Annotated in this window: 480 protein-coding genes, 3 tRNA genes, 1 pseudogene and 1 CRISPR repeat array (1 of these 485 only partly in view); of the genes and pseudogenes, 199 read left to right on the top strand and 285 right to left on the bottom strand. The window is 44.7% G+C overall.

What is annotated here, in order from left to right:
* The 3 genes from Q0230_RS16770 to Q0230_RS16760 form a co-directional block, all read left to right on the top strand.
* On the top strand, positions 1 to 328 hold the end of the coding sequence (locus Q0230_RS16770; protein ID WP_298611816.1) for a YiiX/YebB-like N1pC/P60 family cysteine hydrolase. 521 nt of this gene lie to the left of the window's left edge; only the last 328 of its 849 coding nucleotides appear in the window; its start codon lies beyond the left edge, outside the window; it ends in the stop codon at positions 326 to 328.
* A 163-nt stretch (positions 329 to 491) separates the two neighbouring features.
* Positions 492 to 2,453: a 3-hydroxyacyl-CoA dehydrogenase NAD-binding domain-containing protein gene (locus Q0230_RS16765; RefSeq protein ID WP_298611813.1), complete on the top strand. Its 1,962-nt coding sequence runs from the start codon at positions 492 to 494 to the stop codon at positions 2,451 to 2,453.
* A 22-nt stretch (positions 2,454 to 2,475) separates the two neighbouring features.
* Positions 2,476 to 3,393, top strand: a complete 918-nt coding sequence (locus Q0230_RS16760) for a hydrogen peroxide-inducible genes activator (protein ID WP_298611810.1) — start codon at positions 2,476 to 2,478, stop codon at positions 3,391 to 3,393.
* Here the strand turns inward: Q0230_RS16760 and Q0230_RS16755 are convergent.
* The 9 genes from Q0230_RS16755 to Q0230_RS16715 all read right to left on the bottom strand — a co-directional run bounded on the left by Q0230_RS16755 (position 3,350) and on the right by Q0230_RS16715 (position 10,832).
* On the bottom strand, positions 3,350 to 4,252 hold the full coding sequence (locus Q0230_RS16755) for a general secretion pathway protein GspK (protein WP_298611807.1): 903 nt from the start codon (positions 4,250 to 4,252) through the stop codon (positions 3,350 to 3,352). The two genes, Q0230_RS16760 and Q0230_RS16755, sit on opposite strands and share 44 nt — an antisense overlap.
* Positions 4,236 to 4,877, bottom strand: coding sequence for a prepilin-type N-terminal cleavage/methylation domain-containing protein (locus tag Q0230_RS16750; protein WP_298611804.1), 642 nt, complete (start codon positions 4,875 to 4,877; stop codon positions 4,236 to 4,238). Before Q0230_RS16750 ends, Q0230_RS16755 begins: the two co-directional genes overlap by 17 nt.
* On the bottom strand, positions 4,874 to 5,290 hold the full coding sequence (locus tag Q0230_RS16745; RefSeq protein WP_298611801.1) for a type II secretion system protein: 417 nt from the start codon (positions 5,288 to 5,290) through the stop codon (positions 4,874 to 4,876). Before Q0230_RS16745 ends, Q0230_RS16750 begins: the two co-directional genes overlap by 4 nt.
* Positions 5,268 to 5,699 (bottom strand): GspH/FimT family pseudopilin, encoded by a 432-nt coding sequence (locus tag Q0230_RS16740; RefSeq protein ID WP_298611798.1) that lies wholly within the window; start codon positions 5,697 to 5,699, stop codon positions 5,268 to 5,270. Before Q0230_RS16740 ends, Q0230_RS16745 begins: the two co-directional genes overlap by 23 nt.
* Positions 5,700 to 5,701: 2 nt before the next feature.
* Entirely contained in the window at positions 5,702 to 6,154 is a 453-nt protein-coding gene (gene gspG / locus Q0230_RS16735; RefSeq protein ID WP_298611795.1) for a type II secretion system major pseudopilin GspG, read from the bottom strand.
* Between the two features lie 49 nt (positions 6,155 to 6,203).
* Positions 6,204 to 7,433 carry a type II secretion system F family protein gene (locus tag Q0230_RS16730; protein WP_298611792.1) on the bottom strand — a complete coding sequence of 410 codons (1,230 nt, stop codon included), beginning with the start codon at positions 7,431 to 7,433 and terminating at the stop codon, positions 6,204 to 6,206.
* Entirely contained in the window at positions 7,420 to 9,141 is a 1,722-nt protein-coding gene (gspE, locus tag Q0230_RS16725; protein ID WP_298611789.1) for a type II secretion system ATPase GspE, read from the bottom strand. Before gspE ends, Q0230_RS16730 begins: the two co-directional genes overlap by 14 nt.
* 156 nt (positions 9,142 to 9,297) lie before the next feature.
* Positions 9,298 to 9,819 (bottom strand): DUF5362 family protein, encoded by a 522-nt coding sequence (locus Q0230_RS16720; RefSeq protein ID WP_298611786.1) that lies wholly within the window; start codon positions 9,817 to 9,819, stop codon positions 9,298 to 9,300.
* A 440-nt stretch (positions 9,820 to 10,259) separates the two neighbouring features.
* Positions 10,260 to 10,832: a DUF2889 domain-containing protein gene (locus Q0230_RS16715; protein ID WP_298611784.1), complete on the bottom strand. Its 573-nt coding sequence runs from the start codon at positions 10,830 to 10,832 to the stop codon at positions 10,260 to 10,262.
* A gap of 212 nt (positions 10,833 to 11,044) precedes the next feature.
* Here Q0230_RS16715 and Q0230_RS16710 point away from each other — a divergent pair, with 212 nt between their 5' ends.
* The 3 genes from Q0230_RS16710 to Q0230_RS16700 all read left to right on the top strand — a co-directional run bounded on the left by Q0230_RS16710 (position 11,045) and on the right by Q0230_RS16700 (position 14,106).
* Positions 11,045 to 12,244, top strand: a complete 1,200-nt coding sequence (locus Q0230_RS16710) for a vWA domain-containing protein (protein WP_298611781.1) — start codon at positions 11,045 to 11,047, stop codon at positions 12,242 to 12,244.
* A gap of 119 nt (positions 12,245 to 12,363) precedes the next feature.
* Positions 12,364 to 12,828: a glycine zipper 2TM domain-containing protein gene (locus Q0230_RS16705; protein ID WP_298611778.1), complete on the top strand. Its 465-nt coding sequence runs from the start codon at positions 12,364 to 12,366 to the stop codon at positions 12,826 to 12,828.
* A gap of 132 nt (positions 12,829 to 12,960) precedes the next feature.
* Positions 12,961 to 14,106: a hypothetical protein gene (locus tag Q0230_RS16700; protein WP_298611775.1), complete on the top strand. Its 1,146-nt coding sequence runs from the start codon at positions 12,961 to 12,963 to the stop codon at positions 14,104 to 14,106.
* Positions 14,107 to 14,110: 4 nt separating this feature from the next.
* Here the strand turns inward: Q0230_RS16700 and Q0230_RS16695 are convergent, their stop codons facing one another.
* Genes Q0230_RS16695 through rpoZ form a run of 3 tightly spaced genes read right to left on the bottom strand, consistent with a single transcriptional unit; the run spans position 14,111 to position 18,107 of the window.
* Positions 14,111 to 15,625: a Ppx/GppA phosphatase family protein gene (locus tag Q0230_RS16695; protein WP_298611772.1), complete on the bottom strand. Its 1,515-nt coding sequence runs from the start codon at positions 15,623 to 15,625 to the stop codon at positions 14,111 to 14,113.
* A gap of 42 nt (positions 15,626 to 15,667) precedes the next feature.
* Entirely contained in the window at positions 15,668 to 17,857 is a 2,190-nt protein-coding gene (locus Q0230_RS16690) for a RelA/SpoT family protein (protein ID WP_298611769.1), read from the bottom strand.
* Positions 17,858 to 17,897: 40 nt separating this feature from the next.
* Positions 17,898 to 18,107 carry a DNA-directed RNA polymerase subunit omega gene (rpoZ, locus tag Q0230_RS16685; protein WP_298611766.1) on the bottom strand — a complete coding sequence of 70 codons (210 nt, stop codon included), beginning with the start codon at positions 18,105 to 18,107 and terminating at the stop codon, positions 17,898 to 17,900.
* Between the two features lie 227 nt (positions 18,108 to 18,334).
* Between rpoZ and Q0230_RS16680 the strand changes: the two genes are divergently transcribed.
* The 7 genes from Q0230_RS16680 (at position 18,335) to Q0230_RS16650 (ending at position 25,147) form a co-directional block, all read left to right on the top strand.
* Positions 18,335 to 18,766, top strand: coding sequence for a CBS domain-containing protein (locus Q0230_RS16680; protein ID WP_298611763.1), 432 nt, complete (start codon positions 18,335 to 18,337; stop codon positions 18,764 to 18,766).
* Positions 18,767 to 18,982: 216 nt separating this feature from the next.
* Positions 18,983 to 20,848 (top strand): DUF294 nucleotidyltransferase-like domain-containing protein, encoded by a 1,866-nt coding sequence (locus tag Q0230_RS16675; RefSeq protein WP_298611760.1) that lies wholly within the window; start codon positions 18,983 to 18,985, stop codon positions 20,846 to 20,848.
* A gap of 160 nt (positions 20,849 to 21,008) precedes the next feature.
* Positions 21,009 to 21,488 (top strand): 4Fe-4S dicluster domain-containing protein, encoded by a 480-nt coding sequence (locus Q0230_RS16670; RefSeq protein ID WP_298611756.1) that lies wholly within the window; start codon positions 21,009 to 21,011, stop codon positions 21,486 to 21,488.
* Between the two features lie 13 nt (positions 21,489 to 21,501).
* Positions 21,502 to 23,358, top strand: a complete 1,857-nt coding sequence (locus Q0230_RS16665) for an aldehyde ferredoxin oxidoreductase family protein (RefSeq protein WP_298611752.1) — start codon at positions 21,502 to 21,504, stop codon at positions 23,356 to 23,358.
* A 9-nt stretch (positions 23,359 to 23,367) separates the two neighbouring features.
* Complete coding sequence (locus tag Q0230_RS16660; RefSeq protein WP_298611749.1) at positions 23,368 to 24,603, top strand: FAD/NAD(P)-binding oxidoreductase; 1,236 nt, start codon at positions 23,368 to 23,370, stop codon at positions 24,601 to 24,603.
* A gap of 3 nt (positions 24,604 to 24,606) precedes the next feature.
* On the top strand, positions 24,607 to 24,861 hold the full coding sequence (locus Q0230_RS16655) for a MoaD/ThiS family protein (protein ID WP_298611746.1): 255 nt from the start codon (positions 24,607 to 24,609) through the stop codon (positions 24,859 to 24,861).
* 46 nt (positions 24,862 to 24,907) lie between these two features.
* Positions 24,908 to 25,147, top strand: a complete 240-nt coding sequence (locus Q0230_RS16650) for a hypothetical protein (protein WP_298611744.1) — start codon at positions 24,908 to 24,910, stop codon at positions 25,145 to 25,147.
* Between the two features lie 39 nt (positions 25,148 to 25,186).
* On the opposite strand, the gene Q0230_RS16645 is transcribed toward Q0230_RS16650, so the two are convergent.
* The 11 genes from Q0230_RS16645 to rplU all read right to left on the bottom strand — a co-directional run bounded on the left by Q0230_RS16645 (position 25,187) and on the right by rplU (position 33,415).
* The gene (locus Q0230_RS16645) at positions 25,187 to 25,936 is read right to left on the bottom strand and encodes a molybdopterin-synthase adenylyltransferase MoeB (protein WP_298611741.1); all 750 of its coding nucleotides are present in this window, start codon (positions 25,934 to 25,936) and stop codon (positions 25,187 to 25,189) included.
* 9 nt (positions 25,937 to 25,945) lie between these two features.
* Entirely contained in the window at positions 25,946 to 26,662 is a 717-nt protein-coding gene (locus Q0230_RS16640; protein ID WP_298611737.1) for an arginyltransferase, read from the bottom strand.
* 34 nt (positions 26,663 to 26,696) lie between these two features.
* Positions 26,697 to 27,320: a DUF3365 domain-containing protein gene (locus tag Q0230_RS16635; protein ID WP_298611735.1), complete on the bottom strand. Its 624-nt coding sequence runs from the start codon at positions 27,318 to 27,320 to the stop codon at positions 26,697 to 26,699.
* Positions 27,321 to 27,640: 320 nt separating this feature from the next.
* The gene (locus tag Q0230_RS16630; RefSeq protein WP_298611732.1) at positions 27,641 to 27,847 is read right to left on the bottom strand and encodes a zinc-finger domain-containing protein; all 207 of its coding nucleotides are present in this window, start codon (positions 27,845 to 27,847) and stop codon (positions 27,641 to 27,643) included.
* Positions 27,844 to 28,770, bottom strand: coding sequence for a branched-chain amino acid transaminase (locus Q0230_RS16625; RefSeq protein WP_298611729.1), 927 nt, complete (start codon positions 28,768 to 28,770; stop codon positions 27,844 to 27,846). The genes Q0230_RS16630 and Q0230_RS16625 overlap by 4 nt, the downstream gene beginning before the upstream one ends.
* A gap of 132 nt (positions 28,771 to 28,902) precedes the next feature.
* Positions 28,903 to 29,775 carry a lytic transglycosylase domain-containing protein gene (locus Q0230_RS16620; protein WP_298611726.1) on the bottom strand — a complete coding sequence of 291 codons (873 nt, stop codon included), beginning with the start codon at positions 29,773 to 29,775 and terminating at the stop codon, positions 28,903 to 28,905.
* Positions 29,776 to 30,160: 385 nt separating this feature from the next.
* Entirely contained in the window at positions 30,161 to 30,544 is a 384-nt protein-coding gene (apaG, locus tag Q0230_RS16615; protein ID WP_298611723.1) for a Co2+/Mg2+ efflux protein ApaG, read from the bottom strand.
* 54 nt (positions 30,545 to 30,598) lie between these two features.
* On the bottom strand, positions 30,599 to 31,726 hold the full coding sequence (proB, locus tag Q0230_RS16610; RefSeq protein WP_298611720.1) for a glutamate 5-kinase: 1,128 nt from the start codon (positions 31,724 to 31,726) through the stop codon (positions 30,599 to 30,601).
* Positions 31,716 to 32,732, bottom strand: coding sequence for an Obg family GTPase CgtA (gene cgtA / locus Q0230_RS16605; RefSeq protein ID WP_298611717.1), 1,017 nt, complete (start codon positions 32,730 to 32,732; stop codon positions 31,716 to 31,718). Before cgtA ends, proB begins: the two co-directional genes overlap by 11 nt.
* Before the next feature lie 85 nt (positions 32,733 to 32,817).
* Positions 32,818 to 33,090, bottom strand: coding sequence for a 50S ribosomal protein L27 (gene rpmA, locus Q0230_RS16600; RefSeq protein ID WP_298611714.1), 273 nt, complete (start codon positions 33,088 to 33,090; stop codon positions 32,818 to 32,820).
* Between the two features lie 13 nt (positions 33,091 to 33,103).
* Positions 33,104 to 33,415, bottom strand: a complete 312-nt coding sequence (gene rplU, locus Q0230_RS16595; protein WP_298611711.1) for a 50S ribosomal protein L21 — start codon at positions 33,413 to 33,415, stop codon at positions 33,104 to 33,106.
* A gap of 176 nt (positions 33,416 to 33,591) precedes the next feature.
* On the opposite strand from rplU, the gene ispB reads away from it, so the two are divergent.
* Complete coding sequence (gene ispB / locus Q0230_RS16590) at positions 33,592 to 34,560, top strand: octaprenyl diphosphate synthase (RefSeq protein ID WP_298611708.1); 969 nt, start codon at positions 33,592 to 33,594, stop codon at positions 34,558 to 34,560.
* Positions 34,561 to 34,683: 123 nt separating this feature from the next.
* Here ispB and Q0230_RS16585 read toward each other — a convergent pair whose 3' ends face one another.
* The 3 genes from Q0230_RS16585 to Q0230_RS16575 all read right to left on the bottom strand — a co-directional run bounded on the left by Q0230_RS16585 (position 34,684) and on the right by Q0230_RS16575 (position 37,155).
* Positions 34,684 to 35,265: a DUF3501 family protein gene (locus Q0230_RS16585; RefSeq protein WP_298611704.1), complete on the bottom strand. Its 582-nt coding sequence runs from the start codon at positions 35,263 to 35,265 to the stop codon at positions 34,684 to 34,686.
* A 16-nt stretch (positions 35,266 to 35,281) separates the two neighbouring features.
* Positions 35,282 to 36,646, bottom strand: a complete 1,365-nt coding sequence (locus tag Q0230_RS16580) for a heterodisulfide reductase-related iron-sulfur binding cluster (protein ID WP_298611700.1) — start codon at positions 36,644 to 36,646, stop codon at positions 35,282 to 35,284.
* 89 nt (positions 36,647 to 36,735) lie between these two features.
* Entirely contained in the window at positions 36,736 to 37,155 is a 420-nt protein-coding gene (locus tag Q0230_RS16575; protein ID WP_298611698.1) for a rubrerythrin family protein, read from the bottom strand.
* A 224-nt stretch (positions 37,156 to 37,379) separates the two neighbouring features.
* On the opposite strand from Q0230_RS16575, the gene Q0230_RS16570 reads away from it, so the two are divergent.
* Positions 37,380 to 37,634 (top strand): hypothetical protein, encoded by a 255-nt coding sequence (locus tag Q0230_RS16570; RefSeq protein WP_298611695.1) that lies wholly within the window; start codon positions 37,380 to 37,382, stop codon positions 37,632 to 37,634.
* Positions 37,635 to 37,692: 58 nt separating this feature from the next.
* On the opposite strand, the gene Q0230_RS16565 is transcribed toward Q0230_RS16570, so the two are convergent.
* On the bottom strand, positions 37,693 to 38,643 hold the full coding sequence (locus tag Q0230_RS16565; RefSeq protein ID WP_298611692.1) for an NlpC/P60 family protein: 951 nt from the start codon (positions 38,641 to 38,643) through the stop codon (positions 37,693 to 37,695).
* A 477-nt stretch (positions 38,644 to 39,120) separates the two neighbouring features.
* Positions 39,121 to 39,537, bottom strand: coding sequence for an OsmC family protein (locus tag Q0230_RS16560; protein ID WP_298611689.1), 417 nt, complete (start codon positions 39,535 to 39,537; stop codon positions 39,121 to 39,123).
* A 152-nt stretch (positions 39,538 to 39,689) separates the two neighbouring features.
* On the opposite strand from Q0230_RS16560, the gene Q0230_RS16555 reads away from it, so the two are divergent.
* Complete coding sequence (locus Q0230_RS16555) at positions 39,690 to 39,929, top strand: YdcH family protein (protein ID WP_298611686.1); 240 nt, start codon at positions 39,690 to 39,692, stop codon at positions 39,927 to 39,929.
* 3 nt (positions 39,930 to 39,932) lie between these two features.
* Here Q0230_RS16555 and gshB read toward each other — a convergent pair whose 3' ends face one another.
* The 7 genes from gshB to Q0230_RS16520 form a co-directional block, all read right to left on the bottom strand.
* The gene (gene gshB, locus Q0230_RS16550; RefSeq protein WP_298611683.1) at positions 39,933 to 40,892 is read right to left on the bottom strand and encodes a glutathione synthase; all 960 of its coding nucleotides are present in this window, start codon (positions 40,890 to 40,892) and stop codon (positions 39,933 to 39,935) included.
* A 7-nt stretch (positions 40,893 to 40,899) separates the two neighbouring features.
* On the bottom strand, positions 40,900 to 41,904 hold the full coding sequence (locus tag Q0230_RS16545) for an NAD(P)H-dependent glycerol-3-phosphate dehydrogenase (RefSeq protein WP_298611680.1): 1,005 nt from the start codon (positions 41,902 to 41,904) through the stop codon (positions 40,900 to 40,902).
* On the bottom strand, positions 41,904 to 42,392 hold the full coding sequence (secB, locus tag Q0230_RS16540) for a protein-export chaperone SecB (RefSeq protein ID WP_298611677.1): 489 nt from the start codon (positions 42,390 to 42,392) through the stop codon (positions 41,904 to 41,906). The genes Q0230_RS16545 and secB overlap by 1 nt, the downstream gene beginning before the upstream one ends.
* Positions 42,393 to 42,450: 58 nt before the next feature.
* Positions 42,451 to 42,876, bottom strand: coding sequence for a thioredoxin TrxC (gene trxC / locus Q0230_RS16535; RefSeq protein WP_298611674.1), 426 nt, complete (start codon positions 42,874 to 42,876; stop codon positions 42,451 to 42,453).
* 1 nt (position 42,877) lies between these two features.
* Positions 42,878 to 43,135 carry a glutaredoxin 3 gene (gene grxC / locus Q0230_RS16530; protein ID WP_298611671.1) on the bottom strand — a complete coding sequence of 86 codons (258 nt, stop codon included), beginning with the start codon at positions 43,133 to 43,135 and terminating at the stop codon, positions 42,878 to 42,880.
* 5 nt (positions 43,136 to 43,140) lie between these two features.
* Positions 43,141 to 43,566 (bottom strand): rhodanese-like domain-containing protein, encoded by a 426-nt coding sequence (locus Q0230_RS16525; protein ID WP_298611668.1) that lies wholly within the window; start codon positions 43,564 to 43,566, stop codon positions 43,141 to 43,143.
* Positions 43,567 to 43,657: 91 nt separating this feature from the next.
* Positions 43,658 to 44,011 carry a helix-turn-helix transcriptional regulator gene (locus tag Q0230_RS16520; protein ID WP_298611665.1) on the bottom strand — a complete coding sequence of 118 codons (354 nt, stop codon included), beginning with the start codon at positions 44,009 to 44,011 and terminating at the stop codon, positions 43,658 to 43,660.
* Between the two features lie 286 nt (positions 44,012 to 44,297).
* Between Q0230_RS16520 and Q0230_RS16515 the strand changes: the two genes are divergently transcribed.
* The 3 genes from Q0230_RS16515 (at position 44,298) to moaC (ending at position 47,638) form a co-directional block, all read left to right on the top strand.
* Positions 44,298 to 45,500, top strand: coding sequence for a peptidoglycan DD-metalloendopeptidase family protein (locus Q0230_RS16515; protein WP_298611662.1), 1,203 nt, complete (start codon positions 44,298 to 44,300; stop codon positions 45,498 to 45,500).
* A 132-nt stretch (positions 45,501 to 45,632) separates the two neighbouring features.
* On the top strand, positions 45,633 to 47,102 hold the full coding sequence (locus tag Q0230_RS16510) for a S41 family peptidase (protein ID WP_298611659.1): 1,470 nt from the start codon (positions 45,633 to 45,635) through the stop codon (positions 47,100 to 47,102).
* Between the two features lie 53 nt (positions 47,103 to 47,155).
* Positions 47,156 to 47,638 carry a cyclic pyranopterin monophosphate synthase MoaC gene (gene moaC, locus Q0230_RS16505; RefSeq protein WP_298611656.1) on the top strand — a complete coding sequence of 161 codons (483 nt, stop codon included), beginning with the start codon at positions 47,156 to 47,158 and terminating at the stop codon, positions 47,636 to 47,638.
* Positions 47,639 to 47,640: 2 nt separating this feature from the next.
* Here moaC and Q0230_RS16500 read toward each other — a convergent pair whose 3' ends face one another.
* The 3 genes from Q0230_RS16500 to glmU form a co-directional block, all read right to left on the bottom strand.
* Positions 47,641 to 48,123, bottom strand: coding sequence for a hypothetical protein (locus tag Q0230_RS16500; protein WP_298611653.1), 483 nt, complete (start codon positions 48,121 to 48,123; stop codon positions 47,641 to 47,643).
* 125 nt (positions 48,124 to 48,248) lie between these two features.
* The gene (gene glmS, locus Q0230_RS16495) at positions 48,249 to 50,084 is read right to left on the bottom strand and encodes a glutamine--fructose-6-phosphate transaminase (isomerizing) (protein ID WP_298611650.1); all 1,836 of its coding nucleotides are present in this window, start codon (positions 50,082 to 50,084) and stop codon (positions 48,249 to 48,251) included.
* Positions 50,084 to 51,454 (bottom strand): bifunctional UDP-N-acetylglucosamine diphosphorylase/glucosamine-1-phosphate N-acetyltransferase GlmU, encoded by a 1,371-nt coding sequence (gene glmU / locus Q0230_RS16490; protein WP_298611647.1) that lies wholly within the window; start codon positions 51,452 to 51,454, stop codon positions 50,084 to 50,086. Before glmU ends, glmS begins: the two co-directional genes overlap by 1 nt.
* Before the next feature lie 230 nt (positions 51,455 to 51,684).
* Between glmU and Q0230_RS16485 the strand changes: the two genes are divergently transcribed.
* Entirely contained in the window at positions 51,685 to 51,960 is a 276-nt protein-coding gene (locus Q0230_RS16485; protein ID WP_298611644.1) for a hypothetical protein, read from the top strand.
* Between the two features lie 74 nt (positions 51,961 to 52,034).
* Positions 52,035 to 52,379, top strand: coding sequence for a DMT family protein (locus Q0230_RS16480; RefSeq protein WP_298611641.1), 345 nt, complete (start codon positions 52,035 to 52,037; stop codon positions 52,377 to 52,379).
* A 40-nt stretch (positions 52,380 to 52,419) separates the two neighbouring features.
* On the opposite strand, the gene Q0230_RS16475 is transcribed toward Q0230_RS16480, so the two are convergent.
* From Q0230_RS16475 to rpoE, 4 genes are all read right to left on the bottom strand, one after another.
* Positions 52,420 to 52,914: a SoxR reducing system RseC family protein gene (locus tag Q0230_RS16475; RefSeq protein ID WP_298611638.1), complete on the bottom strand. Its 495-nt coding sequence runs from the start codon at positions 52,912 to 52,914 to the stop codon at positions 52,420 to 52,422.
* A gap of 64 nt (positions 52,915 to 52,978) precedes the next feature.
* Positions 52,979 to 53,914 carry a MucB/RseB C-terminal domain-containing protein gene (locus Q0230_RS16470; protein ID WP_298611633.1) on the bottom strand — a complete coding sequence of 312 codons (936 nt, stop codon included), beginning with the start codon at positions 53,912 to 53,914 and terminating at the stop codon, positions 52,979 to 52,981.
* Between the two features lie 16 nt (positions 53,915 to 53,930).
* A complete protein-coding gene (locus Q0230_RS16465) occupies positions 53,931 to 54,545 on the bottom strand; it encodes a sigma-E factor negative regulatory protein (protein WP_298611630.1) in 615 nt (204 codons plus the stop codon).
* A gap of 35 nt (positions 54,546 to 54,580) precedes the next feature.
* Entirely contained in the window at positions 54,581 to 55,156 is a 576-nt protein-coding gene (gene rpoE / locus Q0230_RS16460; protein WP_298611627.1) for an RNA polymerase sigma factor RpoE, read from the bottom strand.
* A gap of 126 nt (positions 55,157 to 55,282) precedes the next feature.
* On the opposite strand from rpoE, the gene nadB reads away from it, so the two are divergent.
* A complete protein-coding gene (nadB, locus tag Q0230_RS16455) occupies positions 55,283 to 56,890 on the top strand; it encodes an L-aspartate oxidase (protein ID WP_298611624.1) in 1,608 nt (535 codons plus the stop codon).
* Positions 56,891 to 56,904: 14 nt separating this feature from the next.
* On the opposite strand, the gene Q0230_RS16450 is transcribed toward nadB, so the two are convergent.
* A complete protein-coding gene (locus Q0230_RS16450; RefSeq protein WP_298611620.1) occupies positions 56,905 to 57,255 on the bottom strand; it encodes a hypothetical protein in 351 nt (116 codons plus the stop codon).
* Positions 57,256 to 57,467: 212 nt separating this feature from the next.
* Between Q0230_RS16450 and Q0230_RS16445 the strand changes: the two genes are divergently transcribed.
* A complete protein-coding gene (locus tag Q0230_RS16445; protein ID WP_298611617.1) occupies positions 57,468 to 59,657 on the top strand; it encodes an OsmC domain/YcaO domain-containing protein in 2,190 nt (729 codons plus the stop codon).
* A gap of 54 nt (positions 59,658 to 59,711) precedes the next feature.
* On the opposite strand, the gene truB is transcribed toward Q0230_RS16445, so the two are convergent.
* The 24 genes from truB to Q0230_RS16325 all read right to left on the bottom strand — a co-directional run bounded on the left by truB (position 59,712) and on the right by Q0230_RS16325 (position 84,710).
* Positions 59,712 to 60,629, bottom strand: coding sequence for a tRNA pseudouridine(55) synthase TruB (gene truB / locus Q0230_RS16440; RefSeq protein WP_367274148.1), 918 nt, complete (start codon positions 60,627 to 60,629; stop codon positions 59,712 to 59,714).
* Positions 60,629 to 61,051: a 30S ribosome-binding factor RbfA gene (gene rbfA / locus Q0230_RS16435; protein WP_298611611.1), complete on the bottom strand. Its 423-nt coding sequence runs from the start codon at positions 61,049 to 61,051 to the stop codon at positions 60,629 to 60,631. The genes truB and rbfA overlap by 1 nt, the downstream gene beginning before the upstream one ends.
* Positions 61,051 to 63,870 (bottom strand): translation initiation factor IF-2, encoded by a 2,820-nt coding sequence (gene infB, locus Q0230_RS16430; RefSeq protein WP_298611608.1) that lies wholly within the window; start codon positions 63,868 to 63,870, stop codon positions 61,051 to 61,053. The genes rbfA and infB overlap by 1 nt, the downstream gene beginning before the upstream one ends.
* Before the next feature lie 19 nt (positions 63,871 to 63,889).
* A complete protein-coding gene (nusA, locus tag Q0230_RS16425; protein ID WP_298611605.1) occupies positions 63,890 to 65,380 on the bottom strand; it encodes a transcription termination factor NusA in 1,491 nt (496 codons plus the stop codon).
* A complete protein-coding gene (gene rimP, locus Q0230_RS16420; RefSeq protein ID WP_298611602.1) occupies positions 65,377 to 65,865 on the bottom strand; it encodes a ribosome maturation factor RimP in 489 nt (162 codons plus the stop codon). The genes nusA and rimP overlap by 4 nt, the downstream gene beginning before the upstream one ends.
* Before the next feature lie 63 nt (positions 65,866 to 65,928).
* A tRNA-Met gene (locus tag Q0230_RS16415) sits at positions 65,929 to 66,005 on the bottom strand.
* Between the two features lie 71 nt (positions 66,006 to 66,076).
* On the bottom strand, positions 66,077 to 66,367 hold the full coding sequence (locus Q0230_RS16410) for a DUF2818 family protein (protein ID WP_298611599.1): 291 nt from the start codon (positions 66,365 to 66,367) through the stop codon (positions 66,077 to 66,079).
* Entirely contained in the window at positions 66,364 to 67,815 is a 1,452-nt protein-coding gene (gene nuoN, locus Q0230_RS16405) for an NADH-quinone oxidoreductase subunit NuoN (protein WP_298611596.1), read from the bottom strand. Before nuoN ends, Q0230_RS16410 begins: the two co-directional genes overlap by 4 nt.
* Complete coding sequence (locus tag Q0230_RS16400) at positions 67,812 to 69,365, bottom strand: NuoM family protein (RefSeq protein ID WP_298611593.1); 1,554 nt, start codon at positions 69,363 to 69,365, stop codon at positions 67,812 to 67,814. Before Q0230_RS16400 ends, nuoN begins: the two co-directional genes overlap by 4 nt.
* 32 nt (positions 69,366 to 69,397) lie before the next feature.
* Complete coding sequence (nuoL, locus tag Q0230_RS16395) at positions 69,398 to 71,422, bottom strand: NADH-quinone oxidoreductase subunit L (RefSeq protein WP_298611590.1); 2,025 nt, start codon at positions 71,420 to 71,422, stop codon at positions 69,398 to 69,400.
* Positions 71,423 to 71,424: 2 nt separating this feature from the next.
* The gene (nuoK, locus tag Q0230_RS16390; protein ID WP_298611587.1) at positions 71,425 to 71,730 is read right to left on the bottom strand and encodes an NADH-quinone oxidoreductase subunit NuoK; all 306 of its coding nucleotides are present in this window, start codon (positions 71,728 to 71,730) and stop codon (positions 71,425 to 71,427) included.
* Positions 71,731 to 71,758: 28 nt separating this feature from the next.
* Positions 71,759 to 72,358, bottom strand: a complete 600-nt coding sequence (locus Q0230_RS16385) for an NADH-quinone oxidoreductase subunit J (protein WP_298611584.1) — start codon at positions 72,356 to 72,358, stop codon at positions 71,759 to 71,761.
* 15 nt (positions 72,359 to 72,373) lie between these two features.
* Positions 72,374 to 72,880, bottom strand: coding sequence for an NADH-quinone oxidoreductase subunit NuoI (gene nuoI / locus Q0230_RS16380; protein ID WP_298611581.1), 507 nt, complete (start codon positions 72,878 to 72,880; stop codon positions 72,374 to 72,376).
* 11 nt (positions 72,881 to 72,891) lie between these two features.
* Positions 72,892 to 73,956, bottom strand: coding sequence for an NADH-quinone oxidoreductase subunit NuoH (gene nuoH / locus Q0230_RS16375; protein ID WP_298611578.1), 1,065 nt, complete (start codon positions 73,954 to 73,956; stop codon positions 72,892 to 72,894).
* A 3-nt stretch (positions 73,957 to 73,959) separates the two neighbouring features.
* Positions 73,960 to 76,317, bottom strand: a complete 2,358-nt coding sequence (nuoG, locus tag Q0230_RS16370) for an NADH-quinone oxidoreductase subunit NuoG (RefSeq protein WP_298611576.1) — start codon at positions 76,315 to 76,317, stop codon at positions 73,960 to 73,962.
* A complete protein-coding gene (gene nuoF / locus Q0230_RS16365) occupies positions 76,314 to 77,612 on the bottom strand; it encodes an NADH-quinone oxidoreductase subunit NuoF (RefSeq protein WP_298611573.1) in 1,299 nt (432 codons plus the stop codon). Before nuoF ends, nuoG begins: the two co-directional genes overlap by 4 nt.
* Before the next feature lie 2 nt (positions 77,613 to 77,614).
* Positions 77,615 to 78,127: an NADH-quinone oxidoreductase subunit NuoE gene (gene nuoE, locus Q0230_RS16360; RefSeq protein WP_298611570.1), complete on the bottom strand. Its 513-nt coding sequence runs from the start codon at positions 78,125 to 78,127 to the stop codon at positions 77,615 to 77,617.
* Complete coding sequence (locus tag Q0230_RS16355; protein WP_298611567.1) at positions 78,127 to 79,380, bottom strand: NADH-quinone oxidoreductase subunit D; 1,254 nt, start codon at positions 79,378 to 79,380, stop codon at positions 78,127 to 78,129. Before Q0230_RS16355 ends, nuoE begins: the two co-directional genes overlap by 1 nt.
* Positions 79,380 to 80,102 (bottom strand): NADH-quinone oxidoreductase subunit C, encoded by a 723-nt coding sequence (locus Q0230_RS16350; protein WP_298611563.1) that lies wholly within the window; start codon positions 80,100 to 80,102, stop codon positions 79,380 to 79,382. The genes Q0230_RS16355 and Q0230_RS16350 overlap by 1 nt, the downstream gene beginning before the upstream one ends.
* On the bottom strand, positions 80,099 to 80,584 hold the full coding sequence (locus Q0230_RS16345; RefSeq protein WP_298611560.1) for an NADH-quinone oxidoreductase subunit B family protein: 486 nt from the start codon (positions 80,582 to 80,584) through the stop codon (positions 80,099 to 80,101). The genes Q0230_RS16350 and Q0230_RS16345 overlap by 4 nt, the downstream gene beginning before the upstream one ends.
* Positions 80,575 to 80,931, bottom strand: coding sequence for an NADH-quinone oxidoreductase subunit A (gene ndhC / locus Q0230_RS16340; protein WP_298611557.1), 357 nt, complete (start codon positions 80,929 to 80,931; stop codon positions 80,575 to 80,577). Before ndhC ends, Q0230_RS16345 begins: the two co-directional genes overlap by 10 nt.
* A gap of 337 nt (positions 80,932 to 81,268) precedes the next feature.
* Positions 81,269 to 82,561, bottom strand: a complete 1,293-nt coding sequence (gene sbmA / locus Q0230_RS16335) for a peptide antibiotic transporter SbmA (RefSeq protein ID WP_298611554.1) — start codon at positions 82,559 to 82,561, stop codon at positions 81,269 to 81,271.
* A 38-nt stretch (positions 82,562 to 82,599) separates the two neighbouring features.
* Positions 82,600 to 84,297, bottom strand: a complete 1,698-nt coding sequence (locus Q0230_RS16330; protein ID WP_298611551.1) for a TrkA family potassium uptake protein — start codon at positions 84,295 to 84,297, stop codon at positions 82,600 to 82,602.
* The gene (locus Q0230_RS16325; protein WP_298611548.1) at positions 84,297 to 84,710 is read right to left on the bottom strand and encodes a DUF6394 family protein; all 414 of its coding nucleotides are present in this window, start codon (positions 84,708 to 84,710) and stop codon (positions 84,297 to 84,299) included. Before Q0230_RS16325 ends, Q0230_RS16330 begins: the two co-directional genes overlap by 1 nt.
* A gap of 103 nt (positions 84,711 to 84,813) precedes the next feature.
* Between Q0230_RS16325 and Q0230_RS16320 the strand changes: the two genes are divergently transcribed.
* Positions 84,814 to 85,551: a 16S rRNA (uracil(1498)-N(3))-methyltransferase gene (locus tag Q0230_RS16320; RefSeq protein WP_298611545.1), complete on the top strand. Its 738-nt coding sequence runs from the start codon at positions 84,814 to 84,816 to the stop codon at positions 85,549 to 85,551.
* On the opposite strand, the gene Q0230_RS16315 is transcribed toward Q0230_RS16320, so the two are convergent.
* From Q0230_RS16315 to hemL, 3 genes are all read right to left on the bottom strand, one after another.
* Positions 85,548 to 86,498: an FHA domain-containing protein gene (locus Q0230_RS16315; RefSeq protein WP_298611542.1), complete on the bottom strand. Its 951-nt coding sequence runs from the start codon at positions 86,496 to 86,498 to the stop codon at positions 85,548 to 85,550. The genes Q0230_RS16320 and Q0230_RS16315 overlap by 4 nt on opposite strands.
* Positions 86,486 to 87,691, bottom strand: coding sequence for a serine protease (locus Q0230_RS16310; RefSeq protein WP_298611538.1), 1,206 nt, complete (start codon positions 87,689 to 87,691; stop codon positions 86,486 to 86,488). Before Q0230_RS16310 ends, Q0230_RS16315 begins: the two co-directional genes overlap by 13 nt.
* Before the next feature lie 117 nt (positions 87,692 to 87,808).
* Positions 87,809 to 89,092, bottom strand: a complete 1,284-nt coding sequence (gene hemL, locus Q0230_RS16305) for a glutamate-1-semialdehyde 2,1-aminomutase (RefSeq protein ID WP_298611534.1) — start codon at positions 89,090 to 89,092, stop codon at positions 87,809 to 87,811.
* A 282-nt stretch (positions 89,093 to 89,374) separates the two neighbouring features.
* On the opposite strand from hemL, the gene Q0230_RS16300 reads away from it, so the two are divergent.
* On the top strand, positions 89,375 to 90,508 hold the full coding sequence (locus tag Q0230_RS16300) for a trypsin-like serine protease (RefSeq protein ID WP_298611531.1): 1,134 nt from the start codon (positions 89,375 to 89,377) through the stop codon (positions 90,506 to 90,508).
* A gap of 125 nt (positions 90,509 to 90,633) precedes the next feature.
* Entirely contained in the window at positions 90,634 to 91,203 is a 570-nt protein-coding gene (locus Q0230_RS16295; protein WP_298611529.1) for a phosphoribosyltransferase, read from the top strand.
* 53 nt (positions 91,204 to 91,256) lie between these two features.
* On the opposite strand, the gene Q0230_RS16290 is transcribed toward Q0230_RS16295, so the two are convergent.
* From Q0230_RS16290 to Q0230_RS16275, 4 genes are all read right to left on the bottom strand, one after another.
* On the bottom strand, positions 91,257 to 93,524 hold the full coding sequence (locus Q0230_RS16290; RefSeq protein WP_298611525.1) for an arginine/lysine/ornithine decarboxylase: 2,268 nt from the start codon (positions 93,522 to 93,524) through the stop codon (positions 91,257 to 91,259).
* Between the two features lie 382 nt (positions 93,525 to 93,906).
* Positions 93,907 to 93,982 (bottom strand) — tRNA-Phe (locus Q0230_RS16285).
* 88 nt (positions 93,983 to 94,070) lie between these two features.
* Entirely contained in the window at positions 94,071 to 95,300 is a 1,230-nt protein-coding gene (gene ispG / locus Q0230_RS16280; RefSeq protein ID WP_298611521.1) for a flavodoxin-dependent (E)-4-hydroxy-3-methylbut-2-enyl-diphosphate synthase, read from the bottom strand.
* A 171-nt stretch (positions 95,301 to 95,471) separates the two neighbouring features.
* A complete protein-coding gene (locus Q0230_RS16275) occupies positions 95,472 to 96,173 on the bottom strand; it encodes a hypothetical protein (protein WP_298611518.1) in 702 nt (233 codons plus the stop codon).
* Positions 96,174 to 96,565: 392 nt separating this feature from the next.
* Here Q0230_RS16275 and Q0230_RS16270 point away from each other — a divergent pair, with 392 nt between their 5' ends.
* The 7 genes from Q0230_RS16270 to Q0230_RS16240 all read left to right on the top strand — a co-directional run bounded on the left by Q0230_RS16270 (position 96,566) and on the right by Q0230_RS16240 (position 102,257).
* Positions 96,566 to 98,005, top strand: a complete 1,440-nt coding sequence (locus tag Q0230_RS16270) for an APC family permease (RefSeq protein WP_298611515.1) — start codon at positions 96,566 to 96,568, stop codon at positions 98,003 to 98,005.
* Between the two features lie 21 nt (positions 98,006 to 98,026).
* Positions 98,027 to 98,524, top strand: a complete 498-nt coding sequence (locus Q0230_RS16265) for a universal stress protein (protein WP_298611512.1) — start codon at positions 98,027 to 98,029, stop codon at positions 98,522 to 98,524.
* 8 nt (positions 98,525 to 98,532) lie between these two features.
* Complete coding sequence (locus Q0230_RS16260; protein WP_298611509.1) at positions 98,533 to 99,594, top strand: PotD/PotF family extracellular solute-binding protein; 1,062 nt, start codon at positions 98,533 to 98,535, stop codon at positions 99,592 to 99,594.
* Positions 99,595 to 99,603: 9 nt separating this feature from the next.
* On the top strand, positions 99,604 to 100,710 hold the full coding sequence (locus Q0230_RS16255; RefSeq protein ID WP_367274147.1) for a TIR domain-containing protein: 1,107 nt from the start codon (positions 99,604 to 99,606) through the stop codon (positions 100,708 to 100,710).
* Position 100,711: 1 nt separating this feature from the next.
* Positions 100,712 to 101,302, top strand: coding sequence for a formylglycine-generating enzyme family protein (locus Q0230_RS16250; RefSeq protein WP_298611506.1), 591 nt, complete (start codon positions 100,712 to 100,714; stop codon positions 101,300 to 101,302).
* 135 nt (positions 101,303 to 101,437) lie between these two features.
* On the top strand, positions 101,438 to 101,839 hold the full coding sequence (locus Q0230_RS16245) for a hypothetical protein (protein WP_298611502.1): 402 nt from the start codon (positions 101,438 to 101,440) through the stop codon (positions 101,837 to 101,839).
* Positions 101,832 to 102,257 carry an HNH endonuclease signature motif containing protein gene (locus Q0230_RS16240; protein WP_298611499.1) on the top strand — a complete coding sequence of 142 codons (426 nt, stop codon included), beginning with the start codon at positions 101,832 to 101,834 and terminating at the stop codon, positions 102,255 to 102,257. Before Q0230_RS16245 ends, Q0230_RS16240 begins: the two co-directional genes overlap by 8 nt.
* 130 nt (positions 102,258 to 102,387) lie before the next feature.
* On the opposite strand, the gene Q0230_RS16235 is transcribed toward Q0230_RS16240, so the two are convergent.
* From Q0230_RS16235 to Q0230_RS16220, 4 genes are all read right to left on the bottom strand, one after another.
* Positions 102,388 to 103,047 carry an SH3 domain-containing protein gene (locus Q0230_RS16235; protein ID WP_298611495.1) on the bottom strand — a complete coding sequence of 220 codons (660 nt, stop codon included), beginning with the start codon at positions 103,045 to 103,047 and terminating at the stop codon, positions 102,388 to 102,390.
* Between the two features lie 82 nt (positions 103,048 to 103,129).
* A complete protein-coding gene (locus Q0230_RS16230; protein ID WP_298611492.1) occupies positions 103,130 to 103,849 on the bottom strand; it encodes a Crp/Fnr family transcriptional regulator in 720 nt (239 codons plus the stop codon).
* Positions 103,803 to 104,267 carry a hemerythrin family protein gene (locus Q0230_RS16225; protein ID WP_298611489.1) on the bottom strand — a complete coding sequence of 155 codons (465 nt, stop codon included), beginning with the start codon at positions 104,265 to 104,267 and terminating at the stop codon, positions 103,803 to 103,805. The genes Q0230_RS16230 and Q0230_RS16225 overlap by 47 nt, the downstream gene beginning before the upstream one ends.
* Positions 104,268 to 104,346: 79 nt before the next feature.
* The gene (locus tag Q0230_RS16220) at positions 104,347 to 105,558 is read right to left on the bottom strand and encodes an NnrS family protein (RefSeq protein ID WP_298611486.1); all 1,212 of its coding nucleotides are present in this window, start codon (positions 105,556 to 105,558) and stop codon (positions 104,347 to 104,349) included.
* A 122-nt stretch (positions 105,559 to 105,680) separates the two neighbouring features.
* Between Q0230_RS16220 and Q0230_RS16215 the strand changes: the two genes are divergently transcribed.
* Genes Q0230_RS16215 through Q0230_RS16205 form a run of 3 tightly spaced genes read left to right on the top strand, consistent with a single transcriptional unit; the run spans position 105,681 to position 107,253 of the window.
* Positions 105,681 to 106,046 carry a TfoX/Sxy family protein gene (locus tag Q0230_RS16215; RefSeq protein WP_298611483.1) on the top strand — a complete coding sequence of 122 codons (366 nt, stop codon included), beginning with the start codon at positions 105,681 to 105,683 and terminating at the stop codon, positions 106,044 to 106,046.
* A 38-nt stretch (positions 106,047 to 106,084) separates the two neighbouring features.
* Entirely contained in the window at positions 106,085 to 106,768 is a 684-nt protein-coding gene (locus tag Q0230_RS16210) for an HAD family hydrolase (RefSeq protein WP_298611480.1), read from the top strand.
* A gap of 32 nt (positions 106,769 to 106,800) precedes the next feature.
* A complete protein-coding gene (locus tag Q0230_RS16205) occupies positions 106,801 to 107,253 on the top strand; it encodes an EVE domain-containing protein (protein WP_298611477.1) in 453 nt (150 codons plus the stop codon).
* A gap of 118 nt (positions 107,254 to 107,371) precedes the next feature.
* On the opposite strand, the gene Q0230_RS16200 is transcribed toward Q0230_RS16205, so the two are convergent.
* From Q0230_RS16200 to Q0230_RS16185, 4 genes are all read right to left on the bottom strand, one after another.
* Positions 107,372 to 107,788, bottom strand: a complete 417-nt coding sequence (locus Q0230_RS16200; RefSeq protein ID WP_298611474.1) for an MAPEG family protein — start codon at positions 107,786 to 107,788, stop codon at positions 107,372 to 107,374.
* Positions 107,789 to 108,070: 282 nt separating this feature from the next.
* Complete coding sequence (locus tag Q0230_RS16195; protein WP_298611471.1) at positions 108,071 to 109,201, bottom strand: serine hydrolase; 1,131 nt, start codon at positions 109,199 to 109,201, stop codon at positions 108,071 to 108,073.
* Between the two features lie 6 nt (positions 109,202 to 109,207).
* The gene (locus Q0230_RS16190) at positions 109,208 to 109,426 is read right to left on the bottom strand and encodes a helix-turn-helix transcriptional regulator (RefSeq protein WP_298611469.1); all 219 of its coding nucleotides are present in this window, start codon (positions 109,424 to 109,426) and stop codon (positions 109,208 to 109,210) included.
* A gap of 5 nt (positions 109,427 to 109,431) precedes the next feature.
* Positions 109,432 to 109,962, bottom strand: coding sequence for a hypothetical protein (locus tag Q0230_RS16185; protein ID WP_298611466.1), 531 nt, complete (start codon positions 109,960 to 109,962; stop codon positions 109,432 to 109,434).
* 84 nt (positions 109,963 to 110,046) lie between these two features.
* Here Q0230_RS16185 and Q0230_RS16180 point away from each other — a divergent pair, with 84 nt between their 5' ends.
* The 4 genes from Q0230_RS16180 (at position 110,047) to Q0230_RS16165 (ending at position 112,733) form a co-directional block, all read left to right on the top strand.
* Positions 110,047 to 110,874, top strand: coding sequence for an alpha/beta hydrolase (locus Q0230_RS16180; RefSeq protein ID WP_298611463.1), 828 nt, complete (start codon positions 110,047 to 110,049; stop codon positions 110,872 to 110,874).
* A 5-nt stretch (positions 110,875 to 110,879) separates the two neighbouring features.
* A complete protein-coding gene (locus tag Q0230_RS16175) occupies positions 110,880 to 111,446 on the top strand; it encodes a hypothetical protein (RefSeq protein WP_298611461.1) in 567 nt (188 codons plus the stop codon).
* A gap of 66 nt (positions 111,447 to 111,512) precedes the next feature.
* Positions 111,513 to 112,058, top strand: a complete 546-nt coding sequence (locus Q0230_RS16170; protein WP_298611458.1) for a hypothetical protein — start codon at positions 111,513 to 111,515, stop codon at positions 112,056 to 112,058.
* 9 nt (positions 112,059 to 112,067) lie between these two features.
* Positions 112,068 to 112,733 carry a hypothetical protein gene (locus Q0230_RS16165; RefSeq protein WP_298611455.1) on the top strand — a complete coding sequence of 222 codons (666 nt, stop codon included), beginning with the start codon at positions 112,068 to 112,070 and terminating at the stop codon, positions 112,731 to 112,733.
* 26 nt (positions 112,734 to 112,759) lie between these two features.
* Here Q0230_RS16165 and Q0230_RS16160 read toward each other — a convergent pair whose 3' ends face one another.
* Entirely contained in the window at positions 112,760 to 114,049 is a 1,290-nt protein-coding gene (locus tag Q0230_RS16160; protein WP_298611452.1) for an AarF/ABC1/UbiB kinase family protein, read from the bottom strand.
* Entirely contained in the window at positions 114,046 to 114,783 is a 738-nt protein-coding gene (locus Q0230_RS16155) for a TetR/AcrR family transcriptional regulator (RefSeq protein ID WP_298611449.1), read from the bottom strand. The genes Q0230_RS16160 and Q0230_RS16155 overlap by 4 nt, the downstream gene beginning before the upstream one ends.
* Positions 114,784 to 114,902: 119 nt before the next feature.
* Here Q0230_RS16155 and Q0230_RS16150 point away from each other — a divergent pair, with 119 nt between their 5' ends.
* Positions 114,903 to 115,418, top strand: coding sequence for a DUF2867 domain-containing protein (locus tag Q0230_RS16150; RefSeq protein WP_298611446.1), 516 nt, complete (start codon positions 114,903 to 114,905; stop codon positions 115,416 to 115,418).
* A 135-nt stretch (positions 115,419 to 115,553) separates the two neighbouring features.
* On the opposite strand, the gene Q0230_RS16145 is transcribed toward Q0230_RS16150, so the two are convergent.
* Together Q0230_RS16145 and Q0230_RS16140 are read right to left on the bottom strand one after the other, a co-directional pair.
* Positions 115,554 to 116,816, bottom strand: a complete 1,263-nt coding sequence (locus Q0230_RS16145) for an ATP-binding protein (RefSeq protein ID WP_298611443.1) — start codon at positions 116,814 to 116,816, stop codon at positions 115,554 to 115,556.
* Positions 116,816 to 117,445: an RNA ligase family protein gene (locus tag Q0230_RS16140; protein WP_298611440.1), complete on the bottom strand. Its 630-nt coding sequence runs from the start codon at positions 117,443 to 117,445 to the stop codon at positions 116,816 to 116,818. The genes Q0230_RS16145 and Q0230_RS16140 overlap by 1 nt, the downstream gene beginning before the upstream one ends.
* 293 nt (positions 117,446 to 117,738) lie before the next feature.
* Between Q0230_RS16140 and Q0230_RS16135 the strand changes: the two genes are divergently transcribed.
* On the top strand, positions 117,739 to 117,975 hold the full coding sequence (locus tag Q0230_RS16135; RefSeq protein ID WP_298611436.1) for an AbrB/MazE/SpoVT family DNA-binding domain-containing protein: 237 nt from the start codon (positions 117,739 to 117,741) through the stop codon (positions 117,973 to 117,975).
* Positions 117,972 to 118,388, top strand: a complete 417-nt coding sequence (locus Q0230_RS16130) for a type II toxin-antitoxin system VapC family toxin (RefSeq protein ID WP_298611432.1) — start codon at positions 117,972 to 117,974, stop codon at positions 118,386 to 118,388. The genes Q0230_RS16135 and Q0230_RS16130 overlap by 4 nt, the downstream gene beginning before the upstream one ends.
* 82 nt (positions 118,389 to 118,470) lie before the next feature.
* Here the strand turns inward: Q0230_RS16130 and Q0230_RS16125 are convergent, their stop codons facing one another.
* From Q0230_RS16125 to Q0230_RS16090, 8 genes are all read right to left on the bottom strand, one after another.
* Positions 118,471 to 120,618, bottom strand: a complete 2,148-nt coding sequence (locus tag Q0230_RS16125; protein ID WP_298611429.1) for a winged helix-turn-helix domain-containing protein — start codon at positions 120,616 to 120,618, stop codon at positions 118,471 to 118,473.
* A 188-nt stretch (positions 120,619 to 120,806) separates the two neighbouring features.
* Positions 120,807 to 122,174 (bottom strand): radical SAM protein, encoded by a 1,368-nt coding sequence (locus Q0230_RS16120; protein WP_298611426.1) that lies wholly within the window; start codon positions 122,172 to 122,174, stop codon positions 120,807 to 120,809.
* A gap of 11 nt (positions 122,175 to 122,185) precedes the next feature.
* Positions 122,186 to 122,491 (bottom strand): hypothetical protein, encoded by a 306-nt coding sequence (locus Q0230_RS16115; protein ID WP_298611423.1) that lies wholly within the window; start codon positions 122,489 to 122,491, stop codon positions 122,186 to 122,188.
* Positions 122,484 to 123,185 carry a prolipoprotein diacylglyceryl transferase family protein gene (locus Q0230_RS16110; RefSeq protein ID WP_298611420.1) on the bottom strand — a complete coding sequence of 234 codons (702 nt, stop codon included), beginning with the start codon at positions 123,183 to 123,185 and terminating at the stop codon, positions 122,484 to 122,486. Before Q0230_RS16110 ends, Q0230_RS16115 begins: the two co-directional genes overlap by 8 nt.
* Positions 123,185 to 123,514, bottom strand: a complete 330-nt coding sequence (locus tag Q0230_RS16105) for a hypothetical protein (protein WP_298611417.1) — start codon at positions 123,512 to 123,514, stop codon at positions 123,185 to 123,187. Before Q0230_RS16105 ends, Q0230_RS16110 begins: the two co-directional genes overlap by 1 nt.
* A 100-nt stretch (positions 123,515 to 123,614) precedes the next feature.
* Positions 123,615 to 123,938, bottom strand: coding sequence for a hypothetical protein (locus tag Q0230_RS16100; protein WP_298611414.1), 324 nt, complete (start codon positions 123,936 to 123,938; stop codon positions 123,615 to 123,617).
* Between the two features lie 78 nt (positions 123,939 to 124,016).
* Positions 124,017 to 124,505 (bottom strand): MarR family transcriptional regulator, encoded by a 489-nt coding sequence (locus tag Q0230_RS16095; protein ID WP_298611411.1) that lies wholly within the window; start codon positions 124,503 to 124,505, stop codon positions 124,017 to 124,019.
* A complete protein-coding gene (locus Q0230_RS16090; protein ID WP_298611408.1) occupies positions 124,483 to 124,902 on the bottom strand; it encodes a hypothetical protein in 420 nt (139 codons plus the stop codon). Before Q0230_RS16090 ends, Q0230_RS16095 begins: the two co-directional genes overlap by 23 nt.
* A gap of 215 nt (positions 124,903 to 125,117) precedes the next feature.
* Here Q0230_RS16090 and Q0230_RS16085 point away from each other — a divergent pair, with 215 nt between their 5' ends.
* The 4 genes from Q0230_RS16085 (at position 125,118) to Q0230_RS16070 (ending at position 128,118) form a co-directional block, all read left to right on the top strand.
* A complete protein-coding gene (locus Q0230_RS16085; RefSeq protein ID WP_298611406.1) occupies positions 125,118 to 125,711 on the top strand; it encodes a hypothetical protein in 594 nt (197 codons plus the stop codon).
* Positions 125,712 to 125,740: 29 nt separating this feature from the next.
* The gene (locus Q0230_RS16080; RefSeq protein ID WP_298611403.1) at positions 125,741 to 126,520 is read left to right on the top strand and encodes a hypothetical protein; all 780 of its coding nucleotides are present in this window, start codon (positions 125,741 to 125,743) and stop codon (positions 126,518 to 126,520) included.
* Positions 126,498 to 127,058 carry a sugar transferase gene (locus tag Q0230_RS16075; RefSeq protein ID WP_298611400.1) on the top strand — a complete coding sequence of 187 codons (561 nt, stop codon included), beginning with the start codon at positions 126,498 to 126,500 and terminating at the stop codon, positions 127,056 to 127,058. Before Q0230_RS16080 ends, Q0230_RS16075 begins: the two co-directional genes overlap by 23 nt.
* Before the next feature lie 157 nt (positions 127,059 to 127,215).
* On the top strand, positions 127,216 to 128,118 hold the full coding sequence (locus Q0230_RS16070) for a radical SAM protein (protein WP_298611397.1): 903 nt from the start codon (positions 127,216 to 127,218) through the stop codon (positions 128,116 to 128,118).
* 16 nt (positions 128,119 to 128,134) lie between these two features.
* On the opposite strand, the gene mgrA is transcribed toward Q0230_RS16070, so the two are convergent.
* From mgrA to Q0230_RS16045, 5 genes are all read right to left on the bottom strand, one after another.
* Positions 128,135 to 129,160, bottom strand: a complete 1,026-nt coding sequence (gene mgrA / locus Q0230_RS16065; protein ID WP_298611394.1) for an L-glyceraldehyde 3-phosphate reductase — start codon at positions 129,158 to 129,160, stop codon at positions 128,135 to 128,137.
* Positions 129,161 to 129,262: 102 nt separating this feature from the next.
* Positions 129,263 to 129,988, bottom strand: a complete 726-nt coding sequence (locus tag Q0230_RS16060; protein ID WP_298611391.1) for a hypothetical protein — start codon at positions 129,986 to 129,988, stop codon at positions 129,263 to 129,265.
* A gap of 157 nt (positions 129,989 to 130,145) precedes the next feature.
* Entirely contained in the window at positions 130,146 to 130,601 is a 456-nt protein-coding gene (locus Q0230_RS16055) for a tellurite resistance TerB family protein (protein ID WP_298611389.1), read from the bottom strand.
* Positions 130,602 to 130,692: 91 nt separating this feature from the next.
* Positions 130,693 to 131,943: an ABC transporter substrate-binding protein gene (locus Q0230_RS16050; RefSeq protein ID WP_298611386.1), complete on the bottom strand. Its 1,251-nt coding sequence runs from the start codon at positions 131,941 to 131,943 to the stop codon at positions 130,693 to 130,695.
* Positions 131,936 to 132,916: a PQQ-dependent catabolism-associated beta-propeller protein gene (locus Q0230_RS16045; protein WP_298611383.1), complete on the bottom strand. Its 981-nt coding sequence runs from the start codon at positions 132,914 to 132,916 to the stop codon at positions 131,936 to 131,938. Before Q0230_RS16045 ends, Q0230_RS16050 begins: the two co-directional genes overlap by 8 nt.
* A 125-nt stretch (positions 132,917 to 133,041) precedes the next feature.
* Here Q0230_RS16045 and Q0230_RS16040 point away from each other — a divergent pair, with 125 nt between their 5' ends.
* The 6 genes from Q0230_RS16040 to Q0230_RS16015 are packed head-to-tail and all read left to right on the top strand — an operon-like array spanning position 133,042 to position 138,026.
* Positions 133,042 to 133,845, top strand: a complete 804-nt coding sequence (locus Q0230_RS16040; protein WP_298611380.1) for an ABC transporter permease — start codon at positions 133,042 to 133,044, stop codon at positions 133,843 to 133,845.
* 41 nt (positions 133,846 to 133,886) lie between these two features.
* Positions 133,887 to 134,873, top strand: coding sequence for an ABC transporter substrate-binding protein (locus Q0230_RS16035; protein ID WP_298611377.1), 987 nt, complete (start codon positions 133,887 to 133,889; stop codon positions 134,871 to 134,873).
* A 3-nt stretch (positions 134,874 to 134,876) separates the two neighbouring features.
* Positions 134,877 to 135,620, top strand: coding sequence for an ABC transporter permease (locus Q0230_RS16030; protein WP_298611374.1), 744 nt, complete (start codon positions 134,877 to 134,879; stop codon positions 135,618 to 135,620).
* Positions 135,617 to 136,360, top strand: coding sequence for an ABC transporter ATP-binding protein (locus Q0230_RS16025; RefSeq protein ID WP_298611371.1), 744 nt, complete (start codon positions 135,617 to 135,619; stop codon positions 136,358 to 136,360). The genes Q0230_RS16030 and Q0230_RS16025 overlap by 4 nt, the downstream gene beginning before the upstream one ends.
* 2 nt (positions 136,361 to 136,362) lie before the next feature.
* Positions 136,363 to 137,115: an ATP-binding cassette domain-containing protein gene (locus Q0230_RS16020; RefSeq protein ID WP_298611368.1), complete on the top strand. Its 753-nt coding sequence runs from the start codon at positions 136,363 to 136,365 to the stop codon at positions 137,113 to 137,115.
* Entirely contained in the window at positions 137,112 to 138,026 is a 915-nt protein-coding gene (locus tag Q0230_RS16015) for an alpha/beta fold hydrolase (RefSeq protein ID WP_298611365.1), read from the top strand. Before Q0230_RS16020 ends, Q0230_RS16015 begins: the two co-directional genes overlap by 4 nt.
* Here Q0230_RS16015 and Q0230_RS16010 read toward each other — a convergent pair.
* On the bottom strand, positions 138,019 to 138,975 hold the full coding sequence (locus tag Q0230_RS16010; RefSeq protein WP_298611362.1) for an acyl-CoA desaturase: 957 nt from the start codon (positions 138,973 to 138,975) through the stop codon (positions 138,019 to 138,021). The two genes, Q0230_RS16015 and Q0230_RS16010, sit on opposite strands and share 8 nt — an antisense overlap.
* Before the next feature lie 176 nt (positions 138,976 to 139,151).
* On the opposite strand from Q0230_RS16010, the gene Q0230_RS16005 reads away from it, so the two are divergent.
* Complete coding sequence (locus tag Q0230_RS16005; protein ID WP_298611359.1) at positions 139,152 to 139,592, top strand: protein-tyrosine phosphatase family protein; 441 nt, start codon at positions 139,152 to 139,154, stop codon at positions 139,590 to 139,592.
* Positions 139,593 to 139,601: 9 nt separating this feature from the next.
* Positions 139,602 to 140,114 carry an O-acetyl-ADP-ribose deacetylase gene (locus Q0230_RS16000; protein WP_298611356.1) on the top strand — a complete coding sequence of 171 codons (513 nt, stop codon included), beginning with the start codon at positions 139,602 to 139,604 and terminating at the stop codon, positions 140,112 to 140,114.
* Positions 140,115 to 140,141: 27 nt separating this feature from the next.
* Here Q0230_RS16000 and Q0230_RS15995 read toward each other — a convergent pair whose 3' ends face one another.
* On the bottom strand, positions 140,142 to 140,933 hold the full coding sequence (locus Q0230_RS15995) for an MBL fold metallo-hydrolase (protein ID WP_298611353.1): 792 nt from the start codon (positions 140,931 to 140,933) through the stop codon (positions 140,142 to 140,144).
* Positions 140,934 to 141,107: 174 nt separating this feature from the next.
* On the opposite strand from Q0230_RS15995, the gene Q0230_RS15990 reads away from it, so the two are divergent.
* The 5 genes from Q0230_RS15990 to Q0230_RS15970 all read left to right on the top strand — a co-directional run bounded on the left by Q0230_RS15990 (position 141,108) and on the right by Q0230_RS15970 (position 144,110).
* The gene (locus tag Q0230_RS15990; RefSeq protein ID WP_298611350.1) at positions 141,108 to 141,497 is read left to right on the top strand and encodes a class I SAM-dependent methyltransferase; all 390 of its coding nucleotides are present in this window, start codon (positions 141,108 to 141,110) and stop codon (positions 141,495 to 141,497) included.
* Between the two features lie 39 nt (positions 141,498 to 141,536).
* A complete protein-coding gene (locus Q0230_RS15985) occupies positions 141,537 to 141,722 on the top strand; it encodes a hypothetical protein (RefSeq protein ID WP_298611347.1) in 186 nt (61 codons plus the stop codon).
* Between the two features lie 16 nt (positions 141,723 to 141,738).
* Positions 141,739 to 142,644, top strand: coding sequence for an endonuclease/exonuclease/phosphatase family protein (locus Q0230_RS15980; RefSeq protein ID WP_298611344.1), 906 nt, complete (start codon positions 141,739 to 141,741; stop codon positions 142,642 to 142,644).
* A gap of 48 nt (positions 142,645 to 142,692) precedes the next feature.
* The gene (locus Q0230_RS15975) at positions 142,693 to 143,157 is read left to right on the top strand and encodes a hypothetical protein (RefSeq protein WP_298611341.1); all 465 of its coding nucleotides are present in this window, start codon (positions 142,693 to 142,695) and stop codon (positions 143,155 to 143,157) included.
* 137 nt (positions 143,158 to 143,294) lie between these two features.
* Positions 143,295 to 144,110 carry a DUF4424 family protein gene (locus tag Q0230_RS15970; RefSeq protein ID WP_298611338.1) on the top strand — a complete coding sequence of 272 codons (816 nt, stop codon included), beginning with the start codon at positions 143,295 to 143,297 and terminating at the stop codon, positions 144,108 to 144,110.
* A gap of 133 nt (positions 144,111 to 144,243) precedes the next feature.
* On the opposite strand, the gene Q0230_RS15965 is transcribed toward Q0230_RS15970, so the two are convergent.
* From Q0230_RS15965 to Q0230_RS15950, 4 genes are all read right to left on the bottom strand, one after another.
* Positions 144,244 to 144,777, bottom strand: coding sequence for a hypothetical protein (locus Q0230_RS15965; RefSeq protein ID WP_298611335.1), 534 nt, complete (start codon positions 144,775 to 144,777; stop codon positions 144,244 to 144,246).
* Between the two features lie 39 nt (positions 144,778 to 144,816).
* On the bottom strand, positions 144,817 to 146,715 hold the full coding sequence (locus Q0230_RS15960) for an alpha-amylase family glycosyl hydrolase (RefSeq protein WP_298611332.1): 1,899 nt from the start codon (positions 146,713 to 146,715) through the stop codon (positions 144,817 to 144,819).
* A gap of 219 nt (positions 146,716 to 146,934) precedes the next feature.
* Positions 146,935 to 149,484 (bottom strand): polynucleotide kinase-phosphatase, encoded by a 2,550-nt coding sequence (locus tag Q0230_RS15955; protein WP_298611329.1) that lies wholly within the window; start codon positions 149,482 to 149,484, stop codon positions 146,935 to 146,937.
* Positions 149,481 to 150,887 carry a 3' terminal RNA ribose 2'-O-methyltransferase Hen1 gene (locus tag Q0230_RS15950; protein ID WP_298611326.1) on the bottom strand — a complete coding sequence of 469 codons (1,407 nt, stop codon included), beginning with the start codon at positions 150,885 to 150,887 and terminating at the stop codon, positions 149,481 to 149,483. Before Q0230_RS15950 ends, Q0230_RS15955 begins: the two co-directional genes overlap by 4 nt.
* Before the next feature lie 276 nt (positions 150,888 to 151,163).
* On the opposite strand from Q0230_RS15950, the gene Q0230_RS15945 reads away from it, so the two are divergent.
* Complete coding sequence (locus tag Q0230_RS15945; RefSeq protein ID WP_298611323.1) at positions 151,164 to 151,880, top strand: alanyl-tRNA editing protein; 717 nt, start codon at positions 151,164 to 151,166, stop codon at positions 151,878 to 151,880.
* Here the strand turns inward: Q0230_RS15945 and Q0230_RS15940 are convergent.
* The 21 genes from Q0230_RS15940 to gnd all read right to left on the bottom strand — a co-directional run bounded on the left by Q0230_RS15940 (position 151,877) and on the right by gnd (position 170,415).
* Entirely contained in the window at positions 151,877 to 152,209 is a 333-nt protein-coding gene (locus Q0230_RS15940; protein ID WP_298611320.1) for a 4a-hydroxytetrahydrobiopterin dehydratase, read from the bottom strand. The genes Q0230_RS15945 and Q0230_RS15940 overlap by 4 nt on opposite strands.
* A gap of 33 nt (positions 152,210 to 152,242) precedes the next feature.
* Complete coding sequence (locus Q0230_RS15935; protein ID WP_298611317.1) at positions 152,243 to 152,947, bottom strand: hypothetical protein; 705 nt, start codon at positions 152,945 to 152,947, stop codon at positions 152,243 to 152,245.
* Between the two features lie 2 nt (positions 152,948 to 152,949).
* Positions 152,950 to 153,468: a hypothetical protein gene (locus tag Q0230_RS15930; protein ID WP_298611314.1), complete on the bottom strand. Its 519-nt coding sequence runs from the start codon at positions 153,466 to 153,468 to the stop codon at positions 152,950 to 152,952.
* Entirely contained in the window at positions 153,465 to 154,073 is a 609-nt protein-coding gene (locus Q0230_RS15925; RefSeq protein ID WP_298611311.1) for a hypothetical protein, read from the bottom strand. Before Q0230_RS15925 ends, Q0230_RS15930 begins: the two co-directional genes overlap by 4 nt.
* Positions 154,060 to 154,707: a MotA/TolQ/ExbB proton channel family protein gene (locus tag Q0230_RS15920; RefSeq protein WP_298611308.1), complete on the bottom strand. Its 648-nt coding sequence runs from the start codon at positions 154,705 to 154,707 to the stop codon at positions 154,060 to 154,062. The genes Q0230_RS15925 and Q0230_RS15920 overlap by 14 nt, the downstream gene beginning before the upstream one ends.
* Positions 154,708 to 154,724: 17 nt before the next feature.
* The gene (locus Q0230_RS15915; protein WP_298611306.1) at positions 154,725 to 155,282 is read right to left on the bottom strand and encodes a rhodanese-like domain-containing protein; all 558 of its coding nucleotides are present in this window, start codon (positions 155,280 to 155,282) and stop codon (positions 154,725 to 154,727) included.
* Complete coding sequence (locus Q0230_RS15910) at positions 155,279 to 156,214, bottom strand: quinoprotein relay system zinc metallohydrolase 1 (RefSeq protein WP_298611304.1); 936 nt, start codon at positions 156,212 to 156,214, stop codon at positions 155,279 to 155,281. Before Q0230_RS15910 ends, Q0230_RS15915 begins: the two co-directional genes overlap by 4 nt.
* Positions 156,211 to 156,960, bottom strand: a complete 750-nt coding sequence (locus tag Q0230_RS15905; protein WP_298611302.1) for a quinoprotein dehydrogenase-associated SoxYZ-like carrier — start codon at positions 156,958 to 156,960, stop codon at positions 156,211 to 156,213. Before Q0230_RS15905 ends, Q0230_RS15910 begins: the two co-directional genes overlap by 4 nt.
* Before the next feature lie 7 nt (positions 156,961 to 156,967).
* Positions 156,968 to 157,831 (bottom strand): ABC transporter substrate-binding protein, encoded by an 864-nt coding sequence (locus Q0230_RS15900; protein WP_298611299.1) that lies wholly within the window; start codon positions 157,829 to 157,831, stop codon positions 156,968 to 156,970.
* Between the two features lie 67 nt (positions 157,832 to 157,898).
* The gene (pedF, locus tag Q0230_RS15895) at positions 157,899 to 158,504 is read right to left on the bottom strand and encodes a cytochrome c-550 PedF (RefSeq protein ID WP_298611296.1); all 606 of its coding nucleotides are present in this window, start codon (positions 158,502 to 158,504) and stop codon (positions 157,899 to 157,901) included.
* Positions 158,505 to 158,587: 83 nt separating this feature from the next.
* Positions 158,588 to 160,345 carry a PQQ-dependent methanol/ethanol family dehydrogenase gene (locus Q0230_RS15890; RefSeq protein WP_298611293.1) on the bottom strand — a complete coding sequence of 586 codons (1,758 nt, stop codon included), beginning with the start codon at positions 160,343 to 160,345 and terminating at the stop codon, positions 158,588 to 158,590.
* A 177-nt stretch (positions 160,346 to 160,522) separates the two neighbouring features.
* Positions 160,523 to 161,713: a transcriptional regulator gene (locus tag Q0230_RS15885; protein WP_298611290.1), complete on the bottom strand. Its 1,191-nt coding sequence runs from the start codon at positions 161,711 to 161,713 to the stop codon at positions 160,523 to 160,525.
* A 139-nt stretch (positions 161,714 to 161,852) separates the two neighbouring features.
* Complete coding sequence (gene pqqE / locus Q0230_RS15880; protein ID WP_298611287.1) at positions 161,853 to 162,959, bottom strand: pyrroloquinoline quinone biosynthesis protein PqqE; 1,107 nt, start codon at positions 162,957 to 162,959, stop codon at positions 161,853 to 161,855.
* Entirely contained in the window at positions 162,952 to 163,224 is a 273-nt protein-coding gene (gene pqqD / locus Q0230_RS15875) for a pyrroloquinoline quinone biosynthesis peptide chaperone PqqD (protein WP_298611284.1), read from the bottom strand. Before pqqD ends, pqqE begins: the two co-directional genes overlap by 8 nt.
* Positions 163,221 to 163,958 (bottom strand): pyrroloquinoline-quinone synthase PqqC, encoded by a 738-nt coding sequence (pqqC, locus tag Q0230_RS15870; protein WP_298611281.1) that lies wholly within the window; start codon positions 163,956 to 163,958, stop codon positions 163,221 to 163,223. Before pqqC ends, pqqD begins: the two co-directional genes overlap by 4 nt.
* A gap of 159 nt (positions 163,959 to 164,117) precedes the next feature.
* Positions 164,118 to 164,519 (bottom strand): D-ribose pyranase, encoded by a 402-nt coding sequence (gene rbsD, locus Q0230_RS15865; RefSeq protein ID WP_298611277.1) that lies wholly within the window; start codon positions 164,517 to 164,519, stop codon positions 164,118 to 164,120.
* Between the two features lie 15 nt (positions 164,520 to 164,534).
* On the bottom strand, positions 164,535 to 165,545 hold the full coding sequence (locus tag Q0230_RS15860; RefSeq protein ID WP_298611273.1) for a LacI family DNA-binding transcriptional regulator: 1,011 nt from the start codon (positions 165,543 to 165,545) through the stop codon (positions 164,535 to 164,537).
* 7 nt (positions 165,546 to 165,552) lie between these two features.
* Positions 165,553 to 166,554 carry an ABC transporter permease gene (locus Q0230_RS15855; protein WP_298611270.1) on the bottom strand — a complete coding sequence of 334 codons (1,002 nt, stop codon included), beginning with the start codon at positions 166,552 to 166,554 and terminating at the stop codon, positions 165,553 to 165,555.
* Positions 166,555 to 166,583: 29 nt separating this feature from the next.
* Positions 166,584 to 168,131 carry a sugar ABC transporter ATP-binding protein gene (locus Q0230_RS15850; protein ID WP_298611267.1) on the bottom strand — a complete coding sequence of 516 codons (1,548 nt, stop codon included), beginning with the start codon at positions 168,129 to 168,131 and terminating at the stop codon, positions 166,584 to 166,586.
* A 75-nt stretch (positions 168,132 to 168,206) separates the two neighbouring features.
* Positions 168,207 to 169,166, bottom strand: coding sequence for a sugar ABC transporter substrate-binding protein (locus Q0230_RS15845; RefSeq protein WP_298611263.1), 960 nt, complete (start codon positions 169,164 to 169,166; stop codon positions 168,207 to 168,209).
* Positions 169,167 to 169,398: 232 nt separating this feature from the next.
* On the bottom strand, positions 169,399 to 170,415 hold the full coding sequence (gnd, locus tag Q0230_RS15840) for a phosphogluconate dehydrogenase (NAD(+)-dependent, decarboxylating) (protein WP_298611260.1): 1,017 nt from the start codon (positions 170,413 to 170,415) through the stop codon (positions 169,399 to 169,401).
* 391 nt (positions 170,416 to 170,806) lie between these two features.
* Between gnd and Q0230_RS15835 the strand changes: the two genes are divergently transcribed.
* A complete protein-coding gene (locus Q0230_RS15835; protein ID WP_298611257.1) occupies positions 170,807 to 171,292 on the top strand; it encodes an RDD family protein in 486 nt (161 codons plus the stop codon).
* A gap of 39 nt (positions 171,293 to 171,331) precedes the next feature.
* On the opposite strand, the gene pqqB is transcribed toward Q0230_RS15835, so the two are convergent.
* Both pqqB and pqqA read right to left on the bottom strand, forming a co-directional pair.
* Entirely contained in the window at positions 171,332 to 172,249 is a 918-nt protein-coding gene (gene pqqB / locus Q0230_RS15830) for a pyrroloquinoline quinone biosynthesis protein PqqB (RefSeq protein ID WP_298611254.1), read from the bottom strand.
* Positions 172,250 to 172,253: 4 nt separating this feature from the next.
* Positions 172,254 to 172,334 carry a pyrroloquinoline quinone precursor peptide PqqA gene (gene pqqA, locus Q0230_RS19695; protein ID WP_367274146.1) on the bottom strand — a complete coding sequence of 27 codons (81 nt, stop codon included), beginning with the start codon at positions 172,332 to 172,334 and terminating at the stop codon, positions 172,254 to 172,256.
* 162 nt (positions 172,335 to 172,496) lie between these two features.
* Between pqqA and Q0230_RS15825 the strand changes: the two genes are divergently transcribed.
* A complete protein-coding gene (locus Q0230_RS15825) occupies positions 172,497 to 173,645 on the top strand; it encodes a CaiB/BaiF CoA-transferase family protein (protein ID WP_298611251.1) in 1,149 nt (382 codons plus the stop codon).
* A 55-nt stretch (positions 173,646 to 173,700) separates the two neighbouring features.
* On the top strand, positions 173,701 to 174,081 hold the full coding sequence (locus Q0230_RS15820) for a carboxymuconolactone decarboxylase family protein (protein WP_298611248.1): 381 nt from the start codon (positions 173,701 to 173,703) through the stop codon (positions 174,079 to 174,081).
* 25 nt (positions 174,082 to 174,106) lie between these two features.
* On the opposite strand, the gene Q0230_RS15815 is transcribed toward Q0230_RS15820, so the two are convergent.
* Positions 174,107 to 175,033: a TetR/AcrR family transcriptional regulator gene (locus Q0230_RS15815; RefSeq protein ID WP_298611217.1), complete on the bottom strand. Its 927-nt coding sequence runs from the start codon at positions 175,031 to 175,033 to the stop codon at positions 174,107 to 174,109.
* A 244-nt stretch (positions 175,034 to 175,277) separates the two neighbouring features.
* Between Q0230_RS15815 and Q0230_RS15810 the strand changes: the two genes are divergently transcribed.
* The 13 genes from Q0230_RS15810 (at position 175,278) to Q0230_RS15750 (ending at position 190,192) form a co-directional block, all read left to right on the top strand.
* Positions 175,278 to 176,315 carry a branched-chain amino acid ABC transporter permease gene (locus tag Q0230_RS15810; RefSeq protein ID WP_298611214.1) on the top strand — a complete coding sequence of 346 codons (1,038 nt, stop codon included), beginning with the start codon at positions 175,278 to 175,280 and terminating at the stop codon, positions 176,313 to 176,315.
* A complete protein-coding gene (locus tag Q0230_RS15805; protein WP_298611212.1) occupies positions 176,312 to 178,216 on the top strand; it encodes an AMP-binding protein in 1,905 nt (634 codons plus the stop codon). Before Q0230_RS15810 ends, Q0230_RS15805 begins: the two co-directional genes overlap by 4 nt.
* Positions 178,217 to 178,235: 19 nt before the next feature.
* The gene (locus tag Q0230_RS15800; protein ID WP_298611210.1) at positions 178,236 to 179,006 is read left to right on the top strand and encodes a crotonase/enoyl-CoA hydratase family protein; all 771 of its coding nucleotides are present in this window, start codon (positions 178,236 to 178,238) and stop codon (positions 179,004 to 179,006) included.
* On the top strand, positions 179,003 to 180,268 hold the full coding sequence (locus Q0230_RS15795) for a thiolase family protein (RefSeq protein WP_298611208.1): 1,266 nt from the start codon (positions 179,003 to 179,005) through the stop codon (positions 180,266 to 180,268). The genes Q0230_RS15800 and Q0230_RS15795 overlap by 4 nt, the downstream gene beginning before the upstream one ends.
* 11 nt (positions 180,269 to 180,279) lie before the next feature.
* Positions 180,280 to 181,047: an SDR family NAD(P)-dependent oxidoreductase gene (locus Q0230_RS15790; RefSeq protein ID WP_298611206.1), complete on the top strand. Its 768-nt coding sequence runs from the start codon at positions 180,280 to 180,282 to the stop codon at positions 181,045 to 181,047.
* 8 nt (positions 181,048 to 181,055) lie between these two features.
* Positions 181,056 to 181,475, top strand: a complete 420-nt coding sequence (locus Q0230_RS15785; protein WP_298611204.1) for a thioesterase family protein — start codon at positions 181,056 to 181,058, stop codon at positions 181,473 to 181,475.
* A 14-nt stretch (positions 181,476 to 181,489) separates the two neighbouring features.
* On the top strand, positions 181,490 to 183,277 hold the full coding sequence (locus tag Q0230_RS15780; RefSeq protein WP_298611202.1) for an acyl-CoA dehydrogenase: 1,788 nt from the start codon (positions 181,490 to 181,492) through the stop codon (positions 183,275 to 183,277).
* A gap of 178 nt (positions 183,278 to 183,455) precedes the next feature.
* A complete protein-coding gene (locus Q0230_RS15775; protein WP_367274143.1) occupies positions 183,456 to 184,025 on the top strand; it encodes a GspH/FimT family pseudopilin in 570 nt (189 codons plus the stop codon).
* Entirely contained in the window at positions 184,022 to 184,462 is a 441-nt protein-coding gene (locus Q0230_RS15770) for a hypothetical protein (RefSeq protein ID WP_298611198.1), read from the top strand. Before Q0230_RS15775 ends, Q0230_RS15770 begins: the two co-directional genes overlap by 4 nt.
* The gene (locus Q0230_RS15765) at positions 184,459 to 185,463 is read left to right on the top strand and encodes a PilW family protein (RefSeq protein WP_298611196.1); all 1,005 of its coding nucleotides are present in this window, start codon (positions 184,459 to 184,461) and stop codon (positions 185,461 to 185,463) included. The genes Q0230_RS15770 and Q0230_RS15765 overlap by 4 nt, the downstream gene beginning before the upstream one ends.
* Before the next feature lie 3 nt (positions 185,464 to 185,466).
* A complete protein-coding gene (locus tag Q0230_RS15760) occupies positions 185,467 to 186,018 on the top strand; it encodes a PilX N-terminal domain-containing pilus assembly protein (RefSeq protein ID WP_298611194.1) in 552 nt (183 codons plus the stop codon).
* On the top strand, positions 185,903 to 189,736 hold the full coding sequence (locus Q0230_RS15755) for a PilC/PilY family type IV pilus protein (protein ID WP_298612107.1): 3,834 nt from the start codon (positions 185,903 to 185,905) through the stop codon (positions 189,734 to 189,736). Before Q0230_RS15760 ends, Q0230_RS15755 begins: the two co-directional genes overlap by 116 nt.
* Before the next feature lie 12 nt (positions 189,737 to 189,748).
* Complete coding sequence (locus Q0230_RS15750; RefSeq protein WP_298611192.1) at positions 189,749 to 190,192, top strand: type IV pilin protein; 444 nt, start codon at positions 189,749 to 189,751, stop codon at positions 190,190 to 190,192.
* 50 nt (positions 190,193 to 190,242) lie between these two features.
* On the opposite strand, the gene Q0230_RS15745 is transcribed toward Q0230_RS15750, so the two are convergent.
* The 8 genes from Q0230_RS15745 to boxA all read right to left on the bottom strand — a co-directional run bounded on the left by Q0230_RS15745 (position 190,243) and on the right by boxA (position 199,007).
* Positions 190,243 to 191,634: a TRAP transporter large permease gene (locus tag Q0230_RS15745; RefSeq protein ID WP_298611190.1), complete on the bottom strand. Its 1,392-nt coding sequence runs from the start codon at positions 191,632 to 191,634 to the stop codon at positions 190,243 to 190,245.
* Positions 191,627 to 192,136 carry a TRAP transporter small permease gene (locus Q0230_RS15740; protein ID WP_298611188.1) on the bottom strand — a complete coding sequence of 170 codons (510 nt, stop codon included), beginning with the start codon at positions 192,134 to 192,136 and terminating at the stop codon, positions 191,627 to 191,629. The genes Q0230_RS15745 and Q0230_RS15740 overlap by 8 nt, the downstream gene beginning before the upstream one ends.
* Before the next feature lie 74 nt (positions 192,137 to 192,210).
* A complete protein-coding gene (locus Q0230_RS15735; RefSeq protein WP_298611186.1) occupies positions 192,211 to 193,239 on the bottom strand; it encodes a TRAP transporter substrate-binding protein in 1,029 nt (342 codons plus the stop codon).
* 285 nt (positions 193,240 to 193,524) lie between these two features.
* Entirely contained in the window at positions 193,525 to 194,727 is a 1,203-nt protein-coding gene (pcaF, locus tag Q0230_RS15730) for a 3-oxoadipyl-CoA thiolase (protein ID WP_298611185.1), read from the bottom strand.
* A gap of 11 nt (positions 194,728 to 194,738) precedes the next feature.
* Positions 194,739 to 195,173 carry a MaoC family dehydratase gene (locus Q0230_RS15725; RefSeq protein WP_298611183.1) on the bottom strand — a complete coding sequence of 145 codons (435 nt, stop codon included), beginning with the start codon at positions 195,171 to 195,173 and terminating at the stop codon, positions 194,739 to 194,741.
* Positions 195,170 to 196,675: a 3-hydroxyacyl-CoA dehydrogenase gene (locus Q0230_RS15720; protein WP_298611181.1), complete on the bottom strand. Its 1,506-nt coding sequence runs from the start codon at positions 196,673 to 196,675 to the stop codon at positions 195,170 to 195,172. Before Q0230_RS15720 ends, Q0230_RS15725 begins: the two co-directional genes overlap by 4 nt.
* Positions 196,672 to 197,466 (bottom strand): enoyl-CoA hydratase-related protein, encoded by a 795-nt coding sequence (locus Q0230_RS15715; protein ID WP_298611179.1) that lies wholly within the window; start codon positions 197,464 to 197,466, stop codon positions 196,672 to 196,674. Before Q0230_RS15715 ends, Q0230_RS15720 begins: the two co-directional genes overlap by 4 nt.
* Before the next feature lie 254 nt (positions 197,467 to 197,720).
* Positions 197,721 to 199,007, bottom strand: a complete 1,287-nt coding sequence (gene boxA, locus Q0230_RS15710) for a benzoyl-CoA 2,3-epoxidase subunit BoxA (protein WP_298611177.1) — start codon at positions 199,005 to 199,007, stop codon at positions 197,721 to 197,723.
* Positions 199,008 to 199,157: 150 nt separating this feature from the next.
* Here boxA and Q0230_RS15705 point away from each other — a divergent pair, with 150 nt between their 5' ends.
* On the top strand, positions 199,158 to 199,796 hold the full coding sequence (locus tag Q0230_RS15705; RefSeq protein WP_298611175.1) for a hypothetical protein: 639 nt from the start codon (positions 199,158 to 199,160) through the stop codon (positions 199,794 to 199,796).
* On the opposite strand, the gene Q0230_RS15700 is transcribed toward Q0230_RS15705, so the two are convergent.
* The 3 genes from Q0230_RS15700 to Q0230_RS15690 are packed head-to-tail and all read right to left on the bottom strand — an operon-like array spanning position 199,793 to position 201,263.
* A complete protein-coding gene (locus Q0230_RS15700) occupies positions 199,793 to 199,894 on the bottom strand; it encodes a lipocalin family protein (RefSeq protein ID WP_298611173.1) in 102 nt (33 codons plus the stop codon). The genes Q0230_RS15705 and Q0230_RS15700 overlap by 4 nt on opposite strands.
* Before the next feature lie 14 nt (positions 199,895 to 199,908).
* A complete protein-coding gene (locus tag Q0230_RS15695; protein ID WP_298611171.1) occupies positions 199,909 to 201,003 on the bottom strand; it encodes a hypothetical protein in 1,095 nt (364 codons plus the stop codon).
* A complete protein-coding gene (locus Q0230_RS15690) occupies positions 201,003 to 201,263 on the bottom strand; it encodes a helix-turn-helix transcriptional regulator (protein WP_298611169.1) in 261 nt (86 codons plus the stop codon). The genes Q0230_RS15695 and Q0230_RS15690 overlap by 1 nt, the downstream gene beginning before the upstream one ends.
* Before the next feature lie 52 nt (positions 201,264 to 201,315).
* Between Q0230_RS15690 and Q0230_RS15685 the strand changes: the two genes are divergently transcribed.
* Positions 201,316 to 202,413 carry a DNA cytosine methyltransferase gene (locus Q0230_RS15685; protein ID WP_298611167.1) on the top strand — a complete coding sequence of 366 codons (1,098 nt, stop codon included), beginning with the start codon at positions 201,316 to 201,318 and terminating at the stop codon, positions 202,411 to 202,413.
* Positions 202,414 to 202,424: 11 nt separating this feature from the next.
* On the opposite strand, the gene Q0230_RS15680 is transcribed toward Q0230_RS15685, so the two are convergent.
* From Q0230_RS15680 to Q0230_RS15670, 3 genes are read right to left on the bottom strand one after another with little or no spacing between them, the layout of a single operon-like run.
* Positions 202,425 to 203,537 carry a lipocalin-like domain-containing protein gene (locus Q0230_RS15680; RefSeq protein WP_298611164.1) on the bottom strand — a complete coding sequence of 371 codons (1,113 nt, stop codon included), beginning with the start codon at positions 203,535 to 203,537 and terminating at the stop codon, positions 202,425 to 202,427.
* Complete coding sequence (locus Q0230_RS15675) at positions 203,527 to 206,016, bottom strand: ABC transporter permease (protein ID WP_298611162.1); 2,490 nt, start codon at positions 206,014 to 206,016, stop codon at positions 203,527 to 203,529. The genes Q0230_RS15680 and Q0230_RS15675 overlap by 11 nt, the downstream gene beginning before the upstream one ends.
* 5 nt (positions 206,017 to 206,021) lie before the next feature.
* On the bottom strand, positions 206,022 to 206,708 hold the full coding sequence (locus Q0230_RS15670) for an ABC transporter ATP-binding protein (protein ID WP_298611159.1): 687 nt from the start codon (positions 206,706 to 206,708) through the stop codon (positions 206,022 to 206,024).
* Between the two features lie 142 nt (positions 206,709 to 206,850).
* Here Q0230_RS15670 and Q0230_RS15665 point away from each other — a divergent pair, with 142 nt between their 5' ends.
* The 5 genes from Q0230_RS15665 (at position 206,851) to Q0230_RS15645 (ending at position 209,843) form a co-directional block, all read left to right on the top strand.
* Entirely contained in the window at positions 206,851 to 207,231 is a 381-nt protein-coding gene (locus Q0230_RS15665) for an ACT domain-containing protein (RefSeq protein WP_298611157.1), read from the top strand.
* Between the two features lie 265 nt (positions 207,232 to 207,496).
* The gene (locus Q0230_RS15660; RefSeq protein WP_298611155.1) at positions 207,497 to 207,772 is read left to right on the top strand and encodes a hypothetical protein; all 276 of its coding nucleotides are present in this window, start codon (positions 207,497 to 207,499) and stop codon (positions 207,770 to 207,772) included.
* A 98-nt stretch (positions 207,773 to 207,870) separates the two neighbouring features.
* The gene (locus Q0230_RS15655) at positions 207,871 to 208,401 is read left to right on the top strand and encodes a GNAT family protein (RefSeq protein WP_298611153.1); all 531 of its coding nucleotides are present in this window, start codon (positions 207,871 to 207,873) and stop codon (positions 208,399 to 208,401) included.
* A complete protein-coding gene (locus Q0230_RS15650) occupies positions 208,385 to 208,954 on the top strand; it encodes a Uma2 family endonuclease (RefSeq protein ID WP_298611151.1) in 570 nt (189 codons plus the stop codon). Before Q0230_RS15655 ends, Q0230_RS15650 begins: the two co-directional genes overlap by 17 nt.
* Before the next feature lie 346 nt (positions 208,955 to 209,300).
* Entirely contained in the window at positions 209,301 to 209,843 is a 543-nt protein-coding gene (locus Q0230_RS15645) for a tyrosine-protein phosphatase (RefSeq protein ID WP_298611149.1), read from the top strand.
* A gap of 145 nt (positions 209,844 to 209,988) precedes the next feature.
* Here Q0230_RS15645 and Q0230_RS15640 read toward each other — a convergent pair whose 3' ends face one another.
* The 5 genes from Q0230_RS15640 to Q0230_RS15620 all read right to left on the bottom strand — a co-directional run bounded on the left by Q0230_RS15640 (position 209,989) and on the right by Q0230_RS15620 (position 214,950).
* Positions 209,989 to 210,201, bottom strand: a complete 213-nt coding sequence (locus tag Q0230_RS15640; RefSeq protein ID WP_298611147.1) for a hypothetical protein — start codon at positions 210,199 to 210,201, stop codon at positions 209,989 to 209,991.
* Positions 210,185 to 210,631, bottom strand: coding sequence for a PIN domain-containing protein (locus Q0230_RS15635; RefSeq protein WP_298611145.1), 447 nt, complete (start codon positions 210,629 to 210,631; stop codon positions 210,185 to 210,187). Before Q0230_RS15635 ends, Q0230_RS15640 begins: the two co-directional genes overlap by 17 nt.
* 122 nt (positions 210,632 to 210,753) lie before the next feature.
* The gene (boxB, locus tag Q0230_RS15630) at positions 210,754 to 212,181 is read right to left on the bottom strand and encodes a benzoyl-CoA 2,3-epoxidase subunit BoxB (protein WP_298611142.1); all 1,428 of its coding nucleotides are present in this window, start codon (positions 212,179 to 212,181) and stop codon (positions 210,754 to 210,756) included.
* A 64-nt stretch (positions 212,182 to 212,245) separates the two neighbouring features.
* Positions 212,246 to 213,910: a 2,3-epoxybenzoyl-CoA dihydrolase gene (boxC, locus tag Q0230_RS15625; protein WP_298611140.1), complete on the bottom strand. Its 1,665-nt coding sequence runs from the start codon at positions 213,908 to 213,910 to the stop codon at positions 212,246 to 212,248.
* 116 nt (positions 213,911 to 214,026) lie between these two features.
* On the bottom strand, positions 214,027 to 214,950 hold the full coding sequence (locus Q0230_RS15620) for a helix-turn-helix transcriptional regulator (RefSeq protein ID WP_298611138.1): 924 nt from the start codon (positions 214,948 to 214,950) through the stop codon (positions 214,027 to 214,029).
* A gap of 139 nt (positions 214,951 to 215,089) precedes the next feature.
* On the opposite strand from Q0230_RS15620, the gene Q0230_RS15615 reads away from it, so the two are divergent.
* The 17 genes and pseudogenes from Q0230_RS15615 to Q0230_RS15535 all read left to right on the top strand — a co-directional run bounded on the left by Q0230_RS15615 (position 215,090) and on the right by Q0230_RS15535 (position 234,052).
* Entirely contained in the window at positions 215,090 to 215,554 is a 465-nt protein-coding gene (locus Q0230_RS15615) for a DUF4863 family protein (RefSeq protein WP_298611136.1), read from the top strand.
* A gap of 26 nt (positions 215,555 to 215,580) precedes the next feature.
* Positions 215,581 to 217,122, top strand: a pseudogene (locus tag Q0230_RS15610) (3,4-dehydroadipyl-CoA semialdehyde dehydrogenase).
* Between the two features lie 53 nt (positions 217,123 to 217,175).
* Positions 217,176 to 218,744, top strand: a complete 1,569-nt coding sequence (locus tag Q0230_RS15605) for a benzoate-CoA ligase family protein (RefSeq protein WP_298611134.1) — start codon at positions 217,176 to 217,178, stop codon at positions 218,742 to 218,744.
* Positions 218,744 to 219,547 (top strand): alpha/beta hydrolase, encoded by an 804-nt coding sequence (locus tag Q0230_RS15600; RefSeq protein ID WP_298611132.1) that lies wholly within the window; start codon positions 218,744 to 218,746, stop codon positions 219,545 to 219,547. Before Q0230_RS15605 ends, Q0230_RS15600 begins: the two co-directional genes overlap by 1 nt.
* A gap of 13 nt (positions 219,548 to 219,560) precedes the next feature.
* Positions 219,561 to 220,727, top strand: a complete 1,167-nt coding sequence (locus tag Q0230_RS15595; protein ID WP_298611130.1) for an ABC transporter substrate-binding protein — start codon at positions 219,561 to 219,563, stop codon at positions 220,725 to 220,727.
* Positions 220,728 to 220,861: 134 nt separating this feature from the next.
* On the top strand, positions 220,862 to 221,743 hold the full coding sequence (locus tag Q0230_RS15590) for a branched-chain amino acid ABC transporter permease (protein ID WP_298611128.1): 882 nt from the start codon (positions 220,862 to 220,864) through the stop codon (positions 221,741 to 221,743).
* Between the two features lie 11 nt (positions 221,744 to 221,754).
* The gene (locus Q0230_RS15585; RefSeq protein ID WP_298611126.1) at positions 221,755 to 222,753 is read left to right on the top strand and encodes a branched-chain amino acid ABC transporter permease; all 999 of its coding nucleotides are present in this window, start codon (positions 221,755 to 221,757) and stop codon (positions 222,751 to 222,753) included.
* A gap of 12 nt (positions 222,754 to 222,765) precedes the next feature.
* The gene (locus Q0230_RS15580; protein WP_298611124.1) at positions 222,766 to 223,512 is read left to right on the top strand and encodes an ABC transporter ATP-binding protein; all 747 of its coding nucleotides are present in this window, start codon (positions 222,766 to 222,768) and stop codon (positions 223,510 to 223,512) included.
* A gap of 1 nt (position 223,513) precedes the next feature.
* The gene (locus tag Q0230_RS15575; protein WP_298611122.1) at positions 223,514 to 224,230 is read left to right on the top strand and encodes an ABC transporter ATP-binding protein; all 717 of its coding nucleotides are present in this window, start codon (positions 223,514 to 223,516) and stop codon (positions 224,228 to 224,230) included.
* A gap of 154 nt (positions 224,231 to 224,384) precedes the next feature.
* Entirely contained in the window at positions 224,385 to 225,638 is a 1,254-nt protein-coding gene (locus Q0230_RS15570; protein ID WP_298611120.1) for an MFS transporter, read from the top strand.
* A gap of 261 nt (positions 225,639 to 225,899) precedes the next feature.
* Entirely contained in the window at positions 225,900 to 226,319 is a 420-nt protein-coding gene (locus Q0230_RS15565; RefSeq protein WP_298611118.1) for a YqaA family protein, read from the top strand.
* A 543-nt stretch (positions 226,320 to 226,862) separates the two neighbouring features.
* On the top strand, positions 226,863 to 227,906 hold the full coding sequence (locus Q0230_RS15560) for a bifunctional nicotinamide-nucleotide adenylyltransferase/Nudix hydroxylase (protein ID WP_298611116.1): 1,044 nt from the start codon (positions 226,863 to 226,865) through the stop codon (positions 227,904 to 227,906).
* Positions 227,907 to 227,972: 66 nt separating this feature from the next.
* Positions 227,973 to 229,373, top strand: a complete 1,401-nt coding sequence (locus Q0230_RS15555; RefSeq protein ID WP_298611114.1) for a nicotinate phosphoribosyltransferase — start codon at positions 227,973 to 227,975, stop codon at positions 229,371 to 229,373.
* 196 nt (positions 229,374 to 229,569) lie between these two features.
* On the top strand, positions 229,570 to 230,661 hold the full coding sequence (locus Q0230_RS15550) for an ABC transporter ATP-binding protein (protein WP_298611113.1): 1,092 nt from the start codon (positions 229,570 to 229,572) through the stop codon (positions 230,659 to 230,661).
* A 57-nt stretch (positions 230,662 to 230,718) separates the two neighbouring features.
* Entirely contained in the window at positions 230,719 to 231,828 is a 1,110-nt protein-coding gene (locus tag Q0230_RS15545) for an extracellular solute-binding protein (protein ID WP_298611111.1), read from the top strand.
* 85 nt (positions 231,829 to 231,913) lie between these two features.
* Complete coding sequence (locus tag Q0230_RS15540; RefSeq protein WP_298611109.1) at positions 231,914 to 233,161, top strand: ABC transporter permease; 1,248 nt, start codon at positions 231,914 to 231,916, stop codon at positions 233,159 to 233,161.
* A gap of 6 nt (positions 233,162 to 233,167) precedes the next feature.
* The gene (locus Q0230_RS15535) at positions 233,168 to 234,052 is read left to right on the top strand and encodes an ABC transporter permease (RefSeq protein ID WP_298611107.1); all 885 of its coding nucleotides are present in this window, start codon (positions 233,168 to 233,170) and stop codon (positions 234,050 to 234,052) included.
* Positions 234,053 to 234,108: 56 nt separating this feature from the next.
* Here Q0230_RS15535 and Q0230_RS15530 read toward each other — a convergent pair whose 3' ends face one another.
* Positions 234,109 to 234,768, bottom strand: coding sequence for a glutathione S-transferase (locus tag Q0230_RS15530; protein WP_298611105.1), 660 nt, complete (start codon positions 234,766 to 234,768; stop codon positions 234,109 to 234,111).
* Positions 234,769 to 234,872: 104 nt separating this feature from the next.
* Between Q0230_RS15530 and Q0230_RS15525 the strand changes: the two genes are divergently transcribed.
* The 4 genes from Q0230_RS15525 (at position 234,873) to Q0230_RS15510 (ending at position 238,873) form a co-directional block, all read left to right on the top strand.
* A complete protein-coding gene (locus Q0230_RS15525) occupies positions 234,873 to 235,772 on the top strand; it encodes a LysR family transcriptional regulator (protein ID WP_298611103.1) in 900 nt (299 codons plus the stop codon).
* 83 nt (positions 235,773 to 235,855) lie between these two features.
* The gene (locus tag Q0230_RS15520) at positions 235,856 to 237,064 is read left to right on the top strand and encodes a 6-phosphofructokinase (protein WP_298611101.1); all 1,209 of its coding nucleotides are present in this window, start codon (positions 235,856 to 235,858) and stop codon (positions 237,062 to 237,064) included.
* A gap of 118 nt (positions 237,065 to 237,182) precedes the next feature.
* A complete protein-coding gene (locus Q0230_RS15515) occupies positions 237,183 to 238,379 on the top strand; it encodes a DUF2157 domain-containing protein (RefSeq protein ID WP_298611100.1) in 1,197 nt (398 codons plus the stop codon).
* Positions 238,376 to 238,873 carry a GDYXXLXY domain-containing protein gene (locus tag Q0230_RS15510; RefSeq protein WP_298611098.1) on the top strand — a complete coding sequence of 166 codons (498 nt, stop codon included), beginning with the start codon at positions 238,376 to 238,378 and terminating at the stop codon, positions 238,871 to 238,873. The genes Q0230_RS15515 and Q0230_RS15510 overlap by 4 nt, the downstream gene beginning before the upstream one ends.
* Here the strand turns inward: Q0230_RS15510 and Q0230_RS15505 are convergent.
* The 4 genes from Q0230_RS15505 to Q0230_RS15490 form a co-directional block, all read right to left on the bottom strand.
* A complete protein-coding gene (locus Q0230_RS15505) occupies positions 238,864 to 239,169 on the bottom strand; it encodes a 2Fe-2S iron-sulfur cluster-binding protein (protein WP_298611096.1) in 306 nt (101 codons plus the stop codon). The two genes, Q0230_RS15510 and Q0230_RS15505, sit on opposite strands and share 10 nt — an antisense overlap.
* Complete coding sequence (locus tag Q0230_RS15500) at positions 239,166 to 239,525, bottom strand: cytochrome c (protein ID WP_298611094.1); 360 nt, start codon at positions 239,523 to 239,525, stop codon at positions 239,166 to 239,168. The genes Q0230_RS15505 and Q0230_RS15500 overlap by 4 nt, the downstream gene beginning before the upstream one ends.
* Positions 239,526 to 239,553: 28 nt before the next feature.
* Complete coding sequence (gene waaA / locus Q0230_RS15495) at positions 239,554 to 240,834, bottom strand: lipid IV(A) 3-deoxy-D-manno-octulosonic acid transferase (protein WP_298611093.1); 1,281 nt, start codon at positions 240,832 to 240,834, stop codon at positions 239,554 to 239,556.
* A 71-nt stretch (positions 240,835 to 240,905) separates the two neighbouring features.
* On the bottom strand, positions 240,906 to 241,604 hold the full coding sequence (locus Q0230_RS15490) for a BPSS1780 family membrane protein (RefSeq protein ID WP_298611092.1): 699 nt from the start codon (positions 241,602 to 241,604) through the stop codon (positions 240,906 to 240,908).
* A 216-nt stretch (positions 241,605 to 241,820) separates the two neighbouring features.
* Between Q0230_RS15490 and Q0230_RS15485 the strand changes: the two genes are divergently transcribed.
* The 11 genes from Q0230_RS15485 (at position 241,821) to Q0230_RS15435 (ending at position 254,491) form a co-directional block, all read left to right on the top strand.
* Positions 241,821 to 242,525 (top strand): glycosyltransferase, encoded by a 705-nt coding sequence (locus tag Q0230_RS15485; RefSeq protein ID WP_298611091.1) that lies wholly within the window; start codon positions 241,821 to 241,823, stop codon positions 242,523 to 242,525.
* A gap of 9 nt (positions 242,526 to 242,534) precedes the next feature.
* The gene (locus Q0230_RS15480; protein ID WP_298611089.1) at positions 242,535 to 243,275 is read left to right on the top strand and encodes a hypothetical protein; all 741 of its coding nucleotides are present in this window, start codon (positions 242,535 to 242,537) and stop codon (positions 243,273 to 243,275) included.
* 6 nt (positions 243,276 to 243,281) lie between these two features.
* Entirely contained in the window at positions 243,282 to 244,073 is a 792-nt protein-coding gene (locus tag Q0230_RS15475) for a glycosyltransferase family 25 protein (RefSeq protein WP_298611087.1), read from the top strand.
* Positions 244,070 to 245,176 (top strand): glycosyltransferase, encoded by a 1,107-nt coding sequence (locus Q0230_RS15470; RefSeq protein ID WP_367274145.1) that lies wholly within the window; start codon positions 244,070 to 244,072, stop codon positions 245,174 to 245,176. Before Q0230_RS15475 ends, Q0230_RS15470 begins: the two co-directional genes overlap by 4 nt.
* Positions 245,177 to 245,180: 4 nt before the next feature.
* Positions 245,181 to 246,017, top strand: coding sequence for a glycosyltransferase family 25 protein (locus Q0230_RS15465; RefSeq protein ID WP_298611084.1), 837 nt, complete (start codon positions 245,181 to 245,183; stop codon positions 246,015 to 246,017).
* A 63-nt stretch (positions 246,018 to 246,080) separates the two neighbouring features.
* The gene (locus Q0230_RS15460; RefSeq protein ID WP_298611082.1) at positions 246,081 to 247,640 is read left to right on the top strand and encodes an ATP-binding protein; all 1,560 of its coding nucleotides are present in this window, start codon (positions 246,081 to 246,083) and stop codon (positions 247,638 to 247,640) included.
* Between the two features lie 141 nt (positions 247,641 to 247,781).
* Complete coding sequence (locus Q0230_RS15455) at positions 247,782 to 251,225, top strand: pyruvate carboxylase (protein ID WP_298611080.1); 3,444 nt, start codon at positions 247,782 to 247,784, stop codon at positions 251,223 to 251,225.
* Positions 251,226 to 251,428: 203 nt separating this feature from the next.
* Positions 251,429 to 251,971 carry an alpha/beta fold hydrolase gene (locus tag Q0230_RS15450; RefSeq protein ID WP_298611078.1) on the top strand — a complete coding sequence of 181 codons (543 nt, stop codon included), beginning with the start codon at positions 251,429 to 251,431 and terminating at the stop codon, positions 251,969 to 251,971.
* Between the two features lie 124 nt (positions 251,972 to 252,095).
* Positions 252,096 to 252,869: an AMP nucleosidase gene (locus Q0230_RS15445; protein ID WP_298611076.1), complete on the top strand. Its 774-nt coding sequence runs from the start codon at positions 252,096 to 252,098 to the stop codon at positions 252,867 to 252,869.
* Between the two features lie 99 nt (positions 252,870 to 252,968).
* Positions 252,969 to 253,709, top strand: a complete 741-nt coding sequence (locus Q0230_RS15440) for a biosynthetic peptidoglycan transglycosylase (RefSeq protein WP_298611074.1) — start codon at positions 252,969 to 252,971, stop codon at positions 253,707 to 253,709.
* 122 nt (positions 253,710 to 253,831) lie between these two features.
* The gene (locus tag Q0230_RS15435; protein ID WP_298611072.1) at positions 253,832 to 254,491 is read left to right on the top strand and encodes an HAD-IA family hydrolase; all 660 of its coding nucleotides are present in this window, start codon (positions 253,832 to 253,834) and stop codon (positions 254,489 to 254,491) included.
* A gap of 38 nt (positions 254,492 to 254,529) precedes the next feature.
* Here Q0230_RS15435 and Q0230_RS15430 read toward each other — a convergent pair whose 3' ends face one another.
* The 13 genes from Q0230_RS15430 to Q0230_RS15370 form a co-directional block, all read right to left on the bottom strand.
* A complete protein-coding gene (locus Q0230_RS15430; RefSeq protein ID WP_298611071.1) occupies positions 254,530 to 255,369 on the bottom strand; it encodes a DUF2817 domain-containing protein in 840 nt (279 codons plus the stop codon).
* Positions 255,370 to 255,444: 75 nt separating this feature from the next.
* On the bottom strand, positions 255,445 to 257,049 hold the full coding sequence (locus Q0230_RS15425) for a hypothetical protein (RefSeq protein WP_298611070.1): 1,605 nt from the start codon (positions 257,047 to 257,049) through the stop codon (positions 255,445 to 255,447).
* 423 nt (positions 257,050 to 257,472) lie between these two features.
* A CRISPR array of direct repeats spans positions 257,473 to 258,100; the repeat unit is 28 nt; unit sequence TTCATAAGCTGCGTATGCCGCAGTGAAG.
* 135 nt (positions 258,101 to 258,235) lie between these two features.
* Positions 258,236 to 258,835: a type I-F CRISPR-associated endoribonuclease Cas6/Csy4 gene (gene cas6f / locus Q0230_RS15420; RefSeq protein WP_298611069.1), complete on the bottom strand. Its 600-nt coding sequence runs from the start codon at positions 258,833 to 258,835 to the stop codon at positions 258,236 to 258,238.
* A 9-nt stretch (positions 258,836 to 258,844) separates the two neighbouring features.
* Positions 258,845 to 259,849 (bottom strand): type I-F CRISPR-associated protein Csy3, encoded by a 1,005-nt coding sequence (csy3, locus tag Q0230_RS15415; RefSeq protein ID WP_298611068.1) that lies wholly within the window; start codon positions 259,847 to 259,849, stop codon positions 258,845 to 258,847.
* An 18-nt stretch (positions 259,850 to 259,867) separates the two neighbouring features.
* Positions 259,868 to 260,746, bottom strand: a complete 879-nt coding sequence (gene csy2, locus Q0230_RS15410) for a type I-F CRISPR-associated protein Csy2 (RefSeq protein ID WP_298611067.1) — start codon at positions 260,744 to 260,746, stop codon at positions 259,868 to 259,870.
* Entirely contained in the window at positions 260,746 to 261,969 is a 1,224-nt protein-coding gene (gene csy1 / locus Q0230_RS15405; protein ID WP_298611066.1) for a type I-F CRISPR-associated protein Csy1, read from the bottom strand. Before csy1 ends, csy2 begins: the two co-directional genes overlap by 1 nt.
* Positions 261,970 to 262,038: 69 nt before the next feature.
* Positions 262,039 to 265,356 carry a type I-F CRISPR-associated helicase Cas3f gene (gene cas3f, locus Q0230_RS15400; RefSeq protein WP_298611065.1) on the bottom strand — a complete coding sequence of 1,106 codons (3,318 nt, stop codon included), beginning with the start codon at positions 265,354 to 265,356 and terminating at the stop codon, positions 262,039 to 262,041.
* Positions 265,353 to 266,330: a type I-F CRISPR-associated endonuclease Cas1f gene (gene cas1f / locus Q0230_RS15395; RefSeq protein ID WP_298611064.1), complete on the bottom strand. Its 978-nt coding sequence runs from the start codon at positions 266,328 to 266,330 to the stop codon at positions 265,353 to 265,355. The genes cas3f and cas1f overlap by 4 nt, the downstream gene beginning before the upstream one ends.
* A 169-nt stretch (positions 266,331 to 266,499) precedes the next feature.
* On the bottom strand, positions 266,500 to 266,760 hold the full coding sequence (locus tag Q0230_RS15390; RefSeq protein WP_298611063.1) for a hypothetical protein: 261 nt from the start codon (positions 266,758 to 266,760) through the stop codon (positions 266,500 to 266,502).
* Positions 266,760 to 266,969: a hypothetical protein gene (locus Q0230_RS15385; RefSeq protein WP_298611062.1), complete on the bottom strand. Its 210-nt coding sequence runs from the start codon at positions 266,967 to 266,969 to the stop codon at positions 266,760 to 266,762. Before Q0230_RS15385 ends, Q0230_RS15390 begins: the two co-directional genes overlap by 1 nt.
* A gap of 141 nt (positions 266,970 to 267,110) precedes the next feature.
* Positions 267,111 to 267,365 carry a Txe/YoeB family addiction module toxin gene (locus tag Q0230_RS15380; protein ID WP_298612100.1) on the bottom strand — a complete coding sequence of 85 codons (255 nt, stop codon included), beginning with the start codon at positions 267,363 to 267,365 and terminating at the stop codon, positions 267,111 to 267,113.
* The gene (locus Q0230_RS15375) at positions 267,293 to 267,613 is read right to left on the bottom strand and encodes a type II toxin-antitoxin system Phd/YefM family antitoxin (protein WP_298612095.1); all 321 of its coding nucleotides are present in this window, start codon (positions 267,611 to 267,613) and stop codon (positions 267,293 to 267,295) included. The genes Q0230_RS15380 and Q0230_RS15375 overlap by 73 nt, the downstream gene beginning before the upstream one ends.
* 482 nt (positions 267,614 to 268,095) lie before the next feature.
* Positions 268,096 to 268,169 (bottom strand) — tRNA-Gly (locus Q0230_RS15370).
* Positions 268,170 to 268,330: 161 nt separating this feature from the next.
* Here Q0230_RS15370 and mutY point away from each other — a divergent pair.
* On the top strand, positions 268,331 to 269,386 hold the full coding sequence (gene mutY, locus Q0230_RS15365; protein ID WP_298611061.1) for an A/G-specific adenine glycosylase: 1,056 nt from the start codon (positions 268,331 to 268,333) through the stop codon (positions 269,384 to 269,386).
* Positions 269,383 to 269,649: an oxidative damage protection protein gene (locus Q0230_RS15360; protein WP_298611060.1), complete on the top strand. Its 267-nt coding sequence runs from the start codon at positions 269,383 to 269,385 to the stop codon at positions 269,647 to 269,649. The genes mutY and Q0230_RS15360 overlap by 4 nt, the downstream gene beginning before the upstream one ends.
* Before the next feature lie 39 nt (positions 269,650 to 269,688).
* Here Q0230_RS15360 and Q0230_RS15355 read toward each other — a convergent pair whose 3' ends face one another.
* Positions 269,689 to 270,291, bottom strand: coding sequence for a DUF1131 family protein (locus tag Q0230_RS15355; protein WP_298611059.1), 603 nt, complete (start codon positions 270,289 to 270,291; stop codon positions 269,689 to 269,691).
* A 443-nt stretch (positions 270,292 to 270,734) separates the two neighbouring features.
* Between Q0230_RS15355 and Q0230_RS15350 the strand changes: the two genes are divergently transcribed.
* Positions 270,735 to 271,631, top strand: a complete 897-nt coding sequence (locus Q0230_RS15350) for a 5'-3' exonuclease H3TH domain-containing protein (RefSeq protein ID WP_298611058.1) — start codon at positions 270,735 to 270,737, stop codon at positions 271,629 to 271,631.
* Here Q0230_RS15350 and Q0230_RS15345 read toward each other — a convergent pair.
* A complete protein-coding gene (locus Q0230_RS15345; RefSeq protein ID WP_298611057.1) occupies positions 271,628 to 272,110 on the bottom strand; it encodes a hypothetical protein in 483 nt (160 codons plus the stop codon). The genes Q0230_RS15350 and Q0230_RS15345 overlap by 4 nt on opposite strands.
* A 42-nt stretch (positions 272,111 to 272,152) precedes the next feature.
* On the bottom strand, positions 272,153 to 274,048 hold the full coding sequence (locus Q0230_RS15340) for an ATP-binding cassette domain-containing protein (protein ID WP_298611056.1): 1,896 nt from the start codon (positions 274,046 to 274,048) through the stop codon (positions 272,153 to 272,155).
* A gap of 216 nt (positions 274,049 to 274,264) precedes the next feature.
* Here Q0230_RS15340 and Q0230_RS15335 point away from each other — a divergent pair, with 216 nt between their 5' ends.
* The 11 genes from Q0230_RS15335 (at position 274,265) to ygiD (ending at position 284,730) form a co-directional block, all read left to right on the top strand.
* Positions 274,265 to 274,483, top strand: coding sequence for a DUF1127 domain-containing protein (locus Q0230_RS15335; RefSeq protein WP_298611055.1), 219 nt, complete (start codon positions 274,265 to 274,267; stop codon positions 274,481 to 274,483).
* A 212-nt stretch (positions 274,484 to 274,695) separates the two neighbouring features.
* Positions 274,696 to 274,860, top strand: coding sequence for a rubredoxin (locus tag Q0230_RS15330; RefSeq protein WP_298611054.1), 165 nt, complete (start codon positions 274,696 to 274,698; stop codon positions 274,858 to 274,860).
* Positions 274,861 to 274,931: 71 nt separating this feature from the next.
* Complete coding sequence (locus Q0230_RS15325; RefSeq protein ID WP_298611053.1) at positions 274,932 to 275,690, top strand: YebC/PmpR family DNA-binding transcriptional regulator; 759 nt, start codon at positions 274,932 to 274,934, stop codon at positions 275,688 to 275,690.
* 11 nt (positions 275,691 to 275,701) lie between these two features.
* Entirely contained in the window at positions 275,702 to 276,211 is a 510-nt protein-coding gene (gene ruvC, locus Q0230_RS15320; RefSeq protein WP_298611052.1) for a crossover junction endodeoxyribonuclease RuvC, read from the top strand.
* 30 nt (positions 276,212 to 276,241) lie between these two features.
* A complete protein-coding gene (gene ruvA, locus Q0230_RS15315) occupies positions 276,242 to 276,853 on the top strand; it encodes a Holliday junction branch migration protein RuvA (protein WP_298611051.1) in 612 nt (203 codons plus the stop codon).
* Positions 276,854 to 277,571: 718 nt separating this feature from the next.
* On the top strand, positions 277,572 to 278,810 hold the full coding sequence (gene hutI / locus Q0230_RS15310) for an imidazolonepropionase (RefSeq protein ID WP_298611050.1): 1,239 nt from the start codon (positions 277,572 to 277,574) through the stop codon (positions 278,808 to 278,810).
* Complete coding sequence (gene hutG, locus Q0230_RS15305; RefSeq protein ID WP_298611049.1) at positions 278,803 to 279,759, top strand: formimidoylglutamase; 957 nt, start codon at positions 278,803 to 278,805, stop codon at positions 279,757 to 279,759. The genes hutI and hutG overlap by 8 nt, the downstream gene beginning before the upstream one ends.
* Complete coding sequence (gene hutU / locus Q0230_RS15300; protein ID WP_298611048.1) at positions 279,752 to 281,422, top strand: urocanate hydratase; 1,671 nt, start codon at positions 279,752 to 279,754, stop codon at positions 281,420 to 281,422. The genes hutG and hutU overlap by 8 nt, the downstream gene beginning before the upstream one ends.
* Before the next feature lies 1 nt (position 281,423).
* Positions 281,424 to 282,956: a histidine ammonia-lyase gene (gene hutH / locus Q0230_RS15295; protein WP_298611047.1), complete on the top strand. Its 1,533-nt coding sequence runs from the start codon at positions 281,424 to 281,426 to the stop codon at positions 282,954 to 282,956.
* Positions 282,957 to 283,003: 47 nt separating this feature from the next.
* A complete protein-coding gene (hutC, locus tag Q0230_RS15290; protein ID WP_298611046.1) occupies positions 283,004 to 283,723 on the top strand; it encodes a histidine utilization repressor in 720 nt (239 codons plus the stop codon).
* Positions 283,724 to 283,830: 107 nt separating this feature from the next.
* Complete coding sequence (gene ygiD, locus Q0230_RS15285; RefSeq protein WP_298611045.1) at positions 283,831 to 284,730, top strand: 4,5-DOPA dioxygenase extradiol; 900 nt, start codon at positions 283,831 to 283,833, stop codon at positions 284,728 to 284,730.
* Here ygiD and mazG read toward each other — a convergent pair.
* The 5 genes from mazG to Q0230_RS15260 form a co-directional block, all read right to left on the bottom strand.
* Entirely contained in the window at positions 284,727 to 285,533 is an 807-nt protein-coding gene (mazG, locus tag Q0230_RS15280; RefSeq protein WP_298611044.1) for a nucleoside triphosphate pyrophosphohydrolase, read from the bottom strand. The two genes, ygiD and mazG, sit on opposite strands and share 4 nt — an antisense overlap.
* A gap of 113 nt (positions 285,534 to 285,646) precedes the next feature.
* Positions 285,647 to 286,267, bottom strand: a complete 621-nt coding sequence (locus Q0230_RS15275; protein WP_298611043.1) for a hypothetical protein — start codon at positions 286,265 to 286,267, stop codon at positions 285,647 to 285,649.
* A 388-nt stretch (positions 286,268 to 286,655) separates the two neighbouring features.
* Positions 286,656 to 287,270 carry a hypothetical protein gene (locus Q0230_RS15270; RefSeq protein WP_298611042.1) on the bottom strand — a complete coding sequence of 205 codons (615 nt, stop codon included), beginning with the start codon at positions 287,268 to 287,270 and terminating at the stop codon, positions 286,656 to 286,658.
* A 178-nt stretch (positions 287,271 to 287,448) separates the two neighbouring features.
* A complete protein-coding gene (locus Q0230_RS15265; RefSeq protein ID WP_298611041.1) occupies positions 287,449 to 288,831 on the bottom strand; it encodes an aminotransferase in 1,383 nt (460 codons plus the stop codon).
* A gap of 2 nt (positions 288,832 to 288,833) precedes the next feature.
* Positions 288,834 to 289,517, bottom strand: coding sequence for a GntR family transcriptional regulator (locus Q0230_RS15260; protein WP_298611040.1), 684 nt, complete (start codon positions 289,515 to 289,517; stop codon positions 288,834 to 288,836).
* Between the two features lie 118 nt (positions 289,518 to 289,635).
* Between Q0230_RS15260 and Q0230_RS15255 the strand changes: the two genes are divergently transcribed.
* The 7 genes from Q0230_RS15255 to Q0230_RS15225 all read left to right on the top strand — a co-directional run bounded on the left by Q0230_RS15255 (position 289,636) and on the right by Q0230_RS15225 (position 297,322).
* Positions 289,636 to 290,814 carry a M24 family metallopeptidase gene (locus Q0230_RS15255; RefSeq protein ID WP_298611039.1) on the top strand — a complete coding sequence of 393 codons (1,179 nt, stop codon included), beginning with the start codon at positions 289,636 to 289,638 and terminating at the stop codon, positions 290,812 to 290,814.
* The gene (gene doeB, locus Q0230_RS15250) at positions 290,815 to 291,813 is read left to right on the top strand and encodes a N(2)-acetyl-L-2,4-diaminobutanoate deacetylase DoeB (protein WP_298611038.1); all 999 of its coding nucleotides are present in this window, start codon (positions 290,815 to 290,817) and stop codon (positions 291,811 to 291,813) included.
* A 357-nt stretch (positions 291,814 to 292,170) separates the two neighbouring features.
* A complete protein-coding gene (locus Q0230_RS15245) occupies positions 292,171 to 294,366 on the top strand; it encodes a primosomal protein N' (protein WP_298611037.1) in 2,196 nt (731 codons plus the stop codon).
* A gap of 80 nt (positions 294,367 to 294,446) precedes the next feature.
* Complete coding sequence (locus Q0230_RS15240) at positions 294,447 to 295,142, top strand: SPOR domain-containing protein (protein WP_298611036.1); 696 nt, start codon at positions 294,447 to 294,449, stop codon at positions 295,140 to 295,142.
* A gap of 56 nt (positions 295,143 to 295,198) precedes the next feature.
* On the top strand, positions 295,199 to 295,921 hold the full coding sequence (locus Q0230_RS15235) for a Bax inhibitor-1 family protein (protein ID WP_298611035.1): 723 nt from the start codon (positions 295,199 to 295,201) through the stop codon (positions 295,919 to 295,921).
* A gap of 80 nt (positions 295,922 to 296,001) precedes the next feature.
* On the top strand, positions 296,002 to 296,841 hold the full coding sequence (locus tag Q0230_RS15230) for a symmetrical bis(5'-nucleosyl)-tetraphosphatase (protein ID WP_298611034.1): 840 nt from the start codon (positions 296,002 to 296,004) through the stop codon (positions 296,839 to 296,841).
* Complete coding sequence (locus tag Q0230_RS15225) at positions 296,819 to 297,322, top strand: hypothetical protein (RefSeq protein ID WP_298611033.1); 504 nt, start codon at positions 296,819 to 296,821, stop codon at positions 297,320 to 297,322. The genes Q0230_RS15230 and Q0230_RS15225 overlap by 23 nt, the downstream gene beginning before the upstream one ends.
* Here the strand turns inward: Q0230_RS15225 and Q0230_RS15220 are convergent.
* The 11 genes from Q0230_RS15220 to Q0230_RS15170 form a co-directional block, all read right to left on the bottom strand.
* Entirely contained in the window at positions 297,313 to 297,777 is a 465-nt protein-coding gene (locus Q0230_RS15220) for a chemotaxis protein CheW (RefSeq protein WP_298611032.1), read from the bottom strand. The genes Q0230_RS15225 and Q0230_RS15220 overlap by 10 nt on opposite strands.
* Complete coding sequence (locus Q0230_RS15215) at positions 297,774 to 301,100, bottom strand: response regulator (RefSeq protein ID WP_298612092.1); 3,327 nt, start codon at positions 301,098 to 301,100, stop codon at positions 297,774 to 297,776. The genes Q0230_RS15220 and Q0230_RS15215 overlap by 4 nt, the downstream gene beginning before the upstream one ends.
* Before the next feature lie 125 nt (positions 301,101 to 301,225).
* Positions 301,226 to 303,040, bottom strand: coding sequence for a hypothetical protein (locus Q0230_RS15210; RefSeq protein WP_298611031.1), 1,815 nt, complete (start codon positions 303,038 to 303,040; stop codon positions 301,226 to 301,228).
* A 69-nt stretch (positions 303,041 to 303,109) separates the two neighbouring features.
* The gene (locus Q0230_RS15205; protein WP_298611030.1) at positions 303,110 to 304,369 is read right to left on the bottom strand and encodes a methyl-accepting chemotaxis protein; all 1,260 of its coding nucleotides are present in this window, start codon (positions 304,367 to 304,369) and stop codon (positions 303,110 to 303,112) included.
* 31 nt (positions 304,370 to 304,400) lie between these two features.
* Entirely contained in the window at positions 304,401 to 304,961 is a 561-nt protein-coding gene (locus tag Q0230_RS15200) for a chemotaxis protein CheW (protein ID WP_298611029.1), read from the bottom strand.
* 3 nt (positions 304,962 to 304,964) lie between these two features.
* Complete coding sequence (locus Q0230_RS15195) at positions 304,965 to 305,336, bottom strand: response regulator (protein WP_298611028.1); 372 nt, start codon at positions 305,334 to 305,336, stop codon at positions 304,965 to 304,967.
* 6 nt (positions 305,337 to 305,342) lie between these two features.
* The gene (locus tag Q0230_RS15190) at positions 305,343 to 305,807 is read right to left on the bottom strand and encodes a PleD family two-component system response regulator (protein ID WP_367274142.1); all 465 of its coding nucleotides are present in this window, start codon (positions 305,805 to 305,807) and stop codon (positions 305,343 to 305,345) included.
* Positions 305,808 to 305,999: 192 nt separating this feature from the next.
* On the bottom strand, positions 306,000 to 306,866 hold the full coding sequence (locus tag Q0230_RS15185) for a metallophosphoesterase (RefSeq protein ID WP_298612085.1): 867 nt from the start codon (positions 306,864 to 306,866) through the stop codon (positions 306,000 to 306,002).
* Positions 306,867 to 306,890: 24 nt separating this feature from the next.
* Complete coding sequence (locus Q0230_RS15180; protein ID WP_298611027.1) at positions 306,891 to 307,568, bottom strand: NADPH-dependent FMN reductase; 678 nt, start codon at positions 307,566 to 307,568, stop codon at positions 306,891 to 306,893.
* Positions 307,569 to 307,614: 46 nt separating this feature from the next.
* Positions 307,615 to 308,079: a DsrE/DsrF/DrsH-like family protein gene (locus Q0230_RS15175; RefSeq protein WP_298611026.1), complete on the bottom strand. Its 465-nt coding sequence runs from the start codon at positions 308,077 to 308,079 to the stop codon at positions 307,615 to 307,617.
* Positions 308,080 to 308,168: 89 nt separating this feature from the next.
* A complete protein-coding gene (locus Q0230_RS15170; RefSeq protein WP_298611025.1) occupies positions 308,169 to 308,498 on the bottom strand; it encodes a rhodanese-like domain-containing protein in 330 nt (109 codons plus the stop codon).
* Positions 308,499 to 308,660: 162 nt separating this feature from the next.
* On the opposite strand from Q0230_RS15170, the gene Q0230_RS15165 reads away from it, so the two are divergent.
* On the top strand, positions 308,661 to 310,076 hold the full coding sequence (locus Q0230_RS15165; protein WP_298611024.1) for a M48 family metalloprotease: 1,416 nt from the start codon (positions 308,661 to 308,663) through the stop codon (positions 310,074 to 310,076).
* A gap of 53 nt (positions 310,077 to 310,129) precedes the next feature.
* Here the strand turns inward: Q0230_RS15165 and Q0230_RS15160 are convergent, their stop codons facing one another.
* Positions 310,130 to 310,444 carry a hypothetical protein gene (locus Q0230_RS15160; protein ID WP_298611023.1) on the bottom strand — a complete coding sequence of 105 codons (315 nt, stop codon included), beginning with the start codon at positions 310,442 to 310,444 and terminating at the stop codon, positions 310,130 to 310,132.
* Between the two features lie 108 nt (positions 310,445 to 310,552).
* Here Q0230_RS15160 and Q0230_RS15155 point away from each other — a divergent pair, with 108 nt between their 5' ends.
* The 3 genes from Q0230_RS15155 to Q0230_RS15145 all read left to right on the top strand — a co-directional run bounded on the left by Q0230_RS15155 (position 310,553) and on the right by Q0230_RS15145 (position 312,942).
* Positions 310,553 to 311,218, top strand: a complete 666-nt coding sequence (locus Q0230_RS15155) for a protein-L-isoaspartate O-methyltransferase (protein WP_298611022.1) — start codon at positions 310,553 to 310,555, stop codon at positions 311,216 to 311,218.
* A gap of 2 nt (positions 311,219 to 311,220) precedes the next feature.
* Positions 311,221 to 311,541, top strand: a complete 321-nt coding sequence (locus tag Q0230_RS15150) for a rhodanese-like domain-containing protein (RefSeq protein ID WP_298611021.1) — start codon at positions 311,221 to 311,223, stop codon at positions 311,539 to 311,541.
* 90 nt (positions 311,542 to 311,631) lie between these two features.
* Positions 311,632 to 312,942, top strand: a complete 1,311-nt coding sequence (locus Q0230_RS15145) for a TolC family outer membrane protein (RefSeq protein WP_298611020.1) — start codon at positions 311,632 to 311,634, stop codon at positions 312,940 to 312,942.
* Between the two features lie 70 nt (positions 312,943 to 313,012).
* Here Q0230_RS15145 and Q0230_RS15140 read toward each other — a convergent pair whose 3' ends face one another.
* The 3 genes from Q0230_RS15140 to typA all read right to left on the bottom strand — a co-directional run bounded on the left by Q0230_RS15140 (position 313,013) and on the right by typA (position 316,791).
* Positions 313,013 to 313,636, bottom strand: a complete 624-nt coding sequence (locus tag Q0230_RS15140) for a glutathione S-transferase family protein (RefSeq protein WP_298611019.1) — start codon at positions 313,634 to 313,636, stop codon at positions 313,013 to 313,015.
* Positions 313,637 to 313,872: 236 nt separating this feature from the next.
* Entirely contained in the window at positions 313,873 to 314,751 is an 879-nt protein-coding gene (locus tag Q0230_RS15135; protein WP_298611018.1) for a hypothetical protein, read from the bottom strand.
* A 195-nt stretch (positions 314,752 to 314,946) separates the two neighbouring features.
* Complete coding sequence (typA, locus tag Q0230_RS15130; protein WP_298611017.1) at positions 314,947 to 316,791, bottom strand: translational GTPase TypA; 1,845 nt, start codon at positions 316,789 to 316,791, stop codon at positions 314,947 to 314,949.
* A 93-nt stretch (positions 316,792 to 316,884) separates the two neighbouring features.
* Here typA and Q0230_RS15125 point away from each other — a divergent pair, with 93 nt between their 5' ends.
* Entirely contained in the window at positions 316,885 to 317,280 is a 396-nt protein-coding gene (locus Q0230_RS15125) for a group II truncated hemoglobin (protein WP_298611016.1), read from the top strand.
* A gap of 121 nt (positions 317,281 to 317,401) precedes the next feature.
* The gene (locus Q0230_RS15120; protein WP_298611015.1) at positions 317,402 to 318,088 is read left to right on the top strand and encodes an outer membrane beta-barrel protein; all 687 of its coding nucleotides are present in this window, start codon (positions 317,402 to 317,404) and stop codon (positions 318,086 to 318,088) included.
* Between the two features lie 50 nt (positions 318,089 to 318,138).
* Here the strand turns inward: Q0230_RS15120 and Q0230_RS15115 are convergent, their stop codons facing one another.
* From Q0230_RS15115 to Q0230_RS15040, 16 genes are all read right to left on the bottom strand, one after another.
* Positions 318,139 to 318,873 carry a 1-acyl-sn-glycerol-3-phosphate acyltransferase gene (locus tag Q0230_RS15115; protein ID WP_298611014.1) on the bottom strand — a complete coding sequence of 245 codons (735 nt, stop codon included), beginning with the start codon at positions 318,871 to 318,873 and terminating at the stop codon, positions 318,139 to 318,141.
* Between the two features lie 47 nt (positions 318,874 to 318,920).
* Entirely contained in the window at positions 318,921 to 319,514 is a 594-nt protein-coding gene (locus Q0230_RS15110) for an XTP/dITP diphosphatase (RefSeq protein WP_298611013.1), read from the bottom strand.
* Positions 319,511 to 320,227, bottom strand: coding sequence for a ribonuclease PH (rph, locus tag Q0230_RS15105; RefSeq protein ID WP_298611012.1), 717 nt, complete (start codon positions 320,225 to 320,227; stop codon positions 319,511 to 319,513). Before rph ends, Q0230_RS15110 begins: the two co-directional genes overlap by 4 nt.
* A 121-nt stretch (positions 320,228 to 320,348) precedes the next feature.
* Positions 320,349 to 321,887: a 2,3-bisphosphoglycerate-independent phosphoglycerate mutase gene (gene gpmI / locus Q0230_RS15100; protein ID WP_298611011.1), complete on the bottom strand. Its 1,539-nt coding sequence runs from the start codon at positions 321,885 to 321,887 to the stop codon at positions 320,349 to 320,351.
* Between the two features lie 47 nt (positions 321,888 to 321,934).
* Positions 321,935 to 323,002, bottom strand: a complete 1,068-nt coding sequence (tatC, locus tag Q0230_RS15095; protein ID WP_298611010.1) for a twin-arginine translocase subunit TatC — start codon at positions 323,000 to 323,002, stop codon at positions 321,935 to 321,937.
* Complete coding sequence (tatB, locus tag Q0230_RS15090; RefSeq protein WP_298611009.1) at positions 322,986 to 323,273, bottom strand: Sec-independent protein translocase protein TatB; 288 nt, start codon at positions 323,271 to 323,273, stop codon at positions 322,986 to 322,988. The genes tatC and tatB overlap by 17 nt, the downstream gene beginning before the upstream one ends.
* Positions 323,274 to 323,287: 14 nt before the next feature.
* Positions 323,288 to 323,533, bottom strand: a complete 246-nt coding sequence (gene tatA / locus Q0230_RS15085; protein WP_298611008.1) for a twin-arginine translocase TatA/TatE family subunit — start codon at positions 323,531 to 323,533, stop codon at positions 323,288 to 323,290.
* 22 nt (positions 323,534 to 323,555) lie between these two features.
* Positions 323,556 to 323,876, bottom strand: coding sequence for a phosphoribosyl-ATP diphosphatase (locus Q0230_RS15080; protein WP_298612080.1), 321 nt, complete (start codon positions 323,874 to 323,876; stop codon positions 323,556 to 323,558).
* Positions 323,877 to 323,905: 29 nt separating this feature from the next.
* Positions 323,906 to 325,816, bottom strand: coding sequence for an AAA family ATPase (locus tag Q0230_RS15075; protein WP_298611007.1), 1,911 nt, complete (start codon positions 325,814 to 325,816; stop codon positions 323,906 to 323,908).
* Positions 325,817 to 325,835: 19 nt separating this feature from the next.
* Complete coding sequence (hisF, locus tag Q0230_RS15070) at positions 325,836 to 326,609, bottom strand: imidazole glycerol phosphate synthase subunit HisF (RefSeq protein ID WP_298611006.1); 774 nt, start codon at positions 326,607 to 326,609, stop codon at positions 325,836 to 325,838.
* Positions 326,610 to 326,611: 2 nt separating this feature from the next.
* A complete protein-coding gene (gene hisA / locus Q0230_RS15065) occupies positions 326,612 to 327,343 on the bottom strand; it encodes a 1-(5-phosphoribosyl)-5-[(5-phosphoribosylamino)methylideneamino]imidazole-4-carboxamide isomerase (RefSeq protein WP_298611005.1) in 732 nt (243 codons plus the stop codon).
* 66 nt (positions 327,344 to 327,409) lie between these two features.
* A complete protein-coding gene (locus Q0230_RS15060) occupies positions 327,410 to 328,471 on the bottom strand; it encodes a PQQ-dependent sugar dehydrogenase (RefSeq protein ID WP_298611004.1) in 1,062 nt (353 codons plus the stop codon).
* 188 nt (positions 328,472 to 328,659) lie between these two features.
* A complete protein-coding gene (locus tag Q0230_RS15055) occupies positions 328,660 to 329,136 on the bottom strand; it encodes a DUF3368 domain-containing protein (protein ID WP_298611003.1) in 477 nt (158 codons plus the stop codon).
* Entirely contained in the window at positions 329,136 to 329,390 is a 255-nt protein-coding gene (locus tag Q0230_RS15050; RefSeq protein WP_298611002.1) for a UPF0175 family protein, read from the bottom strand. The genes Q0230_RS15055 and Q0230_RS15050 overlap by 1 nt, the downstream gene beginning before the upstream one ends.
* Positions 329,391 to 329,485: 95 nt before the next feature.
* Entirely contained in the window at positions 329,486 to 330,094 is a 609-nt protein-coding gene (locus Q0230_RS15045; RefSeq protein ID WP_298611001.1) for a hypothetical protein, read from the bottom strand.
* A gap of 178 nt (positions 330,095 to 330,272) precedes the next feature.
* Positions 330,273 to 330,461 carry a hypothetical protein gene (locus Q0230_RS15040; RefSeq protein WP_298611000.1) on the bottom strand — a complete coding sequence of 63 codons (189 nt, stop codon included), beginning with the start codon at positions 330,459 to 330,461 and terminating at the stop codon, positions 330,273 to 330,275.
* Between the two features lie 183 nt (positions 330,462 to 330,644).
* Here Q0230_RS15040 and Q0230_RS15035 point away from each other — a divergent pair, with 183 nt between their 5' ends.
* Both Q0230_RS15035 and ubiB read left to right on the top strand, forming a co-directional pair.
* Positions 330,645 to 331,208 (top strand): DUF2058 domain-containing protein, encoded by a 564-nt coding sequence (locus Q0230_RS15035; RefSeq protein WP_298610999.1) that lies wholly within the window; start codon positions 330,645 to 330,647, stop codon positions 331,206 to 331,208.
* A gap of 40 nt (positions 331,209 to 331,248) precedes the next feature.
* The gene (gene ubiB / locus Q0230_RS15030; RefSeq protein WP_298610998.1) at positions 331,249 to 332,913 is read left to right on the top strand and encodes a ubiquinone biosynthesis regulatory protein kinase UbiB; all 1,665 of its coding nucleotides are present in this window, start codon (positions 331,249 to 331,251) and stop codon (positions 332,911 to 332,913) included.
* Between the two features lie 7 nt (positions 332,914 to 332,920).
* Here the strand turns inward: ubiB and Q0230_RS15025 are convergent, their stop codons facing one another.
* The 10 genes from Q0230_RS15025 to Q0230_RS14980 form a co-directional block, all read right to left on the bottom strand.
* Positions 332,921 to 333,151 carry a hypothetical protein gene (locus Q0230_RS15025; RefSeq protein WP_298610997.1) on the bottom strand — a complete coding sequence of 77 codons (231 nt, stop codon included), beginning with the start codon at positions 333,149 to 333,151 and terminating at the stop codon, positions 332,921 to 332,923.
* Complete coding sequence (locus Q0230_RS15020) at positions 333,118 to 333,399, bottom strand: hypothetical protein (protein ID WP_298610996.1); 282 nt, start codon at positions 333,397 to 333,399, stop codon at positions 333,118 to 333,120. Before Q0230_RS15020 ends, Q0230_RS15025 begins: the two co-directional genes overlap by 34 nt.
* A 19-nt stretch (positions 333,400 to 333,418) precedes the next feature.
* Positions 333,419 to 333,733, bottom strand: coding sequence for a hypothetical protein (locus Q0230_RS15015; protein WP_298610995.1), 315 nt, complete (start codon positions 333,731 to 333,733; stop codon positions 333,419 to 333,421).
* Positions 333,734 to 333,924: 191 nt separating this feature from the next.
* The gene (ureG, locus tag Q0230_RS15010) at positions 333,925 to 334,536 is read right to left on the bottom strand and encodes an urease accessory protein UreG (protein WP_298610994.1); all 612 of its coding nucleotides are present in this window, start codon (positions 334,534 to 334,536) and stop codon (positions 333,925 to 333,927) included.
* A gap of 17 nt (positions 334,537 to 334,553) precedes the next feature.
* Entirely contained in the window at positions 334,554 to 335,228 is a 675-nt protein-coding gene (locus Q0230_RS15005) for an urease accessory protein UreF (protein WP_298610993.1), read from the bottom strand.
* The gene (gene ureE / locus Q0230_RS15000; RefSeq protein WP_298610992.1) at positions 335,225 to 335,701 is read right to left on the bottom strand and encodes an urease accessory protein UreE; all 477 of its coding nucleotides are present in this window, start codon (positions 335,699 to 335,701) and stop codon (positions 335,225 to 335,227) included. Before ureE ends, Q0230_RS15005 begins: the two co-directional genes overlap by 4 nt.
* Positions 335,702 to 335,859: 158 nt before the next feature.
* On the bottom strand, positions 335,860 to 336,342 hold the full coding sequence (locus tag Q0230_RS14995; protein ID WP_298610991.1) for a TspO/MBR family protein: 483 nt from the start codon (positions 336,340 to 336,342) through the stop codon (positions 335,860 to 335,862).
* A gap of 38 nt (positions 336,343 to 336,380) precedes the next feature.
* On the bottom strand, positions 336,381 to 337,301 hold the full coding sequence (locus Q0230_RS14990; protein WP_298610990.1) for a diacylglycerol kinase family protein: 921 nt from the start codon (positions 337,299 to 337,301) through the stop codon (positions 336,381 to 336,383).
* A 16-nt stretch (positions 337,302 to 337,317) separates the two neighbouring features.
* Positions 337,318 to 338,130 (bottom strand): metallophosphoesterase family protein, encoded by an 813-nt coding sequence (locus Q0230_RS14985; protein ID WP_298610989.1) that lies wholly within the window; start codon positions 338,128 to 338,130, stop codon positions 337,318 to 337,320.
* 178 nt (positions 338,131 to 338,308) lie between these two features.
* Positions 338,309 to 338,749: a hypothetical protein gene (locus tag Q0230_RS14980; protein ID WP_298610988.1), complete on the bottom strand. Its 441-nt coding sequence runs from the start codon at positions 338,747 to 338,749 to the stop codon at positions 338,309 to 338,311.
* Positions 338,750 to 338,855: 106 nt separating this feature from the next.
* Here Q0230_RS14980 and Q0230_RS14975 point away from each other — a divergent pair, with 106 nt between their 5' ends.
* On the top strand, positions 338,856 to 339,620 hold the full coding sequence (locus Q0230_RS14975) for a helix-turn-helix domain-containing protein (RefSeq protein WP_298610987.1): 765 nt from the start codon (positions 338,856 to 338,858) through the stop codon (positions 339,618 to 339,620).
* 1 nt (position 339,621) lies between these two features.
* On the opposite strand, the gene Q0230_RS14970 is transcribed toward Q0230_RS14975, so the two are convergent.
* Entirely contained in the window at positions 339,622 to 339,882 is a 261-nt protein-coding gene (locus tag Q0230_RS14970) for a SemiSWEET transporter (protein WP_298610986.1), read from the bottom strand.
* 308 nt (positions 339,883 to 340,190) lie between these two features.
* Between Q0230_RS14970 and Q0230_RS14965 the strand changes: the two genes are divergently transcribed.
* Positions 340,191 to 341,435, top strand: a complete 1,245-nt coding sequence (locus tag Q0230_RS14965; RefSeq protein WP_298610985.1) for a hypothetical protein — start codon at positions 340,191 to 340,193, stop codon at positions 341,433 to 341,435.
* A 76-nt stretch (positions 341,436 to 341,511) separates the two neighbouring features.
* Here the strand turns inward: Q0230_RS14965 and Q0230_RS14960 are convergent, their stop codons facing one another.
* The 10 genes from Q0230_RS14960 to Q0230_RS14915 all read right to left on the bottom strand — a co-directional run bounded on the left by Q0230_RS14960 (position 341,512) and on the right by Q0230_RS14915 (position 351,211).
* Complete coding sequence (locus Q0230_RS14960; RefSeq protein WP_298610984.1) at positions 341,512 to 342,852, bottom strand: FAD-binding oxidoreductase; 1,341 nt, start codon at positions 342,850 to 342,852, stop codon at positions 341,512 to 341,514.
* Positions 342,853 to 344,355: an aldehyde dehydrogenase gene (locus Q0230_RS14955; RefSeq protein WP_298610983.1), complete on the bottom strand. Its 1,503-nt coding sequence runs from the start codon at positions 344,353 to 344,355 to the stop codon at positions 342,853 to 342,855.
* On the bottom strand, positions 344,355 to 345,305 hold the full coding sequence (locus tag Q0230_RS14950; protein ID WP_298610982.1) for a dihydrodipicolinate synthase family protein: 951 nt from the start codon (positions 345,303 to 345,305) through the stop codon (positions 344,355 to 344,357). The genes Q0230_RS14955 and Q0230_RS14950 overlap by 1 nt, the downstream gene beginning before the upstream one ends.
* 127 nt (positions 345,306 to 345,432) lie before the next feature.
* The gene (locus tag Q0230_RS14945; protein WP_298610981.1) at positions 345,433 to 345,861 is read right to left on the bottom strand and encodes a type II toxin-antitoxin system VapC family toxin; all 429 of its coding nucleotides are present in this window, start codon (positions 345,859 to 345,861) and stop codon (positions 345,433 to 345,435) included.
* Positions 345,858 to 346,112, bottom strand: a complete 255-nt coding sequence (locus Q0230_RS14940; RefSeq protein WP_298610980.1) for a type II toxin-antitoxin system Phd/YefM family antitoxin — start codon at positions 346,110 to 346,112, stop codon at positions 345,858 to 345,860. Before Q0230_RS14940 ends, Q0230_RS14945 begins: the two co-directional genes overlap by 4 nt.
* A 202-nt stretch (positions 346,113 to 346,314) precedes the next feature.
* Positions 346,315 to 346,737, bottom strand: a complete 423-nt coding sequence (locus Q0230_RS14935; RefSeq protein ID WP_298610979.1) for an SUKH-3 domain-containing protein — start codon at positions 346,735 to 346,737, stop codon at positions 346,315 to 346,317.
* A 109-nt stretch (positions 346,738 to 346,846) separates the two neighbouring features.
* The gene (locus Q0230_RS14930) at positions 346,847 to 347,830 is read right to left on the bottom strand and encodes a 2-oxoglutarate and iron-dependent oxygenase domain-containing protein (RefSeq protein ID WP_298610978.1); all 984 of its coding nucleotides are present in this window, start codon (positions 347,828 to 347,830) and stop codon (positions 346,847 to 346,849) included.
* Positions 347,831 to 347,911: 81 nt separating this feature from the next.
* Positions 347,912 to 348,898, bottom strand: coding sequence for a GlxA family transcriptional regulator (locus Q0230_RS14925; protein WP_298610977.1), 987 nt, complete (start codon positions 348,896 to 348,898; stop codon positions 347,912 to 347,914).
* Positions 348,899 to 348,998: 100 nt separating this feature from the next.
* Positions 348,999 to 349,667 (bottom strand): GntR family transcriptional regulator, encoded by a 669-nt coding sequence (locus Q0230_RS14920; protein WP_298610976.1) that lies wholly within the window; start codon positions 349,665 to 349,667, stop codon positions 348,999 to 349,001.
* On the bottom strand, positions 349,667 to 351,211 hold the full coding sequence (locus tag Q0230_RS14915; protein ID WP_298610975.1) for a trimethylamine methyltransferase family protein: 1,545 nt from the start codon (positions 351,209 to 351,211) through the stop codon (positions 349,667 to 349,669). Before Q0230_RS14915 ends, Q0230_RS14920 begins: the two co-directional genes overlap by 1 nt.
* A 131-nt stretch (positions 351,212 to 351,342) precedes the next feature.
* On the opposite strand from Q0230_RS14915, the gene Q0230_RS14910 reads away from it, so the two are divergent.
* The 5 genes from Q0230_RS14910 to Q0230_RS14890 all read left to right on the top strand — a co-directional run bounded on the left by Q0230_RS14910 (position 351,343) and on the right by Q0230_RS14890 (position 356,009).
* Positions 351,343 to 352,416, top strand: coding sequence for a glycine betaine/L-proline ABC transporter ATP-binding protein (locus Q0230_RS14910; protein ID WP_298610974.1), 1,074 nt, complete (start codon positions 351,343 to 351,345; stop codon positions 352,414 to 352,416).
* A gap of 23 nt (positions 352,417 to 352,439) precedes the next feature.
* Complete coding sequence (locus Q0230_RS14905; protein ID WP_298610973.1) at positions 352,440 to 353,381, top strand: proline/glycine betaine ABC transporter permease; 942 nt, start codon at positions 352,440 to 352,442, stop codon at positions 353,379 to 353,381.
* A gap of 58 nt (positions 353,382 to 353,439) precedes the next feature.
* Positions 353,440 to 354,450, top strand: a complete 1,011-nt coding sequence (gene proX / locus Q0230_RS14900) for a glycine betaine/L-proline ABC transporter substrate-binding protein ProX (protein WP_298610972.1) — start codon at positions 353,440 to 353,442, stop codon at positions 354,448 to 354,450.
* A 423-nt stretch (positions 354,451 to 354,873) separates the two neighbouring features.
* Positions 354,874 to 355,155 carry a toll/interleukin-1 receptor domain-containing protein gene (locus Q0230_RS14895; protein ID WP_298610971.1) on the top strand — a complete coding sequence of 94 codons (282 nt, stop codon included), beginning with the start codon at positions 354,874 to 354,876 and terminating at the stop codon, positions 355,153 to 355,155.
* 188 nt (positions 355,156 to 355,343) lie between these two features.
* Positions 355,344 to 356,009, top strand: coding sequence for a hypothetical protein (locus Q0230_RS14890; protein WP_298610970.1), 666 nt, complete (start codon positions 355,344 to 355,346; stop codon positions 356,007 to 356,009).
* A 42-nt stretch (positions 356,010 to 356,051) separates the two neighbouring features.
* On the opposite strand, the gene ureC is transcribed toward Q0230_RS14890, so the two are convergent.
* From ureC to Q0230_RS14865, 5 genes are all read right to left on the bottom strand, one after another.
* Entirely contained in the window at positions 356,052 to 357,755 is a 1,704-nt protein-coding gene (ureC, locus tag Q0230_RS14885) for an urease subunit alpha (protein WP_298610969.1), read from the bottom strand.
* Positions 357,755 to 358,060, bottom strand: coding sequence for an urease subunit beta (locus Q0230_RS14880; RefSeq protein WP_298610968.1), 306 nt, complete (start codon positions 358,058 to 358,060; stop codon positions 357,755 to 357,757). The genes ureC and Q0230_RS14880 overlap by 1 nt, the downstream gene beginning before the upstream one ends.
* 96 nt (positions 358,061 to 358,156) lie before the next feature.
* On the bottom strand, positions 358,157 to 358,459 hold the full coding sequence (gene ureA / locus Q0230_RS14875; protein WP_298610967.1) for an urease subunit gamma: 303 nt from the start codon (positions 358,457 to 358,459) through the stop codon (positions 358,157 to 358,159).
* Positions 358,460 to 358,471: 12 nt separating this feature from the next.
* Positions 358,472 to 359,302, bottom strand: a complete 831-nt coding sequence (locus Q0230_RS14870; RefSeq protein WP_298610966.1) for an urease accessory protein UreD — start codon at positions 359,300 to 359,302, stop codon at positions 358,472 to 358,474.
* A gap of 3 nt (positions 359,303 to 359,305) precedes the next feature.
* Positions 359,306 to 359,515, bottom strand: a complete 210-nt coding sequence (locus tag Q0230_RS14865) for a hypothetical protein (protein WP_298610965.1) — start codon at positions 359,513 to 359,515, stop codon at positions 359,306 to 359,308.
* Between the two features lie 371 nt (positions 359,516 to 359,886).
* On the opposite strand from Q0230_RS14865, the gene Q0230_RS14860 reads away from it, so the two are divergent.
* From Q0230_RS14860 to Q0230_RS14845, 4 genes are all read left to right on the top strand, one after another.
* Entirely contained in the window at positions 359,887 to 360,234 is a 348-nt protein-coding gene (locus Q0230_RS14860) for a hypothetical protein (RefSeq protein WP_298610964.1), read from the top strand.
* 114 nt (positions 360,235 to 360,348) lie between these two features.
* Positions 360,349 to 361,497, top strand: a complete 1,149-nt coding sequence (locus Q0230_RS14855) for an alpha-hydroxy acid oxidase (RefSeq protein WP_298610963.1) — start codon at positions 360,349 to 360,351, stop codon at positions 361,495 to 361,497.
* A gap of 75 nt (positions 361,498 to 361,572) precedes the next feature.
* The gene (locus Q0230_RS14850; RefSeq protein WP_298610962.1) at positions 361,573 to 361,821 is read left to right on the top strand and encodes an Lrp/AsnC ligand binding domain-containing protein; all 249 of its coding nucleotides are present in this window, start codon (positions 361,573 to 361,575) and stop codon (positions 361,819 to 361,821) included.
* 39 nt (positions 361,822 to 361,860) lie between these two features.
* A complete protein-coding gene (locus Q0230_RS14845) occupies positions 361,861 to 362,355 on the top strand; it encodes a heme-degrading domain-containing protein (protein WP_298610961.1) in 495 nt (164 codons plus the stop codon).
* Here Q0230_RS14845 and Q0230_RS14840 read toward each other — a convergent pair.
* Positions 362,352 to 362,663 (bottom strand): Dabb family protein, encoded by a 312-nt coding sequence (locus Q0230_RS14840; RefSeq protein ID WP_298610960.1) that lies wholly within the window; start codon positions 362,661 to 362,663, stop codon positions 362,352 to 362,354. The two genes, Q0230_RS14845 and Q0230_RS14840, sit on opposite strands and share 4 nt — an antisense overlap.
* A gap of 115 nt (positions 362,664 to 362,778) precedes the next feature.
* On the opposite strand from Q0230_RS14840, the gene Q0230_RS14835 reads away from it, so the two are divergent.
* Positions 362,779 to 363,780 carry a Gfo/Idh/MocA family oxidoreductase gene (locus Q0230_RS14835; RefSeq protein WP_298610959.1) on the top strand — a complete coding sequence of 334 codons (1,002 nt, stop codon included), beginning with the start codon at positions 362,779 to 362,781 and terminating at the stop codon, positions 363,778 to 363,780.
* Positions 363,777 to 364,964, top strand: a complete 1,188-nt coding sequence (locus Q0230_RS14830; RefSeq protein ID WP_298610958.1) for an AGE family epimerase/isomerase — start codon at positions 363,777 to 363,779, stop codon at positions 364,962 to 364,964. Before Q0230_RS14835 ends, Q0230_RS14830 begins: the two co-directional genes overlap by 4 nt.
* Here the strand turns inward: Q0230_RS14830 and Q0230_RS14825 are convergent.
* Positions 364,961 to 365,782, bottom strand: coding sequence for a hypothetical protein (locus Q0230_RS14825; RefSeq protein WP_298610957.1), 822 nt, complete (start codon positions 365,780 to 365,782; stop codon positions 364,961 to 364,963). The genes Q0230_RS14830 and Q0230_RS14825 overlap by 4 nt on opposite strands.
* A 131-nt stretch (positions 365,783 to 365,913) precedes the next feature.
* Between Q0230_RS14825 and Q0230_RS14820 the strand changes: the two genes are divergently transcribed.
* Both Q0230_RS14820 and cobB read left to right on the top strand, forming a co-directional pair.
* Complete coding sequence (locus Q0230_RS14820; RefSeq protein ID WP_298610956.1) at positions 365,914 to 366,327, top strand: DUF1877 family protein; 414 nt, start codon at positions 365,914 to 365,916, stop codon at positions 366,325 to 366,327.
* An 81-nt stretch (positions 366,328 to 366,408) separates the two neighbouring features.
* Complete coding sequence (gene cobB / locus Q0230_RS14815; protein WP_298610955.1) at positions 366,409 to 367,128, top strand: Sir2 family NAD+-dependent deacetylase; 720 nt, start codon at positions 366,409 to 366,411, stop codon at positions 367,126 to 367,128.
* On the opposite strand, the gene Q0230_RS14810 is transcribed toward cobB, so the two are convergent.
* A complete protein-coding gene (locus tag Q0230_RS14810; RefSeq protein WP_298610954.1) occupies positions 367,115 to 367,513 on the bottom strand; it encodes a MerR family DNA-binding transcriptional regulator in 399 nt (132 codons plus the stop codon). The two genes, cobB and Q0230_RS14810, sit on opposite strands and share 14 nt — an antisense overlap.
* 195 nt (positions 367,514 to 367,708) lie before the next feature.
* Here Q0230_RS14810 and icmF point away from each other — a divergent pair, with 195 nt between their 5' ends.
* From icmF to Q0230_RS14765, 9 genes are all read left to right on the top strand, one after another.
* Positions 367,709 to 370,975, top strand: a complete 3,267-nt coding sequence (icmF, locus tag Q0230_RS14805) for a fused isobutyryl-CoA mutase/GTPase IcmF (RefSeq protein WP_298610953.1) — start codon at positions 367,709 to 367,711, stop codon at positions 370,973 to 370,975.
* Positions 370,976 to 371,128: 153 nt separating this feature from the next.
* On the top strand, positions 371,129 to 371,710 hold the full coding sequence (locus tag Q0230_RS14800) for a GspH/FimT family pseudopilin (RefSeq protein ID WP_298610952.1): 582 nt from the start codon (positions 371,129 to 371,131) through the stop codon (positions 371,708 to 371,710).
* Between the two features lie 217 nt (positions 371,711 to 371,927).
* Positions 371,928 to 373,265: a glucose-1-phosphate adenylyltransferase gene (gene glgC / locus Q0230_RS14795; RefSeq protein ID WP_298610951.1), complete on the top strand. Its 1,338-nt coding sequence runs from the start codon at positions 371,928 to 371,930 to the stop codon at positions 373,263 to 373,265.
* Positions 373,252 to 374,976 (top strand): glycoside hydrolase family 57 protein, encoded by a 1,725-nt coding sequence (locus Q0230_RS14790; RefSeq protein ID WP_298610950.1) that lies wholly within the window; start codon positions 373,252 to 373,254, stop codon positions 374,974 to 374,976. Before glgC ends, Q0230_RS14790 begins: the two co-directional genes overlap by 14 nt.
* A gap of 4 nt (positions 374,977 to 374,980) precedes the next feature.
* Complete coding sequence (malQ, locus tag Q0230_RS14785) at positions 374,981 to 376,393, top strand: 4-alpha-glucanotransferase (RefSeq protein ID WP_298610949.1); 1,413 nt, start codon at positions 374,981 to 374,983, stop codon at positions 376,391 to 376,393.
* A gap of 8 nt (positions 376,394 to 376,401) precedes the next feature.
* Complete coding sequence (glgB, locus tag Q0230_RS14780) at positions 376,402 to 378,681, top strand: 1,4-alpha-glucan branching protein GlgB (RefSeq protein WP_298610948.1); 2,280 nt, start codon at positions 376,402 to 376,404, stop codon at positions 378,679 to 378,681.
* Positions 378,681 to 380,147, top strand: coding sequence for a glycogen synthase GlgA (gene glgA, locus Q0230_RS14775; RefSeq protein ID WP_367274141.1), 1,467 nt, complete (start codon positions 378,681 to 378,683; stop codon positions 380,145 to 380,147). The genes glgB and glgA overlap by 1 nt, the downstream gene beginning before the upstream one ends.
* 51 nt (positions 380,148 to 380,198) lie before the next feature.
* Complete coding sequence (locus tag Q0230_RS14770; RefSeq protein WP_298610947.1) at positions 380,199 to 382,697, top strand: glycogen/starch/alpha-glucan phosphorylase; 2,499 nt, start codon at positions 380,199 to 380,201, stop codon at positions 382,695 to 382,697.
* A gap of 93 nt (positions 382,698 to 382,790) precedes the next feature.
* Entirely contained in the window at positions 382,791 to 383,975 is a 1,185-nt protein-coding gene (locus Q0230_RS14765) for a lytic murein transglycosylase (protein ID WP_298610946.1), read from the top strand.
* Positions 383,976 to 384,017: 42 nt separating this feature from the next.
* Here the strand turns inward: Q0230_RS14765 and ispH are convergent, their stop codons facing one another.
* The 3 genes from ispH to Q0230_RS14750 all read right to left on the bottom strand — a co-directional run bounded on the left by ispH (position 384,018) and on the right by Q0230_RS14750 (position 386,648).
* A complete protein-coding gene (gene ispH / locus Q0230_RS14760) occupies positions 384,018 to 384,956 on the bottom strand; it encodes a 4-hydroxy-3-methylbut-2-enyl diphosphate reductase (RefSeq protein WP_298610945.1) in 939 nt (312 codons plus the stop codon).
* Positions 384,957 to 384,994: 38 nt separating this feature from the next.
* Positions 384,995 to 385,333, bottom strand: a complete 339-nt coding sequence (locus tag Q0230_RS14755; RefSeq protein ID WP_298610944.1) for a DUF3301 domain-containing protein — start codon at positions 385,331 to 385,333, stop codon at positions 384,995 to 384,997.
* A gap of 112 nt (positions 385,334 to 385,445) precedes the next feature.
* Positions 385,446 to 386,648 (bottom strand): hypothetical protein, encoded by a 1,203-nt coding sequence (locus Q0230_RS14750; RefSeq protein WP_298610943.1) that lies wholly within the window; start codon positions 386,646 to 386,648, stop codon positions 385,446 to 385,448.
* A 153-nt stretch (positions 386,649 to 386,801) separates the two neighbouring features.
* Here Q0230_RS14750 and Q0230_RS14745 point away from each other — a divergent pair, with 153 nt between their 5' ends.
* A complete protein-coding gene (locus tag Q0230_RS14745) occupies positions 386,802 to 387,152 on the top strand; it encodes a LuxR C-terminal-related transcriptional regulator (protein ID WP_298610942.1) in 351 nt (116 codons plus the stop codon).
* Between the two features lie 101 nt (positions 387,153 to 387,253).
* Here the strand turns inward: Q0230_RS14745 and Q0230_RS14740 are convergent, their stop codons facing one another.
* The 9 genes from Q0230_RS14740 to ileS form a co-directional block, all read right to left on the bottom strand.
* Complete coding sequence (locus tag Q0230_RS14740; RefSeq protein WP_298610941.1) at positions 387,254 to 388,108, bottom strand: class III extradiol dioxygenase family protein; 855 nt, start codon at positions 388,106 to 388,108, stop codon at positions 387,254 to 387,256.
* The gene (locus tag Q0230_RS14735) at positions 388,101 to 388,502 is read right to left on the bottom strand and encodes a protocatechuate 3,4-dioxygenase (RefSeq protein ID WP_298610940.1); all 402 of its coding nucleotides are present in this window, start codon (positions 388,500 to 388,502) and stop codon (positions 388,101 to 388,103) included. The genes Q0230_RS14740 and Q0230_RS14735 overlap by 8 nt, the downstream gene beginning before the upstream one ends.
* A 201-nt stretch (positions 388,503 to 388,703) precedes the next feature.
* A complete protein-coding gene (locus Q0230_RS14730; RefSeq protein WP_298610939.1) occupies positions 388,704 to 389,891 on the bottom strand; it encodes an ABC transporter substrate-binding protein in 1,188 nt (395 codons plus the stop codon).
* Positions 389,892 to 389,918: 27 nt separating this feature from the next.
* Positions 389,919 to 391,310: a branched-chain amino acid ABC transporter permease gene (locus Q0230_RS14725; RefSeq protein WP_298610938.1), complete on the bottom strand. Its 1,392-nt coding sequence runs from the start codon at positions 391,308 to 391,310 to the stop codon at positions 389,919 to 389,921.
* Positions 391,307 to 392,320 carry a branched-chain amino acid ABC transporter permease gene (locus tag Q0230_RS14720; RefSeq protein WP_298610937.1) on the bottom strand — a complete coding sequence of 338 codons (1,014 nt, stop codon included), beginning with the start codon at positions 392,318 to 392,320 and terminating at the stop codon, positions 391,307 to 391,309. Before Q0230_RS14720 ends, Q0230_RS14725 begins: the two co-directional genes overlap by 4 nt.
* A gap of 2 nt (positions 392,321 to 392,322) precedes the next feature.
* Entirely contained in the window at positions 392,323 to 393,030 is a 708-nt protein-coding gene (locus Q0230_RS14715) for an ABC transporter ATP-binding protein (RefSeq protein WP_298610936.1), read from the bottom strand.
* On the bottom strand, positions 393,027 to 393,821 hold the full coding sequence (locus Q0230_RS14710) for an ABC transporter ATP-binding protein (protein ID WP_298610935.1): 795 nt from the start codon (positions 393,819 to 393,821) through the stop codon (positions 393,027 to 393,029). The genes Q0230_RS14715 and Q0230_RS14710 overlap by 4 nt, the downstream gene beginning before the upstream one ends.
* Positions 393,822 to 393,985: 164 nt before the next feature.
* The gene (gene lspA, locus Q0230_RS14705) at positions 393,986 to 394,516 is read right to left on the bottom strand and encodes a signal peptidase II (protein ID WP_298612072.1); all 531 of its coding nucleotides are present in this window, start codon (positions 394,514 to 394,516) and stop codon (positions 393,986 to 393,988) included.
* Positions 394,509 to 397,316 carry an isoleucine--tRNA ligase gene (ileS, locus tag Q0230_RS14700; RefSeq protein WP_298610934.1) on the bottom strand — a complete coding sequence of 936 codons (2,808 nt, stop codon included), beginning with the start codon at positions 397,314 to 397,316 and terminating at the stop codon, positions 394,509 to 394,511. Before ileS ends, lspA begins: the two co-directional genes overlap by 8 nt.
* Positions 397,317 to 397,526: 210 nt before the next feature.
* Between ileS and Q0230_RS14695 the strand changes: the two genes are divergently transcribed.
* From Q0230_RS14695 to hflX, 5 genes are all read left to right on the top strand, one after another.
* On the top strand, positions 397,527 to 399,230 hold the full coding sequence (locus tag Q0230_RS14695) for a serine protease (RefSeq protein WP_298610933.1): 1,704 nt from the start codon (positions 397,527 to 397,529) through the stop codon (positions 399,228 to 399,230).
* On the top strand, positions 399,230 to 401,083 hold the full coding sequence (gene mutL / locus Q0230_RS14690; RefSeq protein ID WP_298610932.1) for a DNA mismatch repair endonuclease MutL: 1,854 nt from the start codon (positions 399,230 to 399,232) through the stop codon (positions 401,081 to 401,083). Before Q0230_RS14695 ends, mutL begins: the two co-directional genes overlap by 1 nt.
* Positions 401,084 to 402,019: a tRNA (adenosine(37)-N6)-dimethylallyltransferase MiaA gene (gene miaA, locus Q0230_RS14685; RefSeq protein ID WP_298610931.1), complete on the top strand. Its 936-nt coding sequence runs from the start codon at positions 401,084 to 401,086 to the stop codon at positions 402,017 to 402,019.
* 144 nt (positions 402,020 to 402,163) lie between these two features.
* The gene (gene hfq, locus Q0230_RS14680; protein ID WP_298610930.1) at positions 402,164 to 402,391 is read left to right on the top strand and encodes an RNA chaperone Hfq; all 228 of its coding nucleotides are present in this window, start codon (positions 402,164 to 402,166) and stop codon (positions 402,389 to 402,391) included.
* An 8-nt stretch (positions 402,392 to 402,399) separates the two neighbouring features.
* Complete coding sequence (gene hflX / locus Q0230_RS14675; protein ID WP_298610929.1) at positions 402,400 to 403,686, top strand: ribosome rescue GTPase HflX; 1,287 nt, start codon at positions 402,400 to 402,402, stop codon at positions 403,684 to 403,686.
* 23 nt (positions 403,687 to 403,709) lie between these two features.
* Here the strand turns inward: hflX and rho are convergent, their stop codons facing one another.
* The 10 genes from rho to Q0230_RS14625 form a co-directional block, all read right to left on the bottom strand.
* A complete protein-coding gene (rho, locus tag Q0230_RS14670; protein WP_298610928.1) occupies positions 403,710 to 404,969 on the bottom strand; it encodes a transcription termination factor Rho in 1,260 nt (419 codons plus the stop codon).
* Positions 404,970 to 405,246: 277 nt separating this feature from the next.
* Complete coding sequence (gene trxA, locus Q0230_RS14665) at positions 405,247 to 405,573, bottom strand: thioredoxin TrxA (RefSeq protein ID WP_298610927.1); 327 nt, start codon at positions 405,571 to 405,573, stop codon at positions 405,247 to 405,249.
* Positions 405,574 to 405,766: 193 nt separating this feature from the next.
* Positions 405,767 to 407,971 (bottom strand): class I poly(R)-hydroxyalkanoic acid synthase, encoded by a 2,205-nt coding sequence (phaC, locus tag Q0230_RS14660; protein ID WP_298610926.1) that lies wholly within the window; start codon positions 407,969 to 407,971, stop codon positions 405,767 to 405,769.
* A 112-nt stretch (positions 407,972 to 408,083) separates the two neighbouring features.
* Positions 408,084 to 409,772 carry a sigma-54-dependent Fis family transcriptional regulator gene (locus tag Q0230_RS14655; RefSeq protein WP_298610925.1) on the bottom strand — a complete coding sequence of 563 codons (1,689 nt, stop codon included), beginning with the start codon at positions 409,770 to 409,772 and terminating at the stop codon, positions 408,084 to 408,086.
* 31 nt (positions 409,773 to 409,803) lie between these two features.
* The gene (locus Q0230_RS14650; protein WP_298610924.1) at positions 409,804 to 410,013 is read right to left on the bottom strand and encodes a 2-hydroxymuconate tautomerase family protein; all 210 of its coding nucleotides are present in this window, start codon (positions 410,011 to 410,013) and stop codon (positions 409,804 to 409,806) included.
* Between the two features lie 7 nt (positions 410,014 to 410,020).
* Positions 410,021 to 410,812, bottom strand: a complete 792-nt coding sequence (gene dmpH, locus Q0230_RS14645; protein ID WP_298610923.1) for a 2-oxo-3-hexenedioate decarboxylase — start codon at positions 410,810 to 410,812, stop codon at positions 410,021 to 410,023.
* 3 nt (positions 410,813 to 410,815) lie between these two features.
* Positions 410,816 to 411,850: a 4-hydroxy-2-oxovalerate aldolase gene (gene dmpG / locus Q0230_RS14640; protein WP_298610922.1), complete on the bottom strand. Its 1,035-nt coding sequence runs from the start codon at positions 411,848 to 411,850 to the stop codon at positions 410,816 to 410,818.
* Positions 411,851 to 411,860: 10 nt separating this feature from the next.
* Positions 411,861 to 412,745: an acetaldehyde dehydrogenase (acetylating) gene (locus Q0230_RS14635; RefSeq protein WP_298610921.1), complete on the bottom strand. Its 885-nt coding sequence runs from the start codon at positions 412,743 to 412,745 to the stop codon at positions 411,861 to 411,863.
* Positions 412,746 to 412,756: 11 nt separating this feature from the next.
* Positions 412,757 to 413,551, bottom strand: a complete 795-nt coding sequence (dmpE, locus tag Q0230_RS14630) for a 2-oxopent-4-enoate hydratase (protein ID WP_298610920.1) — start codon at positions 413,549 to 413,551, stop codon at positions 412,757 to 412,759.
* 9 nt (positions 413,552 to 413,560) lie between these two features.
* Positions 413,561 to 415,021 carry a 2-hydroxymuconic semialdehyde dehydrogenase gene (locus Q0230_RS14625; RefSeq protein ID WP_298610919.1) on the bottom strand — a complete coding sequence of 487 codons (1,461 nt, stop codon included), beginning with the start codon at positions 415,019 to 415,021 and terminating at the stop codon, positions 413,561 to 413,563.
* A gap of 281 nt (positions 415,022 to 415,302) precedes the next feature.
* On the opposite strand from Q0230_RS14625, the gene Q0230_RS14620 reads away from it, so the two are divergent.
* The 3 genes from Q0230_RS14620 (at position 415,303) to Q0230_RS14610 (ending at position 418,471) form a co-directional block, all read left to right on the top strand.
* Positions 415,303 to 416,430, top strand: coding sequence for an OmpA family protein (locus Q0230_RS14620; RefSeq protein ID WP_298610918.1), 1,128 nt, complete (start codon positions 415,303 to 415,305; stop codon positions 416,428 to 416,430).
* A gap of 51 nt (positions 416,431 to 416,481) precedes the next feature.
* Entirely contained in the window at positions 416,482 to 417,639 is a 1,158-nt protein-coding gene (locus Q0230_RS14615; protein WP_298610917.1) for a mechanosensitive ion channel, read from the top strand.
* Positions 417,640 to 417,784: 145 nt separating this feature from the next.
* The gene (locus tag Q0230_RS14610) at positions 417,785 to 418,471 is read left to right on the top strand and encodes a GntR family transcriptional regulator (protein WP_298610916.1); all 687 of its coding nucleotides are present in this window, start codon (positions 417,785 to 417,787) and stop codon (positions 418,469 to 418,471) included.
* 13 nt (positions 418,472 to 418,484) lie between these two features.
* On the opposite strand, the gene Q0230_RS14605 is transcribed toward Q0230_RS14610, so the two are convergent.
* The 12 genes from Q0230_RS14605 to Q0230_RS14550 form a co-directional block, all read right to left on the bottom strand.
* On the bottom strand, positions 418,485 to 419,471 hold the full coding sequence (locus tag Q0230_RS14605) for a toll/interleukin-1 receptor domain-containing protein (protein WP_298610915.1): 987 nt from the start codon (positions 419,469 to 419,471) through the stop codon (positions 418,485 to 418,487).
* A gap of 124 nt (positions 419,472 to 419,595) precedes the next feature.
* Positions 419,596 to 420,087 carry a GNAT family N-acetyltransferase gene (locus Q0230_RS14600; protein ID WP_298610914.1) on the bottom strand — a complete coding sequence of 164 codons (492 nt, stop codon included), beginning with the start codon at positions 420,085 to 420,087 and terminating at the stop codon, positions 419,596 to 419,598.
* Positions 420,075 to 420,365, bottom strand: a complete 291-nt coding sequence (locus Q0230_RS14595; protein ID WP_298610913.1) for a DUF1778 domain-containing protein — start codon at positions 420,363 to 420,365, stop codon at positions 420,075 to 420,077. The genes Q0230_RS14600 and Q0230_RS14595 overlap by 13 nt, the downstream gene beginning before the upstream one ends.
* Positions 420,366 to 420,472: 107 nt before the next feature.
* Positions 420,473 to 421,402, bottom strand: a complete 930-nt coding sequence (locus Q0230_RS14590; protein ID WP_298610912.1) for a catechol 2,3-dioxygenase — start codon at positions 421,400 to 421,402, stop codon at positions 420,473 to 420,475.
* A 24-nt stretch (positions 421,403 to 421,426) separates the two neighbouring features.
* On the bottom strand, positions 421,427 to 421,753 hold the full coding sequence (locus Q0230_RS14585) for a 2Fe-2S iron-sulfur cluster binding domain-containing protein (protein ID WP_298610911.1): 327 nt from the start codon (positions 421,751 to 421,753) through the stop codon (positions 421,427 to 421,429).
* 7 nt (positions 421,754 to 421,760) lie between these two features.
* Positions 421,761 to 422,585, bottom strand: coding sequence for an alpha/beta hydrolase (locus Q0230_RS14580; protein ID WP_298610910.1), 825 nt, complete (start codon positions 422,583 to 422,585; stop codon positions 421,761 to 421,763).
* Between the two features lie 9 nt (positions 422,586 to 422,594).
* On the bottom strand, positions 422,595 to 423,659 hold the full coding sequence (locus Q0230_RS14575) for an NADH:ubiquinone reductase (Na(+)-transporting) subunit F (protein ID WP_298610909.1): 1,065 nt from the start codon (positions 423,657 to 423,659) through the stop codon (positions 422,595 to 422,597).
* A gap of 97 nt (positions 423,660 to 423,756) precedes the next feature.
* A complete protein-coding gene (locus Q0230_RS14570; RefSeq protein ID WP_298610908.1) occupies positions 423,757 to 424,119 on the bottom strand; it encodes a phenol hydroxylase subunit P4 in 363 nt (120 codons plus the stop codon).
* A gap of 11 nt (positions 424,120 to 424,130) precedes the next feature.
* Positions 424,131 to 425,672, bottom strand: a complete 1,542-nt coding sequence (locus Q0230_RS14565; RefSeq protein WP_298610907.1) for an aromatic/alkene/methane monooxygenase hydroxylase/oxygenase subunit alpha — start codon at positions 425,670 to 425,672, stop codon at positions 424,131 to 424,133.
* A gap of 15 nt (positions 425,673 to 425,687) precedes the next feature.
* Entirely contained in the window at positions 425,688 to 425,960 is a 273-nt protein-coding gene (locus Q0230_RS14560; protein WP_298610906.1) for an MmoB/DmpM family protein, read from the bottom strand.
* A gap of 10 nt (positions 425,961 to 425,970) precedes the next feature.
* Positions 425,971 to 426,969, bottom strand: coding sequence for an aromatic/alkene monooxygenase hydroxylase subunit beta (locus Q0230_RS14555; RefSeq protein WP_298610905.1), 999 nt, complete (start codon positions 426,967 to 426,969; stop codon positions 425,971 to 425,973).
* 30 nt (positions 426,970 to 426,999) lie between these two features.
* The gene (locus Q0230_RS14550; protein ID WP_298610904.1) at positions 427,000 to 427,254 is read right to left on the bottom strand and encodes a phenol hydroxylase subunit; all 255 of its coding nucleotides are present in this window, start codon (positions 427,252 to 427,254) and stop codon (positions 427,000 to 427,002) included.
* Positions 427,255 to 427,567: 313 nt separating this feature from the next.
* Here Q0230_RS14550 and Q0230_RS14545 point away from each other — a divergent pair, with 313 nt between their 5' ends.
* On the top strand, positions 427,568 to 428,266 hold the full coding sequence (locus Q0230_RS14545) for a DUF4360 domain-containing protein (protein WP_298610903.1): 699 nt from the start codon (positions 427,568 to 427,570) through the stop codon (positions 428,264 to 428,266).
* A gap of 6 nt (positions 428,267 to 428,272) precedes the next feature.
* Here Q0230_RS14545 and Q0230_RS14540 read toward each other — a convergent pair whose 3' ends face one another.
* Positions 428,273 to 428,683, bottom strand: coding sequence for a type II toxin-antitoxin system VapC family toxin (locus Q0230_RS14540; RefSeq protein ID WP_298610902.1), 411 nt, complete (start codon positions 428,681 to 428,683; stop codon positions 428,273 to 428,275).
* Positions 428,680 to 428,922: a hypothetical protein gene (locus tag Q0230_RS14535; protein WP_298610901.1), complete on the bottom strand. Its 243-nt coding sequence runs from the start codon at positions 428,920 to 428,922 to the stop codon at positions 428,680 to 428,682. The genes Q0230_RS14540 and Q0230_RS14535 overlap by 4 nt, the downstream gene beginning before the upstream one ends.
* A gap of 203 nt (positions 428,923 to 429,125) precedes the next feature.
* Between Q0230_RS14535 and Q0230_RS14530 the strand changes: the two genes are divergently transcribed.
* Entirely contained in the window at positions 429,126 to 432,572 is a 3,447-nt protein-coding gene (locus tag Q0230_RS14530; RefSeq protein WP_298610900.1) for a DNA methyltransferase, read from the top strand.
* Positions 432,573 to 432,632: 60 nt separating this feature from the next.
* Here the strand turns inward: Q0230_RS14530 and Q0230_RS14525 are convergent, their stop codons facing one another.
* Both Q0230_RS14525 and Q0230_RS14520 read right to left on the bottom strand, forming a co-directional pair.
* Complete coding sequence (locus Q0230_RS14525) at positions 432,633 to 433,046, bottom strand: hypothetical protein (protein WP_298610899.1); 414 nt, start codon at positions 433,044 to 433,046, stop codon at positions 432,633 to 432,635.
* A 94-nt stretch (positions 433,047 to 433,140) separates the two neighbouring features.
* Positions 433,141 to 434,019 carry a DMT family transporter gene (locus Q0230_RS14520; protein ID WP_298610898.1) on the bottom strand — a complete coding sequence of 293 codons (879 nt, stop codon included), beginning with the start codon at positions 434,017 to 434,019 and terminating at the stop codon, positions 433,141 to 433,143.
* 208 nt (positions 434,020 to 434,227) lie between these two features.
* On the opposite strand from Q0230_RS14520, the gene Q0230_RS14515 reads away from it, so the two are divergent.
* From Q0230_RS14515 to Q0230_RS14485, 7 genes are all read left to right on the top strand, one after another.
* A complete protein-coding gene (locus Q0230_RS14515) occupies positions 434,228 to 435,394 on the top strand; it encodes a hypothetical protein (RefSeq protein ID WP_298610897.1) in 1,167 nt (388 codons plus the stop codon).
* A 92-nt stretch (positions 435,395 to 435,486) separates the two neighbouring features.
* Positions 435,487 to 436,365: an ABC transporter substrate-binding protein gene (locus Q0230_RS14510; protein WP_298610896.1), complete on the top strand. Its 879-nt coding sequence runs from the start codon at positions 435,487 to 435,489 to the stop codon at positions 436,363 to 436,365.
* Entirely contained in the window at positions 436,362 to 437,351 is a 990-nt protein-coding gene (locus Q0230_RS14505; protein ID WP_298610895.1) for an iron ABC transporter permease, read from the top strand. Before Q0230_RS14510 ends, Q0230_RS14505 begins: the two co-directional genes overlap by 4 nt.
* A complete protein-coding gene (locus tag Q0230_RS14500; protein ID WP_298610894.1) occupies positions 437,348 to 438,124 on the top strand; it encodes an ABC transporter ATP-binding protein in 777 nt (258 codons plus the stop codon). The genes Q0230_RS14505 and Q0230_RS14500 overlap by 4 nt, the downstream gene beginning before the upstream one ends.
* A 207-nt stretch (positions 438,125 to 438,331) precedes the next feature.
* Positions 438,332 to 438,805, top strand: a complete 474-nt coding sequence (locus Q0230_RS14495; RefSeq protein WP_298610893.1) for a molybdopterin-dependent oxidoreductase — start codon at positions 438,332 to 438,334, stop codon at positions 438,803 to 438,805.
* Between the two features lie 78 nt (positions 438,806 to 438,883).
* Complete coding sequence (locus Q0230_RS14490; RefSeq protein ID WP_298610892.1) at positions 438,884 to 439,963, top strand: GGDEF domain-containing protein; 1,080 nt, start codon at positions 438,884 to 438,886, stop codon at positions 439,961 to 439,963.
* A gap of 29 nt (positions 439,964 to 439,992) precedes the next feature.
* Complete coding sequence (locus tag Q0230_RS14485; protein ID WP_298610891.1) at positions 439,993 to 440,778, top strand: DUF1287 domain-containing protein; 786 nt, start codon at positions 439,993 to 439,995, stop codon at positions 440,776 to 440,778.
* Here the strand turns inward: Q0230_RS14485 and Q0230_RS14480 are convergent.
* A complete protein-coding gene (locus Q0230_RS14480; protein ID WP_298610890.1) occupies positions 440,767 to 442,317 on the bottom strand; it encodes a hypothetical protein in 1,551 nt (516 codons plus the stop codon). The genes Q0230_RS14485 and Q0230_RS14480 overlap by 12 nt on opposite strands.
* Before the next feature lie 320 nt (positions 442,318 to 442,637).
* On the opposite strand from Q0230_RS14480, the gene Q0230_RS14475 reads away from it, so the two are divergent.
* Genes Q0230_RS14475 through Q0230_RS14465 form a run of 3 tightly spaced genes read left to right on the top strand, consistent with a single transcriptional unit; the run spans position 442,638 to position 444,892 of the window.
* Positions 442,638 to 444,053, top strand: a complete 1,416-nt coding sequence (locus Q0230_RS14475) for a hypothetical protein (RefSeq protein ID WP_298610889.1) — start codon at positions 442,638 to 442,640, stop codon at positions 444,051 to 444,053.
* Positions 444,054 to 444,101: 48 nt separating this feature from the next.
* Positions 444,102 to 444,479, top strand: a complete 378-nt coding sequence (locus tag Q0230_RS14470) for a hypothetical protein (protein WP_298610888.1) — start codon at positions 444,102 to 444,104, stop codon at positions 444,477 to 444,479.
* Positions 444,480 to 444,514: 35 nt separating this feature from the next.
* Positions 444,515 to 444,892 (top strand): CZB domain-containing protein, encoded by a 378-nt coding sequence (locus Q0230_RS14465; RefSeq protein ID WP_298610887.1) that lies wholly within the window; start codon positions 444,515 to 444,517, stop codon positions 444,890 to 444,892.
* A gap of 2 nt (positions 444,893 to 444,894) precedes the next feature.
* Here Q0230_RS14465 and Q0230_RS14460 read toward each other — a convergent pair whose 3' ends face one another.
* Positions 444,895 to 445,410: an anti-sigma factor gene (locus tag Q0230_RS14460; RefSeq protein WP_298610886.1), complete on the bottom strand. Its 516-nt coding sequence runs from the start codon at positions 445,408 to 445,410 to the stop codon at positions 444,895 to 444,897.
* Positions 445,411 to 445,933: 523 nt separating this feature from the next.
* On the opposite strand from Q0230_RS14460, the gene Q0230_RS14455 reads away from it, so the two are divergent.
* A complete protein-coding gene (locus Q0230_RS14455; RefSeq protein WP_298610885.1) occupies positions 445,934 to 446,269 on the top strand; it encodes a hypothetical protein in 336 nt (111 codons plus the stop codon).
* Positions 446,270 to 446,429: 160 nt separating this feature from the next.
* On the opposite strand, the gene yrfG is transcribed toward Q0230_RS14455, so the two are convergent.
* Entirely contained in the window at positions 446,430 to 447,092 is a 663-nt protein-coding gene (gene yrfG, locus Q0230_RS14450; protein ID WP_298610884.1) for a GMP/IMP nucleotidase, read from the bottom strand.
* A 133-nt stretch (positions 447,093 to 447,225) separates the two neighbouring features.
* Here yrfG and nudE point away from each other — a divergent pair, with 133 nt between their 5' ends.
* The 5 genes from nudE to Q0230_RS14425 all read left to right on the top strand — a co-directional run bounded on the left by nudE (position 447,226) and on the right by Q0230_RS14425 (position 451,702).
* Positions 447,226 to 447,777 (top strand): ADP compounds hydrolase NudE, encoded by a 552-nt coding sequence (gene nudE, locus Q0230_RS14445; protein ID WP_298610883.1) that lies wholly within the window; start codon positions 447,226 to 447,228, stop codon positions 447,775 to 447,777.
* A 55-nt stretch (positions 447,778 to 447,832) separates the two neighbouring features.
* Complete coding sequence (locus Q0230_RS14440) at positions 447,833 to 448,519, top strand: M48 family metallopeptidase (protein ID WP_298610882.1); 687 nt, start codon at positions 447,833 to 447,835, stop codon at positions 448,517 to 448,519.
* Between the two features lie 138 nt (positions 448,520 to 448,657).
* A complete protein-coding gene (locus tag Q0230_RS14435; protein ID WP_298610881.1) occupies positions 448,658 to 449,644 on the top strand; it encodes a hypothetical protein in 987 nt (328 codons plus the stop codon).
* A gap of 41 nt (positions 449,645 to 449,685) precedes the next feature.
* On the top strand, positions 449,686 to 450,306 hold the full coding sequence (locus tag Q0230_RS14430) for a LysE family translocator (RefSeq protein ID WP_298610880.1): 621 nt from the start codon (positions 449,686 to 449,688) through the stop codon (positions 450,304 to 450,306).
* Positions 450,307 to 450,430: 124 nt separating this feature from the next.
* Positions 450,431 to 451,702: an O-acetylhomoserine aminocarboxypropyltransferase/cysteine synthase family protein gene (locus Q0230_RS14425; RefSeq protein WP_298610879.1), complete on the top strand. Its 1,272-nt coding sequence runs from the start codon at positions 450,431 to 450,433 to the stop codon at positions 451,700 to 451,702.
* Here Q0230_RS14425 and murI read toward each other — a convergent pair.
* Positions 451,665 to 452,513: a glutamate racemase gene (gene murI / locus Q0230_RS14420; protein WP_298610878.1), complete on the bottom strand. Its 849-nt coding sequence runs from the start codon at positions 452,511 to 452,513 to the stop codon at positions 451,665 to 451,667. The two genes, Q0230_RS14425 and murI, sit on opposite strands and share 38 nt — an antisense overlap.
* Positions 452,500 to 453,300, bottom strand: coding sequence for an inositol monophosphatase (locus Q0230_RS14415; RefSeq protein ID WP_298610877.1), 801 nt, complete (start codon positions 453,298 to 453,300; stop codon positions 452,500 to 452,502). The genes murI and Q0230_RS14415 overlap by 14 nt, the downstream gene beginning before the upstream one ends.
* A 35-nt stretch (positions 453,301 to 453,335) precedes the next feature.
* On the opposite strand from Q0230_RS14415, the gene hemH reads away from it, so the two are divergent.
* The 3 genes from hemH to Q0230_RS14400 are packed head-to-tail and all read left to right on the top strand — an operon-like array spanning position 453,336 to position 456,159.
* Entirely contained in the window at positions 453,336 to 454,448 is a 1,113-nt protein-coding gene (hemH, locus tag Q0230_RS14410) for a ferrochelatase (protein WP_298610876.1), read from the top strand.
* Positions 454,445 to 455,209, top strand: a complete 765-nt coding sequence (locus tag Q0230_RS14405; protein ID WP_298610875.1) for a molybdopterin-binding protein — start codon at positions 454,445 to 454,447, stop codon at positions 455,207 to 455,209. Before hemH ends, Q0230_RS14405 begins: the two co-directional genes overlap by 4 nt.
* Positions 455,210 to 455,217: 8 nt before the next feature.
* Positions 455,218 to 456,159: a lysophospholipid acyltransferase family protein gene (locus Q0230_RS14400; RefSeq protein WP_298610874.1), complete on the top strand. Its 942-nt coding sequence runs from the start codon at positions 455,218 to 455,220 to the stop codon at positions 456,157 to 456,159.
* Here Q0230_RS14400 and Q0230_RS14395 read toward each other — a convergent pair.
* The 8 genes from Q0230_RS14395 to Q0230_RS14360 form a co-directional block, all read right to left on the bottom strand.
* Positions 456,136 to 456,582: a GNAT family N-acetyltransferase gene (locus Q0230_RS14395; protein WP_298610873.1), complete on the bottom strand. Its 447-nt coding sequence runs from the start codon at positions 456,580 to 456,582 to the stop codon at positions 456,136 to 456,138. The genes Q0230_RS14400 and Q0230_RS14395 overlap by 24 nt on opposite strands.
* A gap of 11 nt (positions 456,583 to 456,593) precedes the next feature.
* Positions 456,594 to 457,199, bottom strand: a complete 606-nt coding sequence (gene sctJ / locus Q0230_RS14390) for a type III secretion system inner membrane ring lipoprotein SctJ (protein WP_298610872.1) — start codon at positions 457,197 to 457,199, stop codon at positions 456,594 to 456,596.
* A gap of 24 nt (positions 457,200 to 457,223) precedes the next feature.
* On the bottom strand, positions 457,224 to 457,793 hold the full coding sequence (locus Q0230_RS14385; protein WP_298610871.1) for a hypothetical protein: 570 nt from the start codon (positions 457,791 to 457,793) through the stop codon (positions 457,224 to 457,226).
* 19 nt (positions 457,794 to 457,812) lie between these two features.
* Positions 457,813 to 458,178 carry a M48 family metallopeptidase gene (locus tag Q0230_RS14380; RefSeq protein ID WP_298610870.1) on the bottom strand — a complete coding sequence of 122 codons (366 nt, stop codon included), beginning with the start codon at positions 458,176 to 458,178 and terminating at the stop codon, positions 457,813 to 457,815.
* Positions 458,179 to 458,265: 87 nt separating this feature from the next.
* Positions 458,266 to 458,469 (bottom strand): hypothetical protein, encoded by a 204-nt coding sequence (locus Q0230_RS14375; RefSeq protein WP_298610869.1) that lies wholly within the window; start codon positions 458,467 to 458,469, stop codon positions 458,266 to 458,268.
* A gap of 107 nt (positions 458,470 to 458,576) precedes the next feature.
* Complete coding sequence (locus Q0230_RS14370) at positions 458,577 to 458,786, bottom strand: EscE/YscE/SsaE family type III secretion system needle protein co-chaperone (protein WP_298610868.1); 210 nt, start codon at positions 458,784 to 458,786, stop codon at positions 458,577 to 458,579.
* Positions 458,786 to 460,123 (bottom strand): type III secretion system inner membrane ring subunit SctD, encoded by a 1,338-nt coding sequence (gene sctD / locus Q0230_RS14365; protein ID WP_298610867.1) that lies wholly within the window; start codon positions 460,121 to 460,123, stop codon positions 458,786 to 458,788. The genes Q0230_RS14370 and sctD overlap by 1 nt, the downstream gene beginning before the upstream one ends.
* 70 nt (positions 460,124 to 460,193) lie before the next feature.
* Entirely contained in the window at positions 460,194 to 460,817 is a 624-nt protein-coding gene (locus Q0230_RS14360; RefSeq protein WP_298610866.1) for a DUF4124 domain-containing protein, read from the bottom strand.
* Positions 460,818 to 461,373 lie beyond the last annotated feature (556 nt).

Below are 461,373 nucleotides of genomic sequence, written 5' to 3'. Positions count from 1 at the left end.
CTCCTCTTTGTTTCAACATAATGCTGGCCAACCTACCCATATTATCTGCTCAAGTATGATTGCCCGTTGCTTCCAACAGGTGCACTACCCTATTTTACCCGTGATCCACAACAACCAAGACAAACATCAAGTCAGTTTTGAAGAGCGTGACTTCCGTTTGTTTATTCCCAGTGATTTTGATTACTCGCCCTATTTTGAGGTTATTAAATACCCTGCTTGGCATTTTAGTGAACAACCCGCCTATCGTAGTTTGCCTTGGCAACAGGCTAGTTTAGCTCTCAATAAACCTGATGATGCGACTAATCATCAACTCTTACCAAGTACCTAGGTCATCTATTTATCTTCAGTATTTTGCGCAAAAATCGTTTTCTATGTACAGTTTACTGACAAATAAACGTACTTTGCGGTAGAATTATTCGGAAAAATAGATCATTAAGCGCAACGATAGGGGCTAAAAATGTGCTTTATTACACAGTTAGATGGGGCTGGGTTTGCTCACTTCTATTCCTAACACCTTCCAACACCTTATAACTCGTCGTGATCAACAGGTGTTCTGGATTGGTTTAGCAGTCAAAAACTCTAAACATAATTTACTGACGCCAGATGTCTTGGCTGAGCTTCATCAAGCTTATAAAGTAGCTCAAGCTTTAGGGGTGCGTGCGCTTATTTTACACTCAACACGCCCACAAGTGTTCTGTTCAGGTATTGACTTAAGCCTCTTAGAAAATAACCTAGATTCCCACGCACTCACTGATTTTTTAAAGTCTGGACAACATTTCTGTGAACAACTCCAGTCTTCAACAATGGTCAGTTTAGCGCTGATTGAAGGTGAATGTGCTGGTGCTGGCCTGTCTCTAGCTTTAGCCTGTCATTATTGTGTAGCTACTCTGAATCAGAATACCAGCTTTAGCTTTCCCGAGGTTAGCCAAGGTATTCATCCTATTTGGGGTGGAATGTCGCGGGCTTTACAACGGATGGGGGTAACAACAGCCTTAGACTTTCTCACTCAAAGTAAGGTGCTAACGACTGAAGAAGCTTTACAAAAAAAACTTGTGGATGCAGCAGCTGCACCTGAACAAGTTAATCTACTGAGTTTACGCTATGTAGCAGGCCAGCCTACTAAATCTACTGCTCCCTTTAGTTCAGCCTTACTAGAAACCTTGTCGGCGCGCGTGCTGTTAAATACTCAGCAGCAGCGCAAACTAGCCAAAGAACAAGATATTGAGCATTACCCTGCAGGTTCACGTTTACTAAATTTGTGGCAATTACACGGTGGCGCGCTAACTAATTTACAAGCTGCTGAGATTGGCGCATTCAAACAACTAGTTGATACACCTAGCACACAAAACTTAGTACGCTTAGCGAGATTAAAAGCTCAATTAAAAGCCTTTGCACCTCTAAATGCTGATACCTATTCGACAGTACATATTATTGGAGCTGGACATATTGGTCGGGAAATTGCCGCTTGGTGCAGCTTATCGGGCTTAACCGTGAGTATTCAAGAATCCAATCCTGAAAACTTAAGCTTTGCCTTAGAGCGCATTCGCGCGATTTTTAATAACTACTTCCATAAAGATGCCGCCAAACTAAAAGCAGCTACTGAACGTATTCATATCGATTATGAAGGAAGTGGGATTGCCTTAGCAGATATTGTGATCGATGCGACTTCGGATAAATTAGGCAGTAAACAAGAATTATTAGCCCGCTTAGAGGAAAATACCCGCCCCGATGCACTCTTAGCGATTACCTCATCTACTTTATCTTTAGAACGTTTAGCCGCGGTCTTATTAAAACCTAGTCGTTTAATTGGCTTGCATTTTCTTTACCCACTGACTCAACGTGAATTAGTGGAGGTTATTCATCTAGGTGAAAAAACTACCGCTCGGGTCATTGAGCAAGCCTGTGCTTTTGTAAAGCAGTTGAATAAAGTCCCTTTACCTATTCAAAGTACCCCTGGTTTATTAGTAAATCGCATTTTAATGACTTATATTATGCAAGGCATCCGCTTACATCAGCAGAATGTACCCACCGTAGTCATTGACAAAGCCGGACGCGATTTTGGAATGCCTCTAGGACCTTTAGAATGGGCCGATGTGTTAGGGCTAGATTATTGTCGACAATTAAGCGAAACTCTGGCTAAGGTCAGCCCAATCTTAGTACCTGAATTATTAGTTGATATGATTAAGGCTGGTAAATTAGGTCGAAAAAATGGCACAGGTTTTTATCGTTATCGTCATGGACGCATGCTAAAGCCAGAGCGTGCACAATGGAATGGCAATATTGCTGCTTTACAAGATAAGTTGGTCAATCAAATGTCGGAAGAAGCGGCTTTATGTTTAGAGCAAGGTATTATTGAAAACCCAGATCTATTAGATGCAGCGGTGGTTTTCGGTGCTGGATTTCCAGCTTTTAGAGGGGGGCCGCTGCAATACGCACGCAGCAGTCGTAAATAAAGAACTACACTGAGGAAAAGGCATGAACCTGCCTACGGTTAAACAACTCCGTTATTTTGTAGCTCTAGAAACTTACGGTCATTTTGGACGTGCTGCTGAGGCTTGTTTTGTATCCCAATCTGCGTTTAGTACGGCCATTCGTGAATTAGAATCTACCCTTGAAGTACAACTGGTTGATCGGACTAATAAAAATGTAACTGTTACTCATATTGGTCGCCAGCTTGCGATTGAGGCACGTCGCTGTTTACGGGATATTGAAGGTTTAGTCGAACTTGCCCGCAGTAATCAACAGCCTTTAACAGGTGAATTAAGAATTGGCGTCATTCCAACCATTGCGCCCTTCTTATTGCCAGAGATTTTGCCTAAACTCCGCGCTGAGTTCCCCCGCCTTAAACTCTACCTCACAGAAGATATTACCCAGCGTATTTATGAAAAACTGATGGATGGTGAGCTGGATTTAATTATTTTGGCGCTTCCTTATGCTTTAAGAAATGCTGAAGTACAACCTTTATTCCGTGATCGCTTTTATTTAGCTTGTCGTGAAGATACTCAGCATCTTAATCCCACGAATTACGATATTGAAAACCTAGAGCCAGAAACAGTTTTGCTGTTAGAAGATGGTCATTGTTTACGTGATCATGCATTGTCGGCTTGTCATTTGCAGGACATTGAAAAGATTAGCCGCTTTGCAGCCAGTAGCTTATTAACTTTAGTACAAATGTTAGATGCAGATTTAGGGGTTTCGTATCTACCTGAGATGGTAATTGGTTCACCTTTATTAGCCGGCACTACAGTTAAACTTTGGCCGATTCGCGAAGAAAGCTATCGGGAAATCGGCTTAGCTTGGCGGCGTGGGAGCGCACGTGAACAAGAATTTTTGCAATTAGGTGAAGCGATTAGAACTGCGAAGATAGTGGCTGTTGTACCCGAAAATACGTAATAAAAGGTGGGTTATGTCCTGGCAGTAAACGAATCGCCCGTTCTTCAAAATAAGCCGTTTCACTTTCCAAGGCCTTAATCTTTAACTGCAAGCGATAAACGGGTTGCTCAGTATGATCTAATAAGCCGCCACCAAAAGGTGGTTGTACCCAAGCGCCTTCTGCTTCCTCACGCTTACGAATATACTCATCCACTGCAGCTTGATCACCATCCGCTAATAATAATAAAACATGGCGTGGCGCTAACATGGGATTCACGCCATTGCTGCGTGCATTCACGGATAAATAACGGACTAAACCTTGATAAATCAGGGGTGTCACGCCTAAAACTTGCTGAAGCTCTTCAATTCGCTCAAAGGGTGCATCTTTAGCCCCATACTCTAAACCTGCGGTCTTATAATCATCGTCTTCTGCACCATTCGCATGTTTTAAATCATCTGGATCGCGAAAATCCTCAATCGCATCCAATACTGTCTCAGCCTCTTGATCAATCACTCCTAATTCTTTTAACACCTTTTGCAATAGCTCACGATTAGCTTGATTGATGTCGATCAGGCCATTCTCACCAATCACACGAATTTCTACTCCATAGCCATCCCGTGTCCAAGTAGCAGGTGTACCCCCTAGTTTGATTTGCCGTTTATCGACCGGTAGAAATAACTGCATCACGGTATAATGTGCTGCTGCCTCGGCAAAACTGCGTGCTTGAGCAGTGGCGCGTGCATAACTTACGAGTTGGGTTTCAGTTTTTACGGCATAAATTAGCGTACCCGCCATGGTCATCATCACCATGATCATCCACAGCACCATCATGAGCGCCACCCCACGCTGCTTCGCATCAGTCTTAACTCGCGCCCACATACTCGTCCACTTGGGGTAAATCGACAATTAGCTTCGGCCAAGCTTGATGATCTTTGCCTTCGATCATGACGCGCATCAGCAAAGGATAAACGGGCTTATCGACCCAGTCCGTTTGCCAACGTGGATCATCTTTATCCGATTCAGCGGCATAATAATCAAAATGTACTAAACCTAAGCCGCTATACACCAGCACAGGTTCAACCTCTTTGAAGGCATCATCCCAGCTCATATCAGGACGATAAGGCGCATAACGCATCTCCAACTGACGCTCACTACCAGTGCGATTCACTGATAATTCAATCAGATAAATGCCACCTTGATGTTGTAAAGGCTGGAGAGGGGCTGCATAGCGTACATAATGATCGGTACCCTCAAAGGCATACACTGGCCCTTTTTCACCTTTGATTTGCACGACAATAGTTTGACTGAGTTGATTACGCAGAAACTCGCTAATCAAGCGGGTATCTTCGGTTTTGAGTAGTTTCCGATCAGCCGCATCCCAACCGCGACCCATCGTGTGAAAACTTGAAAACAAAGCCAGAAATAATAAAGCTAGTAAACTGAAAGCCACCATCATTTCCAACAAAGTAAAACCACTTTGCTGTTTTGCTTGGCTTAGATTCAAGACTTTTCCCCAAAACGCAGGGAGGAGAGCGTGAATTGACGCTGCTTACCTTCGCTATTCCAACTAACTACCACAGTAACTTGATAAGGCTCAATTGAGAGTGAAAACTCCTCTTGTTTATCATCAAGCTGAATCGGCTGCATATTAACCGCCCATTTATAAGGCGTGCCTTCTTCTTGGCCAGTCACGGTATTTTTTTCAACTTTGATTTCGCTACCAATCGCCTCCATCCGTGATTCGGCTACTTGTACAGCAAAACTATATTCATCGGCTAGAGCCGCACTTTGCATAGCAGAGCCAAATAAATTCAGCAAAGTACCCACAACTAAACCTGTGATGACAAATGCCACCATGATTTCGAGTAAGGTAAAACCTTGTTGTCGCTGCGACTTAGAGTAGACTGATGCGCCCACTAATCCACTCCACATTCACCTTAAAAGTTTGTCCACGCGCTGTAAGCTCAACCGAGCCACCAGTAGAACTCCCATCAGGGTAAAAACGAATATTGCCTTGGGTGGCAGAAACTACTTCAGTTTTAGCAGTATTTATTTTAGCTTCAATGCCCGTATGCAAAGCACGTTGCTCGATTTTATGAGTCGCTAAGCCAAAATAACGGCTACTAATATCCATCGTCCAAACCATTTCTTTGCGCTGTAAAATAGCGACGCTACGTGCTTGGCGCATACTGGTGGCAACTTCACGGGCTGCCTTGCGTAACACAGGGCCTTCAGTTAATGAGCTTGCTACCACCCCCATCATGAGGGCGGCAACCACTAGCACTAACATGACCTCAATTAAACTGAAGCCCCGTGGTTGGCGCATGATTAGTTCTTTTTCACCCACAAGGAAATATCAGCGTCATCGCCTTCTCCACCGGCTGCACCATCAGCACCTAAAGAGAGAAGATCGTAAGGCTGGTTGTTACTGCCGGGGCGTTTGTACTGATACTCGTTATTCCAAGGATCTTGTGGAACACCTTTCTTTAAATAGGGCCCATTCCAACCTTTAGCACCTGAAGGCGCTTCAGCTAAAGCTTTTAAACCTTCTGAGCTAGTTGGGTAGTTACCGACCTCTAAGCGATACATATCTAAAGCGGCGCTTATATTTTCAATCTGTACTTTGGCTGATTGGCTTTTACCGCGACCTAAATACTTCATAGCTTGGGGGCCAACGATCCCTGCGATCAAGCCTAAAATGACTAATACAATCATTAACTCAATCAAGCTAAAACCGCGGACACGGCGCTTAACCGAATCAGCTTTGGATGATTGCAACATGCTAACAAGCTCCTTTTTGTTATTAATTATTGATTTGTTATGCGACTGATTATTTGACTAAATCAGCCATACTAATCATTGGAATTAGAATTGCCCCAATAATCACTAAAATAGCCATTGCCATAATGAGAATTAAAATAGGTTCAAGTAAAGACAACATACGTTGCACTGCATTGCGAACTTCGGTGTCATAAATAGTGGCTACTTCATTGAGTAGCTGCTCCATTTGCCCGGTTTCTTCCCCCACACGCAGCATGTGTAGGGCATAGGCGGGAAAAACCCGCTTACTCATCAAAGTACGTGTTAGGCTCTCACCTTGCTTGAGACTATCCGCTGCCTCACCCACCGACTTAGCCATTACCCGATTGCTCATCGTATTTTTAACAATCTGTAGCGAACCGAGTAAAGGTACACCATTGTGCAGCAAAGTCCCCAAGCCCCGTGAGAAGCGCGCCATTTCCACTTTGCCCACTAAATCACCGACAATCGGCCAGCGTAACATGGAGCGATCTAACCACAAACGCGCTTGCTCATTGGTGAATAGGTATTGCAAAAGGATCAGAAGCACTAAAAATCCCCCCAGCAAAGCCCACCAATAGACTTTAAGCACTTCACCTGCGGCCATCACCATCTTAGTTAAAACCGGTAAATCTGCTCCCATATCCTCGAACATTTGGGAAAACTGCGGTACTACAAATAACAGCAGGGCAATAATCGAAACAATCGCTACCACAAACAAAATACTGGGATAAATTAACGCGGAAATGACCGTGCCACGTAGCTCCTTAGCGCGCAGCATGTACTCCACTAAGCGTGCTAAGGCATCGCCAATCGAGCCACTTGCCTCACCGGCACGAATCATATTCACATAGAAGCGCGAGAATTTATTGGTTTCCTCCAAAGCATCTGCAAAATGCACCCCACTGCGCACCCGTTCTTGCAGACCACGGACTAAGGCGCTCATTCCCGGCTGCTCAATCAATTCTAATTGAATGCTTAACGCCCGATCCAAAGGCAAACCGGCATTCAGCATAGAAGAAAGCTGCTGGGTAAAAGCGATAATATCGGCTTGGTTAACTTTTTTACTGGCAAACAGGCTTGACTTTTTCTTTCCGCTGGCTTCTAGACTCGTGCTACTAGCGCGAGCCAGTTGGACTTGTAAAGGTAATAAACCTTGGGCATGAATCCGTTCGAGGACTTGAGCCTCATTATTAGCTTCCATTGTGCCCGTTTGATTCGCACCAGCAGCCGATAAAGCTTTATATTCAAACAGCGGCATTTGGAGTTTCCTCCGCAACACGTAAGACTTCTTCTAAAGTTGTCACACCTTTCAGGGCTTTCAGCAAACCATCTTCGTACATGGTGCGCATACCCGCTTTACGTGCTTGCTCTTGAATGACACCCGCATCTTCATGCTTCAAAACTAAGCGGCGAATCGAATCATCCATCACTAACACTTCATGAATCGCGCTACGGCCTTTATAGCCGGTAAATCCACAAGCTCGACAACCTTTAGCATGCCATAACCGCATCTCGCCATCGCGCTGATATTGGCGTAAACCTAGCTCATGCTCAATTTCGGGCAAGACACTATGTGGCTCACGGCATTGTGGGCATAAACGCCTGACTAAGCGTTGCGCTAAAATACAGTTCACGGTGGAGGTAATCAGATAATCCTCAATCCCCATATCCAATAGGCGTGTCACACCACTCGCCGCATCATTGGTATGAATCGTTGACAACACTAAATGCCCTGTTAAGGCGGATTGAATCGCTATGCGTGCTGTTTCTACGTCCCGCATCTCCCCGATCATAATAATGTCGGGGTCTTGACGCACAATCGAGCGCAAAGCATCCGAAAAGGTTAAGCCGATTTTGGGATTAGCTTGAATCTGATTAATCCCTTCTAACTCATATTCAACCGGATCTTCTACCGTGAGAATTTTATTCTCGGTCGTATTCATCTGCGTTAGAGCCGCATACAGAGTGGTGGTTTTACCTGAACCAGTAGGGCCAGTCACTAAGACCACCCCATGCGGTTGGTTTAACTCTTTTTGTAAGCGCGAGAAATTCTCATCCGAAAAGCCTAAAGAGCTAAGCTCTAATTTCACGCTGTTTTTATCCAGTAAACGCATGACCACGCTTTCCCCATGCATAGTTGGCACTGTGGACACACGCATATCAATCTCTTTACCTTGCGCTTTGAGCTGAATCCGTCCATCCTGAGGTAAGCGGCGCTCAGCAATATTTAAGCGCGCCATTAGCTTAATCCGTGACAGTACAGCCGCCGTCATAGAAGCAGGTGGGGAATCGACTTCATGAATGACCCCATCAATGCGGTAGCGAACTTTTAGATGGGTTTCAAACGGCTCAATATGAATATCAGAAGCCCGCCTTGCCATCGCTTCTGTCATAATCTGATTCACGATTTTAATGACCGGCGCTTCACTGGCCATATCTTTTAAGTGTTCGATATCTGCCATCCCATCATCACGGGTGCTGATCTCAAACTCTTCTTCATCTTTTTTCGCGGTGGCACTGTATAAGCGCTCGATATTGGCGCGAATCTCTGAAGGCAAACCTAGTAGTGGTTTAATCGGTTTGCCCACCGCCATCACCAAAGCTTGACGTGCAAACTCATCCCCAGGATCAGACATGGCAATCGTGAGTACCCCTTCATGCTCATACAAAGGCACCACTTCTGATGAGCGCATGTAATTCACCGAAATACCCAAATCTTGCAGTGGCTCCGTGGGGTAATCACGTGTTAAAGCTAAGGCAATCCCAAGATGGCGCGACAGCACTACCGCGACTTCTTGCTCAGTGAGTAAGCCTAAGCGGACTAGTACACTCCCCAATGGCTGATGAATTTCAGTTTGGGCACGCAAGGCGCGCTCAAGATCCGCTGGTTTAATCTTACCAAGCTGAACTAAGCGCTCGCCAAAAGGTGTGGTTGTACGGGCTGGTTTAGCAACAGAAGCTAGCATAGATAATTCTTATTTGTTGTTAGTATGGTAATAGCAGAGCCAGCAAGCAAAGCCAAATCTAGCTTAAGAAAATATAAGCAAGTCTAGAGATATGATAATTTTTATTTATTAGAGAGAAACATGCAAGCAGTTTCTCTCTAGATGGAAATAGGCAGCTTATTGACTAGGTAAATTACTACTCATCATGAAGAGACTACCAAAACCAACAACCATGAACACGATCATCAAGACGATAGAAACTATCGCTAAAATCCCGACTAGCTTCCAGAAACTTGCTTGAGCCTCAAGTGCTGCTTCCATATCACTTGCATTTAAGCCAGTAACTGCACGTTTAATCGCATTGGCATAACGGAGTAAATATAACGATGCAATAAAGTAAAGCACTGCTATTAATAAATACATCACACCCATGCCAATCATGAAACCAGTTCCAGCAAAGCCAGCTCCAGCATCGAGCCCTCCCATGCCTCCCATACCCATCATGCCGCCACCTAAAAGCATAGGAATACTAGCAATCAAAGTAAAAGCAGCACCAATAAAACCAAGAATCGCTATAAACAAAACCCACGGACGAGTTTTACGTAAGGATGCGACTACCCGCTCGCTCATTAAACCACTGCCACCTGCTACATCGCGCACCACGGAACGTGGGGGAGCATAAGCATCTTGAACACTCATTGAATCACCTTAATTCTTTTAATGAAAGTTAAAGCTTAGCTTAATAAGAGTAATTCAGTGAACAAGAGCCGAACAACGGCCATAAAAAGCCTACTGAACTATTTTATACCCAGAAAAATAATTTAGATGTGCTAGTGAAACAGATAGATACAGGAGCACAAGCTTTAGCAAGCTTGGCTCGTGCTAGAGTTGAATGATTCTATTGAGGGTTGATCTTTTGCCTTAAGCCAAAAGATTTTACAAAAAAGCCTGCCATTTTCAGATTTTTAAGCACAACCCCATAGTCCCTAGTCTTAAATCAGCAGAAAATAATTCTGACATAGCAAGACCTCCCCTGACGGCTTAGCAATTGGCTAGAAACTTTACGGTTTTGTGGTCACAACCTGCTAAGCCTAGCATTAACAATATAACTAACTGGGAAGCTAACTGCGTTGATCTATCTATTTTGAGTCAGACGTGGGTTGTTGATAGGCATGTGGCCAATGCTCTAAAACGACCGGACTCGTAAAAGCTAAAGCGTGGCAGGTATGCAAATGCTTCGGAATCGCCTTAGGATCCGTATCGACAAAATTATTACGCCGCATTTTTGAACCTCCCACCGTTTGGAAAGCCGCAGTCGCCATCGTAACTAATAATTCGGTGATATGTGTGCAGCCTTGAATACCTGCAAACACTTCCTTAATCTTTTGATTCCAACCAGGCGCAATCCGCAAGCCAACCACTTGCTTATAAGCTGGATGAATCTCTATACAATAATTAAAAGGTGCGTAGTCGGTGACCGCTTCAGCAGAATGGATCAATAAAGTCTCATCCACCGTTAAACGCACTTTCATATCATGCAAAGCTTCATCTGCTTCAATGCGTCCACCTCGATCTTTATTGGGAAAAGAATAAGGTTTGGTATCGACAATATGCGCTTCGATGTCCCACAAACCATCTGTGCGTTCATAGCCGTGGCATACAATCGTGCGCGTATGAGCCAATGTGCGCTCAACTGGCTTAGATAAAGGCATAAGTTAGTATTCCGCTAGAAAACAAGCTGAGTAACATAAAGGCATCTGCTAAAACCTGCAAGTTATGCGTGACTTAGCCACCTATCGTAATCTTGGGTGCTTGTTCTGGAAATAACGCCACTCAGTGCTGTCTGGGTCTACATTTTTGTTTAGATAGTGCTAATCTTGGCAACAAGATTCAGAATACCCCATTCATAATGAAGAAGCTTTTTATGTTGCGTGTTTTACTCAGGGTGGCGTTTACCATAGCATTCAGCCCAGCCCTATTAGCGAATGAACCAGTCCTTCCCAGCAATCCAGCGCCTACAGCAGAAACTAGCTCACCCCGTCAAACCACGATGTTGATCTTGGATGGCTCTAATAGCATGTGGGGGCAGCTAAATAATGTAAATAAAATCGTCACGGCGCGCGAAAGTATTCGTACTTTACTGGAAAGTGCTGAAGGTAATATTCAATTTGGCTTACTGACGTATGGGGCTGAAAGCAAAAAAACCGGCTGCAACGACTTTAATCTAGTGGTGAAACCAGAAAATTATGATTTGGTTAAAGTCCTCAAAGAGGTTTACAAACTAAAACCTAAGGGACGCTCACCGATTGCTGCGGCGTTGAAAGAAGCTGCTCAACAGTTACCCACTGAAAATGCGCATATCTTACTAGTCAGCGATGGGATTGAAAGCTGTGAAGGTGATCCTTGTGCTACAGCTAAGCAATTAGTGGAAGCTAATCCAAGTTTGCAAATTGATGTTGTAGGCTTCCGTGCTGAAAAAGAAGCACAGTTAGAATGTATTGCTGAAAATGGACGCGGCGCTTTTGTAGTAGCCACTGACAGTGAGCGTTTAAAAACCTTATTAGCTGGTGTTCAAGCTAAAGCCGTCCATATTACCGAAGCAGCGAAACCTACCCGCACCTTAATTGATAACAAATCTCAACCCGGCAGTATCGAGTTAAATATTTTAGCCGAAGGTAATCCAGAACCTTTGCGCGCTAACTATTCGATCTATCACCCTGATGGTACCAATGTAGTTAACTTTTCAGCGCGTACCCGTGTTACCGAATATTTGCCACCAGGTGAATATCGAGTAAAAACTATTTGGCAAACTGTAGAAAAATCTGAAAATGTCACCATCCATTCAGGTAAAGCGACCCCCTTAACCTTTAATATTGGCCCCACCGGCGAAATTAAGGTGAATGCACTGAATAAGGCACAACAACCAGTCGCTGTGAACTATGCTTTATATACTGCTAAGGGCGAATTTATCTCTCGGCATGTCTTCCAAGAATCGATAAAGACACGTTTGGCGGTGGGGGAATATCGAATTAAAGCACTCTTAGATACAAAAACTTTAGAGGCTAGTCTAAAAGTAACCCAGGACGCTGTAACCAATTACACGTTTAACTTCACGGATAAATAATGCGGGATTTTTAGAACTTGCAGCTTAAGCGCTAGTCTAAGTCAACAGAATAGTTCTGATAGGGCTAATCTAACAAGAACAAGGTTAAACAAATAGCTAATGACAAAGGAGTTTCCTAAATGTTTAAAACAACGACTAAAGTAGCTGCTGTCTTACTGGCTACTAGCTTCGCTTTAGCGGGCTGTAATCCACCGAATAATGCTCAAGGTGGCGCTATGATGGGTGCTGTTTTAGGTGGTGTAGCAGGCAATCAACTTGGTAAAGGCGATGGCAGAGTTGCTGCTACGATCGCTGGTACAATGTTAGGTAGTTACATTGGTGGTCAAATTGGGGCATCTATGGATGCTTACGACCAACAACAAGTCGGTAATGCGATTTATTCTGGTCGCCCAGCCACTTGGCAAAATCCAAATACTGGCTATAGCTATACAGCGACTCCAGGTAATATTTACAACTCTAATTACCAAGGCCAGCAAACTGCTTGCCGTCCAGTCACTGTCGTCGGTTACATCAACGGCCAACAGCAAAACATTCAAATGAATGCTTGCCGTGGTGCTAATGGTCAATGGCAAGCGACTAACTAAAAACATTCCCGCCTTTGCAGACACACCCTCTGCTATGCTAAATAGCAGAGTGGTTTTCACTAGCTCAAGCTTTACTAGACGAGCTAATCTAAACTTCTTAATAGCTTTTTTTAGCTCGCTGGAGAGAGTAGTTTGGGTTTTGCTGATATTATTTTTCTGTTTTACATCATTCTGGGGATTTTAGGCTTATATCTGCTTTGGCAGTGGCTATTAGGCTATATTATCCATCTCGACGTCGCCCCAGAAAAACGTGGCTTAATCACTTTAGTAGTGGTCATGCTAGCTGGCCTGATTTGGCTTAGCTATGCTTTTAAACTGAATCATTGGCGCCAAACTACTACGCCTAGTCCAGTCACCGCTAGTAATCCAGACTCGATTTTAGCCGAAGATGTACTCAATCAGCCGGTGGAAAATCTCACCGAAGAACAAAAACTAGCCCGTTTTGAGCAAGAAAACTTCCCTGATTTATATGATAACCGTACTGCTTTATATCGAGATATTAGAGGGTTAGACGAGTTCTTTATTAAAATTAAACAGTTTGCCCCTTCAGTACCCAAGCAAATCCCGCTACTCAATCGGATCTATCAATTACGCCAAGATACCCATAAACGCTATTCACAACGCTATCTAGAAGTGAGTCAGCAGCTACGTAATTTTTGGGTGCATTACAGTACTGGTAATAGTGAAGATGCCTTACAAAAATTTCAGCCAGTCGTTGCACGTTTAATCAAAACTATTCAGCAAACTCGTGGCGATGATTTAGATAATCAAGGCAAACAAGAGCAGTCTATTATTGAAGCCATGCGTGTGGCCGAAACGATGCTCAAATCCAATAAGCTACCCACAGCACAGCAGGGGCTGACCTCTTATAAACTCGATAATCGCCAGCGTATTATGGATTGGTTAGACAAGAATGGCTCAAGCAATGTAGTAGAAAGCCTAACGATGCTGACTAATCAGCGTGCACATATTTTTCAACAAATTCAAACTGTTAAAAACTACATACAGCGCTATCCTGATTTACCGCTTGGTCGGACTTTGCAGCTTTGGCAAAATGCCTTGCAACACAATCTTTATGCTGAATATCGCCTACTGTATGCAGTTGAAATTCCTGCTAGTTTGCAACAATTGGGTGTTGACTTACCACCCAAACAAAGCGCTCATTTGGATGCCACCCTTGAGGTACAAATTCCGAATATTTTGAAATTTGTAAATGACATGGTCACACAGGCTGAAGAAGCTTATGCGCCCACCGCCCCCAAAGTGAATGGGCGCTAAGTGCTTAGATTGAATATTTCAGGCGAAAATTAATCCCTTTTAAGAATTTCTTTTCTTCCTCCAAATCCGCTACCAATAAGGGACGCTCACGCTCAATATCTTCAAAAATTAGATCGAGAGCTTGCTCGCTTGCCTCAAGCTTTTCGATACTTAAAGCAGATTGCCCACTGCGATCCCGATGCAACAGGACTGCCAAGCGTAAAATTACACTCAAATATACCGCTTGTTGAGAGCGCTTTGCTTCCAGACCTTCAAATAGCTGTGGGAAAATTTTCCGTCGATGGGTGCGGACTAGTAAGCTCAACCAATGCTGTTCTTCAGTGGAAAAGCCTACTAAATCAAAATGATCTAATAAATAGCCACCATGTTTATGATAACTACTGTGCGATACTGCTAAACCGATTTCGTGTAAATCGGCTGCCCAGGCCAGCACTTCACGTAGTTCTATGGATAATTTCCAAGGCGCTTGGCAAGCATCAAATAATTCCAGAGCAGTTTTACGCACGGCTTGTGCATGTACAACATCAACTTGGAAGCGGCTTTGCAGATTTAATACCGCTTTACCCCGCAAATCTTCTTGATGCATGCGGTTAATGCGTTCATATACCAAACCTTCACGTAAGGCACCTTCGGAGACCAACATTTGCTTAATATGTAGTGCTTCAAAGGCACTGATGAGAATAGCTAAACCACCAGCAAAGATAGGTTTACGATCCTCACTTAAGCCAGGTAACTGCAACTTATCAATCGACTTGGCAGCTATCATCCGGTTTTGGATTTCATACATATGCTCAAGCGTAATGCCGAAATTCGCTAAGCCGGCTTGTTGGATCACTTTTTCTACTGTTTTAATGGTCCCCGATGCACCATTCGCTGCCTCCCAACCAATATCACGGTAACTTTTCTGAATTGGCATTAGCTCTAAATGGGCAGCAGTAATTGCTTCTTTCCAGCAACTTTTTTCCAGCGAACCATTGGGGAAAAACCGACGCGTACTACTGACACAACCCATGCGCAAACTTTCGGTGTAAAGCGCTTCATAACCCTGACCAATAATCAGCTCAGTACTCCCCCCACCTATATCAATCACAAAACGGCGGGCGGCTTGATCTTCAGTAGCACTCAAGGAATGAGAAACACCCAAATAGATTAGACGCGCCTCTTCACGCCCACTAATCACTACAATCGGATGTCCGAGGGTATCTTCGGCTAAATCTAAAAAAGAGCGTGAATTACGCGCCATGCGTAAGGTATTAGTACCAACAGCGGACACTTCAGTAGAAGAAAAATCACGCAAGCGCTCACTAAAGCGGTGTAAGCAGTCTAAGGCACGCAGTTTGGCTTCCATTGATAAATTACCAAACTCATCCAAACCACCACCCAAACGGACTGGTTCACGCAGACGATCAAGAATACGTACATTCCCTAAAGAATCTACGCTCACTACAATCATATGAAAACTATTTGAACCCAAATCAACAGCTGCAATCCGCTGTTCGTTTGCTATTAAACCCGACATGACGACTAATCTCCCGCTTGGCTGACACAACAGCCTTACGGTTTAATCGTCTAGGCTTGTTGGTTTGTGTTTATCTGCGGCTTCTAAGCGCTTTACTTTAAGAATAGAGGGCACTCGCTCGACTTGATGAATAATCTCCTCCAAGTGAGCTAAATCACGCACCCATAACACCCAATTAGTTTCCTTAACCCGACGATCACCGCTAGTATTCACTGCCTCAATATTAACATCTAATTGATGCATTAATTGAGTTATGTGGTGTAAAACGCCGACCACATTATGAGCATGGGTTTGAATCCCTGCAAGGAAACATGGCTCATTGGACTGTGGCTCTGCCCAAGTGACTGATAAAATATCAATCGGGTCTACCTGCGAATGTAAGACTGAACAACCATCCCGATGCACTTCTAAACCATTTTTAGCCGTCAAGGTGGCTAAAATAGCTTCTTGCGGTAAGGGGTAACAACAGGTCTGAAAATGAATCGCTAGACCTGAAGTACCCTTAATAACCAAAGGTGTCTCACTATCACCAGCAGCGAGAAAACTACTATTCGAGTTTCCTTCCATACTAATCAAGCGTTGTGCCGTTAAACGCGAACATTGGTCATTATGCACAATCGCCATAAAAAGCTGATCAAGATCCTGATAATTTGAGATATGCAAAAACTCATTTAAAACAGCTGGAGTAATTTTACTTAAACTCGAGTAGCGATCATGTAGGGCTTTATCCAATAAGCGCCTACCTAAATCCAGCTGATCAGCTGTAGTTTGCTGGCGCAACCAATTTCGAATCGTAGCGCGCGCACGCCCAGTCACTACGTAATTTAACCAAGACGGTTGGGGTACAGCCTTGTCATCTGTCAAGATTTCAACAGTTGAAGTATCTGGAATGCGTGTGCGCAAGGGAACTTCTTTGCCATCAATTTTGGCACCTGTACAGTGCAAACCTATTTCGGTATGAATCGCAAATGCGAAATCAATCGGGGTAGCACCACGGGGAAACTCTTTCATCTCCCCTTTGGGTGTAAATGCATAAATCTCAGTGCGATATAAATCAGCTTGCATATCGTCATAAAACTCCGATGCATTACCTGCTTTAGAACCTAAATCACGTACCTGTTCCTGCCAGCGTTTTAAAGCTTCTTGGGTGAATAAGGAACGTTGGCCTGCATTTTGCCCGGGATAACGCCATTGTGCGGTAATACCGAATAAGGCAGTTTGGTACATTGAGCGCGTTTGAATCTTTACGGCTACTGGGCGGCGCTGCCCCGAGGGAATCAAAACAGTCTGTAAAGCTTGATAGCCATAGGATTTGGGGGTAGCAATAAAGTCTAAAAATTTGCCTGGGCGCGGACGATAAGTCGCATGCAAAATACCTAAAGCACGATAACACTCATCAACAGTACCAACTAACACCCGCAGCTCAATGAGTTCTTTATCCTCATCAAAAGACTCACCGTTTTTCATACTGTCATAAACACGGTAGAGATTTTTATCAGGGATGAAGACTAAAGGATTAGAGATGGTTTCGCTTAAACGTTGACTTACTGTATTTTCAACAGTTTCGCTCAGCTCTTTGACAGAAGCTAAATAGCGATCTAATTGCGCCCTTAAAACGCAGTAACGCCAAGGGTATAAATGCTCAAAAACTAAAGACTGCATTTCACGGCGTAAGGCATTCATCCCCATCCGATGCGCGAGTGGAATATAAATATCCAAAGTTTCTTTACAGATGCGGCGGCGGGAAGCGGGCTTTTTATAACCTAAAGTACGCAGATTATGCAGGCGATCCGCAAGTTTAATAATAACCACGCGGAAATCGTCTGACATAGCTTGCATAAACTTTTGGAAACTTGCCTTTGAAGCTGCATTCTTATCTAAGAACTGTTCAGATTCTAATTTAGTGACACCTTCAACCAAATCAGCTACGACTTTGCCGAAGCGATTTTCTAAATCGCTATAACTATAATCAGTGTCTTCTAAAACATCATGTAATAAAGCGGCACAGACTGCATCTGCGTCAAGATGCATGTCTGCCAAAATGCGCGCAACTTCTAAAGGATGGGTGATATAGGGTTCACCAGATTTACGCGTGATACCTGCATGTGCTTGTGCCGCCAACAAAAAAGCCTCGTAAACGCGAGAGCTTTCTTCTGGGGTCATATAGCGCTCAACCGTCCGTGTCAGATCATTCGCGCGAAAAAAATCATTCGGAGGTACTGAGTCGTTCATTGCCGAGCCCCTCAACATATCGCCCCTTCCTTGTGGATAACTAGTCCACGTCAAAATCCTGGGTACGCTTCTTGTTTAATAAACCAGCTGCAATTTCACGCAAAGCAATCACAGTAGGCTTATCCCCTTCTTCATCAATTAAAGGTTGGGCACCATGAGAGATATCGCGTGCGCGTTTGGCTGCTTTTAGTACTAACTCAAAATTGTTCTCTACATACGGTAGACAATCTTCAACGGTAACACGTGCCATATTCAATATTCCTTACAGAAAGTTTTGGAAAACTTTCTATTCTAACTGAGTGTTATCAAAAAGAAATAGCCGATTGTATGCTCATATCTTTATCTTGGGATAGTTTACCCATTGAATAAACTATGGCACTCTTCAGAAATACCGAAAAGATAGTCCTATGCTATAGTGCACTGCAGCATCACTCAAGTTAGTTTTACGCAACCAAAGAAACCTACGAGGGAGAGGATATGAGAACAATCAGGGAGTTTTTAAACAGTGCAAATCAAACTCTATCAACAGTTGTACCTGATGATACCGTCTATCATGCACTCACAATTATGGCAGAACGTAATTTAAGCGCCCTGCCAGTCGTTAAAAACAAAGAGTTGATTGGGATTATTTCAGAGCGTGATTACGCAAGAAAGGTCATTTTAAAAGGTAAGCGTTCACGGGAAACCGCTGTCAGTGAGATTATGACTGCTAAAGTAGTGACGATTGAACCTGATAAAACCGTCAATGATTGTATGGCGATTATGACTGACCGCCGAATTCGACACTTACCAATCGCGACTAAAGAGGGTGAAATGATTGGTATTATCTCTATCGGCGATGTGATGAAAGTCATTATGGAAGAACAGCGCTTCATGATTGCTGAGCTTCAACGATATATTTCAGGTTAATACCTCGGTTTAGCATGCAGTCTCGCCTACTGCATGCTCAATAGCTCCAATCTACTTGCTCACCAAGCCAGTACTTCTAGTGTTCTCTACTGTCCATTCGGATAATTTTTGCTACATATCAAGTTCATAGTAAGCTAAAAGCTATACACTTCTATTATTGCAGTGCAGCATTTAATGTGCGCACCACAGATTTAAAATTTAGTTTGGAACGCTAGCATGGACAAAAAGACCCTCGAAATCCGCGACTATATGGCACAGAGCCTGCCATTAAAAGGACTTCCCATCGCCACCCTGGATGAATTGGCCAGCGCTGTAGAGGAAATCAGTGCAGTGCAAGGCGAAACCATTATGCGTATTGGTAAAACCAATGATCATGTGTTTTTAATTCGCTATGGTGCAGTCGAATTAGTCCGTGAAGATGGCATTTTACATGGACGTTTTGGGGCTGGTGATTGGTTTGGTTACCGCTCGGTGATGCGAGGTGGCGAAGTCAATTTAACGGTACGTGCCCTAGAAGACTCTTTATTTTATACCTTATCTGGCACTTTATTCATGCAGCTATTAGAGAGCTATCAGCGCTTTGCTAGCTATTTCTCTGAGCATAAAGCAGATCGGGTGCGTAATGCTTTGCAAGAACTACGTAATACCGATAATCACGCCATGATTACCCTGCATGTTAGTGACTTAATGAAACAACCTATGTTGGTGCCTAAAGCCACTACGATCCAAAAAGTGGCGCAGCAAATGAATGAACATAGCTCGCGAACCGCGTTAGTTGTGGATGAATTACAACATCTAGCAGGCATTGTCACTGATGCTGATTTCCGCTCGATTGTCGCACATGGCTTAGATATTCATCAGCCGGTGACAGAAATCATGACTTCAGAGCCACTGACCTTAGCGCCAAATAATCAAGCTTCGGAAGCTTTACTTTTAATGGCGCGGCGCAATATTCGCCATGTACCCGTGATTGATCAGGGGCAGATTGTAGGGGTAATTTCTGCAACTGATCTTTTACGTGGGCAAACCCATAGTGCAATTTACTTAGTGGCTGACATCTATTGCGCACAAACGGTTGCGCGCTTAAGTGAATTAAGCAAAAGCCTGCCAAAGGTGTTAGTGGGTTTAGTTAAACAAAGCCTGCCTGCTTATGATATTGGACATGCGATTACTTCGATTGGACAAGCCATTGTCCGCCGTTTAATTGCGATGGCGGAGCAGCAATTCGGTAAGCCACCAATTCCTTATGCTTTCATTGTGGCAGGTTCAATGGCACGCCGTGAGCAAACCGCCCATACCGACCAAGATAATGGGATGATTTTGTCGGATGCTTATAATGAAGTGGAGCATGGTCAGTATTTCCGTGAGGTTGCCAAATTTGTCAGCGATGGTATGAATGAATGCGGTTATGTCTACTGTCCTGGCAATATCATGGCCACCAATGACCAATGGCGGCAACCGTTAGCGGTGTGGCGTAGTTACTTCCATAACTGGATCGATACGCCTAACGGCCAAGCCTTATTAAATGCCAGTATCTTCTTTGATTTGCGCTGTCTGTATGGAGATTGCAGCTTACTTGACTCCTTACAAGAAGATTTCTTAGCTAGAACTAAATCGAGAACTATTTTCCAAGCCTTTATGGCGAGTAACGCCTTAAGCCATCGCCCGCCGATTGGCTTCTTCCGTAGTTTCGTGCTGGACAAAGAAAGTGTTGATAGCGACGAAAAAGGCATGGACATGAAGAAACGCGGGGTTGTACCAGTCATTGATTTAGCCCGTGTTTATACCTTAGCGGGTGGTTTGCATGCGGTGAATACCTGGGAGCGTTTAGATGCGATTGCCGCTAGCAATGGTATTACCCAAGTAGATATTGATGATCTCAAAGATGCTTTTGAATTTATTAGTATGGTGCGCCTACAGCATCAAGCGAAACAAATTGAGCAAGGACAAAAACCGAATAACTATGTGCCGCCGGAAGAATTATCAGCTTTAGAGCGGCGCCATTTGAAAGACGCCTTTGAAGTCGTATCCAACTTGCAAGGCTTTATGACGACACGTTACAAAGCTGATAATTTCCGCTAAGTCACCCAACGGATCAGTCTAAGTGCTCCCAACTCAAGAGCACTTAGACAAGTTCTCCTTCAAACACCAACCTTAAACCAACCTTGTGCTTTAATGATGGATAGCAGCTATAAGTTATTTTAAAAAATGCTGTCTTGTCACGGTTAATGGAGGATGATCGATGCAAAAATCATTACATATCGACCCGGAGAAATGCACCGGCTGTCTGCAATGCGAAATGGCCTGCTCTTATGAGAATGAAGGCATTTTCAACCCCTCTAAGTCCCGCATTAAAGTTTTTACTTTTCACGATGAAGGCCGTTTTGTGCCTTATACCTGCACACAATGCGATGAAGCTTGGTGTATGCAAGCCTGCCCTGTCGATGCCATTGTGCTTAACTTTGTTACTGGTGCGAAAGATATTCTCAATGACCGTTGTGTCGGCTGTAAGGTTTGTACGATTGCCTGCCCTTTCGGTACGGTCAATTACAATACTGCTACCGGTAAAGTTATTAAATGTGATCTCTGCGGTGGTGATCCAAAATGTGCTGAAGCCTGTCCAACCAGTGCGATTACCTACATCGATGCCAATGCAACTGGCTTAGAACGGATGCGCATGTGGGCTGCCAAAACCGATACTCAAGTTTCAACACACGCCTAAGGAGGATTAGAAGATGGCATGGACTAAGAAAATTCTGCGCGTCAATCTAACAGATGGCGTGATCAGTGCTGAACCGCTGAATATGGAATGGGCACAACAATACTTAGGTCAGCGTGGTTTAGCTACGCGCTATTTTGTGGAAGAAGTGGATGCGCAAGTTGATGCATTAAGCCCTGATAATAAATTTATCATGGCAACTGGCCCCCTGACTGGCACGATGGCCTCTACCGGTGGACGTTATTCTTGTATCACTAAAAGCCCGTTAACCGGCACGATTGCTTGCTCGAATTCTGGCGGCTTCTTTGGTGCTGAAATGAAAAATGCTGGCTGGGATATGATTATCTTCGAAGGCAAATCCCCTACTCCTGTTTACTTGTATGTGGAAGATGATCAGGCACGGCTGATTCCTGCGGATGATCTCTGGGGTAAATCAGTTTGGGCAACGGATGAGGAAATTCATAAAAAACATCAAGACCCACAAATTCGGATTGCTTGCATTGGGCGCGCGGCTGAAAGTGGTAACCTATTTGCTGCCGTCGTGAATGATTTACATCGGGCGGCGGGACGCTCTGGGGTTGGTACGGTATTGGCTTCTAAAAATGTGAAGGCAGTTGCTCTGCGCGGTACTCGCGGTGTGGGCAATATTAAAGACATGAAGCGCTTTATAGATACCACTTTCGAGCATAAGAAAGTGTTAGCAGCCAATGCAGTCACCGGTGCTGGCTTACCCACTTATGGCACACAAGTGCTGATGAATGTCATCAATGAACTAGGTGCTCTACCGACACGGAATATGCGGGAAGTCCGCTTTGAAGGCGCACATAGTGTTTCTGGTGAAGCAATGCACGAGCCACGCGCTTCGGATGGTAAGAAAAATCTAACGCGCAATGGTGGCTGTTTTGGTTGTACGATTGCTTGCGGACGGATTTCGAGCGTTGACCGTACTCATTTTAGCGTTAAAGACAAACCTCAATACTGGGGCAATTCTGGCGGTTTAGAATATGAAGCAGCTTGGGCACTAGGGCCAGATACTGGCGTGGATGATCTGGACGCACTGACCTATGTAAACTTCCTCTGTAATGAAGATGGTCTTGACCCGATTTCCTTTGGTTCCACCGTGGCGGCTGCTATGGAGCTATTTGAAGATGGTGTCATTACCACTGAACAGACAGGCGGAATTGAACTCAAATTTGGCTCCGCCGAAGCCTTGGTCAAAATTGCTGAATTAACTGCACGTGGTGAAGGTTTCGGTAAAGAAATTGGCTTAGGCTCTAAGCGTTTGTGCGAAAAATATGGCCGTCCCGAACTATCGATGACGGTTAAAGGTCAAGAGTTCCCTGCTTATGATCCCCGGGGTATTCAAGGCATGGGTTTGACTTATGCTACTTCAAATCGTGGGGCTTGCCATTTACGTAGCTATACCGTGTCTTCTGAAGTGCTAGGTATCCCCATCAAAACCGATCCTTTAGCCACTGACGGCAAGCCAGAACTTGTTATTGCCTTCCAAGATGCGACTGCAGCGGTCGATTCGTCAGGTTTATGTATCTTCTCAACCTTCGCTTGGTCGCTGGATAATATCGCTCCCCAGATTGATGCCGCTTGTGAAGGTGATTGGTCAGTTGAAAAATGTGCTGAAGTAGGCGCACGGATTTGGCAATTAGAGCGTGATTTTAATATGCGTGCCGGTTTAACGGGGGCTGATGACACCTTACCGAAGCGTTTATTGAAGGATGCGGCTAATGTAGGCCCTGCTGAAGGTAAAGTCTGTGACTTAGGTGCAATGTTACCGAAATACTATGAATTGCGTGGATGGACAACGGAAGGTCAACTTACTCCAGAAACTCGGCAGCGTTATGGCTTACCTAGTTAAGGATTGCCTATGAATTATGTGATCATTGGCACCGGCCCTGCCGGTGTTGTGGCCGCTGAAACCTTGCGGCAACGCGAGCCTACATCAGCTATTACCTTAATTGGTGACGAGCCAGAGTTGCCGTATTCACGCATGGCCATCCCTTATCATTTGATTGGGGATATTGCCGAAGAAGGAACGCATCTGCGTAAAGCACCTGCTCATTTTGAGCGTGAGCGGATTCAGCACATTCAACGCCATGTGACTAATATTCAAGCCAATACTCATCAACTGACTTTGGATGATGGCTCACAACTTAGCTTTGATAGATTGCTAATTGCCACCGGCTCGCGGGCAGTACGCCCACCGCTTCCGGGCATGGATCTAACGGGGGTAACGAATTGCTGGACACTCGCGGATGCTCGGCGAATTATTGCTAAAGCCAATGCCGGTGATGAGGTGATTCTCATGGGTGCAGGTTTTATTGGCTGTATTATTCTGGAGGCTTTAGCTAAGCGTGGCGTCAAACTCACGGTAGTGGAAATGGAAAACCGTATGGTTCCCCGCATGATGGACGAGCAATCGGGTGGCTTATTGAAGCGCTGGTGTGAGCAGCAAGGTGTGCGGGTGCTTACCTCTACTAAAGTGAAATCCGTCAGTATTGCAGGTGAAAAACTTGCTGTTGAATTAGACGGTCAACCAGCTATGCAAGTGGACTTACTCATTTGTGCAACAGGAGTGAAGCCGAATATCGAACTGGCTAAAGGGTGGTTACAAACGGGGCATGGGATTCTAGTCAATCGTCGCTTGCAAACCAGCCATCCTGACATCTTTGCAGCTGGTGATGTAGCTGAAGGTAGAGACTTTTCTACCGGCGATTATAGTGTACAAGCAATTCAACCCACTGCGGTAGAGCATGGTTTTATTGCCGCAACGAATATGTCCGGCGGTAATTACCTGCACCAAGGTAGCATTAATATGAACGTGTTGGACACGATGGGGCTAATCTCGGCCTCCTTTGGTTTGTGGCAAGGGGTTGAAAATGGTGAATCAGCAACCTTAAATGATCCTGAGCACTATCGTTACATCAACCTGCAATTCAAAGGGGATCGTCTAGTAGGCGCGAATACCCTAGGCATGACCCAACATATTGGGGCTTTGCGCGGCTTGATTCAAAATCGTACCCGCTTAGGTAAATGGAAAGCTCATTTAATGGATAACCCCAGCCGCTTTATGGAGGCTTATTTGCAGCAGCGTGTTGCTTAAATTATGCAGATTACTTTGAAGCTTTACGCACATCTTGGCGACCTGTTACCAGCTGGCTCTAAGCAGAATAAAGCTATGATCGAAGTTCCTGAGTCGATTAGCTTAAACGAGCTAATCGACCACTTTCACATACCTCGTCCAATGGCGCATTTGGTACTAGTCAATGGCGTGTTTGTCTGTGATAGGGATCGTGATCAGCCTTTTGCTTTAAAACCGCAAGATGCTGTCGCTATTTGGCCACCGGTTGCAGGAGGTTAGACTGCCAGCTTTATATCGAGAAATGGGTTTTACGCGGGCAGAATTCATGCAAATTCTGCCTTCTGCTTTACGCAATTATACCTATCAGATCACAGATAAGCTGATCACTATTCAGGTCGCACAAGGCTCAGTCACAATAGAATTACAAACTGAAAGAATACGCCGTATTGCCTTACTAGCCCTTCCCTATTTGCCCATGACTATCAGTTTTATTGATCTAGACGAGACTGAGTTCAAGCAGTTTTTGACACAGTTTGATCTCTATTATCGTCGTGGTGGTGGCTAGTTGTATAAATTAACTGCGAGCTTCACCTAAGAAGCAGTGCTAATCTTTAGCACAAACTGGACAATCTGCACGTTTGGGTACACGAATCACCGTCCACTCCATACTGAGCGCATCGAATAACAGCATCCGCCCTGTTAAAGATTCGCCTATTTGGGTAAGCAGCTTAATCGCTTCAATCGCTTGCATACTACCCAGCACACCTAAGACGGGGCCTAACACCCCATTAGTACTGCAAGTTTGTGGCAAGTCTGCAAGCTTGCCATAGAAGCATTGATAACAAGGTGAAGTTTCAGTGGCCTGAAACACCCCAATCTGCCCCTCAAAACGAATCGCTGCTGCCGAAACCAAAGGTTTATTAGCTTTTACACAGGCTGCATTAATTGCTAAACGAGTCGCTAGATTATCGGTGCAATCGAGTACTAAATCAGCTTGTTGCACTACAGCCAGCAGTTCATCTCCAGTGAACGCCTGCTGATGAATTTCAATTTGAATCTCAGAATTGATAGCTTGTAAACGCTGTTGAGCAGAAATAACTTTAGGTAAATCTACTGTCGCTTCGCTATGCACAATTTGCCGTTGGAGATTACTTAAATCGACAGTATCAGGATCCACTAGGATGAGCTTGCCAATACCACTAGCGGCTAAATACAGGGAAACTGGAGAACCTAAGCCACCCAAACCAAAAATGAGCACACAAGCTTTTAGTAAGCGCTCTTGGCCTTGAATATCAAATTGCGGTAGGAGAATTTGGCGGCTATAGCGCAAGAGTTGCTCATCGCTTAAATCCATACTCTTTCTCTATTCCGGCTTATCGAGCTGTACCCATTGACTATTCACAAACCCTTCAATGGGTTGGAAACGAACTTTGTAATTCATCTTCGGCGATTCTTTAATCCAGTAGCCTGGATAAACATAAGGCAGTTTTAGTTCAGCCGCCCAATGAATCTGCCAGAGTAAAGCAAAAGTACCCAGACCCCGCTCACTGCCTTCTTCTGGATCAAAGAAAGTATACACCGAAGACAAACCTTGTTTGAGCCAATCAGTAGCTGCGACTGCCATTAGCCTTTCATCTTTCCAAAACTCCAACAACACCGTTTGACACCAATGCGTTAGGATAAAATTTGCAAAGGTACTTGGTGTATCATCGTCCATCCCGCCGCCCGCATGCCGCGAACGCACATACTTTAAATACAGTTCGGTATATTCGTCCTTATAACCATCTTGATTAACCCTCACGCTCAAATCTTGATTCAGTTTCCAAGTACGCTTTTGGCTGCGCGAAGGTTGGAAGCGTTCAACTGGAATCCGTGTAGAAACGCAGGACTGACAACGATAACAGCAAGGGCGATAGACATCGCTGCCACTGCGGCGAAAACCTTTATTCAGTAGATGGCTATAGGTACGATTATCCATAGCATAAGCCGGATCAACGAGCAGATTAGTTGCCTTACGCTCTTCGAGGTAAGGGCATTCATGGGCTGCCGTGATATAAAGCTCCAAGGCATTGGATAACATGCTTTTCAAACCTAGTGTGCCTATCCTTTGGGGGTTAAGGTAAGTTTTTTACCACTACAAAGGCTCCGCGTAAATCACCCTCTTTAAAACCTGTCGCTTTATCTTGCGGATAGAGCTCTTTTAGGCGCGTCATTACAGCAGGGCTAACTTCACTCCCGTGGCAAGTCAGGCACATTGCTTCTGTCGGAATAGCCTTCATAAAGCGAAACTCCTGCTTCCCAGCATTTTCTACCAGCTCAGAATATACCAAGGATTCAAGCGCTTCACCTTTTACTTTTCGTGCTTCGAAATCATTGAGTACTTGAGTTTGCCATTCATTTGGCACTCCCGTCACTGGATTACGATTACGTAAGCTCACTCGTGAAACTTGCAATTTCTCACCATCAGAAACAGTTTTAGCAATTTCTGGAGCCTTCAATTGGCAAGCACTGATTGCATTAATAGGACCACCCGACTGCATCGCAGTTTGCAACTCTGCTTTTAAACTACCACCATAAGTTTTGATGGCATTTTTAGCCTGCTCACTTAAGGCGGCTTTATCCATTGGTGCCGTAGCAGCTGGTGGTGTGTTGCTTGTACTGTCAGTGACTTTAGGCTCTTCTTTGCCACCACAGGCAACTAATAAACTTGCTAGCCCTAATACGAATAACTGTTTCATAGCCTGCCCTTTTTGAAAAAATTTTGGTCTATATATCATTGCTAGCTTGTATGAGCAAAATAATCCACCTAAATGGATAGTCATCCCAAAAAGACTAGAGCAAGTAGACGCTTAGAAGCTCCGCTTGGGTTCTTTTCTGCTAAAAAGCTAGTACTTGCTCCAAAATGATAGTTTTAGAAGCTACTGATACTTGAATAGGCAAAACGAGTTGCCATCCTTTGTTAGTCTTGAGGGAAATTTATTATAAGTTAACCACTATGATTTGCTGCAATAGCCTATTCAGTTCAAGCAGTAATAATTACTGCTTGAACCTACACAACTTAGTTCATTAAGCGATACAAAGTCCCACAATAAGGGCAGCGATAAGTCTTGTCGGGGGAAGTATCAATCGGTAAGAATACTTTGGGGTGTGCGCACCACAAGGCATTTTCATTAGTTGGACAATGCAAAGGTAAATCCTGCGCCTTGACTACCACTTCACGCGTAGCATTGAGACTTTTGTAATCTTTTAAGTCAGGCGCTTTCATTTAGCCACCGGTGTTAACCAATCTAAATAAGCCGGATTGCGTCCATGTACAATATCAAAGAATAGTTTCTGCAATTTTGTCGTAATTGGGCCACGTACGCCCTCACCAATCGGGCGACGATCTAACTCACGAATTGGGGTTACTTCTGCAGCAGTTCCGGTAAAGAACGCTTCATCCGCGATATAAACTTCATCACGAGTAATACGTTTCTCACGTACTTCGATACCTAAATCTTTCGCCATTGCCAATAAAGTACGGCGGGTAATTCCGTCTAAAGCAGCGGTTAAATCGGGTGTATAGATCACACCGTCTTTAATCACGAAGAAGTTTTCACCGCTACCTTCCGCGACAAAGCCTTCAACATCCAGTAATAAAGCTTCGTCATAACCGTCATCTAAAGCCTCACGTAGCGCCAGCATCGAGTTGATGTAATTACCATTCGCTTTAGCTTTACACATGGCAATATTGACGTGATGGCGAGTATAGGAAGAAGTTTTAATCCGAATCCCCTTCTCCATCGCCTCATTGCCCAAGTACGCACCCCAAGTCCACGCAGCGATCATCACATGCGTTTTTAGATTATCTGCACGTAAGCCCATACCTTCAGAACCATAGAAGCACATAGGACGTAAATAAGCAGTTTCTAGCTTATTTTCACGCACCACCTGCCGTTGCGCTTCATTAAGCTCCTCTCTGGTATAAGGCATACTCATGCGCATAATTTTCGCGGAATTAAATAAACGGTCGGTATGCTCTTTTAAACGGAAAATGGAAGTACCCTGCTCAGCTTTATAAGCACGCACGCCCTCAAATACACCCATGCCATAATGCAACGTATGAGTCAGGACGTGGGTTTTAGCTTCGCGCCACGGCACCATCTCACCGTCAAGCCAAATTACGCCATCACGATCTGCCATTGACATTGCAATCTACTCCCGTAGTGAATAATGAAATTAGCAGAAAAGGATAGCATGGTACGCGAAAACCACGCCAGACTTGTGCAAAAAAAGAGGCCTTACCCTTTATCAGTAAGGCCAGAAGAAACAAGCAGGTGCTTAATATTGATCAGGATTACGCCCAGTAAAGACACTAAAGTCTTCGCCTTGGCTACGAGAGAAGCTAGTTAATTGATAACCGCTACGTGAATAACTATTACGTGGACGTTGCTGGGCAGAGCTGCGCGTTATTTGTGGTTGCTCTGCATAATAATTGGTTTGTACAAATTCATTTTGTTCTTGATGCTTCTCTAAACGTTTGTACTCAGATAAAACTTTTACTACATAATCACGGGTTTCACGATAAGGAGGTACCCCACCATGCTTTTCTACAGCACCGGGTCCAGCATTATAAGCGGCTAACGCTAACTGCTTATCCCCATTAAAACGCTTCAGCATTTGTGCTAAGTATTTAGCTCCTCCCTTAATATTTTGGCGAGGATCATTAATATCAGCGACCCCTAGTAAATCAGCTGTCCCAGGCATCAATTGCATTAAACCCGTAGCCCCCACCTGCGAACGAGCACTTTCATTAAAACAGGACTCTTGGCGTATCACTGCTCGGATCAAATTTTCCTCAACACCATAGTATTCAGCATATTTACGAATGGTATTAATATGAGGAGCTGTACGCTGTTCAACCTGATTATGATTCAGACGGGTACAACTGCCAGTACGTCCACTCACGCGCAGAGGTTCAATACCGTCTAAAGCATTGTTAGAAGAAGCATATTTCTTAGATTTAGATTTAGGAGTCCGCGCAATAAGCTTGGCATTTTTACCGGCAACAGAACCATTGGTTAACCAACGGGTACCATCTTTGTCGGTGTACATGTAAATATCCGCTGATACGGTTTGGCTGAAGCTTGTGGCTAGCACCAGTGGAGCAACACACTTCCACACTATGTCACGCTTAAATTGGATTGCACTCATTTTATTATACTTCTGGTTGTCCAAACTTAGTTATTGTGGTTGACAAGTAACAAGGGCGCAGGGGTTTGAGCCATTTAGTATTATTGTTTGTGTCTTGTATTTTTATAAGTTTTTTCTATTTTGTCACTGCCTAACAGACAGATGGCAGCTGAGTTTCTTAGTTTGTGACCAGCCTGTAACCCGCTTTCAACCGTCCATCTTGATTTAAGCTGTAGTCAAGCACTCAGAATGCTTAGACTTCGCTGTGGATTGGGCAAGGTCGCCCCCTGTGTGTTAATGGAATAAGTTCGTGGTCTTCACAAGGAAAGTGAAACTACAACAGGAAAGCTCGTGTAAATACTTACACGAGCTTTTTTATGTCGGGTTATTTGATAGCGAGAAAAAATTAGTGGAGTAAACGGGGATTAGATAAGCTAAAAGGCTTAATCAGTGCATCAAACTCGTGACCGTCATCCGCACGTAAATGATAACTACCTTGCATAGAACCCACAGGCGTATCTAATACGGCTCCGCTGGTATAACGGAAGCCCTCACCTGGCGGCAAATAGGGTTGCTCACCTACTACACCATCTCCTTTCACTTCCTGAGTCATAGCGTTCGAGTCAGTAATAATCCAATGCCGCGTTAATAAACGGGCTGCAATGCTGCCTTGATTAACAATTGTAATCGTGTAAGCAAATACATAGCGATCATGTTCTGGATCAGACTCTGCCTCTAGGTATTTAGCCTCTACTGAAACTTGAATATCGTAAGCCGCTTGGCCGCTCATGCACTCACTACCATATATTTAAAAGGGGTTATCACAAAGGAGCTTATCACGAAATCACAATAAAACCAGATTATCCCGATGGATCAGCTCCGGCGCATCAATATATCCAAGGATGCTTTCAATTTCACGTGAGGGTTTGCGTTTGATACGCTCCGCTTCCTCACTGCTATAATTGACCAATCCTTTAGCCAAGAGCTTGCCTTCTGGACTAAAACAGCTCACCACTTCGCCTTGCTCAAACTCACCTTCAACTTTAACCACACCCACTGGCAGCAAACTACCACCGGTTCTTTGAATGGCTTGGGCAGCACCAGCATCTAGCCATAATTGTCCACGTGATTGTAATTGACTCGCAATCCATTGCTTACGTGCCGCTAAAGGCGCTTGGTCGGGTAGTAATAACGAACCTAAGTTTTCTCCAGCATATAAACGCTCAAGAACCTTAGCTTCGCGCCCAGAGGCAATCACTGTGGCACATCCTGAAGTCGCCGCGCGCCGCGCAGCTAAGACTTTAGTTCGCATCCCACCGCTACCAATTGCTGTACCTGCCCCCCCCGCGTACTCTAAGAAATTTTCGTCATTGGCACGACCTGAACTAATCAGTTGGGCATCAGCAAATTTGCGAGGATCTTTGTCATACAGACCTTTTTGATCCGTCAAAATGACTAACAACTCAGCTTCCACCAAATTGGCGACTAAAGCGCCCAAGGTATCATTATCCCCCAGACGTATTTCTTCAGCCGCGACCGTATCGTTTTCATTAATGACCGGAATCGTACCTAGCTCTACCAAAGTGCGTAGGGTATTACGCGCATTCAGATAACGACGGCGATTAGCCAGATCATCATGCGTCAATAAGACTTGTGCAGCTAAATAGCCATGCTCTTGAAAATTAACCTCATAAGCATGAATCAGGCTCATTTGCCCAATCGCGGCGGCAGCCTGCTTTTCAAATAAGGCTTTCGGCTTTTGTTTCCAACCCATACGGCTCATCCCTTCGGCCACTGCACCGGATGAGACTAAAACAATCTCGATCCCTTGCTTACGCAGGCGCGCCATTTGCCCAGCCCAATCCGCCAAAGCAGCACGATCTAAGCCTTCACCATCACGAGTTAATAAAGCGCTACCGATTTTCACAATCCAGCGGCGCGTGGTACGTATAAATTCAGCCCTATCCTGCATTTTCTTCTAAGTACTGCATAATTCGATAACACAAATCCTGCGTACCATTCGCGATCGCCGCAGAAATAAAGAATACTTCGCCTTGCCAATCTAAAGCATCCACAATCGCTTGACAGCGTTGTTGCTGCTCTTCTTCCGGAACAAGGTCAATTTTATTTAACACCAGCCAGCGCGGACGATCTGCTAGATCATCACTGTATTTTTCTAGCTCATGCTCAATCGTGTGTACTGACTCAACTGGATCAACTGCTTCATCTAAAGGCGCAATATCCACCACATGCAAAAGTAAGCTAGTGCGGGATAAATGCTTGAGGAATTGAATCCCTAACCCAGCCCCTTCCGCAGCACCTTCGATCAAACCCGGAATATCGGCCATCACAAAACTTTGCAAATCACCCACCCGCACCACACCCAAATTCGGGAACAAGGTCGTAAATGGATAATCCGCGACTTTAGGACGCGCAGAGGATACCGCACTAATTAAAGTCGACTTGCCTGCATTCGGTAAACCTAATAAGCCTACATCCGCTAATAATTTCAACTCAAGACGCAAAGTCCGCAACTCACCTTCAGTACCCGGCTTACATTGGCGTGGTGCACGATTGACTGAGCTTTTATAGCGCAAATTGCCTAAACCGTGAAAACCACCCTTAGCTACCATTAAGCGTTGTTCAGGCTCGGTCAAATCACCAATTAATTCACCAGTCTCTTCATCAAACGCCATCGTACCAACTGGTACAGGCACGAGTTTGTCTTCGCCACGGTTGCCGGTCATATTGCGCGCACCACCATTTTTACCGCGCTCAGCTTCATAGTGACGTAAATGCCGGAAATCAATTAGGGTATTGAGATTACGATCAGCGACTAAATAAACGTCGCCACCATCACCGCCATCACCGCCATCGGGGCCACCAAATTCAATATTTTTCTCACGGCGAAAACTGACTACGCCATTCCCGCCATCACCCGCTTTTACTTGGATGACGACTTCATCAACAAACTGCATAACCTTGCCTCGACTCACGTCTGTGAAGCATATACGAAAAAGCCCCGACAGGCGGGGCTTCTAGGATTCGTGTCCGAAGGTTGCCTTAGGCGTTTTCAGCAGATAAGGGCTGAATACTAACAAACTTACGGCCTTTCTCACCTTTGACTTGGAAAGTCACCACGCCATCTGCTTTCGCAAATAAAGTATGGTCTTTGCCACAGCCAACATTGTCGCCTGGGTGGAAGTGAGTTCCGCGCTGACGCACGAGAATATTACCAGCCAATACAAATTGACCGCCAAAACGCTTCACACCCAAACGTTTGGATTCTGAGTCGCGTCCGTTGCGGGTACTACCGCCTGCTTTTTTATGTGCCATTGATAATTACCCCTTACGCTGAAATACCAGTGATTTCGATTTCTGTCAGATACTGGCGGTGACCAGTACATTTCTGATGGTGCTTACGGCGGCGGAACTTCATAATCCGCACTTTCTCGCCGCGAGTCTGGGCCTTTACCGTTGCAGTCACCTTACTTCCTGCAAGGTAAGGTGTACCAATTTGCACTGATTCACCTTCCCCGACCATCAGGACATTCTCAAAATCAATGCTTGCGCCTTCTTCCACTTCTAGTTTTTCAACTAGTAGTGTGTCGCCTTGAGCGACGCGGTATTGCTTACCGCCAGTTACGATGATCGCGTACATGATTAAGATTCTCCAGAAAAATGTCCTGTTAAAGAGCCGCGAAATTCTACTGTTTTCACTACGCTAGGTCAAACGAATTCCATTTCATCTAGGTAAAGCAAGATAGATAGCGACTATTGCTTGACACAATCCTTAGCTGTTTCTAGCATGCAGTGCTTTCAGCTAGCTGCTTGATAATGGATTTTACCACAATACTCCAGCTGACCGCCGACGATATGCGGGCTGTCAACACGCTTATTCAACAGCGTTTGTACTCTGATGTCGCTTTGGTCAATCAACTTAGCCATTATATTATTAATAGTGGCGGTAAACGTTTGCGCCCCTTGTTAGCGCTCATTTGCGCGCGCGCCTGTGGTTATCAAGGCGATAGGCACATTGATGTGGCTGCGATTATTGAATTTATCCATACCGCCACTTTGCTGCATGACGATGTGGTAGATGACTCTGATTTACGGCGAGGCAAAGAAACGGCTAACAATGTCTGGGGCAATCAAGCTGCGGTGTTAGTGGGTGATTTTCTCTATTCACGTTCTTTCGAGATGATGGTCGATGTCGGCAGCATGCGGGTAATGGAAATCCTTGCTAGCACGACCAATGTCATCGCTGAGGGCGAAGTGCTTCAACTTCTCAACTGTCATGATCCCGATACTACGGAAGAGCGCTATATGGAAGTGATCCACTCCAAAACCGCGCGTCTTTTTGAGGCCGCTTGTCAATTAGGGGCTGTGTTAGCTGGTAAGTCGCCTGAAGAAGAACAAGCAATGGCTCGCTACGGCATGCATTTGGGTACGGCCTTTCAGTTAGTTGACGATATGCTTGACTATACCGCTAGCAGCGAAGAAATGGGTAAGAATGTTGGTGATGATTTAGCTGAAGGCAAACCTACTCTGCCCTTAATTGTTGCCTTGCGCCAAAGTACGGGTACTACCGCACAAATGCTGCGCGACTCGATTGAGCATGGTGGCTTAGACAACTTAGAGCAAATCATTCAAGCCATCCGTGATACTGATGCTTTAAGCTATACCGCAGAACTAGCCAAACGCGAAGCACAACTAGCGATTGATAACTTGAAGCATCTTCCCAATAGCCCTCACCAGGAGGCTTTAGAGACTCTTGCTTGGTTCTCGACTAATCGTAGTCATTAGTACTAAGTTTTCAATTAAACCACCCGAAAGCTGCTAGCAACGTTTGTTGAGCAGCTTATAAGGTTTATGCAGCTTTTAAAAAGTCTGGGCCGTACGCACCACTCCACAAAGCACTACTAGCGCTTAACTTAAATCAGCGGCTAAGGATGTTTGCGAAACCTGACTGATTTGAATGCTATGCGTGTAATTAGGATGATTAATCCCCATTGACACACTAGCACCTGCTTTGACTGCAGCCACCATGCCGGTACTCAGCTCAAAACGCATAAAATGCACAGCAGCCGTTTTTTCTGCTGTTTCGCGACTTAAATCTTCATTGGCAATCGCAAATACTGGCTCAAAGCCTGCCACTTGCACCCAAGTTTGACGCTCAATCCCAAGCAATTTAGCTAACCATAACTTACGCTCTTCAGGATTAGGGAACTCCAGCATAAAGGTAGCTTTCCAGTTAGAACCATCTGGAATCAGGGGATTGTAAGCTGCTAACTCCTCTTCAATACCCGCTGCTTCAAAGATACGCTCAACCCTTAGCATCTCTTGAATTTGATATTGAATGGTTAGACGATCTTCAAAATATAAAGTCGCATTGGAGCCAATAGCAATTTTGCGTGCAGCTTTATGTGCAATCACTTTTTCTCGAAATGCAGAACGCTGCTCTGCATATTGCTCTAGACTCATTAAGTCTGCGCGTGTGAGTTTGGTCATCCTGTCCTCCTTTGGACTAGAGTCCGTAAGCGATCCTTAACATCGTTAACGGATGGGTTGGCGCATTAGCACCTTCATCTAAACCGTTTTCAATCTGATCACCCGCCATCGGGCAGTCGCTGCCATAATAGTCTGGTTTGGATTGTTTAACCTTACTCACAATCGGTCGACAAATTTTCATAGAAATTTCATGGAATTCCGCTTTGACCGCATAAGTGCCATCGTGCCCAGAGCAACGCTCTAATAACTCTACTTTAGTATCGGGAACTAACTCCAACATTTCGCGGGTTTTATAACCAATATTTTGGACTCGCAAATGACAAGCCGTGTGATAAGCCACCTTACCTAAAGACTGCTTAAAATCAGTTTTGAGCTTAGCTTCACGATGCCGTAACATTAGATATTCAAATGGATCGAAGATGCGTTGTTTCACTGTTTTCACATCTTCATCATCAGGAAACATTAAAGGCAGTTCTTGTTTGAACATCAATACACAGGAAGGTATTGGTGCGACAATATCCCAACCATCATTAATCATTGCCAGCATCTGTGGGATATTAGCCTCTTTAGCAGCAGCGACTGCATCTAAATCGCCTAGTTCTAATTTAGGCATACCACAACACTGCTCTTTAGCCATCAAGGCAACTGGAATTCCATTGTGCTCAAACACCTTCATTAAATCTTCTACAGTGTCTGGTGCATTACGGTTGCCATAACAAGTGGTGAAAATGGCGACTTTGCCAGTTGTGCGGGAGGTGGGTTCAGCAGCAGTAGGCTCTAGCGTTTTCTCTTCATTAATTAATTTGCGAGCTGTTTTACTATGATAAGCAGGGACAATAGCATTAGGGTGAATACCCACCTTAGCCAAGCCTTTACGGAAAGTAGCGTTTTGATTCAGGCTATTGACAACCGTGGACACCACTGGAATCCCTGCCAAACTGCCTACTAAATCAGTAGAAGTTAGCAGTTTATCACGCATGCTTGCACCGTCTTTCTTAAAGTGTACCGCCTTAGCACGCAACATTAGATGCGGGAAATCAATATTCCATTCATGCGGTGGAGTATACGGACATTTGGTCATATAACAGAGATCACACAAATAGCAGTGATCAACGACCTGCCAGTAATCCTCTTTCTTAACCCCATCAACTTCCATCGATTCAGAATTATCAACGAGATCAAATAGAGTAGGAAACGAGTTACATAAGCTCACACAACGCCGACAACCATGACATAAATCGAAGACGCGCTCCATCTCCTTGAGCACTGAAGCTTCGTTATAAAAGTCGGGATTTTTCCAATCAAGTGGGTGACGAGTCGCAGCTTCAAGACTGCCTTCACGCTTAGGGCTTGCCATTGCGGTTGCTCCGTAAATAGACACAAACTCTCAGCCTCCCCTACACAGGGGAGGAGTTTATAGAGTTGCTAAACCTCCCTCCAAGACGCAGAGGGACTGAGATCTAAACGCGTTTAAGCGTCTAAGTTATCTAAAGCTTTTTGGAAACGATTAGCATGTGAGCGCTCAGCTTTAGCTAAAGTTTCAAACCAGTCGGCAATCTCATCGAAGCCTTCTTCACGAGCGGTTTTTGCCATACCAGGATACATATCAGAATACTCATGAGTCTCACCGGCGACTGCCGAACGCAGATTATCTGCAGTCCCACCAATCGGTAAGCCAGTTGCTGGATCACCAGACACTTCCAAATACTCTAAATGCCCATGAGCATGCCCCGTTTCCCCTTCTGCAGTGGAGCGGAAGACAGTCGCAACATCGTTATAGCCTTCAACATCAGCTTTTGCTGCGAAATATAAATAGCGGCGATTGGCTTGAGACTCACCAGCAAATGCGTCTTTTAAGCTTTGCTCAGTTTTACTTCCTTTTAGCTCCATTTTTGACTCCTCTTTCTCTGGGTTAACAAATCAGTATATGAATTATGTACCTCAGTATAATCTAATCAACTGTGCGGTTTATGTCCAATCGTATATTTTGAACATATTCATCGAGTAAACCGAATCAACCAACTTAAGTTAAATTTTCGTGAGTATTCTGAAAAGCACTAACTGATACCTTATACTCAATAACAGCAAAATTGTAACGCTTAAAGGAATTAGCAATGAATTTACCGGCTACACTTTACACCTTAGCAGCTATTGGCTTCTTCGCATTGATGGTGAATCGTCCACCCATTGCAATACAAAACTCTACAGAAATTATGCAACCTGCAGCAAGTGAAGTCAGTGAACCAGCGGTAACAGAGACAACGACAACTAACACTAGCTCAACCACTGAACTAAACACAGCGAATCAGCCACCTCAAGATAGCGGTAACTCTACCACTCAACCCACTAACACGACCCCAACGAACTAGCACCTGATAAGCAAAAGGCCGCAATCGCGGCCTTTCAAGATTAAGAAATCAGGTTAAACTAAACCATCGGAAGTGGTAATTTGCAAGCACCCGGAATACGGCCAAAGCCGATTAAGCGATCTTGCCAGTACCCAGTAATAGTACTAACGGTCACTGTTTTACCTTTACGGGGTGCATGTAAGAACTTTCCATTACCCAAATAAATGCCAACATGGCTAACACCGTTACCACGAGTTCTAAAGAATACTAAGTCACCACGGCTAGCACTGCCACTAGATACTTTAACGGAGGATGCATATTGCTCAGCAGCAGTACGTGGAATCCGCACATTAGCACCTTGTGCTAAAGAATGTTGTACTAAACCACTACAATCGAAACCTTTACCTGGTGTTTTACCGCCCCAGACATAAGGCGTGCCGATTTCACTTGCAGCGGTACGAATCACATTCTCGACTTTTTTCACCATCACTTGCGCGCGCTCTTGCTTCACTTCCAGTTCAGCTTGTTGACGAGCACGTTTAGCTTTGGCTTTTGCTTGGCGAGATTTAATAGCCGCCTTATTCGCTTCCCACTTTTGTGCATACTCTTCGCGAATTGCATTCTCTTTAGCAATCCTTTGACGCTCTTCAGCAACAGCTTTAGCTTGTTGGATACGCAAAGCTTCAGCAGCGCGTGCGGCTTTTTCTGCCTCAAAACGAGCTTGATATTGCTCACGTGTTAAACCAGCTGCTGCGGTTTTGCGACTAACAGTATCAGTACTTTGATAGGCTTGAATTTGACGGCGAGCTTGCCGATTGACTTCGCGTTGAGCGTTGTATTTATAGTTGGTTGAACTGTAGTTACGAATTGAAGCTTTTTTAACGACGTAAGTGGTATTGTTACTATTAGCAACGGCCGGTTGGACTGTGGGCTTCATTGCTTCGGGTGTCGCTGCACAACCACCTAAGATTGCTGCTGATAAACCCAAAGAACAAACCGACACTCCCCTAAGACTACTACTCTTATTCATGAATTCCCTCGGATACAATGATCATCGAAATCCATTTCACTCAGGACTATGTATCAATCCCGATACATACTCAAACTCACTGACTTCCCCGAAAAATGAAACTAACAAAATATCAAATTTGTTTCTATAGAAAGTCAAAAAAATATCAGTTTTGAGTGAAATTAGTTAATTATTAAAATATTAATACTTACTAAAATTCTTTATTGATACTTCACCTTCACTTAGCCCAGTTTGATAGTCATCCTTGTTAAGCATTAGTTATTTCCAATAAAACGTATAGTAATTTGAGTATAGACAGATTTTTTAGAGCCTTGCTAAATCGATCAAAATCTCAGCTAAATATAACAACTTTATTAGCTAATACCCCCATAAGATATAACTATCTAACGCCCCCAACCTCTAAAGAGGCAAACTATGCAGAACTCAACAGCACAGCGCAAGTTAATTTAGGCAGTCTGCACAGTTTTTCCACAATGGTTAGGCTTCGATCATCTCAAAATCATGAGTAATCTCAGCAGTCTTACCTAACATCATGGAAGCCGAGCAATACTTTTCTGCGGATAAGTTTACTGCACGCGCGACTTTATCAGCGGATAGATTATGCCCCTTTACAATGAAGTGCATATGAATGCGGGTAAAAACCTTCGGATCTTCATTGGCACGTTCAGCTTCTAGCAGTACTTCACAATCACTAATTGCTTGGCGGGACTTCTGTAAAATCATGACTACATCGAAGGAAGAACAGCCACCTAAACCTAAAAGCAGCATCTCCATGGGTCTTATGCCTAAATTTCGCCCACCAGACTCTGGTGCTCCATCCATCACTACTGAATGCCCACTACCTGACTCCCCAACGAAACTCATATGGTCTAACCATTTAACCCGTGCTTTCATACGCTACCCGCATTAATGTGTAAAATACCGCATTCTAAACAGGCTATAGGTTCGATACTAGGCTAGACCAAGCTTGACTTTTCTCAGGTCAGGCTTGATGCGATATGTTATCGTTAAGAATGTATAAAAGATTTACACATAGGAGATATAAAATGTTTGGAGAGTCACACGACTTACTGCACGAATTCCCAGAACATAAAGAACGTATTCACCAGCTAAAATTGGAAAATCACCACTTTGCGCGTTTGTTTGGGGAATATGATGAGCTAGAACATCAACTTCATCGCATTCAGCAAGAAATTGAGACTCCATCAGATGAGACAGTAGAAAGCTTAAAGAAAAAGCGCTTACACCTAAAAGATGAATTGCTGGCAATGATTAACCAGCACTAAAACTTAAGCTGCTAAACGCTGCTCTATCGCCGCAAATAACAAAGCGGCGATATTAGCGTCGTAGATTTTATCTAGCTCACGAATACAGGTCGGGCTAGTGACATTAATCTCAGTCACATAGTCACCGATCACATCTAGCCCCACAAATAATAAGCCCATTTCCTTCAAAACTGGTCCAATAGCTGCACAAATAACCTGTTCTCGCTCGGTTAGAGGCGAACCAACCCCGGTAGCGCCCGCCGCTAAATTGCCACGACTCTCACCCGCTGCTGGAATTCGCGCTAAACCGTAGGGGAACGGAACTCCATCAATCACCAAAATCCGCTTATCCCCTTGCTTAAACTCAGGTAGAAAGCGCTGAGCCATCACTGTGCGGCGGCCATAATCGGTAATCGTTTCTAAAATCACACTACGATTCGGATCATCTTGGTGCACCTGAAAGATCATTGAGCCACCCATACCATCCAAAGGCTTGACGACAATATGACCTTGCTCTGCCAAAAACTCACGAATCCGTTGCATATCGCGGGTCACACGCGTTGCTGGGCAAAACTCAGGAAACCATGCGGTAAACAGCTTTTCATTCGCAGCACGAATGCTTTCGGGGCGATTGACCACTAATAACCCTTGGCGCTGTGCTAGCTCCAATAAATAAGTGGTATAGATATACTCCATGTTGAACGGAGGATCTTTACGCATCAATACACAATCAAGGCTGTGCAATTCACGCGTGACTGGCTCACCTAAACTAAACCAATTCTGTGGATCATCTTGAACTTGCACGGGCTGCATACGCGCAAAAGCTATCCCATTATCGGCAAATAAACTTTCTTGCAGCATATAAAATAAGGTCCAGCCCCGACGTTGCGCTTCTAGCATCATGGCGAAACTACTATCTTTTTTAGTATTGATGCTAGCAATGGGGTCCATCACTACCCCAAGAACATACGGAGCCTTTGACATACTCACCTCAGAATTCAGCTTTTAAATCGCGCCCAATCAGTTCTTGCACAGCTTGGCGGGGTGGCAAGCCCTCATACAGAATACGGGTAACCTGCTGACAAATAGGCATTTCTATACCAGCACGCTCGGCCAGCTTACCAATCGAATGCGCTGACTTAGCGCCCTCTACCGCTTGACCTATCTCCGTCAAGGCAGTCTGTAAATCCTTACCTTGCCCTAAGGCTAAACCTAAGCGACGATTACGCGATTGATCATCGGTACAGGTTAAGACTAAATCACCTAAACCTGCCAAACCCATTAAAGTTTCTGGTTTAGCCTGTAAGTGTTGGCTTAAGCGCATCATTTCTGCTAAACCGCGTGTGATTAAGGCAGCACGTGCATTCGCCCCAAAACCTAAGCCATCAGAAATACCCGCAGCGATAGCTAAAACATTTTTTACTGCACCACCCAGTTCAACGCCGACAATATCGTCACTGGTATAAACCCGATAGTTTTTCCCATGAAAAGCACTTGCAACTTGCTGAGCTAATTCAGGCTGCGTGGCAGCTGCGGTCATTGCAGTAGGCAAACCTTTGGCAACTTCTAAAGCAAAGGTTGGCCCTGAAACGACTGCGTAATTTTTGAAGTCTGGCAGCGTTTCATTCATAACTTCATGCAAGAGCTTACCCGTATTCAGCTCTAAGCCTTTGGTTGCCCAGCAAATGCTGTCACTGCTGGGAATCAAATCTTTCAGCTGTGTTAGTAAGCTGCGAAAACCATGACTGGGTACTACCACTAGATGCCAATGAGCATGCTGTGCCATCTGCGCTAAATCAGGATGCGCATGAAGATTGGCAGGAAAAGGAATCTGTGGCAAATAACGGGTATTCACCCGCTCTTGCTCAATTTGGCGGATATGATCCGCATCAATATCCCAGAGCCAAACTTCGCTACCATTGCGCGCTAATTGTAAAGCGAGCGCAGTACCCCAAGAGCCTGCGCCATAAACAGCAATCGACTGCACCGAGTTCACTAGACTGCTACAGTTTCAGGAACAGCGGCTGGAGTGGACATTTGTGTAGCAGCCTGCTCTTGTAAACGCTTAGCGTAGAGAGCATCAAAATTGATGGGTGACAGATGCATTTCTGGGAAGCTACCTTTCGATACCATCCCTGCAATCACTTCACGCGCATAGGGGAATAAGGTATTCGGGCAATAAGCAGCTAAAAGATGATTGAGTTGGTCTTGACCATAACCACTAATAAAGAATACACCAGCTTGTTTCACTTCAACTAAGAAAGCGGTTTTGCTATTGCTGCTTACAGTAATGGTCAGGGATAGTTCTACTTCATAGTTGCTATTGGCTAATACATTCACATTAGTATTTAAATCCAGATTCGTATCCGGATTCCACTCTTCAGTGAAAACTTGAGGAGAATTAGGTGCCTCAAATGAAACATCTTTCACATAAATGCGTTGGATGATGAACTGGGGTTCTTGTTGGTTCTCTTGCTCAGCCATGACGGACTTTGACTCCTTGAAAATACGGTAAATTAGTTTTTGTTGATCTTACTAAAGCTTAGGCCAGATTTTGCTGAACCCAGTTTTGAATTTGTTGCGCATTCATAGCACCAGAAACGCGGGCTACTTCTTGACCACCATTGAATAATATCATGGTTGGAATACTGCGAATGCCATAGATCATACCAGCTTGCTGGTCATCCTCAGTATTCACTTTAGCCAAACGAATTTTAGGTTCCAAACGAGCCGCAGCCTCAGCAAAGGCGGGTGCCATCATTCGACAAGGCCCACACCAAGGTGCCCAAAAGTCCACAAGAATAGGTAGCTCACTTTTCTGAATATGCCGTTGTAAACCCGCAAACTTAAATTCTGTTGGATGTCCTGTAAATAAAGCCTTACCGCAAGCCCCACAATGGGGATCACCGGCTAGCTTGTCCTCTGGAACTCGATTTGTCTTATGGCAATGAGGGCAAACAATATGCATATCACACCAACCCTAATAATTTGTCTAACTCGCCAGAGCGATTTAAAGCTGCTAAATCGTCATAGCCCCCTACATGCAGATCCCCAATATAAATTTGTGGAACTGTATCACGCTTAGTCATTGCTTCTAATTCAGCCCAAGAAATACCTGCCCCGCCTACTGGTAGGTCTTCAAACTCAACTTGTTTTTGTTTCAATAACAAGCGCGCCCTTACACAATAAGGACAAAACCGCGTGCCATAGAGTTTGATAGTTGGCATAACACTTACTTTTTCACGACTGGTAAATTCGCAGATTGCCAAGCCATAAACCCACCAGATAAGTTAGTAACTTGGGCAAAGCCATGTTTAGTCAAAGTTGCACAAGCATGCGCTGAACGCTGCCCTGAGCGACAGTAGACTAAGATGGGTTTATCTTTGTTTTTTTCAATCTCAGCTATACGTTTATCTAACTGCCCAAACGGAATGTGTTTCGCGCCTTGGATCTTACCTTCGCGCACCTCATTATCTTCGCGCACATCTAGCACCAGCGACTCATCATTATTCATCAATTTGACTGCTTGGTTAACATCCGCTTGCTGATATTTACGGGTAAAACGATTAAATTCCGTCCAAATAATCAAGCCAAGCACACCAATAAAACCCATCACCAATAGAGAATGGTTCTGGACAAATGCCATATATTCGTTCAATTGAAGTCCTCCAGAAAGTGGAGCTTAAGATATACAGATGTGCGCAGAGCGTAAAGTGCTTTGCGCAGTTAGCTATTGTTGCCCAACGTGTTTAGTGTGAGGGGCAGAACACTTCTTGCATCATGCTAATCAAGCGCAAAGTCCGATAATCACCAACTTTGTAGTAGACACGATTCGCATCTTTCCGTGAAGTTAGAATCCCTTTATCACGCAAAATAGCTAAATGCTGAGAGATATTACTTTGCGAAGTACCCACACTATCAACAATGTCTTGCACATTGACTTCTTGATTACCAAGCACACAAAGAATTTTTAAGCGTAGAGGATGAGAAATCGCCTTCAACGAGCGTGATGCACGATCAATATCTTCATCACGTGCCAACATCGGGCTAGTAATATCACAACTGGCTTCCAAATTTGCGCTGTCCCTTAGTTCTATTTGCATATACTGACCCATTAATCTGCGGCGCTAGCACCTGAACACTTAACTGAATCGCAAGCAATAACTTGCTCTAATGTTTTGTATATTAGCATACACAAATACAATCATATACTCAAAAGCACTAGTCGATTCAAGGCTGGACAAGCAGAAAAGAGCTACTTATGATCGATTTGCACAAATTTAGTGTCACGATGACTAATATACTCACACCATGAAACCTCAAGCCCAGCTGTTACTTCTCACCCCTACCATGAGCAAACCACTGTTAACCGGGTTAGTTTGCCTACTTTTGAGCAGTATAGCTTGGGGAGAAACTATTGAAAACTCAGCGGTCACCCAAGAGATTGATCGTTTAAAAACCCAAATTGATCGTCAACAACAACAATCTGAGAATTTAAATGACGAAGTCAACCAAATGGAAAAAAAGATCAGTGATATTGATAAAACGGTGTATAGCAATGAACAAAAAATCGAAGCACTACTAAATCGTTTACAAACAGCAAATAAACAAAAAGAAAAATTGGATGGCGAAGTCGAAACACAACGTGCTGCTCTAGCCCAGCAACTGGTGGCTATGTATACGGCTGGTGATCAATCCTACCTGCGTTTATTGCTGCGCCAAGATAATCCTTCAGATATTAGCCGAACTTTGCGCTATTTCGAGTATTTGAATGCGCATCGCAGTACCAAAATCTCAGCACTGAATACCTCTATTGCGAAAGTCCAAGACCTAACCAATCAAATGGAAAAGGATCGTCTGCAACTCACCAGTTTAGAAGATACGCTAAATGGGCAAAAAAAATCCTTACAAGGTACTATTGCCTCACGCGAAACCGTTCTACAGCGTTTAAATAATGAAATTCGCATTAAACAGGATCAAGTCGAGCGCTTGCGTGTACAAGAAGCTAAATTACAAAATAAATTTGATGAGTTAGCTGCACGCTCAGAAGTAGAAACTCCGCCTACCCAAGAGAAAGCTGAACCAGAACCGCAAGTTGAACCAACGCCTACCAAACCGGCTGAATCAGAAAATACTGAAGTTGTACAAAAAGTTGAAAAACCACCCACTCAGGCATTGACGAGTGAGTTCACCTCAAATAAGCCTTTTTCTAATTTAAAAGGTCGTCTACCAGCACCTGTGTCAGGTCAGGTTTTACATGCGTATGGTAGTCAACGGAATGAAAAGCAAAATTGGCAGGGCATGGTAATCTCAGCCCAAGGTGGTGCTAAAGTTCGAGCGGTCGCACCAGGTAAAATTGCGTATGTTGGACAAATGGATGGTTACGGTTTTTTAACAATTATTGAACATGATCGCAACTATATGACATTGTATGCCTATAACCGTGCTAACTATAAACAAGTTGGCGATCTGGTAAAGGCAGGTGAGGTGATAGCCGCAGTGGGTAGCTCTGGTGGCCAAGAGCAAGACGCCCTCTATTTCGAAGTTAGGAAGGGCCGTTCATTACAAAATCCTGCGCAATGGTTACGCTAATACGCTAGACTATGAGCCTGCACTTACCTGAAACCAGTGCCTCTCGATAAGGGTTAAATTCCTCGATTCCGGGGCTAATGCACAATATATATTTAAAGAAGACGGCTTCGAAAAGCCTGGAGAAGAACTAGCATGCATCCCAATCATCGCCTTGCAGTCGGTGTGCTCGCAGGCGCTATAGTCGGCGTTACTGCGAGCCTAAGCCTTAATGTCTTTGCGTTTAAACAAACCCCGGATGAAACCGAGCTACCTCTTGAACAATTACAAAAATTCACCGAAGTCTATGCACGGATTAAACAAGACTATGTAGAAACGCCTGATAGTAAAGAAATGATCAACAATGCTATTCGTGGCATGTTGACAGGTTTAGACCCACATTCTGACTATCTTGATGAAGAGTCTTTTAAAGAACTGCAAGTCGGTACTAGTGGTGAATTCGGTGGCTTAGGCATTGAAGTCGGTATGGAAGATGGCTTCGTTAAAGTCATTTCTCCCATCGATGATACCCCCGCGCAGAAAGCCGGCTTAATGACTGGCGATTTGATTATTCGTTTAGATGAAGCACCTGTAAAAGGCATGACACTCAACGATGCAGTCAAAATGATGCGCGGTCAGCCTGGCACTAAGATCGATCTTTTAATTGTACGCGAAGGCAAAGACAAGCCTTTTAAAGTCACTTTGACGCGCGATGTGATTAAAGTTCAGAGCGTGAAAAGTCGGATGTTGGAGCCGGGTTATGGCTATGTGCGTATCTCTAGCTTCCAAGCAAAAACCACTGACGCTTTGATTGAAGCTTTAAATAAACTCAAAGCTGATAACAAGCAGAACCTGCGTGGGATTATTTTAGACTTGCGGAATAACCCTGGTGGTGTACTCAACGCTGCTGTTGGTGTCTCTGATGCGTTCCTCAATGATGGCAAGATTGTGTATACTGAAGGCCGTGTTGAAGATGCTAAGATGGAATACAATGCTAATGCGGGCGATGAGTTAGACGGTGCCCCCATTGTAGTTTTAGTTAATCAAGGCTCTGCTTCAGCCTCTGAAATCGTTTCAGGTGCCCTACAAGATCATAAACGTGCCATTATTGTTGGCCAAAAAACTTTTGGTAAAGGTTCAGTGCAAACTGTTTTACCTTTAGATGAAAAAACTGCTTTAAAATTAACAACTGCCCGTTACTTCACACCCTCAGGGCGTTCTATTCAAGCTGAGGGCATTAAACCTGATATTGAAGTGAAACCCCTGAAAGTAAGTGCAGACAATCAAGCTGCTGATGAGGATATTGCGCCTTTATCAGAGGCCGATTTCAATAAGCACTTAAGTAATCCAAACAAAAAACCTGAAGAAGCAAGCAATCCTGTTAAGCCCGATGAATCAGCCCCTGATACTAGCTCGACAGCGCCTGCAGCAGTACCGACTGAAAATGATTCAGCAGCAGCGATTGTGAAAAAAGGTGAAGCAAAGGATAAATCCCTAGCTGCTGAAGATTCCCAATTGTTCGAGGCTTTAAATATCCTTAAAGGCATGGATTTAGTCTTAAATAAAGCTAAACCAGCCACTCCAGCAGCTAGTAATACACCAGCTGCTGAAAGCAAGCCTCTGTAATCCCTACAGCCTAGCCCCTTAATACAAAGGGGCTAATTTCATTGGCAGATGTTATGTCACTAACCCACTTTAATCCTCAAGGTGAAGCTCACATGGTCAATGTGGGTGAAAAAGCTATTACCATTCGTCGAGCTATTGCTAGTGGCAAAATCACGATGCAAGCTGACACGCTAGCACTTATCCAACAAGGCAATCACCAAAAAGGCGATGTACTAGGGATCGCACGTATCGCAGGCATCATGGCCAGTAAACGCACCGCCGATTTAATCCCACTCTGCCACCCTTTAGCGCTAACACATGTGGATGTGCAATTAGAGCTAGCCGCTGCCGAGCAAGAGCCTGCTGTTTTTTGCCGAGTTACTGTGGAAACTAAGGGACAAACCGGTGTGGAAATGGAAGCGCTCACTGCCGTACAAGTCACGCTTCTTACTATTTATGATATGTGCAAAGCAGTTGACCGTGGTATGTGTATGACTGAGATCCGCCTCGTACACAAATCTGGTGGTAAGTCTGGCACTTGGACAACTAACACCTAACTTCAAGCAATCAAAGGTTTAGTGTTAGGTTCTGTCTCTGCACCACTGACTGCTTGTATTGGCTTAATCACACTGGCTTCTGCGGGCATATAGTTCAGTAACGGCTCAATATCAATGGCATCGCCCCATTGTCGTTTCGCATCTTTAATTGCTTGAGTGCATTCACGGAAGAAGCGGTTTTCACCATCCAAGACCATAACGGTTAAATTGGGCTTGTGCGCAATAGCATTCAGCAATTTACCTTCTAAATAGCCCGTATTGGCGAAATAAAGATCACCATCAAAACGATAGATCGCAACAGTATTGCTCGTTTTTAGCTGATGACGTTCGGCGTCACGCATTGAAACATCGGCATGCCGTGATACCTCAACAAAACGAGGACTCATCGTGCAGTAAAGGAATAAACCTAAAGACAAAACCACCCCGAGGAAAATACCCTGATCCAACTGCGGTGCAAAGGCTAAAGCTGCCAGCCAATCATTCATTCATCTAAGGTTTTCCTCTTAGCACTCCACGCTAGTGATGACTAGCTAGGTTTAGCTAGTCATTGCTAAAAGGTAGCCTCATAATGCAATGCACAAAAACGGTTCATAACCTAGAAGAGATAGGGCTACTCCACTGTCACCGACTTTGCCAAATTACGCGGCTTATCCACATCAGTACCTTTAAGAACTGCCACATGATAAGCCAGTAATTGTAAAGGTATCGTGTAAACAATCGGCGCTAGCAATTCAGGAACTTCAGGCAACTCAATGACATGCATTTGCTCATGGGGTACTAAATTCGCACTCTTACAAGCAAAGACATACAACTCACCACCCCGTGCACGCACTACCTCTAAATTAGACATGAGCTTTTCTAGAAGCGAAGTATTGGGTGCAACCGCAATCACAGGCATTTCACTATCCACTAAGGCTAATGGACCATGTTTTAGTTCACCTGCTGGATAAGCCTCCGCATGAATATAGGAAATCTCCTTCAGCTTTAATGCACCTTCTAAAGCCACCGGATATTGCTCACCACGCCCTAAAAATAAAGCGTGATGCTTTTCAATAAAACGCTCGGCTAAAGCTTCAATTTTCGGATTTAAATCGAGCGCTTGTTGCACTAATTGAGGTAGCAAAGCTAAATCAGCAACCAACTGCCGACTCACTGCTGTTTCGCCTTGTTTAGCCTGAATAACTAAACCTAGGAGCATTTGTAAAGCGACTAATTGTGTCGTGAAGGCTTTAGTAGAGGCTACGCCAATCTCTGGACCGGCTAAAGTCATCAAAGACATATCTGATTCGCGCGTTAGGGAGCTTTCTAGCACGTTACAAATAGTCAGCGATGCTAAACAAGCCTGCGCTTGCTTCATTTTTTCTAAAGCGGCTAAAGTATCAGCTGTTTCACCGGACTGTGAAATAGTGATTAATAGTAAATTAGCGCGCTTCGGCTGGCGACGATACCGATACTCGCTAGCGACCTCGACATGGCAAGGTAGATCGGTATAGGTTTCAAACCAATGGCGCGCAATCAAACCCGCATGATAGCTAGTACCACAAGCCACAATCTGGATTTCCTCGACTTTAGCGAGCACTTCCAGCGGTTTATCGCCACTTAAACAAGATAAAATTTGGTGTTGCGCTAAACGCCCTTCTAAGGTGGCAGTGATCGCTCGTGGCTGCTCAAAAATTTCTTTGAGCATATAATGACGATACTCACCTAATTCAGTTGAACTATCACCGACTTTTGATTCGCGGATTGGGCGTTCAACGGCTTGGCCTTCTGCATCAAAAATCTCAATTTTATATTGATTGATACGGGCAACATCACCATTTTCTAAATAAATAAAACGATTCGTCACTGGCAACATGGCTTGAATATCCGAGCCAATAAAATGTTCACCAATGCCTACACCAATAATTAATGGACTACCTTGGCGAGCAACCACTAAAGTATTCGGCTCTGTTGGACTCAGTGCCGCTAAAGCATAAGCACCTGTAAACTCTTTCCGCGCCTTTAGCATACCTTGCAGCAAGCTTTCATGACGTTTGGTATGATAATCGACCAAATGAGCAGCGACTTCAGTATCCGTTTCAGTGCTAAATACATAGCCTAAAGCACCCAAACGCTCACGTAATTCTAAATAGTTTTCAATGATTCCATTATGGACTACCGCTAAACTTTCCCCACTAAAATGTGGATGTGCATTGTGTTCAGCAGGTTTACCATGAGTCGCCCAGCGGGTGTGGGCAATGCCAGTTTTACCCTCAACAGGCTCTGAGTCTAATTTAGTGGTTAAAGCGGCGACTTTACCTAAGGAACGTACTCGTTTTAGCTTGTTGCCTGTGGTGATTAAAGCAACTCCCGCTGAGTCATAACCGCGGTATTCTAAGCGCCGCAAACCTTCCAAGAGAATGCCTGTAACAGGACGCTGTGCAACTGCACCAACAATACCACACATTACTTTTGCTCCTTGACTGGGCGCTGCCAGCCTTTAACCGTCATTTGCTTTGCTCTTGCCAAGGTCAGTTGCCCGGCAGGTGCAGTTTTGGTAATGGTCGACCCTGCACCAATGGTCGCATCATCTTCAATCGTCACGGGTGCAACTAATTGGGTACATGAGCCGACAAACACTCGATCCCCAATGGTTGTTTTGAACTTATTCACCCCGTCATAATTACAAGTGATAGTACCCGCGCCAATATTCACCTCTTCGCCCATCTCGGTATCACCGATATAGCTGAGATGGCTCACCTTACTGCCTTTACCAATATTGGTTTTTTTGGTTTCGACGAAATTGCCAATCTTAGCTTGCTCTGCAAGCACTGTACCAGGTCGTAAGCGTGCAAATGGTCCTATATCACAATCGGCAGCAACTACTGCAGACTCTATACAAGTATTCGCTTTAATATGCACTCCATCACCGATTTTAGCGTCTTGGATCACGCAATTCGGCTCAATAATGACCCGCTCGCCTAGCGTTACTTCACCAAGGAACAGTACATTAATATCGATAAAGCAATCTTTTCCAGCTTTAAGCTGACCGCGAATATCTAAACGTGCCGGATCAGCCACCGTTACACCTGCAAGCATTAAAGCTTCAACTTGACGTTGCTGAGCAACTCGCTCTAAACGCGCTAGTTGCACACGATTGTTAATACCTTCTGCTTCCAAGGGATCAGCACAAATTACTGCTTTAACTTCACGCTGTTCAGCTACGGCCATACTAATACAATCGGTTAAATAATATTCGCCCTGCGCATTATTCGGTGTCAGCCGCTTGAGCCAGCGCTTAAAATCCACGCCTTTCGCTACCATAAAACCGGTATTGATTTCTTGGATAGCACGAGTTGACTCATTAGCATCTTTTTCTTCAACAATTTTTAAGACAGCACCGTGTTCATTACGCACAATACGCCCATACCCTGTGGGATTAACAGGCTTAGTAGTCAACACGGCTAAAGCGGCTTTATCTAAAGTGTTCACTAACTGCTGCAAGGTTTCAGGGCGAATTAATGGTGTATCCGCATAAGCAATTAAGACGGGTGCATCATCTGGTGCTAATTCAATCGCTTGGGCGACTGCATGCCCTGTACCTTTTTGTTCAGCCTGCAATACCCAAACAATACCATCCTCTTGAATCGATTGTTTAACCTGTTCGCCTCCATGCCCATAAACGACTGCTAAACGGTCATTAGTTAATTTTCTGCATGTATCGATGACATGTTGCAGCATGGGTTTACCCGCTACTGCATGAAGCACTTTAGGTAAATCAGAACGCATCCGCGTACCTTGACCAGCCGCGAGAATAATAGGGAAAACTTGGGTCATAATGGCTTATTAAAGATAAAGTTAATTGATAAATGGGCAAGCATTAAATGAATAATTAAGAGCGCATTCTACCCGAGTCTTCTCAGAAAAATAATGCATTGGTAAGTTTAAAGTAAAAACTCGACCTTTTATCAGTTGCTCAAACACAACAGTCTGTGGCTGATTAAACTCTAAAGAGTGATCTGGATTGAATCACTTAGAATAAACTCAAGAACATGGAGTTCAAAATTATGCGTAATTATAAAAAAACTTTAGCGATGAGCTGTTCAAGCTTGCTACTGGCAGGCTTAGTGACAGCCCCTAGCGTGAACGCAGCGCGTTATAAACCTTGTGCCGCTATTGCTCAAGAATTAGGTGCCAAGATTACTCGCTTAAATCGCTTAGCGGCAGAGCGTCGGGCTCAAGGTGATACTTATGGTGAACGACGTCTGAAAAGCTTAGCGAATGTAGTAGGGGCACATCGGGGCAATTTACCATGTGTGGGTAAGCGTAGTTGCGCTCTCTAGGCTTTAATTGCCCGAACTTGTTTGTCTAAATCTTTGCTTTTATAGTAACGCGCTTTTAATCAAGGGCGCGTTTTATGAATCCAGTAGTAGTCTCGATTGGTTTATTGCTGTGTAGCAATGTATTTATGACTTTCGCTTGGTATGCACACCTCAAAGAACTGAATAATAAGCCTTGGATTATTGCCGCTTTAATTAGTTGGGGAATTGCGTTGTTTGAATATTTACTACAGGTTCCCGCAAACCGGATCGGCTATACGATATTGACTTTAGGGCAGCTTAAAGTCATTCAAGAAGTCATCACTCTCTCGCTGTTTGTCCCCTTCGCCTATTTTTATATGCGCGAACCCCTTAAGCTTGATTACTTATGGGCAGGCTTATGCTTAGTCGGCGCAGTCTATTTCATGTTTAGGGGAAAATAGCAGAAAAGGTTCTAAGGCAGCCAAAAAAACTGCCTCATACTTAAACGTGAGAAATGCTACTAGCGGAATAAATAAATTGCTCTTTGTGGCGTAAAATCACCGAATGCATACCTTCATGTGTCTGATTTATACGAACGGCCAGCCAATTGGCTAGTTTAAAGCCACTCAATAAACCTGCAACTCCACCTAAAGTAGCCCCTGCTTCTTGGGGAAAGCTCAGTACTTGAAAAACTTGCGAGCCTAAAATAGCAAACACCAACATACTTGCTAAGGGCAACAAATAAGCCAACACTGAATAGAGCACTAAGGTATTTCCTGGCGTACCGATCACTACTTCCTCACCTGGTTTAGCATGCAGGGGATTTTGTACGTAAATAGGCTCACATTTTGCTTTAGATGAATTAAAAAAATTAAATGCACTAGCACAGCCGCTACCTGATTTTACTGAGCAAGCTTTACAATTAGTTGAATTTGAAGGCAGAACCCAAGCATGTCCATGCTGTGTGCTCACGACCCGTGCAGTTTGCTCTATCATACCGTCTAGCCTTTGCTGATTATTGTTTATATTTAATAGATCATTTTTTGACCTTTCCGGCGTATTATCGGGCAACATACCTTAAGCCTTTCTGAATTGCTTGTAAGGTTGGTTCAGGCACTTCACCGACAAAAGTAATTAAATGCCCCGCTAGCTCCAAACCCATAATATGAGTTGCGCCATTGGCATAAGATAACTGATCAATATCTTTAGCTGCAGCAGCCGGTGCAATGAATACTGACACGGCAGCCATACCATCAGACAGCACAATCTGACGAACGTTGTTATTGTCGGTTTGAGGAATGACTTTCACCACTTTGAAGCCAGCAGGCAGGCTCTCAAAGCGCCAGTTACCTAAATTATTGGCATCGGTAGAAATCGGTTTTTCAGCTGTACTAGCAGGTTCGTTCGGTTTCACAAGTCTCGCTCTATCCATAGCAGCGGCTGCAACCGGCATAGGGGCTACTTCAGTACTGCTTATCGCTAAGGCATCGCTCGTTGGCATGGCCGCTTTAATATCAATGGAAAGCTGGGTAAACATTAATTGCTCAAGCACTTGTTGTTCACGATCCATGAGTGAATACTTTAACAACATACCTGTTTTAGGATCGATACAGTAACGCTGCAAATAACGCATTTTATCTTTAGGGCGTACAACCACGATTTGACAATCATGTTCAGCTACACGTGCTGCTCCACCTAAATCAAACGCATAGGTATTAGTGTCAGAAGCATGTGGATTAAACTTGGAAAGAGAAAAGCTCTCAATTTGGCTCCCATTTTCACCATCCCCTTGATTGAGTCGCACTACACTTTCTTGTTCTTGACCGGCTTGATGAGTAATTCGATAGGTCGATAATTCATCACCTTTGGAATACACCAGTTGCCCAGTGTAGTCCAAATCATAAACGGCTGATTGCATGCGATCCAACAACTCTAAAGCATCAGCAGCCACACTCGGCTGAGCCAAAAAAAATGGCAATCCGAGTGAGGCAACCATTAACTTAAGCTTATATTTAGTAATCATTCGAATAAGAGACAGCCCTGACCGAAGGAACAATTGCCGTAGTTGAAGCATATTTGACATGCTGTGCTACATACTGCCTGAGCACATCTCGGCTCTGAGGATCTAATTGATTCGCTGAACGAATCGGTTTAGCCTGCGCTAATTGCACTAAAGCCGCTGGTTGAATCGGGGCACTCGCCACAACTTCAGCTTGCTTAGGAGGCTGATTCAATAGCATCGTTGCACCTACCACAGCAACTACTGCTGCCGCTGTGGCTAAACCATACTTTATAGAAGTGGTTTTTTTGGCTTGGTTACGCTGGCGAGGAGCTAAGGCAGTTGGATTTTGGGTGTCGCGTTTAGGCGCTCGACTAGCTAAGTCAATGACCTTTTCATCGTATACAGGTTCGTCATCTAAGCCTGCGTGGATTCCTGCTAAGAAATCAGTTTTTGCCACTATAGGTTTAGTGCGTGAGCGCATGACTTCGCCAATCAGCGCATATCGACTTAAAGTATTCCCCAACTCTGCATCTTCCCTAAGCGTACTCAAAATTGAATCACGCTCAACTCTATCAGCTGCATCATCTAAGACTGCTGATAGATATTCTTCTTTACTAGCATTCATAATCTTTTACCTGAGTTCTACATGCCTTAGACTGCCTAACGCAATAAGGGTTGCAAAACCTTGTCAATTGACTCACGCGCACGGAAAATCCGCGAACGCACAGTACCAATGGGGCAATCCATTGCCTCTGCTATTTCTTCGTAGCTCATCCCTTCTAGCTCGCGTAGCACAATCGCAGTGCGCAAATCATCCGGTAATGCATCGATGGCATTACTGACGATGGATTGGATTTCATCGCGCAGCATTTCATTTTCTGGTGTGCCGTACTCCTTTAGAGCAGACTCACCCTCAAATTGTTCCGCTTCATCTGCATCAATATCATTCGTGGGTGCACGCCGACCTTGTGAGACGAGATGATTCTTAGCGGTATTAATCGCAATTCGATACAACCATGTATAAAAAGCGGACTCACCACGGAAATTTTTTAAGCCACGATAGGCTTTAATAAAGGCTTCTTGAGCGACATCTTGCGCCGTATCGGGGTCGTGCATATAGCGCATGACTAGATTAATTACTTTATGCTGATATTTTAATACTAAAACATCAAACGATTTTTTATCCCCGGCTTGAACACGTTGAACTAGCTCAAGATCAGTTAAACTCGTGCCCATGCGGGCATTACTCCTTACGGTTAGTGTGTTTCGGTCATTTCCGAAAGCGTTATATGCTACAGTGTGTGAGCTAAGAATAGAATATTTTCAACCGCTAATTCAGGGTATCAAGGATAAACGCACACTATGTATGATGTGTTGATAATCGGCAGTGGAGCCGCCGGCTTAACTCTGGCTCTTAATCTACCCAAAACCTGTAAAATTGCTGTACTCAGTAAGAATGCTATTACAGAAGGTAGCACGTATTACGCACAAGGTGGGATTTCAGCTGTTTTAGATGTGCGCGACAGCACCGAATCACATATGGCAGATACCTTAAATGCAGGGGCTGGCTTGTGCAACGAAGACACGGTGCGCTTTACTGTTGAACACGGTGCTCAATCGATTAATTGGTTACTGGATGAAGGCGTGCCCTTTACTCGTGAAGATGATCACGATCAGAACTCACCTTTACATTTAACCCGTGAAGGCGGGCATAGTCATCGCCGAATTGCGCATGCTGCTGATGCTAGTGGTTATGCCTTAGAAACTACCTTAGTTGAACGCTTACGCCAGTGTGAAAATATTCAAACTTTCGAGCAGCACATCGCCATTGATTTAATTACTACGCGCAAACTAGGTATGGCTGGCAATCGTGTCGTAGGTGCTTATGTGCACAACCGCCAAGATCAAAGCATTGAGCCTATGCGTGCTCGCTTTACAGTGATTGCGACCGGTGGAGCTAGTAAAGTTTATTTATACACTAGTAATCCAGATGGCGCGAGCGGTGATGGTATTGCTATGGCTTGGCGGGCAGGCTGTCGGATTGCCAATATGGAATTCATGCAGTTCCATCCCACTTGTTTGTATCATCCACATGCAAAATCCCATCTGATTACGGAAGCGGTGCGTGGTGAAGGTGGTCATCTACTCCTGCCCGATGGCACGCGCTTTATGCCCAAATTTGATCCCCGCGCTGAACTAGCCCCGCGGGATATTGTGGCGCGTGCAATTGACCATGAAATGAAGCGCTTAGGGATTGCCTGTGTTTATCTGGATATTAGCCATAAACCCGCTGAGTTCATTAAAAGCCATTTCCCGAATGTCTATGCCACTTGTTTAGAATTTGGCTATGACATGACCAAGCAGCCAATTCCGGTGGTACCTGCTGCACATTATACTTGTGGCGGTGTCCTCACTAATCTCCAAGGTAAAACGGATATTGATGGGCTGTATTGTATTGGTGAAGCAGCTTATACGGGGTTACATGGAGCTAATCGCATGGCGAGCAACTCTTTATTAGAGTGTATCGTGTTTGGTCAAGCTGCTAGTACGGATATTGCGCAGCGCTTAGATGAAGAGTTGATTCTTCCCGAGCTACCTGCGTGGGATGAGAGTCGAGTGACTGATTCTGATGAACTAGTGGTTGTCACCCATAACTGGGATGAAATTCGGCGCTTTATGTGGGACTATGTAGGCATTGTCAGAACTACCAAACGCTTACAACGCGCCCAGCACCGGATTGAACTCTTACTTAGCGAAATCAACGAATATTACGCCCATTTCCGTGTCACCAGTGATTTGATCGAATTACGTAATTTAGCGATGGTCGCGTGGTTAATTATTCGTTCGGCCTTAAGCCGCAAGGAAAGTCGTGGTTTACATTACACCCTAGACTATCCCGAACCCAATCCGAAATTTGAAAAAACGCCTACGATTCTCGACCCGATCAGTATGCATTACTGGCATCGCTAAACCTAAGTGGCAGCTTAGAATGTCAAGCTGAAACCTGGTACTTGTGTCAGTACATAAGCAGCCCCACTACTAGCCAGTAGTGGGATCACCACTAAAGCCATTAACATTAGCGACATTAAATAAGCATAAGTCTGTGTGCGCTGCCAATAATGCCAGCCGGTATACACAATTAGTGTCATAATCAGAAATAAAGTCAGCGCAAAGATAACAACTAAGGCAATATCTAGGGGTTCGTAGTAATCAGTTAGCATGGAACCTATAAAATAAGTTACTAAAGCAGCTCCATACGCCGTCAGGAGCAAAGCTGACCAAGTAAACCAGAATGCTCCAACTTGCCACCACTTGTATTGCTGTGTCTTACTCATCTAGTTGCCCTCCCCTTTAGCCTGATAAACTTCATTATGCATACACTACTTTTATTGATGAATGCTAAAGGGTTAGCAGGCTAGGTTAAGCTGACCAACTGAGAGCACTAATTCATTCAAAGCTAGCTAGTTACAAGACGCCGCCCTTCAAAATCTGGATAATACCCAGCCATTGCCACGATTTGGCTTACCTTTATTTCGGAATCCTGTACATGGAAATCAAAGTTAATTTTCTGGAAAATTTGCGGCTGGAAGCCAAGTTTGACGATTTTACTGTTATCACTGATCAACCCATTCGTTATAAAGGCGATGGCTCTGCCCCAAGTCCGTTTGATTATTTCCTAGCTTCCTCAGCACTCTGTGCAGGTTATTTTGTACGTGTCTACTGCTTAGCACGTAATCTACCTACTGAGCAGATTCGCCTATCGCAAAATAATATTGTTGATCCTGAAAACCGTTATCAGCAGATTTTCAAGATTCAAGTTGAGTTACCAGAAAATTTTTCGAAGAAAGATCGGGAAGGGATTGTGCGTTCAATTGAGCGTTGCACCGTTAAAAAAGTAGTACAAGCTGAGCCTGAGTTTCAAATTGAAACCGTCGCTAACTTGGACAAGGATGCGCAAGCCTTATTGACCCTGAATCCAGATAGTGAAACGCGTACTTTTATCGCTGGCAAGGATTTACCTTTAGAACAGACTATCGCCACTATGACAAAAATTTTGGCGAATTTAGGTATGAAAATCGAGATTGCTTCGTGGCGCAATCTCGTTCCGCATGTCTGGTCTTTACATATTCGTGATGCGGCCTCCCCTATGTGCTTTACTAATGGTAAAGGTGCAAGTAAGGAAAGTGCGCTCTGCTCAGCTTTAGGCGAGTTTATTGAGCGTTTAAGCTGTAACTTTTTCTACAATGATCAGTATTTCGGTGAGGCCATCGCGAATAGCGCTTTTGTGCATTACCCCAATGAGCGTTGGTTTAAACCAGGCTTGAATGGGCGCTTACCCAAGGGATTATTGGATGATTACTGCCTTGAAATTTACAACCCTGATGGGGAGTTGCGCGCCGCACATTTAATAGATACCAACTCAGGCAATAAAGCTCGGGGTATTTGCGCTTTGCCCTTGGTACGGCACTCAGATGGTGAAATCGTCTATTTTCCCTCTAACTTATTGGAAAACTTATATCTGAGTAATGGCATGAGCGCCGGTAATACCCTCCCTGAAGCACAGGTGCAGTGTTTATCAGAAATTTTTGAGCGCGCGGTTAAAAAAGAAATTATTGAACATGAATTAGTCCTACCGGATGTGCCGCTTGAAGTTCTGAATAAATATCCCAAACTCATCGAGGGCATTAAAGCACTGGAAGCACAAGGTTTCCCTGTACTGATCAAAGATGCTTCTTTAGGTGGGCAATTTCCTGTCGCTTGTGTGACTTTAATGAATCCACACAATGGTGGCGTATTTGCATCCTTTGGCGCACATCCAAGTTTGGAAATTGCTTTAGAACGTAGCCTAACCGAGCTACTACAAGGACGCAGCTTTGAAGGCTTAAATGATTTTCAGCCCCCTAGTTTTAATAGCTTAGCGGTATCTGAGCCAAACAATTTTGTCGAACATTTTATTGATTCTTCAGGGGTTATTTCTTGGCGTTTTTTCAGTAACAAGGCTGATTATGAGTTTTGCGAGTGGGACTTTTCCGGCACCACCGAACAAGAAGCACAACGCTTATTTGCGATTTTAGAAACACTGGGCAAAGAGGCCTATATGACAGTCCATGAAGATCTGGGTGTCCCAGTGTGTCGGATTATTGTGCCGGATTATTCGGAGATTTATCCGATTGAGGATTTAATCTGGGACAACACCAATAAGGCACTGGATTACCGCCATGATATTCTGAACTTACATCGCTTATCTGATGAGGAATTAAATGATTTAGTTGAGCGTTTGGAGGACAGTCAACTGGATGATTATACCGATATTATTACTTTGATTGGCATTGAGTTTGATGAGAATACCGTATGGGGACAACTAACAATTTTAGAGTTAAAACTCCTCATCTATTTGGCCTTGGGTCAGCATGAAGAAGCCCTAGAAAGAACTGAACAGTTCTTGCAATACAATACTAATACCCTTGAGCGCGTTTTGTTTTATCGTGCCTTGCAAGCGGTATTAACCATTGAGTTGGATGAGGAATTAGATCTAACGGATTTCCTGCCTAATTTCACGCGGATGTTTGGTCAGACGGTGATGGATGCAGTCGTAGGCTCAGTGGAAGGCCGTGTACGTTTTTATGGACTAACACCAACTAATAGCCAACTTGAAGGCTTGGATAAACACTTACGCTTACTTGAAAGCTACAAAAAGCTGCATACTGCAAGGGCACGTGGAATGCTTAAGTGCTAAAAGCTTGAGATAAAACCCAGTGAGCGCTTACTTAGACCTGTTGGGCTTTACTGTTCAATAGGCTAATAAGCGTTTAACTCTCAGTACATTATTGCTTACCTCACCGATCCCTATGAACTGCACCTGCTCATTATTTTTTTTATACAGACGATAAAGTCCCGACTCAGTCTTTTGCTCTAACACGAGCTTTTGTCCTTGTTGAATTAACAGAGACTCTGCTTCACTTAAATCCAGCTTAGGTAAATGCGTGAGGGCTTGATCAACAGGCAAGAGAAACTCGTCTAAACGCTCTTGTTGATTTTTAAAAGCTGTTAATGTCTCTAAACTATACATCGGTAAGCTGTTGAATGGGGAAACTGCAGTACGCCGCAGGCTAGCCACATAAGCCCCTACCCCTAAAGCTGCTCCAATATCTTCCACCAAAGTGCGAATATAAGTGCCCTTACTGCATTGCACTTCTAAAGTGGCACTATCGCTGGAGCAGTCTAGAAGCTTTAAATCATGAATAACTACCGTGCGGGCAGCACGCTCGACTTCAATACCTTGGCGGGCTAATTTATAGAGTGGTTGGCCATCTTTTTTTAAAGCGGAATACATGGGGGGAATTTGCTGAATTTCCCCACGAAATTGAGCTAAGACAGCTCCGAGCTTTTCAGAAGTGATATTAGGACAGGCTTGAATCAGTTGCTTCTCCCCCTCCTCATCACCGGTAGTACTGGTATAACCGAAGCGTGCTGTAGTGAGATAGCGTTTATCTGCATCTAAGAGGAAGCCAGAAACTTTAGTCGCCTCACCAAAACACAGCGGAAGCATACCACTAGCAAGCGGATCTAAACTGCCAGTGTGCCCGGCTTTTTCAGCGGCAAACAGGAAACGTGCTTCTTGCAAGGCTTTATTGCTAGACATCCCTAAAGGTTTATCTAGCAATAAAATTCCATCCAGTTTGCGAAATTGACGGCGTGCCAAGCGAATTACTTTTCAGAGCTTGAGTCTGGCTTAGCCTGCTCAGGCTCATCATCGGGATGATTCAAGCGGTCAGCAGCGACCGCTTGATCAATAATGGCGGAAAGTTCATTACCACGGCGCTGAGTATCATCATAAAAGAATTTCAGCTCTGGAGTGATCCGCAGTTTCAAACCACGCCCCAATTCATGTCGTAGGAAGCCAGCCGCATGATTAAGAACTTCCTCCGCTTGTTTAGCCTGTTCGACATCTAAGACATCAAACCAAACTTTCGCATGCGCTAAGTCTTTAGAAACGACCACATCTAGCAGTGTAACCATGCCAAGGCGCGGGTCTTTCAACTCGCGCACTAGCTGAGCTAAATCACGTTGCAATTGCTCAGAGACACGGTCGCTACGTGAATAACCCTGACGAGGTGAATGTGAGGGCATTAAATACTCCGTGCCACTTGTACATGCTCGAAGACCTCAATTTGGTCGCCTACACGTACATCATTGTAGTCTTTCACCGCAATACCGCACTCAGTACCAACCTGAACTTCTTTCACATCATCACGATGGCGGCGTAAAGATTCCAGTTCACCTTCATAGATAACCACATTGTCACGCAGCACACGGATAGGGTTACCACGGCGTACCACACCTTCAACCACCAAGCAACCTGCAACCTGACCAAAGCCAGAAGCCCGGAAGACATTGCGAACCTCAGCCAAGCCTAAGAAGACTTCACGAGTTTCTGGCGACAACATACCGCTCATCGCTGCACGTACATCATTGATAACGTCATAAATAATGCTGTAGTAACGAATTTCTACATCATTATCTTGCGCTAAGCGCCGTGCACCCGCATCCGCACGCACGTTAAAGGCCACTACAATCGCTTTAGAGGCAGCCGCTAAGTCCATATCACTCTCATTCAGGCCACCAATACCAGAAGAGATAATACGCACTTCAACCTCATCGGTTGAAAGCTTGAGCAACTCACTACGAATTGCCTCGACGCTACCTTGTACATCGGCTTTAACTAAGAGGTTAATTTGCGCACGTGTACCGGTTTGCATCTGGCTGAACATATTATCCAGCTTGGCACTGTTTTGGGCAGCAAAGCGGCTATCACGTAATTTCTCTTGGCGTAGCTCAGCAATTTCCCGCGCTTTACGTTCATCACTCACCACAAAAGCTTCGTCACCTGCTTCAGGGGCAGAAGATAAACCAACCACAGCCACAGGAATTGAAGGGCCGGCCTCTTTAACGGAGCGTCCACTTTCATCAAATAGCGCACGGACACGACCATATTGAGTACCGCACAGCAGAATATCGCCTTTACGCAATGTGCCTTCACGAATCAAGACCGTAGCTACTGCCCCGCGACCACGCTCAATGCTCGCCTCAATCACGGTACCTTTAGCAGGAACATCCACTGGAGCTTTGAGTTCTTGAACCTCAGCTACCAATAAAATTGTCTCCAGCAGTTCGTCAATCCCAACACCGGTCTTTGCAGACACACGTACCACGGGAACATCACCGCCCCACTCTTCAGTGAGAACATTGACTTGCGATAAATCATTTAAGACTCGATCCACATCCGCTTGTGGTTTATCGATCTTATTGATCGCAACTACCATCGGTACATTCGCCTCTTTCGCGTGCTGAATCGCTTCTTTGGTTTGCGGCATAACACCATCATCCGCCGCTACGATCAGAACCACAATATCAGTCACTTGTGCCCCACGGGCACGCATCTTAGTGAAGGCTGCATGACCGGGGGTATCTAAGAAGGTAACTGTGCCACGACTGGTATCCACATGGTAAGCACCAATGTGCTGAGTAATACCACCCGCCTCACCGGAAGCAACCCGTGTTTTACGGATATAGTCCAGCAAAGAGGTTTTACCATGGTCAACGTGCCCCATAATAGTCACAACGGGTGGACGTGCTTCTAACTCAACATCACTGTTATCACCCAACACAGACGCTAAAATCGCTTCATCATCCATCACTTGCATTGGAGTCGCCTTGTGGCCTAACTCTTCTGCAACTAGAATCGCGGTTTCTTGGTCAATCGACTGGTTAATCGTGACCATCATGCCCATTTTCATCATCGATTTAATGATGTCAGTAGCACGAATCGCCAATTTCTGCGCTAAATCGGAAACAATAATAGTGGATGGAATTTCGATTTCCCGAATCACTGGTGCAGTCGGCTTCTCGAAGCCATGTTTTACCTCGCGCTCTGGAGCACGACCTGGCTTACGTTTGTTACCTTTATGCTGGATAACCGGTGTATTCCCGCGCTCATTCTCACGACCACGGGTTTTAACCTTTTTCTTATCACCACGCTTGGTTTCATCATCACCGTCAGTATCAACTAAAGGTGAAGCGGCACGCTCAGCCGGCTCTTCATCTTCTAAACCAATGACGAGTTTAGGCGCTAACGACTGCTTCGGTTTAGCACGCGATGGGCGACGTTTAAGGGCATCTGAAGCCTCTTGACGAGCCGCATCAGCTACAATTTGACGTTGCTCCATCCCTGAAATAGGTGTTGCATCTTTGTCTGAACCTAATTCAGTCGATTCATCCTGCTCAGTCAATTTAGCATTTGTTTCCTGTAAAACAGCAGCTTCTATAGGCTGTTCAATTTCTACTGCTGGCATTGACACAGGAACAATTACTTCGGTTGCTAAGTCGACACCAACAACTACTGGCTCGACAATTTCTGCTTGCGATTCTTCAGTCACCTCCACTGAAACAGCTGCAGTAGGTGCTTGTACCTGTGTAGCAGCTTCTTTTTGGCGACGAATACGTTGCAGCTCAAGCTCACGGCGCTCACGCTCAGCTTTTTCAATCAAAGCTTCACGGGTACGACGATCCGACTCAGCCTGACGAGCCAAAACTTCAGCACGTTGTTCTGCTGCACGATCAGCTTGAGCCTCTGCCTCACTATTCCGTAAGCTAATAGTTTTCTTACGCCGCACCTCAACACCTTGAGGTTTGCGATCATTTCCCCCCGTACCAGGAGTAGCGCGCTTTAAAGTAATTTTACCTGCACCTGCGTTACGATTATCCACCGTCTCAGTTCGTCCACTACTTGCTTCAGTTTTAATACGCTCTAGCAGCATCAGCTTTTGCGCATCAGTAATTTTGTCTTCTGGGCTGTTGACCTCAATGCCTGCTCGCTTTAGCTGTCGCATCAATACATCAACAGGAGCTTTCACCATCGCGGCGAGTGCTTTTACCTGAATATCTGACATTTATTGTCCTCCTGTTGAGTTAGGCCGACTCGCTGTCCTTAAACCAAGGCTCACGCGCAGTCATAATTAATTGAGCAGCACGACTTTCATCCATACCCTCAATCTCTAATAATTCATCGACCGATTGCTCGGCTAAATCTTCCATAGTACGGACACCTTTTTCTGCGAGCTTATACGCCAACTCTTTGTCCATACCTTTCATGGTGAGTAAATCATCCGCTGGGATCGGCGTATCTTTAGCAATTGCTTCGGTTAGCAAGGCAGTACGTGCACGTTCCCGCAACTCATTGACGATTTCCTCATCAAACGCTTCAATTTCTAAAAACTCTTCACGAGGGACATAAGCAACTTCTTCTAAGGTCGAGAATCCTTCTTCGACTAAAATGATCGCAACTTCTTCATCCACATCCAGTCGATTAATGAACAGCTCTAAAATCGCCTGTTGCTCAGCCTCGGTTTTCGCCTCAGCTTCTTCCACACTCATGACATTTAAAGTCCAGCCCGTTAACTCACTAGCCAAACGTACATTTTGCCCACCTTTACCAATGGCCTGGGAAAGCTTGTCCTTATCAACCCCAATATCCATGGTTTTTTTATCTTCATCGACTACAATCGATAAGACCTCTGCAGGAGCCATCGCATTCATCACATAAGTGGCGATGTCATCATTCCACAGCACAATATCAACCCGTTCACCATTTAACTCAGTGGTGACTGTCTGAATACGCGAACCACGCATTCCAACGCAAGCTCCAACCGGATCAATGTTCGGCAGATTAGCACGCACGGCTACTTTAGCGCGTGAACCGGGATCACGAGCAGCTCCCATAATATCAATCATCTCTTGATTGATTTCAGGAACTTCAAGTTTCATCAGTTCAATCAAGAAACTAACATCACTACGGCTCACAATAATTTGTGGACCCCGTTGCTCTTGACGAATTTCTTTCAGATAGCCGCGCATGCGCGCGCTATTATGCACCATTTCACGCGGAATCATCTCTTCTCTCGGAATTAAAGCTTCAGCATTATCGCCTAAATCCAAGAACACACCTTTGCGATCGACACGTTTCACTGTGCCCATGATTAGCTGACCGACTTTATCACGATAGCTAGACACTAATTTCTCACGCTCAGCTTCACGTACTTTAGCCACAATCACTTGCTTAGCGGTTTGTGCAGCAATCCGTCCAAATTCTACCGACTCAATTTTTTCTTCAATATATTCGCCAACTTGAGCACTCAAACCACGATTCTGTGCATAACTCAATAAAATTTGACGCTCCGGGCTTTCGAAATTTGGATCCTCATCATCCACTACTAACCAGCGACGATAAGTATCATAATCACCCGTATTACGATTGACAGCGACACGAACATCCATATGCATGCCAAAACGCTTACGAGTCGCCATAGCTAAAGCGGTTTCGACCGCTTCAAAAATTAAAGTTTTGCCGACATTTTTTTCGTTGGAAACTGCATCAACAACGTAGAGGATTTCTTTATTCATGAATGCGCACCGCTCCTTTTTCCTTTCTTAGGCGTTGTTTTCATTTCATAGACCAAGCGACCCCGATCAATCACTGCATACGGGATTTCGCAGCTCCCATCCTCTAGCTCCAGCGTAATAGCTTCAGTAGTGGCTTCACGCAGCACACCTACAAAATTACGGCGTGCCTGTACTGGTAATTGCGTCCGAACTTTGAGTTTTTCGCCGATATAGCGTTGATACTGCTCTGGGGTGAATAATACTCGATCCACTCCAGGCGAAGAGACTTCCAACACATAAGCGACTGGAATTAAATCTTCTACATCTAAAGCCGCACCTAGCTGGTTGCTAACTTTTCCACAATCATCGACAGTAATACCATTCAGTGAATCGATAAAAATGCGCAATAAAGCACTTTCCGCATAAGGGCGGTATTCAAAACCCCACACTTCATAGCCAAGACCTGTGACCGTGGTGTGGATCAGCGCATTTAAACGTTCTTGCATAGTAACCGTTAGAGCTATTTTACGAGGTAATAAAAAAGCCCCATAAAGGGGCTTTTATATGTTTGGTAGCGGGGGCAGGATTTGAACCTACGACCTTCGGGTTATGAGCCCGACGAGCTGCCAGACTGCTCCACCCCGCATCAGAGGTTGTGAACTATAGAGACTTTCAGGAGCAGATGCAAGCTCTAATTTAAAAATAACTAAAATAGTTTTAACGAATATGACGATAAACAAAACCAGGGAATGCAAACACCATAAACAAGGCTACAGTGACTGCATAAAACTCCCAATCTTGCGCATGATTACTCCCCATCACGCGCTGCTCTAGCAAATAGCCAAAACCACCCACCACAAAGTACAAAACTAGCCACTCAAACAAACGAATCCAAGCCGACTTTTTTGCACACTGCAGTACAAAGAAACAACGCTCATTCAGCCAAGGCAAATTAGCCAAAGCTATTGCAACCGCTAAATAAATCCATTGATAAGATTGCAAGCTCATAAACGGCTCGCGATTAAAGCTAAATCACAAATACTCATGAGCACGCCCGGGAACACGCCTAAGAGAATCATGAGTAAACCATTCGCACTTACCAATACACGAATATCCATATCTGCTTCAATCGGCGGTTGATCATTAGGCTTATCAAAGTACATGACCTTAATAATCCGCAAATAATAGAAGGCACCCACTACTGACATGACCACCATAAATACAGCAGCCCAAACAAACTTGGCTTGGACAACAGCCTCAATCACCGCGAATTTCGCATAGAAGCCAGCTGTTGGGGGAATGCCTGCCATAGAAAAAAGCATTAAGAGGAACATTAACGCAAACCAAGGATGACGACTGCTTAAACCTTTTAAATCTTCTAGCTGGGCGACTTCATAACCCTTGCGGCCTAATAAAATCAGCATCGCAAACGCTCCAGCCGACATCATCGCATAGAGTAAAATATAGAACATCGCCGCACTATGCCCCACATGGGTGTTCATCACTATCCCCATCAGCATAAAGCCCATATGAGAAATAGCAGAGTAAGCAAACAGCCGCTTTAAATTATTTTGTGCCAGTGCTAAAACATTACCTAAACCAATCGACAAAAGCGCTAACAAAATAAGCATCTGTGACCAAGCACTTTGAGCTGGCTCTAGCGCTTCAGCCATTAAGCGAACGACTAAGGCAAATACGGCTATTTTAGGAGCACTACTTAAGAATAAAGTCACAGCGGTCGGTGTGCCTTGATACACATCAGGTAGCCACATATGGAAAGGCACTACCCCTAATTTGAAGGCCAAGCCTGCGACAATAAAGGTCAAGGCAAACATTAAAGGTAAATTGGTGGCAATATCAGGTTGATTCGTAAAATACTCACGAATCGTATTCAGCTCTAAAGAACCACTAATCCCATAGAGCATCGACATCCCATAGAGAAGAAAGCCTGAAGCTACTGCGCCCAGTACGAAATATTTAATAGCCGCTTCAGTCGCTTGGGCATCATCGCGACGCATCGCTACTAAAGCATACAGTGATAAAGACAGTAGTTCTAAGCCCAGATACAGCACTAATAAATGATAACCAGAGACCATAATTAGCATCCCTAAAATAGCCGTCATCCCTAGTACAAAGAACTCGCCCCGCCACATATCTTGATCACGTAGATATTTACGTGCACAAGCAAACGCCAAAATAGACACCAATAGAATGGCTATTTTCAGGACACCAGCCATTTCATCGACCATATACATGCCATCGAGGCCAACTGTTTTATCAGGACGATTAAAAAAAGAGCTGTACACCAATAAAATAGTGGTGAGCAAAGAGGCTTGCGCAGCTAAATAAGTAATTACCCGCGATTCTTTACCTAAAAACAAGTCCAGCAATAAAACTACACAGAGGGCAGCTAATAAGAAAATTTCGGGACGAGCAATTTCAAAAGCGGCCATCATGAACTCCCCTTTACTACAGGCATCAGGTCTGATGGCGACACAATCATCATCCACTCTCGAATCGAGCCTTCCATTAATCGAGTTAGTGGCTCAGGCCACCAACCCAGCCATAAAACCGCAAGCGCTAAAACCGCCAAAATAACAAACTCTCGACGGTTCAAATCACTTAATTTATTCACTTCGCTACTATTAACTTCACCAAAGAGCACGCGCTTAACCACCCATAAGGTATAAGCAGCACCTAAAATTAGGATGGTTGCAGCGATAAAGGCTACCCAAAAATGTGCCTTAGCACTGGCTAAAATTACAAAAAACTCACCGACAAAACCTGAAGTACCCGGTAAGCCCACATTTGCCATCGCAAACAGCATAAAGAAAGCTGCAAATACTGGCATACGGGTGGTAATACCTTGATACGCACTGATCTCAACTGTCTGCATACGCTCGAACAGCATACCAATCGCAAGGAATAAAGCACCTGCTACAAAACCATGCGATACCATTTGCACCATTGCACCTTGCACCGCTAATACACTGCCACTCACATTGGCATCAACGAAAGCTAAGCCTTGTAATTTGAATACCAAGAAAAAACCGAGAGTGACAAACCCCATATGTGCAACCGATGAGTAGGCTACCAACTTTTTCAAATTGGATTGCACCAAAGCAATCAAGCTCATATACACAATTGCGACTAGCGAGAGACTCACTACTAATAAAGCCCAGTCATGCGAGGCTTCAGGCACAATCGGCATCGCTAAGCGGTAAAATGCATAGCCGCCGACCTTGACGCTGATCGCAGCCAACATTACTGAGCCACCGGTTGGAGCTTGCGAATAAGCTTCAGGCAACCAAGTATGCAAAGGCCATAAGGGTACTTTGACCCCAAAAGCGACTAAGAAAGATAAGAATACGAGTAACTGCGCATTTTCACTCAAGTTAGTGAGTGCATATAAATCAGGTAAGAAGAAACTGCCATTGCTGGTCTGGGTGTAAAGATAAATTAAACTGACCAGTAAAAAGACTGAACCTGCAAAGGTATAAATAAAATACTTAATCGTGGCATGAATACGTTGTGGCCCACCCCATACTCCTAAAATCAGGAATAAAGGAATCAACATACCTTCAAAGAACACATAGAACAGCAAAGCATCACGTGCCATGAATACGCCATTGACCAAACCTTCCATGATTAGGAAAGCAGCCATGTATTGAGCAACCCGTTCTTTAACAGAATCCCAAGAAGCTGCTAAGACCAACAAAGTCATGAAGGTATTGAGCAGGATTAAAGCAATCGAAACCCCATCCACTCCCAAGTCATAATTGACATGCACCCCTAGTGCATCAATCCACTTAAAGGTTTCAGTGAATTGCATCGTGCCAGCAGCTGCATCATAGGCAAAATACAGCGGTAAGCTGATTAGGAAACTTATTGCCGCCACCAATAAAGCGGCTTGACGTGCACCATAACGATCACCGACGATGAGCACACCAAAGCCACCCATGATTGGCAGCCAAATCAGAAAACTAAGGATTGGCCATTCCATCATAAATCACTATCTCTCATTATGTTCCGCCAACCCTAGGCTGATCTCAAGGCTAACAAAATCCAGCCCAGCATTAATGCTAAGCCCACCACCATTGCAAAGGCATAGTGATAGACATAACCAGTTTGCACCTTACGTGCCCAACCCGCACTCCATCCAATCACCCGCCCTACACCATTTACTAACAGACCATCAATAATCAGACGATCAATAAAGCTCCAGAGGCTAGTTCCTAAATACACTAAGCCATTTGCAAAAAACTTCTGATTAAAGCTATCAGCATAGTATTTGTTATCCAGTAAGCGATAGAGCCAAGGCAATTTGTCATGCGCTTTATCAGCCACACTATCGTCTTTAATATAAACCCACCAAGCCAAACCAATCCCAGCCAACGCTAACCAGAATGGCAAAGACAATAAGCCATGTCCGATAAAGCTAAAAATGCCATGGTAGCCTTCGCGCAGGGTGGCAATCGCATCATGCCGCTCTGCAACCATGATGGTGGTGACGTCACGCATCCCTTCGCTGGCATTTTGTGCGGGCAATAAAACTTGCGAAAAATAATCACCCATCACTATAGGGCCAACGAAGAAACCAGCAATAACGGTAGGAATTGCTAATAAAATTAGTGGCACAGTGATAACTTTGGGTGACTCTTTCAGATGTAATAAAGTCTCGTCATCCATACGCTCATCGCCGTGGAAAACCATGAAAATCATTCTAAAGGTATAGAAAGCTGTGATAGTGACACCTAATAACACCAGTACATAAGCATAACCTGCAGCAGACAATTCCGAATGATGCACCGCTTCAATAATCAGGTCTTTAGAGAAGAAGCCCGAGAACACTGGAATCCCGCATAAGGCTAAAGCACCCATTACTGCTGTCCAATAAGTCACTGGCATATGGCGACGCAGGCCACCCATTTTGCGCATATCTTGCTCATGATGCATGGCTACAATCACCGAGCCTGCTGCTAAGAACAATAAAGCCTTAAAGAACGCATGGGTCATCAAATGAAAGATAGCGGCTGAATAAGCAGACGCACCTAAAGCGACGGTCATATAACCCAATTGAGACAAGGTAGAATAAGCAACAACACGCTTAATATCTGTTTGTACAATCGCAATCAAACCCATGAAGAAAGCAGTAGTAGCACCAATCACCAGAATGAAATTCAGCACCATATCAGACTGTTCATAAATGGGTGACATCCGCGCTACTAAGAAGATACCGGCAGTAACCATCGTAGCTGCATGGATCAAAGCTGAAATAGGTGTTGGGCCTTCCATTGAATCAGGTAGCCACACATGCAAGGGTACTTGTGCAGATTTACCCATTGCACCAATGAATAATAAGAGTGCGATTAGATCTTGATGGCTTAAGCCTAAAGCTTGAGTAATCGGGTCTAAAGGCAAATCACCTTTGCCACCCACCACAGAAACCTCTAAGCGGTCAAAGACTTGGATATAATCTAAGGAGTTAGCGTAAATCAGAACAACTGCAATACCTAGAATAAAACCAAAATCACCAATTCGATTCACAATGAAGGCTTTCATACTGGCATAAGCAGCGGTTTCCTTGTTATACCAAAAGCCAATCAATAAATAAGAAACTAAACCAACTAGCTCCCAGCCAAAGAATAATTGCAGGAAGTTATTACTCATCACCAATAACAGCATGGCGAAAGTAAACAAGGAAATATAACTAAAGAAACGGGTATAGCCCGGATCATCGTGCATATAGCCAATGGTATAAATGTGTACCATCAAAGAAACAAAAGTCACCACTACCATCATTAGTACAGACAGGTTATCGATCAAGAAACCAAACTGCATTTTGATGCTATCAACCTCTGCCCAGAGGTAGACATTCTCATTTAGAATCACACTATCTAAAGCTACTGCTTTGAAGACAAAGAGTGAAAGTAAGAAAGATAAAGCGACTGAACCTGTTGTAAGCCGATGCGACCACGTTTTACCTAGCTTATGCCCGAATAAACCTGCCACAATAGAAGCGAGCAGAGGGGCAATAACAATGAGTACTAATATAAAACTCATACTTACCCCTTTAAGCTATGCAGATCTTCGACATTAATCGAACGTCGATTACGGAAAATCGTCACTAGAATGGCTAAGCCAATGGCTGATTCAGCAGCAGCTACAGTCAAAATGAAAAAGACAAACACTTGTCCATCTAAGTTATTCATGAAATGCGAGAAGGCAACAAAGTTTAAATTCACTGAGAGCAGCAATAACTCAATGCACATCAACAAAATCAAAATATTTTTCCGATTCAGGAAAATACCAGCAACACTAATCGCGAACAGCAAGGCTGACACAATCAAGTAATGGGTCAAGGTTATCACTACACAAAACTCCCGTTACTGTTCATGATTACTCACTCTTCATCTTCACTAAACGCACACGATCTTCACGTTTAACGCGCACTTGCTGCTCAATATCTTGAGTCTTCGCAGGTTGATCAGTCGCAACGCGCTTACGTAAAGTCAGAAGAATCGCTGCAATGACTGCAACTAACAGCACCACAGCAGCAATTTCAAAAGGATATAAATAATGTGTGTAGAGCAACTCACCAAGTGCTTCAGCATTATTAAAATCAGCAGGTGACTCAGCGGCTAGATAACGTTCACTGTCAAAATTAGAACGTTGCAAGACCATAATCATTTCTAGAGCCACCATTCCCGCTACCCCCAAACCAATGGGTAGATAGCGAATAAAGCCTTCGCGCTCAACGATTTTCAAATCTAGCATCATAATAATAAACAAGAACAGCACCATGACCGCGCCGACATAAACCAGAATTAAAGCAATTGCTAAGAACTCCGCTTCCATCAGCAACCATAGAGCAGTCATCGTGAAGAAAGCTAAAATTAAACTTAAGGCCGAATACACCGGATTACGCACTACCACCACACCAATCGCAGCGAGAAGCAACACAGCGGTAAACCAATAAAACAAAATCTGCTCAAACATTATCTCGTCACTCCGTTAGCGGTAAGGGGCATCTGCCGCTTTCATCCGAGCGATTTCAGGTTCATATTTATCACCGATCGCTAACAGCTTTTGCTTGTTGATAATGTTCTCTCCACGATTTTCAAAGTGATACTCGAAGAGACTCGTTTCTACAATGGCATCGACTGGGCAGGCTTCTTCGCAGAAACCGCAATAAATGCACTTAAACATATCAATGTCATAACGCGTAGTGCGCCGAGTTCCATCAGGCCGTTCTTCTAGCTCGATTTTAATCGCTAATGCTGGGCAAACCGCTTCACATAATTTGCAGGCAATGCAACGCTCTTCACCATTTGGATAGCGGCGCAAAGCATGATGTCCACGGAAACGGGGCGATAAAGGTGTCTTCTCTTCTGGGTATTGAATGGTGATTTTATTGCGGTCGAGTAAGTATTTACCCGTCACACGCATCCCCTTCAATAACTCATTTAAAGAGAAGGTTTTCCAATAATGTTTTAAGCTGTCTTTCAAAGGAATACCCATTTTCAGACTCCTTACAGCCAAGGCTGCCAGCCAAGGGCGACAGCGATAATTTCAAAGAAAATCCAAACAAAAGTGACCGGAATTAATACTTTCCAGCCCAAACGCATAATCTGGTCATAGCGATAGCGTGGGAAAGTCGCACGGAACCAGAGATAAAGTAATAAGAAAAAGGCGATTTTCAGAGCTAACCAGTGAATGCCATTCCCAAAGAACAAACCAATCACCGGAATATTGATTAAGAAATCTAAACCTTGGAAGGGTGAAAGCCAACCACCTAAAAACATGATCGAGGTTAAAGCCGAAATCATGATCATATTCGCGTATTCAGCTAAGAAGAACAGCGCGAAGGCAATCCCAGAATACTCCACATGGAAACCAGCAACGATTTCAGACTCACCCTCAGCCACATCGAAGGGCGCACGGTTGGTTTCAGCTACACCGGAAATGAAATAAACAATGAACAAACCAAACAACGGCCATGCAAACCACGAGAAAATACTGCCGGATTGTGCATGGACAATGTCATTTAAATTCAAACTATTAGAGGCAATCAATACCCCACCTAACGCAAAACCCATCGCAATTTCATACGACACCATTTGCGCACCAATGCGCATAGCACTCAGCATGGAGTATTTTGAGTTGGAAGCCCAACCGGCAATAATAATCCCATAAACACCTAACGAGGACAGTGCCAGAATAAATAGCAATCCTGCATTAATATCTGCTAAGACCATATTTTCTGAGAATGGAATCACCACCCAAGCTGAAAAAGCGGGTGCTAAAGCTAAAATGGGTGCTAGTAGAAATAAATAACGATCTGATTTAGTTGGAATAATGACTTCTTTCAGCAGAAGCTTAACCGTATCAGCAAAGGGTTGTAATAAACCCCTTGGTCCTACTCGGTTTGGCCCCATTCGTCCTTGCATAAAACCAATAACTTTACGCTCAGCATACGTCGTATAAGCCACTGTCAAAATCAACGGAATAACGACTGCTACAATTTGCAGCAGGATAACAATCACAGTGCGTAAAACTTCGGGAATCGCATACCATAGTGAGCTAATAAACTCCATCGCTTAACCCTTATCGACCATGATTGAACCAAACGCAGACCCTAAAGCACGCGCTGCCTCAGTTGCTGACTGCACCCATACGCAACCCTCTGGCACTGCCTCGTCCGCTTCCGCTGGTAATTGCACATAGCTATCACCCTGCCCTAAACGCACTAAATCACCCACCGTAATGCCTAAGCGATCCATATCAGCACTATGCATACGCACGGCTGGCGAAGCTAACATAGCTTGCAACGATTTAGCGCGACGTACTAAAGCATCGGTACGATAGATCGGAACATCGCCAATCCGCTGCATGGTATTCGCAGCTTGCTTAGTAACCATTAAACTATCGGGCAATTGCCCCATCGCCGTTAATGGCACCGCTTGTAGCTCTAACTTTAGCTCAGCAATAATTTCGCTAGTTTCGACATAATCGAAATCTGGCAAATTTAAAGCATTGCCTAAGACCCGTAAAACCTTCCACAGTGGGCGCACTTCGCCAGGAGGTGTGACTACACCTTTGAAAGACTGCCATAAACCCTCCGCATTAATCAGCGTGCCTGAGGTTTCAACAAAGGTCGAAGTTGGCAACAGCACGGTCGCATAGTCACGTGCTTGCGTATCTGCGAATGGCGCAAACACAATCACATGCTTAGCAGCACGCAAAGCCTTGAGTGTTTGCTGAGGATTAGCAAAATCATCTAGCTCAGCATTCATTAGAACGACTGTAGTCAGATTTTTGTCGCTTAGAGCCGCATTTACATGCAAACCTGGCTCTGCAACAGCTTTGCCTGCTAAACCACGATGAGGTAACACACCGACAAGGTTAGCGGCAAGACTATTCGCTTCCGGTAAATAACCGAGTTTAGCCCCAGTTACTTGCGCTAAAACGCTGGCTAGACTACGTAAACTAGAGAAAGCAGAATGTTGTACAGCCATCTGCCCAAGCAGAATCAGAGAATTTGGAGCTTTGAAAAGCTCAACTTGACTGCGGGCAGTGTCGCTAACTTCTACATTAGCGAGTAAATCAGCCAGTGCAGTGGGCACAGTTTGATTAGCAGCCTCTAAAGCAGCTTTAACTAAGACTGCAAGCTCGGTCACCATCGCTAAGGGCGCAGCCACAATCTGCTCAGCAGCGTAGTTGAAAGCGAGTTTACGAGGTGTTAAAGCTAAAATCCTTGCCCCTGCCAAGCTGGCTTTCCGAATCCGATGGTTCAGCATTGGTTGATCATGGCGCGGGTTCGCACCAATCAGGAAAATTGCTTGCTGCTGTTCTAAGTCAGTGAAGCTAACCCCTAAACCAGAGGCTACTGGCACAAAGGATTGATCACTAAAGTCCACTTGACGTAAACGATGATCAATATTCTTGATATTCAGACCACGCAGCAGTTTTTGAAAAAGGAAAAACTCCTCTAAAGTGGAGCTTGAGCCTGCAAAAGCTGTTACGTTAAACGCTAATTGTTTACGTAGAATGCCAGAAACACTCTCTAAAGCCTCTTGCCAGCTAACTTCTTTCCAGTGGCCATCACGCTTAATCTGTGGCTTTAATAAACGGTCTTGGCTTTGCAAGCCTTCGTAGCTGAAGCGATCCCGATCTGAAATCCAGCATTCGTTAATCGCTTCATTTTCCCGTGGGACAACCCGCACCACTTTGCCACGCGCTGTATGCACATGAATATTTGAGCCTACGCAATCGTGTGGAGCAATGCTGTCATACGACCGCATTTCCCAAGGACGTGCTGTGTAACGTGAAGGTTTAGCCGTTAAAGCGCCCACTGGGCAAACATCGATCACGTTACCTGATAGTTCAGAGGTCACCGCTTTAGCGACATAAGTGCCGATTTCGGTATATTGACTACGCCCGGTGGCGCCTAACTCACGCAGCCCCGCAATTTCCTCACCAAAGCGCACACAACGGGTGCAATGAATACAGCGTGTCATCGCCGTTTCGATTAGCGGACCAATATCTTTATCACGCACCACCCGTTTGATTTCGACATACTCAGACGAACTATTGCCAAAACCAACGGACAAATCTTGTAGCTCACACTCACCACCTTGATCGCAAATCGGGCAATCTAGAGGATGATTAATGAGTAAAAACTCCATCACATCTTTCTGTGCAGCACGCGCCTTGGGGGAATTGGTCCAAACTTTCATACCTGCCATGATAGGTGTGGCACAAGCTGGCATCGGCTTAGGTGCTTTTTCAACTTCAACTAAGCACATCCGACAGTTAGCTGCGACGGACAGCTTTTTGTGATAACAGAAACGAGGAACCGTAATGCCAGCAGCATCAGTGGCAGCGATCAACATACTGCCAGGACGTGCTTGCAGCGTTTGCCCATTGACTTCAAAGCTGACTAATTCATCACTCATGCTGCCCCCTTCATTGCAGGAGCATCCACCATACTACGGCCGTATTGCACATAGTGTTCAAACTCAGGGCGGAAATGCTTAATAAAACTCCAAACTGGCATGGCAGCCGCATCACCTAAAGCACAAATGGTGCGCCCTTCAATCTTATGTGATACCACTTCAAGACGCTCAATATCCGCCATGGTGCCTTTGCCTTCGATAATGCGCGTGAGCATCCGATACAACCAGCCTGTACCTTCACGACACGGTGTACACTGGCCACAAGACTCAAAATGATAAAAACGTGATAAGCGTTGCAGCACCTTCACCATATCCGTGGTTTCGTCCATCACGATCACAGCGCCTGAGCCTAGCATCGATCCACCTTTAGAGATCGAGTCATAGTCCATATTCAGCTCTAACATAGTCTCTGCAGGCACAACGGGCACAGAAGAACCACCCGGAATGACTGCCTTTAGCTTGTGCCCCTGACGAACACCACCCGCCATTTCTAATAACTCACGGAAAGGTGTACCCAATCCAATCTCAAAATTACCTGGGTTATTCACATGGCCTGAAACTGAAAATAGCTTTTCACCACCTGCGTTTTTCACCCCTAAACTTGCAAACCAGTCACCGCCATTGCGCAGAATCGTTGGCACAGAAGAGAGGGTTTCAACATTATTAATCGTGGTAGGGCGACCATATAAACCAAAACTAGCTGGGAACGGTGGCTTAAAGCGTGGCTGACCTTTTTTCCCTTCTAAGGATTCCAGTAAAGCCGTTTCTTCACCACAAATATAAGCACCTGCGCCTAAAGAGCCATAGATATCAACATCAATCCCACTGCCAAGAATATTTTTACCCAGTAAACCGGCTGTATAAGCTTCACGCACCGCCTGCTCAAAACGCAGGAAAGGCTCATCCATAAACTCGCCACGCATATAGTTATAGGCAACGGTTGCACCAATGCAGTAAGCACCGATCGCCATCCCTTCTACTAAAGCATGCGGATTGAAACGCAAAATATCCCGATCTTTACAAGTCCCTGGCTCAGACTCATCCCCATTACAGACTAAATACTTTTGCCCAGGCATGTTGCGTGGCATAAAACTCCACTTCATACCGGTTGGGAAACCTGCCCCACCGCGCCCACGCAAACCGGATTTTTTTAGCTCATCAATCACTTCCGTTTGAGGTGTTTGGTTAGCAAGAATCTTTTTCCAAGCCTCATAACCACCAATCTTCAAATAGTTTTCATAAGTATGCGATTGGTCGCCAAACTGACGGGTATTAAAACAAACTTGATTGGCCATGCTTACTCCAATCCATCAAGGATGCTATCCACCTTTTCAGGGGTCAGCTCCGTGTAATAAACGTGATCTACTTGCATCATCGGAGCACCACAGCAAGCGGCTAAGCACTCCTCCTCACGTTTGAGATAAAATTTGCGATCAGGTGTAGACTCACCTAAGCGCACACCCAGCTTTTTTTCGATATGAGACAGAATATCATCCGCCCCATTCAACATGCAGGAGATATTGGTACACACAGAAATACTATGGCGAGCAGCAGCACGCTCATCCGTCTCAAAAATTGAATAGAAACTCGCTACTTCATAGACAGCAATCGGCGGCAAACCTAAATAAGCAGCCACCGCATCCATTTTTGGCACGGATAAATAATGATCTTCGTGCATCACTGCACGCAGTGCGCCTAACAATGCTGATTGACGTTGCTCAGCTGGATAACGCGCTAACCAGCTATCAATTTCAGCCCGTTCATGAGCAGATAAAACGGTAGCTTTATCTGAAGTATCTGCAACCGTCATTAACGGTCTACCTCCCCGAAGACGATATCTTGGGAACCAATAATCGCCACAACATCCGACAACATATGTCCACGCGCCATTTCATTCATCCCGGACAAATGCGCAAAACCGGGGGCACGAATTTTTAAGCGATAGGGCTTATTCGCACCATCTGAAACTAAGTAACAAGCAAACTCCCCCTTAGGATGCTCAATCGCTGCATAAGCTTCACCTGCTGGCAAACAATAGCCTTCAGTCATGAGCTTAAAATGATGAATGAGCGCCTCCATATCATGCTTCATATCTGCACGTTTAGGAGGAGTCACTTTGTGATTATCTGAACGCACTGGCCCTGGGTGATGACGTAGCCAATCAATACATTGCTTAATAATGCGATTTGATTGACGAAACTCCTCAATCCGTACCAGATAGCGATCATAGGAATCACCATTGGTACCAACCGGAATATCAAAGTCAACTTGCGAATAGGCTGCATAGGGTTGCTTTTTACGCAAATCCCATTCAACTCCAGAGCCACGCAACATTGGACCAGTAAAGCCCATTTGCAAAGCCCGTTCAGGAGAAACTACGCCTACACCGACTAAACGCTGTTTCCAAATTCGATTATCGGTGAGCAAGGTTTCATACTCATCCACCTTACTTGGAAAGCGATTGGTAAAATCTTCCAGGAAGTCCAACAAACTACCTTGGCGGTTGGCGTTTTGGCGTTTAACCTCAGCCTCATCGCGCCAGCGCGTTTTTTCGTACTGTGGCATACTATCAGGCAAATCCCGATTGACACCACCAGGACGATAATAAGTAGCGTGTAAACGTGCACCGGATACTGCCTCATAGGCATCCATTAAATCTTCACGCTCACGGAAAGCATACAGGAACATCGTCATCGCACCGACGTCGAGGCTGTGACCTGCAATCCAGAGTAAGTGATTGAGAATACGCGTAATCTCATCAAACATCGTGCGAATATACTGCGCACGAATCGGCACTTCGATGCCTAAAAGCTTTTCAATCGCCAGTACATAACCATGCTCATTACACATCATGGATACATAATCTAAGCGATCCATGTAACCAATGCTTTGATTATAAGGCTTACTTTCAACGAGCTTTTCAGTCCCACGATGCAATAAGCCAATGTGAGGATCAGCCCGCACAATCATCTCACCATCCATCTCTAAGACCAGACGCAACACACCATGCGCAGCTGGGTGAGCTGGACCGAAGTTCAGTGTAAAGTTACGAATCTCTGGCATCAGTTATCGCGCTCCTGCGAAGCAATAGAAGGCTGATCTTGGCGAATAACCCGTGGAACTGTTGGTTGAGTCACTATAGATACTGGCTGATAAATAACACGCTTTTGCAGTGGGTCATAACGCATTTCAACTTGACCAGCCAAAGGAAAATCTTTACGTAAGGGATGACCGATAAAACCATAATCCGTCAAAATACGGCGTAAGTCAGGATGATAATTGAACATAATCCCAAACAAATCAAAGGCTTCACGCTCATACCAATTAGCGGAGTTCCAAATACGCACTACTGAAGGCACCACAGGATAGGCATTATCTTCGCAGAAAGTACGCAAGCGAATCCGCAGGTTACGTTTAATTGATAAGAGATGCAGAACGACGGCAAAACGTTTCCCAGCTTCGACCTCACTAGGCTCGTCTTTAAGCTTGGCTTGGTCAAAATCGAAAGGGTCAACACTAGCTGCTTGCACCGCACGACTAAAGCCAGTGGAACTAGCATGGGTATCCCACTCAGCCTTGCCATAAGCAATATAGTCTACCCCACATAAATCAGACAATTGCTCAAATTGAGTCTGCTCATCATGGCGCAAGAAATTGCATACATCTAACCAGCTACGTACCGGAATTTCTAAGGTCAATTCACCCAACGCTAAAACGCTGGAAGTAAACTTCCCTTCAAGATGTGTATTTAGATAAGCTTGTAGCTCTTCGATTTTTGAACTCATGATAGCTGCCGTGCAATCGTGCTAGTGCGCCGGATTTTATTCTGCAATTGCAAAATACCGTAAATCAAAGCTTCAGCAGTAGGTGGACAACCGGGAACATAAATATCAACCGGCACTACTCGATCACAACCGCGCATGACTGCATACGAATCGTGATAATAACCACCACCGTTCGCACAAGATCCCATAGAAATGACCCAACGTGGTTCAGCCATTTGGTCATACACTTTACGTAAAGCGGGAGCCATTTTATTAGTAAGCGTACCTGCAACAATCATTACATCGGATTGCCGAGGGCTTGGACGGAAAATAATCCCAAAACGATCAAGATCATACCGATCACCACCCGCTTGCATCATTTCTACTGCACAGCAAGCCAAACCAAAAGTTACAGGCCACATAGAGCCAGTACGCGCCCAGTTGATGAGTTTATCAGCGGTTGTGGTTACAAAGCCTTTATCAAGGATACCTTCTATTCCCACTCCATTGCCCCCTTTTTCCACTCGTAGATGAAGCCAATCCCTAGAATTCCAAGGAAGACACACATGGCTATCAGACCCGCAGTACCTATTTTATCTAGTACTATAGCCCAAGAGAAGAGATAGGCAATTTCCAAGTCAAAGATGATAAATAGGATCGCAACTAAGTAATAGCGAATATCGAAACGGATACGAGCATCTTCAAAAGCTTCGAAACCGCATTCAAATGGAGAATCCTTTGCTGGATCAGGACGACGTGGCCCCACTAATAAACCTAAGGACAGAAGTACGACGGCAAGGCCAATACCGACCGCAAGAAATATAAATACTGGCAAATAGGCTTGCAACATTGCTGACTCCTGACAACTTCCCAGCCTTGCGCTGCTTAATTATTGCTTAACACTCACCTTATTTCTGGTTTTGTGTACTGCAGCAGAACTATATAGAAGGAATGACCAAAAGACTACCCCATAAGAAATATATGTATGCAGTCTGCAAAATTATCCAGTTGGGTACTTTACAAATTTATTTTTCTTGTCCTTACATCCTGTGACAAGAAACCAAACACTTGAGTCTTAAATTAGCTCAGTACCGCACATTTAGCAGCTACAAGACTGGGGAAGGCTGATACTTTTTTGCAGCTCTTGCCCAAATTTGTGGGCAAGAACTTAAGATAAATTCCAACGCTTAAGAAGTGATTTGATTTGAGTCTGGCAACTTCTGCTCTGAAACTTGCTCGATACTAGGTAGTGGCTGATTAGCAATCGCTAGTTCGAAGGCTTTTAAACGTTTGTAGATCGATAGTAGTTCAACAATTGTTGTCCATGAGTTTACCAAATATTGGAAAGACTCCTGTACCCGGCCAAACGCACGCAAGATTTGTTGCATTACGCCTAGGGTAAAGCCTCCAGCAATAATGGTTGGGCCAAGTGCGATATAAGGTACTAACACGCCAACTTGTAAATAACTATAACGTGCTACATTAAAATACAAATAGTTGAAGTAAAGACGGAAATAGTTTTTACGTACATCGCTAAATAAATCTTTAATGACGGGTGGACTAGCACGATTTGAATTATCTTCACCGTAGACTAACTCTTTACGATAGGCAGCTTCGACACGTTGGTTTTTAAACTCTAAACCAGGTAAGCGTATCCCCACCAAAGCCAGCAAGCCAGTTCCGAAAATCGACCAAATAAGAGCCACCCACACGAGAGCATGCGCAATTTCACCAACTACGGGTAAAGCCTTCACATGTACAGACAAAGCCCATAAAATTGGTAGGAAAGCGATCAAAGTCATCACCGAGTCAACCAAACTCACTCCTAAGCTTTCCATAATACTTGAAAAGCGCATCGTATCTTCTTGCACACGCTGAGAAGCACCCTCAATATGCCGTACCCGTGACCACATGCCGGTATAATAATCATTCATAGCGGTACGCCAACGGAAAATCCAATGACTAACAAAAAAGCGGGTAAACACGGATAAGGTTACTGCTACTAAAGCAATTTTCCCAAAGGTTAGGAGCTGCCCATAATAATCTTCAGCTGTAATACTATTCGGTTTGCCTAGGGCTTGTTGGATAGAGTCATAAAAACCGCCGAACCAATCATTAATCATCACATCCAAATGTACTTGGAACCAAGTTACAAAGATGATTAGAGCAGTACCTAACACTGACCAACGCGCCCATTTATGCGGCGAAATGTACATCCACACGCCGACAAAGAGCGCGTAGCAATAAAACATATATTGATAAAACCAGAAGTCAGCCCCCGGATTGACTGCTGGTTCAGTAGCGGTAGTGCCCTCAGCAGGCGGTGCTGCTAAGACATAATCATAACCAAATAGACCACCGAAACTTAAATGCTGGCCTAAGGTCTCACCAAAGAAAAACCAAGTGAGTACGCAAACTAGCGACCACAGCGCAAAGCTCCAAAAAAACAATTTGGGGTTCGGGAAAAAAGACTTAAACATGCAGATGCTTCCTACTTCTTATTAAAATCCCTTCAATATCAGCTATTGGGCAACAATCGCCTTAATAGAATACTACTCACCCATTCCTCACCTGTTAGTAAATAGTGCAATACTTTTTGATTTTGTGTTGCCCATTGCATTTGCTCATAGGCGTGGTAAGGCGCACACATGAGGATACGATCACCCGCTTGCAGTAAAGTTTCTCCATCCGGCACTAATAAAAAAGTATCAACACGCTTCAATAGCAGTGGAATGATCGGTAGAGTGTGCTCGCGCTGTTCAATGCATGCAATCACATACTTAAGGGATACCTTAGCACCAGCCGCACAGGCGCTATACAAAGCAGGTGCATAACGCGGAGTAATCTTGGTTTCCCATAAATAAGGTAATTTATCTTCTGTAATACTAATAATTCGACTTAGCAGCTGATCAACCCAAGTTTTAGTCTCATGCTGGGCTAAACGGAGAAAATCTCGAGTCAGTGGTGTTCTCAATAAAGTGAAGACTTGATGGGCTACTACATCACCACGATTCATCGTTAAGTGGAACTGAGCACGCTCAAAAATAAGATTATTGTCCTGTTGATTTTGTCGAGCGACCATAAATAAGTTTGGATTCAGTTCACGCGCGGTCATTAACACGGAAAGATTGGTGGCATCATCACTAGTAGCCGCTATTAAGCCCACCGCAGACTCAATATTCGCTAACTGCAGCGACTTTCTATTCGCTTGTAAACCAATAAGGCTTTGTTCAGGTAAAGCATCTTCCCCTGGTTTGGGATCAATCACTTGCACTGGAATACCCGCTGCATGCAAACGCCGATAGACTGCCTGCCCAAAACGCCCATAACCAATCAATACCCAAGCCCCCTTTTTAGGAAAAACTGGATCATGTAGAAGCTGATTGGGAATGCCTGTCAGCCACTCATTCAACAAATAATGGCTTGGCTTAGTCATCAGCATCTCTAAGCGCTCAGCAAAGACCTCAAAAGGACTGATGACCTCATTATTACCAAACGAACTAATGGAGTTTACAAACTCTGGGCTTTCTGCACGTGCGATCAAACGCAAATGCGGTTTAAACAACTCAGTACTTAGTGAAATCAATAAGTTAGCCTGATCAGAGTCGGTCAGAGCAATCACCCCCTTGCAATAGATATTTAGCACGCCGGCCTCTCCCAAAACAGCGGGTTTAGCAGCATCTGCCGTCAACCCTAAAGGGCGACCAAGAGTGTCTCGCATCTCCAATTCATTGATGCGATTTTCATCTTTATCTAGAACAACAGTGCGTACCCCTTCTTGCCCCAAGGCATGTACCAAGCGAGTACCCGTATCGCCATAGCCACATACCAGATAAAAAGGTTCACGGAGCAGTTTGACTTTGTTACGAAATTTAGACTCACGACGCAAGCGCTCAATCGCTGGATCTTGCATCACTGATAATAGCGAACCGATGCTATACAACCAACCAATCACACTGGCATAGATAGTGACTGTCGTCCACATGCGTTGCGCATCGGTAAAAGCATAAGGAATTTCGCCAAAACCAATCGTAGACGCCATATAGCTGACGAAATAGAAGGCATGGAAATAGGACATCATCCATACATGGCCTTCATTATCTTGTCCCGGAATCAGCACAAAGCCAACAATGGACACTGCATAAATCAGAATTAGCGTAATCAGCGGCACCCGCAGCCGCTTGAGCAAAACATAATAAATATTGGGTTGAGACATTAGCGGCGAATACTTAAAGTTTCAGCAACCAATAGAACGACTGACACAATATTAGCCAGCAATGCCCCCCCCGAAATGGATACCACCGTAACCATCGCAGCAGGTGTGACTCCTTCAGGGCTGATATGTGCTGCCCAACCCCAGATAATCGCCGCTACTAATAACTGCAAATCGGCGACTAAACTAGTAGCAAAAAAAATCGCACCGATATGCGTACTATCCCCAAACTTCAGCACCGTCGTAATCATACTAACAATCAAAGCAGCGAAGAGGATAAAGGTATTGTGGTACAGCGGATTGGCCATATCGCCTACAAAAAAGGCGAAATTCAAAGTTAAGGCCAACATAATAAAAAAACCAAACACTACTTTTTCTAAATTCATCTTCGCATCCAAACGGTACTGGGTAGACAAAAGAATACCAGCTCTACTTCAGCACTCCCAGCCTTAGCCAGCATTTGAGTCCAACTGCCGCAGTGCGTATGATCAGCACCAGTTAAATTTGAGCCTGAGAGTGATGCGTATTCCCCGTTTTTATTGCCCTGTCCCTTTAGCCATTAGGCAATCACTTGGCTTACCGGAAGAGGTCTTTCGCCACGCCATCCAAGTTTTGCGTTTACAGGTAGGTGAATCACTAATTCTATTTAATGGTGAGGGTGGTGAATTTTTGGCCGAACTCACGGAGATTAATAAGCGCTCAGCAACTGCATTGCTTCAGAGCTTTGACCCAGCCGAACGTGAATCCTCTTTAGAGCTGACTTTAGTCCAAGCCTTAGTTAAACCTGACAAAATGGATTTCGCCTTACAAAAAGCTGTCGAATTGGGTATCAGTGCCTTCCAGCCCTTAATTACCCAACGCAGTGTAGTGCGTACTGACAAGGAAAAAATAGAAAAAAAACTCCAACACTGGCAAGCTGTTGCGATTAGTGCTTGTGAACAATCAGGACGCACAAAACTTCCTACAATCCACGCACCACAAACCTTAGACCAATACCTAAGCCAGTTGAAGGACAATGCTAATTATTTAATCCTAGCTCCTGGCAGCAGTAAGGATTTAAGCCAAGTGACCGTAAAAACGAATAAATTAGCCGTTCTCATTGGCCCAGAGGGGGGGTTCACTGATTTTGAAGTAAGTGCTTGCTTAGCGGCACATATACAGGGCATTACTTTAGGGGAACGGATTCTACGTGCAGAGACCGCTAGCACTAGCGTAATAGCGATCTTACAATTACTGCATGGTGATTTAAGGATTTAACTTCCTAATTCTTTTTCTGTTTCAGCGAAATACTCGTCGACACTTAAAGTAGGTTTTAAGCGCATGTCCCATGCACTGAGACTACGGTTAAACTCAGCCTGCCCCGTAAACTCATGCCCTACTGTCCATTCATCAGTCAAATCCATCGCCTGATACACCAATAAAGGAGCACTAAATAATAAGGCAATCCCCCAAGCTGTCCAACGCTCTGTATAGTGCACTATCCGAATATAGCTATAGAATAACAGTGGAATAATTAAAAAATTACTTAATAGCAATAAGCCATCTAAGGGCCAATTGGCAGTAAATAGATAACTTAAAGCATGCCCTAACTCACCCAGCAAATGAGGCACTAACATACATAAAGCGGCTAAACCTAAAGCTGGAAAAAACTCCCAACGTTGATTAGCTAAGCGACTAATTCCTGCAATTAACAGAGCTAAGGCAATCATCCCCAAAATATAAGGCATTACACTGCTTAAATAGTAAACTAGCTCTTTTGTAAAAATACTTTGCAAGTACGCCTCATAAACAAAGGCTAAAATAGTGATGCCAGCTAAGCCTAAAGCATAAGCAGGTTGACAAAAAACTCTCGATCCTCCACGGCAATTACTCGCACCAGTCTGTGTTACTTGCATATTGCTAGTCAGTAAGCGCAATCGACGGTTACCTAGCCGTAAGCTGACTGGTTGTGTGAGTGCTAAACTAGCCTCTTTAAAGGCTTTACCATTTAAACGACTACCATTTTCCTTTGATAGATTACGAAAGAAAAAAAGGCCTAGTTCGCCTTGATCTATTTCTAAATGATAAGGTGCAATTGTAGGATCGGAAAGAATAACATCATTATCCAAAGCCCTGCCAATTCTAACTGGAAATTTCGTCAGCCGATGATATTGACTGAGTGGGTATAATTGAATTTCAAGCAAAAACTCCTTTAAATCTGCCATTGGAAATTCTCAAAGAACTGTCTGACTAAACGCATAGATTCTTTAAAATCAGCACCCGTGATAAAAAGCTCAAATAAAAATCCCTTTTGCTTTTGGCTAACCATCGCACCTGTTACTAAAATATCACTTAAACCTTTATAGCGAACATAATCACGGCGACAAATAGTCATTTTAAAATTTTGTTTGGTAATCGCCACAAAATTAGTTGCACACTTAAAATCAGTTACATTTTCTTTAGTAGCATTATTATCGGTTTCATCGCTATTTTGTGCTTCATACATATGATAAAACCGTGGAGGAATCATTTTATCGCTATCATACCAAGTGTATTGATATTGCATATTGCCGACACTGAGCTTTTCATCTAAATAGATCTCGCGCTCATTCGAACAATTCACCGAAATGACATTGACTAAGCCATGATCCTCATTATTTTCACTACCATCCCAACAGCTAATGGTTTTATCTAAGCGGCTAGGAACCTTAAATCCACCAACTGAAACCAATTTCCAAGAGTTAGTACGCAAGCGCTGAAGCATATCAGTGGTACTGAATTTTAGCTGCTGCACAATCGACTCATGTAAATTGGCGCGTGGTTTAAAATCATTCAATCTAAGTTGGGCTAGCACCGCATTTAGATATTCACTAGCCACTAAAAAACTCACTGCATTGCCTGCTGTTGCCACATTCACGCCGACTACTGCACCTTGCTCATTTAAAGCGGGGCCACCACTCATGCCAGAGTTTAAGTTGCCTGAAAATAGAATATTTTTATCCTCACTCTCGGTTAGTAAGCCATTATTCGTGCCAGTAACGACTGAAAAACCTAAACCGAGTGGATTACCGAAAGCATATAAGGTTGCTCCTTTTTCAGGCAGAGCGTCCGTTTTGAGAGGTTTACCTAAATTTTTATCCGCAACCAGTACTGCTAAATCATGCAATACATCAACATCAATCAGTTCTAGATTACCCGTTGCACCATTCGTAGCTAAATATTCAATCGAATAATTTTCAGGATCATTAGTATAAGCACTGACTACATGATAATTAGTGACGAGTAAGTTAGGACGCTCAATAACAAATCCTGAGCCAATCGTGCGTTTATGGCCGGTTTTACGGTTGATAATTCTAACTTGATAAATCGACTGTTGAACTTCAGCATACAAACTTGACGAGCGATCAATAGCCTGCACACTTACAGGCTGCCAGAAAAAACCTAAAATCAGTAATAAACCGCAGAGTCTTGGTAGCTGACTATAGTAATAATTGCCTATACCAATCACAAAAACCTCGAATTGACACCATCTGCTTTATTTAAGCAGCGTGAATACCTCGCGGGCAGCAGCGATAGTTGTCTTAATATCCTCCGCTGAATGCGCGATTGACATGAAGCCCGCCTCAAAAGCAGAAGGTGCAAGGTAAACGCCACGTTCTAACATGCCGTGAAAGAAACGATTAAATGTCGGCACATCACAGGCAGTTGCTTGTTGATAACTGGTTACTTGGGGTTCATTTGTGAAAAATAAACCAAACATTCCACTTACCTGAGTAGTAGTAAAAGGAATATTGGCTGCCTCCGCAGCTGCCTGTATACCTGAGACCAATTGAGTCGTCTTAGAGTTCAACTGAGGATAAAAATCCTGACGACTAATAATTTCCATCATTTTCAAGCCAGCCGCCATTGCAATCGGATTACCTGATAGCGTGCCTGCTTGATAAACTGCACCTAAAGGCGATAATTTCGACATAATATCGCGTCGCCCACCAAACGCCCCCACCGGCATGCCCCCCCCAATAATTTTACCCAAAGTAGTCAGATCAGGTTTAATTCCGTATAACTCCTGAGCACCACCCTTAGCTACCCTAAAGCCCGTCATCACCTCATCAAAAATTAATACTGTGCCGTGTTCATTGCAAACTTCACGCAAAGTTTCCAAAAAGCCTGGTACGGGTGGAATACAATTCATATTTCCGCACACTGGCTCCACAATAATGCAGGCAATATCTTGTCCACGTGTAGCGAACACTTCTCGGACTTGAGCACTGTCATTAAAGTTTAGGGTTAAGGTGTATTGTGCAAGTTCAGCCGGTACACCGGGAGAACTTGGTTGACCAAAGGTTAATAAACCCGAACCAGCTTTCACTAATAAAGAATCACCATGTCCATGATACCCCCCCTCAAATTTCACAATGAAATTCCGCCCAGTAAAACCACGTGCTAAACGAATCGCTGACATGGTTGCTTCTGTGCCCGAACTGACCATACGCAACATTTCCATCGAAGGCATGATTTCATTGATCTTTTCTGCCATCTGCACTTCTTGCTCAGTCGGTGCGCCGTAACTTAAGCCTAACAACGCTGCCTCACGCACAGCTTCCACTACCTCAGGGTGTGCATGCCCAGCAATCATTGGCCCCCATGAACCGATATAATCAATATAACGTTGCCCGTCGACATCAAATAAATAAGCCCCTTCCGCGCGTGCAATAAACCGTGGTGTACCACCCACTCCCCGAAAGGCTCGCACGGGTGAATTCACCCCGCCTGGAATTGTTTTTTGGGCTTGTTGGAATAAGGCTTCAGACTTGCTCATGACAGGACCTCTTAAGCATATACAGAAAGAATCTGGAGAATTAGCCGCTAGCTAGACTCTAAAAAGACGCTGCATTGTGAATTAATCAAACGATACTGTCCAACCTTACTGTGCAGAGAAAAAAGATATTATGATAAGGTTTTCCGATTTATCTTTATCAGCGCTAGCTTAAGAAATTATTCTAACTAGAAAAACTTTGTGAATTAGCGCAGTCTAAGCTTTATAGTAAGTTAACCCCAAAGCTTGCGATGTTTATCCTTTATCTAACTGGAGTGTTGATAGATGGCTAAGATTTTTCTGCCTGTCATGAGCCTGGCCGTCTTGGCCTTGGCTAGTTCAACTGTGCTTGCACAAACTGATTTTGTAGTTGAATTACCTCAAGCTCAAGTGCGTAGCCTTGAAACGCTTGATTATGCACATGCACGTTCAGTGCAACCAACAGTCAGTGGCCTAAGCAGTATAGATTTATCCGTTAATCCTTCACGCCTGAATGCTAAAGCGGGGGTAGTGGAAGGTGGAGCAGGTAATGGACAAACCTTGCCAGTACAATTAATAACTACCGAAGCAAGTCAAAAGCTAATGAATAAAACCACTGCTGTTACTAGCCGAGCCTTTGGTAAAGCAGGTTTGCCATTTACCACCTCGCGTGTCGATATGGGGGGGTTACAGCTTTCAAAAGTGGATTACTTCCGGCGTGCAGGGCGCTTATTCTTTAAAGTGGGTACAGATACGGGCATGTGTTCCGCAGCCTTGATCAAACCCGGTGTTGTGGTGACCGCAGCACATTGTGTGGCTGAGTTTGGTACTAATGCCGGTTATAGCAACTTCCAATACGTACCGGCTTATTTCCAAGGTCAAGCACCTTACGGTGTGTGGAGTGCCACCAATGTTTATGTGATGAACTCTTATCTGAATGGGACTGCAAAGTGCGCTCAACCTGGAGTTGTTTGCCCTAATGACATTGCGGTTATCAAAGTAGCACCACAAAGTGGTAAATATGCTGGTAACTACACAGGTTGGTTTGGTTATGCTTGGAATGGTTATGGCTTTGTTGATGGCAAAACCCAAGTGACTCAATTAGGTTATCCATCTTCTCACGATGGTGGTGAATTGATGCAACGTACCGATTCAGGAGGAGAGATAATGGGTGAAGCTTCAAATAATACTATTATTGGCTCACGCCAAACAGCCGGTTCTAGTGGTGGACCTTGGATCGTGAATTTTGGGGAAGTTGCTAAATTACAAGGAACTAATGTGGGTTCAGCAGGCAAGCCGAATATTGTGATTGGAACCACTAGTTGGGGACCCAATGACAATAGTGAGAAATACATGGGAGCTAGCCCCTTTACCAGCGAAAATATAGTAATCCTCATGAAAGGAGCTTGCCCAACTGTGAGTGCAGCAGGATGCAGTTGAAAGGCTCTGTCTGGCCGCATTTGCACAACGGATATGACAAAACCCTTACCACGCCATAGAGAAATCTCAAAAATGATGCTAACGTCCTGACTCCAGTTTCAGGCGTTCAGCGAAAGGATCCCATCGTGTCTGCATCAATTGAAAAAGTCTTTTTGACCCCCCAAGACTTAATGGACAGCTCCATTCAGTTAGCGGAAAAAATTTACGATAGTGGCTTTCGCCCTGACTTCATTGTGGCGATTTGGCGTGGGGGTACGCCAGTCGGGATTGTCGTGCAGGAATTGTTTGAATATTTTGGAGTCTCTACTGACCACATTGCCATTCGCACTTCCTACTACACTGGCCTAAATCAAACCGCACGCGAAGTCAAAGTGCATGGCTTGGAATATTTGATTAAACATATCAACGCACCCGACTCTTTATTAATCGTCGATGATGTATTTGACTCTGGAAATAGCATTAAGGCCGCCTTAGATAAAATTCGCAGTGAAGCACGTTTAAATACACCCCACGATATTCGTATTGCTACACCCTACTTTAAGCCGAATAAAAACAAGACGACCTTGCGTCCTGATTATTTTGTCCATGAAACTGATGAATGGTTAGTATTCCCCCATGAACTCAAAGGCTTAAGCAAGGAAGAAATTCGCGAGCATAAGCCGTGGGTAAAAGAGTGGTTAGAAAAACACTATTAATAGTGAATCGAAATCAGCGGCTAGCTATTGCCACTAGCCGCAAGCTTTAAATTTTATTGTCTTACGCAATCCACATAATACTGTTTCACACCTTCCACTGTATCTACAGTTAAACCATGTACATCGGCTTCAAAACCTGGGAATTTTTCATTAAAGACGCGCGTAAACTTCAGATAGTCAACGATAGTTTTGTTAAAACGCTCGCCTGGAATTAAGAGTGGAATGCCTGGTGGATAAGGTGTGACCAAACTTGCCGTAATCCGCCCTTCTAATTGATCCACTGGCACGCGGTCAATCTTCCGATGCGTCATCATCGCAAAAGCATCCGAGGGCTTCATGGCTGGCTCCATATCGGACAGATACATTTCAGTGGTTAAGCGGGCTACATCGTATTCCGCATAGAAGGCATGAATTTGTAAGCACAGATCACGGAGACCAATTTTTTCATAACGCGGATTGCGCGCAATAAACTCAGGTAGTACACGCCATAGTGGTTGGTTTTTATCAAAATCGTCTTTAAATTGCTGCAGAGCAGTCAATAAAGTATTCCAACGACCTTTAGTAATACCAATAGTGAACATAATAAAGAAGCTATACAGGCCGCACTTCTCAACAATAACGCCATGCTCAGCTAAATACTTAGTCACAATCGCAGCCGGAATGCCGATCTCATCACTAAAAGCACCATCCACATCCAAACCGGGGGTAATAATGGTGGCTTTGATCGGATCAAGCATATTGAAGTTATCGGCTAAATTGCCGAAACCATGCCAACGATCATTGGCTTTTAATACCCAAGGATCGCGTGAACCGATACCTTCTTCGTCAACAATTTCAGGCCCCCAAATTTTGAACCACCACGCATCCCCGTACTCCGCATCAACTTTCTGCATCGCACGCCGGAAGTTTAGAGACTCAGAAATCGACTCTTCCACCAGTGCCGTACCACCAGGCGCTTCCATCATGGCAGCCGCCACATCACAACTAGCAATAATCGCGTATTGCGGGCTGGTAGAACTATGCATTAAATAAGCTTCATTAAAGACATGCTGATCAAGCTTAGTTTCTTTGGCATCCTGCACAAGAATTTGTGAGGCTTGAGATAAGCCTGCTAGCAACTTGTGGGTGGATTGGGTCGCAAAGACCATCGACTTTTGGGTGCGCTCGCCATTGCGTGACATGGCATGCATACCTTTATAGAAATCATGGAAAGAAGCATGTGGCAACCACGCTTCATCAAATAACAAATTATCAATCCAGCCATCCAAACGCTCTTTAATCATGCCGGTGTTGTAGAGCACACCGTCATAAGTACTTTGGGTAATGGTCAAAATGCGTGGATTGGTGCCTAATTTACTAGCGAGTGGATGGGCGGCAATCTTCGCTTCAATCGCATCCCGATCAAATGATTTATGTGGAATCGGACCAATAATACCGAAGTGATTGCGGGTAGGCGTTAGAAATACTGGAATCGCACCTGTCATAGTAATTGAATGCAGAATCGATTTATGGCAATTACGGTCAACCACTACAATATCATTGTCCGCTACACAAGAATGCCAAACCATTTTATTCGAAGTCGAAGTGCCATTAGTCACAAAGAATAAATGATCAACATTGAAAATTCGTGCTGCATTCCGTTCCGAAGCGGCGACTGGCCCAGTGTGATCTAGTAACTGACCTAATTCATCGACCGAGTTACACACATCCGCACGCAACATATTCTCACCAAAAAACTGGTGGAACATCTGTCCGACTGGAGATTTTAAGAAGGCTACCCCACCCGAATGCCCTGGGCAGTGCCAAGAATAAGAGCCATCTGCTGCATAATGCGTGAGTGCGCGGAAAAAAGGAGGAGCTAGGCTATCTAAATAGGACTTCGCCTCACGAATAATATAGCGAGCGACGAATTCAGGTGTATCTTCAAACATATGAATGAAGCCATTCAATTCACGCAAAATATCATTCGGAATATGTCGTGCAGTACGAGTTTCACCGTGTAAAAAAATTGGAATTTCTGCATTACGCCAACGAATCTCTTCGACGAAGGCACGTAAAGCTCTTAAAGCCAAAGGTTCACTATTTCCGTTTTCATCAGTTTCTGCAACCGCTGCAAATTCCTCATCATCAATCGCAAGAATAAAAGCAGAGGCTCGACTTTGTTGTTGTGCAAAAGTAGACAAGTCACCATAACTCGTTACCCCTAACACTTCCATGCCAGTTTCTTCGATGGCTTTGGCTAAAGCTCGGATACCTAAACCCGAAGTATTTTCAGAGCGGAAATCTTCGTCAATGATGACGACAGGAAAACGAAATCGCATAGTGTGAATGGCCCTCTCAGTTAGTATGGGTAATTTTTTTAGGCAATCCGGTCAATGGAGCCTTTTAAAAAGCCAACTTGGGTAGTGTGCTGTGTGGGTACAGCGTCCCATTGCAAAAAATTCTGCTCAAACCCTACTCAAGCGCGCATAGTGTAGCAGATTCTTGAGTTGACTATAGTCAATCGACACTCGCCCTGTGGATTGAAAAGTAATTTAATGTAAATCTGGGATGCCCAAAAGAAAAAACCGAGTTAAATAACTTCAACTCGGTTACGAACTAAATGATTGTCGTGATTACAAGCAATCGCAAGTTCGACAATGAAAAATCAAGAAAAGGAGATAAAACTAAAAGGAAATGCAATGAAACGAAAAATCTTGATCTTGGTGGCCGGGGGCAGAATCGAACTGCCGACACGCGGATTTTCAATCCGCTGCTCTACCGACTGAGCTACCCGGCCTCATCAAGAGGTCGCTATTAAAGCGTTTTAGACTTTTTTTGTCAAGGCAATGCGCTAATTATTTTCTCAAAATTCAGCTTAAGCTCACTTAAGCCGCTGGTCTGTAGCTGCGTTGCACATAAGCCTCCACCAAGCTTTGGAACTCAGTTGCAATATGATCACCTTTTAAGGTCACGGTTTTTTCACCATCTTCATAGACTGGTGCTACAGGTATTTCCCCACTCCCTGGCAAACTGATCCCAATATTGGCATGCTTACTTTCACCGGGGCCATTTACCACACAGCCCATTACAGCGACCGACATCGTTTCCACACCGGCGTATTGAGTACGCCAAACTGGCATTTGTTCACGTAGCCAATTTTGAATTTGCTCAGCTAAGCGTTGGAAATAATCGCTAGAGGTACGCCCACAACCGGGGCAAGCAATAACTTGAGGAGTAAACGAGCGCAAACCTAAAGCTTGGAGGATTTCCTGCCCGACAATCACTTCTTTTTCACGCTTCGCATGCGGTTCAGGCGTGAGAGAAATGCGAATGGTATCGCCAATCCCTTCTTGTAAGAGCACCGCTAAAGCAGCCGTTGAATACACAATGCCCTTGCTACCCATACCCGCCTCAGTTAAACCCAAATGCAGAGGGTAATCACACCGACTAGCTAAATCTCGATAAGCACGAATCAAACCCTGCACTTCGCTGAGTTTACACGACAAAATAATTTGATCATGCGGCAAGCCATATTCTTCTGCTTTAGCTGCACTGGTGAGTGCTGACTCGATCAAAGCTTCATGCATCACCTCATAAAGTTCTAAAGGCTGAGCCAATTGAGAATTGCTATCCAGTTTGCGCGCTAATAACTCTTGATCTAACGAACCCCAATTCACCCCAATCCGTACAGGTTTATTATAACGGCAGGCAAATTCGATCATTTGCGCAAACTGCTCATCCCGCTTTTTTCCACGCCCCACATTGCCTGGATTAATCCGATATTTCGCCAAAGCCTGTGCGCACTCTGGGACAGCACTTAAAAGTTTATGACCATTAAAATGAAAATCACCAATCAAAGGAACATTACAACCGAGTTTATCTAAACGCTCACGAATTTCTGGAACAGCTTGTGCTGCTTCTAGGCTATTGACTGTGATACGGACTAACTCAGAACCTGCTTGGGCTAATTCGGCACATTGAATCGCCGTGCGGACTGGGTCTGCCGTATCCGTATTGGTCATAGACTGAACCACTACGGGGGCAGCGCCGCCGACAATAACGTGACCAACTCTAACCGGAACCGTGTGATGACGCTGAAGAAGCTGCTGGGACATGAAAAAACTCAAATTCATCAAGAATGCGCTAACTCTACCCAAGGCTAGAAGCTGCTGCAAACACTCTGAGAATAAGCACAAGAAGAACTAGGAAAATACTGAGAGCCGACTTGACCCTATCCTTACGAATAGGGTCAAGGTGTTGGCTATACAGGAGTTAGCAGAATCAGCTTAGCAGTTAACACCTTTGCTACCACTCATACTGAAATCCCATGAACTAGAACCACCTTTACCACCACCGATACCCCAAGAGTTAGAGCCACCAATATTCATGTCCCAAGCACTACCTTTGGAACCGTCTACGTGACCACTGCCTTTGGAACCTTCAGTTCCCTTAGACCCATCTGAACCTTTAGAACCCTCTACGCCACCACTACCTTTAGATCCATCCGAGCCTTTAGCAGCATCTGAACCCTTGGAACAATCAACACTGTTACTGCCCTTCGAACCCTCAGCTCCCCATGAACCAGAGCTACCCTTAGAGCCATCGACATTGCTACTGCCTTTAGAACCCTCAGAACCTTTAGAGCCGTCTACGCCACTACTGCCCTTCGAACCCTCAGTTCCCCATGAACCAGAGCTACCCTTAGAGCCGTCGACATTGCTACTACCTTTAGAACCCTCAGCACCCCATGAGCCTGAACTGCCTTTTGCACCATCACAACCGCAAACACCTTGGCTCCACTGTGAGCTTAGATTGCCTATAGAACCTAGATTTTGCATATGACTCGCAAAATTACCGCCTGCATTGAATTGAGAACTAAAACCTCCACCATAATTTACATCGTTTGGTTTAGTTTGTTGAACATTTTGGCTAGCAGAAATACCCGCTGATGCACCAAAACCAATACTATTAATTGCGCCGAATGTCATGATTAAACACCTCATCTATCCATAATGACTTTATTTCTAATCGCAGCGCGTCCTGCACTGCTTAAACTAAAGATTGGTATAGCTCGAAAAGAAAGCTGGGCTTTTTCCTGATAGATGGGTAATAAAGGTTGATAACAGGTCATTTTTGTATATTTTATAAGCCAATTAATAATTAAAAAGCTGGTTTAGCCTAAATTTTGACTGAACTTGTGCTACTTGATAGACGGTTTTAGATTAAAACTTTTTGCTGATGATTAATGGTTTTAAGCTTTATACAAAAAAATTATTTTATATACACCATAGAAACTCACACCTCATCCCACAGAATTCAAAAAATACTGATACACTGATAATTAGACTTCTCATTTTGCACTGTTTAATTAAAGGGAACTATGGATACCGATCAAGGATTAGTTAATGCCACCAACCCAAGTGCAAAATCTCTACCTGTCGTAGAAGATCGCACCATTCAAAAAACCTTAACACTTTCAGCGATTGTTGGGATTATCTTTTTTACTGTTTCGGGTGGGCCTTTTGGTTTAGAGGATACCATTGGCGGTGCTGGGCCTGGGGTTGGTTTATTATTAATTTTGCTCACACCCTTGATCTGGGGCTTACCCGTCGCCTTAATGAGTGCCGAATTAGGCACAGCAATTCCCGCACAGGGTGGTTATTATGTGTGGGTTAAAAAAGCACTCGGCCCCTTAGGTGGCTTTACCGTAGGCAGTTGGGCGTGGATGGCGACTTGGTTTGATATGGCGCTGTATCCGGTTTTATTTGTGAGTTATTTATCTTTCTTTTTCCCTATCTTTGGCGAAACAGGTGATCCACTAATTCGCAAATCGCTGATGGTACTGATGATTTGGATACTCGCTGTATGGAATATGCGTGGCTCCAAATCGGTGGGTGGCTCAACACAAATCTTGGGAATTATTCTCCTGATTCCGTTTATTGGGATTATCTTAATTGCTCTGTGGACTTTATTAACCAAAGGCGTTCCCTACAATCCCTTCCAACCTTTTATCCCTGAAGGGGCTTCATTTTCAGCCGCTTTGACAGGTGGTTTATTAGTCGTAATGTGGAATTATATGGGTTGGGAAGGTACCTCCACCGTAGCGGGTGAAATGAAAAACCCACGCCGTGATTATCCTTTAAGTCTTGCAATTGCGATGCCTTTGATTGTGGCGGTTTACTTTATTCCAACCTTCTGCGCCTTAATGCTAGTAGGTACTGATGGCATTGAGTGGACGGCAGGGGCTTGGGCGATTATTGCTGGGAAAGTAGGTGGTGAATGGCTGGGTTATGCGATGGGCTTTGCGGGTTTAGTCTCTGCTATTGGTCTATTCATGGGGCGCTTAATGGTTGGTAGTCGGATTCCTTTTGTGATGGGTCGCGATGGATTCTTGCCAAGCTTTATCCAAAAGCAGAATCTACATGGTGCACCTTGGGTATCCTTGGCTATTTGCGCCACCATCTACTCAGTCATTGCAGTCGTATTTGACGACTTTGCTTTGCTGGCTTCTTTTGTGGTGTTTTTCTATGGTGGGGTACTTACGCTTGAATTTGCTGCCTTGTTTATCTTGCGCCTTAAGCAACCTGACTTAGAACGACCTTTTAAAATTCCAGGCGGCTGGCCGGTGTTAATTTTGCTACTGCTCTTACCCTTGACCGTATTAGCAGTCGCCATTTATAGCCAAATAGCGGACTCTGACTCCATGAATAGTGTAATCGTGGCAATCGTCCTCATGGTATCAGCACCACTTTTATACCCCGTAGCTGCATGGTGGAAACGTAAAAATAATATTCCCGATGCTGAATCGCTGGATAATTAACTTCTTGATAGGTGAAAGCGGATGACCAGTAATTTTGACTATGGGCGCCCCGAAAATTGGGATGATCCACTAGTAATGCCCAATATACCCGATCTTTTAGAGCGTATCTTAGTGGCGGTAGATGGCTCCTATCAATCCGAACGAGCTATCTCACAAGCCGCTTTTTTGGCGAAATTAACTCAAGCGGAAGTGATTGTGGTAGTGGCTTATAACCCAATTACTAAGCTGCACCGACGTGGGCTATTACCTAGTGAGGAAATCATTGAGTCCATGCGTTTGGATGCACACGAGTTAGCTAATGAAGCCACTGCTTTATTGACTACTAAAAATATCAAGGTACGTGCCATTGCCGCACGGGGTGATCCAGCCGAAGCTATCGTCACTTTAGCGGAAGAGGAAAAAGTTTCGTTGATCATTATGGGGCATCGCGGCTTAGGCAATCTCAAACGCTTTCTCCTAGGCTCGGTGACCGAGCGGGTATTACAAACCTCGTCTATTCCTGTCTTAATCCAACCTTAGGAGTCACTATGATTACCAGACGAAACTTTCTTCGTCTCTCCGCGTTGGTAACGGTAGGCTCGATGGTGACGGCTTGTGGTAGCAAACAAGAAGATGCGCGCCTGTCCTTCCTGAATTGGCAGGATTATATCGGCACCGACACCATTCGCGATTTTGAAAAAACTAGTGGTGTTAAAGTCACCTATCAAAATTACTCTTCCAATGACCAACTCATTTGGATGTTGGGACAAGCCAGCTCCCAACGCATTACGGTCGCTGGCTATGATTTGTGCGTACCGTCCGAGTATGCCATGTTGGCACTACACCGCATTGGCTTGATCAAAGACTTTAGCGCGGGTGGCATCAAGGGTATTGAAAATCTCACCCCTGCCTTACAAAAACGGGCGAGTGATCCAGCTAATGCATTCTCAGTACCTTGGGCTTTAGGCACAACCGGCATTGCTTGGGATAGCCGAGTCATGACAGAAACCCCTGATTGGGCTATCTTTTTAGACCCTAAATTAGCCGGCAAAATGAGCCTGCTAGATGAGTCAGTCGATGGGATGATGGTTGGCTTATTGGCTTCGCAATTAACGCCTAATGCCAGCGATGAAACTAGCTTGCAAACTGCGGTAGCGACCTTGAAAAAAATGCGCCAGCAGACTGCTCTCAACTCAAAAACTTATTTGCGGGATTTGGTGAGTGGGCAATTATCAGTGGCGATGGCCTATTCCAGCGATTTTGTGATCGCCAGCAAACTCAACCCCAATTTGAAATTTGTTATTCCACAATCCGGTGGTCTGCAATGGACGGACTGCATGGTTATTCCCTCCAAAGCCCCGCGCCCGAAACGCGCAGAAGAGTTTATAAACTTTGTGCTACAACCCGAAATTTCCGCTGGCATTTCTAATACTGCGCATGTGAATACAGGCAATGCGGCTGCTTATAATTTAATTGCCCCTGAAGTACGCAATAATCCAGCGATCTTTCCTGATGCCACCGAAATGGCGCGTGCTTATCCTTTGGCAGTTCACGATGATGTCGCACTCAGACGGATTAATGAGGCTTGGCGACAAGTTCAAAATGTGTGAGTAGTAGTTATTATTAATATACAGGATGAAGCATGGAAAGATGCTTTGCAGCGCCATTTGAAGGTATTGCAGTCGCATAATGCTTTTTCGATTTGGGATGATCGGCAAATTGAAGTGGGTGCGAATTGGCTGCCTGCGATTGAAACTGCGATTGAGCAAGCCAAGGTCGCTTTACTGCTGGTCAGCAGTGACTTTCTGACTTCAGAGTTTGTGAAACGTCAAGAAATTCCGCGCTTTCTACAACGGCGTGAAGCTGAAGGCTTACAAATTGTACCAATTATTATCAAACCCTGTGCATGGCAGGCCGTGTCTTGGTTGGCTGCGTTGCAAGGTGGCACAAAAGATAATCGCCCTTTGGCACAATTTGCTTTGGGTTCGTTTGAGTCTGAGCAGGCGTTTAGTGAAATTACGCTGAAGGTTTATAACTTGTTGCAAGCGGCACAGCAGGCCGAAGAGGCTAAGCGTTTAGCTGAGTTGTCGAGGCTAGCTGAGCAAGAGCGCTTAGAACAAGAACGTTTGCAGCGTGAGGCGGAAGCAAGACGTTTAGCGCAGGAGCAAGCAGAACGCGAAGCAACGGAACGCGCACGGCAAGCCGAGTTACAATGGCAACACGATTTAGCTGAGCAAGCTAAACGCGAGCAGCTTGAACGTGAGCGCTTAGCGGCAGCCGAGCGTGCTAAAGTGGAACAACTTGAACAAGAACAAGCGGCGGCTAAAAAAGCGGAACAAGAGCGTTTAAATCGTGAGCAAGCTGAGTTAAACCGCTTGGGGCGTGAGCGTCAAGAAGCAGAAAAGGGAGCATCGGGTTCAGGCAAAAAATCTACTTGGCTCTGGGGAGGAATAGGTGCAAGTGTCTTGCTAGGGGTGGTGATTGGGATAATTCAGAGTAAAGCACCAGAGACTCCACCAGTTCCACCCAATACAACAGCAAGTTCTCCCCATGCTATCCAAACCAAACCTACTCCAGAAAAAGTAGCTGAGCCAGACAAGCCCGCTATTCCATTGCCAGATATGATTACTATCCAAGGTGGCTCTTTTGAAATGGGCTGTAGTAATGGCAAAGATTGTTATGATAATGAAAAGCCGGTGCGAACGGTGCCAAGTAGCTGCGTTTGAGATGAGCAAAACGGAGGTGACATTTGCACAATGGGATGCCTGTGTAGCAGATGAGGGTTGTGGTGGTTATAAGCCGGATGATGAGAAGTGGGGACGAGATAATCGCCCTGTGATCAATGTTAGTTGGGACGATGCACAAAGCTATGTGAAATGGCTAAGCAAGAAAACGAGTTTAAATTATCGCTTACCGACTGAAGCTGAGTGGGAGTATGCAGCTAGGGCTGGAACTAAAACAAGCTATTTCTGGGGGAATGCTATTGGCAACAATAAAGCCAACTGTGATGGTTGTGGTAGCCAATGGGATAATAAACAGACTGCTCCAGTTAATAGTTTTCCTGCTAATTCATGGGGATTAGTGGACATGCATGGAAATGCTTGGGAGTGGGTACAAGATTGCTACTATAGTAACTATCAATCAGCTCCCTTGGATAGTGTAGCATGGGAAAAGTGGTGGAGTTTGAATTGTGACCGTGTGTTGCGCGGTGGTTCTTGGAACTTCAAGTCCCGGTACTTGCGCTCGGCTTACCGTTTCAGGGGCGGCCCGACTGTTCGTGGCAGCCTTATTGGTTTTCGGATTTCCAGGACACTTTAACCTTTTTTCTTTATTCTTTTACCCTTTGACCTTTCAGGTTGGCCTAGTTATAGGATAGACAATGGATAGGGGGTATGGGGCAACGCCCTTCTAAACATGCTATGCTCTGACTCAACTAGTGAGAGGTTATACTTGATGTCCAGCGTCCAAATCACGACCCAAGTTTCCACTGAACAATTATTGCATGGCGTAGCTAGTTTACCTGCTGCTGAATTAGATCAATTTGTTGCTAAAGTGCTGGCTTTGCGTGCCAAACTCAGAGCACCTAGCCTATCCGAACAAGAAGCACAGTTGCTGAAGCAGATCAATCAAGGTTTAGCTACTCAACAACTCCAGCGCTTCACAGAGCTTGACCATAAACGCCAAGATGAAACGCTGAGTGAACTTGAACACCAAGAGCTATTAGCTTTAATTGCGCAAATGGAGCAACTGAATGCAGTCCGCATACAGAGCCTTGCGCAATTAGCCATGCTGCGCCAAGTAAGCTTAACGACTTTAATGAATAATTTAGGCATCAAAGCACCGGATTATGCCTGAGCAACGCGTGACTACCCATCAACGCCAGCAAGTCGCTGAGCGTGCCCGAGGTTGTTGTGAATATTGTTTGAGTCAAGCTCAATTTTCACCAAATCCCTTTAGCATTGAACATATTCACCCACGCTCAGCCGGTGGTGCAACCCAGTTAGATAATCTAGCACTCTCCTGTGCGGGCTGTAATGCTCATAAATACAATAAAACCCAAGCCCTAGACCCTATCTCTAACAAATTAGTAGCCTTATTTCACCCACGCACACAGCACTGGACAGAGCACTTCACATGGAATGAAACCTATACACTGGTTCTTGGTTTAACACCGACTGGACGAGCCACTGTAGAGACCTTGCAGTTGAATCGGGTGACCTTGCAAAATTTGCGAGCAGTACTGTATACCGCAGGGCTGCATCCGCCGGAATAATCTCAAAGCGAGTGAAAGCGACTCCGCTTCGGCAAGTTTGAACGGCTCGCCATACCAACTTTGCAATTACCTAACTTGGCATGACACGCTTGCATCGTGACCCTGTAAATGTTTATAGATGATCTTAAAATCAGTCACCCGCTAAAAACGAGGTCATTTTCCACTTACCGCCTTTTTTCTCGAAGAAGGCGCGGTAATCAATTGGACTACGTGCATAGCTTGCAGCAATATAGCCTTTTTTTCCATTGGGTGCTTTAACAGGTACCCAATTACCCGTCCATTGTGTGCCTTGCACAAGCGGTAAGATGACATAGCTGACCGTTGCCAGCACCTTACTTTTCGTATCCGGCTTTTCACGAATGCGTACCTCTTTACCCACAACTGCAATATTCTCGAAACCGTCCAAATTTTCTGGCCAAGCTGCCGCTATATAAGGTGCATTGAAAGTGTTGCGATCCGTAAATTTCCCACCTAAAGCTAACACTAGGCCAAGCTCTTTCCATAACGGGCTAGTCTTCGTATTGGCTTGATTCAATTTCCAAATTTTCTTGAAATTAGCAAAGCCATTGTCATCCCCAAAGCCATTTTGAATGTGGGCATCCACCACTGCTAAAACAGCTTTCGCATCATGCCGCGCTACTGCCGAACTCAATTGCTGGCGGAATGCCAAAAAATCAGCTTGTTTAGCAGCCTCATCTACCGGCTTGAATGAATGTGGTGCAGCAAAAGCACTGTTAAGCGTCAGGCAGAAGGCAAAGCTAACTGCCAACAGTTTATTGAATGGTTTCATCGTTTTCCCTCGCACGATTAAAGCTTTAAGGCGAGTATAATTCACTTCTAGCAAAGAAAATGCTTATTTTGAAAGAACTTGCTTACTCTTCCAGCTCGACCAGTTTCTGCAACTCCACCCGATCTAATAATTCAATCACTTGCTCTTCAACCCGAATCAACGCTTGCTCACTTAAGCGCTTTAAAATGCGTGAAAGCGTTTCTGGCTTAATCGACAAGCGCGAAGCTAGCACATGTTTGGGAACATCTAACAAAATGGCATTTTCTGCATAAGTAGGCGCTTCTAACAACCAAGTCAGCAAGCGGAAAGTTGCATTATGCAAAGTCAGGCGATCCACTTCGGTTAGCAGCCAATGCATGCGTTTGCTCATCAAACCCATGAGGTGAAAGCACACATCGACCGAAGAGCGTAAGATTTGCTGATATTGATCGGCATTAATCCCAACCACTTGAGATGATTTTAAAGCGACTGCATGCACTGGATACTGCTGCCCACCAAGGAATAAAACAGCTTCGGCAAAACTATTACCCGCGCTAATAATCTCCACGATTTTCTCATCGCCGTTCGGGGTTAAGCGAAACAGTTTGATAAACCCCTCAGTACAAATAAAGATTTGCTCTAAGCGCTGACCTTGTTGGAATAAGAACTCGCCTTCGGCTAACTCATAAACGCTAGCTGTGTTTAAGAGCGCCTTAAATTGCTCAGGTTCAAGGGCATTTAACAGCGGCGCTTGTTTTAATAAATTTAAACTAGGTTCAGTGAGTATCATGCCTGCGTAATTCGTCAATCCGAGTAACTTCATTAGGAATCGGGAACTGGCTTAAAAACTGCGCGGTAATAAAATCCATCGTGGAAATATGTTGCTGTAGCCATTGCCGCCAGGTTTGAATATAAGCCCGCAAAGTCTCCCGATTTGCTGCCTGATCCCAAGCAGACTGCACAGATTTTAACTCCTGCAAAGCTTGCACATGCTCAGCAGCATGCATGGGATAAGCGAAGAAATGATACTCCTGCATCAAGAAATTTTCGCGCTCAAAATGGGCTTGAGTGTGGGCGACCCAGACGTTTAAGTGTGCACTAATAGCTGCATCATTATTGTCACCATTAAGCTGTGCCAGTAGCTGGTTGACCAGCGACAGTTCCTCACCATGTACACTATTCATAAACTCTAAACCGACTTGGGGCAAATTAACTGAGAAATCTAAAGTAGCGCTAGCCATGACAAACTCCTTAATGGCATTTGAAAAGAGCAAATTAAGGAGTTTGTGCAGTGTTCACCTTGATGTGAGTCAAGCAGGCTTAGCCGGAGCGGCCATCCACTCTGGCATACCACCACATAGGTGCGTATACCCAGACAAAACCTGCAAAGGTAGTAATCCATAAATATTGGGCAGCCAGAATCCAAATAGCTTGCCCTATCGGTAGCCACCAGACCAAAAATACTCGAATCAAAGCACCTAAACCTAATAAAGCAAACAGCACCAACAGTATCGCTGGCGGATTAGCCACCTCGCGCCCCGTATGCCCTAAACTCACCCGCGCCATCATTCCGAGCGTCATCAGACCAATCCCGCCATACGCAAAGGCATGCACCGCAAGCCACGGTGAAACACCCGAAATTAAGCTCAGAAACTTCAGCACAAAACCCAGCACCAGCCACGCATAAGCTAAATACAACACCCAAAGCAGTGGCTTTTTCCAAATCAAGGGGTGATACCAACCATGCAAACGCACACTGTGCAGTACCACTTGTAGTACCGCTAGAGCAGCAACAAGGTAAATAACTAATTGATTACCCGTGCTCATTGCCACTAAATCTAGTAAAGCAAAAACTAAAAACAGGACTAAGCTAGCCCGATCTAACCACGGATAATTGCGTGCTACAAAAGGAACGCCAAGGCCTTTTTCAATGAAAAACGGAATCACCCGCCGCCCCATCGTCAAAATCAGCGCAATCACTAAATAAAAGCTTAGATACAACCCGAGCACTGATCCCAAAGGCCAATAACCTAATAAACCTAAATAAAACAACATATTGGCAAGAGTCAGCAAGCCAACTTTGGCGAGAATCCCTGCTTGTTTCCATTGCTTAGCCAGTATAATTGGCCTAGCTACCGCTATGAATAAACCGACTAAAAAGGTTAAATCAGCTAAAGCCGTCCACATAAGCGGCAAGCCTGTAAACGGTAAACAGCGTGCCAGCAACCAAACACTTGCCAAAACCGCCAAACCATAACCTTGAACGGTGGCTATCCCTGTCCAGTTTTTCACAGCCGTCAGTAAGAAACCGGCAATCACGGCTAAGGCATAGGCAAAAATCATTTCATGCGCATGCCAAGTCATCGCCGGATACGAAGCGGGTAAGCCCACCCAATTGAAACTATATAAAGCTGTCCACAAAGCCGTGCCAATCACTGCAAACAAACTTGCCGCGAGAAAGAAGGGACGAAAACCTAATTGCCACAGTGCAAAGCGCTTGGTAGGGGTGGTGGGTTCCGTAATTTGCAGCATGCAAGACACCTAAGAATAAATCAAAATGCTCAAGCCTAAGTAACTTCAGTGGCCAAAGCCTTGACTCACATCAAGACGCAATCCTGAATGAACAGCTGGCCGCTTTCACCTACACTTAAGCGATGAGCAAATATTCAGAATACGCCCTTTATCTGTTAGAGCAACTTGAAACACTGGGCGGCGTCCAAATGAAATCCATGTTTGGTGGTGTGTGTTTCACTCAATATGGCTTAGCCTTCGCGATTATGCCCAATGATGTCTTGTACTTCGTAGTGGATGAACTAACTCGCCCTCAATATGAAGACTATGGCATGACCTGCTTCGCTTACGATACAAAAAAAGGCCGTGTGCAAGTGAGGCGTTATTTTGCCGTCCCTGAAGAGGTGCTAGCTGATAGTGATTTATTGTTGCTCTGGGCAAGAGTCGCAATTCAGGCAGCTCAGAAAACATCCGTTAAATCTTCGAAGCGTAAAACTGCTAAACGATGAAGCACTACTTGCGCAACAAAAAGGCTATTCTACTGGATATGAATAGCACGTTTATGTTTGGCGAAGATCGCTTCGGCTCTAAACAAGATTATTCTATTGCTTATCAAGAACTAGGTGGTCGTTTACCTAAACAAATCGCCAATCAATGGCTTAATGCTAGCTTTGCTTATTTAGCCAAGCAATATCCGAACTACCACAAACCTTTTCCTAGCGTGCCGGATGCTTTACGCGCAGTAGCCAATAATCTACCAGAACGGGAAATTGAATTACTCACTCAAACCTTTGCTGCACATGAGCGCGGTTATCTGCCAACTGATTACGCAGCAGCACTCCAGCAATTGAGTCAGAGCTTTCGCTTAGGTGCAGTTATAGATATTTGGTCACCAAAAGATAGTTGGTTAAGCTACCTCAAACAACAACAAGTCCTGAATCTCTTTGAAGTGCTTTCCTTTTCTTCGGATCATGGCTATGTCAAGCCTTCACCCTATGGTTTCCAGTTAGTGCTTAAGACCATGCAACTAGCACCTCAGGAAGTTGTATTCATTGGTGACTCTGTCCGCCGCGATTTAGCGGGAGCCAATGCAACAGGTATAGATTGCATTTTAGTGGGTGGCGCAACCTCGCCTCAGGCTATTGCTTCCTTTGCAAACTTACTAAGCTTTTGTGAGTTTGTATTCGCTTCAAACCCTCCTGACATACTGCTGTCAGCAGCTGATGAGTAAACTAAGCTTTTCCAGATTAAAAAGGTTAAAACATGCGCTATTGGATCGGTGTCGCCTCCAAAAATCATGTGCAACGCGGGGTTGATGGGGGATTTTGCCAGCTCTGTCATGGTAAAGCCCAACCGTTAAAACGGATGCAGCAAGGCGATTGGATTATTTATTACTCGCCGAAAGAAAAATTTGAAGCTAACCAGCCTTGTCAGCAATTCACAGCGATTGGTGAAGTGATAGGTACTGAGGTTTATCAGTTTGAAATGGCTCCGGGTTTCATACCTTTTCGACGCGATATGGCTTTTATTGCCAAAGCTAAGCCTACGGATATTCGCTCACTGCTTCAAAAGCTTGACTTTATTCAAGATAAATCCAAATGGGGCTATGTATTTCGTTATGGACATTTAGAAATTTCTGAGAAGGATTTTAAATTGATTGCTGAGCAAATGTTGGGCTATAGCCCCCACGTTCAATCGCTGCTTAAAGCTAGTTAAGACCAGCAAAACGAACCCAAATGAATTAGCAAACCATTGAAGTATTCAAACTCAATCAGCCCAGTCATAAGTTTAAAGCCTTGAAGTAGGCTGCTTTACCCAGCCTACTCTGCGCGAATTAGCTCATTAATAAAGCCAGTAAAACCCAAATCCACATCATCAGCAAAATAGTGAAGCTGACTAAAAAGGTATCACGGCGCTTCAAAAGCTTATTGGTACCTAGATGGATATAAGTATGCACTGCGCGGGCAGCTACGTAAGTCCATGCTAGAAAAACTAAACCTACACTCGCAGTGTGGCTGACGAAGGCCAGCAGCAGGACAACATAAAACAGTACTGGCATTTCAAATAGATTCTCATAATGCTGCTCCGCCTGCTTGGCATAAGCAGGCAGTTCACCTTGATTGAATTTGAAATAACTAGGATCAAGCCCTGCTTTATAGGCTTTTATGCGCATCATTAACAGCCACACACCGACACCAAAGGTGAGAAAAGCCAGCGCAAACGCGGGATACAGAATTGCAAACGACTGCATGTTAATTGTCCTTGGCTAAAAAAACTGATTCTAATAAGATTCAGAATAGGTTCAACAACATAGTTTACTGCTATGCCCTATCCACTTGATCATAAAGCCAAAACCAATGTTTATCGGGGCTTATTCAAAGGCTTAGAGCCGTTACACACATCTGAACCTTGCGAACCTGTAACTTATCTAGCTGTATAGCCGAGCCTTAGCCGATAAAGAATTGACTGAAAAGTGATTAAGCGCTTGCCGGACTATGAGTAGGCCATTACTGCAAGAGTCATCCAAGCATAATCAGTTTTTCCATGACTGTGAACGTAATTGACGCATCACCATCATTCCTAGCATATTCATACTAATCGAGCGGCTAGATAAAACGACTAAGCCACAATCCTGTTTAGGATCAAATCCTAAATAGGCCGTAAAACCACCAACTTGTCCATCATGCCAAATAGTATGCAGGTTACCGATAAAACGATCTAAAGCACTTGCCTGCATCCAAGCAATGCCGGTTTTTCCACTGGCTTGAGCTAGCTGTATTTTCTCTAAGCTATTGGCTAAAGGAGTATTTTTACTTAAATTCGCTTGAATAAACTGCAACATGTCCTCAGCTGTGGAATAAAAAGCCCCTGCGCCTGCTAGCACTTGAAAAGTCCAAGCTTGAGCCAACTCACCTTTAGCCGTATACCCTTGCATAATTTGCGCGGGATTTGCCTTGTTCAAATCGATCCCACTATGCTGCATTTGTAAAGGTTGGAAAACCCTCGCTTGCACCAGTGTTTCTAAACTCTGCCCTGTCACTTGCTCCAGAATATGCCCCAATAAACCCATGCCATAATTCGAATAGACAAAATTGCCCGATTTGCCCAGATCACTAGGGTTTTGTAAGTAGGCATAAATATCCGCCAGTGTGGCTTCATTAAAAGGATTATCTAGCAGGTGTTGCTTACCTACTTTAGCTTCAAGCTGCTTTAGCAACACGTTCGGAACACGCGGAAAACCACTCGTATGTGTGGCGAGCTGGCGCAAAGTAATTGGCTTGACAGCCTCTGCTAAAGGAAGGTTCTGCCCTAGTAACTTCGCTAAACTATCGTCTAGGCTTATAACCCCTTCATCACACAAAATTTGTAAAGCCAGCCCTGTAAAAACTTTACTGACTGATCCAATTTGGAAAATAGCTTGTGCATTAGGTGGCTGAGGATTAGTCGGACTAACCGAGCCATAGCTTTTAAACAAAGTTCTACCTGATTTATAAACGCCTAGCACTAAACCACCACTGGCATGCCGCTTAGTGACTTTCTGGAACTCTTGGTCAATAGCCGCTGCTAAATCACCCCGATCCTTCAAGTTGTGTAAACGATAACGTAGATAGAAAAAACCAGCAATGCTGCTTCCGAGTATTACTAACAATATACTAGCCATCATAGTCATCTAATCCATCTTAGCTGTGGGTTCAAATACCAAAATATCCCCCGGCTGACATTCCAGTACTTCGCAGATTTTTTCCAAGGTTTCAAAGCGCATCCCTTTCACTTTACCTGACTTTAGCAGTGACACATTTTGCTCGGTAATTCCAATGCGCTCGGCAAGTTCTTTAGAACGCATTTTGCGCTTCGCGAGCATCACATCAAGATTGACAATAATCGGCATAAGGTTCACACAATCTGACGGTTATCTTCGGCAATCACAGCGGCTTGCTTTAAGGCATAACCCAACATAATCAATAAAATACCCACTAGGATGATGACAAAATCATTGGTCACTAATCTGACCATCAAAATCTGCTGGCCTTCAGGATTATCCAAGGTGATGACTAAGGCCAATAAAGTACGCATAAACGGGCTGAGTGTTCCAAACAGTACCAAGGATTTGCCAAAGCATTGCACCTGCTTACCAATATTTGGATGCAAATAATCATCTTGCGCAAATAGCTGAAAAACAGCAGCCATCGACCAAAAACCCACGGTCAAAATACCTAATTGAAACGTAGAAATCAGCCAACCTAACACTAAGGCACGGGTTGTCAAACTGATCGGTTCCGTAGTGAGAGTGGTGATATTCCGTGCAATCACTTCTGCGGCTTCTGGAATAAACCAGCCAAGCATATTCAGTAGCAAAACGAGGCTAATAAAGACTCGTGTCACCATAGCTAGCCAACGTGCCATTCGCGGATTAAAAGCAGACATAGTTGCCTCCAAGTTAAATTTGCATTTTAAAATATTATCGTAATACAATAATTTTTACAAATTAAACAGTATGAATGATAATCTATGCCTAATACTCTTTTGTTAAAAGTTTCTATGTGGCTAGCTAGCAGCTTAGTGATCGTGACACTCACCGCTTGTAGCAGCCTGCCAACTACTCCTAACACAACTATAAGAATCAATCAGAGCCGAATTGCTTACCAATATCAACCCAGTCAGCAGGCTCAATTACCAACCGTCGTATTTCAATCTGGCCTAGGGGATGACCACACGGTTTGGCGGGCAGTGCTACAAGGTTTAAACCAACAGGTAGCTACTTTTAGTTATGACCGCCCCGGCTATGGCGCAAGTAGCCAAGCTTCTAGTCCGCGTGACCCTTGCCAGCTTGCGCAAGAACAACATCAACTTTTAAAAGCTGTAGGTGTACGCCCACCTTATCTATTAGTCGGGCATTCCTTGGGTGGTTTGTATGAATACGTGTATGCCACGCTTTATCCTGAGGAAGTGGCAGGTTTGGTCTTACTCGATCCCACCCATCCCCAACATCTAACGCGGATGCAAGCTGAAGCCCCTCAAGCGGCTCGTATGCTGTCGGAGGCAACCTTACTATTTACCTCCACAGCCCGCCAAGAATTCAAGGCTCAACAAACTTGCTTACACCAACTTAAGCCAGAACTAGCCGTCAATATTCCAGTACGTCTATTAGTCAGTTCCAAACGCTCGGTACTAGAACAAGGCGCTTTTGCTCAACTATTGGCTGAACTCGCGCAAGATTGGCAACGCAAAACCCACGCTCCACAGATTCAAGCCATTAACTCAGGTCACTACATTCAAACCGAACAACCACAGGCAGTCGTTGCCGCTATCCATGAACTCTTAACTCTGAAACCGTAACCCTTATGAAAAAATTAGCGCTAATCACTGCCACTTTATGTTTAAGTGCTTGTACTGCGATTCCACTGAAAACTATGTACCGTTTGGCTACAACTGATCCGCTGCAACTTGATCCGCAAGCGTTACGCACGGCTACGCGCATGCCGGATTGGATAGCGCCACGCCCTGAAGGTGCTAAATTAGTAATCACTAGCCAAGCTGAAGGCAAACCGGAGCAAAAAGAAACTTTTGTTCTGCAAGCCATTCCCTTGGCTTTAGAGCAAAAGCAGCTAGAACTTGAAGCCAAATCCGGCTTTAATTTATATGTCTATCGTATCAACCCAGCCGATCTTCCACGCTTAGAGGCTTATCGCGCGAATACCAAAGCCTTAAAAGCAGCGGGTATTAAAGTCAAAGGCAATCTGGGAATTAGTGTGGATGCCTGCCGTAAAATGGCTTTGCCTGAAGGTAAAATTCCAGTGACAAATTATCTACGCTTGGACGAGTCAGGCTATATGCCGCTAGTAGTCGATTATGATTTACGCCAAGAAGTGGATGGGAAAAACTTAGCGGAGTTATTGCCACCCTGCTAACTAAACTAGGCGCAAATTCAGTATACTCATAGGCTTTAAACAAGCTTTGAAGCCTATGAACTAGTTATGCTTTTACCTCAACGCGAAGATTACGCCTATCACTCTCGTTATTGTGAGGAAAATATCTGGTTGCTTTGTCAGCGCGCCGAGTTTACTGATAGTCAGGTGATGGTAATTGCCGCCCAAGCTGATTGTTTCCCAATGCTAAACCAACGTGCTGCTAATTCTGCGCAAGAACCTTTACTGTGGGATTACCATGTAGTCTTACTGTGGCAAAACACCAACCTAAACTATCTAGTCGATTTCGATACCCGCTTAGAATTTTGCACCCCCCTTGAAGCGTATATCCAACAATCTTTTCTAGCTGAGGAATTGATTAATCCTGAATATGTACCGTTATTTCGTGTCATTAAAGCACAAGATTACGCAAGTTATTTCAAATCGGATCGTAGGCACATGAAAACTAAAAAGGGTTGGCTAGCACCGCCTCCACCTTGGCCACCGATTAGTGAAACTGAAAGTAATTTGCATCAATTCACAAATATGGCAGATCAACGCTATGGCAAAGTGCTTAGCGCCACTGCATTATTACAGATTTATCGCAATCCTTAGCTGCTTAACATGACCTTAGAACTCGATCATATTTTTATCGCTACCACCGCCAATGCTCCTGAAGCAGAGCTATTAAAAGACTTTGGTTTAACAGAAGGCACAGCTAATCAACATTTAGGCCAAGGTACTGCCAATCGACGTTTCTTTTTCCAGAATGTTTTTATAGAGTTGCTATATCTCACTGATGAACAGGCCGTACAAAGTGAAATTGTGCGGGGCACACATTTATATGAACGTTTAACACAGCAAGACCTGTCTATATCCCCTTTTGGCATTTGCTTGCGCCCCCAACAAGGAATCCAATATCAAGCTATGTTTTCTTGTTGGGATTATCAGCCGCCCTATTTGCCAGCACATTTAAGTATTCCGATGGCGAGCGATAATCCTTTAACAGAGCCTTTATGGTTCGTCCTGCCATTTGGTATAGCACCTGTATTAGCTCCCACCGATAAACGCCAGCCGCTACAACACCCAAAAGGCTTTCAGCAACTAACTAAACTGCGAATTACACAACCCACTGCACCCATATCAATGACTGCACAACAGGTAAAAAGAATGGAGGGCTTGCAGATTCAGCGAGGCGACGAGCATGTATTAGAATTAAGCTTTGATCATGAGCAAGCAGGTCTAAGCTATGATTTTCGCCCACACCTGCCCTTAGTAATACGCTGGTAATCTAAGACTTAGCCGCCATTTCCTTATTAATTCTCCAACCAATGATGACGCATTCTAACTTCCGCTCCCATACGCTCGAAAATCTTACATAAGCCATACATGGTGCGATCAAAGAAAATAAAATCATTGGCAATTTTATCGAGGCTAGTATTTTGGGCAAGTTTTTGAATAATCTCGCGTGCTTGGCTGGTATAACTGTGGTTTTTGCCAAAATCGAAGCTAGGTTCTTGTAAAGGTAAAGCTGCCCACTGTGCGAACGGGCGCAATATCTCGCGATACCAAGTTTCGTCACTGTGGTGATGATCCATCCCTAATTCACGATAGGCTGCCAAAGCGCTCTCCCGATTATCCAGCACAAAAGCCTTGATCAACACTGGCAAAATACGTACAAATTTCGGATCAAACTGCTTAGTACAACCAAAATCAATCAAACTCACCGTGCCATCCGTTTGAAACAGATAATTACCCGGATTGGGATCAGCGTGTAGGCGATTAAGGGTGCGCACCGAATAAATCAGAATGTCATATAAATTTTGTGCGGCTTGATTACTAGCGGCTTGAGAAGGATTAGTAGCCAGCCACGCATCCAAATGTTGCCCTGTCATTAACTCAGTGGTGAGAATACGAGCAGCGGAAAACTCTTTATAAACCTTAGGAATTTGTACACCTGTTAAACTCAAATGCTCAGCAAACCATTGGGTGGCAGCTGCTTCATGCGCGTAATCCACTTCCTCTAATAAGCGTGCATGAATCTCCTCTAAGGACTGCGCTACCATCTGCGGATTAGGCAAACTGGGAGCTAGTTTGCGCATTAATTTCATATCGCTATCCATCGCGACATGAATGCCTGGATATTGAATTTTCACCGCAACCGGCGTGTCATCCCACAAAGTCGCATGATGTACCTGCCCTAAACTTGCCGCAGCAAACGCTTGATCATTAAAACGTTTGAACAGCATTTCCGGCGGTTTGCCTAGCTGCTCTTGAATAGCTTTGCGTACCAACACGCGATTCAACGGCGGTACTTGATGGAAGGATTTTTCCAACTCTTTACGATAACGTTCCGGCAGAATCTCCACTTCCATACTGAGCATTTGTGCCGCTTTTAAGGCCGTGCCGCGCAATTGAGCCAAGGCCTTAAAAATCAGTTCGGCATTTTTATCGTCAATCGTTTGTTTATCACTTTGCTGGCGCTCCACCGACATAAACGGGCGCTTTACTTTATGCTGTACTTCGCGCAAACCCACTTTTAAAGCGGTTGAACCCATAATGCCTGCCCGCACCCATTTGCCTTCGGGTAATGACTGTTCCATCATTTGCCCTCCATAAAGCGCCGTTTAGCGGTGACTAATTCAGGAGTCTGTGTCATATTTTTTAACAGATCGGCGTGGGTCATAATGTGGGTGCGGAATAGAAAAGAGACTAAATCCAAGAGCTTGCCCACCATACCCGATTGCAAAATGTTGGCAATAATTTCCATACTGCGATCAATCACTTGGGTGGTATTGGCAAAGCCTTCCGAAGTATCTTTCAGCCAATATGCCAAAATCCCAGTCATATAATCCCAGAACAAACGCGGCAATAACTCACGATAAGGCTGCTCAGGAATTTCTCCCGCCTCCAGCGCTGCATCGAGCATATCCACCACCATAGTTGTGAATAAACGTTTGGTTTCCTCAATATGTGTAAAACCCACTACTGGCGCACCAAAACTCAGCTCAAACACCTGCTGCAAAAACTCGCGGGCTGGTAGCCACAAGCGCAAATTAGTCTCCACCAACTGCTGCAACTGCTCTTGCAGAGAATATTCATGGAAATTGCTGATTTCCTTCAGCTCCAACATCACTTGTTGCTGCACATACTCGCAATAGCCATACAGCACTTTTTCCTTGGTGGGAAAATAGTTATAGATGGTCGCATCGCCGACTTTGGCCTCTTTGGCAATCTCGCGCATGGTGGCATTTTTGAAACCACGAATCGTGATCACATCCACCGCCGCCGCGAGAATACGCACCTTCGTAAGCTGCTTATCTTGCTCATTGATCTTCATAGCAATCACCTTAAAGCGAAATTACACTTTTATAATTCCATTATTTATGTATTTTTACAATAGTAATTTCATTAAAATACCTGCAATATAAGTTCACACACTAACAAGAGCTAAATCTTATGCCCAAACAAGTTCACGAAACTGCCGTTCCACCCAACAGCAAAATTACAGCTCTGATCCCAAACTGCTCTTTTTATGATGCCTGGGCGATAGAGTCAGCTGACCTTGCTAGTTCTGCTTTAGAACAGTTTATAAAGACTGCTAGGAAAACGCCGTCTTGGGTGGAGGCTTGCATGAACTTGCGTAATCAAGTTGGTCAGCTAGTTGGTCTTAAAAATCTGGGTGGTTTATCGGGTTTAAGTGACAAACCAAGCGCCGACTATCAACAAGGTGATCGAGTTGGTATTTTTACTTTATTTGAAAATTCGTTTGATGAAGTGCTATTAGGGGATCATGATAAACATTTGGATGTCACCCTAAGCGTACATCGAAGCCTGATCAACTCAGGCCAACAAGTACGTATTACCCTGACAACCGTAGTACATACACATAATTTCCTAGGCAAGCTGTATATGCTTCCGGTGAAACCGATGCACCGTATTATTGCGCCTACGGTATTAGCTAAACTAAGCTGAATACATTAGAAAATAGCGAGGCAAACGGTTGTTGACATGGAAAAAGTGCAAATCGCCGCAGCCGCAAAGTTTGCGAACAATGGTCAAAAATCAGGTAACTGAACTGCTAACGAGTAGCAGTTCTTTTTAAAAGCCTTAATCATTGGTAAAGCCACTCCGCCAAAGCGTCTCACCCTTCGCACCCACCACCCAAAACTGATGCGCCTCATTCACAGTCGGAAATTGATAAGACTCCAACTGCCGATCCAACACCGCATCCGGCACAAAATGCTCTCGCGCCCGATTATTTTTGCGCAACTCCGTTTCAGGCAGTAAGAACACAACTAAGGTCACTAAAGCGTGATAATCACGCCCCAAGTCGGCAACCATTGAGCGAAAGTCTCTACGCAAATTCGTCGCATCCCAAATCACGCCGTGCTTAACACGCAAGGCTGCTTTCAGCGCTTCTTTAGCTTGCTGGCGAATCTCACCACTATGTTCTTGGCTAGCCCGATCCCCATTCCATTGCTCACGCAACTCATCTAAGGAAATGCGCTCGTAGTCTGGATAATGGGTTTGCAACCAAGTCGACTTACCCGAACCACTCAGTCCACAAGTAATCACCAAATGGGCATAGTGTTCACGATGTTGGAAGGTAGTGCTTAAGGCCTCTTCCGCTTGGGTGATTTTGCCACTTGCCAATTCTGCAAGAGCATAAGTTTGCACATACTCTTGAGCGGACGATGAAAGCACGGCTAAAGCGGGTCGAATGTTTGCAAGAGGGTCTGACCGATCCCAGACCCCATAGTATTGGCAAAGCTCACGAAACTCATCGAGCACTAATAAATCCAGTTCCCTATCGACACAAAACCGGCCTTGAATATCGGCACGTTCCAACCAATACAAGAGCTGCATATTCGACTGACGCGCTAGGCTTAAAAACGCGGCTTGATTGCGTTGGCGCAGCACCAATTGGCGCGGCATTTGATGCTCGCCGACTAGATTTAATACGCTCCAAACTACCTTAAAATCGAGCTGCCATTTCATCAACTTAGGCGCTAAATAAGAACGCCCTTTATCCTCATGCCCTGATGAACCAATGCGAATACGACCTTCTTTTTCATAGCTTTTGGTACAAAGCGGCTTGGCAATATCGTGCAAACAAGCACCCAAAATCAGCGCTTGGCGTTCCGTGCCTTGAATAGGTTGTGCCTCGGTGTTTAAGAGTTGATACAACTCATTCAGCACCATGCTGGTATGAATATGTACATCGCCTTCTGCATGCCATTCCGCATCTTGGGGCGTGTCCTTAAAACGCAGCAATAGTGGCAAATCAGCACCCAATTGCGCGACACATTCATCAAAACTTGGCGTGGCATCCTCGGCAAGACGCGCTAACCATGCATTCACCGTTTTCATCACACATCCCCCTTTAAACCATTGGGAATAATCTCAGCAAACATCCAATGCTCGCTGGTTTGTACATGCTTAGCGCGCACCCATTTCGCCATATTTTGCGCGAACTCGTTATAGTGAAATGCTCGGGTCGCGCGCACCACATAACCCTCAGTGGTTTTGGTATCAATCTGAATCGCCCGAATCGCCGCTTCATCCCAAATGCCTTGGTACAACACAGGCGGCGTGTGAATAGACCAGAGCGCAAACCATTCCAAGGTCTCTGCCCAACTCAGACAAATATTCTGTTCATTCCAAATCGAAAAGCCGTAAAAATAGCTCTGCAACTGAGCGTAAATCACCGAATGTTGCGCGTACATATTCTCGCCACACACGCGCCAATCGTTTGGAATTTCATGCTGAAATTGACCATACCACTGCTTGACCCAATCACGAGAGGCATGATGGCGGCTATCCACCGAACGCGCGTGCATCCGCTCACGATACAGTGAGGTATTTTCACCATCCATTTTTTCAGTCACAACGACTTCTAAACCAGCAAACTGTTCGGTATTGATAATGCGAATATCATCGCTGGCAACGCTCGCCGACCACGGCAAATGTGGCGTGCGCGGGTATTTATAAACTGACATAGCTTGTCTTCCTAAACTATTAAAATCACCAGCACGAGCAAAACTGCCTCAACGTTTACTGAGCGAATGCAGGTGCAATTTGTAGTAATTTCGGTTTAGACATTACATGGCTATTAAAGAAGCTTAGGGGTTAAGGATTGAAGATAGGTTGTAATCTTAACCAGATTATAGAAATGCTGACAAGTTCAGACTGATGAAGTGTTTTTTTAGATTATACAATGATAAAAAATTCGATTTGTTATTTTGGGATTTATAATGATATTCTTACTTGGTATTACTTTTGAGTTACTCTTATGGAAACCACTTCTGTTACTAGCAAAGGCCAAGTCACAATTCCACTAAAAATACGCCAGCGTTTAGGGATTCGTAAAGGCAGTAAAGTTTCTTTTGTTTTGTCAGACAACCATGTGGAGTTGCGCGTTAGCAAAACACCTGAGACTGTTGCTACGAGCGGTTTTGGCATGTTGAAAAGCAAGCGCAAAGCTGTTCCGGCTGATTTCGATGTGGCAAGCCTGTTGAGTAAATCATGATTGGGCTAGATACGAATATTCTGGCGCGCTATTACGTGGATGATGAAAACGATGTGGAAGCACAAAAACAGCAAATTGCCGCTAAAAAGTTGTTTGAATCTGGCGGTGATTTAAAAGTAAGTAAAACGGTATTGCTCGAATTTGAATGGGTATTGCGTGGCTATTATCGCTTTGAAGTTCAGGAAATTATTTCAGCTTTTCAGCATCTACTGAGTCAGCCACATATTTATATTGAAGCTCGTGAAGAAGTCGAACAAGCTATTGCTGGATTAGAAGATGGATTGGATTTCGCGGATGCTCTGCATCATGCAAACTACCAAGATTGCGAGGCAATGGCTTCGTTTGATGATCGTAAGTTTGCACGACGGGTTAAGAAATTGGGACTTGCTCCGCGTGTTGTTATCCCTATATAGCGGTTTTCCACCCACTTGTACCAAACGCCTCTCAAGAAAATCAAAGTATTAACTTAATAAAATCAATTTCTTATTACCATTACTAGTCATTATCTGGAAAATAATCTTGCTTTGCTTTATTTGTTAAACTGTAAACCCTTTGAGCAGACTCGCCCTGTCTAGCTACTAACCCAAGTGTTTCATCAAGTTTTTTAGCTCTTTTTCCAATTAATTGATAAGAGCAATCTAACTCCTCAGCTATCTCTTTAGCCTTCATTGGCTTTTCAGTCTTATGCATTTCATGCATAATTCCTATTTCTATTTCAGGCAAAAGTTTAGCATTATCTATTCTTTCTAGCTCACTTCTTAGTGAATCGGCAGTTGAAATTTCTTTCACAGGAGATTGACAATCAGGGCAGCGCATTTTTGTAAACTTCAAGAACTCCAACTCTTCAAAGGGGAAGCTTCTATGGCAAGCAGGATTAATACAAGATAAAGATTTAGACTTCTTCAAAAACATCTCAATAAGACTATCGAAATCAAAAGGTCTAGATACCAAATATTTTCTATATTCAGTTCCTTTTGGATAACCCCACTTCAGAGAGTTTTTCTTACACAGCCCATAATTTAAGCAATACACTGATTGCTTACCGCCATCTTTACTACTCATTTCATTATACTTACTGATAAAGAAATTTAACTCTAACGTTCTAATAAATTGCTCATGTAAAGGATTAAAGTAGAAATGACTAGCAAATGGGTTATGCCTAAAAGGTTCATACAAAACACTAGTTAACTCGCCAATTCTAATTTTCTTTTGAATTTCCTTCATTTCTGCTATAAAGATATCCATCAATTCTTTAAGTTGTAAAATAGAAATTTTTTCATCAATTGACTTTAGAGAGTATGTTGTATTATGAAAAAATGGTTCAATCGTAAAATCATAGTACTTCTCAGCAGCATCTTCTAATGCAGCTTTTGTAATAGGAGAATTATAGGCTATTTTACTTTCATAACAGTAATAAAGGATATAGCCTATGATACGAGGTATATTCATTGATATTTGAAATATCAGTTCATAATAGTCATCAATTGAGTCTTTTTTTGTATCAAAGAAATGCTCAATGGGTTTCGAGGTAAAATGGTTTATACGCTTTTCGATAAGTCTTTTTGTAAAATCTACTGACTTCTCCTCCATAACGCTTTTATTTACTCTAGTAGAGTACAAGTCATAAAAGTCTAAGTAAATTTTATCGATTTTCCCTTGATCAATTTTTCCAAAATATACTCTATTAGGATAAGCTGCTACTTTAAATTTAATGAACTCATCAGACCAATTATTAAGAGGAGCTAATAGAACATCAACAAAAACCCTCATAGACTCATCAGGAATTTCTGAAAAGTCATCAAGTAAAACAACTAAGCTTTTAATATTTAAAATAGATAAAATATCTTTTATTTCATCAATAAAATTCTTTACTTGAAAAACCTTAAGAAATATATCAGAAAACTCTTCTTCAAGATCTAAGTTGTTCTTAGATGATAATTTATCCCCTCTATTAAAACCTTCTTCTGCATCAACACCGAAATCCAACTCTGAAAGTTTAACTGAGCCAGAAAACTTATTAGCATGGCTAAACTCTCTTTCATTAACACTTTCTTGAGAGACCTTCTTATGAGTATTCTTTTTTCTCAAAGTTGGCATTTCTATCATTTTTAAATGGTCATTATTTTCAATACTATTCTGCAGCAATTTTACTCTTTCTAAAACAGTACTTGCTGCACTAAGTCCAAGAATTTTCTTCAATTTCTCCATAGTTGATGTGGTTTTTTTACTAACTTCTTCAATTAAAGACCTTAATACGCTTTGGATAAAATTTTTCTCCAAAACATATTTATTTAAATATTTACTAGGAATTGCCTCATCTAAGTAATCATGGCTAATATATTCTGCTTGAGAAGATTCAAAAACTGTTTTAGTGTCAATATAACAAGATAAAACATTTCCTTTCTTTCTGTACTCTTTTTGAAGCCTTAAAAAAATTGTTGATTTTCCCGTACCTTTCCTGCCTATGAGAAAAGTAGTATTATTAGATAAACATGATTTCAAAATCTGATCATCTGGCAATAAATCCGTATACAAAAGCTCAATCAATTCTTTTCCTTGATCATCTTTTAACTCGGCTCTTCTATATTTCTTCAATGAGTCAACAGCTAAAAAAAATTGATTTTTGTCTTCAGCAGAGTACATTTTGCACCTAATATTTTACATACTATTCTTCAAAGAAAATTTGATACAAGATCAAGCGTGCTAAATCTTATAACAAGCTAAAATTATGATCAATTTAATTTTTAAATTATTTCTAGAAAGGGCTTCAGCTAAGCAATACTCTACAAATAGATTTTTAAAAGTCACTCTGTTTTAACAAAAACATATACCTATCTTACCTGCTCCCGATAAAACAAATTCCAAGTATCAAACGGATAAATCTTGCCATTTGGCTCGACGAAATGCGTACAAGAACGCTTGATCGAACCAATATCAAAATCGTATTTATCCATAAACGCCATAATCACAATACGGAATACATTGTCATAAGTCAGGCCGCCATTGCTTTGAATGCGGGGTAAGCAGCAGAGTAAAGTCTCTAGCTTTTCAGTGGTTTGCTCGCTACAGGCGTCCAGCGAAAATAGCTTAAAGAAGGCTTCTTTGAGGCCAGCGCTTTTCTCAAAAGTAATGGTGTTATCAACACCTTTTAATAATTCATCACGCGGCAATAAACCGGTGACTGGAATAATCTTGTCATCCATACGAATGCCATAACCAATCGAAATATTTTCAGGGTGGCAAGGCAAGGGAATCATATCCGCATCACCGAAGGGATTATCGGCTTCAATAATACGGCTGCGAATTTCACTTAAGGTAATGCGATTAGTAGGTTTGCCATCTTCATTACGCCCCGCATCTTGCACAGGTTGGAAGGTAATCCCACGCACGCATTTCCATTGCTGGGCAAATTGAATAAGCTCACCGATTTCCTCATCATTCACGCCTTTGCGAATCACACAAACCAGTGTGGTGGAAATATTATGCTGCTCCAACTTTTCTAAAGCTTGACGGCGAATAGCGCGCATGTCTTGCCCGCGAATATTCTGCAGCGCTTCGGCCTTTAAAGAATCGAATTGCAAATACACTTCAAAGCCGGGTTTTAAACTGGCTAGCTCTTCAACTAACTGTGGGTCACGAGCAATGCGAATCCCATTGGTATTGAGCATTAAATGGCGGATTGGACTGGCTTTTAAGCGCCGTAAAATTGTCATTAACTCTGGATGTAAAGTCGGCTCACCCCCTGAGACTTGCACCAAATCAGGCTGCTGCTCGCTGGCGAGTAAGGTTTGTAGCATGATTTCAATCTGTTCTAGGCTACGCGGATTGCCTTTGCCCGGTGCAGAGTTCGCGAAGCATACCGGACAGTGCATATTACATTCGTCAATGATTTCAAATAGTGCTAAGCAAGAATGCTGCTCGTGATCAGGGCATAAACCACAATCATGCGGGCAACCTTTATTAATCGCCGTTTGAAATTGGCGCGGCATATCGCCCGGCTTCAAATACTCTTTACAGCGCTTGAAATACTCAATATCGGTCGAGACTAAAGTCTTTTGCACGCCATGCTCAGCACAGCGCTTTTGGTAATACACCTTATCGTTTTGGAAAATGATTTTGGTTGGAACGACGGCAAGGCATTCTTCACATAAAGATTGGGTTTGGCCGTAGAAAATATAAGGGCGGACTTTATTACTCAAAGCAAGAGCCTCTAAGCAGTGAACAACATAATGACGCAGCCGCTAAAGGCTAGGAAGTAAAGCACACCTGTGCCACCAAGTAGCATTAAAAGTGCTTTAGAAGTGGGTTTGCTCAAATCTAAGAACCATTTCAGCGCCATACCATGAATGCCTAATTGAGCTAATAAAGGTATTAAGATAAGGCCGCCCACACTACCGATCACCATCATCAACAACACAATAGCAGGTAATAGTAACAATACCCATAACACCCAAAAAGCCACCTGATCACTGGTGGAACGTAGGTAACTAGCAGGTGCTTGCTTAGGATCAGTCATGATTTTGCCTTGTTATAACTAGCATCATGGCAGCGTAGCCGAGTAAGCCCAAACATAACAACTGGAAAAGATTGAAAGAGCCAAAAACTGCTGAATAAGGTTTCAAGAACTCCCAAATAAACCGCTGGCCTGCATAAAACAATACAAAGATATAAAAACCTTGTGTCTGCCAAAAAACTGGGTATTTAGGGTAACTGACTAATAAAACTATTAAAAAGACCAACATCACACAGGTTTCATAGAGCTGCACGGGGTGGCGTTTCAAACCATCGCCAAAATCAATACCCCAAGGCAAACTTGTTTCAATTCCATAGGTAAAATCGGCTAAGCCTGAAAGAAAGCAGCCAATCCGTCCGACTGCAATCAAGACAATTAAACCGGGTACAAAATACAGCCCTGTAGACTGGCGAATACCTGCGAAATACTTAAAAACCTCTGCACCGACAATGGCACCAAACACCCCACCGAGCATACTTTTAGCTACACCTGCTTGCCCAGACAAATACAGATTCAGCGTGCCGAATAAAATACTACCCCCGATTAAACCGAACAGGAGCACGAGTAAATAGTAGTGATGTTGAGACTCTTGGGTGACACCCACAGGACGTACTAAACCGTATTTACGTCGAAACCAAAAGCTCACCAATACGCCACTCAGCAGTGCGAGCAAGTCGAAAATATAATGAATTAACACTAAGGCCGTCCAAAAGCTTCAGGCAGTAGGCAGCCACCGAAGCCAATCAAAGGCAGTCCAATCGCAGCAAAGACAACCCAGAGTAACAGCTTTGAACCGAGGACATTGCCTTTGAAAAAGTGCCAGGCCGTTTTGAATAATATCAAGAGGCCGGTTAAGACAATAACCGCATCCCAAGCTATATAGCCCCAGTCTTTAGGAAAATAAACATCACCGTTATAGGCGGCAATGATAAAGATTACAAACAAAAAAACAGCAAATGCTCCCACCAACCAAAACAGCCAGAAAAAAATTTTAAGCGGAATGGAATAGCTGATTTTATCCGTCATTGTGAATACCCTTAGACGCCTTAGATAAGGTTTATATTAGTAGCCTAGGCTTAGCTTAAGGCAGGACGATTTCTGCTTCCCTGCTAACTGTTTTCAATAGTTAGTGACCAAAGTTTAGACCCAAGTTCATATTATTTAGGATGAAGCAGCCCCCAAAAGCAATGAAAGGCACGGCAACTACTGCTACCACAATCCATAGGAGCAATTTCGACATTGGTATATCTTTACGCGCGAAATGCAAACCGGTTTTAAGCAGCAAAAACCCTTCCACCACTACGACGAGACCATTCCAAGTTGCCATCACATTAACATCAGAGGCCGTTGCAAGCGTAAAGAAACCAAACAACAATAAGATCAATAAGCCCACTATCCACAACAGCCAGAACAGAATGCTTAAACCAACCGAGTAGGTATTTTCAGACATGGAAGGCTCTCATATGCGTAGGTAAGGATACATAGTGTTAAGCGTAATTTTCAGAGTCAAGTGTAGTGCTTACAACGACTAATCCCGATCAGATAAGCGATTACTGAGAATAACCGTTGCAGTGAGTGCTTTATAAGTTTGCAATTGTTGTTCTGATAGGCATGAAAAAAATTCTTCATCGGCATTTTCTATTGCCACAATTGCTTGTTGGATAAGAAGCTTGCCTTGATCACTAAACCCCACATTAAAGGCGCGACTATCAAGCGCTGAATCGTTGCGAACTACTAAACCTGATTCCTCAAGACGACGAATCGCCTTAGAGAGCGTCATTTTATCAATTTTAGTATGTGCAACTAATTGAGTTTGCGTAATCCGCTCAGCCTTAGCTTCAAACCAAGCTAAAGAAGCAAGAATCGCATATTGGGTTTGGGTGATACCGAAATCACCCAAAACTTTGGCCAGCTTGCCCTGCCACAACGTGGTTATTTTCCACAAGAGAAAACCTGCACTATCGTCGGCTTGTTCGTATTTGAAAGGCGAGTCCTCAAGCGGCTCTGGCTTTTTCAATTAAACGCTCCGTTTGTTCTGGCATCCCTTTGGCAATATCGTCTACCACTAGTTTTTTCCATAAAAAAGCGAGTGGCCCTTCGAGACGCAAGGTAGTTTTAATTTCCAATTGATTACCACGCTCAATTAGTTCGTGGGAATCATACATTTTAGCCAAAAAGAACCGGGTTAAATCCACAAATACTGCTTTAGGCTTTACCTCAGTTAGCTCAATATTAATATTGGGGCCACCTTTAGGTTTGAAACGAAACACATTGCCTGCTTTAAACTCGCCGTCCAATTTGGCATATTCAATATCATCCTGCCAAGTATGCCATTGATTCACATCTGACCACACTTTCCAAACCTGATCCGTGCTAACCCCATCCACCACTTTACTATAAGTTTTAGTCCACATGTTTTTTGCTCCAACGATTGCTTAAAGCAATATAGTAAACTGGTTTACTATATATACACAAGACCGACTATCTGAACCATAGCTTTTTCATCCTCCTCTGTGTTCTGGAAAGTATCTAGTCCTCCACCAAATCCCCGCCACAATTCCAAATTCCCTGCACACCCCCTGCAAAGCGCAGGCTCAGACTCTAGGCATCGCACGACTGAGTACGCACCATGCACGTCAAACTTATTTTGCCCTCGCTACAAGAAGCTGGCTCACCGGACTGGCGACCGATTAAATACTCTCTTTTTCCGCCTTTGGGTTTAGCCACATTGGCGGCCTATTTAGCCCCAAGTGATCAGATTGAATTAGTCGATCAGCATGTGGAAACCTTGAGCACGGATGACCGCCCTGTCTTGGTGATTATTCAGGTGTATATCACTAGCGCTAAGCGTGCTTATCACATCGCTGATCACTATCGCGCTAAGGGCTGTTATGTGTGTTTGGGTGGCTTGCATGTGAGTTCCTTGCCTGATGAGGCGGCTTTACATGCTGATTCGATTTTTCTCGGGCCGGGTGAAGATACCTTTCCGCAATTTCTGGTGGACTTTCGGAAACGCGAGCCGAAAAAGCGTTATCAATCGACCTTGCGCACCCTTGCCACTTTGCCACCGATTCGGCGCGATTTAATTAAGCGCCACCACTACCTAGTGCCCAATTCCATCGTGGTGAGTCGCGGTTGCCCTTATCACTGCAGCTTTTGTTATAAGGATGCGTTTTTGAGCACGGACGCTCGTTTTATACCCAAAAAGTCGAGGCGGCTTTAGCAGAAATTGAGCGCTTACCCGGTAAACACTTGTATTTTCTGGATGATCATTTATTGGGTGATCCGCGCTTTGCCAGCCAATTATTTAGCGGGATGCGCGGCCTGGGTCGGTTATTTCAAGGCGCGTCTACCGTGAATGCCATTCTTAAAGGCAATCTGATTGAGCAAGCAGCGGAAGCGGGTTTGCGGAGTATTTTCATTGGCTTTGAATCGCTAGCTGCGGACAGTTTGAGCTTTTCTAATAAGTCACAAAACTTGGGGCGTGATTATGCAGCAGCGATTCAGCGCCTCGATAGTCTGGGTATTAAGATTAATGGTAGTTTTGTATTTGGCTTGGATGGCGACACGCCGGACGTATTTGCGCGCACCGTGGATTGGGCGGTTGCGCAAGGTTTGACTACTGCCACATTTCATATCGCCACCCCTTATCCGGGTACGGCATATTACAAGCAAATGCAGGCGCAAGGGCGGCTCACTACCCAGAACTGGGATTTATACGACACGCGCCATGTGGTGTTTGAACCCCGAGGCATGAGCCGCGCACAACTCAAAACGGGTTACGATTGGGCGTATGAGGCATTTTATAGCTGGGCGAATATTGCTAAAGCGAGTCAGAATCACGCTGCTTTCAATCAACGCTTACGCCATTTCGCCTACAGCGCAGGTTGGAAAAAAGCCGAGCCAGTATGGAACTTCATGATTCAACACAATCTGCTAAGCCCGATGCGTCAGGTGCTCGAAACGGTGTTAGACGGGCGTACTCCACAACCTAAACTAAGGAGCCAACATGCTTTGGAAAAAGTGCTTTGATGGCTTAGCCGTCGCGCTCGGATTAATGCTAATTGGTTGGGTGTTAGTGATAATTGCCTTTAGCATTTGGGTCTTAGAGGGTCGCCCAATTCTCTTCCGCCAACCGCGTTTAGGCTTAAATAAACAGCCCTTTTCCATCTACAAATTTCGCACTATGCAAGATGAAGTAGTGACTAAAAGCGGCAAGTTGTTACGCCAAACCGGTTTAGATGAATTGGCACAAATTATCAATATTCTGCAAGGCCATATGAGCGTGGTCGGCCCTCGACCTTTGACTCAGGCGGATGTACAGCGCCTTGGCTGGGATGATGCTTATCATGCAAAGCGCTGGAACATTAAACCGGGGATTACTGGCTTAGCGCAACTGTATGGCGGACGCAGTGCGAAGGTGTCGTGGCATATGGATGAGGTGTATCAGGCGCAAATGTCGTGGTGGCTGGATACACGCGTAGTGCTGTGGTCGTTGGCGGTGAATGTATTGGGGAAACAAAAGGTGCGTGGATGGCTGATGAAGCAGCATAAATCAACCACCAATTAATGATGCTCTAAAGTATATTTACCACTAAATAATTTTTGCTCGGGCAACTCGCATAGTGTTTATACGCTTTGGGTTATGCTAGTCGCAATACCTTTACTTGCCCCCGACCACCATTACCTAGAAGATAGCGTTAGATTTGCTTAGCTAGGTAATCATTATGTACATCGCTCCACCCGTCCACTACATCGAACCTCTATTTCGCCCACCCAGTGAAGCGGATTCCTTAATTCTACAAGTCACCAATGGCTGTAGTTGGAATGAGTGTAGCTTTTGTGAGATGTATACTCAGCCGCAGAAAAAGTTTAAGCCACGCTCTGAAACAGAAGTATTGGCAGAAATCCAGCGTTGTGGTGAAACACTACACAATGTAAGGCGTATTTTCTTAGCCGATGGCGATGCGATGGTCTTATCTTTCCGCCGCCTTGAAGCGATTTTGCAGGCGATTCGTACTTATTTGCCTAGTGTGACCCGCGTTTCCTCTTATTGCTTGCCACAAAATATTGCCAATAAAACGCCGGAGCAATTGCAAGCCTTACGCACATTAGGTTTAAGTTTGGTGTATATCGGTGCGGAAAGTGGTGACAATACCGTTTTACAAAAAGTGCGAAAAAGCGAAACTTTTGCCAGCACCCGCGATGCGATTTTAAAACTCAAAGCGGCTGGCATAAAAACTTCTGTGATGATTATTAATGGCTTAGGTGGCAAACAGTATAGCGAGCAACATGCACTTGCCTCGGCTGAATTAATCGATGCCACTCAACCAGAATACCTTGCAACCTTAGCCTTATTTTTCCGTTATGGCGAGCGACGTTTTACAGAAACTTTTGGTGAGGACTATACCCCTTGCTCGACACTTGATTTATTCACTGAAATGCAGACTTTTATCAAGCATCTAGACTTGCAACAAACCATTTTTAGAAGTGATCATATTTCCAATAATTTGGTGCTGAAAGGTGTTTTAGGTAAAGACAAAGCGAAACTGCTTGCCCAAATCCAGCAAGCTGTCGCGTATGCGCACAGCCAAGGGCCGAATTGGCATTTGCCGGTTTATGGGGGCTAAACCGGCAAATAATTGCTTAATGCGCGCTCGATTTAGCCCAAAGATTAATCCCACCATCCTGAGCAATTTGGTCGATTCGCGCTAATTGCTCAGCACTAAATGCTAAATTATTCAAAGCTGCGACATTCTCTTCAATCTGTTGCACGCTACTCGCGCCAATCAAGACTGAGGTCATACGCGGATCACGTAAGGCCCATGCTAAAGCCATTTGCGCTAAGGATTGTCCGCGTTCAGCAGCGACTTGATTCAGATCACGTACCATTGTTAAGTTCTGCTCACTTAAAAACTCGCCTAAGAATGAACCGCCTTTGCTAGCCCGCGAGCCTTCTGGCACGCCTTTTAGGTATTTATCACTCAGCAAACCCTGTGCTAACGGCGAGAACGCAATACACCCCATCCCTTCTTGTTCCAAAGTATCGAGCAGTGCGTCTTCAATCCAGCGATTTAGTATCGAATAGGAGGGTTGATGAATCAGGCAAGGCGTACCCATTTGCCGCAAGATTGCCACCGCTTCAGCGGTCTTCGCAGGTGAGTAGGAGGAAATCCCCACATATAAAGCCTTACCTTGGCGCACTGCACTGTCCAAAGCCCCCATCGTTTCTTCTAAGGGGGTATCGGGATCAAAACGGTGCGAATAGAAAATATCTACATAATCCAAGCCCATACGCTTGAGACTTTGATCCAGACTCGACAGCAGATATTTACGTGAACCCCATTCCCCATAAGGCCCCGGCCACATGTCATAACCCGCTTTGGTGGAAATAATCAGTTCATCGCGGTAGGAGTGAAAATCTTGTTGTAGCAATTTACCAAAGGCTGACTCAGCTGAACCAGGTGGCGGGCCATAATTATTCGCTAAATCGAAATGGGTAATGCCTAAATCAAAAGAGCGGCGCAACATAGCGCGGCCTAGCTCTAGCGAACTCGTACCACCAAAATTATGCCATAGGCCAATGGAAATCAACGGGAGACGTAAACCACTACGCCCTGAGCGTCGATATGGCATGGAATCATAGCGTTTAGGATCAGCTTGATAGACCATAGAATGCACTCCTCACGGTGAACTAGATTGGGTTTTACCTGATTATGGCGCGATTCCACCCTAGTTGCTATTAAGCTGCGCCTAGGGTGGCTTGAGTAAGATTTACTTCACCGTTATTTTCAGTTTGAAATTGCCTTTCCACTCATCTGCTTTCATGCATTCGTGCACGCTAATAACATAATCGCCCGCTAAAGTCGGCTTAACGGTTTTCTTGTTATTGCAGGATAAATCCATATCGCTGGCATCTTCCCCATTGGGAGCCGTGATACCTAAAGTAACACGCTTATTCCCAGGATTGAGTTGCTCGACTTGCAGGGTTTGCCCTTTGCGCACTTCGAGTAGATAAGTTTGCTGGCCTTTGTAATTGCTCAGCTTCCCCGTCACTACGGCGCTAGTGGCATTAGGCGCGAATTTAACCCGAATACTCCCATCCGCTACCGGCTTAGGGGTTTGATCCCAAGCGCAAATTTTGGTGGTTTTGCTCACCCAACACGCACCCTCTCGTTTTAATTCCCCTAAAGGCGCTTGCGCATGATTACTTTGTGGAGAGGCATTCCAAGAAGCTTCCGCTTTATTCTTTTCAAAGGTATTCAAATAGACAAAATACTGCTTGCCGTACAAACGAAAAGAACCATCTGCATCACCATCATATTTGCAAGTACCTGTCAGATAAGTTTTACCCTTCACTTGCAATAAGCATTTAACTGGACGTGTTTTTACACCGTCGCCGAATGCTTCGGCGCTCACAGCGGAGCTATAAGACAAAGAGAAAATAGAGGAGAAGAAAACAGCAGCTACCGTTGGTGCTACTGAGAATAACGCTTTCATAGAGACGACCCTCGCTAGGTTTGGAAGTCTTAAACTACCTGAGTAGCTAGGGCTTCTCAATAAGAAAGCGAAGGAAAACAGTATTTGTTCTTCAGTAAATGACTAAACCCAGATACGAGCAAGAAGGGACTTAGCCCTTCTCGCTGGCTTAACCACTTTAGAGATTGAAGCCGTCTGATGAAATGCCTAAATCACTGCAAATATCACGTACAATTTGCTTTTCCTTAGCATCGAAACTGCCGTCTGAATTACCAATGGCGATACAAACACGCACCATTAAACGTGCGGCATCGGGCTTAGCACGCAACTTACCAATAACTTTTAAGGCTTCTGCTTTACCAATTTCAAAATCGAAGTCAAAATTGCTATTAACCTTATTGAAATAGTCGATAACTTCTTTAGTATCAAATACTTTTAGTTCATCCGATTGCTGGATGAATTTCATCATTTTTTGCTTTTCTTCTGAATTGATATTGCCATCTGCAACAGAAACTAAAGCACAACCGGCTACGCAAGCTTCCATGAATTCACGATTACGATATTTACTGACTTCCGCCGTCAATTGGCCACGAGCTTCTTGTACTTTTTGTTTAAAACTATCAAATAGCGACATTTGGATTGGTTCCTGATTAACACACTAGCCTATTGATAGCACACATCAGGCACCGCTACGAATAACCACGACTACCTGTAGAGGCTTACATTTAAAACTTACACTGACTGTCCGGCTGATCAAACCCTAAAGTATCAAGATTATTAATCTGATGCAGAAAACCTTGCAGAGGGGCACGATCAATAACCCAGTTATGAGTGGACAGCAAGAGTGGCTGACGTAGTTGATGATCCCAAGGGCGGAAACTGCTCGGGTTACCTTTTGCACCATCTAAATTCGTGGTCGGAGCCAGCAAATAATCACGGATTTTGGTGAAGTCACTACTTTGAGTTTGTTGTACTGCTGCACCCAAGGAGCGCACGGTCATCCATGCCGCCCAATCCACATCACTCATATGGCGATTCGCTTGTTTTTCAAAGCGTTTCTCCACTTGTGGAGCACCATGCCGCTCCCAAGCCCAATTCCACGCTAAGGCATTCAAGCCTTCTGAACCGACCACCGGACGAGGTAATAGGGTTTGATAATTGGCATTACGCGAGAACTCGCCTTCGGTATCCGCAATATATACCACGTCATAATCGCCACCCGTTAACAGCGCAATATTATTCTTCTCACGTTCACGCGGATCACTACCCAATACAAACGGGCGGGTATCACTAATTTTTAAACCATAGCGTTTAGCCGCACGATTAAATGCCTCCACCAATAACTGATCCTCTGGCAAAGGCCCTTGCAAGATCAAAGCATTGCGCCATTTGTGAGCAATTAAATACTGCACCAAACCATCGGCTTGCATGGCTACATTGGGAATGGTATGGAAGATATTCGCTTGGCATTGCGCTTGACGTAGAGCATCGTCTTTGGCAGAAATATTGAAGAATAGTAGGTCTTTGCCTTTGAAAGCTTGCGCCACTTCCACCAGTGTTTTTGCGGGCAAATCAACTACGAAAAACTTAATACCTTTGGCTTGTGAATCATCCACCTGCTTAATTAAATCAGCACTATCTTTGCCACTAATTTGCTCTAAAGCGAAACTCACACCTGCTGCTTCACCATGAAATTTTATTTCCTTCAAGGCCACTTCAGCAGCGGGATAAGGTCGTCCAAAGGGTGCGCCCAAAAATTGCTTAGGCATGAGCTTATCGTCATAACGTGCATCATCCGCCAAGTGCAAATAGCCAATCGTTAGCACCGCTTTAGCAACTTGCACGGGCGCGGCTTCAGTCCCTGCGGGTAAGTTTTGCGGCGCTACAATACCCAATGGAGCGGGTGTATCCTCAGCAGACACTGCACTTAAACCACTACTAGCTAAGATGACACTTAATACAATTTTCTTAATCATCTACCGTCACCATATAAGGCACACGCCCAACAGGGACTGATTTAAGCACCTTACGCGCAGGCACATCAATAATTGACACATCATCACTCAGGCCATTGGCGACAAATAATAAAGATTCATCTTTATTCAATGCGGCATTCCATGCACGATTACCGACCAAAATATAAGTCTCAACCTTGCGCCCTGCTACATCCACCACCGCCACTCGATTTGCGCGCCCAATCGTCACAAACGCCGTTTTGCCATCCTTGGTCATTACTAAGCCGACGGGGGTAATGTCTTCTTTACGAAAACCTTCCGGTGTAAAACTAATCTTTTCTTTAACCTTATTGGTGGCCACATCAATAATGCTGACTGAGGCATCCAACTCACTAGTCACCCATAACTCCTTGCCATCTGGTGTTAACGCTAAACGGCGTGGGCGTGTTCCCACCACAATATTAGCCGTCGGCTCATTCGCAGTCGGATCAATCACATGCACCATATTCGCCACTTCAGAAGTGACATAAACTGTCTTACCATCAGGATTGGCTAACACACCCTCTGGCTCTTGCCCCACCTCAATGGTTTTGGTCATTTTTTTAGTGGCTAGATCAATAATTCCTAAGCCCCCCTCATCTTCGAGTGAAATATACAAACTTTTATTATCGGGACTGAGATCAAAGGCTTCAGGATCGTCAATATCTTTAATTTGATCGACGACCTCAAGCTTTGCTATATCAATAATATCAATGCTTTCGCCATCTCCACAGGCAGCGTACAGCATGGTTTTATCAGGGTTGAATTGCAGATGACGCGGACGTTTAGCGGTTTTTATATCTTTGACTTTAGTGAAGTTTTTTCCATCTAGCACTGTGACAATATTATCGTTTTCACTACTCACAAAAACATAACCCGTCCCTTTAGCCTGTGCCAGAGGTGAATAAGCGATCGGTAAACTTGCCAAAATAGCTAATTTTATTAGATTTTTCATGAATGCTCCTCTTTCAGCCATGAAGGTTTGCTCCAATCTAGAGTAGCATGGGTTGGAAAAAAGTTGGTGGCAAGCCAAGCAAAATTACGCTATTTAATATCCTACCCAACCCAAGGAGAGGTGGTATGGCAACTCGGCACTGGCCGGCCTTAGTGGCTATCTGTCAGCGAGAAACGATCAAATTTTGGCATCAGCGCGGACGCTTATTATCGGCCTTAGTGCGTCCTGCCTTGTGGCTGGTGGTCTTTGCGGCTGGCTTCCAGAATATTTTTGGTGTTTCCATTATTCCGCCTTATGAAACTTATATTGAATACCAAGTTTATGTGGTACCTGGTTTATTGGGGATGGTACTGTTATTCAATGGTATGCAATCGTCGTTGGCGATGGTGTATGACCGCGAAATGGGTTTAATGCGGCTGTTATTAACCGCACCGCAGCCTCGTTGGTTTTTACTATTCAGTAAATTAGTCGCGGGCACTTTATTGTCAGTGCTACAGGCTTATGCTTTCTTAGCGCTGTGTTGGCTGTTTCGTGTAGATATTCCGTGGTTCGGTTGGATCACGGCTTTTCCTGCCTTGGTGTTGGCTGGGCTAATGTTGGGTGCTTTGGGCTTATTGCTATCGGTTTATATTCGCCAATTGGAAAATTTCGCAGGCACTATGAACTTCGTGATTTTCCCGATGTTTTTCTTATCTACCGCCTTGTATCCACTCTGGAAGCTGCAAGAGTCGGGTGCAACTTGGGTTTATTATCTAGCACGTTTCAACCCCTTTACCCATGCGGTTGAAATGATCCGGTTTGCCCTTTACGGTCAATTGAACCTCCTCTCCTCTTTGATCGTATTGGGCTCTTTATTCTTGTTTTTCATGCTAGCGGTATGGGGTTATGATCCACAACGTGGCTTCATTCAACGCGCACGCCAAGCATAAGCCATCACACACCCCAACTGCAGAATTTAGGAGGAATAACAATGAACTACTTACGCCTACTTGTCCTTAGCTTCACCCTCACACTACTCCCTAATCTTGCTCATGCTTTAGAAAAAGTACGGGTAGGTGTGCTCGAATTCGGCACAGTCAATTGGGAGCTGGATGTGATGAAAGAGCACAAGCTAGCCGAAGCCAATGGTTTTGAGTTGGAAGTAGTTCCAGTTGCCTCTGCCGATGCAGCCACAGTTGCTTTACAAGGTGGAGCGGTTGATACGGTTGTAACCGACTGGCTTTGGGTAGCGCAACAGCGCGTAGCAGGCCAAGACTATGTGTTATTTCCCTATTCCAATGCAGTGGGCAGTTTGCTCGCCAGCCCCAAAGCTAATATCAAAACCTTAGCGGATTTAAAAGGTAAGAAGCTGGGTGTGGCCGGTGGCGCTACCGATAAAAGCTGGTTGTTATTACGTGCTTATGCTCAGCAACAAGATAAATTGGATCTCGCGAAAGAGGCCACTATTCAATATGGCGCTCCACCTTTATTGAATGAAGTCATGCAAACAGGTGAGCTGGATGCGGTACTAAATTTCTGGAATTTTGCGGCGCGCTTACAAGATGAGGGCTTACAAACAGTCATTACCGTACCACAAGTGTTGGAAGGCTTAGGCATTCAAAAAGACCTACCGATGATTGGCTGGGTGTTTAGTGAAAAATGGGCAAAAGAGCATACCGCTGCTGCTAATGGCTTTTTAACTGCCTCTTATGCCGCCAAGAAAATTATGAAAGACAGCGATGAAGAATGGGCGCGAATTCGCCCGAAAATGAAGGCGGATAAAGAGAGCGTATTCACTGCTTTACGCGATGCTTTCCGTGCCGGTATTCCAGCCTGTTTTGGTGAAAAACAGCAAGCTGCAGCCACCCAAACCTTCAAACTCTTAGCCGAGTTAGGCGGCAAAGATTTAGTCGGTGAAGTGAAAGAGTTACCGCAAGGTGTGTTCTACTCAGGCTTTAGTTTGCCAGCTTGCCCTTAATTGATGAAGGTCTTGCTCCAACCACGAATACTGGTGTTAATCCTGTTTGTAATCGCGTGGCAAATGCTTGCGTGGTGGCTGCATAATCGCTTTCTGCCGCCACCCACAGCGGTCTTAGCCACACTCTGGGAACAAATTCTCTCGGGCGATTTATTCCGGCATTTAAGCGCTACTTTGGGTCGGGTGATCGCAAGTTTCAGTCTTGCCATGCTCATCGGTGTGGCTTTGGGTATCCTGCTTGGCAGTCGCCCACGCTGGAACGAATGGCTTGATAGCTTGCTCGTTCTCGCCTTAAACATCCCCGCTCTAGTCACGATTATTCTCTGTTATATCTGGCTGGGTTTGGGGGAAACGGCTGCGATTGTCGCCGTGGCTCTTAATAAAATTCCTACTGTGATTGTCACGATTCGCGAAGGGGCGCGCGCAGTTGATAAAGACTTATTACAAGTCGCTGATGTCTATCAACTGGCTAAGCTGCAGCGTTTCTGGCAAGTGTATCTACCGCAACTTTACCCTTATTTATTTGCCTCCGCCCGCAATGGTTTAGCGCTGATTTGGAAAATTGTCCTAGTCGTGGAGCTACTCGGGCGCAGTAATGGCGTGGGTTTCCAATTAGGTAACTATTTTCATTACTTTGATATTAAAGGTATTTTAGCTTATACCTTTGCTTTTGCCACTCTGATTCTAATTCTGGAAGCCTTACTCTTACGCCCGCTCGAACAGCGTTTAAATCGGTGGCGTGAATGAGTGTAGTGAAGCTGGAATTGCGCGACAAAACCTTTGCCAATGGCGTGCAAGCGGTGCGTGATGTGCAATTTGCCGTTCCAGCAGGAGAGTTTGTTGCTTTAGTCGGGCCTTCGGGAACAGGCAAAACCACGCTGTTAAATATGATTGCTGGATTGGAGCAGGATTTCGCTGGCAGTATTCAAGCACCGCGCCATGCTTTGAGCTATATGTTTCAAGAACCGCGTTTAATGCCGTGGCTGAGTGTGGAAAATAATATTCGTTTAGTGTTGGATGCTCCCCCCTTGCAAGCCGATAGTGAGCGCTTTGCCCGTATGGACAAACTCTTACAACTCTTAGGTTTGGATGCATTTCGCCAAGCTTTCCCCAAACAATTATCGGGTGGTTTGAAGCGCCGTGTAGCCTTGGTACGGGCTTTTGTCACTCAACCACAATTGTTATTAATGGATGAACCCTTCCAGTCTTTAGATGAGCCGACCGCTCAAGATCTACGCCAATTATTAATGCAATTATGGCAAAACACGCGCCCGACCGTATTATTTGTCACGCATAGTTTAAATGAGGCGCTGCAATTGGCGGATCGGATTTTGTTCTTTTCAGCTCGCCCTGCACAGGTGATTTTGGATTATAAAGTCCCATTAACACGCCCACGCTCAGTGATCACAAGCAACCTACAAACCTTGCAGAATCAACTACTTCAAGAATATCCTCAGCTCCTCTCTGGCTCTTTGGCAAAGGAATAAGCATGGCCACACTTACTGTACAATCGGTTAGCAAGTCTTATGGTTCGGTGCAAGCTTTGCAGCAAGTGAGCTTCAGTTTGGAGAGTGGATTTTATGCACTACTAGGGCCAAATGGTGCAGGCAAAAGTACCCTATTCCAATTACTGACTGGCTTATTCGCACCCGATCAAGGGGCAATCAGCCTAAATGGCGCAGATATTAAACAAAATCTGCCGGCCGCTTTAGCGCAAATGGGCGTGGTATTTCAGCAGTCAGCTTTAGATTTAGATTTGAGTGTGCAAACCAACCTCGATTTTCACGGCAAATTACACGGCATGAATAAAGCCGAGATTAAAACTCGCAGTGCCGCGGTATTAGCGCAATTGGAATTAAGCGAAGTTGCCAGCAAGCCCTGTCGCACATTGAGTGGTGGTAATCGACGCAAAGTTGAGTTGGCGCGTGCCTTAATGACTGAGCCGAAACTCCTATTAATGGATGAAGCCACCGTCGGCCTTGATCCGGCCTCACGCGCCACACTGTTGGCTTATGTGCATCAACTCTGTGATCAGCACAATTTGTGCGTGTTATGGGCAACTCACTTAATCGACGAAGCCGAAAGCGCGAAACAAGTTTTAGTGCTACACAAAGGCCAATTACTGGCACAAGACACACCCGCCCATTTAATTAGCCAAACTAACACCACCAGTCTATTGGATGCCTTCTTCAAACTCTCCGGTGAAACACGTGGAATGGAAGCTAAAGTTGCCCGTTTATGAGTACGCTCAGTGTCGATCACGGCCACATAGTTTATTTTGCTGAATTCGGCAATCCTCAAGGTATCCCCTTGCTGTTCATGCATGGCGGCCCCGGTTCGGGTTGCAATCCTGCTCAAGCGAATCTGCTTTATCCTGAAGGCTTTCGGATTATTCAACTCGACCAACGGGGCTGCGGCAAATCAATACCCTTAGCTTGTCTTGAAGCGAATACCACTGCTGATTTAGTTGAGGATATGGAGCGACTACGTAGCCATTTGAATATTGAACGCTGGGTGATTTATGGCGGCTCGTGGGGCACAGTATTAGCATTAGAATACGCTAAACGTTTTCCTGAACGGACTTTAGGCGTGTTATTACGCGGTGTATTTCTAGCACGGCGCGAAGATTGGAGCTGGTTTGCACTACCCGATGGAGTCAGTAAACAGTTCCCTGCGGCTTATCAAGCGCTCTTAGCCTCCTTGCAAATTTATTACCATACCGACCCTGCCAGGGTCTTATTAGAACGCCTACAAACAGAGCCAGAACACGCTTATCAAGCTGCTTTAGCTTGGGATGCTTGGGAAGCAGCCATTATGCAAAGCGGTACACCCAGCTTTAATCCTGATCCACATACTTGGTTTACCCGTATTGCTCGGATGCGCGTTTATGCACACTATGCAGCCAACCACTTTTTCCTGCCGCCGCATGGGGTATTGGATGGTTTGGATAAGCTGGGTGATATTCCAGTATGGGCAGTACATGGCAAACAGGATCAGGTTTGTCGCATTTCAGGAGCGGAGTTATTGCGGCAATCTATTAAAAACTATCACTTATTGATGGTTGATGCGGGACATGGGATGTATGAAAGCGCGTTACAGCAAGCCCTGTCTAGGCTTGCTGTCAGAATATACGAAATACTTAGGGTTAGATAAGACTCAAAAATGGGCAGGGCTTAAGGTCTTTCATATACCGTGTAGAATGCTCAATAGGAACTAACTCTGGACGATAAGGTAAATCCCTAGGCAACTTTAATCCCCACGCTAAACCTAAATTATTCATAGCATTTAATACCCACCAACCAGGGTCTGATTGCCCTGAATAAATACCCAGCATGGCCGAACCGGGAAAAGCATGATGATTATTGTGCCAAGCTTCGCCCATACTTATAAAACCAAAAAAACGCACATTGTGCCCTTGTACAGCAGCGCCCTTGACATGCCAGTCGCGCTGACCTTGATTATGCGCAAAATACCCAATCAACCAATGTCCAGTCACAGAAATCGTAATTCTAGCGCTAATGCCCCACACCACCCAGGCTAAACCACCGCAATAGAATAATAACAGCGCCCAAGGTAATTGTTGCCACATCCAAGTACGCTCCATCCATTGATAGAGGGGATCATTCACCAATTTATCTTCTAACTTTAAGAGTGGAGGATTTTTTAATCTTAATTCGCAATTTAATTGCCACCAACCATCTTTTAGCATGGAGTTGCCATGGCGCAAATAAGGATGACAATTTGACTTTCTTTGTGCCCAATCGCGTAGGTCATGCTGATGAATCATGCCAAATGGCCCAGCCATCCCAACGAGCACCCCTAAATGTACAAAGCAATATTCAGTCCAGCGATGGCATTGATAACTGCCATGAATCAAGCGGCGATGCATACCTAATGAATGCCCAAGACACAAGCTAATCCCTGTAAAACCGATAAATATTGCCAAGGCCGACCAACTAAAGCTTAAGCATCCGCCTATTAAGGCAATGGCTAGATGGGTAAGATACCAAAGAGATTTGATCGGCGACCATCTCACCTCACCTAATTCAGCGCTGGTATGTTCATCTTCTAAGATTCTTGGAGTACCACGGCTCGGCTTCATAGTGCTTACCTATTTAAAACGCTATAACTGGATTTCAGTATGGTATTTTTCTATGAACATTTTGACTATTCTTTGGTTAATCACCCCCACAAATCCGACTAACTCGTAAAATGCTTAAGATGAAACTGATGACCTATCCTCTTCCAATGAACTCTCTTAAGGGCAAGCTGTCACTTATGGCTCGGCCTTTAGGTGGCGACTACCTAGAAGAATTCATCCAAGACCTGCAGCCATTACAAGTTACTACCCTAGTCAGTCTCTTAGAACCGAGTGAACAATATGAATTGGGCTTAACTCAGCAAGCGCATTATTGCGAAAAATATGGCATCCACTATATCAACTTCCCTATCCCTGATCGCGGCTTGCCCTCAACTCCCAAAGCGGTTGATTTAGCTAAACAGCTATTGCAAAAATTAACGCAAGGCGAGCATGTCGTCGTCCATTGTCGCGCGGGTATTGGCAGGACAGGTATTATTGCAGGTGCTGTATTAGTGGCTAGTGGTATTGCCCCATCAACCGCGCTGCAAATGATCAGCAAAACACGGACAGTACGAGTTCCTGATACGGAAGAACAAGAGACTTGGCTGCTAAAATTACCCAACTTTTTAAAACAGTAAGGTGCTTTCTTGACTCAAGAAATTCAAGCTATTCAAGGTGATATTACCAAACTGCAAGTCGATGCAATTGTGAATGCTGCTAACTCCTCACTACTAGGCGGTGGTGGTGTAGATGGAGCCATTCATCGTGCGGCAGGACTCAAGCTAGTTGCTGAATGTGCTTTATTAGGCGGCTGTAAAACCGGTAATGCCAAAATCACCAAGGGCTATAAACTACCTGCGCGCTTTGTGATTCATACTGTCGGCCCCGTGTGGCGCGGTGGTAACAGCGGTGAACCAGCTTTGCTAGCTTCCTGCTACCGACGCTCCTTAGAGTTGGCACAAGATAATGGCTTAAGCAGTATTGCCTTCCCCTGTATTAGTACCGGTATTTTTGGCTATCCGTTTGAACAGGCTGCCACCATCGCACTGGCTGCAGTCAAAGCCACCTTGTCCAATACCCCAAGCATTAAGAAAGTAATTTTTTGCTGCTTCTCGGATGAAGACTTACAAGTTTATAAACAGTTGTTAGCAACTGCCTAAGCAATGCTCCATCAGAGCATTTAACACTTAGCCCTGATCGCCTAAGTGATAATTTCGTCTAAGATCAGCCGGTAATTCGACTACTTCACACGGCCCTCGATATTGCTCGGGTACATTATCAGGGCATTGACCACACAGCTGATTACCAGGTACAGCGAAATCAATCTTGCGCGGATAGGGCAGATTCAAGCCTTGCATAATTGCTACAAACTCAGCTTCTGTTTTGCCATTACCTAGACGCGGATTGCGCTTTTTCTCCTGAGCTATCGTCGTAATGTAGCGACCTTCATAATCATGTGCGGGATAGACTAAAGTTTCATCAGGCAGGCTAAAGAACTTCTCGGTCACACTCCGATATAACGCTTGGGCATCACCAGATTGAAAATCTGTGCGACCACAAGCCTCAATCAATAAAGCATCGCCAGAAAATAAAACTGACTGCATACCATTATCTAATAAATAGGCATGATGAGTGCTTGTATGTCCAGGTGTAAATAAAGGATGTAGAGTTAATTGCCCAACATGGAAAGGAATACCTTCCTGTACTCCAACATCTGCACAAGCTAATTTATCTAAAGCAGGTACTGCAATTTTACAACCTGTGAATGCACGCAGCTTCTTCCCCCCACTTAAGTGATCAGCATGGATATGCGTTTCTAGGGTGTAACTGAGCTTTAAACCTAACTCTTGTAGCACTCTTAAATCGCGCTCTACCGTATCTATCACTGGATCAATGAGTACACATTGTCCTGTAGCTTCGCAGGCTAATAGATAAGTGTAAGTGCTAGAGTCTTTTTCAAATAACTGCCGAAAAATCACATTCAACTCCTGAAAGTTAAGTAAAAACTTAATTAGCTTGAAGCTTGAGCATAGTCCAATAAACCAGCCTTAAGCACATTGAGGCTTATCAAAGTAGATTAGCGCTTGCTTGCAAATACTGGAGTAACTCACCACAATCAACTGACTTTAAATAAAAAAATGAGCGACCACAGCATGAGCGCACATCAACACTGGGAAACGGTCTACCACACCAAAGATTCTGCACAAGTTAGTTGGTATACACCCCATCTTGAAACTTCGTTACAACTGATCAAGCGCCTTGCACCTAGCCCACAAGCTAGTATTTTAGATGTAGGCTCAGGGGCATCTACTTTACCCGATGATTTATTAGTTGCTGGCTATCAAAACTTAAGTGTGTTGGATATTTCTGAACAGGCTTTAGAACTTGCACAAACCCGTTTAGGCGACCAAGCCGTACAAGTTAACTGGCTAGTGGGTGATGTTTTAGAGCTGGAATTTGCACCTCACTCATTCGATATTTGGCATGATCGTGCCGTGTTTCACTTCTTAACTGAAAAAGCACAACGCGAGCGTTATGTATAGCAAGTATTTAAATCCGTCAAACCGAATGGGCATGTGATTATGGCAACCTTTGGCACCGAAGGCCCTAAGCAATGCAGTGGTTTGGAGGTGATGCGCTATGATAGTCACAGTTTGCATCACGAATTTGGTACGACCCTTCGCTTACTTGACATCTTAACCGTCAATCATCAAACACCCAGTGGTCTGAACCAGCAATTTCTATATTGCTACTGTCGGGTCGAATAATCTTGAGCGCTGAAGAATGATAAGAATTTTTGGTATTTTAGTAGTATGCGGCAGTTTGTTAGGTTTATTTAGCCCACTAATCACGCCTCTGTTTCTGCCTCATCAACTTACCTTGGCTTGGCTATTTGATCTAGCCAGCCATTGGCAATGGTTATATATGCTTTTGCTAGTATTAGGTCTTTTATTGCTAGCCCCTAAAAACAAAGCTTGGTTAGTCAGCGGCTTAGCACTAGCGTTGCCATTTTTTACAGCCTCGCCGGTACTTAAAACTGCGACTAGCTCAAACCATTCATTAAAAGTTCTCAGTAGTAATGTGCATTTCAGTAACCCTGATTTAACCCAGCTCAAAGCACTCGCCACTCAGCAAAATCCTGATGTAATTGTGATTTGTGAATATACCCCGCAGCACACGGCTTTTGTAAAAGCATGGAAAGACTACCCTTATCAACTCCTGAATCCGGCGGATCATCCATTTGGAATGGCAATTCTTTCCCGCACACCATTCAGCCAACCTGAAACTTTACAAGATTCCCTAGGTATTCAATATCTAAGTGTCCAGCTTGAGTATCAACAGCAAGCGATTAAACTCATTGGTTTTCATCCCCAACCACCAATGACTAAGGAACAACATCCTGTTCGGGATCAAATCTTGCGTCAATTCACTAGTTCTCATCACCAACCTACTCTGATTGTGGGAGATTTTAATGCTACCCCTTGGTCGACTGCTTTTACGGGTCTAGCAGAACGTGGCTTTTATCGCACACTTAACTTACTCCCCACTTGGCCGACCAAATTCCAAGGCTTTATGGGAATTCCTATTGATCAACTTGTGGCTAGCTCACAGTGGAAAGTGGTTAGCGCTAAAGTTTATCCCTCTATAGGTTCTGATCATTATCCAATTATCGTGGAATTAAGTTTGTAAACACGCGCCTTAGCTAAAATCTCGTCATACATTAAGAAGGAAGACTTTATGCAACTAGTTTATTCATTTTGTGCTCTCGGTTTATTACTTAGCCCTATCAGCCAAGCCGATTGTAGTAGTGCCAGTAAACAAGCTGCACTTAATTTTATGAATAGCTATACCCAATACTTTAAAGAAGATCAGCCAGACCCTGATAAATGGGTAGCTACTAGTGAAGCACTTACGCCTGGGTTTAAAGCAGCCTATAAACAACTCATCGAGCACGCTAAAAAAGCAGATCCTGAACTTGGTTTAGGTTTTGACCCAATTATTGATGGGCAAGATTCGCCTGATAAATTTACTGAAGTCACAAGCTGTAAAGAAAAATCTGGGATTATGCTGGTAAAAGGTAGCTGGGAAGGTGCGAATGAAGGGATGGAAGTAGCCATAAAACCTATTAAGATCAAAACTCAATGGCTAATTGATGGTGCTGGCATCGTCAACATTCCGGAAAAAGAACAAGCTGCACGCTAATCAATAAACTAGCTTAGTGCATAATGGCACTATGCAGATCTATAGAGTGCTAAATTAATTTAAAACTGCACTTAGTCCATCTAGGCTGGTCTACTAATGGTATCTTAGTAAAGGAACCACAGGGCGAGGAATTTCTCATGCGTACAAGTTACTTAGCTAGTTTACTAGCCATCACCAGCTTATCCACTGTTCAAGCAAATGACTCCATCGCAGCCTTTGGTGTAGGTGGTTTAGTCTTTACCAAATCCGATCATATTGTCATGCAAGAAGAGGATTTGTGGATTAGCAAAGATAAAATTCGAGTCGCCTACAAGTTTTATAATACCAGTGATACGCCCATCACCACCCGTGTCGCTTTTCCCCTACCCGAAGCAATCTTGGAAGCAGATGGTTCATCTTTGCCTTATTACACTGAAGACACTTTACCCAAAGATAAAAACATCCTGAAATTTTCGGTGACAGTGGATGGTAAAAAACAGGCTTTTGAAAGCGAAGACAAAAAGCGTTTTGATAAAGATGTACAGGCTTATGCTCATAAAATAACCCATCATTGGCTGCAGACCTTTCCGTCCAAAAAAGCCATTTCGGTGATACACGAATACACGCCGGGTGTAGGTGGTGCTGTGGGTTATGGCATGCAAGGCGAAGAAACGGGCATGTATTGTATCGACAAAAGCACACAAGATTGGATCAATAAACAATTGAAGGCTAAATACGATATTCCCACCTCCACGATTGAATATATTTTAACAACAGGGGCTAATTGGAAAGGGCCGATTGGTAAATTTACCTTAACGCTTAAGAAATCAGACCCCAATGAAACCCTGAGTTTTTGCGGTACAGGGGTGAAGAAAATCGATGCTACAACCTTTGTGATGGAAAAGACTAACTTTACCCCAACCAAAGATCTGAATATTATCTATTTCGGCAAACCTTATAAACTAAATGAGTAAATAGTTGGTTTAAAGATAATTTAATAAAGCGTGTGGCATTTTCCACACTCGACCCCTTTGAGTTTATAGATAAAATTCCGGATTAATATGAATTTTTATCATTATGACTTTAGAGGTTTGAGTGTAACCAAAATTAGTCCTGAGCTAGCTTAAAAAGTTTTTGACTATCGCTCACTATGCGGCTTGCCTCTTTATTAAAACGCGTATCACTTGCTTTGATTGATTGACTACCTTCCAACCAACGAATCATTTTATGTTGCTTAAAATAATAACGGTTTTCAGTGGTAGTGGTTTTCTTAGGGTCATACGGCTCAATGCCTAGCTCTTTAGCTTTTTTATCATCAATATACATAGGCGTATTGTAGTTTTTGGTTATTTCCAGTGCAAAAATAACTTGCTGGTTTTGATAATAGTATTCACTCATGGTTTTACCCATTTCACCAAAAGCAGTGACTTTAATTAAATTTACTTTCCCTTGACGATCTTGATATTTAACTGCTTCTACCCCTTCAGTACTTTGCCAACCTGACTCAAATTCAGAGCGTTTCAAACTATTTAACGAGCTATGAATTTGATTATAAGTCTGGCGGATTTTCTCAATTGCAGGATCATCTGCCCAACTGGGGAAACTTAGGCAGAGTAAAACAGCCAAAATAAGATAACGCATCAATTTATTTCTCGCTCTAATAGTGAATTGAAACTTAGTTTAGGTACTAATGGGAATACTCAACCATAGAAACTGATAAGGTGCTAATTTTACACCATTCACCACCGTTACTGAGTTTTGACTAACTAAATCTCTCACAGTTTCCGGCAGCGCAGATAAAGTTAAAGCACTGACTCCTTGGGCGTGCTCACTAAAATTTGCTAACACTAACACGCGCTCCTTAGCTCCACGCCAATAACCCAATACATGCGGATTGCGCGCATTGAAGGACATTAATTGTGTGCCGCCTAAAGCTGGGGTATTTTTGCGAATCTGGATTAAATTCAACAATCGATTAAAGATTTTTCCAGCATCACTGGCAAGATCATGACGCTGTTCATAGCGCACTGCATCGGCTTGAGGGCGGTGCACCCAGCGCGAGTCCTCAGCTTTATGTGGATCATTGGCAAACTCGTAATCATTCAGCGTGCCGACCTCATCGCCAAGATAAATCAGCGGTAAACCACCCGAACTCAAGGCCACGCTGTGCAGTAACATAATCCGCTCAATCGCCAAGGGGTCGTGCTGTTCTAGCCCTACCAAAGCCGCACACATGCCACTAATGCGACAATCGCCAGTCACCGGATTATCTTGAAATGGCACTCCGCGCGCAAAACTACCCGCAAAGCGATTCACATAAAACTGATTCAAAAACTGGCGATGGAAAAAGCCATTAATGCCGAATTCGGCGGCATCCTCATCGGCAAAGGTCCAACCTATATCATCATGGCAACGCACATAATTCACCCATGTGGTATGCGCAGGCAGATTGTGGCGGCGCTCTAAGGCTTGTTGCAAGAGATTCACTTCGCGGGTAGCCAAAGAATTCCACAACAGCGCCATTTGTAGCGGGTTATAAGAGAGTTGGCATTCATTCGGTGCAATGTATTGCACCACTTTATCAGGGTGCACGATGGCTTCGGATTTGAATAACAGGCTCGGTGCAGCAATACGCGCCACCGCATTAAAGGCGCGAATTAAAGCATGGGCTTGCGGGAGGTTTTCGCAGTCAGTGCCAAGTTGCTTCCAAATGAAAGCCACCGCATCCATACGCAGAATATCCACGCCGAGATTCGCAATAAATAGCATTTCCTCAGCCATCGCGGTAAAGGTAGCCGGATTGCTGTAATTCAAATCCCACTGAAAACTATTAAAAGTCGTCCATACCCAACGTCCATCTTCCAACTGCGAAAATGCGCCTGGATGCTGATCAGGGAAAATTTCACGTACCGTCAGATCATAAGCATCGGGCATACGGCGGTCGGGGAAGAAATAATAAAAATCCTGATAGTGCGGATTGCCCTTCACTGCCTCCTGCGCCCAGCTGTGTTCGTTGGAGGTATGATTAAAAATAAAATCGACCACTAAGGTTATACCCGCTGCCTTGAGCGCTTGTGCCACCGCGCGCAAATCCTCAATCGTGCCCAAACTTGGATTCACCTCGCGATAACTACTTACCGCATAACCACCGTCACTTTGTCCTTCTGGGCATTTAAACAGCGGCATGAGGTGCAAATAGGTCAAGCCCAACTCTTGGAAATACGGGATTTTTTGAATAATGCCTTGCAGATTACCCGCAAATAAATCCACATAACACACGCCCCCGACCATCTTTTCAGAGCTAAACCAATCGGGATTATGCTCATGCTCAGCATCTTGCACTTTTAAAGCATTGGGGCGCTCTTGCCATGCTTGATAAGCTGCTTTTAAAAGCATCGCGAGGAAATTCAGAAAGTCAGCACGTTCGCCATACACTGTACTTAACTCATTAGTGAGCGCAGGCAAGTATTGTGTTAAACGTTGCTCAAAGGCTTGCCAATCGGAACTAGTGACATCCGGTACAAGCTGCTCGCGCGCGAAACGGACTAACAAGTGGGTTTGTTGTTGTTCATTGAGCATAATGCCTCTCCCTGTGGTTGGATGAGCATTAAAGCATGGGGAGCGGGTGCGGGCAATTCGCAATAAACAATACTAGCCAGCCTAGCATAATTTATCGTAATGCTTAGTCGCACGGCTTAATCTCTCCTACGTGCTGCTAAGGTATTAATGTACTTGCATGGGGATCCTAGCAACCTTTCGACAATTAAAACAAACCGGGTTCTGCATAGTTTTTATCAACTACAACCTCGGGTCCACCGCTTCCGATTCCAGCGCTAAAATCCCAAACACACACTCATGCACACGCCGCAATGGTTCTTGCTCCACAAAGCGGTGCAAAGCTTCATAACCCAAGGCAAACTCACGCATGGCTAGGGATTGCTTCCGACTCAAACCACGTTTTTTCAAGCGCTGTAAATTGTCAGGTAGGTCATATTCAGCCCCATAAATAATCCGTAAGTAATCCTTACCACGGCATTTCAGAGCGGGTTGAATCGGTACTTGTTTCACATAAGCGATGAAATCGGTAGGCTTCACCACCATGCCTTCACCACCATTTTGAGTAAGCTGTTCCCACCAAACGCAAGCAGCGGCAATTTGGCTCTCATCGCTTAAATTAACTGTTAAAGAGTTAGTGGCATGGAATAATTTGTCTTGCTCGGCTAAACGTGACAGCTGAGTCATATGCCAAACATGAGTTTTATCCATATGCACTGCACCTTCGCTAGCTAGTAAATGAAAAGGGGCAATCCGTAAATCCTCAATGCCTTGCACTTCCCAGCAATAGTGCGCCCATGCCTTGCCATATTTCTGTACTGCAGTGCCACGTTCCGCAACACGATTTTGCAATGCACTCAAGTCCACGCCACGCTGCGCTGCCTGCTGCAAAGCCTGACTGACCGAAGCCATACTTAACCGCGCCGCTGCTCCCACAGGTGCATATTGCTCACGAATCAATGCCATCGCTTTGGCTGACCACGGCATAATTTCCGTATCCAAGCACACCCAATCGCTCTGCAAATCCTCCCACAAGCCAGACTGTTGCATGGCCTGATTTAAGCGTTCGAGAATGCTTTGCGTGAGGCTGGCATCATTAAAGAAATGTCGTCCAGTTCGGGTATAAATCACCCCAATTTCGCCGCTAGTCACTCCGAAACGCTGCTTTGCTAACGCTGCATTGCGGCATAAAACGATCACCGCACGTGATCCCATATGCTTTTCTTCGCAGACTACTTCCGTAACACCGCGTTCTGCATAGTAGTTAAAGGCCTCGGTTGGATACTCCAAATAATCCGGCCTTGTGCTAGTGGAGGTGGGCGCCATAGTCGGTGGCAAATAAATTAGCCACCGTGGATTCACTGCAAAGCGACTCATCACTTCCAAAGCTGCCGCCGCATTTTCCGCATAAATCGTGACTTGTTTATTCAAGCGTGTTTCCAACAAACGCTTACCGCTCACATCCGCAAAATGCAGAATATCATCATCTTCCTGCTGTGCACTCAGGCTTAGATTAGGCATATGCAAAGGTCGTACTGGTTCACAATAAACCTGTTGTGCAGGCACTGATTGCAATTGCATTTCCGGATAACGCAAGGCTGTCAATTTGCCGCCAAACACACAGCCAGTATCCAAACAAATCGTATTATTTAACCACTCAGCATTTGGCATGGGTGTATGCCCGTAGACCACTTTGGCCTTGCCACGATAATCCATCGCCCACGGATAACGCACTGGCAAGCCAAATTCATCGGTTTCTCCCGTGGTTTCACCATACATACAAAATTGCTTAATCACGCCCGAAGCACGCATTTGCATATTCTCTTTCACACCCGCATGTGCCACCGCTAAACGCCCACCATCCAAGACATAGTGGCTGATTAAACTATCAATGAATGTGGCTACTTCAGTACGAAATTCCGGTGTTTCTTGGTTTAATTGCTCAGCACTTTGCGCTAGGCCATGACTCAGTTTCACCTCTTTACCACGTAGCCATTTCAGCAGTTTGGCTTCATGATTGCCGAGCACACATAGCGCCTCACCTACTTTCACCATACGCATGGCTAAGCGCAAGACTTGCGGCGTTTTCGGGCCACGATCCACCAAATCGCCCACCAATACTAATTTGCGCCCTGCCGGTGGAAGCGCATACACACCTTGCTCATCGTCACCGATTTGATAGCCCAAACCTTGCAATAAACTTAGTAGCTCATCGAAGCAGCCATGAATATCACCGACCAAATCAAATGGCCCCGTTTCATGGCGTAAATCCGTCCATAAGCGCTGACGTGTAATAGTCAGGTCATTGATTTCAGCGACGGATCTTAGCTCAATAACCTGCCGGAAACCCTCCCGCTCCAAGCCAAACAAACCTTGTTTCATAGTACGAGTTTGATTCTGTACCACATGCGCCCCGAACTGCCGATCCGGCCGCGAACGATTGCGCTCAATGCACACTGTTTGCCCCGGATTAATAACAATCGCCACGGCTAAGGCATAATATTTCTTCGCCAAAGCAATTAAGGATTTACGATCTTCCGCACGCACATTGGTGGCATCAACCACCGTCAAGCGCCGCCCCTCCAAACGCTTTTCCACCAAATAATGCAAAACTTCAAATGCTGGTTTGCTAGCAGCCTGATCGTTCTCATCATCCGCCACCAAACCACGACATACATCGGAAGAGACAATTTCAGTGGCTTTAAAATGTTGGTGGGCAAAGGTGGATTTGCCCGAGCCAGACGCACCAATCAAGACCACAAGGGCAAATTCAGGGATATTTATGGTTCTCATTTTGTAAACACTCCCAGTTGGGTGACTTGCCCTAATTCGGGGTCAGTTTCACCAATCCCACTAATAGCTACTTGATAGCCATAAGTGCTTGCCACGCGCTCGCACCACGCTTGAAACTCTGCCCGCGTCCATTCAAAACGGTGATCGGCATGGCGTAATTTGCCATTGACCAGATTCGGGAAACGTGTATTAAACTCGCGATTTGGCGTGGTCAGCACCACTAATTTAGGTCGTGCAAACTCAAACACCACGCGTTCCAAGGCTGCCAAGCGATCCAATTCCAAATGCTCAATCACCTCCACCAAAGCAATCGCATCAAAACCTGCAAAACGCTGATCACGATAAGTCAAAGCACCCTGCCATAGCTCAATCCGCTCACGCTGCTTTTCACTTAGGGTGTCGAGATGCACACGCCTGGCTGCAATCTCCAAAGCACGCATACTCACATCCACACCCACCACCCGCTTAAACTGCCCCTCTTTGAGCAAGCGCTTTAACAAACGTCCTTCACCACAACCCAAATCCAATATCCGTTGTACACCACGTTCACATAACACTTGCGTCACCGTTTCCAAGCGCAATTCATTCAAATTCAGGGGCTTTTCTAAGGCCAGTTCGGCAAGATTTTGGTTTAAATCTCGATCTGCATCAGCTTGGTTTTCCAAAGGTGTTTCATCGGATAAGCGTGCCAAAGCTTCCCGCACCAAAGCCTTACGATGTTTGAGATAACGTTCAGTGATCAGCACTTTTTCAGGATGAGTTTGCAGCCATTGTTCACCTTTGCGTAGTAGCTTTTCTAGCTCTTCTTTGCCGATAAAATAGTGCTTGCGGTTATCCAGCACCGGAATTAGCACAAAAATATGTTCCAGCACCTCACGCAAGCGTTTGGTCGCTTTTAGACTTAAGGTGATATAGGGACTCTCACCCCAACTTGGTTGATTGGGCAACAAAGCATGCCGTTCCATCTGCACTTCATAGCCCAAAGGTGCAAATAAACGCTCCGGTAAATCTTCGGCACCGCGTACTGGTAAAGGAGTTAATACCACCTCAAAAGGAATCGCTGTATCCGCCAAAGCCTGTCGATCTTTAGAGCGCCCTGTAAACGCAGTCCCCAAAGCGCGCCCAAGTGCCACGGTCAAAAACGACGACACTGCATAAGGCCGATCATTCACATACTCATCTAATAAACCACTATCACCTTTCTGTCCTGAACCGCGCACTAATTGCACCGGATCTAACTCCAAAGTCAGGGCAAAAGTGCAGCGCTCTTGAGAAGCCTCAGGATAAAACATTAAAGCGCGCCCTTGCGGAATCTCAATTTCATGCAACCGCTCGGGATGCTTGTGCAGCAAAAAACCTAAATCGGTGGCGGGCTGGTGCGTAGTGGAAAGGGTTAAAAGCATGGGCTGATCCTAAATTTTATCATTTTCCTGTTAATTGCTATCACTGCAGGAATTATGCCTATTAGGCTTTAATCATATAAGCAATTGAATTAACTTTAAATTATATTTGTTAATTAAACTAAAACGCTCAAGCCATCCAAAGAAACTTATCTTTATAAATAAATTTATATTTGACGATTTTTGGTAATCTTTAAAAACAGCAATCTCTGCTTTCTTTCGCCTTTATTATTTGCCATATTAACTTGTTAATTTCTAATTTAGGGTTGCCTCCCTCCCATGACTACCGAACTGCTCTTTCGTAGCGACGCATATCAAACCACTGCTCAATCACAAGTCATTGCTATCACTGAACAAGGTGGGATTATTTTAGATCGCACACTATTTTATCCCACCGGTGGCGGACAACCGGGTGATAAAGGGGTCTTGCAGTTGAACAATGGGCAAGAAATCGCCATTACCACTACCGTTTGGGAAGATGCTGCACATACGCGCGTAGTGCATGTACCCGTTGAAAACAGTGAGCTTCCAAAAGTTGGAGAGACAGTTGAAATGCAACTTGATTGGGCAACTCGCTATAGCCATATGCGTGTACACACCGCCTTACATTTACTATCAGTAGTTCTACCTTATGCAGTCACTGGCGGCTCGATTAGCGCAGGTGAAGGCCGTTTGGATTTTGATATTCCTGACTCGATTTTGGATAAAGAGCAGATTACTGCACAACTTCAAGCTTTAATTGATCAAGACTTACCCGTGAGTGAAAGCTGGATTACCGATGCTGAATTAGATGCTAATCCCGAATTGGTTAAAACGATGTCGGTGCAACCACCCCGTGGCTCAGGCCAAATACGTTTGATCCATGTGCAAGGGGTGGATTTGCAACCTTGTGGCGGTACGCATTTAAAACGTACCAGCGAGATCGGCCAAGTGACTATTACGAAAATTGAGAAGAAAGGTAAATTAAATCGGCGGGTACGGATGGTTTTGGTTTAAGACAAGTTGTTGTATAGCAGCTCTAATTGCTTAGCCAATTCGATATCCAAACTAGAAACTTGATGCCCAGCATCCCAAGTCGATAACCACACTGACACGGTACGCCAATTATTTTCCCAACGCGGATGATGATCTAGCTGGCTGATGATAGGTGTTGCTTCTGCCATAAAACTCATGGCTACTTCGAAGCTCGGAAACTTAAAGGTGCGATACAATTCATAACGCTGCTGATCAGGTGCTTTGGGCAAAGCTGAAGCCACAACTTGCCACTTGGGTAATTGCACTAAAGCAGCCGTTAACTCTGCATCAGTCAATTGGTTTAGCTTCATCTTTTCTTCTCCTTGAGCTTTAAACTAACAAAACTAATCCATAAACCCCACCAGCTCCATCACAATCTTACCACCCTTATAAACATCCGTATTCAAAGGCTCTTCACGCTCTAATTTCACTAAGCCGACACCCGGCGCATACCACTCGCGGGTGGTGATAGGAATAGTGGAATTGCCCGTACGGGCATCCGCATATAACGATAAATCAGTTTGCCCCTCGACTAAAAGGCAATGCTCAAAATGACCGGCAGCGACCTCAACCGTTTCATCCAAACTCAGCACCGAATACGTCATCGGAAATTGCAGCATATCAGCAGTCATCACATCCATCCCCTCATACACCCGCTCAATTAAATAAGGCTGGGAAATCGTCGACCAGGTTTTGCCTTTCGCCTGCGTAATCGGCAGAGGTAACACCATACGTGGGCTAACATCCAAGCGTGGCTCAGTTTCCACCACCGTGCGCTTAGCTAAGCGATAAATCCCATCCGCACGCTTAGCCAGATAATAATCCGTGCCATCACTAGTGGAGCGGATACTGACGACCTCTTCTTTCAAGCGTGTCTGCCCAGTAGTTTCAATAATCAGTTGCTTAGTATCCAAGCGCTCAGGATGCTCAATGGTGACTTGATATTCCCAATGCAAGCCTTGATTCAAAGGAAAATAATCATCGCTAGCTGGCTTTTCGCAAGCAGCTAGCAGACTCAGGCAAAACCCAATAAGCATTAAGCGCCACATGATTATTTCTCGGGTAAAGCGGGGTCAGGTAACTCAATGAATTTGAGCTTTTCATGAATTTGCCCAAGTTGGCGCACATTGACGGGGGCGGCATTTTGCAGATTCTTGTTGCGCTCTTTCACGCCAATTTGCACATTACCATTACGCTGATTACGCAAGGCATCTTGTAAGGAAGAATGGACTTCGCGGTCATAAGGGATGATATAAGCACGCGGCTCACCCGCTGGTTTATTACCTTTTAAATTTGACGCCCAAATAAAAATCCGTCCAGCCGTCCCCGTTTCCTGACTCGGCTCCTCAATCACCGAGGCATGTAATAAAAACTTCGTAGGCAATTCAACTTCGCTAGGCCAGCCCTGCACCTCCTTCCACCCCTGATAGCTCACCCAGTACAAACCTGTAGTGATAAGCACCAACAGTAATTTCAGCAACCAAGGAATCCGCCCATATAGCAAAACCAAAACTAAGAGTGCTGCTAGAAAAATATAAGCCACCACCAAAAGCATGAGCATTTCATTCATATTTTTCCTCCGAGTACGAGGGATTTTTGCAGAGTGTTAATGTCGGTGACCTGACCATTTGGGGTAATGCTAAAGCGCACTGCAGTACGCTCTTCGCCTTCACGCTGCAAGGTAGTGGTGGCGTAATGCAATACTTTGAGAGTGGGATTCACTTCAGCAAGATAAACCGTAACCGGCACGGCTTTTAAGGTTTGGCTACGGTAGTAATGAATATTCACCGTAAACTCACCCGGTGGCCGCCCGCGAATCGTAACGATTTCCTGATTAAGTGGATTGATAATTTCTTTGCCATCAATCAGCTGCATATCATTCACAATGCCACGATCATCTCGATCTAAATGCATTAGACCTTCTTGCGGGCGCTTAAACCAAATCAACTGCCCTTTGGGTCCCTCCACCCAAGTATCAATATCATCGGGGCTATTATCTGGCCAACTCACCGTGATCATGAACTCGGCTTTTGGGTTAATAATCCCGCTCTTCGCAGTCGGGTTCATGAGCAATAAAGCCATTAAAAATAAGAAGGTAAATGCCAGTAAAGCGTTAAATAATAAATCGCTAAAAGGATCAATATCAGCCGTATCACGCCGTTTAAACAGAGCCATGTGCTAGTTCGCTGGCATGAATCGCGTTTACCACTAACTCATCAGCCGCTTGGTCAAGCCGTAGATATTGCATACCTAATAACATACTTCCAACTAAACCAATAATGGTGGTGTTAAGTGCGATTTTCATTCCCTGTGTCATAGTGCTCATAAGGGTTTGGACTTGAGTAATATCCAGTGAATCAAGATGAGTCATTGAACCCAACATCATCACAAAGCCAATTACCGTACCTAACATTCCCAACTTGATTAAAGCACCAGTAATAAACCAGCCGACTTCATGGGAACTATGCAATTGAGCACTCAATAGCTCCGCGGTGAGTTGTTTATCTTGAGGATTAGGTATTTTTTGTAGCTCACTCAAATAACGACTAATCACGGTAGTTGTCTGTTGATATTGACCTTGCTGCCAAGCGGCTAGAGCCTGCACTTGCTTAGCCAAAAACACACTACAATAACCGCAATGCAAACAAGTCAGCAGAAATAAGATCACCATTAAAGGGCACAGATAGGTGTTATCCGTAGCAAACATGAATGGGAGAATGCCGTTGTCCCAGAGAATACCTAAACCCACCAGCAAAAGGCCAAACAGCCACAACCATTGCAGCGGTAAGATCCACGCTTGTTTGCTCATGGCTTCTCTCTATGGGGTTAGTTCGACGTAAACGCTTGGGGTTCGGTTTTTACAACTGGTAAACCAGCCTCTTTCCAGCCATCAATGCCCTCTTTATACCAATAGACTCGCGTATACCCATACTCACGCACGCGCTGCACGGTATTCCACGACATCCAGCAATCAGCGACACAATAAAAAACTAAGGCTTGGTTAAGATCATTCTTACTGAGACTAGTTAATTGCGCTTTAAACCAAGTTTCAATTTTTGGCTCTAGCACACCATAGCCGACATTAGGCAGCCAGATACTATTCGGTAAACTGTCATGCGGTTCATTCACTAGCCAAGTCGCTGGAAAACCCTCGTCTTCCCGTAAGAAAGCCGCCATTACATCAATCAGAATGGGCTTATCGGTTTCAATGAGCTTTTGCAACTCTGCCGTTTTCAGCGTAACTCCATTCGGTACGCAGGCCGGTGTGGGACTACGATAATGTTCTTGCTTTAAACCTATCGGCATTTGTGGAGTACGTACACACTCCTCAGCCTGACAACTGAAAATATTCCAACTTAATACGAGCAATAAACAAAGTCTCATTCGGCCTGCTTAGCTGGTTTAAGCTGTTCAGCCTCTAAGGCTGGATATAAATGTGCAACTGAGCGGTTTAACTCATTCTGAGCCAACGCTACCTCCTTAAAATCAGCTGGAATCGGTGTTGCCATCACTTCATTCATATCTAAACCATTGGCCGCCGCTTGTTGAAGAATCGTTTGCAACCAAACTAAATAAGCGCGCGTTTGTGCAATTGGTTGGTCGTTTTGCGTGACTTTACCATGCCCTGGCACTAAGACTTTAAAGGGCAATTTTAAGAGCTGTTCAAGCGAAGCTAACCAGTCCACAATATTCGCATGCGGCGTAGTAGCAGCGCGTTGATTAAATACCAAGTCACCCGCAAATAGCACACCTGTCGTATGATCAAACACCGCTAAATCCGCAGGGGTATGTCCTTTGAAAGCTAACAGCTCTAGCTCATGCCCACCAATCACCTCACGGCCTAATTTAGCTTCTTGATTAGGTGCAACCACACTCGTATCACGCATCCAATCGCCAATCAGCCGATACATATTATTGCTAAAAGTCTCGCCTTCACGCTGCACGCCCCGAATCGTTTCTGGCAAGGCATAAATGGGTAAATCAGCAAAGGCTTGATTACCAAAGAAATGGTCAGGATGATGATGCGTGATATATACCCGAATGACTCTTTTACCAGTGGCTTTCTCAATCAACGCGCGCTGTTGTTCACCAAAACGTCGTGAAGGCCCAGTATCAATCACCACGACCCCGTCATTCGTCACGATGTAAGCGGCATTGACAATATAGCCACCATTTTCTTTGCTAAAATCTTCGGTTTTGCCTTCCAAGACAAAAGTATCCGGCGCAATTGCTTGTGGCTGAAGTGGATACTCAAAGCTAGCCGCTGAGAGCTGAATACTGCAAGCTAATAAGCCGATCCCCAACAACCGCTTCATTGCACCACCTCAGCTTGAATCTTATTGCCGTTATTATCGCGGCCTTCCAATTTGAATTGAGTTTGTTTAGGTACATCAAAACTCAGCATGGGGTTTTCACTGATTGGCTCAAATAAATCTAATTCAGCAAGGACTTTGCCGTCTTCACTCAAAACATTTAAGTTTTCAATATGAAAGGTTGGAATACCGGAAGCTAAGCCGGTATCCATTGGATGCATTACCCGTACTCTTAAACGATTTGAGCCATCTGGACGCTGCCAAACATTCGCGGATACTTGACCTAGCGTTTTCGTCCAATCCCCTGAGGCCGTACCTACACTCGGTAAAGTGCAACCACCCCCAGCGGCATTCACCCATACACCACCCACATGCCACAGACCATCGGCAGTTTTAGCCGCCACATGAATCGGGCTACCTTGTTGTAACTTCATACGAAAGCTTAAGTGTGGACGCATTTCTTTCGGGCGAAAGCGCAAGACTTGGGGAATTGGATTGAGATCAGCGACAACCACAATCTCTTGGATACCCTCTAGACCATCCACTTGGAAAGAAATTGGTACATTTAAGGAATCTTCGGCGTCAGTTGGAGCCTCAACTTTGACTGCTCCATCAAACTGGTAAGGCTCAGCTTTAAGAAAACGCGTATGAACAAACTGCCATTGTGGGGAGTTTAAAGTATCCGAATCAGCTGCCCAACCCCATGGACTGAGCAGTGATGTTAGGAGGAAAATGAATAAGGGGCGCATGGCTACCTCAATTTTTTGCAGTCACATCAGGTGCAATCGCAGGGGGTGTATATGTGACTTGGTACTGTTCGAAAATCTTTTTTACCGTACCGTCTTTCACTAAAGCAGCCATATTCTCATTAACAGCTTTCACTAACTCCTCATTATCCGCTTTGACTGCAATTCCCATCGCCCAATTAGAGCGGGCTAAACCGGGCGTTACTAAAGACTGCACTTGAATCGTCTCAGGGTGGTCTTTTAATAAACCTTCCAACTCACCACGTGGCCCCATTACACCGGCCACTTCGCCTGCTTTTAAAGCAGCTATTGCTTTGCTGAGATTTTCAAAGTGATGAATGTTTTTACTAATTTTTCCCTGCATGGCCTCTAGTAAATACAAATCGCTCAGGGTATCGATTTCAACCCCAATCGAATCACTCATAAAATTTGCTAAAGTCGGCTGTTTGCCTACTTTGTTCGTGTCAAACGCAAAAGCCACTTGTTCCAATTGATAAGGTGCAATGAATTTCACTTTATCAACTTTTTCTGCAAAGGCATTATCCACCGGCATATGCAACATCAGATCAGTGACACCACCACCTAAATAATGCCCTTTCCAGACATTATTGCGTAAATCGTCCTCGACATTTTCATCAGCACCGACCAAGCGAATTTGACTACTCACACCTAATTTAGCTGCTAAGGCATTAGCAATATCAACATCAATACCGGTTTGCTTGCCATCAGCGATATAAGAATAAGGGGGGAAATCTTTATATAAAGAGACGCTTAGCACGCCTTTATTTTTAATATCATCTAAGCCAGCGGCAAATAAGCTCGAAGTTGCTAAACTTAAGCCTAAAGCTACACTCGCTAACACTCTCATATTCATAGCCTCTCCTAACTATAAATACTTTAAAAAGGCCACCGCTCAAAACAGTGGCAACCAAAGGCACGACTTAATTCGTTGCCGGTTTAGCCGGATCAGTTACCGCAGGTGCTGTTGTTGTGGTAGCTGGAGTAGCAGCAGTACTAGTGGTTGATGTAGCTGTGCTAGCTGCAGGTGCTGCTGTTTCAGTGCTGGCTGCAGATGCTGTTGTGGTTGCAGGGGCAGCTGCAGTTTTCGCCGGTGCATCAACAGACACTGTTTCTAACCAACTACGAATCGCCCACAAACCTTCCTGTTTGACGATACCTTCAAATTTTGGCATGTAGGTAACGCCATTACGAATAGCGCCATTAACCATCCGCTCTTTGAAAATCTCATCCCCCTCAGCACCTAAAGGCAATTTTTCACGTAGGTCTGGGGCAATACCGCCAGAAATAGCATCAATTCCGTGGCAACGTGCACAGTTTTGCGCAAACGCATGTTTGCCTATTTCAATTGCTTTTTCATTACCTGAGTACGGGTTGGTATCTACAAACACCGTATCAGAATCCTTAATCGGCTCTAGGCCAGTAATATCAATCGGCTGTGGAGTAACATCACCGTGAGCCCAAACTTGCATGGTACTAGCTAATAAGAAAGCACCACAGATCCGTGTTAAAATAAGTTTGCCTTGCATTGATTAAAACCTCAAATCAATTCAGTTTATTGGTGGTTATGCTTATAAAGAGGCAGAGTATCTGCCTCTTTTTTTAATTAAAATTAGGAGGTAGTTTTTGGCAGTTTAAATACCCATAAACTACCACCTTGATTTAAGTGTTTAATACTTTTTGCAACTTCACCACCCCATAATGGCACAGCACCACCCCAACCAGAAGGTACCGCAACGAATTGTTCACCATCTTGCTCCCAAGTAATTGGGCAGCCTACTACTCCAGAACCTGTTTGGAATTTCCATAGCTCTTGGCCAGTTTTAGCATCAAAGGCTTTTAAATAACCTTCTGGTGTACCGGTGAATACTAAGTTACCCGCAGTCGTTAATACTCCACCCCATAATGGTGCTTTATTTTTTGCTTCCCAAACAATTTTGCCTGTTTTTGGATCCATCGCACGTAAAGCACCAATATAATCCTCGTTCAAAGGTTTAATCGTAAAGCCAGCCCCCAAATAGGCAGCACCCTTTTTATAACTGATTGGCTCGTTCCAAATATCCATACCCCATTCATTAGAAGGTACATAGAATAAATCGGTATTTGGGTTATAAGCCATTGGCATCCAGTTTTTACCACCTAAGAATGAAGGGGCAGCAAATACTGATTGACCTTTATCAGCACCACTCGGTGCACCTGGGCGATTGGCATCATCATATTCAGGACGGCCAGTTTTTAAATCTATGCCTTTAGCCCAAGTTACTTTATTAACAAAGGGATTAGCACTAATTAATTGACCATTGGTACGATCTAATACATAGAAGAAACCATTACGATCCGCATGGCCACCAGCTTTAATCACTTTGCCATCGGCTTGTTTCAAATCGAAGGAGATAAACTCATTGACACCATCAAAGTCCCAACCATCATGTGGTGTCCATTGATAGCTCCATTTGATTTTGCCGTCATCGGGATTAATTGCTAAGACAGAAGATGAATATAAGTTATCGCCAGGACGTAAATGTGAGTTCCACGGAGACGGGTTGCCCGTACCAAAGAAAAGTGTATTAGTTTCAGCATCATAGGTACCACCTAACCAAGTAGCAGCACCACCTGTTTTCCATAAATCACCCGGCCATGATTTATTGGTTTCACCCGTAATTCCATTATCTTTCCCATCTAAAGTACCCATGTGGCCTTCGACAGTCGGGCGCATCCAAATTAATTTGCCAGTTTTAGCATCACGCGCTTCAACTTTACCAACAATACCGAATTCACCACCCGATACACCGGTAATAACTTTGCCATTTACAACAATAGGCGCAGCGGTATTTGAATAGCCTGCTTTATAATCTTCCATTTTCTCTTTCCAAACTACCTTACCGGTATCTTGGTCAAGAGCAACTAATTGTGCATCGAGAGTGGAGAAAATAAATAGATTATCATAAAGAGCGCCGCCCCGATTTACTACGTCGCAGCAAGGTAAAATACCATCTGGTAAGCGGTGATCATATTGCCATAATTCTTCACCGGTTTTTGCATCAACAGCGAATACGCGAGAATATGAAGCAGTTACGAAAATTTTTCCATTATGAACTAAAGGTTGAGCTTCTTGACCACGCTGTTTTTCATCGCCATACGATAATACAAAAGCAGGTATTAAATTTTTAACCGTTTCGGTATTGAGCTTATCTAATGGACTAAAACGTTGCCCCTGCAAACCTAAACCATAACTCACCACATCATTAGGGGTGGTAGCATCATTAGCAATATCTTGATCAGTGACTGCTGCCATTAAAGGTGCAGCGGTCAAAGCCAAGCTAATAGCTGATGCTAATAATACCTTACGAAATAAATCACCAGACTTCATACTAGAGTCTCCTCTCCAATGGTAATTGTCTAAGGAAACCGTAATGTAACTCCCATGACATTACGGCCATCTAGCAGAGATCATAACGAGTATTTGGTTGGGAAAAGGTTGGGGACGATTTAATATTTTTAATTATTATTCAGTACACTGGCTTATCTTTAATAAGCCAGCCTTTGCTTACCATTTAGGCTTATCAACTAACTCAGCGAGGCGTTCACGAACTAACTCACTACCCCCCGTACTTTTACACAGTTTGTCCATTAGAAGGGTAGCATCTTCACAAGAACCAAGCGCTTTATCCATCACCGCATCAATACAATGCCGCCACTCTTCTAGCTCTGGTGAATTGGATTGCACCAACAAGCTGCCTTGGTAAAGGCTAAATGCTGAACTGGTTTGATTATGGTGCAGGGCTTGCCAGACTTGCACGAAATCAGCCCACACTGAAACTTGTAAACGGTAAGGACGCGAGCCAATTTGACCATCTAAAATGCGGCGCAAATGTGAAAGTTCAGCTTTTAAGGTAGACAGCGAAACCGACTGCTCACCATATAAAGCGGCATGTAAACCTTCAAGACTCAAACCTTGTGGATTCAAAGCGAGTAACGCCAAAATTTCCACTTGGCGTAGCGGTAAATGGAGCGCTTTGCCACGAAAAACCACTCGCGCTTGACCCAATGCATAAATTTCTAATTCAGCTTTGGGTAAATGCTGCGGTAGTCCTTGGGCTATAGAACGAGCAATCTCTGTGACGGCTGCTTGCCCTAAAGGTGTGTGCCGCCGCCATGTAGTGGACATATCTAAGACCCCCACCAGCTCACCTGACTGGGGATGCAAAATGGGTGCAGCATAACATACCCAATCATGCACAAAAGGCTGATAGTGTTCGGATGAAAATACCGTCACTGGACGTTTGAGATTTAAAGATAAGCCCACCGCATTCGTACCAACTGAACGCTCATCCCACCAGCCACCGGCAGTAAAATTCACTGACTCTGCCCGACTGCGCATATGTCGACTGGCTAAAGTCCACAATAAACGACCTTGAGTATCTGCAATACCCGCTACCAACTCGCCTTCTTTAGCTAACTGCGTAATTTGGTCTTGTTCACGTTGGACAGCCTGACTCAGAATCGAGTCTTTCCACATTTGCTGGGTAACATAAAGATCATCCGCAGGTGCGGAGCCATGACGGGGTTGGGTATATTGTGCGCTACGCTGCCAAGAAGAAACAATATCATCTCGCACAGGAAGCGGCGCACCAGCATGCACTCCCGATACAAAACGATTCCACTGACTATCTAATAGACTCCGCCGCTTTAATAACGACTCTGAACCTATCCCTAAAACATTAAGTGCCTGCCCCATACGCCTCCTCCTGCGTTGTAAGCATACGATTTAGCCCCCACTCAATCATTTTTACTCTAAGCAGAGTGCACCTCTAACTCTGACTTTGCAAACGTGTATGGAGATAGACCTTAGAATAAGCCATGATTCAAGTTGTCAGTCAACTTAAATTGCTATTATTCTGCCTTTTTCTAAATAACAATGGCTTAGAACTGTTAGGGTTAAGACGAGTGGTATCAATTGCCTGCTCAATCAGGTGATGATGCGGGGATTTCGCACAAGTTGGATCAGCATTAGTCGGATCGCCCGTGAGCTTAAACGCCTGACAATGGCAACCCCCAAAATCTTTTTCGCGCTCATCACAAGTGCGGCATGGCTCTTTCATCCAATCTTCACCACGGAAATAATTGAAGGCTTTGGATTCATACCAAATCCAAGCTAAATCGTGGTCACGCACATTATGTAATTCTAAATTGGGCAAACTACGGGCGGAGTGACAAGGCAACACTAAACCATCTGGCGCTACTGCTAAAAACACCTTACCCCAACCTGCTACACAGGCTTTTGGGCGATTTTCATAATAATCCGGCACCACATAATAAATTTTCATCTTACCTTTGAGCTTTTCTTGGTAGTGATGCGCGACCCGCTCAGCTTCGCGTACTTGCTCTAAAGTCGGTAATAAATGATCGCGATTCGCTAGTGCCCAACCTTCAAATTGGGTAGTGGCCAGCTCCACATAATCGGCCTGTAATTCGGCCGCTAAATCGAGCATTTGCGCCACTCGATCGGTGTTTTGGCGATGAATGACAAAGCACAATACCATCGGATACCCGCTTGCTTTGACCGCACGTGCCATATCCAATTTATGTTGGAAGGCATGGGTTCCCGCTAGATAATCATTCAAGGTCGCATCATCGGCTTGGAAGCTGACTTGAATATGATCTAAACCCAGTTCACGGAATTTCTCCACTCGTGCCGCGTCCATACCGACACCGGAAGTAATCAGATTACTGTAGTAACCAAGCTTACGCGCTTCGGCAATCAGCACTTCTAAATCTTTGCGCACTAAGGGTTCGCCACCGGAAAATCCCAGTTGTGCTGCCCCCATTTTGCGCGCTTGATGTAGAACTTTGAGCCAACCTTCAGTGTCTAGCTCATCTTTCTTCGGTACCAATTGCAAAGGATTGCTGCAATACGGACATTGTAAAGGGCAAGAGTGAGTGACCTCAGCCAATAGCCACAAGGGCGGCGGGATTTTAGCCATATTTAACCCAGCCTTGGGCTTCGGCTTCCATTAAAAATTGGGTGACATCCTCATCCAAACCCTCGGTTTCGTAGTCTTCCTCCAACTGCGCGACAATGGCTTCCACCGTGCGTTTTCCATCACATAAAGACAATACTGCAGCGGCGGTATCACTCAATTGCACCATACCTTCGGGATAGAGCAACACATGATTTTGTTGTGCTTCTTCCCATTGGAAACGATAGCCTCCAGCCAAGCGTGGCACGGCTTTGAAATCAACACTCATGCGGGTTCCTCCACATTGAAATACGGGGGCATATGTTGCACATAGGCCAGATAAATCGCATCCAGCATCGACCAAAGTACATCCAGCTTAAACTTCAGAATTTTTAAAGCACGTTGCTGCTGCTCATAAGTGGTGAAATGCTGCAAGGTTAAAGCTAGACCATGATCCACATCGCGGTGCGCTTCGGTTAAACGATTACGGAAATATTGCAAACCGGCATTATCAATCCACGGATAATGATCCGGCCAACTTTGCAGGCGCTGCTTATGCGCAGTGGGCGCAAATAATTCGGTTAAAGACGAGCAAACGCCCTCACGCCAATCGGCGGTATGTACGAAATTGATATAAGCATCGACCGCAAAACGCACACCCGGAAGCACATGACGCTGATCCAGCAATTCTTCGCGTGGCACACCACAAGCCTCGCCCAAGCGAATCCATGCCTCAATCCCACCATCGGAAACATGCCCCGCATTGGGGCCACCATCATGGTCTAAGATACGCTGAATCCATTGACGGCGCACCTCACGATCAGGGCAGTTGAATAACAGCGCAGCATCCTTACGGGGAATCGTCACTTGATAATAAAAGCGATTCGCGACCCAGCCACGCAATTGCTCAGCATTGAGCTTGCCTTCATACATCATGACTTGAAAGGGATGGTGAACGTGATAATAACGGCCTAAAGCGCGTAATTGCTGCTCAAATTCGGCGGGGGTCCAAGCATCAGCCATGCACTAAGCTCCTCTTCTTAAGGCATTATGGAAGTATAAGTTACTAGGGTTGGGGAAAGGTTGGAAAACTCCTTACGCTCCTTGCCCGAGTAGCTCCCGAAGAATGTAACGGGTTTAGAGTGCAAGCTTACTAATATTTAGCAGGTTTTTAAGTAATTCTCAGAAACAAACACCCGAGTAGAGAATAATATTGGCATAAGGGGTAGCTTCACCAGTACGGACAATGGCTCTGGCTTGTTGACTGAGTTTTTTAAAAGCTTCATGCGAAACGGCTTCAAACGTTTTAGGGAGACCTTGCCCAACAAAAGCTTGATACCAGTCTGGCGTCTTTTCATTCACTAGTGCTTCCTGTGCCACCAGCGTGCGCTCTACCTGCATTTCACTTAAAACTGCTTGCAGCACAGCTTGTAAACTCGGTGTACCAAGGCTCACCGCCAAATCAATGCGCTGTACTTGAGCTGGAATGGGCAAACCGGCATCCGCAATAATCAGCATATCGCCATGCCCCAGCGTAGCGATGCAATGCGATAATTCGGCATGGAGCAATAAGGTCTTTTTCATAATCCGCCCTAATGATTAAGCAAGGAATGGAGCCGTCGAATCCCGCACCGCTAATTCCGGCGTTAGGAGTAAAGCTTGAGTTTCACTGCGCCGCCCTTTAATCCGTTCCATCAGCATATCCACCGCATGAATCCCCATCGCTTGCTTAGGTTGGCGCACGGTGGTAAGCGGCGGATTGGTAAAACGAGATAATTCAATATCATCGAAACCCACAATGGATAAATCGCGTGGCACTTGTAAACCTTGCTCATGTATTGCCCGTAAAGCGCCAATTGCCATTAAGTCATTGCAGATCACCACGGCACTAGGCTTATCTGTTTGTGCATCCTGCCAATATGCTAATAGTTCCAGCATGGTTTCATAACCGCCTTGGCTGGTGAAATCACTATGCAACAATACAGAAGGTTTAACAGAGGCCCATTCTAACGCGGCCTGCCAACCTTTAACCCGCTGATCACTAGCGCTCAAACCTTTGGGTCCTGCAATACAGGCAATCTGGCGATGACGTAAAGCTATTAAATGTTGAGTAGCTAGTTTTGCGCCATGCTCATGCGCCGTTTCCACTAAATCGCAGAACTTATTATTGACCTCACGATCCACTAACACGACCGGAATAGTCAGCTTGGACGGTAAACGCCATTGATCTGGCTTACTAGCAGTAATCAGAATTAGACCATCGACGCGCTTTTCCCTTAAAATCTGTAGATATTTAGTTTGGCGCTCAGGCTTGTCATAGGTATTGCACAAAATCAGGTTATAGCCCAGCTCAAAACAACGCTCCTCAATACTGCGCATAATCTCGCTAAAATAGGGATTGGAGCAGTTGGGAACTAGCATCCCTAAGGTATGGGTGTGTTGGCTTTTTAGACTACGCGCCACACTGCTCGGCACATACGCTAATTCTTTAATCGCCACTTGTACGCGTTGGGTGGCCTCAGCGCCGACAAAGCGCGTGCCATTCACCACATGCGAAACCGTGGAGATAGAGACTTGGGCGTGTTTGGCTACATCTTTAATAGAAGTCATAGGGCAATTAGTGTGCAGACTGTAGGCGACGTTGACGCAGTGTATCAATAATCACCGCCACCACAATCACCACACCAGTAATAATACGCTTGCTCGGTTCACTAGCACCGATTTGCGCTAAACCGGCCTCTAGCACTGCAATGATTAATACACCGAAGAAAGTGGCCACCACCGAGCCGCGCCCACCCATTAAACTCGTTCCACCAATCACTACCGCAGCAATCACTTTTAACTCGATCCCAACCCCTGCATTCGGGTCGGCTGCCTCTAAACGTGCCGCTTGCATTAAACCGGCTAAAGCCGCTAATAAGCCCATCGCCGCAAATACGCTAATTCGAATTGGACGTGGGTCAATCCCTGCTAAACGCATGGCCTCTTCATTGGTGCCAATCCCAATCACATAGCGTCCAAAAATGGTACGAGTCAGCAGAATATGCCCAATCACTACGACGATGACCGCGATAATAAAAGCACTGGAAATACCGCCTGCCAAGGGTTGCGCTAAGCCACCCATTGCACTGCCTACATATTGAGTGCGTGAATCAGTGACTAAATAAGCACTGCCGCGAATCGCCTCCAATAAGCCTAGTGACACAATAAACGAGGGGATTTTCCAGACCACACTAATCGCACCATTTGCCGTGCCGCAAAACAAGCCGACCAGCAAGGCCAATAAGCCAGCAAATAATGGCGACCAATGCCATTGTAAAATCGCCACGGCACTGACCGCAGCACTCAGCGCCAACACCGAGCCAACCGATAAATCAATCCCCGCAATAATCAATACAAAGGTCATCCCTACCGCCATCACCGCTAAGCCCGGAATATCATTGGCAATGGTAATAAAGGTGTCAGCACTCCAAAAATACTCACTTTTTAGACTAAAAAACGCGATTAGCCCCAGCAAAACCACCAATAAGCCCAAATAGGTTGCCCACGGCGATTGCCAGAAAGAGGTTTTATGTTTATCCAGTTCGGGGCTTGAAGCTATGGGTTGGTTTGCTTGCATAACACTACCTATAGAAAAGAAGTTTTGAGCTAGCTTTGAGTGAAAGCGGCTTCTAAAAGTGCTTGTTCGGTCCACTCGCCGCGCTTAAATAAGGCGACTAAACGCCCCATACTCATTACGCCAATCCGATCACTCACCGCCATCAATTCGCGCAAATCGCTTGATACCATTACAATCGCCTTGCCATCAGCCGCCATTTGATTAATTTGCGCATAAATATCCGAGCGTGCGCCCACATCTACCCCACGTGTTGGCTCATCTAATAGCAGAATATCGCAGTCTTTTTCTAACCAGCGGGCAAACACCACTTTCTGTTGATTGCCACCGGATAAGGTCGCAACCGCCTGCTCTGCTCCAAAGGAACGAATCGCCAGCGCTTTAATCCATTTTGCTGCCAATACTTTTTCACGCAGACGCGCCACAAAGCCCTTCACCGCAATCCGTGCCGTATTCCCAAGACTAATATTGTGGGCAATGGATTGAGGGAGTAATAAACCTTGGGATTTGCGATCTTCGGTGACTAGCCCCAAACCGGCTTGAATAGCAGCTAAAGGACTAGACCAATTGGGGGTGATCTTGAGGAGTTGGTCTTTACGCTGAATTTGAATCTGCCCGCTATCGGCTTTATCTGCACCGAATAATAAACGCAAAAGCTCAGTGCGGCCTGAGCCAACTAAGCCTGCAATTCCTAAAATTTCGCCATGATGCAGCTCGAAACTGACTGCTTTAACCGCTTTAGCGCGCGAAATCTTTTCGACTTGTAAGGCAACACGGCCTTGTGGACGTGCTACTTGCTGGTTTAAATCGTCGACAGCGCGCCCCACCATACGTTGGACTAAGTCTTTCTCCTGCACCCCTGCCATCGCTCGAACATCAACCAAACGCCCATCACGTAAGACAGCAACTGTATCCGCAATTTTCTGTAGCTCTTCTAAGCGATGCGAAACATAGATAATCGCCACACCCTTCGCTTTTAATTCAGCAATTTGTTGGAAAAGATGAGTCGATTCGCGGGGAGTGAGCATTGCAGTAGGCTCATCCAGAATTAGCACTTGTAAGTTGTCTTGCAAATTACGCGCAATCTCCACCATCTGCTGCTGACCAATCCCTAGTTCAGAAACTAGGGTGTCAGGATTAAGCTGTCCCAAACCCATTTTATTAAGCTGCTGAATGGCGCGTTCGCGTAATGCCGTTTTATTTAACCAACCTAGATGGTGCGGCAAATGCCCCATTAACAAATTCTCAGCCACGGTCAGAGTGGGAATTAAACCCAATTCTTGCAAAACCATACGCACACCCTGCGTTTCTGCATCGCGCCGTGAGGATGGTGTATAGATTTGTCCATTGAGTAATAGTGAGCCGCTGGAAGCTGAGGTCAAGCCACAAATAATTTTGGAAACCGTACTTTTACCCGCGCCATTTTCTCCCGTCAGTGCCAAGACCTCGCCCCGTTGCAAGCTTAGCGTAATCTCTTCTAGCACTAAGGTTTGCGCGTAAGATTTGCTGATGGCCTTTAATTGCAGCACGGGAGTTGCCGAACTATTGATCGTGCTGGATGATGCAGAACTAAGATTCATAGCTGGCTCGCACGCTGATAGTAAGAAGCAAGCACTACCCTCACCTGAGATGAAGGTAGCTGGGTCGTGGCGATATTACTTAGAGTCTTTGGTCACTAGAACCACATCGGTTTTTACTTGAGCCTGCATATCATTTTGGGTTTGCTTGCCAGCAATCGCTTTCAAGGCCACTTCAATCCCAAACACCGCTTGTTTAGAGCCAAACTGATCAGCCGTGGCTAGTAAGCTGCCATCGGCTAATAAAGGCTTAACAGCACTGATATTATCGTAGCCGCCCACTAAGACCTGCCCTGTTTTATTGGCCGCTTTAATCGCTGCCACTGCGCCAATTGCCATGCTGTCATTGCCTGCTAACACGGCTTTTAAATCAGGATTTTCGCGCAAGAACGCCGAAGTGACTTTATTCCCACCATCAATTTCCCAATTACCAGATTGCACGCCAACAACCTTGATTTTGGCCGCATCCATAGCATCTTTATAACCCGCGGTGCGTTGCTGCGCATTGAAAGTAGTGGAAACCCCTTCAATAATCGCTACTTTATCGCCTTCCTTTAATTGCTTAGCCACATAATCGCCTACCAACTTAGCACCAGCACGATTATCCGGCCCCACAAACGGCACCACTAAACCTTTGTCTTTTAAAGCAGCTTGATCGAGTTGGTTATCAATATTGACCACCAACACCCCTTTATCGACGGCGGCTTTAATCGCTGGTACTAAGGCTTTGGAATCCGCAGGTGCAATGACGATGGCATTCACTTTTTGCGCCACCATTTGCTCAATAATTTTGATCTGTGCTGCGGTATCAGTTTCATCTTTAATCCCATTGGTGACTAAAGTGTATTTAGCAGCATTTTCTTTTTGATGTGCCTTCGCGCCCTCTTCCATCGATTGGAAGAATTCATTGGCTAGGGATTTCATAATTAAAGCGACTTTCGGGGCATCTTCGGCAAACACTGGACTCGCCCAGATACTGCTCATTAAACCCAAACTAGCCAGCATAGCAAATGCAAATTTACGACGTGAAATAGTCATAATGATCTCCTCCAAATGACAGTTTTTCCTTCCTACCTTTTTACAGCCTACTCCAAAAAAACGTTTGCGCAAACGTTTTTCTGTAAAATAGACCAAGATTTTAAAAGATAAAACCGATGGATTTATCGGGAATAATTTATAAAACGGGGAGGAGAAAGTAATTGTATATGGGCTGAGCAGCTCACGCAGTCAGCCTGAAACAATAAGGCAGCTTTAAGAGCTAATTGGCCACTTAGTTTTTCTTTTCTAAATGTCCACCAAAACCATAACGCATCGCGGACAACACTTTATAAGCATAATCTTCCTGCCCACGCGACTCGAAGCGCGAATACAAGGCAGTCGTAATCACTGGCGCAGGCACACCCTCTTCCACCGCCGCTTGTACTGTCCAGCGCCCCTCACCTGAATCTGCTACATGCCCTGCAAAACTGTCTAAGTTCGGATCATTGTGTAGAGCAGCAGCAGTCAAATCGAGCAACCATGAACCGACCACACTGCCGCGCCGCCAAACTTCGGTAATACTTTTAATATCAAAGTCATATTGATAATGTTCAGGATGGCGTAATGGTGTCGTTTCTGCATCTTTGGCATGATCTTGCTTCCCTACATTTGCGCTATGCAGAATATTCAAACCTTCCGCAAATGCAGCCATTAGCCCATATTCAATGCCGTTGTGCACCATTTTCACAAAATGCCCAGCACCACTTGAACCACAATACAGATAACCCTGTTCAGCCGCAGAAACTGGCAAACTTTCTAAAGCTTTGGTACGCGGCGCAGTTTCTACACCGGGTGCTAAGGCTTGGAAAATGGGTTCTAAATGATCAGCTGCCTCTTTATCACCACCAATCATTAAGCAATAACCACGTTCTAAACCCCATACACCGCCACTCACGCCTACATCCAAATAATGAACACCCAACTCAGCAAAAGCTTGGTGGCGACGAATATCATCGTGGTAATACGAATTCCCACCATCGACCACAATATCGCCTGCTTGCAGCAAAGGCTTCAATTCCTCCAACACGCTATCCACAATCGCTGCTGGTAACATTAAGCATAAAGCACGCGGAGTTTGTAACTTAGCAACAAACTCTGTCAAAGACGGTGCTGGAACTCCACCTTGCTGCTCTAGAGCTTGTAAAGCTTGCGGATTACGATCAAAACCCACGCATTCATGCCCGACACGCATAATCCGCGTCGCCATATTCGCGCCCATTCGCCCCAAACCAATAATGCCAAATTGCATGGAATGCTCCTTTTAATCACAAAGACGAGTTATGCACTCAAAGCATAGCCCGAAATCATTGCATCATCCGTAGAAGCTTAGTGCTCAGCTAGTAAGCTTGTTTTAGTTGAGGGAAAAATCTATGACTTTGATTTTAAAAGCAAGTAGTTGATTAACACTGATTTATGGCAGCGTTCTTATTATGGGCTTAGGAGTAATAAGGTGCTTGCTTTAGCCTTTAGATTGAAAGCTAAGTTAAGTTTATTGCCTTAGTCGAGCTATAAATCTGCTTACTAGCTTTTATATCAAGACCATAGAGCAAGTCGCTGCCATTTAGCTGTGAATTTAAACTTAATTTTATTCGAGCTGCTATTCTGGTTATTAATAATTAAAATCAATCGAGGATAATGCTATGCAGAGTGCCGAATCAATTTATGCAGCCCCCAAAAGTCATATTGAGGATCTAACCCTAGGAAGAGCCGAAACTGGCTTGATTCCTGCAGATAAAAACCGACGTTTTACTAATTTTTTAATAGATACAGCCGCTTACTATGCTTTAGTATTTGCAATTGGCTTCTTAGTTGGGGTTTTAGGCTACTTAACTGAAGTAAATGTTATGGCGTTTCTTGGCAATCCTGTGGGTGAATGGGTCTTTATTATAGGGATTCTGCTTTTATATTACGTTCCTCTGGAATATTACACGGGTCGCAGCTTAGGGAAATTAGTAACAGGGACTTATGTAGTAAGCATGGATGGTTCCAAGCCAAGTTTTAAGCAGATTTTCTTACGTTCACTAGCTCGTTTCGTACCTTTTGAACCATTTTCGTTTTTAGGCAAAACCAATAGTGGTTGGCATGACAAATGGACTAACACACAAGTGTGTTATAAGAATAAATAGTTAATCACCTAAGCCATTATTCGCAATGGATAATGGCTTTTAAAGCTCCAACAACATCCCATCAAATGACACTTCAATCCCAGCCGCAGTCAACTCTCCACGCTCTTTTGAATTCTCATCCAGAATCGGATTGGTATTATTAATATGAATCAGAATCTTGCGCGTATCAGGAAAATTCGCGAGCCACTCGATCATTCCACCCTCACCCGATTGCGGTAAATGCCCCATTTCGCGCGCAAGCTTATGCCCGACTTGGCGGCGTGACATTTCATCATCTGTCCAACAAGTACCATCAACTAATACGCAATCGGCATTTTCAAAATAGGGGCGTAAATGCGCTTCGATTTCACCTAAACCAGGGGCATAGAATAATTTACCGCCACTTTGGGTATCCTCAAACCAGAATCCCACATTATCCCCTTCACTCGGATTATACCGATGCGGTGAATAAGGCGGTGCTTTGCTGTGTAAAGGTACAGGCGTGACACGTAAATGTTCAAGCTTAGGAATGCTTAAAGCCGAACCATCCAACGCTAAAATATGCCGATTCACCCCGCAATAATGCGAAAGCATATTCAATACCGGAAAGCCAGTGGTTAAATCCTCATACACACTATCAGTACAGTACAACTCTAGTGGCTGTTTACTTTCGCGCAGAATCAATAACCCTGTAGTGTGATCAATTTGGCTATCCGCAAGCAATACGGCACTAATGCCGGTATCACGCAAGCCACGTGCCGGTTGCAGATAGTGATGTAGCGTATTGATTTGGGTGCGAATATCAGGAGAGGCATTCACCAAAAGCCAGTGAATCTTATCGGTGGAAATTGCAATCGATGACTGCATGCGTGCCTGAGCTTGGACTGTGCCATTACGCACACCCGCACACATTGGACAATTACAGTTCCACTGCGGGAAACCACCGCCCGCAGCAGAACCAAGCACTAAGGCATACAATCGCTTAGCGATTCATTACATACAGATTGATTTCAAATCCGTAACGCATATCTTTGAAAGTTGGTTTTGTCCAAGATTTTTTCATGGGTCTCTCCTCAGTTGGTTTATCGGAAACTTTACTATAAGCACCTTAGGTTGGAGAAAGGTTGGGCACTTAAAACTTAAGATCGATTTAGCTTACTTTAAAAATTCTAAAATATACAAGTCAATGTTAATCTGACTTCATTACTGAGGAGTTAGAATGATCATGGAGCAAAGCTACCAGCCATTAGCAGGCATTCGTGTGATAGAAATTAGCCACATGATTATGGGGCCATCTGCAGGTTTTTTCTTGGCCTCACTGGGTGCTGAAGTCATCAAAATCGAGCCACCCGATGGTGATAAAACCCGCTTACTCACTGGTATGGGGCGTGGCTTTTTCCCCACTTTCAATCGGGGCAAAAAATCGGTTGTTTTAGACACTAAGACACCCGAAGGTTTAGCGAGTTTACATGAAATTATTAGCACCGCTGATGTCTTCCTTGAAAACTTCCGTGATGGCTCAATGGAAAAAATGGCTTTGTCACCAGACCAACTACAGGCTAAATACCCAGCGCTAATTATTGCTTCCTGCAAAGGTTTTCTCCACGGCCCTTATGAAAATCGCACAGCGATGGATGAAGTCGTACAAATGATGACTGGCATGGCTTATATGACTGGGCCTAAAGGTCGCCCCTTGCGTATTGGGTCTTCAACGGTAGATATTACGGGTGGTTTATTCACTGCTTTTGCTGTATTAGCCTCCCTCTTCAAACGCCAACAAGATGGGCAAGGCCATCAAATCCGCACGGGTTTATTTGAAAGCTGCTTATTGCTGGTCATGCAGCACATGGTGCAATTTGATTTAGAGGGCACTGAATCCCCCCCGATGCCTAACCGCGAATTTTCATGGCCGATTTATGATATTTTCACCACTCAAGATGAACGCTCGATTTTCATTGGTGCGATTACAGGCGGTCATTGGGAAGTCGTGTGCCGTCTATTGGGTTTAGAACCATTATTGACCGACCCTCGCTTGCAGACGCGCATGGATCAAATCAATAATCGTGAATGGACGATTCCTATTGTCGAAGCAGCCGTCGCCACTTTCAATTATGCAGAGCTCACACCGATTTTAGAGCAGCAAGGTATTCCGTTTGGCCCCGTGTCACGCCCTGTGGAAATGTATGATGATCCCCATGTGAATCGTCCGAATGGCTTAATTACTTCAGTCGATAACGCAACCGGCCAAGCCTATCGAGCACCCGGTTTGCCGTTTGAAATTGATGGACAGCCTCTATTTCCTACTGATCCTGATCTACCTGCAATTGGTCAGCATACCGAAGCAGTCTTAGCCGCCTTGAAACAGAAAATTTAAGTAAACCTTGTACTCGTTTTAAACTAGGCCTTTTTAAGCTTTGGAGTTTGGGCTAATGAGTGCTGAAAAAGGTTTGCAAACACGTACAGAAGTGATGGGAGCGGATTTTGTAGAACGGGCTTTAACCAATACCAATGAATTCAATGCGCCTTTGCAAGAGTGGATTAATGCCCATGCTTGGGGTTCGGTCTGGCAGCGGGAAGGTTTACCACGGCAAACCCGCTCTTTAGTCACGATTGCCATGCTCACTGCGCTGAAATGCACTACCGAATTAAAAGGCCATGTGCGCGGTGCTTTGAATAATGGTTGCAGCGTGGCAGAAATTCGCGAAGTACTGCTACATTCAGCGGTCTATTGCGGCGTACCTGCGACTCAAGAAGCATTTCGGGCAGCTCAGGAGGTTATTAGTGAATGGCAAACTAAGCAAACCCAGTGAATCGGTTTAAAGCTAGAGCCAAGCTCTAAGCTTGAGCTTGGCCTTCCACGCCCAAACGCAACATATCAATCATCTGTTCAGAAATTTGCTCAGGGCTTAGTTTACCTTCGTGATACCAAACATACACCCAGTTCATCGCTCCCAATAGTTGCAAACGTAATAGAGTGCGGTTTACTGCTGGTTTTAGTGGCAACTGCGCAATCAGTGCTTTAATCACATCCTCATACGCATCCCGATCTGCACGAATCATATCCAATAAGCGCGGATGTCCAGTGAGTGCAAGGCTATGCCCAGTCAAACGATCAATCGCTGAGCCGCCCACCATGCCATTAATATGCACGGTAAAAGCCCGCTTTAGACGTTCCCAAGGATCACTTACCTCATGAGTCGCAAGCCGCATTTGTAGCATGACCGAGCGGAAACCTTCTTGGTGTACCGCCATATAAAGTTCTTCTTTTGAAGAGAAATAGTGATAAACCGACCCTGGCAATAAACCGGCTTGGCTGGCAATATCCCGAATCGTGGTACGGTCAAAGCCTTGGGTTGAAAACAATTCAGCGGCCGCATTCAGAATAATCCGCTGCCGATCTAAAGGCTCTAATTCAGATTCAGGTAGGTTTGCAGGTTCATCCTCTGCCAGCTCACCTTGGGCTAAGCGTGTACTTAATAAGCCTCGCTCTAAATAGCGGCGCTGATTTAAAGTCAGACTTTCCAAGCAGCCAGCGTTTTCTGCCGCCAACGCTTGTAAACGCTTTACGGCAGTTTCTAAACCATATTTTTGCCAAATATAACGCACGCCTGAGGCGGAAATTTGTAAGCCCGCACGTTGTAGACGAGTAGCCACCGCTGCTTGGCCTAATTCGGGTAGCTCACGCGCTAAGCGTAAAATTTCAGCTTCAACGGCATTGACTTGTTCAGTGGCTAACACAGGCTGGTTTTCTGCCTGATTCATGATCTTTTTCCTCGGTCACAGAGGCTAATGCTTGTTAGCCCCACTTAAACTTAACCACAGCATACCTAAGCCTTGATTTACCCCGCAAGCCTCCGACTAACTAGTTAGTCATAAGCCCCTACTAACTAAACAAATTAGTACAAACTAATTAATAAAACAACTGTTTGACAAGTTAGTTTTTAACTGTTACTTTGCAAATCATTCATAACGCGCTACGCGATCCATACGACAGGAGGAGGTCTATGTGGATTTACAGATAGCATTAATTCTCGGGCAAGATGGCATCACCAACGGTGCAATCTATGCGCTACTCGCACTTGCCCTTGTACTTGTGTTTGCAGTAACACGAGTTATCTTTATCCCTCAAGGTGAGTTCGTCGCGTATGGCGCTTTGACCATGGCTACGCTGCAAACTGGCACTGCTCCCGCTACGATTTGGTTATTAGTTGTCCTAGGTATTGCTGTTTCTTTGCTAGATGGAATACAGGCAGTACGCACTAAGCGCAATGACAAACTCATCAAAACTTTGTTATGGAATCTAGCCTATCCGCTGATCCTGCTAGCGATCCTGTTCTTATTGCCTTTAGCGAAACTCCCCATGCTTGTACAAATGGTTCTGACCTTAGCGGTAATCGTACCGATGGGGCCGATGTTGTATCGCTTGGTGTATCAGCCCTTAGCCGATGCTTCGGTGTTGATTCTGTTGATTCTGTCAGTGGCTTTGCACTTGTCGATGGTGGGTTTAGGTCTACTTTTCTTTGGCGCGGAAGGCCAACGCACACCTGCATTTAGTGATGCCAGTTTAGACTTAGGTGCTTTAACCGTTTCTGGTCAAACTTTAGTGGTCGTTCTGACCTCACTAGCTTGTATCGCTGCTTTGTATTTCTTCTTTGAACGCACTCTTTACGGTAAAGCTTTACGTGCCACTGCCATTAATCGAGTCGGTGCGCGCTTAATGGGAATTCGCCCCGCCTTAGCGGGTAAGATCACCTTTTTAGTCGCCACCCTAATTGGGGCTTTCTCTGGTGTATTGATTGCACCCATTACTACGATCTACTACGACACTGGCTTTTTGATTGGCCTGAAAGGTTTCGTTGCGGCCATTATTGGTGGCTTAGCCAGCTATCCGTTAGCTGCTTTAGGCGCTTTACTGGTCGGTTTGCTGGAAGCTTTCTCATCTTTCTGGGCAAGTGAATATAAAGAAGTGATCGTGTTCACCCTGATTATTCCTGTCTTACTCTGGCGTTCTTTGAAAAGCACCCATGTGGAGGATGAAGAATGAAATTCGCGCTATCTCCACGAATCCTAGTTGGCATTTTCTTAGTGTTAGCAATAGCTGCGCCCTTAGTGCTGCCGGCTTTCCATATCACCTTAATGAACTACATTGGTTTATATGCCTTAGTCGCTTTGGGCTTAGTGCTCTTGACCGGAGTGGGCGGTTTAACCAGTTTCGGTCAAGCGGCCTTTGTCGGCTTGGGGGCTTATACCACTGCGGTTTTAACCACTCAATTCCATGCTTCACCGTGGTTAGGTTTGCTTGCAGGCATCGTGATTACGCTGGGGGTAGCCTTTATTTTGGGTGCTCTCACTCTGCGGCTTTCTGGTCACTATTTGCCCCTCGGTACCATTGCTTGGGGGATTAGCCTCTACTTCCTGTTTGGCACGATGGAAACTTTAGGCGGACATACTGGCTTATCGGGTATCCCACCGATTTCGATTTTTGGCTGGGCTTTAGATGAAGGTCAGGAAATTTTCTATCTGATTTTATTCTTTCTCCTGCTCGCTATGTTGGCTACCAGCAACTTACTGGATTCACGTGAAGGTCGCGCCATTCGTGCTCTGAAAGGCGGGCGGGTGATGGCAGAAGCAATGGGAGTGAATACCCTACGTTCACGTATGACCATCTTTTTAATTGCCGCCTTGTTCGCTTGTGTTTCTGGTTGGTTGTATGATACGATTGCTAAATTCTTGTTTACTTCTGGCTCAACGGGTGTGCCCAAAGCGGTCATTAATACCCAACGAATGCTCTGCTCAAATCAGCAAGCGAAGGCACAAGCTTGGCCTTTCTTAAAAACCGAAAAGCCAGTATTAGTCGATTGGCTGCCTTGGAGCCATACCTTTGGCAGCAATCACAACTTTAATATGGTGCTGTCTTGGGGCGGCAGCCTGTATTTAGATGAAGGTAAACCTGTCCCTGGTTTACTGGCAAAAACGGTTAAGAATTTACGCGAAGTTTCTCCAACGGTTTATTTCAGCGTGCCGCGTGCTTATGACATGCTAATTCCACTATTGCGTGAAGACCAAACTTTACGTGAAAACTTCTTCCGTAATCTGCGATATATCTTCTATGCCGGTGCTGCCCTGCCTCAACATTTATGGACAGCCATGCAAGAGTTGGCCGCAACTGTACCGGGCTGTGAAACTATGTTGGTGTCTTCTTGGGGTTCCACAGAGACTGCACCGATGGCGACTGATTGCCATTTTCAAGCCGAGCGTTCGGGCGTGGTGGGTGTACCTGTACCGGGTACGACGCTGAAATTAGTGCCGAATGCAGGCAAATTAGAAGTACGAGTGAAAGGCCCGAATGTCTTCCCAGGCTATTGGAAAAATCCTGAAGCCACTGAAAAAGCCTTTGATGCCGATGGTTTTTATCTGATTGGCGATGCGATGAAATTTGTTGATCCTAAGCGCCCCGAATTAGGTCTACTCTTTGATGGACGTGTCAGTGAGGATTTTAAGTTGCTGACAGGCACTTGGGTGCATGTGGGTGCGATTCGGGTGGCTGGTATCGATGCCCTCAAACCGGTTGCTCAAGACATTGTGGTTACTGGGCATGATCGCAGCACAGTGGGTTTCTTGGTCTTCCCGAATGTGCCAGAATGCCGCCGCCTTTGTCCTGATCTACCTGCTGATGCTACGGTTGAAGACGTGTTAGCGCATCCTGCAGTGCGCACTTGTGTCGCTCAAGGCTTACGCTCGATGCGGGCAAATGGCAGTGGCTCTTCCATGTTTGCCTCCAATGCTTTGTTAATGGCTGAGCCACCCTCTGTGGAAGCAGGTGAAATTACCGATAAAGGCTATCTTAATCAGCGCTTGGTATTGAACCGCCGCGCTCATCTGGTAAATGCACTGTATGCAGAGCAGCCAGAGCAAACCGTCATTCAATTAACACTAGAAGGCTGAAGCCCGAAAGGATATGCCCATGAGCGAACAATTAGTCAAAACCTCCTATGAGGAGACTATTTATACGGTAACTTTAGCGCGCCCGGCAAAACGCAATGCTGTCAGTGACCGCCTCCTTGCTGCTTTAGAGCAAGCTTTAATTGCTACGCCAGAAGGCACGCGTGTCATTATTTTGGCCGGCGAAGGTAAGCATTTCTGTGCGGGCTTAGATTTATCTGAACATCAACATCGTGAACCGTTTGGGGTTATGCAGCATTCGCGGGGCTGGCATCGGATTTTTGATCGGATTCAAAATGGTGGGATTCCCGTAGTGGCTGCTATGCAAGGTGCAGTGATTGGTGGCGGCTTAGAATTAGCCACAGCCACGCATGTGCGCATCTCCGAACCTAGCACGATTTATCAATTGCCTGAAGGCCGTCACGGTATTTTCGTGGGGGGGGGTGCTTCAGTACGGGTTGCTACCATTATTGGTGCGGGGCGCATGTGCGAAATGATGCTCACAGGCCGAATTCTCGATGCGGATGAAGGCATGCGCTTAGGTTTAGCCCATTACTTAGTCGGTGAAGGTGAAAGCCTCGCTAAAGCTCAACAACTCGCCAAACGCATTGCAGAAAATGCGCCAATGGCGAATTGGGCGATGGTTTCGGCGATTTCACGCATCAACAATATGGCCTCAGATGATGGCCTATTTGTCGAATCACTCACGGCAGCCCTGACGCAAACTAGCCCCGAAGTCGTAGAGCGCATCGGGCATTTCCTTAATCGTACTGGCAAAGGCCCACAAACATGAATACAAACCCTAACCCTTTTGCTGACTCCGAAGCAGCAGCACTGACTGCCAGCTACGATGATATTTGGTTAGTCGCAGGTCAGCGTACTCCCTTTGCAGACTATAACGGCCTGCTGCGAGATGTCGCGCCCACTGACTTAGGCATTTATGCAGCGCGCAGTTTATTTGCAACCAGCGGCATTTCTGCGTCTGAAGTCAATGCCATTATCGCGGGCAATATGGCGCAAGCCAGCTTCGATGCCTATTTCCTCCCCCGGCACATTGGACTGTATGCTGGTGTCAACGCCAATGTGCCGGCCTTATTAGTACAGCGCCTCTGCTGTACGGGCTTTGAGACTATCCTCACCGCTGCCGACCAAATCAGTTTAGGCAAAGCAAAAGTAGTACTTTGTGTGGGGACTGAATCCATGTCACGCAACCCGATTGCGGCTTATACGCACCGCTCTGGGTTCCGCATGGGTCAAGTGGAGTTTAAAGACTTCCTCTGGGAAGCAACCAAAGATACCGCACCCGGTATTGGTATGGGTGATACCGCTGAAAACCTTGCGAAGCGCTATAACATTAGCCGCGAAGAAGTGGATCGCTTTGCTGAAGAAAGCTTTGCCCGTGCAGCCACAGCTTGGGAAACAGGCTACTTCAAGCCAGAAGTGAGCACTGTTGTGAATAGCCAATGGGATTTAGAGGGCTATAAATCCAGAAGTTTGAAACTCGCCGATCGTGCACAAAGCTTTGAACGCGATAGCCATGTGCGTGCTACCAGTTTTGAAACTTTACAAAAACTCAAACCCGCCTTTGGTGGCATCCAAACTGGTGGCAATAGCTCAGCGATTGTGGATGGTGCAGCAGCAGTGTTAGTAGCGCATGGCGATTGGGTACGCGCCCACGGCTTAAAGCCGATTGCGAGGATTGTAAATGGCGCAGCGGTTGCGGTTCCGCCCGAAATTATGGGCATCGGCCCTGCTCCGGCGATTCGTGCAGCGGCGAAAAAGGCGGGCATTCAAGTTAGCGATATTGATCGGGTTGAAATTAATGAAGCCTTTGGCGCACAGTATTTAGCTTGCGAACGTGAACTGGGTTTAGAGCGTTCCAAAGCGAATGTGAATGGCGGTGCGATTGCGATTGGTCATCCTTTAGGAGCTTCGGGGGTACGTTTAAGCCTTACGGCAGCGCGCGCAGCACAGCAAGCTGGGTTAAAATACAGTGTGGCCTCTGCCTGTGCGGGGGGGGGTCAAGGTGTCGCAATTTTGCTTGAGAATGTATAACAGGAGGAGTTATGGAGTTTGCTAACAATACATTTATCGTCACGGGTGGTGCTTCAGGCTTAGGTGAAGCCACAGTACGCGCCTTGCATGCACACGGGGCGAATGTGGTTATTGCGGATTTGAATACGGAGCAAGGTGAGGCTTTAGCCAAAGCGCTGGGGCAGCAAACTGTCTTTAGTCGCACCAATGTTGCTGATGAAGCCGATGCGCAAAATACTGTCAATTTAGCTGTAACGAAGTTTGGGCAATTACGCGGCTTGGTTAATTGCGCTGGGATTGGTGGTGCTGCCAAAGTCTTAGGTAAAAATGGCCCGCATCCTTTAGCCGAATTCACTCGCACTATTCAAGTTAATCTGGTCGGTAGCTTCAATATGGCGCGCTTAGCTGCAGCAGCCATGGCAAGTTTAGAGCCAGTAGCTGAAGGTGAGCGTGGTGTCATTATCAATACCGCCTCGATTGCTGCTTATGATGGGCAAATCGGCCAAGCGGCTTATGCCGCTTCCAAAGGTGGCGTGATTGCGATGACTTTGCCAATGGCGCGTGAGTTAGCAAAAAATGGCATTCGTGTCGTCACAATTGCGCCGGGTTTATTTATGACGCCGATGATGGCTTCTTTGTCACCCGAAATTCAGCAATCCTTAGGTGAATCCGTCCCTTACCCACCACGCTTAGGTTATCCATCTGAGTTTGCGAATATGGTGTGCTCGATTGTGACTAATATTATGCTGAATGGCGAAACGATCCGTTTGGATGGTGCGCTACGCATGGCTCCACGCTAGGAGACGAGATGACACGCACGAATATTTATCGCTATCGGATTGCCTTTAGCGACTGTGACCCTGCGCAAATTGTTTTTTTTGCCAACTATTTCAAATGGTTTGATACCGCCAGCCGTGAGTTTTTCACTGCTTGCGGTATTCCGAGCTGGCGTGATACCGCCCGTGAGCGCGGCATTATTGGTACACCCTTAGTCGATGCTCAAGCCAGCTTTAAAAACTCTGCCACCTATGGCGAAGACATTGAAATCGAATCATGGGTTGAAGAATGGCGCGGTAAAAGTTTTGTGATGAAGCATGTGGCACGGCGAGATGGCACAGTACTTTGTGAAGGTCGCGAAGTGCGTGTATTTGCGATGCAAGATCCAGAAAATAGCTTACGGATTAAAGCCTTACCTATCCCTGAGGATATTCGCACTGCCTGCGAATAAATAAGGAGGAAACGATGTACGATTACCAAGCCCCCTTGCGGGACATGCAATTTATTCTGAGCACGATAGCAGGTTTAGATGAAGTTGCAAGCTTACCCAATTGCGAAGAAGCTTCCGCTGATCTAGTCAGTGCAGTGCTAGAAGAAGCCGGTAAATTCGCAGCCGGTGTGTTAGCCCCGTTAAATCAAGTCGGTGATTTGCAAGGCTGCCGCTTGGAGGATGGAGTCGTGCATACTCCAGAAGGTTGGCAACAGGCTTATGACCAATTCCGTGATGCAGGTTGGGTTGGCTTAGCCTTGCCCCAAGAATATGGTGGTCAAGGCTTACCTAAGTTGGTTTCTACACCGGTTTGGGAAATGTGGTTCTCAACTAATATGGCCTTTGCCATGTTGCCACAATTGAATGTAGGCCAAGCCGAAGCTTTGCAAATTGCCGCTAGTGAAGAACAAAAGCAGATTTGGTTACATAAAGTAGTGAGTGGTGAATGGGGCAGCACTATGAATCTCACTGAACCACAAGCAGGTTCGGATTTAGCTGCCACTCGAACTAAAGCAGTACCGCAAGCCGATGGCACGTACAAACTATTTGGGCAGAAGATTTTCATCTCTTATGGCGAACATGAGCTGACACCTAATATTGTGCATTTAGTGCTAGCCCGTTTGCCGGATGCACCTGCTGGTGTAAAAGGCTTGTCCCTATTTATCGTTCCAAAGTACTTATTAGATGCAGAAGGCAATCCTAGTACACGCAATGATGTACGTTGTATTTCGATTGAACATAAAATGGGTATTCACGGTAGCCCCACTTGCACTTTAAGTTATGGTGATGAAGGTGGCGCGATGGGTTATCTAGTTGGTGAAGCAAATCGCGGCTTGGAAACCATGTTCATTATGATGAATGAAGCACGCTTTGGTGTGGGCGTACAAGGGGTGGGCTTAGCCGAGCGTGCTTATCAATATGCGCTGAATTACGCACGTACTCGCGTACAAGGCCGCAATGCAATTACGGGTGAAACGGGTCAGCCAATTATTTGCCACCCTGATGTGCAACGCGCCATTTTATCCATGCGTGCTCGTGTGATGGCAATGCGCTCATTGCTCTATACAGCAGCCAGTTGGTTTGATTTAGCCCATCACCACCCTGAGCAAAGTATCGCTGATAAATATCGTCGCTATGTGGATTTGCTGATGCCAGTAGCTAAAGGCTGGTGCACCGAAGTCGGTAATGAAGTGTGTGATGATGCGATTCAAATCTTCGGTGGGATGGGCTTTGTGGAAGAAACGGGTATTGCTCAATATTTCCGTGATGCTCGCATTATTACCATTTACGAAGGTACTACCGGTATTCAAGCCAATGATTTAATTGGACGCAAAATCCTGCGAGAAAAAGGGGCAACCTTGTATGAGCTGATTGCAGAGATGCAGCACACTCAACAAGCTCTGACACAGTCAAATGAATTAAATAATTTAGCTGGAAATTTCCAAGAAATTTTAGTTTCCTTGCAAAAGGCAAGTGATTGGATGCTAGCGCAGGATAAACACCACCAAGTGCAGGTTTTAGCCGCCGCTACGCCCTTTTTATACCTGTTAGGAACAGTCTGTGGTGCTTGGCAATTAGCTCGCTTAGCCCTAGCTGCTGAAGCCCAAAAGACAGCTCTATCTATTGATACAGTTTATTCCCAAAACTTAATTGAGCTGACTCAGTTTTATTTTCATACTTTTGGAGTGCAAGCTGTCGCTTATGCTGCAACTGTGAATAATGCCGGAAATAGTTTGGCACGCTTTGATTTTGGCCATGCCTAATCCTTAAATTTCCTATATAAATCAATCATACGAGCCAATTAGCTTGGCTCTTAATGTTCATTAAGCCTCTGCTCAGCTTAAACATGTTTATTTAATCTGCAACCGTTAGGGAATAGGATGCTTGATTTAGCAGACAAGCGTCTATAAAATTAATTTATATAAAAAAATAACCATTATCATGTGGCACAAACCCGGACGTAAAACTGTGAAGATCTGTATCTCTGCTCGCGGATTTTCAATGATCGAACTCATGATCGTTGTCGCTATTTCAAGCATTTTAATGAGTGTTGCCGCACCTAGCATGCTTAGTGCTTATCAACAATACACAGTCACAAGCCAAGCGAATGAATTAGTTAATGCTTTGACCTATGCACGCTCTGAGGCCATCCGACGTAATACTTCGGTACGTTTCTGTCGCGTTGCCAGTGACAGTGCGACTAGTTGTGAAACGACCTCAGCCAGTTGGAAATATTGGGCCATTCTTGCGAATACTGAAGTGATCGGCCGAGGCTTCATAAAAACTCAAGCCGGTTTAGAGCAAACCTCGAATATCCAAAGCATCACTATTAGCGCTAATGGTTTAGCTTATAACAATCAACAATTATTAACCTCTTCCTATATCCAACTTAAAGCAGGCAAACAAACCCGGTGTATTAGTTTAGAAGCAGGAAGCCGCACACGAGTCACCAAACCCGAAGAAGCTAATGACACTAATGGTGAAGGCGAAGGTGGGAGTTGTTCATCATGAAATCTCGCCTACAACGGCAAAAAGGTGCTGGTTTAATCGAAATCCTTATTTCAGTTGTAGTCTTAGCAGTTGGCTTAACAGGCGTAGCTGCCATGCAAGTACGTTCAGTTCGGAATAATGCTGCAGCACTTCAACACAGCATTGCGGTTATTCAAGCCCAAAGTATGGCGGATTTATTAGCTATTTCACGCGCTCAAGCCTTAGCAGGAGATTTTAATATTACTCTAACTGCTACTAATCCTACTGGGCAAACTTTTATACCTAAATCCATTACTGAATGGCGAACAAGTATTAGCTCTTTATTAGGAGCAGGCGCTACTGGCTCGGTGAATTGTGTGAATGCTAGCAGTACCTGCACGATTTTAGTTCAATGGGATAACAGTCGTGCCACTGAAGGCTCAGCAGCACAACAACTTCAATTAGGAATCCGCCTATGAGACAGCGTGGTTTTAACTTAATTGAATTAATGATCGCTATGGTGATTGGCTTATTCATTATGGGTGGGGTGATCAGCCTCTTCATCTCCAATCGTCAAACTTTTCAAAGTAACCAAGGTATTTTCCAAATTCAAGAAAGCATGCGGATGGCTTTCGAAATTCTCTCACGCGATTTACGCCATACTGGTTTTACCCCGTGTGGCAATGGAACGCGTGTAGCTAATGTATTAAATCCGACCCCCGCTAATGGCAATCTACTCAATTGGGTTGGAGGGTTAAGAGGCGCGGATGGTAATACCGCAATTGCACCTGTTGTTATTGGCACAGGTATAGGTCAGCGGGTCGCTGGTACCAGTGCTGTATTGGTACAAGGTGTGGAAGGTAGCGACCGCACTGTTCAAATGCATACCACTACCGGCACACCTAGTTTCACCTTATTTCCCGATGCGAGTACAAATTTTTCGGCGGGAGATATTTTAATGGTCTGTGACACTCAACAGGCTACTATCTTCCAAGCCTCACAAGTCACTGCTAATGAAATCAAATACGTCATTAATGGTGGATTTACTCCAGGTAACTGTCAGTTAGGGCTGGGCATCGGTGGCGGATGTACGGCTACTCCGGCTTTTTTAGCCTATAACCCGAATGCAAATATTACTCGCTTCATGAGTGCCATTTGGTATGTCGGTAATAATGGCCGCCCAGAAGATGGAGGACGCTCACTTTTTCGAGCCAGAATTGATAACACGGGGCAAGTAGTTAGAGAAGAAATTGTCGCGGGTGTGAGCAATTTACAGATTAACTATCATCGTACCACACTGAACTCGTGGGATACCGCCACTGCTATTGATACTGCCAATGCCTGGGCTAATGTTAATGCTCTTCGTTTACAACTAAGTTTAGTCTCAGCTGAAAGCAATATATCGACCGATTCCAGTATTAATAATGGTCGCCTACAACGCAACTTTACACAAATTATAGCGCTTAGGAATAGGTTATAAGCCATGAAAGCAAAACAACAACGTGGTGCCACTTTGTTAGTTTCCATTGTATTTCTACTCATTATGACAGTACTCGCCTTAGGTAGTATTCGCGGCGTCAATCTGCAAGAACAAATGGCAGCAAACTTATATGATCGTGATTTAGCCTTCCAATCGGCAGAAGCTGCTATTCAAGCTGCACAAGCTGAGGTTTTAACTAATCCAAATCCGGTTGGTGCACAAGATTGTTCACCAACGTCTATTCAAGCCTGTAAAACTGTACCTGATGGTACATTTACTAGTAGCAATTTGGGTTGGAGGAATATGCCAACTACGTTTGATGTGAATGCTAATCAACGTCTTGGTACACCTCAATACAATATTCAAATGTTAGGTGAAGGCACCAATGGTTTAGCCTTTGGTCAAATGAATAGCGCTAATAATACCCAATATGGAGTTAATCCTGGGGTTTTTAATCAGCAGTTTTATCGCATTACTGCACGTAGTAGTAACCCTACTACCGCTCAAGAAAGGGCTGTGGTGGTATTACAAGCAACAATTAGGAGGGACATGTAATAAAATGAATACCTCGAGCTATAATAAAAAGTATAATTTAATTACTCGACTTAAACCCTTACCTATATTAGCGATTAGTTTTATTTTAACTAACTATGCACAGGCAAGTGTTAACTTGTCGCAATTCCCCTTAATCACCTCTGGCGGTGCTGCAGATAATTTGGTATTAGTGCCTTCCGTGGAATGGCCAACCATTAATAGTGTCGCTAACTTAGGTAACTTTAATATAACAACAACGTATGGCGGCTATTTTGACTCCAAAAAGTGTTATAAATACCAATACTCGTCTACCGAAACCGAAAGATACTTCTACCCCACTTCCTTTACCTCAACCATGACTTGCACTAACTCTAATCAGGAATGGAGCGGTAACTATTTAAACTGGGCTGCAACACAAACGATTGACTCATTTCGCTCGGCTTTAACAGGGGGTTATCGAGTTAAGGATACAGTAACAGAAACTTGGTTAGAAAAGGCTAGAGCAGATGCTAATGGTGGTGCAGCAGATAAAAGAATCCCTACCTCCAGTGATGACAATAACCTCATAAAACAACTTACCCCATTTAATGCTGGCAAAGACTCTTCCAACAATAATATTTCAATTAAAAACATTGTTGCTAGCATCAATACAAAAGGTAATAAAATACACCTCACTTTAAATGGTGGGGGTGGCACACTCACTGCTTATAACCCAGGTGACACAACTATTTTCACTAATAGAACTTATGAATTGAGTGTTCGCGTTAAAGTATGTGTCAATAACCTTTTAGAACCTAACTGCCAACAATACGGGTCTAACTATAAGCCAGAGGGGGTTATTCAGGAATATGCAAGTCGGCTGCGTTATAGCGCATTTGGCTATTTGAATGATAGTGTCATTTCTAGAGATGGTGCTGCTTTAAGAGCAAAACAAAAATCAGTAGGTCCCTATTTAGCAAATCTAACCAATGATGAAACCAAAGTAAATAATCCAGAAAAAGAATGGGACCCTCAGACTGGCATTTTATTTACCAATCCTAGTCCTAATGATGCCAATGCTACTAATACTACCTTTGGATTATCTGGAAACACTGCAATTGTTAATAGTGGAGTTATTAACTATATCAATAAATTTGGTCAGATGACTACGCAAAACCATAAAACCTATGATCCTGTTAGTGAGATGTTTTATGCAGCTTTACGTTATTTGCGTAATAAAGGCAATGTACCTCAATACACAAATATGTCTGGTGACGCTACTACTAAATACAATTATGCAGATGGATTTCCTGTTATAACTACCTGGGAGGATCCTTATCAAGCCTCTTGTCAAGCTAGTGCCTTTTTAGGGATAGGTGATGTAAACAGCCATAGAGATAAAAACCTACCGGGTAATAATACTTATATGACTGAAGAACCTACAAAACCTACCCTAGTTTCTAATGATGATATTAATGTGATTACCCTTACTAATAAGATTGGTGCTCTAGAAGGTATTGGTAATATAGGTTCTACTAACTCTTATACTGGCAGAAATAACTCAGCTTATATTGCTGGAATGGCTTGGTATGCGAACACCAATGACCTTCGTCCTGATTGGGCAGGAAAACAAACGGCAGCAACTTTTTGGGTGGACGTATTAGAGAACCAACAACTCTATGGCATGAGAAACAATCAATATGCATTAGCAGCAAAATATGGTGGTTTTCGTGCCCCAGAAGATTTTGATCCAACTACCCAAACTACCGCACTACCTGAAGGCTGGTGGCATACCAATATTGATAATCTGAATCCTGCCAATTACAATAATACTAATGATGCTGCTTTTTTACGCCCAGATAATTATTTCATGGCTGGCAGATCAGATTTAATTGTTGATAGTATTAGACAAGTTTTTGCACGTATTGTTGCGCGAGTTAATGGGTCGGGCGCAGGTCTTTCTTCTAACTCAACTAAAATGGTCACGGGTAGTAAAGTTTTCCAATCAGTCTTTTTTAATAAAAGCTGGCATGGTGATCTAAAGGCTTACACTGTTGATGCGCAAACTGGACAATTAAACCCTAATCCCGATTGGCAAGCCAATAAGCAACTCGCACTTTCCCCTAGCATATCCTTATCAACATGGGCTACACGTAAAATCTACTTGGGGTCTGCTCTTTTTACCTGGAATAATTTAACAGCCGCACAGAAGACTAGTTTAGTCTCTGAATATCTAGTGAATTATTTAAGAGGTGACCCAAGTAAAGAACAACGTAATGGGGGTATGTTTAGAGATCGTTTTACTACCTCCTTGGGTGATATAGTGCACTCACAACCAGTTTTAGTAGGACGCCCTAGTAACTCTTTATATAATGGTAAAAGCTTTTCTGGTGCAATCACTTATGCTTCGTTTGCTAATAGTTTAAGTACCCGAGCTCCCGTTCTTTACGTTGGTGCAAATGACGGTATGCTCCACAGTTTTGATGCAGCTACTGGAACTGAACTTTATGCTTATATTCCAAAAACACTGCTACCTGATCTGAAAAAACTCGCCGATCCAAGTTATCAACATCAATATTTCGTCGATGGTGAGTTAACCGTAGCTGATGCCTATGTTAATGGTGCATGGAAAACTATCTTAGTAGGTACTCTAGGTGCAGGTGGTAAAGCTGTTTTTGCCTTAGATGTAACTAATCCAGCTAATGTACAATTCTTATGGGAAAAGAGTGCTGCAGATGTTCCAGCACTAGGCAATAACCTGAGTAAACCCCTAATAACTCAAGTAGCTGATGGCGATTGGAAAGTTATTCTTGGGAATGGACCAAATAGTAGTGGCGATAAAGCACAGCTCATCATGTTTGATTTAGCCAGTGGAAATTCGACTGTCATTGATACTAATGAAGGTAATAACAATGGCCTCTCTGGGATTACTGCCTGGAGTACCTATGCTAATGGCATTAGCGATTTACTCTATGCAGGTGATCTACGCGGTAATATTTGGAAATTTAAAACTGACGGTAGTACTCCAGTTAAATTATTCACAGCTCAATATCATTCAGTCCCTGATACTGCAGGTAGCACAATACAACCTATTAGCTCTACGTTACTGGCAGGCCTAGATCCAGATAAAAATGAATTCTGGTTATTCTTTGGTACAGGTCAATACCTTTCTCAGAATGATCTCACCGATAAAAGCCCACAAAGTTGGTATGGCCTAAAAGTATTAAATGACAATCCAATCAACTATGCAAACTTAGTAAAACGTAAAGTATTAGTAGAAACCAATAGCGGAACTACAGCTGTACGGGTTAATGATATCGCTGGTCAGAATGATCTCAATACCAAATCAGGCTGGTACTTTAACTTACCGCAAAATGGTGAGCGCATGGTAATACCCAATATTTTCCAAGGTGATGCTTTAATCGGGACTGTGCGCATTCCAGACGCGACTGATATTTGTAAACCAACAGGGCGAGGCTTTGTTATTGCCATCAATCCGTTTACGGGTGGTCGATTGGATCGAATTTTCTTTGACGTAAATGATGACCAAAAATTTGATAGCAACGATAATGTGACTTACCAAGGTGAATCAACGGCAGTGTCTGGAGTTGGTTTTGACAGTAGTCCAAACAGCCCGTTATTCATTGGCAATGTTATGCAAGTTGTACAAGACGATGGGAAAATTGTCTCCATTCTGACCCAAGGTGCGCCTGCACATACAGCACGTACTTCTTGGCACGAAATTATTAATACACCTTAGACTAGCGAGCTTATGAAAACAATAATAAAAACTGTAAAACAACGTGGCTTTACTTTGATTGAGCTGATGGTAGTTGTCGCTATTATAGGTATTCTCGCTGCGATTGCTTATCCCTCATATATGGACTCGGTGATGAAATCACGCCGAGGTGCTGCCAAGGCTTGTTTGTCGGAATATGCGCATTTTATGGAGCGGTTTTACACCACAAATTTGGCCTATGACAAAAATACCGCGGGTGTAAATCTCGTGGTTCCTACTTTAGCCTGTACGACTGAAGGACGGATCAATCAGTACTACTCCTTTGCTATTGGTAATTTAACGCGTAGTACGTTTACCGCGACTGCAACACCCTTAGGTTCACAATTAACAGCTGATACTAAATGTGGCACTTTAAGCTTGACTCATGATGGTCAGCGCAAAGTAAGTGTGACTGGTAATGCAGCTACTTGCTGGTAACTAACAAAACTGTAAAAAAAGGGGCTAAATTTAGCCCCTGAATATTTCCGTTAACCAGCCAGCAAATGTGGCAAGAATAGAGATAGCATTGGAATCAGCATCAAAATTCCAATGCGGACAAACTCGGCCGCTAAGAAAGGCATAACCCCTTTAAAAGTCTCAGCCATCGGTGTGCCATCAGACAATGATGCAATAATGAACACATTCAAACCAACTGGTGGCGTAATTAGCCCCAGCTCAACGACAATTAAGGCCATAATACCAAACCAAATCTTCAGATTATCCGTATCTAAGCCATAAGCAGCATCAGCTGCAGTGACATGATCCCCACCATTTAAAGCAATGAGCGTCGGCCAAAAGAAAGGCAGAACTACCAAAATCATTGCTAACGACTCCATGAAGCAGCCTAGGATGATTAACAGCACCAGCATGGCAATGAGAATAAGCCAAGGATCTAAACTGCTGGTAGCCGCCCACTCAGCCATTGCCGAAGGCAAACCTGCGCGTGTGAAGAAGCCTTTTAAAACCTCAGCACCAAATAAGATCATATAGATCATCGCTGAAGTCACAGCAGTATCACGGAAAGCTTGCAGCATGCCAGCGATGGTTAAGCCTTTGCCAGTACGCCAGCGCATAAACAAGCCATACATAAAGATCACAAACACACCCACACTAGCGGCTGGAGTGGGGGTAAACAGGCCAAAGCCTAAGCCCAGAATAATACTGCCAAAGATCACCAAAACAGGAATCAAACGCCGATACGCTTCGCGCTTTTCTTCCGGTGGCATAGGCCTTGGTTCAGGGGCAAGAGCTGGATTAATGCGTACTTGCAACGCAATCACAATGATGAAACCCAAGACTGCTAAGAGACCTGGAATTAAAGCCGCTTGGAACATCTGTAAAATCGAGGCTTCCACAATAATCGCATAGATCACTAAAGCGACTGAGGGTGGAATTAAAATACCTAAAGTTCCACCGGCTGCTAACGCACCTGTGGCTAAGCGTGGCGAATAACCCAACTTTTTCAATTCAGGTAAAGCCACGCGCCCCATCGTAGATGCAGTCGCTAAAGACGAACCACACACAGCACCAAAGCCACCACAAGCACCAATGGCAGCCATTGCAACTCCACCACGACGCTTACTCATCAAGGCTTCTAAGCCACGGAATAAATCTCGACTGAGATTCGATTGACTTGCCAGATACCCCATCAAGACAAATAGCGGTACTACCGACAAATCATAATTTGCCATGGTCGACCAAAGCAGTGATTTAAACTGCTTGAGATAAGGCTCAAAGCGCACATGTTTAACGGCAAGGCTTAAGGCAAAAGTGCCACCAATGCCAACTAGTACCATGGAGATACCAACTGGCATACGTAACATCAACAAGAAGAACAGCACCACTAGACCAAGGATACCAATCATTTCTGGACTAAACATGACTAGCCTCCACGGGTACTTCATCAAATATCTGCATGAAGGCTATCGCTGCCCACAACATGAGAGACAAAATACCGGGGATATAAAATGGCCACTCCACCCAGTTTAAAACCCCCACGACGACATGATCGGCTTGTTTCTCAAACATACCGACCACCATCCAACCCATGAGAAATAAGGTCATGATTAGCACTAACACTGACCAACACTTTTCTGTGATGCGCTGTAACCAAGCAGGAGCCTTATTCATAAAAATATCCACTGCCACATGTCCGTGTTTAACTTGTGCCAGTGGAAAAAACATTAAAGCAGCAGCACTCATGGCTAAGCGTACAAAGTCTTCGTAACCCGATAGACCAGCAACTTGCCCACCAAACAGACTTGCGATGCGATTGAGAGTAAAGGCACTGACATTGGCGGTGGTGACAAACACAATCGTCATAATGATTAGCCCGCCCCCTAAGGCGAAATAATCAGCTAAGCGATATAAGAAATTGCGCATGGATAGAATCTCCTGCGGAACTTGAAATTATTAAGAAGGGCTACTGGATGGTAGCCCTTGAAGACTAGGAAAGATTATTTAGAAGCTTCAGCAATCGCAGCACGGGCTTTTTCAACTAAAGCAGCTCCATCAAAACCTTTAGTTTTGGATTCTTCAATCCAACGTGCCACTACCTTCTCATTTGAAGCTTTGAATTTAGCCACTTCATCAGCTGATAAAACAATACGCTCAACTTTCGCAGACGCTAACGCTTCATCGCCAGTTTTCTCAAACTCTTCCCACATTTTGCCAATATCAGCGGCTACCTTCATACCTGAGTTATCGTCAATGACTTTCTTCAGATCATCAGGCAAATTGTTGTAGCTATCTTTATTCATAGTGAACATGAAAATGGCTGTACCAAAACGATCACCGTCAGGTAATTCAGTTACATATTTATCTAGCTCTTGGAGCTTAAGAGCAGGCACAATTTCTAAAGTCGTTAAAGCACCATCAATTGCACCTTTCGACATGGCTTCTGGTAATTCGGGTACGGGTAAACCGACTGGCTCAGCGCCCATCCCTTCAATCACCCATGACCCAGTCCGCGATGGAGTACGCAATTTCATCCCTTTAGCATCTTCAAAGGTACGCACTGGTTTCGTCGCGGAATGAATCACATTGCCATCATTCGCATGCAAGAATAGGACTTTGACATCTTTAAAGTCATCCGCCAGCATATCCATGGTGGCATTCAAAGCGATGGTGGTAGCCGCTGCTGAACCTTTGTGCACCAAAGGCAACTCATAAACCTCAGCGCGAGGGAATACACCGGGTGTATACCCTAATAAAGTCCAAACAATGTCTGCTGTACCATCACGCACTTGACCATACAGCTCAGAAGGCTTGCCACCCATGGCCATCGCTGGGAATAGCTCAAATTTAATTTTACCATTGCTTTCTTTAGAAACCTTATCCGTCCAAGCCTGAATCATTTTAGTGTGAGCATTTGACTTAGGTGATAAGAAATGGTGGACGGTTAAAGTGACATCTTCTGCGAAAGCAGCAGTCGTGGACAAACAAGTGATTAATAAAGCGCTTCCTAACCAGCGTAATGGTTTCATACTACTCTCCTCCAATTAATGCATTATACTGCATATAATCATAATACTGATCATCTAACTTGCTGTCAACGCTTACGACAGGACTGACGAGTACTTAATAATGGAATTTGCAAGCTAGAAAAAAGTTAAAGACCTACCCCAACCAAAACCAGTATCAAATAGGCTATCACTGAAGTCTAGGTATTAAGAGCGCATCTTGTTGTACTTTTTGATGATTTGCTTAAGTAGAGGAAAGCTGAAAACGGGATAAAAGCTAGCTTATCCCGTGCTGTTAAGTTGGACTAATTAAACACGCTCAACGATTAAAGCAATACCTTGGCCTACACCAATACACATAGTGCAAAGTGCATAGCGACCATTGGTCCGCTCTAGTTGATTAATCGCTGTGGTTATCAAACGTGCTCCACTTGCACCTAAGGGATGACCCAGAGCAATCGCTCCTCCATTCGGATTCACGCGCGCATCATCATCGGCTAAACCTAAATCACGCAAGACCGCCAAACCTTGCGCAGCAAACGCTTCGTTTAATTCGATCACGCCCATATCCGCCAAGCTCAAGCCAGTTAAGGCCAAGACTTTACGGGTGGCAGGTGCAGGGCCAAACCCCATAATTCGAGGCGCTAAACCTGCAGTTGCCATCCCAACCACACGTGCACGCGGCGTTAAGCCATAACGCTTAGCAGTAGCCTCATTCGCTAGTAATAAAGCGCAAGCACCATCGTTCACCCCAGAAGCATTCCCTGCCGTGACTGAACCATCTGCACGCACGACACCTTTCAGCTTGGCTAAAGCTTCTAAGGAAGTTTCGCGGGGATGTTCGTCTTTGCTAACGACGATAGGCTCACCTTTTTTCTGCGGAATAATCACTGGCGTTATTTCTTTATCGAAATAACCGTTTTGTTGCGCTTTTAAAGCATTGGTTTGCGAACGTAAAGCCATTAAATCTTGCGCGGCACGTTCAATCTTGAAATCAACCGCTACATTTTCAGCCGTTTCTGGCATTGAATCAACACCGTATTGCGCCTTCATTAGAGGGTTAATGAAGCGCCAGCCAATGGTAGTGTCATAAACTGCATTTGCACGGCTAAAGGCAGACTCTGCCTTAGGCATGACGAAGGGCGCACGGCTCATGCTTTCCACCCCGCCCGCAATCATGAGTTGAGTCTCGCCACTTTTAATCGCCCGTGCTGCAATGCCTACTGCATCCATACCAGAACCACATAAACGATTTACAGTAGTACCTGGTACATCTTGCGGTAAGCCTGCTAATAGTGCAGCCATGCGCGCCACATTGCGATTATCCTCACCCGCCTGATTCGCACAGCCATAGATCACATCATCCACAGCGGCCCAATCGACTTGTGGATTACGCTCGATTAAAGCGCGAATCGGCACCGCACCTAAATCATCAGTACGCACCCCTGATAAAGCACCACCATAGCGCCCAAAGGGTGTACGAATCGCATCACAAATAAAGGCTTGAGTCATAGAAGTCACCATTAAGAAAGATCAAACAAACTGGTGGCTTCGAGATCAAGCACCTCGGCACCATCCTGATTAAATAACTGCCAGCGCCAATGCAGAATCCCCATCGTCGGGCGGCTGCTCGAACGTCGCACATCAACGACGGTAGCTTGCAAAGACAATTCATCATTCGGACGCACTGGATTCGGCCATTTCACATATTTCAAACCGGGCGAGGCAAACGACTCTGAACCTGCTAAAGCCACTGGCACCAAGAGCTTCATAGCAATCCCGCAGGTATGCCAACCACTAGCGATCAACGTACCAAAGCGCCCGTGCTGAGAAGCTTCAACATCGGTGTGAAACCACTGCGGATCATAAGCCTTGGCAAATTGCAGAATTTCCTCTTCAGAAACCTTATACAAACCCGCTTCAATCACTTGGCCATTGTAGAATTCAGCAAATTTCATACTACCTCCTGCCATGCTTTCAGGCGTAACCACGGGCTAACGCGATAACGCTCGCCACGATAGAACGCTTCTAGATGATCTAGAATTTGCACAATCTTGCCTGCATCCCAGTTTGCCAACCACTCAAACGGCCCTGCTGGATAATTCACGCCCAATTTCATCGCGGCATCCGCACCCGCTTCTGAACAGACACCTTGTTGTACCGCATCGGCAGCTTCATTGATCAACATCGATAAAGTGCGCGCCACGATTAAAGCAGGTGAATCCGCCATTGGCTGTGGATTAAAGCCCAAGACTCTTAACCAAGCTGCCGCATAATCGGCTGCTTCAGCGGAGGCACGATTTGACACTGCAAAGGCTAGCGCTTGGCCTGGCTCTTTAGAAATGGGCAAATCAAATACGGCAACTTCTTTACCAAGCTGTGAAGCAGGTCGTCCATCAGTTAAGCGTAACTGCGCATCATCAATACTCAACCCTGTCCAAGCCGACTCAGACTCATGCGTGAAACTCACCTTGGCAGCAGTCAAAGCCTCCGCTAAGCGCTTAGCTACTACACATTTGCCATGAACTTGAACCTTATCCGCAGCAGGCACATCAGCTGGGGCGAAGCTTGTAATTTCAGGTTTTACAGTACCTTCGCGATAATCATAAAAGCCCTGCCCCGACTTACGCCCAAACAAACCACCATCCACTAAATCACGTTGCACTGCGGAGGGCACATAGCGCTTATCAAAGAAATTAGCTTCGTAGACTGAACGCGTCACAGAATAATTAGTATCTAAACCAATCAAATCCATTAACTCACAAGGCCCCATACGGAAACCCACTGCTCGCAAGCACGCATCCAAAACATGGGGCTGCACCGCTTGCTCATGCAAGAGCGCTAAGTTTTCTGCGTAATACGGGCGGGCAATTCGATTGACGATGAAGCCTGGGGTGGAACGTGCATGGACAGGCACTTTGCCCCAAGCTTTAGATAGCTCAAAAATTGCCTCAGCAACTTCGGGTTTGGTTTGTAAACCTGAAACCACCTCTACCAACTTCATTAAAGGCACAGGATTGAAGAAATGCATCCCAACTAAACGCTCGGGGTATTGCAGGCCATTGGCGATGGCTGTTACAGAAATCGACGAAGTATTAGTGGCTAAAATCGCGTCTTTTCCTAATAGCCCTTCGAGCTGTTTAAATAAACCGCGCTTTACCTCTAGGTTTTCAATGATCGCCTCGACCACTAAGCCCGCACTACTGGCTTTATCAAGCTCTGATAAAGGCTGAATCCGCCCAAGCGCTTGTTCAGCTGTAGAGGCATCGAGTTTGCCTTTACTGACTAAGCCCTCAAGCGTTTTTGCCAGCTTCGCCTTGGCATCGACCGATGCATTTTCTTTGGTGTCAAACAGGAATACGGTATGCCCTGCTTGCGCTGCGATTTGGGCAATACCTGCACCCATGATGCCAGCACCGACGACTAGGACGGCAGTATCTTTGCTAATTGAAATACTCATGCTGGAATCCACTTGGCCGGACGCTTTTCAAGGAAAGCAGCAAAACCTTCGCGAGCCTCCTCAGAGCCACGAATACGGCTAATCGTGCGTGCGGTTAAGTCACGCACATCCTCAGTAATTGGGCCAACAGACAATTGAGCAAACAACTCTTTGATCTCGCGTTGGGCTTGAGGGCCGCCAGCAAGAAGCTCCGTAACGGTTGCATCAACTGCTGCATCCAACTCTTCTAAACTAGTGACTTGATGGACTAAACCAATGCGTAAAGCTTCATCGGCTTTAATCCGTGTGGTGGTTAAGGCTAAGCGGCGCGCATGACGTTTACCGACTGCATTCGTCACATAAGGGCCAATCACTGAAGGAATAATCCCGAACTTAGCTTCACTCACTGAGAAGCTAGCATTATCAGAGGCAATCGCAATATCACAGGCACACAGTAAACCGACACCACCACCTAAAGCCGCGCCATTGACACGGGCAACAGTCGGTTTGGGACAGGTTTCGATTTTGCTAAACATACCGGCAAAGCGGCGGGCATCCGCCAGATTCCACTCTAACGTGGCGGTACTTGCACGTTGCATCCATTGTAGGTCAGCACCTGCACTGAAATGCTTACCCTCACCTGCTAACACAATCACCCGCACTGCGGGGTCAGCGACCAGTTGGTTGAAAGCCTCGTCCAGCTCACCTACCATCGTTTCATCAAAAGCATTGAATACATTAGGACGTGCCATAGTCACTTGTGCGACACCTGCTGCACGCGTACTAATTTTTATCGTACTGAAATTGTTCATTTTTCCTCCTTCTCCGCAAGACTGCCTGCCAAGCTTTATTGAGAGAGCATGTTAAAGTGATACAATTTTCTAGTCAAAGTATATTTATTAGTATCACTTCAAAATTGAATCCATTACCTAGTTCAGCACTGAGTCCAGTTTGCGCGAATTTTTTTGGAGTCGCCGTGAATACATCTTTGTAGTTTCCACAGCGGCATCCATGCCGCCGAGGCTCTATAAAAACTCACACAAACATACCCTCAATACTATTGATATTAATAAGTTTCTAGGTGTAACCGGCCAGTTTGCTTTAGGTTCACTCCCAAGCTTTCCCATTCCAAATTGCCTTGTTTAGCAATATCCCTTAGAGCCAATACAACGCCCTCTTCCATACTTTTTAAGCCGCACACATAAAAATGGGTATCGTTACTTTTAAGTAGCTCTACCAAGTCGGCAGCACGCTCGCGCATTAAATCTTGTACATAGCGTTTGGGCTGCCCAGGGGTACGCGAGAAGGCAAAATTAATGTCGATAAAGTCTTTGGGTAAGCCTTGCAGCGGGCCAAAGTAGGGAAGCTCTTCTTTAGTACGTGCTCCGAAGAATAGCATGAGTTTGCCGCCTTCAAACTTGCCACTCGCCCGTAAACGTCGCCGCCACTCTGTCATCGCGCGCATCGGTGCACTACCCGTACCGGTACAGATCATGACAATATTGGAACGTGGATGATTCGGCATCAGGAAGCTGGTACCAAAGGGGCCAATCACTTGCACCTTATCACCCACTTTCAGATCGCACATATAGTTAGAGGCTACCCCCCGCACGGGACGGCCTTGGTGGTCTTCTAACACACGCTTAATCGTTAAAGACACATTGTTATAACCGGGGCGTTCGCCATTCCGCGGGCTAGCAATCGAGTATTGACGAGCATAATGTGGCTTGCCATTTTCGTCCACACCAGGTGGAATAATCCCAATGGACTGACCTTCCAATATAGGGAAAGGCATCGAACCAAAGTCGAGCATAATATGATGAGTGTCGTATTCGCGCCCAACTTCAGTGACACGTACATTCCCTACTACAGTGGCAGTCACAAACTTTTCAGCGGCTTTTGCCCCATATAAATTGGTATAAGCATGCGCGGCTGACCAAGGTGGTAAAGTCGCGTTGTATTGCGCACTATTAAAAGGTGCTTCACCATCGGAGGTCGCCACCTTGGTGCTAGGTGCCGCCGCTAAGACTTCGACATTCGCTGCATCAGCAGCTACTCCAGCCTCTGCTAATTGCTCAGCACTTAATTCAGCTGGTAAATTATCCCAGCTGAATTGATCTTCTAAGCTGTAAGCACGGCTAGCTGGAACTGAACGCCAATTATCAATAGAGCCAGTGGGGCAAGGTGGCACACAGGCCATACAGAAATTACATTTGCTTGCGTCCACCACATAGTTGCGGGAGTCATGGGTGATTGCCGCGACAGGGCAAGTAGCCTCGCAAGTATTACAACGTATGCAAATCTCAGGATCAATTAAATGCTGATTTAGCAGCGCAGATGAGACTGTATCCACAATGGCTCCTCCGACGTGTGGCTTATGATTGGATTTATGCATTATTATGCATGTTAGTCTTTGCGAATTCAAGCAATTTAATGCATATTAACACTAAAATTAAGCGCTTGATCTACACTTACACACAGCTCAACTAGATTAGGTTTAACTATGATATCTAAACATCAGCCACTAGCCAGTGGATACATAGAAATTGAAATTGACCTAGGAAAACCCACAAGGCTTCGCGTATTGGGCACAAAAGAACGCGCCTTTAAGGAGCGTGTGTGGAAAGTTATTGGCAACACCGATTACCTTATTCTAAGTAAAGTTAAGATTAGCCTAGAGTGGTTTATAAATGAGATTCAATGGCAGCCTATCGATTTTCATATAAGTATGGATACTTTCACCAATCTGCTACTAGAGATGCTCTGTGGCCCTGAAGGCCTGTTCGTTAGTAAATCTCAAATCGAGACCTTATCTTACTCATGGTTAGAATGCCAAGAGCACGACTTTCACTTTAACTGTGAAAAAGAGTATCTAAAACTTACCATCCAATTTGATCCCGAACATTTTCTCCTAAAAGAAGGTTTAGTGTTTGTTCATTTAGAAAACAACTTATGCTGCGCAATCAATAATTATAAGAGCCGTACTATCGAGCTTCTTAAAATTCGTAAAAGCATGATGGAATTGATGCACTCAACCTCTATCAAATTGCCACTTACCTTGGATGAAAAAGTATTTCACAGAAATAAGCTAGTAGGTTTCGAGATAGTAGAGTTTGACGATCTACCCTCCTCTGATAGTTAGTAACCTGATAACTCCAAATACCCTTGTCCTACTACCTGAGCAGTCTCCAGATCAATCACCTGCACGGCTCCCTCCCAGTACAGCACACTGGTTTCCATTAACTGATCCTCGACTATAGCCTCAACTCGCTTTGAAAAACCTTATTCCAGCCCTGTTTCGTCTTGGTGGAAATATTGATGTCTGTCACAAATGCCTGAAGCTCCCCCAAGAAATCCACCAGGTTTGCAGGCGCTAGTAAGGATGAAAACACAACAATAAACTCCCTTATGTCAATAAAATCAAAGGTTTTTCCTTTGTACTGTTGTGTATTTCCGTCTAGAGCGAGTTCTGCGGTGTCTTCAGGAATGCGGCAGATGAAGGTGACTGGTTTGCTCAAGCTGCCAAGTCCCCGAAGTGCATCAATGCAGTCATCAAGCCTTTTCAGATTGATCTTTTTGACGGTGATTTCATACAGATTCAGGATTTCCCCGCTTTGACTTGTCCAAATATAAGCGGGTTTCTTTGATGTGGTATTCGTGCCGAAGGCGCTTTCATCCCCGCCATGAACAGTAATGGTGGAATCTGCATACAACGATGCCAATAGTTTGGCAATCACAAACTGTGGCACGTTTCCAGCTTCCGGGTATGCAACACAAAATATTGCGAGTTTTCCTGCTATTTGCCGCGTACTTTCCCCGTCCATGCCGGTTTTAACAACCACTTGCTGGTTGAGCTGTTGTGTGTAGCAGAGCAGTCTGAAAAAGAAATAATCAACTAAAGTGGCTCGTTGTTTCCCTTTGCTCTCCATTACCATCCGCAAAAAATGGACAGCGGCTAAAGCTGCAGCTTCAGGACGTTTGCCTTTTGCCCACGCTTCATTCAGTTGGCTGATGTTCTTTGCCACATTGAGTGGGTCTGACTTGCCGCAAGGAATACCTTTTTCAGTCAAAGCATACCAAATGCCTTCCTCAAAAATGGCTCGTGGATTACATCCGTAAAAATCGTTGAGTGGGTCATATTCTGGATTAATGTGTATGCCCACTAAAGCGGTCAAAACAACCCCACGAAAGCCCTTGGCATGGATTTCTATCAAATTTGTCAGCAGGTTACGAACTTCTGGCGTTCCAATGAGCAAATCATGGAAGTCAGATTCCTGTAATGTCTCAGCCCGCAGTAGTTTAGCGTTGACGTAGTATTTGGCATCTTCGTTGCGTTCCGATACGTTCATTAAATTTCCATACCTAGTAAAACGGTTATTTTTTCAGAAAAATGTTTATTTTCACTGATTCGGAAGGCCTCCAGAATACGCACAAATTCCAAGACATCCAACCGTCGTTCAAGTTGTTCGATTTTAGATATGTCTGACTGATTCATGCCTACTTTGTCGGCAAGTTCAGCTTGAGAAATATTCAAACGCTTGCGCTCGCTGGTGAGGGCTTCAATCAGCGAGTGGTACCGTAGGTCATGGATGGACTTGTCTTTCTTCATAGGGCGGATGATGCTATGATTAACAAATTATTCGTAAATAGAATATTTCAATATGAAAGCTGTTTCCTTGTTTTCGGGTGCTGGTGGCATGGATGTCGGTTTCAAACGAGCAGGTTTCGATGTCATCGCTGCCAATGAAATAGATACTTATGCCTGCCAGACATTCAGGGCGAATCACGCAGGGACAACGCTTTACGAGGGGAATATTACTTCCAACTTACAGGCATTAGGCGGTCTTAAAAATATTGATGTTGTGTTCGGTGGCCCGCCTTGTCAAGGCTTTTCGGTGGCAGGAAAAATGGATGCCTATGACCCTAGAAGCCAATTAATCTTCAGTTTTGCCGATGTGGTTGATCTCATCCAACCGCGTGCTTTTGTGATGGAAAACGTCAAGGCATTAGGCAGTTTGGAAAAGTTCGCCGAAGTCAGAAGGAAGCTCATGGCACGTTTCTCCAATGCGGGTTACGCGGTGACAGTGACTACCTTGAACGCAAAAGATTTGGGTATTCCACAATCACGCGAACGTGTATTTTTCATTGGTTTTAAACAGGGTTTTAATCCAATTAATGCCGCTTCTTTCAGAAAATATCAGGCAACACCTCCAACGTTGCGCGAAGTTTTATCCCCATTAGGAAAAGCAGGAACGTTGACTAACAATAAGGTCTGCAAAGCGAAAATTACTTTGGCATTAAAGCCTGTGTTAAGGCAGTCACCTTATGCGGGTATGTTATTTAATGGTCAGGGTCGGCCGCTTAACCCTGATGGCTGGGCAAGTACCCTACCGGCGAGTATGGGAGGCAATAGAACGCCGATTATTGATGAAGCTCATTTATTCGATGCTGCTAAACCGTGGGTTGAAGACTATCACCGCCATTTGATGAAAGGGGGTAAACCATACGGAACGAATGAGGCTCCAATTTCACTACGACGGTTAACCATTGATGAAGCTGCATTGTTGCAAGGTTTTCCAGCGGATTACCGATTTTGTGGCTCGCAAAGTAAGGTTTTTTCGCAAATTGGTAATGCAGTGCCTTGTCGGTTAGCTCAAGTGGTAGCTGAGGTTGTTTACAGCGTCTTAAATCGCAGTCAGAGTTATCAAGAAAGTGAATATTTAATCGGACAAAACATAGAGTTTAAGTTTGCGGTTTAACTAGAAAACCACTAGTAACCTGATAACTCCAAATACCCCTGTCCTACTACCTGAGCAGTCTCCAGATCAATCACCTGCACGGCTCCCTCCCAGTACAGCACACTGGTTTGCATTAACTGATCCTCGACTACTGCTTCTACCCGCCAATGGGCTTTAGCAGCCGGATACGTCAACTCCCAAGCAATGGGGTATTTCGCCCCATTGTCTGCTTGCCAATACTTAAGCGGCTTCAGCTGTACCTCTTGCAGGCTTAAATTACGCGTGCTGCCATCGGGTGCTATCCATTTGCCTTGGCTATAGGCTTGATCCGCTTCGCCTGAAGCTTTACGTAATTGATAAAACATCAACTCGTGCCCGTCCTGCAATTGCAGCGAGAACCAATCCCAGCCCACTTGATCTTTGCCCAAAACACTGGTGCTCCATTCACGATCTAGCCATGAAGATCCGGTCACTTGGAAATCTTGGTTTTGATAATGAATCGAGCCAGTCGTGGCTAAGCGCGTGAAAGAGTAATAGTAAGAAGCATTGCCCGCTTCACTGCTCTTCTGGCTTAAACCTTGACTACCTTGTAACACCACTGGCTTTTCAGGTTGCAAACTTAATTTGAGGTTAAAATCTTTGTTTGCAACTTGCACAGTCCACGGAAACTCACCCTGTGCTTGTCCGATAATTTGCCAATCTTCTAACCAAACTTTAAACGGCTGCATACTTTGCCCAGCTAAGCCTGCAGCACCGCGCGCGAAGCGTTGATCATGTAGATGCTTATTGCCTGCAATATCCGTTAAAGCAATATGCGTCATCCAGACTTGATTAGTTGCCCAGTTAGAAGCGTTTTCAGGTCGTTGGGGGCTAAGTGCGATGCGAAAGAAGGTCACTTGATAGCCAAATTGTCGACCTGTTTCAGCCTGCAAATTACCAGTGACATACCACCATTCATTCCTAAACTCAGAATGTGCTGCATGATCTTGCGGAAACTCAAACCTGCGTGGCTCGATAGCTCGTGCAAAGCCCTCCGCAGGAATACCACCCAAAGCTGAAGTTAGATTGATACCAGTAGGTTCAGCCTGCCGTTCGCAAGCACTAAGGCATAAAATTAAGCAGAGTAAAACAAGCCTAACGCCCATATAAACCCTCACGAATCGAGAGCTGTGCAATGCGGCGTACTGGATAAAGGCTAGCTAACAAGGCGGCCACTATTGCGAGTAGCATTGCTTGCAATGGAATACTCGCAAAGAAATAAGTGTGCATCGTCCAGCCAAACGAACGCTGGTTAATAATATCAATCAGCACCACCGACATCAGCCAACCCAAAGGTAAAGCAAGGAGACCTGCAAGCAAACCTAATAAAGCCGCTTGGCTTAAGACCAAAGTTTGTACTTGTTTAGGGGTAAAGCCGGTCGAGCGCAGAATCGCGAACTCACGCCCCTTTTCTAAAAATAAAGCCATTAAAGCGCTAAACACACCAACAAAAGCGACGATCAAAACCAAGACACGTAACACATGGGTAATCGCAAACGTGCGATCAAAGACTTTTAAGGAGTTTTCACGAATTTCGGTATTCGAACGAATCACTAGGGATTGATTAGTAGGTTGCAAATCCCTTGCCCAAACTTGTAGCTGCTGTTGAACTAAATGTGGATCTGTACCTTGCTTTAAAGTCAGACCGATTGAGGAAATGCTACGGTCTTGCCAATAGTGCTCATACAAACCACGGGGCAAAACGAGCATCCCTTGGGTTGCGCTATAATCGCGAAATACGCCGAGAATAGGCAGCGTCAACACACCGGAAGTTTCCGTGCTAAGCTGCAAACTCGCACCTGTTCCACGATTATAGTGATAAGCAAACGGCTCGGAGACCAGCACACCCTCCGCTTTTTCAAAGCGTTGCCAAGCCTCTGTAGGTGTATTTTGTAAGAACTCAAACCCGCGCTGACTATGCGCTCCGGGTTGCAAGACTAAAGTGGGTAGCGGCATACCTTCAACGCTTAAACGCGTAGATAAACCTGTGCTTATACTGGCTAACTCAGGCAAGGTTTTAACCCGCTCCAGCCAAAGGGGCGACAATGAACCTTCAACCCGTGAACCGTCTGCACTTAAAGCTGAAACATACAAATCGCTGGGCAAAGTCATATTCAACCAATCCGCGACACTGGAACGGAAAGAGCCAATCATAATACTCACGCCAATGGTGGCAGACACGGCTACGGTTAGAGCAATAATGGCTAAACTGGTACGACTTAAACTTACTTCTAAATTACGCAAGGTCATCGAACTTAATAACTGCCTAGGTGTAAATTTTGCAGTGACTTGCTGAAGCAGCTTTAAGAGCTTGCGTAGCACCCAAGGAATCAGCAGGCTATAACCCACAATCAGCATAAATAGCCCCACAAAGCCTAGCACCAACTGTTTACCTGAACTGCTAATCAACAGTGCGCTACTGAGCATAAGAACGAAACCAGCGAGAACTAATTTGAAGCTTAGTTGCTGATTGGTTTGCTCTAAACTTGAACGACGCTGCACTTGTACGGGAGCAACACGCGCTGCTTCAATCGCAGGGGCAAGCGTCGCCAGTAAAACAGCAGCTAAGGTAATACCCACGCCTTTCATAGCAATCGCAGGCGTGATTAATAACTCAGTGGGCGCAACACTCACGTATAAATCGCTAATTGTTTGTGTGACTAGCACTAATAAACCTTGGCCTAGTAGTACACCCAACAGCACACCTAACGCACTACCAATTAAGCCTAGAACGCAAGCCTCTAACAGCAAATTCCGAAATAACTGGCCTGCGGTAACACCTAGCATCCGTGCCAACGCAAAACTCGAACGCCGCTGCAACACGGAGAAAGTCATGGTGTTGTAAACTAAGAAAGCCCCCACCAAGATGGCTAATAAACTCATGGCTAACAGATTGGTGCTAAACGCTCCGGTCATTTGCCCGAACACCGCTTGCTGGTTGGCGAAGGATTCTAGTTTCAATGCAGATGGTAAACGGGCTTGTAAAGCTTGTGCTTCGGCCTCAGTCAGCTTGAGTTGAATCCGGCTTAAACCCGTTGTATTGCCTTGCACGCTGGCAATATCCGCTAGCAACAAATCACTACGTGCCAAATCAGCCAGACCAATCACTGTGAACTGTCGCTCCCCTGCGGGTAGCACTTGACCTACTTGCAAACCCGAACTCTTTGGAGCAATCAAAGTATCAGCTTCAGTGAGTAAGCGAGTGAGCACTCCCGAATCTAGTGAACCTAAACTACTAGTTGGTAAGCTGGTGGCGAAAGGATCTAAGCCTAATAAGCTGTAATGCAGGCCGTTGAGCGTTAGGGATAACTCAACTTCAGGTAAACTATTTCGATAGCCCCACTCCACCCGCAACTGTCGATAAAATTCATCGGGGATTTGCCCATGTACTGCTTTGATTTCATGCGTCATCGGACTAGACAGCGTATTGACCGACTGCTGGAAAGATTGTGCTGCGCTATGATTCGCTAGATCAACTGCAATCATCACCGCAGTACCTAAGGCAATACTCAATAAGGTCAGCCAGAGTTGCCAAGGATGTCGAGTGAAAAAGCGCCAACTAGAACGCAGTAACAAATTCGACATAAGCATTACCAAGCCAGTGTTGAGGAGTTGGTTTGTAAGACACCATCTTGTAAAACAAGAATTCGTTCAGCGCGCTCTGCAACTGCTTTGCTATGGGTGACCACTAATAAAGTTTGCTGGGCTTGCTCGGCAAGCTTGAATAATAAATCCAGAATCAACTGCCCCGTTTTTGCATCCAAATTGCCGGTTGGCTCATCCGCCAATACTAAGGCGGGTTGATGAATTAAAGCGCGAGCAATCGCTACCCGCTGCTGTTCGCCACCGGAGAGTTGATCGGGAAAAGCACTAGCACGTGTAGGCAATTGAATTGCAGCTAGCCAGTGCGCTAACCGCTCCTGTTGTTCCTTGGTAGGCACACTCAATAAACTCAAGGGCAGCAAGATATTTTCTGCCACGGTTAAAGTAGGAATCAGATTAAATTGCTGATAAATAAAGCCAATATTCTGCCGGCGAAATAGAGTTAAGACTGGCTCTTTGAGAGCAGTGAACTCTTGACCCTTTAAGAAAATCTGCCCAGAAGCAGGCTTATCAATCCCACCGAGTAAATTCAATAAAGTTGATTTGCCTGAACCACTACTGCCCACTAAAGCCACCTGCTCACCGAGGGCTAATTCAAGATTCACAGCCTTGAGCACCGTATGTAACTGACCGGCTTCGGGATAAGCATAATGAAGATGATGGGCGCTGAGCACTGCGAGAGTCCTAACACTAAAAACTCAGGTTTAGCATGGAATGGGATATGAGACAAACTTCATGTTTTTGGTAAAGGCCATGACTTGTTGTAATCTTTGGTCAAGCGTAACGAGTTACCAACCAATAAAGGATTTAAACCAAATGAAATTAAACCTCAGTCTTCTTAATGAACAATATGTCGTTCACCGCTTTGCCCCGACGACGAAAGTCCCTTTGCAAGTCTTCGATAGCAGTTTTTATAGCATTAGCCGCACCGAGGATGAGTTGTCGATTGTTTGCCCTGCTAGTCTACAATTAGCCTCGGATAAAGCGGAAACTGATTGGTCTTGTATTAAAGTTTTGGGGCCTTTGGATTTTTCTTTAACTGGAATTCTAGCAGCAATTTCCAAGGTTTTAGCAGAGGCGAAAATTAGTATTTTTGCGATTTCGACCTTTGATACGGATTATATTTTGGTGAAAACGGAGAAGCTGAAGGATGCTAAAGGGGTGTTGGAAAAGGTTGGGTATGTTTTTAAAAGCTAATTTTGCTATGAATAAAACTTCTTTACCGCTTGCGCTTGAGTCGCCAGTTTACGTAGTTGCTTGCTTAAAACTACAAAGTTATGCTTCTTGGCGAAGATGGCTACACAAAATCTCATGGTCTCAGAATTGCTCAACCATAAATTGCGATAGATTTGCCCCTATTGGTTCTTACAAATGTTGGTGTAAATTGGTAGAACATCACTACTGACTTATTCCTCTGAGGGTCAAACTATCGAATATAAACGTTACGCGTCCTTAGGCATGTATGCAAATAAAAGATTCGTGTGAGCGTTTTCCAAAGTGTATGAGTAATGCTCATATCCAGAAGAAACTGATTCTTATCGGTAAAGCAAGTCCAAAACTTTTATTTGGGAGTGAAGAAAAAGCTGGTTATCGCCGCAAAGACCAACTTACAGTAGACGAATGCAAACCCGAAATGATTCATTCCAAGCCATTGGAACAATTTATAGATGGGTATTATTGCGAAAAATGTGGTATTGGCTTTATTGCTGACGAAATTTTAACTTCTACTGAGAACTGAGACGATTTACATATTTACTAAGCCTAACCCATCCATCAAGCAGGACGTGCTTTAGTACATCCACTATGTCAAGTGTTATGTAAATTCAGAGGCCAAAATTGCTGAAAGGTAAAGAAATTTCACTTCGTCATGTGCGCGCAGCTGAGCTGGAGCAGCTTATTGAACTCATCAATCATTCAGAGTTAAAAGGTGAATACGCTCGGTCTCTTTTAAAATCTCCGGCAAGCCTTAAAAGGGAGTTTGAGTTAAACAACTTTTCCACTGAAAATAATGAAATGTTTGCCATCGTCAACCAAGAAAATCATATCTTGGGAGTCATTAGTCATTTTTTAACCTTTCATTATTCGTCAGCACGCGAGCTGGGGTTTTCTGTATTCGCCCAAGCCAATAGAAAGAAAGGGATTGCTACGGAGGCAGTTGGCCTTCTCACCCAGTATTTGTTTGAAAACTACCCGATTAACCGCATTCAAATTTGCATGCCAACAGAACATAAAGCATCTGAAAAAGTGGCTATAAAATGTGGATATACAAAAGAAGGAGTACTCAGGGGTTCAATTTTTGTACGTGGGCAGTTTATCAATACCTATATTTACTCGATCTTGAGAAGCGAGTATGAAAGAACCAGATAATAATTCGTTGCATTGGACATCCCCTGATACTTACCTTTTAGGCGAAAATGATCGTACTGATGCGGTGAAGTATGAGTATGTGAATGGTCAGGTGTATGCAATGGCGGGGGCAAGCCGCAATCATAATATCCTTGCTGGTGAGCTATTCGCCCTATTACGCAATCATTTACGTGGCAAGGGGTGCAGAGCCTTTCAAGGCGATATGAAAGTCGGGATTCAAACAGCGAGCGAGCAGCATTTTTATTATCCTGATGTACATGTGACCTGCGCGGAAGAGACTAATCGTTATTTCAATACCGCGCCCTGTTTGATTATTGAAGTGCTATCCGAGAGCACTGCACGCATTGATCGCTATGAGAAGCTAGTGGCTTATCGTTTATTAGATGCTTTGCAAGAATATGTATTGTGTTCACAAGATGCGGCACTTGTAGAAATCTATCGCAAACGTAGTGAATGGAAAGCGGAGTATTTTGTCACAGGGCAAAGTTTTACCTTGGAGTCCGTAGGGCTAACGATGGCAGTAAACGAGTTATATGAGTTTTTATTGCCATAAGTTTTTAGATTGCAAACAAGCACTTAGTTTTAGCTAGCTTTTAACCAATTCAACGCCTTCATAAAAAACAGAAACCGTTAATTGCTGCCCAATCGACGCTAAACTTAAAACATCAGTTAGCTTTAGGTAGTTCTTCGCAGGTTAGTTGAGTTTTGATAGCTTGCATATGTGTCTTCACAGTTATGTATCAACTATACAATACTTTTAGTGCTAGGGGAGTTTATATATGCTTATTAAGCATTAGCATCACTAAATAATGATTCACAGACTAGGCAGAGTTTGAGAAGGTAAACTATACCAATATTCCACCTAATAAACCATTATGACAAAAGACTAAATAAATATCATGTCGCTATTTACGCCAGTTAATTTCCGTGATGTAGGTGAAATGGTTCAGATTATATCTGACTTTCCCAATCTACCAGTTAATGTTTTATATCGTGGTGGAAAAATAGATGAATTTAACATACCCTCACATATAGGTAAATCTAGAACAATAATAAATCTAAGACGTGGTAAAGACCCGATTATGGAAGGTGTAAAAAACATTCATATTCCAGCACAGAATTCTGTTGATAACTACAATACCTTTGATCAATCGGTTAGATATTGGATAAAAAGCACAATTCATGCAATTTTAGATATAAATAATATTGGCCCCTATTACATTCATTGTACGTCTGGTCGTGATAGAACTGGTATTATAGTTGCTGCACTTTTATATATTCTTGGTATATCTGCAGATTGTATTAGAGAAGAATACATGCTTAGTGACAATACAAATATCGATTTAATTAACAAGGCACTTGACGGATTCAGACATTGGGTTACACTAAAGTCAGATTATTATGATTTGCTAGTTAATAAAATTACGGCAACATCTACCTAATAAGTCGACCGACTATCTATTAGCGACAAAAAATTCAGCATGCGATAAGTAGCTCAAAAAAAGCCACCCGCAATCGCAAGGGGCTTTCCGTTAGAGGAGAAAACTCAGTTCTTAATTAAACCGCACCTATTCAAACTCAACTGGCTTAAGTCCTCTTAGTTTCCCGCCGATAATCCATAGCCATCCTACTTAAATCCTCCAAACTGGTATCCACCCAAAGTTTGGCGTGCCACTGGGTGTAATCAAAAGGTTCACGCAAAATCAAACTAATAAAACGCTCCGCTTGAACCTCTCCCAAACTAGCAATTAAAGCAGCAATACCATTAACCCGAATCTCGGTATCAGTGAGTTGTTTCATGAGGAAGCTCCTTAATATAATCCATTGGGTTTAGAGCGGAAATAATGTTAATAGCTTGGAGTTTTTTCAAAAGCTTGTCATCGGTACTAGGAAAGTAATCCGCTTGCCCTTCCACAGCACAAGCGACATGCAAAGCATCGTTGGCTCTAATCCCTTGAGCCAATAAGATACGCGCCGTATCTAGCAAAACGGGGCTTTCCTCAATATCCACTACTGCCAAGGCTTTCCATGTTTGGATAACATGTTGGCGTTCATGGTAAGGATTCTGTACATTCTCAAACTCAAGAATATACGACCAGACCAATTCCAACTTCTGCTCACGAATTTGTTGTTGGATGTAAAGCTTAGCCTCTGCTTCTAAACGAATGCGTATATGGCTTTGATCATCAAATGGACGATTGAATATACAATTATCAAGATAAACCCGCATACCTAGTTCCTAACGCTGCTTAGCCTTAGCATAACGTATTCTGGAACTGCCTGCCGAACTCACCAAACAAAAAGCCACCCGCAATTGCAAGTGGCTTTCCGTTAGAGGAGAAAACTCAGTACTTAATTAAACCGCACATATTCAAAATCAACCGGCTGGCGATTAATGCCCATTACCGGTGGTGCAATCCAATTCGCGAACTTGCCCGCATCGGTCACGCGCCCCATTAAGCTGGCTACGAATTGGCGATCACCAACGGATGGCAACCATTTATCCACATTCGCATCCCACTCAGCTTGGCTAACCACTTGGCCTTGTGGCGATACACGCGCGCCGGATAATGAGCCGATATTACGGTGGAAGGCTTTGTGTGGAACACTTAAACGGAAGGGAATCCCCGCTTTTTCAATCACTTTGTTCCAACGCTCCACGCCACCAATACTGTCTTTAATGTAGTCGTCGCGTAGCACTTCGTTGAGGGCATTCAACATCGGTACTTCTTTTTCGACTAATTGACCATTGCGCACTTCCAAGACTTTATAGCTATCGTTTTTCAGCACGTGGTCATCAGTACGCTTGCCTTCTTCGTAACGGCCTTTTAAACCAGTGGTGTAGAAGGTCGCGGCATTGGAAGATTCATCCGCACCAAACAGATCAATCGTGACGCTGAAGTGGAAATTGATATAACGTTGAATGGTTTGTAAATCGATGACACCTGCGGCACGAATTTTAGCAGGATCATCGGTCTTGAGGTCATTCATCACTTGGCAAGTACGCTGAATCACCCGCGATACGCCAGACTCCCCGACGAACATGTGATGCGCTTCTTCGGTGAGCATGAACTTAGTCGTGCGTGCTAAAGGATCAAAGCTCGACTCTGCTAAAGCACACAATTGGAACTTACCATCACGGTCGGTGAAGTAAGTGAACATATAGAAGGATAACCAGTCAGGGGTTGGCTCATTGAAAGCTTGGAGAATACGTGGGTTATCTTGCTGACCGCTGCGGCGTTCTAATAAAGCCTCGCCTTCCTCACGCCCATCGCGCCCGAAGTATTTATGCAGTAAGTAAACCATTGCCCATAAATGGCGGCCTTCTTCTACATTCACTTGGAACAGGTTACGCAGATCGTATTGGCTCGGCGCGGTTAAACCTAAATGGCGTTGTTGCTCAACCGATGCAGGTTCAGTATCCCCTTGAGTCACGATAATGCGGCGTAAATTAGCGCGGTATTCGCCCGGCACTTCTTGCCAAGCTGCTTCGCCTTTGTGGTCGCCGAAATGGATTTTGCGCTCTTGCTCAGCCGGATTTAAGAAGATACCCCAACGGTAATCAGGCATTTTTACATGACCAAATTGCGCCCAACCCTGTGGATCAACACTAACCGCCGTACGCAGATAAACATCAAAACCATGTGAACCATCCGGCCCCATGTCTTGCCACCAGTTCAGGTAGTTCGGCTGCCAATTTTCTAAAGCACGCTTTAAGGTACGGTCTTCACCGAGATTAACGTTATTCGGAATCTTTTCTTGGTAATCAATCGTGGACATAATAACTCCTCCAAGGAATGTCATAGGAAGTGCACACTACACTTCCCCCAATAACCATTCAGGTTTAGACGCGGTTCCAATCAAACTGGGCTTTTTCGCCTTTACCGTAAACTTTCAATGCACCTTTATCGCCAACTGCATTCGGGCGTTGGAAAATCCAGTTCTGCCATGCGGTTAAGCGCCCAAAGATACGGGTAAACATATTTTCCTCACCATTGAAGCGTAAATTCGCCTCCATGCCAGTGAGTGCATCCGGTGACATTGCCACACGTTCTTCAATCGCAATTCGCACTTCATCATCCCAATCAATATCATCAGGGTTGCTAGTGACTAAACCGACTGCAATCGCCGCATCTGCATCCAGTGTTTGACCCGCTTTCGCCCGTACCGCCTCTAAAGCAGGCTGCTCATTATAGAAACGACGCCCGATACGACTTTCGCCGGTTGCCATTGGATACAAACCAAAATTCACATCCGCCACGGTAATCGTTGGCGTATCTGCATCATCTGGTAGCATTAAGTGATAAGTACGGTCACAAGCTAAGGCAAACTCTAAGAACGAACCGGCAAAGCATGAACCCTTTTCAATCAGGGCAAATAAACTACGAGAAGACACATCTAAGCGGCTGAAGGTGCGGCGTAATAAACCAATCGTTTCGCGCACTAACCAATGATGCTGGTTATCGAGTAATACTTTATCCATCGCCAGCACTGCAGCTGCATCACCGGAGGTTTTCAGCAACCAGATACCAATATCTAATTCATTGGTGCGCATGGATAAAATCGCATCTTCCAATTCACGCGCTAATTCCAGTGGATACCAGTTTGCACCGGCTTCTTCGATTTCTTTAATAGAACTAGGCTGTACACCTTCTGGCGCTTTCACGGTGAATGTTGCCGTGCGTGCTGCCCGATCAATCTCAATCGTCACATGCTTATAACGCAAGGCATTTGCTTCAATCGTGCGACTAATTGGAGTTAGCGCTACGCCTTTGCCATCGGCAGGACGATCACTTTGCTCGGCTAATTGCAGCGCACGTTCTTTAACTTTTTGTGCAAAGACGGCAGGTTTGGCAATCTCGTCGACTAAACGCCAATCTTTGGCTTTTTGCCCCCGTACACCTTCGGTCGTGGTGCAGAAAATATCAGCGAGATCGTGACGCACATGGCGCTTATCCGTGACACGGGTCAAGCCACCTGTACCTGGCAATACGCCTAATAAAGGCACTTCTGGCAAGCTGACTGCGCTAGAACGATCATCGACTAATAGGATTTCATCACAAGCCAGTGCCAACTCATAGCCACCACCGGCACACGCCCCATTCACCGCTGCTAAGAATTTCAAGCCGCTATGCTTGGAAGAATCTTCTAAACCATTACGGGTTTCATTGGTGAATTTACAGAAATTCACTTTCCACGCATGACTGCTTACACCCAGCATAAAAATATTCGCACCCGAGCAGAACACTTTATCTTTCAGGCTAGTCACGACCACGGTACGCACTTCAGGATGCTCGAAGCGAATCCGATTGATTGCATCGTTTAATTCAATATCGACCCCTAAATCATAACTATTGAGCTTCAATTTATAGCCAGGGCGTAAACCTGCGTTTTCGTCGAAGTCAGCGCTGAGGGTGGCGATGGAGCCGTCGAAACTTAAAGTCCAGTGGCGATATAGCGAGGGATTAGTTTGATAATCCACGCGATCAGATGTAGTGGCTGCGTTCACAAGAGTTCTCCTCACTTGGTGCATTTATTTACAGCTTGTGCTGTACCGTTTCATGCATAATATTGCATTATCAAAAACCCTGTCAAGCATAAATATGCATTAAATTGCAAAAAATCTTAAATCGGTAGATGCAATGACTTGCGCACCAACTCGCGTAATGCCAAAAAAGTAGCTTCCAGTGACTGCGCACTGGTATCCAACTTATATTGAGCCTTAGAATAAAAAGCCGCACGCGCCGCTAGAATATGCTTCAGATCTTCCATCGCTTCTTTACTAGCTGCCATTGGGCGTAAATCACCTTGTTTAGTGACACGCTGCATATGATCTTCTGGGTCAGCTTGCAGCCAAATCGTGGTGCAATGCGATAATAATAAATTGAAAGTTGAAGTATCTGAAACCAAACCACCAGGGGTGCAAATCACTGCTTCCGGATAAATCTGAATCGCCTCTTCTAAAGCCCGGCGCTCATAACGCCGATAAGCGTTAGCCCCATACAGAGCTTGAATTTCAGAGATACTACAGCCCGCAAATTTTTCAATTTCTTGGCTTAATTCGACAAAAGGAAAATCAAGATCATCCGCTAACATTTGCCCTAAAGTCGACTTCCCTGCCCCACGCAAACCAATTAAAGCAATCCGTGAACTTGCCGCAGTTGAAACACCAACCGTACCAAGTGCTTCACCAATCGCAACTCGAGCACGACGTAGCGTATTTTCGTCTTTATTCTCCAATAACGAGCGAATCATGAGCCATTCAGGGCTGGAGGTAGTCACATCACCAATGAGTTCAGCAAGCGAACACTCCAGCGCAGCTGCAACTTGTTGTAAAACTAGTATGGAGGCATTCCCTTCTCCATATTCAAGGTTCGCTAAATGTCGCTCAGACACCCCTGTCATCAGCGATAAGGCTTTACGGGTGGTGCCTTGGCGCGCTCTTAAAGCACGCACCCGCTCGCCTAAAGCCACTAAAAAAGGATTCTTGGTTTCAGACTCACTGAGTTGTGTTGGGTGCAAGGTATGCTTCTTCTCAGCCTTCGCCATGCTGGCGCTCCTCATGAAATCGTATATGCAATATAATGCTTGACACAGTAAAGAACTACTATTATTGTTCTAACATGCACAATAATTCATATTAGGTGAATTAGCAAGTTCAACACGGTTTGACCCAGGAGAGAGGACAATGCCTAGTAGCCAGTTCCGCCAACAGATTGCTGACTTAACTGCCCAATTAGCAGGTCGTGAATTAAACACTGCTTTACAAACTTGGTTAAACCAAGAGCATGGTGTGAATAGCAGTACCTACCAACAGTTAAAACAAAGCTGCGAACAGGGTGTCGCTGAAGGTTGGTTATGTAATCGTGAAGGTGGCGGTATTCGTTATGGGCGTATTTTTAAACCTGCCGATGATTTAGCCGGTTTCTCTGTCGATGTGGTCGATATGAAGGATCTAGTAGGCCCACATCATTCTCATCCAAACGGTGAAATTGATTTAATCATGCCCATTGAGGGGGAAGCTTTATTTGATCAGCATCCTGCTGGTTGGTTAGTTTACCCAGCAGGCAGTGCGCACAATCCAACCGTCACTCAAGGCCGCGCCTTAGTTTTATACCTGCTACCGCAAGGTAGTATCGAATTCACCCGCTAAGCACCACTGTAATAAGGAACACGGATATGACTGAATTACTCGCGAATTATTTTGCAGGACGCTGGCAAACGGGTACAGGTGCAGGTACTAGCCTCTACGATCCGGTATTAGGCACTGAATTAGTCCGTATTGATTCCACTGGCTTAGATTTAGCAGAAGGTTTCAATTTCGCACGTGAACAAGGCGGTGCGGCTTTACGCGCCCTGACTTATCGTGAACGCGGTGCACTGCTCAGCGCGATAGTTAAAGTGCTGCAAGCCAATCGTGATGCTTATTATGAAATCTCCACCGCGAATAGCGGTACGGTCAAGAACGATACGGCGGTTGATGTTGATGGTGGAATTTTCACACTAGGTACTTATGCCAAGCTCGGTGAAACTTTAGGTGATCGCCGCTACTTACTGGATGGAGAGTCAGCGCGTTTAGCTAAAGATCCCCTCTTCCAATCGCAGCATGTGTTAGTGCCAACACGTGGAGTCGCTTTATTCATTAATGCTTTCAACTTCCCGAGTTGGGGTTTGTGGGAAAAAGCTGGCCCCGCGCTTTTATCAGGCGTACCCGTTATTATCAAGCCTGCTTCTGCCACGGCTTGGCTCACACAACGAATGGTTAAAGATGTAGTTGATGCAGGGATTTTACCAGCGGGTGCTTTGTAGATTATTTGTGGCAGCTCCAAAGGCTTAATGGATCAGTTACAGCCTTTTGATGTCGTGTCCTTCACGGGTTCTGCCGATACGGCGGCGGTGATTCGCTCCCATCCTGCGGTCACACAACATTCGGTGCGCGTCAATATTGAAGCGGATAGCATTAACTCCGCTGTTTTACTCCCTGATGACTCAGGTGAAAATGCTGCTTTAGATTTATTGGCTAAAGAAGTCAGCCGTGAAATGACCGTAAAATCAGGGCAAAAATGTACCGCGATTCGGCGGATTTTCGTGCCAGAAGCCTTATACAACAGCGCTACTGCTGCGATTAGTGCACGTTTAGCAAAAACGACCGTGGGCAACCCACGCAATGAAACAGTGCGGATGGGTGCAGTGGTTAGCCAAGAGCAATTACAGTCAGTCAAAGACGGTTTAGCCAAGCTCAAAACTCAAGCTGAAGTTCTGTTTGATGGCTCTCAGCAAAGCTTAGTTGATGCGGATGCTAACTCTTGCTGTATTGCTCCGACTTTATTAGGTGTGCGTGATGCAGATGCAGCGCAAATCATTCATGACACTGAAGTGTTTGGCCCAGTCGCCACCTTATTGGCTTATCGTGATCTTGAACATGCAAAAGCTTTAGTCCGGCGCGGGCAAGGCTCCTTAGTCACTTCACTCTATGGTACTGAGCCTGAAGCTTTAGCAGCAGTCGCTGCAGAGCTAGCGGATAGCCACGGACGGGTACATATTATTTCCCCTGATGTCGCCGCCTTACAAACCGGTCATGGCAATGTGATGCCGCAATCTTTACACGGTGGTCCAGGGCGTGCGGGTGGTGGTGAAGAGCTTGGTGGAGCGCGCGCTTTGAATTTCTACCATCGGCGCAGTGCGGTGCAAGCCAGTACTGAGGTTTTAAAATACTTATAAGTGGGTTCGCTTTGAGCGAGTCCTAATTAATATTGCTATGGAGGAGGAGAGTCATGTCCATAGAGAATGTGCCAGCACCCGAAGGACGCTTTAACTTTGCCCAACACCTGTTGGACTGTAATCAGCAGCGGGCTGGAAAAACTGCGTATATTGATGATCAAGGCTCTCTAACTTATGGGGAGCTTGCCGATAAAATTCAACGCATGGCTAAGGTACTCCTGACTGCAGGTGTGCATCGTGAAGAACGGGTACTGCTATTAGTGCATGATTGCAATGATTGGCCAGTCGCTTTCTTAGGTGCAATGTACGCCGGGATTGTGCCGGTAGCGGTGAATACCTTACTCACTGCCAATGACTATCACTATATGCTGAGCAATAGCCGTGCGACAGCAGCAATTGTCTCTGAAGCTTTGCGCCCTACACTAGAGGCTGCTTTAGCCAAAGGTGAGCATGATGTCAAAACGGTATTTGTCTCCCGTGCCAATACGGAGTTACCAGCCGACACCGTAAACTTAGCGACGGCTTTAAAAGTAGCTACTCCTTTGGAAAACCCAGCTAATACCAGTGGGGATGATCCAGGTTTTTGGCTCTACTCTTCTGGCTCAACGGGTAATCCCAAAGGCACAGTACATACGCATGCGAATCCCTATTGGACTGCTGAACTTTATGGCAAACGTATCTTAGGTATGACCGAAGAGGATATTTGCTTCTCAGCTGCCAAATTGTTCTTTGCCTATGGTTTAGGTAATGCTTTGAGCTTTCCCTTAAGTGTGGGAGCAACTGTAGTGCTCATGCCTGAGCGCCCTACGCCTGATGCCGTGTTCAAGCGTTGGATCGAAGATAAACCAACGATTTTCTTTGGTGCACCCACCGGTTTTGCCGGTATGTTGGCCGCACCTAATTTACCTAGTAAAAATCAAGTTGCCTTACGGATGGCCTCATCGGCAGGAGAAGCTCTTCCTGCTGAAATTGGCGAACGTTTCACCCAGCATTTTGGTGTAGAAATTATTGATGGCATTGGCTCGACTGAAATGCTGCATATTTTCCTCTCCAATATTCCAGGCAAAGTACGTTATGGGACGACAGGCTGGCCGGTACCTGGTTATGAAATCGAGTTACGTGGAGAAGATGGCTTACCTGTGCCCGATGGTGAAACCGGCGACTTATATATTCAAGGCCCCAGTGCTGCTTTAATGTATTGGAATAATCGCACTAAAACTCGTGAAACCTTCCAAGGCGCATGGACGAAAAGTGGTGATAAGTATGTACGCAATCCAGATGGCACTTATACCTATTCGGGACGGAGCGATGACATGCTCAAAGTCAGTGGGATTTATGTCTCACCCTTTGAAGTGGAGGCTACTTTAGTCCAACATCCTGCCGTCTTAGAAGCTGCTGTCATTGGCAAACAAGATGCTGAAGGTTTAACTAAAACCAAGGCTTTTGTGGTGCTGAAAGAAGGTGTTGAAGTTTCTGCTGAGGAATTAAAAGCCTTTGTTAAAGACAAGTTAGCGCCTTACAAATACCCACGCTTTATTGAGTTTGTAAAGGAACTGCCGAAAACAGCGACTGGGAAAATTCAGCGCTTTAGACTACGTCAACAAGAAGTGGATGCCAGCTAATGTCAGCACCAATTGAGTTTGTCACGCTCGACTGGTGCGGGCGCGAAGTACAAATAGAATATCAGTATGTAGGAAGTTCTGATCCACAAGCACCCTTAGTCGTCTTTCTGCATGAAGGTTTAGGCTCAGTGAGTATGTGGAAAGATTTTCCAGAGACTTTTTGTCAGGCGGCTAACTGTCGCGGCTTAGTCTACTCGCGCCCTGGCTATGGGCAATCTACCCCACGTCATCCGGATGAACGCTGGGATGTGGATTTTATGCACCGTCAAGCTTTTGAAGTGTTGCCCGCCTTTTTGGCCGCTTTAAAGCTTGATCCGCAGCAGCACAAACTTTGGCTGTTCGGCCATAGTGATGGGGCATCAATCAGTTTGCTGTATGCTGCGCGCTATCCACAAGCCTTGGCTGGCGCTATTGTACTTGCCCCACATATCATGGTAGAAGACTTAACGATCACGAGCATTGAACAAGCCCGTGAAGTTTACCAAACAACTGATTTGTCAAAAAAGTTAGGGCGTTATCACCAAGATGCTGATTCAGCATTTTGGGGGTGGAATAATATCTGGCTGCATCCCCCGTTTCGAGCCTGGTCGATTGAGGCGGAGTTAGCCAGTATTAACTGTCCGTTACTCGCGGTTCAAGGATTAGATGACGAGTATGGCTCGTTGGAGCAAATTAGAGGAGTTGCCCGACGAGTAGCAAAGGCTGAGCTTGTGGAGATACCAGCTTGTGGCCATTCGCCACACCGAGACCAGCCTACTCTATTGATTAAAAAAGCAACCGACTTTATCTGTCGTCATACTTAGGAGGAGAACCTGTATGAAATTATTTAAAACCACTTTGATTGCAGCGGCTATTTTAGGCTTTTCAACAGCAAGCTTTGCTGAAGATGCGAAACCTTTGAAAGTCGGCTTAATGTTACCCGCCACGGGCACTTTTGCTGCTTTGGGGACTGCGATTGAAAATGGCTTCAAGCTTTATACCAAAGAGCAAGGCGATAAATTAGCAGGCCGTCCGATTGAATTTGTTAAAGTGGACGATGAATCCGATCCGGCTAAAGCTACTGACAATGTCAATAAATTGATCAAAGGTGACAATGTTGATGTCTTAATCGGCACTGTACATTCTGGGGTTGCAATGGCAATGGCGAAAGCCGCCAAAGAAAGTGGCACCATTCTGATTGTTCCAAATGCAGGCGCGCAAGCCGTGACTGGCCCGATGTGTGCTCCAAATATTTTCCGTAGCTCCTTCTCTAACTGGCAGCCTGGCTATGCGATGGGCGAAGTGGTTGCGCAAAAAGGCCATAAGAAAGTCGTCACGATTACTTGGAAATATGCAGCGGGTGATGAATCCGTGCAAGGCTTCAAGGATGGTTTCACTAAATCCGGTGGCGAAGTTATTAAAGAGTTAAACCTGCCCTTCCCCAATGTTGAGTTCCAAGCCCTCTTGACTGAAATTGCTGCACTGAAACCTGATGCGGTCTATACCTTCTTCGCGGGCGGCGGGGCGGTTAAATTTGTAAAGGATTACAAAGCAGCAGGCTTAAAAGACAGCATTCCCTTATATGGTGCTGGCTTCTTAACCGATGGTACTTTGGAAGCCCAAGGTGGTGATGGTGAAGGCTTATTAACTACATTGCACTATGCTGACAAGTTAGATAATGCCAAAGACAAAGCCTTCCGCACGGCTTATAACGATGCTTATAAAATGCAACCTGATGTGTATGCAGTACAAGGTTATGATGCTGCTCAAATTCTAAAGGTTGGTTTAGATGCGGTACAAGGTGATGTCAGCAAAAAGGCCGAGTTTGCCGCAGCGGTTGAGGCTGCTAAATTCGATAGTCCACGTGGTGAGTTCACTTTATCCAAGGCTCATAATCCGGTGCAAGACATCTATTTACGTGAAGCAAAAGGCTTAGAAAATCCTGCTGTGAGCGTAGCGTCTAAAGCTTTAGCAGACCCTGCTAAAGGCTGTTCACTGAAATAATCGATTGCTCTTAGCCCCTCTGGTGTCAGAGGGGCTGTTAGGTAGTTAAAGCAGCTTACTGAGTGAGCCGTTTTTACTTACCTATCTCTCTGGCCACAGGGAGAGATTATGAGAAGTTTAAAGCGGAGCACTCTATGGACTTATCCATCTTCTTAATTCAATGCCTGAACTCCTTACAATACGGCTTGCTGCTATTTTTAGTAGCAATGGGTCTGACTTTGATTTTCGGCATTATGGGCGTGATCAATCTCGCTCATGGTAGCTTCTATATGATAGGCGCTTATATGGCCTATGCACTGAGCCCTCTTGTAGCGAATGCCTTTGGGGGTGGTTTTTTCTCGGTCTTAGTGATTGGCTTAGTCTTAGCAGTGATTTTAGGCTATTTCCTCGAATGGGCTTTTTTTAGCTTTTTGTATGACCGAGATCACTTACAGCAAGTGCTGATGACCTACGGTTTGATTCTGGTCTTTGAAGAGTTGCGTAGCCTATTAGTCGGTGATGATGTGCATGGTGTACAACCCCCTGATTTCTTAGCGGGCGTGATTCCACTGGGCGATGTGATGACTTATCCGGTCTATCGCTTATTCATTTCAGCAGTCTGTTTACTCTTAGCTTTGGGCATGTATTACATCTTCACACGTACCCGTTTGGGGATGATGATTCGTGCTGGTAGCACTAACCGTGAAATGGTGCAGTCTTTAGGCATCGACATCAAATTGCTTTATCGCATTGTATTTGCGGCAGGTGTAGCTTTAGCCGCTGTTGCGGGCATGATTTCAGCACCGGTTTCTACGGTTTATCCAGGCATGGGTGGTCAAGTTTTGATTATCTGCTTTGTGGTGGTAGTTATTGGCGGGATAGGCTCGATTCGTGGTGCTTTCCTAGCAGCAATGCTGATTGGCTTTGTCGATACCTTTGGCAAAGTCTTGCTTCCAGAAGCAGCTGGGGTGCTGGTATATGTGTTAATGGCTCTCATCCTGCTGTGGAAGCCGGATGGTTTATTCAAAACTAGCTGAGGCCAAACATCATGGATAAATTGTTCAGTGGAAAATTTCTGTTTATTGGCTTGGTGTTTGCAGGCTTAGCTTTATATCCCTTGTTTGCGAGTAGCTATGGTTTAGATCTGGTAGCCAAGATTATGATCTATGCCATTTTAGCGATGAGCTTAGAATTATTAGTCGGAAGTACGGGCTTAGTCTGTTTCGGTCAAGCTGCCTTCTTTGGAATTGGTGCTTATATAGCAGTGATGCTTTCGCCGGAAAGTGAATCAGCCAATCTTTTATGGCTGTTACCAGCCTCGATTGTAGCGGCGGCGGCTTATGCTTTATTTGTCGGCGCTTTATCGCTACGCACTAAAGGCGTGTACTTCATTATGGTCACTTTAGCCTTTGCACAAATGGCTTACTATGTAGTGCACGATACTAAACTAGGTGGCGGTACGGATGGAATTTACCTGTATTTCAAACCTATTTTAGGTTCAGTCATTGATCTAAATGATGCCAAGGTCTTGTACTTTTTCACTTGGGTATTTTTAGTCTGGACTTTTGTCTTTCTAGCTATTCTCTTACGCTCCCATTTTGGGCGGGTACTGGCGGGGATTCGGATTAATGAGCAACGCATGCGCGCCTCAGGTTTCTCAACCTATCCATATAAACTTGCAGCCTTTACTACGTCTGGCGGGATTGCAGGTTTAGCGGGCTTTTTGTTTGCGGTCAAAGATGGCTTCGTTAATCCTGAGATGATGAGCTGGCATTTATCCGGTGCCTTATTAATCATGATTATTCTTGGTGGTTTAGGGCATTTACGCGGGGCAATTATTGGCGCTTTTGCCTTTGTGTTCTTGCAAGAGTTTTTCAAATCTTCGGAGATTTTTGGTGCTTTCTCCAAGCATTGGCAACTCGGCTTAGGCTTTACGATTATTGCCTGTGTGGCGCTCTTGCCCAAAGGTTTAGTTGGCTTACCGGAAGTCTTGCACAAGCGTCTATATGGCAGCCGCCCTCGTGATGCACAAGTTGTGCTGAAATAAGGAGATGCAGAAATGGCAGAAACTTTATTAAAAGGCAGCGGCATCACCCAACGCTGGGGCGGTTTAGTCGCAGTCAATAAGGTGTCGATTGAGCTAGAACGTGGCACAGTACATGCAGTGATTGGCACCAATGGCGCTGGCAAATCGACACTGATTAATATTTTATCCGGCGAATTCCCACCCACTGAAGGCAAAATTGAGCTACTCGGTAAGGAAGCGACCAATTGGTCACAAGCCAAACGCGCTCGCCAAGGCTTAGGGCGTAGCTATCAGCGCAATACGATTTTCCCTGATTTTAGCGTCTTCGAAAATTGTCGCTTAGCGGCTCAAGCTCAAGTACAACGTCCTTGGGTATGGTGGAATGATGCCCAAAAATGTAAACAGAGTGTGGAATCCGCGAATCGCGCTTTGGAATTATCGGGTCTGACGGAGGTAAAAGAGCGCTTTGCTGGACTGCTCTCCCACGGACAGAAACGCCAACTGGAAATTGCCATGTGCTTAGCGATTCAACCAGAGGTGCTACTACTGGATGAGCCACTTGCAGGCATGGGGGCAGAAGAAACGGATCGGATGCTTAAGCTCCTAGACAACTTAAAAGCGGGTCACGCGATTTTATTAGTTGAGCATGATATGGATGCGGTATTTAGGATTGCTGATCGGATCACGGTCATGGTCAATGGCAGCGTGATTGCCTCCGATACACCTGATCAGATTCGTGTAAACCCAGACGTGCAAACCGCTTATTTAGGAGGACATTAAGATGCCTAATTCTGAACTCCTCATCGAAGCGAGTGATGTACATGCCTGGTATGGTTCTAGTCATGTGCTTCAAGGCATTGACTTCAAAATCGGTCGGGGTGAAACGGTCGGTTTGCTGGGGCGCAATGGCATGGGTAAAAGTACTCTGATTCGTACTTTGCTCGGACATATCAAGCAACGGGATGGGCATATCAGCGTGCGTGGCAAAGATATGTCCAAGGCTAAACCGCATGAAGTGGCACGTATGGGCATTGCTTATGTCCCCGAAGGTCGTGGTGTGTTTCCAAATTTGTCGGTGCGCGAAAATCTAATTATGGCAGCACGGCGCGGCCTAGATGGACGTAATGACTGGCCTTACGAACGCATTATTGAAACCTTTCCACGCTTACAAGAGCGGATTGGGAATATGGGCAATCAGCTCTCAGGCGGCGAGCAGCAAATGCTGTCCATTGGACGTGCACTCATGACTCATCCGGATTTAATTATCCTCGATGAAGCTACTGAAGGTTTAGCGCCTTTGATCGTGGAAGAAATCTGGCGAGTGATTGATACAATTCGCGCAAGTGGTATTGCCACCCTGATTGTTGACCGTAACTATCATAAAGTTCTAGCCAATAGCGACCGTGCAATTGTGCTGCAAAAAGGCCAAGTGGTGATGTCGGGTGCAGCGAAAACGATTGAACAGTCGGATGAGTTGGCAGGGTATTTGGGGGTTTAATCAGAACCTAACTCCTTGCTCAGTGCTTGAGTGAGGAGCCTGCCTTTAAGCTAATGTATCTTTTAAATACTTACTGTCTAGTCTTCTTCTTGCACACTCTAAGCTTCAAGCGAATAATGCCGCGCCTTCTTGATTGAAAGGCTACGACTCTTGCATGTCTTCATTATCTACTACTAGCATTTACCGTCAACCCGGCTTCTTGCCCTTCATCACCAGCCGTTTGTTTTCCTTCTTCGCTTCACAAATTCAAGCGATTGTGGTGGCATGGCAAGTTTATGATATGACCCATGATCCAATGACGTTGGCTTATGTGGGTTTAGCGCAATTTATTCCAATGTTGTTCTTACTCATTCCCGCAGGGGATTTAATTGATCGCTTTGATCGGAAGAAGATTGTGATGGCCAGTTGGGCGGTACAAGGCTTGTGCAGTGCTTTATTGCTGGTTCTTTCTTTTTATCACCTGACGAATCCTAATTACTTCTATGCAGTACTTTTGCTCTATGGCAGTGCGCGGGCTTTTACGGGTCCTGCGTTGCAAAGTTTATTGCCCCAAGTGGTAGCGCGTGAACAACTTCCCGCAGCCATTGCAGCGAATAGTATGTTAATGCGGGTAGCAGCTATTTCTGGCCCAGTTCTGGGAGGGGGACTATATGCTCTAGGGAGTGGAGTCGCGACTTATTCAGTTTGTTTGGCTTCTTTTTCTGCAGCTGTCTTACTGATTGCTTTCGTGCCTGTCCTATATGCTGAAAAACCTGAACCAAAAAATCAGGAAATTGGGGCTTGGCAACGCTTTACTGCAGGGATTCAATTTATTCGTTCGCGCCCCATTATTCTTGGCACAATTTCCTTAGATTTATTCGCAGTACTCTTAGGCGGTGTAGTTGCGTTATTGCCCATTTACGCACAGGATGTTTTGCATACAGATTCAACAGGTTTAGGGTTATTGCGTAGTGCGATGGCCGTGGGTGAAGTAGCTGTGGGCTTCTACTTGAGTCTTTATCCCTTCAATCAGCGCGTGGGCATGACGATGTTCATTGCGGTGTTTATTTTTGGCTTAGCCAATTTAGTTTTTGCCATCTCTACTGTCTTTGCTTTGTCCTTTATCGCTTTAGTGATTGCGGGCGCTGCCGATATGGTGAGTATGTATATTCGCTCCTCTTTAGTACAGTTTTCTACCCCCGATGCCATGCGTGGCCGCGTGAATGCAGTAAATATGTTGTTTATTGGTTCATCGAATGAATTGGGTGAGTTTCGTGCAGGAAGTAGTGCAGCTTGGTTGGGCGCAGTACCCACAGCAGTAATGGGGAGTTTATTCACTTTAGGGATTACCGCCGCATGGATCTGGGCTTTTCCTAGTTTAAGGCATGTGAATAAATTTGAAGATGCGACACCAGAACATAAAGCTTAGAACTTAGAGAAAACAAAAAAGGCAGCTCGCGAGGGAATGGAGGCTGCCTTTAAAAATACTGTAGACTTCGAGGGTTGAAGTTTACAGCCACACTTTACTTGCGAGGTAGGTAATGTGTACTCCATATGTCGCGCCCAGTTTTTTAGAGGTTCATGGTCTTGGAGAGTTTTTCTCAAAAATTTTGAAATTTTTTTGGGCGATGCTTAAACCACTTAAAATCTGCACATCTTTTCAGTTAAATACTCAAGGAATGCACCTTTAATGGCATATGCAGGCTTATTTCTAGCGGCTTTTTTAGCAGCAACCCTTGTCCCTGCACAATCAGAAGCCATCTTAGTTGGGTTAATTCTAAGCAAAGACTATTCAATCTATTTGTTGGTCTTAGTCGCTACTGCAGGGAATTGCTTAGGTTCGCTAGTGAACTGGTATTTAGGTCGCTATCTTGAGTATTTCCGCGAAAGCACTTGGTTCCCCGTGAGTGAGGCAAGTTTAAGTCGCGCACAAAATTTTTATCAGCGGTATGGTGCTTGGTCTGTACTTTTAAGTTGGGTACCGATTATTGGTGATCCTTTAACCCTAATCGCAGGTTTGATGCGCATGCCCTTCTTAGAATTTATGTTGTTGATTATTTTGGCCAAAGGTGGGCGTTATATCATGTTAGCTTGGTTGACCTTAAGCTAGAAATGAAAAAGGTCAGCACCGAAGCACTGACCAAAGGGGTTTGTTCTTATTATCGTTTTCGCGTCGTCTATTTAGTTACTCCCCCCTGAGGGCTAATCGGGGGGAGATACTCTTGGCGGCGGCTATTTATTGGGGCTTATTAGTGAGGCCGCCTCGCCAGTCGGGCTTGGAACTTTTTCTTATTATTTTGTTATTGTTGTTATTTATTTTAGCTTCCGTCGTTCTTCTTTTTCTTCTTGTTTATACTATTGCAACGCTTGTGCCAACTTAGCTAAATAAATATAAAATATTGATTCATATATAAAAATTAAAAATTAAACAGATTAATTTTTAATAGAGCCTGTCATAAATTGACGCGATTAAGAAAACTTAACTGACAATGAAATGCTTGTTGTCAGTTAAGTGACAAGTCTGACACTACCAGTCGTCTGCCCTATGCAAGTATTGGTAATTGCTGACTTGACCGCTGGTATCTGGAGTGTTTAACTGTTCAGACACTTAGATAGACTGAGTACTTATTTTTCAGTAAGGAGTTTACTGATCATGCCAGCTAACGCTGCTAAAGCTTTTGATTTTCTGGTCTTTATTGGCCGCTTCCAACCTTTGCACAAAGGTCATCACTATGTGATTTCAACTGCCTTAGAACAGGCAGAGCGCATCATTATTTTAGTAGGTTCCAGCCATCAACCCCGTAGCATCCGTAATCCTTGGACGTTTGCCGAACGCGAACAACATATTCGTGCTGCTTTTGATGCTGCAACTCAAGAGCGTTTGATTATCGTGCCGCTCATGGACGATTTATATAATGATCAAAATTGGGTAGCACGCGTTCAACAAAGTGTAAATGGCATTGTTTGCCGTTATCCACCTAAACTGGGTACGGATGATCCACGTGTGGGCTTAATCGGGCATTCTAAAGATCATAGCTCTTATTACCTTGCCCTCTTCCCGCAATGGAAAGCGCTAAATGTGCCTGCTTGGGGTAATTTGTCTTCCACTCCGTTACGCGAGCAATACTTCTTAAATCAGGTAATTACTGATGATTTCCCTGAAGGGGTCAAACAAGCTTTAGCTACTTTTCAACAAACTGCCGCTTATGAATATATTGTCAGCGAGTGGCAGTTTATTCGTGATTATCAAAGTGGTTGGGCAACTTCGCCTTATCCGCCTATCTTTGTCACCGTGGACGCGGTAGTCATTCAGGCTGGACATATTCTCTTAGTTGAGCGTAAAGCCCGCCCCGGTAAAGGCCAATTTGCCTTACCCGGTGGCTTTCTGAATGCTGAGGAAAAAATTCGCGATGCGGTTTTACGGGAATTACGCGAAGAAACTCGTCTAAAAATCCCAACGCCCGTACTGGCTGGTTCAATCAGTAAATCGCAGGTCTTTGATGACCCACATCGTTCGTCGCGTGGGCGTACCCTCACGCACGCTTATCTGATTGAATTAAAACCGGATGCACAAGGTCTGCCTAAAGTTAAAGGTAGTGATGATGCAAAACAGGCATTTTGGTTACCGCTGGCCGAATTGAATCCTGAACAGATGTTTGAAGATCATTTTCATATTATTAAAACTTTGGTGGGTTAGTTTAAAACCCACTGTTATGCAGCGGATAGACTGCTGCTCTATTCACCCGAACACCGGAGGATTTCCATGTTCAACTCTAATCCGATTTTTGACAATTTAATTCTCAATACTGACAGCTACAAAGCCAGCCACTTTGTGCAATATCCGCCCAATAGTGAAATCGTTTCTTCTTATGTGGAAGCACGCGGTGGGCAATTTAAACAAGCACTGTATTTTGGTTTGCAGGCTTTTATCAAAGCTTATCTCTTACAGCCTGTGACTCAAGCGCATATTGAAGAAGCCGCAGAAATTTTTGCTGCACATGGCGTACCCTTCAATCGCGCGGGTTGGGAAATTATTGTCAATGAATATCAAGGCTTAATGCCAGTAGAGATTTGTGCTTTACCTGAAGGTAGTATCGTTCCAACCGGTACGGCTTTAGTCCAAATTCAAAATACTGATCCGCGCTTATGTTGGCTACCCTCTTACTTAGAAACCATGTTATTGCGCGCTATTTGGTATCCCACCACGGTTGCCACTTTATCTTGGCATGCCAAGCAAATTATTCGTGAATACTTAGAAGCTACTTGTGATCAGCCAGCGGAGCAATTGCCGTTTAAACTACATGATTTTGGTGCGCGTGGAACCTCTTCACAAGAAACGGCTGCTTTGGGTGGGATGGCACATTTAGTTAATTTCATGGGCACCGATACGGTAGCCGCTTTGTTGGCAGCGCGGCGCTATTATGGGGCAGAGATGCCGGCCTATTCGATTCCAGCCGCGGAACACTCGACGATTACCTCTTGGGGGCGGGAGCATGAAACCGAGGCCTATGCGAATATGCTCAAGCAGTTTGCACAACCGGGGAAAATTCTCGCAGTCGTCTCTGACTCCTATGACATTTATAACGCTGTTTCGGAAATTTGGGGTAAGCAGCTCAAAGAACAAGTGGAGCAAAGCGGTGCCACTTTAGTGATTCGCCCCGACTCTGGTCAACCCGAGATAGTGGTAGTTGAAGTCATGCAGCGTTTAGAGCAAGCCTTTGAGAGCCGAGTCAATCAAAAAGGCTATCGCGTCCTGAAAGATTGCGTGCGGATTATTCAAGGCGATGGAGTGAATTTAGAGTCACTCGGAGTGATTTTAGAGTGTGTAAAAGCGCATGGCTTCTCAACTGAAAATATTGCCTTTGGAATGGGTGCTGGTCTTTTACAAAAAGTGAACCGCGACACCTTAAGTTTTGCCATGAAAGCCTCTGCCATTCGCATTCAAGGTGAGTGGTTGGATGTATATAAACAACCCATTACCGATTTAGGCAAAACCTCAAAACGGGGGCGCTTAGCGGTAATTCACACGAAAGCAGGTTGGGAAACGATTCGTGAAGATCAACTAGCGGATCACGAAAACCAGCTTCAGCCAATTTTCCGCAATGGTAGTTTGTTAAAAGAAGTCAGTTTTGCACAAATTCGCCAACAAACAGAACGCACTTAAAACAAGCAACTAAATACCTAAAATAGTCAATAGAGTATCCACTTCACCAAATCGGTGAAGTGGACTTTTACCTAAAAATAGTCTTGTAAACCAAGCTTATGCACTCTGTTAGGAATTCTTATTCCGAACCTTGCTATTCATGAAATAATTCTGTTATAAACAAGACAGCTTCAACCGCACACCTTAAAGGAGAAGCATGTCTCAATCGCAAGGCACCCAACCTTTTGTATTGTTTGACAACGTACAAAAGAGTTATGACGGCATCACATTAGTTGTAAAGAGTTTCAATCTAGGTATCGACAAGGGGGAGTTCATTACCTTACTAGGGCCGTCTGGTTCTGGTAAAACCACCTGCTTAATGATGTTAGCTGGGTTTGAGACAGCAACCCACGGTGATATTTTTCTTGATGGGCGTTCAATCAATAATATTCCTCCTCACAAGCGCGGTATTGGCATGGTTTTCCAAAACTATGCACTGTTCCCCCATATGACCGTGGCTGAAAATCTAGCCTTTCCTTTAGAAGTCCGTGGTATGACCCAAACGGAGCGCGAAGATAAGGTGCGTAAAGCGCTCGATATGGTGCAAATGGGTAAATTCGGCGGTCGTCGCCCTGCCCAATTATCCGGTGGACAACAGCAGCGAATTGCTTTAGCTCGCGCTTTAGTCTTTGAACCCTCTTTAGTTTTAATGGATGAGCCGCTTGGTGCTTTAGATAAACAACTGCGTGAACACATGCAGTTTGAAATTAAGCATCTGCATGAGCATCTTGGCATTACCGTCGTTTACGTTACCCATGACCAATCTGAAGCTTTAACCATGTCAGATCGAATTGCGGTCTTTAATGACGGTATTGTCCAACAGCTTGCTAGACCGGCTGATTTGTATGAACGCCCAAGTAATTCTTTCGTGGCTCAGTTCATTGGTGAGAACAATAAGCTCAAGGGCATCGTCAAAGACTTAAAAGGTGAAACTGCTTTAGTTGAGTTTACCAATGGCCAACAAGCGGAAGCACTAGCGGTCAATTGTGAAGGCATTGGCAAACCAACTTTGTGTTCGATTCGTCCTGAACGAGTACGGATTGGTAGCCAAGCAGGCATGTATGCAACCGAAGGCAAAGTGCTTGAGTTGATTTATTTAGGGGATCATATTCGCTGTCGAATGTCAGTGTATGGGGATGATTCCTTTATCGTTAAGATTCCCAACGCGGGCGATGGCACTATGTTATCGGTCGGCCAAACTATTCGAGTTGGGTGGGATAAAAATGATTGTCGCGCGCTCGATGCGTGATAGTTTCGGGTCTTTTATTTAGTTATTAGTATGGGCATTCCATTTACGGAGAGAAGCATGAAGTTGAAACCAATTTTTGCAGCAGTCAGCATTGCCACTTTTTCTAGTGGCCTACTTGCTGCCGATATGGCAAAAGAAATGACCATCGTTTCTTGGGGCGGTGCATATTCAAACTCTCAAATTAAGGCCTATCACGAGCCTTATATGGCGGCAAATCCTGGTTTCAAAATCATCAATGATGAAAGCTCGAATGAAGCGGTTGCTAAATTGCGGGCGATGGCTGAAGCCAAAAACATCACGTGGGATTTAGTTGACGTAGAAGGCCCTGATTCACAACGTTTGTGTGACGAAGGCTTAGCGATGGAAATGGATTTTGATAAAGACCTAGCTCCAGGTAAAGATGGCTCAACCCCGACTAAAGACTTTGGCGATAGCTTAATTAACAAATGCTTCATTCCTCAAATCGTGTTCTCTACCACCTTCGGTTATCGCACTGATGTACCTGAATGGAATGGTAAAAAACCAGAAGACTTATGTGCGGTATTCGATACTAAAACCTTCCCGGGTAAACGTAGCTTAGAAAAACGCCCCAAGAAAAACTTGGAATGGGCTTTACTGTGTGACGGTGTGCCCAAAGAGAAGCTATACGAAGTCTTGTCTACTCCAGAAGGCGTGGATAAAGCTTTAGCTAAACTGGATACCATTAAAAAAGACGTTCTTTGGTGGTCAGCGGGTGCCGAAACGCCACAACGTTTAGCAGATAAAGAAGCGGTGATTGGCTCTACTTACAATGGCCGTTTATTCGATGTGATCGAAGAGAAAAAACAACCTGTTGCTATGCTGTGGGATTATCAAATTTTCGACTTTGACGGTTGGATTGTTCCTGCTGGTTTACCTGAAGATCGCAAAGCCCGCGTACTGGACTTTCTGAAAGTGTCCACTGACACTCAACACTTAGCCGATCAAGCTAAATACATCTCTTACGGCCCTGCACGTGCTTCCTCTCAGCCTTTGGTAGGTAAACATGCAACGTTAGGCATTGAAATGGCTCCCCATATGCCTAATAACCCAGCCAATGCTAAGCGTTACTTAGTGAATAACATTGAATGGTGGTCAAACAACGAAGACGAAATGAATAAGAAATTTGAGGCTTGGTTAGCTAAGTAATCTTCGCTGCCGCGTTACTCAGCATGCTTTCAATCGTATCCCTCCTCACTTTGAGGAGGGAGCTTCTTGCCACAGGATATGAGCTATGGAGCAACTCCAAACCCTTAACGGTGTACCGTTAAAAAAGCAAATCGCCCGCGCACTGTTTAAACAAAAAGTACGCGCTTTATTACTGATTGCTCCTTTATTGATTTTTATTTTAATTACCTTCGTTATTCCGATTGCCGACATGTTGATGCGTTCCATAGATAACAGCATCGTCAGCCAAACCCTTCCACAAACCACCACTAGCTTAGAAAGCTGGGATCCTAAAACCGCGCAGCTACCCGATGAAGCAACTTATACTGCACTTTATAATGACTTGAAGCAGGCAGTTGAGCAGAAAAATCACACTAAACTGGGTACACGTCTTAACTATGAAAATAGTGGTATGTCCTCGCTATTTCGGAAAGTAGGCAAAGATGTGAGTAAAATGAAAGAAGGTGTCAGCTATAAAGAGCAATTTCTTGCTGCTGACAAAGCATGGGGGGATCTAAACACTTGGAATTTATTCAAACTCTACTCCCCTAAATATACCGATGGTTATTTCCTTGCAGCCTTAGATATGAAAAAGACGCCTGATGGCATACAAAGGCTGCCAGAATCGGAACGTATCTATCTAAATCTATTTGCTCGTACTATTTTTATGAGCCTATTGATTACTGCCTTGTGCTTAGTTTTGGGCTATCCGATTGCTTGGTTACTAGCTAATTTGCCAATGCGCACCTCGAACTTATTAATGATCTTAGTGCTATTACCCTTCTGGACTTCTTTATTAGTCCGTACTTCCGCATGGAAAGTACTGTTACAACAACAAGGGGTGATCAATGACATTTTGGTTTGGCTCGGGGTGATTAGTCATAGTGGCCGCTTAGAACTCATCAATAATCAGCTGGGTACACTGATTGCGATGACCCATATCCTCTTGCCCTTTATGATTTTGCCGCTGTATTCAGTGATGCGGACTATTCCCCCCTCTTATCTGCGTGCTGCCAAATCTTTAGGTGCTACCGATTGGACTGCCTTCTGGCGCGTCTACTTTCCACAAACCGTTGCAGGGATTGGGGCTGGGGCGATTCTTACCTTTATCTTAGCCATTGGTTATTACATTACCCCTGAATTGGTGGGTGGTACGCAAGGTACCTTTATTTCTAACCGGATTGCCTACCATATTTCCAGCTCACTTAACTGGGGCATGGCTGCTGCACTGGGCACTATTCTCTTAACCTTGGTGCTCGTACTGTATTGGGTATACGACAAAATTGTCGGTATTGATAAAGTGAAGTTGGGGTAAGCCGCCATGAATTTACCGATTTATGCAAGTACTGGACAAAAAGCGTGGTATTACAGTTTTCGGATAATCTGCGGCTTAATCTTCTTTTTCTTGATTGCACCGATTCTGATTATTATTCCATTGAGTTTCAATGCGACTGACTTTTTTACCTTCACACCAGAAATGCTCAAGCTACAACCAGAAGGTTATTCTTTAAAGCATTATCAAGACTTTTTTACCAACAGTGATTGGCAAAATGCCATCCGCAACTCGCTAAAAATTGCGCCTGTTGCAACACTCATCGCCGTTGTTTTAGGCACCATTGCGGCGATTGGTTTAAGTCAAAGTCATGTGCCTTTCCGTCGAGCCATTATGGCAACCCTGATATCGCCGATGATTGTGCCACTGATTATCTCTGCTACTGGCATGTACTTCTTCTATGCCCGCCTTGGGAATTACATGGTTGATAGTTTGGGCATGAATGCCAATCTTGTTGAGTATATTAAGATAGTGCTTGCACATGCAGCTTTAGGCATTCCCTTTGTTATCATTACAGTAACAGCTACTCTAGTTGGTTTTGATCGCAGCCTCACCCGCGCTGCTGCTTCAATGGGTTCTGGTCCAGTACGTACTTTCTTTAAAGTACAAATGCCTTTAATTATTCCAGGTGTGATTTCCGGTTCACTATTTGCCTTTATTACTTCTTTTGATGAAGTGGTCGTGGTGATGTTCGTGGGTTCTGCCAAGAATAAAACTTTACCTTGGCAAATGTTCACCGGTTTACGCGAACAGATTAGCCCAACGATTTTAGCGGTTGCCACGATTCTAGTGGTGTTATCAGTGATGCTTTTGGTGACTTTGGAGCTATTGCGGCGACGTTCTGAACGTTTGCGCGGGATGTCTCCGGGCTAAAATAACTACTCACGTATCCAGCTAGTTCTCAGCTGGATACGTTGTTTACAACTTGTTTAAATCCCCACCTCATCATATTGCGCAATAGTCCATTTAGCTTCCTCTGCTTTAGCAGCTGCGAGCCATTCCTGCATTGCAGGTAAAGCTAACATCGCTTCAGTCCATTTTTTAAAGCTTGGTGAAACCTCTAAACCGTAACCCACTGCCCGCCACATCACAGGGGCATACATAGCATCCACAATCGTGAAATGCCCACATAAGAAATCCCCTGCTGGCTTGTTTGCTTTATCAAAATGTGCCCAAATCTCAGCCAAGCGTTGTAACTCAACCTGGACTTCCGCTGAAGGCTGCATTTTAATTTGCCGACGACAATTCATGGGATGCTGCGAACGTAAAGCACTAAAACTACTGTGCATTTCTGCAGCGGCTGAACGCGCTAAGCTGCGTAGTGCCAAATCTTCTGGCCATAGCTTTTTTTCTGGATACTGTTCATGCACATATTCCAGCATCGCTAAGCTATCCCAAATAATCAGGCCTTGATCTTCAATCACTGGTACTTTTGCTGGAATCTGGTAACGCTCACCCAATTTGTCTAACGCATCACTATGATAAAAAGGCAATACAGTTTCATCAAAAGGAATGCCCGCTACTTTTAAAGCGATCCACGGGCGTAGCGACCAAGAGGAATAGTTTTTATACGCAATATACAGATGCATTTGAGAGTTCCTGATTGATTAGTGGATATGCACTGCAGCATAAAGAGCTGACAAATCCAATAAAAGCGAATATTTTTGCGCTAACCATGCGGAGAATTTGCATAATGACACCTCGACAAGTACGTAGTGTGCTGACTGTTTTAGAACTAGGCAGCGTGAATCGGGCGGCAGAAGCTTTATATTTAGCTCCCTCCAGTGTTTCAGCACAGCTGCGTGAATTATCAGCTGAGTTAGGGATTAATCTATTCGAGCCAGCAGGGCGTGGCATTATCCCTAGCAGTGCTTTGCGTCAACTCCAAACGAGTTTGCAAAACTTTCTGAATAGCGCCGAACAGATCACACAACTAGCGCATAGCATTGCGCATGAACCGAGTGGCTGTTTAAAACTATTCGCACCTAGTTCAATGTGTATTTATCGCCTACCTAGCCTGATTGAAGCCATGCAGCTCCACGCCCCTCGAGTGGAAGTGATGCTCACCCACGAGCCTTTTGCCTATCGCCAAGCTTTGCAAAGCGGTGAAATTGATGCAGCCATTATTGTTAGCCAAGTACGACCCGATGCTTGTCATTATTATAAGCTCCACGCTGAAGATGTGGTGTTTGTTTGCCATCCCGAACGTTGGCAAGCACACACTCTGACGTTAACCAGCTTGAACGAACATCCTATAATTACCACCGAAGAAGGCTGCACTTATCGAGTAGCTGCTGAGGCACATTTTCGAGCTTTAGGTTTACATTTAAAACCACGGCAAGCCTTTACTAATGTTGAGGTCATTCGCCGTTGCTTGCTAGCGAATATGGGGATTGGTTTGTTGCCAGCTTGCGTAGTCGCCGATGATGTTTTGCAAGGGCGCTTAAAAATCCAAGCAGTTGAAGGTACGCCTTATTTATTTCAATCCGCGCTCATTTACCCTGAAGGGCGTAGCTTATTACCCAAGCTTGCGGCTCTCATTCAAGTGATTGAACAGCAAGCCACAAACTCAGATTGTGCATTGAGTACCTAAGACTAACCAGTTGATCTTTTCTAATTGCAGCTACTGCTTCAGCACTTTATTCTTAAATAACCAGCAAAGTGCGGAGAGGAAAAATGATGAAAAAAATCGGTATTCTCACCAGTGGTGGTGATTGTGGTGGCTTAAATGCAGTGATTAAAGGTGTCACCTTAGCGGCACATGGACAAGGTATTCAGTGCTTTATCATCCCGAATGGTTATGCAGGCTTATATAATCTGAGTAGTTTTGAAGGCTTAGTTGAACTCACCCCTGCACGCCTAGAAATTTTTGATTGTACCGTGGCGGGTTCTGAAGCAGGCCATTCGCGGGTCAATATTCGTAAACTCGCCGACCCGAATAAATACCAACGCATCCGTGAAGGTTTAGCCAAATTCAATCTGGATGGTTTGATCATTAGCGGTGGCGATGATACAGGCTCCGTCATGGTTGATTTAGCGGCACATGGCGTGCATTGCGTGCATGTGCCGAAAACGATGGACATGGATTTGCAAACCTATTCGGTAGGTGCGGATTCAACCGTTAGCCGAATCGCTAGTTTTGCTCGCGATATTCATACTACCGGGCGTACCCATAACCGCGTCATGGTGGTGGAAGTGTTTGGGCGTAATGCAGGTCACACAGCTTTCCGGGGTGGAATTGGTGCGGAAGCCGATGCGATTTTAATTCCTGAAATTAGTGTAGATTTTGACCTGCTTTATCAGCATATGAAGCAGCGCTATTTCGAGCGTATTGCCGGTAGTGATGTGCGTGCGGGCACTTATTTAATTATGGTCGCTGAAGGTATGCATGATAGCCAAGGTCAAGAAGTAGTCGATTCAGCCGCTGGAACTGATGCTTTTGGCCATAAGAAACTCACCGGTGCGGGTGCTTATGTTTGCCAAGAACTCAGTAAGCGCTTAAAAGCTGACCCAGAAATTCCCGCCTTAATGCAGCAAATGGGCATGTACGTACAGGGTCAATATGAAATTCCTGAAGTACGCTCCGTGAATCCAGGGCATTTGGTACGTTGTGGGCAATCCTCGGCGTTTGATGTGAGCTTTGGCTTAGAAGCGGGCGCGGCTGCTTTGCATTTGTTAGAAGCAGGAATTAGTGGAGCAACCGTTGCGAATGTACGTGGCAATACGATTGAATACATGAATACCGCCGAAGCTATTCGCCAACGACATGTCGATCTACAACAAGTAGGCTGGTATGAATCCTTAGGGATTTGTTTTGGGCGCGCACCACAAGCACCTAAATTTGAATTTAGCCATTTATTAAAAGCACCAGAGCGGCATTTATAGGCTTGCATTCAGACTCAGTGGCCGAACTCCGTAACAGCAGAGACAGCCACATTAAAATCATGCTAAGTTATGGCACTGTATAACAAGCTATCATGATGATACAGGCGTAGCACAGCGAATGACACTAATCGAAAAAAAGCTGCAGCTTTGGGAGCAGCAGGGCTTCATTACTGGTGATCAATATGAAACTATCTTGTCCTTTGAACAGGGTGAAAAGCAAAATAATAATTGGTGGCTCTATAGCTTATTAATACTTGGCTCAGCTATTATTGGTTTAGGCATCATTTCCTTAATTGCAGCTAATTGGGTGCAAATCCCAGATAGCCTCAAATTAGGTGCTGATTTCAGCTTATTAATTCTATTGGCCACTGCTATCTTTTGGTACCAAAGTCACTATAAAAAAGTCGTTGCCGATATTTTAATTACTGCTTTTATTATTTTATGTCTAGCTAGCATTGGTTTAATTGCTCAAGTTTATCATATTAATGGGCGTTGGTATCATGCCATTATGCTGTGGAGTGTCATTTCTTTGCCCATTGTTTTATTTGCACGTCATTTAATGGTGCATTTTTTATGGGTAAGTTTATTTATCAATGCAGCAGTCTGGAGTAGTGTCGATTTAGCTGGCGGTAATCTGCGTAATGCTATGCGCGAATTACCGGCTGTTTTATTATTAGCACCACTACTTTCCGCTAGTTTATACTTGCTCGCTAGGCGGGTAGCTCTTCTACACAAAACTAGCTCCAGTTTTTTCTTTTGGTTTCAAATTTCAGCCCTGATTGCACTAATCGCTATTGATATCATGCGCTCAGGTGGGGAGACTCAAACCTTTGACTGGCATTGGTATTTACCTGCTTGGCTCACCGCAGCCCTGCTGATTGGTTTAATTGCATTACGACGTGCCTACAAACCCTTAAATAAAGCATTATTAACTGCAGCGATACTCTTATTAGTGCTTTATTACGCACCTAGTATTCTGTTCACTGGACAAACACGCTATACCTTCTCAGCTTTAGATGCAGTCGCTCGTGCAAGCCTTTGGTCAGCAGATGATATTCGTGCTCCTGCCTTAACAATTTTAATTCTATTTTTATATGCTATTCATGCGGGCAATAGCGGTTATCATCGTACCTTTAATTTAATTACTTTTTTAATTGGCTTACGCTTTGTTATTTTATATTTTCAAGCAATGGGCGGTTTAGCAGCTACTGGAGTAGGTTTAATTCTTTCGGGTTTAATGATTATTGGTATTGCATGGTTTTGGTATAGCAGTCGAGATCGCTTTCAAAACTGGAGTAAGGAATTAAGCTTATGAAAAATCCTCAACTCCGCTTAGCAACTGCCTTACTGTTTCCTATTGTAGTCTTGGCTGCTAATACTTGGATGTATCAGCAACAGCGCCAAGCGGGGGAAACTTTTAAATTCCCAATTGAGGGCTTTGACCCACGCGATATGTTATCTGGGCATTATTTGTTCTATAAAGTTGATTATGGTATCTCTAGCGAATATGGTTGCCCCACTAGTGATATTGCTGCCTCTTTATGTTTACGTCCAGAAAAAAGGGTTTATCCAACCGATGAAAGACCAACTACTTGTGAGGTATATTTGCAAGGTGAGTGTGATGCTAACACTGTGTTTACCGCAGGTTTAGATCGTTTTTATATCCCGCAAGCATATGCAGCGCAACTCGAAAGTGATATTGCGCAGAAAAAAGGCGAGATTGAAGTCTCGGTTGATAAACGTGGGAATGCAGCCATCTTAGATTTATTGATTGCTGGCAAACCGTGGAAAGAAGCTGTTCAAGATTGATAATCGTAACCTAGCTCTGGGACAGCAATCACCAAGTCACTACGTGCATAGGCACAGCAAAACAGGGCTTTACCCTCTGCGGCATCTTCTTCAAATAAAGCTAATGGCGAGTTTGAGCCGATTAAGTACTCTAACTCCCCTTCTACTACGGTTCCCATACACACGCCACAAATCCCCATATTGCAACCCCAAGGCAGGGGAATATCTTGGCGTAAAGCTGCTTGTAAAATTGTTTCGCGTTCTGCGACTTGGAATTGATAACTCGTTTGGTGGATACGAACTGTGTAGAACTTCATGGCTTAGGGTATTTGTAATAAGCCTGATTTAAGTAGTCAGTAATTTGCGCCAAATCTTCATCAAATAAACGCGAGCCTAAATTCGCATCGCAGCGCTTTACTTGAGCGGCCAATTGAGTGTAATCCAAGACTTTACGCTCGACTCGCGTATAAACTTTCGCATCATGGCAACTAATACAATTCGCATCATGCAGTGCTTTACCTGGAGGTGCATTCCTATCCGTAATCTGACTTGCAGTCGCTGGCGCATTAGTTTTCTCAGCTTCTGGGTTTGCTTTTTGCTCCGCGGATTTATCGCCACAAGCAGTCAGCAACCAACTGGCTAAAAGCAGAATAACTAATTTGGTGATATGCATTTGTTGCATCCTAAGCCCTTATATTTGTTTAATTTTTTGCACTAAGCAACTTATCTAGATCAGGTAATAAACGTTCAACCACACCACGTTGCTGCTCCAAGAAGTCTTGACCTACTCGGCCTGCTTGTTGGCGCGCAGTTGGATTACTTAGCCAAGCGGCTAAATGATGGGCTAAAAGCGTTGGGGAATCAACCAGCACCGCAACACCTCGTTTGACCAATTCAGGGTAAATATCTTGGAAATTATGTATATAGTTGCCACTAATCACGGGCACGCCAAAAGCCAAAGCTTCTAAGGGATTATGCCCCCCCACATCGACTAAACTTCCAGCTACAAACGCTAGATCTGCACAGGCATACCATAGTAATAACTCCCCCATGCTATCGCCTAACAACACAGCACTTGTGTTTGCCAAGACTTGAGCACTACTTCTTCGTTGATAGCTTAACTGAGCTTGCTCACATAAAGCGGCCACTTCAACAAAGCGTTCAGGATGGCGTGGTACTAAAATCAGCAGGACATCGGAAAACTGTTTAAGCAAGTTTTTATGCGCTTGAAGAATAAGCTCATCTTCGCCACGATGAGTACTAGCTGCCACCCATACTAAACGTTCGCCCCAAGTTCTACGCAACTCTAGAGCTTGCGCTTTCACTTCGGTAGCAATAGGTATATCAAATTTAATATTCCCCAAAACTTTAAGTTGCTTAGGTGTAGCTCCTAAAGCCAAAAAGCGCTCTGCATCCAGCTGCTCACGGGCTGCAATTAAACTCATCTGGGCTAAGGTTTCCCGCGTTAAATTCTGAACACGTGCATACCCACGGGTTGAGCGCTCTGAGAGGCGCGCATTCACTAGTACAAGAGGAATCTTAGCCTGAGCACAAGCCGCGTATAAATTCGGCCATAGTTCAGTTTCCATCACTAGCAATAAGTGTGGTTGAACCTGCCTCAAAAAACGCTTAACCGCGGCTGGTGTATCATAGGGCAAATAACTACGCTCTACCCGTGAGCCAAATAAACGTTCTACCGTTGCAGCCCCTGTGGGTGTGGTCGAGGTAATCCAGAGTTTATATGGAGAATAACGTGTTAGCAGTTGTTCAATAAGTGGTCGTGCTGCCATCGTTTCGCCCACCGACACTGCATGTAGGCAAATGCAAGGCTGCTTAGACTTCAGTGCTTTCACATAGCCCAAACGCTCGCCCCAAGCCTGTCGATAAGCTGGATTCAAGCGCCCACGCCACCCTAATTTTATAAAAATAAAAGGTAGTAATAGATAAAGCAGACAGGAGTAACTAAAACGTGCAAGACTCATATTTAAGAAAATATCGCCCGTGAAAAGTTCAGACAGGCGATTCTAGTGGATTTATGCTCTAGCTGAATAACTTAAGCAAAAATGCGCTTATATCCAATATAAGTGGCCGCAATAAACACGGGCACTAATACCAGCAAACCTAAACCAAAAGGGATCACTGCAATAACAGCCAAGAGTGCATAAATCAACATAAAGATGATAAAGGCAGGAAAGTTTTTCACACAAGCAGTGAAGCTGTTTTTGATCGCATCAATCGCTGACATATTTTGGAAAACAACCAGTGGAGTTGCAAATAGAAACAACATACCGCTTAAGATCATTACAATCAGTGCCAATAAAAATCCACCGAAACCAATCGATGGCATCATCGGCATTTCCGCACCAGGGGTGATTGAAGAACTCACGGAAGCGAACATCATTCCGCCAACCACTACCATGCTGACAAACCCCACTCCCAGCATAATCAAACCAAGAATAATAAGTGGCGTCAGGCGTTGCTGATCCTTAAATAGTGAAAATATATCCATAATATCAGAAGCTTGTCCTTGATCTAACTTCTGAGCAGAGTAGAACATACCGCCTAAAAACAGCGGCAATAAGAGATATAAAGCAATCATGCCGATGAAAGGAATAAAGCTTAAAACCATCGCAATTACTCCAAAAATCAGAGCCATCAACACCCAATTAGCTATGTTTGCAGTAAAAATCCTCCAGCCACCTTGATACCAGCTAATTGAATCGCCAGCCCCCACCACTCTTAGATTCGCCATACACTACTCCTTTTATGTTTATTAAATTGATTATAGAGGAGTTTATTCTACCTGACTGCAAGCCGACTCCATAGCCTATTGTGAAGGATAAAACGCTTGGGCTAGTTTTACACTTGCATGCGGTGTATGCTCTGAACGTTTTGCGAAAAATAGCTTTTTTACAACAAAACTTTCGAAGGGCTAGTCAAGTTGAATTTACCAGTTAATATCATTTGCATGAAATGGGGGAGCAAGTATGGCGCTAATTACGTCAATACGCTCTACGCCATGATTGCACGTCATATTACGCTACCCTTCCAACTGACTTGCTTTACTGATGACCCTAGCAGCATTGATGAGCGTGTCCGTATCTGTGAACTGCCCGCCCTGGAATTGCCAGCCGGCGCACCTGAACGTGGTTGGAATAAGCTCACCACCCTACAAACTGATTTAGGCGGTTTGAGTGGTGAGGTTTTATTTCTCGATCTTGATGTCGTTATTGTGGGCAATATTGATGAATTATTCAGTTATCCGGCTGAATTTGCCATTATCCGCGATGCTAAACTACAGAAACGCATGATTGGTAACTCGTCAGTGTACCGCTTTAAAGTAGGTCGTTATCAAGCCATATTGGATAAATTTCGCCAGCAATATGCAGAAATACAACAAACTTTCCGCAATGAACAAGCCTATTTATCCCACGAAATTCAGCAGCGTGGAGAGCTAAGTTTTTGGCCTGAAGCTTGGTGCCCAAGCTTTAAGTACCATTGTATGCAGCCTTGGCCTTTGGCCTATTTTCAGGACGCTAAAATTCCTGTAGGCGCGAAGATTATTATTTTCCACGGCCATCCTGAGCCGCACGAAGCTATTCAGGGTATTACCCATAAATGGTATCGACCGGTACGCCCCACACAATGGGTCGCGGATCATTGGCGTGCTTAAGGATTAATAATGGCAGCACGCAAAAAATCCCGCTTAGAGCGCTGGCTCTCTTTCAATCAACACCGTAAGCGGTTTGGTGCGGGTCAAGCTGCTGCTGCTTTACAAATTTCGGATTACTCCGCGCTAAAAACTCAGCTTATCCAAAATACTGAGCAAATTTATACCCACGGTGCGGATAAAGATATTACCCAGCATTTACATAATTTGCGGGCTGAGTTCGCCGGTCAAGCTGAGCTTTTATATTACCATGCCCAACTGATTGTGTTGATTCGGCGCGAATATCAAGTTGCTGAACAATTTACACTGTTTGAGCGACTCTGGGAGAGCGAAGCTGAGTTTTTACGGGAGCATTTGAATACACGCTGGTTGATTTCAGCCGCAGATACGTTTGCAGATCACTCCAAAGATAACACTATGCGCGCGCTTGCCTTAGCGGCGTCCTTATTAGTGAATACGATTAAGCTGCAAGAAACCGAGCGTTATTTACAAGCTGCTGAACACTTAACTGACCAAAGTGAGCGACAACAACAACTCCAAACGGGACGAGTCGCTTTATTTGATGGTACTTCGGCTTTTGCAGTCGGTACTGATGATACTTTACGCAATTTACGCTGGCGTTTAGATGCGCTTAGCCAAACTAACCCAATGGGACTAGTATTGGCAGAGCTTTTTCAGCGCCTACAAACTCATGATACTGTTTACCAGCGTTTTCGCCTGCGCCATACGCGCACAAAAACGGCTTGGTGGTGACCTTTGATGAACGTGTTAATCATTAACTTAGCTGAAGCTACTGATCGACTCGCTTTTCAACAAAAGCAAATGTTACGTTTAGGCCTAAATTATGAAGTCCTAAAAGCGATCTCGACCACGTATATTAATGAAACGACGCATTGCCAACTCTCGATGGGTTGGGAGCGTCCGCTGCGCCGCACTGAGCTGGCTTGTTTCTTAAGTCATCACAAAGCTTGGCAATGGGTCTTAAAAAAGAATCAACCCACCCTGATTCTAGAAGATGATGCCCTCTTATCACGCTATACCCCCATCTTGCTCAACTTATTGGAAAAGCAAGAGAACTACGATTTAATCACGCTTGAAGTGCGTGGGCGACAGAAAATTGTGGGTGAGGGTGAAGTTTTAATTGATGAATTTAAACTCTTGCCACTGTATCAAGATCGTACTGGAGCAGCTGCTTATATTATCTGGCCACAAGCAGCGCGTGCCTTATTAGATAAAGCGAGCGCCACCCCTGCTGCTCTGGCTGATGCCTTCATTTCGAGTACTTATGAGTTACGCATGGGTCAACTTGAACCCGCTGCAGCACTGCAATTAGATCAATGCGAGGCTTATGAAGTCACCAATACAATTCCAACCGTGTCCTCCATTTTGGCCGAAGCCAAGCCTAAACCAACCTATGCAAATCCAATTGAGCAAGTACGCTTCAAATTTAGGCGTTTAGCTTCGCAAACTAAAATGGGTTTACGGCATTTATCCGTGCTCAGTAAGGCGCAAAAACGCGCTATCCAACTTAGGCCGGAGGATTTTGTCTGAACGCTAAGGCAGAACCAGCTAAGATCATTGTTTTTGTTATTCCCGATCTTAAAGGTAACGGGGCTGAACGGGTGGTTTTGACCTTAGCCGATGAACTAACAGCCCAAGGCCATAGCTGCCATATTATTTGCTTCAAACGTTTCCAAGAATTGCGCAGCAAACAGACCGTACAAACGCATATTTTCCCTTTACAGTTCTTGCGCTGGCTACCGCGCTCAATTCGCGGGCGAGTGGTCGCGCCTCTGTTGGATCGTTTTATTCGTCTTAAAACTGGTAATCCGGATTTAGTCTTATCCAATTTATTGCCTGCTGATCGCCTACTAAGCCATAGCCAACTGCCCAATGTGCAGTTAATCGTGCATAACACACTCTCGCAGGAAGTTTTAGACAGTGCTAAACCTGAGAAGCAAAGTGAACTGCGCTCAATGCTTAAATCAATTTATACACGCAAACCTTGCATTGGTGTGAGTCGTGGCGTGCTGGCAGATCTACAACAGCTATTACCTCAACAAACACAAGCTGTCTGTATTTATAACCCAGTTGATTTAGAGCTCATCGCGGAAGCGGCTCAAGAACCTAATCCGATTAAGCTGCCTGAATATTTTATTCATGTGGGTAAATTTAAGCAGGCTAAACGCCATGATCGGCTCTTGCGTGCTTATGCACTGAGCGGTGTAAAAACGCCTTTGGTGCTAGTCGGCCAAGGTGAGTTACTTGGAACCGCCCAAGAACTGGCTAAGGAATTGGGTATTAGTGAGCGAGTCAGTTTTGAAGGTTTCCACTCCAATCCCTATCCGCTAATTGCGGGTGCTAAGGGTTTATTACTCTCCTCTGATTTTGAAGGCTTAGGATTAGTCATTTTGGAAGCCTTAGCCCTTAAAGTTCCAGTGCTTAGTACTGACTGTCCTTCTGGCCCCAATGAAATTTTACCAACCGCTAATTTGGTTGCTATGGATGATCTACAGGGCTTTGCCGACAAACTTCGAGCTTTAGACCAGAATCCAGCTGCTTTCCAAGTTGAGTTAAAACCAGAATTTTCGCCAACTTATGCTGCTCAAAAATACTTAGAACAAGCCAGTTCTGCCACCACTCATATGCTTTAACACTATGCAGATTTTCCTGATTAATTTAGATCGTCGCCCTGACCGTTTGGAACAGGTTAAAACTCAATTAGCTCAATTAGGTTTAGAGTTTCAGCGCATTAGTGCAGTCGATGGCAGTCAATTACCCGCTGATTATCCCTTGTTAAACAAAGCACGCTTTTTGTTAGAGCAAAAAAAACCGGCGGTAATTGGTGAGATTGGTTGTGCAGAATCGCATCGCCTAATTTGGAAGCAGATGATTACAAACAATCTGCCATTTGCTTTAGTGCTAGAAGATGATATTACCCTCAGTCCTAAGCTGACTGAATTTCTAAACACTAAAACTTATGAAGCTTATGATTTTGTAAACTTATCCTCCACTGAACCTTATCATTTAGACCCGACTGCCTTAAAGAGCTTGCTGAATCAACAGATTTTGGAGCGCCCACTCGTATGGCAAAGTAACCGCCGCTTATGGCGTAAAATCGAATGGCGACGGCGCTGGCGGATTTTCAAACTTCACCCCGTTAATCAAGACACTATTTTGTGTGAATGTGACCCTGCTCCTGCTTTGGGTAGTGGTTATATACTGTCCTTAACAGCGGCTAAATCCTTTTTGGCTCAAAGCAACCAACTGTATTTTCCTATCGATTTAGTTTGGCGTTATAGCGATGGTTTACTGCGACAAGCGTTTTTAAGTCAACCTTTGATTGAGCAAACTCGCGGCGATTCTGATATTCCGGGACGCTATCAAGGCTATCGCTTAACAACTTGGCAAAGTATTAAGCGCTTCTTTGTGAAAAGTCGGCGTTGGCAACGACGCTGGGCGGTGGCACGTTTATATAAATTAAAAACTCTCTAATTAGGCAAGGTTTGTAACCATGCTAAACTAAACTCAACCTTCACCGACTCGCGAATATTTGTTATGTCCACGACCCCTCGTAAAAAGCTCCCACTTGGCATCCAAACCTTCGCCAAAATTCGCCAAGGCGATTACTACTATGTCGATAAAACGGCGATTGCTTTAGACTTAATCAAGCAGGGCACTCACTACTTCCTCTCCCGCCCGCGCCGTTTCGGGAAAAGCCTGTTCTTAGATACCCTCAAAGAGCTGTTTGAGGCTCATGAAGCCCTCTTTCAAGGCTTAGCCGTGCATCCCCACTGGGATTGGTCGGTCAAGTATCCTGTATTACGTTTTAGCTTTGGTAGTGGCAAATTTACGGACATCCAAGGCCTGACCCATACCTTAGAGACCCAACTGAGTCACCTAGAACAGCAGTTTGGAATCACAGCACGTTTTGAACACGTTGGTGGGCGCTTTGCTGATCTGATTTTACAATTACAGCAGCAAACCCAACAGCCGGTGGTGATTCTGATTGATGAATACGATAAACCGATTTTAGATGCTCTAGATTATCCTGAAGTGGCTAAAGCCAATCGGGATTTCTTACGCGGCTTCTATAGCACAATCAAGGATTATGATGCTTATATCAAATTCAGCTTTTTAACTGGTGTCAGTAAATTCTCAAAAGTTAGCTTATTCTCAGGCTTGAATAACCTACTGGATATTACTTTAGATGCTCACTATTCCAGTCTTTGTGGCTACACCGATACTGATATTGATACTATTTTTAATCCTGAATTAGAGGGTTTGGATCGAGAAGAAATTCGGTATTGGTATAATGGTTATAATTGGCTAGGTGAAGGCGTTTACAATCCCTTTGATATTTTACATTTATTTAGAAATCGCCAGTTTGGTAACTATTGGTTTGAAACGGGCACACCCAGCTTCTTAGTTAATCTATTATTCAAACGGCAAGTCAGTTCTTTATCCTTAGACCAGACCTTTACGAGCACTCAAGTTTTATCAAGTTTCGATATTGAAGATATAGCCACCGAAGCTTTATTATTTCAAACGGGTTATCTCACGATTAAACAAGCGGAGCGTATTGCTCAACAAGACTACTTTCATTTAGGTTTCCCTAATTTAGAAGTACGACAGAGTTTAAATGAAAGCCTGCTGGCCGTTTTAGTCAAGGATAAGTCTAAGCAGGCTGTCAATAGTGCTCAATTATATCGTTTACTGTTGAAGAATGATTTCGAGGGACTCAAGCAAATCTTTCATGCTTTCTATGCCAGTATTCCGAATAATTGGTATAACAGTAATAATATTCAAGCCTATGAAGGCTTTTATGCCAGTGTCTTTTATTCTTATTTCGCGGCTTTAGGTTTGGATGTTCTGGTTGAGGATGCCAGTAATCTCGGACGCTTAGATATGGCTTTGAAATTCAATCAGCAGGTTTACTTATTTGAATTTAAGGTCGTGAATAGTCGGCCACGGGGCAAAAGCAAAGCCTTGCAGCAATTGCAAGATCGGCACTATGCGGATAAATACCGCCATCTGAACCAACCGATTTATCTCATCGGCGTCAAGTTTAGTAAGAAAGATCGGAATATCGTCGGCTTTGCTGTCGAGCAAGCTTAGTCACTCAATTACTATCCTTTTAGAAAAAACTGGCATGAATCCTGCCTCCCTTTCTTAAAATCGCTATACTAGCCGCCTAAAACAAGCTGACTGCACCCTGTTAGCCTAGGGTTTACATCTTACTTACGAGGTTAAATTTACATGGGTTTGAAGATTAAAAAGCTGCTAATCGCCAACCGCGGCGAGATCGCTATTCGGATTTTGCGTGCTGCAGCTGAGTTGGGGCTTAAAACTGTCTCGATTTATACCTACGAAGACCGCTTCTCACCGCACCGTTATAAGGCAGACGAAGCTTACCAAATTGGTGCAGATGATGAGCCATTAAAGCCTTATCTCGATATTGAAGGCATTATTCAGATTGCTAAACGGCATGGCGTCTCGGCGATTCACCCTGGTTATGGCTTCTTATCGGAAAACGTGCGCTTTGCCCGCCGCTGCCGTGAAGAAGGCATTGTGTTCGTAGGTCCAAGTCCGGAAGCGATGGAAAAACTCGGCGATAAAGTTGCCGCCAAAGAAATCGCGATTGCCGCTGGTTTACCGATTATTCAAGATAGCCGTGAGCCATTAAATAGCTTAGAGATTGCGCGCAAAGAAGCGGATCGCATTGGCTATCCATTAATGATGAAAGCCGCAGCAGGTGGTGGTGGTCGTGGGATGCGCGTGTTGCGTAAACCAGATGAGTTAGAAAAAGCTTATAACGATGCCCGCAATGAAGCCCTGAAAGCCTTCGGCGATAACACGGTTTTCTTAGAAAAATATATCGACTCGCCCAAGCACATCGAAGTACAAATCCTTGGCGATACACATGGCAACTTAATCCACCTGTATGAGCGTGATTGCTCTGTGCAACGCCGCTTCCAAAAAGTAGTTGAAGTCGCTCCGAGTACTGGCTTAAAAGATGAAACTCGCCAGAAACTCTATGACTATGCCTTAGCGATTACCCGCCATGTGGATTACTCCTGTGCCGGTACAGTCGAGTTTTTAGTTGATGCCGACGAAAACATTTACTTCATTGAAGTGAATCCACGGGTGCAAGTCGAGCACACCATCACTGAACAAATTACCGGCATCGATATTGTTCGCAGCCAAATTTTAGTAGCGGATGGGCGCAAGCTCAGCGACAACGGTATTAATATCAAATCGCAAGATGAGATTCGTTGTAATGGCTATGCGGTGCAATGCCGGATCACCACAGAAGACCCTGAAAATGGCTTCAAACCTGATTACGGCACGATTATCGCTTATCGCTCTACCGGCGGCTTCGGAATTCGTTTAGACGTCGGTGCTGCTTATCCGGGGGCAAAAGTATCGCCGTTCTTCGACTCGATGCTGGTTAAAGTCACTTCTTGGGGGCGGACTTTAGATGGCGCAATTAGCCGTAACTTGCGCGGCTTAAAAGAATTCCGGATTCGCGGTGTTAAAACCAACATTGGCTTTTTGGAAAATGTTCTAGAGCATTCTGTGTTCGCGAATGGTAAATGTACGGTTACTTTCATCGACCAACACCCAGAACTGTTCCATACCCCGCAACGTTTTGACCGTGGCACGAAAACACTTAAATTCGTGGCGAATGTGACGGTAAATGGCAATCCAGATGTTAAAAATCCGAATGCGGATAAGCATTTCCGTAAGCCTATCGTACCTGACTTCCCACAAGTGGGTGAATATCCAAAAGGCACGAAGAATCTGCTGGCCGAAATGGGTGCAGAGAAATTCTGTCAATGGGTGAAAGAGCAGCCGAATATTTTCTACACCGACACCACTATGCGCGATGCGCATCAGTCTTTGCTTGCCACGCGGGTGCGTACCGATGATATGTTGCGCGTAGCGGAAGGCTTTGCCAAAAACCATCCGCAGATGTTCTCCTTGGAAATGTGGGGTGGCGCGACTTTTGATGTGTCCATGCGCTTCCTACATGAATGCCCGTGGGATCGTTTGAAATTACTGCGTGAAGCGGTGCCAAATATTCTGTTCCAAATGCTCTTCCGTGGCTCCAATGCAGTGGGTTATACCGCGTACCCTGATAATCTGATTGAAGCTTTTATCGAGAAATCCTGGGAACAAGGCATTGATGTCTTCCGGATCTTCGACTCCTTAAACTGGATCGAAGGCATGCGCAAGTCCATTCAAGTCGTGCGTGAGCGTACCGGCGGGATTGCCGAAGGTACGATTTGCTATACCGGCGATGTATTACGCACTGACCCCGGCTACAAATACAATCTGCAATATTATCTCGATCTGGCTAAACAGCTTGAAGATGCGGGTGCACACATGCTCGCGGTCAAAGATATGGCAGGTTTATTGAAACCTTATGCCGCCGCTAAGCTGATTCCTGCGCTGAAAGAAGCGGTGAGCATTCCGATACATCTGCATACTCACGATACCGCCTCGATTCAAGCAGCCACTTTATTGAAAGCGATTGAATGTGGTGTGGATGTGGTTGATGGCTGCTTAAGCTCCATGTCTGGCCTCACGTCCCAAGTGAATTTGAACTCACTGATTGCGGCCATGGAAGGTCAGCCCCGTGAGCAAAAATTCGATCTACGTTCACTGAATGATTATGCAAACTACTGGGAAGATGTGCGTGAAATGTACTATCCGTTTGAATCAGGTCTCAAAGCCGGTACAGCGGAAGTGTATAACCACGAAATTCCTGGCGGCCAATATTCCAACTTACGCCCACAAGCGATTGCTTTAGGTTTAGAGCATAAGTTTGAAGAAGTGAAAGAAAACTATGCGGTGGTGAATCGCATGTTTGGTGACATCGTTAAAGTGACCCCATCCTCCAAAGTGGTGGGCGACATGGCGATTTATATGACATCCAATAGCTTGACCGAACAGGATGTGATGGAACGCGGCAGCACCCTCGCCTTCCCTGATTCGGTGATTGATTTGTTCAAAGGTGGCTTAGGGCAAACACCCGGCGGCTTCCCGACTCAACTCAGTGATATTGTTCTCAAAGGCGAAAAACCGAATGCGGGACGCCCGAATGATCACATGAAGCCGGTTGATTTGGAGGCTGAATTTGCTGCTTTCAAACAAGAGTTTGATGTGGATCGTAGCTTCCTCGATTTCTTATCCTACAAAATGTATCCAGCGGTTTATAAAGAGTTTTATAAACATCAGCAGGAATACGGCGATGTCAGCCATTTACCGACTCCGTTATTCTTCTATGGCCTCAAACTCAATGAAGAGGTGTTAGTCGAGCTCGGTCAAGGTAAAGTGCTGATCATCCGCTTGCTGTATCGCTCGGATGCCGATGAAAACGGCAATTGCATTGTCACCTTCGATTTCAATGGTCAGATTCGCTCGGTACAAGTGCGTGATCTTTCCGTGAAACCGACCAAAGCGACTAATCGCAAAGCTGTCGGCGAAAAAGAAATCGGTACTTCCTTGCAAGGCAAACTCTCTGCGATCATGGTCAAACCCGGCCAAGAAGTGGAGCAAAATACCCCGCTATTCGTCATCGAAGCCATGAAAATGGAAACGACGATTACTGCGCCTGCTGCAGGCAAAGTGAAGCAAATTCATCTGCATCAGGGTGAATTGGTGGAGCAAGGGGATTTGGTGGTGGAAATCGAATAGGACTAAATAGGCGATATTGATGAGCTGCACAAGTGTAGCTCATCTGTGGAAATTGTGCCTGACTAGCAAAGCTCTTTTTTTATTAAACAATACAGCTTTGATAATCAAAATAACTGTGCTGTATTTTTTAGATAACAACTAACTCTATACTAAAAAATATACACTCGATATGCTTAACAGCCCTTACGCTTTAAGGACTAGTTATGAGTTCCTCAATTAAATATCTCATCCTCCCCGGTATCTACAACTCTGATGCAGGCCATTGGCAAACTCGGTGGGAAACCATTCTGCCGAATACCACGCGCGTTCAACAACGTGATTGGGATCATCCCGTGTGCTCTGAATGGGTAGCCACTATTGAACAAACGATTCAGCAGCAAACTCAGCCTGTCATTTTAGTCGCTCATAGCTTAGGTTGTTTAACTGTAGCGCATTGGGCAGCCCAAACTCAGCAGCAGATCGAAGGTGCTTTATTAGTGTCGGTACCCGATCCACAAGGGGCAAATTTTCCGAAAGATGCTCAAGGCTATGACAATACGCCTATGCAAGCTTTGCCGTTTAAAAGTATTGTGGTTTGTAGCACGAATGACCCTTATGGCTCGGAAACACATATGCGGCAGTGCTCACAGGCTTGGGGCAGTGAGTTTATCGTGCTTGGCGACTATGGACACATCAATGCCAGCAGTGGTTTAGGCAATTGGGAACAAGGGCAAGCGCTACTTGCAAAACTTAGCCAAGCTGCTTAAATTTAGACTTTAAGCTTAGGAGGAGAGGAACTTTCTAAGAAAATTACTCTCTATTATTTCCCTCCTCTATTTAAAACCTGCATCACAGACAGGTATCACTAATAACAATAAGGACGAAAATCTTATGCGCACCAAACAAGAGATCGTAGCCAATTGGCTACCTCGCTATACCGGCTTAACTCCAGAAACAATTGGCCAATACATTCTACTGGTCAATTTTAATCAATATGTAGAGATTTTTGCGCGCTGGCATAATGTGCCCATTCTTGGGGCTGACCGCAGCATGCCAAATGCGACCGCGAATAATATTACGATTATTAATTTCGGCATGGGTAGCCCGAATGCCGCAACCGTACTGGATTTACTCAGTGGTGTACATCCGAAAGCAGTGCTGTTTTTGGGTAAATGCGGTGGCTTAAAACGTAAAAATCAACTGGGCGATTTAATTCTACCGATTGCAGCGATTCGTGGCGAAGGAACTTCCAGTGACTATTTCCCAGCTGAAGTACCTGCTTTACCCGCGTTTAGTTTACAAAAAGCCGTCTCCACCACCATTTCTCGTAAATACCAACGCGAATATTGGACAGGCACAGTTTACACCACTAATCGCCGGGTCTGGGAGCATGATGAGACTTTTAAGGCTTATTTAAAAAGTATGCGCTGTATGGCGATTGATATGGAAACAGCCACTATTTTTAGCGCAGGCTTTTTCAATGAAATTCCAGTGGGGGCTTTATTATTAGTCTCGGATCGTCCAATGGAGCCAGAAGGTGTTAAAACAGAAGCCAGTGATAAAAAAGTTAGTGCAGACTTTGTTGAGCAACATTTAAGAATTGGCATCGACTCATTGAATGAATTAATAAATAATGGCTTATCAGTCAAACACCTACGCTTTTAGTAGCTAGCGACTGAAGCAAAAATATTTCCTTATTTTCTGCACGTAGTTTGCAAAGCAAGGCTTTAAGCTTGGCTCATTGGAATAAAATGGGCTAAGGTAATGAGTCTTGCACGCTTTAGAAAAGGCTTATTTAACTCGTTTAAATACAGCTTATTCAGCCTAGTGCTCCTGATCTTAGGTAGTGCACTTTATTATACCAATGAAGTCAGAATAGCCCGTGCACAAACACCTGCTTTAGTGGCTCAAGCCCAACAGAATTATTTTAAAACGGCCAGTATTGCTAAACTCAGTCCTGAGCAATTAAAAATCCTCTTAGCCATTGAAGACCCAAAGTTTTATAGCCATCATGGAGTTGACCTAACTACGCCAGGTGCTGGGATGACAACCATCACTCAAGGTTTAGTAAAGCTTTTATATTATCCAGAAGGCTTTCAACAGGGTATTGCTAAGATTCGCCAAACTTTAATTGCGCAATATGCACTAGATGCTTTAGTTTCCAAAGAAGCACAACTTGATTTATTTTTAAATATTGCTTATTTCGGCCATGAACAAAATCATGAAATAAAAGGCTTTGTACAAGCAGCTCATATCTATTTCCATAAGGCACTTAATCAGCTCAATGATCAGGAGTTTATTGGTTTAGTCGCTATGTTGATTGCCCCGAATAAATTTAAACCAGGCACTATGGTTCATACTGAAAGAGTACAGCGAATTCAAGCTTATCTAGCAGGTAACTATCAGCCTAAAAGTGTCTTGGACACTGATTATAATAACCACTTACACGGAAGTTTTAGCGAAGAGGGGTTGATGGGCTTTTTGCGCTTAATCACTAAACCTTAAATTATCATCACAAGTAGCTAGCTGCTTAAGACTCAGATACTCGTCAGCTCTATGCACTTGCAAAATACTCTTTTACTATTTAACTCTAAACTCGTCGCTTTACCCTAATTAGGATCTTTTCCATGAATCAATCAGCGCAAATTGGCCAGTTCGATGCCTTTCTATTTGACATGGATGGCACAATTTTAAGTTCTATTAAAGCAGCTGAACGTGTTTGGACGACTTGGGCAGAACGTTATGGCTTAGATGTGGAAAGCTTCTTACCGACCATTCATGGCCGCCGTGCAGTGGATACGATTGCGCGTTTAAACTTGCCAAATCTTGACCCTATTGTTGAAGCAGAACGTATTACTCTCATGGAAATTGCTGATGTGGCAGGAATTGAACCCATTCCGGGTGCTGCACCGTTTTTAAGTCGTTTGCCTAGGCATCGTTGGGCAGTCGTGACTTCAGCACCCCGTGCGTTAGCCTTAGCACGCATAGCTGCTGCGGGTTTGCCTGTCCCTGCATGCTTAGTAAGCGCTGATGATGTCACACAAGGTAAACCAGCACCCGATTGCTTTTTATTAGCCGCAGAGCGCTTAGGTGTGGCGATTAAAAACTGTTTAGTTTTTGAAGACGCGCCAGCAGGTATTCAAGCGGCTAAAGCAGCAGGTGCAAACTTATTAATTATTACCGCTACGCACACGCACGAATTAGTAACAGCACATCAAACAATACCTGATTATAGCCTGTTAGCGTTAGCAGTCACTGAGCAAGGTTTAGCACTCAGCCGCTCCTAAAATCCGACAGCCAACTTATTAGTAAACTGCTCAGGAACCTAGCTAGTTGGTAAATGAGTAATCAACTCATCCAGCACTCGCCGATGAATAGCGATACGCTCTTTTAGTGGTAGCTGCATCGGTGTTTCAATAATATAAGTTTGTGGTACAGCTTGCTCCCGAGCATATTGAGATAGTGTAGGCCGTGGGTTAGTAGCAAATTCCTGTGCGCTAATTTGATACACACCTTGTGGCACCTGTTCAGCGCTGGACATGCCTAAAGCTTTAGCTACTTTTTCTACTAAACTCGGTGTAAAGCTGGGGTCAGGATGAGCATAGGTGAGTAAATAAAAGCCTGTTTTCGTGCTGTCTTCATGCAAATCAACAACGAGTTGGCAGCGTTCACGAGCCAAGAGTGCTTTAATCAAAACCGTCTCTTGAGTGCCCGCCCGTGCAAAATTACGTGCAATATCCTGTCCTTCAAAGTTATACCTAAAACCACGCTCCCAACCCCAAGGATTCACCAAAGGGACAATGACAAAATTAGTCTTTGGATAAAGCTGGGGTTGGTGGGCTAGATCGTCAATTAAGGATAAAGCAGCCGCAGTACCAGCGATTTCATTGCCGTGTACTCCAGCAAAAAGACAGATTGATGCTTGTTTAGGGACTCTATTGAGTTTAATGACAGGTAAAGGATAAGTCTGCTGCTGATAACGAATAGTACCGAGACGACTCATCGGTAGACCCGTTGCAACTAGATCTTGAGTCAATGTTTCAGCCTGACGCTGGGGAGCTACCTGCCAGAAATCAGCCCAATGACTAGATGCTTGCGTTTGAGCTGTACAAGCACACACTAAACTAACAAAACTCGTACCTACTAAACTTTTTGCTAACCCCAAGCTCAGCCTCCTGCTGAAAATAGCGAACTATTCACAGAGAATGTGAACTAAGTTTGTACGACTGGCAAGTTTAACCTAGTGAAGTTGTGCCTCTAACTGATTGAGCCACTCACTTAAAGCATTACGCTTATTGACATCACTAATATTTTTTAAACGATTTTTGGCCTCAGCAAACTCATTCACTAAAGCATAGGTGGAAATAATCTGCGCAGGTTTAGCGGTAGTCGGTGTAGTTTCCGCTACCGCAGGATTTAACAAAGGCTCGGTAAGTTTTAATAATTTGTGGGTAGCCGTACTATTACCCAATAAAGCTTGCTCATTAGCTAATTGAACTAACAGCCAAGTTTGAAAAGAACGTTTAGGTACATCGCCTGCCTTTGCAATGGCTTGTTGTAAACTACTCTCAGCTTTAGCTTCCTCATTTACTAATAAGTAAGCTTTGCTCAATGCTCCAGCAATCAAGACTTGCTGATCAATATCACGGGTAGTAGCTTGTACCTTACGCATTTCCTCAATCGTTTGTTGTGCCGGTTGGATTTGCCCTTGTTGAACTTGCCATTGTGCATATTCCAGCCATAACAAGCTTTGTGCATAAGGCCGTTGTACCGAGGCAATAACCTGTGGCACCAGTTGAGTCTCATTGATTTTAAGGAGTTGCTGGATACGCTCACGATCAACCTCTAAAGTACGACTTGCCATCCCTGATTGAGGTTGGAGCTGGTGAATCTCCTCAATGGCCTCTAAAGCCTCTACTAACTTTGCACTTGGTGGTTGAAAATTAGCAACCGATGGAGTTTGGCTTTCTGTAGACTCTTTCAAGTCTGCAGTAGCATCCGTTGGCTGATTAGCTACCGAACTAGCCACCTGCTCTGCTTTAGGCTGCGAACCTGTATTTAAGTCCGTTGGTTTAGTAGCCGCTAGGTTAGTTTCTACGCCAGGTACAGCTTGTGATTTTTCTGCTGGTTTACTGGTTACACTCAGCTGATTAGTAGGTGTAACGGTACGAGGTTTAGTCGGCATGGCACTTGCTTGTGGTGGAGAACTAGGCGTCTCTTCCGGTGGGCTTGTGAAAAAATAAGCAATACCTAAACCCACTGCAACCGTAAATGTCCCCACCACTGCGAGTAAAACTTGGGCAAACTTAGCAGGTGCCGGTTTGACTCCCCTTAGAGCTTCTTCACGTAACCGCCGATCTTCTTGATATTTTGCTTGCTTAAGTGCATCACTAATAGCTCTAGCTTTTTCTGCTTCGCGACGCTGCTGTTCGGTATGGAAAAGATCATCTAAACCTTGGGAGTTCCTCTCTGTTTGACTTGCAAGCCCACAAACTTGGCAAACTTGCATTACCTTATCTTCAGCTTTAGGTTGCTCGTGCCCACAAGCGGCGCAGGTATACAATTCTAATTCACTGACTTTAGCCTCAAGTTGTACAACTGGACGTACTTCACTACTTACTGAAAAGGCAGTTAATTTTTTCTGCCAAAGCATAGCTGCTTTAAGCTGGATGTGCGGACAAACGCTGACTGCGCAAGAATTCGTTTGGAAAGCAGCAGTTAATTTCTGTTCTAACTTGGCATTGTGCACATCTAATAAGTCCAAAATTTCACGCGCCAGAAACTCTGGTGGATTCTGTGAGTGTTGCCCAGTGATCACAAGATCAAAAAGTGAGGTTTCTGACATAGTCCATTAGCCGTTATTATTTTTATTATTCATTGCACTTGAGGAGTACGCGCTAAGCCTAGCGTCCTAAGGAGCGACTTGTAAATATTTACAAGACAAGCGTGGCTATTATTAGACTTTGAATTTCTTAGGAAAAAACAAGGATAAAAGTGGAAAGAGCCTTATTTTAAATCAAATATTACCTAGCGGGGCAAGTCCTCGAATGAAGCTTCATTCTACATCACTAGCTTGATTTTCTGTGCATCTGCGTACAGACATCTTTTATTTAGGATTAGTTTAAGAAAAAATAAATGGCCTGACTGGTCAGAGTGGCTGTAATTTAAATACCACCCTTACCCATCAACCTCGATTTAATAGAATAAAAACAGGCCGAACCTAGCGCTTATTCAATAAGAATTAAGGATTTTCTACTGGTCATAGATATTCATAAGCTGCGTATGCCGCAGTGAAGGTAAGAATCTCTCCTCCGTTTCCTCTTCATCGTTCATAAGCTGCGTATGCCGCAGTGAAGATGGTTGCGCCGGTGGCCGCGAATCGCGTGATTTCATAAGCTGCGTATGCCGCAGTGAAGGGCCTCGCCCCGTCCAAGTTTCGCCCGTCTCATTCATAAGCTGCGTATGCCGCAGTGAAGGTTTTGTCCTGTCCAACTACTACAGGCAATCCTTCATAAGCTGCGTATGCCGCAGTGAAGGAGTCATTCGTGTTTCAGGGTTGAACGAGCCGTTCATAAGCTGCGTATGCCGCAGTGAAGGCACCCGCACCGCACGGCAGGCTTTCAATACATTCATAAGCTGCGTATGCCGCAGTGAAGGAAGCAGCTCAAGGTGCAATGGTTGCGCCACTTTCATAAGCTGCGTATGCCGCAGTGAAGCAGGCGAACAATACCAGCACTTGGGCTGCATCTTCATAAGCTGCGTATGCCGCAGTGAAGGGGATATGAAGCTTCCGGCTCGGCCTTTTCTGTTCATAAGCTGCGTATGCCGCAGTGAAGATAGAAAAATGTTAAAGGTTATGATGAATGCTTTCATAAGCTGCGTATGCCGCAGTGAAGGAGGATTATAGCTTAATAATCCTCTGTTTTTAATGCAAAAAGAGTCAAAAACCAAGTTTTGACCCTTTTTTTCTAAGGCTCTCTAAGTATTTGATTGTTAAAGAGCGATTTTAGCTCGGCAAAATTAGGGGTAAATTAGGTACTCGGTACACCCACCGTTCCACTCAAGCCGTAACTACTAAATTGCCACTTTCCTGTAGATTCAGGAACGGTTTGTTTAGCAATAAACAAACGAAACGCTTGCTCGCTGCTTTGGCTGTGTAAATGCGCAAATGGCAAATCGGATTGTTGCTCCTTAAAAGTTTGCACCCGCTGTTTAGCTTGCTCTGGTGACTCACCTTGACGCGTCATACGCCGTCTCACTAAACGTTCAATGGAAGAACGACACTGTACCCGTTTAAAACAGGCAAACCCCAATTTCGCCGCATCTTCCCGAATCGCCCGAACATGCACATAATCCTCAAACCGGCGTAATTGTTGCTTAAGACATAAGGATTCTAAATGCGCCTCGTCTTGGGCATACAAGCGAATTTGCGAACCTAAACTACCATTGGTTTCACCTTTTGCCTCAGGGTCATAACGATACTGAGGAAAAGACAAACCGACTGGATTATGCCCCAAGTCTTTTTGCACATTGACAAAGCACAGATGCAAAACATCCATCACTTTGCCCAGCACAAAGCCACTGGGAACACTTTCATCAGGAATCAGGCTGAGTTCAATAAAGTAGTACATGGCCACCCCCTACTTCGAGGACTGACCAAACACACCACCGCGCACCAACATCGCCATCACATAATGCTCATCGTTTGCTTCCAGCTTTTCGCCCAGCGCAAACTTATCAAACAAAGTATAAAAGTCTTTCTTATCCGTTGGTTTACGATACGCCGTACCTTGATTCGTCACCGAGCCATACACCTCAATCGCAATCGGGCGACCATCCTGTTCATACCATGTATCAATCGTGCGTAAAGCATTACCAACTTTTTGCGAATGCAGCGCGGCAATCCCATCGGTTTCGTATAAAATTTTGCTCTTATCACCCTTTTCCGTGACTAATTCTTCACTCGGATACACTTCCTGCCCTTCACCCAACTGCGCGTAAGCTTCAATATCCAATAAAGCAAATTCAGTTTTGCCACTTAAACTATCGGCAATCACACTCGCTAAAGCCTGTACTGCTTTGGAATCAAAGGCTTGCAAACCAATACCTTTGGCATCGAAGGTCCACACCGTTGGCTTGTCACTATTACTATTAATGTGTTTAACCACCACTTGAATCTGTTCTGCGCCCACACGGTTACGCCACAGAAAACGCGCATTCGCAATATTAGTCGCATAGCGTTGTGCCAATTCAGTGAAACTAGTTTTGGCAATATAACCTTGCACCGCTTCAGCATAAGTCTTTTGGAAATCCTGCCCATTACAAGCCGACGGGGTTTGCACACCACTCAACACTTTCAAAGTGAAACGCACTTTCAAAGTGTCTTTATCATTCGGTAACGCGCAGTAATCCACCGTCTGAATATTGGCGTTTTCAATCGACGCATCAAGTTTGGCAGGATCAGCTTCTTTAGCCGTTTTCAAACGATTGGAAATTGTGCCACGCACCGATTTAACCTGTAATTTCAAGCCTTGTGGTGCAGTACGATTCTCCCAACTCACCGCAAACAGTTGCGCATCAGAAGGCACTAATTTCTTTTCAAAGGCTAATACCGAAGGAATGCTAGGTTTATCTGTTTTTGCCATAAAAAATACTCCTTAAACTCAATTCTGATACGCATCTTGGGTGCAAAGATATAAATCCCCTCGCACCTGATAACGCCACATTAAATCCTTAAAACCATTGGGAAAACGCGCAGGTAACGGCATTTTGAATTCACCCAAAGTCACCACACTTTCTGCAAAACGATGTGGGGTTTCAGCATCACGCTGTTGCTCTGCCAAAGCGGGTGAAGTCAGCGCATGAAAACCTGTGGCAATGGGAACCAGCCAACCCTCATATTTGCGTTGTGATTGCCATATGACCTTGCCTTGTTCGTCTTGGCTACAACGATGCTTGACGACTAAAGCATCATATAAAGCGGATAAACTATCTTGTCCGGTTTGCATCGTGTTTAACATTAAATCTTTACGTTCAATCAGTGCATAACCTGGAATTAATTGGCGAAAATTAGCAGGTTTATCATCAATTAACCGAATATTCTCTTTTTCTAGATCAGGACGATATAACAGATCACCGCCCGCTAATTTCAAACGCCCTGCTAATAAATTTCTAATTTTTTGCAAGAATTTATCATTAAAGCTAGGTAAATTTTCAATTTCTAGCAGCAAGGAAACCGTCAAATGACAACGTCCCTCTTCAATAAAAGAAGGGCGGTCACCCTCTTTATCTAGAGGATTGGCAGTAATTTTTAAACAACGGTTATAGCCCTCTTGATAATCCTGCATGGTAAAGTGATGGCTAACAATACCTATCCCTGTACATAAGAAACTATCAGGATCATTTGTTGGATTAAATTCGCGTTGAATACGATGCGCAAAGCCCATAAAAGCTGTTACCGCTGGAAAACCAAAGGTAAAAGGACTAGACAAGGCATTAGCATTTTGCACACGGAGTTTTTTTAATAATAAATACTGACTCATTACAAAAACTCCTGATATTCACGCATATAATCCAGCCACTCATTCTCAAAAGCTTTCGCTTCTGTAACTCCTAGCTGCTCAGCATCCTGTTTAGTCTTACGCGAACGTTCATAAGCGGTCATTAACCATTTTGCACTACGCGCGGCAATTTTTTCACGCCAATCTTTTTCAGCCTCACGCCGCTCATAGAAAAACGGGTCTAACCAAAGCTGCTGCTCTTCCGGCAATTCAAAACCCTGCGCTTGTGACCAACCTGCCTTTTGAGTTTGCAAACGAGCGGCACGCTCTAATAACCATTCAAATAAATACGTCATGATGCGTTTGCGCCCATCACGAATATCAACATTATTATAATTAGTACCCAAAAAACCATGTAGCGCTTTCAATAACACTGTTAATTGTTTATCCCAATGAATAGCTTTAAAAAAATCTATTTTAGGCAAGGCTACATACTGCGCTTGCAAGGTGGGCGGCAGACATGGCAGCAACCAAGCCTCACCCCCATTATTACTATTTAACTTACTGATATTCTGAGGTTTTGTGCCACCAAAATGTTGGGTTAGCAATCCAAAAACCTCATCAAAGCCTTGCTCATGAAACTCATTTTTCTTTCTAGCTTCACGCGCTTGCTTGGTATTTTCTGAAAATTTTAAAGTGCGTAAGCGCTCACGATGTTCGGTCATTAAACCAGAAGGATATAAAATCGAAAGCAATTCATAGCCTTGCTCAACCGGAAAATAAACCTGTTTGACTTGTGCATAAGTCTTATTTTGACTGGTGCTTTGCTTAATCGCTAAGAATTGCTTACGCCAGAGTTGAAAAGTTTCCTCATCTGTTTTGAGCAAACCTTTTAATAAATCGCTTTGTTGATCAAAATGTGTTAATACACTGCTACCATCTGCGAGTACTAATGATAAAAACGCATAAACATCCAAAGCCGCTGCATTCCCGACTACATCCTGTTGATTAATCGCTACATTACCCGAACGTAAATAACCATCAGGTTTAAATTCACCTGTAAACAGTACAGGCGTAGTTTTTGCATCAGGATGGCTAAATTTAGCTGGATGCGATACCAAACTTAATTGTGAGGCACGATTCGCTGCATTCGCCACCCAAACGGGAATAGAATAGTCAGTTTCAATTTCAGCTGCAGGTTTTTTACCTTCTTTCAAAGGCTTTTGCTTGCGCCCATCCAAAAAATCAGAAATAGGATTGCTCATATGAGGAGTTTTCCAAATAGAAATAAGCTGCTTATTCAGCAGTCAATAAAAATGAGCATTAATTATACACTATTTATTAGATAAACGCATAAAGCCCAAATAGGGAATAAATTCAAACTGCTGTTCACCCTCACGATCCGGCAAACTAAACGTACCCAAATACTCACAAGTTCCACGCAAACTACGCCCCAATAGCTCGCGCTTTTCCTCAAGCAAACTTTCATAATCCAAACACAACCACAAGCGCTGCTTTAGATTTTCTTCTAACTGTACCGAATGAACCTGCACCGCAACTTTACCTAATTGTTTCCCTTGTAAAGTCCGATCAGGCGCAAAGCGAACGACTAATTCCCCCTCTTCCACATACAGCACAAAATCAGCTTCTGGTTCAGAGGAACGAAACGGGCTTTGTTGCTGGGCAAAGCGCGTGAAATAAAACGCACTGTGCAGCCAACCCTGCACTGCTTTCGGGCTAAAATCGGCTTTCAGTAAAATATCCTGCAAGGCTTGATGCTCTAAATCAGCTAAACGTTGCGTCGGTTGCAAAGGATGGGCGGCTTGAATGCGGCTTGACGCATCGACTTTTTCCGCTAATGCGGCCTCATCCACCAAAGCTTTTAAATCATGGCTCACCAAAGGATAAGCCTTGCTTTCAAAGCCCGGATGGCAAAATACCGCCAGATTAGGATTGGTTTGGGTAAAGCCTTTGAGGTTGTAGGCCAACAAATGAATATTGGGTATGGATAATTCTGTAACCGGACGATGCCGGCGAATGCGACCACACAGTTGAATAATACTCCGCATGGATGACGGCTCAATCACGCCCCAATCCAAGCAGAAATCACGCCCCACTTCCGTCACCGGGGTTGCCACTAAAATGAAAATAAGCTGTTGTTTACTCGATTGCTGCAAGTGTTGACGAATAATAGGATTAGCCTGTGGTTTGCGCCCATCCTTACGATTTAACACCGTATCCAAATGTTTTTCTTGCTCAGAACGCAGCAATAAGACTTGACGGCTGTGATAAGGCATGACGCGAATATCGATAGCATCGGGCAAGTCACACGCCAATAAATAGCGCGTCAGTTGAATGCACGGGTCAACATTCGCTACCCGCACCACCCCCATTGAAAAACGTTTACCACTGCCCTCATCGGTTTCACTATAAGTCTGATGCAGGCTTAAAACACTTTGTAATACTTGTGCAAACCATTGTTGTTCTAGCTCAGCTTTGTCTAGGTTAGTGCGCTGCATTGCAGGTATTAAGGCTTTGCGTTGTGCAGCTTGTTCAGCTAAACGCTTTAAGCGGCGTTGAATAAAGCTTTGATGTTGGGTAGCAAAGGGTTGGGTATCGCTAATGAAATCGATTTGAGTAGTAAACTCATCTACCCAGAAACAAGTCACACTCGCTTGACGTTGGCGACTCTTGGCAAACAGTTGCCAACCCGCTTGATAAGCCTGCAATAAACCTTCAGCAATGGCGGGTGGAATGGTTGCCGAGGAGATCATCACTTTGCGCCCCAACATTCCCGCCAAATGCACCAAACGCGCGATGGCTGGCATATCCTCCTGATTGAAATCGTCTACCTCATCAATCACTAAATCAGCCGACATCAAGCGCATAGTCGGTAAAATATGCTTACCTCCCGCCACACTTTCGGTTGCAGGCATGAGATGATCAATAGTACAAACCACTACAGGCGCATATAGCAATTGACGGGCTTTAGGCGCATTTTTTAATACCGTACTAAACTTGTCATCGATTGCCTCACCCAAAGCAATATCAATATCAAAATTTGTCTCTAAATCAGCGGCAGAAGCAGAACCGGATAGCTCTTCCAACTCCTCATTCAGCTCTAACTGTACTTGTTGTTCAATAGGCGATTGTTCATGTAAAAAGCGCACGGCTGATGAGCCAATTAACACCGCCATTTGGGTATTATCTAACTGCAATTTGCTGCGGTATTCATCACCTGTTTGTAGCGTAAGTGTGCGCAAACCCAGTGCCAGGTTATAACGTAAACTCTGATTAGGAGTTAGCGCTCCCATGATTTTGGCATTAGCAAAAGTCTTACCATAACCCGTACTTGCCATATTGATAGCAAAGAAACCGTGCTCCTCTAATTTATGCTCTTTGCGCCATGTGCTGATGGTTTCAACGGCTTTGTTTTGCCATGCAAACTTGCTATTGGTAGGCACTGGTTTACGCAACGCCCGTAACTCACTCACTTGCGGCAAACCTGTTTCTAAATAAGGCAATAAATGCGTCGCTTTTAAAGCGGACTCCATTACCCCCACTAAGTGTTCATCAAGCTTTTGCTTTGCCTCGCCTTGCTTATCGGTATTAGCGATGAGCTGTAAATCGCTTTTCCAGTTTGCGTCCGCTTCTTGCGAAGAATAATGATGATCCCCCACCATTAAGCCCAAACGCGCCAAGGTCAGTATCAAACGCTCTTGAACAACCTTTTCGGTCACACTAGCTAAATTAACTTGCGCTTTACGCGCCCAACGTGCCGCCTCTTTACACCATGCTGCTGACAAAAGTGGTAATTGGAATTTTTGCGCATCCTTACCAAAGCTCCATTTAGGCTCACCACTTTGTTTTACATACCCCATCGCGCGTGAAATGGTTTCCAACACCGAAGCTCGATTAACCGGCTTTTTAATCTCAGTAAACGCTGGCGTATCACCATACTTCAAGCGCTCCCCTGGCAACTTATGATGCGTAACGATCAACCACGCTACCCACGAAGCAAAGGTTGATAAACCTTTTTCAAACGGATAATCCTCACTTTCTTTCACAGGTTTAGCCGCTGTAATGAGTTGTTTGGCAAACTTTTCACGTTGCGCAGAGGTTTGATCTTTTAAAGCTGCTAATTCATTTAACCATTGCTCATCGGTCTTATCTTGTACCCATGCTTTAAACAGTAATAAGGAAATCCATTCATGCCGTATGGGGTCTTTTTTCTTATTATCTTTCAGCATGGTTTGGAAGTGATCCCACGATTTACCAAAATCATGGAACAAAGCAGACAAGGCAACTAGCACTTTAATCAGCTCTAAATCCCCCCAATCATTTTCATCATGAATCTTCATCAGATCACGGTGGGTGCGATGCACAGGTACATTGCCAAACGCATCAAACTCGCGCTTATTGCCAACAATCCAGACTAATTCAGTGCGGCTCGTACCGTGCATACGATGGCAGGCTACCGCAGTGGTTTTGCGTGCGCTTTTGGCAAGGCGAGTTTTCACCGCGTTCAAGCCTTCTTGCGTAATCACGGTTTGCCATGTACGTTCGCCGATGCGATTGGCATAACTATCCAGGATTTGACGCGTAATTTTCAGTGAGTTTTTCTGGCATTGTGAAACAAAGGTGACAATCATAAGCTTGCCCCTTTGATGGCAGCTGCTTGCACACAATCAAACATGAAATCTAAGGCTTCATGCTGAGTAAACGCTTGCAAACAACGCTGACGAAACTCTTGTTCCTTATCCCCTTCGTGCGCCGCAATAAACGCATTGGGTAGAACAATGGCATCTTTAATCAAATCCGCTACATCAAAGACTAACGCCCCACGTCGCGTTTTACCGTGCATCACGGCAAAACCATGCGGAATGCCCAATACCCACAAACAAGTGGCGGCTAAACCATAAGCTAAGTAGTTGCCATGATTGAGGAATTGATTAGCAATATCGGTTTCTTTGGGGTCATGGTTACGCGTAAAACCGTTTTGTTTAGTACGACTGGCCGCAAAAGCATACAAGGCCGTGGTTAAACGCGCTTCTAGTAGTAATAACTTATTCACATCAGGCATCGCGCCAAACTCGTTGTGATACTGCTTAAATGCCTTTTCCAAGCTCATTTCATCTAAGCCAAAATCATAACTACGTAAGGTTTTATCTTCCTTCCAAACCTTTGCTAAATACGCTAAACGCTGCTCTTGAAAATACTTGGCAATCTGCAAGCGCTTATTGGCATCAAACCAGAAACGCAGCCACTGTTGTAAATACTCGGTAGGACGATATTCACTTTGCGGTAACAGCCATTCAATATCGCTAGGCTTTTTGGTATCTGTGCCTGCTAATAAAGGCGTACCACCGCCACCCGAAAAACCAAACATAACGCTGGCACCACATAATAAACGTACTGCTGCTTGGGTAATCGATGTGCCATTACCAAGTAAAATAACGGTGGTATTGGCAATGGGAATATTCCAATAACGATTTTCATCTTTTGCCGCCTCGTAAAACACCACACGTCCATCTTTCACCATGACACGACAGTGTTCTAAGTAGTACAGATTCGCACGCTTGGAATGGAGAATGTCTTTGAGGGAGAGATCGTGTTTAGCAAGCATGAAAAGCACCTATAGAGAAAAGTATATTTATTATACTTAACCCTTGCTCTATAACGTACTTGAGGTTAATTTGAAGTTTAAAAGAGAATCGATAAATTTAAGCAACTTATTGATTAAAATAGGCTATAAAAATAGTGAACTATAAATAGACCCGCTAATATCACCTTTTTTACGTTTCTATCGAGCCGGTTTTCTGTAAAGCATCTAAATGTTGTATAGCCAAAGTCCAAGGCAAACGCCGCCCCTTCGCTTTCACCTGTTCATAGCTTTGTTTGGCAGTCTCTACAAAAATCAAACTATGAATAACAAGCTGTTCAACCAGCCATAAAGTACCGCGAACGAATACACCTTCTAATTCAGCAGCTTTTTTTAAATCTCTAGCGCCTATTAAAAGCGGGCATTTTTCCTGTTTGGCTAACGCAAGAGCCATCAATCATTACGCCTTGGTTTAGCGTATTTGCTCGTCAACTCTGCAACCTGCCTAACACTCTCACCGCTTAACATATCTAATTTCAAGCCTAAACCCCGCCAGTGGGCATGTAGCTCTTCAAGCTCATCAAAAAATAATAAGTCAGGAATAATCAACTCAAAAGGCAGCTTGAATACCACTGTCAAAAGCTGCCCTTCTTCCATACCCATTAGAATATTTGCATCGCTAACCAGTAACCGTATGCACAACTTTCATTTTCCGCTCAAGATGGAAACGAGCAAGAGGCATACCTAATGGCAGGCATGAAAAAGCCGGAACGTGTCCGGCTGGTAAGATGATTGAATTTTAGTTCAATAATGGTAACGACACTGAGCGATATAGAGGCCACCCTCTTCCAGCTTGTATACGAGCCGATGTTCTTCGGTGATCCGCCTAGACCAATAACCAGACCATTGATGCTTGAGCGGTTCAGGCTTACCCAAGCCCTCAAACGGGTTGCGCTTCATGTCTTTGATCAGGTCATTCACTCGCTTTAATACTCTACGGTCTGGTTGTTGCCAATACAGATAATCATCCCATGCATCATCAGCCCAACACAGAATGATTCTGTCGGCTCCACTAATTCACGTACCACACCCCGCTTAGCCTCTAATTGAGCAATGGCACGGTTCAAACGCTCAGCATTTTTAGGACTGGCCGCAAGATGCGCGGTTTCCATATAGGCGTTGTATTCATCTAAAGAAATCAAGACGGCAGGCGTACCGTTCTGGCGAGTGATTAATAAAGGTGTTCGGTCTTGCTCTACCTTATCCAAGGCATGCGCAAGGTTTTTTCTAAATTCAGAATAGCTGATTGCTTCTACTGGTACTTTCCTCGATTAAGTACAAGTATTTGTACTTAAATTAAAGACAAAGCACAAGTATAGATTAGCATTCAGTCGTTAAGGTACTAGAAGCAGTGGCACGCAAGCCGTGTATGGCTGTTTTATTTTACCAGCCCACTTCTAAGTGTAAGCCCGGCATATCTTTTAGCTTATAAGACTTCTCTTTAACCTCAGCATTTTTGACTTCTAAGTCAGTAAGTAAAGTTATTGTTCTGCCTACCATAACGCTATCGAACTCCCTTATCTATCAAAGGTTACGGGCGACCATACCCGCTTTATATACCCGCATTATAGGCAGTTAATTTTTAAAGACTCAAATTATACCCACAATCCTACCCCCTAATTTTGGCGCTATAGGGACTATTAGGGATACGTTCGTAGAATGAAAGCCGCTAAAATATCAATGATTTAGGCATTTTTTAGAAGTTAGGAGAAATAAGAAAAATATAGAGTGGAGCGGGTGAAGGGAATCGAACCCTCGTATGCAGCTTGGGAAGCTGCCGTTCTACCATTGAACTACACCCGCGATAGTGTGTAGGAGCGCTATTGTAGAGTGTTTTTCCCCAGACAACAATCATCTAGTTTTCTGGCCGCTTAGTTTGGCTTAAAGCTTCTGGAGAGCTTAGGGGATTTATACATCTGCTCACAATTTCACTATGCTAGTTCCTCCCATCCTTAGATTAGGTCGTGTCAGTGGTTGAGAGCTTTGCAGATAAAGTTTTAAAGTGGTTTGCTCATAGCGGGCGTACGCATTTACCTTGGCAACAAAATCCTACGCCTTATCGAGTGTGGGTCTCCGAGATTATGTTGCAGCAGACGCAAGTGACGACCGTCATCCCCTATTATCAACGCTTTATGCACAGCTTTCCGGATCTTTTAAGCTTAGCCAATGCCTCTTCGGATGCGGTTCTCAAGCATTGGGAAGGTTTAGGCTATTACACCCGTGCGCGGAATTTGCATAAAGCCGCTCAACTCGTGCGGGATCAATACGCAGGTGAATTTCCTACTAGCTTAGCTGAGGTTGAAGCGCTACCTGGGATCGGCCGCTCTACCGCAGGCGCGATTCTCTCTCTTGCCTGTAATCAGGCACATGCAATTTTAGATGGTAATGTGAAGCGCGTGTTAGCGCGTTTCCATGCAGTAGAAGGTTATCCAGGGCAAGCAGCTGTACAGAAACAACTCTGGGCCTATGCGGAGCAGCATGTCCCAGCAGAGCGAAATGCGGCTTATACCCAAGCGATGATGGATTTAGGTGCAACCTTATGTACTCGCAGCAATCCGGCTTGTTTACTCTGCCCCATTCAGACGGGCTGCCAAGCTTTTAAACTTGGCAATCCGGAAGCTTATCCTGCTCCACGTCCCGCTAAAGACTTACCTGAAAAACAAGCAGTGGCTTTACTGCTCAGAAATGCTGAAGGTGAAATTGCGCTAGAAAAGCGCCCCCCAACTGGCATTTGGGGTGGATTATGGAGCTTTCCAGAGTTTCCTGACGAGCAAACGGCTTTGGCGGCTGTCACTACTAAACCTGTCGCGATTGCTACCTTACCTATCCTAACGCATGGTTTCTCACATTTTACCTTGCACTTAAAGCCTTTATTAGTCGACGTGCAGGATTTACACGCAGCCATTGATAGAATAATGGATAGGGATAGCTGGCTTTGGTATAAAGCCGGTACTGAATTTAGCGGCGGGTTGTCTAGCGCAGCTCAACGTCTTTTAAAGCACTTAACGGAGGAAGTATGACTCGAATGGTAAATTGCGTGCTCTTAGGCCGCGAAGCAGAAGGTTTAGATCGCCCCACTTATCCTGGTGACTTGGGCAAGCGTATTTATGAAAATGTGTCCAAAGAAGCTTGGCAACAATGGTTACGCCAACAAACTATGCTGCTTAATGAATATCGCTTAAGCCCGATCAACCCTAAAGATCGTAAATTTCTTGAAGAAGAAATGGAAAAATTCTTCTTTGGTGCAGGCGCTACTCAAATCGATAATTATAAGCCTGCTTAAACAAGTCTTTGCTCCTAAGCCAAACTTAGGAGCAAACCACTATTGCTGTTTCGTGGGAGCTTTCCACACAAACTCTTCTAAGACCCAATCTTGCATTTCGGCAGGTGTTGGTACTTTATCCGTGACTTTCGGACTAGCCCCACTGAATAAATACAAAATACGGGTATTTTTTGGCGCATAGCACATCACTTTCCCTGCCCAGTCATCCACACCAGGTGCACATTGCTCAAGAGTTTCTGGAGTATAAATCTCCGAGAATTTCGTACCTAAGGTATGACCTAATTTATTGCCCACTAGATTGTCATGTACGATGACTGAGAAAATGTGCTTTTGCTGAAAATCGGGGTTGATGGTCAAAACAGGTTTTACTTGCTCCTTAACGGTGATAACCCGATTGTTTTCGCCACCATTAAGCGGGGTTTCTTCAACCACATTGTAATTTTGGAAAGCATCGCCAATACGGATCAGATTAAACGGTGTATCGGCATTTAAAGGGCCAACACCGTCCTCTGAGAGCATAAACGCTGGCGTTGGGACATTTTCCACGGTGGAAGCTTGAACCTCATCACGACTGCTACAAGCAACTAAATGACTCGTTACTAGCATTAACGCAGCTAATTGATACAGCGCTTTAACCTTCATACTGCAAGCTCCTTGCCCCTTCAATTTCCGACAGCTGCCAAAATACCTTGTTCTAAAGCAATCTGCTGTCCATTTTTAAAGCATAGACTCAAAACTGAAGAGAATTTAAAAAAATTGCGAATTAAATCAACAATCTTACCGTTCGTCGGTTAACTACCACCTTATGTTACAGCAACTACCCAGCTTAAGTGTAAAGCGGCTATATACAATACTGAACAGATGATGAACGAGGCTTGAACCTAAAGGACTAGCTAGTTCAAGTGAAGTTCAACAACAGGAAGATGCCCGAATCCTTTACCGGAATTATAAAAAAACTGCTCAGCCTCATACCAACAGCGGATGCTCCCAAGCCAAGGCTTTTAAGGTAAAGGATTTCTTTCATTAAACCACCGTATTCTTACGGTGGTTTGCTATGCTTAACCTTTTATAAATTATACCCCAGTATGTCCAACTATTTACATGCTTCGCTCGAGCGCATTTGGCTCATTGATGCGAGTATTTTTGTCTTCCGTGCTTGGTTTATCCGTAATCCCCTACCCAAAGATACCGCAGGTAACCCTGTCAATGCAGTGCATGGCTTTTTACGTTTTGTGTATCACCTATTACATGAACAAAAGCCTCAACAAATTGGTTTTGCTTTTGATACCAGCTTACAAAGCTCAGAACGTAAAACGATTTACCCAGCATATAAAGCCAATCGCAGCTCAGCACCTGACGAATTAAAATATCAATTTCAACGCTGCCGTGACTTTTTAGATGCTTTAGGCATTACCCAAGCAGCCAGCACCACGCATGAAGCCGATGACCTCATCGGTACTTGGGCAGAACAAAACCGCAATCCAAACCGGCAAATCATCATTATTAGTGGTGATAAAGATCTCGCACAATTACTAAAAGCAGAAGATATTTGGTGGGATTATAATCGCCGAGGCGCTCTACATGCGGGTGGGGTCAAAGATAGCTTTGGGGTCTGGCCGGAGCAGATCGCTGATCAACTCGCCATTGCTGGCGATAAGGCTGATAATATTCCGGGTGTGCCGGGTGTCGGTATGTCCACCGCTGCTAAGCTCCTAAAACGCTTCGGCTCTTTGGATAATATCCTAGAGAATCTTGAGCAGATTGGCAGTATGCAAGTTTTGGGTGCGAAGCGTTTACAGCAGCTAGTCACACAACATCAGGATACCATTCGACTAGCCCGCAAGCTTACCACCATTAACTGCCAAGTACCCGAAGCGCCTACTGATTTAAGGCGCAAACCCAAAGATTTAGCGCGCTTACAAGAGTTATGTGAACTACTCAAGCTTTCAGCCGAGCAATATCAATTATGGGCTGAGGTCTAATTAGGCAAGTGCTTTATAGCAGTGGGCTGTGCTGCCAATAAACCGCCCAGCAGCAGTAAGCCGATTTCTGCAGCCGCCAAGAACACATCGATCATAGAGCTTTCTACCTGCGGATTACCCTCCGGTAGTAGCACAAACCATAACCACAACAGTGCTAAGATCAACACTGCAATCAGCCACCACCGACTCGTCGTGTGCTTACGCAATTGCAAAGGCCTAAATACTAAAAAGTAATAGAAAGCGAATAATAGGGCATATCCTGAACCCGCTAAACCTAATAGCATCAATTGCTGAGTCCAAGGCAACATAAAAATCCATGATGCCTCTTTTACGACATTGACAAAGCCTATCGTGGTGGAAATAAATGAACAGCTAAAAGCTAAACCCATTAGCCAATACAGAGTCTTTAAGGCAGTGGGTAATGGTTGATAAGTTAAATCCTGAAGGATAGCCTGTGGGGCTTTGTAGGGGTTGTTCATCAGCAGCCTGCTTACACTCACTTGACGGTGTAAGCATAGCCACTACTCCGCTAAGGCGGTTTCATATTCCTCGCTTAAGGTCATCCATTCCAGCTCAACGGTTTCTAAGCGTGCTTCTAAAGCACTTTTATCCAGTAGCCATTGTTTTAACTTCGTTTTATTCGCCTCGGTATACGTGTCAGGATCAGCCAAACTCTCTTCTAATTTAGACTTTTGCTGATTGAGCTTATGCATTTCTTGCTCAAGCTGATCAACCTTGCGCTTTAGTGGCTGTAGTTGCTTACGTTTTTCGGCCGATTCCCGACGCTGGTCTTTGCGTCCAGCTGCACTATGAGCTGCTGTAGTAGTTTCAATTGGCTTACTTACCGCTTCTTCGTCTCGAAAACGATTTTGTAGCCATACTGCATAATCGTCTAAATCCCCCTCAAACTCAGTCGCTTTGCCGCTATCTACTAAGATAAGTTGATCAGTAACCGTTTTCAGCATGTGACGATCATGCGAAACAATCACCATCGCCCCATTAAACGCTTGCAAAGCCATACTCAGCGCTAAACGCATATCTAGATCAAGATGGTTCGTTGGCTCATCAAGCAATAGTAAATTTGGGCGCTGATAAATTAATAAGGCCAACGCTAGGCGTGCTTTCTCTCCGCCTGAAAACGGCGCAACCGCTTCGTCCACGCGCTCCCCATGAAAAGCAAAACCACCTAAATAATTGCGCAAATCCTGTTCACGTGCTTGCTTATCTAAGGCGCGTAAATGTTGCAAAGGCGATTGATCAATTTTCAGCTGCTCTAATTGATGCTGAGCAAAATAACCCACCTTTAAATCCTGTGCTTGCCAACACTCACCGGCTTGAGCCGATAAATTCCCCGCGAGAAATTTAATTAAAGTCGACTTGCCCGCGCCATTCGGGCCAATCAAGCCAATCCGCTCACCCGGTAAAATCTGTAAGCGCACATTAGCAATAATGGTTTTATCGCCATAACCCACACTGACGCCACTCATATTCAGCAACCGATCCGGCATTTTTTCTGGATCACGAAAGCTAAAACTAAACGGCGAATCCACATGGGCGGGCGCAATCAGCTCCATCCGTTCTAAGGCTTTTAAGCGACTTTGAGCTTGGCGAGCTTTAGTGGCTTGGGCACGGAAACGATCGACATAACGCTGCATATGCTCACGCTCGCGCTTTTGCTTTTCATAAGCGGATTGCTGCTGAGCGAGCTTTTCTGCCCGCGTAATTTCAAAAGTGGAATAATTACCACCGTAAAGAGTCAAGCGCGACTGCTCGATATGCGCAATCTGTGTACAAATCGCATCCAAAAACTCACGGTCATGCGAAATCAGTAATAAAGTACCACGATAGCCTTTTAGCCAATCTTGCAGCCAAATCACGGCATCCAAATCAAGGTGGTTAGTCGGCTCATCCAGCAGCAACAAATCAGAGCGACACATTAAAGCTTGTGCCAAATTCAAACGCATCCGCCAACCACCTGAGAAACTGGAGACAGGGCGTTGAATCTCTTCGGGTTTAAAACCTAAGCCATGTAGCAAGGTGGCCGCACGGCTTTCAGCAGTATAGCCATTAATGGCATCTAAGCGCGCATGTAACTCACCTAAACCTGCGCCCTCAGCTTCTACGATTTGCGCGTGTAAGTTCACATATTCTTCATCGCCTTGCAGGGCATACTCTAGAGCGGTCTGTGCACTAGAAGGTGTTTCTTGCTTCACATGCGCTAGAACCCAAGCAGGTGGCAGAGAAAAAACACCGCTATCTTGGCCTAACTCACCACGGATCAGCGCAAATAGACTCGACTTACCGACTCCATTAGCACCTGTCAAACCGACTTTTTGCCCAGGGTGAATACTAAAGGAAGCGCCTTCGAGTAAAGCTTTAGGGCCACGCCGTAAAGAAAGATTAGAAAAAACAATCATGCTGGTTGAATGCTAGGTAGCTCTATGAATGGCGGCGAGTATACCTGAAAACTACTTAGGCTTGTGTTAGCAAAACTACTAAAAGTTCCCACCTTAAATGAACCGTAAGGTTAAGTTATCTAACCACCCCCTTTAAAAAGCCTAGCTTGTTGCAATGCAGCAAAGTTCTTAAACTGCACTCATTGAAATAATAGATACCCAAGAGAGGGTAATAAAATGAAAAATATATTCCACTTTTTTAGTAACTTGATTCACCCAGAAAATGCAGCCAATGACAGCGAGCATAGCAGCGCTGAAATCCGTCAAGCAATCCGTGAGCTGCAATCCCTAAGTGATCGTGATTTAAGCGATATGGGTTTAGCACGTAGTGAAATTGAATATGCTGTTCGTTACGGCCGTAAAGGCATTGACGATGAACAGCGTCATGTTGCTTAAGTTTAATCGCTTTCCTCCAGCCCAACGGGTTTAAGTAACTCCTCCTCCTCTACTTAAACTCGTTTGGGCAGGACTTACGTACGTACTTACCTCTATTTACTCCCCTACTGCCTATTCTTAAGTTTTCTTACAAGCTTTATTTGAATTCTTTGGTTTCATTTCTGATAATCGCCAGCCAAATGCCTGATTGCAATTTGTTTGGAGTAGCTTAAATGAAAACGTGGATGTGCCTAGTCTGTGGTTTTATGTATGAAGAAGAAGTGGGTATTCCTAATGAAGGTATTGCCCCTGGTACCGCTTGGGAAGATGTGCCTAATGACTGGCTATGCCCTGAATGTGGGGTAGGAAAAGCCGATTTTGATATGATTGAGATTTGAAACCCGCCAAACCTAAAAAAGGCTGTGCTAAACTACGCGCCACTTTTAAAGTTAGTAGATGAGATTGAGTTATGGCTGGCCATAGTAAATGGGCAAATATTAAACACCAAAAAGCCGCAGTTGATAAAAAACGTGGGAAAGTTTGGACGAAACTGATTCGAGAAATTACCGTTGCAGCTCGCGAAGGTAAAACATCTGATCCGAATGCTTACCCACGTTTACGTTTAGCAGTTGCCAAAGCTCTCGGCGCTAATATGCCGAAAGATACTATTGAAAAAGCTTGCAAACGTGGGGCAGGTGAACTAGGTGCAGATAATTACACTGATGTAACTTATGAGGGGTATGGCCCGGGTGGGATTGCCGTTCTAGTTGAAACCTCAACAGATAATCTCAACCGTACCGTTGCTGAAGTTCGACATGCTTTCAGTAAGAATGGTGGCAACTTAGGCACGAATGGCTCAGTGGCTTATATGTTCAAAAATCTCGGCGTAATGAGTTTCGCCGCGGGTGTGAATGAAGATGCTCTGATGGAAGCTGCTTTAGAAGCAGGTGCTAGTGATGTGCTCACTGAAGAAGACGGCACGATTGAAGTTATTACGACGCCAGAAGATTTCGCAGCAGTACAAACGGCTTTAGTAGACGCTGGATTCACTCCAGATAGCTCTGAAGTCACTATGCGTGCCGATAATCTAACTGAAATCACGGATTTAGAAATCGCCGAAAAGCTCTTGAAAATGATTGATCTCCTAGAAGATTTAGATGATGTTCAAGAAGTCTATTCCAATGCAGATATTTCAGAATCTGTAATGACAGCGTTAGCCGCTGAATAAGCGGCAACTAGATGACTCGGCGAATCATTGGCATTGACCCCGGCTCTCGAATTACCGGAATCGGCGTCATTGAGACCGATGGGCAAAAAGTTAAGCATATTTTTAGTACCTGTATTCGCTTAGGTGATCGCCCTTTGCCTGAGCGTTTAGGGATTATTTTTGCTGAAGTCACCCAAATTATTCGTGATTGGCAGCCTGATGAAATGAGTGTGGAAGATGTATTCGTGGCTACAAATGCGGGTGGCGCTTTGAAGCTAGGTCAAGCCCGTGGTGCAGCGATTTGTGCGGGTGTAACCATGCAATTGCCTGTACATGAATACAGCGCTAAACAAGTCAAACAAGCAACCGTCGGTAAAGGGGCTGCAGACAAAACTCAAGTCCAGCATATGGTAAAAGTCTTACTCAATCTCCAAGGCCAATTACAGGCGGACACTGCTGATGCTTTAGCAGTCGCCTTGTGCCATGCTCATACCAGCCATTTAAATAATCGCATTGCTCAAGCTGTGCGTCTGATCCGCTAAGGATTCACTTCATTCAAAGGAAGAATTGCTATGATTGGCTTATTGCGCGGCAAAGTGCTTTATAAGCAGCCTCCTGAGCTTTTATTGGAAGTACATGGCGTAGGCTACGAACTGCAAGCCTCCATGAATACTTTCTACCAGCTGCCAATCGATCAGCAGACTGAAGTAACGATTTATACGCATTTTGTGGTGCGTGAAGATGCGCAAACTTTATTTGGTTTCAGCTCCCAAGATGAACGTGCCCTCTTCCGTAACCTTCTGAAAGTCACCGGAATCGGCCCTAAGATGGCTTTAGCGATTGTTTCAGGCATGACCTCTACTGAATTTGCTCAACTCATTCATGCAGCTGATGCGAATGCACTGAGTCGCATTCCGGGGGTAGGTAAAAAGACTGCCGAGCGCTTAATCATCGAAATGCGTGACCGTTTACCTAAAGTTGATGCGAGTCAAACTATTTCAGGCAGTCACAAGCCATCTAATACGCCTTTTACCATTATTTCTCCGGTCGAGGAGGCTCTCAATGCACTATTGGCTTTAGGTTATAAGCCTGCCCAAGCCAGTAAGATGATCGCGCCTTTAGAAAACCAAGAGCTCAGCGTTGAAGAAATGATCCGCCAGGCTTTACGGTCTAGCCTCAACTAAGCCTCATTTCCATCTCCTCATAATCTGACAATCAGTGACACAAAGCCGACTTCTGGCTGCTTTGTGTCAATCCTGACTGTCAGTTCTGTCACTTCTTGACAGTTTCAGCCTAATTAATTTTGTTTATTAAATAAACTTAATTTCTGCTAATACCTTATAGATCAGCCAGTTAAGTTCGTGCCAATTCGGTTGGCACAGCCGTTGCAATATAGAGATCACAAGGAACGAGAATAAAAATAAGAAAGGGTTAACGGAATAAAGACAACAAGCCCCAAGAGGTGGAAAGCAGGCATAAAACAACAACAAAAATAAGTTGCCTGTGATACCTCGACTCCTGATACCCCCTGCGTAAGTGGGGGGAACTTTAGGAGAAGTTAGAAGTTCAACAGCAAGCCCTAAGAGGTAGCGAGTTAGGCTTAATACATAATAAAAATAAGTAGCCTGCCATGCCTCGACTCCTGATACCCCCTGTGTTAACAGCGCAGGGGGGATTTAAAACAGAGTGTCCTGGGAACTTCGATCAGAACTACAATAAGAATAATTATACAGGTGAGAACCTGCAACCTCTGCCCCCGCTAGCCGGGGGTTTTGTTTTTTCAGATAAACGGAATTAATCATCCAAGCGCTCATTAAAAATATCTAAATCTTGACTTTATTTACTAGCACATTTAATGTATATACATATATATACAAAACATAGTAAAGAAGAGGATAAGCTATGTTTGAGACTTGTGAAAAAATTTGGATTAATGCTCAGCTTGCGAGTTTTGATCCAACGCATGCACCCGCTTATGGTTTATTACCTAGGCATGCTTTAGGTATTAAGCATGGTCTCATCCAATGCATGGCCCCCATGCCAATGTTTGAAAAAGAACATTCCAACCTCAACTCTACTGAAATCGTTGATACTCAAGGTGCTCTGATCACGCCCGGATTGATCGACTGCCACACTCATTTAATTCACGCAGGCAACCGCGCCCAAGAATTCGAGCAACGTTTATTAGGCGCAAGTTACGAGCAAATCGCCCAACAAGGGGGCGGTATTCTTTCCACCGTTTATGCGACACGCAAAGCCTGTTTTGAGCAATTAGTCGAACTAGCCATTCCACGTCTAAAAGCATTAATGGCTGAAGGTGTTACCACTATCGAAATTAAATCGGGTTACGGTTTGGATTTAGACAGTGAACTTAATATGTTGCGTGCGGCACGCGAGTTAGCTAAACGTTTTCCCGTGCGCATATCCACTACCCTACTCGGTGCTCATGCCTTACCACCCGAATATAAAAACCGTGCGGATGCCTATATTGATTGGGTTTGTAAAGCATTAATACCTGCTGCGGTTGCCGAAAAGTTGTCGGATGCAGTGGATGTATTTTGTGAGCATATTGCCTTTAGTCCCGCGCAAACCGAACGAGTTTTACAAGCTGCTCAAGCCTATGGTCTAGGGATTCATGTACACGCCGAACAACTTAGCAATCAACATGCTAGTGCTCTAGCCGCACGTTATCAAGCATGGTCAGCCGATCATTTAGAGTGGTTGGATGAAGAGGGTGTGCACGCAATGGCTGAATCAGGAACAGTTGCCACTTTACTACCTGCTGCGTTTTATTTCCTGCGCGAAACTAAACTACCTCCGATTGAATTATTGCGCCGATATCAAGTACCCATGGCAGTAGCTACTGATTTTAACCCTGGCACTGCCCCCCTTGCTTCGTTGCGTTTAGCGATGAGTATGGCTTGTACTTTATTCCGTTTAACCCCTGAAGAAGCCTTGCTGGGTGTGACCCGTCATGCAGCACAAGCATTAGGTTTGCAAGATCAGAATGGGCAATTGCGTGAAGGTTTTGCGGCGGATTTTATCGTTTGGGACATCCAACATCCTGCTGAACTGGCGTATCAAGTAGGCATTAATCCGATTAAACAACGCGTGTTTGCAGGAGCAATTAGCCATGCCTGAGTTTGATTTTAGTAGCTTGTGGACGGGGCGCATTGATCAAGGTGAAATCCCTGAGTTATCACAACGTTTGCATCAAGTGATCAAGCCTTTTGCTGAAAACGTATCCTCAGGTTTAGCCCTTGTAGGCTTTTGCTCCGACGAAGGTGTACGCCGCAATCAAGGGCGTGTGGGTGCAGCACAAGCGCCGAATCAGATTCGTAAAGTACTCGCCAGCGTTCCGTGGAATCCACAAAAAGCGGTTTATGATATGGGCAATATAGTTTGTGCTGAAGGTGACTTAGAAAGTGCGCACATCCATTTAGCTAATCAAGTCACTCAACTACTAGACCAACACCATTTTCCTATTGTACTGGGTGGCGGACATGAAATGGCTTATGGCTCTTGGTTAGGCTTAGCCAATCATTTAGCCGATACTGAGTCTAATCCCAAAATTGGCATTATTAATTTCGATGCGCATTTTGATCTGCGCACTGATGCCAATGGCTGCAATTCGGGTACACCGTTTTACCAAATAGCGCAAAGCTGCAAGGAACGTGGCTGGTCATTTCAGTACTGCTGTTTGGGTGTGAGTAAAATGGCAAATACGCAAGCCCTCTTTCAACGCGCTAAAGAGTGGCAAGTATCTTATCGCTTAGATAAGCACATGACCTTGCTCGATCTAATCGACACCTTAGCACAAGTCAAAACCTTTATTGAAAGTTGCGACCACCTTTATCTCACTATCGATTTGGATGTACTACCTGCGAGCGTTGCTTCAGGTGTGAGTGCACCTGCACCACGCGGCGTGAGTTTAGAAGTACTCGAACCCATTATTGATTTAATTCGCACGAGCCAGAAATTACGCCTTGCCGATATTGCCGAATATAACCCTAACTACGATCAAGATTTGCAAACAGCGCGTGTGGCTGCACGCTTGTTTTATAGCATCACAGGAGCACAGTATGAATAATCGTCATGACGCGAGCCGTCGCATTATTGCCCCAACAGGTACGCAATTAAGCTGCAAATCGTGGCTCACCGAAGCCCCGATGCGTATGCTAATGAACAACCTTCATCCTGATGTAGCAGAGCGCCCTGAAGACTTGGTGGTGTATGGTGGTATTGGACGTGCGGCACGCGATTGGACTTGTTACGACAAGATTATTGAAGTACTCAAACGTTTGGAGGCTGATCAAACCTTATTGATTCAATCCGGCAAACCTGTGGGGGTGTTTCAAACTCATGCCGATGCACCGCGTGTATTAATTGCTAATTCCAACCTAGTACCCCATTGGGCAAATTGGGAGCATTTCAATGAGTTGGATAAGCAAGGTCTGATGATGTATGGGCAAATGACCGCTGGCTCATGGATTTATATTGGCTCGCAGGGCATTGTGCAGGGTACTTATGAAACCTTTGTGGCAATGGCAAAGCAACATTATAACGGTGAAGCTAAAGGACGCTGGATTTTAACAGGCGGATTGGGGGGCATGGGTGGCGCACAACCCTTGGCAGCAACGATGGCAGGTTTTTCTTGTATCGCAGTGGAATGTGATGAAACCCGTATTGATTTCCGTTTACGCACTCGCTATGTGGATAAGAAAGCTTATAGCCTCGATGAAGCCCTCGATATGATTAATACAGCAAAAGTCGAAGGCAAAGCCATTTCAGTAGGCTTATTAGGCAATTGTGCGGATATTTATCCTGAAATTGTTGCGCGTAATATTTTGCCGGATGTAGTCACTGATCAAACCAGTGCGCATGACCCCTTGAATGGTTATTTGCCCAAAGGTTGGACGCTGGAACAAGCCAAACAGATGCGCGAAACCGACCCGAAAGCAGTAGTCGATGCTGCCAAAGAATCGATGGCAATCCAAGTTCGCGCCATGTTAACCCTGCAAGAGCGCGGCGCTCCGACCACCGATTATGGTAATAATATTCGCCAAATGGCATTGGAAAAAGGTGTGGAAAATGCCTTTAATTTCCCCGGCTTCGTACCTGCCTATATTCGCCCCCTATTCTGTCAAGGTATTGGTCCGTTCCGTTGGGCGGTGCTTTCTGGCGACCCTGAAGATATTTATAAAACCGATCAGAAAGTAAAAGAACTTCTGCCCGATGATGCGCATTTGCATAATTGGTTAGATATGGCACGCGAACGCATTGCCTTTCAAGGCTTGCCTGCGCGGATTTGTTGGGTGGGTCTAAAAGATCGCGCACGTTTAGGTTTAGCCTTTAATGAGATGGTCAAATCAGGCGAATTGAAAGCACCGATTGTGATTGGGCGTGATCACTTGGATTCAGGCTCGGTAGCCAGTCCGAATCGTGAAACGGAAAGTATGTTGGATGGCTCTGATGCAGTCTCCGATTGGCCTTTATTAAATGCGCTATTGAATACTGCTGGGGGTGCGACTTGGGTTTCGCTGCATCATGGTGGTGGTGTAGGAATGGGCTTTAGCCAACATGCGGGCGTGGTGATTGTTGCTGATGGTACAGACGCAGCGGCTAAACGTTTAGCGCGAGTACTACGCAATGACCCCGCTACAGGGGTGATGCGTCATGCGGATGCAGGGTATGAGATTGCTCAAACTTGTGCGCGTGATAATGGCTTAGATTTGCCAATGTTGGGGGCTTAATATGTTTGAACTCATCATCAAACCAGGGCAATTAACTCTCGCCGAATTACGCCAAGTTGCATTACAGCCTGTTCAAGTCAGCCTAGACCCAGCCTGTCGTGTGGCGATTGATGCCAGTGCCGCTGCGGTTGCCAAAGTGATTAGCGAAAATCGCGTCGTGTATGGCATTAATACCGGATTTGGCTTACTCGCCAATACGCGCATTGAACCCAAAGATTTAGAGCTATTACAACGCAGTATTGTACTTTCTCATGCAGCGGGGACAGGCGCTTTAATGGAAGAAGCCACGGTACGCCTAATGATAGTGTTGAAAATTAACTCACTTGCACGCGGTTTCTCTGGCATTCGTTATGAAGTCATTGAGCGTCTAATTCAATTACTCAATCAACAAGTTTACCCGTGTGTACCACAAAAAGGCTCGGTAGGCGCATCGGGCGATTTAGCACCACTCGCGCACATGAGTACGGTGCTTTTAGGCGAAGGCGAAGTGCTCATTGAGGGCAAACGTTTGCCTGCATCGGAAGGCTTAAAACATGCAGGCTTAAATCCAATAACACTCGCACCCAAAGAAGGTTTAGCCCTACTTAATGGCACGCAAGCCTCCACTGCATTTGCGCTGCAAGGCTTATTTGCTGCCGAAGATTTATTTGCTGCGGCGACAGTGGCAGGCGCATTTTCAGTGGAAGCAGCACTTGGGAGTCGCAAGCCTTTTGATGCGCGAGTCCATGCAGTACGCGGTCATCAAACGCAAATTGATGCTGCCGCAGCGTACCGACATTTATTGGGTACTGGCTCAGAACTCGGTAGCTCGCATCAAAATTGCGGCAAGGTACAAGACCCTTATTCGTTACGTTGTCAACCGCAAGTGATGGGCGCGTGTTTGCAACAAATTCGCCAAGCCGCCGATGTACTTCTTACCGAAGCCAATGCAGTCTCGGATAATCCTCTAGTGTTTGCTGAGGAAGATGAATTTATTTCTGGCGGTAATTTCCACGCCGAGCCTGTGGCAATGGCAGCGGATAATTTAGCGTTGGCAATTGCGGAAATCGGCGCATTATCCGAACGGCGTATGGCGCTATTGATTGATTCTAATTTAAGTAAATTGCCACCTTTCTTAGTCAATAATGGTGGGGTGAATTCCGGTTTTATGATTGCTCAAGTCACTGCTGCGGCTTTAGCCTCTGAAAATAAAACCTTCGCGCATCCAGCTTCCGTCGATAGTATGCCGACTTCTGCCAATCAGGAAGATCATGTGTCAATGGCAACCTTTGCGGCGCGGCGTTTATTGGAAATGGCGGATAATACCTGTGGTATTGTGGCGATTGAATTGTTGTCTGCGGCGCAAGGTTTAGATTTTCGTGCGCCACTCAAAACGACAGAGCTGTTAGAAGCGGCTAAAGCGGAATTGCGTGAACGTGTAGCGTTTTATGATAAAGATCGCTACTTTGCGCCCGATATTGAAAAAGCCAAACAATGGGTAAGTAGTGGCGCGTTAAAGCATTATATGCCGTCAGACTTACTGCCCAGCGCATGAGCAAAACTGTTATTATGACCACCCGAATTTATCCTTAGGAGCTTTGGGTGGATCCTCGACCCCGTTACCAACAAATTAAGCAATTCATTGGCGATGCGATTCGCAACCAAAGCTATGCAGCAGGCGATAAAATCCCGACCGAGGCTGAACTAGTCGAACAATTCAGCGTGAGTCGCATGACCGTAAATAAGGCATTGCGCGATCTGGTACAAGAAGGTTTATTAATACGCTATCCAGGGTTAGGGACGTTTGTCGCACCTCCCAAAGCCGAATCCCCGCTTGCTGATGTACGCAATATTGCTGAAGAAGTGCGGGCGCGTGGTCATCAATATACCAGCCAAGTACTTGCTTTAAACGAGCAAGCTGCATCCGAGTTAGTAGCGACACAATTAGGTATTCCGCTACACAGCCGCGTGTTTCATTCCCTTATTGTCCACTTAGAAAATCAGCTACCGATTCAACTCGAAGAGCGCTATGTAGCCGCCACTGTTTTGCCAAACTATCTGCAACAAGATTTCACTCAAAAAACGCCTAATCAATATCTGTCCGAACAGTATGCACTAACTTCAATGGAGCATATTGTTGAAGCGATATTACCTAATAAACAGGCTCAACATTATTTGAAGCTCGATGCCCATTTGCCTTGCTTGCAAGTGAGTCGCCGTACATGGTCAGGCGAGCGTTTGATTAGTTTTGCTGTCCTCACGCATCCAGGGGATAGGTATAAGTTGAGATCGGTAATGAGTTTGCCTGCAAAGGCTTCCTAAAATTTAACTTCTCGCTAACACCTGTTTAACTTTTCACGCCTAGCTCTGGTTTAGCATTTGCGGCATAGTTGACTGATTATTAATAAAATCAGCCAGGACGATTCGTTATGCAACGCCGTGACTTTCTGCGCGCCTCTAGTTTAGTAGCATTAAGCCTTAGCCCCCTGCTTGCCCACGCACTAGGTACTGACACTGTCCAAGATTTACCCCAAACGCCCAAAATGCCAGTGCTGTTTGTAGGTCATGGCAGCCCGATGAATGCCATTGAAAACAATAGCTTTCGGCAGAATTGGCAGAAAATCGGTAAAGAGTTGCCAAAGCCTGCGGCTATTTTGATGGTTTCAGCGCATTGGCTCACGGATGGCAATACGGCGATTATGGCGGCTAATAAGCCGGAAACGATTCATGATTTTGGTGGCTTCCCTGATGAGTTATTTGCACAACAATACCCTGCGACTAATTCACCTCAAGCAGCTCAATTAACCGCTGACTTACTCAAAAAACCGTTAGCGGACGGCACACAGGTTAAAACCGCGTTCGATCTGCGCCAAGGTTATGATCATGGCACTTGGAGTGTCTTGCTGCCGATGTTTCCACAAGCAAATATTCCCGTCTTCCAAATTAGCATTGATTATTTTAAACCTGCCTCCTATCACTATGCCTTAGGTAAGCAACTCGCAGCCTTACGGGAACGGGGCGTACTGATTATGGGCAGCGGGAATATTGTACATAATCTTGAAGCTGAAGCGCTTGAAGCAGGCAAGCCTTATGACTGGAATCAAGCCGTTGACCAAAAAATCGCGCAATTGCTGCAAAAACACGATGATCAAGCCCTGATTCAATTTGCAGATAAAGATAAATTGATCAAGCTCGCCCACCCCACCGTTGACCACTTATGGCCGTTATTCTATGCCTTGGGTGCTAAGCATGAAGATGACCAAGTCCGCTTCTTTAATGCGGCTTATGCGGGTAGTGCGATTTCCATGCGTTCGGTGATTTTTTCTTAAGCTTTAGCCTTTTCTTCGAGTTTAGCAGCCTCCCACGCCGCATCCATTTGTGCCAAAGAGGCTGCTTCTAAACTAAGCTTATCCTGCGCTAGCAACTCCTCAACCCGCTCAAATCGCTTCTCAAATTTGCGACTTGATAAGCGCAGCGCATTTTCTGCATCCACTCCTAGCATGCGCGCCATATTGCTGGCTGCTAACAAGACATCCCCCATTTCCTCTTCAATGCGTGTAAAGGGTTCTTGCTGAGCCACTGCCTCTGCAACCTCATCCAATTCCTCATGCACTTTCGGCACAACTTGCTGCCAATTTTCCCAATCAAAACCGACTTGTGCAGCTCGCTTTTGGACTTTTTGTGCTCGGCGCAAAGCAGGCATAGCGGTTGGAATTCCTGCAAATAAACCTTCTTGCTTTTTCTCAGCACGCTCAGCTTGTTTGATCGTTTCCCAAGCCTGCTTTTGCTCTGCTTCAGATTGATAGACTGTATTATCAAACACATGCGGATGGCGGCGAATCAGCTTCTCGCTAATCCCTTGAGCTACATCATTAAAATTAAATAAGCCCTGTTCTTCGGCAATTTGCGCCATAAACACCACTTGCAGCAGCAAATCCCCCAACTCATCACAGACCGCCGCTGCATCATTGCGATCCACTGCGTCCACCACCTCGTAAGTTTCTTCTAAGGTATAGGGCAGCAAAGTTTGCCAAGTCTGCTTACGATCCCAAGGGCAGCCGCGCTTGGGGTCACGTAATTGCGCCATAATGGTCAATAATTGTTGGATGGGTGTATTGCTGCTTTCAGACATGCTGCGTTCCTGCCAAATGAAACAGCTCAGCACTATAACGGGAAAGGATTAAAACTGACTAGTAGAAACTATGCACCAGCAGCTAGCTACTATTCTAGCTGCTGGCGAACTGACTATGGCTTTACAATTTTCACAAACTGTGAGCCTAAGAATTTACCTTGTGGATTAAAACGAAATGCCACCTGAGAAGCCCAAGGTGTCCCACAAGCATTACAACCATCTTTTAAGGTATAATTAAAAATAAAACTCTGCCCAGCTTTAGTTTTATTCACTTTTACAAACTCGGCGCGTGTTCCCCAAAACTCTAAATTCTTATATTTTTTCTTTAAAGTCTTATATTGCGGGTCTTTCTCTAAACCTTTGATGTTTTGAATTTCCGTACTGACCACTTTGGGTTGCCCATTCAGCATGACATAAGCATCATTCGTATTAGCACGGAAAGGCATAAATGCCTCACCTAAATCCACTACACCTTTTTCTTGGAAAGAAACGAGAAAACCCTCATTTTTAATATCTTTGCTAAATTGAAGCGCAGCAGGACTTGCACCCCATTTTTTTAATGACTTACCCACACAAGTCGTGCTATTCCCCAAATCACAGGTAGATAAGATACTCATCATCTTCTCTGGCTTGACCTTCACTATGGAATTGGCTGAATACATACTGGGTGCGGCTGAAACAGTACCTACCAAACTTGCAAATAAAATAAAAGTCATACTTGATTTACTTAACATATGGTGTTCCCTCACTACTATTTATTTGAAGAGCCTTAGCTTGAACTAGATAGAAGCCAAGTAATATCCCTTAAATAGGCGAGAATACTAGCCTAGTCGTAAAAAGGGCAAGATAAATAACTCTATTCACTGCGTTTACAGTAGGGCTTATTACCTTTGTGGGTAAATATAAATCCCTATAAGCTTTACCATACTTAGAGAGCATATCACCTACTGCATCGATAAAAAACTCCTATTCTTGATAAGCAATTTCTCTCGTGGATTGAAATCTTCATACTTTACTAAGATAAGTTTATATTAACAGACTGCTAGCTATACAAAAAAAGACGAGTTAGCGCCCTAAGTACTAACTCGTAAGGTTTAGGAGTTTTAGTGAACGAAATTCTTATTATTTCACGATCTTTATAAACTGCGTGCCGAGGAATTTGCCTTGCCCATTAAAGCGAAATTCCACTTGTGCAGACGCTGGAGCAGCACAAGCACGGCAGCCATCTTTTAATAAATAATTAAACACATAGTTTGTCCCCGCATTAGTTTTATTAATTTTTACAAACTGCGCATTCGTTCCCCAAAACTCCAAATTTTTATATTTTTTATTTAACTCCTTGAAACTCGTATCCTTTTCTAAACCGGTTATCTTGGCAATCTCGGTATCTACAATAGAGGGTTGTCCATTTAAAAGCATATACGCCGAATTGGTATTAGCACGGAAAGGATAAATCACTGTCCCTAAATCGACTTTGCCCTGCTCTTGGAATTTGACTAGATAACCTTCATGCTTAATAGCCGCACTAAACTTCAAGACGGAGCTACTCGCCCCTAATTGTTTCATTTTTTTGGCTATACACGCTGAAGCTGTGGTATCACAGTTCATCAATGCGGTAAAAGCTTGCTGATCTTTCACTTTCCAGACTGTATCAGTTGAATAAATTGGTGTAGAAGCAGTTGCAGTGCTGACTAGTCCAGCTACTAGCAGCGTACTAGCGACGAACTTATTTAACATGATTGACCCCCAGTCATTACCCTAAAACTAATGAAATCATTATGTGGAAATGCAAAATTTTTGAGCATACCTCAAATATGGGAGCGGGAGGAAAGAGGGGAAAAGATGACTACCTTAAATGAGGGAGTGCCTTAAAATTAAGCAACCTGCTAGACACTCCACGAATCAAGTTTAGGTTTTATAAACTGCTATACACCTTATCGACAGCACATTTGACCATCCTTACAACTAGATCAACCTCGTCACGGGTGATAATTAAAGGGGGTGCTAAACCCAAAATATCTCCATGCGGCATCGCACGCGCAATCAAGCCTGCTTGCAAACAAGCCGCTGACACCTTCGCACCAATCCCTTGAGTAGTAGCAAAGCGCTGCTTGGCTTTCTTATCAGCGACAAATTCCAAAGCGGCTAATAAGCCCACACCACGCACTTCACCGACCAAAGGATGATCACTAAAATGCGCATGTAACTGAGCTTGTAGATACGCGCCGACCTCACGCGCACTCCTGGTTAAATCTTCACGCTCGACAATATCTAAATTCGCATGTGCTGCTGCCACGCAAACCGGATGCGCCGAATACGTCCAGCCATGCCCTAATGCACCGAGTTGATCTGTACCCTGCTCTAAGACTTTCCAAACCTTTTCGCCGACAACTACACCAGACAGCGGCAAATAAGCAGACGTTAGCCCCTTAGCAATCGTGATTAAATCCGGTTGGATTTGATAAGTGTGTGAGCCAAAATACTGTCCGGTGCGCCCAAAGGCCGTCACGACTTCATCAGCAATCAACAGCACCTCATACTTCTGCAAAATCGGCTGAATTGCTTCCCAATAAGCTTTAGGTGGTGGAATGATGCCACCTGTGCCCATCACCGGTTCGGCAATAAATCCAGCAATGGTTTCTGCACCCTCGGCAAGAATTAAGCGTTCTAAATCGGCTGCACAACGCTGCGAAAATTCTTCTTCCGTTTCGTCCTCTTGTGCATTCCAGTAATAATGCGGGCAAGTGGTATGCAAGACCCGATCTAAGGGCAAATCAAAAGCATTATGAAAGATAGGCAAGCCTGTCAAACTGCCTGTCATTAAGCCAGAACCGTGATAACCCCGTTGACGGGAAATAATCTTTTTCTTCTGGGGGCGACCGAGAATATTGTTGTAATACCAAACTAATTTGATATTCGTTTCATTTGCATCCGAACCGGACAAGCCATAATAAACCCGCTGCATACCCATCCCAGCTTGGCGCACAATCCGTTCGGATAAGCGAATGAGTGGTTCGTGCGAATGACCGACATAAGCATGATAATAAGCCAGCTGTTTAGCTTGTTGGGCAATCGCTTCGGCGACTTCTTGACGACCATAGCCAATATTTACGCAATACAGACCCGCAAACCCATCCAAACTACGCTTGCCGCTACTATCTTCCACATACACACCCTGCCCGCCGACCATAATCCGATTCGGTGTATCTCCGCGAGCAAATTGCGCCAAATGTGTAGAAGGATGCATAGTGTAAGCACGATCTAAAGCTGACAGCTCGGCTTGTAGCTGTTGATCCATAATTAAACTCCTGTGGTTTGCATGGTTGCGAGACGTTGGCAAGCCATCGCTAAATGACACCGATAAAGATGCCCAAACGAGGGGTAGTCATTGTTGGCTAACAAGCGTAAGGCTTCGCTGATTTCGGCATGGAGTAGTTCTGCTTCATAGCCAACATTTTTTTCATCCAATAAATACGGCCACATGCGTGCAGTGCGATAAAACAACTGCTCTTGCACTGCACGTAAGGGCTGATTCCCCACTAAATCCATAAAACTTAAGAACACCTCGACATTTACCTCTGCAAAACGCCGCTTCGGTTTGGGGTGTTTCGTAATACTTAAACAAGCCATTTGTAAGTTTTGTAGGCGCTGAATCAAATTTGCACTAGCTGCTCTCGGCGCTAGTACATCGATTAAACGCACTAACTCCATACGTAACTCAAACACTTCCAACAATTCGGGCATGCTTAATTCAGTCACAAAGTTACCTGCGCCATGCCGAATTTCTAACAAACCTTCTACTTCCAAACGATTCAACACGCGCCGTATCGGCGTGCGACTCACTTTGAATTCATCAGCCAGTTGCTCTTCTGATAAACGCGTACCTGGCTGATAGTCGAGCAAGATAATCCGCGAACGCAGTGTCTGATAAATCCACTGGAAACGCTGCTCTGCTTCAGAAATATTGCTGGGCATCTCAGTCATAAACATCGCTTAAACTCAAGTTGTATACAAATATATTAATAACATGTAAAAATAAACTTGAAAACTACAATTTAATCCACTAAAAATAAATATATGTATACAAATTAAGGTTAGCACGATGAAAGAAAGTCGCCGCCGCTTTGAGCCTGCTGAATACACAACTCGTCAAGCCAAAACCCGCTCTGCGATAGAAAAGCAAGGGCTGGATTTACTGATTGTCTCTGACCCTTCCAATATGTGTTGGCTGACGGGTTTTGATGGCTGGTCGTTTTACGTGCATCAATGCATAGTGATTGGAAGTAATGGTGAGCTATTCTGGTTTGGACGCGGGATTGATGCACCCACTGCTTATCTGACCACCGACTTGGCTCACAGTGAAGTGATTACTTATCCTGATCATTATGTGCAATCGCCAGATATTCATCCGATGGAATATCTAGCGGATAAGCTTAAACAGCGCCAATTGCATACTGGCAAAATCGGAGTAGAGAAAGACAATTACTATTTCTCCGCACGGGCGATGGAATCACTTGCACGCTCACTGCCTGATGCTCAATTTCAAGATGCGACCAGCTTAGTGAATTGGCAACGTGCTCTTAAATCACCACAAGAAATCACTTATATGCAGCGGGCTGGGCAAGTCATTGAACAGGTTTACCAACGGATTATGCAGGTTGCTGAACCAGGGATGCGTAAAAATGAGTTAGCTGCCGAAATTTTGCATGCAGGCACTTGGGGAACCGTAGAGCATTATGGTGATTACACTGCGATTGTACCGCTCATGGGGATGGGTGAAGAAGCTTCCGCTTGCCATTTAACCTGGGATGGCAGTCGCCTTGAGCCAGATAATGGCATGTTTCTAGAATTAGCCGGTGCACATCATCGTTATCATTGCCCAGTTTCTCGCACGCTTTATTTTGGTGAGCCACCCGCTAAATACCGCGACATTGAAAAAGTCATTGGAGAAAGTATTGAATTACTCTTGCCACTATTTAAACCCGGCAATACTTGTGGCGAACTGGCGCAAACTTTTTTCACTCATTTACACAAACATGCTTATGAAAAAAATAATCGTTGCGGTTATTCAATCGGCATGAGCTATCCACCGGATTGGGGCGAGCGCACCATGAGCTTACGTACAAATGATCAGACTGTTTTACAAACCGGTATGTGCTTCCATTTCATGCCGGGCATGTGGTTTGACGATTGGGGTTTTGAAATGACCGAAAGCATTACCGTGACCGAGCAAGGCGGTTTATGTTTAGCGAATGTACCACGGCAGTTATTGGTAAAATAAATGAGCACTATTGATCATCCCATTAAAAGCAGTATCGACTTTGCCAAAGATGGCATTCAGCACGGTTTTTTACGCTTGCCTTATTCCAGAAATGATTCTGCTTGGGGAGCGATTTTAATCCCAATTGTGCAATTCAAACACGGGCAAGGCTCGACTGCGCTGATTACAGGCGCTAATCATGGGGATGAATATGAAGGCCCCATTGCTTTATATAACTTCGTACAACGCACTGATTTAGCTAGCTTTCAGGGTCGAGTTATTATTATTCCAGCCATGAACTACCCTGCTTTCCAAGCTGGTACACGCGTTTCACCGTTGGATCATTTAAATATGAATCGGATTTTTCCGGGGAAAGTGGATGGTTCAGTGACTCAGGTTTTAGCTGATTATTTCAGCCGAATCTTATTGCCACTGGCTGATTATGTACTTGATATTCATTCTGGTGGAAAAACTTTAGATTTCTTACCTTTTGCGACTTGCCACGAATTAGAAAACAAACCACAGCAAGTTGAATGTGAAGCAGCAATGCAAGCTTTTGGCGCGCCTTATACGTTGAAGCTTTTAGAAGATACGCGTGGCATGTATGACCATCAAGCTGAATCAATGGGTAAAATATTTGTCTCCACTGAATTAGGTGGTGGTGGAACAGCTCATCCACACTCAATTGCTATCGCTAAACAGGGAATAGAAAACTTTCTAATTCATGCTGGTATTCTAAAGCAAGCTGACTCTATTCAAGCAACTACTAGCCAACACCTAGTCATGGATCAATATAGTTATGTATTTTCTGAACATCAGGGTTTATTAGAACCTTGTGTGACTTTGGGAGAAATAGTGGAGGTTGCACAATTAATTGCGCGCATTCATTCAATAGAGCGCACGGATCAAAAACCACATGCTTATTATGCACCACGTAGTGGCATTATCATGGCTCGACATGTACCTTCTTTAATAAAAATGGGTGATTGTCTGCAAGTAATAGCTGGCCTAGAACACTAGCCTTAACAAATTGCAAGTTTTTTTTAAAAGTTTTCCACACCCCAGAACGAGAAAACTATCCACTTGTCAAGTTCTTTAGTATCAACGTTCTAGTTAGTATTATCGAACAAGAATATTTTTAAGTATTTGATTTTAAAATAAAAAATGAATTGATTAATTTTTAATCAATTTGTTAACATCTACGATTCACCTGCGGTACAGAAGAATATCCGCAAGATACCCACAGACTTATCCACAGGTTCTGTGCATAACCCGTAATTTTCTTTATGTAGCAAGGGTTTGTCATCGTTCTGACACAAATCTGTGCACCAAAAAATATATTCCGCTACGGTTTGAGCAATCCTGTAAAATCATTGAATGGAAGCAAAACTACTCATCGCTGTCCCACGGCCGTTGCGGACTTTATTGACCTACACTGAGCAAACAACTAACCCTACTGAAATTTTAGGCTGTCGCGTTTCGGTATCTTTAGGGCATGGTAGTAGCATTGGGGTAGTTTTGGGCGTGGCCGATGCGCAAGCAGCAAGTCAATACAAACTTAAGCCCATTAAAGCTTTATTGGATCGTGAGCCTTTATTGGATGCTCATTTACTAGAGCTTATCCAGTGGGCGGCACGTTATTATCAACATGCGATTGGTGAGGTCGTATTTACTGCACTCCCTAATGCCTTACGCGATGGAAAGCCCATACCTCAAACTATTAATTGGCAAGCTCTGCCTAAGCCGGAAGCGAGCAATCAGCTGAAGCGCGCTAAACGTCAGGCAGATTTGTATCAATGGCTTATGCAGCAACCTGCCCCATGCTCAGCTAGCGCGATTCATGCACACTTAGGGGATGGTTGGCGGCAAGTTTTGGCGGCTTTAATAGACAAAAATTTAGTTCAAGAGAACCTTAGCCTCCCACAAGCCAGCTTGCCTTCTTTGGGTAAAGTAACACCTAAACTGGAACTCAGCGAGCAACAAAACACTTGTCTTGAGCAATGTAGGGTCTGGATGCAAGCATCTAACCCCCAACCCACATTGCTACATGGAGTGACAGGTAGCGGCAAAACCGAAATCTATTTACGTCTCATTGAAGATGCTTTAGCGAAGCATAAACAAACCCTGATTCTTGTCCCTGAGATTGGCCTGACGCCACAGTTAGTACAGCGCTTCAGTGATCATTTCCCTGAGCAACGTATCAGTTCTTTGCATTCAGGCTTAAATGATACAGAACGTCTACAAGCCTGGATGGAAGCGCGTTCTGGACAAGCAGATATTGTGATCGGTACGCGCTCGGCTGTATTTACAGCTTTTGCTCATTTAGGCCTCATTATTATTGATGAAGAACATGATACTTCCCTCAAGCAGCAAGAAGGCTTTCGGTATCATGGCCGTGATTTAGCCATTAAACGCGCGCAAATGCTGAATATCCCGATTCTAATGGGTACTGCTACGCCAGCTTTAGAAACCTTGCATAATGCTGATCAAGGGCGTTATCACTATTTCCGTCTCGAACAGCGCCCCGGCAAAGCACGTCAACCGAGTTTAGAAGTACAAGATATTCGTGGGCATCATTTGCATTCGGGCTTAAGTAAGCTAACCATGCAAGCCATCGAGCGTACTTTAGAGCGCAATGAACAGGCAATGCTATTTATTAATCGGCGTGGGTTTGCGCCGATGTTACTCTGCCCAGCTTGCGGTTGGTTAGCGCATTGCCCTGCTTGTAGTGCGAATATGACTTACCATGCGCGCAAGAGTCGAATTATTTGCCATCATTGCGGTGCTGATGAGCGTGCGGAATCACATTGTCCTGCTTGTAGTAATCCACAATTGATTACTCAAGGACATGGTACTGAACGGATTGAACTGGTTTTGCAGCAATATTTTCCTGAAACACCCATTGTACGGATTGATCGGGATACCACTAGTCGGAAAGGATCACTCGAACGGCATTTAGAAACTGTACGCACCACTGAACGTTTGCTACTAGTGGGTACGCAAATGTTGGCTAAGGGACATGACTTTCCCAATCTAACCCTCGTGGTTATTTTGGATGTGGATGCCGCACTGTTAAGCTCGGAATATCACGCTTTGGAACGGTTTGGGCAATTGCTTACGCAAGTAGCTGGGCGTTCAGGACGTAGTGATAAACCGGGGCATGTGATCTTGCAAACCACACAACCGCAGCATCCAATGTTGCTGACTTTACTCCAAAGTGGTTATCTAGCTTTTGCGCGGCAGTTGATTGAGGAGCGTAAACGTTGGCAGTTTCCACCGTTTAGTTACCAAGCGTTGATTCGTGCCGAAGGAGCTGAAATGGAGCAAGCTTTGCAGCATCTTGAGCAACTACGTGCCCTCATTCCAAGTCAAGCAGGGGTGTTTATTATGGGTCCGGTACCTGCACCCTTAGAAAAGCGCGCAGAACGTTATCGAGCGCAACTTTTAATTCAAGCAGAGAACCGCAATTTACGCCACCTGTGTTTAAATTATTTAACTAAGCTAGAAAAAAATAGCGCAAACCAAAAAAGCATTCGCTGGTCTATAGACATAGATCCTGTAGAATTATCATAATGCTGGGTGGACTTGTTGCCACAATACATTAACTAAACCTCAGGATTGCGTAAGTTCACTGCGCCACTAATGGATTAATTATGATCATGACTAAAGATTTCAAAATAACAGAGACTACAGCTTCTTCACAATATGGGATTAGCTGGGTTTTAGGTGGGATCGCGGTCGGCTTATTAGCAGGTGCGGTCGTGTATGCTTTAATGAGTCCCAAAACACCTGCTGTCTCAGCCGCTACGCCAGGGACTTCCCCTACTCTAGCTAGCTCAAGCCCTACTAGCCCATCAACTAGCACTTTAAATAGCTTGGAGGATAAGCCAGTCGCTACCGATAATCGCCCTGGTTTTAGCTACCATGCAGTCCTACCACAATTAGAAATGTCTGTACCTATTAGTGTGCATGAAGATAACCCCGATGGTGATACGCCTAAAGCTACAGCTGAAGAGAAAAAGCCAGCACAAAAAGAAAAAGTGACTGAAAAAGTGGCTGAAATTGAAGCATCTAAACCTGAACCTGGCACTGCAGTTGAAAAAACATCAGCGACCAGTGGCGGTAAAGTCATGTTTCAGCTGGGTGCTTATAAATCTGAAGCGCAAGCCAATCAAATTCAGCGCTTAGCTAGCCAAAAAGGTTTAAATACCCGTGTGGAAGCGTCTGAGATTAAAGGCGAGCGTTGGTATCGGGTACGTTTAGGGCCAACCAATGACCCAACTACCGCAAATCGTTGGAAACAGATGCTTTCAGGTATGGGAATTAGCGCAATGGAAATTCGTCTGTAATAATAATATTGATAACTTTAGTAGAATAACTATTGGCAACAGTTAAAGGAGTACACATGGCTTATTTAGATACAGGAACTGGTTTAGTTGTCGCGCAAGCCTCAGAAGCTGAGCGCGCTGGCTTTATCCGTCGCACCTATCTGCATTTGGGTGGTGCTATTTTAGCTTTCACCATTTTGGAAGCTTTATTGATTCGCTCTGGGGTTGCTGAATCCTTCGTCGGTATGCTCAGTGGTAGTAAATGGTCATGGCTAGTAGTAATGGCTTTATTTATGGGCGTGTCCTATATCGCTGATCGTTGGGCACACTCAGCCATTTCCCGTGGCATGCAATACGCAGGTCTGGGCCTGTTTGTGGTGGCTGAAGCAATTGTCTTTATGCCGCTCATTTATATGGCACTAAAATTTACTGCTGCCACTGGCTCAAACGTCCTCTTGAGCGCTGGTTTAATGACTTTAATGCTCGCAGGTGGCATTACTTTTACCGCGTTTAGCACGAAGAAAAACTTCTCGTTCTTGGCTCCGTTTATCACAGTCGGTGGCTTCGTAGCTTTAGGTTTAATCTTAGCGAGTATTATTTTCGGCTTTAGCTTAGGTTTAGTATTCTTTGGTGCGATGGTGATTTTTGCGGGTGCAGTAATGCTCTATCAAACTTCACAAATTATCCATGAGTACAATAGCGAGCAATATGTAGCTGCTTCTTTAGGTTTATTCTCAAGCGTTGCTTTAATTTTCTGGTATATCGTCCAGTTCTTAATGAGCTTGGGTAGCAGCGAATAAACTAACTGTTATTTAAGCGAGAAGGCGCTACTCTGTAGCGCCTTTTTCATTTCTACTTGTTAACTATTAAATACTCGATTATGGGCACTTACGTTATTGGTGATATTCAAGGTTGCTATGAACCTTTGCGGCGCTTGCTGGATAAAATCCGTTTTGACCCCAAACAAGATCAGTTGTGGTTTGCGGGTGATTTAGTCAATCGGGGTAAGCATTCTTTAGAAACTTTGCGCTTTGTGCGTACACTTGCGTTAGAAAATGCGGCCTTATGTGTATTAGGCAACCATGATATTAGTTTAATTGCAGCTGCTTACCGTATTTTAGAACCGCATAAAAGCTTACGTAAATTGATGGACGCACCGGATCTATGCGAACTAGTTGACTGGTTACGTCAATGCCCTTTTATGTATCTCGACACAACTAAACAAGCGATTTTAGTCCATGCAGGCATTTCACCAGAATGGGATGTAGCGACTGCTCAAACTCAAGCACGCCGTTTAGAACAAGCTTTACAACAAAAAAATCCAAAAGTCTGGCTTGAAACGGCTTATGGCAATAAGCCATCTGCATGGCAAGCCTGTCAAACTCAAGAGGAACAAGATCGTTATAGCCTGAATGCTTTTACGCGGATGCGCTTTTGTTTTCCAGATGCAAGCTTAGAATTTCAACAAAAATTGAACCCTACGCTAGTTAGTCAGTCTCAACCAGAACTAATACCTTGGTTTTCCCATCCTAATCGTTTGCCTATTCCTTACACAATTCTCTTTGGGCACTGGTCAACTTTAGGGTATTATCAGGAGCATAACGTAATAGCGCTGGATACGGGCTGCGTGTGGGGCGGTACTTTAACTGCGCTAAATATTGATACTAAAAATAGTCTAGGGCAGGCTTGTCACGAGTATGAGCGACGAGAAAAAGGATAATGCGCCCCAACCTTCTAATTATGTGGGCACTATTAAAGTTAATGTATTAGGCAAAGATTATTATGTCCAAACTAGCACACCACCGATGAGTGCTAGTCTTGAAGAACTTGAGCGTGCCTTAAAACATAATCGTGAAATCATTGGGCAATCCCAAGAGCAAATGAAGGCAGCGGTCATTGATCAGATATTTATGTTCAAGCCCCCCATGCTCATCAACTTCGATAGTCCTACGCAAAATGCCATTATGGCGCATATTAATATCAATATTTTGATTCCCTTGATTAATTTGCGCGGGGGCAATGCGGTCTTTGAAAAAGCCGAAACCTTTCATGTCAAATCACGGGTAGAAATTATGCGCAATGCTGCCGAGCGGGTGGCTTATATGGAACAGCAAGCTAAAACCAGCCCCGTGAAATCTGCCTTTGTGATTGTCGTGGTGCTGGCTTTAGTGATGTCAGTCTTGTTAGTGAATCAGGTGTAAGCCAAAATCTCGACCACAGAAGCTTCTAGCGCAGGTAAGTCGGGAATTAAACAAACCAACTGCGAAATCCGTACTTGCCGTGCGACATAAGGGCAACGTTGCGTATTGCCACTATAGTCGTCTCGCAAGGTATCTTCACTGATCTCTACCGTTTGTAAGCCTCCCTGTACTTGGAGAGCAATAAAAGGCAAGTCATCACAGTCTGATACTGTATGTAAAATCAAGCAGTTACTAGCAGTTTCGATATTCCCCTCACCTAACATGCAAAGTGACTCCAACGAAACGACAGGGACAGGGCGATTTAGCCAACTCAACCAACCCAAAATCCCTGGCATCGTTGAAGTTTCTAAATGATCAACTGTGACCATTTCCGCAATCAAATTAAAAGGTACAATCAAGCTACCATGCTGCAAACGCAAGACCGCACATTTTATCATTGGCTTCTTAGTATTCATGCAGCCATCTCCTCAGCCCACTCAGGATTTAATGCTAAATAACGCCGAATCAAGGCCATTAGCTCTTGGTTTTGATAGGGTTTCCCTAAAAAGCTATTCGCCCCTAGTTGCTCAGCCCGCTGCTGATGTTTTTCAGCAGTACGCGAACTAATCATAATAATCGGTACATGATTCCAATCTGGATTTTGCCGAACCGTTTCTAACACTTCGAAGCCGTCCATACGTGGCATTTCAATATCCATAAGGATCAAATCAGGATCGAACTTCTCGATAATTTCTAGTGCTTCCAGTCCATCTTTAGCCGTACCAACCTGCATATTTTCGCTAATTAACAGTTTTTCAGTGACTTTACGTACTGTAATTGAGTCATCGACCACCAAAATATGTGGACGCTCGTGACGTTCTGGAGCTGGAATGACAAACGCTTTTTCATTTGGCTCAATAGTGCTTGCCACCCCGTTGACACGTAAGGCTAAATCAGCCATGTCTGGCAAGAGGACTACCTCACCATCGCTGGTAATCGTTGCAGAAGAATAGAAACGGCTTTCTTTGAATAAATTCCCTAGGGACTGCAAGACGACTTCGCGGCGCCCGAAAATTTTATCAACGATCCATGCAATACAATGCCCCCCACTGGTACGTACAAAGACTACCGGATAGACATGATCATCCTGCAAGCTTAATTGCGTACCTGGTTCTAACAAGGCACCTAAATAGCGTACGGCATAATTATTACCACTAAAGGAAATAAATTTATCGGTTTGATCCAAATGCTCACGTACCTTAGTCAAATCTAAGCGAGATAAACCTTGTACGTAACCCAGTGGTACTGCATAAGTTTGAGTTTGCGTACCCACAAATAAGACTGGATTCGCGGCCATCGCGAAAGGTAAACGCATTGTGAATAAAGTACCTTGCCCTTCTGTAGAGCTAATTTGTAGATGGCCACCCAACGCTTTCACTTCAGAGCTGACCACATCCATCCCCACACCACGACCCGAAATTTGACTCAACGAACTAGCTGTCGAAAAGCCCGGACGTAAGATTAAACGCATAGTCTCTTGATCAGACAAGAGATCTTGCGGACGTACTAAGCCTAGCTCCTCAGCCTTGGTGCGCAAACGCTTACGATTCAACCCCCGTCCATCATCCTGTACTTGGAAAATAATTTCTGTATCTTCACGGAATACTTTTAAGGTGATATGTCCCTGTGCTTCTTTGCCAACAATCGTACGCTCTTGTGGGGGTTCAATTCCATGTGATACAGCATTCCGCAGTAAATGTTCAATGGGTGCTGTCATGCGCTGTAATAAATGACGGTCTAGCTTAAAGGCCTCTCCATCGATAGCTAAATTGACCTCCCGTCCGAGCTCAGTAGATGTCTGACGCACAATGCGTTTTAAGCGCGGTACAATCACCATCGCTTCAACTAAACGTGTTTCCAATAAGTCTTGATGCAAATAACGGCTGGAACTAAGCGCATCTTTTAACACCATGCCACTATTGCGTAACTGCACCCCTAGATCAGCTTCAATATTCACTAAGTCATTTAAACTTTCTGCCAAAGCACGTGAGAGACGCTGCAATTCAGAATATTGATCCATCTCGAGAGGGTCAAAATCAGCCCCTTTATTTTGCGCGGCAGCGGATTGTCGATAGCCTGCATGAATTTGTGCCTCCGTTTCTAACTCTAAAGAGCGCAATAATTGCTTTAAACGCGAAGCGGTACGACTAAATTCACTAACATCATCTGCCATAATCTGCAAACGTTCACTCAGAGCATTCTGCTGCATATTTAGGCTACCTGCCCGATCAATCATCTTATCCAAAAAGACTGCGGGTAGACGAATTTGCTCTTGGGCAAGCACAGAGTTGGCATCCTCTCCTAAATGCAGGGTAGTCTGTTTAGTTTCAGCTTTTTTCTCTACTAAAACCGATAAATCTGGCAAGGTTTGCGCCTTTTCCGCCAATAAGCGCTCTAGTAAACTATCATACGTTTTAACTGGCGCACTAATCTTTGGTGCATTTAAGTAGGCTTCTGGGCTTTGAGTGTCATCCACTTTAGACACTGTATGAATCATTGTTTTAGATTCAACCGGTTCAGTTGTCTTAGTTGCGGCTGGTGGTTTAAGTGTTGGCTCTACTTGTGTTGGCAGAAGTGTTGCTGCTGGCGCAATTATCTCCGGAACAACCTGCTCTTGTTCGGCTGGCATGGCATCCAAAGCCATATAGCGCTCAGCTAAACTATTAATTTGATCAACTAACCCCTGTAATACACGGAATTTCGCAGTGACCTCTTCAGGGCTAGCATGCCGTCCTAACTTCTCTAATAAAGTCTCTGATTGATGTGCTAAATCACCTAAATCCATTAAGCGTGCCATGCGCGCACCCCCTTTCAGAGTATGCAGCTCACGCTCTAAAGAACGTCTAAGCTCCCAATCCGCTGGTTTAGCATTAAGAGCTTGCATCCACTGATCAATATTTTGCAATTGATCAGGCAGCTCCTCACGGAACATATCCCAAACTAATTGATTTTCACTTTGGTCATCAAAATCATCTGAAACGATGGGAGCTGTTTCCAGATTCTCTAGATTGGTTGCCGTTGTGTCACTCGGTGCTAACCAAGCTAAAGCATCATTCGTTTCAGTGACCGAGATAGATTCTGTTGTTACTAAGCTGGTAGCTAAGTCTGAGACAGCTCCCAACTCAGGCAAATCTACCCTATGTTCAGTAGTGACTAAGAAATTATCAGTAGAACCATCATCCAGCGTTGGACTTAAGAAATTATCGTCATACTCTAGATTGGTGGGTAAAGTTTCATCCACCACTTCAGCGGCAGTGATAATAAAGTCCGAAGTCGCCAGCTCAGAAGCTGCTTCCTCTTTCTTCGCACTAGGGTCTTTAGACTCTAGTTGGATAATTGAATCAAACAAGAGTAAATCGGGATCCGCACTAAATACGATATTTGGATCACGGATAAAATCTTCGACCTTTTTGATCTCAGCCTTTGCGTCATCATCAGTTTGAATAGCCGTTAAAAAGAAATCTAAGCGCTTAGTCAGGTAGTGCGTGGATTGATTGAGCAGCTCACATAAACGATCATTGACCGGCAAGGTTTTTTCTAAAACTTGATTGAGCATACGCTCATGTGCCCAGGCATAATCACCTAACGCTAAGGCACCTGCCATGCGCCCACTACCTTTACAGGTATGATAGCCACGACGGATTTCTTTTAATGCTTCAGAAAGAGTACGTTGTTCAATCCAGTTGGGAATCCACTCTTGGAAGTTGGCTTGGATTTCAGTGATCTCTTCAACGAAGATTTCGTAGATATCATCGCCAACCTTCTCACGTAAAGTTGACGAATCATATGGCTCAGCCTTGGTACTATTAGCTTTTGCTGGCTCTATACTGACAGTTTTAGGACTACTTGGTGTAGGTACAACCGCTAGGCCTCGGTTAACAGGCGCTGGTTGCGTAGCTTCTGGTACAGAGTCGATGGTGTCTGCTGTTTGGCTTTTTTTTTATGCTCCAGTTCAGCCTGCGCCTGTACTAGATCTGCTTCATGGACTAAATCAAGTTTGGTGTAATTATCTAGCTCATGTAGTTTTTCAAAGCCAACTGGCAAGAGGGGCAGATGATCTTCATTATTGCTGATACAAGACAAGGCCGCCTCAAGCAAAGTCATAATATCCGCAACACAATGAATTTCCTCTAAAGCAGGCTTACGCTTAGAAGCTTGCAGATCCTTAGCCAGATACGCCTTCACACCTTGAGCTAAAGGTTGAATTTCTTGATGGCCTAAAATCTCTAATGTGCCGGAAATATTGCGTAATACTTTAGAAATTTCATCTAGATGCGCAAAATTACCTTCTTCCTGATGGAAAGCAGCTAATTCTGCTTGAGCTTTAGCTAAAGAAGTTAACGCAGTACGTACTACTTCACGTGCCGCCCCCATTTCGCTACCACTTTGACCCTCACCAAAGAAAATTTCCTCAGTCCGATCATAGCCAGTCTCAGCATATTCACGCAGCACACTTTCTAATTTAATATAGTGCTCGCTCATGCGCTCTAAAAGATCAGAAGTGATTTGCTCAGCTGCTACTGCAGCCTGTTGTTCAGTAGCAATTTTATCAGTTAAATCTGCAACCGTACCTAAGCCCAACATACCTAAAGTTTGCGCTAGACTACCTGTACGTTTAGCCACATCTCCCAGCAAAGTGGTTGGATGCTCGCGATGCCCCAAGCTTTCTACTTGTGACATTAACAGCGCTAACTCATCTTGCAGTGAAGAGGAAACCGCCTGCCAAAGTTCGCGCCCCGGCTTAGTATAATAAGTGCGCAACTCTTGTAGAGTACCACCTTTAGGTAAATACAAATCTAAATGATAGGCTTGTTTTACTTCACCTAAAGTACCGTCACTTTCTTCAGCTAAACCAACGTAATACAGTAGATTTTTCAGAAGCTCATCAGGTAAAGAGGCATTATAGGCGGTTTCTTGTAAATCACCGAAGCGCCGAATTTCCCGCTCCATCCGCCCCATCAGCAATTTAACTGCAGCACTATCTTCAAGTTTATTTTCTTCTAAAGCCTGTAATAAACCGCTAGTAACCCACCATAAAGCACGTAAACGCTCTTTTTCATGCAGGGTAATCATATTGACTGCTACTTTACGCGCAGCCTGCAAGTGAAAAGCCGGACGATCATTATTAAACCAACCTAGCAGAGCCTTTTGCATATAAAAACGCAGGCGCTTCGTGGCTTGATCCAATTTATCCGCAGGCAAAGACATATATTTATCAGTGCCAATTTGCTCATTAGTCACTACCCCTTCCGCAGGTAGGAATACTAAATGCTCAGACAATAACTCAGCTTCGCGCGCAGCCCTCAGGTTATTCAACATAGGCAACACGATTACTGGCAAGTCTGCATAGCCATCGCGTAAATGCTTTAAGTATTCAGAAAGTTGCAACAAACCATCAGCCGTAATAGTGCAAGCTTCTTGCCAGTTTTTAACTTTTTCTTGGCGAATCGCATCCATTAAAAGGACGATTTCCCGCCCTAGCATATAAGCACCTTCGGTATCTAGAATATCTAGTACGCCTAAGACATGCCGTGCTTTGCTAATAGCGGTCTCTAAACTAGGTACAGCCGTATCGCTCACATAGGTAGAAAATGATTGACGCGTTTCGGCTAAGACTTTCTCAGTTTCCCCAAGTACCCATCCCAGACGACTAGCTAGACTCGATTTATCAGAAATCATGCGACTTGCGCCCCCATACGTCTGTCCATTTTTTTATAATCATTATTATTGTTCATCATTTTCTGCCTTCTACTTGGTCGACCCGGCTTTATTCAAAGTAAAGTCGGCAATCGAACGCCGCAATTCATTCGCAGTTTCGTTCAAGTTGGAAACAAGTTCGGTGGTTTCTTTACTAAACTGTTCAGTTTGTAGAGTACCTTCTTGAATTGATTGCATCGTGCTGGTAACCCGCGTTGCCATGTCTGCTTGCTTAAAGGAAGCATCAGAAATATTTGCAATCAAACGCGCTAAACTAGTAGAAACCTCTTCAACCTCATCCAAGGCAGCCCCTGCCGACTCTGCATTACGTGAGCTGGTAACAACCCGTGCAGTGGTTTGCTCCATCGAAGCAATCGCCTCTTGAGTATCGGTTTGAATCGCACGTACTAATAAGTCAATCTTGCGACTTGCTTCGGCTGAGCGTTGAGCTAATTGTTGTACTTCATCGGTCACACGTTCAAAACTGCGCCCACTACCTGACATAGAAGAGGTTTGTATAGAGGCATTTAAAGCTAAAATATTGGTTTGTTCGGCAATATCATTCATCAAACGAACAATGTCACCTACTTCCTGCGAAGTTTCCCCAAGACGCTTAATTCGTTTCGAAGTGGATTGGATTTGTTCACGTACTGTCACCATATCACTCATAGCACTACGTACTGTGTGTGCACCTGCCTGAGAAATTTCTAGTGATTTACGTGCAACTTCAGTAGAGGCTGCCGCATTCCGCGACACTTTATGAATTGAATGAGTCATGGCCGCGATTGCTGAGGAAGCCATCGAAATTTCTTCCGATTGACGTGTACTTGCTTGAGATAATTGGGAAATACGCTTATCCGCAATTTGGGCGAAACGAGTCAAGCGACCTGAAGTATCATCAATTTTAATAACCAGCTCACGTAGAGCATCAACCGCATAGTTGACTGAGTCGGCAATTGCACCCGTGATATTTTCGGAGACAGTAGCACGAATCGTTAAATCCCCTTCTGCTAAGGTACTCATTTCATCCAGCAAGCACATAATCGATTCTTGCTGTTCCGATTCGACCTTACTCCAAGCGGTTTGTTGGGTATAAAAACGGTAAAATAAATACGTAACCCAGAGAATATTCAGGAGGATAATAAAACAGCCCAACACCCCAATGCGCATGGCTTGCTGATAATCAAACCAAGAAGAGCCGACAATAAACAAAATAATCATGCCGATGATGCTGAACAACAACAGACCTATCGGAATCCAGATCATTTTTCCGGTAAAAAATGTGTTTGAGAGTTGCATTGAATTATTCATTTGTTCTTATTCTTGTATTCAAGCTCGCTCATTAAACAGTTGCAGCTGAGAGCTCAGGCAAGCGCTGCTGCTCTAAACCACGCATTAAAATTCGTGCCTGTAAGATAGGCATGACTTCACCATTTATTACAATGCATTGCGTCGCAAAGGAACGCCAAACATTTAAGTTTTCAGTTAAGGCCTTAATTTCTGCGCTATCAGACCAAATGTGGCGAATCCCAATCAATTCGTCGACTTTGATCCCAAACCATTCTTCTTGCCCTTGTATAACTAAAATCCGTGCTGATAATTGATTGACCGATCCACTGGATCGACCGAGAAACAACATACGCCCATCTAACACATTCAATAACTGGTTACGAAAGTAACCGATGCCTAACATCCAGTTCGGCGTGCCTAGCACTTTAGTTAATTTACTGGGTGCTATCACTTCATCGACTTCATCCTGACGCAGTACACAGCGCCAAGGTCCTATCTTTACCACTAAGGCTGACCATGCTTGGATCGGCCCTTGTTGTTGCTCTGCCTCAAGCTGGCGTTTTTTCTCTCTTAATAGAGCTAAACCGACCAGCAATTCATAAGGGCTGGCCATGTTTTATCCTCCAGGCAAGTACTTATTGATTGCCTCTAGAAGCTGCGGCAATTTAACCGGCTTAATCATATAAGCCTTAGCACCCTGTCGCATGGCCCACAGCCGATCCGTTTCAGTGGATTTGGAGCTACACACGATAATTGGTATATGCTTAGTATCTGCATTCCGACTTAATTCACGTGTTGCCTGAAACCCATTTACTAGGGGCATCACCACATCCATCAAAATCAGGTCTGGCTTGCAAACACGCGCAACCTCAATGCCTTCTTGCCCATTACATGCAATGCTGACCTTATAGCCATGATGCTCCAGCAGCGACTTGAATACTCGAGTCTCTGTCAAAGAATCATCAATAATCAGCACATGTTTGGCCACTATTGACTACTCCCGAGTAGTAGCTGCATCCCCAGCTTTCTCTTGGTTGGCTTGGAGATGTGGCAAAACATGACTGTAAATAGTGGACAATAAGTCCTGACGGGTAAACGGTTTAGTTAGATATTTATCCGAACCTGCCAGACGTCCACGAGCTAAATCGAATAAGCCATCCTTACTGGAAAGCATGATCACTGGGATATCTCGATAATTACGATTAGCTTTGATAAGGGCGCAAGTCTGATACCCATCCAAACGCGGCATCATAATATCTACGAAGACAACATCTGGCTTAAAGGTAGCAATGATTGGTAGGGCTTCAAAACCATCAGAAGCGGTTGTTACCCAGCACTTGTATTCAGATAACAAAGCCTCTGCGGTTCGCAGAATAGTTTTGCTGTCATCGATGATGAGTACCTTCAGGCCTGACAGGTCGCGACCTGGATTAACTTGGTTTGGATCTGACGTATTCACGCGCGTCGCTCTTTATCTATTTTTATTTATGTTTTTTAAAGGTCAGCTGATCACATCAGCAAGCAAACCCACAAACAACCCAAGGCTGCTTATTTACCGATAGATTCTGACTGACTCGCACCATGACCATTAAGGTTAATACTCAGTCTAAAGAAACCTCTGTCGCTCACAAAGGTTCTTCGGACAAGCGCATCAAGCCGCTGTCTGGATGGTAGTTATCGGTCCACTCACCAAAGTGAGATGCGTAATTTCTGGAGCACAATTACGTCTAATCGGTAAGCCCGTTGTGCCAATCCCTCGACTGGTATAGACCCAAGACTGATTGACTCGATGCAAGCCTTGAACATACTTCTTGCCTAAATAAGGCCGAATAAACGGTTTCCCCGGCTTTACTTGGACTTGTCCCCCGTGGGTATGCCCTGAAAGCTGCAAAGAAATCCTTGTATCATTTGCATACCAATCGATCATATCTGGCTCATGTGCCAACAGCACTACCGGTATATTACCCTGATGCTCGGCTAACGTGGCCTTAATATCTGGTTTTCCGAGCCAACCATCATCAATTCCCGCCAAATGCAAACAATAATGCCCGACTTGAATATCTAAACCTTGATTACACAATACTTTAATCCCATTGCGCTCAAAGGTTTGGGTAATTAAAGCAGCATTCGCTTTGATATCATGATTTCCCAAGACCGCGAATAAACCAAAACGGGCATTTAATTTAGCTAAGGCTGGCGCTAAATCTAAAATATCTTGCTCATCATGCCAAACATAATCTCCAGTCAAAACGACTAAATCTGGCTTTAACAAATTAGCACGCACCACCGCCCGTTCAATATGCTCTAATTGCGTAAATGGACGTAGATGCAAATCGGTCAATTGCACAATCGTAAAGCCCTCTAAAGAAGGTGGCAAATGGGCAATTGGAATTTCAGTAAACTCCTCGACTAGCCAGCGAATTTCATTACGCCGTACTGCATGACGCTCATCATGGAAATAATCGAATTCCCCGATTTTATTCAGCACCTTTTGAGGTGTTTTACCTGCTTTCAGCATCACTAGACCTCTGCAATCAATGGTTTACATCCCATTGCGAAACTCTTCATTAAATAAACCGTCTGCTGCTCTAACAGGTGCTAAGGCTTGTGCATAACGCTCTAAAATCCCTAAAGCCCAGTGAATGCGCTTGCGATAATAAGCGTCCGTCTCTGAGTCATTGGTAGTGGCGTCTTCATTTAATACGTTGGTAACCTGACGTATAATAATATGCTCTGGAAGGTAGCAAATACGATTATTTTTGTAACTACTCATTCTCAGTTCAGCCACAGGATAAACCCCACCCGTTGAGGATGACACAGCAATAATTAATGCTGGCTTATGCGCAAGTTCATTTTTCCCCCAGAGTAAGAAAAAGTTCTTTAAGCCTGAAGTCACTTGCCCATGCCATTCGGGCGTAATAATGACGAAAGCATCACTGGCTGCTAGTTGTGCTGACAAAGGTGCTAAGACTTGGCTCCATTGAGACGTTTTGTCCCAAATCGATTCATCCCAGAGTGGCAAAGGATTACCTGCTAAACTAAAAATTTCAGCTTGAATACCTTGTGCGGTTAATACAGTTTGCACATGCTTTGCGACTTTTTCGCTTTGAGAGTTGTGACGATGACTACCACTAATAATCGTAATTTGCATGACTACCCCTTGATCAGACTCGGCTAAGCACTTTAACAGGAAGGTCGCTAAAAAAGAAAAACCGGACATAAAGCCCGGCTTCTTATCTCTACATAATGAAACAACTACAGACCCATCAGATAAATAAGCAAATATCTGAATCACCAGCAAATTCTAAGAAAGAGGCCGCACCTGCATATTCAACCCCATCCATGAACTCGGAATGCTCCATATCAAATAAATCAACAGTCATTTGACAGGCAATAAATTTAACATCAGCTTCAACACAGAGTTCGCGTAACTCACTCAAATCAACTACCCCTTTACCCGCCATTTGCTTTTTCATCATGGTGGTCATCATCAACTGCATACCAGGTAAAGTTTGGAGGATCACTGGAACAGGAAACGGCATAGGCATCGCAGGATTACCGAGGGAGGTTACTGACAATTTCATATCTTTCTTCAATAATTGTAGGCCATAAAATGTGAAGAAAATTTTCACATCATACCCAAGTGCTGCTGCGGTTGAAGCTAGAATGAAAGGTGGATACCCCCAATCTAAGGTGCCCTTGGTCGCAATAATTGCTAATTTCTTTGCCATAACTCATTCCTTTTATTTCCACCTTGAGCCTCCGCGCATACTAGCTGCGAAAGCCCTCCTCTCCAAGCTACCCACTAAAACCCAAGGCTTTAAGCGGCAGGACGTACAATCTGATAGCCCGACTGATACCAGCCAATAATGCCACCACGTAGGTTAATCGCATCAATACCCGTGGTTTGCTTTAGATACATACAGGCTTGTGCAGAACGTGCTCCACTACGGCAATAAAGTACAATTTTCTCATCACTTGCTAACTCATTCATCCGTAAGGGTAAAATATGCAAGGGCAAAAATTCCGCACCTTCAATAATTCCTTGCTGAAATTCCGCTTCAGAACGCACATCCACTAAGCGTAATTTTTCTCCATTATTGAGCATGCTTTTCAATTCTGCTGCATCAACTTCATTAATTCCGTACATAGGGCTCTCTGAAAAACAAAACATTAAATTATAATAATATTCTAATAATAGGTCTTTTTTGTCAAGTTAAGCCCAACTGCTAAGCTAAGCTTTGCAACTAAAAGCTATGCAGTGTCATCTATAGTTGAATTATATAAATGAGCGATCTAGGTAATCACCACCATGTTAAACCGACTTATGCTCTTCACAGCTCTCTTAGCCAGCAGTGTTGTCTTAACAGCTCCAATGTATGCGGCTGATTTAAACTTAAAAATCCCTGAAATTGAGATGCCAGATATTCTGGGCAGTACCGGTACCCTAGGCACTGCTCAAGAACAGCAAGAAGGCTTAAACCTCTTACGGGAGTTACGTAGCCGTCGCCCATTCATTGAAGATCCAACTTTAGCGGATTGGATTAATCAACTCGGTCAACGCCTTGCCAGTCGCAGTCCCAATAGCGGCAAACTGTACTTTGTCATTGAAAAAAATAATGTTGTGAATGCTTATACCCTGACCGGCGGCGTAATTGTCATTAATTCTGGCCTTATTCTCAGCACTCAATCTGAAAGCGAATTAGCAGCCGTCATGGCTCACGAAATAGCCCATGTGTCGCAACGACATATCGCGCGGATGCAGGAAGACAGCAAAAATAGCCCTCTAATGACTGGTTTAGGCGTACTAGCAGGTGCTGCAGTCGCAAGCCAAAGTCCTGATGCTGCTCAAGCTATTGTCACTGGCACTTTGGCCATGCAAGCCCATCAGCAAATTGTCTTCAGCCAACGAGCGGAGGCAGAGGCGGATCGCGTAGGCTTAAGAACCCTAGCCAGTGCAGGCTTCAATACTGAAGCTATGCCCTATTTTCTAGAGAAATTAGAACGTAGTGAAAGTAGTACCTATGGTGACCTCACTAAATATTTATACACTCACCCAATGTCGATTGATCGCTTGAGCGATACACGTAGTTTAGTTAATCAACTGCCAAAACGTAAACCGCAGGATAATTTGGATTATGTATTTGCGCGTGAGAAGCTAAGAATTATCACAGGGCAAAATGCAGCGCCTTTAACTGCTACTAATCTTAAGAGTATCGCGGCTAATTATGCGCAAGCTTATCAGGCCATACGCTTAGGCAACCCCAATGCAGCTAGTAGTATTAACGCTAATTCGGTAACTACCACCATTTTACAAGCCCAAGCACTGAATGACTTAAAACGCTATACCGAAGCGGAGCAACGCTTACAAAGCATTGTAGGCCAAGCCCCTACAAATACGGCCTTAAATTTAGCGCTGGCAGAAAGTCAGTTAGGCCAAAATAAAACAGCGTTAGCGATGCAGACCTTAAGCAAATTGCGCCTCACCGAAACAACAGGCTTAGAGTTCTTTGAAGACGCACAACGCTTAGCACAACAAGCTAATCAACCGGCTGAAGCGAGCTTCTATAATGCCTCACGCAGCTTACGCTTAGGCGAATATCAACATGCGGTAGCAACTGCTGAACAAGCTTTAAAGCTGCCGAATAGCCAAGTCACTACTTTGCGAAATTTACGTAACTTACTAAATGAAGCACAGCGGCAAGTACTGAATACTGCACAAGGTTGATATAGACTGCTGAGCTGAACAATTGCTCAGCAGTTACTCTCTGCTATTAAAGCTTATGAACACTCGCCACCCTGTGCAAAGCCAATTACTTTGTGATCAGAGCAAGCTTGACAGTCATTAGCATAAGTTTTCTGCTCTGTATTTAAGCAGGGCGCTAAATTACATTGCATCTGCATTTTGCGTACTGCGCAGACAGGAGCGTAAACTTCATAGCATATTTCTGGGCGTGGTTCCTTGCAGGCTATAAAATTGGCATTAGTCACTACCACTGTAGGGACTTTCGGCAACAATAAGGGTTGGTCTGCTGTGCTAACGCTTAAGAATAAGCCCAATAGTAGGCCTGCCCCCCCAGAGCTAACCCAGTTCATGATTCACCTCGCTAAAGCATTACTATTTTCGTACATTGATCACTTGCAGCCTCCACAGGGAACACGTACTCTAAACGGCTCATTATTTGCATCATTAGGGAGTTTATAATGAACCTGAATCTGGATCGGGCACGCACTAATATGGTGGAGCAGCAGATTCGTCCCTGGGCTGTGTTAAATCAGACAGTTTTAAATACCTTCAGGTTTCTTCCTCGCGAAAAATTCGTTCCCGCGCAATGGCAGAATCTGGCCTTCTCCGACATCGAGATTCCACTCGGGCATGGTGAAGCTATGATGTTTCCGCGGATTGAGGCACGTATGCTACAAGACCTTGATGTTCAGCCCAATGACGAATGCCTGGAAATTGGCACTGGCAGTGGCTTTGTCACAGCATGTCTTGCACATATGGGCAAACACGTTGATAGTGTTGATTTATATGCTGATCTATCCCAACAGGCGGAAAAAAACCTTCATTCAGTGGATATTAACAATTTTAATCTCTATATCGATGATGCAGGCTACGGATGGGAGGGAAATCCCGGCAAACAGTATGATGTGATTGCTGTCACTGGCTCAATCCCGCAATATCACGCAGGCTTTGAGCAACGCTTAAATATTGGTGGGCGCTTATTTGTGATTGTGGGTCTTGCCCCAACTATGCAAGCTATGTTGATTACTCGCGAAGATCATAGCCAATTTAATCGGCAAGTTTTGTTTGAAACTGTGCTTAAAGCCCTCGATGGTACTGAGCCAGCAGCAAAGTTTCAGTTCTAACCATGCAAAATTGGACACCCCAAGCGCTAGCTCATCAATTAAACACTGCAGCGAATGCAGTGCAGTTATTGGATGTACGCGAGCCTTGGGAATACCAGATTGTGCATCTTGAAAACTCACAATTAGTACCTCTCACTCAGCTCACTAATTATGCTTTAAATGAACTGAGTAAGGATTTACCCGTCATAGTTATTTGTCATCACGGCATTCGCAGCGCGCATGCTTGCTATTTGTTAGAGCGCTTAGGCTTTCAAGCAATTAACCTCACTGGGGGTATTGACCGTTGGGCCCGCGAAATCGATCCTTCAATACCTATTTATTAAAGATCACACCAAACCCGTGCTAAACCGCTATAATGCTGAGCAATAGGGCTAGCCTATTTTAAGATTGGAAAGACCATGAAAAGAGTATTTTTGACGACACTAATAGCAGCGAACCTATTATGGGTGCTTCCTGCTCAAGCGGAGACACTCCTTCAAGTCTATCAACAAGCCAAAACCTATGATGCGCAACTCAAATCCCAAGAAAGCAGCTATTTAGCAACTTTAGAAAATAAGCCACAAATCTTAGCCTCCAAAAAGCCACAAGTTAACTTTAATGCAAATGCTAATTTTAGCGACCAATACACACCTTATGATGGTCTTGCCAAAAATAGCAATGGTTTAACGAGCACCTATACTTTGGGTGTCACTAAGTCAGTCTATAACCGCGCCTTAGATGCACAAATTGATAAAGTTGACTCCCAAATCGTCCAAGCCGGTATGCAACTAGACGCTCAGCGCCAAGCACTGATTTTGCGTGTAGCTCAGCCTTATTTTTCTTATTTATTAGCGAAAGAAAATCTACAAGTTGCTACTACTGAAAAGAATGCCATCAAGCGCCAACTCGCTCAAGCTCAAGCCTTTTTTGATGTTGGACGCTCAGCCATTACCGATGTAAAAGAAGCTGATTCACGCTATAACCTCGCAGTGGCGGGTGAAATTGCCGCCAAAGAAAACTTAGATATTGCACGTGAGAATTTACGAGTACTTACTGGAAAATCCTATAAAGACTTATTAGGTGCACAACCAAATCTGTCTTTAAGCGTACCAAAACCACAAAGTATGGAAGCTTGGGTAGAAATGGCGAAGCGTTCTAGCAAATCCCTTCAAGCTGCTCGTCAAGCCATTGAGGTTGCACAAAAAGAAATTGAAATTCAACGCACTAGTGCACGCAATCCCGTTGTGAATATTTATGCGCGCCATACAGGAAGCATTACTGAAAGTAGTAGTTCGGCTTTAGATCCACGGGTTTTAGGTGCACAGGTCGGGGTGGAGTTAAATGTTCCCTTGTATCAAGGGGGTGCAGAAGATTCGAAAATTCGGCAAGCTCAACATCAGTTCCGCCAAACTCAGCAAGAATATGACTATCAAGAACGCCTAATTGAGCAACAAGTACGGAGTGCTTATTTGAGTATTGAGTCAGCAGTCAGTCAAGTTAAAGCCCAACAGCGTGCTTTAGCAGCAGCAGAAACGGCTGCTGATGCCACTAAAGTCGGTTTTGAAGTAGGTACCCGGACTGCAGTGGATGTGCTCACAGCCCTCCGTGATGTATTTGCGGCTCGGCGTGATTATGCAACTGCCCGCTATAACTACCTCTTAAGTACTTTGCAATTGCGTCAAGCGGCAGGAACTTTATCTGAAAATGATATTAAGCAATTGAGTGCTCAGCTTAATCGCAAATAAGCCTGTAATAAACCAGCTTAAAATTAGGTGCTAAGCGTAAGGACTAGCACCCAAACAGGGTATTAAACTATTAAACTGTCTGAGTACGTAAATATTCTTCATTAATTTGTAGTGCTTTTGCATAAGCAGGCCGAGCATGTAAACGCTGTACATAATCTTTAAATACAGGCTTTTCTTCTATCGTTTTAAACAACATTCCCCAAGCTAGATGTGAACCAACATATACATCAGCTGCACTGAAGTGCTCACCCGCAATATAAGCGCTAGCTTTCAACGCAATCGCTAAAGCATGAGTAGTTTTTTGGTAATTACCAAAGCCTAAGAAAACTTCTTGCTCAGGAGTTACTAACCAATTTTGGGATTTCACAGTTACTGCCTGCTCTAAAGGCCCAGCGGCAAAAAACAACCAGCGGAAATAAGCAGCGCGATCTTGAATATTGCTTGGAATCAGTTGCTTTTCTGGATATTGATCGGCTAAATAGGCACAAATAGCCGCTGTCTCTGTGACAATAGCAGTACCATGAGTGATAGCTGGTACCTTCCCCATCGGATTAATCGCTAAATACTCAGGGGCTTGCATACTAGTCGCATAATCTAGCCAGACAATCTCATAAGGTTCGCCTAGCTCCTCCATCATCCAATGAGCAATACGCCCGCGTGATTGAGGATTGGTATATAAGACTAATTTACTCATGTTGTTTCCCTAGTAAGTTTCAAATTAAGCGGCATCATGGGCATCTTGTAAGGCTGCTAGATCAAACTTCTTCATGCTCAACGTGGCTCGAGTCACTGCAGTGGCTTTAGCCGGATCGGAACTAGCAATTAAGTTAATGGCTTGCGGATTAACGAGCTGCCAAGTCTCCTTGGCGGTTTTTGGATTAGAGTGTAGCAGTAGACTACTGACAGCTTGGTGTCAGTAGTGCTTAACCTTTAGTAGGCTTGAACCCCATATTTCAATAATAATCTTGGCAAAACATCATCAAGATTCTGCACCTCTTTATCTTGCAGCTCTATAAGATTAAAGCCGTATTTATGATAGAGTGCAATTTTCTTTTTCTTTCTAGCCAAATACTTAGAATCATTTTCATAGCCCCAGTACTCAAGATAGACTTTTCCTGTAGGAATATAAAAATCGCAATAAACATCTTCTTCAATAGGCAATTTTCTTTCGTAAGCATGAACAATTTCAGCCATGTATAGCCAATTATCAATTAACATCTCTGCTTTTGAGCGTACCATGTGACCATCTGCACTTCGATGTTTTGCCTCAAACTTTTCTCTGAACTCAACAGACTCTTCGTTGGTAGCTTTGGTTAGTTCAGGCTCAGGTAAAGTATCCAGTCCTTTGACGTGTCTGATTGTTTCATTTAATGATTTTGCTTGAATAATTCCCTCGGGCCAACGCACATAAGGAATACCTGATTTTTTATCTTCTGACTGAATTCCTCCCTGTTTTTTCCCTTGTTCAGTAACGACCCAGCCTTTTAAACCTTTTTGTACCCATCCTAACTCTGAAATAATGAAATTTATTTTATTTGCTGGCAAATCAAAATTTTTACCAATACTGGTTGAGGTAATAAGCTGGGAGTTAGCTTGAGGTTTATTCAGATTAAGATCTTCTGGCCAAACAATGTATTGACCATATTGAGCAGACTCTTTAATAGAGCCACCATTTTTAATCCCTGAATCTGTCAGAATCCAGTTATCATCTTGTTTTAGAATATATCCAAGCTCTACAAGCTGAGAGAACAATTCTTTTGGTGGGATATTATGAATTTTAGCTAATGCTGTTGTTGATACTTGACTCATCTAACTTGAATCCAATTGGTTCTTTAGAATAAGTAAATAGCATGCCTAGTTGTAAGTTTCAGCTTTTTCCGATAAACCACTTTTATAGACTGGCAACTTTAGTTAGAAATAGCCCCTATTACATAACAAAATAATTTTTCAATAAAAAAAGCCTGCTTTCGCAGGCTTTCTTCAATCAACTTACCGCTTAAAAACTTAAGCGACTTCCACCGATTTATTTGCACGCTTACGCTCATGCTCTAATAAATGGCGTTTACGCACACGAATATTTTGTGGAGTGATTTCCACTAACTCATCATCGTCAATGAATTCGAGAGCTTGCTCTAAAGTCATGCGGATCGGTGGAGTGAGAATTAAATTCTCATCAGTACCCGCTGCACGAATATTGGTTAATTGCTTAGCCTTGAGTGGGTTCACAATTAAATCGTTATCACGGCTATGAATACCAATCACCATGCCTTCGTAGACTTCTTCCGCATGACCGATGAACATCCGTCCACGTTCTTGCAGGTTGAAGATCGCATAGGCCAGTGCTTTACCTGTGGCATTAGAGATCAATACGCCATTAATGCGTTGACCAATGGCACCTGGTTTGTACGGGCCATAATGATCAAAAGTGTGATACATCAAGCCTGTACCCGAAGTCATGGTCATGAAATCGCTTTGGAAACCAATCAAACCACGTGAAGGCACGATATATTGTAAACGCACGCGGCCTTTACCATCCGGAGACATATCTTTTAAGTCGCCACGACGTAAGCCCAAAGCCTCCATGATTTTGCCTTGGTGTTGTTCTTCAAGGTCAACGGTCACTGTTTCGTAAGGCTCTAGCTTTTCACCATCCACTTCACGAATAATAACTTGTGGACGAGAAACCGCTAATTCATAGCCTTCGCGGCGCATATTTTCCAGCAGAATGCCTAAATGCAGCTCACCACGACCGGAAACATTAAACTTTTCAGGATCATCGGTCGGCTCAACACGCAAAGCAACGTTATGCAGCAATTCTTGCTCTAAACGCTCTTTTAAACGCCGCGAGGAAGTGCCGGTTTTAACTTCTTTCCCCGCGAATGGTGAGTCATTCACTTGGAAAATCATGCTAATGGTTGGTTCGTCAATCTTTAAGGCGGGTAAGGCAACCACATTATTTGGGTCACACAAGGTATCAGAGATATACAACTCATCCATACCTGAGAAGGCAATAATATCGCCTGCTTGTGCTTCTGGAACTTCGACACGTTCTAAGCCATTAAAGCCTAGAATTTTTAAAATACGCCCACCACGAATATTACCATTAATATCAATCGCTTTGATTGGCGTATTGGTTTTAATCTTGCCCTGCTTAATCCGCCCAATCCCAATAATACCCATATAAGGGTTGTAGTCGAGCTGGCTCACCTGTAATTGGAAAGGCGCTTCAACATCAACATCGGGTGCTGGTACATGGCTTAAAATCGTTTCAAAGAGCGCAGTCATATCACCGCTATTCACGGTTTCATCCATGCCTGCAAAGCCATTTAAGGCAGATGCATAAACGACTGGAAAGTCGAGCTGTGCATCGCTAGCACCTAAGTTGTCGAATAGCTCGAAGACTTGATCCATGACCCAATGCGGACGTGCACCGGGGCGGTCAATTTTGTTCACGACTAAAATCGGACGTAAACCATGAGAGAAAGCTTTTTGGGTTACGAAGCGAGTTTGTGGCATCGGGCCATCGACTGCATCGACCAGTAGTAATACTGAATCGACCATCGACAGAACGCGTTCGACTTCGCCACCGAAGTCAGCATGCCCAGGGGTATCGACGATATTAATCCGATAAGTCACACCATCCTTAGGATTAGTCCAGCGGATAGCAGTATTCTTCGCAAGAATAGTGATCCCGCGTTCTTTTTCCAACGCATTCGAGTCCATCATACGTTCGGAAACTTCAGCACGCGCATCTAGCGTACCCGATTGTTGTAGCAATTTGTCCACCAGCGTTGTCTTGCCGTGGTCAACGTGCGCAATAATCGCTATATTGCGGAGATTTTGGATCACAACTTATTACTCAAAGAAAATCAAGGATGCGGATTATACAGAGTGCATGTGTTAAATTCATGAATTTTTTCATACTTGCGGTTTAACTAGGCTATGACTGACTTAACCAATCCACATTATGATTTGCTGGGCGGAGAAACCGGAGTACGCCGCTTAGTCAATCGCTTCTACGATCTCATGGATACCCAACCTGAAACTTGGGAGTTGCGCCAACTTCACCCTCAAGACTTACAAAGCTCACGTGATAAATTGTTTATGTTTTTATCGGGTTGGTTAGGTGGCCCACCTTTGTATGAAACTGCTTATGGTCACCCACGGTTAAGAGCACGTCACTTACCCTTTCCAATTGGCTCCAATCTGCGTGATCAATGGCTACTATGTATGAATCAAGCGATTGATGAACAAATTACTGATTTACCGCTGAACCGTGCTTTAAAAATGGCCTTTGCACGTACCGCTGATCACATGCGCAATCAAGCTGATCATTAATAACTGCTAAGAGCAATTATCTAAAAATAAAACCCTTTAATCTTGTTTCAACAGATTTTATTGAGTCCTTTGCGCATGATCTTAAGCAGTTTATTAATTTGACTCGTTAAAGGAATGGGCAATGAAAAAGACCTATTTATTCACTACACTTAGCCTCTGTTTATTATCAAGTGCTGTCTTTGCCGGTGGCACTGGTGCACCATTCTATGTAGGTGGGAGTTTTGGTGTGAGTAGTTATGATAACTCCTCAGATCAGATGGATAATTTGGATGTTTGCAAAAACGCTAAACTACATAACCAAAAATGCACCAGCGATGATAATGATAATGCTGGACATATTTACGGTGGCTTACAAATTAGCGAAGGTTTAGGTGTAGAAACAGGCTATGTGAATTTAGGTGATACCGCAAGCTACCATTATTCAGATCCGATTGCGGTTAAACAAAAAACGACAGGTATCACCCTCAGTGGAATTGCCAAGCAGCGCTTAAGTAAAGCGTCCCCGATTTCTGCTTATGGTAAAGCAGGAGTAGTACGTTGGTCTAGTGAGACTAGCGTAACGAGTGATAACCCAGCTTTGCACGGCTTAAAAGTGTCAGAAGATGGTTATTCACCCGTTTTGGGTGCAGGCTTGCAATATGATATGAATAATAATCTCAGCCTGCGTGCTGGTTGGGAGCGTTATTATGATGTTGGCGAAGGCAGTGAAATTATTGAATATAATGCCGATGGTAGCGCAGCTAAAGTTAATACCTTAGAAACTGATGTTGATGTGATTTCTGCAGGCGTTAATTTTAGCTTTCTATGAAGTTGATTATATTGAGCCAAGCATCTCCAGTTAAGTACTTGGCTTAGCTGCTAATGGAAGACTAATTTGGCTTTTTCAGTTTCAATCCAAGTTTCTACTTCTTGCATTAAAACTTCAGGCTGCTTACCAACGGTGGGAATTGGCTCTCCAATACTCACCGTAATAGTACCTGGCTTTTTAATATAAGAGTGCCGAGGCCAACTCGCACCTGCATTATGTGCTACCGGCACTACAGGATATTCACTATCTACTGCCATGACTGCACCGCCAATTTTATAGCGCGCCTTCACACCGGGCTTTACCCGTGTACCCTCAGGAAATATGACCAGCCAAATACCTTCGTCCAAGCGCTCTTTACCTTGGTTTCTAACCTGATTCACCGCGCTTTTTCCAGCTGAACGATCAATTGCAACGGGCTTAATTAAACGCAAACCCCAGCCAAAGAAAGGAATTTTCATTAATTCTTGCTTTAAAACCCAAGTGAGAGGGGGAAAAATTGTCGCGAACGCTAAAGTTTCCCAAGTTGATTGGTGATTAGCCATTAAAATCGCAGCATGTTCGGTTGGAATATTATCTAAACCTTTGATTTCATAGTGCACACCACAGGTCACACCTAACCACCAGACATTAAAACGACACCACCCTACCAGAATTTGATAGCGCTTTTCATAGGACAAGATAGCGAGTAAAGGGACTAAGCTACCATAGACTAAAGTACTGACCAGAAAGCCAAACCAAAACACCGTTGCTCTTAGACCCAACCACAGCTTTACAGGAATACTCAAGCCTTTCTCCTAAAATCTTAAGCAGAAGATAATAAAATTCGATTGAACTAAGCCGCTAATAAAGCTCGCAACCGCTGCAAAGCTTGCCCACGATGACTAATCCGATTTTTTTCACTCGCTGCTAACTCAGCCGCGCTGCAGTGATGTGAAGGCACATAAAATAGTGGGTCATAGCCAAACCCTTGCTGCCCCTGTAGCTCAGTTAAGATTTGCCCTTCCCAACTAGCCTCAGCAATCAGCGGCACTGGGTCAGTGGGATGTCGGACTAGTACAATACAGCAACGGAAACGCGCTGTGCGCTGCTCAGTCGGCACGTCCTTTAAAGCAGCCAAAAGCTTCGCATTATTCGCAGTATCATTGGTGGGCTGCCCTGCAAAGCGCGCTGAATAAATCCCCGGTTGCCCATTAAGTGCATCAACTACTAAGCCTGAATCATCCGCTAAAGCAGCGAACCCCGTAACCTGTGAAGCATGGCGTGCTTTTAATAAAGCATTCTCGACAAAACTTAAACCCGTTTCCTCAGCATCGCTAACACCTAAATCAGCTTGGCGTATAACTTCAAAACCAAAATCAGCAAGTAAACTATTAAACTCACGTAATTTACCTGCATTACTACTAGCTAAGACTAAGCGTTGTGTCATGCCGTTAAAGCTCTATTCTGCGCTTCCATGATTTCGCTAATACCTTTATTGGCTAACAGTAGCATCGTATCCAGCTCTTCACGACGAAATGCATGCCCTTCTGCTGTGCCTTGTAGTTCAATGAACTGACCCGCATCGTTCATAACAATATTCATGTCTGTTTCAGCAGCAGAATCTTCCACATAATCCAAATCCAGCACGGCTTTACCTTGGTAAATACCCACAGATACTGAAGCAACCTGGCCGTAAATGGGATTCTTCTTCAACTTACCTTGCTTGACTAAACTAGCCATTGCATCTTGCAAGGCTACATAAGCGCCACTAATGGAGGCAGTACGTGTGCCTCCATCAGCCTGTAACACATCACAATCCAAGGTAATTTGACGCTCACCTAAGGCTTCTAAATCCACCACTGCCCGCAAAGCCCGCCCGATTAAGCGCTGAATTTCCATAGTGCGGCCAGACTGCTTACCTTTAGCCGCTTCACGCTGCACACGTGTATTTGTAGAGCGCGGTAACATGCCATATTCCGCCGTCACCCAACCTTGGCCTTTGCCTTTAAGGAAAGGCGGTACTCTGTCTTCAACAGTAGCCGTACACAGGACTTTCGTATTCCCAAACTCCACCAATACAGAACCTTCGGCATGGCAAGTGTAATTCCGAGTAAACCGCACCGGGCGCATTTGGTCTGGGCTTCGTCCGCTAGAGCGCATGGCTGCATCCTTTATATTGACTTTTGAATGCGCCAATTATACTCAATTAGCCAGCATTTAGGCCGATAAATGTTTAGCTTTTATCAATTAAGTCAATGGATATGCAAATTAATCAAGCAATCTAAATGGGTTCCAACAATAAACTTGCGCCTGTCATTGCTGCAGGTTTAGAAATTCCCATTAATTGCAATAAAGTCGGGGCGATATTACTTAAACCACCACCGGTACTTAAACGCCAATTGACCTGATCAATTAACAAACAAGGCACCGGATAAACTGTATGTTGAGTATTTGGCTCACCCGTTAAAGGATCGATATATTCATCGCAATTACCGTGATCTGCGGTTAATAGTACTGAATACTCATTCGCTACTGCTGCATCTAATACGCGTCCGACTTCTCGATCTAAAGCCTCCACGGCTTTAACCACTGCGCCTGGTACTGCGGTATGCCCCACCATATCGCCATTTGCGAAATTGACCACGATAAAACCGTATTCGTTTTTATTCAGTGCTGCGACTACCGCATCCGCAACTTCAGGCGCACTCATTTCTGGTTTTAAATCATAAGTTTCAACTTTAGGTGAAGGAATCACTAAACGATCCTCTCCCTCATACGGCTGTTCACGACCACTATTGAAGAAGAAGGTCACGTGCGCGTATTTTTCAGTTTCTGAGCAGTGGAATTGCTTACAACCCGCTGCACTCACGGCTTCGGCTATATTTGTGCTCGGACGCTCAGGAGCAAACATCACCGGCATGGGGTATTTTTCATCGTACTCAGTGAGTGTGGTTAATTCAACCAAGGAAAAATCACCACGCTCAAAACCTTTGAACTCGCCTAAAGCTAAAGCTTCCGACATTTGCCGTGGGCGATCATTCCGAAAATTAAAGAATAAAACTTGATCACCACCACGCATTAATTCAGCGTTTGGCATCAACCGTGGGGTAATAAACTCATCGCCTTGATCAGCTGCATAAGCATCATCGATAGCCGCTAGAGGATCAGCAGCTTGCGTACCCATACCATGCACATAGGCATCCCAAGCTAACTTAGTACGCTCCCAACGCTTATCTCGATCCATCGCATAGAAGCGCCCGCAGATACTCGCAATCTGCCCACCCGTTTCTGCCAAAATCGCTTGTACACGCGCAATGAAAGTCTTTGCAGCCCGAGGTGCGGTGTCACGCCCATCAGTAATTGCATGCACCACAGGAATCACTTTATGCTGTTTGCAAGCACGTAATAAACCTTCTAAGTGATTAAGATGACTATGCACACCACCGTCAGAAACCAAACCAATCAAATGTAAAGGTCGATTTTGAGCCTTAGCTTTCTGCAATGCTGCTAATAATGCTGGATTAGCTGCCAAACTGCCATCAGCGACTGCATCGTCTAAACGTACTAAATCTTGCTTGAGGATGGCACCACAACCAATGGTCATATGGCCGACTTCAGAATTCCCCATTTGCCCATCCGGCAAACCCACTGAACGTCCTGAAGCCATTAAAGTCGTATGCGGATACTTACCAAAATAGTTATCTAAGTTAGGCGTATGGGCTTCATAAACCGCATTGTATTTTTTGCTTGGATTGACGCCGAAGCCATCCAGAATAATCAAAATAGCTTTACGCCGTGGAGGTAAGGTGGTTTGTGTCATGATCACTCAAATACTTGGGACGAGTAGCTTAAGCTACTCGTGAATCTTTAATCTTTCGGTGGAGTTGATTGGTTAGGTGGCTGATCACCAGCAGCATAGCGCCCTTGCTCATCCAGCTCAGCTTGCTGTTTAGCCGCCTTATCTAACTCAGCCTCCAATTCTTCATCAGTTAATGGGCGAAATTCATCATCGTCCATTTCTTTAAAACTATAGGTTTTATCTTGCCAATGTTCCGCAGAGTTATGCGTATCGTCAGCTTGATCTAAGCTTTCAATGTCTTCGCCGGCATGTAACACACTCGCAGTTCCTACTACAGCACTAGCTACTAAGGCGGTTGAACCAAAATTACTTGCTTCGGTGTCATCCTCATTGCTGCGCTTTTTCGCCACAGTTCGTCCTAAAAATAAACCGACTTCAAACAAAAGCCAAATGGGTACAGCCATCATAATTTGTGAAACCACATCCGGTGGAGTGAGGAACATGGCAATAGTAAAAGCCCCCACAATAATATAGGGACGTGCTTTAGCCAAAGCTTCAACACTCACAATTCCCATCCGAATCAATAATATGGTGGCGACAGGTGTCTCAAAACTTAAACCAAAAGCTAGGAACATAGCCACCGTAAAATCGAGATAGGTCGCTATATCTGGCGTAGGATTCACATTCGCGGGAGCAAAAGCCACTGCTGCCTTAGAAATCATGGGAATAACAAAGAAATAGGCAAACGCCATCCCAACATAAAATAGACCCACACTCGATAAAAGCAGGGGTGTGATCATTTTTTTTTCATGTTGATACAAGCCAGGGGCGATAAATCCCCAAACTTGATAAAAGGTATAAGGTAGAGTCACTAAGAAAGCGACCATCAAGGCTAGTTTAAACGGCACTAAGAAAGGGGAAGCAACCCCAATCGCAATCAGCTTTTCACCTTGTGGCAAGTTGCGCACTAAAGGATCAGAAAGCCAGTTATACAGATCTTGAGCAAACGGCGTTAAGCAGATAAAGATTGCACCTAAAACCAGGACAATACGCAACAGGCGATCACGCAGTTCAATCAGATGCTCCAAAAATGCTTTTTCACCAGCATTCTCAGCACCCTTAGTCTGATTTGACATGCGTTTCGATTTCCTTTTTCGCTGTATCTACTTTGTCATTCATTAACACACGCAAGTTACGCAGCTCTTCCTCTTGCTTATACAGCATCGACCGTAACTCTTCCGTGCCTAGCTCTCGCTCAATATCAGCACGGGTATGGGCAATTAAGCGGCGCGCTTTGCCTACCCATAAACCGACAGTCCGAGCGACCGTTGGCAAACGCTCAGGACCGATGACTAATAAAGCCACAATCCCGATCACCAACATTTCCAGAAAGCTAGTTTCAAACATGTTAGCGCCTAAATTTAGACTTTGTCTTTTTCCCGAGCCTGTACATCAATCACATTGCCTTGCACATTAGCCGTATTGGCAGGTGGAATCTGTTGAGCCGTTTTTTCAGCTTCTGGCGTGTCATCCCCATCTTTAACTGCTTTTTTGAAGTTTTTAAAGGCCTCACCCAAATCACCACCCATACTGCGTAGCTTTTTAGTTCCAAACAGAAGAATGACAATCACTAGAATCAGGACTAATTGTAAAGGACTAAAATGCATAGTAGTTCATCATCCTATCGTGTTAAGAGGGTCGACTGGCTTTCTCAGCCAAGCCTGATAAGCCGAAACGACGTTCCAATTCTTTTAGCACGTCTTGCGGGTGTAAATTTTGCTGAGCTAAGAGTACTAGGCTATGAAACCATAAATCCGCGACTTCATAGACGATTTTTTCTTTATCACCATCTTTCGCTGCCATGACCGTTTCTGTGGCCTCCTCACCAATTTTCTTGAGGATAGCATCCAAGCCTTTGCCATATAACTTAGCCACATATGAACTATCAGCTGCAGCCTGTTTACGCTCTTCTAGCACCTGTGCTAGTTGTGAAAGTATTGCATCATTCATCATGGGCGCATTATGCGCGAAGACAGCGCTTAAGAACAATTGCCAGTAGATAAATTAGCAGAATCTAATTGTTTATCATACGCGGGTACATGCAAATAATTCTCATCCTGCACGCTCACCTCTAAGCCATATGCTTGTGCAATCTCCGCAATGACTTGCACTTCAAGCTTTCCAGTCGCTGATAATTTCTGCGCTAACTCCACCAACAGCAGCTCATGTCTTAACAATAAAGTACGTGCGGCTTCAACTTGCGCCACAATCATTTGCTCAACCGCTGCATCAGTAATTTCTTTCTTCATACGATGGGCATGATCTTCCATCACATAGCAAGCTTGGAAACCATCATCAAAACCATACCGGCGCATATAATCGAGCGCAATAATAGAAGCTTCTTCGCGATCCTGTGAACGTCCAATGGAAGCTTCATTTGCACCAAAGATTAATTCTTCCGCCAAGCCACCCGCTAGGAAAATTTTAATCATATCCAGCATGGTTTGCTTAGTGCGATAGATTTGATGGGGGAAAGTGAAGCCACCCGCATAGCTATTTGCAATCCGGCTTTGCAGCTGCATCGGCACTAATTTAAACAAGACCATATACAAAACCGCATGACCCGCTTCATGCACACTAATATTCGCCGTGGCTGCTGCTTGATTACTCGCACGAATCTGATCAATCCGCCCTTCAAAAGCAACTTTAACTTCCTGCTCACCCACTTGGGCGACAATTTGCTTGGCGGTTGTGTCATAACGCAAGGCAATGTTCTCTGCACCTGTAGTCAGTGCGTGCAACAACAGATTCGATAAATTAACCTCTAAAATATCGGTCACACTCGAAAATACTGGCCGCACACCTTGCGCAGGGAAGACACCATTGCGGTAAATCAGCGTCTCCATACTGTGATCAATACTTAGTTGAATACCGGTACGCGCAGCCGTTTCCTGTTGAATACGCTTCAACTCGCGTGCAATCAAAGCTTGGAAATCTTGCTTGCGTAAGCTCGGATAAATCAGATGAATATTGCCAAAACGTGCCACTTGTTCCGGGCGAAATTTGCGCAACAATGCATTTTTCACATCCATCAACGTCACTTTACTGCTGATAGCATGAAAAATATCCGCATCAACATCTGCTTCGGCTGCATCACGCGCGACCGAAAAAGCCTCATCCAAATTCCCAGAAATAATTACTAAAGTCTGCGCATGATTAATCGGCTCATACAGAGTCTTTTTCTTCTTCGCATTCAAGAGCAGATTAACTAATTCAGCTTCAGGTAATTCAAAAAGAGATTCTAAATCAATATCTAAATTCAGGGTTTTCTTGAAAGATAATAAGTCATACGAACTAATATAATGATCATACGGATCAAAATTGGTTTCAGGTTCTTCGCCAGCATCTAAGCGCTTTTTCTTCCGTTTCCGCTCCCAAAAATAGCGTGCAAGGAAATTATCTATATCATTGGCCTCTTGATCATAGCGGGTCAAATAGCCATCCGATAATAAGCTCCAAAAATCCATAAACCGCGATTGGGCAAGCGGCTTGCCTTCAACATCAATGGTATTAAAGCGCTGAATTTCATCAAATAAAAGAATACAGGGCTTGCTATCGTGCAACTCACGCTTATCTAAAATTGAGGAAACCGAGGAATGCCAAAACGTCTGATCGATATTGGATAACTCAATTTCAGCAAAGCGCTCTTGAAAATTAAGTGCACGGACTAATTTGCGGACTAAATCGGTTTTGCCGACACCCGTCATGCCCCAGAGATTAACAATCACCGGACGCTGCAACAGTTCTGGCATTAAATACCAGACTTGGATATAGCCGATTAAATCATCAATGATTTTATCGATCCCTATAAAATGCTGCTTAAGCGTGTGACGGACTAACTCTAATTGTTCTTTTCGTTCGGCAATTAACTGCTTATCAACTTGCAGCATGAAGGCTCCTTAAAATTATTTATAAGCGCATTTCGATACCTTGCGCCGCCATAAACTCTTTGGCTTGGCTCACGGTATATTCGCCAAAGTGAAAAATACTAGCGGCTAACACCGCATCAGCGCCACCTTTTAATACGCCATCAGCAAGGTGCTGTAAATTACCCACGCCACCGGAGGCAATTAATGGCACTGAAACTCGCTCATTGATCTCCGCCATTAGAGCTAAATCAAAGCCACTTTTGGTGCCATCGCGATCCATACTCGTCACTAATAACTCACCTGCACCATAAATTGCCATCTTTTCTGCCCAAGCGACCGCATCAATCCCGGTGCGTTTACGTCCCCCATGAGTAAACACCTCCCAACGCAAAGGCTCGCCCGCCTCGCTCACACGCTTGGCATCAATCGCGACCACAATACATTGTGAGCCAAAATAATCCGTGGCTTCGCGCACTAATTCAGGATTAGTAATCGCTGCGGTATTGATTCCAACCTTATCTGCACCAGCATTTAACATCCGACGCACATCATCTAGTTTGCGAATGCCACCACCAACGGTCAATGGGATAAACACTTGCGAAGCCACTGCTTCTACCACATGCACAATGGTTTCACGATTATCGGAGCTGGCGGTAATATCGAGGAAGGTAATCTCATCCGCACCTTCGCGATTATAGCGGGCAGCAATTTCTACAGGATCACCAGCATCGCGAATATCGACGAAATTCACGCCCTTCACCACGCGCCCATTATCAACATCAAGGCAAGGAATAATGCGCTTAGCTAAGCCCATGATTAGACTCCATCCACTAAGCGTTGCGCTTCCGCCAGATCAATCGTGCCTTCATAAATCGAACGGCCTAAGATCGTACCCATTACACCCTTACGCTCTACTGCAAGTAGTGCCTTAATATCCTCAAGATTAGTCACGCCACCCGAAGCTATGACTGGAATTGAAATGCTTTCAGCGAGTTTGGCAGTTTCTTCGACATTCACGCCAGTCATCATGCCATCGCGGGCAATATCGGTATAAACAATGGCACTCACGCCTGCTTGCTCAAATTGCTTAGCTAAATCAACTGCGGCCACTCGCGAGACCTCAGCCCAACCATCAGTTGCTACCATGCCATTTTTTGCATCAATTCCAACGATGATGTGACCCGGAAACTGCTTACAGAGTTCGACTACAAATAGCGGTTCTTGCACAGCTTTCGTGCCAATAATGCAATACTTAACACCCGCTTCTAAATAGGCAGCGACCGTAGCTGTATCACGAATGCCCCCACCTATTTGTACCGGCAAATGTGGAAACTTAGCCGCCACCGCACGCACGACTTCGCCATTGACGGGCTTGCCCTCAAAAGCACCATTCAAATCGACCAAGTGTAAACGACGTGCCCCTGCATCCACCCAACGCTGCGCGACATCTACAGGATTGGAAGAGAATACCGTCGTATCATCCATACGCCCCTGACGCAGGCGTACACATTGACCGTCTTTCAGGTCGATAGCAGGAATCAGCAGCATGATTAGATCCTAAATAACGAAGTCCGCATCCTAGCGCAAAATCTAGCTAGCCAACAGAGTTTAGAATTATTGACTCGGCTCTAAGCGATATAAACCGCCATTGGTTTCATCATTTAAGAGATAGAGATAGCCATCAGGGCCTTGTTGCACATCACGAATTCGGCCTATTTCATCTTCGAGTAAACTTTCTTCAGCAGCAATTTTGCCACCAACTAAAGTTAAGCGAACTAATTTAGAAAATTTAAGAGATCCAACAAAAAGACTGCCATTCCAACCTGAATATTTATCACCGCTATAAAAGGTCATACCGGAGGGAGCAATCGAAGGCACCCAATAATGTAAAGGTTGTTCCATACCGGCTTGTTGGGTTTTACCCTTACCGATTGGCCCACCCCCATATTGCTCGCCATAGGTAATTACTGGCCAGCCATAGTTAGCACCTGCTTTGAGAATATTGATTTCATCGCCCCCTTGCGGGCCATGTTCATGCGTCCAAACCTGACCACTGCTAGGGTTTAGGGCAATGCCTTGCACATTACGATGTCCATAGGTGAATAATTCAGGTGCAGCGCCTGCTTTATCTTTAAAAGGATTCGATTCAGGTACACTACCATCATCGTGTAAACGTACTACCCCACCTGCATGATTACTAATATCTTGAGCCAGGTCTTGTTGACCACGTTCGCCGAGCGTCAAATATAAATAACCTTGCTTATCAAATAGTAAACGTCCACCAAAATGATGAGCACTATCAACTTTTGGTAAAGCCACGAATAGCTTTTGCAGATTACTTAGTTTGCCTTGCTTATATTGAGCACGAACTAATTCAGTACTCGCTCCACCTTTTCCCATACCGCTATAGGCTAAATAAATTAACCGATTTTCAGAAAACTGTGGATGAGCTGCTATCCCTAATAAACCACCTTGACCTTGCGCATAGACTTTAGGGACACCCGCAATTGGGGGTGATAATTTACCTTTTTGCACACTACGCAACTGCCCACCGCGCTCGGTGACCAGAATCTCATTATCTGGCAAAAAAGTCATACCCCAAGGATGATCTAAACCACCCACTACTTTAGTCGCAATCACAGGGCTTGCCGAACGTGCCTCGCAACCCACAAGCACTAGGCTGAGGAGGCCTAGGCATAGGTATAGCCAATACTTTTTCATTCTGATTATTCGATTTTTAAAGTTAACACTCACACTCTAGCTATGAGTGTAGTTGGCTATGAAGAAAAGATGGCAAGCTTTCTGACTAAGTTGCTACTGCGCAGTATTAAAGAGCACAGAGTTCGGAGATATTGAGTAGACATTTAATCCTCTCCGGCTAACTGTAAGGCGTGGGCGATTAAATCTTTACTTAAGTGAAGATCTGACTGCTGAATAATGAACAAATACGGCTTGATTGCAGGAATCAAACCATGCTTTTTAGCCAATAACAAAATACCAACACTACCAATGATTTTTATATGATTGTGAGTTGCCGCTTTTCTAGCTTTTAGATCATCAATAAGTAAGCGATCAGCATGTTTTAGCTTATAGAGCGCCATTGCTTCTAATTCACCCTGCCCTAGCCCTTGGGTATTAATAATGAAATCCCGTAAGTCAATCTCCAACACTTTGTTTTGTAAATACCCCAGCAGCTTCTCAGCTTGCGGTTTACCAAAAACGGTCGCCTCTTGAAACACTGCCTGAGGGACATAAACTTGGGTGAATAATGCATCCAACCAATGCAAACCCTTACAAGCTGCTACTGCAACCAAAGCCGATGTATCGGCAATTACCAGCATTAGGAGGTCATCCGAAAATCAGCAAGCTCAGCATCTAGATCATCTGGGGTGTAGTTGATGGTGGGAATATTGTGCTTCTTACACTCAGCCATAAAGCTATAGCGGTCTATGCCCGCCAATTCAGTGGCTGCCCCCGCTGATAACTTGCCTGCCTGAAAGAGAGCCAAAGCCGCATATAACTTGAGTGTACTGATAATCTCTGGTCTAGTTTTATCCAGTGCAAATTGTTCGGGTATGTCCATTGTGACTTGCATGTTTTATGTACTCCTACCGAAAACAACTGAGGTAAGGATTTTAGTGTAGGCGATTAGTGTGAGCCTGCCAATTTTCCACATCTTGACGGACACGGCTAACCTCTTTCCACTTGCACAATCTCTTCCTGCGTTAGCCTATACAGTTTATACACCAAGGTATTCATCTCCCGCTCTTTTGCCTCAATCTCTGCCTGCAATTCATCTAGTTTCTTATCTAGGCCGATAATTTGCCGCCGCAAGCTGTCATTGTCGGTGGTTTTGAGGCTGAGCAATTCGCCCAGCAGCTTTTCAGCGGTGACGCTTGGTGTGATGTTGGTGGAGCGAATCAGGTATTTCCATTGCACCGCAATCAGGTCGGCATCGTCTGCAAAAATGCTGTCAAAAGCCGGAATGCCGTTAGCTAGCAGTCTTAATTCGCCGTCTTCGTAAAGGACGGTCAGTTGTGTGCTGGGGTTGAGGTTGGCACTAAGTTTTTCGAGTTTTTGCGCTAAGGCAGCTTGGTATTGCGCTTTTGCCCAGTCGGTCAATGCTTTGCCTTTAAGTCCGGTGGCTTTGGCAGCATCGGAGGTTTTCCATTGTTTTTCTTCGAGAAACTTTGCCCAAATCCATTGCGGGGTTTTGGTGTCCTCGGTCATTTGTGCGGCATTCAGGCGCTTTTCGAGTTTTTGCAGTTCATCGCGGTAAGCCGTATGTAGTTCTTGCATCGACGTTATCCATGTAAAACGTGCCCTTACTGTCAACTGAGCAGAACAAACTTTTCACCAATCTTGGAACTAATAATTTGGACAAGCATTGTTTGTCGATACTCTGATTGTTTTAGACATTTGATAACGCTTAGCCTCGACACCTGAGACTAACCGGATGCATCAGTTCATCCTCAATTTAAACCTCAATTGGTTTTTCCTTATCAGCGTGCGATACGTATTTACCTTCGCCAAGTTTGGTTAAGTGATAAATACTGTCAGCACTAGTAATTAATCCTTGGAAAATGGCGGTGGTGATCGTTGGATCGTCGAGGCGTTTACAGGTGATGTTGGGCTTTTCGATGAGTTGGCATTCGGGTTCGGGCATAAAAATTCAAAGATTAATTTCAGAATATCGAAGTTTAACCGGCAAACCTAGTGCCTATAAAGCAAGCAGATTGACCCTTACCAAAGTTTTGCACTTTAACCTAGAACTACACCTAACCTTTCCCGCCTAAGCCCAAGCAATGCTATACTAGCCGCCTCTTTCAGCAGTGGTGGATACAAAACCATGACTTCCTTAAAAGACCAACTTCTCAAAGCCGGCTTGATTGATCAAACCAAAGCGGAAAAAGCGGCGCGTGAAGAACGCAAAAACGCCCATCAAAAAACGGCAAAGGCGCAAAAAGAAGCCAAGCGCACCGGCGAGGTGAAAGTGGATGAAGCCAAAGTACTTGCTGAAAAAGCCTTACAAGAACAAGCCAAACGTTCCAAAGAACTCAATCGCCAGCAACGCGAGCAAGCTGAGCACAAAGCTATTCAAGCTCAGATTCGCCAGCTGATTGAAATAAATAGGATTGATCGCAAACAAGGTGAAATCAGCTATCAGTTTGCTGATCAAAACAAAATCAAAAAAATCTTCGTGACAGAGTTACTGCAAGATCGCTTAGCTTATGGCTTATTAGCGGTGGTGCGTTTGGGTAATGGCTATGAATTAGTACCGCGCTTAATCGCTGAGAAAATTGCCCAGCGTGATGCGAGCGCTGTAGTCGTCTTAAATGTGAATAAGAACCCGACTCCTGCTGAAGAAGATCCTTACGCAGCTTATCAAATTCCTGATGATTTAATGTGGTAAGCCATTCCGTTTAAGCCCCCACTTACCCCAACGGTAACGCATGAAATCCATTACTCGCTTATTGCGCCTTTGGACTATTCAACGAGTTTTTATTCGCCATGGCCTCGATGAACTCGTACTGAGTATTCCACTCTTTCGCCCAGTTGCCTTTATCTATCATCTGTTTCCGTGGAATTGGAAGCGTCAAACCCAAGATTTAGGCCCTCGTGGTGAACGCATTCGCTTATCTCTCGAAGCATTAGGCCCGATTTTCATTAAATTTGGGCAAATGCTCTCGACCCGCCGCGATTTAATGCCGGATGATATTGCGACCGAACTCACTCGTCTCCAAGATCGTGTCCCGCCCTTTTCCAGCACCGAAGCACGACAGTTAATTGAGAAGGCTTACGGTCGTCCGGTGACCGAAGTTTTCCAACGCTTTGAAACCGACCCGATGGCCTCGGCTTCAATTGCTCAAGTGCATGCCGCGCAACTTTGGGATGGCAAAGAAGTAGTAGTCAAAGTATTGCGCCCAGGAATTGAGAAGATTATTCGCCAAGATATTGAAGTCATGTATTTATTGGCGGATCTAGTGCAACGCTATTGGAAAGACGCACGGCGCTTACGTCCAGTCGAGATCGTAGCTGAATACGAGAAAACCATTTTCGACGAACTCGATTTAATGCGTGAAGCCGCGAATGCCAGTCAAGTGCGACGCAATTTCGAAGGCAATCCGGTACTCTATGTGCCTGAAGTACATTGGAATTATACCCATACTAATGTGATGGTCATGGAGCGGATTTATGGAGTTCCGGTTGGGGATATTCAGCGTTTAAAAGATTTAGGCATAAACTTCAAGCGCTTGGGCGAGTTAGGGGTTGAGGTATTTTTTACCCAAGTTTTCCGGCACAACTTCTTCCATGCAGATATGCATCCAGGAAATATTTTTGTGGATGCGACTCACCCGCATGAACCGCAATACATGGCGGTCGATTTTGGGATTGTGGGCACTTTAACTCCAGAAGATAAGCGTTATTTAGCTGAAAACTTCTATGCATTTTTTAATCGCGATTATAAGCGCGTGGCTGAATTGCATGTTGAATCGGGTTGGGTGCCTGCCAATACGCGCGTGGATGAGTTTGAATCCGCAATTCGCTCGGTGTGCGAGCCTATTTTTAATTTACCGATTAAAGATATTTCCTTTGGGAATTTTTTACTACGCCTATTCCAAACGGCGCGGCGCTTTAATATGGAAGTACAGCCGCAACTAGTCCTGCTGCAAAAAACCCTACTGAATATCGAAGGTTTAGGGCGGCAACTGTATCCGGATTTAGATTTATGGTCGACCGCTAAACCTTTTATTGAGCGCTGGATGGATGAGCAAGTCGGTGTACGGGCTTTATTGAATGGGGTAAAAACTAATTTACCTAAATTATTAGAAAATCTGCCTCATATGCCCAACTTATTGCATGATGTCCTCAAGCTAACTGCAGAGCAGCGCTTAAAACTACAGTATGAATCTAAGCAATTAGAGCGAATGCAAAAAGAGTTAAAACGCTCGCAAATTAGTACTCGTTTTATTTTAGCCGGTGGCAGCTTAATTATAGGGGGTAGTATTTTGATTAGCTCACCCACTTTAATGTTTGACCCAGCTTTTGTGCTCTTAGATTGGAGTTTAGGTTTAGCGGGTATTACTCTTTTAGTTTATGGTTTAGTGAAACGTTAAAGTAGTGTTAAAGTAGTTTACGGGCTACTGCTACTCCTAACTCAAACAATCCTGTAGTTGCTTTAATATTACCTTTTTTCAACGCGCGAAAAGCCACAAAACCACCGACTAACCCTACGGCTAATAAAGGTAAAGGATGAGTCCGCAAGGGCGCTAAATAATCGACTGCTGCTACATTGGCTCGCAGTCGAGCTTTAGCCTGTTCTACAGATTGCGGTTTAGACGTTGTACGTACCATACCACCCCTCCAGCTAAAACCAAACCCAAAATAGCAGTCACTAATAATACGGTGGGTATACTCCAGAATTGGATTAAGAAATTATAAAAAGCAGCCATTAAGAGAATAAGGCTGCTTAAGAATAAACCTGCAGCAACGACCATCAATAAAGCAATGGTCGTTGTTTTAAGCGTTTTTTGCCGCAAGAGGCGGCCTTCCGCCTCTACTAAGTCAAATAAACTAATGATCGTTTCTGTTATTGCCTTCATAAAAGCGACCTAGTTTAAGTTAGCTGTTTTTGCCACTCAGTAAACGCGACAAGACAAAGCCAATCCCAAAAGCAATACCTAAACTAGCTAAAGGATTAGCTTTGACATAATGAGTGACTTGCTCAACTCCGTCACTGCTCGCATCTTGCACTTGTTGTGCCTTTTTCATAGCAGCATCTTTATAATCCTCCAGCTCATTGGAGATTTTACTACTTAATTTACTGGCTTTTGCTTCACCTTTTTCCTTCAAGGAGTCTAATAGCTCAGCAACTTGCGACTTCATTTTTTCAAATTCAGCTTGCACATCAAACTCAGGGTCTTGTGGTTTTGCCATAGCGAATATCCTTATTAGTTAAGCAATAAAAAAGTTCACATATCACTATTACCTTACACCAAAACAACCAATAAGCTAGAAAACCTCTGAATTAGAGGTGTAATTTTGGGATGAGCGTGGTTGTAAATCAGGCAACTCACTACTGATAGTTAGCCTTCTTACTCAAGAAAAAGTATAGATGCTCAGTTGAATTAATGCAGATTCAACATGCCACGCTCGACAATAAAATCAATAATAGTCTGTAAGCCCAGCTTCTCTTTTAAATTTGAAAATACAAACGGACGCTCACCACGCATGCGTTTACTATCCGCTTCCATCACTGCTAAAGAAGCACCTACATAGGGAGCAAGGTCGATTTTATTAATCACCAGCAAATCCGAGCGGGTAATGCCAGGGCCACCTTTGCGTGGAATTTTTTCACCTTCAGCCACATCAATCACATAAATAGTCAAATCAGCTAATTCGGGGCTGAAAGTAGCTGATAAATTATCCCCACCGCTTTCAATGAAAATCACATCGAGCTTAGGAAAACGGATCTGCAAATCCTCCACAGCAGCTAAATTCATCGAGGCATCTTCGCGAATCGCAGTATGCGGGCAACCACCCGTCTCTACCCCTACAATGCGCTCTACGGGTAAGGCCTCACTGCGCATTAAAAACTGGGCGTCTTCTTTGGTGTAAATATCATTAGTTACTACCGCAATTTCATAGTGATCGCGCATGGCTTTGCATAAAGCATCCAATAAGGCGGTTTTGCCAGAACCGACTGGCCCACCGACTCCCACACGTAAGGGATTTGACATGACTTTAAGTCCTTGAGTTAAGATCTAAATAAACGAGTGTATTGGGTTTCATGCCGACTACTGGCAAGCGCTAAAGCGGGTAAAGTTGCACCCATATCGTCATCAGCAAGATTTAGGCCTTGCTTACTAGCCGCTAACAGCAAAGCGGTCATTTGATACAAAATTTTCTGCCCTTGAGTCTGCCCCAGTGGAATAATTTTCACGGCGGATAACACTAAATTTTCTAACCAACTCCATGCATAACCATATGCAGCCTGCTCTAGCGGAACTTGCCAATAGCAACTGGCTAAGGCAAACGCAGCCACTTGGCTTTGACTCAATAACGACTTATGTTCAGCCGCTTGTGGCAGGTCTAACGCAATCAATAAATCGGTTAAAGCGCGCCCGCGATTTTTTTCCTCCAACAATAGCTCACTGGTTTCACGGCTAGCATTCGAAAATGCAATCCAAGATTCGACAGCGTCTAAATCATTCGCTTGCCAAGCTAAATACAGACGTTTTAATAACGGCAGTTCTACATGGGTGAGGCTGTTATCCAGTTGACTAGCTAGCCATGCTTGTAGTGAGTTCGCATCTTTAATCCAGCCAGTTTCCACGGCCCACTCAATTCCTTGTGAATAGGTAAATGAGCCAATCGGCAAGGTAGGGCTAATCAAATGCATGAGGCGTAAAAGCGCAAGCTGCTCAGTCATACCGGATGCGAATGGATACCATGATTATGAGAATGGCTATGCCCACTTGTTGCATAAGCACCTGCTTCTGGCTCAAAAGTCGCTTGCTCAACCACAACTTTTAGGCCAAAGCCTAACAACATATCGTCTAGCACATGATCATGTAGATAACGCAAACGACCATCGCGAATCTCTAAAGGCACATGACGATTCCCTAAGTGATAGCAGGCACGGGCGAATAGTAAACGATCAGTGCAATACAGAGTGGATACCGTTTCTAAGGCAGCTTGAATTTGGACTAAATCCCCATTCTCAGCCTTGAGTACGTCGCCATGTTGTAAGCTAGCGCCACGCACTAAAAATAAGCCGGCCTCTCCCCCTTGGTCTAAAGTCACTTTTTGACGGCTAATAATCCGCCGCTCATAGGGCAAGGTCAGAGTATGTGTCGAGACACCACTGGGAGAAGGGGTAAGAATTTCAATTAATTTCAGCATAAGCTAACCTGCAAGAATAGAGCTGCTAACTATTCAGCAGATTTCATGCCAAGCAGCTAGCCTAAAAATGACTGCCACTACGCACTTAAACGGTGAAGCTGAGATTTAATGAGGCTAAAACTGCACTTTTTCAGCGCGGCTCTCAGCGTATTTAAAGTCTATAACAGACTAGGATTGAGTTGCCAAACGGTAAAATTCAGCACGGCCGCAAAGCTCACCCACGCTAGATACGGTACTAGTAAAGCCCCCGCTAGCTTATTGATCCGCCAAAAACTAATTAGCGTAGCCAAGATTAAGAACCATAGCAGGATAATCACTGCAAACGCCAAACCACCTTGATGCCAAGTGAAAAATGCCCAACTCCACAAGGCATTCAACGCTAGCTGCATTAAATAAAGACCTAAAGCGATGCGTGCTGTGCCTAACCAGCCACGCTCACGCCAAACTAACCAAACAGCCATCGCCATTAATACATACAACACCGACCAAACCGGCCCAAACACCGAAGCAGGTGGTGCCCAGCTTGGTAAGCTCAAGCTTTGATAAAAACTAGGTGCGCTCGCTGACCCCCAAGCACCTAAACCTGCTGCTAAGAAAGTAATCAAGAACCATCCTAAAAATCCCAGCAATTGTCTGAACATTATTCGCCTCACTGATAGCTTAAAATCTTGAGTGTAGGCTATTCCGTTGCGCTTATAGTCACAGATGGGGTGACTACTAAAAGCGCATTAGGGACATAGCGGTATTCTAAGGGCGTAGTTTGCAAGGTTAACTCGCCATCCAAAGCCACATAAATACTGCGTTTGTGGTGGCTATTATTAATCATGACCTGCTCAACTAACTGGCTATCGACATTTTCTGATTTAGTTGCTGGCTCAAGACCACGGAACATGACATTAAAAATTAGTTTAGTCAGTGACCAATAAGTCGTGGTTTTGACAATCAGCATATGCAGGACATGTTGGCTATTGGCATGTACTGCCCCCAAACCTGACAAGCTTATATCCCGCTCCCGCACCCCAATAAAAATCAGCGGTGAACGAATTTTTTTACTATTCACATACAAACGTGAACTACGCAACCGCAGCAAACCTTTGAAGCCAGCCCGAATACTCGCTAAGCGATAACTCATTTTTGTTTCGTATAGCTCACGGGCACGCACAAAATGCACATAAGCACCGACTGAGCTGGTATTCAAAAACAACGCCTGATTTACATAACCTACATCCACCGCAGCCACTTGTGGACTGGCAAAAGCAAGATCAAGCGCTGTATTTAACTCGGTGGGCAGTTGCCAATTGTGCGCAAAATGATTCAACGTTCCACCCGCGACGACCACCATAGCTGTTTGTGAACCAACCAAAGCCGACGCAGCTAAAGCCAAAGTACCATCGCCCCCACAAACGAGGACACGGGGTGTACCTGCGGCTATTTCTGCTTGTAAAGCAGCCCGTAAGGTATCCGGTGTGACCTCATGAATAATTAAGCGCTCTTGTTGGCGCAATTGCTCCAATAAAGCAGGTGCACTACCTGCATGAGGATTGATAAATAAAGGTAAACGCTCTGGTAATTTTGTAAGGTCTTGGGTGTGAGTTTGCATAGATACTAAGCTCCCTCTATACCGAATTTAGCCCAGCAGTTTGCTGCCAGACTCCATCTCTGTGTTGAAACTCACGTCGCTCCGCAAGTTGAAACTCGTTACCCTGCCAAGTCATAAACTCCACGCTAAGCTGCAGGTGATCACCTTTAATCACATTAAAACTATTAGCTTGGCCTGCAACTAAACGACTAGAAAAGGCCGTACCTGCATGCACAATCAACACCCCTTGCAGAACTTGTGTATACGGTAAATGCACATGCCCACTGAGAATTAAATCCACTCCTGCAAAATGGAAAGCTTCTAGTGCATGATCACGCTGCTCAACTAGATCGCGATATTCAGATTGCTCCGGCAGCCAAAAGGGGTGATGTGCCACCACCAGCCTTAAATCCTGTTCAGACGTAGCTGCGAATTTTTCCTGTACTTGTTTGATTTGTTTTTTACTGATTTGTCCTCGCGACCAATCAAAATAAAAACCTGCGGCACGCGCAGTATTCACACCCACCACGCTATATCCGGCTTGCTTGAGTACTGGCTCAGTAGCCGGATTAATATACTTTTCCCACTTTTTCCAAGGACTCAAAAAACGCTCAGGCCAATCAGTAGCCGACATATCGTGATTACCCGGAATCGTAAAATAGGGCCATTGTAATTGTGCTAGAAACTGCTGAGCCGCTATGTATTCCTCATCCGTGGCGCGCTGGGTTAAATCCCCACTGATAATCACTAAGTCGGGCTGAATTTGTGCGGTGGTTTTAAACCAAGCGGCGATGACCTCGGCTTGCTCGCGGCCAAAATGCAGATCGGAAATATGAACAAAACTAGGCATAAACGCATGAGCTGACTAAAAATAAAGATTAGTTATAGCAGCCTTCACGCTGGAGTGCATATTGAAGTAAATTATTGGTGCTGAAGGTTGGGCTAGAATGATCTTGCAAGCAAACTAGCCAAACTCAAAGGGGTTAACTCAAATTTAAGTCATTGAAACCGCTAAATGCACTTAACAATCAATGGCTAGGATCTAGAGTTTTTAATCTTAATAAAGGCAGAAAAATCAAACCTAAAAAAACTGTATTAAAGAGCACATTAACCACCACACCTGCTGCTATTGAACCTAAACTATCAATCAAATACCAAGCAATAATAGCTAGTTTGAAAAAGCGAATAATTTGCGCATCCTGTGGATTCACTTGGCGAATAGCGGGAGCTATCACACCATAACTGATAATCGCAACGGCCATTAATAACCCAGCGCCAATCGAGGATAGCCATTGGGCGTGCAGGTTCAATGGCTCAAATAAACCTCCTAAGGAACCTGCGGATAAATTTAAGATAAAGCGAGCTGGCCCATTGATGGCTTCATAAGGTGCTAGCGCCCAAAGGAAAGCATAGCCCCCTACGCTGAAGGATACGATCTGCATTAACTTAACACGTTGTTCTAAACTCATGTTCATACTCCTTGGATTGATAATTTGAGTCTAGAAACTAGGACGCAGCAGAACAATTACCTCACAGGTAAGTGTTTAAGCTGAACTGCTATGTAATACTTCCCTCATGAAGACTTCTTTTGCCCAGCTTTTACGTCAATGGCGGCAGGCACGTCGCTACAGTCAGCTACAACTCGCCTTGGAATTAAATATTTCTAGCCGGCACTTATGCTTTATGGAAACAGGCCGCGCTCAAGCCAGTCGGGAGATGTTGCTAAAAATAGCGCGTTTTTTACTCGTGCCTAAAGCAGAAATCAATCAAGCTTTGTTAGCTGCAGGCTATGCACCCTTATATACCGATCAAGCCAACACTGCGGCTAGTTTAAAGCCCGCTTTAACAGCTATTGAGATGATGCTGAACAAGCATTTGCCCTACCCCGCCTTAGTTTTTAATCCTGATTGGGATGTAGTCAATGCGAATAGTGCAGCCCTCAGCTTATTGCAGGCATTCAACTATCAAGGTAGTAATTTTATTGAGTTACTCCTGCATGATCAGCGCCATAGCCAGCTGATTAGCAACTGGGCAGAAACTGCTGCACATACCGTACAACGCATTCACCAAGAAAGTTTAGTTAACCCAGTTTCGGTGCGTCTAAAACAACTTGAGCACGATTTAGCTGGCGCTTTGGCAACTAAAAAACCGCTGCCTACCAAAAGTGAAAACCCAGTCATTATAAGCACACAGTTACAACTGAATAATCAGGCTCTCTCTTTCTTTTCAGTACTTGCCCAACTCGGCTCAGTACAAGACTTAACAATTAGTGAATATAAAATCGAGTTGATGTTTCCTGCTGATCAAACAACTGCCGCATTTTATCAGGCTGAGCTCTAAGCTATTTTTTGCTAAAAACCACTTTCATCACAGTAATCGCCCCAGTCAAAACCACCATCACTGCATTAGCTACTATCAAAGGCAAATCACCACGTAGAATCCCATAGAGCAACCACAAAGCTAAACCAACGGTAATAATCAAATAAGTGGGCAAGGAAATCCCACTCACATCGCGGGTTTTCCAAGTGCGCCATACCTGTGGAATGAAAGAAGAAGTAGTGAAAACTGAGGCAACTAATCCAAGCAAATCGAGTGAAGTCATGCGGTTCCTTTAGAGAATAAACAGAAGATAAAAGAGCATTTTGTAAATTACATTCATCCAAGCATAGGAAGTGTGTAGTTTTAGGTCAATTTTCTTTCTTTTGAATCGATCTAGAAATTAAAGTAAAAAATTATCACCTAACTAAGACATTAGATAAAAATAATCTCTAAAATCATATCACCTACATTTAAGCTTAAATCTTAAAGACCTTATGAGCAAGCACTTAACTTTGATCATTTTTTAATATACACTACTTAAGTCAAATACCTCAAGTAAACCAACAGGTTGGTCATAAAAAGGAAAGCCTGATGCAGATGAAAACTCTAAGAACCTTCTTATCAAGAATAAATATAGGCCTTTTTATAACTATGCTTGCGATTATAATACCTAGCACAGGATTAGCTGCCACCACTCTCAGTGTAGACAAAAATCAAATTCACATTAATGAAAATGAAAACTATGCATTAATAAACTTAAAGATATTTGAAGATGGAAAGCAAGTTACCTGGAAAGCCAAAGATGCGCTTAAAGCGTCTGAAAATATAATTATCTCAAATACTGATAAGACTCAATATGGATATAAAAACAACAAAGAATTACTTTTTATTCCCTTAGGAATATCAGAAAATGACTATGAATATCAATTAATTGTTATGCCAAGCAGACAAGTATTTATTGATATAAAAAACGACTTCATAATAAAAATCCCTCTCTTATCAACTGAGGGTGTTCCTATATCGGTTGCAGTAAGCACTAGAAAAATGAATCTACCGTCTAGTGAAGAAAAAAACATAACAGCTATTTTAAGTGAAAAAGATAAAAAAGAAATTATAGATTCTGTAAAAAATGCAAGCAGTAATGAAACACTATACTCGGTTCTATTGGGTGCTATTCTAGGAGCTATGGTACCTCTTATAGTATTCGCTGTTAGAAAAAATGATTTAAAGGATACATTCTCTCAACGAATCCTAAGTACAGATAACAGGATAGCTGATGAATTTAGAAACATAAACAATATTCAATTAGATGTAGTTAGCAGAAACCTAACTATTGAACAAACAGTAAAAGAAATACATCACCTTTCTGAAGAATCAAAGAAAGATTTAAAAAGCTTAAATCAAATTAGCCTAAAAATAAACCCTGATCTTAAAAAAGAATTCCAAAAAACTTCTAATAAAATAATTGATAGAGTCAATCAATCTGAAAAGCTCTCTAGAAATCTAGAATTAAGTCTCAAAGATTTCAATAGCGAACTAGTCAAACTCGATCTAGCAATCAAAAAAGTGGAAAATGAATCGGTAAATGATCTTCTTGATCTTCAAACAGAACTATTGAATGAAACAAAAAAAATCAAAACTGATTTATTATTAAATTTAAACTCATATGGAGCTAATATGAGTCAAGTCAGTGAGTTAATGCGAACAAGGCTAGACCATCTACAATTTTACATAGACCAGAAAATATCAACTCTTAGGCCTATTGACTACGATTACTTGGATCAAAGAGCTGAGAGTATCTTTGAAGAAAAATACCGCAATAACAAAGCCAGGTAACTTATAAAAAATGAAAGCAATTTTTTACCTAAATGCAAAATGTTAAATTATTCAGCATTTAATGCTTACAACCACCTCAAAAATCCGCCCCCGCCCGAAACTCTTTCCAGCGCAAATAAGCATTCGCGCCCACTAGCATCAAAGGCTCTGGCATCAATTTAGTAGGCAGTGGCTCAGGCCGATAATCAGGTAATAAAGTCGTCGTAGCGCCGGCTGCCTGCTCAGCGGCGATAATCCCCGAAACAGTCCCTTTCACCGTACCCAGTCCATTTTGGCAGCAGGCCGAATACACACCCTCGTCTACTTCACCCAAAGCAAACACACTATTGCGACTCAGGCATAAGCGCCCGTCCCATGAGTATTCCATATCCACATCAGCAAGCATCGGAAAGCGTGCTTTAAAAGTAGTGACATGTTTGCGTGCGACTAGCTCCATACGATGTTTGGGCGAATTCATTTCGGGGTCGTAGTAAGCACAGTTACGGATGATAATGCGGTCGCCGCTTGCGCCCGAAATCCGCCTCACCGTCGTTCCCAAGGGATCAGCAGGGGTTAAACCCCAAGTCGATTCACCCCCTAGACGTTTACATTCTTCAGGAGTCAAGGCGCGAGTAATCGAGGCATAGAGCATTACATGCATCAGGCGGCGCGTGTAGTAGCCGAAGTGCTCCACTAAACCATTCACCGCAAGAATCACTTTCTTCGCATGCACCACACCTTTGGGAGTATCCGCTTGCCAGCCACCTTCAGCCCGATTTAAGGCTTTCACGGGCGACTGTTCAAATATTTGTAACCCTTGCTGCTGTAAGCCAGCCGCTAAGCTACGAATATACAAAGCGGGTTGGATCATTGCTGTGCCTGGTGTCCACAAGCCCCCTTGATAATAGCGCGTGCCAGTTAAAGCCTGCATATCATCAGCACTGAGCAAACGATAAGTTTCACCCAGCTTATCCAGATGTTGCGCATATTGGGTATTGTGATGCACACCCTTGGCCGTGGCCGCTGCATTCACTTTGCCACTTAAAGCCATGGTTTCCGCAGGCATAGCGTATTCAGAAACAGCATCTTTGGCAAAACGAATCGCAGAACGATTTAAGCTAGTCTGGCGGCGGTCTTTCTCAGCCGATTCACCCGCATAATCATCAGAAGTTAACTCATGCGGCAGATCAATCATAAAGCCTGAATTGCGCCCCGCTGGCCCTTGCGCCACTCTGCGCCCTTCTAAGACCACAATACGCGCCGTTGGCTGCAACTGCTGCAAGCGTCGCGCCGCCGACAAACCCGCAAACCCTGCACCAATCACCAAAAAATCAGCCTGCATTGTGCTGGCTAATTCAGGATAAGCTTGACGCGGGGGCAACAGCGCATCCCAAGCTGCGGTTCCCCGATCCGGTGGCATGTTGCGAATATTGGTCATTTAGTCCACCGCTTCGTCCGTCGCACGATCCGATAAATCAATCCAAATGGTTTTCAGCTCAGTGTATTGGTCATGCGCATGAATCGACTTATCGCGCCCGCCAAAACCGGACTGCTTATAGCCCCCAAACGGTGTGGTAATATCACCTTCGCCATAGCAATTGATCGTTACTGTACCTGCTCGCACCGCACGCGCCGCCCGTAATACTTTCTTGCCATTCGCGCTAAACACACTCGCTGCTAAGCCATATTGGGTGTTATTCGCCACTTCAATCGCCTCCTCGACCGAATGCACCGTAATCACCGCTAAGACGGGGCCGAACACCTCCTCTTGCCCTAAACGGCTATTGGTATCGACCTGATCAATAATGGTGGGTAAGACGTAGCAACCGTCCACCGATTTACCACCCAGCAGCACTGAACCCGAATCTAAATAACTACACACTTTACTGAAATGCTCGCCATCAATCAGTGCACCCAAATGATTAGTAGGGTCTAAAGGATCGCCGGTGCGCCAATCGCGCGCCCGTGCTAACACACGTTCCAACAAAGCGGCTTTCACGCCAGCTTGCACAATCAAACGCGAATTAGCCGAGCAGTTTTCACCCATATTCCAGAACGCGGCTTGCACCACATGCTGAGCGACTAAATCCAAATCTTCCGCATCATCCAGCACAATCGCCGGATTCTTGCCACCGCATTCGAGTACCACTTTCTTCAAATTCGAATCAGCGGAATAACGCAAAAAGCGCCGCCCCGTTTCAGTCGAGCCAGTAAAGGAGAGCATGTCTACATCCATATGTAGACCTAAAGGCTGACCAACCTCTGGCCCCATACCAGTTACGATATTCAACACACCGCGCGGCAAGCCTGCTTCAATGGCTAACTCAGCAATACGTAGCGCGGTTAAACTAGTTTGTTCGGCCGGTTTGACGATCACCGAATTACCGGCCGCGAGTGCGGGGCCAATCTTCCACGCCAACATCAAGAGCGGGAAATTCCACGGTAATACGCAAGCCACCACCCCGACCGGCTCACGCACAATCATCGCAATCGCATCATCACTACTCGGCGCAGTCTGGTCGTAAATTTTATCGATTAACTCCGCATGCCAAAGCAGGGTGTGGATGGTTTCAGGAATATCGATCAGGGCGCAATCACGAATCGGCTTGCCGGAATCGAGACTTTCCATCACCGCTAATTCATGGCAATTACGCTTAATCAGTTTGGCGAGGCGAATCAGCACTTGTTTGCGTTCGCTGGGATGCAGCTTACTCCAATGACCTTGCTCGAAGGCTTCACGCGCTTTACTCACGGCAAAATCGACATCTTCGCTTTGGCAAGCCGCAACCTTGGCCAAGACTTTGCCTGTTGCGGGATTGCGTGTTTCAAACGTCTTGCCAGATAATGCGGGTTGCGAGCGTCCATCAATAAAAGCATTGGCAGGGAAACGTAGTGACGCAGCTAGGGCTAAGTAATCTTCATGGCTGAGTAGGTCTGACATTATACGCCCTCCTTGATGTATTGCAGGGTGGTGTCCATCAGCCGGATCACCTGCTCCAATTCACGCTTGTCGTCTTTATTGAGATTTTGCAATGGCTTACGTGGCGGCCCCACCGGCAAGCCACGCATCACTAAACCGTGCTTAATACATTGAATAAACTTGCCACCTTGCTCGAGTACGCGCATCAGCGGCAGCATCGCCGACATAATGCGTCGACCCTTATTGAAGTCGCCTTCCACACGACAGGCTTGATACAAGGCAAGATGCGCTTCGGGGGCAAAGTTAGAACCTGCACATACCCAGCAAGATGCACCCCACGCAAAAAATTCCAGCGCCTGATCATCCATCCCACAACCGAGTTGCAGATGCGGATAATCGCGTGCTAGCAAGTGCAAACGGTTTATGTCGCCAGAGCTTTCTTTGATGGCGCAGAAATTGGGAGAACGCCCGACGCGATCCAAATATTCCTCGCCCATTGTCACACCCATCCGCCCCGGATAGTTGTAAAGCATAATGGGCAGATTGGCCGCTCGATCAATTGCGAGCGCATGTAAAGCATTTTCTCGATCTGTCGGCACGGCATACGGTGGAGTCGCAACCAAAAGCGCATCCGCGCCCGCTTTCGCAGCCAACTCGGCATAATGCACCGAATCTTCGGTTCGAATCGCTCCCGTACCCACAATCAGTGGCACGCGTCCATTGATGATTGACTTGAAGCACTCCAGCAGATGCACGCGCTCCTCGTGGCTTTGCGCATAATATTCGCCGGTCGTCCCAGCAAGAATCAGACCATGCACACCGCTAGCAATCAGATATTCGATCACCGACTCCAGCACCGTCTCATTGATGCTGAAATCCTCATTATACGGAGTGACGACAGGTGTATAGATACCCTCGAATTTCATCCTACTGCTCCAATCAATCGAATAATGTATACAATTTGTATACATTAAAGGATAGACGCAAGTTTGCCAAGGGGTTGGTGAAAATTCTGTTGGGAAGACTATTAAGAATGAGAAAGAATTCTGGCTTACTAAAATGCGCAGTAACGGCTAAAAACTGTAAATCAGGTGGTGCTTATGCTTCATAGTCCCAAGGATTAAATAACGCTGCGCTGCTTTGCTCCATATCAGCTGTATTTCTGGTTACAACAACACAGCTATAAGTCATGCCTGATACAGCTATCAGTCCATCCATCGTAGGCATGGGTTTTCCCGCAAGCTCTGCTGCTCCTTGAATAGAACCCCAATTAGTCACAACTTTTAAATCGATGGGAATAATCCTACCCTCGAAGCGTTTTTTTAGATCGTCTTCAAGCCACAGTTTTAATTTTTTCTTTCTCTTATGGTCAGATGCTTTCTCAATACCCTTCTGTATCTCACCAAAGGTTAAGATACTCAAAAAGAGGCTATCCTCATCTTGCTTAGCCAACCAAGCTAATACGTTTTTATTTGGCTCTTTTTTAACTACTTCAGAAATAACACAAGTATCTAAAAGATATTTCATAACTCGATATCTCTTGGCGTGTCTTTGCTCCTTGTGACATCAAGATCAATTTCCATTAACGGAGAGTTTCTTAGAAAAGAAACTAAATTATCTTTTGGCTTGATAAACTTTAGATAATCCTCAAAAGAGATAACCACAACCGCATTGTTGCCGTGTTTGGTAACAATCTGTGGTTCGTGACGCATTGCATTATCAACTAGCTGGCTAAACTTGCTTTTTGCGTCTTGGAGTTGCCATATGTTTTCTTGCATAAGCTTAAACCTCATAAAAATCTAGTCAGACTAGACAGTATTCTACTTTGCTATTTTTGTCAAACCAATGAATTATTTATATACATATGCGGTGAGAGTAACCAAACACCCACTATGTGAGACTAATTAATGCAACCTAGATCCGGCTGCCTAGATTGTTAGATGTGGTGTACCAAAGATTTTGATAGCAACTGCATTGAGGCTATATGCAAGGCTCAATAGGACGGCCATATTGCTGTCCTAATAATAAACGCTCCATAGCCTCACCGAATGAAGTGCCGCCAAGGTAAAGCTGGTCATCTGGATGAGTATAAAAATAGTATGCTCCTTCACGGTTGGCGAAGACGCTTATATGATCATGATGAGCCTCAGCTATCGCAGTCAAGGGGCCGAGCCTACTTACCCACGGTTCTACAACGACATGTTTATGTTCCTGATAACAGGTAAAGAAACAAACATTACTTGCTGCGCATTCCAGACCTGCACCACACGCGCCTACTTCAAGCCCACCAAACTCGGTAAATATTGACTGAACAGTTTGGCTTTCGGTGGAATGCTGTCGCATATTTGGCGCCCAACCAACAGAGATAAAAAAATGCTGGATTCTTTCAGGAATATAGATCATGTGGTTGGCTTCAATTACCCTTAACAATTTATTAGAAGTAAATCGTATGTTATTTATAACAGCTTATATGCAAACTATCTAATAGAGAGCATCCTTCAATACACATCTCCTAAACCGTCGCCTGCAAATGCACATAACTATCCACAAAGCGCTTATATTTATGCTGCCCACAGGTATACGGCGCATATTTCGCGGGATTATCACTGCTGACACAGGTTGGTACAGCTGTAACCAGCGCATCAAAATCAAGGTCGATGAAAAACGGAATCGAGTAGCGTTCCACGCCGCTGGTATTAATCACGCGATGCAGGGTGGAGATATAGCGGTCATTAGTTAAGGTTTGCACCAGATCGCCAATATTGACGACAAACGTATCCTCCACCGGCGGCGCACTGACCCATTCGCCCTCGCGATTACGCACTTGCAAACCGCCGACTTGATCTTGGGACAGAATCGTTAGAAAACCATAATCGGTATGTGCGCCCACGCCAATTTCTTCCTGAGAAATTGCACCCTGTTGTGGAGGGTAATGCAGGATACGTTGAATGGTGATCGGTTTGCGTTGCAATTTTTCAAAGTAATTCGCAGGCAAATCAAGGCTCAAGGCCACGCCACTAATGAGCTTATGCGCCAAATTCACCATCGCCGTGTGATAAGCTTCGCATTGTTGCTTGAATTCTGGCATTTCCTCGGGCATTAAATTCGCGCCAAAGAAGGGCGAAACCTCGCTACCATCCTGTCCGTAATCAAAGCATTCTTTGAAATCACGGGTATTTTGTGGGTCGACATTTTCGCCATAAATCGGAATATAGCCGCGCAAAGTGGGGCCAGAATGAACGATATTGATGCGTTGTTTGGCGTCAAGTGGCAGTGCAAAAAATGCTTTGGTCACCTCATACATGCGTTCGATTAAAGCTTTGGGCACGCCATGATTTTTGATGTACATGAAGCCGACATTTTCACAAGCAGCGCGAATCTGCGCAGCCACGGCTTGTGGGTCGCTGCCATCCAAGAGCTTGGCAATATCAATGATCGGAATTTCACTAAAGGAAGTTTGCTTGCTGGCAAGGCGCGCATCGACTACTTGACTCATAAAATCCATCCTCTCCACTAGTTAGATGGCTCTCAGTGTCCGCTTCGTGCCTTATTTCAGATATAACAAAAGCGCAAGGAATTAACAGGTTTTCGCCATTCTTAATGCGCTGGGCGAAATCGCATAGTGCTCGCGAAAACGCTTGGTAAAATAACTTTGTGACGCAAAGCCAGTAGCTTGTGCAATGCTACAAAACGGTAGGCCAGTTTCTTCAATCAGGGTTTTGGCTTGGGCGAGACGCACTTGCAAATAATATTGCGCCGGTGTGGTTTGAGTATGTTTTTTAAAAGTTTGTTCGAGCCTGCGAATACTCACCCCAATTTTATCCGCCAGCGTTTCAATCGGATAAGGCTGCTCGATATTTTTCTCCATCAACTCCACGGCTGCACCGAGATAACGCGATTTCATGCGCAATTCAAGATAGCGCCGGCTATGCTGCAGCTCATCGGCAAAGCGCATTTTATTATGGCAAAACTTGTAAGCCACTTGATCGGCAAACGCTGCGCCCAAATCTTGCCCAACAATGTAGAGCATCATATCCAAGGCCGTCAGACCACCCGCACAAGTGAAAATATGCTGGCCAGCGGTATAGATATTTTCTTGCAGCTTAATCTGCGGATATAGCTCGCGAAACGTGGGAATATCCTCATTAAACAGCGTGCAACTCTGCCCTTCCAATAAACCGGCGCGCGCCAATAAAAAGCTCGCACTGGTTAAGGCAGCCACTTGCACACCGGAGCGCCGCAAGTGGCGCAAATTCGCAAACAAGGCTTTATGTTTGTAAGCTGCAGCGCCTTCATAAGCACAAAGCACCACCAAATCAGTGCTTGCGATTTGGCTAAAATGCCCCGCCACACGCATGGGCACACCATTTGAAGTGCTAATGGTTTCGGCGTTTAAATCAGGGTCACCACTATACAAATGCACATCGTAAACCAGCCCATCATACAGCTTATTCGCCACACTCAAGGTTTCAACTGAGAGCGCAAAGGAGGTCAAAGCAAAGCCCGAGATCAGTAGAAAACTGACATGACGGGTTTTGCAGGATTTCTCAAGTTTGGCAATCAATCCATTTCTCTTCAAAGCTCACAAATTAAAAATACAATTTGTATACAATGTATTTTAGACGCAAAAATGCTAATAGCTGGCTATAACATTTTACGCCTAACTAGGGGTTTTCAATCGGTAAGGGATCGGGGCGCACATAGCGCTCCATATGGCTGCGCGATAAATCCCAGTGCTGGCGAATCAGTTCCACCATTGTCTCCGCTTGACCATTCACAATACATTCAATCATCGCATCATGTTGATCAAGGGCTTGCTGCATATTGTGCGTCATATCGGGATCATGCGGACGGTAAAAGGTTTGGCTAATTCGTGCGTGATCAATCAATAAGCGATCATAACTGGGTTTCAGATAAGGATTGGCCGCCATTTCACCCATCAGTGCATGGAAGCGGTCATTCCAGAAAATCAAGCCTTCTGAGTCTTGGCGCAAAGCGGCATTACGGAATTCGCGTTGTGCAGAACGTAAGCTTTCGATTTGCTTGGGCGTGGCATTCATTGCTGCTAATCGCCCCACAGCCGCATAGAGCATAGGAGCGGTCATAAAGAAATTGCGCAAAGTTTTATGGCTCATCGAAGCCACGGTTGCACCACGATTGCTGACGATTTCCAAATAACCTTCACCTGCTAAGCGCCGAAATACTTCACGCAAAGGAGTACGTGAAATCTGGTATTCCTCGCTCAACGTGGTCTCATCCAGACTGGTACCTGGTTCTAATTCCATGGTCAAAATCTGGCGTTTTAGGTCGCTATACAGGTTTTCTTTTTTCATCAGTGGGTTTCGTTTAAAGCATCAACAGTTGGGATTTCGCGCTCACGGCGGGCGATATAATCCAACAATTCCTCATTAATCGCCACCTCCAGCTTAGGCTCTTCGTAAGCATTAAGCAATTTGCGAGCTTGCGCCAAGCTGCGTGTAAGCGTGTCTTTACTCCCTTCAGCCTGCCATTGCTCAATCGAATTATTATCAAATAACTCCGACATAAAGAAGGCACGTTGGAAGTTTTCCAAGGTATGCGGGTGGCCTAAATAATGGCCACCAGGGCCCACATCGCGAATCGCCGCTAAGCCTTCTTCAAAATCATCCCAGCGAATCCCCTCCGCCATCCGATAGCCCATCGCGCATTGCTCGGCATCAACCACGAATTTCGCCATCGAGCAGTGCATGCCCGCCTCATTCCAACCTGCCGAATGCCAAATATAATTGGCGCCCGCCATTAATACCGCCATCATGGTGGTGGCACTTTCATAACCAGCCTGAGCATCAAACACTTTCGAGCCACCCAAGGTATTGGAAGTACGCCACGGCACATTATAGAAACGCGCCATTTGCCCAATCATAAAATTCATCAGCGAAATTTCCGGCGTGCCTGCCATTGGTGCACCAGAGCGCATCGACACAGTACTCAAATAATGCCCATAAATCGCAGGTGCACCTTTACGAATCACTTGGGTGTAAGCCAAGCCAGATAAGGCTTCTGCATTGAGTTGTGCGACGGTTGGGGCAACACTGGCGGGTGTATTCGCGCCCCCTAACACAAAGGGAGAGCACAATACCGGCTGCTTATGGCTGCAAAATACCCGCATCGCCGCGAGCATAGTCTCATCCCAAACCAAGGGCGAATTGCCATTCACATTGCCCGTCACCACTGGATGATCTTCCAGATAATGAGCGCCGAATAAAATCTTGCACATATTCATTACATCTTCCGCATTCTTGCCAGAAGTGGTCATGCCCATGAAGGTTTTATCGGAATGCTTCATTGAGGAATAAGTGATATACAAATGGCGATGCGACACTGCCCGATCCATTGGTTCTACAATATGGTGAGCGCTGGAGTGAATTGCAGGGCACATATGCGCTAATTTATGCAGATTATTTAGGTCTTCGAGGGTCGGCCAGCGGCGCTTATTGTCGAGGTCACAGACAAAGGGTGCACCTGTCATGGGTACAAAGATCGAATGATCCCCCCCTAAATGCACCGTTTTCTTCGGATCACGCGCATGTAGGGTAATCGTTTCAGGAATACTGCTAAGCAACTCCATGATCAAATCGCGTGAAAAGCGTACTCGTTCACCTTGTACATCCGCCCCTGCCTGTCGCCATTGCTCCAGTGCAATTTTATCGCGGAAAGTTACACCCACCTCTTCCAAAATCGCCATCGACGCATTGTGAATACGCAAAACCTGCTCTTCATTCATTGGCTCAGTCACAGGCAGCTTGCGCTTCAAGGTAGGAAGCATTTCAATTTTGGTGGCTACCCGTGCTGCTTTGCGGCTATCACGGCCACGACGTTCAGTTCCTACTGCATCCATCACATCCTCCTCTTGCTTTAATGTATACAATTTGTGTACATTAATATGAAAGCTATGTTATTCCAAGTTTTTTCTGGTTGGGCAAAGCGGATTTCGATCCACTCCTTTTCAACATCAGGTGTGCTTGCTTTATGAATACATCGTCATCTTCTTCCCCAGTCATTGAGTGCAAGAACTTATGGAAAATCTTTGGTGCGCGGCACAAAGAGGCTATGAAATTCGTTCAGGAGAGTTCACTCGGGAAAAGCGAGGTACGTGACCGTTTTGGTTGTGTAGTCGGCGTGCAAAATGTGAGTTTCAGCGTCAGCCAAGGTGAAATCTTCTGCATTATGGGTTTATCGGGTTCGGGTAAATCGACCTTAATCCGCCATGTGAATCGCTTGATTGAACCGACCTTGGGGCAAGTGATCATTGAAGGCGTGGATGTAAATTCCCTAAATGCGCGTGCTTTGCGCAAATTACGTGCTGAGAAAATCGGCATGGTCTTTCAGAGTATGGCGTTAATGCCGCATCGCACCGTGCGCGACAATGTGGTGTTTTCTTTAGAAGTGCGCGGTATCAATGAAAAGCAGCGCCATGAAGTCGCCAGCCGCGCGATTCATGCCGTGGATTTGGATGGTTGGGATAGTCATTATCCTGATGAGCTTTCTGGCGGTATGCAGCAGCGCGTGGGCTTAGCACGGGCCATTGCTGCTGACCCCGATATTCTCTTAATGGATGAACCCTTCTCAGCCCTCGACCCGCTTATTCGCCGCCAACTGCAAGACAAATTCATTAGCTTGTCGGCGGAAATGAATAAAACCACCTTGTTTATTACCCATGATTTGGATGAAGCCATTCGCATCGGTGATCGGATTGCGATTATGAAAGATGGGGTCTTAGTGCAAGTTGGCACGCCAGAAGAAATTGTTACTGAACCCGCTGATGATTATGTGCGCGATTTCGTGGGTGGCATTTCCAAACTGGAATTAGTCACTGCAGGCAAAATTATGGAACCACTGGAAGCTTATCAGCAGCACGCCGGTGCAATTGGTCAAGGCTGGTCGGTGGCTCGTCCTGAGGATAATTTGAATACCTTGGTCGATATGGCGATTGAGAACGAGCATCCGATTCTAATTCAGTCTGATGGAAAAATGGTCGGTGTGGTGACACGCCATGCTTTATTACGCGGCATTCAAGGGCGCGTTGAGCCAGTAAGCAAATAGCTAAATAGCTTGAGGAGGCTGTGATGGCGGAGGAGAAAACATTCAATCTACTCGACCCCTTCAGTGGTGTCGATCTCGGTATTGGCGATTGGGCGGATGGCATTAAAGAATGGGCATCAGCGCACCGTGAGGGTATGCAACCGTTTAAGCAGTTCATTAACGATATGATCGTTGGGATTGAACACGCCTTTCAAACTACCCCACCTCTGATTATGTTAGCGATTATTTCACTGATCGCTTGGCAAGCGGGGGGTAAACGTGTCGGCATTATCGTAGCAGCTAGTCTTTGCTGCTTAGGCTTTCTCGACCCAAATGCGTGGAACTTAGCCATGACCACCTTGGCTATCGTCACTTCGGCAGTCACCTTGTGCGTGATCATTGGCCTACCGCTCGGTATCTTGGCGGGCAAAAGTAATACCTTTGAAACGATTATGCGCCCGTTTCTCGACACCATGCAGACTATTCCAGCCTTCGTCTATCTCGTGCCGGTGGTGATGTTGATCGGGATTGGGAATGTGTCAGGGGTGATTGTCACGATTATCTTTGCCTTGCCGCCGCTGATTCGTTTGACCTCGCTCGGAATTCGGCAAGTGAATCCTAGTGTGGTGGAAGCTGCGCGTGCCTTCGGTTCTAGCCCCTTACAAATTCTATTCAAAGTGGAATTACCCCTTGCGACTCAAACCATTCTCGCTGGCTTAAACCAAACCATCATGCTGTCGTTATCGATGGTGGTGATTGCCTCAATGATCTCGGTAAAAGGCTTGGGGAATGAAGTATTACGCGCAATGGGGCGCTTGGATGCGGGCAAAGCGCTGGTCGGTGGATTAGGGATTGTTATTTTAGCAATTGTATTAGATCGGATTACCCAAGGTTTGGGGCAATCGGATCGTGAACGTGGGTACCGGCATTGGTGGCAAGGTGGCCCCATTGGTTTGGTGCTGCGCTGGATGGGAAAAACTGCTTAAGGACTAAGCCTGTTAATGTGTTCTTGTAATGTTACAAATCATGAGATGGAGTGAGGAGATGATGAAACTGAGTTCAACTGGCAAAGCCCTTAGCTTGGCCTGCTCATTGTTCCTAAGTGTCGCTACACAGACTGTAATGGCGGATGATCAACCTGGCAAGGGCGTAACCATTCGCCCGGCAGAAGGCACGCAAATCGAAGAAAAATTCCAGCACAAAATTCTATATAAAGCCTTGGAAGAATTAGGCTACAAAATTGCCGACCCTTCTGAAACCGAATATCAAACTATCCACTTAGCACTGGGTCAAGGTGATGCGGACTTTACGGCAGTCAGTTGGAAACCTTTACACGATGCCTTCTACAAAGAAGCGGGGGGTGATGAAAAACTCGTGCGCCTTGGTACTTACGTCTCGGGTTCTTTACAAGGCTATCTGGTGGATAAGGCATCGTATGATGCTGGCGTAAAGAACTTTGGCGACTTAAAAGACCCTGCCATGGCTAAGCGCTTTGATGCAGATGGCGATGGTAAGGCCGATTTAGCCGGTTGTATCCCGGGTTGGGGCTGCGAACGAAATATTGAACATCATCTAACCGAGTACAAATTACGTGACACTGTTACTCATAACCAAGGCGCATATGCGGTGATGATGGCGGATACCATTTCCCGCTATAAAGCTGGTAAACCAATTCTGTATTTCACATGGACACCGTATTGGGTTTCTGGCGTGTTAGTACCCGGAAAAGATGTGGAATGGTTGGCAGTTCCTTATTCCTCTTCACCGGGCGGTGTAAAAGAACAAACCACGTATGAAGGCAAAGATTTAGGTTTTGCCGTCAACACCATTCACATCGCTGCTAATAAAGCCTTCATTGACAAAAATCCTGCTGCGAAAGCGGTCTTTGAAGTGGCTAAATTGGACATCAATGACATCTCTGCCGAAAATGGTTTGATCAAAGACGGTCAAGACAAAGAAGCTGACATTCAGCGCCACGCTGATGATTGGATTAAAAAACACAAAGACACATTTGATAGCTGGGTTAAAGCTGGGCGCGATGCGGTGAAGAAATAAGCCTAATTTAGCTTGGTTGTGTTAGCTCAGACTGGAGAAGCTTGGTTTGGGCTAGTGCGGTTTGTTTAACTCAAAAATCCCCACTCAATCATTAGCTCAGGGAAGATTGCCACTGGGCTAGCTTCGTCTAATTTGAATAGCTCTGGCTTACCGTAAGGTTCTTGGGTATCTAAGTTAGGATGTGATAGCAACTAGACTGTGGTTGGAGACAATTAAATCTAGCTCAAAAGCTAACAGTGTACAATTGAAATAAAATCGATCATAAATAATACTAACGTAAATAGTTAGTTAACAAAAACTCTTACTTATGTTATAAAAATCTACTTACCTCTTACTCTTCATCAAATTACATTAATATTCATTATTTATATAAGATAATTTTTCTTTATAAATAATCCATACATCATATTTTGGATGATTATTATGAATATTTTTATTTCCTATCCACGCGAGAAAAAAGATAAGGCTATAATTATTGCTTCTGAATTAAGCGGTGTAGGAGATACTATTTTTATAGACGAGAACTCCATTGACTATAGTGATGAGTGGAAAGTTAAAGTTAAAGAAGGTTTAAAAAAAAGTAATATATTCATCATATTATACAACTTGGATGAAAAATCCTCTCAAGACCCAGCTAGATTTATTTACACAGAAATAAAGCTTATAGAGAAAGAAATAATTAGAAAACCGAAAAAAAAGCTATAATAATTACATTTCCACCAGCCAAAGCAAATACAGTACCTCCTTTTTTTAAAAAGTTTAATCTGATTAATTATAATGAAGGTGATGTAGCTGATTATGACTGGACAAGCAAAGTAGCAGAGTCAATTGAGAAGATTAAAAAGAATGAGAAATTATTTAAATGGATCAGGGTAGTAGCCCCCATTTTTTTTATGGTCAGTGGCATTGCTTATTTATATAACTTAGGGAAAATTGTTAATCCATTTACAGTACAGACTCCAATAATACCAATTACAAATACAACCTTGCTTTCAAAACCAAAATCCTGCTCAGATGCCGCTTCTGTTGGTAACCGGACATATGCTATGACAAGCCCCTATATTTATATAGAGACTGAAGAGTCAGCCGGAGTTAAATTTTTTAGTATCTCTAAAGAAGGTATATGGAGTGATGTTCAGTGCGTTTTAAGAGAAAATAAATACTACCTAGAAGGACAAGAACAAACTACGCATATGGTCTTTTATGCTGAAAACAACAAAGAACTAACATACTTTGGAACCTCAACAAATAATACAGAGTCATCAATTTCATTTAACTCACAAGGCATCGCCAGTCTCAGAACTTTTACAAAACCGAAGGACTACACTGTCAAAACAACTTGTGAAAATACTATTTGCCAGAAAGACATCGTAAAAAAACAAGAATTAGAAAAAAAATACTCTCGTCTTGTTGAAGAAAAACATAAAGCTGGCCTTAATGACTATTGTAAAGCATCCATACTTTATGGAAAAGATTTTGATAAAAGTGAAAGCTCCATTTATGTTGTCTCAATTTGCAAAAATTATACGAGAGTGATGAGAGGTTCATTTTCAGAATAGCCATATAATAAGCTAATGCTGTGCACAGATAACCAGAGCCACCTAAAACAAAAAATACCTCTGCGCCAACGGCAACTCCATCGCTGGCTCACACACCAATAACTCCCCATCAGCCCTGACTTGATAAGTCTGCGCATCCACTTCAATCACCGGCTGGTAATCATTGTGAATCATGCTGGCTTTGCTGATGGTGCGGCAGTTTTTCACCACCCCGATTTGGCTTTGCAGCCCCAATCGCTGATGCACGTCTGCCTTAAACGCGGCTTGGGAAAGGAAGGTCATGGTGGTGGCGTGACAAGCCTTGCCAAAACCACCAAACATTTTGCGGTAATGCACGGGTTGCGGGGTGGGAATCGAAGCATTTGGGTCGCCCATCGGTGCGGCAATAATCATCCCACCTTTGATAATCAGGCTGGGTTTCGCGCCAAAGAATGCAGGTTTCCACAATACCAAATCGGCAAGTTTGCCGACCTCGACTGAGCCGACTTCATGCGCAACACCGTGGGTGATCGCGGGGTTAATGGTGTATTTGGCGATGTAACGTTTGGTGCGGAAATTGTCGTGCGCAGCAGGATCAGTGCCGAGGCTGCCGCGTTGGACTTTCATTTTGTGCGCGGTTTGCCAAGTGCGGGTAATGACTTCGCCGACGCGCCCCATGGCTTGCGAATCCGACGAAATCATCGAAAACGCGCCAAGGTCGTGCAAAATGTCTTCGGCGGCAATGGTTTCGCGGCGAATGCGGCTTTCGGCAAATGCCACATCTTCGGCAATCGCAGGGGAAAGGTGGTGGCAAACCATGAGCATGTCGAGGTGTTCATCGACGGTATTCACGGTGTACGGGCGGGTCGGATTGGTTGAGGATGGCAGAATATTCGCTTGCCCTGCGGCTTTAATAATGTCGGGGGCATGACCGCCGCCCGCCCCTTCGGTGTGGTAGGTGTGAATCACGCGCCCTTTCATCGCGGCTAGCGTGTCTTCGACGAAGCCGGATTCATTGAGCGTGTCGGTATGAATCGCCACTTGCACGTCCATTTCATCCGCTACCGTCAAGCAGTTGTCGATGGCTGCGGGCGTTGTGCCCCAGTCTTCGTGCAGTTTTAAACCAATCGCCCCCGCTGCGACTTGTTCGCGCAAGGGTTCGGGCAAACTGACATTGCCTTTGCCCAAAAAGCCGAGGTTCATCGGTAAACTATCCGCCGCTTCCAACATGCGCTGCATGTTCCAAATGCCGGGGGTGCAAGTGGTGGCATTCGTGCCCGTCGCAGGCCCCGTACCGCCGCCAATCATGGTAGTAACGCCGGACATTAAGGCTTCTTCAATTTGCTGTGGGCAAATAAAGTGGATATGCGTATCAATCCCGCCAGCGGTGATAATATGCCCTTCGCCTGCAATCGCCTCTGTGCCTGCGCCCACCAGAATGTTTACGCCCGCTTGCGTATCGGGATTACCCGCTTTGCCAATGCCAACAATGCGCCCGTGTTTAATGCCAATGTCGGCTTTGACGATACCCCAATGATCGAGAATCAGCGCGTTGGTAATCACCACATCCACGACTTCCGCGTCATTACGCTGGCATTGCCCCATGCCGTCGCGGATGACTTTGCCGCCGCCGAATTTGACTTCATCACCGTAAATCGTGTGATCGTGTTCGACTTGGATGATTAATTCGGTATCACCTAAGCGCAGCCGATCACCCGTGGTCGGGCCATACATTTCCGCATACGCCTGCCGACTGATTCGCGCCATTACAATGCCCCCATGATTTTGCCTTGGAATCCATACACTTCGCGACTGCCTGCAAGTGCAACTAACTCAACTTCGCGGGTCTGCCCTGGCTCGAACCTTACGGCTGTACCTGCCGGAATATTCAGACGAAAACCGCGTGTTTTCTCACGTTCAAACTGCAAAGCATGGTTGGTTTCAAAGAAATGGTAATGCGAACCCACCTGAATCGGGCGGTCGCCCATATTGGCAACGCTGAGGGTCACGGTGTCGCGCCCTACATTGAGTTCGATGTCGCCCTCAGCAGCGAAGAGTTGTCCGGGGATCATGGCTTATCTCCAAACCCCACCACAACCCTCCCCTTATCAAGGGAGGGAGGTAGAGAGGCGAATACATCCCCCCTGATAAGGGGGGAGTGAGGGGGGTTATAAAATCGGGTCATGCACAGTCACCAGCTTCGTCCCATCCGGAAACGTCGCTTCCACCTGCACGTCGTGGATCATTTCGGCGATGCCATCCATCACCTCCTCGCGAGTGAGCAAGGTGCGCCCGTAATCCATCATTTCCGCCACCGAACGCCCATCGCGGGCGCCCTCCATAATCGCGCAACTGATGTAAGCAATCGCTTCGGGATAATTGAGCTTCAGACCACGGGCTTTGCGCCGCTCCGCCAATAATCCGGCAGTGAACAACAGCAATTTATCTTTCTCGCGGGGAGTCAGTTCCATATCTTTGTTCTCCTAGGTATTCCAAATCCGCGGCGGTACAGCAGCTTTATGGGTTATTGATGGGCGAATCGCTTGCCAAATAGCACGGAATAAACGATGAGCTTGTGCAGTGCTATTGCCCAAATAACGCACCACTAATACACCATTCAAAAGCGTTGCTCCAGCAGTGCCAAACGCCACTTCCTCACAAAAAGGTCGCACCGTTTCAAGTAGGTCCGTCGTGGCGGGAGTCGCTAACAAGGTGGCAAATACCGGTTGCCCACGTAAACCCGCCGCACTCAATAAATCTCGCTCGCCATTAACCACCAAGCGATCCAATAATAAGGGCTTAGCATCGCGGTATAAGGCGGTTTTAAATACAGCATTACCCTGCTGAAAAGCCTCACCAATGACTGGACGGCCTAAGCAATACACTTCCCAACCGATATAACGCGCTGAACCTTGCAAATGAATAGTGCTCGTTAATAAAGCATTAGCCTTAGGGAAAAAAATCGTTTCTTGTGGCAGCCATTCCAAGCAAGCATCTGTGACCTGAAAATACTGATGTTGTGCCGCTTGCGAACCCGCTGAACGATAGAATTTAGTTGCACCCGGCGTGGTCAATAACGCATAGGCATTTGGCTCTACTTTAAACTCCAAATACAGCTCATCACCCCCAACCACTCCGCCAGGCGGGTGCAACACATAAGCATGGCAAACCTCGCCTTCAGGATAAAAAGGACGCTGTATCGCTAGAGGGCCACGTTGATGGCGGTTAGCTAAAACTGTTTTATCGAGGCGCTTAGTAAACTGGAGTTTTAGCTCAGCTTGCCAACCTGTTTGTGCCGATTCTGTAGCTAGCATTTATTAGCGATTGCGCTTAAAACTGACTCGTTTCGGGGCAAATAGCTTGCGTACCAGCGTATAGACGATTACTGCTAAAACGATAGCAATGCCAGTATGCAGCAGTGCATGGAATAGCTGACTTTCCGTTTCAATATGGGGAATCAAACTGGGGTGAGCATAAACACTACTACTTAAAAACAAGCTGATTAGCAACAGAGCTAGGGGTTGCATGGTAAGTATCCTGAAAGTTAGCCTGATACTTAAATGGCAACTTCCATGCCAAAGGCTAAGTGCCACTTAACTAGGCAGTTTTCAAACGACTTAAACTGCTGATGTGGAAACTCAGCTAACTCACCACAACACTCATGCACCAAAAATACTCAAATTAAGATATTCTTGCTTCTTTATAGTGCCTACACACGGCAGCTTATAGTAAGTTTTTTGCATTGCATCAGCTGAAATCTTGACAAGAACCTAAGCGACCACTATAGAGCTAGGAAGTGTTTTTCTGCTAAGCTTTAGTTAATAGAAGAAAGACCTTTACTCATGCTCTTCGAGCAGTGCATACCCCACTTAATCCGTTAACAAAGGAAGCATTCATTATGAAAATCCGTCAAATGGTTTTGGCTTTATCCGTGTCCGTGCTCGCATTTTCTTCTAGCGCATTTGCAGAAGGTACCTTTTATGTAGGCGCTAATGGTGGTCCTTTGTATGGTACTTATGGCTGTGTCATGTCTGCGAATGAAACACCCTATAGCGAATGTGCTGCTAAAACTGAACCGGCTAAACCAGCAGAAAAACCTGCACCAGCTCCTGCTGTTAAGGTTATTACCGATTGTTCAAAATGTGCCGCTCAAAAGCAACCACGGGCTGCTGGCAAACCTGCTAAAAAGGTACTTAAAAAACCAGCTAAAAAGCCAACCAAAAAAGTTGCTAAAAAAAGAAAATAAACTAACAGCCTAAAGGCTGTTATTGAGCTAACGGAAAGTCTAAAAGCGACTTTCCGTTAGCTAGTTATGCGCTCCTAAGCTCGCTACACTGAATATTGGTTTGGGAGAAGCAAAATGAACATTCAGCATTGTTATAATTTCAACGATTTCCGCCGTTTAGCTAAACGCCGTTTACCCGCCCCACTTTTTCACTATATCGATGGTGCTGCTGAGGATGAATGGACAGCTAAGCGCAATCAGCAAAGCTTTGACTCTTTTGCTCTCATTCCCAATGCTTTAGCGGATCTCTCTCAACTTGACATTTCGACCACCTTGTTTGGGCGTAAGCTCAGCCTGCCTTTATTCTGCTCGCCAACGGCCATGACTCGTTTATTTCATCATGAAGGCGAATATGCGGTCGCACGCGCAGCAGCTAAAGCTGAAACCCTGTATAGCCTATCTACCCTGTCGACTGTCAGTATTGAAGAGATTGGCAAACTCAGCGACCAGCCGAAAATGTTCCAGATCTATATTCATAAAGATCGTGGGTTAACCCGTGAATTTATCGAGCGCTGTAAAGCGGCCAACTTTGATGCTTTATGTTTGACCGTCGATACACTAGTGACAGGTAATCGTGAACGCGATTTGCACACTGGCTTAGTCATGCCTCCCCGCTTAACCTTGAAAAGCTTATTAAGCTTTGTACTCCACCCACAATGGTCGTTGAATTATGTGAAGCACGAAAAATTTGAACTCGCCAATGTCAAAGAGCGTATGCAAAGCAACCCAGACTTATTGTCGGTTATGTCTTATGTACATCAACAATTTGACCGCTCAGTTGTTTGGAAAGATGCCGAGGATATTATTCAACAGTGGGGCAAACCCTTTGCGATTAAAGGCATTCTTTCAGTCAACGATGCCAAACGTGCGGCTGCTATTGGCGCTAGTGCAGTCATGCTCTCGAATCATGGTGGCCGTCAATTAGATGGCTGTGCAGCACCGTTTGATGTCTTACCCAGAGTCGCTGATGCACTGGCAGACCGCTTAGAAATCATAGTAGATGGTGGTGTGCAACGTGGTTCACACGTATTGAAAGCTTTAGCCTTAGGTGCAAAGGCTTGTTCAATTGGACGCGGCTATTTATTCCCGCTAACTGCGGGCGGGCAAGCCGGTGTTGAGCGTGCTTTAGACTTACTCCGCAAAGAAATTGAGCGCAATATGATCTTAATGGGCTGTGCCTCCTTGAGTGATCTCAGCCCAGAGCATTTAATGCGTATTACTTGAATTCAGCTTGAAGATTTCCTGATTACGCTATTCTTGCTACAGTTAATGGATTAATTTAGCTAAGGAACTCATCGTATGACAGCGTTAACCACCTGTGTTTTTGTGCAAGTCCGCTGCAAACCCGGCAAAGGCTATGAAGTAGCTGATGAAATTTTTGAGCGTGAAATTGTCTCTGAACTCTATTCGACTAGTGGTGAGTGGGATCTGCTCATGAAAATCTATATCCCTGAAGAACAGGATATTGGCAAATATATTAATGACCATATTTTAAATATTGAGCATATCGAACGCTCTTTAACGACTTTAACCTTTAAAGCTTTTTAAACTCCAATTTGAGCCTAATTAGAATAATAACCCGCTATTATGATGAATATTGAACAAGATATTGCGCAAATTGTGCGCCAAGAACAGCGTTTACAATTTACGCAATTTGATGCTGAAACCGCATGGGTCATTGGTTCACGCTTACGTCAGCTCGCAAAAGAACGTAACTTGGGTATCGTGATTGATATTCAAGTAAATGAGCATCAACTGTTCCATGTCGCTATGTTCGGAGTCACGCCGAATAATGCAGACTGGGTACGACGTAAACGGAATCTAGTGCAGCACTATCATTGCAGCTCTTATTTAATGAAATTACGTTTACAGCATCAGAAAGCGAATTTAGAAGATAAAACTGGCTTAAATACCCGCGATTTAGCCGCAGCAGGTGGTTGCTTTCCGATTTTGCTCAAAGGTACAGGCTGCATTGGTACGATAACGGTTTCTGGTTTGCCCCAGCGCGAAGACCATAATCTAGTGGTCAGTGTGCTGGCGGACTATTTACAGCTACCTTTGGCTGAATTAGCTTTAAGCTAATAGAACAAATCAAAGACCATGATCCCTGCGATTCCATCAACAGCAGCCGCGACTAACCGCTGGCCTAGCTGTTGATGCTCAGGATTTTGTAGATAAGCATCACGCGCTGCTTCATCCACAAAATCAATCATAAAGCCACCGTTATAACCTTTATCCATCCCGACTTCAGGCGTGATATTCGCACCTGCTAGAAAGCCTCGCCACCCTGAAAGTTGTGATTCTAAGCTTTGTAAGCCTTGATACAACTCAATACGTTCCTTTTGACTCACCTCAGGGCGAAAACGAATAAAGACACAATGTTTAAGCATGCAAGTTCCTTTTTTGCGATAAATTTTAAGCTGACTATTGTAGTTGCAGTGTTTTTGCTATACCTAAAGCCTAGCATCCTCAATAAATTTCACACCACCACAGAAGGAATCCGCTATGACTATTGGCTTCGGTTTTATCGGCGCAAGTGACATTGCCAAAAACAAAATGCTCGCCGCGATTCGTAACACCCCTGATTGCGAGGTGGTGTCTGTTTATAGCAGCAATTTCGAGCGTGGGCGCGCTTATGCTGCAGAAACCCATATTCCACATGCGGCTAGCTCTTTGGAAGATTTGCTAGCAAATCCAGCTGTAAATGCGGTTTACATCAGCACCACCAATGAACTACATCATCCACAAACCCTAGCCGCCGCTCAAGCGGGTAAGCATGTGCTCTGTGAAAAGCCCTTAGCCATGTCACTCACCGAAGCTCAAGCAATGCAGGCTGCCTGCCAAGCAGCGGGTGTAGTGTTTGCGACTAATCATCATCTACGCAATGCCCAAGCGCATCACAAAATGCGCGAACTCATCGCAGCCGGTGCAATTGGCAAACCGATAGCAGCACGCGTATTTCATGCGGTGTATTTACGCGAAGCTTTACAAGGTTGGCGTTTAGATAAGCCAGAGGCAGGCGGCGGTGTGGTCATGGATATTGTGGTGCATGATGTGGATACTCTGCGTTTTGTCCTTCAGGCTAATCCAACTGAAGTGGTAAGTTTGTCACAGCATTTTGGGATGAGCGCTGGCACGGTTGAAGATGGTTCGATGGCGGTGTTCCGCTTTGATAATGATGTGATTGCTCAAGTACATACTGCCTTCACTGTGCCCTATGCAGGCAATGGCTTTGAGGTGCATGGTACAGAAGGCTCTTTAATCGCGAAAAATGTCATGCATCCTGCAGCCCAACCCGAAGTTTTGCTACGCACCGCGCGCGGCGATCAGTTTTTAGAGCTGGAAGCGAATGAAGTTTATAGCGTAGGTGTGGAACGTTTTGTAGCCGCTATTCAAGGCCAAGGCACACCAGCCGCCAGTGGTGAAGATGGCATTTGGTCTTTAGCCGGAGCTTTGGCCTGCTTAGAATCAGCACGAACTGGGCAAAAAGTAGCGATTAAGCTATGAACGCTAGTCCCGATTGCTACAGCCGTGAATTTTTAGAGCAACATATTCGCAAAACCCTACAATTTTATCAGCCGACCGTATTTGATCCTTCTGGCGGCTTCTATCATTTCTTTCGGGATGATGGCAGCGTTTACAACGCTAGCACGCGACATTTAGTGAGTAGCACCCGCTTTGTGTTTAATTACGCGATGGCAACCCGCTATTTTGCCGATTTAGATTATAGCGCTTGGGTTAAGCATGGCTTGGCTTATATTGAAACAGTACATCGCCAAGCTGATACCGGCGGTTATGCTTGGCTCTTGGAAAAAGGCCAAGCCATTGATAGCACCAATCACTGCTATGGCTTAGCCTTTGTGATCGTAGCGGGGGCTACTGCTTTATTAGCAGGTGTTGCAGAAGGTCGCACCAGTCTGGAAAACGCTTGGCAACTACTAGAACGCTATTACTGGGATGAAGCACATGGCTTATATCGTGATGAGGCCAATGCTGATTTCAGCGTGATTGCGCCCTATCGTGGGCAAAATGCCAATATGCATGCCTGTGAAGCGCTGCTCTGGGCTTATGAAGCAACTCAAGAGCAGCGCTTTTTACAGCGGGCAGCGCGTTTAGCTGACTCAGTGACCAACCAACTCGCTAGCCAAGCCCAAGGTTTGATTTGGGAGCATTACGATGCTAGTTGGCAAATTGATTGGCAATATAATCTCGACAACCCCAAACACCTCTTCCGACCTTGGGGCTTTCAGCCGGGGCATCAAACAGAATGGGCAAAACTTCTGCTTATTCTACATCGTCATCAGCCTGTAGCTTGGCAACTTACCCGCGCCGAAGCTTTATTTACCCAAGCCTTAGACCGCGCTTGGGATAATGACTATGGCGGCATCTACTATGGTTTTGCACCCGATGGTTCGATTTGTGATGACGATAAATACTTCTGGGTACAAGCAGAAAGCTTGGCAGCCGCTGCACTCTTAGCACAAGCCACTAGGAAGCCAATTTATCGAGACTGGTATGAAAAGATTTGGGATTATAGTTGGCAGCAGATGATTGATCATCACTATGGCGCGTGGTTTCGCCTTCTCACGCGGGAGAATCAAAAATATGATGAGCACAAATCACCCGCCGGTAAAACGGACTATCACACGATGGGCGCTTGTTATGAGGTATTACGCTCTGGTCTAGTTTAAAAGTGGTAGTCAATCCACCAACTTGTGCTATACGCGGAAGCCACAATCGTTTGGAAAAAAGGCTCCCAAGAAAAAGTATGCTGATTGCCCCAAATCGGCAAATAGCTCGGCACATAAGAGCAAGTAGCGCCAATCAAGCCCAACTGATCATGGCGCTGCAAAATACTTAAGGGTTGCTGTGCTTGATGATCCAAAGGTAAATAAAAACCTGCTTGGTTTGGCTGAACTTTTCTCTGAATAAACCCGTTCGCTGCTAATTCATACCCTGGATTATCTGCTTTTAATTGCACAGGTATATTGAACTGACACAACTCTGCTGAGGCTTGAGGTTGTGGGAAAAAGGGATGCGGAAACCAACTCATTGGCACAAAAGCCTTACCTTGATTTGTGATAATCGTGTGCGAACGCAGCGTGCGACCCTTTAAGTAGAGAGTACGCACTAACTGCAATGCATAATCCGCAAATTTCTGTTCAGTGGTGAAAATGAGTTGTTGCTCTTTAGTCTCAACCCGCCAATCACAAAAGGCTTTAACCTGCTTATTGATTAAATCACAGACACCCACACCAATAATTAAAACTTCACTGTCATCTTGAGCCGGAGCACGCAGTGGCGCCCAGTTAAAAGCATCCGGTATGCCCTGCCCATCGAACCAATTAAAGCTATCCGGATAAGTCGGCCCAGATAATAGTTCGCCATGTTGTTCATCTGAAATTTGATAGATATAGCCGCCAGTGCAGTAGCGTATGCCGAATTTATCGCGGTCAGTCAAAGGGTCAAGCACTTCGATTTGTAAATTTGAATCCTTCAACAGATACATCCGTGTCACTCCTCGCCTACAGCTTAGTTTTAATCAATTGAATGGCCTTAGCCTTTTATCATAATTTCTTCTTTTTAGGCAGAAGGCTTAGCTAAGCTCATAAACTCTAATGAATAATAGAAGGAAAATACATGAGCTTAGGTGGCGATTTCTACGCACTCTCTGACCAGCAATTAGAGGATTTATTGGATGGCGCTTTAGGCTTAGCCTTCCTTTATAATGAGCTAGATGAGCGTCCGCGTGAATGTTACTCAGGTGCTGAACAGGCTTGGTATGAGCTAACCCAAATCTTGGGATCAGCGATGAGCGACTATTCCGAGCAAACGGATGCAATTCCTGAAATGAGTCAATACACGTGGGCAAATGATGTGCCAAGGCTTGCAGCAGAGCTAGCTCAGATGGACGAGGCCGACATAGAAAGTCGTTATAACAGTGATGAGATGGAGACGGATTTAGCAACGCTCAAAGGCTATATCCAAGCCGTAGTTAGCTTTTATCAGCGCGCCGCGCAGAAGGGTGATGCCGTCTTATTTCGAGTGACTTAAAACACGAACTAACCACAGGGTGCTTTAGCTGGTGACTAAACATGCTAAAGTAGCTGCTTATTTATAATTCAAAGCTTAGCTATGAGCACTATTAAAGCACCCTCTATTGTTATTCTCACTGGCGCAGGTATTTCGGCTGAATCGGGTATTCAAACCTTCCGCGCTTCTGATGGTCTCTGGCACAACCATCGCATTGAAGAAGTCGCTACCCCCGAAGGTTTTGCCCAAAACCCAAACCTAGTTCATGAGTTTTATAATGCACGCCGTAAGCAACTCCATGACCCCACTATTCAACCGAATGCAGCCCATTTAGCTTTAGCTCGCTTAGAGCAAACCTATCGAGGCAAAGTGCTAGTTGTGACGCAAAATGTGGATAATTTGCATGAGCGCGCAGGTAGTAAACAACTGATTCACATGCATGGTGAGTTGAACAAAATTCATTGTAAGCAAACAGGACAAATCTATAACTGGAATCGCGACTTAAACACGACGAGTGTCTGCCAATGCTGTCATCAAGCTGGCAATCTGCGCCCGCATATTGTTTGGTTTGGGGAAATGCCACTACAAATGGAAGAAATTTACCGTGCTTTAATGGCTTGTGGCTTATTCATTTCGATTGGGACTTCGGGGCAAGTCTACCCCGCAGCGGGCTTTGTACAAATTGCCCAGCAAGCGGGCGCACGTACTGTGGAGTTAAACCTCGACCCCACCAGTAATAGTGCACTGTTTGATGAATCTTTAAACGGAGCAGCAAGTCAGTTAGTGCCTAGTTATGTAGATAAACTACTTAGCTCGCTTTAGCGCGCTCCAAGTCGGATAGAGTCGAACGGGCTTTATCCGCAATTCGGTCAATTTCCGCTAAGGTGATTTCAATATCGCGGCGTTGGGTGAGCAAAATATCGCGGCGCTCTTGCAGCTTTTCTAATAAGCGTTTGAGCTGTTTTTTTTCGTCCCGACCCGTATTGTCGTACATATCAATTAGCTCTTTGACTTCGGCAAGGGTCATCCCTAAACCTTTGCCGCGAATCGCTAGGCGCAAACGTACCCGATCACGTTCAACATAAATACGCTTATTCCCTTCACGTTTGGGCGCAACAATGCCTAGTTCTTCATATAAACGAATGGTGCGTGGAGTGACTGCATGCTCTTTGGCTAAGTCGGAGATGGTATAAGTTTTTTGTTCCATATTGAAATTCTTCCACGGCTGTTGGGCTTGTGTCTATGCTTTCTTAGCTTTACCTGTGACAATGGGTAACAGATGGCTAAATTAATACATTTTCTATCGATTCCAATTGACGCTTACGTTAACGTAAGTTATTTTAGCCCTGTGCCTTCTGCACAGCAACATTCAAAATGATCAACACCGCTAGGGATCCTTTCCATGTCAATGAATAGCCCCGCTCAGCCTGCTGCCAACTCGACCACTAAATTAGCTCGCCCCGTCCGTTTTGTGACTGCTGCTAGCCTATTTGATGGTCACGATGCAGCGATTAATATTATGCGCCGTATCCTGCAAGCCAACGGTGTTGAAGTGATTCACCTTGGGCATAACCGCTCAGTGGCTGACATTGTCAATGCAGCCCTCCAAGAAGATGTACACGGCATTGCGATTAGCTCCTATCAAGGTGGGCATGTCGAATATTTGAAATATATGGTGGATATGCTGCGCGAAAAAGATGGTGCAGATATTCGCATTTTTGGAGGTGGTGGGGGGGTCATTATTCCCGAAGAAATTAAGCTCCTCCAAGATTATGGGGTAACTCGTCTTTACTCTCCGCAAGATGGTCAGCAAATGGGCTTGCAGGGGATGATTCTAGATATTATCTCCCGCTGCGATTTTGACCCAGGTGCTGCTGCTCCAAACACGCTTGAACCGCTTGTGGCTGGTAATTGGCGCGCCTTATCTCGCACCATCACAGCTTTAGAAAATAACACTTTAAATCCAGAATTACGGGCAGAAATTCTAGAACGTGCTGCGAATCCACCGAAAAAAGTACCTGTGTTGGGTATCACTGGGACTGGTGGCTCAGGTAAATCCTCACTTACGGATGAAATCATTCGGCGCTTCCGCTTAGGTCAGCAAGATCAACTTAAAATTGCGATTATTGCCGTTGATCCAACTCGGCGTAAAACGGGCGGTGCTTTATTAGGTGATCGGATTCGGATGAATGCGATTGATCATCCGAATATTTTCATGCGCTCGATTGCCACCCGTGAAGCCGTTGGCGAAATTCCAGAAGTGATAAAAGAGGTAGTCGCTGCCACCAAGCTAGCCGGCTTTGATTTAATTATTGTCGAAACTCCGGGGATTGGTCAGGGAGATGCGGCGATTGTGCCTTTAGTGGATGTCTCGCTTTATGTGATGACCCCTGAGTTTGGCGCGCAAAGCCAGCTTGAAAAAATTGATATGCTCGATTTTGCGAGTGCTGTAGCGATTAATAAATTCGACCGTAAAGGCGCGGAGGATGCTTATCGCGATGTGTGCAAACAAGTCCAGCGTAACCGCGAAGCCTTTGGACAAAGCCCTGAAGAAATGCCGGTATTCGGTACGATTGCAGCGCGTTTCAATGATGATGGCGTGACTGCACTTTATCAAAACCTGCTAAGCCAATTGGAAATTGCAGGTCTCTTTGTAGAGCGTAATCAATTACCCACCGTTACCGTGCGTAAATCCTCCGGCAATTCGGTGATTGTTCCGCCAGAGCGTGTGCGTTATTTAGCTGAAATCGCCGAAACAGTGCGCGGTTATCATAAAACCGTGAATGCGCAAGCTAAAATCGCCCGCGAGCGGCAGCAACTATGTGAAACCAAGCGTATGTTGGGTGCGGCTGCAACGGACTTAGCTGCTTTAGATGAACTCATTGCGCAGCGTGATGAGCAACTCGATAGCCGAGCACGTAAACTTCTGGAAATTTGGCCGCAAGTCCGTGCGAGTTATTCCGGCGATGAATACGTGGTGAAAATCCGTGATAAGGAAATTCGTACCACCATTAAGCGCACGACCTTATCGGGTACTAAAGTGCCAAAAGTATCGCTACCCCGCTTTGAAGATCACGGCGAACTTCTCAAATGGTTGCTGCTAGAAAACCTTCCCGGCAGTTTCCCGTATACGGCCGGAGTGTTTGCTTTCAAACGCGAAAATGAAGATCCAACTCGGATGTTTGCGGGTGAAGGTGATCCCTTCCGTACCAATCGCCGTTTCAAACGTTTATCTGAGCACTCCGCGGCTAAGCGATTATCCACTGCGTTCGATTCAGTAACTTTATACGGCTGTGATCCTGATTTACGCCCTGATATTTATGGCAAGGTGGGTAACTCTGGGGTGTCGATTGCCACTTTAGATGATATGAAAGTCCTCTATGATGGCTTCGATTTGTGTAGTCCAACCACCTCAGTGTCGATGACGATTAATGGCCCTGCCCCGATCCTGTTAGCGATGTTTATTAACACCGCGATTGATCAGCAAGTGGCAAAATTTGAAGCAGATAACGGCCGCCGCCCAACCGATGAGGAAATCGAAAAGGTGCGTGCTTGGGCTTTAGAAAATGTGCGCGGCACGGTACAGGCAGATATTCTCAAGGAAGATCAAGGCCAAAATACTTGCATCTTTTCCACCGAATTTGCGCTCAAGATGATGGGCGATATTCAAGAGTATTTCGTGCAGAACAAAGTACGGAATTTCTACTCCGTATCGATCTCGGGCTATCACATTGCCGAAGCAGGCGCGAATCCTATTTCGCAACTGGCGTTCACGCTGTCGAATGGTTTTACTTATGTGGAAACCTATTTAGCGCGCGGTATGCATATTGATGATTTTGCCCCCAATCTATCCTTCTTCTTTAGTAATGGTATGGACCCTGAATATACCGTGATGGGTCGGGTAGCACGGCGGATTTGGGCAACAGCGATTCGCTTTAAATACGGCGGTAATGAGCGCAGTCAAAAGCTGAAATATCATATCCAAACCTCAGGCCGCTCTTTGCACGCTCAGGAAATGGATTTCAATGATATTCGCACCACTCTGCAAGCCTTGATTGCGATTTATGATAATTGCAATAGCTTACACACCAATGCTTTCGATGAAGCGATCACCACCCCAACTGAAAATTCAGTGCGGCGTGCCTTAGCCATTCAGCTGATTATTAACAATGAATGGGGCTTAGCAAAAAATGAGAACCCACTGCAAGGTGCTTTCATCATTGATGAGTTAACTGACTTAGTTGAAGAAGCCGTTTTGCAAGAATTTGAGCGGATTGCGGAACGTGGTGGTGTTTTAGGTGCCATGGAAACGGGCTATCAACGCGGCAAGATTCAAGATGAATCCATGTACTATGAGCACAAAAAACATGATGGCAGCTTACCGATTATTGGTGTGAATACTTTCCTCAATCCTAAAGGCCGTGAAGAGTTTACGATTGAATTAGCACGCTCTTCTGAGGAGGAAAAGCAAAGCCAACTAACCCGCCTAGCTGATTTCCAAACTCGCAATGCTGCACAAACTCAAGCCGCTCTAGAACGAGTACAACAAGCTGCGATTCACAATCAGAATATCTTTAGTGAATTAGTGGATGCCGTGCGTTACTGCTCTTTAGGTCAGATTTCACAAGCTTTATTTAATGTAGGTGGGCAATACCGCCGCAATATGTAGATTTCCCTTTCCTCCTCCAGCGAATGCCCCAAGACGGGGCATTCGTCTTCCATTTATCTAGCGATCCAACACCATTAATCCTCTATTCACACTAATAATTAGTATTATTTATATTAGAATATCAACCATTAATAAAAATACTAAGGTGCCCCAATGAAACGCTTCCAACAAACGGGTATAACCCTCATCGAGCTTCTGGTTACTCTAGGTGTGGTTGCAATTCTTGCCACTGTCGCAGCGCCCAGCCTACAAAGTATGATTGAGCGTAATCAGCTACAAACCTTAACTAATGGTATGGTGTCAAATTTGTATTTAGCCCGTAGTGAAGCCGCCAAACGTGGCTTTAATGTGGTGCTATGCGCTAGTGATGTTGGGCAAACCGCTTGTGATTCATCAGCGACTAACTTTGCCAAAGGTTGGATTATCTTCACAGATTATGACAAGAATGGAAGCTTGACGGCAGCTACTACTAAATTTGATACTAACGGTGATGGCTTGTTAGATTCGCCAGAAGAGATTTTAGCTATTTCTGAAGCACCTAATCCACGCTTTGCCATCGTGTCAAATGGCACACCAGATAATTTAGTGAGTTATCGCCCCACTGGGGAGACTTCCCCACGTACCTTTAGTATCCGTATTGCCAATGCCCAAAACGATAAAGCTTTATCCAGAATTTATTTTAATACCACTGGGCGGGTACGCTCTTGCACGATTACTAGCGGCGAAGATTGCTAAATCAAGTCTATTTATCAAAGTTGCTGAAAGCCTCTCTCAGCAACTTTAAGCTAAACTCTTCCTTGTAAGCTCTTTATACTGCGCATTCGCGCTATTCTAAAAAATCACGCGAATTAATGGGCATAACCATTGCATTATAAAATGCATACCAACACTCATTACTTCATAAAGCCTAAACACAGTAAGCTCAGCTAACAGTAAAGCAGGGAGACACCACATGACATTCTCTAAGGAAGAGCAGGCCAAACTTTATCGTTATTACACCCAACCACGCGTCGTCACTGAACTTGCAAATAAAACGCTGGCGTTAATTTTGGCAGGTGGTGAAGGTTCACGCCTGAAAAATTTAACTTTCTGGCGTGCCAAACCCGCTGTACCTTTTGGTGGTAAATATCGGATCATCGACTTTACCTTGTCCAATTGTGTGAACTCGGGGATTCGTAAGATTGGAGTCCTAACCCAATACCGTTCACATTCTTTGATTCGGCATTTACAACGGGCTTGGAATTTTATGCGCGTAGAAATCGGTGAGTTCGTCGAAATTATTCCCGCACAACAACGCACCGATAAGCGCGAATGGTATCAAGGTACAGCGGATGCCCTCTTCCAAAATATCGAATTAGTCCAACGCCATGACCCTGAATATATTTTAGTGCTGGGTGGTGATCATATTTACAGCATGGACTATTCAAAAATGCTGCTTGAGCATGTCATGTCAGGAGCAGATTTTACCGTAGCCTGTATTGAAGTGCCTTTAGAAGAGGCGAAAGGCTTTGGGGTGATGGCGGTGGATGAAAATATGCGGATTACCCGCTTTACCGAAAAGCCCGCTAATCCAGAAGCAATTCCGGGCAAACCCGATAAAGCCCTCGCCTCAATGGGGATTTATGTATTCTCACGGGAATTTTTGTTCCGTACTTTGATTGAAGATGCTGACAAAATCCATTCTTCACATGATTTCGGTAAAGATATTATCCCGAATCAGATCGCAAATGCCCATGCACGTGCCTTTCCCTTCCGTAATGCGAAGGATGAACCAGGCTATTGGCGGGATGTGGGCACGGTGTATTCCTACTGGCAAGCCAATATGGAATTGTGCGCCATTGAGCCTCAATTGAATTTATATGATCGGGATTGGCCCATTTGGACGTATCAACCACAGTCGCCACCTGCTAAATTCGTCTTCAATCAAGCGGGGCGACGTGGAGAAGCGATTGACTCGTTGGTTTCAACCGGATGTATTATCTCCGGTGCAAGTATTTTAAATTCCGTGGTGTTCTTTAACTGTACGGTCGAGAACTACACCACGATTACTGAGAGTGTCATCCTGCCGAAGGTGAATATTGGACGAAATTGTCGCATCCATCGCGCAGTGATTGATAAGGGTTGTGTAGTTCCAGATAACACAGTGATTGGGGAAAATCTCGAAGATGATCGCAACCGCTTCTTTGTGTCAGAGGAAGGCATCGTCTTGGTGACAGCAGAAATGCTGGGACAAAAACTACACACAGGTGACTACGATAAATTATGGCGAGAACGTTATGGAGAAGAATAAGCTAAATGTGGTGGTATGTTGGCATATGCATCAGCCTTGGTACCGCAATGGTTTAGCAGGGGAATATCGACTGCCTTGGGTGTATTTACACGCTATTAAAGACTATAGCGATATGGCCATGCACCTAGAGCAACACCCAGAAATGCGGGCAGTCGTCAACTTTGTGCCTGTACTTTTAGAGCAATTAGATGACTACACACAACAGCTACAGGCTCTCTTAGCAACCGGCAAACCTAGCCAAGACCCGTTTTTAAACCTCTTAGCGGGTTTAGCACCTATTCCTACTGATAAAGTTGGGCGCAGTCAAATCTTACAGGACTGCCAGCGTTGCTATGCCCCACGCATTATTCATCCTTGGCCCATCTTTCGAGGCTTATTGGATATGGTGGGGGCAGCAGAACTGGTCGGGGTAGAAAATCCTGAATACAAGCACCCACTTACCTATTTAAGTGAGCAATACTTTTTAGATGTGATTACTTGGTATCACATTGCTTGGTTAGGACAATCCTTAAAGAAGCAAGCGACCGTTCAAGCTTTAATTGCCAAAGGCCAGTTATTTGATCAAACCGATCGACTGCAATTAATCCGTGTCATTGCTGATTGCTTACAAAACTTAATAGCTCGCTATCGTGCTTTAGCAGAACGCGGGCAAGTGGAATTATCGATGTCACCGTATATGCATCCGATTATTCCACTCTTGCAAGACTTTACGAATATGCGTTGTGCACTGCCGGATGTACCTGCTCCACAAGCTAGCCATTATCCTGAAGGCTATGCACGTGCACGTTGGCATATGCAACGTGGGATTGAATGCTTTGAGCATTATTTTGGGCGGCGTCCGCAAGGGGTTTGGCTTTCTGAAGGGGGTGTGAGTGCTAGTGCCATCCAGCTTTTAGATGAATTCGGTATTCGGTGGACTGCTTCGGGTGAAGGTGTTTGGCGTAGTAGTAGTCAGTTATCGGGTTACTATGGGGAAGCTATCGATTCTAAGCGTGACCTGTTAAAACCCCATTGCTTGCCAAATAGCCAAGTACGTATTCATTTCCGCGATGATGGTCTCTCGGATTTGATCGGCTTTAAATACAGTAATTGGAATGCAGCCGATGCAGTCAAAGACTTTATTCAAAATCTAGAAAATACCGCTAGGTTTTTAGGGGAAGAAGCCAACCAACATTCACTCGCTATTATTTTGGATGGTGAAAATGCTTGGGAGTACTATCCCGATAATGCCGCTGAATTTTTGGACTTACTCTATGGTGAGTTGAATAAATCAGAGTTACTGAAAACCGCTTGCTTCGCAGATTTATACGCAACCGTCCCTCCTAAGGATCTACCTAAGCTCTGTGCAGGTAGCTGGGTCTATGGCTCGTTCTCAACTTGGATTGGCTCAGAAGATAAAAATCGTGGCTGGGATTATTTAGTGGCTGCCAAACAAGCTTATGATGATGCCCTAGCCGCTGGACGCTTAAACCCAGAACAACAATATCAAGCCTCGCAACAGTTAGCCGCCTGTGAAGGCTCAGACTGGTTTTGGTGGTTTGGCGATTATAATGCGACTGAAAGCGTGCGTGATTTTGAGCGCCTATTCCGTTTACAAGTGAAACAAGTCTATCAATTATTAAACTTAGAACCACCACAGCATCTAGATATACCTCTGTCTAAAGGTGGTAGTGGTGTAGAAAACGCAGGCACCATGCGTAGGAATACTTAATTAAATGACCACAGCGATTCTTCCGAACCGGCTTGAAGCCGGTATTTTATTACACCCTAGCTCCCTACCCTCAGGCCAGCTTGACCGTGATGCTTGGCGTTGGTTAGATCAGCTAGCAGAGCTAGGGGTAAGTGTCTGGCAGATGTTACCTTTAGGCTTGCCGCTGAATGGGCTTTCTCCCTATCAATGTGTATCTGCTTTTGCTTTGAATCCGGCTTTATTTCCTAAAGACAGCAATGAGCCACTAGAACAATTAGGTGAAAGCGCCGAATTTGCGGCTTGGTATCAAAAAAATCAGCATTGGGCCGATGATTTTGCTCTGTTCATGGAATTGAAAGCTGCTTTTAATAGCTCTGAATGGTCGACTTGGCCCAGTGATTATCGCAAACGTTCCCCTGAACCCTTAGCCAGCTTTAAAAATGAGCACACCGATGCTTTAAATTTACATATTTATGAGCAATTTTATTGCTGGCAACATTGGCAAAGTCTCCGTGCCGATGCCAACGAACTTGGTATTCGCTTATTTGGGGATATGCCAATTTTTGTAGCTTACGATAGCGCGGATGTCTGGGCACATCCTGAATTATTTTTATTGGATGCAGAAGGTCAACCTACCGTAGTCACTGGTGTGCCGCCTGATTATTTCTCCACAACGGGTCAACGTTGGGGCAATCCGCACTATAACTGGGAACTGATGCAGGAAACTCAATTTGCTTGGTGGCGTGAGCGCCTAGGTTATCATTTTGATTTCTTTGACTTAGTGCGCATTGATCACTTTCGCGGCTTAGAGGCAGCGTGGACGATTCCAGCCACTAGCCCCACCGCTATCGAAGGCTATTGGGCTAAAGTTCCGGGGGATGAGTTACTGGCTTGTTTACAAGCAGCTTCCGGTGATTTGCCCTTAGTGGCGGAAGATTTAGGCATTATCACTTATGAGGTCACAGCTTTACGGCAAAAATATCAATTGCCGGGGATGTCAGTGCTGCAGTTTGCTTTTGATCACTTTGAGGATAATCCACATAAGCCTTGGAATGTGGCCAATAACACGGTGTATTACACCGGCACACATGATAACGATACGCTGTTAGGTTGGTTCAATAGCTTGAATCCCGAACAACAAGCTTGGGCTTTAAACTTAATCCAAGAACATATTTTTTTGAGTATCGAACAAAATCAAGGTAACATCATTGACTTGATGCTAGCTACCGTGTTCCAAAGTGCGGCGGGTTTGGTGATGTTGCCGTGGCAAGATGTACTCGGTTTGGGCAGTGAAGCACGGATGAATGTGCCCGGCACGATTGAAGGCAATTGGCATTGGCGCTTTGATTGGCACCAAATCCAGCCGGATCGACTCACGCGGTTAAAAACACAGTTACAGCAGCATCAGCGATACCACACCACAGTAGCAAACCAGTGAGATAAATCATGAATACTTCGCCTAGTATGAGCGAGTTGCAGCGCCTGCAAGCAGGTACGCATCACGATCCTTTTCACTTTTTAGGTTGGCATCAGGAGGGAGCAACTTGGGTGTTTCGCGCCTTTATGCCCTCTGCAGAAACAATTGAAATTGATCAACAGCCGCTTCAACGCTTAGAAGGCTCTGATTGCTTTAGTTTCACGCCAGAAGCGAATAGCAAATTAGGCAAAGCAGCCCCACATATCCACCCCAACCTACGTTATCTTGATAAGAAAACCGGACAGTGGCTAGCCACTATCACGCCTTATACGTTTGAGCCGCAGCTCGGTGAGATTGATTTGCATCTGTTGGGTGAAGGTAATCACCGTCAAGCTTGGAAGGTTTTGGGAGCACACTTAAAAGCCGTCAATGGTATTCAGGGCTGCTTATTTGCAGTTTGGGCACCAGGCGTACAGCGTGTTAGCGTGGTGGGTAATTTTAATGACTGGGATGGTCGGCGTTATCCGATGCGTTCCCGTGGTGAAACGGGCATCTGGGAATTATTTGTCCCCGGTCTACCGGCCGGTGAAGGTTATAAATACGAAATACTGACACGCTTTGGCAGCATTATTCGTAAAGCCGATCCTTACGCACAACAGATGTTCTTACGTCCTGAAACTTTGGCTTGTATTCCAGCACCTAGCCAGCATAGTTGGCAAGATCTGGCTTGGATTCAACAGCGTGAACAGTTTGACTGGCAACACCAGCCGATGAGTGTGTATGAGTTACATGCAGGTTCATGGAAACGCCATGCTGATAATAGCTTTTACAGTTGGCGTGAACTGGCCGCTACCTTAATTCCTTATGTAAAGCATTTAGGTTATACCCATCTTGAACTGCTTCCGATTTCTGAACATCCCTTAGATCAATCTTGGGGCTATCAAGTCTCAGGTTATTATGCACCGACTGCACGCTTAGGTAGCCCAGACGATCTACGCTATTTCGTCGATTGCTGCCATCAAAATAATATCGGGATTTTGCTCGATTGGGTACCTGCACACTTCCCGAAAGATGATTTTGCCCTCGCACGTTTTACGGGTGAAGCCTTGTATGAACATGCTGACCCACGTAAAGGCGAGCATCAAGACTGGGGCACACTGATTTTCGATTATGGCCGCAATGAAGTCCGTAACTTCCTAATTGCGAATGCCTTGTATTGGATGGAAGAATTCCATTTAGACGGTCTGCGCGTGGATGCAGTGGCCTCCATGTTGTATTTGGACTATTCGCGTCCAGCTGGTCAATGGATTCCCAATCAATACGGTGGACGGGAAAATATTGAAGCGGTTGCCTTCTTGCGTGAACTCAATTTAGTGGTACATGGACACTTCCCTGGTGTACTCACGATTGCAGAAGAATCAACGACTTGGCCTGCTGTCTCGCGTCCCATTGAAATGGGTGGTTTAGGCTTTTCTATGAAGTGGAATATGGGCTGGATGAATGACAGCCTGAGTTATATTGCACTCGACCCGATCTATCGCAAATATCACCAAAATAAGCTCACTTTCAGCCAAATGTATGCGTGGACTGAAAACTTCGTGCTACCACTGTCCCATGATGAGGTAGTACACATGAAGCGCAGTATGCTCGGTAAAATGCCCGGTGATTATTGGCAACGCTTTGCGAATTTGCGGCTCTTCTATGCTTGGCAATATGCACATCCGGGCAAAAAATTATTGTTCATGGGGGGTGAATTTGGGCAATGGCTGGAATGGAATGAAGCGGTAGAACTGGATTGGGGCTTACTGAACTTTCCAGCCCATCAAGCTTTAGGCCAATTGCTCAGTGATTTGAATCAGGTGTATCGAAATAATCCAGCTTTGCACCAATTTGATCATGACCCTCAAGGTTTCCGCTGGATTGATTGCGATGATGCTGAGCGCTCTTTATTGAGTCTGGTGCGCTACGGTGAAGATAAACAGCGGCCTTTAGTAATTGCGCTGAACTTCACCCCTGTACCACGTGGCTTTTACCGCTTAGGTGTGCCTGCTGCGCAGACCTATCAAGAGATTCTGAATACTGACAGCGAATATTACGGCGGCAGTAACTGCGGTAATGCGGGTCAGTTAGTGGTACAAAACCACCCACATATGGGCTTTGAACATTCTATCGAATTAACTCTCCCCCCCTTAGCGGCAGTTTTCTTGCAAGCTGTTCCGGTAGCAACTGAAGTTGTGGTTGAAACCACAGCAGATGCTCATCAAGAACCTCAAATACTGAGTAAGAAACCTATTTTCGAGACAGATTAATGGCATTGAAAGTTTTATTCGCTGCCAGCGAGGCCTACCCTTTAATTAAAACGGGTGGACTCGCTGATGTAGCTTATGGGCTGCCACTTGCGCTCCATGCTGAGCGTGCTGAGGTACGCCTGTTATTACCCGCTTACTATGACATGATGGGCAAGCTTAAGGAGGTACAGCAACTCGGCTCTTTGCAGATTCAAGGTGCTGGGCGAGTGCATACTGTGCATATCCTTGAAGGCTCACATGCAGCCTTTCCTTTCCCCATTTGGGTGGTGGAATGTGGTGCTTTATTTGGTCGCTCAGGCAATCCTTATATGCATCCGGATGGCTACGACTGGCCCGATAATGCAGAACGCTTCACCGTTTTTGCGCGCGCGGCAGCTTTATTAGCAGATGATGCTTTACAGCTCAATTGGCGACCCGATGTAGTGCATGCCCATGACTGGCAAACCGGCTTGATTCCCGCTTTATTGGAAGCAGTTAATCCACGTCCTCGTAGTGTCTTCACGATTCATAATCTTGCTTATGGTGGGTATTTCTCACGGGCTGTTTATGATCAATTACAACTAGCTTGGCATTGGTGGTCGAGTGAAGGGGTGGAGTTTTATGGCGGCTTCTCCATGCTCAAAGCAGGGATTGTCTATGCGGATGTCGTTACTACGGTTAGCCCTACTTATGCGCAAGAAATTTGTACCCCTGAGTTTGGTTATGGCCTAGATGGCCTCTTGCGTTCGCGTAGTTATAAACTACACGGCATTCTCAATGGGATTGATACCGAGATTTGGAATCCCAAGCACGACGAATATCTGGTGCAGAACTACGGCCTGCGCGATATAAAAAAAGGCAAACTAGCGAATAAACAAGCCCTACTTGAACGCTTTGGGCAAAACCCCACTGAAGAGCAGTTGGCACGTCCTTTGCTTGGTATGGTGAGTCGCTTAGTTGAACAAAAAGGCGTGGATATGGTGATGGAATGCATTCACCCACTCCTCGCGGAAACCAATGCCGCCTTTGTGCTAATCGGTAGTGGCCACCATCACTACGAGCAAGCGCTCTATGATTTAGCAGCCCGTTATCCGGGGCGGGTGATGGTGTATATCGGCTATAACGAAGCACTGGCGCATTTACTCGAAGCAGGCTGCGATATTTTCTTAATGCCTTCGCGCTTTGAGCCTTGTGGTTTAAATCAAATGTACAGTTTGAATTATGGGACTTTGCCGGTGGTGTATAACACCGGCGGGTTAGCGGATACGGTGGTTAATGCTACCGAAGCGAATATCGCTGCTGATACCGCCAATGGCTTTGTCTTTTACTTGCCCTATAGCCATGCCTTATTAGGCACTTTATGGTGGGTCTTACGTATCTTTGCAGACGATCAAAAATTGTGGCGAGCTTTGCAACGTAATGCACTAAAAGCTGATTTTGCATGGAAGCGCAGTGCCAAGCGTTATCTCGAACTGTATCGCAATTAATAGGCTTATAGATTTATAAATTTGGACAGGCAATTTAGGAGTGTCCGTTCTATGAACACCCATCCAAGCAATCAAACGCCCTTCCTTCCGGTTGTGCTTGACCCATTGGACAATGATGCTGAAACCCTCGGGAATGATTTTCAGCGCTATCTCTCTTATCACTTAGGCCGCTTCCAAGGTTGCCCTTCGGTATATTTATACAATGCGCTCGCTTACACCATTCGCGACCGTTTAATGGTCGATTGGCGTAATACTTGGGCTGAATACCTGAAGCCTGGTACACGCCGCGCTTATTACATGTCTTTAGAGTTTTTGATTGGGCGTTCGCTCGGCAATAACTTATTGAATATGGATCTTGATCCAAAGGTGAAAGCAGCTCTCTATAACTACTGCACTTCCTTAGAAGAAGTGGCCTCTGAAGAACCGGATGCAGGCTTAGGGAATGGCGGTCTAGGTCGTTTAGCTGCTTGCTTTATGGATAGTTGCGCGAGTCTACGTTTACCCGTGGTGGGTTATGGGATTCGTTATGAATACGGTATGTTCCGTCAGCGCATTGAAAATGGCTATCAAACCGAAGAGCCTGATCACTGGCTACGCGATGGCAATCCTTGGGAAATTGAGCGCGCTGAATATGCCCAACGCATTCAATTTGGTGGGCGCAGTGAAACTTATCGGGATGCTGAAAATAAAATTCGTACTCGCTGGGTGGATACCGAAGACGTTTTAGCGATTCCTTTTGATATGCCGATTGCGGGCTATCGAAATAAAACAGTAAATACGTTGCGCTTGTGGAAAGCGAGTGCGACGGATGAATTCAATCTGCAAGAATTCAATCAAGGTGATTACACCGAAGCGGTGCAAGCCAAGAATAATGCTGAACATATTTCGATGGTGCTTTATCCGAACGACAGCAGTGAAAATGGTAAAGAATTGCGTTTACGTCAGCAGTATTTCCTAGCTTCTGCCAGCTTACAGGATGCAATTCGGATTTGGGAACGTGATCATACAGAGCATGATTACAGTCAATTCGCGGCTGAGCATGTCTTCCAAATGAATGATACGCATCCCACGATTGCAGTCGCCGAGTTGATGCGCTTATTGATTGATGAAAAGCAATTAGGCTGGGATCAGGCTTGGGAAATTACCTCACAATGTATGGCTTATACCAACCATACGCTCTTACCTGAAGCTTTAGAGCGTTGGCCGGTGCATTTATTTGAAAAGCTATTACCACGCTTATTAGAAATTATTTATGAGATCAATGCGCGCTTCCTACGTTTAGTTGTGATGCGCTGGCCGGGTGACACAGAGCGCCAACGCCGGATGTCGATTATTGAAGAAGGCTCTGTGCGCCAAGTACGCATGGCTTGGCTCGCTATCGTCGGCAGCTTCTCCATCAATGGCGTGGCGGCTTTGCACTCTGAATTATTAGTTAAAGATCTCTTCCATGATTTCTATGAACTGTGGCCGGAGAAATTTAATAATAAAACTAATGGCGTGACTCCACGCCGCTGGCTTGCGAATGCAAACTTAGGTTTAACCGCTTTAGTTAATCAACATATTGGCACGGATTGGGTGGCACACCTTGAGCAGTTAGAGCAACTGAAGCCTTTCGCAGAACCTAACCAAACCGTTTTCCAGCAGGCTTGGCGCGAGGTTAAATATGCAAATAAACAGCGCTTAGCCAAATTAGTTCGTGCCGAATGTGGAGTAGATTTTGACCCGAATGCTTTATTTGATATTCAAGTCAAACGGATTCATGAGTACAAACGTCAGCTCTTGAATGTACTGCATGTAATTCATCTGTATTCACGCATTAAACAAGGCCGCTTAGATAATTGGGCGAATCGTTGTGTCTTGATTGGCGGTAAAGCAGCACCTGGGTATGTGATGGCAAAGAGCATTATCAAGCTAATCAACAGCGTGGCTGATCTTGTTAACAATGATCCAGAAGTCGGTAAGCATTTAAAAGTTGCGTTTTTACCGAACTATCGGGTTTCTAGTATGGAAATCATTGCACCTGCTGCTGACTTATCCGAGCAAATTTCTACCGCCGGTAAAGAAGCCTCAGGCACGGGCAATATGAAGTTCATGATGAATGGGGCACTCACGATTGGCACTTATGATGGTGCGAATATTGAGATTCTGGAAGCGGTGGGTGAAGAGAATTTCTTCCTATTTGGCCTCCGTGAACAAGAAGTGAAAGACCTACGCCACCAATATCGTCCTTGGGAGCTGGTTGAGAAAGATGCTGATTTGAAATCGGTCATGCAGCTCTTAAGCTGTGGGCATTTCAACTCATTTGAACCGGGTATTTTTGATAATATTATCCATAGTCTGCTCAGCTCGAATGATCCGTGGATGACCTTGGCTGATTTCCGCAGCTATATTGACGCTCAAGAAAAAGTTTCACTGGCTTGGCAAGATCAAGCGCGCTGGACACGCATGAGTATTCTCAATACCGCGAACAGTGGTTTCTTCTCAACTGATCGCACCATGCGCGAATACAATCGCGATATTTGGCGCTTACAGGCAGGTTCAGCGAACTAATCCCCCTAGAAGTTGGTCTCTTTGGAAGACAGACGGCAGTTTCGCCGTCTGTTGCTATAATCCTATTCTTATGGATACGAATAAAGGCTAACTATGCGTCAGTTTACATACGTTTTACTGCTGGCTAGTGTTTGCTATGGAAGCACAGCTTGGGCAGATTGTCGAAATACACAAGATTTTGGCACGTGGCTAAATAATTTTAAGCAAGAAGCAATTGGCACTGGCCTCTCGGCTGAGGTAGTCAATCAGGCTTTAGATGGGGTGACGCTCGATCAAAGCGTGATTCAACGGGATCGCTCTCAAGAGGTGTTTGCGCAAACCTTTTTAGAATTCGCCGGTAAAAAAGTTTCTAGCTATCGTTTGTCCAATGGTCAAAAACAAATGCAAGCGAATGCCAAACTCTTTCAACGCATTGAGCAAGAATATGGTGTGCCTGCCCCTATGCTCACCGCTTTATGGGCTTTAGAAACTGACTTAGGCGCGGTAACGGGTGACTACCCTACCCTTCGCTCACTCGCTACTTTAGCCTATGATTGCCGCCGCCCTGAACGCTTCCGTCCTGAGCTTATTCATGCCTTGTGGCTGGTGCAAAAAGGTGATCAAACGCCTGCGAGTATGCGCGGCGCTTGGGCGGGTGAATTAGGCCAATTACAATTTTTACCTTCGGGCTATAACCAGCAAGGTGTGGATTTTGATGGCGATGGTCATCGCGATTTAATTCGTTCCAAAGCGGATGCCTTAGCTTCAGCGGCGAATTTATTGCGACATCATGGTTGGCAAGCGGGTCAGCCTTGGCTGGTGGAAGTCAAAGTCCCACGTGAAATGGATTGGTCAAAAGCACGCTTAGATAACCGCCTGCCTTTATCAGAATGGTCAGCGATGGGGGTTACTGAAGCGGATGGCGACCCTTTACGCCCAAATGGACAAGCCGCTTTATTATTGCCGATGGGACGCAATGGCCCTGCTTTTCTGGCCTTCGCCAATTTTGATGCGATTCGTCAATGGAATGAATCGACGGTTTATGCAACTACCGCTGCTTATTTAGCAACGCGCTTTGCCGGTGCTAAGCCTTTGTATGCTGGCAATGCGCCCGTGCAAAAGCTTTCCATTTCTCAAGTACGCCAGTTGCAATCCCAACTAGCCGCTCGTGGCCTACCCGTGGGTAAAATGGACGGTATTATTGGCGAAGACACCCGCAATGCAGTACGTCAAGCTCAACAGCAACTAGGCTTACCTGCGGATGGCTATCCTGATATGGTTTTGTTGAATAAGCTTTAAGTCTAAGTTTAGGGCAAAGCGATTTTTGCTTTGCCCTAAAACTCAAACTCTACGTAATTCACGCGGCAATACAAACGAAATATTCTCAGTGATCCCAGAATTTTGCACTTCCACCGTCGCACCCAATGCCTTTAAGTGTGCTAAGACCCCGTCCACTAAGACTTCAGGGGCTGAAGCGCCAGCGGTTAAACCAATCCGTTGCACGCCCGCTAGCCATTCAGGGCGAATATCATTGGCATCATCGATTAGATAAGCCGGTGTATTCCGCTTCTCAGCTAATTCGCGCAGGCGATTGGAGTTGGAGCTATTAGGTGAACCCACGACTAGCACTAAGTCACAAGTTTCAGCGAGCATCTTGAGGGCATCTTGGCGATTCTGGGTGGCATAGCAAATATCATCTTTGCGTGGCCCTACAATCGCGGGGAATTTAGCGCGTAAAGCATCAATGACAATTGCCGCATCATCAACAGATAAAGTAGTTTGAGTCACAAAGGCCAACTTTTCAGGGTTGTTCACCTCTAAAGCAGCCACCTCTTCGGGAGAATCGACGCGATAGATTTGCCCACCAAAACTGGTCTCGTACTGACCCATAGTACCTTCCACTTCAGGATGGTTTTTGTGGCCAATCAGCACAGTCTCACGGCCTTCACGACTATAGCGAGTGACTTCCACATGCACTTTAGTTACCAAGGGACAAGTAGCATCAAATACTTTTAAACCACGTTGTTTAGCCTGCTCTTGGACTGCACGTGAAACGCCATGCGCACTAAAAATGACGGTTGCATGATCAGGCACTTCATCCAACTCCTGCACAAATACAGCACCCTTATCCCGCAAATTATTCACTACAAAGCGGTTATGGACGACTTCGTGACGTACATAAATTGGCGCACCTAAAACCTCTAAAGCACGATCAACGATTTCAATCGCGCGATCGACTCCAGCACAAAAACCGCGGGGATTAGCGAGGGTGACTTGCATACAAAGATGACTCTACAACTAAATAAAACAGGATTGTATCAAGAATGTGCATGGCTTTTTATATCAATGACAGTGCCTTCAGCGCGATCAAGTTGCACTTGCTCTAGTTTTTGCCCGAGCACATAAGCCCGTCCGTGTAAGCGCTCATAACCGACTAAACTAAACTCAAATTCGTAAATACGCCGCAAGTTCAGATGCCCCGATTCAGCACGCGCCAATTTAAGCTTTTTTAAAGCAACCGTTTGATCCAGCAATTGTGCACCGATTTCACGGCAAGCAATCGCTGCCGCCTGAATCGCACGCTCACGGCTTTTGAGACTATCTTGCCAAAACCATGCCATCGCTAGTAATACAGCAATAAAAATAAGGATACTCATAGCCTAATAGAGTCAGATAATTAGCCTTCTAGTGTCAAGCAAAAGCCAAGGTATAACAAATAGCCTTGGCTCTGGCAGGTCACTATTTGACTTATTAACTATACTTCACAGCTTAAGGCCCACAAATCGGTTTATTGAAGGCATTCACTACTCCTAAAACACCGGTTGGATCAAAGTCAGCGACCGAAGGGACTAACTGGGTAAAGTCAAACTCACCTTTCTCATACACATCCAGCATATTATTAGCATACATATCGATATTCGCTGGTTGTTCTAACCAAGAAGCCATGTCTTGCGCCCTTTTTACATTTTTTTGCTGTTGCAACCACTGACGCGTTTTTAGAGCTTGTTGTTTAGCTTGGTCGCGTAATTGATTCTTGGCCTGCGTGGTTAAGTTTCTTTGTACCGATTTGCCACCTAGTTTAGCGGCTTTAATCCCTGCATTCCCAGCACCCGCAGTCGTCACCAATAAAGCTACATTTAAAGCTACCTCGGTACTTGATTGTACTTGCTCTAAAATAGCCAAGGCACAAGCAGACTGATCTACTCCACAAGCTGCACCACAGTTGACTGGAAAATCTTTTGGGCAACTAGACCAGCACACTGGGCCTACACCGGCGGAACCTTGTTTACATTGGGGATAGCATAAGCCGCCCGCCATATCTTGCTCCATCCCTGCAGGACAAGTAGCACCCTTGCCCACACCGCGCCCATAGGATTGCTTAACACAAGAAACACCGGTATCGGTCATACCTGCCGGGCAAGTCGGGCTACAGACGCAACAACCCACATTACTAAAACCTGCCTTACACTTTGGATAAACAATCGCTCCATTCTTTTCACAGTTTCCACGTCCATTAGCCGCCTCACAGCGTTTAAACATCCCTGAATCAGTTAATGGATCGCCAAATTTCCAAGGAAAGCCCGCTCCACGCCCATACGCAGCAGGTTTGGCGCACATAGCACCATCATCACGGAAACTGCTGGGGCAGCCTTGCCAGCAAACTGGCCCTACTCCGTTGAAACCAGCTTTGCATTTGGGATAACAGAGTAAATCAGCACCTGTACGCTCCCAACCACTCGGGCAAGCCGTAGGTACTTGTCCCACGCCGCGCCCATAGCTATCTTTCCAACAAATATCTGGCTCGGTATTCGCTCCCAAAATTTGTGCAGCCGTAGGACTCATCAACGGATCATTAGCCCAGCTTGGGTTGATGCCTAATAAGCTGATAAATAAGCAAACTAGGGCAAAAATACTATTACTTTTAACTTGAAGTAAGCAGCCGTTATTACTATTTTTTGTTGACCTATGCATATCGATTTCCCTCGCTATTTTTAGATTTTTCTGCATTTTTCAGGCTAGCAATCAATCGCTAAGCAAGCATGATGTATCTGTACTATGTTTTGAGTATTAACTAGTCTGCTTTAGTAATCAGGGTGGATAACCATCAGCGAGGGATCCATGAAAATGACCGCAACCCAGACAAGGTGTACTATTGAGCTTACGTTTGCGCAGATTAGTGGCAGCGCCTTGCATTATGAGCATGTGCTCAGTAGCAACCTTGGTCTGCAGCAAACCCTAAAGCTATTAGCGGATCGGAGCAAACTCACTGAGGCGGAGGTTAGAGTCTTGGAATACTTTGCGCGTGGTGCAGACTTAAGACAGATCGCCGCGACTCGGCAACGCTCATACACCACAATTCGGAATCAATTTCAGGCGATCTTAGAAAAAACTGGCTGCCAAAGCCAAACTGATTTGTTACGTGTTCTTTTAGGCCTCTCCTATTTGCTAACCGCAAACTCGCGTGGCTCTGCATAAGCATTGATTGGGTTTAGCCACTAAAGTCCTTTCACCAAAGGAATCGGCCGAACTAGGGAGTTAGCAAATTGATCTGCTGCCTCCCTAGTTTGTAGAGACCATTAAGCCGCTGTCATTTCAGCATTCTCCAAGACTAATACGCCCGCACCCGTATTAGAAATCGGTGCATGATAATGTTTGTGCACCACCTTCACATTCGGATGCAAAGCACCACGCATCACTAACCACATAATAGTTTCAATGCCTTCCGTACCCGCTTTTTCCATAATTTCGGTATTTGAAAGCTGGGTCAGCCATTCGGGATCATTGATGATTTTTTCCATACACAAGAGGTCAAAATCGACATCAATAATACCAGCACGCTCACCTTGCAGTTGGTGCGACATCCCACCCGTACCAAAAATCACCACTTTTAAATCTTCAGGATAAGACTCAATCGCTCTACGCAAAGCTTTCCCAAGTTGATAACAACGCCGTGCACTCGCTACCGGATGTTGTACTGTATTGACTGCAAGTGGAATGGCTTTTACTGGCCACTTCGGCAAATGCCGCCACATCAAGGCCATTGGTGTGATAAAGCCATGATCCACTAGCATTTCTTGGCACATTGCCATATCAAAATCTTGGCGAATTAAGGATTCAACCAAATGCCAAGAGAATTGTGCATCACCTTCGAAGGAAGCAAGAGTTTGCAACCCCCACCCCTCATCTGCATTTTCATAATGATCTGCACAACCTAAAGCGAAGGTTGGAATTTGATTGAGGAAAAAATTCAAACCATGATCGTTATACACCACAATGGCAATATCTGGTTTTACTTCATCTAGCCAAGCCTTTACTGGCTCATAACCATCAAAGAAGCGTTTCCAGTAAGGATCTTGCTCAAGTTTTTTGCTCATCGCATTGCCAATGGCTGGAATGTGCGAAGTAGTGACACCACCGACGATTTTAGCCATGCCAGTAACCTCCTGTTTTTGTTAGCTTCTCCTCAAAGCCTGCTGCATTCTGATTTAATAAAGCTTGAAACTCAGGAGTGCTAATCTTTTGAAATGAAGCCCCCGCATCTTGTACGCTTAAGCCGTGAAAAATAGCAATCTTAGCTAGATAGTAGATATTTCCGCCTAAGTGCAGTAGTTTCAGGAAATCAGCCGCTAACACTGCCTCCCGTTGCTCATCACTTAAGCCAAATTTGCGGCAATAAGCGTCCATATCGCGGGCAAATTCATCGCGATTTACTTGTTGATTAAATGAATAGGCCATTTTATTCAGTGCATAACCTGAATGAGAGCGTTTACCGTCGAAGACATACGTGCCGGGTATTTGCTCGTAATCATGAGCTTGCCAAACCATCTCCATCCTCCAGAAATTCAGATGTGAAGATTGTTAGGTGTTAGAGGGAAAAACAAAATGAAGAATTATGCAGTCAACTTGTACTTTTCAGCACTTACCCTAAGCAATTGACCTAGATCAAAAATTTTAGGTCGGAAGCGAGTATTTGCATAAAAAAGGGTGAGACCTGCTCACCCTTTTTAAGATCAAATTCGCAGCAGCTTAGTGAATCTTAATCGATTCGAATTTGCCACCTTTGATTTCCATTTCACGATAAGAGCCGGGTACATCGCCGGCATCATCGAATTCAACATTGGTTGCACCGACGTAATCGACGTCTTTACCTTCAGCAATCAGCTTTAAGCCTTTTGCTAATTCGCCAGGAAGCACTTTCTCACCCGGTGCATTAGCAACGTCCTTAATTTTTGCTTGAATTGCAGCACGGTCAGTTGATTTAGCCGCTTGCATCGCTAAAGCAATCAGAGCGGCTGCATCATAAGACTCGCCACGATAAGGGCCACCTTTTGGATCAATTTTCGCGCCTTCTGCGATTTTGCTCCAAGCATCTGCACCTTCGTACTCACCGCCCGCCATCGTACCGAATGAACCTTCAATTTTGCTGCCTAGATCAGCCGCAAATTTCTCGCCCACCATGCCATCGGCTAAGATAAAGCGCTTATACGCACCCGTATCTAAAGCATTTTGCACGATACCTTTACCACCTTGATCCAGATAACCGAATACCACTAAGTCCTTGGCACCGGAAGCAGCTAAAGCGGCAACTTCTGCTGAATAGTCAGCTTTGCCATCTTCGTGGGCAGCGTTAATGGCAATTTTACCACCTAACTTTTCATAGGCTTTAGAAAAAGACTCGCTCAAACCTTTACCATAGTCATTATTGGTATAAGTGATAGCCACTTCATTGATGCCACGATCTTTGACGATTTGTGCTAAGACTTCACCTTGACGCGCATCAGAAGGAGCTGTGCGGAAGAAGAAACCTTTGTCAGCCACTGTGGTTAAAGCAGGAGAGGTTGCTGAGGGAGAAATCGCTAATATCCCATTGGGCGCAACCACATTATTAACGACTGCAGTGGTTTCGCCTGAACAAGTAGCCCCAATAATTGCAGCAACTTTTTCAGACGTGACTAAACGTTCAGCAGCAGCGGTAGCCGCAGCCGCATCAACGCAAGATGAGTCAGCGCGCACTGGTACGATTTTTTTACCATCTAACAGAGCACCCGAATCAGAAACTTCTTTGAAAGCTAACTCAGCAGAAGCTGCCATATTTGGGGTTAAAGATTCGATTGGCCCCGTGAAGCCCATTAAAACGCCTACTTTCACATCATCAGCGACCGCAACACCCGTCAGGCTTGCCATAATCGCAGTTGCTAACAGTAATTTTTTCATGTGTGTTCTCCTCATTATCAATCAAGCTTACCTGTTTTGCTCAGGCAAAAGTCCCCATGGGCTAAAGCGCATCACCAAGAGTAATACCGCCCCCATAATAATCACCCGCATGTATTGCGCGCTATCCAATAAATGCTTGCGCAATCCACTGCCATCTCCCATCCATGAGGTTAAAGCATCCATTAACCAAAAACCAACTGGCTCGGCTTCGACCCAAATCAACCAGACCAAGAAGCCACCCAACACTGCCCCGAGATTATTCCCAGAACCACCCACAATCACCATTACCCAGATCAAAAAGGTAAAGCGCAGAGGGCTATAAGAACCCGGAGTAAATTGTCCATCTAAAGTCGCAAGCATCGCCCCAGCAATCCCGACCACCGCCGAACCTAAAATAAAAATCTGCAAATGCCGCCCGGTGACATCTTTGCCCATGGCATCAGCCGCTACTTCATTATCACGAATTGCACGTACCATTCGCCCCCAAGGTGAATCTAAGGCCAAGACACACAATTGCAAGATAAGGATTAGCACTAATGCAAACAGGCCGGTGTAGCAGAGCTTGACGAAAATACTGGCGCTATCCACCACTAGTGTCTGTAAGACCGCAGTATGATCAGTGGAGTTCAATCCCGCTAAACTCCCTGAGTTTAAACGTTCAACTAAATTAATAAACCAAGGCGCTTGCTGTAGTTCTAATTCATAAGGCACCGGCCGTGGTAAACCAGTGACATTCTTTACGCCACGGGTCAGCCAATCCTCATTACGCATCACGGCCACTAAAATCTCAGAAATACCTAAAGTAGCAATCGCTAAATAATCGGAACGCAAACCTAAAGCAATCTTACCAATTAACCAAGCAGCACCCGCTGCCAAACAACCACCGACGATCCAAGCAAACACTACAGGTAAGCCTAAGCCACCTAAATACCCCGTACTGGCCGGATTGACTGCTTCAATCGCAGCTACCCCCGGATCAAGGATATAACGGCTAATCACTACGCCAATAATAATCACTACGGCAATCAGCCAGCCATGCAAGCGTTTACCTTGGAAGAGCTTATGCACAAATAACGCAGCACTAATGGTTGCCAGAATCGTAATCAACGCTAATAGCACACGCATTCCACCAGCCTGCCAAGCTTCTTTAACGGGCGGCATGGAGATAATAATCGTAGCTAAGCCACCTAAAGCGGCAAAGCCCATAATCCCGACATTAAATAATCCGGCATAACCCCATTGGATATTCACGCCGAGCGCCATAATCGCGGAGATGATACATAAGTTCAAAATGGTGAGCGCTAAAGCCCAAGATTGAGTAACGCCAATTAGAATTAATAAGCCTGCCATCACTAAAAAAGCAATGCTAGCGCGAACCGTATTATCGTGAAGGGGCGCATTAGATGGACGCTGACTCATAGCACTTTCCCCTTAAAAAGACCCGTTGGCTTAACTAATAAAACAATAACCAAGATAACGAAGGACACCGCAAACTTATATTCAGTCGACAATAGCTGAACCAAACCATCTGGAGCCATGTCAGTCGGTAACACATAGGTGAGCACCTTTTTATAAGCATAAGTCACGATGACTTCAGAGAAGGCGATAATAAAACCACCCACAATCGCTCCAATCGGCTTACCAATCCCACCAACAATAACAGCGGCAAATATCGGTAAGAGTAAATTGTAATAAGACAGCGGTTTATAGCCTTTATCTAAGCCGTATAAAACACCGGCTACTGTGGCTAGGGCTGCGGTAATAATCCACGTAATACGTACAATCCGATCAGGATTAATTCCCGATAAAAGTGCTAGATTTTCATTATCCGCATAAGCACGCATGGCTTTACCGGTCTTAGTTCGTTGCAAGAACCAGAACAAGGCAACTACGAGAATGACTGCAAGAATAATGGTGAGTGCTTGCGAAGTGCGAATGACTAGTGCTTCATCTAAACCAGTCCAAGCTCGGAAAGCATCGGCAGTGAGAAAGAAGCGCTCACCATCTGCAAAGTTTTGATCATTAGGCCCGAGCAGTAAACGCACGACCCCATTCATAATAAACATTACACCTAGAGAAGCCATAACAAAGGTGATCGACTTACTGCGCTTCGTTCGGTAATAGCGGTACACATAGCGATCAGTTAAGAGCAACACTAAAGCGGTTACCAAGATACCAATCGGTAAGGCTAATAAAGCCGTTGGTAAAAAACCTAAAGAAACACCCCAAGACTGTAGTAACCAAGTGACCATAATCGTGATCACTGTCCCAAAAGCCATCGTTTCACCTTGAGCAAAATTGGAGAAACGCAGCACGCTATAAATCATGGTAACGCCGAGCGAACCAAGCGCTAGCTGGCAGCCATAGGTTAACGCAGGGACAAATACGAAATTGGCGAAAACCACTAAGGCATTGAGATAGTCCGTCATGCTTAGCCTCCTAAGAACGATTTGCGAACGACTGGATCAGCCAATAAAGCCGCTCCTGAGCCAGTATGCTTATTTTCGCCCATGACGAGCACATAGCCACGATCAGCGATTTCTAAGGCTTGGCGCGCATTTTGCTCTACCATTAGCACCGCCATACCAGTCGATTTCACTTCTAAAATTCGATCAAATAATTCATCCATAACGATGGGTGAAACACCTGCAGTTGGTTCATCCAGTAATAGCACAGTAGGTTTGGTCATCATGGCACGCCCGACTGCAACTTGTTGGCGTTGCCCACCTGAAAGTTGCCCAGCCAACTGAAAGCGTTTTTCTTTTAGAATCGGGAAGAGATCGTAAATCTGATCGCGGGTATCCGTGAAATCATCATCCCGCAGAAAAGCACCCATTTCTAAGTTTTCTTCTACGGTCATACTCACAAACACATTTTCAGTTTGCGGTACAAAAGCAATACCTTCACTAATCCGTGCTGGAGGTTCTAAATGAGTAATATCTTTGCCATCTAAAGTCACTTTGCCTTCTTTTAGATTCAACAAACCTAGAAAAGACTTCATGGCAGTGGATTTGCCAGCACCATTGGGGCCAACGATGACCGCTATTTCGCCACGATCAACGCTAATATTGCAGCCATTGAGAATACTGGGGCCGCTGCCATAACCACCGGTTAAGCCCTCACCTACTAAATAAGTCATGCTGCCTCCCCACTTTTCATCAAGCCCTTATTCTTCAGACCACGGCCTAAGTAAGCCTCAATGACCTTTTCATCATTTTTAACTTGCTCAGCAGTCCCTTGCATCAATACACTGCCTTCTGCCAGCACCACAACGGGATTACACAGGCGCGAGATAAAATCCATATCATGCTCAATCATGCAGAAGGTATAACCACGTTCTTGATTCAAACGCAGAATAGCATCACCAATTTCGCCCAACAGGGTACGATTTACCCCCGCACCGACTTCATCGAGTAGAACGACACGCGCATCCACCATCATGGTACGCCCAAGCTCAATTAGTTTTTTCTGCCCACCCGAAAGATTTCCAGCTTTCTCATGCATCACATGCGAAATTTTCAAAAAGCGAATCACATCCTCGGCTTTTTCACGGACTTGTTCTTCTTGCTCGCGGATTTTTTTGCGGTGAAACCACGTATTCCAAATATTTTCACCCAGCTGCCCCGAGGGAACCATCATCAGATTCTCCAATACACTCATACTGGAAAATTCATGGGCAATTTGGAAGGTGCGTAATAAGCCTTTATGAAAGAGTTCGTGGGGTTTTAAACCGGTGACATCCTCACCATCTAAAAAAATTTGCCCAGAAGTAGGCGGATATAAACCAGCGATTAGATTAAATAAAGTGGATTTACCGGCTCCATTGGGGCCAATCAAACCCGTAATGGAGCCTTTTTCTATAGTGAGTGTCGCATGATTAACAGCCTTTAAGCCGCCAAAATGCTTAGATACATCTCGAACCTCAATCATACCCTACTCCTCTGTGGTGTGAATGGAGAGTACTAAACCCCCATCAAGCATGGACTACTGAATCTTGCACTCTCCTTGCAAGAGGGAATATATTTTAAAGTTAAAATATTTAACCATAAAATAATTTAGTAGTACAGTCAGAGGCTTAAAGGATAAATGACTCTCTATTCCATGCGATCCGAAGCAAACAAACTCATAAATACTAAAATAGCTGCTCCCAGAGTAATGGCTATATCGGCTACATTGAAAGTAGCAAAGCGATAATTTTCCATTACAAAAGGAATATCAAAATAAATATCAATAAAATCAATTACTTTTCCGTAAAGGAGTCGATCAATTAAATTACCGACCGCTCCTCCTAGGACTAAGACTAAACCTAAAGCGGTCCAATTACGACCTTTCGATAACTTACGTAACCAATTGATAATAAACAATACAACAACTATTGCTAAACCCGCAAAGAACCAACGTTGCCATCCCCCTTGCCCGCCTAGAAAGCTAAAAGCAGCACCGTAGTTGTAAGCCAGCGTGAAATTAAAATGCGGGAAAACTTGATAAGGTATGCCGAACTCTAGATTCGCTTCAGCCATCCATTTAGTTAATTGGTCGATTGCGACGACAACCGCCGCAATCCATAGCCAAGACAACATGCCACGGCGTTCATCAATACGTGACAAGGATCGAAAACTACGCATACTCACGGCGCTCACCTGTGCCATCGACATTTTCAATACAACGACCACATAACTCTGGATGCTCAGCATGTGTGCCTACATCAGGCACATGATGCCAACAGCGGGTACATTTGAGTGCAGTGGAAACACGCGTAGAACCTGCCAAACCTTCCATTAAAGGTTCAGCTTGAGTTGGAGCAGCACCTTGATGCAAACGTGTCGCCGAAGTCAAGAACACAAACTTCAGTTCATCACCCAACTTCGCTAAGGATTTGCCTTGCTCACTGTCCGCTGTGCAATACAAATCGACTTCGGCCTCTAAGCTAGAACCGATATTGCCTGCAATACGCAGCGTTTCGAGCTGCTTACTGACGGCCTCACGCGCAGCAAAAATATGTTCCCAATCGCTAGCTGAGACTTTGTCATTGGCATCCAACGGGAATAAGCCATCGTACCATTGCATGAACAGCACGTATTTTTCGGTTTCACCCGGCATATAGTGCAGAATTTCTTCTGCGGTAAAGCTCAAAATTGGACACATCCAGCGCAGCATCGCTCGCAAAATATGCCAAGCCGCCGTTTGTGCCGAACGCCGCCCAAGGCTATTCGCCTGCATGGTGTATTGGCGATCTTTGGTAATGTGCAGGAATAAACTACTCATTTCCACTGAGCAGAACTTCTGAATTTCCTGCGACACCAAATGGAATTGATAACGGTCATAGGCCGATACAATGCGTTGCTGTGCCTCATAAGCTTGCGCCACTGCCCAGCGATCTAAGGCCAGCATATCCTTGGGCGCAACCACGTCCTTGGCAGGATCAAAGTCACCCAAATTCGCCAATAGGAAACGCGCAGTATTACGAATCCGCCGATAAGCTTCAGTATTGCGTTTGAGGATTTCATCCGAGAGTGTCATCTCGCGGCTGTAATCGGCAGAGGCAATCCACAGACGCAGAATATCCGCGCCGAGCTTATTCATAATATCTTGCGGCTCGATGCCATTGCCTTTCGACTTGGACATCTTTTCGCCTTTTGCATCCACCGTGAAACCGTGGGTCAATACGGCTTTATACGGGGCAAAACCATGCATAGCGACCGAGGTCAGAATTGAGGAATGGAACCAGCCGCGATGCTGATCCGAACCTTCCAAATACATATCCGCAGGGAAACGCAACTCGGAACGTGTTTCTAAAACCGAAAAATGCGTCGTTCCAGAATCAAACCAAACGTCAAGCGTATCCGGCACTTTGATATAATTATCTGCATCCGTGCCCAACACTTCGGCTTTATCCAAGGCGAACCATGCGTCAATCCCACCCTTTTCAATCCGCTGCGCCACTTCTTCAATCAGCGCTTCAGTATTGGGATGCAATTCGCCACTTTCTTTATGGATAAATAAGGCAATTGGCACGCCCCAAGTACGTTGGCGTGAGATACACCAATCAGGGCGATTCGCGATCATACCCTCAATGCGCGCTTGTCCCCAGTCAGGAACCCATTGCACTTGTTGGATCGAATCCAAAGTTTGTTGACGCAAACCGAGCTTATCCATGCTCACAAACCATTGCGGTGTAGCGCGGAAAATCAAAGGGGTTTTATGTCGCCAGCAATGCGGATAACTGTGTTTGAATTTGCTGGAGGCTAATAAAGCGCTGTGCTCTTTCAGCACTTCGATCACATGCGGATTGACTTTGTGCACCGATTCGCCCGCGAAATATTGAATGCTCGCTTGGAACGTACCGTCATCTAATAAAGGATTGCCGACTGGTAAACCATAGCGCTGCCCGACTACGAAGTCTTCTTGACCATGCGCCGGTGCGGTATGTACAGCACCAGTACCTGCATCAAGGGTAACGTGCTCGCCCAAAATCACTGGCACTTGTTTAGCCAAAAATGGATGTTGCAGCATTAAACCTTCTAGCTCAGCCCCCTTGGCAGTGGCTAGCACTTTATAATCTTCAATACTCGCGCGCTTCATCACCTCGGCTAATAAACCTTCCGCTACAATCACCCGCTCAGCACCTGCTTGAGCAACGACATAATCCAGCTCAGCATTTAAAGCCACCGCTTCATTCGAAGGCAGCGTCCAAGGCGTAGTGGTCCAGATAATCACACTAGCTGCGCCCACGCCTTGCGCATTCGGCATCTTGGCTAATAAGGCTGCCTCATCAACCACAGGGAAACGCACATCAATCGAATAAGATTGTTTATCTTCGTACTCAACCTCCGCTTCTGCTAAAGCCGAGCCGCAGTCAGTACACCAATGCACTGGCTTTGCACCTTTATACATATGGCCGCTGAGTGCAATCTTGCCCAAAGCGCGCACAATACCCGCTTCGGTGTGGAAATTCATAGTGAGATAAGGATTATCCCAATCGCCAAGCACTCCTAAACGCTTGAAATCACGGCGCTGAATATCAATCTGTTCGGTGGCAAATTGGCGGCACGCTTTGCGAAATTCGGCTGCTTCGACTTTCACACCCACACGCCCGATCATGTCTTCGACTTTCTTTTCAATCGGCAAACCGTGGCAATCCCAACCGGGAACATAAGGTGCATCAAACCCTGCCATCGTGCGGCTTTTAACAATAATATCTTTAAGGATTTTATTGACAGCATGGCCTAAATGAATCGATCCATTCGCATAAGGCGGGCCATCGTGCAAAATGAATTTGGGGCGACCTAGCGCTTTCTGGCGCAGTTTATGATACAGGTCGTTGCTTTCCCATTGCTTCAGCATCTCTGGCTCACGTTTTGCCAAATCTCCGCGCATGGGGAATTCTGTCGTTGGCAAGTTGAGCGTATGCTTGTAATCCGTCATCGTGCAATCCTATTGATGTTGTTGACTCTGTGGGCATAATCGGCGAAGAATACCAAGTTTTCACATAAAAACCGATAGGGTTAATGCATGGCAAGCGCTTTCCATGCAAAATGCTCCAAGGGCAATGGACGATTAACCTTCTAACTCATTACTACAATGGATTACCAAGGGCTGTGGTTTCTTGGTAGAAAACTCTCAGGAATTAATCTAATGAACTACATAACAAATACCTTGAGCTTGATGCTCTTCACCCTTGGGCTTAGCGTTTCTAGTCAAGTTTTGGCAGAAAAAGTGGGTGAACCTGTAGCACCTGCTGTCACTAGCAAAAAGCCAGACACCACCGAAACAGCACCTGAGCAAGTAAAACCCGAAGCCTCTACAGGTACTAATTTCAGTACCCGTCTAGCACCAGCACCCATTTCAGCCACAGAAGGCCGTGATGCCATTAAAGATGCAGTTGTTCATGTTTATGTGGTTAAACATACGTTTAATGCCCTCACCCCTTGGAATTCCGATACACAAAAAGGCTCTGGCTCTGGCTTAATTATTAAAGGCGGTTTGATTCTGACTAATGCCCATGTTGCTGCTGATGCAACCTTCTTGGAAGTACAGAGGCATGGGGAAACTAAACGCTATGAAGCTGAAGTTGTTTATATTTCCCACGAAGCCGACTTAGCCTTATTACGCACTAAAGAAGCCAATATTTTTAATGCGGTTAAGCCTTTAGAATTGGGTGATTTACCGCAAACTCAGCAGGAAGTTGAGGTCTATGGTTTCCCTATTGGGGGTACGACTTTAAGTATTACTCGTGGGGTGGTATCACGGATTGAAAAGCAAAACTATGCGCACACTGATGAGAATTTGATTGCAGTGCAAATTGATGCAGCCATTAACTTTGGCAATAGTGGCGGCCCCGTCATTTCTAATGGCAAAGTGGTAGGAGTCGCGATGCAGTCAGGTTTTTTCACGGAAAATATTGGCTACATGATTCCTACCCCTATCATCCAACATTTTTTAACAGATGTTGAAGATGGCAAGAGTCAAGGGTTTGGTTTCCCTGGCTTTTTAGTACAGTCGATGGAAAACCCAGCCATGCGCCGTAAATATAGTTTGGATGATAATCAGACCGGTGTGTTAGCTCACAAAATTTACCCTAACTCACCCGCTGACGGCATTATGAAAGTAGGTGATATTATCACCAAGATTGACGGTCATCCGATTCAAAATAATGGCACCGTAGAATTCCGCCCCGGCGAATATTTGAACTACACCCATTGGGTTGATCTGCATCAGCTGGGCGATGAAATAAAGCTCAGTATCATTCGCGATGACAAGCCAATGGAGCTTTCTTTAAAAATGGATCGTCCGGGCAAAGAGTTTTTGCTGGTTCAACCCAATCAATTTGATAAGCAGCCTACTTATTATATCTACGGTGGTTTTGTATTTATGCCGCTAAATCAAGATATTTTAAGTAGCATGGACCCTGTGCCGCCAGCCCTTGCAGCTTTAGCTCAAGAAGCACCAAGTGCGGATCGTAAGGAAGTAATTCTGATGACTCAAGTTTTACCAGCCGATATCAATAAAGACTATCACCACGATAACAATTTGATTATTCAGAAAGTAAACGGTGAAGCTGTACCTGACTTCAAGACTTTCTATCAAAAAATGCAAACCGCAAGCAGTCCTTTTATTGTGTTAGAAACCGATGATGGCTACCAAGTAGTGATTGACCGGACTGAAGCTGCCGCTAAACAACCTAGTATTTTAGCACGCTATGGTATTAGTACGGATCGCTCAAAAGATCTCTTACCCGATTCGTTAAACTCTGCACCTACTGTGGCTGGGCCAGCCCCAGCTGAATCTGAGACCAACCATCCTGCCACCACAACCACTGCTAAGGTCTCACCGATCTAATGCCCATTCGCCCGCTGCCTGATCATCTCATCAATCAAATCGCCGCTGGTGAGGTGGTCGAGCGGCCTGCGTCTGTGGTTAAAGAATTGCTCGAAAATGCTGTCGATGCAGGTGCTTCACGCATTGAAATTGATTTAGAGCTTGGCGGGATTAAGCGGATTCGAATTCGGGACAATGGCTGTGGCATTCCTAAGGAAGAATTAGCCTTAGCCCTTAGTCGCCACGCTACTAGCAAAATTAGTAGCCTTGAAGACTTAGAGCAAGTCCGAAGCCTTGGTTTTCGGGGTGAGGCTTTACCCAGTATTGCGTCAGTCGCACGCCTCACGCTAAGCTCTTGTCATCAAGAAGCCGAACAGGCTTGGAGTATACAGGCTGATCAGTTTCAGCAAGCCCCTGAGCCTATTGCACACTCCACAGGTACAACCGTAGATGTGCGTGATTTATTCTTTAATGTGCCCGCACGCCGCAAATTTCTAAAAACTGAAAAAACTGAGTTAAGCCATATTGAAGAAACGGTACGTAAAATTGCTCTTAGCCGCTTCGATATTAGTTTTTACTTAAGGCATAACCAAAAACCTTTATTGCAATTAAATAGTGCACAAAATCGGATTGCCTCAGAACGACGCCTCGCCGAAATTTGCGGTGAACCCTTTATCCAACAAAGCCATTATTTAGAATATGAAGCCTCAGGTTTACGCCTATGGGGTTGGGTTGCTTTACCTACTTTTTCACGCTCCCAAGCGGATTTGCAGTATTTCTATGTGAATAACCGTGCCGTGCGTGATCGTTTAATTGCGCATGCGGTACGGCAGGCTTATCAAGATGTGCTGTATCACGGTCGCCATCCTGCTTTTGTATTGTATTTAGAAATGGATCCACAATTAGTCGATGTGAATGCACATCCGGCTAAGCACGAAGTACGCTTCCGTGAAGGCCGCTTAATTCATGACTTTATCTTCCACACCTTGCATCAAGCCCTAGCCGAAGTTCGCCCTAGTACCGAAACAGCAAGCCCCGCCCATTTTCCTACTTATGTACAGCCCTTGGCTCGCCCAGATATGTTTGAAGCACCCGCTGGCAGCTCAACGGAACCTAAATTCAACTCAGGTTTTAATAAGGCCACGTTTCCAGCTAATTATAGCTATCAGCAGCCGCACTTGGGTTTACCGGTACGCGAAAGCTTGCCTATTTATGCCAAACTCTACGGTCAAGCTGAAGATACTGCTCCTCCAGCTAATATCCAGCCAGACGAAGCTAGCCATGAAGATATGCCACCTTTGGGCTATGCCCTTGCTCAATTACATGGCGTGTATGTGCTGGCGCAAAATGCGTATGGCTTAGTACTTGTGGATATGCATGCCGCCCATGAGCGTATTACGTATGAGCAGTTAAAAATTAGTATGCAATCCGACTCGATTCGCTCTCAACCTTTATTGGTGCCACAGTCCATGCATGTTAGTCGGCGTGAAGCTGATCAGGCAGAAGCTCAAGCGAGTGTATTCCAAGCACTGGGGTTTGAATTAAGTCGGATGGGTTTAGAACAATTAGCAATTCGTGCTGTACCCAGTTTATTAAAAGATTCCAATACGGAAAATTTAGTGCGTGATGTGCTGGCTGACCTGATTACTTATGGCAGCAGTCAGCGGATTCAAAATGCCATGAATGAGATTTTGGGAACGATGGCTTGTCATGGTTCCGTGCGTGCGAATCGTCGCCTGACGATTCCAGAAATGAATGCTTTATTGCGCGATATGGAGCGCACTGAGCGTAGTGGGCAATGTAATCACGGTCGCCCAACTTGGCTACAAATGAGCATGGAGCAAATCGACAAACTATTTATGCGCGGACAATAAATGCAACAGCTGCCAAAAGCGATTTTTTTAATGGGTCCTACTGGAACAGGTAAAACGGATTTAGCGATCGCGATTCGTCAACAACTACCCGTTGAAATTATTAGTGTCGACTCCGCTTTAGTTTATAAAACTATGGATATTGGCACGGCTAAACCCGACCTTGAGACTTTAAAGCAGGCGCCTCACCGCCTAATTGATTTTCTCGACCCAATACAAGCTTATTCGGCGGCTGATTTTCGTGAAGATGCCCTACGAGAAATGGCTGAAATTACTGCCAGTGGCCGCATCCCTTTATTAGTCGGCGGCACTATGCTTTATTTTCGGGCACTAGAACATGGTTTATCCGAGCTTCCCTCTGCAGACCCGGAAATTCGCGCACGCTTAATTCAAGATGCGGCTGAACTAGGCTGGATGGCATTGCATGAGCGTTTACAGAGAATTGATCCTGAAGCTGCCGCGCGGATTCACCCGAATGATCCACAACGTTTACAACGCGCTTTAGAAGTTTATGAATTAACTGGACAAAATTTGACTACACTTCAAAGCAGTCTACGTTTTGAAGCTTGCCCTTATCAGCTTTTAAAACTAGCTTTGGTGCCAGAAAATCGAGCTTGGTTACATGACCGTCTTGAGCAACGCTTTGATAAAATGCTGGATTTAGGCCTAATCCAAGAGATTGAACAGCTTTATGCACGCCCTGAACTAAATAGTAGTTTACCAGCGATTCGGGCGGTCGGTTATCGGCAGGTTTGGGACTATTTAGATGGAAAAATAGACTATAATCTAATGCGTAATCGTGCTATCGTGGCAACGAGGCAGCTTGCGAAGCGTCAGATGACGTGGCTCCGCTCAGATCAGGGTTTGAGCCTTTATAACGCCGAGAATTACCACCTTTCATCGGTCATCATGAACATTTCGACGTTTATTAGCGGATAAACGGAGATGTCCGATAAACTGGTGTTTTTACAAATGTGTGAAGCTGGTAGGCTCTACCCTGTCGGTCAAAGAATCGGCGGGTCTGAACTAACTCCAGACCACTAACAACCACAAACCCAAAATATATTTTTTAGGAGAAACCCAATGTCGAAAGGGCACACTTTACAAGAACCCTTCCTCAACGCACTGAGAAAGGAACGGATTCCCGTCTCTATTTATTTGGTTAATGGGATCAAGCTGCAAGGCCATGTTGAGTCATTTGACCAATTTGTTGTTTTATTGGGTAATACAGTCAGCCAATTAGTTTATAAACATGCTATTTCAACAATTGTTCCAGCACGCCCTATTAAACTCAATTTAGCTGCTGAATAAATTTTATCTTGGAATTATTTGAACGCCCAACTGCAGGCGAGAATGCAGTTCTTGTTCAGATAAATTTTAGGACTGACGATATCCCGCACGATGAACAAGAGTTCAAAGAGCTGGTTCGTTCAGCGGGTGCCCAGATCGCGCATCTAGTTACTGGTTCTAGGCAGCGTCCTGACTCACGTTATTTTGTGGGGGAAGGTAAAGCCGAAGAAATCCGTGATTATGTGCGCAATTTGCAAGCCGATTTAGTTGTTTTTGATCACTCCCTAACTCCTGCGCAAGAGCGTAATTTAGAACGCTTGTTTGAGTGTCGCGTAGTAGACCGCACTGGATTGATCCTCGATATTTTCGCCCAACGCGCCCGTAGCCATGATGGTAAGTTGCAGGTTGAACTCGCTCAGCTTAAACATATGTCAACTCGCCTGGTGCGCGGCTGGACCCATCTTGAACGTCAGAAAGGTGGGATTGGCTTACGTGGACCGGGTGAAACGCAGTTAGAGACTGATCGTCGCTTACTCGCCGTGCGTATCAAGCAAATCAATAAAAAGCTTGAAAAAGTTCAAAACCAACGTGAGCAAGGCCGTCAATCGCGGAAGAAAGCTGAGATCCCTACGGTTTCTTTAGTAGGTTATACCAATGCAGGCAAATCCACTTTATTCAATGCTCTAACTCAAGCTGATGTTTATGCAGCTGATCAGTTGTTCGCAACACTCGACCCTACCTTACGCAGCATTAGCCTTCCGAATCAACAGGAAATTATCTTAGTTGATACGGTCGGCTTTATTCGGCACTTACCCCATGATTTAGTAGCAGCCTTCCGTTCTACTTTGCAGGAAACGGCTGAGGCTGATCTACTCTTGCATGTCATCGATAGCCATGATGAGCAACGTGATTTATATCGCGAGCAAGTCAATAATGTTATTGAAGAAATTGGTGCTGAAACGGTCCCTCAGATCGAAATCATGAATAAAATTGATCTAACCCAGCACTCAGCCGGAGTTCAAGAGGGTAATGGTTTACACGCCACGACGGCTTGGGTATCGGCACAAACTGGTGCTGGTTTAGAGCAACTACTAGACTATTTAGGTAATTACTTCGCTCAACAAACCTTTCGCGGCAAATTACGCTTATCACCAAGCCAAGGGCGTTTGCGCGCCCAACTCTATGCAGATAAGGCCATTCAAATCGAAAGCATTGGGGAAGAAGGCGAATACTTACTGGATTTAGTCATTGATCAGCGGAAGCTAAAAAGCTATTTAAGTGAAGCGGGCCTTGCACTAGAGGCAGTAGCTGTTTAACAACTACTGCATCCTTTCACACCTTAGCCGCGCTTCATGACATCGAAAAACTCATTATTCGTTTTAGTTTTTGAGAGCTTATCGAAGAGCAGTTCCATAGCATCCAGCTCATCCATACTATGCAGAAACTTGCGCAAGATCCATAAAGACTGCAACTCTTCTGGCGTAGTCAGTAACTCTTCACGACGTGTCCCAGAACGATTGATATTGATCGCAGGAAAGACACGCTTTTCAGCAATACGTCGATCCAAGTGAATCTCCATATTACCCGTGCCTTTGAACTCTTCGTAAATAACATCGTCCATTTTAGAGCCGGTGTCGATCAGAGCGGTCGCGATAATCGTTAAACTCCCACCCTCCTCGATATTCCGTGCCGCCCCAAAGAAACGCTTCGGACGATGCAAAGCACTAGCATCCACACCACCTGTCAATACTTTGCCAGAGGAAGGAACAACCGTATTATAAGCACGTGCTAGGCGTGTAATCGAATCCAGCAGAATAACCACATCACGTTTATGTTCGACTAAACGCTTAGCCTTTTCGATGACCATATCCGCTAATTGTACATGACGGGTAGCAGGCTCATCGAAAGTGGAGGAAACCACTTCACCCTGAACCATCCGCGCCATCTCTGTCACCTCTTCAGGGCGCTCGTCGACTAACATGACGATTAAATAACACTCTGGATAGTTGGAGGTAATACTTTGTGCAATATTTTGCAGCATTAAAGTTTTACCACCTTTAGGTGGCGCAATAATCAGACCACGCTGCCCTTTACCAAAGGGAGCTACCAAGTCAATCACACGTGCAGTGATGTCTTCACGGCTACCATTGCCACGTTCCATACGCATACGTGAATCTGGGTGAAGCGGGGTAAGATTTTCGAAGAGGATTTTATTGCGGGCTTGTTCAGGTGATTCATAGTTGATCGTATCCACTTTCAGGAGAGCAAAATAACGCTCATTATCCTTTGGTGGGCGAATCTTACCTGTAATGGTGTCACCCGTGCGTAAGCCAAAGCGGCGAATCTGGCTAGGTGATACATAAATATCATCAGCTCCAGCCACGTAACTTGAATCTTGTGAGCGTAGGAAACCGAAACCGTCTTGGAGGATTTCAAGTACCCCATCGCCGTAAATATCTTCCCCGCTTTGCGCGTGGGTTTTGAGCATGGCGAAAATAATGTCTTGCTTGCGGACTCGGGAGATGCTTTCCACCCCCATGGCAAGCGCTTGCTCATACAGTTCAGCAGTTGGTTTTTTCTTTAATTCAGATAGGTTCATATGAAGGTTAATTCACCAGCGGAAGATTAAATTGATGGAAGCAATGCCCTCGACTTGCATGCGTCAAGATGACTGACTCGATTCAATGACTAAGCAATGATTTTTTCGGGAGTTTTAACTCGGGAACAAAATACGATCGAGGCTTCAAAGAAATGAACCCAGATGTGGATTCACTGCAGTTAAAACTAGCACGGAGTTTACACTTAGTCCAGCGAAAAGATACGATTTTGTGAGGCGATTGCGAGTTTTTACAATCGCACTCTATCTAGCATTGAGCTTAGATATTTTGTTCGATAAAGGCAGTCAATTGGGACTTGGATAAAGCGCCCACTTTAGTTGCTGCTACTTCACCTTGTTTAAACAACATTAAAGTTGGAATACCACGAATACCGTATTTTGGTGGGACAGACTGATTTTTATCAATGTCCAATTTCGCGACTTTCAGGCGGCCTTTATATTCAGTAGCAACCTCTTCTACTAAAGGCGCAATCATTTTGCAGGGCCCGCACCACTCTGCCCAATAATCAACTAGAACGGGGAGGTCTGACTTCAGCACATCCTGTTCAAAGGAAGCATCTGACAGGGATACAATATTTTCACTCACAGAACTTGTCTCCAATTTTTGAGATCGTGTTATGACATTATGCAGCGATACTAAGCATCGCTATAAGCTGTTATAGCCCATGATTATAGTATGCGTCTAATTTATAGAAATTCAAGATTCAAGGACACTAGGAAGTTTTTTAGACGATTAGAGCAGACAAGCTGCTCTAATCCAAAGAATCACCTAAATAGATTTAGGCTTGCGGTGGCGTTTTCTTAGCAGCTGGTTTACTAGCCTCAGCAGCTGGTGTAGCCTCTGGTACTTTAGCTGGCTCAGTTTTCACTTCAGGCTGGGTAAGTTCTAGCTTAACCTCAGGCTTAGTTTCTGCCTTTGGAGCCTCTACTTTGGCTTCAGCTTTTGGCTCTTTTGGAGCCTCTGCTTTCGCTTCAGTTTTCACTGTTTTAGGCTTCTCAGCTTTTGGTACGGCTTTCACCTCAGACTTAGCAGCTTTAGGCTTCTCAGTCTTTGGAGCCTCTACTTTAGCTTCGGCAGTTTTAGGCTTGGCAGCTTTAGGCGCAGCTTCTGCTTTAGGGGCTGCCTTTTTTGGCTCAGCTTTAGCCTCAATCACTGGTGCTGTATCAAGCTTTGGTAATACAGTCATGGTGACTTTAGGCACAGGTTCGCCTAGTTTAACTTTGACATAAGTACCTGGAGCATCTTCAATCGGCTTCAAGTTAGTGCCAGGTTGACGGGCTGCAACCTCTGCTGGATTTAAAGCACGTACCCATTTATCCCATTCTGGCCACCAAGAACCTTCAGACACGGGTGTTGCTGCCATCCACTCGTCTGCATTTTCAATTAATTGATCGCTCACACGATAACCGTATTTCTTTGCAGCAGGTGGGTTAATGATGCCAGCGATATGGCCAGAACCACCTAAAATGAAGCGGGTTGGGCCAGAGAATAGACGAGCACCCATGTAAGTGGATTTCCAAGGTGCAATATGATCTTCCACTGCAGAAATGAAGCAAGCCGGAGCATCAATAGAAGTAACATCTAACGGCACACCATCAACACTTAGTGCTCTTGGTTTGCACAGGTCATTTTGTAGATAAAGATTACGCAGATACCAACTATGCATTTTTGCAGGCATGCGAGTTGAGTCGCCATTCCAATATAATAAATCGAATGGACGCGGATCATTGCCTAATAAATAGTTATTGACGTAGAACGACCAAATCAGATCATTAGCACGTAATAAATTGAAGGCACCCGCCATTTGACTGCCATCTAAATAGCCCGTCTTTTCCATCGTCGATTCAAGACCAGACACTTGTGCATCATCGATGAACAAGCCTAACTCACCTGGCTCAGAGAAATTAATCATGGTGGTGAAGAAGGTAGCACTCTTAATACGGCTATCACCAGTTGCTTTCATATAAGCTAAGGTAGAAGTCAGTAGGGTACCGCCGATGCAATAACCAATGGCATTAATCTCAGTCTCACCTGTTTCTGCTTGCACAGCGTCAACTGCAGTCAGCACACCCTCTTTAATGTACGCATCAAAGCCTGTATCTGCATAGGTTTCGTCTGGATTTACCCAAGAAATGACAAAAACGGTATGGCCTTGATCAACTAACCATTTCAGTAAAGAGTTCTTAGGTTGCAAGTCCATGATATAGAACTTGTTGATCCAAGGTGGAACGACCAGTAACGGACGCTTTAAAGCTTTTTCCGTGCTTGGTGTGTATTGGATCAGTTGGAACATACGGTTTTGGAAAATAACCTTGCCCGGAGTAACCGCTACATTTTTACCTAACTCAAACGCTTTGGTATCCGTCATGCGAATACGCAATTCGCCTTTGCCAGTTTCCAAATCTTCCAACATGTTTTTCAGACCATGAACGAGGTTAGCACCTTTAGTTTCTTTGATCTTTTCCAACACAGCAGGATTAGTGAGCGCAAAATTAGTGGGTGACATGGCATCCATAAAGCGCTCAGTAAAAAACTTCACGCGATCTGAAGTATGGTCGTCCAAACCTTCTACATCAGAAACTAAAGTACGCATCCATTGAGAAGTCAGTAAATAGGACTGTTTAATAACGTCGAAAATCGGTTTTTCTGACCAATCTTCATGACTAAAACGGCGATCGCCTTTGTCTGGAGTCACCACTGGTTCAGGCTTTTGGCCCATCAAAGCCATCATCGCCTGTTGACTTAATTCAAAGGATTTCTGCCAATATTCAATATTTTTTTGCATTAAGGCTTGGGGATCAGCACTAACTGCTTTCCACCATTCGCCATAAGCTTGGGTTAGATTAAAGGGATCAAGCTTCATATTTTCATATGATTTGGCAAAGCCTGCCATAATCTCTTCAACTTGCTTGAAATTATCCCTCAGCTCTTTGGCAGCAGCAAAACCTAAGGTGTTGACTTCATTCTGGGCGTTTTCGGACATTACTCACTTCTCCTTGCTAGTACTGAGCAGAGTCTGCACTATTTCGATGTGCTATGCAGCATTTTTTACAAAAAACCAATCACTAGCGTGGTGCCAGCCTGCAAACGAGCCGTTAAATGAGTCCACACTTTTTTAAACGGTAGCGACATTGTGGACCACTAATACCTAAAATCCGTGCAGTTTCAAGTACATTTCCCTGTGCTCGTTTGAGAGCCTGCTCTAAAATCAGTTGTTCTAAATGTTCGAAATCTAACCCGCTCGTGTGCATCTGATCAAGCACTTGATCGACTAACTCTGGCTTAGCACTCTTTTCTAACAGGCCATTTTGCCCGATTACCATAAATGCATCATCCGGATCGGGCATCCCCATACAAATATGTGTCGACTCAATCCGCGTATCGCTTTCAGTTAAAATCACCCCACGCTCAATAATATTTTCTAGTTCGCGAATATTCCCTGGCCATTGATAAACCATGAAGCGTCGTAAAGCTTGATCAGAAATACCCTGCACTTGCTTGCCATATTTAGCATTATAACGCTCAATAAACTTCCTTATCAGCCCGGGTAAGTCCGCTAAACGTTCACGCAAAGGCGGAATCGCAATCGGAAAAACATTTAAGCGATAATAAAGATCAGCTCGAAACGTGCCTTGCTTAACGCGCTCTTGTAGATTCGCATTGGTGGCGGCAATTAAACGCACATCAACTTTTATTTTCTCTGTACCGCCCACACGCTCAAACTCGCCGGTTTGAATGGCTCGCAATAATTTAGCTTGGGCACGCTCATTCAACTCGCCCAACTCATCAAGAAATAAAGTCCCACCATTTGCACGCTCAAAGCGCCCAGGGCGAGACTTATCGGCTCCCGTATAACCACCCTTTTCGACTCCGAATAACTCTGACTCCACTAAATCACGGGGCAAAGCGGCACAATTCACTGCAATGAATGGCCCATCAGAACGTTTCCCTAGCTGGTGTAAGGCTTGAGAGAAGACCTCTTTGCCGACCCCTGTTTCCCCGAGCATGAGTACGGTTACATCAGTGGCAGCGGCCTTACCTAACAGGTACATGATTTCTTTAATCGGAGCCGATTCGGCAATGATATGCTCAGGACGAGCGCGGGACGTGATTTCGGTACGTAAGAAGCGCACCTCTTCTTCGAGTGAGGAGAGTTTAGCAGCCATCGATTCGAGCGAGTACAACTCCTTCAGTTCTTGAGCGTCCTCCCATTCATCTAAAGGCTTACCAATAATGCGGCATTGTTTATCACCACATCCCACACATTCGACCTCTTTAAAATAAATCGGTCGACCCATGAAAGTAGTGGTATAGCCAGTCGCATAACCTAGTAGATTCCAGCAAACTGGCTGCTGAGCTAAGCCATATAGACGCAAATGCTCTGCGGCCTCAAAGGAATTACGCCAGGTGAACTCGCCATAAAACTGCCCAATGTCGACATCCATTTCTAGCTTAACTGGCTCAACGCTAACCACGCCTTCTAAAGCATGTAGCTGTGGCCCTACCAGAAACATGGAAGCTACATCGGCTGAACTACGAATTTTACGCGCCAGCTGCGCATCCGATTGCGCAGCCGTATAGCCCATGCGCAATAGCACACCACGTGCATAATCTTCACCGAAGGACTCGATCAGTTCGCTACGCATAGAGCCGAAAGCCGAGGCATGCAACAAAATCATCCGCTGCTGGCCTAGCCAAATACTGCCATTTTCACCCTCAAAACGGATCATCGACTTTAGGTCTTGATCAGCTGGATAAACCGGTTTTTTCGGGTGTCGGTTCATGCAGTCCTCCTCTACAGATTAATGCGCTAGCTTAGCTTGTCTCCGCAGCGCGCTTATCAATTTCAGCCTTACTTAAGCCACCAATACACCAGTGCTCAGGAGCAACTTCATTGATGACGACGCGAACTTGCTCAGGCTTTACATTGAGCGTTTCCACCGCTACTTGTGTAACTCGTGCAAAGAACTCATTTTTCTGCTCAACAGTGCGGCCTTGCAAAATCGTAGCTTGAATCAGTGGCATTCCAACCTCACACAAATGTCATACTAACCGTTCCTAAATCTTGATAGCGCACGCAGACGCTATCCCCTGCTTTGACGGCTACTGCTTCGGTAATACCACCGGTCATAATGAAAGTTCCAGCCGGAATCACTTCACCACGCTCAGCAAGCATATTGGCGAGCATCGCAACACTCGCGGCAGGATGGCCTAAAACCGCAGCCCCTGCACCCGTGGTCACAACCTTGCCATTAATCTCCATCACCACACCGAGGGTTTTCATGTCCACTTCATGGGCACGTTTCACATTACCGCCGGTGACGAAGCGAGCCGAAGATGCATTATCCGCGATAACGCTTTTCAGGTCGAAGCGGAAATTTTCATAGCGTGAATCAATGACTTCCACTGCAGGCAAAACAGATTCTGTGGCAGCCAAGACATCCGCTACCGAACAGCCAGGGCCTTTCAACTCGCGATTAGTCACAATCGCAATTTCAGCTTCAACTTTGGGGTGAATCAGTTCAGAGACTTTCACTGTACCCGCATCCGGCACATTGAAATAATCCACTAAGAAGGCATAGAGCGGATTTTCCACGCCCATTTGCTTCATTTTCGCATAGGAGGTCAAACCCATTTTCAGGCCAACAACACGATTACCACGCGCTTCTTTACGGCGGCGAATTTCCCACTGAATATCGTAGGCATCTTCCCAATCCATATCAGGATAATCGTCGGTAATCTTTTTTACATCATGGGCTTGCAACTCAGCATTTTCCAAATGCTCAGCCAATTGTGCGATGGTTTCTTTGCTTAAAGTGGTCATGGATTACCCTCTTCTGGCACGTAGCATTTCTAAGGCTACATCTTCAATCATATCTTCCTGACCGCCAACCGTACCGCGCCGCCCTAATTCCATCAGAATTTCACGTGCTGGGATTTTGTGCTTTTCTTCCGCACGACGCGCATGCAATAAGAAGGATGAGTACACGCCTGCATAACCCAAGGTCAGCGAGTCACGGTTAATCCGTGGCAATTCATTATTTTTGACCATAATCGGTACGGCAACATCTTCTGCTGCATCCATCAGAGCGCTGACATCCACACCCGTTTCAATACCGTAGAGATCACACACCGCAGCAAAAACTTCCAGTGGCGTATTACCTGCACCTGCACCAAAACCTGCCACTGAACCATCGATCCGTGTTGCACCGGCTTCAATTGCTGCTAAAGAATTAGCAATCGCCATCCCTAAATTATGGTGACCGTGGAAGCCGAGTTCGATAGTGTCAGGGAATTCAGCGCGTAAAATGCCGATTTTTGCTTTCACTTCCTCAGGCAGCATATGTCCGGCTGAGTCAGTCATGTAGAGGCAATTCGCGCCATAGCTATGCATAAGTTTGGCTTGCTCGAGGATTTTCTCAGGGCTAGCCATATGGCTCATCATTAAGAAACCTACGGTATCAAAACCACGCTTGGCTGAGTATTTAATATGCTGCTCGGATACATCGGCTTCGGTACAGTGGGTTGCAACGCGAATCGTCTTAACGCCTAAATCTTCCACCATTTGCAGGTCTTTAATCGTGCCAATGCCCGGGAGCATTAAGACTGAGACTTGCGCATTTTTCAGATGTGGAATGACGGCTTCCAGATAATCTTTATCGCTGTGTAGACCAAAACCGTAATTCACCGAAGAACCGGCAATACCATCGCCGTGGGTGACTTCAATTAACGGCACGCGCGCTTTATCCAAGGCTTGCGACAAGTCCTGCATATTTTGCACAGTGAATTGATGGCGAATCGAGTGCATCCCATCCCGCAACGACATATCATGCAGGCGAATTTTTTTACCTTTTAAATTCATGATGAACTCCTTAAGCCTTGAGCATCTGTTCAGCAAACATTTCCGCAGTACGGGCAGCCGCTGCGGTCATAATGTCGAGATTTCCTGCATATTCAGGTAGATAGTCACCGCGTCCGCGTACTTCAACGAAGACACTCACGCGATTGCCATCGAATACTGGGCCTTCTTTGACACGATAACCAGGAACGTATTTCTGCACTTCCTTTTCCATCGCTTTGACCGATTCAATAATCGCATCTTGCTGTGGCTCGGTTTCGGTAATGCAGTGAATCGTATCGCGCATCATCAAGGGCGGTTCAGCTGGATTGAGAATAATAATCGCCTTACCCTGCTTAGCACCGCCTACTTTAGAGATTGCGCCAGAGGTAGTTTGGGTGAACTCATCAATATTTTTACGCGTACCAGGGCCTGCGGATTTGGAGGCTACGGTTGCTACAATTTCACCATAACACACCGGCTGCACACGGCTCACCGCGAACACCATTGGAATGGTAGCTTGACCGCCGCAAGTCACCATATTGACGTTTTCTTCGCCTTTATTCAGGTGATCTTGCAAATTCACTGGCGGCACACAGAAGGGGCCAATGGCCGCAGGCGTTAAGTCAATCACCTTCACGCCTTTTTCAGTCAATTTACGTGAAGTTTCCGCGTGGGCATAAGCTGAAGTGGCATCGAAAGCAATTTGAATATTGTCTGCTTCAATATGTGCCAATAGACCATCTACCCCATCCGAAGTGGTTTTCAAACCCATATCACGAGCGCGTGCTAAACCATCGGAAGTCGGGTCAATACCCACCATCCAAACCGGTTCCAGCACTTCACTGCGCTTGAGTTTGTATAATAAATCCGTGCCGATATTGCCCGGGCCAATTAAGGCACAACGAATTTTTGCCATGTTTCCTCTCCTCACTCAAAGCGCACAGCTGTGCGACCGATTCCACCAATACTGACACTCATGTAATCGCCCGCTTTCACGGGTTGCAGTGGCACTAATGCGCCGGACAAAATCACTTCACCTGCTTTTAAAGGCACACCAAATTTGCCCAAGGTATTCGCCAACCACACCACACAACTCACGGGAGAAGAGCCTAAAGCCGCTGCACCTGCACCCGTCGCCACCACTTGTCCATTCAGTTCCATTACCATGCCACAGGTGGATAAATCGACTTTACGCGGGTCGGCCGCTTGTGAACCGAGCAGGAAATAACCACAAGAGGCATTGTCGGATACGGTATCTTGGATTTTGATTTTCCAGTCTTTAATGCGTGAATCGACGATTTCAAAGCAAGGCACCACAAAATCGGTAGCGCGTAATACATCACTTGCTGTAATCCCAGGGCCAATTAAATCGTGCTTGAGCACAAAGGCAATTTCGCCCTCAGCACGCGGCTGAATCATCTTGGTACTGACCGATAAGGCTTCGCTCTCATCCACTACCATAGCATCCGTGAGATAGCCAAAATCAGGCTGGTAGACACCAAGCATTTTCATCACTGCTTGGCTAGTGACACCGATTTTCTTACCAATCACCTTTTCGCGATCACGCTCTATGCGCCGATCTAAAAGACCAGAAGAAATGGCGTAAGCGTCTTCAATCGTCATATCCGGCGTGCGATTGGTGAGCGGCTCGATCACTTCACGCTGACGCAGTGCTTGGTAAAGCGCTTCCGCATAAGTATTGCGTTGTTCTGAACTTAGCATGGCAGCTCCTTATAACTTCACGCAGACGTTTTTCAGTTCGGTGTAAAACTCTAAGGAGTGCACCCCGCCTTCGCGCCCAATCCCTGAATGCTTCATACCGCCAAACGGGGTACGCAAATCACGCAAGAACCATGAATTCACCCAAACAATACCCGCATCCAATTGGGCTGCCACACGATGCGCACGTGAGCTATTTTCTGTCCAAACTGCCGCAGCCAAACCGTACTTGGTGTCATTTGCCCATTCAATGACTTGTTCTTCCGAATCAAAGGGTTGCACATGGCAGCAAGGGCCAAAGATTTCTTCTTTCACAACAGTGGCAGTTTCCGGTAAACCTGTCCAAATGGTTGGCTGTACCCAAGCACCATCGGCTAAAGCGCCTTCCATTTGTGGTACACCACCACCGGTTACGACGGTTGCACCCTCTTCCGCCGCTTTTTTGTAGTAAGAGATCACTTTATTTTTGTGCTCTTGGCTAATCAGTGGCCCCATTGAAGTACAAGCATCATCCCAAGCGCCCATTTTCAAATTCTCAGCACCGGCCTTTAAGCGCTTGACGAATTCATCAAAAATCGGCCGCTCTACATACACACGCTCAGTGCCTAAACAGACTTGACCGCAGTTGGCGAATACCGAACGCATTGTGCCTTCGATAGCTTTTTCCATATCGCAATCCGCGAATACAATTCCCGGATTCTTGCCGCCCAATTCAAACGACACATGGCGAATATGATCCGCGCTCGCCTTAACAATCGCTGCACCAGTGCGCGTTTCGCCCGTGAAAGTAATCCCATCTACATCAGGATGCGTGGTTAAAAACTCGCCCGCCGAATTAGGGCCAAAGCCATGTACCACATTGAATACACCTTTCGGTACACCCGCCGCATTCATCACTTCACCTAAAAGGGTGGTGGTGCGTGGGGTTTCTTCGGAAGGCTTCACAATCACCGCATTACCACAAGCCAGCGCAGGCCCTACCTTCCAAGTCATTAATAATAAAGGTAGATTCCACGGACTAATGACGGCAATAACGCCTTTGGGTTTGCGCACCGAATAATTCAGCGCACCTTTACCATCCGGTGTATCGAGCATGAAACTTTCGGTGGGAACGTTTTTGAATAGGTCAGCAAACACTTTGAAATTCGCTGCACCACGTGGAATATCGATATGTGAAGCCAATGATTTAGGTTTACCAGTATCGAGACACTCAGCCTCAAGGAATTCGTCAAAACGCGCATTAATCCCATCGGCTACTTTGTGCAGAATCGCCATGCGTTCAGCTACTGGCATCTTGCCCCACGCGCCTTTTAAAGCGGCACGTGCTGCTTCGACTGCTGCATTGACTTCGGCTTGACCTGCTTCGTGTACGACACCGATTTGTTGATTAGTGGCAGGATTGATATTGGCAAAGGTCTTGCCGGATTTAGAACCGACAAATTCGCCGTTAATGAAATGCTTGATTTCTTGCATGGGCACAGTCCTCCGATCTGAATAAGCCTAGCATACAAGAATTTTGTCGATATTCAATATTTTTGTCGATATTTTTTGAATTTGCTTAAGGAGTAAAAATTTTCTGTTCAGTTTTTTGATAAAAACCAATTGATTAAATTACAAACTTTGTAAATTCCTTCTACACTCAAACATGGGCATCCACAATCTCCCCCACATCTTTTAATCAATCCCAATGGGCGGGCATTGATAACGCATGTTTAGCATGCATCCCCTCAGGCTAACCAAAATGGAACTTGACTATGGCAAAGAGTACCGCGAAGAACAATCAGCTAACCCCGACTCAGGAAGGAATCGTTGCAGGGATCGTCCTGCTATTTTTTGGGTTACTTTATTGGTATTTGAACCCGTGGAAGAGTGATAACACCGCTCAACAGCTAGTTACTAGCCAACAAACCACTATGGATAGTAGTTCAAAAAACTCAACCGCTGCGACTGTAGCGGCACCACCCTATCCTACAGAGCCTGCTCCAGCAGCTCTTGAGAGTGCTAAATCAACAGTACCGGCTGAACCAGCTAAAGCTGCAACTAGTACCCAGCAAGGACTTACAACCGTTGAAACGGTAAACACAACTGCTAACCTTGCAGCCACTAAACCAACTGAACTAGCAACCGCTCCAACACCGTCTACGAACACTCCAATTACTGCTGCCGAGCCTGTAAAACCTACCGAAGCGACAGCCAACAACCCAGCTCCTAGTGCTGCCAGTGCAACAACTCAACCCATTCACACTGAGCAAACGACTGCTACCTCAAGCACATCTGAAACAGCAAAACCTTTAGCAGCTACTGCAAATACCGAAGCAGCCCAACCTGCAACTACTGAGCAAACCACTGGAGTCGCTACTAACCCAGAACCTACGCAGACCGTACAAGCAGCAACTCCTAGTGAAACAAGCTCCAGTACAACTCAGGCCATGAGTCCCACCAGTACCGAACAAAAGCCGGTAGCTTCAGCAATACCTAGCAAGTTAATACTCGCTCCCGGTAGCCCTGAAGCCAAGTTACAGGGCTATTTAGAAAACAATACTTTAGAAAAGCCAGTGACTATGGCAGATATTCAGTTTGAAGCTAAACAGACTCAGCTGACTAAAAACTCTGAAGCACAAACGCTCATGTTAGCCGCCTTACTTGGACAATACCCTCAAGCTAACTTCCTCATCACTGCCTACACCACAGAAACAGGTACTGATCAAACTAGCGATCAGCTGTCACTCATGCGTGCTAATGCTTTAGGGATGGAGCTGGTTAAAGCAGGTGTTGATGGCAAACGTATTACCATTATGGGCATGGGTAATAAACCTCCCGTCGATAAATCCTCAGCCGCCCAAAAGAAGAATCAGCGTATTGAAATTTCCGTTATCAAATAACTGAGCTATCAATGACTACTGCTACCGACCTCACTATAAGGAGTAACAACTATGGATAACTTGTCAACTACCTTCTCCACCCTTATGACCTCGCTCACGTCAGGGAGATTAGGGCATGCTTTGATTGGTTTATTAATCCTGATTCTTGGGCTACTACTGGTTAGTATTGCTGCGGGTTTTATTAAACGACTATTGAGTAAAATTGGCTTTCTGAATAAGAGTAATTTGGCTAAACCTTTAGCTTCCTTAATCAAAGCCTTGCTAACTATTTTCGTCCTCATGATTGTGTTGCAGCACTTTGGTTTGACCGATGTACTGGCTCCGCTGAAAAATCTACTTAATAAGTTCTTATCTGCTATTCCTAATATCATCGGTGCAGGCATCATTGCTTATGCAGGTTGGGTGATTGCCAAAATAGTTTCCGAACTAACGGGTATCGCGCTTAATAAAGTGGATCGACATTTGTTGGAACGGACTGGAAACTCACAATTGCGCGTTTCTAAGTTAGGTAGTGCTTTTGTGTTTGCAGCCGTCCTGTTACCTATTTTGGTGACTGCTTTAGGCGTGTTAAATGTGCCATCTATTACCGTTCCAGCCTCAGATATGCTGAATAAGCTCTGGGCGGCTATTCCTAATGTAATTGGCGCTGGCTTGATTTTAGCCTTCACTTATTTCGTAGCGAAGTTTGCACTGACTGTTTTGGAAGATGTCTTAGCGGGTCTGGACATTAATAGCCTGCCACAAAAACTTGGTATCACCGGTTACTTCGATGAAACCCGTACTTTAAGCAAATTAATCGGTAACGTGATTATGTTCTTTGCCATGTTAACGGCTGCAACCGCTGCGGTGAACACCTTAGGTATTGAAATTGTTTCGAATATTTTTGCGCGTGTTCTGGAGTTCGGTGCAGGCATTTTAGTCGGCGCAGTCATTCTGATTATTGGCTATCTACTCAGCACCTTGGCTTATAACAAACTCAAAGAATATGGTAGTGCTAGCCTTGCGAATATTGCGCGTATTGCCATTTTATGCTTAGTACTCGCTATGGGCTTACGGGCAATGGGCTTAGCGGATAATATTGTCAATATGGCCTTTGGTTTTACTTTAGGCGCAGTCGCAGTCGCAGTCGCTTTGGCCTTTGGTTTAGGCGGGCGAGATGCAGCTGAACAAATCGCCAATCGTTGGGCTGATAAAATCAATAAAGCTTAAGCACCCTTTCCCACAGCCCTAAATAGACTCTTTAGGGTTGCCAACTCAAAACTTAAGTCTGGATCTAACGCTAGCTGACTTGTCATAGTCAGCTGGCTTGTTGTTATAATCGCGCCATTATCGTTCTATAGTGCTTACCGTGTTTATGTCTAGCTTGCAGCCAGCTGATTCTGCTCCAAAAACCTTAACTGATTATGTCTACGGGCAACTGCGTGCGGATATTATCGACGGCAAACTTGCTCCCGAAAGCAAACTCAAAATTGAGCATTTACGTGCTGAATACAATGTGGGGGCAACTCCACTACGCGAAGCCTTAAGCCGTTTAAGCTCTGATGGCTTTGTGATTACCGAAGGCCAACGTGGTTTTCGGGTTTCCCCGATCTCCCCTGAGGATTTAGATGATGTCACTGAACTACGGGTGACTATGGAGTTAAAGGCCTTACGTAATAGCCTTAAACATGGCAAAGAAGATTGGGAATCACGCGTTGTTGCCACCTACTATCAACTCAGCAAAATCGAAGAACTGGATTTATTTGCCAATTTAGAAACTTGGGAACAACGCAACCATGACTTTCATTGGGCTTTGATTTCTGCCTGCACTTCCAAGTGGCTCCTGCATTTTTATAATATTCTCTACGATCAACATAAGCGTTATCGGAATATTTCTTTGGTAGCGAACTTAGGCATGCGTGATGTGCATTTGGAGCATCAACGGATTTATGAAGCCGCTTTAGCACGCGATGCCAATGCGCTTTGTAAGGAAACTGAGGCACATATTCGGCAAACAGCCGAGATTACCCAGCAGTTTTTAAAAGAGAAAACGCTATATTAACACTTATTCGCAATTAATGAACTTTTGAATAATTAATCAAACATGTAACACCTTGAATATATGAAATTTCAATTTTAACAATTGCTCCTTCCGCATCTTCTAAAGTTATAATTTCATTAATTTTAAAACTAACTGGTTGTGTCAAGCCGTCATTGATTGCAATATTTCTTGCATATAAATATGTTCTGTTACTTGTATCTAATATAGGTTGAAGATAACCCTTAAGATTAGGTAATTGCTCATACTGATTAAATACTATAGAGCCTACTACACCTTTTTTATCCAAAGTCAAAATTAAATCATCTTCAGGATCCCATTCTTCATAAATAGCTCCTCGATAATCAGGATGAGCAAACAAGATTGTATACTTCCTTCTAACTGGCAAATTGAAGACTGCTAGGCCATCAGCTGAAGTATAAGCTTCTTTAGTCGTCTTATTACTTGCAAGGGCTATTAATTTAGCGTTACATATAGGATCACCATCAACATTCAGAGCTGTTACTGTACTCTTGGATTGGCTCAACCTAGGTATAGATTTAACTAACAAATCCATCCGATGCAACTCTGATGGAATACTACAATTATTTATAACTAGCTTTTTTTGAATAGTTTTGACAAATTCAGCAGGTTTTAAATCAATTAGCGAAATATAACCAATCGTAGGAAGAACGCCGGGTATAGGTGTATCATCGAATCTTGCTGGAAGAATATACTCCTGACTCTCACCAAAAGCTCTAGCTTGCATGGCTTGTCTTTCATGATTAGTCCACAATTTCTTAGCATAATGAGTGGAAATAAACATGATAGTGTACTTAGCCTTACTTTTATAAATGTCTACAAGATAATCATATAAGTTCTTTCCCCATAGATTAGCTTCTTCAAAATGATCATAGAACACTCTCACCCCAGAATCTCTAAGCAAAGTAGCTACTTGGTCTACATATTGCCGATCCTCTCCAGCAAAAGAAAGAGCAATATCATATTTCAGGTGATCAACCATAGAATTAAACACTCAAAGAACATATCTATTCAATAACCATAGTTTTTAGAAAAACTACTTTTTCTTGAGCATCTATTATACAACTCATATTTATATAAAAAAACTATAACAAGCAGTACAAAAGCTAAACCAACTCACTCAGAGCTAGCATTAACACTCGATCATCAATAGGTGAGGCTCTAAATCCAAAATACTCATAGAAAGCTTTAGCCTTATCTGACAAAGCATGTACTAAAATAACTTTAGCACCAATATAACCGGCAGCTGCTTGGCAACGTAGTACCATGTCCTGCAATAATGAATAACCTAAACCTTGGCCTTGACACGATTTGTCAACAGCTAATCTTGCTAGAATAATAGCGGGAATAGGATCAGGCATATTGCGCTTTAATTTACTCACAACCTCAGTATGTGCAATAGAACCAGCCGCCAAGGCATAATATCCAATCACATAACCTTCACTACAAACGACAAAAGTCCGTGATGCCCCCAGTACCTCATTTTTTAAAGCACGTTGCCGCAACCATTCGTCTAACAAGACCTCGCCACAATTAAACTTAGTTAAATCATGTTGAGTATTTAATGGTTCTGGCGTATGCAGATTTATTTTTCCCATACAGGCTTACGTAGCATTAAATTGCGAAGACCTGCATTCTCCGCAGGTGGGGTATTTAAAGCTTTATTAAACAATTCCCAAGCCTCTGGCTCTAAATGAAAGCTTGTCCTGTCTAATAAGGTATTTTCTGCATCTTTTAGAGCAGCGTCACGAACAAAATCTGAAACGGTTTTATCAAGAATACGCGCAGCCTTTTCAATCATATTACGCTGCTCTTGGCGAATACGGATATTTAAAGGGGTGGGCTTAAGATTGGAAACTGTTGATGTATTTGGCATTACGAGAGCTCCTATGGATTAATAGGAGTCTAGAACAGTGTGATGACATTGTAAATACAAAGCCGCTTAGCTGATGCTAAGCGGCTCTAAAACTTTTAACCGAAATCTTAAGTCACCACATTCAAGAAGCGCTCATTCAACTGCTGATCGTGGTAGAAAATTGCTCCACCCAACTCATCTTCAGTCCAAGTAATTTCAGGATTATCTGGATACCAATCATAAGAATCGCAGAAGGTTTCATTGCGATTGCCTGAAGGGTCGAAGAAGTAAATGGTGCGACCGCGCGTAATCCCATGCCGAGTTGGTCCAATATCAATGGGAATTTTGTAACGACCCATAATATCCGCCGCATGTAAAACCTCTTCCCAACTTCTAAGTAAGAAGGAAACATGGTGCAGTTTGTCTTTTTCGGGGTGGCGAATCAGTGCAATATCATGTGCTTTCATCCCACAAGTTAAGAAGCTCGCGATTTGTACCGAATGATCAGGGCCAACCATCACTTTTTCAGTTTGTTGGAAACCTAAAACTTCAGTAAACAGCTTGACCGCGCCATCCAAATCATCCCCATACAACAAGCAATGATCAAAACGATGTACCTTCATCCCTTTCAAATCTTCACGCCAAGGATGTGGATTCTTATTGCCTAAGCCGTTGCCGATAGAATCTTTATCCACATACAATTCAAAGGTATGCCCCATCGGTGAGACAAAGCTTACGCGCTCACCGCAATGCTTGAGATCCCCAGCGGGAATACGGTTAGTTGGGCAACCATACTCGTTTAGGGCTTGCTCTAAACGATTTAGTGTCTCAACACTATCGACTTTGAAGCCCATAAAATCCATGCCGGGAGCATCAGCAGGACGGAGGACAACAGAGAACCAGTCATGCTCATCCCAGCCTTTTAAATAGACCCGACCTTGCTCATCACGATCCGTTTCTAATAAACCCATCCGGTCAATATAGTGGGTCAGTGAAGCAGCCATATCCAGCACACGAATTTGCACGTGGCCGGGACGTAAAACTCCAGTCATTGGCATAATTAGACTCTCCTCCAGAGTTGATTAAATTGAAGCATGGGTTGCCTTGCGCATTTGCCCGATCACGGTAATCACCAAATCACTTTTTGGCTCACAACGACAGGCCAAAACGTAGCCAGCTTGCTCTTCTTGCTCACTGACATGCGCACGGCTCATTTTTCCAGTGGCGTATTCGCCTTGCTGGACATGTACCTTACATACCCCGCAGCCACCACTGCGACAGCCTACGGGTATACCGCGTTTACCTAAGCGCACCATCCCAGCCAATAATAGCTCTTGTGGGCGACATACAAACTTTTCCTCAATTTCATTAATGTGGATGGTGTAACCTTGTTGTAGATAGCTCAACATTATCTGACTAGGCTCTTCCTAAGAACTCTGCAACTAATTGATTGAAACTAGCCGCATGCTCGATTTGCGTCCAATGGCCGCATTGACCAAATACATGCAGCTCTGAGTGCTCAATTAGATCCAATAAATCATAGGCATTCTGGAGTGGAATCACTTGGTCATCACGCCCGTGAATAATCAGTGTGTGATGCGGCAAAGCACGAATATCGGCTAGAGCACTACTCATGGCATCGACCCAACGCTGACGTGGGGCTGGGAACATCGCGGAGAAAGATTCTTGGAAACCAGGGCGAATACTCGCTTGATAACGTAGCTCAGCTAATTCATCCGTCACTAAAGCACGGTTATAAGCAAAAATATCCAGCAAACTTTTCATCATGCTCAACGAAGGCTCATAACCCCATACACGATCTAAGCCCTCGGTGATTTTGAAAGGCACACCAACACTGCCCATGAGTACTAACTTATTCACCCGTTCAGGATGACGAATTGCTAAAGCCAGCGCTAAAGCGCCACCAAAAGAATTACCTACCACTGAAGCACGCTCAAGCTCTAAGGCATCTAATAAGCCGACCGCTTGAGCAACCCAATTCTGCATATTGTATTGATAATGAGCAGGACGCTCGCTAAAACCAAAACCGGCCATATCGGGCGCTATCACCCGAAACTTGCTACTCAAAGCAGGCAAACTTAAACGCCAATTCGCCCAAGCACTCACACCCGGGCCAGAGCCGTGAATCAAGAGCACTGGCTCGCCACTCCCCACATCATGGTAGTTGGTTTGGATACCAGCCGCTTGAAGGCTATTAGCAATTTCTGGATTCGTACTCATCGCTGCTCCTTAAATATTTTTAAACAAGGGGCTTTTCGGAGCAGTATCGCGACTTGCCTGTGTATAGAAATTTTCCATATACATATCGCGTTCGAATAAACGCCCCTGCATTAAGGTCGTGATACAAGCATCAATCATAAGTGGCGGGCCACACATATAAGCTTTGTGCCCTGCAAACTTTCCAGCAAAATGCTCTTTAGCGGCTTCGTGTACAAACCCACGCAAACCTTGCCAATTCGAGTCAGCGGGTTCGGAAGAAAGCACCGGCAGATAAGTGAAATTCGGATAATCACGTGCTAACTGTTCAAACAGGTCGCGGTAATACAATTCATTTTGGTTACGTGCCCCATAAATAAAAGTCACCGGACGTTGTTCACCTTGCTCAAATAGGTGCAAAATCATTGATTTAGGGCTAGATAAACCTGAGCCACCCGCTAAGAACAGCATAGGTTCTTTTGCAGATTCGCGCACATAAAAGCGTCCATAAGGACCATTGAAACGCACTTCATCCCCAACTTTTAGCTCATGGTGTAACCAATGCGTACCTTTACCCCCTTCGACCAAAGCTACATTTAGCTCAATCAAATTTTTCTCGGAAGGGGGGCTAGCAATCGAAAAAGCGCGGGGGTGATCTTCCATCCCCGGAATAAGCAGATTGATATAGTGACCTGCTTGAAACTCAATCCCACCATTTTCAATCGCAAGAAAAATGCTCTTAATCCGTGGGGTTAACGTTTCAATTTTGGAAACGACGCCAATGAAATCACGCACCGGAAAGCGTTGTGCATCAGGGTCTTCCTCAATATCTGCCTCAATCGTTACATCACCCGTCGCACGTGCACAACAAGCCAAACACCTACCATCCGCACGCTCCATATCCATTAAAGCAAAAGGTGAAGCCTCGCCATGTTCAATCTCGCCATCCAGCACATCAACTTTACAAGTTCCGCATAAGCCATGCCCACAAGCATGGGGTAGATAAATACCTGCACGCAAAGCTGCATCTAAGAGAGTCTGCCCCTCTTCCACCTCGATGGTTTCACCTAGTGGCTCAATCGTTAATTGATAGCTCATTGTTTAATCCTCTAAAAACCCCATCTGACCTCCCCTTAGCAGGGGAGGAAATCACTATTTTCTCTCCCCCTAATCAAGAGGAGGATTAGGATAGGGTCTAGTTTCCAGTACCCTGATAACCATTTAAGCCGGGTGTTTTGAAGCGGATTAAAGACTTATGACCTACTCCATTATCTTTCAGGCTTTTAGCCATATCAGGGGTAAAGGTTTGCCCATCAAGTAACCATTCGACTTTGCTCCAATCAATGTGGGCAAAATCAGGATGTGGCGCTAATACACTCGGCAAAACCGCTTCGGTCAAAGCACCAAACGGCATATCTGGGGGCAAAGGATAGGCATTGGCAGTACAAATACTGGTGTGATGATCCCAACCGACATACACCAATTGATTGCCATGAAAGCGGTCAACACTATCCATATGTACCGATGGATATTCACCTTGAATACATTTAACGGTCATCTACGGTTCTCCTAGGCTGCATCGGCTTGGGTAGGTTGAGCAGCCTCTGGCGCTGCTGCTTCACCTTTCATCGCTTTCCAGCGAGCTTCATCCGCTGAACCGACATAATCGCCGCCATCTTCAGGATGGAAGTGATACCAATTCAACACATCCGGTACTGCTGCCCCGCCACAATTACCTTGGAAGATTTGATGCACAGGCAACCAAGCATTCACGTATTTTGCTGGCTCATAGTCAAAGATGGTCTTGCAGCCATCTGAACAGGTATGGAATTTTTCGCCTTGGTACTCGCTCACACGATAAGCAATTTGCATGGGGTCACCCTTAGCAATTTCCGTAAAACCCATCGGAATTTGGCAGACTTGGCAAAGTTGTGGCAAGCCCATATTGAAGAAACGCTTACCTTCTTTTGCCATCTCAGCCCACATTTCCATGCGGGGACGATAGTATTTGTCAAAGGTATCTGGATACTTCTCAGACAACCAATTCATCTTCGCTTCGCTCGGCAAACCTAAATTGAAAGCGGCCGCATGAATATAGTTATAGAAAATCCCAAAAACTTGATGGCTAATATGATCAGCCTCTGCGGTGGCAATTTCATGGTACTTCGGCATTTTTAAGCCATAGCGTCCAAGATCATTGAATAAAGCACCGGCATTTTCTACGAAGTAAATTTGCCAACCTTCTTTCCAAGACATAGGGCTTTCGGGCAAGAAATAGTCTTGCATCATTGCCACTAAACCCAGTAAGCGATAGGCACGCCAGAAGTGTTTATCAATCCAGCCTTGCACAATCGGCAAATTATCTTCGTGCTGTTCCAGCAAGAATTTGATGATCTCTAAGCCTAAGGTCATATGGCGTGATTCATCCGATTGCGCGGAGAAACCAAAGGTCACCGTTGCCATATCACCGTTATAAGCCGCACCTGACATGAAAGGCACAAACAAGAGATTCGTCAGCAGATACTCGAACGAGAAAGATACCGAAGTAATAAATTCAAATGGACCAGCGGAACTCGCATCATCGAAATAAGACTTCGGTACAGATAAATACCAAACCCGATCAAACATATGGAAAGGATCATGCATCCCATTGAAATGCTTGTTGTAATGGCTGATGGTATGAATCTGGGTTTGGGCATGACGTAATTCGTCAATCGATTGCATTTGGCAAGCAATCTGCGCCCCCTCGCCACTCAGTTGACGCGCCAAACGCGCAAAATTACGGTGCGCTGCATACTCCAGTGGACTAACCCCTTGAATAAACAGCTTGAGAGCATTCACATAACTCGCATCCGCTAAATTCAAGTGCGCATTATTCTGTGCGAAGCTATCCATGACTGCATAGAGCTTCTTGTCCTTTTCTGCTTGGTATTTCCAATAAGCATCAGCCGTCAAACGGAAAGGATCTTCCCATTTGCTCCAGTCAGTAATTTTGATACCTTCATACGCTTCTTGGGCAAACACCTTATCTTTAGATTGATAGGTCGGCTCCCAACCCAAACCACGGGTCAGCAGCTCATAACGTTTGCGCATATTTAATTTCTTAGCCATGTTGTTAGCTCCTCGTTAGTGGCGGGTAATACGGAAATAATCGTCGTCTTCATCAATATTGCCGGATAGCGAAATCAAGGTAAGATGCAACTCCTGCAAATCCACAGCGCGCCCTGCAAACTCAGAAACCACTTCCTGGGTAATTCCAAGCTCGCCCAAACCTTCAATCCGCACCATACCGGGCTGGTAATTTAGCGTTGCTTCTGGATTTTCTTGCGCAAATGCGGAGATAAAGGGCTGCGCATCAGCAGTATTTTGGAAAATCATAAATACTTTATTTTCAGACATGCTTTGCTCCTTAAACTTTGACGCCTTGCTTGGCTAAACGGGCTACTAACTCGGTTTTCACTGCAGCTAATTGCTCTGCACCTTGATCACCAAAGGCTAAGTGCGCAATCGGAGCTAAAGCAGTGTCAACGCGGGCTAGCCAAACTTGAGTCCACTGAGCTAAGAGTGCAGCATTCTCAGCCGATTCGTTGGCAGTCACTTTTAGGAGTTGATTTGTCCAGCGCGTATTTTCTTCATTCCACTCATTCATAAACTGAGTGAGCATTAAGAAGGTACTTCCCCCTTGGGCAGCGACTTGGCTAATGAAGCGTTCGTAGATCAATGGAAAGAGCAAGCCATCCATAATTACATCTTGCACCATTAAAATTTCAAACCAGTCATCTAAGACAAAACTGTCTTCCATCGCATGCCGCAAGCCTTGCCAAGCAGGATGCTCTAGCCACGCCACCTTAGCAGCATTCAGTGAGGTTTCTTCATTACCGTCTAGCAGCAGCGCAATCCGTGATACATATTGCGCCATACCGATTCGATCAAAACCGTTATAAGAGGCTACTGAAGTAATGGTTGTTCCATAACCACGATGGCAAATATCTTGGTTATTCATATTCGCGCCGTATTCATAATGACGCAGCGGAATCAAAACTTGGCGAATTTGATCGGCTAACTCAGCACTGAGACTTTGTAGTAAATTGTGCTTTTCGACTAACTCGAAATTACTCTCCATAATTTCTTGCTGCTTAGCACGGGCTGCAACATAGCTGGTGTAATAGTATTGACGCGGATCAGTAAAGCTATACCAGTCCTGCATCACAATAGCCGTGCGCGCGGTATCATAGATTTTGCGACTAGGATCCCAACTGGGTGGATAGTGGAAATTAGTAGTCGGCTGTACATCATAGACAGCTTCTTGATAGCGAGTTGCGGGCTTATTATCACCAATCCGGCGGGCAATATGCCCAAAGTTTTGCCGTAGTGGCTTAATTTCTTTGGCAGAAATATTCAAAGACATGCAGATTCTCCTCCAGTAATAAACTTGCCTCTAAGACTGAATACCCGGCTTTCCAAAACGCCATTTCAGTTGGTCATAATCAATTTGGGCAGCTTGTTCAGCACTCACTTCCACCACCTGATTACGTTTGCAAAACTGCTGAAATTGCTCGAAGGGCAAGACCAACTCCACAAATAAAGTCGGATCACCGATCGAAAAATCGAACTCCACGAAGCGCTTATCACGCACTCCCGTCACCCGCACATAGCGTGGTTGGAAAAACGGTTCAGTTGAATTGGCATCCATTGGTTTTGTTTCCTCCAAAACACTTAACCAAACGGGTTGCTTCTCTATAGCAAACTGCATGCCAAATAAAATAAATCAATAAATTCAAATAGATAAATACCTATCGATAATCTTTAAGTTTGTCTAAATTTGATCAAATGATCAGTTGGATCACGATGATTTAATGATTTGGATTAATGCAGTGCAGCAATAACTAGTGGATTTTTAAGATAAAAACATGAAACTTTCATTTGGAATTGCTGCCTGAGTGTTCAATAAAGTTCTGCTATTTGATCTACAGTTAAATAAAGAATAGTTAAAAGGATTTAAGCTTATGCACTCTCGTTATTTTTTACTGATTCTAGGCTGTTGGTTTTTAGTCAGTTGTGGGGATAAGACTCCGAATAATCAAGCGACCTCGCCCGATCTACCAGCGCAGCCAACGACTCCAGCCGCCACCACAAGCTCAGCCGCACCTAACCCTAATACGGGTACAGCTAGCAATAGTGCTTTACCCATGTTGGCAGGTACTCCCGCCATTGCGGGTTCTGGTTGTGCAGAAGGCACTACCCAACTTGAATTTCAACCACAACAAGCGAGCTTCAAACTCAGTATCAATGCTTTAGAACTAGGAACAGCACAAGGCCAAAAGACTAATCTGACTTGTAATTTAGCGATCCCTGTGACTGTACCGACTGGTTATCAAGTTTCAATAGTGCCGCTACATTTCGCAGGCAGCTTGACTGGGAATGGACTGAAACTCGAACTACGCCGTGAGTATTTCTTTGCGGGTACGACAGGTACACCGGAAGTAAGCAGCTTAGCTTTGCCTACAGATAGCCAGTTTAATATTAGTGATAGCGTTAATAATGAAGATACGCTGCAATGGTCGAGCTGTGGGCAAGATACCAATATTCGAGTTAATACGCGCCTATTGATTAAAGGTGGTGAAGGTCAAGCGAAACTCACGATTAGCTCCACTGACCCAACCGAGCCGAGTTTGTTTAAATTAAATTATCGAGCGTGTAATTAGTGGTTTTTAGTGGCTGAGGATTTTAATCCCCAACTGAGTTGCTAATTGGTTTAAGCGCTTATCTTTAGTTAATAAACCCGCCGCGTAACGGCGCGCCAACACTAAGTAGACTGCATCATACACAGGGTGCTTAGTTTGACTCGCTAAAGAAAGCGCTTCTAGCATAAGCTTTTGATCTTGGATAATTTCATCGGGCAAAGCCATCAACTCCTCTAGATGATTTACTGCAGCATCTAAGTCTAATAGCTGGTGACTGACATATTTCCATAGGGCATTGGTGCATTCTGCAAAATACAAATGGGGTACAAAAACACGCTCACTTGCCTCTAAAGCAGTTAAGAAGAGGCCAGCATCAGGCTGGCGCATGACCAAGGATACAGCCGCCGAAGCATCTAATACCCAACGCTGATGGCTCATCGTAAACGATCCTCAGCAATCAAAACTTCGGGGCTAAGTTCTACTGGGAGTGCCGAGTTGTTTAGCTCATTACGAATTTTGGCTAACACTTGCCGTCTGACGGGATTAGGTTCAGCACGTAAAGACTTAATCAACTCCACTAAGGCTTGTTGAGTCAAGCTACGATGCTCTAAGCTGGCTTTAGCACTTAAAGCTCGATAAATATCTTCTGGCATATCCCTGATTTGTAAAGAAGCCATGGGTTCCACTCACTTGCAACAGATAATGCATGCATTATGCATGAACTTTAAATGCAAAGATAATTAAAACCAACAGGGCACTAAACTAATCACCCAATAGCCTAATTAAGTTACAAACCTAATCAACCCTGCTTAGTTTTCTAGCCCCTTGTGGATAAATCAGTTAAATTTAATATTTTCTGTTTTTTGTGCAAGGGCTATTCATGACTATCTCGACTGAGGCAAGTTCGGCTTTTATCCACCGCTGGCAAGGCAAAACCGGCTCTGAAAAAGCCAATTACCAGCTGTTTCTCACCGAATTATGTGAATTATTAGCGGTCGAAAAACCTCAGCCTGCACAAGCAGATAATCAAAAGAATTACTACGTATTCGAGCGGCGGGTGGATATGTTTAACTCCAGCGGCAAATCGAATCCGGGCTTTATTGATTTATATAAGCGCGATAGTTTTGTGTTAGAGGCGAAATCGACGGGTAAAAAAGTCGGCTCAGGGGGTTTAGATGTGGCTTTGGAACGGGCTTATAACCAAGCAGAAGGCTATATTAAAAATCTGCCGCAATTTGAGAAAAAGCCACCATTTTTAATGGTCACCGATGTGGGGCATGTTTTGCAGGTATATAGCGAATTTAGCTGTTCGGGTTCGACTTATACCGCGTTTCCTGATCAAAATTCGTATCGAATTAAATTAGAGGATTTAGCCAAAGCCGAAATTCGTGAGCGCCTACGTGCCATTTGGCTCGATCCACATAGCCTTGACCCCTCCAAGAAAGCGGCTTTAGTCACCCGCACGATTGCTACGCATTTAGCCGAATTAGCCAAATCATTGGAACAGCAATATAGCGCTGAGCAGGTCGGTACATTTTTAATGCGCTGCTTGTTTACGATGTTTGCGGAAGATGTAGGTTTATTGCCAGAAAAGCTATTCACGCAACTCTTAGAAAAGCTCAAAGACAAACCGGAAAGCTGTGCACCTGCTCTCAAAAACCTTTGGACTTTAATGGACAAAGGTGGCTTTGAAGGTGTGTCAATGGAGCAAATCAAGCGCTTCAATGGCGGTTTATTTGCCGATGCTACTGCTTTGCCTTTGAATAAAACCCAAATTGAATTATTGCTGGAAGCTTCTTTAGCAGATTGGCGCTTTGTCGAACCTGCTATTTTCGGAACACTGTTAGAGCGCGCTTTGAATCCAAAAGAGCGGCACAAATTGGGTGCACATTATACCCCCCGTGCTTATGTGGAACGTTTGGTGTTTCCGACGGTGATTGAACCCTTGCGCGAGGAATGGAAAAACGTGCAAGCGGCAGCGGTGTTATTGGAGCAGCAAAAACCCAGTAAGAAAGGTAAAAAGACTAGCGATGCGATTAAGTTGGTGCAGGAATTTCATACCAAACTGTGTAGCTTGCGCATTCTTGATCCGGCTTGTGGTTCGGGGAATTTTTTGTATGTGACTTTGGAGCATATGAAAAAACTGGAAGGTGAAATTCTCGACTTTTTGCAGCAATTGGGCTTTGTGCAAACCTCCTTAGAAATGGAAACGGTGTCGGTTAGCCCGCAGCAGTTTTTAGGGATTGAAGTGAATCCACGTGCGGCAAAAATTGCCGAAATGGTGTTATGGATTGGGTATTTGCAATGGCATTTCCGCACGCATGGCAATGTCTCACCGCCTGAGCCGATTTTGCGTGATTTTCATAATATTGAATGTCGGGATGCGGTGTTGGCATGGGATGCAATTGAGCCGGTGTTGGATGAGGCAGGTAAGCCGGTAACGCGCTGGGATGGAGTAACGATGAAGGTGCATCCGGTGACGGGTAAAGATGTACCGGATGAAACGGCGCGTGTGCCAATGCAGCGTTATGTGAATCCGCGTAAGGCGGTTTGGCCTAAGGCTGATTTTATTGTGGGGAATCCGCCGTTTATTGGTAAGTTAAATATGCGCTCAGCTTTGGGTGATGGGTATGTTGAAGCCTTGCGTAATACGTGGAAAGAAATACCTGATTCCGCTGATTTTGTAATGTATTGGTGGCATCAAGCAGCGGAAGCGGTGCGTTTAGGTCAAGCGCAATGCTTTGGATTTATTACTACGAATAGTTTACGTCAGACTTTCAATCGGCGCGTGGTGCAAGCGCAATTGGAAGCGAAAGAGCCGTTGTCCTTGATTTTTGCGATTCCTGATCATCCTTGGGTAGATAGTTCTGATGGAGCAGCAGTTAGAATTGCTATGACCGCAGCTGCGCATGGTATTAATACAGGTATACTATTGACAGTAATCAAGGAAAAACTTAGTGATAGCGACTTACCTAGTGTGGAATTTGATACAAAAGATGGAGTTATCAATGCTGATTTAACGATCGGGGCTAATACAGTTACCAGCAAAAAACTTCTATCAAATAGCCAGATGGCTAATACAGGATTTATACTTGGCGGACGCGGATTTTTGGTAAGTGAAGAAGAGCTAACAAAACTTGTAACATTAAATAATCATATAAAATTTCTCGCTTATCAGTTAAGGAATGGCAACGATGTTCTTGGTCAGTTGCGTAATTACTATGTAATAGATGCTCATGGGTATACTGAAGCAAAACTTCTAGAAAAGACTCCTGAGATATGGCAACTGCTTAAAGAAAGAGTGTATCCAGAGCGGCAAACTAATAGTGACCCACGTGTTAAAGCCAATTGGTGGTTATTCAGAAGATCTAATGAGCAAGTTCGAGATTTAATAAAAGATTTAGAAAGATTTATAATTACTGTAGAAACAGCTAAACATAGAATTTCAACATTTGTTAGTAAAGTAATTCGACCTGAGCATCAAATTATAGTATTTGGATCAAAAGATAGCTTTTTTCTAGGAATTGTATCAAGCCGCCTGCATGTTTTGTGGGCTTTAGCTCAGGGTGGCGATTTAGGTTTAACTCCTCGTTACAACAAAACCGTATGCTTTGAAACCTTCCCTTTCCCCACCCCCACCGAAGCCCAAAAAACCAAAATCCGCCATCTAGCCGAACAACTCGACGCGCACCGCAAACGCCAACAAGCCGCCCAACCCGAACTTACCCTGACCAATATGTACAACGTCTTGGAAAAACTCCGCCTCGGTGAAACCCTCAATGACAAAGATAAACTCACCCACCAACAAGGCTTAATCACCATCCTCCAAGAACTCCACGACGACCTCGACCGCGCCGTATTCGAGGCTTACGGCTGGAATGATCTTGCCGAACAACTGGTGGGCAAAGCCGGAGCGACCACGCCACTGCCTGATAAACCCGAGGCACAAGCTCAAGCTGAAGAAGAACTCCTTAGCCGCTTAGTCGCCTTAAATGCAGAGCGTGCTAACGAAGAAGCACAAGGCTTGATTCGCTGGTTACGCCCTGAATTCCAAGCACCGCAAACTCAAACTGCACAACAAACTGAATTGGTGGTGGAGACGGAAGAAACCGAAGCAGTGAGTGTGACAGTTGCGACTAAGTTGGCTTGGCCGAAAGCCTTACCAGAACAAGTCAAATTGGTGCGTAGCCTCTTAACTCAATCCAGAACCTTAAATGAGCTAAACCAGCAATTCAAAACCAAACCCAAAGTACTGGAACAAGTGCTCGAAACTTTATGTGTGCTAGGGAATGTCCAGTTTGAGCAAAACAGTTACCGCTTGATTTAAGCGACTGACTCCCTTCCCCTCTTGTAGGGGAAGGGCTAGGGATGGGGGAAACCCAACTAACTACCCCCGCACCGCCCGACAACAACCACTTAATGAGGTCTGATTAAAATCGCCTTGCGCACGGAAACTCATTAGTTTGCCATTGACAGAGCTACGGCAATTTTTTGTAAAGGTTAAGGTTAAATCCAGACGATCCGCGCGATTTTTGCTGCGAATTTGGGTTTTAATAGCAACTTTATTCCGATTACCGTGCGCTTGGCGTTTACTCAAAATCGGCAGCATCGCGCTTTTGCCATCCACCCGTGCCTTTAAAGCTTTCGGGAAGACCACCACACTCCAAGCTGGTGAGCGTCCGCCACATTCTAAGCGCCAGCCTGCTTGCACTGTGGTTAAGCTACTGGCTACAAATACGGCGCTTAATAGACCAAGCTTAGCAACTGGTCGATAAGCTTTTATTAATTCTTGGGTTTTCATACTCTATCCTTAGGCTATTTATTTTAATTAACTTCCTTAATATTTAGAGTGTAGTTAAAACCACCTCAGCAACCCCGCATGATTTCTAAACAAATTAGCCCTTTAGTAGCTGCCAAATAACCTTCCAGCGGCTCATTAAAACTGCTGCGAAAATTAACGCACAGCCCGTGATTTGCAAAGCACTCATACTTTCCCCAAACCAAAGCGCTGCCATGATTGCCACCCAGACCGGCTCTAAACTTAGAATTAGAATGGCATGACTCGCAGGTGCTAAGCCTTGTCCTTTAATTTGAATTAAAAAGCGCCCACTCGTGGAAACCACAATACTTAAAATCAGCCAAATCCATAGACTAGTTGGCTGCTGAAAATTCCAAGCTTCTAAACCAGCGGAGAGCATTAAGCTGATCACTCCGACGATCATTAATTGCAGCGAAGTCAAAGCTAAAACTGGCAAGTGATAAGCTGCTTGACTGGTTAAAGTAAAACTCAATGCGAACACTACCGCAGCAACGATAAAGGCAATTTCACCAATCCCTAGCGCAAAATGACTTTCTAAAAATAAGAAGGCCATCCCCAACATGGACAGCGGCAAGGCTAACCACACCAATACATTCGGACGCTCGCCATACGCCATCGCAATCACTGGCACGAGCACAATCGCCAAGGTATTTAAAAACGCCCCCACTCCCAAATGCTTGGCATGGGTTAAGCCCCACATCCACAGGATCATACCGAGAGAAAAGATTAAGCCCACGCGCAGAATGATTTTGAACTCAAGCGCTTTTAATTGTTTCACGGCAGGCCAAGCAAACGGCAATAGCAATAATCCACCCAAGAAAAAGCGCACTCCTAAAAATAATAAGGGCGGCCAAGCCGACACAACTTCTTTAGAAAAAATCCAACCTAAACCGGCTAGCAAAGTAGAAACGAGTAAATACACATCGGCTCGCCAAGCGTGGGCATGCGTGGGCATAGAAATCCTGCTAACTGCATTTTAGAAAGGGCGCTAGCTTGCCCTGCCGCTGCTTTAAATACCAGCCTGATTTAAACGATTAATTATTAATTTTAGAGATAAAAAATAGTGCTATTAATTTTTGAACAAATCGTTTTAAAACCACTCAAATTAGTATTATCTATACCTAGATAATGACTTGGGCTAAACAATAAATTGGGGGCACAACATGGCGATTATACGGAGCATTACGTCCGAAGGGGCGTATGACACGCTATTTATTAAAGGCAACAATCGCAATTTAGACATCGGTCTAAAAATCCATCTCGAAGCTCAGCAAACTCTCACCATTAAGCAATTAGTCATTGAAAACACTTTTCTGCCCCTCGTGAAAAGTGGTGATGGCAAATTAACCATTGGGCGCTTGCAGATCAAAGACTTTGGGGGAGATGGCATTAATCTACAGGGGCATAATCTTTCCATTAACCAATTGATCGTACGGAATAATACCTCGACGCGCCCTTATTACAGCTTGCGCGTCGCCGCACCGACTGAGCTGAATATTCGCGCTGCTTTACAAGCCAGTAAACAACAGGTTTATGATTGGCGCTTATTGCAATGGCTAGAGGTGCAAGAAAACGGCCAGAGCTTTTTCTATAGCCCCGGCTATCACAATGACATTGCCTTACAAGCTTATCGTCCAAAACAAACTGTGATGGCGCGTACTCTCCTCCAAGGTGGACGACTCAGTGACGCAGCTAATCCTGCTTTACCCATGCATATCACACCTGATCAAATTCAAATGCTGGCCAATAGCCTCTTCCCTGTTACGCTCACCACCGGTTCGCAAGCCCGCGCGCCCGTATCGACGACCGCTGTGAGTCGCCTCTTAGATTGGGTAGCCGATACTCCACATAATTTAGAGGTTGATAAAAACAATCGTATTCAAGCGATTGATCTCATGGTTCCGCTAAATTTACCCAATGCCTCAAAAGCGCGTTTGAGTGCTTCGCCAGAAGATTGGGAGGGAATTAGCGAAGTCACCATTCGTGAACTAGATATTCAAACCAACGACCCAAATGCCCAACTGTTTATGCTCAGCGAACAGCAGCGTTATCGTAATTTCAAAATTGGTACCGACAAGATTGCGCTTAGCTGTAGCTACCCGTGGTGGTTCGTAGCAAACACCTTGGAAAACTCCGTATTGGGCAATGCTAATCCTAATCAAGTACAGATTAATCCGGGGCGCAGTACAAGTGCAAAAGTACGCATTGGCGATGGGCAAGACAATTCACAATACTGTCTGAAGCCCTCAAGCTGCTCAACTGGCGAGGTGACTTTAGTCGGTTTAGGCAAAACCGGACATGCTGTACCGAATACAGTACGAATTTTATAGCTGAACTTTAAGCAGCCGCTTGCCACTAAGACTTAGCGCATGCCACTATGCTGCGCTAAGCCCCCCATGAATACAGGCAATATTTAAAGTTTATGCACTTTCGCTGTGTCCCTAATTTTTTTCCGCTTTGGCGCTGGCTGCTCGGCCTGCTAATTTGCTTAGGCTTAACGAGCTATGCCATAGCAGATACCGCTCCAAAACGGATTGTGTCGATTAACTTATGCGCCGATGAACTCTTATTACTCCTTGCTGACCCTGAACAGATTAGTGCTTTAACCCATCTTTCCCACGATGAGGGTGCTTCCTACTTTCAAACCAAGGCTTTGGCTTACCCAACTACAACGGGTTTAGCGGAAGAAGTTTTACCGTTTAAACCGGATTTAGTGATCGCTGGTGAATGGGGTGGGATTCAAACCGTGACCTTACTTAAAAAGTTGGGACTGCGCGTGGAGACTTTGCCTCTGGCGAATAATATGCCGCAAGTATTTAGTAATATTGAGCTGATGGCCAAACTCACTGGACACCCCGAACGGGGTGCAACTCTCGTCAAAACCATGCAAGATTATTTAGCCAGTCTGCCCCCAGCTGACACCCATGCACCTTTAGCGGCTGTGTATGATCCAAATGGTTATACCGTTGGCCCCGAATCCTTACGTGGGCAAAGTATGACTTTAGCGGGTTGGCGTAATGCAGGCGAATTAGCTGGTGTGCGCGATTATGGCTCGCTCGATTTAGAAACGATGGTGCGTTTACAGCCTGAGGCTTTAATCGACTCACCCTATACCATTAATACCTATTCACGCGCTGAAGCCTTAGCCCAGCATCCTGCTTTACGCGGCACGCGCTTAAACCCGAAAATTATTAGTGTACCGAGTAATATGACCATTTGTGATGGTCCGTGGATTATAGACACGATAGCTACCCTGCAACGCGAACGCCTCCAGCTCACACAACCCAAACCTGCTAAATGAATTATCGTACCCTTTTAATTAGCTTAAGCTTGCTGGTTTTCTGTTTGTTTTGCTTATCCTTAGTGGTGGGGCGTGATCCTTTACCCATTTGGCAAGCAGCCAATGAAGTCTTTACCGATCGCAGCTCTGTATTTGCCATTATTCTCACTGAAATTCGCTTACCACGCGCCTTAATTGCTTTATTTGCAGGTGCAACCCTCGGTTTAAGTGGTGCTGCCATGCAAGGCTTATTACGTAACCCTTTGGCTAGCCCGGATTTAATTGGCAGTAGCAGTGGTGCCGCTTTATGCGCAGTCATCATACTTTACTTCGGTTGGCAAGGCGTTTCGTTACAGATGTTACCTTTGTCAGCAATGTTGGGTTCTTTAGTCGCCACTGCTTTAGTATTTGCCTTAGCAGGTCGGGATGCGAGTATTACCACCTTAATTCTGGCTGGTGTGGCTGTGAATGCCCTGGCCACTAGTGCGATGTCTTTACTATTAAATCTTGCGCCTAGCCCTTATGCAATGCGCGAATTAGTATTGTGGACAATGGGTGATATTACTGATCGCAGTATGGATGATTTCTGGCTGATGTTACCTTTCACTTTGATTGGTTGGGCTTTGCTCCTAGGGGTTGGTAAGCAGTTAAATGCCCTGACTCTTGGCGAAGAAACCGCAATGTCCTTAGGCGTAAACCCAAGTTGGATACGCTGGCGGATCTTTATTGCGATTGCTTTCGCAGTGGGTGCCACTGTTGCTACGACCGGTATGATTGGTTTTATTGGTTTAGTTGTGCCCCATTTACTGCGTCCTTTGGTTAAATATGAACCAAGTCGCTTGTTACCTGTGGCGGCTTTAGGTGGGGCAGCCATGTTACTGGCCGCCGATATTGGTGTGCGCTTGATTCCGACAGATGCAGCAATCAAGGTAGGCGTCCTAACCGCTTTAGTAGGTGCCCCCTTTTTCCTTTATTTGATCTTGCGCAGTCGTAAGGAACATCTATGAGCTTATTAGCAGCGACTGGAATTAGCTTTAAACGTAAAGACCAGTTACTTTTACAAGATGTTGAGCTAGAACTTAAAGCCGGTGAGCTGATTGGTTTAATTGGCCCGAACGGTGCTGGCAAATCGACACTGTTGAAAATTTTAGCCGGCTTACAAAAACCAACTAGCGGCTCTATTCAATTTCAAACTCAAGCCTTAAACAAATTATCCACCCAAGAGCGCAGTCAAAAAATCGCTTGGTTAGCTCAAGGCGGTACGATTCACTGGCCACTGATGGTAGAACGCTTAGTCGCACTAGGTCGTTTGCCACATTTAGCAGCATGGCAGCAAGCAAATCAACAGGATCAGGCTGCTATTGAACAAGCCATTCAACAAACAGGTATTGAGCATTTAAGACAACGAGATGCGACAACCCTATCAGGCGGTGAGCGTACCCGCGTTTTATTAGCGCGTGCTTTAGCAGCTGAACCTACAGTATTACTTGCTGATGAACCTATTGCGGCACTTGACCCCGGCTATCAGTTACAAACTTTAGAGTTATTACGGAATTTTGCGCAAGGCCAGCGGGCTTGTATTGTCGTGCTCCATGAGCTTTCATTAGCAGCACGCTATTGTGATCGCTTGTATTTATTAAAAAGTGGTTGTATCGTTGATAAAGGTAGTGTAGCTCAAGTTCTATCTGCTGAAAACTTGAGAAATGTTTATCATATAGAATGCGAAATAGGCTACACTCATATTCCATGGATTATTCCCAGCCGCTCTATTTTGAATTAATAATTAAATAATTAAACGCTGAATTAATCTCTAATAAAAAATTCAAGCCCCTAACTTAGGTTTGAAGGTATAAAAATTATGAAATGTGGAAAGTCATGTGTTCTTATTTTTTCTTTAACTCTAGTTTTAGTAGCTTCTGGTATTTATTTAACAAAAAAGCTCTTTTATCCGATCAATGATACCCCTATTATCACCAATGCGGATAATATGGCCACGACCCCACCTTACCCACCTATCCCTCAGCCAGCAGGCAATCTAGATCAAGTCTTAATCGTAAATACTGCGCCGACTACCAGTTGTGGAGCTAAAGAGTTAATTTTTAGTGAGAAACAGCTACAAGAATTGCCTCAACAAACCTTCAGAACTAAGCACACTTGGGCAGTTGAAGCGCAAGAATTCACCGGCCCACTCCTAGCCGATGTCCTCAAACTCATCTGCCCCAGTGCTCAAGATATTTATCTACGCTCGCTTGACCAATATTCAGTAATAGTTAACTTTCAAGCTGTAGAAAAATATCAAGCTATCGTAGCCTTAAGGATCAATGGCAAACCCTTAACTATTCGGGAAAAGGGTCCTCTTTGGCTGATGATTAATACCGATGCTTATAATGTACCAACACGCAGCTTAGATAGCATGTTTGTTTGGCAGCTTTATTACATACGGGTCCTTACAAGTGATTAACGGATAATAAATTGAATAACCATGTTAAAACTTGCACATCATGCTCGTACTATATATCAGTGGCTCTTAGTACCATTGATGTTAGTGTTAATTTATGCCTCGGCTATGAATTTGGTTTCAATGTTTTTCTTATTAGAAAAATATCGCCATGAAACTATTTGGAGCTTAGAAAATTTAAATCGTGAAATTGATAGCACCATTCATGAAAGTCAATTATATCTAGCCAAGGCAACTACACATAACCAATTACGCTTTCAATATGAACTTCTTTGGAGTCGATTTCCTGTTGTACAAAGTAGCCTGCATCAAGACCCGAACTTAAATAGTATTCCTGGCCTAGATCCCATGGTGAATGATGTATTTAATCGCGTGAAGTCCATGGATGCCGAATTCAATAGTGAACAAGAATTAGATCATGCACGCTTAACCCGTTGGATTAGCGAACTGGAACATGATCGTGAAAATCTGACTAACTGCCTAGTGAACGACATTTCTGCAGGAAATGGACGCTATTCACGCGCAACTTGGCAAGATTTGTTAATTTCAATGACTTTTGTGGGTTTAGCTATTTTAGCTTTATTAGTAATAGTGGGTAATTTGATTTATGCCTTACTCGAAGAACAAAAGCGCCAACGCAATCAGATTGATAAAGACTCTTTAACTGGTTTAGCTAGCCGTGACTTTATCCTTAATCAGCTCAATCAGCTTTGTAAAAATAAAACAAACTTCTGTATCGTTTTCCTTGATTTGAATAAATTTAAGAATATCAATGACACCTATGGCCATCAAGCAGGGGACCAAGTGTTAATTTATGTCGCACACCAGTTCCAAACCAGCTTAGAAAAAATTGGTACTGTAGGCCGGATTGGTGGTGACGAATTTATTTGGCTGATTCCTCATGCTGAGCAGCAGAAAATTACCTCTTGTTACAATCAACTTACCCAAAGCCTTAACCAACCTTTACAATTTGGGGATAAACAGCTACCGATTAGTTTAAGTGCAGGGGCTGTACAAGCTGCTTCCTGTAACTACACACCCAGTAAAGTTTTAGAGTATGGGGATGCAGCTATGTATTGGGCTAAATCGACCCATCATTCAACGCTGGTTTGGTATGGGGAAATGCATAGTGTAATGCCTTTACCTGCTACTATTAGTTAAAGTTAATAGGTTTTAAGTATGCTTCATCTATGCGTTTAGCTTCTTTATTTTATGAATTTTTACTGATTTTATTGTTTGCCCTCCTTAGTTATTGGGTGGGTCAGCAGTTCTTACGTCCTCAACCGATAGCTATCCCACCACAAACCTCTATTCCTACGGCTACACCGGATCAACCCACGCAGACTCAGCCTTTACCTTTTCCGTGGCCATTTGAACCGAGTCTGCCACCTAAACTACGCCCGAAGCCGCCTGAACATATCGCCAAACTTGTTAATTCAGTCTATGAACAAACCCAATTGACACGCTCTTATGACCCAACTTATGTGAAATTAGCGTATCCCAATGGGGATGTGGATAATAGAACTGGTGTTTGTACCGATGTAGTGATTCGAGCCTTTCGTGCCCAAGGGATTGATTTACAAAAGCAAGTGCATGAAGACATGCGCAAAGCTTTTAAAAACTATCCTAAAAAATGGGGATTACGTTCACCTGATCCCAATATTGATCATCGACGTGTACCGAATTTAATGACCTATTTTGATCGCCAAGGAAAAACCTTAGTAGTCACTAAGAATCCTGAAGATTATAAATCGGGTGATCTAGTAGTTTGGGAATTACCAAGTGGTCAAGAACATATTGGAGTGGTCTTAGCAGAACGTACTGCTGACGAAACTCGTCCTTTGATTGGGCATAATGTCGGTGCAGGGACGAATGTTGAAGATGTTTTATTCGCTTGGCCGATTCGTGGGCATTACCGCTACTTTGAACCCAAAATAGCGGATAATGATAAGGTTCGCAAACACTCAAGTCATTGATTCAGTTAAACCTAGATCGCTAGATTTTTCTTGCCATAAATAGGTGCTTAAACCAACACCAATATCCGGTTGTAAGCGATCAACTACTCGACTAATCGAGAAAACACAGGTTTTACAGTCGCCCGCACGACAATGGTTAACAAAGCGTCCGAATTGTTCCCAGCCACCTACATCATTAAATCCGGCTTCGGTACTCGCGTGATTAATATAACGCCCACGCCGGAAATAATATAAACAAGGCACTGTGCGTAGAGGATCAGGGTAACTAAACTCTGTTAAATTAGTTCCCTTCGACAGCTGAAAACTTTTATTCCAAGCTCGTAATGCGCATAAGCCTGTCGCAATTAAGCGCTCACAACCAATATCGAAAGGATTTGATTTGCGAGCAATCTCAATTTCCACTCGAGCTAATTCATTTTCACCACGTGCATAACAATTAACCGCAAAAATCGCATGTGCTAATGCATTCCCTGGATTAAGCTCTAAGGCAGCTAAGGCTTGACGTTGCCATAAATCTTCTAAGTTATCAGCTGCTTCACTTTTAAGCATATGTGCATACAAACAAGCCACTGCATAATGTAAATGAGCTAAGGCATCGTCGTGATATTGGCGGGTACGCTTTTGGCAAACTTGCCAGAAAGCCTGAAAATTTGTGTCAGAAACCTCATCCTGTAAAAAACGTACATGGGCGGCTAACACTTGATAAGCTTCAGGCATTGAAGGCTGCTGATACCAATAATGACTCCAAAAGGATAAAGCGATACCTTGATAAAGGCTAAAAACTTCTGTGACTAGGCGCGCATACATTTCCTCTAAAAGTTGCTCACCATCGGTACTACTTAGCACAAACTCAGTCGACCATACTACTTCACGTGATAGGGTATGGATCAATACATAACGCAGCTTAGGCGTATCGCTTTGCAAAGCGGCCTCAGAATAGAGTAAAAACTCCGCTTGATGCTGCCGCCAAGCATATTCTAAAGCATGATCTGCGTAACTAAACGCAAAGCTCGGATCAGCTAGCGCAATCTGCACAGTGCCTAATTTTCCCAGCATAACTGGCATACTAGAGCGAATCTTATACAAAATGCTGCGTAAGCGATCATCTCGAATCGAAGCTGGATTCTGACAGGCTATATAAACCTTAGGGCCTGAAGACTGCACACGTTTGCCACCTAAACGCCGCCATTGCACTCGGGCACTATCTACAGGTTTAAAGGTCGGTGTATAGCCACCAACCGGTAAACTTATTTGACACGTATGTTGGCCGCTTAAGCTCTCATCTGCATAATACTCTTCCAATAATTTTCTGACACGCCCTGCCTCCACACGCACCGCAGGACTTTCAGTGGGACAATAATCCATGGGCTTACCCAAGGCTTCAATAGCGATACCGTACTGAGTAATTCGTTCCCCGCGTCCTTCCAATGTCTCACTGACAATGTATTGAAGGAATTTTCCGGCTTGCCTCTTGCCACCGAATAACTCACTCGCCAGTATCCGCTCCAACTCCAATTGGATGCTTTCCTTGCTGACCATAGTTCTCTTCTTACATATTTAATGCCCATTAAGCTGGACATTGGTTATTCGACACACTAGTGTATGGCGTCATTTTTTTGGTTATTGTGAACAATTCATGAACACGAGTCACGAATAATTTTGTTACTCTAAAGAAACAGTGTTTTTCTTTTAAAAAAATAAGCTTACAAAAATGCTCATGCATAAAAAACTTCAATGACTACCCTATCAAGCTCAGCCAACGTTACGGGTAACAAGTAATGGTTTACTTTTTTGCTTGGAGAATGTTTCTAAGATAAAACCAAACCGAATATGAATGGCACGAGTAAAGGGCAATCGTTATGAACACATCCGGTATGGGCTACAAGATACTGGACGAGCGCTATGCATTATTAGAATGTTTAGCCGTATCCGGCATTGGTGAAATTTATCGTGGCCGTGATTTAGAACTGGCACAAACCGAAAATGTGCCTTCACGTATCCTAATTCACTTACTACCTAACCAGTACCACTTGCCGAACCTAGCGGCGAGTACTCAACAAGCACAAGAGTTAAGCGCTAGCTTAAATAAAGCTTGGCTCTTACCTATCTTGGCACAAGGTGTGATGGGAGATAGACAGTACTTCGTACTACAAAGCCCTGAAAGCTTAGGCGCGCACAGTGTGATGAGCTTACCTAACCAGCAACTTCCTGCCCTCAGCAAGTTGACTCAACAATTTGGGAGCTTGGTTAAACATAAGCAATTACCTAAAGTGCTGGATAGTGCTTTTCTAATTAGCTTACCCAACCAAAATCTTTATCTATTAGCGACTGCCTTGATCCAGTCTCTACATGCGTTGAGAGCACCCCACACAGGCCTAAGCATTTATCAGCCCCCCACTATTAAGCGGACTTTAGCCCTAAGCAGTATTATGGCCATTGCTGTCAGCACCTTTGCGGTTGAATATCGAGATCATAATGGTATCCATGCAACCCTACCCATTGTTAATACCGAGCTAACAACTCCACAAATCCTTTTAGACCAAGCAGAGGCAGGCACTAAAGATCGCCCAGTACAAACTGAACTTTTGGCTTTACCTTTAGCTTTACAAGAACCTTTACCCAAACTTGAACCAGCTTTGGTCAAACTAAATTCAGCCGCTAATCAATCTAAAACGCCCGCTACTCTCACGGCTAACCAAGCACCTGCCCCTGCATTAAGCTTAGTTGAAACAACCGCCGAAAAAAACTTAGCCACAATCAAGCCTCCAAATAAACAAGCTGAAGATAAATCAAAAATACTGACAAAAACTAAGGAGATTGTGGCTACCCCCCCAACGGGTATGACAACTAAATCTAGTGCTGCATCTAAAGCAACAACAGATGAAACTGTCTACTCGACAGCGAGCCTAGTCACTCTCCATGTCGCACCCCAGCCCAAGAAAATACCGTCACCAGTGATAGCTCTGAGTATGGAAGACTTGATTAATCGAGCAAATCAAGCTTTAGAAAAGGGGAATTTTAGCACAAAAAATGGTGTGCTTTTTTACGCACGCCAGATTAGAATCCGCGACCGTTTACATCCACAAGTTGAACGTTTAGGCCGCTTTGCTGTGATCTATCAACATGAAGTAGCACGTACCATGTTGAAAACCAATGAGTCAGTCCAAGCGCATCAATTACTGGTGAGCACTAAAAACTTGATTCAAGAGTTTAATTTAAAAAACCTTAACTCAGCACAAGAAGTGCTCGAACAAAAATATAATCAATACAATTAACTCCCCCAATTAAAAATTAAATTTCTCAACGACGATAGGTATACAATCATGTTAAACCAGCAATCTTTATCTGCATTTGCTCAGCATTTGCAGACTAACTTACCCGGCATACAAGCTATGCAAATTTTGACAACTGAAGGACTTACGCTTTTATCCGAAGCGAATGAAGCAGCTGAAGACCAAATTTCTGCACTTAGTGCTATGTTGCTTACAGGTGCTAGCCAATTAACTAAATACCTAGGTAGCACCCAAAAAACTCAAGGGCTAATTGTGTGCTGCGAGCCTTCGGCTTATTTAGTCACCGCAATGAATGAAGATTGTATGTTAGGCCTACAAATGCCTGCTGAAATGGGACAACCAAGCTTATTAGCGAAAGTGAGCACCTTGATTAGTGATCATGCTTCTAGCTTAAGAATGGCTCACTAAGCCTCGCTCCAAATCCTTCTAGGGCTGTGAAACAAATGAAAAAACAAGCGTTCTTCTTGCAGCGCATGAATGATCATGTGCAATATCTGAATAAAATTAAAGCAACTTTAAATCAACGGGGTAGTTTTCAAGGCACCGACTGTCAACATTGCGCTTTAGGCCAATGGCTTTATGGCTCGGGTGCTGAAGAAGTACAGGCTTTGGGCACTGATGCACCTAAATTATTTGCACAACTTATTGAGCCGCACGAAAAATTCCATGAAGCCAGTAAACGCGCTTTAAGCCATTTCGAAGCCGGTGATGAAGTGGGGCAATATCGTGCAATGACCGAAATGCATCAACTCTCTAATCATCTGATTAAGACTTTGTTGGATTTAGACCGTTCTGCGCTTAAGCAAGCACGAAGCGCTTAGGATTAGAACTGAACCATCAATAATACCAATGGGTTAGCGGTTTGCAGAGTATCCACAGGCTCTAGAGTCAATTCAAATTTGTATGGGCTAGGCATTGGCTCGCTAGCAGTGAGTGGCAGATACCACTCCTGCTGACCCGAACCACGATCTAGGACTAAAATCGAAATCGGTTGATCAGAGGGGCGATGCGAATCATAAGCCCAAAGATGATACTGATAACCCGCTTTAGGATTAGGCAAATTTTTTAAGCGCAACATTCCAGCTTGTCGCTCACTATTCCACAGTAAATCGCCTTGTACTGCCTGCATATCTACATTTAGCGTACGTAACCAACTACCTGCTTTGGTATGCTCTTGCTGCTTTAGTTCTACATACTCTTGGGCAGTTCCTTCAATCAAAGCAGAGGGGTTAGGTATCCACCAACGATAAACTGCTTGAAAACCTAATAGAAGCAAGATTAGGAGGATACCTGTGATTAAAACATAGTGGTACTTATTCAGTACTTGCTTCCAGTTCACAGTTCATCCTTAGTTTGGGGGGATAAGTAAATTCTTGATAAATTATAGACATTAACTGAAATAATTCCTCTGAACTTTCTTTAAAAGCACACGCGCACTAAGCATAAAAGTGATTAAACACTTAAAGATCAATCACTTTTAAACGGATGACTACTTAAGTGCGGCGCTTGCGAAGCGGCTGGCTCATAGATTATCCACAAAAACCCTAGCCTCCAATTACAGGCGACAAGCTTCGTGCAGAGCGGCTGAATCCAGAATTAAATACCCGCTAGAGTCTAGAGGAATCACCACTTACCATCCCATATCCAACTTTGAAAAAACAAAGAGTGACATTTCTGCCTACGCATTACTCCTCAACCTGATGGTTTAGAATCCCTATTTTTGAGTTTGGATACTTGCATTTTGCATAAATATTTATGGAGTGCTTAGCAAAAGGTGCATCCTGAGCTTAAATAAGTGCATAATAGGCAGCTGAAGCGCTGATTAACCTGACCGGTCAGCGTGGAGAGTGAAAACTATAGCTATGAGTGAGCTAGAAACCATTGTTGCAACCTTGGGGGTGGAAAAGTCGGCGAGTCTTTTCCACTCCATTCTTCCTCTCATTAATATCCGTCGTTACGAGTTGCTCGAGTGCTTACATCATCAGGATTGGGAAGGCGCTGCTCAGTATGCACACAATTTACTAGCAACTGGTCATTTGCTCGCCTCTAAAACTATCTTAGAGCAATTAATGCTAATAGAAAAGCGTGATACTTCAGTGATTCAAGATCCAGCTTTTCTTAAGAGATTGGAATCCGAACTAGCTGCTAGTATTCAACAGCTGACTCAATACAGCCAAAGCATTCATACCAGACTGTAAAAATTTTTAACAATTTAATTCAATAAATTTCACTAAACCTCTGTTAGACTAAAACTACTATTTAGTAGTTCAATATACTGTTTAAACTGTTTCTATTTACCAGCTCCAGAACTTCCCTCAAACCTAAGGAGCTGGCCTTTATTTCCCCAATAAACCCAGCCTAGAACATGAGATCTTGATAACAAGAGATAGCCTTAAACTCGGCAGTATCTTTAGGCGGCAACTTAGAGTCAGGTTCGCTCACTGCTAATAAATACTTTAAGCCGTATTGCTGGGCAGTGCGTAACACGTGTAAGTTATCGTCAATAAAAAGACTATGCTTGCTATCAAAATACTCCGTATCTAACAAACGTTCCCAAAACCCAGATTCCTCTTTCGCTAAACCTATCTCATGTGAAGTAATAATTCGATCAAAATAAGGCTCTAGATTCACATATTCAAATTTGAGATTCACACTTTTACGATGGGCATTAGTGAGTAGAATAACGCGTTTATTTAGTTGTCTTAAATAAGTTAAAAACTCTTCTACATGAGCACGTATGGCAATACGTTCTGCGATCTCATGCTTTAAAGCCACAATATCCATGTCTAAATAGGCTTGCCAATAATCAAGGCAATACCAGTTGAGCGAACCTTCAATTTGGGCACAATGCCCATTCACTAGCTGCTTAGCTGCTGTAGCAGAGAGCTGTTTGTGCTCGGCCAAGCGTTTAGGTAGATGTTCTAACCAAAAGTGGTTGTCAAAGTGCAGATCTAGGAGAGTACCATCCATATCTAAAAAGACCGTTTTAATGTCTGACCAAGGAATAATAGGAGTCGGCATAGAGTTGGGCTTAGTGAGTTAAACTAGTGAATAGCATAAACCGAAAGTTCTGCAAATGCTTATGAAAACGAATTATTGCCCGTTTAGAGCGCAAGCAGTACGCATTCACAGAACCTAGTGCTAAAATTGACAGATGCCTATTCTACCGATCATTCATAAGACCGAACAGGTCGCAATTAGCCGCTTGTTTCAAGTGGAAGAAGTTCATCTCGAATTTAGCAATGGCGAGCAGCGTGTATTTGAACGCCTGGTCAGTCGTGGCTATGGTGCTGTCTTGATTGTACCGATGCTAGATAATGAAACCGTGCTACTTATTCGCGAATATGCTGCTGGCACTGAGCGCTATGAGTTAGGTTTACCCAAAGGCAAGGTCGAACCAGGTGAGGATTTATTTGTCGCCGCTAACCGCGAAATTATGGAAGAAGTGGGTCATGGTGCACATCATATTCAATTACTCAAGCGTGTGAGCCTCGCTCCCGGTTATATGGGACATCATACTAACTTGCTATTAGCCCGTGATTTATATCCAGCCAGCTATCCAGGCGACGAACCCGAACCTCTAGAGGTTGTGCCGTGGAAATTGAATCGACTGGATGAGTTAGTTGCAGGTGATGAATGCACAGAGGGTCGTAGCCTGCTCGCGCTCTATATGGTGCGCGACTTATTTATGCGTTTGCGCCGCTAATACCTGTCTAGTGTTGAAGCAAATCCATCAGTTACTCCTTAGCCAAGATTTCTTGTTGACCTATGAGATAAAAGTATCCAAGCGTAGTCGCTATCTACGCCTGCGTATCTCAGAACAAGGTTTGCTAGTCAGCAAGCCTTGGGGACTTAAACACTCCGAAGTTGAAGCTTGGTTATTATCTAAATCAGACTGGATACACAAACACTGGACACAAGCTAGTACTAGTTTACCCTCTACCTTGAGTTTACCCACTCGCATTGAGCTAAGATTTTTAGAGCAAACCATTGAAGTTCGTTATGAAGCTGCAGACATCAATGGTGCTAAATTAAAGTTTGACACTAGTAAGCAAACTCTGCTGGTTCAATGGCAAACTAACCATTTTGAAAACTGCCAAGCAGCATTAAAAACTTGGTTAACGCAACAAGCAAAAATTTATCTACCCTCAAGGCTACAAGAATTAGCGCAAGAATTGGGATTTAGTTACCAACGTTGCATAATTAAAAATCAGAAAACTCGTTGGGGTAGCTGTTCTAATCAAGGCATTATTAACTTAAATGCTAAGCTATTACTTCTACCTAAAGTGTGGGTTGATTATGTCTTAATTCATGAACTCTGCCATACACGTGAATTGAATCACTCTAGCCGCTTCTGGTCTTTAATAAAAACTTACTTGCCTAATTATTCTGAAATTCATCAAACGATGAAGACCGCCATGAGTGCCTTACCAACTTGGGCTAAATAAATCCTTATATAAGAACTTTCAAGCCACTGTCTTCTAAAAAATCTACTTTAGGCCTTGCTGACTTTATCTACTTCAACTCCTAGAATAACTCCTCAATAACCCAAGCATTTATCGATCAGTTTATTTAGGAAGTTTAGCATGAAAAATAGTTTAGCCCTTGGCAGCAGCTGCATTTTATTTTTAACCCAAAACTACTCTACAGTTTTAGCAGATCAAGTTTCACCTCCCCATGAATATACGGATACCCTAAAAACAGCTAAGGCTCTAGAATTAAATAAATTAGTCGATGGCGGTCTTGAAAAGGCGCAGGACATTAACTACTTTAAAATCAAACTAAAAAAAGTAGGCAGCTTGACTGTAGAGTCTTTTGGAGGCACTGATACTAAAGCTAACCTCTTAGATAGTTTAGGTACAACTCTAGCTACAGCTGACACGGGAGGAAGCGCAAAAAACTTTAAACTAAGTTATCAAGCTACAGCCGGTATTTATTACCTAGCAGTCAAACATGCAAAAGCAGCGGGGATTGGTACTTATCAGGTCAAGGCCAGTCTACAAACAGCAACTACAAACTCAAATCTCATTTTTCCTTTTACTACAGGCCAAACGTGGACAGTCTGTCAGGGTTATAACACGCCTGAAATTACCCATATTGGCCCTTTAAACTATTCCTTAGATTTCAGTATTGCTAAGGATGCAACAAATACGGGAGGCTATGGCTGCATAGGCTCTGCCAATGCTTCGACTGGACAAAATGTCTTAGCACCACAAGCAGGTACAGTCGCTTGGATCTCGCCTTTTACTAGTGACATTATTTGCTTGAGCTTAAATACGCCCGCCCCTAATGGCGCAAAGTCAGTATTACTTGGGCATTTCACACCGCTGACGACGCTGGCTAGAGGTAGTAGTATCAAGCAAGGAGATATATTAGGACTCGTCAATCCCCCCTCCAGTAAAAATGGACAATACGCACATATTCATATTAGCACTCATACCACTACTGACTGTTTGAGTAGTGGAACCTTAGTTGCGGCTAGCCTACCCTTAGGCCAAAGCTTCGGAACCCAATATAATTTCACTAGCGATGGCAGCAAACATCAATGGTATGGAAGCAAGTTAAGCCAGTAAAATAAGGCCTTTTCAAATTTTGTTAAGTAAAGGTTGCTAGCATGACATTAGCTACTTGGTTTTCTTTGCTGTTGGTTTGCTTGATGGGTGCCATGTTTCCCGGTGCAAGTTTAGCGGTGGTCTTGCGCCAAACCTTAAATAACTCATCTTTACATGGGGTTATCACTTCAATCAGCCACGCTTTGGGCGTGGGTGTGTATGCTCTACTTTCTGTCTTGGGATTAGGCTTATTGCTGCATCAGTCACCTGTACTCATGAAGGTTCTTAGCTATGGAGGTGCTGTATATTTATTATGGATTGGGATTCAAGGCATTTTAGCTAAACCCAATGGAACGACTGGGCATGCTGAACTTCAAACTAAACAAACTGCTTCGCTTTGGGATGCAGCACGCGATGGCTTTATGATTGCGCTGCTAAACCCCAAAATTGGTTTGTATTTCTTAGCACTGTTCAGCCAGTTTATTCATACTGGTATGGGTGTTGATGCTAAAGCTATTTTTGTACTTACCATTATTCTTGTTGATGGACTTTGGTATATCCTTGTATCGCTCGTACTATCACAAGGCCCTGTTCTAGCTTGGTTGAAGCGCAATCAGTTATGGGTGGAACGTGCTTTAGGTGTGGTATTGATTGCGATTGCTTTACGAATCTTTCTGACCTAAGCCCATCCTGCTAGCTATGCTTATTCCAAGAAAAGCTAAGCGTCTGGATGGTAGAACCTTGGTAAACCATGCAAAATCGCAAACGCTAGTTGACGTAATTCCCGCCCCCTAGAGGAGAAGCTTAATGCAAAAAGAAACACTATCGATTCATGCTGGTTATGAAACTGACCCAACTACTAAATCAGTCGCAGTACCTATTTATCAAACGGTCGCTTATGAATTTGACAATGCACAACATGGTGCTGACTTATTCAATCTAGTTGTACCCGGCAATATTTATACGCGGATTATGAATCCAACCAATGATGTGCTGGAAAAGCGAGTTGCTGCGTTAGAAGGCGGGATTGCAGCGTTAGCGGTCAGTTCAGGGATGGCGGCGATTAATTATGCGATTCTGACCATTGTGGAAGCAGGCGATAATATCGTCACCACACCACAACTCTATGGGGGTACGTACACCCTCTTCGCACACATGCTGCCAAAACAAGGTATTGAAGTACGCTTTGCAGACAATGACAGCCCTGCAGCCATTGAAAAGCTGATTGATGCTAAAACTAAAGCAGTCTACTGCGAAACCATTGGTAATCCAGCCGGTAATATTGTTGACATCGAAGCCATTGCTACTGTCGCTCATCAGCATGGTGTGGCGGTGATTGTCGATAATACAGTTGCAACACCGATCTTATGTAATCCGATTGAGTATGGTGCAGACGTAGTCGTGCATGCCTTGACGAAATATATTGCGGGTCATGGCACGTCGATTGGTGGGATTATTGTTGATTCTGGTAAATTCCCGTGGGCACAGCATAAAGAACGCTATCCAACGTTGAATAATCCAGAACCTGCTTATCATGGTGTGGTTTATACCGAGGCTTTAGGAGCAGCCGCTTATATTGGTCGTGCGCGCACCGTGCCTTTACGGAATACCGGCTCTGCCTTATCGCCTTTCAATGCTTTCTTGATTCTGCAAGGCATTGAAACTTTAGGCTTACGGATGGAGCGGCACTGCGATAACGCCTTAGCAGTTGCTAAGTATTTACAAGCCCATCCTAAAGTTGAGTGGGTGAATTTTGCTGGACTGGATAACGATAAGTATCACGCCTTAGCCAAGAAATACTTTAAAGGCAAACCCGCCTCATTGCTAACCTTTGGCATTAAAGGCGGCTTTGATGCAGGCGTTAAATTCTATGATCAATTGCAATTAATCAAGCGCTTAGTGAATATTGGCGACGCTAAATCCTTGGCCTGTCACCCAGCTTCTACAACGCATCGTCAATTGACTGAAGATGAGCAAGTACGTGCTGGGGTACGCCCTGAAACCATCCGGATTAGCGTGGGGATTGAACATATCTCCGATATTATTGCTGATCTTGAGCAAGCTTTTGCAGCGGTATAGTTAAATACGGCTCAGGCAGCATAGCTTTCGTTAAGTTGTGCTGCCAGAGCAATTGCATACTTTGCCAATGACTCAAGTCTGGTTTACTCGAATAAAAACTTACTGAGCCTTGCTGCGTATCGTGAGCCTTCAAATCATACTTATCCAATAAGCGCATTACATGCTGAGCCACGGCATTACTGGTTTCTAAGAGCGTAATATCACAGCCGATCATTTCCCGCAAAGTACTTGCCAAAAACGGATAATGCGTACAGCCTAACACCAGCACATCACTCCCTTGCTCAATGAGAGGCTGAGTATATTCAGTCAATAAAGCCTTTAGCTCCTTACTTGCAAAATCGCCGCGCTCGACATGCTCCACCAAACCGGGACACCCTTGCGCCACAACCTTTACGCCGCTAGCATATTCTTCAATCAAGCGTTGTAAACGTTGGCTTTTGACGGTTTGTTGAGTCGCTAAAACTCCAATGACACCGGTTTGCGTCATGCGTGCAGCAGGTTTTACTGCAGGCTCAATCCCAATTACCGGCACATTCAGCTGCTCACGCATCCTATCAATCGCATGCGCGGTTGCGGTATTGCAAGCCACTACCAGCATCTTCGCGCCCTGTTCTAGCAAAAACTCACTCAGCTGTAAGCAGCGTTGGGTAATATAAGCGCTCGATTTACTCCCATAAGGCGCATGCCCTGAATCAGCGATATAAATCAGCTCTTCTTGGGGCAAAAGGCGGTGGATTTCGCGCAAAACCGAAATCCCACCTAAGCCCGAATCAAAAACACCAATGGGCTGAGCGTCTTTAGACATTGTCATTATAGGTTTGCAGGAAACTGAGCCAGTGTTTGAATAAATCTGGATCAGGTGAAGCCACCACAGAACTGTTGGCTAATTGGGTTAAACTCACTGGATTGCCATCAATGCCGGAAGAATAACCACCTGCCTCGGCTAAAATTAAAGTACCTGCTGCTAAATCCCAGAGCTTCATCCCGCCATGCAAGTACACATGCCCACGATTTGTTGCCATCCATACCCACTCTAAAGTGCTCGCACCTAAATTACGTTGCGAACCATAAGGTGTATGCTCCAGCAAAACCCATTGCATCAATTTCGGTAAACGCTTGAAATCAACTAAGGCGACTGCATGGGCTAGCTGGAAGCCGATCTTATGGCAGTGCAACCGCTGCCCATTTAAGTAGGCTCCCTGCCCCAGGCTAGCGGTAAAGAGTTCATCCCGCACTGGATCATAAGTGATGGCTAATACCACCTGCCCATCGTTAAATAAAGCCAAGGAAGTCGCAAATAAGGGAATACCTGAGGCGAAATTACTGGTGCCATCTAAAGGATCTAAACACCAAAACACAGGAGCTTCTTGCAACAGCTTTTCTTGCTGCTCAGCCTCCATTTCTTCACTGAGCAAAGGAATTTCAGGGTGAATAGCTTGCAAATAGTCAGTGATGCTCTGATTAGCCGCTAAGTCTGCTTCAGTGAGTACACTACCATCGGCTTTGAACTCGTAACCGACTCTTTCAAAACGCGAAAGAATTTCTGCACGCGCTATCTCACGTATCTTTTGTGCAATTGCTTGCAGGTCAGGCTGCATGGTGTATCCTTCGTGTCGAAAATAAGGATGATACCATGAGCCGATTTATCAACGAACAAGACTATTTCCACGGGAAGGCTGATAGTGCTGGCGTGCTCTTAGTCAACTTAGGCACACCGGATGCGCCGGATGCGCCCTCCTTACGCCGTTACTTAAATGAGTTCTTATCTGACCCACGTGTAGTCGAAATCCCACGCTTAGTCTGGTATCCCATTCTAAATTTAGCCATTTTGCCTAAACGCCCTGCCGCTAGTGCGGAAAAATATAAAAAAATTTGGACAGAACAAGGCTCACCACTCTTAAGTATTTCTCGTCAACAGCAGGCAGCGATTCAAAAAGAATTAGAGCGGCGCTTTCAAGGCCCCATGAAAGTCGAATTAGCGATGCGCTATGGCAACCCCTCAATTCGCAATAGCTTATTAAAGCTTAAAGCCGAGGGAGTGCGTCGTTTATTGATTTTGCCGCTCTATCCTCAATATTGTGCCGCCACCACAGCAACTAGTTTCGATGCGACTTTCAAAGAACTACAGCGCTGGCGCTGGATGCCAGAGTTACGCACTGTTACCCATTACCACGATCATCCGGGCTATATTGAAGCACTGGCACAGAGCTTATTTGAATATTGGAATAAAAATTTGCGTGGTGAAGTGCTAGTCATGTCCTTCCACGGGATTCCTAAGCGTAACTTAACCCAAGGTGACCCCTATTATTGCGAATGCCAAAAAACGGCACGCTTATTAGCAGAAAACTTGAACCTACGCCCAAATGAATATCGCGTCACATTCCAATCACGTTTTGGGAAAGCTGAGTGGCTACAGCCTTATACGGATAAAACTTTAGAAGCTTTGCCGAAAGAAGGGGTGAAATCGGTGGATGTAATTTGCCCCGGTTTTGCTGCCGATTGCTTGGAAACCTTAGAAGAAATTCAGCTCGAAAATAAAGAAGTATTCTTACAAGCCGGTGGGCAGCAGTATCAATATGTCCCTGCGTTGAATACGAGCTATCGGCATATTCAAATGCTCTGTGATGTCATTCAGCAGCATACACAGGGTTGGGCGGAAACTTCTCCCGATTGGAATGGTCAGACCCTGCAGAAGCAGGCAGAATTAACCCAAAAACGCGCACAAGACCAAGGGGCAAAACCATGAAAAGCAGCGGTAAAGTTGGCTTAATCCTCATTGGGGATGAATTACTCAATGGTTCACGCCAAGATAAACACTTACCCGCTGTCTTAGCTATGTTACAAGCACGTGGCTTACCTTTAGCTTGGGTAAGAATGGTGGGTGACGAATACCCACTCTTACTCAAAACTCTGCAAGAAACGCTACAAACTGCTGAGATAGTGTTCAGCTTTGGGGGTATCGGGGCAACACCTGATGACTTAACCCGCCAATGTGCCGCAGCTGCTTTAGGGCGACGCTTAATTCGCCATCCACAACTACAGGCAATTATCGAACGGCGGTTTGGAGAACATGCTTATCCTAATCGAATTCGCATGGCCGACCTACCTGATGGCGCTAGTTTAATTCCAAATCCGGTGAATCAAATTGCTGGCTTTAAAGTGTTAAATCATCATTTTGTACCCGGCTTTCCAAATATGGCTTGGCCGATGATTGAATGGGTGTTGGACACACATTATCGACATTTGCATGATACTGAACCCAATATTGATCAACGCTGGATGTTAGAAAACGTCCCTGAAAGTGAATTAATCCCAATGATGGAAGAGCTGCTACAGACTTTTCCGAATGTGCGCCTCTCCAGTTTGCCGAGTACCGAAAATCGCTTCCAACTCGATTTTGGCTTAAAAGGTAAGCGTGTTGCCGTCCGACCAGCAGCTAGTTGGTTTGAAACCCGCATGCAAACCGATAAAGTAAGCTGCGCTCGTATTAACACTGAGGCTTTTTGAGTTCAGCAGTGGCCAACTTTCATCAATTGCCAAAGAATCTTCTGCATCCACGTTATTGGCCTAGTTGGTGGGCTGTCGCAGCTTTAGGCTTATTAGCTTTTTTACCTTGGCAAGCCCGACATGCCTTAGGTAAACAGCTAGGCCGCTTAATCTATAAACACAATACCAAACGCCGCCAAATCATTTTGGTAAATCTGGACTTTGCTTTTCCTGAGCTGACCGCAGCAGAGCGCGAGCAATTCGCTTTAGAAAACCTGCAAGACTATGCCTGTGCTCTACTGGATTACAGCTTACTTTTTTTCCGCTCAAGAAAGCATCTCTATAAAAGAATTCAGCTCAGCGGCCAAGAATATTTAGAACAAGCCCTGGCTAAGAAGCAAAATATTATGCTGCTGCTAGGACATAGTGTTTGGCTAGAGTTTGCCCCTGTGGCGATTGGTGAACAGTTCCAAGCTTATGGTTCCTATAAGCCTTTTAAAAATCCTGTCTTTAATTGGCTCATCCTGCGCAGTCGCTTACGCGATGTGCAATTTGTGGTTTCCCGTGAAGAAGGCATGATTAAACTAGTACGCTCTTTAGAACCGGGTAAGCTCTTGTTTTTCCTACCAGATCAAGATCACGGCGAAAAGCACTCAGTATTTGCACCCTTCTTTCAAGCTGAAAAATCGACCTTAAGCACACCAGCGCGGATTGCTAAATTAGGCCGAGCTTGCGCATTTCCGATTATGAGCTTTTTTGATCCTAGAACAGGCAAATACAAGGTCAAAATTGAGCCTGCTTTAGAGGATTTTGGAGCTTTGGATGCCCAAGAAGATGCTAGCAATATGAATGCTAGTTTTGAGAGACTGATCCGTCAGCACCCTACACAATATATGTGGTTATTGAAACTGTTTAAAACGCGCCCTAAACAGGCTGAAAATCCTTATTTAAAGTTCACGCGTCATCCGTAAACCTTCTAATGTCTTTCCTTGAAAACTAAAGCTAAAGGTTTCTTGCTCACGAAAACCTAATCCTTTGTAACATGCTCGTGCAGCTAGATTGGATTTCACAATAGAAATACGTAGCTGTTTTCTATTTTTTAATTTTTCCAGCATATGCTTAAGTAAACGTAGACCAACTTTCTGCCGATGATACCTTGGATCTACATATAACCAAGCTATGTAATCATGCACATAGCCACCAAAACCTTTAAGCACCCCGTCTTCTTCTAAAACAAAAATAGTCGACTGTAGGAAGCGCTTTAGATTATCTGGTTCATCCAATAAATTAGAAAAAACAAATTGATTCGTCTCAAAACCTAATTCATAAGGTCTAGCTCGTTGATAGACTTCAGACAAAACAGCTAAATCTTTTCTCTGATAAGGGCGAATCATAATAAAGGATATTATTTTTCCATTTTATTTAATTGAGCAGGCACCATTACGACTGAAACTTTGTCGTAACTCAAACCTTCAATACTTTTTTCGACAATTAGTTTAATTTCAGACTTCATACTCTCTAAATCATAAGCAGGATGATATTTAATAAAAACAGAAGCAGAAGAAGGTTTTAGTTGCTGACCTGAAGGACTATTCTCTGGTAAAACCACATGAACCCGTGCTACTAAAACACCATCAATTTGGGTTAAAGTTTCTTGCACACTTTGAGAAAGAGCAAAAATAAAACGTGCACGTTCTTCAGTCGGTGAGGAAATTAAACCATCTTTTTGGAACATTTCATTGACCGAAAAAACTTTTTCTTTCGGATAGCCATGTTCTTGTAATAAGCGCACTGCGTTAGGAATACTCGACTTATCCACACTTAGGGTATAAGTGCTAGTCTTTTTATCAACAACTTTTTCAGCAGAAATACCTTGGTTGAGCATAATCGCTAGCATATTATTAGCGTCTTGCTCGCCTAAACCACTGTATAAATCAGTTTTACACCCTGCTAAAGTGAAGAGTATAAAAATTAAAATAGCTGGTTTGCTTTTTATTGTCTTCTTGTTCATTGCAACCTTCTTAAGATTTAATGATTAACCACTTGCTCTAAAGAGAGTTTGAAAACCCCTCGAGAGTTGCGACACAATCGATGAAGCTAATTCAACACCTGAAGACCACATTTGGAAATTCATTGTCCACGTATTAATATCACGCTCATAATTAAGCATCGCGATATTACCCTTACGAGAATCCTCAGTCATTTTTTGCAACTGGCTCGCTTGGCTTTCTGAACTGGTTGAAACACTCGGATAACTACGTAAATTTACCGAATCACTACCTTTAACTTCATCCATATAAGAAGACAGCTGTGGGCGATTTTTAAGTTGCTCCATAATTGAGTGATAGGATTTATCCATCCCAGTAACACGTTCAATCAAAGCATCACTAAATCCTGGATCATTTTCAGCTTGGTTCGGCCCTACTCTTTGTAATACTGATTGATCACGCATTGAGGCGGAATCTACCCGCCCCTCTCTGCCTATATTAGTTAATAGATCCTGAAAGCGTGTTGAATCTGCAACCTCAGGAGTAGGTAAGGACTGAGGAGTGATTTGTGTACTTGGTATTGGTAATTGGATACCTAATAAGCTTGGATCTACCATGGCAATATCCTAGGGTTAACTACTTAGACAAGTAAAAATCGGCAATGCCTTTTTCGTCTGGGTTACCACGCAACGATACTTCTTCAAATAAGGTACGCGCTTCATCAGCTTCGCCAGAAAGATTTAAAGCGATTCCTAAGAAGCATTTAGCACTCATATGCTCAGGCTCTTTGGCAAGAACCTGATTGCGGAAAATAGAAATAGCTCCATCCATATCACCGGCATACATTTTAGCTACTGCTACCCCCATCTTAATTGATGACTGCTCTCTAGCAATTGCATCGACGCCCTCCATAATCATTTGAGAACGTACTGAATCGCCCTTAAAACAGGCCATATAACCTACTTCAGATAATAATTGAAGAATTTCAGTCGTTGCTTTCATTATTTTCTCTTTATTAATGCAATATTTACTATTTAATTATGGCACTACGCCTAATAGACGTAGTGCCATGCCTTACTTAATTAGCGATTAGCTAGATGAGTTTCTGGCTAGTGTTTGCATGATACCTTGCATACGTTCAGTAACTGATGCTTCATGCTCGAGTGTGGTTGTCTCGATACTAAATTTTCTGTTTTCTTCGACTGCTTGTTGTTGGTATTGCAACATAGCTGCATTGGTAGCTTGCATTTGGCTAATAGCCGTGTCGAATGAGCTAGTATCAACTGTTGACATTATGAATTAACTCCTAATTAAAAATTATAAGATTCCCGATGACTTCTACATCAAACGCAGGGAACAATAAATATAGAGGCATTGCGCTCCATGCCAAGTCACATCCCTTATTTTTGGGACCAGACCTGTTCCACTACCTCCGAACCCGCTTCTAGAGCCTGCAGAAATTTATTTAACTTTTCATATTCTGTTGGCTCTACCCCCTGATTTAACTCAAACCGTACTTCTGATGCTACTTGGCTGAATTTTTCAAGAATTTCATTCTTGTAAATACCTGAAATATCATTTTTGAGGTTTTGCTCTATTTGTAAAATCATTATTTATCCTCTACACCATAATACATTGGTATTTCGATACCATTATTTGAAAGGAGCACATGATCCGGAGTAATTTTCTTAATGAAATAATCATTCCCCAAATTAGAGCCCTCCATGTACTTCTTACCATCTTTGGAAACCAGGAACGGTGTATCACCTACACTAACGCTTCTAATCACTAACTTAAGACGATCACGCACGTTATATAAGCTCTCAACTATGGCCGGGCCTGTTCCATTTGTTTGAGTAAATTCATCATATAAAGCCGCCCAACGTTTTAATTCGTTTTGGGTCAACTCGCCGTCAACTTTAATACGAGCATTTTCGATAGTAACCTTAACACGGCTGGACAGGCCTTTTTTCTCGATAAACTGCACCAAAGCCTCCTTGCGTTTGATTAAGGTTTGCACAGACCGATCATCAATAGATTGAATACCACTAACATCTGACATGATATTAGTTTTAATCTGTGCCCAATCCGCCTCATCGCTCACATAGCCGTGTGCAGCTAGTTTGCCTTGCTCTAGATTGCTAAAAGACAAATCATTCTGCCCCAAAGCACGAGCTACTTGGGTGGCATTAGCTACCAAATCCTCGCGCACCCACACACGGTAATTAATCCCATTCCCTGCCAATAAAGCTTGATTCATAAGCTCACGCTTATCATCACGAGTTTGGACATAACCAGAAATAGCTGTACGTCCATCAGGATCACGCACCACCGTTAGATCAGTAGGCTGGAGCTTTTTAAGTAAGTCTTGGGCACGCTGCTCTGCTGATTCACTTAAACCAACTTGCTCAGCCAAACCGCTAATATAGGGCTTTAAGAACAAGAGATTTGCAAGGACTAAGAGTCCTAAACCTGCTAATAGCAGAGTCCAACCAAAAGCTTTCGATTTAGGCTTTCTTTCTACTGGCTCAGAACTTAAATTTGAAACTGGTATGGTAGCTTCAGCAGGGTTAGCCACCTTAACCGTCGGAGGTACTGTTGATTCAGGTGATTTAGTTTCGACACCACGCCGACCAGGTTTACGAACATCTGCAACGAAAAAATCAATACTTCCCAAGCTCACTACTTGATAGGGTTTGAGTGGATAGGAGCCTAGATCAAGTTCTTTATTATCAATGAGCACTGGCTTAGCTAGTGCGTCTAAGTTGATAGTGTCTTCTTCAACTCGTAACTTGATATGCGAATCTGCAATGTTCTCATCGTGCAAAATAATGTCGCTAGACATAGACTTGCCGATGACCGTATCGCCGGTCTTTAAGCGAACTAAAGCACCAGCATTGCTGCCACTAAGTACTTTCAATAAGTAAGGGGTGTGCTGCATGCTCATAGGGTTTGGGACTCTTTTTCAAAAATCGTGGTGAGTTAATGATTTCACAGGAAAAACTCAACACGAAAAATTAGCGATTAATGACATCCACCACGTCGAAACCTGGGAACCGCTCCTTAGTAGCCACATCCTTGCTGACATCAGTATTCGTTGATTTGGGGCGTTCATTGCTGTAATTCACGCGCCCATTAGCGTCCACCCACTTATAAACTTGTGGACGCTCTAACTTTTGGGTATCCATAATTTTTGCCATATCTAAAACGGCACTTACAAACCGTTCGGGACCTGTGAAGTAAATCATGTTATCCACTTCAGACACCTCCCAATGATATTGGCTGTCTAAGACATTCAAACGTTTCATCGCTGTCGTAAATGCTTGAGGCGTCATTTTCTCTAAACTGACTGAACCACGCTGTGCTTCATTTTCCTTATAGACATACAGAGTGTCACCGTCGAAAAACCAAATCAGTCCGTAGGTTTTTACTAAATCATTGAAAATATCTTTAGGGAGTTGTTGTTTATAGTGCAAGCTCACAACATCCTTAATATTAGGGCTAACCACAATGGGTACTTTTTGGGTAGATGCCAAAGTTTCCAACAGATCGACTAAAGGTTCTTGATCAGAAAAATGTGAATAAGGCTTCTCGCTCCAAGTTAAAGGAGCAGCCAACACCACTTTTGTTAGTAGCAACAAGCAAACTACTCCTAGCATTCTGACTAACATTATTGAATCCAGCCTAAGTATTTTCTATAAGAACAATCATTTCAAAAACAAGGCAACAGGTCGAATAACACCCAGATGAACGCAACAAAATGGCGGCATAGAAGGCAGCGCCAATGAATTGGGAAACTTAACAACACTCTGCTTGTAAAAAGCATAGCTAAAACCTCGTCGAACCCCTAGGCAAGCTATCCGGCATCCACTACCAGTTATCAGCTTACAGCGGTATGAACTACCTAAAGAGGCTTTAAACTAGGGCTTCACAATAAAAATGTCCTGTTTTTACGAGTACAGGATCAATAACAACCTTAGCAGTGGAGCTGGTAACCAGCGATGACAACCAATATTTCTTTTAATAATAATTATCAAACCACTCAAGCTAGCAGCACCAACCAGACACTCAATCTTAATACTTCTTTTAACTGGTCAAATGTACAGAATTTATTAAATAGCCCCAATCAACATCTACAAATATTGACATCCTCCCCGCCCTAAAGGGCGAGGATTCCTCCGGCGAGACGCTCATGTC

The sequence above is a fragment of the uncultured Thiothrix sp. genome, from assembly GCF_937876535.1.
Classification (GTDB): domain Bacteria; phylum Pseudomonadota; class Gammaproteobacteria; order Thiotrichales; family Thiotrichaceae; genus Thiolinea.
The sequence above is the reverse complement of the archived record's forward strand: the minus strand, read 5'-3'. Positions and strand labels throughout refer to the sequence as shown.

Coding starts and splice junctions, on each gene's coding strand:
- Q0230_RS15325 (WP_298611053.1), top strand. CDS start 274,932: ATGGCTGGCCATAGTAAATGGGCAAATATTAAACACCAAAAAGCCGCA.
- sctJ (WP_298610872.1), bottom strand. CDS start 457,199: ATGAACAAGAAGACAATAAAAAGCAAACCAGCTATTTTAATTTTTATA.
- Q0230_RS15590 (WP_298611128.1), top strand. CDS start 220,862: ATGGACTTATCCATCTTCTTAATTCAATGCCTGAACTCCTTACAATAC.
- Q0230_RS16060 (WP_298611391.1), bottom strand. CDS start 129,988: ATGAAAGCGTTATTCTCAGTAGCACCAACGGTAGCTGCTGTTTTCTTC.
- grxC (WP_298611671.1), bottom strand. CDS start 43,135: ATGCCAACTATCAAACTCTATGGCACGCGGTTTTGTCCTTATTGTGTA.
- Q0230_RS14455 (WP_298610885.1), top strand. CDS start 445,934: ATGAGTGAGCTAGAAACCATTGTTGCAACCTTGGGGGTGGAAAAGTCG.
- malQ (WP_298610949.1), top strand. CDS start 374,981: ATGACCACAGCGATTCTTCCGAACCGGCTTGAAGCCGGTATTTTATTA.
- pqqC (WP_298611281.1), bottom strand. CDS start 163,958: ATGGCTGATGCTTGGACCCCCGCCGAATTTGAGCAGCAATTACGCGCT.
- Q0230_RS16140 (WP_298611440.1), bottom strand. CDS start 117,445: ATGTCAGTTTATAAATACCCGCGCACGCCACATTTGCCGTGGTCGGCG.
- Q0230_RS15015 (WP_298610995.1), bottom strand. CDS start 333,733: ATGGCAAAACCACAAGACCCTGAGTTTGATGTGCAAGCTGAATTTGAA.
- nuoI (WP_298611581.1), bottom strand. CDS start 72,880: ATGGGTATTCCTTTGAAAGACAGCTTAAAACATTATTGGAAAACCTTC.
- Q0230_RS14725 (WP_298610938.1), bottom strand. CDS start 391,310: ATGAGTCAGCGTCCATCTAATGCGCCCCTTCACGATAATACGGTTCGC.
- Q0230_RS16555 (WP_298611686.1), top strand. CDS start 39,690: ATGTTTGGAGAGTCACACGACTTACTGCACGAATTCCCAGAACATAAA.
- Q0230_RS15485 (WP_298611091.1), top strand. CDS start 241,821: ATGAAATGGGGGAGCAAGTATGGCGCTAATTACGTCAATACGCTCTAC.
- Q0230_RS14405 (WP_298610875.1), top strand. CDS start 454,445: ATGAAAAGCAGCGGTAAAGTTGGCTTAATCCTCATTGGGGATGAATTA.
- Q0230_RS14950 (WP_298610982.1), bottom strand. CDS start 345,305: ATGTATACAAATTGTATACATTATTCGATTGATTGGAGCAGTAGGATG.
- Q0230_RS15600 (WP_298611132.1), top strand. CDS start 218,744: ATGTCAGCACCAATTGAGTTTGTCACGCTCGACTGGTGCGGGCGCGAA.
- tatC (WP_298611010.1), bottom strand. CDS start 323,002: ATGTCAAATCAGACTAAGGGTGCTGAGAATGCTGGTGAAAAAGCATTT.
- Q0230_RS16275 (WP_298611518.1), bottom strand. CDS start 96,173: ATGACATTCGGCGCAATTAATAGTATTGGTTTTGGTGCATCAGCGGGT.
- Q0230_RS15980 (WP_298611344.1), top strand. CDS start 141,739: ATGATAAGAATTTTTGGTATTTTAGTAGTATGCGGCAGTTTGTTAGGT.
- Q0230_RS15680 (WP_298611164.1), bottom strand. CDS start 203,537: ATGGGCGTTAGGCTTGTTTTACTCTGCTTAATTTTATGCCTTAGTGCT.
- miaA (WP_298610931.1), top strand. CDS start 401,084: ATGCAACAGCTGCCAAAAGCGATTTTTTTAATGGGTCCTACTGGAACA.
- Q0230_RS15640 (WP_298611147.1), bottom strand. CDS start 210,201: ATGAAACAACTCACTGATACCGAGATTCGGGTTAATGGTATTGCTGCT.
- nuoH (WP_298611578.1), bottom strand. CDS start 73,956: ATGGAGTTTATTAGCTCACTATGGTATGCGATTCCCGAAGTTTTACGC.
- Q0230_RS15675 (WP_298611162.1), bottom strand. CDS start 206,016: ATGTCGAATTTGTTACTGCGTTCTAGTTGGCGCTTTTTCACTCGACAT.
- Q0230_RS15035 (WP_298610999.1), top strand. CDS start 330,645: ATGACTTCCTTAAAAGACCAACTTCTCAAAGCCGGCTTGATTGATCAA.
- Q0230_RS14465 (WP_298610887.1), top strand. CDS start 444,515: ATGAAAAAACAAGCGTTCTTCTTGCAGCGCATGAATGATCATGTGCAA.
- Q0230_RS14480 (WP_298610890.1), bottom strand. CDS start 442,317: ATGGTCAGCAAGGAAAGCATCCAATTGGAGTTGGAGCGGATACTGGCG.
- hisF (WP_298611006.1), bottom strand. CDS start 326,609: ATGGGCTTAGCTAAGCGCATTATTCCTTGCCTTGATGTTGATAATGGG.
- Q0230_RS15940 (WP_298611320.1), bottom strand. CDS start 152,209: ATGAAGCTAAACCAATTGACTGATGCAGAGTTAACGGCTGCTTTAGTG.
- Q0230_RS14970 (WP_298610986.1), bottom strand. CDS start 339,882: ATGACTTCACTCGATTTGCTTGGATTAGTTGCCTCAGTTTTCACTACT.
- Q0230_RS16240 (WP_298611499.1), top strand. CDS start 101,832: ATGCCTGAGCAACGCGTGACTACCCATCAACGCCAGCAAGTCGCTGAG.
- csy1 (WP_298611066.1), bottom strand. CDS start 261,969: ATGAGCAATCCTATTTCTGATTTTTTGGATGGGCGCAAGCAAAAGCCT.
- Q0230_RS15330 (WP_298611054.1), top strand. CDS start 274,696: ATGAAAACGTGGATGTGCCTAGTCTGTGGTTTTATGTATGAAGAAGAA.
- Q0230_RS15900 (WP_298611299.1), bottom strand. CDS start 157,831: ATGAATATGAGAGTGTTAGCGAGTGTAGCTTTAGGCTTAAGTTTAGCA.
- pqqE (WP_298611287.1), bottom strand. CDS start 162,959: ATGGCTAAAATCCCGCCGCCCTTGTGGCTATTGGCTGAGGTCACTCAC.
- Q0230_RS16290 (WP_298611525.1), bottom strand. CDS start 93,524: ATGCGATTTCGTTTTCCTGTCGTCATCATTGACGAAGATTTCCGCTCT.
- mgrA (WP_298611394.1), bottom strand. CDS start 129,160: ATGGTCTATCAAGCTGATCCTAAACGCTATGATTCCATGCCATATCGA.
- glmS (WP_298611650.1), bottom strand. CDS start 50,084: ATGTGTGGTATTGTTGGTGCAGTTGCACAGCGTCCTGTTACAGGCATT.
- Q0230_RS14945 (WP_298610981.1), bottom strand. CDS start 345,861: ATGAAATATCTTTTAGATACTTGTGTTATTTCTGAAGTAGTTAAAAAA.
- Q0230_RS15545 (WP_298611111.1), top strand. CDS start 230,719: ATGAAGTTGAAACCAATTTTTGCAGCAGTCAGCATTGCCACTTTTTCT.
- Q0230_RS16185 (WP_298611466.1), bottom strand. CDS start 109,962: ATGTCTGCTTTTAATCCGCGAATGGCACGTTGGCTAGCTATGGTGACA.
- Q0230_RS16575 (WP_298611698.1), bottom strand. CDS start 37,155: ATGGAGCTAAAAGGAAGTAAAACTGAGCAAAGCTTAAAAGACGCATTT.
- gnd (WP_298611260.1), bottom strand. CDS start 170,415: ATGCAATTTGGCATTATTGGTTTGGGGCGAATGGGCGCGAATATGGCG.
- Q0230_RS16195 (WP_298611471.1), bottom strand. CDS start 109,201: ATGATGGCTAGTATATTGTTAGTAATACTCGGAAGCAGCATTGCTGGT.
- Q0230_RS14430 (WP_298610880.1), top strand. CDS start 449,686: ATGACATTAGCTACTTGGTTTTCTTTGCTGTTGGTTTGCTTGATGGGT.
- Q0230_RS15805 (WP_298611212.1), top strand. CDS start 176,312: ATGAAATTCGCGCTATCTCCACGAATCCTAGTTGGCATTTTCTTAGTG.
- Q0230_RS14910 (WP_298610974.1), top strand. CDS start 351,343: ATGAATACATCGTCATCTTCTTCCCCAGTCATTGAGTGCAAGAACTTA.
- ureA (WP_298610967.1), bottom strand. CDS start 358,459: ATGGAACTGACTCCCCGCGAGAAAGATAAATTGCTGTTGTTCACTGCC.
- Q0230_RS15705 (WP_298611175.1), top strand. CDS start 199,158: ATGATATCTAAACATCAGCCACTAGCCAGTGGATACATAGAAATTGAA.
- Q0230_RS15345 (WP_298611057.1), bottom strand. CDS start 272,110: ATGAACAACCCCTACAAAGCCCCACAGGCTATCCTTCAGGATTTAACT.
- Q0230_RS15165 (WP_298611024.1), top strand. CDS start 308,661: ATGTTAAACCGACTTATGCTCTTCACAGCTCTCTTAGCCAGCAGTGTT.
- nudE (WP_298610883.1), top strand. CDS start 447,226: ATGCCTATTCTACCGATCATTCATAAGACCGAACAGGTCGCAATTAGC.
- Q0230_RS14985 (WP_298610989.1), bottom strand. CDS start 338,130: ATGCCTAGTTTTGTTCATATTTCCGATCTGCATTTTGGCCGCGAGCAA.
- Q0230_RS16270 (WP_298611515.1), top strand. CDS start 96,566: ATGGATACCGATCAAGGATTAGTTAATGCCACCAACCCAAGTGCAAAA.
- Q0230_RS15765 (WP_298611196.1), top strand. CDS start 184,459: ATGAGACAGCGTGGTTTTAACTTAATTGAATTAATGATCGCTATGGTG.
- Q0230_RS15275 (WP_298611043.1), bottom strand. CDS start 286,267: ATGTTAAGTAAATCAAGTATGACTTTTATTTTATTTGCAAGTTTGGTA.
- Q0230_RS15020 (WP_298610996.1), bottom strand. CDS start 333,399: ATGAAGGCAATAACAGAAACGATCATTAGTTTATTTGACTTAGTAGAG.
- dmpE (WP_298610920.1), bottom strand. CDS start 413,551: ATGCTAAGTTCAGAACAACGCAATACTTATGCGGAAGCGCTTTACCAA.
- mazG (WP_298611044.1), bottom strand. CDS start 285,533: ATGTCTGAAAGCAGCAATACACCCATCCAACAATTATTGACCATTATG.
- Q0230_RS16150 (WP_298611446.1), top strand. CDS start 114,903: ATGCCCAAACAAGTTCACGAAACTGCCGTTCCACCCAACAGCAAAATT.
- Q0230_RS15550 (WP_298611113.1), top strand. CDS start 229,570: ATGTCTCAATCGCAAGGCACCCAACCTTTTGTATTGTTTGACAACGTA.
- Q0230_RS15770 (WP_298611198.1), top strand. CDS start 184,022: ATGAAATCTCGCCTACAACGGCAAAAAGGTGCTGGTTTAATCGAAATC.
- Q0230_RS15500 (WP_298611094.1), bottom strand. CDS start 239,525: ATGCATATCACCAAATTAGTTATTCTGCTTTTAGCCAGTTGGTTGCTG.
- Q0230_RS15475 (WP_298611087.1), top strand. CDS start 243,282: ATGAACGTGTTAATCATTAACTTAGCTGAAGCTACTGATCGACTCGCT.
- Q0230_RS15025 (WP_298610997.1), bottom strand. CDS start 333,151: ATGGTACGTACAACGTCTAAACCGCAATCTGTAGAACAGGCTAAAGCT.
- Q0230_RS16485 (WP_298611644.1), top strand. CDS start 51,685: ATGCGTAATTATAAAAAAACTTTAGCGATGAGCTGTTCAAGCTTGCTA.
- Q0230_RS14540 (WP_298610902.1), bottom strand. CDS start 428,683: ATGAGCCATCAGCGTTGGGTATTAGATGCTTCGGCGGCTGTATCCTTG.
- hemL (WP_298611534.1), bottom strand. CDS start 89,092: ATGAGCAAGTCTGAAGCCTTATTCCAACAAGCCCAAAAAACAATTCCA.
- Q0230_RS16315 (WP_298611542.1), bottom strand. CDS start 86,498: ATGGCAGATTTAAAGGAGTTTTTGCTTGAAATTCAATTATACCCACTC.
- Q0230_RS16205 (WP_298611477.1), top strand. CDS start 106,801: ATGCGCTATTGGATCGGTGTCGCCTCCAAAAATCATGTGCAACGCGGG.
- gspG (WP_298611795.1), bottom strand. CDS start 6,154: ATGTTGCAATCATCCAAAGCTGATTCGGTTAAGCGCCGTGTCCGCGGT.
- Q0230_RS14545 (WP_298610903.1), top strand. CDS start 427,568: ATGCACTCTCGTTATTTTTTACTGATTCTAGGCTGTTGGTTTTTAGTC.
- icmF (WP_298610953.1), top strand. CDS start 367,709: ATGTCAATGAATAGCCCCGCTCAGCCTGCTGCCAACTCGACCACTAAA.
- Q0230_RS16170 (WP_298611458.1), top strand. CDS start 111,513: ATGCTTTTACCTCAACGCGAAGATTACGCCTATCACTCTCGTTATTGT.
- Q0230_RS14475 (WP_298610889.1), top strand. CDS start 442,638: ATGAACACATCCGGTATGGGCTACAAGATACTGGACGAGCGCTATGCA.
- Q0230_RS14500 (WP_298610894.1), top strand. CDS start 437,348: ATGAGCTTATTAGCAGCGACTGGAATTAGCTTTAAACGTAAAGACCAG.
- Q0230_RS14960 (WP_298610984.1), bottom strand. CDS start 342,852: ATGACCAATATTCGCAACATGCCACCGGATCGGGGAACCGCAGCTTGG.
- Q0230_RS16180 (WP_298611463.1), top strand. CDS start 110,047: ATGCCTAATACTCTTTTGTTAAAAGTTTCTATGTGGCTAGCTAGCAGC.
- Q0230_RS14990 (WP_298610990.1), bottom strand. CDS start 337,301: ATGCAAACTCACACCCAAGACCTTACAAAATTACCAGAGCGTTTACCT.
- rph (WP_298611012.1), bottom strand. CDS start 320,227: ATGCGCTCTAGCGGACGAAGCCCAGACCAAATGCGCCCGGTGCGGTTT.
- Q0230_RS14720 (WP_298610937.1), bottom strand. CDS start 392,320: ATGACGGACTATCTCAATGCCTTAGTGGTTTTCGCCAATTTCGTATTT.
- ruvC (WP_298611052.1), top strand. CDS start 275,702: ATGACTCGGCGAATCATTGGCATTGACCCCGGCTCTCGAATTACCGGA.
- Q0230_RS15855 (WP_298611270.1), bottom strand. CDS start 166,554: ATGCAAGCAAACCAACCCATAGCTTCAAGCCCCGAACTGGATAAACAT.
- Q0230_RS15925 (WP_298611311.1), bottom strand. CDS start 154,073: ATGGCTCTGTTTAAACGGCGTGATACGGCTGATATTGATCCTTTTAGC.
- Q0230_RS14975 (WP_298610987.1), top strand. CDS start 338,856: ATGAAGACTTCTTTTGCCCAGCTTTTACGTCAATGGCGGCAGGCACGT.
- Q0230_RS16230 (WP_298611492.1), bottom strand. CDS start 103,849: ATGAAGTTACTCGGATTGACGAATTACGCAGGCATGATACTCACTGAA.
- Q0230_RS15225 (WP_298611033.1), top strand. CDS start 296,819: ATGAGCGACGAGAAAAAGGATAATGCGCCCCAACCTTCTAATTATGTG.
- Q0230_RS15745 (WP_298611190.1), bottom strand. CDS start 191,634: ATGTTTAGTCCAGAAATGATTGGTATCCTTGGTCTAGTGGTGCTGTTC.
- Q0230_RS15175 (WP_298611026.1), bottom strand. CDS start 308,079: ATGGCAAAGAAATTAGCAATTATTGCGACCAAGGGCACCTTAGATTGG.
- infB (WP_298611608.1), bottom strand. CDS start 63,870: ATGTCAGATATTCAGGTAAAAGCACTCGCCGCGATGGTGAAAGCTCCT.
- Q0230_RS15690 (WP_298611169.1), bottom strand. CDS start 201,263: ATGAAGAAAGACAAGTCCATCCATGACCTACGGTACCACTCGCTGATT.
- Q0230_RS14570 (WP_298610908.1), bottom strand. CDS start 424,119: ATGACCGTTAAATGTATTCAAGGTGAATATCCATCGGTACATATGGAT.
- Q0230_RS15820 (WP_298611248.1), top strand. CDS start 173,701: ATGAGTGCTGAAAAAGGTTTGCAAACACGTACAGAAGTGATGGGAGCG.
- Q0230_RS16510 (WP_298611659.1), top strand. CDS start 45,633: ATGCATCCCAATCATCGCCTTGCAGTCGGTGTGCTCGCAGGCGCTATA.
- glmU (WP_298611647.1), bottom strand. CDS start 51,454: ATGACCCAAGTTTTCCCTATTATTCTCGCGGCTGGTCAAGGTACGCGG.
- Q0230_RS16235 (WP_298611495.1), bottom strand. CDS start 103,047: ATGAAACCATTCAATAAACTGTTGGCAGTTAGCTTTGCCTTCTGCCTG.
- Q0230_RS15790 (WP_298611206.1), top strand. CDS start 180,280: ATGGAGTTTGCTAACAATACATTTATCGTCACGGGTGGTGCTTCAGGC.
- Q0230_RS16500 (WP_298611653.1), bottom strand. CDS start 48,123: ATGAATGATTGGCTGGCAGCTTTAGCCTTTGCACCGCAGTTGGATCAG.
- Q0230_RS15540 (WP_298611109.1), top strand. CDS start 231,914: ATGGAGCAACTCCAAACCCTTAACGGTGTACCGTTAAAAAAGCAAATC.
- Q0230_RS14850 (WP_298610962.1), top strand. CDS start 361,573: ATGACAGCGTTAACCACCTGTGTTTTTGTGCAAGTCCGCTGCAAACCC.
- Q0230_RS15360 (WP_298611060.1), top strand. CDS start 269,383: ATGACTCGAATGGTAAATTGCGTGCTCTTAGGCCGCGAAGCAGAAGGT.
- Q0230_RS15950 (WP_298611326.1), bottom strand. CDS start 150,887: ATGCTTTTAACCCTTTCCACTACGCACCAGCCCGCCACCGATTTAGGT.
- Q0230_RS15535 (WP_298611107.1), top strand. CDS start 233,168: ATGAATTTACCGATTTATGCAAGTACTGGACAAAAAGCGTGGTATTAC.
- Q0230_RS16355 (WP_298611567.1), bottom strand. CDS start 79,380: ATGCCAGAGATTCGTAACTTTACACTGAACTTCGGTCCAGCTCACCCA.
- Q0230_RS14980 (WP_298610988.1), bottom strand. CDS start 338,749: ATGAGTTTAGAACAACGTGTTAAGTTAATGCAGATCGTATCCTTCAGC.
- Q0230_RS14865 (WP_298610965.1), bottom strand. CDS start 359,515: ATGCAACCCCTAGCTCTGTTGCTAATCAGCTTGTTTTTAAGTAGTAGT.
- Q0230_RS15955 (WP_298611329.1), bottom strand. CDS start 149,484: ATGAGAACCATAAATATCCCTGAATTTGCCCTTGTGGTCTTGATTGGT.
- Q0230_RS16100 (WP_298611414.1), bottom strand. CDS start 123,938: ATGTCTGAAAATACCTACTCGGTTGGTTTAAGCATTCTGTTCTGGCTG.
- Q0230_RS16730 (WP_298611792.1), bottom strand. CDS start 7,433: ATGCCGCTGTTTGAATATAAAGCTTTATCGGCTGCTGGTGCGAATCAA.
- Q0230_RS16630 (WP_298611732.1), bottom strand. CDS start 27,847: ATGAAAGCGCCTGACTTAAAAGATTACAAAAGTCTCAATGCTACGCGT.
- Q0230_RS14940 (WP_298610980.1), bottom strand. CDS start 346,112: ATGCAAGAAAACATATGGCAACTCCAAGACGCAAAAAGCAAGTTTAGC.
- Q0230_RS14555 (WP_298610905.1), bottom strand. CDS start 426,969: ATGTCTTTGAATATTTCTGCCAAAGAAATTAAGCCACTACGGCAAAAC.
- rpmA (WP_298611714.1), bottom strand. CDS start 33,090: ATGGCACATAAAAAAGCAGGCGGTAGTACCCGCAACGGACGCGACTCA.
- Q0230_RS16020 (WP_298611368.1), top strand. CDS start 136,363: ATGGCCACACTTACTGTACAATCGGTTAGCAAGTCTTATGGTTCGGTG.
- Q0230_RS15460 (WP_298611082.1), top strand. CDS start 246,081: ATGTCCACGACCCCTCGTAAAAAGCTCCCACTTGGCATCCAAACCTTC.
- Q0230_RS14740 (WP_298610941.1), bottom strand. CDS start 388,108: ATGGCTAAAATCGTCGGTGGTGTCACTACTTCGCACATTCCAGCCATT.
- Q0230_RS15390 (WP_298611063.1), bottom strand. CDS start 266,760: ATGGCTCTTGCGTTAGCCAAACAGGAAAAATGCCCGCTTTTAATAGGC.
- murI (WP_298610878.1), bottom strand. CDS start 452,513: ATGACAATGTCTAAAGACGCTCAGCCCATTGGTGTTTTTGATTCGGGC.
- Q0230_RS14860 (WP_298610964.1), top strand. CDS start 359,887: ATGAAAATCCGTCAAATGGTTTTGGCTTTATCCGTGTCCGTGCTCGCA.
- Q0230_RS15740 (WP_298611188.1), bottom strand. CDS start 192,136: ATGCGCAATTTCTTATATCGCTTAGCTGATTATTTCGCCTTAGGGGGC.
- Q0230_RS14895 (WP_298610971.1), top strand. CDS start 354,874: ATGAATATTTTTATTTCCTATCCACGCGAGAAAAAAGATAAGGCTATA.
- Q0230_RS14835 (WP_298610959.1), top strand. CDS start 362,779: ATGACTATTGGCTTCGGTTTTATCGGCGCAAGTGACATTGCCAAAAAC.
- Q0230_RS15575 (WP_298611122.1), top strand. CDS start 223,514: ATGCCTAATTCTGAACTCCTCATCGAAGCGAGTGATGTACATGCCTGG.
- Q0230_RS14605 (WP_298610915.1), bottom strand. CDS start 419,471: ATGGTTGATCACCTGAAATATGATATTGCTCTTTCTTTTGCTGGAGAG.
- Q0230_RS15695 (WP_298611171.1), bottom strand. CDS start 201,003: ATGAACGTATCGGAACGCAACGAAGATGCCAAATACTACGTCAACGCT.
- Q0230_RS15605 (WP_298611134.1), top strand. CDS start 217,176: ATGTCCATAGAGAATGTGCCAGCACCCGAAGGACGCTTTAACTTTGCC.
- Q0230_RS15665 (WP_298611157.1), top strand. CDS start 206,851: ATGAAATTAAACCTCAGTCTTCTTAATGAACAATATGTCGTTCACCGC.
- Q0230_RS16220 (WP_298611486.1), bottom strand. CDS start 105,558: ATGCTGCAAATTACGGAACCCACCACCCCTACCAAGCGCTTTGCACTG.
- Q0230_RS16720 (WP_298611786.1), bottom strand. CDS start 9,819: ATGAGTGTTCAAGATGCTTATGCTCCCCCACGTTCCGTGGTGCGCGAT.
- Q0230_RS15445 (WP_298611076.1), top strand. CDS start 252,096: ATGCGCACCAAACAAGAGATCGTAGCCAATTGGCTACCTCGCTATACC.
- Q0230_RS16025 (WP_298611371.1), top strand. CDS start 135,617: ATGAGTGTAGTGAAGCTGGAATTGCGCGACAAAACCTTTGCCAATGGC.
- cas1f (WP_298611064.1), bottom strand. CDS start 266,330: ATGCTTGCTAAACACGATCTCTCCCTCAAAGACATTCTCCATTCCAAG.
- Q0230_RS16165 (WP_298611455.1), top strand. CDS start 112,068: ATGACCTTAGAACTCGATCATATTTTTATCGCTACCACCGCCAATGCT.
- rbfA (WP_298611611.1), bottom strand. CDS start 61,051: ATGCCCTCACATTCACCTCGTCAGGGTTATTCACGTAGCGACCGTGTC.
- Q0230_RS16050 (WP_298611386.1), bottom strand. CDS start 131,943: ATGATTAAGAAAATTGTATTAAGTGTCATCTTAGCTAGTAGTGGTTTA.
- Q0230_RS14890 (WP_298610970.1), top strand. CDS start 355,344: ATGGTCAGTGGCATTGCTTATTTATATAACTTAGGGAAAATTGTTAAT.
- Q0230_RS14715 (WP_298610936.1), bottom strand. CDS start 393,030: ATGACTTATTTAGTAGGTGAGGGCTTAACCGGTGGTTATGGCAGCGGC.
- Q0230_RS14490 (WP_298610892.1), top strand. CDS start 438,884: ATGTTAGTGTTAATTTATGCCTCGGCTATGAATTTGGTTTCAATGTTT.
- Q0230_RS14435 (WP_298610881.1), top strand. CDS start 448,658: ATGAAAAATAGTTTAGCCCTTGGCAGCAGCTGCATTTTATTTTTAACC.
- hisA (WP_298611005.1), bottom strand. CDS start 327,343: ATGCTGCTGATTCCTGCTATCGACCTGAAAGACGGTCAATGTGTACGC.
- Q0230_RS14995 (WP_298610991.1), bottom strand. CDS start 336,342: ATGTTCAGACAATTGCTGGGATTTTTAGGATGGTTCTTGATTACTTTC.
- Q0230_RS15255 (WP_298611039.1), top strand. CDS start 289,636: ATGAAAGAAAGTCGCCGCCGCTTTGAGCCTGCTGAATACACAACTCGT.
- ispB (WP_298611708.1), top strand. CDS start 33,592: ATGGATTTTACCACAATACTCCAGCTGACCGCCGACGATATGCGGGCT.
- glgA (WP_367274141.1), top strand. CDS start 378,681: ATGGCATTGAAAGTTTTATTCGCTGCCAGCGAGGCCTACCCTTTAATT.
- Q0230_RS16090 (WP_298611408.1), bottom strand. CDS start 124,902: ATGTGGACTAAAACTTATAGTAAAGTGGTGGATGGGGTTAGCACGGAT.
- Q0230_RS16760 (WP_298611810.1), top strand. CDS start 2,476: ATGAACCTGCCTACGGTTAAACAACTCCGTTATTTTGTAGCTCTAGAA.
- Q0230_RS15845 (WP_298611263.1), bottom strand. CDS start 169,166: ATGACTATTTCACGTCGTAAATTTGCATTTGCTATGCTGGCTAGTTTG.
- Q0230_RS16265 (WP_298611512.1), top strand. CDS start 98,027: ATGACCAGTAATTTTGACTATGGGCGCCCCGAAAATTGGGATGATCCA.
- Q0230_RS14635 (WP_298610921.1), bottom strand. CDS start 412,745: ATGGCAAAAATTCGTTGTGCCTTAATTGGCCCGGGCAATATCGGCACG.
- Q0230_RS16690 (WP_298611769.1), bottom strand. CDS start 17,857: ATGAACGACTCAGTACCTCCGAATGATTTTTTTCGCGCGAATGATCTG.
- Q0230_RS15170 (WP_298611025.1), bottom strand. CDS start 308,498: ATGTACGGAATTAATGAAGTTGATGCAGCAGAATTGAAAAGCATGCTC.
- Q0230_RS14470 (WP_298610888.1), top strand. CDS start 444,102: ATGTTAAACCAGCAATCTTTATCTGCATTTGCTCAGCATTTGCAGACT.
- Q0230_RS14915 (WP_298610975.1), bottom strand. CDS start 351,211: ATGGATGCAGTAGGAACTGAACGTCGTGGCCGTGATAGCCGCAAAGCA.
- Q0230_RS16465 (WP_298611630.1), bottom strand. CDS start 54,545: ATGAATGCTAGTAAAGAAGAATATCTATCAGCAGTCTTAGATGATGCA.
- hutG (WP_298611049.1), top strand. CDS start 278,803: ATGCCTGAGTTTGATTTTAGTAGCTTGTGGACGGGGCGCATTGATCAA.
- Q0230_RS16300 (WP_298611531.1), top strand. CDS start 89,375: ATGGCTAAGATTTTTCTGCCTGTCATGAGCCTGGCCGTCTTGGCCTTG.
- nadB (WP_298611624.1), top strand. CDS start 55,283: ATGTATGATGTGTTGATAATCGGCAGTGGAGCCGCCGGCTTAACTCTG.
- Q0230_RS16695 (WP_298611772.1), bottom strand. CDS start 15,625: ATGTCGGGTTTAATAGCAAACGAACAGCGGATTGCAGCTGTTGATTTG.
- Q0230_RS16665 (WP_298611752.1), top strand. CDS start 21,502: ATGGCATGGACTAAGAAAATTCTGCGCGTCAATCTAACAGATGGCGTG.
- Q0230_RS14530 (WP_298610900.1), top strand. CDS start 429,126: ATGACTATCTCGACTGAGGCAAGTTCGGCTTTTATCCACCGCTGGCAA.
- Q0230_RS16520 (WP_298611665.1), bottom strand. CDS start 44,011: ATGCAAATAGAACTAAGGGACAGCGCAAATTTGGAAGCCAGTTGTGAT.
- nuoN (WP_298611596.1), bottom strand. CDS start 67,815: ATGATGGCCGCTTTTGAAATTGCTCGTCCCGAAATTTTCTTATTAGCT.
- nusA (WP_298611605.1), bottom strand. CDS start 65,380: ATGAATAAAGAAATCCTCTACGTTGTTGATGCAGTTTCCAACGAAAAA.
- Q0230_RS15205 (WP_298611030.1), bottom strand. CDS start 304,369: ATGAATAATTCAATGCAACTCTCAAACACATTTTTTACCGGAAAAATG.
- Q0230_RS16640 (WP_298611737.1), bottom strand. CDS start 26,662: ATGTTATCCAATGCCTTGGAGCTTTATATCACGGCAGCCCATGAATGC.
- Q0230_RS14620 (WP_298610918.1), top strand. CDS start 415,303: ATGGCAAAGAGTACCGCGAAGAACAATCAGCTAACCCCGACTCAGGAA.
- Q0230_RS14870 (WP_298610966.1), bottom strand. CDS start 359,302: ATGCTAGCTACAGAATCGGCACAAACAGGTTGGCAAGCTGAGCTAAAA.
- moaC (WP_298611656.1), top strand. CDS start 47,156: ATGTCACTAACCCACTTTAATCCTCAAGGTGAAGCTCACATGGTCAAT.
- waaA (WP_298611093.1), bottom strand. CDS start 240,834: ATGAGTCTTGCACGTTTTAGTTACTCCTGTCTGCTTTATCTATTACTA.
- Q0230_RS15050 (WP_298611002.1), bottom strand. CDS start 329,390: ATGCAAGTCACAATGGACATACCCGAACAATTTGCACTGGATAAAACT.
- cobB (WP_298610955.1), top strand. CDS start 366,409: ATGAGCACTATTAAAGCACCCTCTATTGTTATTCTCACTGGCGCAGGT.
- gpmI (WP_298611011.1), bottom strand. CDS start 321,887: ATGACACAAACCACCTTACCTCCACGGCGTAAAGCTATTTTGATTATT.
- secB (WP_298611677.1), bottom strand. CDS start 42,392: ATGGCTGAGCAAGAGAACCAACAAGAACCCCAGTTCATCATCCAACGC.
- Q0230_RS15890 (WP_298611293.1), bottom strand. CDS start 160,345: ATGAAGTCTGGTGATTTATTTCGTAAGGTATTATTAGCATCAGCTATT.
- Q0230_RS15270 (WP_298611042.1), bottom strand. CDS start 287,270: ATGTTAAATAAGTTCGTCGCTAGTACGCTGCTAGTAGCTGGACTAGTC.
- Q0230_RS15650 (WP_298611151.1), top strand. CDS start 208,385: ATGAAAGAACCAGATAATAATTCGTTGCATTGGACATCCCCTGATACT.
- csy3 (WP_298611068.1), bottom strand. CDS start 259,849: ATGGCAAAAACAGATAAACCTAGCATTCCTTCGGTATTAGCCTTTGAA.
- Q0230_RS14595 (WP_298610913.1), bottom strand. CDS start 420,365: ATGCCAAATACATCAACAGTTTCCAATCTTAAGCCCACCCCTTTAAAT.
- Q0230_RS14485 (WP_298610891.1), top strand. CDS start 439,993: ATGCGTTTAGCTTCTTTATTTTATGAATTTTTACTGATTTTATTGTTT.
- Q0230_RS15435 (WP_298611072.1), top strand. CDS start 253,832: ATGAATCAATCAGCGCAAATTGGCCAGTTCGATGCCTTTCTATTTGAC.
- Q0230_RS16570 (WP_298611695.1), top strand. CDS start 37,380: ATGAATTTACCGGCTACACTTTACACCTTAGCAGCTATTGGCTTCTTC.
- dmpG (WP_298610922.1), bottom strand. CDS start 411,850: ATGAATTTAAAAGGTAAAAAAATTCGCCTGCATGATATGTCGTTGCGG.
- pqqA (WP_367274146.1), bottom strand. CDS start 172,334: ATGAAAAAATCTTGGACAAAACCAACTTTCAAAGATATGCGTTACGGA.
- Q0230_RS16115 (WP_298611423.1), bottom strand. CDS start 122,491: ATGACTGATCCTAAGCAAGCACCTGCTAGTTACCTACGTTCCACCAGT.
- Q0230_RS14830 (WP_298610958.1), top strand. CDS start 363,777: ATGAACGCTAGTCCCGATTGCTACAGCCGTGAATTTTTAGAGCAACAT.
- Q0230_RS15970 (WP_298611338.1), top strand. CDS start 143,295: ATGCGTACAAGTTACTTAGCTAGTTTACTAGCCATCACCAGCTTATCC.
- Q0230_RS15645 (WP_298611149.1), top strand. CDS start 209,301: ATGTCGCTATTTACGCCAGTTAATTTCCGTGATGTAGGTGAAATGGTT.
- Q0230_RS15800 (WP_298611210.1), top strand. CDS start 178,236: ATGAGCGAACAATTAGTCAAAACCTCCTATGAGGAGACTATTTATACG.
- ureC (WP_298610969.1), bottom strand. CDS start 357,755: ATGGCGCGAATCAGTCGGCAGGCGTATGCGGAAATGTATGGCCCGACC.
- csy2 (WP_298611067.1), bottom strand. CDS start 260,746: ATGAGTCAGTATTTATTATTAAAAAAACTCCGTGTGCAAAATGCTAAT.
- Q0230_RS15905 (WP_298611302.1), bottom strand. CDS start 156,960: ATGCGCCCCTTATTCATTTTCCTCCTAACATCACTGCTCAGTCCATGG.
- Q0230_RS14935 (WP_298610979.1), bottom strand. CDS start 346,737: ATGATCTATATTCCTGAAAGAATCCAGCATTTTTTTATCTCTGTTGGT.
- yrfG (WP_298610884.1), bottom strand. CDS start 447,092: ATGCCGACTCCTATTATTCCTTGGTCAGACATTAAAACGGTCTTTTTA.
- Q0230_RS14650 (WP_298610924.1), bottom strand. CDS start 410,013: ATGCCACTGATTCAAGCTACGATTTTGCAAGGCCGCACTGTTGAGCAG.
- Q0230_RS14370 (WP_298610868.1), bottom strand. CDS start 458,786: ATGATTTTACAAATAGAGCAAAACCTCAAAAATGATATTTCAGGTATT.
- Q0230_RS16085 (WP_298611406.1), top strand. CDS start 125,118: ATGCACGTCAAACTTATTTTGCCCTCGCTACAAGAAGCTGGCTCACCG.
- Q0230_RS15260 (WP_298611040.1), bottom strand. CDS start 289,517: ATGACTGAGATGCCCAGCAATATTTCTGAAGCAGAGCAGCGTTTCCAG.
- Q0230_RS16005 (WP_298611359.1), top strand. CDS start 139,152: ATGGCTCGGCCTTTAGGTGGCGACTACCTAGAAGAATTCATCCAAGAC.
- Q0230_RS15750 (WP_298611192.1), top strand. CDS start 189,749: ATGAAAACAATAATAAAAACTGTAAAACAACGTGGCTTTACTTTGATT.
- Q0230_RS14575 (WP_298610909.1), bottom strand. CDS start 423,659: ATGAGCTATCAATTAACGATTGAGCCACTAGGTGAAACCATCGAGGTG.
- Q0230_RS14920 (WP_298610976.1), bottom strand. CDS start 349,667: ATGAAAAAAGAAAACCTGTATAGCGACCTAAAACGCCAGATTTTGACC.
- glgB (WP_298610948.1), top strand. CDS start 376,402: ATGAATACTTCGCCTAGTATGAGCGAGTTGCAGCGCCTGCAAGCAGGT.
- Q0230_RS16200 (WP_298611474.1), bottom strand. CDS start 107,788: ATGCAGTCGTTTGCAATTCTGTATCCCGCGTTTGCGCTGGCTTTTCTC.
- Q0230_RS15720 (WP_298611181.1), bottom strand. CDS start 196,675: ATGAGTATTTCAATTAGCAAAGATACTGCCGTCCTAGTCGTCGGTGCT.
- Q0230_RS14520 (WP_298610898.1), bottom strand. CDS start 434,019: ATGCCCACGCATGCCCACGCTTGGCGAGCCGATGTGTATTTACTCGTT.
- Q0230_RS15795 (WP_298611208.1), top strand. CDS start 179,003: ATGAATACAAACCCTAACCCTTTTGCTGACTCCGAAGCAGCAGCACTG.
- Q0230_RS15530 (WP_298611105.1), bottom strand. CDS start 234,768: ATGCATCTGTATATTGCGTATAAAAACTATTCCTCTTGGTCGCTACGC.
- Q0230_RS16660 (WP_298611749.1), top strand. CDS start 23,368: ATGAATTATGTGATCATTGGCACCGGCCCTGCCGGTGTTGTGGCCGCT.
- Q0230_RS16620 (WP_298611726.1), bottom strand. CDS start 29,775: ATGAGTGCAATCCAATTTAAGCGTGACATAGTGTGGAAGTGTGTTGCT.
- Q0230_RS15945 (WP_298611323.1), top strand. CDS start 151,164: ATGACTACCGAACTGCTCTTTCGTAGCGACGCATATCAAACCACTGCT.
- hfq (WP_298610930.1), top strand. CDS start 402,164: ATGTCGAAAGGGCACACTTTACAAGAACCCTTCCTCAACGCACTGAGA.
- Q0230_RS15155 (WP_298611022.1), top strand. CDS start 310,553: ATGAACCTGAATCTGGATCGGGCACGCACTAATATGGTGGAGCAGCAG.
- Q0230_RS15265 (WP_298611041.1), bottom strand. CDS start 288,831: ATGGATCAACAGCTACAAGCCGAGCTGTCAGCTTTAGATCGTGCTTAC.
- hutH (WP_298611047.1), top strand. CDS start 281,424: ATGTTTGAACTCATCATCAAACCAGGGCAATTAACTCTCGCCGAATTA.
- Q0230_RS16055 (WP_298611389.1), bottom strand. CDS start 130,601: ATGTCGCTATTTGATAGTTTTAAACAAAAAGTACAAGAAGCTCGTGGC.
- Q0230_RS15595 (WP_298611130.1), top strand. CDS start 219,561: ATGAAATTATTTAAAACCACTTTGATTGCAGCGGCTATTTTAGGCTTT.
- Q0230_RS15785 (WP_298611204.1), top strand. CDS start 181,056: ATGACACGCACGAATATTTATCGCTATCGGATTGCCTTTAGCGACTGT.
- Q0230_RS15125 (WP_298611016.1), top strand. CDS start 316,885: ATGACTGACTTAACCAATCCACATTATGATTTGCTGGGCGGAGAAACC.
- Q0230_RS16670 (WP_298611756.1), top strand. CDS start 21,009: ATGCAAAAATCATTACATATCGACCCGGAGAAATGCACCGGCTGTCTG.
- Q0230_RS15825 (WP_298611251.1), top strand. CDS start 172,497: ATGGAGCAAAGCTACCAGCCATTAGCAGGCATTCGTGTGATAGAAATT.
- Q0230_RS14655 (WP_298610925.1), bottom strand. CDS start 409,772: ATGAACCGACACCCGAAAAAACCGGTTTATCCAGCTGATCAAGACCTA.
- Q0230_RS15735 (WP_298611186.1), bottom strand. CDS start 193,239: ATGAAACCATTACGCTGGTTAGGAAGCGCTTTATTAATCACTTGTTTG.
- Q0230_RS14840 (WP_298610960.1), bottom strand. CDS start 362,663: ATGCTTAAACATTGTGTCTTTATTCGTTTTCGCCCTGAGGTGAGTCAA.
- Q0230_RS14515 (WP_298610897.1), top strand. CDS start 434,228: ATGGCGATTATACGGAGCATTACGTCCGAAGGGGCGTATGACACGCTA.
- Q0230_RS16350 (WP_298611563.1), bottom strand. CDS start 80,102: ATGAGTTCAAAAATCGAAGAGCTACAAGCTTATCTAAATACACATCTT.
- Q0230_RS15180 (WP_298611027.1), bottom strand. CDS start 307,568: ATGTCCGGTTTTTCTTTTTTAGCGACCTTCCTGTTAAAGTGCTTAGCC.
- Q0230_RS15080 (WP_298612080.1), bottom strand. CDS start 323,876: ATGAATGATGCAATACTTTCACAACTAGCACAGGTGCTAGAAGAGCGT.
- hutU (WP_298611048.1), top strand. CDS start 279,752: ATGAATAATCGTCATGACGCGAGCCGTCGCATTATTGCCCCAACAGGT.
- hutI (WP_298611050.1), top strand. CDS start 277,572: ATGTTTGAGACTTGTGAAAAAATTTGGATTAATGCTCAGCTTGCGAGT.
- Q0230_RS14565 (WP_298610907.1), bottom strand. CDS start 425,672: ATGGCTAAGAAATTAAATATGCGCAAACGTTATGAGCTGCTGACCCGT.
- Q0230_RS16015 (WP_298611365.1), top strand. CDS start 137,112: ATGAGTACGCTCAGTGTCGATCACGGCCACATAGTTTATTTTGCTGAA.
- Q0230_RS14955 (WP_298610983.1), bottom strand. CDS start 344,355: ATGTCAGACCTACTCAGCCATGAAGATTACTTAGCCCTAGCTGCGTCA.
- Q0230_RS15990 (WP_298611350.1), top strand. CDS start 141,108: ATGAGCGCACATCAACACTGGGAAACGGTCTACCACACCAAAGATTCT.
- Q0230_RS14880 (WP_298610968.1), bottom strand. CDS start 358,060: ATGATCCCCGGACAACTCTTCGCTGCTGAGGGCGACATCGAACTCAAT.
- Q0230_RS15850 (WP_298611267.1), bottom strand. CDS start 168,131: ATGAATCTTAGTTCTGCATCATCCAGCACGATCAATAGTTCGGCAACT.
- Q0230_RS15555 (WP_298611114.1), top strand. CDS start 227,973: ATGTTCAACTCTAATCCGATTTTTGACAATTTAATTCTCAATACTGAC.
- ruvA (WP_298611051.1), top strand. CDS start 276,242: ATGATTGGCTTATTGCGCGGCAAAGTGCTTTATAAGCAGCCTCCTGAG.
- Q0230_RS15490 (WP_298611092.1), bottom strand. CDS start 241,604: ATGGCGAATCTAAGAGTGGTGGGGGCTGGCGATTCAATTAGCTGGTAT.
- Q0230_RS16070 (WP_298611397.1), top strand. CDS start 127,216: ATGTACATCGCTCCACCCGTCCACTACATCGAACCTCTATTTCGCCCA.
- Q0230_RS15585 (WP_298611126.1), top strand. CDS start 221,755: ATGGATAAATTGTTCAGTGGAAAATTTCTGTTTATTGGCTTGGTGTTT.
- Q0230_RS16190 (WP_298611469.1), bottom strand. CDS start 109,426: ATGCCGATTATTGTCAATCTTGATGTGATGCTCGCGAAGCGCAAAATG.
- Q0230_RS14505 (WP_298610895.1), top strand. CDS start 436,362: ATGAATTATCGTACCCTTTTAATTAGCTTAAGCTTGCTGGTTTTCTGT.
- Q0230_RS16175 (WP_298611461.1), top strand. CDS start 110,880: ATGAAAAAATTAGCGCTAATCACTGCCACTTTATGTTTAAGTGCTTGT.
- Q0230_RS16330 (WP_298611551.1), bottom strand. CDS start 84,297: ATGTCTCAACCCAATATTTATTATGTTTTGCTCAAGCGGCTGCGGGTG.
- Q0230_RS14610 (WP_298610916.1), top strand. CDS start 417,785: ATGTCTAGCTTGCAGCCAGCTGATTCTGCTCCAAAAACCTTAACTGAT.
- Q0230_RS15780 (WP_298611202.1), top strand. CDS start 181,490: ATGTACGATTACCAAGCCCCCTTGCGGGACATGCAATTTATTCTGAGC.
- Q0230_RS15005 (WP_298610993.1), bottom strand. CDS start 335,228: ATGACTGAGCAGCTTGCGCTTTTACGCCTCATGCATTTGATTAGCCCT.
- Q0230_RS16680 (WP_298611763.1), top strand. CDS start 18,335: ATGAGAACAATCAGGGAGTTTTTAAACAGTGCAAATCAAACTCTATCA.
- Q0230_RS15240 (WP_298611036.1), top strand. CDS start 294,447: ATGATCATGACTAAAGATTTCAAAATAACAGAGACTACAGCTTCTTCA.
- dmpH (WP_298610923.1), bottom strand. CDS start 410,812: ATGACCACTTTAAGCAAAGAAACCATCGCACAATTGGCTGAGCATTTG.
- Q0230_RS14395 (WP_298610873.1), bottom strand. CDS start 456,582: ATGATTCGCCCTTATCAGAGAAAAGATTTAGCTGTTTTGTCTGAAGTC.
- proX (WP_298610972.1), top strand. CDS start 353,440: ATGATGAAACTGAGTTCAACTGGCAAAGCCCTTAGCTTGGCCTGCTCA.
- Q0230_RS16145 (WP_298611443.1), bottom strand. CDS start 116,816: ATGAAAACGGTGAATGCATGGTTAGCGCGTCTTGCCGAGGATGCCACG.
- ispG (WP_298611521.1), bottom strand. CDS start 95,300: ATGTCCCAGCAGCTTCTTCAGCGTCATCACACGGTTCCGGTTAGAGTT.
- Q0230_RS15075 (WP_298611007.1), bottom strand. CDS start 325,816: ATGCTGCAAGTTGATAAGCAGTTAATTGCCGAACGAAAAGAACAATTA.
- Q0230_RS15520 (WP_298611101.1), top strand. CDS start 235,856: ATGATGAAAAAAATCGGTATTCTCACCAGTGGTGGTGATTGTGGTGGC.
- Q0230_RS14590 (WP_298610912.1), bottom strand. CDS start 421,402: ATGCCAATGACTGGAGTTTTACGTCCCGGCCACGTGCAAATTCGTGTG.
- Q0230_RS15815 (WP_298611217.1), bottom strand. CDS start 175,033: ATGAATCAGGCAGAAAACCAGCCTGTGTTAGCCACTGAACAAGTCAAT.
- nuoF (WP_298611573.1), bottom strand. CDS start 77,612: ATGGCCAATCAAGTTTGTTTTAATACCCGTCAGTTTGGCGACCAATCG.
- ureG (WP_298610994.1), bottom strand. CDS start 334,536: ATGTCAAATCCCTTACGTGTGGGAGTCGGTGGGCCAGTCGGTTCTGGC.
- Q0230_RS15450 (WP_298611078.1), top strand. CDS start 251,429: ATGAGTTCCTCAATTAAATATCTCATCCTCCCCGGTATCTACAACTCT.
- Q0230_RS14535 (WP_298610901.1), bottom strand. CDS start 428,922: ATGGCTTCTTTACAAATCAGGGATATGCCAGAAGATATTTATCGAGCT.
- nuoE (WP_298611570.1), bottom strand. CDS start 78,127: ATGACGGTTGCAGATACTTCAGATAAAGCTACCGTTTTATCTGCTCAT.
- trxC (WP_298611674.1), bottom strand. CDS start 42,876: ATGCATATTGTTTGCCCTCATTGCCATAAGACAAATCGAGTTCCAGAG.
- Q0230_RS14755 (WP_298610944.1), bottom strand. CDS start 385,333: ATGAGTATCCTTATTTTTATTGCTGTATTACTAGCGATGGCATGGTTT.
- Q0230_RS14495 (WP_298610893.1), top strand. CDS start 438,332: ATGGCCACGACCCCACCTTACCCACCTATCCCTCAGCCAGCAGGCAAT.
- pcaF (WP_298611185.1), bottom strand. CDS start 194,727: ATGACTCAAGCCTTTATTTGTGATGCGATTCGTACACCCTTTGGGCGC.
- Q0230_RS14600 (WP_298610914.1), bottom strand. CDS start 420,087: ATGGGAAAAATAAATCTGCATACGCCAGAACCATTAAATACTCAACAT.
- Q0230_RS15685 (WP_298611167.1), top strand. CDS start 201,316: ATGAAAGCTGTTTCCTTGTTTTCGGGTGCTGGTGGCATGGATGTCGGT.
- Q0230_RS16010 (WP_298611362.1), bottom strand. CDS start 138,975: ATGAAGCCGAGCCGTGGTACTCCAAGAATCTTAGAAGATGAACATACC.
- Q0230_RS16480 (WP_298611641.1), top strand. CDS start 52,035: ATGAATCCAGTAGTAGTCTCGATTGGTTTATTGCTGTGTAGCAATGTA.
- Q0230_RS16035 (WP_298611377.1), top strand. CDS start 133,887: ATGAACTACTTACGCCTACTTGTCCTTAGCTTCACCCTCACACTACTC.
- Q0230_RS14930 (WP_298610978.1), bottom strand. CDS start 347,830: ATGAGTCAAGTAGTCGATGCGCGCCTTGCCAGCAAGCAAACTTCCTTT.
- Q0230_RS15235 (WP_298611035.1), top strand. CDS start 295,199: ATGGCTTATTTAGATACAGGAACTGGTTTAGTTGTCGCGCAAGCCTCA.
- Q0230_RS14560 (WP_298610906.1), bottom strand. CDS start 425,960: ATGTCTGAAAATAAAGTATTTATGATTTTCCAAAATACTGCTGATGCG.
- Q0230_RS16585 (WP_298611704.1), bottom strand. CDS start 35,265: ATGACCAAACTCACACGCGCAGACTTAATGAGTCTAGAGCAATATGCA.
- Q0230_RS14425 (WP_298610879.1), top strand. CDS start 450,431: ATGCAAAAAGAAACACTATCGATTCATGCTGGTTATGAAACTGACCCA.
- sctD (WP_298610867.1), bottom strand. CDS start 460,123: ATGAGCATGCAGCACACCCCTTACTTATTGAAAGTACTTAGTGGCAGC.
- Q0230_RS15160 (WP_298611023.1), bottom strand. CDS start 310,444: ATGAACTGGGTTAGCTCTGGGGGGGCAGGCCTACTATTGGGCTTATTC.
- Q0230_RS14825 (WP_298610957.1), bottom strand. CDS start 365,782: ATGTATCTGTTGAAGGATTCAAATTTACAAATCGAAGTGCTTGACCCT.
- Q0230_RS15570 (WP_298611120.1), top strand. CDS start 224,385: ATGTCTTCATTATCTACTACTAGCATTTACCGTCAACCCGGCTTCTTG.
- Q0230_RS15110 (WP_298611013.1), bottom strand. CDS start 319,514: ATGACACAACGCTTAGTCTTAGCTAGTAGTAATGCAGGTAAATTACGT.
- Q0230_RS15425 (WP_298611070.1), bottom strand. CDS start 257,049: ATGTCAGAAACCTCACTTTTTGATCTTGTGATCACTGGGCAACACTCA.
- Q0230_RS16475 (WP_298611638.1), bottom strand. CDS start 52,914: ATGATAGAGCAAACTGCACGGGTCGTGAGCACACAGCATGGACATGCT.
- Q0230_RS15715 (WP_298611179.1), bottom strand. CDS start 197,466: ATGAACAATTTCAGTACGATAAAAATTAGTACGCGTGCAGCAGGTGTC.
- Q0230_RS16250 (WP_298611506.1), top strand. CDS start 100,712: ATGAGCAAAACGGAGGTGACATTTGCACAATGGGATGCCTGTGTAGCA.
- cas3f (WP_298611065.1), bottom strand. CDS start 265,356: ATGATTGTCACCTTTGTTTCACAATGCCAGAAAAACTCACTGAAAATT.
- Q0230_RS15245 (WP_298611037.1), top strand. CDS start 292,171: ATGGAAGCAAAACTACTCATCGCTGTCCCACGGCCGTTGCGGACTTTA.
- Q0230_RS14905 (WP_298610973.1), top strand. CDS start 352,440: ATGGCGGAGGAGAAAACATTCAATCTACTCGACCCCTTCAGTGGTGTC.
- Q0230_RS15835 (WP_298611257.1), top strand. CDS start 170,807: ATGCAGAGTGCCGAATCAATTTATGCAGCCCCCAAAAGTCATATTGAG.
- ygiD (WP_298611045.1), top strand. CDS start 283,831: ATGCAACGCCGTGACTTTCTGCGCGCCTCTAGTTTAGTAGCATTAAGC.
- Q0230_RS14820 (WP_298610956.1), top strand. CDS start 365,914: ATGAGCTTAGGTGGCGATTTCTACGCACTCTCTGACCAGCAATTAGAG.
- Q0230_RS16675 (WP_298611760.1), top strand. CDS start 18,983: ATGGACAAAAAGACCCTCGAAATCCGCGACTATATGGCACAGAGCCTG.
- Q0230_RS15620 (WP_298611138.1), bottom strand. CDS start 214,950: ATGGCGAAGGCTGAGAAGAAGCATACCTTGCACCCAACACAACTCAGT.
- Q0230_RS15510 (WP_298611098.1), top strand. CDS start 238,376: ATGAAAAATCCTCAACTCCGCTTAGCAACTGCCTTACTGTTTCCTATT.
- doeB (WP_298611038.1), top strand. CDS start 290,815: ATGAGCACTATTGATCATCCCATTAAAAGCAGTATCGACTTTGCCAAA.
- Q0230_RS14710 (WP_298610935.1), bottom strand. CDS start 393,821: ATGATTGAGGTTCGAGATGTATCTAAGCATTTTGGCGGCTTAAAGGCT.
- ubiB (WP_298610998.1), top strand. CDS start 331,249: ATGAAATCCATTACTCGCTTATTGCGCCTTTGGACTATTCAACGAGTT.
- proB (WP_298611720.1), bottom strand. CDS start 31,726: ATGCAGGATAGGGCTGAATTTATACGTACCACGCGCCGCTGGATTGTG.
- Q0230_RS15480 (WP_298611089.1), top strand. CDS start 242,535: ATGGCAGCACGCAAAAAATCCCGCTTAGAGCGCTGGCTCTCTTTCAAT.
- Q0230_RS16450 (WP_298611620.1), bottom strand. CDS start 57,255: ATGAGTAAGACACAGCAATACAAGTGGTGGCAAGTTGGAGCATTCTGG.
- Q0230_RS16445 (WP_298611617.1), top strand. CDS start 57,468: ATGGAAATCAAAGTTAATTTTCTGGAAAATTTGCGGCTGGAAGCCAAG.
- Q0230_RS14810 (WP_298610954.1), bottom strand. CDS start 367,513: ATGGAACAAAAAACTTATACCATCTCCGACTTAGCCAAAGAGCATGCA.
- Q0230_RS16155 (WP_298611449.1), bottom strand. CDS start 114,783: ATGAAGATCAATGAGCAAGATAAGCAGCTTACGAAGGTGCGTATTCTC.
- boxB (WP_298611142.1), bottom strand. CDS start 212,181: ATGTCCACGATTGATTACCAAGAAAAGATTCCGAATAACGTTAATCTC.
- Q0230_RS15385 (WP_298611062.1), bottom strand. CDS start 266,969: ATGGGTATGGAAGAAGGGCAGCTTTTGACAGTGGTATTCAAGCTGCCT.
- Q0230_RS14765 (WP_298610946.1), top strand. CDS start 382,791: ATGCGTCAGTTTACATACGTTTTACTGCTGGCTAGTGTTTGCTATGGA.
- Q0230_RS15335 (WP_298611055.1), top strand. CDS start 274,265: ATGAAAAATATATTCCACTTTTTTAGTAACTTGATTCACCCAGAAAAT.
- Q0230_RS14745 (WP_298610942.1), top strand. CDS start 386,802: ATGACCGCAACCCAGACAAGGTGTACTATTGAGCTTACGTTTGCGCAG.
- Q0230_RS16030 (WP_298611374.1), top strand. CDS start 134,877: ATGAAGGTCTTGCTCCAACCACGAATACTGGTGTTAATCCTGTTTGTA.
- Q0230_RS15910 (WP_298611304.1), bottom strand. CDS start 156,214: ATGAAGCGGTTGTTGGGGATCGGCTTATTAGCTTGCAGTATTCAGCTC.
- glgC (WP_298610951.1), top strand. CDS start 371,928: ATGACATTCTCTAAGGAAGAGCAGGCCAAACTTTATCGTTATTACACC.
- cgtA (WP_298611717.1), bottom strand. CDS start 32,732: ATGCAGTTTGTTGATGAAGTCGTCATCCAAGTAAAAGCGGGTGATGGC.
- nuoG (WP_298611576.1), bottom strand. CDS start 76,317: ATGAGTGATGAATTAGTCAGCTTTGAAGTCAATGGGCAAACGCTGCAA.
- ureE (WP_298610992.1), bottom strand. CDS start 335,701: ATGCTGAAATTAATTGAAATTCTTACCCCTTCTCCCAGTGGTGTCTCG.
- Q0230_RS16160 (WP_298611452.1), bottom strand. CDS start 114,049: ATGATGGAACAGTCATTACCCGAAGGCAAATGGGTGCGGGCAGGCATT.
- Q0230_RS14800 (WP_298610952.1), top strand. CDS start 371,129: ATGAAACGCTTCCAACAAACGGGTATAACCCTCATCGAGCTTCTGGTT.
- sbmA (WP_298611554.1), bottom strand. CDS start 82,561: ATGTTTAAGTCTTTTTTCCCGAACCCCAAATTGTTTTTTTGGAGCTTT.
- rpoZ (WP_298611766.1), bottom strand. CDS start 18,107: ATGGCACGTGTTACCGTTGAAGATTGTCTACCGTATGTAGAGAACAAT.
- cas6f (WP_298611069.1), bottom strand. CDS start 258,835: ATGTACTACTTTATTGAACTCAGCCTGATTCCTGATGAAAGTGTTCCC.
- Q0230_RS14855 (WP_298610963.1), top strand. CDS start 360,349: ATGAACATTCAGCATTGTTATAATTTCAACGATTTCCGCCGTTTAGCT.
- Q0230_RS15120 (WP_298611015.1), top strand. CDS start 317,402: ATGAAAAAGACCTATTTATTCACTACACTTAGCCTCTGTTTATTATCA.
- Q0230_RS15930 (WP_298611314.1), bottom strand. CDS start 153,468: ATGAATGAAATGCTCATGCTTTTGGTGGTGGCTTATATTTTTCTAGCA.
- Q0230_RS14735 (WP_298610940.1), bottom strand. CDS start 388,502: ATGGTTTGGCAAGCTCATGATTACGAGCAAATACCCGGCACGTATGTC.
- Q0230_RS16320 (WP_298611545.1), top strand. CDS start 84,814: ATGCGTATTCCCCGTTTTTATTGCCCTGTCCCTTTAGCCATTAGGCAA.
- ndhC (WP_298611557.1), bottom strand. CDS start 80,931: ATGTTGCAAGCCTATTTGCCAGTATTTATATTTCTTGCGGTCGGTATT.
- nuoL (WP_298611590.1), bottom strand. CDS start 71,422: ATGAGTTTTATATTAGTACTCATTGTTATTGCCCCTCTGCTCGCTTCT.
- Q0230_RS14415 (WP_298610877.1), bottom strand. CDS start 453,300: ATGCAGCCTGACCTGCAAGCAATTGCACAAAAGATACGTGAGATAGCG.
- Q0230_RS16410 (WP_298611599.1), bottom strand. CDS start 66,367: ATGAGCTTGCAATCTTATCAATGGATTTATTTAGCGGTTGCAATAGCT.
- lspA (WP_298612072.1), bottom strand. CDS start 394,516: ATGCGTAGTTTTCGATCCTTGTCACGTATTGATGAACGCCGTGGCATG.
- Q0230_RS16645 (WP_298611741.1), bottom strand. CDS start 25,936: ATGGATTTAAGCGATGAGCAACTCTTGCGCTATAGCCGCCAAATTCTC.
- apaG (WP_298611723.1), bottom strand. CDS start 30,544: ATGAGCGGCCAAGCGGCTTACGATATTCAAGTTTCAGTAGAGGCTAAA.
- Q0230_RS16040 (WP_298611380.1), top strand. CDS start 133,042: ATGGCAACTCGGCACTGGCCGGCCTTAGTGGCTATCTGTCAGCGAGAA.
- rpoE (WP_298611627.1), bottom strand. CDS start 55,156: ATGGGCACGAGTTTAACTGATCTTGAGCTAGTTCAACGTGTTCAAGCC.
- Q0230_RS14790 (WP_298610950.1), top strand. CDS start 373,252: ATGGAGAAGAATAAGCTAAATGTGGTGGTATGTTGGCATATGCATCAG.
- Q0230_RS14580 (WP_298610910.1), bottom strand. CDS start 422,585: ATGAGTACGAATCCAGAAATTGCTAATAGCCTTCAAGCGGCTGGTATC.
- Q0230_RS16710 (WP_298611781.1), top strand. CDS start 11,045: ATGTTGCGTGTTTTACTCAGGGTGGCGTTTACCATAGCATTCAGCCCA.
- rho (WP_298610928.1), bottom strand. CDS start 404,969: ATGAACCTATCTGAATTAAAGAAAAAACCAACTGCTGAACTGTATGAG.
- Q0230_RS15635 (WP_298611145.1), bottom strand. CDS start 210,631: ATGCGGGTTTATCTTGATAATTGTATATTCAATCGTCCATTTGATGAT.
- Q0230_RS15985 (WP_298611347.1), top strand. CDS start 141,537: ATGGCAACCTTTGGCACCGAAGGCCCTAAGCAATGCAGTGGTTTGGAG.
- Q0230_RS16135 (WP_298611436.1), top strand. CDS start 117,739: ATGGAAACCACTTCTGTTACTAGCAAAGGCCAAGTCACAATTCCACTA.
- Q0230_RS15580 (WP_298611124.1), top strand. CDS start 222,766: ATGGCAGAAACTTTATTAAAAGGCAGCGGCATCACCCAACGCTGGGGC.
- Q0230_RS16755 (WP_298611807.1), bottom strand. CDS start 4,252: ATGTGGGCGCGAGTTAAGACTGATGCGAAGCAGCGTGGGGTGGCGCTC.
- Q0230_RS14965 (WP_298610985.1), top strand. CDS start 340,191: ATGCAGATGAAAACTCTAAGAACCTTCTTATCAAGAATAAATATAGGC.
- Q0230_RS14375 (WP_298610869.1), bottom strand. CDS start 458,469: ATGTCAACAGTTGATACTAGCTCATTCGACACGGCTATTAGCCAAATG.
- Q0230_RS16125 (WP_298611429.1), bottom strand. CDS start 120,618: ATGTACTCTGCTGAAGACAAAAATCAATTTTTTTTAGCTGTTGACTCA.
- Q0230_RS15505 (WP_298611096.1), bottom strand. CDS start 239,169: ATGAAGTTCTACACAGTTCGTATCCACCAAACGAGTTATCAATTCCAA.
- Q0230_RS14525 (WP_298610899.1), bottom strand. CDS start 433,046: ATGAAAACCCAAGAATTAATAAAAGCTTATCGACCAGTTGCTAAGCTT.
- Q0230_RS15185 (WP_298612085.1), bottom strand. CDS start 306,866: ATGCTGAAAGCAGGTAAAACACCTCAAAAGGTGCTGAATAAAATCGGG.
- Q0230_RS16210 (WP_298611480.1), top strand. CDS start 106,085: ATGAATAGCACGTTTATGTTTGGCGAAGATCGCTTCGGCTCTAAACAA.
- Q0230_RS15210 (WP_298611031.1), bottom strand. CDS start 303,040: ATGATTTCTGATAAATCGAGTCTAGCTAGTCGTCTGGGATGGGTACTT.
- Q0230_RS15975 (WP_298611341.1), top strand. CDS start 142,693: ATGCAACTAGTTTATTCATTTTGTGCTCTCGGTTTATTACTTAGCCCT.
- Q0230_RS15860 (WP_298611273.1), bottom strand. CDS start 165,545: ATGACTTCTATTAAAGATGTAGCCAAACACGCCCAAGTCTCTATCTCC.
- Q0230_RS14625 (WP_298610919.1), bottom strand. CDS start 415,021: ATGCAAGAAATCAAGCATTTCATTAACGGCGAATTTGTCGGTTCTAAA.
- Q0230_RS16565 (WP_298611692.1), bottom strand. CDS start 38,643: ATGAATAAGAGTAGTAGTCTTAGGGGAGTGTCGGTTTGTTCTTTGGGT.
- gspE (WP_298611789.1), bottom strand. CDS start 9,141: ATGCTAGCTTCTGTTGCTAAACCAGCCCGTACAACCACACCTTTTGGC.
- Q0230_RS15140 (WP_298611019.1), bottom strand. CDS start 313,636: ATGAGTAAATTAGTCTTATATACCAATCCTCAATCACGCGGGCGTATT.
- Q0230_RS16215 (WP_298611483.1), top strand. CDS start 105,681: ATGAGCAAATATTCAGAATACGCCCTTTATCTGTTAGAGCAACTTGAA.
- Q0230_RS15725 (WP_298611183.1), bottom strand. CDS start 195,173: ATGAAATTTGCTGAATTCTACAATGGCCAAGTGATTGAAGCGGGTTTG.
- Q0230_RS15230 (WP_298611034.1), top strand. CDS start 296,002: ATGGGCACTTACGTTATTGGTGATATTCAAGGTTGCTATGAACCTTTG.
- Q0230_RS16650 (WP_298611744.1), top strand. CDS start 24,908: ATGCAAATTCTGCCTTCTGCTTTACGCAATTATACCTATCAGATCACA.
- Q0230_RS15135 (WP_298611018.1), bottom strand. CDS start 314,751: ATGAGTCAAGTATCAACAACAGCATTAGCTAAAATTCATAATATCCCA.
- Q0230_RS15760 (WP_298611194.1), top strand. CDS start 185,467: ATGAAAGCAAAACAACAACGTGGTGCCACTTTGTTAGTTTCCATTGTA.
- Q0230_RS16400 (WP_298611593.1), bottom strand. CDS start 69,365: ATGATGGAATGGCCAATCCTTAGTTTTCTGATTTGGCTGCCAATCATG.
- Q0230_RS16225 (WP_298611489.1), bottom strand. CDS start 104,267: ATGGCTAGCGCTACTTTAGATTTCTCAGTTAATTTGCCCCAAGTCGGT.
- Q0230_RS16385 (WP_298611584.1), bottom strand. CDS start 72,358: ATGTTTGAGCAGATTTTGTTTTATTGGTTTACCGCTGTGTTGCTTCTC.
- Q0230_RS15220 (WP_298611032.1), bottom strand. CDS start 297,777: ATGAATACTAAGAAGCCAATGATAAAATGTGCGGTCTTGCGTTTGCAG.
- Q0230_RS15200 (WP_298611029.1), bottom strand. CDS start 304,961: ATGGCCAGCCCTTATGAATTGCTGGTCGGTTTAGCTCTATTAAGAGAG.
- Q0230_RS15355 (WP_298611059.1), bottom strand. CDS start 270,291: ATGAAGGTTAAAGCGCTGTATCAATTAGCTGCGTTAATGCTAGTAACG.
- mutL (WP_298610932.1), top strand. CDS start 399,230: ATGCCCATTCGCCCGCTGCCTGATCATCTCATCAATCAAATCGCCGCT.
- Q0230_RS15935 (WP_298611317.1), bottom strand. CDS start 152,947: ATGTGGCGCTTAATGCTTATTGGGTTTTGCCTGAGTCTGCTAGCTGCT.
- tatA (WP_298611008.1), bottom strand. CDS start 323,533: ATGCATTTTAGTCCTTTACAATTAGTCCTGATTCTAGTGATTGTCATT.
- Q0230_RS16075 (WP_298611400.1), top strand. CDS start 126,498: ATGCTTTGGAAAAAGTGCTTTGATGGCTTAGCCGTCGCGCTCGGATTA.
- Q0230_RS15565 (WP_298611118.1), top strand. CDS start 225,900: ATGGCATATGCAGGCTTATTTCTAGCGGCTTTTTTAGCAGCAACCCTT.
- Q0230_RS16260 (WP_298611509.1), top strand. CDS start 98,533: ATGATTACCAGACGAAACTTTCTTCGTCTCTCCGCGTTGGTAACGGTA.
- Q0230_RS15525 (WP_298611103.1), top strand. CDS start 234,873: ATGACACCTCGACAAGTACGTAGTGTGCTGACTGTTTTAGAACTAGGC.
- Q0230_RS15350 (WP_298611058.1), top strand. CDS start 270,735: ATGTCCAACTATTTACATGCTTCGCTCGAGCGCATTTGGCTCATTGAT.
- Q0230_RS16625 (WP_298611729.1), bottom strand. CDS start 28,770: ATGTCAATGGCAGATCGTGATGGCGTAATTTGGCTTGACGGTGAGATG.
- Q0230_RS15455 (WP_298611080.1), top strand. CDS start 247,782: ATGGGTTTGAAGATTAAAAAGCTGCTAATCGCCAACCGCGGCGAGATC.
- Q0230_RS14550 (WP_298610904.1), bottom strand. CDS start 427,254: ATGGATGCCAATTCAACTGAACCGTTTTTCCAACCACGCTATGTGCGG.
- Q0230_RS14695 (WP_298610933.1), top strand. CDS start 397,527: ATGAACTACATAACAAATACCTTGAGCTTGATGCTCTTCACCCTTGGG.
- gshB (WP_298611683.1), bottom strand. CDS start 40,892: ATGTCAAAGGCTCCGTATGTTCTTGGGGTAGTGATGGACCCCATTGCT.
- Q0230_RS14845 (WP_298610961.1), top strand. CDS start 361,861: ATGATGAATATTGAACAAGATATTGCGCAAATTGTGCGCCAAGAACAG.
- Q0230_RS14380 (WP_298610870.1), bottom strand. CDS start 458,178: ATGAAAGCAACGACTGAAATTCTTCAATTATTATCTGAAGTAGGTTAT.
- Q0230_RS16715 (WP_298611784.1), bottom strand. CDS start 10,832: ATGCCTTTATCTAAGCCAGTTGAGCGCACATTGGCTCATACGCGCACG.
- Q0230_RS16560 (WP_298611689.1), bottom strand. CDS start 39,537: ATGAAAGCACGGGTTAAATGGTTAGACCATATGAGTTTCGTTGGGGAG.
- Q0230_RS15660 (WP_298611155.1), top strand. CDS start 207,497: ATGCAAATAAAAGATTCGTGTGAGCGTTTTCCAAAGTGTATGAGTAAT.
- hemH (WP_298610876.1), top strand. CDS start 453,336: ATGAGCCGATTTATCAACGAACAAGACTATTTCCACGGGAAGGCTGAT.
- Q0230_RS16245 (WP_298611502.1), top strand. CDS start 101,438: ATGTCCAGCGTCCAAATCACGACCCAAGTTTCCACTGAACAATTATTG.
- Q0230_RS14750 (WP_298610943.1), bottom strand. CDS start 386,648: ATGCATAGGTCAACAAAAAATAGTAATAACGGCTGCTTACTTCAAGTT.
- Q0230_RS16635 (WP_298611735.1), bottom strand. CDS start 27,320: ATGAAACAGTTATTCGTATTAGGGCTAGCAAGTTTATTAGTTGCCTGT.
- Q0230_RS16705 (WP_298611778.1), top strand. CDS start 12,364: ATGTTTAAAACAACGACTAAAGTAGCTGCTGTCTTACTGGCTACTAGC.
- Q0230_RS15615 (WP_298611136.1), top strand. CDS start 215,090: ATGCCTAGTAGCCAGTTCCGCCAACAGATTGCTGACTTAACTGCCCAA.
- Q0230_RS16105 (WP_298611417.1), bottom strand. CDS start 123,514: ATGACGGATAAAATCAGCTATTCCATTCCGCTTAAAATTTTTTTCTGG.
- Q0230_RS14615 (WP_298610917.1), top strand. CDS start 416,482: ATGGATAACTTGTCAACTACCTTCTCCACCCTTATGACCTCGCTCACG.
- Q0230_RS14510 (WP_298610896.1), top strand. CDS start 435,487: ATGCACTTTCGCTGTGTCCCTAATTTTTTTCCGCTTTGGCGCTGGCTG.
- rimP (WP_298611602.1), bottom strand. CDS start 65,865: ATGCAAGAACGTTTAAATGCGCTGATCCACACCACGGTCACAGGTCTT.
- Q0230_RS16655 (WP_298611746.1), top strand. CDS start 24,607: ATGCAGATTACTTTGAAGCTTTACGCACATCTTGGCGACCTGTTACCA.
- Q0230_RS16045 (WP_298611383.1), bottom strand. CDS start 132,916: ATGAAAAATCTAATAAAATTAGCTATTTTGGCAAGTTTACCGATCGCT.
- rbsD (WP_298611277.1), bottom strand. CDS start 164,519: ATGAAAAAGACCTTATTGCTCCATGCCGAATTATCGCATTGCATCGCT.
- Q0230_RS16740 (WP_298611798.1), bottom strand. CDS start 5,699: ATGCGCCAACCACGGGGCTTCAGTTTAATTGAGGTCATGTTAGTGCTA.
- Q0230_RS14585 (WP_298610911.1), bottom strand. CDS start 421,753: ATGTTGAGCTATCTACAACAAGGTTACACCATCCACATTAATGAAATT.
- Q0230_RS15965 (WP_298611335.1), bottom strand. CDS start 144,777: ATGCGTTATCTTATTTTGGCTGTTTTACTCTGCCTAAGTTTCCCCAGT.
- pedF (WP_298611296.1), bottom strand. CDS start 158,504: ATGCAAGGCAAACTTATTTTAACACGGATCTGTGGTGCTTTCTTATTA.
- Q0230_RS15055 (WP_298611003.1), bottom strand. CDS start 329,136: ATGCTGGTAATTGCCGATACATCGGCTTTGGTTGCAGTAGCAGCTTGT.
- Q0230_RS15465 (WP_298611084.1), top strand. CDS start 245,181: ATGCAGATTTTCCTGATTAATTTAGATCGTCGCCCTGACCGTTTGGAA.
- Q0230_RS14770 (WP_298610947.1), top strand. CDS start 380,199: ATGAACACCCATCCAAGCAATCAAACGCCCTTCCTTCCGGTTGTGCTT.
- Q0230_RS14730 (WP_298610939.1), bottom strand. CDS start 389,891: ATGAAAAAATTACTGTTAGCAACTGCGATTATGGCAAGCCTGACGGGT.
- rplU (WP_298611711.1), bottom strand. CDS start 33,415: ATGTACGCGATCATCGTAACTGGCGGTAAGCAATACCGCGTCGCTCAA.
- Q0230_RS15775 (WP_367274143.1), top strand. CDS start 183,456: ATGTGGCACAAACCCGGACGTAAAACTGTGAAGATCTGTATCTCTGCT.
- Q0230_RS15560 (WP_298611116.1), top strand. CDS start 226,863: ATGCCAGCTAACGCTGCTAAAGCTTTTGATTTTCTGGTCTTTATTGGC.
- Q0230_RS15700 (WP_298611173.1), bottom strand. CDS start 199,894: ATGGAAACCAGTGTGCTGTACTGGGAGGGAGCCGTGCAGGTGATTGAT.
- Q0230_RS15885 (WP_298611290.1), bottom strand. CDS start 161,713: ATGGGGCAGGCACTTAATGTTTTAGGGATAGGTTCAGAGTCGTTATTA.
- ileS (WP_298610934.1), bottom strand. CDS start 397,316: ATGACGGATTACAAGCATACGCTCAACTTGCCAACGACAGAATTCCCC.
- Q0230_RS16130 (WP_298611432.1), top strand. CDS start 117,972: ATGATTGGGCTAGATACGAATATTCTGGCGCGCTATTACGTGGATGAT.
- Q0230_RS15515 (WP_298611100.1), top strand. CDS start 237,183: ATGACACTAATCGAAAAAAAGCTGCAGCTTTGGGAGCAGCAGGGCTTC.
- Q0230_RS16470 (WP_298611633.1), bottom strand. CDS start 53,914: ATGGTTGCCTCACTCGGATTGCCATTTTTTTTGGCTCAGCCGAGTGTG.
- ispH (WP_298610945.1), bottom strand. CDS start 384,956: ATGCAAGTCACCCTCGCTAATCCCCGCGGTTTTTGTGCTGGAGTCGAT.
- Q0230_RS15040 (WP_298611000.1), bottom strand. CDS start 330,461: ATGCCCGAACCCGAATGCCAACTCATCGAAAAGCCCAACATCACCTGT.
- Q0230_RS15340 (WP_298611056.1), bottom strand. CDS start 274,048: ATGATTGTTTTTTCTAATCTTTCTTTACGGCGTGGCCCTAAAGCTTTA.
- Q0230_RS15440 (WP_298611074.1), top strand. CDS start 252,969: ATGAGTCTTGCACGCTTTAGAAAAGGCTTATTTAACTCGTTTAAATAC.
- Q0230_RS15960 (WP_298611332.1), bottom strand. CDS start 146,715: ATGCTCAATGAACAACAACAAACCCACTTGTTAGTCCGTTTCGCGCGC.
- phaC (WP_298610926.1), bottom strand. CDS start 407,971: ATGTCCGAAAACGCCCAGAATGAAGTCAACACCTTAGGTTTTGCTGCT.
- Q0230_RS14385 (WP_298610871.1), bottom strand. CDS start 457,793: ATGGTAGATCCAAGCTTATTAGGTATCCAATTACCAATACCAAGTACA.
- Q0230_RS15150 (WP_298611021.1), top strand. CDS start 311,221: ATGCAAAATTGGACACCCCAAGCGCTAGCTCATCAATTAAACACTGCA.
- tatB (WP_298611009.1), bottom strand. CDS start 323,273: ATGTTTGAAACTAGCTTTCTGGAAATGTTGGTGATCGGGATTGTGGCT.
- pqqD (WP_298611284.1), bottom strand. CDS start 163,224: ATGAGTGTTGATTTCAAAGCCGTGCCACGCTTGGCTGGAGGCTATCGT.
- Q0230_RS15920 (WP_298611308.1), bottom strand. CDS start 154,707: ATGAGCAAACAAGCGTGGATCTTACCGCTGCAATGGTTGTGGCTGTTT.
- Q0230_RS15915 (WP_298611306.1), bottom strand. CDS start 155,282: ATGAGACTTTGTTTATTGCTCGTATTAAGTTGGAATATTTTCAGTTGT.
- Q0230_RS15045 (WP_298611001.1), bottom strand. CDS start 330,094: ATGCAAGAACTACATACGGCTTACCGCGATGAACTGCAAAAACTCGAA.